Source organism: Erythrobacter neustonensis, assembly GCF_001663175.1.
GTDB lineage: Bacteria > Pseudomonadota > Alphaproteobacteria > Sphingomonadales > Sphingomonadaceae > Erythrobacter > Erythrobacter neustonensis.
This window is the reverse complement of record NZ_CP016033.1, coordinates 112,820-566,917: the sequence shown is the minus strand read 5'-3', so window position 1 is coordinate 566,917 and position 454,098 is coordinate 112,820. Positions and strand designations below refer to the sequence as shown.

General features: G+C 65.5%; 431 protein-coding genes, 11 tRNA genes, 6 rRNA genes and 2 other RNA genes (2 of these 450 only partly in view). 228 read left to right on the top strand and 222 right to left on the bottom strand.

Annotated elements, in window-relative coordinates; genetic code table 11:
• The 3 genes in view from A9D12_RS02725 to A9D12_RS02715 are tightly spaced (at most 33 nt apart) and all read right to left on the bottom strand, a layout consistent with a single transcriptional unit that may run on beyond the window.
• Positions 1-232, bottom strand: the 5' portion of a protein-coding gene (locus A9D12_RS02725; RefSeq protein ID WP_068349559.1) for an efflux RND transporter periplasmic adaptor subunit. Its footprint begins 755 nt before the window's first position; 232 of the gene's 987 nt are visible here — the first part of the coding sequence; it begins with the start codon at positions 230-232; its stop codon lies off the left edge, out of view.
• A 33-nt stretch (positions 233-265) separates the two neighbouring features.
• Positions 266-997, bottom strand: coding sequence for an ABC transporter ATP-binding protein (locus tag A9D12_RS02720; protein WP_068353519.1), 732 nt, complete (start codon positions 995-997; stop codon positions 266-268).
• A gap of 14 nt (positions 998-1,011) precedes the next feature.
• Complete coding sequence (locus A9D12_RS02715; RefSeq protein ID WP_068349557.1) at positions 1,012-2,148, bottom strand: ABC transporter permease; 1,137 nt, start codon at positions 2,146-2,148, stop codon at positions 1,012-1,014.
• A gap of 95 nt (positions 2,149-2,243) precedes the next feature.
• On the opposite strand from A9D12_RS02715, the gene A9D12_RS02710 reads away from it, so the two are divergent.
• Positions 2,244-2,924, top strand: coding sequence for a TetR/AcrR family transcriptional regulator (locus A9D12_RS02710; protein ID WP_068349554.1), 681 nt, complete (start codon positions 2,244-2,246; stop codon positions 2,922-2,924).
• 105 nt (positions 2,925-3,029) lie between these two features.
• The gene (gene ftsH / locus A9D12_RS02705) at positions 3,030-4,988 is read left to right on the top strand and encodes an ATP-dependent zinc metalloprotease FtsH (RefSeq protein ID WP_068349551.1); all 1,959 of its coding nucleotides are present in this window, start codon (positions 3,030-3,032) and stop codon (positions 4,986-4,988) included.
• 115 nt (positions 4,989-5,103) lie between these two features.
• Here ftsH and A9D12_RS02700 read toward each other — a convergent pair whose 3' ends face one another.
• The 4 genes from A9D12_RS02700 to A9D12_RS02685 all read right to left on the bottom strand — a co-directional run bounded on the left by A9D12_RS02700 (position 5,104) and on the right by A9D12_RS02685 (position 9,010).
• Positions 5,104-6,162, bottom strand: a complete 1,059-nt coding sequence (locus A9D12_RS02700) for a DUF3667 domain-containing protein (protein ID WP_068349549.1) — start codon at positions 6,160-6,162, stop codon at positions 5,104-5,106.
• Between the two features lie 87 nt (positions 6,163-6,249).
• A complete protein-coding gene (locus A9D12_RS02695; protein ID WP_068349547.1) occupies positions 6,250-6,978 on the bottom strand; it encodes a ParA family protein in 729 nt (242 codons plus the stop codon).
• Between the two features lie 178 nt (positions 6,979-7,156).
• The gene (gene rpoZ / locus A9D12_RS02690; protein ID WP_068349544.1) at positions 7,157-7,501 is read right to left on the bottom strand and encodes a DNA-directed RNA polymerase subunit omega; all 345 of its coding nucleotides are present in this window, start codon (positions 7,499-7,501) and stop codon (positions 7,157-7,159) included.
• A gap of 96 nt (positions 7,502-7,597) precedes the next feature.
• Positions 7,598-9,010, bottom strand: coding sequence for a 50S ribosomal protein L11 methyltransferase (locus tag A9D12_RS02685; RefSeq protein ID WP_068349542.1), 1,413 nt, complete (start codon positions 9,008-9,010; stop codon positions 7,598-7,600).
• A gap of 276 nt (positions 9,011-9,286) precedes the next feature.
• Here A9D12_RS02685 and chrA point away from each other — a divergent pair, with 276 nt between their 5' ends.
• Positions 9,287-10,612, top strand: a complete 1,326-nt coding sequence (gene chrA, locus A9D12_RS02680; RefSeq protein ID WP_068353516.1) for a chromate efflux transporter — start codon at positions 9,287-9,289, stop codon at positions 10,610-10,612.
• On the opposite strand, the gene A9D12_RS02675 is transcribed toward chrA, so the two are convergent.
• From A9D12_RS02675 to A9D12_RS02660, 5 genes are all read right to left on the bottom strand, one after another.
• Complete coding sequence (locus A9D12_RS02675) at positions 10,609-11,412, bottom strand: lipid II flippase family protein (RefSeq protein ID WP_068349538.1); 804 nt, start codon at positions 11,410-11,412, stop codon at positions 10,609-10,611. The two genes, chrA and A9D12_RS02675, sit on opposite strands and share 4 nt — an antisense overlap.
• 30 nt (positions 11,413-11,442) lie before the next feature.
• Positions 11,443-12,225 (bottom strand): sulfite exporter TauE/SafE family protein, encoded by a 783-nt coding sequence (locus A9D12_RS02670; protein ID WP_068349536.1) that lies wholly within the window; start codon positions 12,223-12,225, stop codon positions 11,443-11,445.
• A gap of 40 nt (positions 12,226-12,265) precedes the next feature.
• Entirely contained in the window at positions 12,266-14,710 is a 2,445-nt protein-coding gene (locus A9D12_RS02665; RefSeq protein ID WP_068353513.1) for a TonB-dependent receptor, read from the bottom strand.
• A 95-nt stretch (positions 14,711-14,805) separates the two neighbouring features.
• The gene (locus tag A9D12_RS14395; protein WP_082925352.1) at positions 14,806-14,979 is read right to left on the bottom strand and encodes a YezD family protein; all 174 of its coding nucleotides are present in this window, start codon (positions 14,977-14,979) and stop codon (positions 14,806-14,808) included.
• Positions 14,980-15,116: 137 nt separating this feature from the next.
• The gene (locus tag A9D12_RS02660) at positions 15,117-15,557 is read right to left on the bottom strand and encodes an RrF2 family transcriptional regulator (protein ID WP_068349534.1); all 441 of its coding nucleotides are present in this window, start codon (positions 15,555-15,557) and stop codon (positions 15,117-15,119) included.
• Positions 15,558-15,645: 88 nt separating this feature from the next.
• Between A9D12_RS02660 and A9D12_RS02655 the strand changes: the two genes are divergently transcribed.
• The gene (locus A9D12_RS02655) at positions 15,646-16,836 is read left to right on the top strand and encodes a phospholipase D-like domain-containing protein (RefSeq protein ID WP_068353511.1); all 1,191 of its coding nucleotides are present in this window, start codon (positions 15,646-15,648) and stop codon (positions 16,834-16,836) included.
• Positions 16,837-16,916: 80 nt separating this feature from the next.
• Positions 16,917-18,074 carry a GGDEF domain-containing protein gene (locus A9D12_RS02650; RefSeq protein WP_231889677.1) on the top strand — a complete coding sequence of 386 codons (1,158 nt, stop codon included), beginning with the start codon at positions 16,917-16,919 and terminating at the stop codon, positions 18,072-18,074.
• Positions 18,075-18,099: 25 nt separating this feature from the next.
• On the opposite strand, the gene A9D12_RS02645 is transcribed toward A9D12_RS02650, so the two are convergent.
• Entirely contained in the window at positions 18,100-19,623 is a 1,524-nt protein-coding gene (locus tag A9D12_RS02645) for a replicative DNA helicase (RefSeq protein WP_068349530.1), read from the bottom strand.
• A gap of 136 nt (positions 19,624-19,759) precedes the next feature.
• Between A9D12_RS02645 and A9D12_RS02640 the strand changes: the two genes are divergently transcribed.
• The 3 genes from A9D12_RS02640 to A9D12_RS02630 are packed head-to-tail and all read left to right on the top strand — an operon-like array spanning position 19,760 to position 21,458.
• A complete protein-coding gene (locus tag A9D12_RS02640) occupies positions 19,760-20,293 on the top strand; it encodes a UPF0262 family protein (RefSeq protein ID WP_231889676.1) in 534 nt (177 codons plus the stop codon).
• A gap of 11 nt (positions 20,294-20,304) precedes the next feature.
• Positions 20,305-21,036 carry a glycoside hydrolase family 25 protein gene (locus A9D12_RS02635; RefSeq protein WP_068349527.1) on the top strand — a complete coding sequence of 244 codons (732 nt, stop codon included), beginning with the start codon at positions 20,305-20,307 and terminating at the stop codon, positions 21,034-21,036.
• On the top strand, positions 21,015-21,458 hold the full coding sequence (locus tag A9D12_RS02630; RefSeq protein WP_231889675.1) for a cytidine deaminase: 444 nt from the start codon (positions 21,015-21,017) through the stop codon (positions 21,456-21,458). The genes A9D12_RS02635 and A9D12_RS02630 overlap by 22 nt, the downstream gene beginning before the upstream one ends.
• Before the next feature lie 10 nt (positions 21,459-21,468).
• Here A9D12_RS02630 and A9D12_RS02625 read toward each other — a convergent pair whose 3' ends face one another.
• Positions 21,469-22,605, bottom strand: coding sequence for a M14 family metallopeptidase (locus A9D12_RS02625; RefSeq protein WP_068349523.1), 1,137 nt, complete (start codon positions 22,603-22,605; stop codon positions 21,469-21,471).
• A complete protein-coding gene (locus A9D12_RS02620) occupies positions 22,605-23,249 on the bottom strand; it encodes a hypothetical protein (protein ID WP_068349520.1) in 645 nt (214 codons plus the stop codon). The genes A9D12_RS02625 and A9D12_RS02620 overlap by 1 nt, the downstream gene beginning before the upstream one ends.
• A 119-nt stretch (positions 23,250-23,368) precedes the next feature.
• Here A9D12_RS02620 and galE point away from each other — a divergent pair, with 119 nt between their 5' ends.
• From galE to A9D12_RS02605, 3 genes are all read left to right on the top strand, one after another.
• Positions 23,369-24,373, top strand: a complete 1,005-nt coding sequence (galE, locus tag A9D12_RS02615) for a UDP-glucose 4-epimerase GalE (RefSeq protein WP_068349518.1) — start codon at positions 23,369-23,371, stop codon at positions 24,371-24,373.
• A gap of 106 nt (positions 24,374-24,479) precedes the next feature.
• Positions 24,480-24,605, top strand: coding sequence for a type B 50S ribosomal protein L36 (gene ykgO, locus A9D12_RS02610; RefSeq protein ID WP_017666014.1), 126 nt, complete (start codon positions 24,480-24,482; stop codon positions 24,603-24,605).
• Positions 24,606-24,697: 92 nt separating this feature from the next.
• Positions 24,698-25,300 carry an HAD family hydrolase gene (locus tag A9D12_RS02605; protein ID WP_418251577.1) on the top strand — a complete coding sequence of 201 codons (603 nt, stop codon included), beginning with the start codon at positions 24,698-24,700 and terminating at the stop codon, positions 25,298-25,300.
• Positions 25,301-25,417: 117 nt separating this feature from the next.
• On the opposite strand, the gene A9D12_RS02600 is transcribed toward A9D12_RS02605, so the two are convergent.
• Entirely contained in the window at positions 25,418-25,744 is a 327-nt protein-coding gene (locus A9D12_RS02600) for a DUF8200 family protein (protein ID WP_068349512.1), read from the bottom strand.
• A gap of 206 nt (positions 25,745-25,950) precedes the next feature.
• Here A9D12_RS02600 and A9D12_RS02595 point away from each other — a divergent pair, with 206 nt between their 5' ends.
• Entirely contained in the window at positions 25,951-26,502 is a 552-nt protein-coding gene (locus A9D12_RS02595) for a winged helix-turn-helix transcriptional regulator (protein WP_068349510.1), read from the top strand.
• Positions 26,503-26,562: 60 nt separating this feature from the next.
• Complete coding sequence (recQ, locus tag A9D12_RS02590) at positions 26,563-28,374, top strand: DNA helicase RecQ (protein WP_068349508.1); 1,812 nt, start codon at positions 26,563-26,565, stop codon at positions 28,372-28,374.
• On the opposite strand, the gene A9D12_RS02585 is transcribed toward recQ, so the two are convergent.
• Both A9D12_RS02585 and A9D12_RS02580 read right to left on the bottom strand, forming a co-directional pair.
• Positions 28,375-29,118 (bottom strand): hypothetical protein, encoded by a 744-nt coding sequence (locus A9D12_RS02585; protein ID WP_231889674.1) that lies wholly within the window; start codon positions 29,116-29,118, stop codon positions 28,375-28,377.
• Positions 29,119-29,271: 153 nt separating this feature from the next.
• Entirely contained in the window at positions 29,272-30,762 is a 1,491-nt protein-coding gene (locus A9D12_RS02580; protein ID WP_068349506.1) for a YifB family Mg chelatase-like AAA ATPase, read from the bottom strand.
• Between the two features lie 175 nt (positions 30,763-30,937).
• Here A9D12_RS02580 and A9D12_RS15135 point away from each other — a divergent pair, with 175 nt between their 5' ends.
• The 6 genes from A9D12_RS15135 (at position 30,938) to yihA (ending at position 35,513) form a co-directional block, all read left to right on the top strand.
• Positions 30,938-32,020 carry a hypothetical protein gene (locus tag A9D12_RS15135; protein ID WP_197489859.1) on the top strand — a complete coding sequence of 361 codons (1,083 nt, stop codon included), beginning with the start codon at positions 30,938-30,940 and terminating at the stop codon, positions 32,018-32,020.
• A 90-nt stretch (positions 32,021-32,110) separates the two neighbouring features.
• Entirely contained in the window at positions 32,111-32,245 is a 135-nt protein-coding gene (rpmH, locus tag A9D12_RS02570; protein WP_026092078.1) for a 50S ribosomal protein L34, read from the top strand.
• Positions 32,246-32,393: 148 nt separating this feature from the next.
• On the top strand, positions 32,394-32,786 hold the full coding sequence (rnpA, locus tag A9D12_RS02565) for a ribonuclease P protein component (RefSeq protein ID WP_082925602.1): 393 nt from the start codon (positions 32,394-32,396) through the stop codon (positions 32,784-32,786).
• Positions 32,783-32,992, top strand: coding sequence for a membrane protein insertion efficiency factor YidD (gene yidD / locus A9D12_RS02560; RefSeq protein ID WP_068349499.1), 210 nt, complete (start codon positions 32,783-32,785; stop codon positions 32,990-32,992). The genes rnpA and yidD overlap by 4 nt, the downstream gene beginning before the upstream one ends.
• Before the next feature lie 82 nt (positions 32,993-33,074).
• Complete coding sequence (yidC, locus tag A9D12_RS02555; protein WP_068349497.1) at positions 33,075-34,826, top strand: membrane protein insertase YidC; 1,752 nt, start codon at positions 33,075-33,077, stop codon at positions 34,824-34,826.
• Positions 34,827-34,832: 6 nt separating this feature from the next.
• Positions 34,833-35,513 (top strand): ribosome biogenesis GTP-binding protein YihA/YsxC, encoded by a 681-nt coding sequence (yihA, locus tag A9D12_RS02550; RefSeq protein WP_068349495.1) that lies wholly within the window; start codon positions 34,833-34,835, stop codon positions 35,511-35,513.
• A gap of 33 nt (positions 35,514-35,546) precedes the next feature.
• On the opposite strand, the gene A9D12_RS02545 is transcribed toward yihA, so the two are convergent.
• Positions 35,547-36,269 carry a thermonuclease family protein gene (locus tag A9D12_RS02545; protein WP_068349492.1) on the bottom strand — a complete coding sequence of 241 codons (723 nt, stop codon included), beginning with the start codon at positions 36,267-36,269 and terminating at the stop codon, positions 35,547-35,549.
• 294 nt (positions 36,270-36,563) lie between these two features.
• On the opposite strand from A9D12_RS02545, the gene A9D12_RS02540 reads away from it, so the two are divergent.
• The 3 genes from A9D12_RS02540 to A9D12_RS02530 are packed head-to-tail and all read left to right on the top strand — an operon-like array spanning position 36,564 to position 39,581.
• On the top strand, positions 36,564-38,270 hold the full coding sequence (locus A9D12_RS02540) for a copper resistance system multicopper oxidase (protein WP_082925350.1): 1,707 nt from the start codon (positions 36,564-36,566) through the stop codon (positions 38,268-38,270).
• Positions 38,267-39,169 (top strand): copper resistance protein B, encoded by a 903-nt coding sequence (locus tag A9D12_RS02535; protein ID WP_082925349.1) that lies wholly within the window; start codon positions 38,267-38,269, stop codon positions 39,167-39,169. The genes A9D12_RS02540 and A9D12_RS02535 overlap by 4 nt, the downstream gene beginning before the upstream one ends.
• Before the next feature lie 25 nt (positions 39,170-39,194).
• Positions 39,195-39,581 carry a copper resistance protein CopC gene (locus A9D12_RS02530; protein WP_068349489.1) on the top strand — a complete coding sequence of 129 codons (387 nt, stop codon included), beginning with the start codon at positions 39,195-39,197 and terminating at the stop codon, positions 39,579-39,581.
• An 18-nt stretch (positions 39,582-39,599) separates the two neighbouring features.
• Here the strand turns inward: A9D12_RS02530 and A9D12_RS14935 are convergent, their stop codons facing one another.
• The 6 genes from A9D12_RS14935 to A9D12_RS02500 all read right to left on the bottom strand — a co-directional run bounded on the left by A9D12_RS14935 (position 39,600) and on the right by A9D12_RS02500 (position 49,893).
• Positions 39,600-41,495, bottom strand: coding sequence for a CshA/CshB family fibrillar adhesin-related protein (locus A9D12_RS14935; protein ID WP_082925348.1), 1,896 nt, complete (start codon positions 41,493-41,495; stop codon positions 39,600-39,602).
• Between the two features lie 47 nt (positions 41,496-41,542).
• The gene (locus A9D12_RS02520) at positions 41,543-46,702 is read right to left on the bottom strand and encodes a hypothetical protein (protein ID WP_231889673.1); all 5,160 of its coding nucleotides are present in this window, start codon (positions 46,700-46,702) and stop codon (positions 41,543-41,545) included.
• A gap of 21 nt (positions 46,703-46,723) precedes the next feature.
• Positions 46,724-47,770 carry a DUF11 domain-containing protein gene (locus A9D12_RS02515; protein ID WP_068349488.1) on the bottom strand — a complete coding sequence of 349 codons (1,047 nt, stop codon included), beginning with the start codon at positions 47,768-47,770 and terminating at the stop codon, positions 46,724-46,726.
• Positions 47,771-47,842: 72 nt separating this feature from the next.
• A complete protein-coding gene (locus A9D12_RS02510; protein WP_231889672.1) occupies positions 47,843-48,373 on the bottom strand; it encodes a hypothetical protein in 531 nt (176 codons plus the stop codon).
• Positions 48,374-48,393: 20 nt separating this feature from the next.
• Complete coding sequence (locus A9D12_RS02505) at positions 48,394-49,383, bottom strand: DUF11 domain-containing protein (protein WP_068349486.1); 990 nt, start codon at positions 49,381-49,383, stop codon at positions 48,394-48,396.
• Positions 49,384-49,473: 90 nt separating this feature from the next.
• On the bottom strand, positions 49,474-49,893 hold the full coding sequence (locus tag A9D12_RS02500; protein WP_068349484.1) for a VOC family protein: 420 nt from the start codon (positions 49,891-49,893) through the stop codon (positions 49,474-49,476).
• Between the two features lie 279 nt (positions 49,894-50,172).
• Here A9D12_RS02500 and A9D12_RS02495 point away from each other — a divergent pair, with 279 nt between their 5' ends.
• From A9D12_RS02495 to A9D12_RS02480, 4 genes are all read left to right on the top strand, one after another.
• Complete coding sequence (locus A9D12_RS02495) at positions 50,173-50,835, top strand: glutathione S-transferase family protein (RefSeq protein WP_068349482.1); 663 nt, start codon at positions 50,173-50,175, stop codon at positions 50,833-50,835.
• Entirely contained in the window at positions 50,832-51,749 is a 918-nt protein-coding gene (locus tag A9D12_RS02490; protein ID WP_068349479.1) for a S1/P1 nuclease, read from the top strand. The genes A9D12_RS02495 and A9D12_RS02490 overlap by 4 nt, the downstream gene beginning before the upstream one ends.
• Before the next feature lie 76 nt (positions 51,750-51,825).
• A complete protein-coding gene (gene dapE, locus A9D12_RS02485) occupies positions 51,826-52,989 on the top strand; it encodes a succinyl-diaminopimelate desuccinylase (protein WP_068349477.1) in 1,164 nt (387 codons plus the stop codon).
• A gap of 28 nt (positions 52,990-53,017) precedes the next feature.
• Entirely contained in the window at positions 53,018-54,349 is a 1,332-nt protein-coding gene (locus tag A9D12_RS02480) for a dicarboxylate/amino acid:cation symporter (RefSeq protein ID WP_068349475.1), read from the top strand.
• Between the two features lie 27 nt (positions 54,350-54,376).
• Here the strand turns inward: A9D12_RS02480 and A9D12_RS02475 are convergent, their stop codons facing one another.
• The 3 genes from A9D12_RS02475 to dapB all read right to left on the bottom strand — a co-directional run bounded on the left by A9D12_RS02475 (position 54,377) and on the right by dapB (position 56,336).
• Positions 54,377-54,787 (bottom strand): hypothetical protein, encoded by a 411-nt coding sequence (locus tag A9D12_RS02475; protein WP_068349473.1) that lies wholly within the window; start codon positions 54,785-54,787, stop codon positions 54,377-54,379.
• A 156-nt stretch (positions 54,788-54,943) separates the two neighbouring features.
• Positions 54,944-55,591 carry an endonuclease III gene (gene nth / locus A9D12_RS02470; protein ID WP_068349471.1) on the bottom strand — a complete coding sequence of 216 codons (648 nt, stop codon included), beginning with the start codon at positions 55,589-55,591 and terminating at the stop codon, positions 54,944-54,946.
• 10 nt (positions 55,592-55,601) lie between these two features.
• Positions 55,602-56,336, bottom strand: coding sequence for a 4-hydroxy-tetrahydrodipicolinate reductase (dapB, locus tag A9D12_RS02465; protein ID WP_068349466.1), 735 nt, complete (start codon positions 56,334-56,336; stop codon positions 55,602-55,604).
• A gap of 33 nt (positions 56,337-56,369) precedes the next feature.
• On the opposite strand from dapB, the gene A9D12_RS02460 reads away from it, so the two are divergent.
• A complete protein-coding gene (locus A9D12_RS02460; RefSeq protein ID WP_068353485.1) occupies positions 56,370-57,071 on the top strand; it encodes an NAD-dependent deacylase in 702 nt (233 codons plus the stop codon).
• On the opposite strand, the gene A9D12_RS02455 is transcribed toward A9D12_RS02460, so the two are convergent.
• The 5 genes from A9D12_RS02455 to mutM all read right to left on the bottom strand — a co-directional run bounded on the left by A9D12_RS02455 (position 57,060) and on the right by mutM (position 61,480).
• Positions 57,060-57,833, bottom strand: a complete 774-nt coding sequence (locus A9D12_RS02455; protein WP_068349462.1) for a HesA/MoeB/ThiF family protein — start codon at positions 57,831-57,833, stop codon at positions 57,060-57,062. The two genes, A9D12_RS02460 and A9D12_RS02455, sit on opposite strands and share 12 nt — an antisense overlap.
• Positions 57,830-58,147, bottom strand: a complete 318-nt coding sequence (locus tag A9D12_RS02450; RefSeq protein ID WP_335645782.1) for a DUF983 domain-containing protein — start codon at positions 58,145-58,147, stop codon at positions 57,830-57,832. Before A9D12_RS02450 ends, A9D12_RS02455 begins: the two co-directional genes overlap by 4 nt.
• Before the next feature lie 178 nt (positions 58,148-58,325).
• Entirely contained in the window at positions 58,326-59,729 is a 1,404-nt protein-coding gene (dnaA, locus tag A9D12_RS02445; protein WP_068353482.1) for a chromosomal replication initiator protein DnaA, read from the bottom strand.
• A gap of 521 nt (positions 59,730-60,250) precedes the next feature.
• Positions 60,251-60,511, bottom strand: coding sequence for a 30S ribosomal protein S20 (gene rpsT / locus A9D12_RS02440; protein WP_068349458.1), 261 nt, complete (start codon positions 60,509-60,511; stop codon positions 60,251-60,253).
• A 153-nt stretch (positions 60,512-60,664) separates the two neighbouring features.
• Positions 60,665-61,480 (bottom strand): bifunctional DNA-formamidopyrimidine glycosylase/DNA-(apurinic or apyrimidinic site) lyase, encoded by an 816-nt coding sequence (gene mutM, locus A9D12_RS02435; RefSeq protein WP_068349456.1) that lies wholly within the window; start codon positions 61,478-61,480, stop codon positions 60,665-60,667.
• A gap of 158 nt (positions 61,481-61,638) precedes the next feature.
• Between mutM and A9D12_RS02430 the strand changes: the two genes are divergently transcribed.
• The 6 genes from A9D12_RS02430 to A9D12_RS02405 all read left to right on the top strand — a co-directional run bounded on the left by A9D12_RS02430 (position 61,639) and on the right by A9D12_RS02405 (position 68,158).
• Complete coding sequence (locus A9D12_RS02430; protein ID WP_197489858.1) at positions 61,639-62,394, top strand: class I SAM-dependent methyltransferase; 756 nt, start codon at positions 61,639-61,641, stop codon at positions 62,392-62,394.
• Positions 62,395-62,398: 4 nt separating this feature from the next.
• Positions 62,399-63,955: a 2-polyprenylphenol 6-hydroxylase gene (gene ubiB, locus A9D12_RS02425; RefSeq protein ID WP_068349453.1), complete on the top strand. Its 1,557-nt coding sequence runs from the start codon at positions 62,399-62,401 to the stop codon at positions 63,953-63,955.
• Between the two features lie 227 nt (positions 63,956-64,182).
• Positions 64,183-65,082 (top strand): hypothetical protein, encoded by a 900-nt coding sequence (locus A9D12_RS02420; protein ID WP_156522777.1) that lies wholly within the window; start codon positions 64,183-64,185, stop codon positions 65,080-65,082.
• 76 nt (positions 65,083-65,158) lie between these two features.
• Positions 65,159-66,832, top strand: coding sequence for a bifunctional phosphopantothenoylcysteine decarboxylase/phosphopantothenate synthase (locus tag A9D12_RS02415; RefSeq protein WP_068349448.1), 1,674 nt, complete (start codon positions 65,159-65,161; stop codon positions 66,830-66,832).
• A complete protein-coding gene (gene dut / locus A9D12_RS02410; protein ID WP_068349445.1) occupies positions 66,829-67,281 on the top strand; it encodes a dUTP diphosphatase in 453 nt (150 codons plus the stop codon). The genes A9D12_RS02415 and dut overlap by 4 nt, the downstream gene beginning before the upstream one ends.
• Before the next feature lie 157 nt (positions 67,282-67,438).
• Positions 67,439-68,158 carry an RBBP9/YdeN family alpha/beta hydrolase gene (locus A9D12_RS02405; RefSeq protein WP_082925347.1) on the top strand — a complete coding sequence of 240 codons (720 nt, stop codon included), beginning with the start codon at positions 67,439-67,441 and terminating at the stop codon, positions 68,156-68,158.
• 99 nt (positions 68,159-68,257) lie between these two features.
• On the opposite strand, the gene A9D12_RS02400 is transcribed toward A9D12_RS02405, so the two are convergent.
• From A9D12_RS02400 to secB, 4 genes are all read right to left on the bottom strand, one after another.
• The gene (locus A9D12_RS02400; protein ID WP_068349443.1) at positions 68,258-68,929 is read right to left on the bottom strand and encodes a DUF4136 domain-containing protein; all 672 of its coding nucleotides are present in this window, start codon (positions 68,927-68,929) and stop codon (positions 68,258-68,260) included.
• A 150-nt stretch (positions 68,930-69,079) separates the two neighbouring features.
• Entirely contained in the window at positions 69,080-70,096 is a 1,017-nt protein-coding gene (gene trpS / locus A9D12_RS02395; protein WP_068349440.1) for a tryptophan--tRNA ligase, read from the bottom strand.
• 1 nt (position 70,097) lies between these two features.
• Positions 70,098-71,717 carry a murein biosynthesis integral membrane protein MurJ gene (gene murJ / locus A9D12_RS02390; protein ID WP_068349437.1) on the bottom strand — a complete coding sequence of 540 codons (1,620 nt, stop codon included), beginning with the start codon at positions 71,715-71,717 and terminating at the stop codon, positions 70,098-70,100.
• 28 nt (positions 71,718-71,745) lie between these two features.
• The gene (gene secB / locus A9D12_RS02385; protein WP_068349435.1) at positions 71,746-72,291 is read right to left on the bottom strand and encodes a protein-export chaperone SecB; all 546 of its coding nucleotides are present in this window, start codon (positions 72,289-72,291) and stop codon (positions 71,746-71,748) included.
• Between the two features lie 300 nt (positions 72,292-72,591).
• Here secB and A9D12_RS02380 point away from each other — a divergent pair, with 300 nt between their 5' ends.
• From A9D12_RS02380 to A9D12_RS02370, 3 genes are read left to right on the top strand one after another with little or no spacing between them, the layout of a single operon-like run.
• Positions 72,592-73,245, top strand: coding sequence for a Tim44/TimA family putative adaptor protein (locus tag A9D12_RS02380; protein WP_068349433.1), 654 nt, complete (start codon positions 72,592-72,594; stop codon positions 73,243-73,245).
• A 38-nt stretch (positions 73,246-73,283) separates the two neighbouring features.
• Complete coding sequence (mltA, locus tag A9D12_RS02375) at positions 73,284-74,507, top strand: murein transglycosylase A (protein ID WP_068349432.1); 1,224 nt, start codon at positions 73,284-73,286, stop codon at positions 74,505-74,507.
• A complete protein-coding gene (locus A9D12_RS02370; RefSeq protein ID WP_068349429.1) occupies positions 74,504-75,112 on the top strand; it encodes a Smr/MutS family protein in 609 nt (202 codons plus the stop codon). The genes mltA and A9D12_RS02370 overlap by 4 nt, the downstream gene beginning before the upstream one ends.
• Before the next feature lie 16 nt (positions 75,113-75,128).
• Here A9D12_RS02370 and A9D12_RS02365 read toward each other — a convergent pair whose 3' ends face one another.
• Positions 75,129-75,968, bottom strand: coding sequence for a fumarylacetoacetate hydrolase family protein (locus A9D12_RS02365; RefSeq protein WP_068349427.1), 840 nt, complete (start codon positions 75,966-75,968; stop codon positions 75,129-75,131).
• A gap of 549 nt (positions 75,969-76,517) precedes the next feature.
• Between A9D12_RS02365 and A9D12_RS02360 the strand changes: the two genes are divergently transcribed.
• Positions 76,518-77,270: a Crp/Fnr family transcriptional regulator gene (locus A9D12_RS02360; protein ID WP_082925346.1), complete on the top strand. Its 753-nt coding sequence runs from the start codon at positions 76,518-76,520 to the stop codon at positions 77,268-77,270.
• 9 nt (positions 77,271-77,279) lie between these two features.
• On the opposite strand, the gene A9D12_RS14820 is transcribed toward A9D12_RS02360, so the two are convergent.
• Both A9D12_RS14820 and A9D12_RS02350 read right to left on the bottom strand, forming a co-directional pair.
• Positions 77,280-77,675, bottom strand: coding sequence for a response regulator (locus A9D12_RS14820; RefSeq protein ID WP_068349424.1), 396 nt, complete (start codon positions 77,673-77,675; stop codon positions 77,280-77,282).
• A 14-nt stretch (positions 77,676-77,689) separates the two neighbouring features.
• Entirely contained in the window at positions 77,690-79,828 is a 2,139-nt protein-coding gene (locus A9D12_RS02350) for a PAS domain-containing protein (protein ID WP_082925344.1), read from the bottom strand.
• A 169-nt stretch (positions 79,829-79,997) separates the two neighbouring features.
• On the opposite strand from A9D12_RS02350, the gene A9D12_RS02345 reads away from it, so the two are divergent.
• From A9D12_RS02345 to A9D12_RS02335, 3 genes are all read left to right on the top strand, one after another.
• Complete coding sequence (locus A9D12_RS02345) at positions 79,998-80,237, top strand: hypothetical protein (protein WP_082925343.1); 240 nt, start codon at positions 79,998-80,000, stop codon at positions 80,235-80,237.
• 57 nt (positions 80,238-80,294) lie between these two features.
• Positions 80,295-81,029, top strand: coding sequence for a Crp/Fnr family transcriptional regulator (locus tag A9D12_RS02340; protein ID WP_068349417.1), 735 nt, complete (start codon positions 80,295-80,297; stop codon positions 81,027-81,029).
• A 268-nt stretch (positions 81,030-81,297) separates the two neighbouring features.
• Positions 81,298-81,918, top strand: coding sequence for an outer membrane protein (locus tag A9D12_RS02335; protein ID WP_082925342.1), 621 nt, complete (start codon positions 81,298-81,300; stop codon positions 81,916-81,918).
• Positions 81,919-82,130: 212 nt separating this feature from the next.
• On the opposite strand, the gene A9D12_RS02330 is transcribed toward A9D12_RS02335, so the two are convergent.
• Positions 82,131-82,221, bottom strand: a tRNA-Ser gene (locus A9D12_RS02330).
• A gap of 272 nt (positions 82,222-82,493) precedes the next feature.
• On the opposite strand from A9D12_RS02330, the gene A9D12_RS02325 reads away from it, so the two are divergent.
• From A9D12_RS02325 to A9D12_RS02315, 3 genes are all read left to right on the top strand, one after another.
• Positions 82,494-83,315: a DUF1134 domain-containing protein gene (locus tag A9D12_RS02325; protein ID WP_082925341.1), complete on the top strand. Its 822-nt coding sequence runs from the start codon at positions 82,494-82,496 to the stop codon at positions 83,313-83,315.
• Positions 83,316-83,385: 70 nt separating this feature from the next.
• Complete coding sequence (locus A9D12_RS02320) at positions 83,386-84,561, top strand: amino acid aminotransferase (RefSeq protein WP_068353467.1); 1,176 nt, start codon at positions 83,386-83,388, stop codon at positions 84,559-84,561.
• A gap of 137 nt (positions 84,562-84,698) precedes the next feature.
• Positions 84,699-85,904 carry an acyl-CoA dehydrogenase family protein gene (locus A9D12_RS02315; protein ID WP_068349414.1) on the top strand — a complete coding sequence of 402 codons (1,206 nt, stop codon included), beginning with the start codon at positions 84,699-84,701 and terminating at the stop codon, positions 85,902-85,904.
• Here the strand turns inward: A9D12_RS02315 and A9D12_RS02310 are convergent.
• The 7 genes from A9D12_RS02310 to A9D12_RS02280 all read right to left on the bottom strand — a co-directional run bounded on the left by A9D12_RS02310 (position 85,889) and on the right by A9D12_RS02280 (position 91,088).
• The gene (locus tag A9D12_RS02310; RefSeq protein ID WP_197489857.1) at positions 85,889-87,070 is read right to left on the bottom strand and encodes a hypothetical protein; all 1,182 of its coding nucleotides are present in this window, start codon (positions 87,068-87,070) and stop codon (positions 85,889-85,891) included. The genes A9D12_RS02315 and A9D12_RS02310 overlap by 16 nt on opposite strands.
• A gap of 113 nt (positions 87,071-87,183) precedes the next feature.
• Positions 87,184-87,807, bottom strand: coding sequence for a riboflavin synthase (locus A9D12_RS02305; RefSeq protein WP_068349412.1), 624 nt, complete (start codon positions 87,805-87,807; stop codon positions 87,184-87,186).
• A gap of 23 nt (positions 87,808-87,830) precedes the next feature.
• Complete coding sequence (gene ribD / locus A9D12_RS02300; protein WP_068349410.1) at positions 87,831-88,778, bottom strand: bifunctional diaminohydroxyphosphoribosylaminopyrimidine deaminase/5-amino-6-(5-phosphoribosylamino)uracil reductase RibD; 948 nt, start codon at positions 88,776-88,778, stop codon at positions 87,831-87,833.
• Between the two features lie 32 nt (positions 88,779-88,810).
• Entirely contained in the window at positions 88,811-89,251 is a 441-nt protein-coding gene (locus A9D12_RS02295; RefSeq protein ID WP_068349407.1) for a hypothetical protein, read from the bottom strand.
• 45 nt (positions 89,252-89,296) lie between these two features.
• Positions 89,297-90,031 (bottom strand): M48 family metallopeptidase, encoded by a 735-nt coding sequence (locus A9D12_RS02290; protein WP_068349405.1) that lies wholly within the window; start codon positions 90,029-90,031, stop codon positions 89,297-89,299.
• Positions 90,028-90,495, bottom strand: a complete 468-nt coding sequence (locus A9D12_RS02285) for a YcgN family cysteine cluster protein (RefSeq protein ID WP_068349403.1) — start codon at positions 90,493-90,495, stop codon at positions 90,028-90,030. The genes A9D12_RS02290 and A9D12_RS02285 overlap by 4 nt, the downstream gene beginning before the upstream one ends.
• The gene (locus A9D12_RS02280) at positions 90,483-91,088 is read right to left on the bottom strand and encodes an SCO family protein (protein ID WP_068349400.1); all 606 of its coding nucleotides are present in this window, start codon (positions 91,086-91,088) and stop codon (positions 90,483-90,485) included. The genes A9D12_RS02285 and A9D12_RS02280 overlap by 13 nt, the downstream gene beginning before the upstream one ends.
• Positions 91,089-91,223: 135 nt before the next feature.
• Here A9D12_RS02280 and A9D12_RS02275 point away from each other — a divergent pair, with 135 nt between their 5' ends.
• The 3 genes from A9D12_RS02275 (at position 91,224) to ssb (ending at position 93,213) form a co-directional block, all read left to right on the top strand.
• A complete protein-coding gene (locus A9D12_RS02275) occupies positions 91,224-91,808 on the top strand; it encodes an ankyrin repeat domain-containing protein (protein WP_068353461.1) in 585 nt (194 codons plus the stop codon).
• Position 91,809: 1 nt separating this feature from the next.
• Positions 91,810-92,484: a COQ9 family protein gene (locus A9D12_RS02270; RefSeq protein ID WP_068349399.1), complete on the top strand. Its 675-nt coding sequence runs from the start codon at positions 91,810-91,812 to the stop codon at positions 92,482-92,484.
• A 153-nt stretch (positions 92,485-92,637) separates the two neighbouring features.
• Entirely contained in the window at positions 92,638-93,213 is a 576-nt protein-coding gene (gene ssb / locus A9D12_RS02265) for a single-stranded DNA-binding protein (protein ID WP_068353457.1), read from the top strand.
• Positions 93,214-93,363: 150 nt separating this feature from the next.
• Here ssb and A9D12_RS02260 read toward each other — a convergent pair whose 3' ends face one another.
• Both A9D12_RS02260 and A9D12_RS02255 read right to left on the bottom strand, forming a co-directional pair.
• Positions 93,364-93,897, bottom strand: coding sequence for a YceD family protein (locus tag A9D12_RS02260; protein ID WP_082925339.1), 534 nt, complete (start codon positions 93,895-93,897; stop codon positions 93,364-93,366).
• On the bottom strand, positions 93,894-94,421 hold the full coding sequence (locus A9D12_RS02255; protein WP_068349397.1) for a ubiquinol-cytochrome C chaperone family protein: 528 nt from the start codon (positions 94,419-94,421) through the stop codon (positions 93,894-93,896). Before A9D12_RS02255 ends, A9D12_RS02260 begins: the two co-directional genes overlap by 4 nt.
• A 293-nt stretch (positions 94,422-94,714) precedes the next feature.
• Here A9D12_RS02255 and A9D12_RS02250 point away from each other — a divergent pair, with 293 nt between their 5' ends.
• Genes A9D12_RS02250 through hslU form a run of 3 tightly spaced genes read left to right on the top strand, consistent with a single transcriptional unit; the run spans position 94,715 to position 97,113 of the window.
• Positions 94,715-95,167, top strand: coding sequence for an outer membrane protein assembly factor BamE (locus tag A9D12_RS02250; RefSeq protein WP_068353451.1), 453 nt, complete (start codon positions 94,715-94,717; stop codon positions 95,165-95,167).
• Positions 95,168-95,227: 60 nt separating this feature from the next.
• Complete coding sequence (gene hslV / locus A9D12_RS02245; protein ID WP_068349394.1) at positions 95,228-95,785, top strand: ATP-dependent protease subunit HslV; 558 nt, start codon at positions 95,228-95,230, stop codon at positions 95,783-95,785.
• 26 nt (positions 95,786-95,811) lie between these two features.
• Positions 95,812-97,113 (top strand): ATP-dependent protease ATPase subunit HslU, encoded by a 1,302-nt coding sequence (gene hslU / locus A9D12_RS02240; RefSeq protein WP_068353448.1) that lies wholly within the window; start codon positions 95,812-95,814, stop codon positions 97,111-97,113.
• 64 nt (positions 97,114-97,177) lie between these two features.
• Here hslU and A9D12_RS02235 read toward each other — a convergent pair whose 3' ends face one another.
• Both A9D12_RS02235 and A9D12_RS02230 read right to left on the bottom strand, forming a co-directional pair.
• On the bottom strand, positions 97,178-99,034 hold the full coding sequence (locus tag A9D12_RS02235) for an ABCB family ABC transporter ATP-binding protein/permease (RefSeq protein ID WP_068349392.1): 1,857 nt from the start codon (positions 99,032-99,034) through the stop codon (positions 97,178-97,180).
• 174 nt (positions 99,035-99,208) lie between these two features.
• On the bottom strand, positions 99,209-99,448 hold the full coding sequence (locus A9D12_RS02230; protein ID WP_156522774.1) for a hypothetical protein: 240 nt from the start codon (positions 99,446-99,448) through the stop codon (positions 99,209-99,211).
• 326 nt (positions 99,449-99,774) lie between these two features.
• Between A9D12_RS02230 and A9D12_RS02225 the strand changes: the two genes are divergently transcribed.
• From A9D12_RS02225 to A9D12_RS02200, 6 genes are all read left to right on the top strand, one after another.
• Positions 99,775-101,259: ribosomal RNA gene (locus A9D12_RS02225) — 16S ribosomal RNA — on the top strand.
• Between the two features lie 210 nt (positions 101,260-101,469).
• Positions 101,470-101,546: transfer RNA gene (locus A9D12_RS02220), tRNA-Ile, on the top strand.
• 10 nt (positions 101,547-101,556) lie between these two features.
• Positions 101,557-101,632, top strand: a tRNA-Ala gene (locus tag A9D12_RS02215).
• Between the two features lie 283 nt (positions 101,633-101,915).
• Positions 101,916-104,703, top strand: a 23S ribosomal RNA gene (locus A9D12_RS02210).
• Between the two features lie 132 nt (positions 104,704-104,835).
• Positions 104,836-104,950: ribosomal RNA gene (gene rrf, locus A9D12_RS02205) — 5S ribosomal RNA — on the top strand.
• Together the 16S, 23S and 5S rRNA genes with 3 tRNA genes alongside form the textbook arrangement of a ribosomal RNA operon.
• A 214-nt stretch (positions 104,951-105,164) precedes the next feature.
• A tRNA-Met gene (locus A9D12_RS02200) sits at positions 105,165-105,241 on the top strand.
• Between the two features lie 1,089 nt (positions 105,242-106,330).
• Here A9D12_RS02200 and A9D12_RS02190 read toward each other — a convergent pair.
• Positions 106,331-106,756 (bottom strand): hypothetical protein, encoded by a 426-nt coding sequence (locus A9D12_RS02190; protein WP_156522773.1) that lies wholly within the window; start codon positions 106,754-106,756, stop codon positions 106,331-106,333.
• A gap of 344 nt (positions 106,757-107,100) precedes the next feature.
• Here A9D12_RS02190 and A9D12_RS02185 point away from each other — a divergent pair, with 344 nt between their 5' ends.
• The gene (locus A9D12_RS02185; protein WP_068349384.1) at positions 107,101-107,373 is read left to right on the top strand and encodes a UvrB/UvrC motif-containing protein; all 273 of its coding nucleotides are present in this window, start codon (positions 107,101-107,103) and stop codon (positions 107,371-107,373) included.
• A 25-nt stretch (positions 107,374-107,398) separates the two neighbouring features.
• Here the strand turns inward: A9D12_RS02185 and A9D12_RS02180 are convergent, their stop codons facing one another.
• The 9 genes from A9D12_RS02180 to A9D12_RS02140 form a co-directional block, all read right to left on the bottom strand.
• Positions 107,399-109,258, bottom strand: a complete 1,860-nt coding sequence (locus A9D12_RS02180) for a methyl-accepting chemotaxis protein (protein ID WP_231889671.1) — start codon at positions 109,256-109,258, stop codon at positions 107,399-107,401.
• Between the two features lie 84 nt (positions 109,259-109,342).
• Complete coding sequence (locus tag A9D12_RS02175) at positions 109,343-111,166, bottom strand: methyl-accepting chemotaxis protein (protein ID WP_068349381.1); 1,824 nt, start codon at positions 111,164-111,166, stop codon at positions 109,343-109,345.
• Complete coding sequence (locus A9D12_RS02170) at positions 111,163-112,704, bottom strand: putative bifunctional diguanylate cyclase/phosphodiesterase (RefSeq protein ID WP_231889670.1); 1,542 nt, start codon at positions 112,702-112,704, stop codon at positions 111,163-111,165. Before A9D12_RS02170 ends, A9D12_RS02175 begins: the two co-directional genes overlap by 4 nt.
• Positions 112,705-112,838: 134 nt before the next feature.
• On the bottom strand, positions 112,839-113,705 hold the full coding sequence (locus tag A9D12_RS02165) for a CheR family methyltransferase (protein ID WP_068349377.1): 867 nt from the start codon (positions 113,703-113,705) through the stop codon (positions 112,839-112,841).
• Positions 113,702-114,769: a chemotaxis-specific protein-glutamate methyltransferase CheB gene (gene cheB / locus A9D12_RS02160; protein ID WP_068349375.1), complete on the bottom strand. Its 1,068-nt coding sequence runs from the start codon at positions 114,767-114,769 to the stop codon at positions 113,702-113,704. Before cheB ends, A9D12_RS02165 begins: the two co-directional genes overlap by 4 nt.
• A gap of 89 nt (positions 114,770-114,858) precedes the next feature.
• Positions 114,859-115,224 (bottom strand): response regulator, encoded by a 366-nt coding sequence (locus tag A9D12_RS02155; protein WP_068353440.1) that lies wholly within the window; start codon positions 115,222-115,224, stop codon positions 114,859-114,861.
• A 54-nt stretch (positions 115,225-115,278) separates the two neighbouring features.
• On the bottom strand, positions 115,279-115,734 hold the full coding sequence (locus A9D12_RS02150; RefSeq protein WP_068349372.1) for a chemotaxis protein CheW: 456 nt from the start codon (positions 115,732-115,734) through the stop codon (positions 115,279-115,281).
• Complete coding sequence (locus A9D12_RS02145) at positions 115,731-118,193, bottom strand: chemotaxis protein CheA (protein WP_068349370.1); 2,463 nt, start codon at positions 118,191-118,193, stop codon at positions 115,731-115,733. Before A9D12_RS02145 ends, A9D12_RS02150 begins: the two co-directional genes overlap by 4 nt.
• A gap of 62 nt (positions 118,194-118,255) precedes the next feature.
• Positions 118,256-119,626, bottom strand: a complete 1,371-nt coding sequence (locus A9D12_RS02140; protein WP_068349367.1) for an MATE family efflux transporter — start codon at positions 119,624-119,626, stop codon at positions 118,256-118,258.
• Between the two features lie 97 nt (positions 119,627-119,723).
• Between A9D12_RS02140 and A9D12_RS02135 the strand changes: the two genes are divergently transcribed.
• The 3 genes from A9D12_RS02135 to A9D12_RS02125 all read left to right on the top strand — a co-directional run bounded on the left by A9D12_RS02135 (position 119,724) and on the right by A9D12_RS02125 (position 121,606).
• Complete coding sequence (locus A9D12_RS02135) at positions 119,724-120,503, top strand: class II aldolase/adducin family protein (RefSeq protein ID WP_068349365.1); 780 nt, start codon at positions 119,724-119,726, stop codon at positions 120,501-120,503.
• 195 nt (positions 120,504-120,698) lie between these two features.
• Positions 120,699-121,250 (top strand): (2Fe-2S)-binding protein, encoded by a 552-nt coding sequence (locus tag A9D12_RS02130; RefSeq protein WP_068349363.1) that lies wholly within the window; start codon positions 120,699-120,701, stop codon positions 121,248-121,250.
• 11 nt (positions 121,251-121,261) lie between these two features.
• Positions 121,262-121,606, top strand: coding sequence for an arsenate reductase family protein (locus A9D12_RS02125; RefSeq protein ID WP_068349360.1), 345 nt, complete (start codon positions 121,262-121,264; stop codon positions 121,604-121,606).
• A gap of 12 nt (positions 121,607-121,618) precedes the next feature.
• Here the strand turns inward: A9D12_RS02125 and A9D12_RS02120 are convergent, their stop codons facing one another.
• Together A9D12_RS02120 and A9D12_RS02115 are read right to left on the bottom strand one after the other, a co-directional pair.
• A complete protein-coding gene (locus A9D12_RS02120; protein WP_068349358.1) occupies positions 121,619-122,995 on the bottom strand; it encodes an MFS transporter in 1,377 nt (458 codons plus the stop codon).
• A gap of 17 nt (positions 122,996-123,012) precedes the next feature.
• Complete coding sequence (locus A9D12_RS02115; protein ID WP_068349356.1) at positions 123,013-123,858, bottom strand: DUF7847 domain-containing protein; 846 nt, start codon at positions 123,856-123,858, stop codon at positions 123,013-123,015.
• 90 nt (positions 123,859-123,948) lie between these two features.
• Here A9D12_RS02115 and lipB point away from each other — a divergent pair, with 90 nt between their 5' ends.
• Both lipB and A9D12_RS02105 read left to right on the top strand, forming a co-directional pair.
• Positions 123,949-124,641: a lipoyl(octanoyl) transferase LipB gene (lipB, locus tag A9D12_RS02110; RefSeq protein WP_068349354.1), complete on the top strand. Its 693-nt coding sequence runs from the start codon at positions 123,949-123,951 to the stop codon at positions 124,639-124,641.
• Complete coding sequence (locus tag A9D12_RS02105; protein WP_156522771.1) at positions 124,638-124,949, top strand: hypothetical protein; 312 nt, start codon at positions 124,638-124,640, stop codon at positions 124,947-124,949. The genes lipB and A9D12_RS02105 overlap by 4 nt, the downstream gene beginning before the upstream one ends.
• 9 nt (positions 124,950-124,958) lie before the next feature.
• Here A9D12_RS02105 and A9D12_RS02100 read toward each other — a convergent pair whose 3' ends face one another.
• Entirely contained in the window at positions 124,959-126,050 is a 1,092-nt protein-coding gene (locus A9D12_RS02100; protein ID WP_197489855.1) for a DUF5694 domain-containing protein, read from the bottom strand.
• A 108-nt stretch (positions 126,051-126,158) separates the two neighbouring features.
• The gene (locus tag A9D12_RS02095; protein ID WP_068349348.1) at positions 126,159-127,271 is read right to left on the bottom strand and encodes an alkene reductase; all 1,113 of its coding nucleotides are present in this window, start codon (positions 127,269-127,271) and stop codon (positions 126,159-126,161) included.
• Positions 127,272-127,341: 70 nt separating this feature from the next.
• Here A9D12_RS02095 and A9D12_RS02090 point away from each other — a divergent pair, with 70 nt between their 5' ends.
• Positions 127,342-128,241 (top strand): DMT family transporter, encoded by a 900-nt coding sequence (locus A9D12_RS02090; RefSeq protein WP_068349346.1) that lies wholly within the window; start codon positions 127,342-127,344, stop codon positions 128,239-128,241.
• A 9-nt stretch (positions 128,242-128,250) separates the two neighbouring features.
• Here A9D12_RS02090 and A9D12_RS02085 read toward each other — a convergent pair whose 3' ends face one another.
• The 4 genes from A9D12_RS02085 to A9D12_RS02070 form a co-directional block, all read right to left on the bottom strand.
• Positions 128,251-129,588 (bottom strand): DUF2254 domain-containing protein, encoded by a 1,338-nt coding sequence (locus tag A9D12_RS02085; RefSeq protein ID WP_068349344.1) that lies wholly within the window; start codon positions 129,586-129,588, stop codon positions 128,251-128,253.
• A 45-nt stretch (positions 129,589-129,633) separates the two neighbouring features.
• A complete protein-coding gene (gene nadA, locus A9D12_RS02080) occupies positions 129,634-130,635 on the bottom strand; it encodes a quinolinate synthase NadA (protein ID WP_068349342.1) in 1,002 nt (333 codons plus the stop codon).
• A 76-nt stretch (positions 130,636-130,711) separates the two neighbouring features.
• Positions 130,712-131,482, bottom strand: coding sequence for a hypothetical protein (locus A9D12_RS02075; RefSeq protein ID WP_156522770.1), 771 nt, complete (start codon positions 131,480-131,482; stop codon positions 130,712-130,714).
• A 92-nt stretch (positions 131,483-131,574) separates the two neighbouring features.
• Positions 131,575-132,453 carry an MBL fold metallo-hydrolase gene (locus tag A9D12_RS02070; RefSeq protein WP_068353434.1) on the bottom strand — a complete coding sequence of 293 codons (879 nt, stop codon included), beginning with the start codon at positions 132,451-132,453 and terminating at the stop codon, positions 131,575-131,577.
• Positions 132,454-132,604: 151 nt separating this feature from the next.
• Between A9D12_RS02070 and glpK the strand changes: the two genes are divergently transcribed.
• Positions 132,605-134,077 (top strand): glycerol kinase GlpK, encoded by a 1,473-nt coding sequence (gene glpK, locus A9D12_RS02065; RefSeq protein WP_068349340.1) that lies wholly within the window; start codon positions 132,605-132,607, stop codon positions 134,075-134,077.
• 160 nt (positions 134,078-134,237) lie between these two features.
• Here glpK and A9D12_RS02060 read toward each other — a convergent pair whose 3' ends face one another.
• Both A9D12_RS02060 and A9D12_RS02055 read right to left on the bottom strand, forming a co-directional pair.
• The gene (locus tag A9D12_RS02060; RefSeq protein WP_068349338.1) at positions 134,238-134,699 is read right to left on the bottom strand and encodes a DUF1465 family protein; all 462 of its coding nucleotides are present in this window, start codon (positions 134,697-134,699) and stop codon (positions 134,238-134,240) included.
• A 131-nt stretch (positions 134,700-134,830) separates the two neighbouring features.
• Positions 134,831-135,040, bottom strand: a complete 210-nt coding sequence (locus tag A9D12_RS02055; RefSeq protein WP_068349336.1) for a DUF465 domain-containing protein — start codon at positions 135,038-135,040, stop codon at positions 134,831-134,833.
• Between the two features lie 291 nt (positions 135,041-135,331).
• On the opposite strand from A9D12_RS02055, the gene A9D12_RS14385 reads away from it, so the two are divergent.
• The 5 genes from A9D12_RS14385 (at position 135,332) to tilS (ending at position 141,031) form a co-directional block, all read left to right on the top strand.
• A complete protein-coding gene (locus A9D12_RS14385) occupies positions 135,332-135,499 on the top strand; it encodes a DUF465 domain-containing protein (RefSeq protein ID WP_082925338.1) in 168 nt (55 codons plus the stop codon).
• Positions 135,500-135,607: 108 nt separating this feature from the next.
• Positions 135,608-137,878, top strand: a complete 2,271-nt coding sequence (gene ptsP / locus A9D12_RS02050) for a phosphoenolpyruvate--protein phosphotransferase (protein ID WP_068349334.1) — start codon at positions 135,608-135,610, stop codon at positions 137,876-137,878.
• A 149-nt stretch (positions 137,879-138,027) separates the two neighbouring features.
• The gene (locus A9D12_RS02045; RefSeq protein WP_068349333.1) at positions 138,028-138,906 is read left to right on the top strand and encodes a helix-turn-helix domain-containing protein; all 879 of its coding nucleotides are present in this window, start codon (positions 138,028-138,030) and stop codon (positions 138,904-138,906) included.
• A gap of 128 nt (positions 138,907-139,034) precedes the next feature.
• Positions 139,035-140,036: a tetratricopeptide repeat protein gene (locus tag A9D12_RS02040; RefSeq protein WP_082925337.1), complete on the top strand. Its 1,002-nt coding sequence runs from the start codon at positions 139,035-139,037 to the stop codon at positions 140,034-140,036.
• Positions 140,027-141,031 (top strand): tRNA lysidine(34) synthetase TilS, encoded by a 1,005-nt coding sequence (gene tilS, locus A9D12_RS02035; RefSeq protein ID WP_068349329.1) that lies wholly within the window; start codon positions 140,027-140,029, stop codon positions 141,029-141,031. Before A9D12_RS02040 ends, tilS begins: the two co-directional genes overlap by 10 nt.
• Positions 141,032-141,057: 26 nt before the next feature.
• Here tilS and A9D12_RS02030 read toward each other — a convergent pair whose 3' ends face one another.
• A complete protein-coding gene (locus A9D12_RS02030; protein ID WP_082925336.1) occupies positions 141,058-141,909 on the bottom strand; it encodes a L,D-transpeptidase family protein in 852 nt (283 codons plus the stop codon).
• A gap of 121 nt (positions 141,910-142,030) precedes the next feature.
• The gene (gene rimO / locus A9D12_RS02025; RefSeq protein WP_068349325.1) at positions 142,031-143,431 is read right to left on the bottom strand and encodes a 30S ribosomal protein S12 methylthiotransferase RimO; all 1,401 of its coding nucleotides are present in this window, start codon (positions 143,429-143,431) and stop codon (positions 142,031-142,033) included.
• Between the two features lie 79 nt (positions 143,432-143,510).
• Between rimO and A9D12_RS02020 the strand changes: the two genes are divergently transcribed.
• Genes A9D12_RS02020 through A9D12_RS02010 form a run of 3 tightly spaced genes read left to right on the top strand, consistent with a single transcriptional unit; the run spans position 143,511 to position 144,728 of the window.
• Positions 143,511-143,750, top strand: a complete 240-nt coding sequence (locus A9D12_RS02020; protein ID WP_068349323.1) for a DUF6356 family protein — start codon at positions 143,511-143,513, stop codon at positions 143,748-143,750.
• A 58-nt stretch (positions 143,751-143,808) separates the two neighbouring features.
• Complete coding sequence (locus A9D12_RS02015) at positions 143,809-144,330, top strand: hypothetical protein (protein ID WP_068349321.1); 522 nt, start codon at positions 143,809-143,811, stop codon at positions 144,328-144,330.
• Positions 144,327-144,728: a DUF1761 domain-containing protein gene (locus A9D12_RS02010; RefSeq protein WP_068349319.1), complete on the top strand. Its 402-nt coding sequence runs from the start codon at positions 144,327-144,329 to the stop codon at positions 144,726-144,728. The genes A9D12_RS02015 and A9D12_RS02010 overlap by 4 nt, the downstream gene beginning before the upstream one ends.
• Positions 144,729-144,744: 16 nt before the next feature.
• On the opposite strand, the gene A9D12_RS02005 is transcribed toward A9D12_RS02010, so the two are convergent.
• The 4 genes from A9D12_RS02005 to A9D12_RS01990 form a co-directional block, all read right to left on the bottom strand.
• A complete protein-coding gene (locus tag A9D12_RS02005; RefSeq protein WP_068349317.1) occupies positions 144,745-145,824 on the bottom strand; it encodes a potassium channel family protein in 1,080 nt (359 codons plus the stop codon).
• Positions 145,824-146,588 carry a 5'/3'-nucleotidase SurE gene (gene surE / locus A9D12_RS02000; RefSeq protein WP_068349315.1) on the bottom strand — a complete coding sequence of 255 codons (765 nt, stop codon included), beginning with the start codon at positions 146,586-146,588 and terminating at the stop codon, positions 145,824-145,826. The genes A9D12_RS02005 and surE overlap by 1 nt, the downstream gene beginning before the upstream one ends.
• The gene (gene serS / locus A9D12_RS01995; protein ID WP_068349313.1) at positions 146,588-148,042 is read right to left on the bottom strand and encodes a serine--tRNA ligase; all 1,455 of its coding nucleotides are present in this window, start codon (positions 148,040-148,042) and stop codon (positions 146,588-146,590) included. Before serS ends, surE begins: the two co-directional genes overlap by 1 nt.
• A 98-nt stretch (positions 148,043-148,140) precedes the next feature.
• Complete coding sequence (locus A9D12_RS01990; protein ID WP_068349311.1) at positions 148,141-150,492, bottom strand: TonB-dependent receptor; 2,352 nt, start codon at positions 150,490-150,492, stop codon at positions 148,141-148,143.
• A gap of 122 nt (positions 150,493-150,614) precedes the next feature.
• On the opposite strand from A9D12_RS01990, the gene A9D12_RS01985 reads away from it, so the two are divergent.
• Both A9D12_RS01985 and A9D12_RS01980 read left to right on the top strand, forming a co-directional pair.
• Positions 150,615-151,259 (top strand): TetR/AcrR family transcriptional regulator, encoded by a 645-nt coding sequence (locus A9D12_RS01985; RefSeq protein WP_068349309.1) that lies wholly within the window; start codon positions 150,615-150,617, stop codon positions 151,257-151,259.
• Between the two features lie 10 nt (positions 151,260-151,269).
• Complete coding sequence (locus A9D12_RS01980) at positions 151,270-151,947, top strand: Fe2+-dependent dioxygenase (protein WP_068349302.1); 678 nt, start codon at positions 151,270-151,272, stop codon at positions 151,945-151,947.
• Here the strand turns inward: A9D12_RS01980 and A9D12_RS01975 are convergent.
• The 4 genes from A9D12_RS01975 to sppA all read right to left on the bottom strand — a co-directional run bounded on the left by A9D12_RS01975 (position 151,921) and on the right by sppA (position 157,612).
• The gene (locus A9D12_RS01975; RefSeq protein WP_231889669.1) at positions 151,921-152,715 is read right to left on the bottom strand and encodes a hypothetical protein; all 795 of its coding nucleotides are present in this window, start codon (positions 152,713-152,715) and stop codon (positions 151,921-151,923) included. The genes A9D12_RS01980 and A9D12_RS01975 overlap by 27 nt on opposite strands.
• A 37-nt stretch (positions 152,716-152,752) precedes the next feature.
• The gene (locus A9D12_RS01970; RefSeq protein WP_068353422.1) at positions 152,753-155,380 is read right to left on the bottom strand and encodes a M14 family metallopeptidase; all 2,628 of its coding nucleotides are present in this window, start codon (positions 155,378-155,380) and stop codon (positions 152,753-152,755) included.
• Positions 155,381-155,543: 163 nt separating this feature from the next.
• A tRNA-Val gene (locus A9D12_RS01965) sits at positions 155,544-155,618 on the bottom strand.
• An 89-nt stretch (positions 155,619-155,707) separates the two neighbouring features.
• Positions 155,708-157,612: a signal peptide peptidase SppA gene (gene sppA, locus A9D12_RS01960; protein ID WP_068349300.1), complete on the bottom strand. Its 1,905-nt coding sequence runs from the start codon at positions 157,610-157,612 to the stop codon at positions 155,708-155,710.
• Positions 157,613-157,728: 116 nt separating this feature from the next.
• On the opposite strand from sppA, the gene A9D12_RS01955 reads away from it, so the two are divergent.
• Together A9D12_RS01955 and A9D12_RS01950 are read left to right on the top strand one after the other, a co-directional pair.
• Entirely contained in the window at positions 157,729-158,745 is a 1,017-nt protein-coding gene (locus tag A9D12_RS01955; RefSeq protein WP_068349298.1) for an aspartate carbamoyltransferase catalytic subunit, read from the top strand.
• Positions 158,742-159,977, top strand: coding sequence for a dihydroorotase (locus A9D12_RS01950; RefSeq protein ID WP_068349297.1), 1,236 nt, complete (start codon positions 158,742-158,744; stop codon positions 159,975-159,977). The genes A9D12_RS01955 and A9D12_RS01950 overlap by 4 nt, the downstream gene beginning before the upstream one ends.
• 343 nt (positions 159,978-160,320) lie before the next feature.
• Here A9D12_RS01950 and A9D12_RS01945 read toward each other — a convergent pair whose 3' ends face one another.
• From A9D12_RS01945 to A9D12_RS01935, 3 genes are read right to left on the bottom strand one after another with little or no spacing between them, the layout of a single operon-like run.
• Positions 160,321-161,703: a tetratricopeptide repeat protein gene (locus A9D12_RS01945; protein ID WP_068349295.1), complete on the bottom strand. Its 1,383-nt coding sequence runs from the start codon at positions 161,701-161,703 to the stop codon at positions 160,321-160,323.
• 50 nt (positions 161,704-161,753) lie between these two features.
• The gene (locus A9D12_RS14815; RefSeq protein ID WP_068349293.1) at positions 161,754-162,515 is read right to left on the bottom strand and encodes a type II toxin-antitoxin system HicB family antitoxin; all 762 of its coding nucleotides are present in this window, start codon (positions 162,513-162,515) and stop codon (positions 161,754-161,756) included.
• Positions 162,516-162,538: 23 nt separating this feature from the next.
• Positions 162,539-163,261 (bottom strand): ParA family protein, encoded by a 723-nt coding sequence (locus A9D12_RS01935; protein WP_068349290.1) that lies wholly within the window; start codon positions 163,259-163,261, stop codon positions 162,539-162,541.
• Between the two features lie 289 nt (positions 163,262-163,550).
• On the opposite strand from A9D12_RS01935, the gene A9D12_RS01930 reads away from it, so the two are divergent.
• The 4 genes from A9D12_RS01930 (at position 163,551) to bfr (ending at position 167,114) form a co-directional block, all read left to right on the top strand.
• On the top strand, positions 163,551-164,555 hold the full coding sequence (locus tag A9D12_RS01930) for an SPOR domain-containing protein (RefSeq protein ID WP_156522768.1): 1,005 nt from the start codon (positions 163,551-163,553) through the stop codon (positions 164,553-164,555).
• A gap of 85 nt (positions 164,556-164,640) precedes the next feature.
• The gene (locus A9D12_RS01925; RefSeq protein ID WP_068349288.1) at positions 164,641-165,924 is read left to right on the top strand and encodes a DUF418 domain-containing protein; all 1,284 of its coding nucleotides are present in this window, start codon (positions 164,641-164,643) and stop codon (positions 165,922-165,924) included.
• Positions 165,925-166,289: 365 nt separating this feature from the next.
• A complete protein-coding gene (locus A9D12_RS01920) occupies positions 166,290-166,490 on the top strand; it encodes a (2Fe-2S)-binding protein (protein ID WP_068349286.1) in 201 nt (66 codons plus the stop codon).
• Positions 166,491-166,631: 141 nt separating this feature from the next.
• Complete coding sequence (gene bfr / locus A9D12_RS01915; protein ID WP_068353415.1) at positions 166,632-167,114, top strand: bacterioferritin; 483 nt, start codon at positions 166,632-166,634, stop codon at positions 167,112-167,114.
• Between the two features lie 103 nt (positions 167,115-167,217).
• Here the strand turns inward: bfr and A9D12_RS01910 are convergent, their stop codons facing one another.
• From A9D12_RS01910 to A9D12_RS01895, 4 genes are all read right to left on the bottom strand, one after another.
• Positions 167,218-167,715, bottom strand: a complete 498-nt coding sequence (locus A9D12_RS01910) for a DUF2721 domain-containing protein (protein WP_068349283.1) — start codon at positions 167,713-167,715, stop codon at positions 167,218-167,220.
• Positions 167,715-168,293: a hypothetical protein gene (locus tag A9D12_RS01905; protein WP_156522767.1), complete on the bottom strand. Its 579-nt coding sequence runs from the start codon at positions 168,291-168,293 to the stop codon at positions 167,715-167,717. Before A9D12_RS01905 ends, A9D12_RS01910 begins: the two co-directional genes overlap by 1 nt.
• Before the next feature lie 8 nt (positions 168,294-168,301).
• Positions 168,302-169,714 carry a ribosome biogenesis GTPase Der gene (gene der / locus A9D12_RS01900; protein WP_068349279.1) on the bottom strand — a complete coding sequence of 471 codons (1,413 nt, stop codon included), beginning with the start codon at positions 169,712-169,714 and terminating at the stop codon, positions 168,302-168,304.
• 79 nt (positions 169,715-169,793) lie between these two features.
• Positions 169,794-170,135, bottom strand: coding sequence for a DUF3297 family protein (locus tag A9D12_RS01895; RefSeq protein ID WP_068349277.1), 342 nt, complete (start codon positions 170,133-170,135; stop codon positions 169,794-169,796).
• A gap of 136 nt (positions 170,136-170,271) precedes the next feature.
• On the opposite strand from A9D12_RS01895, the gene A9D12_RS01890 reads away from it, so the two are divergent.
• A tRNA-Leu gene (locus tag A9D12_RS01890) sits at positions 170,272-170,356 on the top strand.
• A 63-nt stretch (positions 170,357-170,419) separates the two neighbouring features.
• Complete coding sequence (gene tig, locus A9D12_RS01885) at positions 170,420-172,015, top strand: trigger factor (RefSeq protein ID WP_068349274.1); 1,596 nt, start codon at positions 170,420-170,422, stop codon at positions 172,013-172,015.
• 20 nt (positions 172,016-172,035) lie between these two features.
• On the opposite strand, the gene A9D12_RS01880 is transcribed toward tig, so the two are convergent.
• Positions 172,036-173,619, bottom strand: a complete 1,584-nt coding sequence (locus A9D12_RS01880) for an amidase (RefSeq protein WP_082925333.1) — start codon at positions 173,617-173,619, stop codon at positions 172,036-172,038.
• Between the two features lie 151 nt (positions 173,620-173,770).
• Here A9D12_RS01880 and A9D12_RS01875 point away from each other — a divergent pair, with 151 nt between their 5' ends.
• The gene (locus tag A9D12_RS01875; RefSeq protein ID WP_068349271.1) at positions 173,771-174,475 is read left to right on the top strand and encodes an ATP-dependent Clp protease proteolytic subunit; all 705 of its coding nucleotides are present in this window, start codon (positions 173,771-173,773) and stop codon (positions 174,473-174,475) included.
• Between the two features lie 197 nt (positions 174,476-174,672).
• Complete coding sequence (gene clpX, locus A9D12_RS01870; protein ID WP_068349268.1) at positions 174,673-175,938, top strand: ATP-dependent Clp protease ATP-binding subunit ClpX; 1,266 nt, start codon at positions 174,673-174,675, stop codon at positions 175,936-175,938.
• 144 nt (positions 175,939-176,082) lie between these two features.
• Here the strand turns inward: clpX and A9D12_RS01865 are convergent, their stop codons facing one another.
• The 6 genes from A9D12_RS01865 to mtgA all read right to left on the bottom strand — a co-directional run bounded on the left by A9D12_RS01865 (position 176,083) and on the right by mtgA (position 180,613).
• Complete coding sequence (locus tag A9D12_RS01865) at positions 176,083-176,640, bottom strand: fasciclin domain-containing protein (protein WP_068349265.1); 558 nt, start codon at positions 176,638-176,640, stop codon at positions 176,083-176,085.
• Between the two features lie 236 nt (positions 176,641-176,876).
• Positions 176,877-177,395, bottom strand: a complete 519-nt coding sequence (locus A9D12_RS01860) for a fasciclin domain-containing protein (protein ID WP_068353409.1) — start codon at positions 177,393-177,395, stop codon at positions 176,877-176,879.
• A gap of 207 nt (positions 177,396-177,602) precedes the next feature.
• Entirely contained in the window at positions 177,603-178,388 is a 786-nt protein-coding gene (locus A9D12_RS01855) for an anti-sigma factor (protein ID WP_068349262.1), read from the bottom strand.
• A complete protein-coding gene (locus A9D12_RS01850; protein WP_068349259.1) occupies positions 178,385-178,972 on the bottom strand; it encodes a sigma-70 family RNA polymerase sigma factor in 588 nt (195 codons plus the stop codon). Before A9D12_RS01850 ends, A9D12_RS01855 begins: the two co-directional genes overlap by 4 nt.
• Positions 178,972-179,934: a cation diffusion facilitator family transporter gene (locus A9D12_RS01845; protein ID WP_082925331.1), complete on the bottom strand. Its 963-nt coding sequence runs from the start codon at positions 179,932-179,934 to the stop codon at positions 178,972-178,974. The genes A9D12_RS01850 and A9D12_RS01845 overlap by 1 nt, the downstream gene beginning before the upstream one ends.
• 7 nt (positions 179,935-179,941) lie before the next feature.
• Complete coding sequence (gene mtgA, locus A9D12_RS01840; RefSeq protein WP_068349253.1) at positions 179,942-180,613, bottom strand: monofunctional biosynthetic peptidoglycan transglycosylase; 672 nt, start codon at positions 180,611-180,613, stop codon at positions 179,942-179,944.
• 107 nt (positions 180,614-180,720) lie between these two features.
• On the opposite strand from mtgA, the gene A9D12_RS01835 reads away from it, so the two are divergent.
• Both A9D12_RS01835 and A9D12_RS01830 read left to right on the top strand, forming a co-directional pair.
• Positions 180,721-182,052: a M20 metallopeptidase family protein gene (locus tag A9D12_RS01835; protein ID WP_068349249.1), complete on the top strand. Its 1,332-nt coding sequence runs from the start codon at positions 180,721-180,723 to the stop codon at positions 182,050-182,052.
• Between the two features lie 17 nt (positions 182,053-182,069).
• Positions 182,070-182,948: a hypothetical protein gene (locus tag A9D12_RS01830; protein ID WP_197489853.1), complete on the top strand. Its 879-nt coding sequence runs from the start codon at positions 182,070-182,072 to the stop codon at positions 182,946-182,948.
• 4 nt (positions 182,949-182,952) lie between these two features.
• Here the strand turns inward: A9D12_RS01830 and rpoH are convergent, their stop codons facing one another.
• Positions 182,953-183,834: an RNA polymerase sigma factor RpoH gene (rpoH, locus tag A9D12_RS01825; protein WP_068349244.1), complete on the bottom strand. Its 882-nt coding sequence runs from the start codon at positions 183,832-183,834 to the stop codon at positions 182,953-182,955.
• 140 nt (positions 183,835-183,974) lie between these two features.
• Positions 183,975-184,928: an RluA family pseudouridine synthase gene (locus A9D12_RS01820; protein WP_068349241.1), complete on the bottom strand. Its 954-nt coding sequence runs from the start codon at positions 184,926-184,928 to the stop codon at positions 183,975-183,977.
• Between the two features lie 16 nt (positions 184,929-184,944).
• On the opposite strand from A9D12_RS01820, the gene A9D12_RS01815 reads away from it, so the two are divergent.
• From A9D12_RS01815 to A9D12_RS01795, 5 genes are all read left to right on the top strand, one after another.
• Positions 184,945-185,343 (top strand): M67 family metallopeptidase, encoded by a 399-nt coding sequence (locus tag A9D12_RS01815; protein WP_068349238.1) that lies wholly within the window; start codon positions 184,945-184,947, stop codon positions 185,341-185,343.
• Between the two features lie 139 nt (positions 185,344-185,482).
• Positions 185,483-186,136, top strand: a complete 654-nt coding sequence (locus A9D12_RS01810; RefSeq protein ID WP_068349236.1) for a histidine phosphotransferase family protein — start codon at positions 185,483-185,485, stop codon at positions 186,134-186,136.
• Between the two features lie 10 nt (positions 186,137-186,146).
• Positions 186,147-186,872, top strand: coding sequence for an N-acetylmuramoyl-L-alanine amidase (locus A9D12_RS01805; RefSeq protein ID WP_068349232.1), 726 nt, complete (start codon positions 186,147-186,149; stop codon positions 186,870-186,872).
• A 36-nt stretch (positions 186,873-186,908) separates the two neighbouring features.
• An RNA gene (rnpB, locus tag A9D12_RS01800) (RNase P RNA component class A) lies at positions 186,909-187,328 on the top strand.
• 63 nt (positions 187,329-187,391) lie between these two features.
• Positions 187,392-188,216: a hypothetical protein gene (locus tag A9D12_RS01795; RefSeq protein WP_068349230.1), complete on the top strand. Its 825-nt coding sequence runs from the start codon at positions 187,392-187,394 to the stop codon at positions 188,214-188,216.
• Here the strand turns inward: A9D12_RS01795 and A9D12_RS01790 are convergent.
• On the bottom strand, positions 188,192-189,502 hold the full coding sequence (locus A9D12_RS01790; protein ID WP_068349227.1) for a UDP-glucose dehydrogenase family protein: 1,311 nt from the start codon (positions 189,500-189,502) through the stop codon (positions 188,192-188,194). The genes A9D12_RS01795 and A9D12_RS01790 overlap by 25 nt on opposite strands.
• Before the next feature lie 58 nt (positions 189,503-189,560).
• Complete coding sequence (locus A9D12_RS01785; RefSeq protein WP_068353406.1) at positions 189,561-190,364, bottom strand: metallophosphoesterase family protein; 804 nt, start codon at positions 190,362-190,364, stop codon at positions 189,561-189,563.
• Between the two features lie 422 nt (positions 190,365-190,786).
• On the opposite strand from A9D12_RS01785, the gene A9D12_RS01780 reads away from it, so the two are divergent.
• From A9D12_RS01780 to A9D12_RS01760, 5 genes are all read left to right on the top strand, one after another.
• Positions 190,787-192,223 carry a glycosyl transferase family protein gene (locus A9D12_RS01780; protein WP_068349225.1) on the top strand — a complete coding sequence of 479 codons (1,437 nt, stop codon included), beginning with the start codon at positions 190,787-190,789 and terminating at the stop codon, positions 192,221-192,223.
• A gap of 83 nt (positions 192,224-192,306) precedes the next feature.
• Positions 192,307-193,488 (top strand): hypothetical protein, encoded by a 1,182-nt coding sequence (locus A9D12_RS01775; RefSeq protein WP_156522765.1) that lies wholly within the window; start codon positions 192,307-192,309, stop codon positions 193,486-193,488.
• 115 nt (positions 193,489-193,603) lie between these two features.
• Positions 193,604-194,518 carry a sulfite exporter TauE/SafE family protein gene (locus tag A9D12_RS01770; protein ID WP_068349219.1) on the top strand — a complete coding sequence of 305 codons (915 nt, stop codon included), beginning with the start codon at positions 193,604-193,606 and terminating at the stop codon, positions 194,516-194,518.
• Between the two features lie 31 nt (positions 194,519-194,549).
• Positions 194,550-195,323 (top strand): TIGR02186 family protein, encoded by a 774-nt coding sequence (locus A9D12_RS01765; RefSeq protein ID WP_082925596.1) that lies wholly within the window; start codon positions 194,550-194,552, stop codon positions 195,321-195,323.
• A 118-nt stretch (positions 195,324-195,441) separates the two neighbouring features.
• A complete protein-coding gene (locus tag A9D12_RS01760) occupies positions 195,442-197,139 on the top strand; it encodes an ATP-binding protein (RefSeq protein ID WP_068349216.1) in 1,698 nt (565 codons plus the stop codon).
• A 52-nt stretch (positions 197,140-197,191) separates the two neighbouring features.
• On the opposite strand, the gene A9D12_RS01755 is transcribed toward A9D12_RS01760, so the two are convergent.
• Positions 197,192-197,926 carry a 7-carboxy-7-deazaguanine synthase QueE gene (locus A9D12_RS01755; RefSeq protein WP_068349212.1) on the bottom strand — a complete coding sequence of 245 codons (735 nt, stop codon included), beginning with the start codon at positions 197,924-197,926 and terminating at the stop codon, positions 197,192-197,194.
• Positions 197,927-198,685: 759 nt separating this feature from the next.
• On the opposite strand from A9D12_RS01755, the gene A9D12_RS01750 reads away from it, so the two are divergent.
• A complete protein-coding gene (locus A9D12_RS01750) occupies positions 198,686-199,093 on the top strand; it encodes a tetratricopeptide repeat protein (RefSeq protein WP_197489852.1) in 408 nt (135 codons plus the stop codon).
• A gap of 219 nt (positions 199,094-199,312) precedes the next feature.
• Here A9D12_RS01750 and A9D12_RS01745 read toward each other — a convergent pair whose 3' ends face one another.
• The 12 genes from A9D12_RS01745 to A9D12_RS01690 all read right to left on the bottom strand — a co-directional run bounded on the left by A9D12_RS01745 (position 199,313) and on the right by A9D12_RS01690 (position 209,480).
• Complete coding sequence (locus tag A9D12_RS01745) at positions 199,313-200,275, bottom strand: hypothetical protein (RefSeq protein ID WP_068349205.1); 963 nt, start codon at positions 200,273-200,275, stop codon at positions 199,313-199,315.
• Between the two features lie 56 nt (positions 200,276-200,331).
• A complete protein-coding gene (locus tag A9D12_RS01740; RefSeq protein WP_068349202.1) occupies positions 200,332-201,972 on the bottom strand; it encodes a tetratricopeptide repeat protein in 1,641 nt (546 codons plus the stop codon).
• Between the two features lie 2 nt (positions 201,973-201,974).
• Entirely contained in the window at positions 201,975-203,090 is a 1,116-nt protein-coding gene (locus A9D12_RS01735) for a hypothetical protein (RefSeq protein ID WP_156522763.1), read from the bottom strand.
• Between the two features lie 14 nt (positions 203,091-203,104).
• Positions 203,105-203,401 (bottom strand): hypothetical protein, encoded by a 297-nt coding sequence (locus A9D12_RS01730; protein ID WP_068349197.1) that lies wholly within the window; start codon positions 203,399-203,401, stop codon positions 203,105-203,107.
• 9 nt (positions 203,402-203,410) lie between these two features.
• A complete protein-coding gene (locus A9D12_RS01725; RefSeq protein WP_197489851.1) occupies positions 203,411-204,163 on the bottom strand; it encodes a tetratricopeptide repeat protein in 753 nt (250 codons plus the stop codon).
• A gap of 641 nt (positions 204,164-204,804) precedes the next feature.
• Entirely contained in the window at positions 204,805-205,830 is a 1,026-nt protein-coding gene (locus A9D12_RS01720) for a DUF4424 family protein (RefSeq protein ID WP_082925329.1), read from the bottom strand.
• A 12-nt stretch (positions 205,831-205,842) separates the two neighbouring features.
• Positions 205,843-206,229 carry a lysozyme inhibitor LprI family protein gene (locus A9D12_RS01715; protein WP_068349191.1) on the bottom strand — a complete coding sequence of 129 codons (387 nt, stop codon included), beginning with the start codon at positions 206,227-206,229 and terminating at the stop codon, positions 205,843-205,845.
• Positions 206,226-206,651, bottom strand: a complete 426-nt coding sequence (locus tag A9D12_RS01710; protein ID WP_068349188.1) for a copper resistance CopC family protein — start codon at positions 206,649-206,651, stop codon at positions 206,226-206,228. The genes A9D12_RS01715 and A9D12_RS01710 overlap by 4 nt, the downstream gene beginning before the upstream one ends.
• A complete protein-coding gene (locus tag A9D12_RS01705; RefSeq protein ID WP_068349184.1) occupies positions 206,651-207,049 on the bottom strand; it encodes a copper resistance protein CopC in 399 nt (132 codons plus the stop codon). Before A9D12_RS01705 ends, A9D12_RS01710 begins: the two co-directional genes overlap by 1 nt.
• 111 nt (positions 207,050-207,160) lie before the next feature.
• Complete coding sequence (locus A9D12_RS01700; protein WP_156522762.1) at positions 207,161-207,925, bottom strand: hypothetical protein; 765 nt, start codon at positions 207,923-207,925, stop codon at positions 207,161-207,163.
• Positions 207,926-208,223: 298 nt separating this feature from the next.
• Positions 208,224-209,144, bottom strand: coding sequence for a hypothetical protein (locus A9D12_RS01695; RefSeq protein ID WP_068349178.1), 921 nt, complete (start codon positions 209,142-209,144; stop codon positions 208,224-208,226).
• 39 nt (positions 209,145-209,183) lie between these two features.
• Positions 209,184-209,480: a hypothetical protein gene (locus tag A9D12_RS01690; RefSeq protein WP_068349175.1), complete on the bottom strand. Its 297-nt coding sequence runs from the start codon at positions 209,478-209,480 to the stop codon at positions 209,184-209,186.
• Positions 209,481-209,711: 231 nt separating this feature from the next.
• Between A9D12_RS01690 and A9D12_RS01685 the strand changes: the two genes are divergently transcribed.
• The 12 genes from A9D12_RS01685 to A9D12_RS14585 all read left to right on the top strand — a co-directional run bounded on the left by A9D12_RS01685 (position 209,712) and on the right by A9D12_RS14585 (position 220,174).
• Entirely contained in the window at positions 209,712-211,589 is a 1,878-nt protein-coding gene (locus A9D12_RS01685) for a sensor histidine kinase (RefSeq protein ID WP_197489850.1), read from the top strand.
• Positions 211,590-211,658: 69 nt separating this feature from the next.
• Positions 211,659-212,327 carry a response regulator gene (locus tag A9D12_RS01680; protein WP_068349167.1) on the top strand — a complete coding sequence of 223 codons (669 nt, stop codon included), beginning with the start codon at positions 211,659-211,661 and terminating at the stop codon, positions 212,325-212,327.
• Between the two features lie 302 nt (positions 212,328-212,629).
• A complete protein-coding gene (locus A9D12_RS01675; protein WP_068349164.1) occupies positions 212,630-212,980 on the top strand; it encodes an ArsR/SmtB family transcription factor in 351 nt (116 codons plus the stop codon).
• Between the two features lie 9 nt (positions 212,981-212,989).
• The gene (locus A9D12_RS01670) at positions 212,990-213,496 is read left to right on the top strand and encodes an arsenate reductase ArsC (RefSeq protein ID WP_068349160.1); all 507 of its coding nucleotides are present in this window, start codon (positions 212,990-212,992) and stop codon (positions 213,494-213,496) included.
• Positions 213,496-214,554: an ACR3 family arsenite efflux transporter gene (gene arsB, locus A9D12_RS01665; protein WP_068349156.1), complete on the top strand. Its 1,059-nt coding sequence runs from the start codon at positions 213,496-213,498 to the stop codon at positions 214,552-214,554. Before A9D12_RS01670 ends, arsB begins: the two co-directional genes overlap by 1 nt.
• Positions 214,551-215,303: an arsenical resistance protein ArsH gene (gene arsH, locus A9D12_RS01660; protein WP_068349152.1), complete on the top strand. Its 753-nt coding sequence runs from the start codon at positions 214,551-214,553 to the stop codon at positions 215,301-215,303. Before arsB ends, arsH begins: the two co-directional genes overlap by 4 nt.
• A 145-nt stretch (positions 215,304-215,448) precedes the next feature.
• Positions 215,449-216,489 (top strand): sensor histidine kinase, encoded by a 1,041-nt coding sequence (locus A9D12_RS01655; RefSeq protein WP_082925327.1) that lies wholly within the window; start codon positions 215,449-215,451, stop codon positions 216,487-216,489.
• Positions 216,486-217,193: a LytR/AlgR family response regulator transcription factor gene (locus A9D12_RS01650; RefSeq protein ID WP_068349145.1), complete on the top strand. Its 708-nt coding sequence runs from the start codon at positions 216,486-216,488 to the stop codon at positions 217,191-217,193. The genes A9D12_RS01655 and A9D12_RS01650 overlap by 4 nt, the downstream gene beginning before the upstream one ends.
• Positions 217,194-217,289: 96 nt before the next feature.
• Entirely contained in the window at positions 217,290-218,600 is a 1,311-nt protein-coding gene (locus A9D12_RS01645) for an amidohydrolase family protein (RefSeq protein ID WP_068349143.1), read from the top strand.
• Between the two features lie 2 nt (positions 218,601-218,602).
• Complete coding sequence (locus A9D12_RS01640) at positions 218,603-218,998, top strand: M16 family metallopeptidase (protein WP_197489849.1); 396 nt, start codon at positions 218,603-218,605, stop codon at positions 218,996-218,998.
• A gap of 42 nt (positions 218,999-219,040) precedes the next feature.
• Positions 219,041-219,376: an insulinase family protein gene (locus A9D12_RS01635; protein ID WP_068349136.1), complete on the top strand. Its 336-nt coding sequence runs from the start codon at positions 219,041-219,043 to the stop codon at positions 219,374-219,376.
• Positions 219,377-219,454: 78 nt separating this feature from the next.
• On the top strand, positions 219,455-220,174 hold the full coding sequence (locus A9D12_RS14585) for a hypothetical protein (RefSeq protein WP_156522761.1): 720 nt from the start codon (positions 219,455-219,457) through the stop codon (positions 220,172-220,174).
• A 125-nt stretch (positions 220,175-220,299) separates the two neighbouring features.
• On the opposite strand, the gene A9D12_RS01630 is transcribed toward A9D12_RS14585, so the two are convergent.
• Entirely contained in the window at positions 220,300-223,044 is a 2,745-nt protein-coding gene (locus A9D12_RS01630; RefSeq protein ID WP_068349133.1) for a valine--tRNA ligase, read from the bottom strand.
• A 108-nt stretch (positions 223,045-223,152) separates the two neighbouring features.
• Between A9D12_RS01630 and A9D12_RS01625 the strand changes: the two genes are divergently transcribed.
• From A9D12_RS01625 to A9D12_RS01610, 4 genes are read left to right on the top strand one after another with little or no spacing between them, the layout of a single operon-like run.
• Positions 223,153-224,265 carry an ABC transporter permease gene (locus tag A9D12_RS01625; protein ID WP_068349130.1) on the top strand — a complete coding sequence of 371 codons (1,113 nt, stop codon included), beginning with the start codon at positions 223,153-223,155 and terminating at the stop codon, positions 224,263-224,265.
• A gap of 10 nt (positions 224,266-224,275) precedes the next feature.
• A complete protein-coding gene (locus A9D12_RS01620) occupies positions 224,276-225,082 on the top strand; it encodes an ABC transporter ATP-binding protein (RefSeq protein ID WP_068353395.1) in 807 nt (268 codons plus the stop codon).
• A gap of 48 nt (positions 225,083-225,130) precedes the next feature.
• The gene (locus tag A9D12_RS01615; RefSeq protein ID WP_068349127.1) at positions 225,131-226,081 is read left to right on the top strand and encodes an MlaD family protein; all 951 of its coding nucleotides are present in this window, start codon (positions 225,131-225,133) and stop codon (positions 226,079-226,081) included.
• A 13-nt stretch (positions 226,082-226,094) separates the two neighbouring features.
• Positions 226,095-226,700 (top strand): ABC-type transport auxiliary lipoprotein family protein, encoded by a 606-nt coding sequence (locus A9D12_RS01610; RefSeq protein ID WP_068349124.1) that lies wholly within the window; start codon positions 226,095-226,097, stop codon positions 226,698-226,700.
• 21 nt (positions 226,701-226,721) lie between these two features.
• Here A9D12_RS01610 and A9D12_RS01605 read toward each other — a convergent pair whose 3' ends face one another.
• The 6 genes from A9D12_RS01605 to crcB are packed head-to-tail and all read right to left on the bottom strand — an operon-like array spanning position 226,722 to position 230,619.
• Complete coding sequence (locus tag A9D12_RS01605) at positions 226,722-227,429, bottom strand: ATP12 family chaperone protein (RefSeq protein ID WP_197489848.1); 708 nt, start codon at positions 227,427-227,429, stop codon at positions 226,722-226,724.
• Positions 227,426-227,665, bottom strand: a complete 240-nt coding sequence (locus A9D12_RS01600; protein WP_068349121.1) for a hypothetical protein — start codon at positions 227,663-227,665, stop codon at positions 227,426-227,428. Before A9D12_RS01600 ends, A9D12_RS01605 begins: the two co-directional genes overlap by 4 nt.
• Positions 227,662-228,324, bottom strand: a complete 663-nt coding sequence (locus tag A9D12_RS01595) for an HAD-IA family hydrolase (protein WP_068349119.1) — start codon at positions 228,322-228,324, stop codon at positions 227,662-227,664. The genes A9D12_RS01600 and A9D12_RS01595 overlap by 4 nt, the downstream gene beginning before the upstream one ends.
• On the bottom strand, positions 228,321-228,920 hold the full coding sequence (locus tag A9D12_RS01590; RefSeq protein ID WP_068349116.1) for an FMN-binding negative transcriptional regulator: 600 nt from the start codon (positions 228,918-228,920) through the stop codon (positions 228,321-228,323). The genes A9D12_RS01595 and A9D12_RS01590 overlap by 4 nt, the downstream gene beginning before the upstream one ends.
• Complete coding sequence (locus A9D12_RS01585) at positions 228,920-230,206, bottom strand: RluA family pseudouridine synthase (RefSeq protein ID WP_068349113.1); 1,287 nt, start codon at positions 230,204-230,206, stop codon at positions 228,920-228,922. The genes A9D12_RS01590 and A9D12_RS01585 overlap by 1 nt, the downstream gene beginning before the upstream one ends.
• On the bottom strand, positions 230,203-230,619 hold the full coding sequence (gene crcB / locus A9D12_RS01580) for a fluoride efflux transporter CrcB (protein WP_068349110.1): 417 nt from the start codon (positions 230,617-230,619) through the stop codon (positions 230,203-230,205). The genes A9D12_RS01585 and crcB overlap by 4 nt, the downstream gene beginning before the upstream one ends.
• A gap of 228 nt (positions 230,620-230,847) precedes the next feature.
• Between crcB and rpsU the strand changes: the two genes are divergently transcribed.
• The 8 genes from rpsU (at position 230,848) to A9D12_RS01540 (ending at position 236,227) form a co-directional block, all read left to right on the top strand.
• Entirely contained in the window at positions 230,848-231,054 is a 207-nt protein-coding gene (gene rpsU, locus A9D12_RS01575; protein WP_067402220.1) for a 30S ribosomal protein S21, read from the top strand.
• 135 nt (positions 231,055-231,189) lie between these two features.
• Positions 231,190-231,789 carry an FKBP-type peptidyl-prolyl cis-trans isomerase gene (locus A9D12_RS01570; protein WP_068349107.1) on the top strand — a complete coding sequence of 200 codons (600 nt, stop codon included), beginning with the start codon at positions 231,190-231,192 and terminating at the stop codon, positions 231,787-231,789.
• Positions 231,790-231,803: 14 nt separating this feature from the next.
• Complete coding sequence (gene gatC, locus A9D12_RS01565) at positions 231,804-232,106, top strand: Asp-tRNA(Asn)/Glu-tRNA(Gln) amidotransferase subunit GatC (RefSeq protein WP_068349104.1); 303 nt, start codon at positions 231,804-231,806, stop codon at positions 232,104-232,106.
• A 126-nt stretch (positions 232,107-232,232) separates the two neighbouring features.
• Positions 232,233-233,714: an Asp-tRNA(Asn)/Glu-tRNA(Gln) amidotransferase subunit GatA gene (gene gatA / locus A9D12_RS01560; RefSeq protein WP_068349102.1), complete on the top strand. Its 1,482-nt coding sequence runs from the start codon at positions 232,233-232,235 to the stop codon at positions 233,712-233,714.
• On the top strand, positions 233,711-233,869 hold the full coding sequence (locus A9D12_RS01555; protein WP_231889668.1) for a glutamyl-tRNA amidotransferase: 159 nt from the start codon (positions 233,711-233,713) through the stop codon (positions 233,867-233,869). Before gatA ends, A9D12_RS01555 begins: the two co-directional genes overlap by 4 nt.
• Entirely contained in the window at positions 233,866-235,362 is a 1,497-nt protein-coding gene (gatB, locus tag A9D12_RS01550) for an Asp-tRNA(Asn)/Glu-tRNA(Gln) amidotransferase subunit GatB (RefSeq protein ID WP_068349096.1), read from the top strand. The genes A9D12_RS01555 and gatB overlap by 4 nt, the downstream gene beginning before the upstream one ends.
• Positions 235,362-235,775: a GFA family protein gene (locus A9D12_RS01545; protein WP_068349092.1), complete on the top strand. Its 414-nt coding sequence runs from the start codon at positions 235,362-235,364 to the stop codon at positions 235,773-235,775. The genes gatB and A9D12_RS01545 overlap by 1 nt, the downstream gene beginning before the upstream one ends.
• On the top strand, positions 235,772-236,227 hold the full coding sequence (locus A9D12_RS01540) for a tRNA (cytidine(34)-2'-O)-methyltransferase (RefSeq protein ID WP_068349088.1): 456 nt from the start codon (positions 235,772-235,774) through the stop codon (positions 236,225-236,227). Before A9D12_RS01545 ends, A9D12_RS01540 begins: the two co-directional genes overlap by 4 nt.
• 3 nt (positions 236,228-236,230) lie before the next feature.
• Here the strand turns inward: A9D12_RS01540 and A9D12_RS01535 are convergent, their stop codons facing one another.
• Genes A9D12_RS01535 through A9D12_RS01525 form a run of 3 tightly spaced genes read right to left on the bottom strand, consistent with a single transcriptional unit; the run spans position 236,231 to position 240,506 of the window.
• Positions 236,231-237,742, bottom strand: coding sequence for a TolC family protein (locus A9D12_RS01535; protein WP_082925326.1), 1,512 nt, complete (start codon positions 237,740-237,742; stop codon positions 236,231-236,233).
• 2 nt (positions 237,743-237,744) lie between these two features.
• Positions 237,745-238,791: an HlyD family secretion protein gene (locus tag A9D12_RS01530; RefSeq protein ID WP_068349085.1), complete on the bottom strand. Its 1,047-nt coding sequence runs from the start codon at positions 238,789-238,791 to the stop codon at positions 237,745-237,747.
• 2 nt (positions 238,792-238,793) lie between these two features.
• The gene (locus tag A9D12_RS01525; RefSeq protein WP_068349082.1) at positions 238,794-240,506 is read right to left on the bottom strand and encodes an ABC transporter transmembrane domain-containing protein; all 1,713 of its coding nucleotides are present in this window, start codon (positions 240,504-240,506) and stop codon (positions 238,794-238,796) included.
• A gap of 261 nt (positions 240,507-240,767) precedes the next feature.
• Between A9D12_RS01525 and A9D12_RS01520 the strand changes: the two genes are divergently transcribed.
• Genes A9D12_RS01520 through A9D12_RS01505 form a run of 4 tightly spaced genes read left to right on the top strand, consistent with a single transcriptional unit; the run spans position 240,768 to position 245,976 of the window.
• Positions 240,768-241,925, top strand: a complete 1,158-nt coding sequence (locus A9D12_RS01520; RefSeq protein WP_068349079.1) for an FAD-dependent oxidoreductase — start codon at positions 240,768-240,770, stop codon at positions 241,923-241,925.
• Positions 241,926-241,951: 26 nt separating this feature from the next.
• A complete protein-coding gene (locus tag A9D12_RS01515) occupies positions 241,952-244,093 on the top strand; it encodes an FAD-dependent oxidoreductase (protein ID WP_068353386.1) in 2,142 nt (713 codons plus the stop codon).
• Positions 244,094-244,100: 7 nt separating this feature from the next.
• The gene (locus A9D12_RS01510; RefSeq protein WP_082925325.1) at positions 244,101-245,378 is read left to right on the top strand and encodes a NupC/NupG family nucleoside CNT transporter; all 1,278 of its coding nucleotides are present in this window, start codon (positions 244,101-244,103) and stop codon (positions 245,376-245,378) included.
• The gene (locus tag A9D12_RS01505; RefSeq protein WP_068349076.1) at positions 245,371-245,976 is read left to right on the top strand and encodes a CDP-alcohol phosphatidyltransferase family protein; all 606 of its coding nucleotides are present in this window, start codon (positions 245,371-245,373) and stop codon (positions 245,974-245,976) included. The genes A9D12_RS01510 and A9D12_RS01505 overlap by 8 nt, the downstream gene beginning before the upstream one ends.
• Here the strand turns inward: A9D12_RS01505 and A9D12_RS01500 are convergent.
• Positions 245,948-246,787: a DUF1499 domain-containing protein gene (locus A9D12_RS01500; protein WP_068349073.1), complete on the bottom strand. Its 840-nt coding sequence runs from the start codon at positions 246,785-246,787 to the stop codon at positions 245,948-245,950. The two genes, A9D12_RS01505 and A9D12_RS01500, sit on opposite strands and share 29 nt — an antisense overlap.
• Positions 246,788-246,992: 205 nt before the next feature.
• Here A9D12_RS01500 and A9D12_RS01495 point away from each other — a divergent pair, with 205 nt between their 5' ends.
• Positions 246,993-247,496: a c-type cytochrome gene (locus A9D12_RS01495; protein ID WP_068349069.1), complete on the top strand. Its 504-nt coding sequence runs from the start codon at positions 246,993-246,995 to the stop codon at positions 247,494-247,496.
• 88 nt (positions 247,497-247,584) lie between these two features.
• Here A9D12_RS01495 and A9D12_RS01490 read toward each other — a convergent pair whose 3' ends face one another.
• A complete protein-coding gene (locus A9D12_RS01490) occupies positions 247,585-249,105 on the bottom strand; it encodes a tryptophan halogenase family protein (RefSeq protein ID WP_068353380.1) in 1,521 nt (506 codons plus the stop codon).
• A gap of 14 nt (positions 249,106-249,119) precedes the next feature.
• Positions 249,120-249,719 carry a DUF6445 family protein gene (locus A9D12_RS01485; RefSeq protein WP_231889732.1) on the bottom strand — a complete coding sequence of 200 codons (600 nt, stop codon included), beginning with the start codon at positions 249,717-249,719 and terminating at the stop codon, positions 249,120-249,122.
• Positions 249,720-250,240: 521 nt separating this feature from the next.
• On the opposite strand from A9D12_RS01485, the gene A9D12_RS01480 reads away from it, so the two are divergent.
• A complete protein-coding gene (locus tag A9D12_RS01480; protein WP_068353377.1) occupies positions 250,241-253,054 on the top strand; it encodes a TonB-dependent receptor in 2,814 nt (937 codons plus the stop codon).
• A gap of 230 nt (positions 253,055-253,284) precedes the next feature.
• Here the strand turns inward: A9D12_RS01480 and A9D12_RS01475 are convergent, their stop codons facing one another.
• Genes A9D12_RS01475 through A9D12_RS01460 form a run of 4 tightly spaced genes read right to left on the bottom strand, consistent with a single transcriptional unit; the run spans position 253,285 to position 259,356 of the window.
• A complete protein-coding gene (locus A9D12_RS01475; RefSeq protein ID WP_068349066.1) occupies positions 253,285-254,805 on the bottom strand; it encodes a tryptophan halogenase family protein in 1,521 nt (506 codons plus the stop codon).
• A complete protein-coding gene (locus A9D12_RS01470) occupies positions 254,802-255,839 on the bottom strand; it encodes a LacI family DNA-binding transcriptional regulator (protein WP_068349063.1) in 1,038 nt (345 codons plus the stop codon). Before A9D12_RS01470 ends, A9D12_RS01475 begins: the two co-directional genes overlap by 4 nt.
• Complete coding sequence (locus A9D12_RS01465) at positions 255,839-257,491, bottom strand: alpha-glucosidase (protein ID WP_068349060.1); 1,653 nt, start codon at positions 257,489-257,491, stop codon at positions 255,839-255,841. Before A9D12_RS01465 ends, A9D12_RS01470 begins: the two co-directional genes overlap by 1 nt.
• Positions 257,491-259,356, bottom strand: coding sequence for an alpha-amylase family glycosyl hydrolase (locus tag A9D12_RS01460; RefSeq protein ID WP_082925323.1), 1,866 nt, complete (start codon positions 259,354-259,356; stop codon positions 257,491-257,493). Before A9D12_RS01460 ends, A9D12_RS01465 begins: the two co-directional genes overlap by 1 nt.
• Before the next feature lie 318 nt (positions 259,357-259,674).
• Here A9D12_RS01460 and A9D12_RS01455 point away from each other — a divergent pair, with 318 nt between their 5' ends.
• From A9D12_RS01455 to A9D12_RS01425, 7 genes are all read left to right on the top strand, one after another.
• The gene (locus A9D12_RS01455; RefSeq protein ID WP_068349056.1) at positions 259,675-261,243 is read left to right on the top strand and encodes an MFS transporter; all 1,569 of its coding nucleotides are present in this window, start codon (positions 259,675-259,677) and stop codon (positions 261,241-261,243) included.
• Entirely contained in the window at positions 261,240-262,607 is a 1,368-nt protein-coding gene (locus A9D12_RS01450) for an alpha-amylase family glycosyl hydrolase (protein WP_156522760.1), read from the top strand. The genes A9D12_RS01455 and A9D12_RS01450 overlap by 4 nt, the downstream gene beginning before the upstream one ends.
• A gap of 29 nt (positions 262,608-262,636) precedes the next feature.
• On the top strand, positions 262,637-264,724 hold the full coding sequence (locus A9D12_RS01445; protein WP_156522759.1) for a glycoside hydrolase family 97 protein: 2,088 nt from the start codon (positions 262,637-262,639) through the stop codon (positions 264,722-264,724).
• A gap of 728 nt (positions 264,725-265,452) precedes the next feature.
• Positions 265,453-266,022: a sigma-70 family RNA polymerase sigma factor gene (locus A9D12_RS01440; RefSeq protein ID WP_082925595.1), complete on the top strand. Its 570-nt coding sequence runs from the start codon at positions 265,453-265,455 to the stop codon at positions 266,020-266,022.
• Positions 266,015-266,713, top strand: coding sequence for an anti-sigma factor (locus A9D12_RS01435; RefSeq protein ID WP_068349051.1), 699 nt, complete (start codon positions 266,015-266,017; stop codon positions 266,711-266,713). Before A9D12_RS01440 ends, A9D12_RS01435 begins: the two co-directional genes overlap by 8 nt.
• A gap of 259 nt (positions 266,714-266,972) precedes the next feature.
• Positions 266,973-267,782 (top strand): outer membrane protein, encoded by an 810-nt coding sequence (locus tag A9D12_RS01430; protein ID WP_068349048.1) that lies wholly within the window; start codon positions 266,973-266,975, stop codon positions 267,780-267,782.
• Between the two features lie 626 nt (positions 267,783-268,408).
• Complete coding sequence (locus tag A9D12_RS01425; protein ID WP_068353360.1) at positions 268,409-269,551, top strand: serine hydrolase domain-containing protein; 1,143 nt, start codon at positions 268,409-268,411, stop codon at positions 269,549-269,551.
• Between the two features lie 213 nt (positions 269,552-269,764).
• Here A9D12_RS01425 and hemA read toward each other — a convergent pair whose 3' ends face one another.
• The 14 genes from hemA to bchF all read right to left on the bottom strand — a co-directional run bounded on the left by hemA (position 269,765) and on the right by bchF (position 285,416).
• Complete coding sequence (hemA, locus tag A9D12_RS01420; RefSeq protein WP_068349044.1) at positions 269,765-270,985, bottom strand: 5-aminolevulinate synthase; 1,221 nt, start codon at positions 270,983-270,985, stop codon at positions 269,765-269,767.
• 29 nt (positions 270,986-271,014) lie between these two features.
• Positions 271,015-271,788, bottom strand: a complete 774-nt coding sequence (gene puhE / locus A9D12_RS01415) for a putative photosynthetic complex assembly protein PuhE (RefSeq protein WP_231889666.1) — start codon at positions 271,786-271,788, stop codon at positions 271,015-271,017.
• Positions 271,789-271,805: 17 nt separating this feature from the next.
• Positions 271,806-272,867: a magnesium-protoporphyrin IX monomethyl ester (oxidative) cyclase gene (acsF, locus tag A9D12_RS01410; RefSeq protein ID WP_068349038.1), complete on the bottom strand. Its 1,062-nt coding sequence runs from the start codon at positions 272,865-272,867 to the stop codon at positions 271,806-271,808.
• Positions 272,864-273,166 (bottom strand): hypothetical protein, encoded by a 303-nt coding sequence (locus A9D12_RS01405; protein WP_068349036.1) that lies wholly within the window; start codon positions 273,164-273,166, stop codon positions 272,864-272,866. The genes acsF and A9D12_RS01405 overlap by 4 nt, the downstream gene beginning before the upstream one ends.
• Entirely contained in the window at positions 273,166-273,654 is a 489-nt protein-coding gene (gene puhC / locus A9D12_RS01400) for a photosynthetic complex assembly protein PuhC (RefSeq protein WP_068349034.1), read from the bottom strand. The genes A9D12_RS01405 and puhC overlap by 1 nt, the downstream gene beginning before the upstream one ends.
• The gene (gene puhB, locus A9D12_RS01395; RefSeq protein ID WP_068349031.1) at positions 273,651-274,427 is read right to left on the bottom strand and encodes a photosynthetic complex putative assembly protein PuhB; all 777 of its coding nucleotides are present in this window, start codon (positions 274,425-274,427) and stop codon (positions 273,651-273,653) included. The genes puhC and puhB overlap by 4 nt, the downstream gene beginning before the upstream one ends.
• On the bottom strand, positions 274,418-275,224 hold the full coding sequence (gene puhA / locus A9D12_RS01390) for a photosynthetic reaction center subunit H (protein WP_068349027.1): 807 nt from the start codon (positions 275,222-275,224) through the stop codon (positions 274,418-274,420). The genes puhB and puhA overlap by 10 nt, the downstream gene beginning before the upstream one ends.
• Before the next feature lie 69 nt (positions 275,225-275,293).
• Complete coding sequence (locus tag A9D12_RS01385; RefSeq protein WP_068349024.1) at positions 275,294-276,739, bottom strand: BCD family MFS transporter; 1,446 nt, start codon at positions 276,737-276,739, stop codon at positions 275,294-275,296.
• Positions 276,736-277,440, bottom strand: coding sequence for a magnesium protoporphyrin IX methyltransferase (gene bchM, locus A9D12_RS01380; protein WP_068349021.1), 705 nt, complete (start codon positions 277,438-277,440; stop codon positions 276,736-276,738). The genes A9D12_RS01385 and bchM overlap by 4 nt, the downstream gene beginning before the upstream one ends.
• Positions 277,440-278,336 carry a ferredoxin:protochlorophyllide reductase (ATP-dependent) iron-sulfur ATP-binding protein gene (bchL, locus tag A9D12_RS01375; RefSeq protein WP_068349018.1) on the bottom strand — a complete coding sequence of 299 codons (897 nt, stop codon included), beginning with the start codon at positions 278,334-278,336 and terminating at the stop codon, positions 277,440-277,442. The genes bchM and bchL overlap by 1 nt, the downstream gene beginning before the upstream one ends.
• An 18-nt stretch (positions 278,337-278,354) precedes the next feature.
• Positions 278,355-281,996: a magnesium chelatase subunit H gene (locus A9D12_RS01370; RefSeq protein ID WP_068349014.1), complete on the bottom strand. Its 3,642-nt coding sequence runs from the start codon at positions 281,994-281,996 to the stop codon at positions 278,355-278,357.
• Positions 281,986-283,563, bottom strand: a complete 1,578-nt coding sequence (gene bchB / locus A9D12_RS01365) for a ferredoxin:protochlorophyllide reductase (ATP-dependent) subunit B (protein ID WP_068349011.1) — start codon at positions 283,561-283,563, stop codon at positions 281,986-281,988. The genes A9D12_RS01370 and bchB overlap by 11 nt, the downstream gene beginning before the upstream one ends.
• Positions 283,564-283,566: 3 nt before the next feature.
• Complete coding sequence (locus A9D12_RS01360) at positions 283,567-284,871, bottom strand: ferredoxin:protochlorophyllide reductase (ATP-dependent) subunit N (RefSeq protein WP_068349008.1); 1,305 nt, start codon at positions 284,869-284,871, stop codon at positions 283,567-283,569.
• Positions 284,868-285,416, bottom strand: coding sequence for a 2-vinyl bacteriochlorophyllide hydratase (gene bchF / locus A9D12_RS01355; protein ID WP_082925321.1), 549 nt, complete (start codon positions 285,414-285,416; stop codon positions 284,868-284,870). Before bchF ends, A9D12_RS01360 begins: the two co-directional genes overlap by 4 nt.
• Positions 285,417-285,659: 243 nt before the next feature.
• Here bchF and A9D12_RS01350 point away from each other — a divergent pair, with 243 nt between their 5' ends.
• From A9D12_RS01350 to A9D12_RS01320, 7 genes are all read left to right on the top strand, one after another.
• On the top strand, positions 285,660-286,562 hold the full coding sequence (locus A9D12_RS01350; protein WP_068349002.1) for a cobalamin B12-binding domain-containing protein: 903 nt from the start codon (positions 285,660-285,662) through the stop codon (positions 286,560-286,562).
• A 10-nt stretch (positions 286,563-286,572) separates the two neighbouring features.
• The gene (ppsR, locus tag A9D12_RS01345) at positions 286,573-287,994 is read left to right on the top strand and encodes a transcriptional regulator PpsR (RefSeq protein WP_068349000.1); all 1,422 of its coding nucleotides are present in this window, start codon (positions 286,573-286,575) and stop codon (positions 287,992-287,994) included.
• A gap of 334 nt (positions 287,995-288,328) precedes the next feature.
• The gene (gene chlG / locus A9D12_RS01340; RefSeq protein ID WP_156522758.1) at positions 288,329-289,231 is read left to right on the top strand and encodes a chlorophyll synthase ChlG; all 903 of its coding nucleotides are present in this window, start codon (positions 288,329-288,331) and stop codon (positions 289,229-289,231) included.
• Entirely contained in the window at positions 289,231-290,589 is a 1,359-nt protein-coding gene (locus A9D12_RS01335) for a BCD family MFS transporter (RefSeq protein ID WP_068348993.1), read from the top strand. Before chlG ends, A9D12_RS01335 begins: the two co-directional genes overlap by 1 nt.
• Complete coding sequence (locus A9D12_RS01330) at positions 290,586-291,779, top strand: geranylgeranyl diphosphate reductase (protein ID WP_068348990.1); 1,194 nt, start codon at positions 290,586-290,588, stop codon at positions 291,777-291,779. The genes A9D12_RS01335 and A9D12_RS01330 overlap by 4 nt, the downstream gene beginning before the upstream one ends.
• Before the next feature lie 55 nt (positions 291,780-291,834).
• Positions 291,835-292,317: a TspO/MBR family protein gene (locus A9D12_RS01325; protein WP_197489847.1), complete on the top strand. Its 483-nt coding sequence runs from the start codon at positions 291,835-291,837 to the stop codon at positions 292,315-292,317.
• A gap of 46 nt (positions 292,318-292,363) precedes the next feature.
• Positions 292,364-292,621, top strand: a complete 258-nt coding sequence (locus A9D12_RS01320) for a hypothetical protein (protein ID WP_082925320.1) — start codon at positions 292,364-292,366, stop codon at positions 292,619-292,621.
• Between the two features lie 135 nt (positions 292,622-292,756).
• Here A9D12_RS01320 and pufM read toward each other — a convergent pair whose 3' ends face one another.
• The 9 genes from pufM to A9D12_RS01280 all read right to left on the bottom strand — a co-directional run bounded on the left by pufM (position 292,757) and on the right by A9D12_RS01280 (position 301,427).
• A complete protein-coding gene (pufM, locus tag A9D12_RS01315) occupies positions 292,757-293,728 on the bottom strand; it encodes a photosynthetic reaction center subunit M (protein ID WP_068348986.1) in 972 nt (323 codons plus the stop codon).
• Between the two features lie 14 nt (positions 293,729-293,742).
• Positions 293,743-294,567: a photosynthetic reaction center subunit L gene (gene pufL / locus A9D12_RS01310; RefSeq protein WP_068348983.1), complete on the bottom strand. Its 825-nt coding sequence runs from the start codon at positions 294,565-294,567 to the stop codon at positions 293,743-293,745.
• Between the two features lie 100 nt (positions 294,568-294,667).
• The gene (pufA, locus tag A9D12_RS01305; RefSeq protein ID WP_068348981.1) at positions 294,668-294,856 is read right to left on the bottom strand and encodes a light-harvesting antenna LH1, alpha subunit; all 189 of its coding nucleotides are present in this window, start codon (positions 294,854-294,856) and stop codon (positions 294,668-294,670) included.
• A 93-nt stretch (positions 294,857-294,949) separates the two neighbouring features.
• Positions 294,950-295,096 carry a light-harvesting antenna LH1, beta subunit gene (pufB, locus tag A9D12_RS14380; protein WP_082925319.1) on the bottom strand — a complete coding sequence of 49 codons (147 nt, stop codon included), beginning with the start codon at positions 295,094-295,096 and terminating at the stop codon, positions 294,950-294,952.
• 171 nt (positions 295,097-295,267) lie between these two features.
• On the bottom strand, positions 295,268-296,713 hold the full coding sequence (gene bchZ, locus A9D12_RS01300) for a chlorophyllide a reductase subunit Z (protein ID WP_068348978.1): 1,446 nt from the start codon (positions 296,711-296,713) through the stop codon (positions 295,268-295,270).
• Positions 296,710-298,242, bottom strand: coding sequence for a chlorophyllide a reductase subunit Y (bchY, locus tag A9D12_RS01295; protein ID WP_068348975.1), 1,533 nt, complete (start codon positions 298,240-298,242; stop codon positions 296,710-296,712). The genes bchZ and bchY overlap by 4 nt, the downstream gene beginning before the upstream one ends.
• The gene (locus tag A9D12_RS01290) at positions 298,239-299,234 is read right to left on the bottom strand and encodes a chlorophyllide a reductase iron protein subunit X (protein ID WP_418251569.1); all 996 of its coding nucleotides are present in this window, start codon (positions 299,232-299,234) and stop codon (positions 298,239-298,241) included. The genes bchY and A9D12_RS01290 overlap by 4 nt, the downstream gene beginning before the upstream one ends.
• Positions 299,228-300,175, bottom strand: a complete 948-nt coding sequence (bchC, locus tag A9D12_RS01285; protein ID WP_068348972.1) for a chlorophyll synthesis pathway protein BchC — start codon at positions 300,173-300,175, stop codon at positions 299,228-299,230. Before bchC ends, A9D12_RS01290 begins: the two co-directional genes overlap by 7 nt.
• A gap of 127 nt (positions 300,176-300,302) precedes the next feature.
• Positions 300,303-301,427, bottom strand: coding sequence for a methyltransferase (locus tag A9D12_RS01280; protein ID WP_068348969.1), 1,125 nt, complete (start codon positions 301,425-301,427; stop codon positions 300,303-300,305).
• 102 nt (positions 301,428-301,529) lie between these two features.
• Between A9D12_RS01280 and crtD the strand changes: the two genes are divergently transcribed.
• Together crtD and A9D12_RS01270 are read left to right on the top strand one after the other, a co-directional pair.
• On the top strand, positions 301,530-303,095 hold the full coding sequence (crtD, locus tag A9D12_RS01275) for a 1-hydroxycarotenoid 3,4-desaturase CrtD (protein ID WP_068348966.1): 1,566 nt from the start codon (positions 301,530-301,532) through the stop codon (positions 303,093-303,095).
• 86 nt (positions 303,096-303,181) lie between these two features.
• Positions 303,182-303,934, top strand: coding sequence for a hydroxyneurosporene dehydrogenase (locus tag A9D12_RS01270; protein ID WP_068348963.1), 753 nt, complete (start codon positions 303,182-303,184; stop codon positions 303,932-303,934).
• 287 nt (positions 303,935-304,221) lie between these two features.
• On the opposite strand, the gene A9D12_RS01265 is transcribed toward A9D12_RS01270, so the two are convergent.
• The 7 genes from A9D12_RS01265 to A9D12_RS01240 all read right to left on the bottom strand — a co-directional run bounded on the left by A9D12_RS01265 (position 304,222) and on the right by A9D12_RS01240 (position 311,900).
• Positions 304,222-305,292: an Rv3169 family protein gene (locus A9D12_RS01265; RefSeq protein ID WP_156522757.1), complete on the bottom strand. Its 1,071-nt coding sequence runs from the start codon at positions 305,290-305,292 to the stop codon at positions 304,222-304,224.
• Positions 305,293-305,299: 7 nt separating this feature from the next.
• Entirely contained in the window at positions 305,300-306,349 is a 1,050-nt protein-coding gene (locus A9D12_RS01260) for an aminoglycoside phosphotransferase family protein (RefSeq protein ID WP_068348960.1), read from the bottom strand.
• A 46-nt stretch (positions 306,350-306,395) separates the two neighbouring features.
• Positions 306,396-306,560: a hypothetical protein gene (locus A9D12_RS14580; protein WP_156522756.1), complete on the bottom strand. Its 165-nt coding sequence runs from the start codon at positions 306,558-306,560 to the stop codon at positions 306,396-306,398.
• Complete coding sequence (gene bchO, locus A9D12_RS01255) at positions 306,557-307,447, bottom strand: alpha/beta fold hydrolase BchO (RefSeq protein WP_068348957.1); 891 nt, start codon at positions 307,445-307,447, stop codon at positions 306,557-306,559. Before bchO ends, A9D12_RS14580 begins: the two co-directional genes overlap by 4 nt.
• A complete protein-coding gene (locus tag A9D12_RS01250) occupies positions 307,444-309,129 on the bottom strand; it encodes a magnesium chelatase subunit D (protein ID WP_068348954.1) in 1,686 nt (561 codons plus the stop codon). Before A9D12_RS01250 ends, bchO begins: the two co-directional genes overlap by 4 nt.
• The gene (gene bchI, locus A9D12_RS01245) at positions 309,126-310,127 is read right to left on the bottom strand and encodes a magnesium chelatase ATPase subunit I (protein ID WP_068348951.1); all 1,002 of its coding nucleotides are present in this window, start codon (positions 310,125-310,127) and stop codon (positions 309,126-309,128) included. Before bchI ends, A9D12_RS01250 begins: the two co-directional genes overlap by 4 nt.
• Before the next feature lie 69 nt (positions 310,128-310,196).
• On the bottom strand, positions 310,197-311,900 hold the full coding sequence (locus A9D12_RS01240; protein WP_231889665.1) for an ABC transporter permease: 1,704 nt from the start codon (positions 311,898-311,900) through the stop codon (positions 310,197-310,199).
• 14 nt (positions 311,901-311,914) lie between these two features.
• On the opposite strand from A9D12_RS01240, the gene A9D12_RS01235 reads away from it, so the two are divergent.
• The 7 genes from A9D12_RS01235 (at position 311,915) to A9D12_RS01205 (ending at position 318,630) form a co-directional block, all read left to right on the top strand.
• Positions 311,915-312,937, top strand: coding sequence for an ABC transporter ATP-binding protein (locus tag A9D12_RS01235; protein ID WP_231889664.1), 1,023 nt, complete (start codon positions 311,915-311,917; stop codon positions 312,935-312,937).
• 66 nt (positions 312,938-313,003) lie between these two features.
• A complete protein-coding gene (locus A9D12_RS01230) occupies positions 313,004-314,041 on the top strand; it encodes a Fe(3+) ABC transporter substrate-binding protein (RefSeq protein ID WP_068348945.1) in 1,038 nt (345 codons plus the stop codon).
• Between the two features lie 153 nt (positions 314,042-314,194).
• The gene (locus tag A9D12_RS01225; protein ID WP_068348942.1) at positions 314,195-315,010 is read left to right on the top strand and encodes a ferredoxin--NADP reductase; all 816 of its coding nucleotides are present in this window, start codon (positions 314,195-314,197) and stop codon (positions 315,008-315,010) included.
• A 100-nt stretch (positions 315,011-315,110) separates the two neighbouring features.
• Positions 315,111-316,253 (top strand): acyl-CoA dehydrogenase family protein, encoded by a 1,143-nt coding sequence (locus A9D12_RS01220; RefSeq protein ID WP_068348939.1) that lies wholly within the window; start codon positions 315,111-315,113, stop codon positions 316,251-316,253.
• A gap of 1 nt (position 316,254) precedes the next feature.
• Complete coding sequence (locus A9D12_RS01215; RefSeq protein WP_068348937.1) at positions 316,255-316,995, top strand: SDR family NAD(P)-dependent oxidoreductase; 741 nt, start codon at positions 316,255-316,257, stop codon at positions 316,993-316,995.
• A 104-nt stretch (positions 316,996-317,099) separates the two neighbouring features.
• Positions 317,100-317,774 carry a response regulator transcription factor gene (locus A9D12_RS01210; RefSeq protein WP_068348934.1) on the top strand — a complete coding sequence of 225 codons (675 nt, stop codon included), beginning with the start codon at positions 317,100-317,102 and terminating at the stop codon, positions 317,772-317,774.
• Between the two features lie 112 nt (positions 317,775-317,886).
• Entirely contained in the window at positions 317,887-318,630 is a 744-nt protein-coding gene (locus tag A9D12_RS01205; RefSeq protein ID WP_231889663.1) for a class I SAM-dependent methyltransferase, read from the top strand.
• A gap of 76 nt (positions 318,631-318,706) precedes the next feature.
• Here A9D12_RS01205 and A9D12_RS01200 read toward each other — a convergent pair whose 3' ends face one another.
• Both A9D12_RS01200 and A9D12_RS01195 read right to left on the bottom strand, forming a co-directional pair.
• Entirely contained in the window at positions 318,707-321,424 is a 2,718-nt protein-coding gene (locus A9D12_RS01200) for a TonB-dependent receptor domain-containing protein (RefSeq protein WP_068348928.1), read from the bottom strand.
• Positions 321,425-321,533: 109 nt separating this feature from the next.
• Positions 321,534-323,099 carry a hypothetical protein gene (locus A9D12_RS01195; RefSeq protein ID WP_068348926.1) on the bottom strand — a complete coding sequence of 522 codons (1,566 nt, stop codon included), beginning with the start codon at positions 323,097-323,099 and terminating at the stop codon, positions 321,534-321,536.
• 314 nt (positions 323,100-323,413) lie between these two features.
• Between A9D12_RS01195 and A9D12_RS01190 the strand changes: the two genes are divergently transcribed.
• The 11 genes from A9D12_RS01190 to A9D12_RS01140 all read left to right on the top strand — a co-directional run bounded on the left by A9D12_RS01190 (position 323,414) and on the right by A9D12_RS01140 (position 335,693).
• Positions 323,414-323,785, top strand: coding sequence for a hypothetical protein (locus A9D12_RS01190; RefSeq protein WP_068348923.1), 372 nt, complete (start codon positions 323,414-323,416; stop codon positions 323,783-323,785).
• 154 nt (positions 323,786-323,939) lie between these two features.
• Positions 323,940-324,584, top strand: coding sequence for a lytic transglycosylase domain-containing protein (locus A9D12_RS01185; protein ID WP_068348920.1), 645 nt, complete (start codon positions 323,940-323,942; stop codon positions 324,582-324,584).
• A 38-nt stretch (positions 324,585-324,622) separates the two neighbouring features.
• The gene (locus A9D12_RS01180; RefSeq protein ID WP_082925318.1) at positions 324,623-324,934 is read left to right on the top strand and encodes a TrbC/VirB2 family type IV secretion system protein; all 312 of its coding nucleotides are present in this window, start codon (positions 324,623-324,625) and stop codon (positions 324,932-324,934) included.
• An 11-nt stretch (positions 324,935-324,945) separates the two neighbouring features.
• Positions 324,946-325,230, top strand: a complete 285-nt coding sequence (locus tag A9D12_RS01175) for a VirB3 family type IV secretion system protein (RefSeq protein ID WP_082925317.1) — start codon at positions 324,946-324,948, stop codon at positions 325,228-325,230.
• Positions 325,220-327,646 carry a VirB4 family type IV secretion/conjugal transfer ATPase gene (locus A9D12_RS01170; RefSeq protein WP_068348917.1) on the top strand — a complete coding sequence of 809 codons (2,427 nt, stop codon included), beginning with the start codon at positions 325,220-325,222 and terminating at the stop codon, positions 327,644-327,646. The genes A9D12_RS01175 and A9D12_RS01170 overlap by 11 nt, the downstream gene beginning before the upstream one ends.
• Positions 327,643-328,866 (top strand): TrbL/VirB6 family protein, encoded by a 1,224-nt coding sequence (locus A9D12_RS01165; protein WP_068348914.1) that lies wholly within the window; start codon positions 327,643-327,645, stop codon positions 328,864-328,866. The genes A9D12_RS01170 and A9D12_RS01165 overlap by 4 nt, the downstream gene beginning before the upstream one ends.
• A complete protein-coding gene (locus A9D12_RS01160; RefSeq protein WP_068348911.1) occupies positions 328,863-329,690 on the top strand; it encodes a TrbG/VirB9 family P-type conjugative transfer protein in 828 nt (275 codons plus the stop codon). The genes A9D12_RS01165 and A9D12_RS01160 overlap by 4 nt, the downstream gene beginning before the upstream one ends.
• Positions 329,690-330,835 (top strand): TrbI/VirB10 family protein, encoded by a 1,146-nt coding sequence (locus A9D12_RS01155; RefSeq protein WP_231889662.1) that lies wholly within the window; start codon positions 329,690-329,692, stop codon positions 330,833-330,835. Before A9D12_RS01160 ends, A9D12_RS01155 begins: the two co-directional genes overlap by 1 nt.
• 10 nt (positions 330,836-330,845) lie before the next feature.
• On the top strand, positions 330,846-331,868 hold the full coding sequence (gene virB11 / locus A9D12_RS01150) for a P-type DNA transfer ATPase VirB11 (protein ID WP_156522755.1): 1,023 nt from the start codon (positions 330,846-330,848) through the stop codon (positions 331,866-331,868).
• A gap of 73 nt (positions 331,869-331,941) precedes the next feature.
• Complete coding sequence (locus A9D12_RS01145) at positions 331,942-334,152, top strand: RNA degradosome polyphosphate kinase (protein WP_068348908.1); 2,211 nt, start codon at positions 331,942-331,944, stop codon at positions 334,150-334,152.
• Positions 334,149-335,693, top strand: a complete 1,545-nt coding sequence (locus A9D12_RS01140; RefSeq protein ID WP_068348905.1) for a Ppx/GppA family phosphatase — start codon at positions 334,149-334,151, stop codon at positions 335,691-335,693. Before A9D12_RS01145 ends, A9D12_RS01140 begins: the two co-directional genes overlap by 4 nt.
• Here the strand turns inward: A9D12_RS01140 and A9D12_RS01135 are convergent.
• Positions 335,690-336,607, bottom strand: coding sequence for a queuosine precursor transporter (locus A9D12_RS01135; RefSeq protein WP_082925316.1), 918 nt, complete (start codon positions 336,605-336,607; stop codon positions 335,690-335,692). The two genes, A9D12_RS01140 and A9D12_RS01135, sit on opposite strands and share 4 nt — an antisense overlap.
• Positions 336,608-336,670: 63 nt before the next feature.
• Between A9D12_RS01135 and A9D12_RS01130 the strand changes: the two genes are divergently transcribed.
• A tRNA-Arg gene (locus tag A9D12_RS01130) sits at positions 336,671-336,747 on the top strand.
• Positions 336,748-336,760: 13 nt separating this feature from the next.
• Here the strand turns inward: A9D12_RS01130 and A9D12_RS01125 are convergent.
• The 8 genes from A9D12_RS01125 to leuC all read right to left on the bottom strand — a co-directional run bounded on the left by A9D12_RS01125 (position 336,761) and on the right by leuC (position 342,177).
• Positions 336,761-337,543, bottom strand: a complete 783-nt coding sequence (locus A9D12_RS01125) for an NUDIX hydrolase (RefSeq protein WP_068348902.1) — start codon at positions 337,541-337,543, stop codon at positions 336,761-336,763.
• 334 nt (positions 337,544-337,877) lie between these two features.
• On the bottom strand, positions 337,878-338,207 hold the full coding sequence (gene grxD / locus A9D12_RS01120) for a Grx4 family monothiol glutaredoxin (protein ID WP_068348899.1): 330 nt from the start codon (positions 338,205-338,207) through the stop codon (positions 337,878-337,880).
• Positions 338,208-338,249: 42 nt separating this feature from the next.
• Complete coding sequence (locus A9D12_RS01115; RefSeq protein WP_068348896.1) at positions 338,250-338,483, bottom strand: BolA/IbaG family iron-sulfur metabolism protein; 234 nt, start codon at positions 338,481-338,483, stop codon at positions 338,250-338,252.
• A 4-nt stretch (positions 338,484-338,487) separates the two neighbouring features.
• Entirely contained in the window at positions 338,488-338,811 is a 324-nt protein-coding gene (locus A9D12_RS01110; RefSeq protein WP_068348894.1) for a DUF1476 domain-containing protein, read from the bottom strand.
• Positions 338,812-338,892: 81 nt separating this feature from the next.
• A complete protein-coding gene (locus tag A9D12_RS01105; protein ID WP_068348891.1) occupies positions 338,893-339,891 on the bottom strand; it encodes an NADPH:quinone oxidoreductase family protein in 999 nt (332 codons plus the stop codon).
• Positions 339,892-339,916: 25 nt separating this feature from the next.
• A complete protein-coding gene (gene leuD, locus A9D12_RS01100) occupies positions 339,917-340,516 on the bottom strand; it encodes a 3-isopropylmalate dehydratase small subunit (protein WP_068348886.1) in 600 nt (199 codons plus the stop codon).
• An 8-nt stretch (positions 340,517-340,524) separates the two neighbouring features.
• Complete coding sequence (locus tag A9D12_RS01095) at positions 340,525-340,701, bottom strand: isopropylmalate isomerase (protein ID WP_068348884.1); 177 nt, start codon at positions 340,699-340,701, stop codon at positions 340,525-340,527.
• A 39-nt stretch (positions 340,702-340,740) separates the two neighbouring features.
• Positions 340,741-342,177, bottom strand: coding sequence for a 3-isopropylmalate dehydratase large subunit (gene leuC, locus A9D12_RS01090; RefSeq protein ID WP_068353327.1), 1,437 nt, complete (start codon positions 342,175-342,177; stop codon positions 340,741-340,743).
• A gap of 148 nt (positions 342,178-342,325) precedes the next feature.
• On the opposite strand from leuC, the gene A9D12_RS01085 reads away from it, so the two are divergent.
• The 4 genes from A9D12_RS01085 (at position 342,326) to A9D12_RS01070 (ending at position 345,520) form a co-directional block, all read left to right on the top strand.
• The gene (locus A9D12_RS01085; RefSeq protein WP_068348881.1) at positions 342,326-342,745 is read left to right on the top strand and encodes an acyl-CoA thioesterase; all 420 of its coding nucleotides are present in this window, start codon (positions 342,326-342,328) and stop codon (positions 342,743-342,745) included.
• A gap of 150 nt (positions 342,746-342,895) precedes the next feature.
• Entirely contained in the window at positions 342,896-344,005 is a 1,110-nt protein-coding gene (locus A9D12_RS01080; RefSeq protein ID WP_082925315.1) for a S8 family serine peptidase, read from the top strand.
• Positions 344,006-344,102: 97 nt separating this feature from the next.
• Positions 344,103-344,984 (top strand): fatty acid desaturase, encoded by an 882-nt coding sequence (locus A9D12_RS01075; protein WP_231889661.1) that lies wholly within the window; start codon positions 344,103-344,105, stop codon positions 344,982-344,984.
• Positions 344,981-345,520 (top strand): sterol desaturase family protein, encoded by a 540-nt coding sequence (locus tag A9D12_RS01070; RefSeq protein WP_068348878.1) that lies wholly within the window; start codon positions 344,981-344,983, stop codon positions 345,518-345,520. Before A9D12_RS01075 ends, A9D12_RS01070 begins: the two co-directional genes overlap by 4 nt.
• 127 nt (positions 345,521-345,647) lie before the next feature.
• On the opposite strand, the gene A9D12_RS01065 is transcribed toward A9D12_RS01070, so the two are convergent.
• The 10 genes from A9D12_RS01065 to A9D12_RS14805 all read right to left on the bottom strand — a co-directional run bounded on the left by A9D12_RS01065 (position 345,648) and on the right by A9D12_RS14805 (position 349,374).
• Positions 345,648-346,055 carry a SufE family protein gene (locus A9D12_RS01065; protein WP_068348874.1) on the bottom strand — a complete coding sequence of 136 codons (408 nt, stop codon included), beginning with the start codon at positions 346,053-346,055 and terminating at the stop codon, positions 345,648-345,650.
• A gap of 44 nt (positions 346,056-346,099) precedes the next feature.
• Positions 346,100-346,276: a hypothetical protein gene (locus A9D12_RS14810; protein ID WP_197489846.1), complete on the bottom strand. Its 177-nt coding sequence runs from the start codon at positions 346,274-346,276 to the stop codon at positions 346,100-346,102.
• On the bottom strand, positions 346,273-346,524 hold the full coding sequence (locus tag A9D12_RS01060) for a hypothetical protein (RefSeq protein ID WP_068348871.1): 252 nt from the start codon (positions 346,522-346,524) through the stop codon (positions 346,273-346,275). The genes A9D12_RS14810 and A9D12_RS01060 overlap by 4 nt, the downstream gene beginning before the upstream one ends.
• Complete coding sequence (locus A9D12_RS01055; protein WP_068348868.1) at positions 346,521-346,835, bottom strand: hypothetical protein; 315 nt, start codon at positions 346,833-346,835, stop codon at positions 346,521-346,523. Before A9D12_RS01055 ends, A9D12_RS01060 begins: the two co-directional genes overlap by 4 nt.
• Complete coding sequence (locus tag A9D12_RS01050; protein WP_068348866.1) at positions 346,835-347,203, bottom strand: hypothetical protein; 369 nt, start codon at positions 347,201-347,203, stop codon at positions 346,835-346,837. The genes A9D12_RS01055 and A9D12_RS01050 overlap by 1 nt, the downstream gene beginning before the upstream one ends.
• A complete protein-coding gene (locus tag A9D12_RS01045) occupies positions 347,203-347,514 on the bottom strand; it encodes a hypothetical protein (protein WP_082925314.1) in 312 nt (103 codons plus the stop codon). The genes A9D12_RS01050 and A9D12_RS01045 overlap by 1 nt, the downstream gene beginning before the upstream one ends.
• 27 nt (positions 347,515-347,541) lie before the next feature.
• On the bottom strand, positions 347,542-347,919 hold the full coding sequence (pspC, locus tag A9D12_RS01040; RefSeq protein ID WP_068348863.1) for an envelope stress response membrane protein PspC: 378 nt from the start codon (positions 347,917-347,919) through the stop codon (positions 347,542-347,544).
• Positions 347,916-348,227: an envelope stress response membrane protein PspB gene (pspB, locus tag A9D12_RS01035; RefSeq protein ID WP_068348860.1), complete on the bottom strand. Its 312-nt coding sequence runs from the start codon at positions 348,225-348,227 to the stop codon at positions 347,916-347,918. Before pspB ends, pspC begins: the two co-directional genes overlap by 4 nt.
• 3 nt (positions 348,228-348,230) lie before the next feature.
• Positions 348,231-349,046 carry a phage shock protein PspA gene (pspA, locus tag A9D12_RS01030; protein ID WP_418251568.1) on the bottom strand — a complete coding sequence of 272 codons (816 nt, stop codon included), beginning with the start codon at positions 349,044-349,046 and terminating at the stop codon, positions 348,231-348,233.
• Positions 349,047-349,203: 157 nt separating this feature from the next.
• A complete protein-coding gene (locus tag A9D12_RS14805) occupies positions 349,204-349,374 on the bottom strand; it encodes a hypothetical protein (protein WP_197489845.1) in 171 nt (56 codons plus the stop codon).
• 159 nt (positions 349,375-349,533) lie between these two features.
• On the opposite strand from A9D12_RS14805, the gene pspF reads away from it, so the two are divergent.
• The 9 genes from pspF (at position 349,534) to rbfA (ending at position 358,236) form a co-directional block, all read left to right on the top strand.
• Complete coding sequence (gene pspF, locus A9D12_RS01025; protein ID WP_068353311.1) at positions 349,534-350,574, top strand: phage shock protein operon transcriptional activator; 1,041 nt, start codon at positions 349,534-349,536, stop codon at positions 350,572-350,574.
• Between the two features lie 87 nt (positions 350,575-350,661).
• On the top strand, positions 350,662-351,066 hold the full coding sequence (locus A9D12_RS01020; RefSeq protein WP_156522754.1) for a PilZ domain-containing protein: 405 nt from the start codon (positions 350,662-350,664) through the stop codon (positions 351,064-351,066).
• Positions 351,067-351,235: 169 nt separating this feature from the next.
• The gene (gene rimP / locus A9D12_RS01015; RefSeq protein WP_068348854.1) at positions 351,236-351,799 is read left to right on the top strand and encodes a ribosome maturation protein RimP; all 564 of its coding nucleotides are present in this window, start codon (positions 351,236-351,238) and stop codon (positions 351,797-351,799) included.
• Positions 351,796-353,436: a transcription termination factor NusA gene (nusA, locus tag A9D12_RS01010; protein WP_068348851.1), complete on the top strand. Its 1,641-nt coding sequence runs from the start codon at positions 351,796-351,798 to the stop codon at positions 353,434-353,436. The genes rimP and nusA overlap by 4 nt, the downstream gene beginning before the upstream one ends.
• Positions 353,417-354,196, top strand: coding sequence for a DUF448 domain-containing protein (locus A9D12_RS01005; protein WP_082925313.1), 780 nt, complete (start codon positions 353,417-353,419; stop codon positions 354,194-354,196). The genes nusA and A9D12_RS01005 overlap by 20 nt, the downstream gene beginning before the upstream one ends.
• 9 nt (positions 354,197-354,205) lie before the next feature.
• Positions 354,206-356,809, top strand: a complete 2,604-nt coding sequence (gene infB / locus A9D12_RS01000; protein WP_068348849.1) for a translation initiation factor IF-2 — start codon at positions 354,206-354,208, stop codon at positions 356,807-356,809.
• Positions 356,806-357,252 carry a PaaI family thioesterase gene (locus tag A9D12_RS00995; protein WP_068348846.1) on the top strand — a complete coding sequence of 149 codons (447 nt, stop codon included), beginning with the start codon at positions 356,806-356,808 and terminating at the stop codon, positions 357,250-357,252. Before infB ends, A9D12_RS00995 begins: the two co-directional genes overlap by 4 nt.
• Positions 357,252-357,809 (top strand): DUF1697 domain-containing protein, encoded by a 558-nt coding sequence (locus A9D12_RS00990; RefSeq protein ID WP_068348843.1) that lies wholly within the window; start codon positions 357,252-357,254, stop codon positions 357,807-357,809. The genes A9D12_RS00995 and A9D12_RS00990 overlap by 1 nt, the downstream gene beginning before the upstream one ends.
• A gap of 4 nt (positions 357,810-357,813) precedes the next feature.
• Complete coding sequence (rbfA, locus tag A9D12_RS00985; protein WP_068348840.1) at positions 357,814-358,236, top strand: 30S ribosome-binding factor RbfA; 423 nt, start codon at positions 357,814-357,816, stop codon at positions 358,234-358,236.
• Here rbfA and A9D12_RS00980 read toward each other — a convergent pair.
• A complete protein-coding gene (locus A9D12_RS00980) occupies positions 358,233-358,820 on the bottom strand; it encodes a YceI family protein (protein WP_068348837.1) in 588 nt (195 codons plus the stop codon). The genes rbfA and A9D12_RS00980 overlap by 4 nt on opposite strands.
• An 80-nt stretch (positions 358,821-358,900) precedes the next feature.
• Here A9D12_RS00980 and A9D12_RS00975 point away from each other — a divergent pair, with 80 nt between their 5' ends.
• The 5 genes from A9D12_RS00975 (at position 358,901) to A9D12_RS00955 (ending at position 363,918) form a co-directional block, all read left to right on the top strand.
• Positions 358,901-359,476 carry a thymidine kinase gene (locus tag A9D12_RS00975; protein WP_068348834.1) on the top strand — a complete coding sequence of 192 codons (576 nt, stop codon included), beginning with the start codon at positions 358,901-358,903 and terminating at the stop codon, positions 359,474-359,476.
• Positions 359,473-360,405, top strand: coding sequence for a tRNA pseudouridine(55) synthase TruB (gene truB / locus A9D12_RS00970; RefSeq protein ID WP_068348831.1), 933 nt, complete (start codon positions 359,473-359,475; stop codon positions 360,403-360,405). Before A9D12_RS00975 ends, truB begins: the two co-directional genes overlap by 4 nt.
• A gap of 14 nt (positions 360,406-360,419) precedes the next feature.
• Complete coding sequence (rpsO, locus tag A9D12_RS00965; protein ID WP_068348827.1) at positions 360,420-360,689, top strand: 30S ribosomal protein S15; 270 nt, start codon at positions 360,420-360,422, stop codon at positions 360,687-360,689.
• Positions 360,690-360,867: 178 nt separating this feature from the next.
• Positions 360,868-363,165, top strand: coding sequence for a polyribonucleotide nucleotidyltransferase (gene pnp, locus A9D12_RS00960; RefSeq protein WP_068348824.1), 2,298 nt, complete (start codon positions 360,868-360,870; stop codon positions 363,163-363,165).
• Between the two features lie 72 nt (positions 363,166-363,237).
• Complete coding sequence (locus A9D12_RS00955) at positions 363,238-363,918, top strand: spermine/spermidine synthase domain-containing protein (RefSeq protein WP_068348821.1); 681 nt, start codon at positions 363,238-363,240, stop codon at positions 363,916-363,918.
• On the opposite strand, the gene A9D12_RS00950 is transcribed toward A9D12_RS00955, so the two are convergent.
• Both A9D12_RS00950 and A9D12_RS00945 read right to left on the bottom strand, forming a co-directional pair.
• Positions 363,919-364,875, bottom strand: coding sequence for a DUF481 domain-containing protein (locus tag A9D12_RS00950; RefSeq protein ID WP_068353303.1), 957 nt, complete (start codon positions 364,873-364,875; stop codon positions 363,919-363,921). It abuts the gene before it with no gap.
• Between the two features lie 284 nt (positions 364,876-365,159).
• Positions 365,160-365,867, bottom strand: a complete 708-nt coding sequence (locus A9D12_RS00945; protein WP_068348818.1) for a GcrA family cell cycle regulator — start codon at positions 365,865-365,867, stop codon at positions 365,160-365,162.
• A gap of 87 nt (positions 365,868-365,954) precedes the next feature.
• Between A9D12_RS00945 and A9D12_RS00940 the strand changes: the two genes are divergently transcribed.
• Positions 365,955-366,857 carry an ABC transporter permease gene (locus A9D12_RS00940; protein WP_082925312.1) on the top strand — a complete coding sequence of 301 codons (903 nt, stop codon included), beginning with the start codon at positions 365,955-365,957 and terminating at the stop codon, positions 366,855-366,857.
• Here A9D12_RS00940 and A9D12_RS00935 read toward each other — a convergent pair.
• Positions 366,847-367,455 (bottom strand): hypothetical protein, encoded by a 609-nt coding sequence (locus tag A9D12_RS00935; protein ID WP_068348815.1) that lies wholly within the window; start codon positions 367,453-367,455, stop codon positions 366,847-366,849. The genes A9D12_RS00940 and A9D12_RS00935 overlap by 11 nt on opposite strands.
• 26 nt (positions 367,456-367,481) lie before the next feature.
• A complete protein-coding gene (gene hspQ, locus A9D12_RS00930; RefSeq protein WP_068348811.1) occupies positions 367,482-367,862 on the bottom strand; it encodes a heat shock protein HspQ in 381 nt (126 codons plus the stop codon).
• Between the two features lie 176 nt (positions 367,863-368,038).
• Between hspQ and A9D12_RS00925 the strand changes: the two genes are divergently transcribed.
• The 13 genes from A9D12_RS00925 to A9D12_RS00870 all read left to right on the top strand — a co-directional run bounded on the left by A9D12_RS00925 (position 368,039) and on the right by A9D12_RS00870 (position 381,402).
• A tRNA-Ser gene (locus A9D12_RS00925) sits at positions 368,039-368,128 on the top strand.
• Between the two features lie 897 nt (positions 368,129-369,025).
• Positions 369,026-370,510: ribosomal RNA gene (locus A9D12_RS00920) — 16S ribosomal RNA — on the top strand.
• Between the two features lie 210 nt (positions 370,511-370,720).
• Positions 370,721-370,797: transfer RNA gene (locus A9D12_RS00915), tRNA-Ile, on the top strand.
• A gap of 10 nt (positions 370,798-370,807) precedes the next feature.
• Positions 370,808-370,883: transfer RNA gene (locus tag A9D12_RS00910), tRNA-Ala, on the top strand.
• A gap of 282 nt (positions 370,884-371,165) precedes the next feature.
• A 23S ribosomal RNA gene (locus A9D12_RS00905) occupies positions 371,166-373,953 on the top strand.
• Positions 373,954-374,085: 132 nt separating this feature from the next.
• Positions 374,086-374,200, top strand: a 5S ribosomal RNA gene (gene rrf / locus A9D12_RS00900).
• A 214-nt stretch (positions 374,201-374,414) separates the two neighbouring features.
• Positions 374,415-374,491, top strand: a tRNA-Met gene (locus A9D12_RS00895).
• Between the two features lie 384 nt (positions 374,492-374,875).
• Positions 374,876-377,104 carry a TonB-dependent receptor family protein gene (locus A9D12_RS00890; protein WP_068348807.1) on the top strand — a complete coding sequence of 743 codons (2,229 nt, stop codon included), beginning with the start codon at positions 374,876-374,878 and terminating at the stop codon, positions 377,102-377,104.
• Between the two features lie 139 nt (positions 377,105-377,243).
• The gene (locus A9D12_RS00885) at positions 377,244-378,698 is read left to right on the top strand and encodes a cytochrome ubiquinol oxidase subunit I (protein ID WP_068348804.1); all 1,455 of its coding nucleotides are present in this window, start codon (positions 377,244-377,246) and stop codon (positions 378,696-378,698) included.
• Positions 378,698-379,693, top strand: coding sequence for a cytochrome d ubiquinol oxidase subunit II (cydB, locus tag A9D12_RS00880; RefSeq protein ID WP_068348801.1), 996 nt, complete (start codon positions 378,698-378,700; stop codon positions 379,691-379,693). The genes A9D12_RS00885 and cydB overlap by 1 nt, the downstream gene beginning before the upstream one ends.
• Complete coding sequence (locus A9D12_RS14375; protein WP_082925311.1) at positions 379,693-379,827, top strand: DUF2474 family protein; 135 nt, start codon at positions 379,693-379,695, stop codon at positions 379,825-379,827. The genes cydB and A9D12_RS14375 overlap by 1 nt, the downstream gene beginning before the upstream one ends.
• A gap of 56 nt (positions 379,828-379,883) precedes the next feature.
• On the top strand, positions 379,884-380,174 hold the full coding sequence (locus A9D12_RS00875) for a DCC1-like thiol-disulfide oxidoreductase family protein (protein ID WP_231889729.1): 291 nt from the start codon (positions 379,884-379,886) through the stop codon (positions 380,172-380,174).
• A 61-nt stretch (positions 380,175-380,235) separates the two neighbouring features.
• Positions 380,236-381,402: an alpha-hydroxy-acid oxidizing protein gene (locus A9D12_RS00870; RefSeq protein WP_068348796.1), complete on the top strand. Its 1,167-nt coding sequence runs from the start codon at positions 380,236-380,238 to the stop codon at positions 381,400-381,402.
• Here A9D12_RS00870 and A9D12_RS00865 read toward each other — a convergent pair whose 3' ends face one another.
• The 8 genes from A9D12_RS00865 to tsaD all read right to left on the bottom strand — a co-directional run bounded on the left by A9D12_RS00865 (position 381,403) and on the right by tsaD (position 389,523).
• A complete protein-coding gene (locus A9D12_RS00865; RefSeq protein WP_068348793.1) occupies positions 381,403-382,854 on the bottom strand; it encodes an NAD-dependent succinate-semialdehyde dehydrogenase in 1,452 nt (483 codons plus the stop codon). It lies immediately after the preceding gene.
• 148 nt (positions 382,855-383,002) lie between these two features.
• Entirely contained in the window at positions 383,003-384,013 is a 1,011-nt protein-coding gene (locus A9D12_RS00860) for a fumarylacetoacetate hydrolase family protein (protein ID WP_068348790.1), read from the bottom strand.
• Positions 384,014-384,038: 25 nt separating this feature from the next.
• On the bottom strand, positions 384,039-384,674 hold the full coding sequence (gene maiA / locus A9D12_RS00855) for a maleylacetoacetate isomerase (RefSeq protein WP_068353301.1): 636 nt from the start codon (positions 384,672-384,674) through the stop codon (positions 384,039-384,041).
• Positions 384,675-384,805: 131 nt separating this feature from the next.
• Positions 384,806-385,162, bottom strand: a complete 357-nt coding sequence (locus A9D12_RS00850) for a response regulator (protein WP_068348788.1) — start codon at positions 385,160-385,162, stop codon at positions 384,806-384,808.
• A gap of 73 nt (positions 385,163-385,235) precedes the next feature.
• Positions 385,236-385,829 carry a hypothetical protein gene (locus tag A9D12_RS00845; protein WP_068348785.1) on the bottom strand — a complete coding sequence of 198 codons (594 nt, stop codon included), beginning with the start codon at positions 385,827-385,829 and terminating at the stop codon, positions 385,236-385,238.
• A gap of 42 nt (positions 385,830-385,871) precedes the next feature.
• On the bottom strand, positions 385,872-387,428 hold the full coding sequence (locus tag A9D12_RS00840) for a lipopolysaccharide biosynthesis protein (protein WP_068348781.1): 1,557 nt from the start codon (positions 387,426-387,428) through the stop codon (positions 385,872-385,874).
• A complete protein-coding gene (locus A9D12_RS00835; protein WP_068348778.1) occupies positions 387,425-388,441 on the bottom strand; it encodes an NAD(P)H-dependent glycerol-3-phosphate dehydrogenase in 1,017 nt (338 codons plus the stop codon). Before A9D12_RS00835 ends, A9D12_RS00840 begins: the two co-directional genes overlap by 4 nt.
• Complete coding sequence (gene tsaD, locus A9D12_RS00830; protein ID WP_068348774.1) at positions 388,438-389,523, bottom strand: tRNA (adenosine(37)-N6)-threonylcarbamoyltransferase complex transferase subunit TsaD; 1,086 nt, start codon at positions 389,521-389,523, stop codon at positions 388,438-388,440. The genes A9D12_RS00835 and tsaD overlap by 4 nt, the downstream gene beginning before the upstream one ends.
• Before the next feature lie 108 nt (positions 389,524-389,631).
• On the opposite strand from tsaD, the gene hemC reads away from it, so the two are divergent.
• Genes hemC through A9D12_RS00815 form a run of 3 tightly spaced genes read left to right on the top strand, consistent with a single transcriptional unit; the run spans position 389,632 to position 392,183 of the window.
• Entirely contained in the window at positions 389,632-390,510 is an 879-nt protein-coding gene (hemC, locus tag A9D12_RS00825) for a hydroxymethylbilane synthase (RefSeq protein ID WP_068353298.1), read from the top strand.
• A 2-nt stretch (positions 390,511-390,512) separates the two neighbouring features.
• Entirely contained in the window at positions 390,513-391,223 is a 711-nt protein-coding gene (locus tag A9D12_RS00820) for a uroporphyrinogen-III synthase (RefSeq protein WP_068348771.1), read from the top strand.
• Positions 391,224-391,283: 60 nt separating this feature from the next.
• Positions 391,284-392,183 carry an MICOS complex subunit MIC60 gene (locus A9D12_RS00815; protein ID WP_068348768.1) on the top strand — a complete coding sequence of 300 codons (900 nt, stop codon included), beginning with the start codon at positions 391,284-391,286 and terminating at the stop codon, positions 392,181-392,183.
• 203 nt (positions 392,184-392,386) lie between these two features.
• Here A9D12_RS00815 and A9D12_RS00810 read toward each other — a convergent pair whose 3' ends face one another.
• A complete protein-coding gene (locus A9D12_RS00810) occupies positions 392,387-393,613 on the bottom strand; it encodes a UbiH/UbiF/VisC/COQ6 family ubiquinone biosynthesis hydroxylase (RefSeq protein ID WP_082925307.1) in 1,227 nt (408 codons plus the stop codon).
• A gap of 122 nt (positions 393,614-393,735) precedes the next feature.
• On the opposite strand from A9D12_RS00810, the gene A9D12_RS00805 reads away from it, so the two are divergent.
• The gene (locus A9D12_RS00805; RefSeq protein ID WP_082925588.1) at positions 393,736-395,748 is read left to right on the top strand and encodes a protein-disulfide reductase DsbD family protein; all 2,013 of its coding nucleotides are present in this window, start codon (positions 393,736-393,738) and stop codon (positions 395,746-395,748) included.
• Here the strand turns inward: A9D12_RS00805 and A9D12_RS00800 are convergent.
• Genes A9D12_RS00800 through uvrB form a run of 3 tightly spaced genes read right to left on the bottom strand, consistent with a single transcriptional unit; the run spans position 395,734 to position 400,056 of the window.
• On the bottom strand, positions 395,734-396,312 hold the full coding sequence (locus A9D12_RS00800; protein WP_068348760.1) for a hypothetical protein: 579 nt from the start codon (positions 396,310-396,312) through the stop codon (positions 395,734-395,736). The genes A9D12_RS00805 and A9D12_RS00800 overlap by 15 nt on opposite strands.
• On the bottom strand, positions 396,309-397,814 hold the full coding sequence (locus A9D12_RS00795) for a S10 family peptidase (RefSeq protein WP_068348757.1): 1,506 nt from the start codon (positions 397,812-397,814) through the stop codon (positions 396,309-396,311). Before A9D12_RS00795 ends, A9D12_RS00800 begins: the two co-directional genes overlap by 4 nt.
• 46 nt (positions 397,815-397,860) lie before the next feature.
• On the bottom strand, positions 397,861-400,056 hold the full coding sequence (uvrB, locus tag A9D12_RS00790) for an excinuclease ABC subunit UvrB (RefSeq protein WP_068348752.1): 2,196 nt from the start codon (positions 400,054-400,056) through the stop codon (positions 397,861-397,863).
• Positions 400,057-400,180: 124 nt separating this feature from the next.
• Here uvrB and A9D12_RS00785 point away from each other — a divergent pair, with 124 nt between their 5' ends.
• From A9D12_RS00785 to A9D12_RS00755, 7 genes are all read left to right on the top strand, one after another.
• The gene (locus A9D12_RS00785) at positions 400,181-400,714 is read left to right on the top strand and encodes a DUF3617 domain-containing protein (RefSeq protein ID WP_068348749.1); all 534 of its coding nucleotides are present in this window, start codon (positions 400,181-400,183) and stop codon (positions 400,712-400,714) included.
• A gap of 116 nt (positions 400,715-400,830) precedes the next feature.
• Positions 400,831-401,667 (top strand): esterase/lipase family protein, encoded by an 837-nt coding sequence (locus tag A9D12_RS00780; RefSeq protein ID WP_231889660.1) that lies wholly within the window; start codon positions 400,831-400,833, stop codon positions 401,665-401,667.
• A gap of 144 nt (positions 401,668-401,811) precedes the next feature.
• A complete protein-coding gene (locus tag A9D12_RS00775) occupies positions 401,812-403,242 on the top strand; it encodes a circularly permuted type 2 ATP-grasp protein (protein WP_068348747.1) in 1,431 nt (476 codons plus the stop codon).
• A gap of 7 nt (positions 403,243-403,249) precedes the next feature.
• Entirely contained in the window at positions 403,250-404,194 is a 945-nt protein-coding gene (locus A9D12_RS00770; RefSeq protein ID WP_068348744.1) for an alpha-E domain-containing protein, read from the top strand.
• A gap of 5 nt (positions 404,195-404,199) precedes the next feature.
• Positions 404,200-405,084 (top strand): transglutaminase family protein, encoded by an 885-nt coding sequence (locus tag A9D12_RS00765; RefSeq protein WP_068353294.1) that lies wholly within the window; start codon positions 404,200-404,202, stop codon positions 405,082-405,084.
• A 94-nt stretch (positions 405,085-405,178) separates the two neighbouring features.
• Positions 405,179-405,925, top strand: a complete 747-nt coding sequence (locus A9D12_RS00760; protein ID WP_068348741.1) for a proteasome-type protease — start codon at positions 405,179-405,181, stop codon at positions 405,923-405,925.
• Positions 405,926-406,067: 142 nt separating this feature from the next.
• The gene (locus A9D12_RS00755; RefSeq protein WP_068348737.1) at positions 406,068-406,688 is read left to right on the top strand and encodes a response regulator transcription factor; all 621 of its coding nucleotides are present in this window, start codon (positions 406,068-406,070) and stop codon (positions 406,686-406,688) included.
• Between the two features lie 358 nt (positions 406,689-407,046).
• Here the strand turns inward: A9D12_RS00755 and A9D12_RS00750 are convergent, their stop codons facing one another.
• Both A9D12_RS00750 and putP read right to left on the bottom strand, forming a co-directional pair.
• Entirely contained in the window at positions 407,047-407,769 is a 723-nt protein-coding gene (locus tag A9D12_RS00750; protein WP_068353291.1) for an extensin family protein, read from the bottom strand.
• 152 nt (positions 407,770-407,921) lie between these two features.
• Positions 407,922-409,391 (bottom strand): sodium/proline symporter PutP, encoded by a 1,470-nt coding sequence (gene putP / locus A9D12_RS00745; RefSeq protein WP_068348734.1) that lies wholly within the window; start codon positions 409,389-409,391, stop codon positions 407,922-407,924.
• A gap of 197 nt (positions 409,392-409,588) precedes the next feature.
• Here putP and A9D12_RS00740 point away from each other — a divergent pair, with 197 nt between their 5' ends.
• On the top strand, positions 409,589-410,434 hold the full coding sequence (locus tag A9D12_RS00740; RefSeq protein WP_068348731.1) for an outer membrane protein: 846 nt from the start codon (positions 409,589-409,591) through the stop codon (positions 410,432-410,434).
• Positions 410,435-410,548: 114 nt separating this feature from the next.
• Here A9D12_RS00740 and typA read toward each other — a convergent pair whose 3' ends face one another.
• Entirely contained in the window at positions 410,549-412,378 is a 1,830-nt protein-coding gene (gene typA / locus A9D12_RS00735) for a translational GTPase TypA (protein WP_068348729.1), read from the bottom strand.
• A 417-nt stretch (positions 412,379-412,795) separates the two neighbouring features.
• On the opposite strand from typA, the gene A9D12_RS00730 reads away from it, so the two are divergent.
• The 3 genes from A9D12_RS00730 to A9D12_RS00720 all read left to right on the top strand — a co-directional run bounded on the left by A9D12_RS00730 (position 412,796) and on the right by A9D12_RS00720 (position 416,990).
• Entirely contained in the window at positions 412,796-415,474 is a 2,679-nt protein-coding gene (locus A9D12_RS00730; protein ID WP_068348726.1) for a TonB-dependent receptor, read from the top strand.
• Between the two features lie 137 nt (positions 415,475-415,611).
• Positions 415,612-416,022 (top strand): DUF805 domain-containing protein, encoded by a 411-nt coding sequence (locus A9D12_RS00725; protein ID WP_068348723.1) that lies wholly within the window; start codon positions 415,612-415,614, stop codon positions 416,020-416,022.
• Between the two features lie 110 nt (positions 416,023-416,132).
• On the top strand, positions 416,133-416,990 hold the full coding sequence (locus A9D12_RS00720; RefSeq protein WP_068348720.1) for a glycerophosphoryl diester phosphodiesterase membrane domain-containing protein: 858 nt from the start codon (positions 416,133-416,135) through the stop codon (positions 416,988-416,990).
• Here A9D12_RS00720 and A9D12_RS00715 read toward each other — a convergent pair.
• Positions 416,987-419,512: an ABC transporter permease gene (locus tag A9D12_RS00715; protein ID WP_068348716.1), complete on the bottom strand. Its 2,526-nt coding sequence runs from the start codon at positions 419,510-419,512 to the stop codon at positions 416,987-416,989. The genes A9D12_RS00720 and A9D12_RS00715 overlap by 4 nt on opposite strands.
• On the bottom strand, positions 419,509-420,207 hold the full coding sequence (locus tag A9D12_RS00710) for an ABC transporter ATP-binding protein (protein ID WP_068348713.1): 699 nt from the start codon (positions 420,205-420,207) through the stop codon (positions 419,509-419,511). The genes A9D12_RS00715 and A9D12_RS00710 overlap by 4 nt, the downstream gene beginning before the upstream one ends.
• A 59-nt stretch (positions 420,208-420,266) precedes the next feature.
• Between A9D12_RS00710 and A9D12_RS00705 the strand changes: the two genes are divergently transcribed.
• Positions 420,267-421,001, top strand: a complete 735-nt coding sequence (locus A9D12_RS00705; protein ID WP_231889659.1) for an arylesterase — start codon at positions 420,267-420,269, stop codon at positions 420,999-421,001.
• 101 nt (positions 421,002-421,102) lie between these two features.
• Here A9D12_RS00705 and recF read toward each other — a convergent pair whose 3' ends face one another.
• Positions 421,103-422,191: a DNA replication/repair protein RecF gene (gene recF / locus A9D12_RS00700; RefSeq protein ID WP_068348706.1), complete on the bottom strand. Its 1,089-nt coding sequence runs from the start codon at positions 422,189-422,191 to the stop codon at positions 421,103-421,105.
• A 242-nt stretch (positions 422,192-422,433) separates the two neighbouring features.
• Here recF and A9D12_RS14800 point away from each other — a divergent pair, with 242 nt between their 5' ends.
• Genes A9D12_RS14800 through A9D12_RS00695 form a run of 3 tightly spaced genes read left to right on the top strand, consistent with a single transcriptional unit; the run spans position 422,434 to position 422,932 of the window.
• Positions 422,434-422,547, top strand: coding sequence for an enoyl-CoA hydratase (locus A9D12_RS14800; RefSeq protein ID WP_197489844.1), 114 nt, complete (start codon positions 422,434-422,436; stop codon positions 422,545-422,547).
• A 28-nt stretch (positions 422,548-422,575) separates the two neighbouring features.
• Complete coding sequence (locus tag A9D12_RS14795) at positions 422,576-422,689, top strand: enoyl-CoA hydratase (protein WP_197489843.1); 114 nt, start codon at positions 422,576-422,578, stop codon at positions 422,687-422,689.
• 27 nt (positions 422,690-422,716) lie between these two features.
• Complete coding sequence (locus tag A9D12_RS00695) at positions 422,717-422,932, top strand: PspC domain-containing protein (protein WP_068348703.1); 216 nt, start codon at positions 422,717-422,719, stop codon at positions 422,930-422,932.
• Between the two features lie 109 nt (positions 422,933-423,041).
• Here the strand turns inward: A9D12_RS00695 and A9D12_RS00690 are convergent, their stop codons facing one another.
• The 5 genes from A9D12_RS00690 to A9D12_RS00670 form a co-directional block, all read right to left on the bottom strand.
• Positions 423,042-423,824 (bottom strand): SDR family oxidoreductase, encoded by a 783-nt coding sequence (locus A9D12_RS00690; protein WP_068348700.1) that lies wholly within the window; start codon positions 423,822-423,824, stop codon positions 423,042-423,044.
• 3 nt (positions 423,825-423,827) lie between these two features.
• Positions 423,828-424,388, bottom strand: a complete 561-nt coding sequence (locus tag A9D12_RS00685; protein ID WP_418251567.1) for an NUDIX hydrolase — start codon at positions 424,386-424,388, stop codon at positions 423,828-423,830.
• 74 nt (positions 424,389-424,462) lie between these two features.
• Positions 424,463-425,137: a TPM domain-containing protein gene (locus A9D12_RS00680; protein ID WP_068348698.1), complete on the bottom strand. Its 675-nt coding sequence runs from the start codon at positions 425,135-425,137 to the stop codon at positions 424,463-424,465.
• On the bottom strand, positions 425,125-426,033 hold the full coding sequence (locus A9D12_RS00675) for a TPM domain-containing protein (protein ID WP_068353285.1): 909 nt from the start codon (positions 426,031-426,033) through the stop codon (positions 425,125-425,127). Before A9D12_RS00675 ends, A9D12_RS00680 begins: the two co-directional genes overlap by 13 nt.
• Positions 426,034-426,040: 7 nt before the next feature.
• Complete coding sequence (locus tag A9D12_RS00670; RefSeq protein ID WP_068348696.1) at positions 426,041-426,670, bottom strand: LemA family protein; 630 nt, start codon at positions 426,668-426,670, stop codon at positions 426,041-426,043.
• Between the two features lie 171 nt (positions 426,671-426,841).
• Here A9D12_RS00670 and mscL point away from each other — a divergent pair, with 171 nt between their 5' ends.
• Together mscL and ssrA are read left to right on the top strand one after the other, a co-directional pair.
• A complete protein-coding gene (mscL, locus tag A9D12_RS00665; protein WP_068348693.1) occupies positions 426,842-427,264 on the top strand; it encodes a large conductance mechanosensitive channel protein MscL in 423 nt (140 codons plus the stop codon).
• A gap of 150 nt (positions 427,265-427,414) precedes the next feature.
• Positions 427,415-427,760: a transfer-messenger RNA gene (ssrA, locus tag A9D12_RS00660) on the top strand.
• A gap of 79 nt (positions 427,761-427,839) precedes the next feature.
• Here ssrA and A9D12_RS00655 read toward each other — a convergent pair.
• Together A9D12_RS00655 and A9D12_RS00650 are read right to left on the bottom strand one after the other, a co-directional pair.
• The gene (locus tag A9D12_RS00655; RefSeq protein WP_068348690.1) at positions 427,840-428,097 is read right to left on the bottom strand and encodes a hypothetical protein; all 258 of its coding nucleotides are present in this window, start codon (positions 428,095-428,097) and stop codon (positions 427,840-427,842) included.
• A gap of 92 nt (positions 428,098-428,189) precedes the next feature.
• Positions 428,190-429,455, bottom strand: a complete 1,266-nt coding sequence (locus tag A9D12_RS00650) for an N-succinylarginine dihydrolase (protein ID WP_068348685.1) — start codon at positions 429,453-429,455, stop codon at positions 428,190-428,192.
• Between the two features lie 52 nt (positions 429,456-429,507).
• Between A9D12_RS00650 and A9D12_RS00645 the strand changes: the two genes are divergently transcribed.
• Positions 429,508-430,386 carry a class I SAM-dependent methyltransferase gene (locus tag A9D12_RS00645; RefSeq protein WP_068348682.1) on the top strand — a complete coding sequence of 293 codons (879 nt, stop codon included), beginning with the start codon at positions 429,508-429,510 and terminating at the stop codon, positions 430,384-430,386.
• A gap of 4 nt (positions 430,387-430,390) precedes the next feature.
• Here A9D12_RS00645 and A9D12_RS00640 read toward each other — a convergent pair whose 3' ends face one another.
• Together A9D12_RS00640 and A9D12_RS00635 are read right to left on the bottom strand one after the other, a co-directional pair.
• Complete coding sequence (locus tag A9D12_RS00640) at positions 430,391-431,407, bottom strand: arginine N-succinyltransferase (protein ID WP_068348678.1); 1,017 nt, start codon at positions 431,405-431,407, stop codon at positions 430,391-430,393.
• A complete protein-coding gene (locus tag A9D12_RS00635) occupies positions 431,404-432,594 on the bottom strand; it encodes a hydrolase (RefSeq protein ID WP_068348675.1) in 1,191 nt (396 codons plus the stop codon). The genes A9D12_RS00640 and A9D12_RS00635 overlap by 4 nt, the downstream gene beginning before the upstream one ends.
• A gap of 127 nt (positions 432,595-432,721) precedes the next feature.
• Between A9D12_RS00635 and A9D12_RS00630 the strand changes: the two genes are divergently transcribed.
• Positions 432,722-434,821, top strand: coding sequence for a malate synthase G (locus A9D12_RS00630; RefSeq protein ID WP_068348673.1), 2,100 nt, complete (start codon positions 432,722-432,724; stop codon positions 434,819-434,821).
• Between the two features lie 68 nt (positions 434,822-434,889).
• Positions 434,890-435,414 carry a hypothetical protein gene (locus A9D12_RS00625; protein WP_156522752.1) on the top strand — a complete coding sequence of 175 codons (525 nt, stop codon included), beginning with the start codon at positions 434,890-434,892 and terminating at the stop codon, positions 435,412-435,414.
• Here A9D12_RS00625 and rsmA read toward each other — a convergent pair.
• From rsmA to A9D12_RS00605, 4 genes are all read right to left on the bottom strand, one after another.
• Positions 435,411-436,256, bottom strand: coding sequence for a 16S rRNA (adenine(1518)-N(6)/adenine(1519)-N(6))-dimethyltransferase RsmA (gene rsmA, locus A9D12_RS00620; RefSeq protein WP_068348667.1), 846 nt, complete (start codon positions 436,254-436,256; stop codon positions 435,411-435,413). The genes A9D12_RS00625 and rsmA overlap by 4 nt on opposite strands.
• Positions 436,257-436,325: 69 nt before the next feature.
• Entirely contained in the window at positions 436,326-437,333 is a 1,008-nt protein-coding gene (gene pdxA, locus A9D12_RS00615) for a 4-hydroxythreonine-4-phosphate dehydrogenase PdxA (RefSeq protein WP_418251585.1), read from the bottom strand.
• 2 nt (positions 437,334-437,335) lie between these two features.
• Entirely contained in the window at positions 437,336-438,739 is a 1,404-nt protein-coding gene (locus A9D12_RS00610) for a peptidylprolyl isomerase (RefSeq protein ID WP_068348661.1), read from the bottom strand.
• 160 nt (positions 438,740-438,899) lie between these two features.
• The gene (locus A9D12_RS00605) at positions 438,900-441,188 is read right to left on the bottom strand and encodes an LPS-assembly protein LptD (protein ID WP_068348658.1); all 2,289 of its coding nucleotides are present in this window, start codon (positions 441,186-441,188) and stop codon (positions 438,900-438,902) included.
• A gap of 138 nt (positions 441,189-441,326) precedes the next feature.
• On the opposite strand from A9D12_RS00605, the gene A9D12_RS00600 reads away from it, so the two are divergent.
• The 6 genes from A9D12_RS00600 (at position 441,327) to ndk (ending at position 444,951) form a co-directional block, all read left to right on the top strand.
• The gene (locus tag A9D12_RS00600) at positions 441,327-442,787 is read left to right on the top strand and encodes a leucyl aminopeptidase (protein WP_068348655.1); all 1,461 of its coding nucleotides are present in this window, start codon (positions 441,327-441,329) and stop codon (positions 442,785-442,787) included.
• A gap of 42 nt (positions 442,788-442,829) precedes the next feature.
• Positions 442,830-443,000: a DUF2256 domain-containing protein gene (locus tag A9D12_RS14370; protein ID WP_082925304.1), complete on the top strand. Its 171-nt coding sequence runs from the start codon at positions 442,830-442,832 to the stop codon at positions 442,998-443,000.
• Positions 443,000-443,413 carry a hypothetical protein gene (locus A9D12_RS00595; RefSeq protein ID WP_068348652.1) on the top strand — a complete coding sequence of 138 codons (414 nt, stop codon included), beginning with the start codon at positions 443,000-443,002 and terminating at the stop codon, positions 443,411-443,413. The genes A9D12_RS14370 and A9D12_RS00595 overlap by 1 nt, the downstream gene beginning before the upstream one ends.
• On the top strand, positions 443,410-443,847 hold the full coding sequence (locus A9D12_RS00590) for a DNA polymerase III subunit chi (protein ID WP_068348650.1): 438 nt from the start codon (positions 443,410-443,412) through the stop codon (positions 443,845-443,847). Before A9D12_RS00595 ends, A9D12_RS00590 begins: the two co-directional genes overlap by 4 nt.
• A gap of 36 nt (positions 443,848-443,883) precedes the next feature.
• Positions 443,884-444,429 (top strand): hypothetical protein, encoded by a 546-nt coding sequence (locus A9D12_RS00585; RefSeq protein WP_068348646.1) that lies wholly within the window; start codon positions 443,884-443,886, stop codon positions 444,427-444,429.
• A gap of 99 nt (positions 444,430-444,528) precedes the next feature.
• Positions 444,529-444,951, top strand: a complete 423-nt coding sequence (ndk, locus tag A9D12_RS00580; RefSeq protein WP_068348643.1) for a nucleoside-diphosphate kinase — start codon at positions 444,529-444,531, stop codon at positions 444,949-444,951.
• 73 nt (positions 444,952-445,024) lie between these two features.
• Here ndk and A9D12_RS00575 read toward each other — a convergent pair whose 3' ends face one another.
• The 3 genes from A9D12_RS00575 to purM are packed head-to-tail and all read right to left on the bottom strand — an operon-like array spanning position 445,025 to position 448,312.
• Positions 445,025-446,233 (bottom strand): sulfotransferase, encoded by a 1,209-nt coding sequence (locus A9D12_RS00575; RefSeq protein WP_068353282.1) that lies wholly within the window; start codon positions 446,231-446,233, stop codon positions 445,025-445,027.
• Positions 446,233-447,198, bottom strand: coding sequence for a phosphoribosylglycinamide formyltransferase (gene purN / locus A9D12_RS00570; RefSeq protein ID WP_082925303.1), 966 nt, complete (start codon positions 447,196-447,198; stop codon positions 446,233-446,235). Before purN ends, A9D12_RS00575 begins: the two co-directional genes overlap by 1 nt.
• Positions 447,191-448,312 carry a phosphoribosylformylglycinamidine cyclo-ligase gene (gene purM, locus A9D12_RS00565; RefSeq protein WP_068353278.1) on the bottom strand — a complete coding sequence of 374 codons (1,122 nt, stop codon included), beginning with the start codon at positions 448,310-448,312 and terminating at the stop codon, positions 447,191-447,193. Before purM ends, purN begins: the two co-directional genes overlap by 8 nt.
• A 69-nt stretch (positions 448,313-448,381) precedes the next feature.
• Between purM and A9D12_RS00560 the strand changes: the two genes are divergently transcribed.
• The 5 genes from A9D12_RS00560 to A9D12_RS00540 all read left to right on the top strand — a co-directional run bounded on the left by A9D12_RS00560 (position 448,382) and on the right by A9D12_RS00540 (position 452,593).
• The gene (locus A9D12_RS00560) at positions 448,382-449,683 is read left to right on the top strand and encodes a hypothetical protein (protein WP_068348640.1); all 1,302 of its coding nucleotides are present in this window, start codon (positions 448,382-448,384) and stop codon (positions 449,681-449,683) included.
• A gap of 17 nt (positions 449,684-449,700) precedes the next feature.
• Positions 449,701-450,342 carry an HdaA/DnaA family protein gene (locus tag A9D12_RS00555; RefSeq protein ID WP_068348637.1) on the top strand — a complete coding sequence of 214 codons (642 nt, stop codon included), beginning with the start codon at positions 449,701-449,703 and terminating at the stop codon, positions 450,340-450,342.
• Positions 450,343-450,400: 58 nt separating this feature from the next.
• Entirely contained in the window at positions 450,401-451,135 is a 735-nt protein-coding gene (epsC, locus tag A9D12_RS00550) for a serine O-acetyltransferase EpsC (RefSeq protein ID WP_068348633.1), read from the top strand.
• Between the two features lie 92 nt (positions 451,136-451,227).
• Complete coding sequence (locus A9D12_RS00545; protein ID WP_231889764.1) at positions 451,228-451,500, top strand: DUF2794 domain-containing protein; 273 nt, start codon at positions 451,228-451,230, stop codon at positions 451,498-451,500.
• 121 nt (positions 451,501-451,621) lie between these two features.
• On the top strand, positions 451,622-452,593 hold the full coding sequence (locus tag A9D12_RS00540) for a sensor histidine kinase (RefSeq protein WP_068348630.1): 972 nt from the start codon (positions 451,622-451,624) through the stop codon (positions 452,591-452,593).
• A 163-nt stretch (positions 452,594-452,756) separates the two neighbouring features.
• Here A9D12_RS00540 and A9D12_RS00535 read toward each other — a convergent pair whose 3' ends face one another.
• Positions 452,757-453,686, bottom strand: coding sequence for an SDR family NAD(P)-dependent oxidoreductase (locus A9D12_RS00535; protein WP_068348627.1), 930 nt, complete (start codon positions 453,684-453,686; stop codon positions 452,757-452,759).
• Positions 453,687-453,812: 126 nt separating this feature from the next.
• Positions 453,813-454,098, bottom strand: partial view of an HAD hydrolase-like protein gene (locus A9D12_RS00530; RefSeq protein ID WP_068348624.1) — the end only. Its footprint extends 410 nt past the window's final position; the window shows 286 of its 696 coding nt (coding positions 411-696); its start codon lies off the right edge, out of view; it ends in the stop codon at positions 453,813-453,815.

Below are 454,098 nucleotides of genomic sequence, written 5' to 3'. Positions count from 1 at the left end.
GACCCGACAGGGCCGAACCGATATCGATGATCTCGCTCGATGGCTCGACGATGCCCGCACCCGCAACGCGCGGGGCATTGGCGAGCTTGCCGACCGCCTTTGGTGGCTGCTCGGCGGGCGCGGCGGTCGAGCGGTCGGGCAGGCCGGCGATGATCAGCCAGACGGCGATCACGACCCCGATCAACGCAAGGGCCGGCAGGATCTGGCGGGCAAAGCTTAGATTGCGGAGCATGGTGTCCTCGGCGGATTGGAGAGGGTGGGGGTATCAGTGGTCATCGGGCATCTCGGTCCCGTCATGGGTGATGCGGCCGTCTTCCAAGACGATGATGCGGTCAGCGAGATCGAAGATGCGGTTGTCGTGGGTGACGATGATGCAGGCCCGGTCAGGCGCGACCGCGACTTCGCGCAAAAGGTCCATCACCCGGCGGCCCGACGAGGCATCGAGCGCCGCGGTCGGTTCGTCGCAGACCACGAGCCGCGGTTCGTGCACCAGCGCGCGGGCGATCGCGACGCGCTGCTGCTGCCCGCCCGAAAGCTGGCGCGGCAGCTTGTCGGCCTGATTGCCGATATTGAGCTTGTCGAGCAGCACCTTGGCCCGCTCGCGCGCTTCGGCCAGCGGCACGCCCTGCGCGATCAGCGGCACCGCGGCATTGGCCGCGACATCGATCGAAGGGATGAGGTTATACTGCTGGAAGATGAAGCCGATGTTCCTGAGACGGAAATTCACCAGCTGGGTATCGGTGAGCTTGTAGATGTCGGTGCCGAACACCTTCACCTCGCCTTGGGTGGGATAAAGGATGCCGCACATGATCGAGATCAGCGTCGTTTTTCCCGACCCGCTCTCCCCCACCACGTAGGTCAGCTCGCCCGGGCGAATATCGGTATCGATCCCGTGCAGCACGCGGATCGTGGTCTGCCCCGCCTCGAATTCGCGGATGATCCCGCGCGCGCAGATCGCCGCTTCGGGCGCGCAGCCGCCGATTGCCGTGGTATCCATGATTGCCGCCTCGCTCACCGGAACACCGCCGCCGGTTCGGTTTTCAGCACGGATCGGATCGCGATGAAGCCGGTGATCGCAAGGATCACGACCACCGCGACCAGACTGATCAGCGGGATCTGCCAAGGGATGTAGAACCCCTTGAAGAAGGGATTGGCGCCGAAGCCCTTGATGAAGGCGACCGTGCCGACCACGCCGAGGCCGTAGCCGATCATGCCGACCATCCCGGCCTGCACCGCGACCATCTGCACGATCTTGCTGTTGGTCACGCCGATCGCCTTCAATGCGCCGAACTGCTTGATGTTGTCGCGCAGGAACAGGCTGAAGGTGAGTCCCACGATCGCCACGCCGACGACGAAGCCCAGAAACACGGTGATCCCGAAATTGACCGGGATGCCGGTGTTCTCGATGATGAAATCGACCCCGGCGCCGGCGAATTCCTTGCGGGTTTCAGCCTTCAGCCCCGTCTCCGCCTCGATCCGCGCGGCGACGCCTTCGGGGGTTTCGCCCTCGCTTACCCCCACCAGCACGAAGGACAGGCGGTTGCGGGTGCCCGGCACGAAGTTGAGCGCGCTCGAATAGCGGGTGTACAGCACCACGGTGCTGGTAAAGCTGGGGATCGCATCGGAAATCCCGCGGATCACCGCGCGCTGGTCGTTGAGTTCGAGCCGCTCGCCGATCGGGCTGTCGCCGTTCGAGAACAGCCGCGTCACCCCGACATCGTCGATCACCACCGTATCGGGCGCGAACATCACGTTCTTGTCGCCCAGCGCCATGCGTTCGGGAAGGCCGATCAGTGTCGCATCGTCGACCCCGATCACCGCCACGCCTTCGAGATCACCCGCCTTGGTGCGGACATTGGCCTGCGCACGCAGATGCGGCACCGCCCATTCGACCCCGCGCACCGCGCGCACCTTGTCGAGCGCGGTCGAGGGCATGGCATAGCTGACATCGGTAGTGCGGCTGACCGGGTCCATCACCCACACCTCGGCCTCAGGCGCGTTGTAAACGCCGCTTGCGCCACGTTCGACGAGGTTGACGAAAATCGTCATCTGCTGGGTGATGAGCAGCGTCGAAAAGGCGATGCCGAACAACAGCCCATAGAACTTCTGGGCATCCCCGGTGAGCATCCTGATGGCGATCCAGAGCACGTGATGCGATACCTTTGCGGCGGCGAGGGGTTGCGCGAGCGGAGGACTCGGCCCATTATTGAACGGTAGCGTTTAACTGAACGGAGCCGTTCACTTTGTCAATCCGGGGTTCATCCGATCCTGAAAAAAAACCTGTCCGGCTTGCCGCCAAAGGCAAGCGGGCCGGCCGACCGCTCGACGCTGCCAAGCGCGCGGCGATCGTCGATACGGCGGCGCATCATTTCTTCCATCATGGCTATGCCGCCACCGCGATTGAGCAGGTTGCGGGCGATGCCGGCGTCTCCAAGGTCACGATCTACAACCAGTTCGGCGACAAGCGCGCGCTGTTCGCCGCAGCGGTTGAGCGCGAATGCGAGAAGATGCGCGGGCATTTTTCGCTCGACGCGATGCCGCAAGGTTCCATCGCCGAGCGGCTCACCGCGATCGGCGAGGCGATGAACGCCTTCCTCTCGCGCCCCGAAATGATCCGCTTCGACCGCCGGATCGCCGCCGAGACCGAGGCCGAGCCTGCCCTTGGCCTCGCCTTTCTCGAAGCCGGCCCGTGGCGGATGAAGGAAGCCTTTGCCGCATGGCTTGCGCACGCGGCGCAGGCGGGCGAGCTCGTGGTGGCCGACCCGCTGCTCGCCGCCGAACAATTCGTCGCGATGTGCAAGGGCATGGGCGATCTCGAATGCCGGTTCGGCGCCGAAGTCAGCGCACAGGACCAGCATCGCCGCATCGCCGGCGCGGTCGAGGTGTTCCTCGCCGCCTATGGTGCGCGCGGTGACGATCGATAATTCGCATCACCCTGTTCGAAAATTGGCACGCTTCACGCAGCGGCGCATGATCTTGCCATTCACCGCAGCGATCCTACATTGCCACGGAGGAAAGGAATCCCCCGAATGAGCCAGCAGAACGATCCCCAGCCGCAAGGCGAAGGCCCCAACCCCTGGGTGAAGCAGCTGATGATCTGGGGCGGGATCTTTCTTGCCCTGTTGTTGGCGGTGAGCATCTTCGGCGGTGCCGGCCAATCGAATGGCGCGACCATGCGCTATTCCGACTTCCGCGCCGCGATCGCCGAAGGCGAGGTGCAGGACGTGCAGATGTCCAACGAGCTGATCACCGGCACGCTCAAGAACGGCGACAGTTTCAGCACGGTTCCGGTTCCCAACGATGTCGGCATCACCAAGCTGATGGAAGACAACGACGTGCGCTTCACCGGCAAGCAGCGCGAAAGCCAGAGCGTGCTGTTGTTCATCCTCCTCAATTCGTTGCCCTTCATCCTCATCCTCGGGATCGCCTTCTTCGCGCTGCGCCAGATGCAGAAGGGCGGCAATGGCGGTGCGATGGGCTTCGGCAAGTCCAAGGCCAAGATGCTGACCGAAAAGTCGGGCCGCGTGACCTTCGATGATGTCGCCGGGATCGACGAGGCGCGCGAGGAACTGCAGGAGATCGTCGAATTCCTGCGCGATCCGCAGCGCTTCTCCAAGCTGGGCGGCCAGATTCCCAAGGGTGCGCTGCTGGTCGGCTCGCCGGGCACCGGCAAGACGCTGCTCGCCCGCGCGATCGCGGGTGAGGCGGGCGTGCCGTTCTTCACCATCTCGGGTTCGGACTTCGTCGAAATGTTCGTCGGCGTCGGCGCCAGCCGCGTGCGCGACATGTTCGAACAGGCCAAGAAGAACGCGCCCTGCATCGTCTTTATCGACGAAATCGACGCGGTGGGTCGCAGCCGTGGTCATGGCCTCGGCAATTCGAACGACGAGCGCGAGCAGACGCTGAACCAGCTGCTGGTCGAAATGGACGGGTTCGAAGCCAACGAAGGCATCATCATCATCGCGGCGACCAACCGCCCCGATGTGCTCGACCCCGCCTTGCTGCGTCCGGGCCGGTTCGACCGTCAGGTCGTGGTGCCGGTGCCCGATATCGACGGGCGCGAGAAGATCCTTGCCGTCCACATGAAGAAGGTGCCGCTGGCCCCCGATGTGAACCCGCGCGTGATCGCGCGCGGCACCCCGGGCTTCTCCGGCGCGGATCTTGCCAACCTCGTCAACGAAGCCGCGCTGCTCGCCGCGCGCCGCAACAAGCGGCTGGTCGCGATGCAGGAATTCGAGGACGCCAAGGACAAGGTCATGATGGGCGCCGAGCGTCGCAGCATGGTGATGACCGACGACGAGAAGAAGATGACCGCTTATCACGAGGCGGGCCATGCGATCGTCTCGGTCCACGAGGAAGCATCCGACCCGATCCACAAGGCGACGATCATTCCGCGTGGCCGTGCGCTGGGCATGGTGATGCGCCTGCCCGAGCGGGACAGCTATTCCTACCACCGTGACAAGATGCACGCGAACCTGTCGGTTGCGATGGGTGGCCGGGTGGCCGAGGAAATCATCTTCGGGCATTCCAAGGTCAGCTCGGGCGCATCCTCGGATATCCAGTATGCGACCAGTCTGGCGCGCAACATGGTGACCCAGTGGGGCATGTCGGAAAAGCTCGGGCCGCTCCAGTACGAGGAACAGTCCGAAGGCTATCTCGGCATGGGCGCGGCGCAGCGCACCTTCCGTTCGGGCTCGACCAACGAGCTGATCGACAACGAGATCAAGGACCTGGTCGAAGGCGCGCATGCGCGGGCGACCGATATCCTCAAGACGCATGAAGACCAGCTCCACCTGCTCGCGCAGGCGCTGCTCGAATACGAAACGCTGACGGGCGAAGAGATCAACACGCTGCTCGAAAGCGGCAAGATCGACCGTCCCGATGCGCCGCGCGGGCCGAGCGTTGTGGTTCCGGTGCGTGGCTCCGCGATCCCGCGTGCGGGCAAGCGGTTCGGCGGCAAGGCCGACGAGGCCCCGCAGGGCGCCTGATCGCGCGCAGCCGCTAAGCTGATACGATCCCCCGTCCCCCTATCGCGCAAGGCGATCTGCGGGACGGGGGATTTTTCTCAGGCAGAATGCGCCTGTCCGGCGCACGCCCGGAGGCTCAGAACGCGCCCAGCAGGGCGAGGATCAGCAGGAACAGCATCATCACCACCTGCGTGCTGAACAACAGCACGGCAAACCGCCACAGCGCGGAAAAACGGCTGAGCGAGTAGGCGTAGCGCAGCTGCTTGTAGAGATGCAGCGGCGCGGCAATGCTGAACAGCGCGATCACCCAGCCCATGCTCCCCGGCACCGTGCTGAGGATCGACATCACGATGAACAGCAGCGACATGAAACTGAGCGAATAGGTCACGAACACCGCGTGATCATAGGCCTTGAACTGCGGGCGCCAGGCGAACATCAGCCACAGGAACGGGATCGACAGCGGGATCAGCAGCCAGCTGAACTTGTAACCGTTCGACTGCAGCTTGTAGATCATCAGGCCGGGGTTCTTTTTCCACTTCTCGAACACGTGGCTTTCGATCCAGCTTTCGGTCGGATCGGCATTTGCGGTGTTCTTTTCGGAAGTTGCCTCAGGCTTCGCCTCCGCGAGGATTGTGTTCAGCGTCTTGACCTCGCTGTCGATCTCGGTGCGGCGCGGGCTGCCTGCGGGCAGCGCGCCGCGTTCCTGTTCGAGCGTGGTGATCTGGCGCTGGATGTTGCGCTGGAACGGGCTGTCGTCGGTGAAGCCCTCGATCATCCCATCGGCAAAATCGGTGGGCGCGGTGACCCCGACCATCTGGAACACCGCAAACATCGCGAAGACCGTGAACAGGAACATCGACATCGGGCTGACGAACTTCGCGCGCTCGCCCGCGATGAACCGGCGGGTGAGATCGCCGGGCTTGGCGATCAGCAGCGGCAATGTGTGCGACAGCTTGCCGTCGAGGTGGAGCACCGCGTGGAGCAGATCGTGGCCGATCGCGGCAAGGCTGCGGTGAAGGTGCGCCTTCTGCCCGCACTCGGGGCAGAAATTGCCCGTGAACACCGTGCTGCAATTGGGGCAGGCGACCGGCCCGGCCGCGGCATGGGCGCCGGGCAGGGCGGTGTCATGCGATGTGGTGCGGGCCAGCATCGTGCCCTCGATCATCGTGCCGATGCCATCGGATATGTCAGCCATGTGCCCGCCCTTGTTATTGCCGTTGCTATAAGCGCAAGTCACCGGACCGCGGAAGCGCGAAATTGGCGTGTCGGCCAGGCGATGCCGCTATCCCGCCAGCTTGCGTTCGATCGCGGTCCACAGCTGCGCCATTGCACGGCTTGCCGGTGAGCGCGGCGCGATCGCTCCGACCGGACGGCATTCCACCGCGCACTGCTCGACCACGCTGGCGAGCGGGATCACGGGCCATGCCGGATTGGCATCGCGCACCGCCTTGTGCAGCGCGCGGCGCAGGTCGACCATGGCGAGGACGGGCAGGATCGGCGGGTGATGCTTGCCATTGGCGCGCACCTCGGCGGCGACCACCTCGAAGGCGCGGGCGGACAGCGGGGAAGGGGGCAGCGGCACGATTACCAGATCGGCGGCGCGGATGATCTGCGCGCTCAACTCATTGAGCACCGGGGGGCAATCGAGAATGATCCGGTCGTAGCTCTGCCCCAGGCCTTGCGTCAGCCGGGCGAGGCGTTTCTTCTTGCCCAGCAATCCCAACTGCCGCTCGAGCGCGCGGATGCTTTCATCGGCGGGGAGCAAGTCGAGACCGGGATAGCCGGTCGGCCGGATCAGTTTGGCCGGGTCGCTGCCGCTTGCAAAGATGCTTTCGGCGCTGCGTTTCTTGCGGGCATCGACCCCGAGCAGAAACCCCGATCCGTTCGAGGCATCGAGATCCCACAGCAGCGTCTTGCGGTTCGACAGCGTGGCCGAGGCCCATGCCAAATTGACCGCCAGCGTGGTTTTGCCGACCCCGCCCTTGACGCTGTAGATTGCGATCGTTGCCATTGCTGCTCCCTGCCCGCTGACACAGGGATAGCGGGGCCCCATCGCTTGGCAAGCGGGGGCAAAGCGGGGTCAAACGCCGGTCAAACAGGGGTCAAGAACGCGAAAGGGGCGGTCTGGACAGGGCCTAAACCCCGCCAAACCGCCCCTGAAAATCGAGCATCTATTTGATACGAAACGATTATCCGTCGTAATCGCCGCCCAGCGACGAGGTGCGCGCAGGCGCCGATGCGGTGATCCGCAGCGCTTCGGCCGACTGGCTGAGCGAGCCGATTTCGTCCGCTTCGTCCTCGTCGTCGGGGAGGATCTTCTGCAGACCCGTCACCAGCGATTCATGCAGGCCGGCGGGCGTGATCGTTTCTTCGGCGATTTCGCGCAGCGCCACGACCGGGTTCTTGTCGCGGTCGCGGTCGATGGTCAGTTCGCTCCCGCCCGAAATTTCGCGCGCACGCTGGGCTGCGAGCAACACCAGGTCGAACCGGTTGGAAACCTTGTCGACGCAATCTTCAACGGTAACGCGTGCCATGGGCGGGCCTTTACAAGAATCGCGGATAGTAGGGAAGCGCGTCGGCTAGGCCGCGGGCCCCGCAAAGTCAAGGAAAACGGCGGCAGGCCCGCGCGCTCACGCCGCCTGCAACAGCGCCCCGCCCGCGGCAAGATCGAGCGGGCGCACGATCAGCGTCACCCGGTCATGCCCCACCGCCAGCCGCAGCACATCGCCCGCACGCACGGCGATCGGCGCGGGAAAGGGGTGGAGCACCTGCAGCCAGCCGCCATCGCAATAGCCATCGGGGTGATTGTCGAAGCTGATCCCCTCGGCCAGATCGACATGCATCCACTGGACGATCCCCGCCGCGGTGCCATCGGCGGTTACGCGGATGTCGAGCGTTTGCAGATCGCTGTCGTGGCGGCGCTGCGTCAGATCGATGCGCACCAGTTCGACATCGTCGCTCAACCGCGTCCAGTCCGTCATCGTCCCGTGGATCGGCAGTTTCTGCGGCCCCAGCGCGCCGAAGCGCGACACGTCGAAGCCCGATACCCGATCGACGAACACGTAATCTGCGAGCACCGGGCTTTCGACCAGACAGCCGATCGCCGCCGCGGCGCGCGGGATGACGATCGCATCGTCTTTGAGCAGGCGCGCATGCGCATCCTCGAAGGTGTCGATCACCTTTTCGGTGAGGAGGTCGCTCGACAGGATTTCGGAGACGAGGATATCGGCGCGCGCGTCGAGTTCCCGGCCCACTTCGAGCGCGCTGGACAGCGCGGTGTGGACCGCGATCCGATCGGCATAGCCATTGTCGGCGATGATCGCGCGCGCGGTGTCGGCGATCACCGGCACCACCTCGCAGGCGGTGATTGCGCTGGCCCCGGCGCGCGCGGCCATCATCGACAGCAACCCGCTGCCCGTGCCGATATCGAGCACCCGCGCATCCGGCCCGGCAGCGGCGACCGCAGCGATGATCGCGGCCTCGAAGGCGCCGTTGCGCCGCGCATCGTTGAGCATCGGGATATGCCAGAAGGGCACCAGTTCGGCCGAGAGGCGGCGGATCTGGTGTTCGATGTGCAGATTGCCCGGCTGGAGCGCGAGCGCGCGGGCGAACATCTCGAGCGCCTCGCTGCGCTCGCCCGCATCGGCGAGCATCACGGCCAGATTGTTCGCGGTAACGGCATTTTCGGGATCGGCGGCGAAGCTGGCGCGCAGCATCGCGATGGCATCGGCGCTGCGGCCCAGCCGGCCATTGATCAGCCCCTGTTCGTGCAGCGCCACCGGATTGCCCGGATCATCTGCGAGCACCGCATCCCACAATGCGAGCGCCGCAGGCAAATGTCCGCGCACGGCCATGATGCCTGCGAGGATCGGGCGCACTTCGGCCACGCGGTAACCCGCTTCGATCACGCGGCGATAGCGCGGCTCGGCGGCGGCAAGATTGCCCGCCTGCTGAAGCGCCAGCGCCTCTTCGAGCGTGGCGCGGATCGCGGCAAGATCTGCCGGGTGGGGGGATGGGGCACACAAGGGGGCGGTGTCGGTCATGCAATCTCCCGTCGGCAGTGGTGGGCAGGATGGTGCATGGGTTACCGCAGGCGATGGTTAAATCGCCTTCGCCTGCCCCTACGTGGAATCGCGAGGGGGCTTAAACACCGGGTGCTTGCGCATGGTGAAACCGCGCGATAGATCACGGTGTTGCGGGGTCCAGCAACCTCCCGTCTTGGCCTTGAGAGGCCCAAGCGTTGCCTCGTCACTCCCATGCCGTGCGTTTTGCGCGGCGGGACCAATTTCGAGGGTCGCATGGACGGACCGGATGCATCGATGACGGTTTCTGGTGCGGATCGGGGGCGTTCGCAGCCATCCTTTGCGGCGCTGCTGCGGGTGTTCACCCGGATCGGGTTTCTCAGTTTCGGCGGGCCGGCGGGCCAGATCGCGTTGATGCACCGCGAACTGGTGGAGCAGCGCAGCTGGGTGGCGGAGGAGGATTTCCTCCACGCGCTCAATTTCTGTCACCTTTTGCCCGGACCCGAAGCGCAGCAGCTGGCCACATGGATTGGCTGGCGGCTGCACGGGATGCGCGGCGGGCTGGCGGCGGGGATGCTGTTCGTGGTGCCGGGCGCTGCGGTGATGCTCGCGCTGTCGATGCTCTATGCGGTGGCGGCGAACCTTGGCTGGGTCGCGGCGCTGTTTCTGGGGGTGAAGGCGGCGGTGCTCGCCATCGTGGTGCAGGCCTTGCTGCGGATTGCGGGCCGCGCGCTCGATACGGGGGCAAAGCGGGCGCTGGCGGCGGCGGCGTTTGTCGGCCTGTTCGCCTTTGCGCTGCCGTTTCCGCTGATCGTGCTGGGGGCTGGCGTGATCGGGATGCTGATCGCGCGCGCGCAGCCCGATTGGCTTGCGCTCAAGCCTTCGGGCACGCCCGGCGCGCTGCCCGCAAGGCCGTGGCGCACGACGGTTCTGTCGGTGCTGGTGTGGGGCGCGATCTGGGCCGCGCCGATGGCGCTGATCGCGGTGACGCTGGGGCAGGGGCATGTGCTGTGGCAGGTCGGTGCGTTTTTCTCGCAGCTCGCGATCGTCACTTTCGGGGGCGCCTACGCGGTGCTGGCCTACATGGCGCAGGAAGCGGTGCAGGGGTTCGGGTGGCTTCAGGCCGGCGAGATGGCCGATGGGCTGGGCCTTGCCGAAACCACGCCGGGGCCGCTGATCCTGGTGACGCAGTTCGTCGGCTATCTTGCCGCCTATCGCGCGCCCGAGCCGTTCACCCCGCTGGTCGCGGGCTTGCTGGGGGCGGGGCTGACGACATGGGTGACCTTCGCGCCGTGCTTCCTGTGGATCTTCGCGCTCGCGCCGTGGATCGACCGGTTGGGGCAGGCGGTGTGGCTCAAGGGCGGGCTGGCTGCGGTGACCGCGGCGGTGGTGGGCGTGATCGCCAATCTCACCGCGTGGTTTGCGCTGCACGTCCTGTTCGCCCGTGTCGGCGTGGTGGAGGCGGGGATGCTGCGTCTGTCATGGCCCGAACTTGCCAGTTTCGACTGGCGTGCCGGCGTCCTGACCGCGCTTGCCTTTGCGCTGGCGTTCGGGGCGAGGTGGGGGGTGCTGCGGCTACTCGCGGCGTGCGCGGCGGGGGGCCTCGTGCTCAGCGCGCTCTAGAGCCAGCCTGCTGCCCAGGCGATCGCTACTGCTGCGGGCACCAGCATCATTTGCGCGATCAGCGTGCCTGCCAGCCGGCTCAACGACACCCAGATCATCGCCCGGCGGAAGGTCGCCTCGCTCACCGAGCCATCGACCACATCGTCGGTCAGCGCGGAGATCTGCGGGTCGATCAGCGCGAACAGCAGGATCGTGGCAAAGCCGTTGACGATCGCGGTCATCTGCGAGGCGGTGACGCGAAATTCGGGGACGAGGTAGCCGGCATAGAGCGAGGCGATCACCCCCACTGCCAGCAGCGCCTGCGCCAGCGCATTGGCGATGAGCACGCGCCAGCTCACCCCGCGCTCGCCCTTCAGCGATTTGAACGTCTCGCCCGTAGGGATCGCGACCGAATCGCGCAACGTGGCGAGGCCCGAAGGGGTCATGCTGCGCAGGATCAGCCGGGTGGTCGAACGGTTGGCCTGGAAAAAGGTGATCGCAGCGGCGAACACCCGCTGCCCTGTCGGCACCAGCACGATGCCGAGCGCGACCGAGATCGCCGCCGCCAGCAGCACTAGCCTGAGATCCCAGATCAGCATGGAGCCGTCGCCCGTCGCAAGCGCGGTCTCGATCCGCTTGGCCAGGAAGGGGCCGAGAAACCCGTTCGATGTGCGGCTGACCAGCAGCAGCACGTTGAACAGGGCGAACGACAGCGCGATCCGCCCCGTCCGCACCCCCGCGATCCGCGCGGCATAGGCGAGCGCGCCGATCAGGTTGATCACGCCGGTCAGGGCGCAGATCAGCAGCAATTCGGTATCCATCGGGCGGGGTTCCTGGTGCGGCAGCCCGGATCAGATGATCGGCCAGGCCTTGTAGACGTTGTAGGCGCTGGTGACGATCAGCACCAGCGACACTGCGAACAGCAGCGTGCGCGGCTGCACCTTGGCCGTGATCCGCGCGCCGAACGGGGCGGCGATCACCCCACCGACGATCAGCCCGGCGGCGATGTTGAGATATTGCGAGAAGACCTCGGCACCCAGCGACAGGGCGAAGGCGATCGTGATCGATGAAGTCACCAGAAATTCGGTGGTGTTGACCGTGCCGATAACCTTGCGCGTATCTCCGCCCTGGACCAGCAGGTTGGAGGTGACCACCGGCCCCCATCCGCCCCCGCCCGCGGCATCGAGAAACCCCCCGGCCACCGCCAGCGGCGCGGTGAATTTCGGATCGGCGACATGCGGTGTGAGCTGCCGGACCGCCTTGATCAGCAGGTAAATACCGATTCCGGTGAGGTAGAGCATCACGAACGGACGTGCGACCGAGGCGTCGATGTTCGACAGCACCGTTGCCCCGGCAACCCCGCCGATGATCCCGAAGGGCGCAAGCCGCCTGAGCAGGCCCCAGTCGATGTTCCGGTGGACGATATGGCTGGTGCCCGATGCGGCAGTCGTGAACATCTCGACGCCGTGCACGCTGGCCGAAGCGACCGCCGGGGGCAGCCCCATCACGCTCACCAGCATCGTCTGGGTGATGACCCCGAAAGCCATGCCCAGCGCGCCGTCGATCATCTGCGCGGCAAAGCCGATCGCGATGAAGGGGGCGAGCGCGATCAGGAACTGGGTGATGTCAGGCATGAGGCATGTCCTCTCTGCGGGAATGGAGGGGTCTGGTCATTCAGAAAGTCAGTGCGGCGGTCACGCCCCAAGTGCGCGGATCGCCGGGCAGCCCCGCGATCAGCCCGGTATTGCCCGGCCCCACGAAGAGCTGCTCGAAATAATTCTCATCGAAAGCATTGCGCACCCAGCCGAACAGATTGAGGCCGCCGTCTGTACGAAAACCAAGGCGGAAATTGGACAGGGCATAGCCATCGACGAAGGTGTAGGCGGACGGCGAAGGGTTTGACGAGAAGTTCGACCGATAGGTGCCGTCATAGCCCAGATAGACTTCGCCGCTCTGGCCGAGGAATGTGGCCGGCACATTGCCTTCCGCGCCGAAGGACACCGCCCATTTCGACACACCGGGCAGGCGCTGTCCGGAAATGTCGCAGTTCGCCGGGCTGATCCCGCCGGGGGTGCCGGGTGCGGACGGGGTCTGGCCCGCACTCGCGGTGGTGCCGCCCGACAGTTCGGGCGGGCAGGGCGCATCGGTGAAGCGGACATATCGGGCATCGGTGTAGGCCGCGTTGGCATAGGCGGTGAAGCGCGCGCTGGGGCGGATCGCGAAGTCCGCCTCGATCCCTTGCGAGCGGACCTTGCCCGCATTGGCGAGATAACCGCGCAGCACCCCGAATTGTCCGTTATTCACGGTCGCCTGATAATCGCGGATCTCGGTGCGATAGGCGGCAAGGTTGAGCGTGACCCTGCGGTCCCAGAACTGGCTCTTGAGGCCCAGCTCGAAATGGTCGACCTTTTCGGGGCGGATCGTGCCCGCTGCCGCGATCGGCACGCCTGCCGCGTCGGTCGGCAAGCCGTTCTGGTTGATCCCGATCGTCTTGAAGCTTTTGGCGTAGGTGCCATAGGCCAGCACATCGGGCGCCAGTTCGTAGCTGGCGGTCAGATCATAGGTCAGGTTCCAGTCGGTATCCGACGGCGCGCTCAATTGCGGCTGATAGATCGCCAGACGCGCGCGGCTGACCGCGTCGGTTTCGGTGCCCAGCAATTCGGTGCCCGCCTTGGTGAACACGCGGCGCTGATAGAAGCCCGATTTCTTGTCGTAATTGAGCCGCGCGCCCGGCTGGATCGTGAAGGCATCGGTCACCTTCCACGAAAGCTGCCCGAACAAGGCCGCGCTGGTGCTTTTGAGAACCTGCGTGTTGCGCGCGGTCAACCCGTCGAGCACGGAGGGATCGGCCGATAGCGGATTGCTGGGGGTGATGTTCCAGCGGCTGGCGTTGACGCCTTGCGATTCGAGACCCTGCGTGTCGATCCGCTGGTTGAAGCCGAACGCGCCCAGCACGAAATCGATTCGATCGCCGCTGTAGGTGTAGCGCAATTCCTGCGTATACTGGTCTTGCTGCGAGGGGTTCTGTGAGCGCGCGACGATCGACAGCCCGGTGAAATCGCGATCGTTTTCGGGCTTCCAGTCCCAGTAACGCCACGCACTGACCGACGTCAGCGTGCCCGGCCCGACATCCCAGGTGATCTTGAGCGCCGCGCCCGCGATCACATTGCCCGCATTGAGATTGCTGTCGAGGTCGGTCAGCCGGTCGAAGGGATTGGTCGAAGGCGGGGCATAGTTCTGCGCCGCGGCCAGCGCGGCAAACTGGCGGTTCAACGGGCGCTGCGTCGCACCGGTGCCCACGAACACCGATCCGCAGCACACCGCGTCCTGCTTGTTGTAATCGCCCACCAGCTTGATCTTGAGCCGATCGGTCGGCTCCCACAGGATCTGCGTGCGCAGGCCAATATTGTCGAGGCTCTGGATATTCTCGCCCGTCACCACGTTGCGGATCGTGCCGTTGCGGCTGGTGCCCGAGAACGCGACGCGCGCGGCGACCGTGTCCGACAGCGGGCCGGAGACGGCAAGGCGCGCCTGCTGGAAGTTGTAATTGCCGATGCTGAGTTCGGCGCGGCCTTCGAAATCGAAGGTCGGCTGGTTGGTCTGGATGTTGATCGCGCCCGCGGTGGTGTTCTTGCCATAGAGCGTGCCCTGCGGCCCGCGCAGTACTTCGATCTGCGCGACATCGAGAAAATCGAACGTGGCCGAGGCGACGCGCGAATAATAGACATCGTCGACATAGATGCCCACGCCCTGTTCGAACCCGTCGCTGGTCAAGCCGAAGGGCACGCCAAGACCGCGGATATTGACTGCGGTGTTGCGCGGGTTCGACGAATAGAACTGCAGCGTCGGGGCCAGCTGTTGCAGCCGGTTGACGTTGAAGGCGCCGGTCTCGTCAAGCTGCTGCGCGCCGAGCACCGAGACCGCAAGCGGAATGTCCTGCGCGCTTTCCTGCCGGCGGCGCGCGGTGACGATGATGTCGCCGGTGCTGTCGCTTTCGGCGTCGACGCTTTGTGGTTCGGGCGGGGCCGTGGCGGTTTCCTGCGCTGCGGCAGGGTTGGAAACCAGCGCGGCAATGCCGGCACCGAGCAGCAAGGTGCTGCGGAAGGAAATCGGATGCATCATGTCTCGCCTTTGCAAACGGGCGTGCATCCGGCTGTCCGGTCTGCGGTCCCCTGATGATTGTGGTGTGAGCGGATCACGCAAGAACCGGCCGGTCAGTCGGTCAGCCGTGTCCTTTCGGTAATGTCGATCTGCATGACCTTGCCATCATGCACGGTCAGCTGGATTGCCCCGTAACGCAGGCGGTCTAACGCCTCGCTCACCACCCGGATGGCTTCGGGCGATTGCTTGGGCGTGCCCTTGTCATAGCGTGTCGCAGAATGGTCCATCCACAGGCCTTTCGTTTCGCGGCGGGTGCCGTCTGCGAAAGGCTGCTAAACTCAAGTGATGTGATTGACAATAGGGTTCGGCGAGCAGTTTTTCTGTGGTGCGGCAAAAGGTGGGCTTTGTGCGCCGGAATGCCGCGTCAGGCGGTGTCGGCGGCGAAGGGGGGCACCGGGGTGATCGGATCGGACAGACGGATCGCATCGAGGATCTGCGCGGTGCGGTCACGCACGTCGAGCAGCAACGCGCGCGTGCGGCATTCGCCTTCCTCAAGGCAATTCTTGCACTTTTCGTGCGCGTAGCGGCTGGCGCAGGGCACCAGCGCAAGGCTGCCGCGCATGTGCCGGATCAGGTCGCCATAGGTGATGTCGATCGGCGGGATCGCCAGCCAGTACCCCCCGTCGCGCCCGCGTTGCGATTCGACCAGCCCTGCGCGGGTAAGCTCGGACAGGATCACGGTCAGGAACTTTGCCGGGATCTTCTGATTATCCGCAATGGCCGCAAGCTGCACCGGGCCCTGACCATAATTGTCGGCAAGGTGCTGCATCGCGCGAATGGCATAGCGGGTTTTCTGCGAGAGCATACAAGGGCATCTATCCGCCCGCAGCTTTGCGCGGTCAAGACCGGCAAGCGCAACCAGGGCGGGACAGGAAAAGGGGGTGGCAGCGTCGATGACCGGGACCGCTGGCGAAACACCCACCAACGCGCACGGCTATGCCGATCCTGATTGTTTCAGCATCGCGGCAGGTGGCCACAATCTCACCTTCTATCCCGGCGGCCCCGAACGGCTGGAATCGCTGATCGCGCTGATCGACGGCGCGCAGACCTCGCTCGGGGTATTCTACTACATCTTCGACAAGGACAATTCGGGCAGGCTGGTGCGAGATGCGCTGGTCGAGGCTGCGCGCCGCGGGGTCAGGGTGGATGTGATCGTCGATGCCTTTGGCAATGATGCGGGCGCGGACTTCTTTGCGCCGCTGATTGCAGCCGGCGGCAGCTTTGCGGTGTTCTCGCCCAAGTGGGGAACGCGCTATCTGGTGCGCAACCACCAGAAGTTCGTGATTGCCGACAATGCCCGCGTGATGACCGGCGGGGCCAATGTCCAGGATGCCTATTTTGCGTCTGTGCGCGATGATGGCTGGTGCGATCTGGCGGTGCTGATCGAAGGCGCGGTCGCGGCGCGTTTTGCCGAATGGTTCGCGCTGGTGCAGGCATGGGTCGCCAATGCCGCAGGCGGACACACCCGCAGCTTGCGCCGGCTGCGCGATCTGGTGCGCGACTGGGACGGCGGCGAGGGGCCGGTGCGGTTGCTGGTCGGCGGGCCGCTGGTGCGCCGCGGGCATTGGGCGTGGGTGTTCCGGCAGGATCTGCAGAAGGCCACCCGGCTCGATACCGTATCGCCCTATTTCAGTCCGCCGCGCAGCTTTCGCCGCCTGTTCCGCCGCATCGGCCGGCGTGGGACAGCACGGATGATCATGGCGGGCAAATCCGATATCGGCGCCGCGATCGACATGGCGCGGCTGCTCTATGGCAAGCTGCTGCGCGCCCGCGTCAGGATCTTCGAATTCGCGCCCGCCAAGCTGCATCTCAAATTGCTGGTGGTCGACGATGTCAGCTATGTCGGTAGCGCCAATCTCGACAAACGCTCGTTCCGGATCAATGTCGAACTGATGGTCCGGATCGAGGACGCAGGCCTTGCCGCAAGGCTGCGCGAAATGATCGACCATTTGGAACAGGCCAGCGTGCCGATCACGCCCGCCTGGTATGCGCGGCAAAGCACGTTCTTCAACAAGCTGCGCTGGCGTCTGGCCTATTGGGCAAGTCTTGCCGATTACCGCATCAGCAAGGCAGGCACCGTCTGATCGCCTGCGAATTCCCGGTTAGCTGACAGGGGCTTATCGTTAACGCAGATTTTACGTGCAGGCGCGTAAGGGTTGACCCCATGAGGGGGATCATCGAACAATTTCGCCAGCGGGTCATGCCGCCGATTCCCGCGGCAATCGCGGACCAGTTCGCGATCCTGCGCGCGCGCCGGGTCGAAACGCAAAGCCCGGTGATGTATCTGATGCTGCTGGCGACCACGCCGACTGCGGCGATGGCGGGTGCGGCCGATCTGCACTGGGCGGTCAAATACGGCATGCCCGCGCTGCTCGCAGTGCTGTGCGTGCTCGGCCTGATCGAAAACCGGATGACCCGCGCGCGCCCGATGAGCCCGCGCCGCGCGCAGTTGATCGTCAAGAAGACCGCGAGCGTTTCGGGCTGGGTCGGGGTGATGTGCAGCAGCTGGGCGGTGATCAACTGGTTTGCCGCAGCGCCCGGAAACCACGCCAGTTTTGCGATGATCATCGCGATGGGATCGCTGGGGACGGCCTATTGCCTGTCCGCGATCCGCTTTGCCGCGATCCTCAACCTCATCATCGGGGTGGTGCCAATTTCGGCGCTGATGCTGACCTCGGGTCGCCCGGCCGAAATCGCCGCGGCAACATCGCTGGTGCTGGCGACGCTGATCCTGATCCGCTTCATCCTGCAAGGCCATGCGATGCTGATCGACCTGCTGCAATTGCAGGACCAGACCCGTGATCTGGCGCACACAGATCCCCTGACCGGGCTGGCCAATCGCCGCGCGCTCGACACGCGGATCGAAGCCTTGCTGGCCAAGGGGCCGAGCGCACCGCCGTTCCGGCTGGCGCTGCTCGATCTCGACGGGTTCAAGCCGGTCAACGACCGCTATGGCCACGCGACCGGCGACCGCCTGCTGTGCGCCGTTGCGCAAAGACTACGCGAAGCGATCGGCGATGGCGGGTTGGTGGTGCGGCAGGGGGGCGATGAATTTGCCGTGCTGATCCCGCCGCAATCGCCGCTCGCCGATGTGCCGCTGGCCGATCGGCTGCTGATCGCGCTGGTGCGCCCGCATGTGATCGAGGGCGCAACGATCCGCGTCGGCGCCAGCGTCGGCATCGCGCACTATCCCGATGACGGCAGCAGCGCCGAGGCCTTGTTCGGCCATGCCGACCGCGCGTTGTACCGGGCGAAGAACGAAAACCGCGGCCAGCGCAGCTTGCGTGATCCGCTCGAGCCGGATGAAATCCTTCGCGCGTGACTTCTGCGCCGCTGCGGCTGGGTCGCTATTCCTCGAAGCCGTAGTCCGAATAATCCTTGAAATTGGGCGAGGTGAACTTGGTAATGTCGCTCTGGAAGTGGAGCGGCACGTTGCCGGTCGAGCCGTGGCGCTGTTTCGCCACGATCAGCGTCGCGCGGCCCACCAACCCTTCGAACTTCTCTTCCCACAGACGGTATTTTTCCTGCACGTCGGGCGGGCTGCTCGCATCGGGCGTGTCGGGTTTGACCAGCAGGTGATAGTAATCGCCGCGGAAGATGAACCACACCATGTCGGCGTCCTGCTCGATCGAGCCGGATTCGCGCAAATCGGAGAGCATCGGCCGCTTGTCCTCGCGGCTTTCGACCGCGCGGGAAAGCTGTGACAGCGCGATCACCGGAACCTGCAATTCCTTGGCGAGCGTCTTCAGGCCCCGGCTGATTTCGGAAATCTCGTTGACGCGGTTGTCGTTTCCGCGGCCCGAACCCTGCAAGAGCTGAAGATAGTCGACGATGATCAGGCCGATATCGTGCCGCCGTTTCATCCGCCGCGCGCGGGTGCGCAAGGACCCGATCGTCAGCGCGGGCGTATCGTCGATATAGAGCGGCAGTTCAGCGAGACGCTGGCTGGCATAGGACAGCTTCTGGAAATCCTCGCGGGAGAGCTTACCGCTGCGCAGCGCTTCGGACGAGATTTCCGCCTGTTCGGCAAGGATACGCGTGGCCAGCTGGTCGCTGCTCATTTCGAGGCTGAAGAAGGCGACCGGCGCACCGTAGTTGAATTCGCCGCCTTCGCGCTGCCAGTTGAGATGCTGTTCGGCGCAGTTGAACGCGATATTGGTGGCAAGCGAGGTCTTGCCCATGCCCGGACGGCCGGCAAGGATGATGAGATCGGATTCGTGCAGGCCCGCGGTCTTCTGGTCGACGGTGGCAAGGCCCGTGGTGCGGCCCGACAGGCCGCCGCCCGATGCCATCGCCTTTTCGGCCATCTTGATCGCGGTCATCGCCGCTTCGCGGAAGGTCGCCGCCTCGCGCCCGGTCGAGGCACCCTCGGCGACCTTGAACAGATCGGCTTCGGCCTGCGCGATGCGATCGATCGGCGAGGTGTCTTCGGAGGTGTCGAGCGCGCCTTCGACCAGCCCGCGGCCCACGTTCACCAGCTCGCGCAGCAGCGCCAGATCGTAGATTTGCTGGGCCAGCTGGCGCGGCACCAGCAGGCCTGCGCCGCTTGCGGTGAGCTGTGCCAGATAGGACGTGCCGCCAAGCTCGCGCAGCGCCTCGTCCGCTTCGAAGAAGGGCCGCAGCGTCACGGGCGAAGCGGTGGCGTTGCGTTCGATCAGCGTCAGCACGCGGTCATAGATCCGCCCGTGCAGGGCTTCGAAGAAGTGCTCGGGCCGAATCGGCACGGGCAATTCCTCGATCACGCGGTTGTCGATCAGCACCGCGCCAAGGAATGCGGCCTCCGCATCGAGATTGGCGGGCAGCTTCCTCACCGGCAGTTCGCCGGCGGGGTCGTGGGGCTTGATCGGGGTCACTTTTTCGGGCTCGGCCATGGCGCCCTGATGCGCAGCCGTGCGCCCGCCATGCAAGGGGCGGAAGCGCCAATATTTATTTTGCATCCTGTGGATAGTGGGGAGAGCGCATCGAAGTGCTTGAAGTGCGCGCCCCTGATCTGCGAAGGCATGGCGCATGGCCGATCTGCCGCCCGATTCCCTGCCTGTCTCGCCCGCGCCCGGTGCCGCCGGGGCGCAGCGCATTGCGCAGGTCACGCTCGACGAGGCGACGATCCTGTGGCGCAATGCGGATGTCGAACAGGAACGCCGCGTGGCGATCTATGACCTGATCGAGGAAAACACCTTCAAGCCGGTGCGCAGCAGCGAACGCGGCGCGCCCGGCCCCTATCACCTGCACCTGTCGGTCACCGACGGGCGGCTGGCAATGGATATCAAGGACACGGGCGAGCAATTGCTCGAAACCCTGATGATCGGAATGGCGCGGTTCCGCCGCCCGATCCGCGAATATTTCGCGATCTGCGATTCCTATTACCAGGCGATCCGCAAGGCGACCCCGGCCGAAATCGAGACGATCGACATGGCGCGGCGCGGCATCCACAACAACGCCGCCGAGCTGCTGCTCGAACGGCTGGAGGGCAAGGTCGACACCGATTTTGCCACCGCGCGGCGCTTGTTCACGCTGATCTGCGTGCTGCATATCAAGGGTTGAAACGGCACGGCATGGTCAGACAGGCAAAAGCGGGCAGGGCGCGCGCGCGGCGGGCGTCGCGGCGGTTGCTGTGGCGGCTGGCGGCGCTGGCGGGGTTGTTCGCGCTCGCCTTTGCCGCGTGGCTGTGGTGGGACATGCGCGAATGGCGGCCCGACCCGCAGCTTTATCCCGAACAGGGCGCGCTGGTGCCGGACGGGATCGCGCCGGTGAAGTTCGAGACGCTCAAGGCAGTGGGCGCAGGCTTTGTCTATCTGCCGCTGGCAGCAGGCGCGGGCACCGATGCGCCCGGCGGCTTTGCCGATCGCTTCGCGCAGGCCAAGGCCGCCGGGATGAAGGTGGGCGTGCTGCTGCGCTTCGACCCCTGCGCGCCCGCCGATGCGCAAAGCGGGATGTTCGCGCAGATGGTCCCGCGCGAGGGTGACCTGCTGCCGCCGGCGATTGCGCTGGGCGCGCTGGCGGATGGTTGCCAGCCCGCGGTCAGCGATGCAGCGGTCGAAAGCGAACTGATGACGCTGATCAACCAGATCGAACTGCACGCTGGCAAGCGCGCGATCCTGCAATTGTCGCCCGATTTCCAGACCCGGCACCACACCGCCACCGCACTGGCGCGCGATCTGTGGCTGCGGCGCGACCGCGCGCGGCCGGACTATGCGGGGCGCCCGTGGCTGCTATGGAGCGCCAACAGCGCGCGGGTAACCGAGGCGAGCGAGGAGCCGGTCGAATGGGTGGTGGTGCAGAAATGATCCCGGGCGGCGAGGCCGAGCAGGCGCTGATCGACGCGGCCTTCGCTGCCGCGCGCAACGCCTATGCACCCTATTCGGATTACCCGGTGGGCGCGGCGCTGTTGTTCGATGACGGCGCGGTGATCACCGGCTGCAATGTCGAGAACGCGAGCTATGGCCTCGCGCTCTGCGCCGAAACCGTCGCGATCGCCAAGGCGCTTGGCGAAGGCCGGCGCGGCGGGTTGGCCGCGGTGGCGGTGGTCGGATTGAAGGCCGATGCCGAACCGATCACCCCGTGCGGGCGCTGCCGTCAGGTGCTGAACGAAGTCGCCGCGCTCGGCGCGACCGATCCTATGGTCCTGTGCGTGAGCAAGGATGACGTGCGGCGCGTGACGCTGTCCGCGCTGCTGCCGCACGCCTTCGGGCCCGGCCATCTGGCCTAGGCCCAAATCCTCAAGCTTCGCGCCCTTCAAGCCATTCGACCAGTGCGGCAAGGCATTCGCGGCCCAGCAATTTGCACCGTTCGGGGGACCAGCCCTGCTCGGGCTCGGGGAAGTCGGCGAGGTCTTTGTACGGCATTTCCAGCGTCATCGCGACCGCACCGAAGCGTTCGGCGAGCTGGTTGGTGCTCATCGACAGATTGGCGCGGCCGGCGGGCGCCTTGGGGTAGCCCAGCTTGGTCTGGAAATCGGGCGTGCGCCGGTCGAGGATCGCCTGATACCGGTCGTAACCATCGCCCTGTCCTTGCGTCCACGAAGGGATCCCGTCGAACCCGGCGATGAAGACCGCGGGGATCGCCTCGTCGGCATGGACATCCATCGCGAAATCGACGCCGGTTTCGTCCATCCGGTTGCGGATCGCGAGCACTTCGGGCGAGCGTTCGGCGCTGGGCTGGGCCCATTCGCGGTTGAGGTTCGTGCCCGCCGCATTGGTGCGCAGATGCCCGCGGCGCGATCCGTCGGGGTTGCAGTTGGGGACGATGTGCAACCGGCAATGCTTGCGCAGCGCGCGCGCGACCGGATCGGCGGGATCGATCAGGCATTCGATCGCGCCTTCCATCCACCATTCGGCCTGCGTCTCGCCCGGGTGCTGGCGCGCATAGAGCCAGACCTGCGTGCTGCCTTCGCCCATTTCGAGGCAGTCGATCGGTTGCCCATCGAGGGTGGTGCCGAGCCGCACGTAATCGACGCCTTCGCACGATGCGGTCTCGGCGATCAGATCGTGGTGCCGCTCCATCGAATAGGGCGCGAAATAGGCGCACCAGAACACGCCGCCCGCCGGAACGTAGCGGATCGTGAGCGTCCCGCCGTCCTCGGCCTTGTCGTATGTGCTCGCCGCCCGCACCCAGTAATCGCGGTCTTCGCTGATGCAGGCATCGTAATCGGGCCAGCCGCCGGGATAGGCGCTGGCTTCGAGGCCGGTGATCTTCAGCACCACTTCCTCGCCTGCGGGCGCGGTGACGCGGAAGTGGAACCACTGGAAGAATTCCGAGGCATTGTCGCGCCGGATCGCAAGGCGCGCGGTGTTGCCCTGAATGTCCAGCACGTCGATGTTCCCGGCGTCGAAACCGGCGTCGATGAAGAGTGTCATTATTGTCCTTGCAGCTTTTTGGCGTCGAGCGTCACGGTTTCGCCATTGCCACCGGGGAAGTCCTTGAACAACCCGGCAGCGAGCGTGCGCGCGCTGGTTTCGGTCTGCGAATAAGGCGACTTCACCCCCGTCGCGATCTGCGAGCGGCCTTCCCACAATGTCTCGCCGCCGCTGCGCGCGATGCGCACTTCGAGCGTGGTGAGCGCCTCGGGGCTTTCGCGCCCGCCGCCCAGATTGATCCCCACGCCCATGCCGAGGCCCGAACCATAGCCGCCGGTCGAACCGCCGACCCCGACGTTTACCGGCCCGCGGCGATCGACGGGCGCGGCGGCAATCGGGCCGCGCGTGGTGCGGATCGTGGCGGTCTGGCTGGCCGGCGTGCCTTCGGGAACGACGGTGTAGCCCAGACGCGCCAGTTCGGCGCTGACTGCCTGCGCAAAGGCGGCGCGGGCGGCAAGATTGCTGACCGTGTCGGGGAACGCCACCGCGATCGTCCCTTGCCCAAGACCAGCGGGCGAGGCGGCGACGAAGCGGGTCACTTCGACCGGGCCGGTATAGGGCGTGGTCGCGCAGGCGGACAGCGCAAGCGCGGAGGCCAGCGCAAGCGCAGCAGGCAGGCGGAAAGCGGGGCGGGGCAGCGTCATGGCGTGGTGTCCTCTCGTGGTGCGACTTATATAGAGCGCGGGGATAAACCTGCGAGGCCTGCGATAAGTTCGCACGCGATTGAGATTTTCTCAGCGGTTTGTGTGGTAAGGGTGCCGATATGACTGAAAGCAAACCTTCCGTCCTCGTCACCGGCGGGGCCGGCTATATCGGCAGCCACGCGGTGCTTGCCTTGCGCGATGCCGGCTGGCCGGTGGCGGTGATCGACAATCTGGTCACCGGTTTCCGCTTTGCCGTGCCCGAAGGCGTGCCGTTCTACGAAGGCGATATTGCCGATGGCGCACTGCTCGCGCGGATCTTTGCCGAGCAGGGGACGGGCGCGATCATGCATTTCGCCGGATCGGTGGTGGTGCCTGAAAGCGTCGAAAATCCGCTCAAATATTACGAGAACAACACCGCCAAAAGCCGCGCGCTGATTGCCGCGGCGGTGACGGGCGGGGTGCGGCACTTCATCTTCTCTTCGACCGCGGCGACCTATGGTATTCCCGAGGTTGCTGCCGTTTGCGAGGACACACCGCAGCGTCCGATCAACCCCTATGGCTGGTCCAAGCTGATGACCGAGCAAATGCTTGCCGATGTCGCGGCGGCGCACCCGCTCAATGTCGGGGTGCTGCGCTATTTCAATGTCGCGGGCGCCGATCCGCAGGCACGCAGCGGGCAATCGACCGCAGGCGCGACCCATCTGATCAAGGTCGCGATCGAGGCCGCGCTGGGCAAGCGCGAATCGGTGGCCGTCTTCGGCACCGATTTTGCCACGCCCGATGGGACGGGCGTGCGCGATTACATCCATGTCAGCGATCTGGCGGCGGCGCATGTGCTGACGCTCGAGGCACTGATCGCGGAGCCCGCACGCTCGCTGACGATGAACTGCGGCTATGGCCGCGGCTTTTCGGTGAACGCGGTGCTCGACGCGGTCGACCGGGTGACGAATCGCAAGCTCGACCGGCGAATCGAAGGGCGGCGCGCGGGCGATCCCGATTCGCTGATCTCTGATCCCTCGCGGCTCAGGCAGACGCTGGGGTGGGAGCCTGCGCATGCCGATCTCGACACGATTATCGCGCATGCGCTGGCGTGGGAGCGCAAATTGACCACGCTGCGGGGCTGATGGGGGCGAACCGGCATTGACGTTCGGGTGCGTCACCGCTAACGGCAGCCCTCGAATTTCCGCGCGTCGGGCCATTCCGGCGCGCTTTGTATTTGGAAAAAGAGCCATGAAGATCGTCAACAGCCTGAAGTCGCTGAAGGGTCGCCACCGCGACAACCGCGTGATCCGTCGTCGCGGCCGGACCTACGTCATCAACAAGACCGATCGCCGTTTCAAGGCCCGCCAGGGCTAAAGCAGGCGCGGCTGCCCGGCATGGGCGGCTGATGGAAATTGGCGGCCCGCCTCCTTGCAGGAGCGCGGGCCGCAGGCGTTTGGGGAATGACGATGCGCAAGGCCGCGGTGTTCGATGTGGGGCGGGTGCTGTTCGACTGGCAACTGCGCGTCTTGTTCGAAAAGCTGATCGCCGATCCGCAAGAGCTCGACTGGTTCCTTGCCAACGTTGTCACCGAGGAATGGCATTTCGAGCATGACCAGGGCCGGACGATGGCCGAGATGCTGCCTGAGCGAATCGCGCTCTACCCCGCGCAGGAAAGCCTGATCCGCGCCTATGCCGCGCGGTTCAACGAAACCATTCCCGGGCCCGTCCCCGGCACGCATGCGCTGGTCGAACGGCTGGCAGCGCGCGGCGTACCCTTGTTCTGCCTGACCAATTTCGGCGACGAGTTCTGGCAGGCGTTCCGCCCGACACAGCCGATCTTCGACCATTTTGCGGATATCATCGTCTCCGGCGTCGAGAAGGTCGCCAAGCCCGAGGCGCGAATTTACGAGATCGTCGAACGGCGCAGCGGTCGCAGCGGCGACGCCTTGTTCTTCACCGACGACAATCCCGCCAACATCGCCGCGGCGCGTGCGCGCGGCTGGGACGCGCACCTGTTCACCGATGCCGCCGCGCTCGAAGCGCAGTTGACGGGTGCCGGACTGCTGTAAGCGCCCGGCGGGAGCAAATGAAAAACCCCCGGTGCCGGGACACCGGGGGTTTCAGGCTCCATCCGGGTGGAGAGGGGAGAGGGTCCGGAGGGAGAGGGACGTCGTGTCAGGCGGCGATCAGCCGTTGCACTTGGCCAGTTCGGCCTCTTCGATCGCGGCGCCTTCGACCTTGAAGGCGGCGATTTCGCCCGACTTGCGGTTCAGGCCGCGGCAGATGCGCAAGGGGCGCGCGCTGGCCTTGCCGGCAACGCAGGTGGTGCCTTCGCAGGTCCAGGCAACACCGCCCGCAACGAAGCGCGCTTCGCTGGCCGGCGCGGTCAGGGTTGCGGTGTAATAGGCAGGGCCGGCGGCCTGCACGGTGCTGGCAGCAGCGCCGCCCATCACCAGCGCCGAGGCGAGAATGGCAAGCTTGCCGGTACGGGGAAAGGAGGGGGTGTTGATCATCGGAATATCCTTGCCGTCTGTTCTTTCGGGGCGAGGCCCCTTTGGTCGCTGTCACAATCTTTTGCAACGCAACATTTCGATTCGAAACTAGTTGCTATTCGCTACTTATGTGAATAGGTTTTGAGTTGCAACTGGAAATTGAAAATTTTTTGTGTGGCCTGCAAAATCGGTTACACATCCCTGGCAAGGGGAGGAAAAGGCGATCCATGGGTGACTTGAGAGAACCGCTGCGCGAACTGATCGAATGCGGCTTGCCGCAGGCGCTCGAAGTGATGGGCGAACGCTGGTCGTTCATGATCCTGCGCGCCAGCTTCAATGGTCTCAAGCACTTCGAGGAATTCCTTTCCGAGCTTGGCATCGCGCGCAACATCCTGTCGAACCGCCTCGCGAAGCTGGTCGAGCACGGCATCCTCAAGCGCGAGCCGTGCGCCGATGATCGCCGCAAGATCGAATACCGGCTGACCGAAAAGGGCCTCGACCTGCTGCCCGCGATGCTCGCGCTGCGCCAGTGGGGCCAGAAATACGGCAGCGAGCGGGTGGTCGAAGACCCCGTGCTGGTCGACGAACGCGACCGGCTGGCGATCGGACCGGTGTCGATCCTCGCGCATGACGGGCGCATCCTTGGCCCGCAGGATCTGTGGCTGGTCCGCCCCGCAGACCTCGGCAAGCGCGCCGACGGCACCATCGCGGCGCGTGGGGGCGATCTTGCCACCGGCGACGTCGTCGATCTTGCCGCGCGCAAGGCGGCATCGCGATAATCGGTCGATAGCGCCCCGATCCGGGTGCATTTTGCGCCCGAGCTGCGCTAGGGACTGGCCATGAACGAGGCCGTGCCCCCCGCTACCCTCCCTCCTGCATGCCATGACATCCTGCGCCGCACCTTCGGCTACCCCGCGTTTCGCGGGCAGCAGGAGGCGGTGATCGGGCGGGTGATGGCCGGCCAGCACACGTTGGCGCTGATGCCGACAGGCGCGGGCAAGAGCCTGTGTTACCAGATCCCGGCGCTGGCGCGCCCCGGCACCGCGATCGTCATTTCGCCGCTGATCGCGCTGATGCACGACCAGATCCGCTCGGCGACCGCAGCAGGTATCCGCGCCGCCTCGATGACCTCGGCCGACAGCGACAACGCCGCCACCGCCGCAGCCTTTCGCGCAGGCGAGCTCGACCTCCTCTATGTCGCCCCCGAGCGCGCTTCGACCCCGGGGTTCCAGAGCCTGCTCGAACGCGCGCAGGTTTCGCTGTTCGCGATCGACGAGGCGCACTGCGTGTCCGAGTGGGGCCACGATTTCCGCCCCGATTACCGCATGCTGCGCCCGGTGCTCGACCGCTTTCCCGCGGTGCCCCGCCTCGCGCTGACCGCGACCGCCGACCGCACCACGCGCGCGGATATCCTGCGCCAGCTCGGCATCCCCGACGAAGGCCTGATCGTTGCCGGGTTCGACCGGCCCAACATCCGCTATGCGATCAACCCGCGCGACAACGGCACGCGCCAGATCACCGAACTGGTCCAGCGGATGGACGGGGCGGGGATCGTCTATGCCCCCAGCCGCAAGCAGGCCGAGGATCTGGCCGCCGCGATCACGCGCTCGGGGCGCGAGGCGGGGTTCTATCACGCGGGTCTGGAACCTGAACGCCGCGCGCGCGTGCAGGCCGAATTCGTCGCTTCCGAAAGCATGGTGATGGTCGCGACAATCGCCTTTGGCATGGGAATCGACAAGCCCGACGTGCGGTTCGTCGTCCATGCCGGGCTGCCCAAGTCGATCGAGGCCTATTATCAGGAAACCGGGCGCGCGGGCCGCGATGGCGATCCGTCCGAGGCCCACATGTTCTGGGGCGCGTCCGATTTTGCCCGCGCGCGGCAATGGCTGGGCGAGGTCGAGCCCGAACGGCTTCCCGCTGAGAACGCGCGGCTCAATGCTCTGGCCGCGCTGGTCGAGGCGCCGACCTGCCGCCGCGCGATCCTGCTCAGGCATTTCGGCGAGCATCCTGCCCCCCGCTGCGGCAATTGCGACAACTGCCTCGAACCGCCCGACGTGCTCGATGCGAGCGAACTGGCGCGCAAGCTGCTGTCGGCGGTCTATCGCACCGGACAAAGCTTCGGCATCGGCCATGTCGAAAAGGTGCTGACCGGCCAGAGCGACGAGCGGATCGAAAGCCGCGGACACGACAAGCTGTCGGTGTTCGGGATCGTCGGTTCGGGCGAGGCGGCCTTGCTGCGGCCGCTCACCCGCACGCTGGTCGCGCGCGGGATGCTGAGCGCGACCGAGCATGGCGGGCTGATGCTCGGGCCTGAGGCGCGTGCGGTGCTGAAGGGCGAGGCTGCGGTCGCGATCGCCGAACCGCCGGTGCGCCAGCGCCGCCAGCGCCGCACCCGCGGCGGCGGCGACACCGCGCCCAACCCGGTCGGCAATCCGCTGTTCGAAGCGCTGCGCGCCAAGCGCAAGGCGCTTGCCAGCGAGCATGGCCTGCCGGCTTACGTGATCTTCCATGATTCGGTGCTGCGCGACATGGCGCTGCAATGCCCCGAGACGCTGGGCGAACTGGGCCGTATCCCGGGTGTCGGGGCGAAGAAGCTTGAGACCTGGGGTGCGGATTTCGTCGCGGTGGTGCGCGAACACGCTGGCAGCTGATCACCGCGGCGCGCGGCGCACCGAATAGTCGATCCGGATGCGGACCCAACTGCCGAACTGTTCGCGCCCGCCGATCCGCGCGGGGCGTACGCGGAATTGCCATGCTGCGGCCATTACCGCGCGGCCGATCTGCGAGCCTTGCGGGCCTTCGGACAGAAGCTGACAATTCTCGACATAGTAATCGCTGACCGTGCGGCACGCGATCAGCGCGTAGCCCGGGCCATTGGCGGTGGAGAGGTAGCCCGCCAATTCCGAATCGGTCGGCTCGCGGTACCAGCGCGCGGCATATAGCGGCTCGCCATTGGGTGCGGTGCCCACCTGTTCGCTGTCGCCGGCGGTGCGCGGATTGCCGGTGTCGGCGGGGCCGGCGGCCGCGCCCGGCCTGATCCGTGCGCTGATCTTTGGCCGCGCGGGCGCTTGCGGCGCGGGGCTGGGCTGCGGTTCGGGTTGCGGCGGCACGGGCTCTGCGCGCGGGGGCTCGGGCGCGGGCTCTGGCCGCAGCACCAGCGGCGAGGGCCGGATCGGCGAGGGCTGCACCGGCGTATCCGGCTGGGCGGTGTCAGCGGCGCTGGCAGCTTCGGTTTCTTCCGGCGCGGCGTCGGGCTGGGCCTGCGGGGCTGCGGCAAATTCGACCGCCTTGAAGGTGGTGAGCTCTTCATCGCTGTCGGGATCGCCCGCCAGATTGGCACCGAGCGTAAGCAGCATCAGCACGAGCAGCCCTTCGAGCGCGAGCGCGATGGCCATGCTCGCCAGCTTGCGCCGCCGCGACATGTCGCGCAGCACGGCGGCCCACCGCGAGATGCCGCGCGGCTGCTCTTGCGCCAATGCTGAAGGGTCGTGAGAAATCGCCGCTGCGCCTTTGATCGGGCCGGGGGGGGGAGGCCGCGTGCGTGCTCCTTAACCCGTCATCAGCCGATAGGATAGCGCCTCGGCGATATGGCTGCGGCCCACGCTCTCGGCCCCGGCAAGATCGGCGACGGTGCGCGACACCCGCAGCATCCGGGTATAGCCGCGCGCCGACAGCCGCAGTTTTTCGGCGGCCTGAAGCAGCAGCTTGCGGCCAGCCTCATCGGGCGCAGCATAATGATCGAGCGACTCGCCCTCCAGCTCCGCGTTCGAGCGGACGCCGCGTTCGGTCTGCCGTGCGCGTGCGGCAGCGACCCGCGCGGCAACCTCGGCGCTGCCTTCGGCGGGCGGGGGCAGCGTCATGTCGAGCGCGCTGACCGCGCCGACATGGACGTGCAGATCGATCCGGTCGAGCAATGGCCCTGACAACCGCGCCTGATAATCGCCGATGCAGCGCGGATACTTGTTGCAGTTGCGCACGGGGTCTCCGGCATAGCCGCAGCGGCACGGGTTCATCGCCGCGACCAGCTGGACGCGCGCGGGGAAGGTCACATGCGCGTTCGCGCGGGCGATATCGACCGTGCCAGTCTCCAGCGGCTGGCGCAGCGAATCGAGCACCGGGCGCTGGAATTCGGGCAATTCGTCGAGGAACAGCACGCCCAGATGCGCGAGGCTGACCTCGCCCGGACGCACCTTCAGCCCGCCACCGGTGAGCGCTGCCATGCTGGCCGAATGGTGCGGCGCGCGGAACGGACGCGCGCGGCTGATCCGCCCGGCCTCAAGCGTGCCGGCGACCGATTGCACCATCGACACTTCCAGCGCCTCGGGCGGGGTGAGCGGGGGCAGGATGCCCGGAAGGCACGAGGCAAGCAGGCTCTTGCCCGATCCCGGCGGGCCGACCATCATCAGGTTGTGTCCGCCGGCCGCCGCAATTTCGAGCGCGCGCTTGGCGGTTTCCTGTCCCTTGACCTGCCTCAGATCATTGCCTTGTGCCGCATCGGCGACATCGCCGCGCGGGGGTTCGGGCAGCACCAGACTGCCTTTGAGATGGCCAAGCAAGCTAGGCAGATCGCGCGGGGCCAGCACCGGCACACCGCTTGCCCAGCGCGCTTCGGGCCCTTGTTCGGCGGGACAGATCAGACCTGCGCCAACCGTGCTGGCATGAAGCGCGGCGATCAGCACGCCGGGGCTTGCAACCACCCGGCCATCGAGCGCCAGTTCGCCGACCGCGATCCAGTCATTAAGCTGTTCGGCATCGGTCACGCCCATCGCCGCCAGCAGCGCCAGCGCAATCGGCAGATCGTAATGCGAGCCGTCCTTGGGCAGATCGGCGGGCGACAGGTTGACCGTGATCCGCTTGGGCGGGAGCGCCAGGCCCATCGCGGCAAGCGCGGCCTGCACCCGTTCGCGGCTTTCGCTCACCGCCTTGTCGGGCAGGCCGACCAAATTGAAGCGCGGCAGGCCGGGGCCGATATGGCACTGCACCTCGACGCTGCGCGCTTCGAGCCCGAGGTAGGCGACCGTTCGTGCCAGCGCGACCATCAGCTTGCCATCCCCCCGTCTCCCCTGCGGCGATTGTGCAGCTTTGTGAGGGGCTTGTCGAGCGCCGAGCTGCCCTTGCGCAATGCCTGCTACGCAGCTCGGTACGAACGCGAAGGCATTTCGTAAGCATAAATCTTGGCAAATTCGGAAGGGGCGGCGGGCGACTATGCCGGTCATGAACCGCGTGATCGCCCTTGCTGCCGCTGCCTTGGCCATGCTGCTGCCCGCTGCGGCGTCGGTGGCGCAGACCCATGCGGGGCCGGGCGCGCGGGTGGTCTCGACGATTCGCTGGGTCGAGGAGTGGGATGCGGCAAGCGGCCAGTGGGTGCGCGTTGCCGATGGCGGACAAGTGTTTTCGGCTGCGGCCGCCGCGCCCGCGGGAACGGCAGAGCCGCTGGTCACCGTCAGCCGCGCAGGCGCTGTGATCGTGACCGAAACGATCCGCGAAACCCATCCGGTGCGCTTCATTGCGCAACCCGTGCAGCGCGGTTCCGCAGGCGTAGGCATAGCCACCTTCGGGCCGTTTCGCGTCCTCGACGAACGCCGCGCCGCGCTGGTGGGGGCCACCGATGCTGCCTCGCCCCAGGCCTTTGCGGCGATGATGGCGCGTTATCCGGGACTTTCCGTGATCGAATTCGTCGATGCGCCGGGAACGACGCATGATCTGGCCAATCTGCGGCTGGGCCGCGCAATCAGGGCGGCGGGGCTTGCCACGCATGTCCCGGCTGGCGGATCGGCGCGGTCGGGCGCGGTCGAACTGTTCCTGGCAGGGACGCAGCGCACGGTGGACGAAGGCGCGTTGTTCGCGGTGCATTCGTGGCGCGACGAGCGCGGGCGCGAGCCGGGCGATTTTGCTGCCGAAGCGCCCGAGAACAAGCTCTACCTCGATTACTATGCCGAAATGGGCATGAGCGGCGATCAGGCCCGCGCCTTTTACGCGATGACCAATTCGGTGCCGCATTCGGGCGCGCTGTGGCTTGAAGGCGCGGAGATGGCGCGCTGGATCGCGCCGGCTTCGCGCACGATCGATGGCCGGGTCGAACGCGCGTTGCGGATGGCGTTGCGGCGCTCTGGCCAGAGCCTTGCCGCCGCGCTCGGTGCGCGGCTGACGCTGCCCGCGCTTGCGCTGGCACCGCGTCCCGCGCGCGAAGCTGAGGATTCGCAGCTTGCGCCCCGCCTCGCCCCGCAGCTTGCTTTTGCCAGCTTTGGCGCGCAGGGCGGTGCGGCTTTGCTTGACTCATGGGCGGTTTCCCCATAACGGCCCCGTCTGTTTTGCGGCTTGCCTGATGGCGGCCCCGGCTCGGTTCCCTTAGAGGGGCGTGCGCCGGCCAGTTTTTTCGAGGATGATATGAAGCGTACCTTCCAGCCCAGCAATCTCGTGCGTGCCCGTCGTCACGGTTTCTTCGCACGCAAGGCCACCCCGGGCGGCCAGAAGGTGCTTCGCGCCCGCCGTGCGCGCGGCCGCAAGAAGCTCTGCGCTTAATTGCTCGCGCACCCGCCTGTGCGGGTGCGATTTCCTCGCTCATGCGGCTGCAAGGCCGTGTCGCTGCGGACGGCCAGCCGGCCTTGCGGGCTCCCTTCGGGAGCCCGTTGACGTATCCCGCCCCGGCAGCGATTCGATGGGCACGGACATGATCTCGGTTCTCACCCGCCGCGCGGATTTTCTCGCCGCCAATGCCGGTCTGCGCAATGCGCGGACGGGGTTCGTGTTGCTGACACGCCCGAACGGCGGGCAGGGCATTCGATTCGGGATCACGGTCACCAAGAAGATCGGTAACGCCGTGGTGCGCAACCGCATGAAGCGGCGGTTTCGCGAATTGCTGCGCGCCGCATTGCCCCAGCACGGGCTCGCCGATCACGACCACGTGCTGATCGGGCGCGCCGGCGGGGTGGAGCGCGATTTCCATCAGATGGCCGATGAACTTGGTAAGGCATTGGCACGCGCCCGCACCGGACAGGGCGATCCCGCCGGTGGCCGCCGTCCGCGCAAGGGCAATCGCCCGGGCAAGAGCGCGGTGCGGTGAAGCAGGTGCTGATCCTGATCGCGCGCGGCTGGCAGCTTGGCCCGTCGCGCATCCTGCCGCCTTCGTGCCGCTATTCCCCCTCGTGCAGCCAGTATGCGATCGAAGCGATCGGCAAATATGGTGCGGCAAAGGGTGGATGGATGGCGTTTAAGCGTATAATGCGCTGCCAGCCTTGGGGCGGACACGGCCACGACCCTGTCCCTTGAGGGCCGAAACTGCCGGGGTCTGGTAACGGGACCGCCTTACCCCCATAATACACCCACTGACGCATTCTCGCGGGGCTTACTCTTGGACAATCGCAATCTTCTGCTCGCTGTCGTGCTTTCGGCTTTGCTGATCCTCGGCTGGGAAACGGGTCTTCGGTATTTCTATCCCGAAGCCGCAATGACTTCGCAGCAGTCCGAGCAGGCGCGGCGCGCCGAAACGGTGGCTGCACCGGCGGCAACGACGGTCGCAGGCAATCTCGGCGGCGACGGCGCTGCCCGCAAGGTTGATCTCAGGACGTCGCTTGGCGGCGGCAACCGCGTGGTGATCGACACCCCGCGCATTGCCGGCTCGATCAACCTCGTCGGCGCGCGGATCGATGACATCACACTCAAGAATTACCGCGAGACGGTGAAGAAGAATTCCGGCCCCGTCCGGCTGTTCGCGCCCGAAGGCACCCCCGGGCAATATTTCGCCGAGTTCGGCTTCGTCGCAGGCGGCCAGCGTCAGCCGTCGAACCTGCTGTGGCAGGCCGATGGTACGCGCCTGACCCCGACCACCCCGGTCACGCTGACGCGCACCGATGCGGCCGGGATCACCTATGCGATCCGTTTCGCGATCGATGCCAATTACATGATCACCGCCAGCCAGAGCGTGAGCAACGCCGGCGCGGGCGCTGCGGTGATTCAGCCCTTCGCGCTGATCAAGCGCACCAGCACCACCGCCACGGTCGACCAGTACATCTCGCACTCGGGCCCGGTGGGCGTGTTCGGCGATACGCTGTGGGATCCGCATTCCTATGACGAGCTGGCCGAGATCGGCAACGAAACCCCGGCGGGCGCGCCCGACTGGCTTGGCTTTACCGACCAGTACTGGCTGTCCGCGCTGGTCCCCGGCGATGGCAGGGGCAACGTCAAGGTCGAGAACGCGGGCTTCCGTGCGCTGGGCGGATCGCTGTTCCGCACCGATCTGCTCTACAGCCCCGTGACCGTGCCTGCGGGCGCGACGATGACGCAGAACACGCGTCTTTATGCCGGCGCCAAGGACAGCCGGATCCTCGACAGCTACGAAGACGGCGGGATCAGCAATTTCGGCCTGGCGATCAGCTGGGGCTGGTTCTGGTTTTTCGAAAAGCCGATCCTGTGGCTCCTGCGCACGCTCAATGGCCTTGTCGGCAATTTCGGTGTGGCGATCATCCTGCTCACCGTGGTGATCCGCGGCCTGATGTTCCCGATCGCGCAGAAGGGCTTTGCCTCGATGGCGGCGATGAAGGCCGTGCAGCCGCGGATGAAGGAGATCCAGGAACGCTTCAAGGACGACAAGCAGCGCCAGCAGCAGGAAATCATGCAGCTCTACAAGGACGAGAAGGTCAATCCCCTCTCCGGCTGCCTGCCGATGCTGATCCAGATCCCGGTGTTCTTCGCACTTTACAAGGTGCTGGTGCTGGCGATCGAGATGCGCCACGAACCCTTCGCCTTGTGGATCAAGGATCTGTCCGCACCCGATCCGGCGCATATCCTCAACCTGTTCGGCCTGCTCGATTTCACCGTGCCGGCAGGCTTCCTCGCGATCGGCCCGCTCGCGGTGCTGCTCGGCATCACGATGTGGCTGACTTTCCGCCTGAACCCCAGCGCGATGGACCCGGTGCAAAAGCAGATGTTCGCGATCATGCCGTGGATCCTGATGTTCGTGATGGCCCCGTTCGCCGCGGGTCTGCTGATCTACTGGATCACCTCGAACCTTCTGACCGTGGCGCAGCAAAGCTATCTCTACTCGAAGCACCCGCAACTGCGCGCCGCGAACGAGGCCGAGAAGCTCAAAGCGGCGAAGGGATAATCCGCGATGACCGACCCCGACGACTGGCAGGCGCGCGAGGATGCGGCATCGCGGCTCTTTTCGGGGCCGGTCGATTTCCTGCGCTCCTCCCCGCAGCTGCAGTTCCTGCCTGATCCCGATGTGCCCGAAATCGCCTTTTGCGGGCGTTCGAACGTGGGCAAATCGTCGCTGCTCAACGCGCTGACCGGGCGCCGGGCGATCGCGCGCGCTTCGGTCACGCCGGGGCGCACGCAGGAATTGAACTTCTTCGATGTCGGCCGCCCGGAAAAAGAGGGCGCGCTGCCCTTGTTTCGGCTGGTCGACATGCCGGGCTACGGCTTTGCCAAGGCACCGGTGAAAGTGGTCGAGAAGTGGAAGGCGCTGGTCAATTCCTATCTGCGCGGGCGCGCGGTGCTGGTCCGCACGCTGGTGCTGGTCGACAGCCGCCACGGGGTGAAAGAGGTCGACCGGGCGATGATGAAGATGCTCGACGAGGCGGCGGTGGGCTACCGCGTCGTGCTGACCAAGACCGACAAGATCAAGGCCAGCGAACTCGACAAGGTGGCCGAGGCGACCGCGGCGGAAATCCGCAAGCATGTCGCCGCCTACCCCGAACTGCACCTTACCAGCAGCGAGAAGGGCATGGGCATCGATACGCTGCGCGCCGCGGTCGTTTCGGATGCGCTGGGCGAAGGGTGGATGGGCTGAAGACGGCTCCGGCGCGCAAGCCGCCGGGGTGTCCTATTCCTTCGAACGTCTGAAACCGGCGGCAGCAGCCTCGCGTTCGGTGCAGAACAGCGCCTCGGGCCGGGTCTGCGCATAATAGCGCTGGCCGGGCAGGTGATAGATCAGATCGCCGTGGCGGCTGTTGTTTCCCTTGATCGCGCAGCCAAGCGCATTGGTGTAGCGCCGCTCGCGGGCGGGCGCCGCTGCGGCAACGCGCTGCGATCGCGCAGCCGGGACAGCGCGCCGCGCGACCGGCGGCGCATCGCCGCGATTTGCGGCGCGCCAGGCCGACGGCAGGTCGAATTCCCCCGCCCATAGGCCATACCGCATTTGCTGCGCGATTGCCCGCGCCTCGGTGTAATCGGACGGTGCATCGGGCGCCGGAACCGCCATCCCGCGCCGCAGCATCTCGCGAGCCACGTCGAAAACCGGGGTCGTGCAGGTGGCCAGCGTGCGCCCATAGACATCCGTGCCGACGGCCGTGCATTCGAGCGGCTGCCCGCCGATGATGTCGCCAAGGACTTGCGCGGCGTCCGTGCCGCAGTTCCACGGCTGGCCGCCGCGCTTGCAGATCTGGGCGGCTTCCGGCGCATCGATACCCACGAGCCGGATACGGGTGCCGGTCATGGTGATCGTATCGCCGTCGACCACGGCCGCAGCCCCGGTGACGATGTTGGCCCCGACAGGGACGGCGAAAAGCGCCGCGGCAGCGACAAGCGGGATCAGGGTTCTTTGCATCGGGCTGCATCTAGGTTCGCCACCTTAACGCAGTCCTACCGCCGGCCTGCGGTGCGCCCGGAACCGGCGCGGGTGGCGGACGTTGCGCAGGGGCGCTAAGGAAGCAGTCCTTGAAAAAAGGCAGGGCCTTGCGCGCCCGGTACGAGAGGCCCGGCCGGTCGCCGGTCAGCACCAGATGATGGGATCAATGTCGAAGCCAAGCCTGATGATCGGTGCATTCGGACTGTCCCGGACGCACGGCATGATAAGCGCGCCGCGTGCCAAGCGTGCGCGGCCTTCGATGGTGCGCGCGGCATGACGCTTCGGGCGCTTTCGCGCCGCGGCTTTGTGCGCGCCGCCGGGGCCGCTGCCGGGCTGGCCGCCTTGCCGGCATGGGCGCAGGGGCGTGGGCACCACCGGACTGCAGGCGGCGCGCCGCTGCGGGCCGGGTTCGACCAGCTTTCCGGCCCGGTGATCGATCTTGCCGTGGGTCACGGGCCGCGTGTGGTGCAGGGCCGCAAAGGGCATGGCATCGCGGTCAACGGCAGCGTTCCGGGCCCGCTCATCCGCCTGCGCGAAGGGCAGGATGTCCGCCTCAATGTCACCAATCATCTGGACGAGGACACCTCGATCCACTGGCACGGCCTGCTGCTGCCGTTCCACATGGACGGGGTGCCGGGGATCAGTTTTCCCGGCATCAGGCCGCACCAGACCTTCACCTATGAATTCCCGATCCGGCAGTCGGGCACTTACTGGTACCACTCGCATTCGGGCCTGCAGGAACAGCAGGGGCATTACGGCCCGCTGATCATCGACCCGGCCGGCGCGGAACCGGCAGACTACGACCGCGAATTCATCCTGCTGCTGAGCGAGTTCACCCCGCTGCACCCGCACGCCATCATGGAGCGGCTGCGCAAGGGCGAGGGCTATTTCAATTACCAGCAAACCAGCTGGACCGACGAATACCCGCTGACCGCTGCCGACCGCCGGATGTGGGCCGAAATGCGGATGCCCGCGACCGACATCGCCGATGTGACAGGTTCGACCTACACCTATCTCGCCAACGGGCGCGGGCCAAAGGAGGGGCTGGAGTTCGTCTTTACTCCGGGCGAGCGCGTAAGGCTGCGGATCATCAACGGCGCGGCGCAGACCTTCTTCAACCTGCGCATTCCCGGGCTTGCGATGACGGTGATCGCGGCCGACGGGCAGAACGTGAAACCGGTCGCGGTCGACGAGTTTCAGATCGGCACGGCCGAAACCTACGATGTGATCGTCACGCCCAAGGCCGAGGCCTATACCATCATCGCCGAAAGCATGGACCGGTCGGGCATGGCGCTGGCAACGCTGACCAGCCGCCCGGGCGAACGCGCGCCGATCCCGCCGCCGCGCAAAGCTCCCTTGCTCGACATGGGCGACATGGGGATGAACCACGGCGACGGCGCGGCTGGACACAGCATGGACGGCATGAGCATGCGCGACACGCTGCTGCTGCCGCCGGATGTCGCAGTGGGGCCGGGGATCGACATGGTGGCGATGGCGCCGGTCGACAAAATGGGCGATCCGGGCATCGGCTTGCGCGATGTCGGGCACCGGGTGCTCAACTACCGGATGCTCTCGGCGCTGGAACCCAACCGCGACACCCGCGCGCCCTCGCGCCTGCTCGAACTGCATCTGACCGGCAACATGGCGCGTTACATGTGGTCGTTCGACGGCAAGATGTATTCGGCGGTCAGCGACGTGCCGATCCGCTTTGCCTGGAACGAGCGGGTGCGCGTGAAGCTGGTCAACAACACGATGATGGCGCACCCCATCCACCTGCACGGAATGTTCTTCGAGCTGGTCAATGGCGAGGATCCCGCACATCAGCCGCGCAAGAACATCGTGATCGTGCAGCCCGGCGCAAGCGCGCAGTTCGATCTCACCGCGAACGAGCCGGGTGACTGGGCGTTCCACTGCCACCTCCTGTATCACATGCACGGCGGGATGATGCAGACCGTCACGGTGGAAGGGCCGCAGCGATGAGGCGGACCGTGCTCCTCGCATGGGCCGCGTTCGCCTGCGCCGCGCCTGCGGCCGCGCAGGATCACCAGCACGGTGGCCACGCCATGCCTGCGCAGGATCCCCATGCCGGACACAGTGGGGACGCCGAGGCCGCCGATCCTTCGCCCGGACCGCTGATGGAAATCCCGCCCCCGGCCGAAGCGGGCAGCGGCCCGCCGCGCGCAGCCGATGCGATCTGGGGCGCGGACGCGATGGCCGCATCGCGCAAGGCGCTGGCCGACACCCACGGAGATTTTGCCGTTTTGTGGGTGCAGGGCGACCGGTTCGAAATGCAGACGGGCGAGGGCGGCGACAGCTATCTGTGGGATCTGCAAGGCTATTACGGCGGCCCCACCAGCCGTTTCTGGTTTAAGAGCGAGGGCGAAGGAGAGACCGGCGCGGCCCTTGAAGAGGCCGAGGTACAGGCGCTCTATGCCCGGGCCATCGCGCCGTTCTGGGATTTGCAGATCGGGGTGCGCCACGATTTTGCCGGGCCTGACACGACGCATGGCGTGATCGGGGTTCAGGGCCTTGCGCCTTACATGTTCGAAATCGACGCTGCCTTGTTCGTGTCGACCCGCGGCGATCTGACCGCGCGGATCGAAGGTGAATTGGACCAGCGCATCACCCAGCGCCTGATCCTCCAGCCGCGCGCCGAGGCCGAGCTTTCGGCGCAGGATATTCCGGCGCTCGGCATTGGTGCCGGGCTTGACCGGTTCGCGGTCGGTGCGCGGCTGCGGTATGAATTCGCGCGCGAATTTGCGCCCTATCTCGGGCTTGAACAATCATGGCGCACGGGCGCGGGTGCAGAATACGCACGCGGGCGGGGGGAAGCGTCATCCGCGCTTAAGCTTGTCGCGGGTATCCGCTGGTGGTTCTGATCTTCAACAAGGGTTTTTCGTGTCGATGCGCCATTCTGTCTTCCTCGCCGCTGCGGCGCTTTTCGCCGGTGTCGCAGCGCCCGCGCCGCTGCTCGCGCATGTCGGGCTCGTATCCGCCACGCCCGTTCAGGGCAGCACCGCGAAATCGCCCAGCCGGATCACGCTGACCTTCAACGAAAAGGTCGCGCCCGCCACGGCTTCGGCGGCGATCATCATGACCGCGATGCCGGGGATGGCCGATCACGGCGAAATGGCGATCCGCAATTTCGTCGCGAGCTGGTCCGCCGATGGCACGACGATGACGCTGACGCTCAAGAAGCCGCTGCCCAAGGGCACCTATGACGTGCGCTGGCAGGCCGCCGGGACCGATGGGCATGTCGCGCGCGGCACGGTGACCTTCGACGTCGGCTGACGCGTAGGCGCTCGGGCTTTATTGCACCTGCGCGCGGAAGCGGATGGTGAAATTGGGGCGCGCGGTTGCGCTGGTGGCGGCCGCCATCGTGCCGGTCGGCGCGATCCTGATCCCGCGCACTTGCACATCGTAGGCGCCTGAAGGGGTGTAAGTATAGGGCGCCGCGCCGCCGCTTGCCTGCGAATAGGTGACCATCGTTGCGGCGTTGAAGGTGTTGAGGCCGCTGGTCGGTGTGCCGTTGGTGAAGGTGATCGGGGTGCCGGTCGCAAACGCCATCTGCGCGGGCATCACGTCGAGGATCACGATCGAACTGGCATCGACCGGGCCGGTGCCGGCGTTGGTGACGGTGATCGCATATTCGACCACCGCGCCCGGGATAAGCTTGGGATTGGTCGTCCCGTTGACCGGATCGGAAATCACCGTGCTGGTCTTGGCGATCGTCAGCACCGCGGCCGCGCGGCGGGAATTGGTGATGATGCAGGTGACCGAATCTGCGGGACGCAGCGTGATCGTGCCGCCCACCGCAGTCGGCATAATCGTGGGCGATCCGGTGAGCGCATTGGTGCACGACATGGTGGCGGTATAGTTGCCCAGCACGGTCGTGCCCGCTGCAACTTCGTCGAGGACATAGGTCGCGCCGTTCTCCACCGCGCGCAGCGTCGTGTCGCCGGTGCCGGCCGTGATGGTGGTCGTCGTGCCGGTGGTGGTCGACGAGGCGAAGGGCGTGCCATCGTCCATGATCCGCACGGTGAACTGGTCGGTGTCGAACCGCCGTCCGTTGGTGCCCAGTGCCTTGCGCAGCCGCAGGCGCGGCTGCGCACCGGCAAGGAAGGTGCACACCAGCGACTCGCCGAATTCGAGCTGGCCTATGTCGGTATCGGTCGTGGGCAGGTTGCTGGGCAGCGTGCCGCGCGTCGCCCCTGCACTGTTCACGCAGGTAAGATTGGCGGCATAGGCCGAGATCGCGCTGGCGCTGCCCGCTGCCATCGCCAGCCGCAAGGTGATCGGCACGCCTGCTGCCATGTTGAGCGGCGCGGTGGTGAAGGGGCCTGCCCCGGTGCCCGTGGTGGTGCCGCTGCTGATCGTCGCGTCGGTGGCGGTCGATGCGATCTGGAAGTTCAACTGGTCCGCGGCGCTGATCCGCGTGCCGAGCAGCTGGGTCTGCAACCGGATCGTGGCAAAGCGGATCGCGAACATCACCCCCTGAAGCCCGCCCGACTGGGTTTCCACCGTCACGCTGGTCGGGCTGTTGCTGCCCAGGATGTAGCCGCCGACCGTTCCCGGCGCGCCGCTGACCGTGACATTGGCGCTGCCCACACCGGTGATCGGCGGCATCGTCGATCCCGAAATCGGCGGCACCGAATCAAGCAGCTGCCAGCTGCCGCCATTGGTGCTCATCCGCAGCGCTTCGTTGTCGTTGCTCGATTCGGCATCGGCGACGACGAAGGAGTAGACCGTAACACCGCCGCCGGCGGGCGGGGTGACATTGATCCCCGTGATCGCGATCCGGCTGATGCCGGCTTGCGTGGAATAGAGCACGGGCCGACCGGGAATGTTGATGAACGCGCTGCTGCCCACCGCTGCGCCGGTCCACGAAGGCGCGGCGACCGCGTTGTACCCGGGATTGGTGCCGGTGACGCGCGCATTGAAGCTCAGCGTCGATCCGTCGGGGAGGGTGAAGCTCATGTTCTGGCCTGCGGCGCTGCGCGCGGTGGTGTCGTTGTAATTGGCAAGGCTCAGCCAGCAATAGGTCTGCCAACTGGCAGGCGCGGTGCCTTGCGCGCCCGCAGGCGCACAGCTTTGCGCCTGCGCCGCGCCGCCCCATGCCAGCGCGCACATCACCAGTGCCAGCGCCATCAAGCGGCGCAACTCGACCATGACCCCTGCAATCATCCCGTCGGGATAGCGCATCATGGTAAGCAGCCGGTTAACCAACCCGGTCTTTCGCGCAGCGGAGGGTCTCATCGGCCCAACCCGAGAAAGCCGAAGCTGCCGGCATCGAACTTCATCCGCACCGCGGCATAGACGCCCTTGTCGGTGTTGCGCGCGGGGCCGAAATCGCCGTCGCGGAAGCCCTCGACATTGTAGCCCAGGGTGACGAGCACGCCATCGGTCGGCACCACGCCGATGCTGGGGCCAAAGGCGAAGGTCGTCGACCGGTCGGTGAGGCTGGCGCGCACCGTGGCGGTTGCACCCAGTTCGAAACGCTCGCCGATCCCGAAGCGGGCATCGCCGCCCGCCAGCACCGCGGTGCCCTGGTATTCGGTGCCTTCGAACTGGTCGAGATTGTGCCGCGCGCCCAGAAACAGCGCAAATTCGTGGCGGCGAACGCCCGCGCCGTCGATCTGTCCGCGCGGCGAGAAATTCGCTGAAAGGCTGGCGACAAGCCGGCGCGCGGTGGCGTTGCCATCGACCGTCAGCCCGGTGCGGCCGGGACCGCCGATACCGCCGATTTCGCCCGCCACGCCGCCGGTGATCGTGTCGCTGCGATATTCGAGCCGGCCCAGCATCGCCAGCGGCGAATTGTCGGGACGGTGCGCAAAGGCGATGCTCGCATCGAGGATTTCGGCCTTCGCGCCGCCGGCCGCTTCGGACAGCGTCCAGGTCACGCCCGAGCCGACGAGGCTGCCTTCGCCCAGCTGGCGGATCGCGCCGAACAATGCGCCCTTGCGGTCGATCGTCTCCCCGTCGCGCCATTCGCCGCGCGCGGTAATGCTCCAGCGGTCCTTGCGCCATGCGGCACCAAAGGTGGCGGCGGTGAAGTCTTCGAACAACAGCCCGCCGGTGATCTGGCCGCCGCTCGATGCTGGCTGATCGGGATTGACGAGGCTGCCAGCCGACGGACGGCCGCCCAGCGTGCGGTTGCCGTCGATCGTGGCGTCGATGGTGAGCGCGGGGCTCACCTGAAGCGTCTGCGACAGGCCGAAGGCGGCAAAGCTGCGATTGCCGTTCTCGCCGATGGTTTCCTTGCCGATGGTGGTGGTCACCTGACCGCCCTGCCACGGCGCAACTTCGATCCCGCCGCGCAGCTGGCGCGCGTCGAACTTGGCGCCATTGGCGATTTCGTAGGTGCCCACCAGCCGCACGTCCTGCGTGATGGCATAGCGTGCGCCCAGCCGGTGACGCGCGGGCAGATCGGCGCTTTCGGCCTTTTGCAGCGCGATGGCGGTGCCGGCCGACAGTTCGAGCTTGTTGTCGAACAAGCGCTGCGAAGCGCCCGCTTCGACCACGGTCGAGGCCGCGGTGCTGCCATCGGGCAGGCGATCGTTGAAATGGACGATGCCGAGCCGCAGATTGGTCGCCTGCCGGGTCAGCGCCAGTTGCGCCTGCGCGGCGCGGCGGCGGGCGGCGTCGGTCAGGCTGTCGTCCTGCCACAGGCTGCCGACAAGGCTCAGTTCCTCGGTCAGCAGCACGCGCCCGTCGACCCCGACCTTGCGGCGGCCGCGCTCGACCGCGTTCTGCTGGCCGATGCCGTAGTCGGCATCGATCTGGCGGGCATAGGCGACGAGATCGACCTTGCCGGTCTGGTGCTGTACTTCGGCAAGGAAAGCGGTCGCCTCGCGTCCGTCGCGGCGGCTCATCGCGATTTCGCCGCGCACTTCGGTGTTGGCGCCGATGCGGGCGAGCAGATCGACTGCGCCGATATCGGTGCGCTGCGCCTTGCCGTCCGCGCCGGCGATCCCGGCATCGGTGATCGCGGTTGCGCCGATCCGCAGCGTGCCAGCCTTGCTGGTCCAGTCGGCGCGCGCGCCGGCGTTCCATTCGGCCGCGCCCGTGCCATCGGTTTCGAACTCGATCACGATGAATTGCGGGTTCAGGTTTTCGTCGCGGCTCAGCACGGGGGCGGCAAAGCGGATCGTGCCCGACAGCATGTCGATGTCGTAATCGGTAAAGCGGGTGAGCGTGCGCGAATTGACGATCTGTTCGGGGCGGAACCGGTCGCGCACTTCGATCGTGACGCGTTCGGAATTGGCAAGGATGCGGCGGCTGGACAGCGCATAGGGGCCCGAGATCCCCTGACCCTGGATTTCCTGCCGCTGGAAGCGGCTGGCGATCTGTGCGGCAAAACCCTGCGCTTTGATCGCACCGACGCGCGCTTCGCCCATCACCCCGGTCGCGGTGCGGTTGTAGCTGGCAAGGCGGGTCTGGTTGAATGCGGTCTGGAAGTCCCCGTACAGCGCATAGAAGGTGGCGGTTTCGATCCGGACATAGAGCTTTTCGCGGCTCGCGGCATCGAACTGGCGCGCCGAGGCATCGCCGAACACGGTGTAATAGGCCTGCGGGTCGATCGCGCCCAATGCGCGGGTGTCCTCGCGCTGCTTGGCGCTGTCATAGGCGAGCGTGACCAGGTATTTGCCCAGCACGCGGCCCTTGGCATAGAGCGCGACGCGCGCATCATCGCCCAGATCGCTGTCGAAGCGGCGGTTGCGTTCCATGTTCCTGGCAACCGAACGCGCGCCGATGGTGCCTTCGCCAAGCCCGATCAGCGTCCATTCGACATCGCCCGGCTCAACCCATGCCTCAAGCTCCTGACGGCGGGTGATCGCGCCGTCGTCGAAGGCAAAGGCGAGGCGCAGCGAACCGCTGACCATGGTGGGCGCGAGTTCGATCCTGGCGATGCCTTCGCTGCCTTCAACCACCCAGCGCGCGGCCATCGGGGTCATGCCGGTGAGCTGGTTCAATTGCTGGCGGTCGATCTGCTCGGCGCTTTGATAGGGCGCGTTGAGCGTGAAGCTGCCCGACATGCCTTCGCGCAGCGGGCGGTTGTTGCGGTCGAGCACGCGGATCGCCACCACCGGGCGGGTGCGGCCATCGGCGACCAGCTGCGAAAGCGCGGGCAGCAGCTCGACCTTGGCCGGGGTGCGGGTGAAGAACACTTCGCGGGTGAAGGTCTTGGACACCTCCCCGAACGAATTGATGATCTGGGCTTCGAGCACGGTGCGGTCGGTCAGCAGCGGCACGCCGCGCCACTGGCTGATCGACCAGGTGCCGGTTTCGGGGTTCTGCGTGCCTTCGAAGGCGAGCGGATCGACCGGCTTGCCATCGACCAGCAGCTTGACGCTCTGCCCCAAACGGTGCCGCACCGCGACCTTGATTGCGGGCGCGCGCGGGTTGGCGTCGATCGCGGGGGCGATGAAACCATCCTCGCCATCGCCCAGCGCGAGGTAATCGGTGACGGCGGGCGCGGTCTTGTCGGCAGTTACGGCTTCTGCCGCGTCGACGGGCGCTTCGGTCTCAGTTGCAGGGGCAGGCGCGGCAGCAGGCTTTGCGCCTTCGGGCAGGATGGCATGGAAATCGGCGACCACCAGGCTGCCGCCCTGACCCACGGCAAAGCGCGAGATCGCGCTGCCCGCGCTGCGGCTGGAACGGGTGCAATCGGTGAAGCGTCCGCCTTGAGGCAGGGTCATCGCGGCGACCTGCACCACGTGGGTGCCGGGCACCACGCCTTCGAAATGGTAGCGGCCATCGGCATCGGTCAGCGCAAAGCTGCCGTCTTCGAGCATCACGCGCACGCCGGGGATACCGGGGCGACCGGCTTCGGGGAGGGTGCAGCCGCCGGCGGTCACGCGGCCGATGATCGTCATGCGGTCGGCGATGCCTTCGCGGTCGATATCGACCACGGCCTGTGCGCGCGTTTCGCGGCCGAGCGCGTCGGCGGCGATCACGGTGTTGCCCGCGCGGCCCGGAGGCGCATCGGCGCGCACGCTCATGGCATAGGTGACACGCATGGTCGCGGCGGCGGGGATGTCGCCCAGCGCTATCGTGATGATGCGGCCGTCGGGCGACACGGTAACGGCCTGCGGGGCGGCGGCGCCATTGATGCGGACCGAACCGGGGCGCAGCCGCAGCCAGGGCGAAGGCGTGTCGACCAGCGTCACCCCGCGGCGGATACGCGCGGCATCGCTGTTGCCCACGGTCAGCGTGTAGAACACGAGATCGCCGGGCGCAGCACGCGGCCGCGACGCGGTTTTGACGAGCGCCAGGTCGCCCGCCGGACGATCGACCGGAATATCGACTTCGAAGGGAACGGGCGTGTCGAGCACGAAGATATCGCCGAACGAGCCTTCGCGCACCACATAGGGGCGGCCATCGGGGCGCAGCGCGCGGGCGATCACATCGCGCGGCGCGGTGGACGGCGCGGTGTAGGGCGCCGGCGGTTCGGCAACGAGGCGGAAGCGCCCCTGCGTCGTCAGCGGGAACCAGAATTCGCCGGGCCCCATCGGCACCGCGCGGCCCGATCCGTCGATCACCGGCTGTCCGGTGATCACGCTCGACGGCCACGAAGTTTCGCCGTTTTCGGCAAACACGGTGGCGGGCAATCCGGTGTCGGCATCGACCAGCGTGACGCGCACACCATCGACCGGCTCGCCCGTTTCGCTGTCGAAGACCACGCCGAACGGATCGACCAGCACGCGGACATCGGCCGAGACGAGGATCGTGTCGCTGTCCGGACGCATCGCCGCGATCACCACGCGGGTGTCCTGCCCCACGCTCAACCGGCAATCTTCCTTGGTCACCGGCGGGGGAATGCGCAGCGTATCGATCACGCCCGCGAAGATGCCGCTGTCCGCCTCGGTCTCGAAGACGGTCATCGTCTCGCTGTCGCCTTCGGCGGTGGTCAGCACCACGGTCAGGCTTTCGACTGCGGCAGGATCGCGGTTGGCCGCGCGTGCGGAAATCTCGAAGAACAGCGGTTCGCCGCCGTGCAGCGTATCGGTCTGCTGGACGGTCGCCGTGCGGATCGTTGCCGTCGCCGCACCGGAGGGCGATGTGCTGGCGGTGGCGCCCGATTGCAGCGACTGAACCGGGCCGGTGCCAGCCCCGCATTGCGGCACGCGGTAGGCCAGTTCGGCCCCTGTCCCCTCGCTGGTGCGGCGATAGACCCGGATCGCGGGCGGGGCGAGCGGGCTTTCATTGACGTCGAAGCGCACGGCATTGCTGGTGGTGCGCTGGCGCGAACCCTGCGCGTCCCACGTCGCTTCGGCGATATTGGTGACCGTGCGTAGCGTTGCAGTCTCGCCGGTCTGCGCGTGAACCCCGCCCTGCGGCACGGCCAGCAACGCCAGCAGCGTTACCAGCAGGGCCGCTGCCGCGTGCCGCAAGGAGGGGAAAACACGCAAGACCTGAGGTCCCGATCGGGATTACTTGATCACGACCTGGAAGTAGAGCGAACGGGTCTGACCCGCCGCCACGTCGTTCAGCGCGCTGCTGATACGGTCGCGGCCGCTCACCCCGGCGCCAGCTGCAAACGTGCCGCCGGCGGTGCCGCTGGTGCAGGTTGCGTTGCCGTTGATGAAGATCCCGTAGGCCGCGCTGTAGGTTACATCGGCGGGAAGATCGTCGACCACGTTGACGTTGGTGGCGGTCGCAGCGCCCGCAGCATTGGCCACGGTGATGCAATATTCCACCGTCGCGCCCGGGATCGCCTTGGGATTGTTGGTGAGGTTGACCGGATCGCTGATCACGCGGCTGGTCTTGGCCAGCGTCAGAACCGCGCCGGCGACGGTGTAACGACCGGTTGCCGAGAAGGCGCCGTCGTTCGCCGCATCGGCCGTGCCCGCGCCGTCGAACAGCACCGTGTCGATCCCGGCGGTGTTCGCGCCCGAGGTGCCGACCAGCTGCGCGCCGAGCGTGTTGGCGGTGCCGGCGGCATGCGCATCGGCGATCAGCGCGACATCGAAGGTGTTGCCGTTGGCCGCATTGATGCTGATGTCCGAAACCACCAGCACCTTGACGGTCGCATCGGCGGCGACTTCATCGAGATAGGTGATCGGGCCCGCGGTCAGTTCGGCACTGTCGAGCAGGCCGTTGCCGTTGGTGTCGCGGAACACGCGGAAGTTGCTGATATTGGCCGCCGTGCCGCCGAGCAGCGAGGTGGTCAGCGCAAGGTCGACCGTGCTGTTCGACAGGTTGGTAACGTCGAACGACAGCACGCGGTTGGTCTGGTTCGGCGAAACCGAGGTGGCCGGCCCGTTGTTGACGACGTTGACGTTGACGCGCTGGTCGACCGTGAACGAGTTCGACGCGGTCTGCGCGTTCTGTGCCACGCCGCCGACATTGAAGCTGACGGAGACGTTGTTGGTGATGGTGGTGCCTGCGCTGGTCCCTGCGGCCAGAGCGGGGGCGCTGGACATCGCGACGAGCGCAACCGCGCTCACCGCACCCAGCAACTGCTTGGTGGTCTTCATGTTTTATGGTCCCGAGTGTTAGCCCCGCGTAATTGGTCCCGCCCGCGGGGCGTAGCGGTTATCTTCCGCCGGTCAGCGGATGATGGCTGGATAGGTGAGCCTGCCCTTGGCGCCCGGCGCGATGCTTTCGAGCACCCAGCGGACATGCGTGACATCGGCGTGCGTGGCGGCGCGCGTCGTGCCATCGGCATTGGCAAGGGTGAGCGCGGCGAGCGTGCCCCAGGTCTTGCCGCCGTCGACCGAGACCGACAGGCCGGCTTCGGCATCGGGGGCGAGGCGCACGGCTTCGGGCAGCGGATTGGTGACGGTGAAATTGGTCACGGCTTCGTTGCCCGTGTTCGAATAGTCGGTGCCGAACACCAGCCGGTCGCCGGGCACGATGGTTTGCGGTTCGACCAGTTCGGTGCGCTGCTTGCCGTCGGCTTCGGTGATCGTCTTCACCGCCTTCACATCGCCCGCCAGAACGACCGGGCTGGGCCGTTCCTGCGCGGCGAGCGGCAGCACTGGGGCGCTGAGCGATGCAGCGGCGGCGCAGGTGAGGAAGAATTTGGCGATCGGCTTCATGGCGTGGTCCTTGAGGAAGCGGTTGGTCTTGAATGGCATCGAGGGGCGATTGCGCGGCATCACTTGTCGATGGTCACGGCGAAGGTGACCGCACGGCGTGTGCCGGCTGGCGTAGTGCCCAGATCGACCCGGATGCCGGCGCTGTCCGACGCGTTGCCGGCATCCGCATCGGCCCCGTCGCTGAGCGGAGCGGCATCGAGCGCGAGGCTGCCGGGAACATAGGTCGTGCCTGCGGGGATCGCGTCGCTCACCACCAGATCGGCAACGCTGCCCGAACCTGTCACGCTGGCTTCGATGGTGAAGGTTGCAGTAGCGCCCGGCACCGCGGCGCTGCCCCCGAACGGATCGCGCAAGGTCACCGATTTGTTGAGCTGGACGCCGGCAATGCTGCTTGCCAGCGCGCCGCGGGCGGCGGCAAAGGCGCCCGTGGTGCCGACGATCGCATCGCCGCCATCGACGCCGGCGCCGTCGAAGCTGGCGCCCGGGCTGCCGGTGCCGGTCAAAGCCTCGGCGGTCAGCGCGACATTGCTGGTATCGCCGTTGCCCGCGCCTTGCGGTACCGTGACGAGCACGAAGACGGTCAGCCGCGCATCGGCTGCGAGCACCGGCGTGACGAGCGGCGCGGTCAGCAGCTGGTCGACGCCGTCATCATAGATGCCGTTGCCATTGCTATCGATTGCAATGCCGCGAACGGAAACGTCGTAATCATTGCCGGCAACCGCGGTGTCGGGGATCAGGCGGAAGGCTTCGGGCCCATTGCCCTGGTTGGTCAATTCGAAGGACAGCACCGCATCGCCAGGGATGCCTGCCACAGGGCCGGGATCGAGCGAGGTCACCGTCACATCGAGCAATTCGTCGACGCGCACCGTTACGGTGTTCGAATCGACGCTGCGCTGCGTGCCGCCTTCATCGTAGGCCGCAGTCGCGGTGTTGCGGATCAGGGTCCCTGCCGTCACGCCGCCGGCATGGGCGGGCGCGGCTGCGCCAAGCACCATGGCCGAGGCGAGGATTGTGGCTAACGAGCTGTGAATGCGAGTATCTGTGTTCATGCTCAGGGCAATTACGGGTGAATGGTTAGCAAGTGGTTAGCAATACCACGTTTCCAACATGGATTATCTTTGCCTGTGGTGTTTTTTGCATCAGGTCGCAAACAGGTTTGCCGGGTCAGCAAACGCCTTGAATTCAAGCGCATTGCCGCTCGGATCGCGCAGGAACATGGTGGCCTGCTCGCCCGGCTGCCCCTTGAAGCGGATCGTCGGCGCGATCACGAACTCGCAGCCCGCCGCCGCCAGTCGCGCGGCCAGCGCTTCCCATGCCGGCATGCTTAGAACCAGCCCGAAATGCGGCACCGGAACGCCGTGTCCATCGACATGGTTCGCCGCACGGTCGCCCGCCTGTCCCGGGGCGAGATGGGCGACGATCTGATGGCCGTGGAAATCGAAATCGATCCATTCGTCCGATGATCGCCCTTCGCCGCAGCCCATCACCCCGCCGTAAAACGCGCGCGCAGCAGCAAGATCGTCGACAGGGAAGGCGAGGTGAAAGGGGGGCAGGGTCATGGCCCGCAGGCTTAGCGCCCGCGCGCGCCTTACGAAACGGTTTTCCTACACCCGGTTCCGTCTGCCAGCGTCCGCAATGCCATGCACCGCCCGCCCCGAACCCCTGCCGCCCCGCTCACCCACGCGCAATTCGCCGCGCGGCTCGAAGCCTTTCGCGCCAAGGGCTTTTCGCATTCAGGACAGTGTCTCACCTGTCACCTGGTTCAGCGTCGACAGCGCCCCGATGAACGCCTAGGGGGAGGGCCGGATTTGGCCCGGCAAGGTGGAGCGCGCGGCGGCATGAAACTGATCATCGGCAACAAGAACTATTCGAGCTGGTCCTTGCGGGGCTGGCTCGCGGTCAAGCAATCGGGCCTGCATTTCGACGAACTCACCGTGCCGATCATGGGCGAGGAATGGGACCGGCTGAAGCACGACATGGGCGAGGTGCAGCCATCGAGCGGCAAGGTGCCGATCCTTTGGGACGGCGACACCGTGGTGTGGGACAGTCTCGCGATCCTCGAATTCTGCGCCGACAAGGTGGGCCGCGAACGGTTCTGGCCCAAGGACGAGACCGCGCGCGGGATGGCGCGGGCGATGGTTGCCGAAATGCACTCGGGCTACCAGTCGCTGCGCCGCGAACTGCCGATGAACATCCGCCGCCGGGTCGAACTGCCCGGCCTTTCCGAAGCCACCCGCGACGATATCGTGCGGATCCTGACGCTGTGGGCCGAAGCCCGCGCGCGCCATGGCAGCGCAGGCCCCTATCTGTTCGGCACTTTTGGCGCAGCCGACATCTTCTATGCCCCGGTCGTGACCCGCTTCCAGACCTACGGGATCGGCGTGCCGGGCTTCGCGCAGGCCTATATCGAAGCGATCTGCGAACATGACTGGATGCGCGAATGGATCGGCGCTGCCGAGGAAGAAGACTGGGTGATCGAACAATACGAGGTGATGGCATGAGATTGTTCGCAGCCATTGTGGCGTTGCTGGCGCTGCTCCCCGCGCCCGCGCTGGCCTGGGGCGACTATGCGCACCGCCAGACCGCGCGCGTCGCCGAGGCGAACGTCTCGCCCGCCTCGCTGGCGAAGATCCGCGCGCTGCTTGCCAAGGAGAAGGAACTCGGCACGCCCAAATGCCCGCTCACCACGCTCGCCGATGCGGCGGTGTGGGCCGATTGCATCAAGGGCGAAGGCTGGCGCTGGGGCTATACCTCGGCATGGCACTATCGCACTGCGCCGGTGTGCGAGGCGTTCAATCCGCGCGGCAATTGCGCCGGCGGCAACTGCGTGACCGCGCAGATTATCCGCGCGCAGCGGATGCTCGCCGATGAAAGCCTGCCCGCGCCGATCCGGCTGGAGGCGCTGGCCTTCATGGTCCATTTTGCCGGCGACGTGCACATGCCGCTGCATTCGGGCGACAACGAGGACCGCGGCGGCAACGACCGCAAGGCCGATTACGGCATCGTTCCCGACCTGAACCTCCACTGGATCTGGGACGGCCCCCTGGCCGAGCGCGCGATCAGCGATCCCGCCGATCCGGTGGTGCGCGCCTATTCGCCTGCCGAACGGGCAGAGCTTGCCGGCGGCACGCCTGACGACTGGGGCCGCGAAAGCTGGGAGATCGCGCGGAGCTTCGTCTACCCGACCGCGTTCGATACCGAAAACCTGTGCGATGGCACATTGCCAAAGAAGACGGCGCTGACCCAGGACGACATCGTGCGCGGGGTGCCGATCGCCAAACGGCGGGTGCAGCAGGCGGGGCTGAGGATTGCGGAGCTGCTCGAAACCGCCTTTGCGCCGGGGCCGCTGGCGGTGCCAGACAGGCGCGGCGATTCGCCGCGCCCGGCGCCCACTGTGCCGGGCGGTGAAGGCTAGGCAATGGCAGCGCGCCGGGGATGCGTGGCAAGATCGCACTTGGGCATCGGCGGCAACTCCTGCTAGGCCCGCCGGAATGCTCGACACTCTCGACCTCGCCAAGCGCCTGATTGCCGCGCCCTCGGTCACGCCCGCAACCGGCAGCGTGTTTGCCGAACTCGAAGCGATGCTGGTGCCGCTGGGCTTTGCCGTCCACCGCTTCACCCGCGGCGACGGGCCGGAAGGCTCGGACGAGGCACCGGTCGAAAACCTCTTCGCGATCCGGCAGGGGCCAGAAGGCAGCCGCCATTTCGCCTTTGCCGGCCACCTCGATGTGGTCCCGCCGGGCCCGATCGGCGGGGAGAATGGCTGGGCCTCGGACCCGTTCGCCCCCGAGGTGCGCGGCGAATTGCTTTACGGGCGCGGCGCGGTCGACATGAAGGGCGCGATCGCCGCGATGGTCGCCGCGGTCGCCGAAGTGCCGCAGGATGCGGGCACGATCAGCTTCATCATCACCGGCGACGAGGAAGGCCCCGCGCTCCACGGCACCCGCGCGCTGATCGATTTCATGGCGGCCCAAGGCCACCAGCCCGACCTCTGCCTCGTGGGAGAGCCGACCAGCGTCAACCGGTTGGGCGACATGGCCAAGATCGGACGGCGCGGATCGGTCAACATCTTCATCGATGCCGAGGGCACGCAGGGCCATGTTGCTTACCCGCACCTTGCCGACAATCCGCTGCCAAAGCTGGTCGCGATCCTCGCCGAACTCGATGCGCTCACGCTCGATACCGGCACCCGCTGGTTCCAGCCGAGCAATCTCGAAATCACCGACATCAATGTCGGCAACAAGGCGCACAACGTGATTCCCGCAGCGGGTCAGGCGCGCATCTCGATCCGGTTCAACGATCTGCACACCGGCAAAAGCCTGTCAGAACGCGTCATGGCGATTGCGGAAAAGCACGGCGGCAGCGCGCGTCCGGTCATCTCGGGCGAGCCGTTCCTGACCGAACCGGGCGCCTTCTCGGCGCTGGTGAGCGCGGCGGTGGCCGCCGAAACCGGCATCGTGCCCGAACTCAGCACCACCGGCGGCACGTCGGATGCGCGGTTCCTGCGCAGTGTGTGCCCGGTGATCGAATTCGGCCTGTGCAACGCAACCATGCACAAGCGCGACGAGGCGGTGGCGATCCCCGATCTTGCCGTGCTCGCGCGCATCTATGCCCGCATCGCGCGCGCGGGCCTCGCACTCGAAGCGACGGAATAGAGCCGCGTCACAGCGGACGGGAGAGACAATGGACCGCAAGCTTACCCTCTACATCCTGCTCGGCATGCTGCTGGGTGTCGTCGTCGGTCAGGTGCTTAACCAGACCGTCGCGGCCGATGTGATCAAGGCCGACATCGCGCCGTGGTTCAAGCTTTTGTCGGACATCTTCCTCAACCTCATCAAGATGCTGGTTGCGCCATTGGTGCTCTCGACCATCGTGGTCGGCATCGCCCACATGGGCGACAGCGCGGCGCTGGGCCGGATCGGCGTGCGCGCGCTGACCTGGTTCATCACCGCCAGCCTCGTCTCGATTGGCCTTGGCCTGCTGCTGGTCAACATCTTCCAGCCGGGCATCGGCGCGCCGATCCCGGACGTTGCCGAAGCGACCGCCGCCGTGGGCGAGGTCAAGGAGCTCAAAGCGACCGACTTCATCCTGTCGATCTTCCCCAAGAACGCGGTCGAGGCGCTGGCGACCAACAACATCCTGCAGATCCTCGTCTTCTCGATCTTCGCAGGGGTTGCGCTGTCGGCGATCGGCGAGCGCGGCAAGGCGCTGGTGACGGGCGCCGACGCGCTCGCTGAAATGATGCTGCAGGTGACCGGTTACGTGATGCGCTATGCGCCCATCGCGGTGTTCGGCGCGCTTGCCAACGTGGTCGCGGCCAGCGGCTTGTCGATCCTCGGCACCTACCTCACGCTGTTGCTCGAGTTCTACTTCTCGCTGGTGCTCCTGTGGGTGATCCTGCTGGGCGCGGGCGCGGTGTTCCTAGGGCGGCGCATCTTCGCGCTGATCCGCTATATCCGCCAGCCGCTGATGATCGCCTTCTCGACCGCGTCGTCCGAGGCCGCGCTGCCCAAGCTGTTCGAACAGCTCGACCGCTTCGGCGTGCCGCGCCGGATTTCAGGCTTCATGCTGCCGCTGGGTTACAGCTTCAATCTCGACGGCTCGATGATGTACATGAGCTTTGCGACGATCTTCATCGCGCAGGCCTATGGCATCGATCTGAGCATCGGGACGCAGATCATGATCCTCCTGACGCTGATGATCAGTTCCAAGGGCATTGCTGCGGTTCCGCGCGCAAGCCTCGTGGTCATCACCGGCACGCTCGCGATGTTCGGCCTGCCGGTCGAAGGGGTCGCGATCATCCTTGCGATCGACCAGTTCCTCGACATGGGCCGCACCGCGACCAACGTGGTTGGCAATGCGGTGGCGACGGCGGTCATCACCAGGTGGGAAGGGATGCTGGAGGTGGAGGAGCCCGAAGTGGTCGAGCTTCCCCACGCGCCTTCGCATACCGCAGCGGATGGGCGCGCAGGGCTCGACCTCGATCCCGGCAACTTCGGCGACGGGCGGGGCTAGGAGCGCCGGGCTTGCTCGCCCGCCGGCTCAGTCCTTCTCGTATTCGACCGGCACAAAGGCGCCGAGCGAACAGCCCGCTCCGCGCTGCGGCACACCGCCGATGTTGGTGAGGGTATAGACGATCTGCGGCGTGCAGAGCTGATCGACCGAGGTTTCGTAAGTGATCGCACGGTCCCAGCCCAGCCCCGGGCAGCGTGCCTTCAGGGTGTTGCGGAAGGTCTTGCCGCCATACATCTCGAAATCGATCACGCTGTCGCTGCGCACCACCGTCGCGCGCACCTGCGAGCGCGAGATGCAGCTTTGCGGCTCGCCGATGGCGGTGGCGGCGGGAACCCGCGCTGCCTCGGCATCGGCGCGCGCGGCGGGATCGGTGGGCGTGCAGCCGCCGAGCAGCAGCAGCGCAGCGGTGGCAGCAGGGACAAGCGGTCGCGGCATCATGAAACGTCTCCACCCTGAAAACACACGATCAACGCCCGTGCATTTGAACCGCAGCTTAATGCACAGAAGCGAAGCATTGCGGCGCAAGGCTTGAAGCAAGGTGCACGCTGCAGCGCCTTAACCGACGGCACCGGGTGGATGATGGAACACCACTGTTCACCCGCGCGGGTTTTCCAGCACCTTCTTGCGGAACGAACACAGGTCGACAACCGTGCAACGCCAGCATTCGGGCTGCCGGGCCTTGCAGACATAGCGGCCGTGCAGGATCATCCAGTGGTGCGAATCGCGCCGGAACGGGGTGGGCACGCGCTTTTCGAGCTTGGCTTCGACCGCCTCGGGCGTCTTGCCCTTGGCCATCCCCGTGCGGTTGCCGACCCGGAAGATGTGTGTGTCGACCGCGAAGGTTTCCTGCCCGAACCAGCAGTTGAGCACGACATTGGCGGTCTTGCGCCCGACGCCGGGGAGCTTCACGAGTTCATCGCGGCTGTCCGGCACCTCTCCGCCGTGCTGATCCACGAGGATCTGGCTCATCGCGATCACGTTCTTGGCCTTGGAGTTGAACAGGCCGATGGTCTTGATGTGCGCCTTCAATCCTTCCTCGCCCAGATCGAGCATCGCTTGCGGCGTTTCGACCTTGGCGAACAGCGCGCGGGTGGCCTTGTTGACCCCCACATCGGTCGCCTGCGCGGACAGAGCCACCGCGACGAGCAGCTGGTAGGCGTTGCCATATTCGAGCTCGGTCTCGGGCGCGGGATTGTCTTCGGCCAGCCGGCGGAAGAACTCGAAAATCTGGTCGCGGGTCATCGCGCGTGCCTCACAACCCCAGAACGTCCTGCATGGTATAGCGGCCCGCGCCTTGCCCGGTCAGCCATTCGGCCGCACGCACCGCGCCGCGGGCAAAGATCATGCGGTTCTCCGCCGAGTGCGACAGCACGATGCGCTCCTCGTTTCCGGCCATGATCACCGAATGCTCGCCCGCCACGGTGCCGCCGCGCAAGGTGGCAAAACCGATCGCGCCCACGGCCCGCGCGCCGGTCATGCCGTGACGGCCGCTTTCCATGTGATCGGCAAGCGCAATTCCGCGCCCCGCCGCCGCCGCCTCGCCCAGCAGCTTGGCCGTGCCCGAAGGCGCGTCGACCTTCATCCGGTGGTGCATCTCGAGCACCTCGATGTCCCAATCGTTGCCGAGCCGTGCCGCGGCCTCTTGCACCAGATGCGCAAGCAAGGTGACGCCGAGCGAGAAATTGCCCGATTGCAGCACCGCAACGCTGCGCGCGGCATCGGCGAGCATCGCGAAGTGCGCCGCTTCAAGGCCGGTGGTGCCGACCACGATCGGCCTGCCTGCCGCGACCGCTGCGGCAAGATTGTCCGCCAGTGCCTGCGGCGCGGAGAAATCGACCAGCACATCGCACTGTCCCGCATGCGCGGCGATATCGCCGCCCGCGTCCACCCCGACGCACAGGCAGTGTCCAGCGTCCGCAATCGCGGCCTCCAGCGCCTGACCCATCCGGCCCTTGTGTCCGATCACCCCGAATTTGAGCTGTGCCATTGCGTGCCTTTTTGCCCCATGCTTGAAGGCCTCATGGCAGAGATTGAACGCATCGTCATCCTCACCGGCGCAGGCATTTCTGCCGAAAGCGGGATCGACACTTTCCGCAGCGCAGGGGGACTGTGGGAACAGCACCGCATCGAGGATGTCGCCACCCCCGAAGGCTTCGCGCGCAATCCCGATCTGGTGCTTAATTTCTACGACATGCGCCGCGCGGCGCTGGCCGATGCCGAGCCCAACGCGGCGCACATGGCGCTGGGCCGGCTGGAGCGCGAATTTGCGGGCGAACTGCTGCTGGTGACGCAGAACGTCGACGATCTTCACGAACGCGGCGGATCGGGCCGCGTGCTGCATATGCACGGCGAATTGAAAAGCGCGCTGTGTTCAGCGTGCGAGACGCGCGCGCCGTGGCTTGGCACGCTGATCGACCGGCCTGCCTGTCCGGTTTGCCAGGCGCCCAGCTTGCGGCCCGATGTCGTGTGGTTCGGCGAGATGCCGTATCAGATGGGGCGGATCTATCAGGCGCTTGAGGCCTGCGATCTGTTCGTCAGCATCGGCACGAGCGGCGCGGTCTATCCGGCGGCCGGTTTCGTGCAGGAAGCGCGCAGCCATGGCGCGCGCACGCTCGAGCTCAATCTCGAACACTCCGAAGGTTCGCGGATGTTCCACGAAACCCGGTTGGGCCTAGCCAGCAGGCTGGTGCCCGAATGGGTGGACGAGGTGCTAGCCGGCTGAGTTGCAGGCACGGCAGCCCGGGTCCTTGGCAATCCGGATCGTGCGCATTCCGGGTTCGAGTCCGTCGAGAATATGGAGCCGTCCCCATCCGGGTGCGCCGAAGCCGCTCACGTCCGCCAGCAGGACCCTGATCGCCTGCATCGCGGCAAAGCTGCCGACCCAGCCCGCCATTGCCCCCAGCATGCCGTCATCGGCGCAGGTGTCGCAATCCTCGGCATCGAAGGCATCGCCGACAAAGCAGCGGTAGCACGCCTCGCCGTCGAGGTGTCCGGCCCATGCGCCGACCTGTCCCTGAAAGCGGCCCACCGCGGCCGAAAGCAGCGGAATGCCCGCCGCAACGCAGGCGTCCGACACGGCAAGGCGCGTGGCGAAATTGTCGGTGCCGTCGAGCACCAGATCGCAGCCCGCGATCAGCGCGGGCGCGTTGTCCGGCGTGATTCGCGCGTCGGAGACATCGACCTGCAAGCCGTCATCGAAATTGGCCAGCCAGCGCCGCGCCGATACCGCCTTGCCGTAGCCCACGTCGCGGGTTGTGAAGATCGTCTGCCGCTGAAGGTTCGACACGTCGACCACATCGTCATCGACCAGCGCCAGCCGGCCGATCCCGCTGGCAGCAAGATATTGCAGCGCGGGCGATCCGATCCCGCCAAGCCCGATGATCGCGACGCGGACCTCGGCCAGGCGCACCTGCCCCGCGCCGCCCACTTCGGGCAGTACGATATGGCGGGCAAATCGGTCGAGCCGGGCAGGGGCAAGCGTCATTCAGGATCCTTGGGCGAGGGCGCGCCGCGCTCCTGCTTGAACGCGCCGATCCCGTGCCACCAGAGGAAGGCGATCACCGCACCTTTGGTCGGCTGGAGCGTGACCAGCAGCAGCACGATCGACACCGGGAGCAGGATCGCCAGCGTCGCCCATGCCGACATCCCGCCCGAGATCATTGCGATGACCACGGGGGCAAGCAGGTGGCCGACCACGAAGATGCCTATATAGGCGGGAAAATCATCCGCCTGCTGCAACGACCAGTCCTGCCCGCAATGCGCGCAGTGGGCTACGGGTTTGAGCCATTTGCGGAACAATGGCGCCTCTGCGCAGCGCGGACATTTACCGCGGGCGCCGCGCAGGAGCGCAGGCAGCCACCCACTGGGCAGGTCGACAGGGTCCGATGGGGGATCTTGCGATGGCATGGGGGCTGTTTACAGCCTGTGGACGCGCTGTCGACAGGCCTGTGGATTGCCTGTCGACAGCAGTTTCGGATCAGCTTTCGAGCTGGCGCAATAGGCTGCGCACATCGCCGTCCATGTCGGCGTCGCGCTGGCGCAGGTCTTCGATCAGGCGCACCGCATGGATCACGGTCGAATGGTCGCGCCCGCCGAACTTGCGCCCGATTTCGGGATAGCTGCGCGGAGTGAGCACCTTGGAGAGATACATAGCTACCTGCCGCGGGCGCACCACCGCGCGGGCGCGGCGCTTGCTGCTCATTTCCGCGCGGTCGATGCGGTAGAACTGGCACACCGTGCGCTGAATCTCGTCGATCGTGATGCGCCGGCGATTGGCGCTGAGGATGTCGGTCAGCTGTTCTTCGGCGAGTTGCAGCGACACGTCCTGCCCGGTCAGCTGCGCATAGGCGATCAGCTTGTTGAGGCCGCCGACCAGCTCGCGCACGTTGCGCGTGATCGTGCGGGCGAGGAAATCGACCACGTCCTCGGGCACCGAAAGCGGGGCGAAGCGCGCCAGCTTGCTGACGAGGATTTTCTTGCGCAGTTCAATGTCGGCAGGCTGGATGTCGGCGACGAGGCCCATCGACAGGCGGCTGAGCAGGCGCGGTTCCACCCCGTCGAGCGCTTGCGGCGCGCGGTCGGCAGCAAACACCAGTCGCTTGCCTTCGGCTAGCAGCGCGTCGATCGTGTAGAGCAGTTCTTCCTGCGCGCTTGCCTTGCCGATGATGAACTGGATGTCGTCCACCAGCAGCAGGTCGAAGCTGCGCAGCCGCGCCTTGAACTCGATCGTCTGGCTCGACTTCAGCGCCTGCACGAATTCGACCATGAACCGCTCGGCCGAGCAGTAGAAGATCCGCGCGCGGGGGTGGGCGTTGAGATAGCCGTGCCCGATCGCGTGCAGCAGGTGCGTCTTGCCCTGGCCCGTTGCCGCTTTCAGATACAGCGGCGAGAATTGCGGCTGTTCCAGCGCCGCCATCCGCTGCGCGGCGTTGCAGGCAAGGATATTGGCCTCGCCGGTGACGAAGGCGGCGAAGGTCAGCGAAGCATCGAGGCCCACCGACGAGGTGAACGAGGCATCGCCCATGCTTCCGGCCGCCATCGCGATCGCGCTGACCCCGTCATTGGCGGGGCGGCGACCGTCGTCGAGGCGCAGTTCGGGCAGCTGGCGCCGGCCCGGATGGACGATGATGTTGACCTTGCGCACTTCGGAGCGCGCAATCGACCAGGCCAGCTGCAAGCGGTCGTGGAACCGGTCGCGCACCCAGTTGGCCGAAAATTCGGTCGGCAGATAAAGGTCGAGCGTCCCGCATTCGCGGTTCAGCGCACCCAGCTGGATCGGCTTGATCCATTGGCTGTGCAACTGGTGTCCCAGATCCTTGCGCAGGCCCTGGCTGATATCGGACCAGTCGGCGGCAAGATTTACGGCTTCGGCATCTTCCATCAGGTGTTCGTCGGCTTGGCGGCCGTGTGTCCGCGCCTTGTCAATCCTGTGCACAAGCTCTTCCCCAATTCACGCACGGTCTGCCGGACCTGTCGGCCCGCAGACGCATTTCCATCTTATTGCGACAGGCAATAGTTATGCCCCCTCCGGAATCGCAATTCCGAAGCTCCCCCCTGTCGGTCAAATCGTTAAGACACCCGGACTGTCCCGTGCCGGGTGGAGGCCTTTGTTACGAACGCAGCGGGCCTTTGCGCAAGCGAGGACTTTTCAAAAATGTGAAATAATCCTGTTGACTCGACTTACCCCGCAGGCTTGCGTTGAAGTGACTGAAATACAGTCAAAATTCGGATTTCAGGAAGGCGAATCACAGCGAATCTCGCAGTTTACCGGGACTGCGAACGACGTGCCCGGCACATGCGAAACGGGCCGCGCTCGGTGAGCACGGCCCGCAGGTTTCGATGGTTTCGCCGATCCTCCGCAAAACCCCCTAGGATCGGGGGGAGGGATCGCAGCGAATCGAATCAGAGCGTGGCGACACGCTTGGTCAGGCGCGACATCTTGCGCGCGACCGTGTTCTTGTGGAGCACGCCGCGGGCAACACCGCGGGCCATTTCGGGCTGGGCTGCCTTCAGCGCAGCGGCAGCGGCGTCCTTGTCACCGGCTTCGCAAGCCGATTCGACCTTCTTGATGAAGCTGCGGATGCGGCCGATACGCGCGCCATTGATGGCGGCACGGTTGGCGTTGCGGATGATGCGCTTCTTGGCTTGCGGCGTGTTGGCCATAATTCGTGTCTGTCTCGCGTTTGCTTCAGGCCGCTTGCGACGACCGGGAAATTGGTGGCGGTTTGCTCGAAAACGGGCGAGCGGACGAAAGGCCCAACCGCCGGAAAGCAGCGCGCATAGTCGCATGCTGCCCGAAGGTCAACGATTCTCGCCCTACTTCTGGCACACCGGGCAGAACCACGTGCTGCGACCGCCCTGCGCGATCCGCCGAATCGTGCCGCCATCCTCGCGGTGGCAGGCCTCGCCCGTGCGGCCATAGACATCAAAGGCGCTGGCGAAATAGCCCAGCTCGCCCGTGGGCGCGGCATAATCGCGCAAGGTCGATCCGCCGTCGCGGATCGAGGCTTCGAGCACATCGACGATGGCGGGGACCAGCCGCGCGAGCTGCGGCCCTGTCACCTTGCCCGCCTGTCTGGTCGGTTTGATGCCCGCGCGCCACAACGCCTCGCACACGTAGATATTGCCCAGCCCGGCGACGATCCGCTGATCGAGCAGGCACAGCTTGATCGACTGGGTCTTGCCCTTGAAGGCCGTCTTGAGATGTGCAGCGGTCAGTCCCGGCCCGAGGGGTTCGGGCCCGAGCGCGGCAAATTGCGGCCACGCCTCCAACACATCGGTGCCCACCAGATCGACCGATCCGAACCGCCGCGGATCGCACAGCGCAAAGCGGTGGGATGTGGTTTCCAGCACGAGGTGATCGTGCGGGTCCGCGGTTTCGGGATCGATCCGCCAGCGCCCGCTCATCCCCAGATGGAACACCATCGTCGCGCCGCGATCGAGCCCGATCAGCCCGTATTTGGCGCGCCGTCCCAAACCGGTGATCGTCGCGCCGGTCAGCACCTGCACCAGATCATCGGGGAAAGGGCGCCGCAGGTTGGCGCGGTTCAATTGCACGCGCGTGATCTGCTCGCCGTCCAGAAACCGGGCAAGACCGCGGACCGTGGTTTCGACTTCGGGAAGTTCGGGCATAGCTGTGGGGCTCGTCTGTGATTGTGCTGCGCGGCGCCGCCATGCGCCCGATCGGTGGCCGGCCTGAAAGCTTGCGCTGACGGGCATGGCAGCCAGCGCAACAGATGGTGCCTCTATCACCCTTTGCCTAGCGGGCAATTCGCTCTAGGGAACGGCGCATGAGCGACAACATCGATGACACCGTCTCCTTCGGCTACACCCAGGTCACGCCCGAGGAAAAAACCCGCAAGGTCGGCGAGGTCTTCTCCAGCGTCGCGCGCAAATACGACATCATGAACGATGCGATGTCGGGCGGGCTTCACCGCTTGTGGAAGGACCGCTTCGTCAAGCGTGTCAAACCGCAGGCCGGCGAACAGATTCTCGACATGGCGGGCGGCACCGGCGATATCGCCTTCCGCATGGCGGAGCGCGGCGCGCACATCACCGTCGCCGATATCAATCAGGACATGCTCGACGTGGGCGCCGAACGCGCGCTTGAACGCGGGTTCGACGAGGAGGATGGCAGCCTCGTCTTCACCTGCCAGAACGCCGAAAGCGTCAGCTTCGCTTCCGGCACCTTCGATGCCTATACGATCGCCTTCGGGATCCGGAACGTCACCCATATCGACCGCGCGCTGAAAGAGGCGCTGCGGGTGCTGCGTCCGGGCGGGCGGTTCTTCTGCCTCGAATTCTCGACCGTCGAATGGGCGGGTCTGCGCCAAGCTTACGACATCTATTCCGAACACCTTCTGCCGCGAATGGGGCAGGCGATTGCGGGCGATGCCGATTCGTATCGCTATCTTGCCGAATCGATCCGCAAGTTTCCGCCGATGCCGGCCTTCGAGCAGATGATCCGGCAGGCAGGCTTTGCGAACACCCGGGTCGAACCGATCATGGGCGGGCTGGTGGCGATCCATTCGGGGTGGAAGATCTGACCCTGTGACCGCACCGATCGTCCATTTCAGCCGCCTTGCCCGCTGGGGCATCACGCTGGCGCGCCGGCGTGCGCTGGTCGGGATCGAAAACGATCCCAACGCACCTGCCGCGGTGCGCCAGCTGGTTCGGCTTGCGCGGCTTGCGACGCTGACGGGCAAAAACGGCCCGCGCGACTATGCCGGTGCGTTCCGCGCGATCGGCCCGGCCGCGATCAAGCTGGGGCAAAGCCTCGCCACCCGGCCCGATCTGGTGGGCGACGAGGCGGCGAACAATCTCCTCAGTCTGCAGGACAGTCTGCCGCCTGTCCCCTTCGCGCAGATCAAGGCCGCGATCGAATCGAGCTTCAATCAGCCGATCGAGCGCCTGTTCAGCGAGATCGATCCCGTTCCGGTCGGCGCGGCGAGCATCGCGCAGGTTCACAAGGGCACGACCACCGATGGCCGCAAAGTCGCGATCAAGGTGCTGCGCCCCGGCATCCGCGAGAAATTCGCGCGCGATATCGTCACCTATGAATGGGCCGCCGCCCATGTCGAGGCGATGGGCGGTGAAGCCAGCCGTCTGCGCCCGCGACTGACCATCGCCAATTTCAAGCGCTGGACCAATTCCGAGCTCGATCTGCGCCGCGAGGCGGCTTCGGCCTCCGAACTCGCCGAACAGATGGCAGGCGTCCCGGGCTACCGCATCCCCAAGGTCGACTGGGATCGCACCAATGGCCGGGTGATGACGGTCGAGTGGATCGACGGAATCAAGATCAGCCGCGTCGACGAATTGCGCGCGCGCGGGCACGATCTTGCCGAAATTTCCGAACGCCTCGTGATCAGCTTTCTCACCCAAGCGATCAGCACGGGCTTCTTCCATGCCGACATGCACCAGGGCAACCTGTTCGTTGAAGACGACGGCACCATCGTCGCGATCGATTTCGGCATCATGGGCCGGATCGACCGCCGTGCGCGGCAATGGCTGGCGGAAATCCTCTACGGGCTGACGACGGGCAATTACCAGCGCGTCGCCGAAATCCATTTCGAGGCGCAATATGTGCCCTCCTACCACTCGGTCGGCGAATTCGCGACGGCGCTGCGTGCCGTGGGCGAGCCGATGCGTGGCAAGCCGGTCAAGGAACTCAGCGTCGGGCAGATGCTCGATGGATTGTTCGCGATCACCCGCGATTTCGACATGCAGACCCAACCGCACCTGCTGCTGCTGCAAAAGACGATGGTGATGGTCGAAGGCATCGCCACGCAGCTCAATCCCGACATCAACATGTGGGACACCGCCGCGCCCTATGTGCGCGAATGGATCCGCGACGAATTGGGCCCCGAGGCGGCGCTTGCCCAGCGGATCAAGGACGATACCGAAACGCTGCTGCGGCTGCCCGGTCTGATCCGGCGGCTTGAGGAGAAATATCCCCCCAAGGGCGGTGCGCCCGAACCGCAGCCGCTGCCCGATATCGTGCTCGTCACCGACAAGCGCGAGGGCCGCGGCTGGCTCGGCTATGCGATGACCGCGCTCGCAGGCGCGGGTGCGGCATGGGGGGCGATCGCGCTCGGCTTTATCGGATGATTGCGCGTCCGGGCGCCTCGCTCCTTGAGCGGTGGGACGCGCTGGGCCGCCCATTGCGCCATCTGCCCCAATGGGGTGCGGCGCTCGTGCTGGCGCTGTTGGCGGCGGCGCTGGCGTGGAGCGCAACGAGCATTCCGCCGCCTGCGCACAGCGCGCCGGCCGCAAAGTCCGCACCGGTGCAAAACGCTTCAAATGCAAGCACAGGCCCTGCGCGCAACAAAGGTGACATGGCGCTCTATGCCCGCATCGCCGCGCGGATGGCGGGAGGCGAGGGCTACTACGCCGCAGCCTTGGGCGAGCACCGCGCCAGCGGCTATCCGACCCGGCCCTTCGTCACTGTGCGCCTGCCGACGCTGGCGCTGGTCCAGCAGACTGTCGGTCTCAAGGGCGTGCAGGCCTTGGCGATGCTCATAACGTCCACTGCGATAATCGCGCTCAACTGGCGGGCAGCGCCGGTGGGGGATGTTCCGGTTCGGATCCTCGCCAGCGCCATGCTTGCCGCAGGCGGCGGGGCGGCGTTGTCACCCGTCGCGGGGTATGACCACGATTTCATTGCCGGATTGCTGCTGACGCTGGCGCTCTTGGCCTATCGTCCGGGCTGCTGGTGGCCAGCGCTGCTCGCTGCGGGTGCGGCGCTGGCCGTGCGCGAGTTGGCGGCGCCTTTCGTGGTGCTGTGGCTCGGTTTTGCGCTGGCGGCGAAGCGCTGGCGCGAAGTGGCTGGCGTGGCGGGGATTCTCGTAGTCTTCGCCGGCGGCGTGGCAGCGCACGCAGGCGCCGTGGACGCTGCGCGCCTGCCCGGCGATCTGGTTTCGCAAGGCTGGGCGGGGCTTGCAGGATACCGGTTGCCGATCGCTGCGCTGGGCGAGCTGACCGGGCTGCGGTTCCTGCCAGCGTGGCTTGCCGCACCGCTGGCGGTTCTGCCGCTAATCGGCTGGCTTGGCCGCGGCGGGCGACTGGGGCTGTTCGCGACGCTCTGGTTTGGCGGGATCGCGACGATGATGGCCCTGTTTGCGCGGCCTGCGAATTACTACTGGGCCGAACTTGCACAGCCTGCCTACATGCTCGGCCTAGCCTTTGCGCCGCAAGCCTTGCGCGATTTGTGGCGCGCGGTTGCAAGGCAAACTTAACCAAGCTTTGCGATGGGTGATCCTTGGACTATGTCCGTGTTACCGGGGCAAAGGCGCAAGAGGCAGACGAAGCGAGATGAACGACGTGGCAGTGGCACATGCGGCGCCGGCAGGGCATGCCCCGCGCATCCTGCTGGTCGTGGGCGGCGGGATCGCGGCCTACAAGGCCTGCGAACTGGTGCGCCTGATCCGCAAGGGCGGCGGCAGCGTCACCTGCGTGCTGACCAAGGGCGCGCAGCAGTTCGTCACCCCGATGTCGCTCGCCGCGCTGAGCGAGAACCAGGTCTACACCAACCTCTTCGATCTCAGGAACGAGGCCGAGATGGGGCATATCCAGCTAAGCCGCGAGGCCGATCTGGTGGTGGTCTGTCCGGCCACCGCCGACCTGCTCGCAAAGATGGCGACCGGGATCGCCGATGATCTGGCCACCACCTTGATCCTCGCCACCGACAAGCCGGTGATGGCGGTGCCCGCGATGAACGTGCGGATGTGGGAACACGCCGCAACGCAGCGCAACATCGAACTGCTCAAGGCCGCGGGCGTCACCGTGCTCCACCCCGACAAGGGGATGATGGCTTGCGGGGAGTTCGGTTATGGCCGCCTGCCCGAGCCCGAGGCGATCTGGCGCGAGATCGCCGCGCATTTCGGGATCGTCGTCGATGCGCCCGCCGCGCCCGCAGCGGCGCCGCAGATTGCGGTCGAAGCGATCGAGCCCGAGGACGAGGACAGCAGCGCCGCTGCGTTCCCCGAAGGCATTCTTGGCGGGATGCTGTCGCGGTTGATCCCGCGTTCGACCGCCAAACGCACGCACGACGAAATCGACGCCGAGTTCGAAGAACTGCCCGAGCCTTCGTTCGAGGATCTGCCGCCCGAGGAACCCGTCACCGAATTCAAGCCCGATTTCGGCGGGCCGCTGCTTGCGAAGAAGGGCAAGGCGGGCGCTGCGCCGCCGATGGATACGGGCGCGCTCAACCATCTGATCGACCCGCGCAAGGCCGCGCCGCTCCCGCCGGTGCCCGAGGTCCCCGACGCAATCGAAGCGGAACTGGGCGCGGTTGCCGAAGGTAGCGACCTCGGCATCGCGCCGGGTCATCGACCGCTGCATGGCCGGCATGTGCTGGTGACCGCCGGCCCGACATGGGAAGCGATCGATCCGGTGCGCTATATCGCCAACCGGTCGAGCGGGAAGCAGGGCTTTGCCATCGCTGCCGCCGCGGCTGCGCTGGGTGCGCGGGTGACGCTGGTCGCGGGGCCGGTGGCGCTGAAGACGCCCGCGGGCGTATCGCGGATCGATGTCGAAAGCGCGTTGCAGATGGCCGATGCGGTCAAGCGCGCGCTGCCCGCCGATGTCGCGGTGATGGTTGCCGCGGTGGCCGACTGGCGGCCCAAGGAATACCGCCCCGACAAGATCAAGAAGCGCGGCGATGCGCCGCCGGCGCTGATGCTCACCGAAAACCCCGATATCCTCACCAATGTCTCGGCCGCACCGCGCCGTCCCGAACTGGTGATCGGCTTTGCTGCCGAAACCGGCAATGTGCTCGAATTCGCCAAGGCCAAGCGCAAGCGCAAGGGCGCGGACTGGATCGTCGCCAATGACGTGAGCGGCGACGTGATGGGCGGTGATCTGAACCGCGTGACGATCATCACCGGCGCGGGGGTCGAAACGCTCGACGAAATGCCCAAATCGGCGGTCGCGATGGCCTTGGTCGAGCGGATGGCGGCCGCGCTGCGCGCGGAGGCGGCGGAATGACTGCCCGCGTCGCAATCATGCGTCTGCCCCACGGCAACGGTCTGCCGCTGCCCGCCTATGCCACCGACGGCGCGGCAGGGATGGATGTGGTCAGCGCCGAGGATGTCACGCTTCCCCCCGGCGCGCGCCATGCGGTGGCAACGGGGCTTGCGATGGCGATCCCGCATGGCTTCGAGATCCAGGTGCGCCCGCGATCGGGGCTGGCGCTCAAACACGGCATCACCGTTCCCAATACCCCCGGCACGATCGACAGCGACTATCGCGGCGAGCTAAAGGTCATTCTGATCAATCTCGGCGCCGAGCCCTTTGCCATCGCCCGCGGCGACCGGATTGCCCAGCTGGTGCTCGCGCCGGTCGTGCAGGCAGCATGGGACGAGGTTGCACAGCTTGACGATACCGCGCGCGGCACAGGCGGGTTCGGATCGACCGGCGGGCATGCAAGGCTCTGACCGCGCGTGCGCCGGTTGGCGCTCGTCTGTTTCAATTCATCGCAAAACGCCGAGCCGCTGGCTGCTGCCCTATTGTCAACCATTAGGGTTGAGTTATTATTGGCGTTATCGGACCATACCAATGGACGGTCATTCCCTCGCTTCAAGGAGCGCCGCAATGGCCCAGACCCACACACACAGCCTCGAACTCGATACCCGGCAGCTGACCGCCGATCCGCTGATCCTGCTCGTCCCCGGTCTCGACAACAGCGGCCCGCGCCACTGGCAAACCCATTGGGAGGCGAAACTTCCCGATTGCGAACGGGTCGATCTGGGAATGTGGGACGATCCGCACCGCAATACGTGGGTCAACAAGATCAATCTGGCGGTCCACCGTGCCGGCCGGCCCGTCATTCTCGTTGCGCATTCACTGGGGTGCCTTGCGGTGGCCTGGTGGGCACAGTTCGAGCAACCGGCCCAAGGCAATCCTGTCGTCGGCGCGCTGCTGGTCGCGCCGCCCGATGCCGAGCGGGAGCGCGTCGATGAACGAATCGCGCGGTTTGCACCGATCCCCCGGCAGCCGCTGCCGTTCCCCGCGTTTCTCGCCGCCAGCGAAAACGATCCCTATGCCAGCCTGCGCGCCGCGCGGGGCATGGCGCAGGATTGGGGCGCGACCTTCGCCTATGCCGGGTCAATCGGGCACATCAATGCCGACAGCCGGATCGGTGACTGGGATTTCGGCCTGCTGCTACTGGGCCAGCTGATCCGCGAGCACCACAGCCGCACCCGCCCGGACGAGGATGGCGGATCGCTGCGGCGCAACCTTTCGCGGCGCGACTTTGTCCCGATGCCGTGGAATTTCGAAAGTCTCGATCCGGAGCGTGCACGCGGCTGGTAAGATCAAACCAGCGGGCCGCGGGCAACAAAAAAGGCGGCACGATCCCCTGTGCCGCCTTTTCGTCCCGTCCAAGGGTTTGTTGCGTTCTGGCCTACACCATCAATTGGCCGGGCGCACGGTCTTTTCGTCTTCGCGGATGGTGATCCGCACGGTCTCGCCCGAATTGCCGGGGAAATCGGTGAACAAGGCGTCGACGAGATTGGGCACGAGGTTGGGCAGACGGTTCGAACGCGACACCGCCTCGGCCTTGCCTTCGAACAGACGCTGGCCATCGGCGCGGCGATCGATCTTCACGTCGACACCGCTTGTGAACACAGTGTAGCTGCGCACGTCGGGTCCGCCGAAGAACGGGTCGTTGAAGCCATAGCCCCAGCCGCCGAAGCCGTTGCCCCAACCGCCCCAAGGACCCCACGGGCCCCAGCGACCGGCACCGATCCCGATCGCGCCCGGCGTGGTGCGCACGCGCTCACGGCCATTGTCGACCCGGTAATCGAAGCGCACCAGCATGTCGGCGACTTCGGGCGACGCAGCGCGCGCGTAGCCGAGCTGATTCAATTCGGCCGCGACCGCATTTGCATAGGTGGCAAATTCAAGCCCGCCGGCAAGCTTCGGATCTTCGGCAACGACCGCGAAGGTCTGACCCTGCGGTGCGGGGAGCGGCACAGCAAAGCGCGAAACATCCGCGCGGAACGGCGTGGTGGCACAGGCCGACAGGCCGAGCGCAAGGGCAACGGGCAGGGCGGCGCGGGCAATGGTCTTGAGCGAAGGCATCGTTGACAACATGGCACAACCTTTTGTGTTGGGGCCATCGCACTCACAGCAACGGCGATTACGCTTGCCTGTATATAAGTGCCCGAATGAACCCTGATTGAATATCCACCTTTTTTGGGGGGCGCTTCGTCGCAAGGGGTATGGACAGGTCTAGTGACGCACCAGCCCCAGCGCAGTGTAGGCCGCATCGAGCGTCGGCGCGCCGCGCAGCCGCGCTTTCGCCGCGCCGCGCGCCAGAATCGCGTCGAGCGCCTCGCGGTCGCTTTGCAGCGCGACGAAGCGATCACGGATCGGCCCCAGCTTGGTGACAAGCAGATCGGCCAGCGCAGGCTTGAACACGCCGAAGCCCTGCCCGCCATATTGGGTCAGCACGGTATCCACGCTTGTTCCCGACAAGGCGGCAAAGATGCCCACGAGGTTGCGCGCCTCGGGCCGTTCGGCAAGGCCGGCGGCTTCCGAAGGCAAGGGCTCGGGGTCGGTCTTGGCCTTCTTGATCTTCTGCGCCATCGTGTCGGCATCGTCGGACAGGTTGATCCGGCTCATGTCGCTGGGATCGGACTTCGACATCTTGGCGCTGCCATCGCGCAAGCTCATGATCCTTGCCGCCTCTGCCGGGATGATCGGTTCGGGCAGGGTGAAAACCGGCGCGTCTTCGGAGGCGAAATCGTTGTTGAACTTCTGCGCGATGTCGCGCGCCAGTTCGAGGTGCTGCTTCTGATCCTCGCCCACGGGCACGTGTGTCGCCTGATACAGTAGCACGTCGGCTGCCTGAAGCACGGGGTAGGTGAACAGCGCGACCGACTGGCCTTCGCGGTTCTTGCCAGCCTTGTCCTTCCACTGGGTCATGCGGTTCAGCCAACCCATACGGGCCGTGCCGTTGAGCAGCCATTGAAGCTCGGCATGCTGCGGAACCTGCGCCTGGTTGAACAGCACCGAGCGATCGGGATCGATCCCGCAAGCGACCAGCGCGGCCACCATTTCGAGCGTGCCCCGATACAGCGTGGCGGGATCGTGCGGCTGCGAGATCGCGTGGAGATCGGCGAGGAAGAACAGCGCCTCGGAACCTTCCTCCAGCGAATCCTGCATCGCGACCCAGTTGCGGATCGCGCCCAGATAATTGCCCAGATGCAGATTGCCCGTCGGCTGGATGCCGGAAACCACGCGCATGTTATTCAACCTCCAGAATTTCGTCATCAGCCTTGGTGCGGACCGGTTTGCGGCGCCGCAGCTGGCCGAGCAGATCCTTGTCGAGCGCGCCCACGGCAAAGGCGACGCCGAAGAACACCGCCCCGCCGACGCCGACCAGCACCGCAAGCGACCAGACCTTCTCGAACAGGTTGCCGGCATAGCGATCGGCCATCAACGGCATCAGATACCACAAGACTGCAGTCATCGCCCCGGTCGCGATCAGCTGGCGCGCTACGCGGCTGAACAGCTTGGCCGTGAACCGGAACCAGCCGCGCCGGTGCAGCATGATGTAAAGCAGCACGCAATTGAGACTGGCCGAAGCCGCCGTCGCGCCGGCCAGACCGACGATCCCGTAACGACCGACCACGTAGAGATTGAGCGCGATATTGAAGATCAGCGAAGCCAGAGCGGTCCACACCGGCGTGCGCGTATCCTCGCGCGCGAAGAAGCCCGGGTTCAGCACCTTGACGATCACATAGGCGGGCAGCCCCGCGACCAGCGCCACCACGATGCTCGCCATCAGCGCGCCATCGGCAGGGGTGAACTTGCCGCCGACGAAGAACGCGGTGCAGAAGGCGGGCGCGCATACCGCGAGCGCGGCAGCGGCGGGCAGGGTCAGCAGCGTGGCGATCTCGAAGGCATTGCCCTGCAACCGCTGCGCCTCGGCATTGTCGCCGGTGTGGATGTGGCGGCTCAGCATCGGTAGGATCGCCGTGCCCAGCGCAATCCCGACGATCCCCAGAGGCATCTGGTTGAGCCGGTCGGCAAGCTTGAGCAGCGTGAGCGAGCCCTGCGGCAGCGAGGTCGCAAAGAAGGTGTCGACCAGCTGGCTGATCTGGTAGATGCCTGCGCCGAAGGTGGCGGGAAGGATCAGCATGCCCAGCCGTTTCACTTCGGGCGTGAACCTGGGCAAGGTGACTTTAAGCCGCACGCCCGCGCGCCGTGTGGCCCAGGCAAGGTAGGCAAGCTGCGCCGCGCCCGACAGCGCCACCGCGATCGCCAGCGCATTGACCACGACGACATCGTTGCTGCTGTCACCGCGCAAACGGTCGCCGATGATGATGCCGGAAATGAGGAAGATGTTGAGCAGGATCGGCGCGGCCGCCCCCGGGCCGAACCGGCTGCGCGCGTTGAGCAGGCCGGAAAGCATCGCCACCAGACTGATCAGGCCCAGATAGGGGAATGTTACGCGGGCGAGGAACACCGACAGCTCGAACTTGCCCGGAACGCTGGCATATTCACGTGCCAGCAGCCACACGATGCCGGGCATGAACAGCATGCACACGCCGGTAAAGGCGAGCAGCACCCAGACGAACACGCTGAGCACGTCATTGGCAAAGGCGGTGGCGGCTTCCTCGCTGCCCGGCTCGCCATCGCGGCCATGCAGCGCGCGGCTGTACAGCGGCACGAAAGCGACGCTGAATGCGCCTTCGGCAAATAGCCGGCGGAAGGTGTTGGGCAGGGTGAAGGCAAGCTGGAATGCGTCCGCTGCCAGACCTGCCCCCAAGGCGCGCGCAAGCAGGATGTCGCGGGCGAACCCGAACACCCGGCTTACCGCCGTCAAACCGCCGATCGTGCCGACGTTCCTGATGAGGCTCATTGTGCTCCCGCCTGCCGCAAGCCTGCGATCAGGCGTTGCCGGTGACCGGCGCGATCGGTGTGCCGCCTGCGGCTTCCTCGGCGCGGCGCGCGGCGAGTTGCTGCGCGTAGATGCCGCCGAAATCGACCGGATCGACCATCAGCGGCGGGAAGCCGGCATCGCGCACCGCGCTCGCCACGACCGCGCGGGCAAACGGGAAGAGCAGTCGCGGCGCTTCGGCATAGAGGAAGGCGTGGCCCTGATCCTCGGGAATGTTGCGCATCCCGATCAGACCCGAATAGGCCAGATCGACGATATACATCGTACCCTGCGAGGCGTTGGCGGTCAGCGTCAGCTTGAGCGTGACTTCGTGCACGCCGTCGGCAACCGGTTCGGCCGCGATGTTGAACTGCACGTCGATCTGCGGCGCTTCGTTCCACTGGAAAACATCGGGGGCCGACGGGTTTTCGACCGAGAGATCCTTCACATATTGCGTGATAATCCCGACCATCGGGCTGGTATCCTCGCCATTGGGCAGCGGGCCGCCGGCATCATGGGTGTCGAGGTTGGTGAGAACGCCTTCGTCTTCGGCCATGATGTCGCCAGTCTTTCCTTGTGAGCCGCAGTGGCAAAGAGTGTAACAGATGATGCGCGCCGCGCACCGTATCGCAACAGCGCCGGCGGCCTCGGCGAGCGCCTAGCAGGGGCAGGGGGCCGCCGCAACTGCGCCAGTGATGGCCGCAGCGTGCGAGCCACACGGCAAGAGTTCGTCCCGCGCTGCAACCTATCGGGCGTTGGCGAATTGTAATGATACCCTATTTAATGCAGGGTAAGGGTTCCTTGAGCGGCGCGCAGGCTTGCCTCGCGCGTGCGCCAGATGTGACGATCGGAAAGAATAGTGCTCGAAATCGTTCTCCTCGCGATGGTGGCGGCCTTCCTCGGCCTGCGCCTCTATTCGGTGCTGGGCCGCCGCGCCGAGCAGGAAGAAGAGCCCGTGGTGCAGCGCTTCGACGCCGATGATGGCCCGGTGGTTCGCCCCGCAGCCATGCCGTCGCCCGCTGCGCCCCCGCGTGCGCCCGAACTCGAAGGCGTGATGCCCGCGGTCGAGCGTGCGCTGCGCGAGATCGCCGCCGCCGATAACAGCTTCAACCTTGGCCAGTTCCTCGAAGGAGCCAAGGGCGCCTATCGCATGATCCTCGAAGCCTTCTGGAAGGGCGACCGCGAGACGTTGCGCGAATTGTGCGACGATGATGTCTATGCCGGGTTTGCCGGTGCGCTCGACGCGCGCGAAGCGGCTGGCGAAACGCTCGACAACACGTTGATCCGGATCGAGGAAGTGCGCGTGCATTCGGCTGCGCTCGATGGCCGAATGGCGCGCATCGCGCTGCTGTTCGTGGCCGATATTGCTGCCGTCACCCGCGACCGCGACGGGAGCGTGATTGCAGGCTCGCTCGACGATGCGATCGAGAGCCGCGATGTGTGGACTTTCACGCGCAATATCGGTGCGCGCGATCCCAACTGGCTACTCGACGAAACCGACGAAGGATAATGCCGCGGCCACGCGCCGCGCGGCATGGGGAGTTGACGATGCGTTCTGCGCTGGCCTTGGCCATGATGCTCGCGCTGGCCGCTTGCGGAGGGATCGTCCCGGCACCTGCCCCCGCGCCCGCCGCGCGTCCGCCGGTGGTTGTCGCCCCGCCTGTCGTGGCCGCGCCGGTCGCCGCGGTTGCCGCCAACGCTGCGCTGGCAGGGGTAGCGATCGGTCCCGCGCTGGCATCGCTTTCGGTCAACGACGATGATGCGCGCGGCGCGCTCGCCAGCTTCATCGAATCCTGCCCGCGTCTCCTGGCACGCGAGGATCTGAGCGGCCTTACCCGCCGCGAGGAATGGCAGGGGCCTTGCGCGCGCGCGCGCACCGCCTCGCCGCTCGCCGCCCGCGCCTTCTTCGCGCAGGAATTCACGCCGGTGAAGATCGGCGACGGCAATGCCTTTGCCACCGGCTATTTCGAGCCCGAGATCGCCGGCAGCCGCACGCGGCGTCCCGGTTTCGAGGTTCCGGTCTATGCCATGCCCGCCGATCTGGTGCGCGGCTGGCCCGACGATGTGAAACCTTCCGAGCGCACAGGCCGCCCGCCGCTTGGCCGCTATGACGATCAGGGTCGCTTCGTCCAGTATCACGACCGCGCCGCGATCGAGGACGGAGCGCTTGCCGGCAAGGCTCCGATCATCGCCTATGCCGCCGACCCGGTGGAATTCTTTTTCCTGCAGATCCAGGGCTCGGGCCGCCTCATCACGCCCGAAGGCGAGGTGATCCGTATCGGCTATGCCGGGCAGAACGGGCGCGAATATGTCGGTGTGGGCAGCGTGATGCGCGAGCGCGGCCTCTTGGGCAGCGGCCCGGGCAAATATTCGGGCTCGATGCAGGGGATCATGGCCTATATCCGCGACAATCCGCGCGATGGCCGCGAGCTGATGCGCCTCAACAAAAGCTGGATCTTCTTCACCGAACTGAAGGGCGACGGGCCGCTCGGCGCGCTGGGGGTTCCGGTGCGGCGCGAAAGTTCGGTCGCGGCCGATCCTGCCTTTGTCCCGCTGGGCGCACCCGTGTGGCTCGATCTTGACCGGCGCGAGGCCAATGGCCTTTGGATCGCGCAGGACACCGGCGGCGCGATCAAGGGGGCCAACCGTTTCGACACCTTCTGGGGCGCAGGCGCCGATGCCCGGACCATCGCCGGCGGGATGAGCGGGCGGGGCCGGGCCTATATCCTGTTGCCGAAAGACGCCGCTGCGCGCCTTGCCGCGCAAAGATGAGGGCGCCGCGGGGGCTTTCGGCGGGCGAACAGGCGGCGTGGGCGCACCTTGCCGCCAGCGTCAAGCCGCTGCCGGGCAAGAAGCGCCCGGTCGCACCCGCAAAATCCGAAGCTGGAGCACCACTGCCAAGCGCTGCCACCGGCAAGCCAGCCCCTGCGCCGCCGGGCAAATTCGTGAAGCCCGTCAAACCCGTCAGGCCGATGGGCAGTCACCCGGTCAAACGCGCCCCGTCATCACCTTCGCCCGCGAAGGCATCGGCCGATGCGGGCCTCGATTCGCACTGGGACCGGCGGGTAAAGGGGGGGCGGCTGGAACCCGATCTTACGCTCGACCTGCACGGCGACACGCTCGACACCGCCTATGACAGGATCATGTCCGCGCTCGATCAGGCGCGCAGCATGAGGGCGCGGGTGGTGCTGGTGGTGGCAGGACGCGAACGGCCGGTCGATCCGGCTGACCGCAGCCACAAGCGCGGCGCGATCCGCGCCAAGCTGCTCGACTGGCTTGCCGCCAGCCGCCACGGTGATGCGATCACCGCCGTGCGCCGCGCGCATGTCCGCCATGGCGGCGAAGGCGCATTGTATCTGATCCTCAAGCGCGGCTGAGCGGCGCCGGGCCTGGTCAGTTCTCCTCGGCCATCGTCGCTTCGATGTGGCCAATCCCGCCGATTTCGGTCCGCAGCACATCGCCCGCTTTCAGATAGAGCGGCGGATTGCGCGCCGCACCCACGCCGGCCGGGGTCCCGGTGAACAAGCAGTCGCCCGGCTCCAGCGTCATCGCCGCGGAAAGATGCGCGATCTGCTGCCACACATCATGGACGAGGTTGCGCGTGCGCGAATTCTGCCGCGCCTCGCCGTTGACGAAACAGCGGATCGGCAAATCGTGCGGATCGCCCAGTTCGTCGGCGGTCACGATCCATGGCCCCATCGGCGCGTGCGTATCGAAGCTCTTGCCCAGCGCCCATTGCGGCACAGCGCGTTGCCAGGTCCGTTCGGTCACGTCGTTGCCGATGGAGTAGCCGAACACCGCAGCGGGCGCGTCATCGGCGGCGATGTGCTTGCCGCCGCTACCTATCACCGCGACCAGTTCGGCTTCGTAATCGGTGGTGTCGGTGCCGCGCGCGATCAGGATCGGGTCGAAGGGCGCGTTGACGCTGGTCTGCGCCTTGGTGAACCACACCTGTCGCTGCGGCGTGGGCAGCCCGGTTTCGGCGATATGATCGGCATAGTTCAGCCCGATCGCGAAAATCTTGCCGGGACGCTGCACCGGGGCCTCGAGGCGTACCTCGGCAAGCGGGATGCCCGAAGCTGTCGCCGCCTTGGCTTCGAGACCGGGCCGCAGATCGTCGAACCGGCGGATGAGGTCGATCATCGTGCCGGGAACACCGGTGTCCACCACTGCCGCGCCAGCGACGATCCCGGTGCGCGTTCTGCCCGCATGCGTGAAGGTGCAAAGTTTCATGGCTTTCAGTTCTGCCTGCCTGCGCCGCGCCCGGCAATCGCAATGATCGCGCGCCTTTGCCGATTGTCGCCATCGCGCCGCGATCCGCCACAAAAAACCCCGCCCATCGCTGGGCGGGGAGTATTTGGGGCAATGACCGGAGAATAGCGGAAACCAACCAGGATTTCCGGTCATCGAGTCGGCAAAGGGATCGGGATACCCTAGGACTCGCTTGCATGTTGCCGAGCTTGTTTCGCGCACGCTCTAACTTGGATTGTATCCGGCGAACTTGTCAGCCGAAAATATGCGGAAATGTTGGGCGTCCGCGTGGGGAAGCGACCGCAGCGAAGGCCGCCAGGCCGGTCACAGAGCCGCACCATGTCGTCGGACCGGCTGTGTCGGCCCATGGCCGAAATTGGCGCGCCGGGAACAAAGCGTTTCGTATAGTGCTTATCCCTGCGCCAGTCGGAAGAATTCTGTCGCGAAGACACAAAGCCTCGCCGCCATGATTGGGTCGACCCGTCGTCAAGGCTCGACCCGTATGGACGATGCTCAAAGGAGCCAGACACCGTGACCAATGCCTTCCTGCTGCGACTCAAGCATTCCGCTGAGCTTGGCGATGGCGAGATGGCTGCGCTGTCTAACCTTTGCCGGCAGCCGAAGGATGTTGGTGCCAAGAAATATCTTTCGCGCGACGGCGACGATGTGCACGCCTTTCCCGTGGTGCTGAGCGGGTGGGCCTCGCGTTATCAGATTCTGCGCAACGGTGCGCGCCAGATCACCCGCCTGCTGCTGCCCGGCGATGCGGTTTACTTCGCCAATGCACCGCAAGGCAGCGCGCTTGACGATGTCATCACGCTTGGGCCGTGCACGATCGCCCATGTCGCGCACGCCGACATGCGCCGGGCGATCGAAAGGTTCCCGGCCATCGGCGAGGCAATGCGCAGCTATGGGTGCATGGAAAATGCGCTGCTTTCGTCATGGCTCGTCAACGTCGGACGCCGCGATGCGCTCGAACGGATGGCGCATCTGGTGTGCGAAATCCATTATCGCCTGTCGTTGGTGGATCCCAAGCTGACCAACCAGATCTATTTCCCGCTCACGCAGGACGATCTTGCCGATGTGCTGGGGCTGACCCCGGTTCACATCAATCGCAAGCTTCAGCAATTGCGGCAGGAAGGGCTGATTTCGCTGCGTTCGCGCCAGTTGACGATCCACGACCTGCGCATGCTGCAGCAGATCGCCGGGTTCGACAGCGCCTATCTCGCGCCGCGGGCCACCCCCGGGATCGCTGCGGATCAGGCACGCAAGGCTGCGGCCTGATCGCATCGCTCATTCGTCGGCATCCTCAATGCCGGTCCCGCCGCGCGTGACCTGTGCCAAGGTGGCGACGATCCGCGCGCCATCGGCAGGCTTGCTCAGATAAGCGCTCCCTGCCAGATCTTCGGGCAGCATCTCCGCGTCATACCCGGTCAGAAACACGAACCGGATGCCCTTTGCCTGCAGGGTGCGGGCAAAATCGAACGACAGGCCCTGGCCCAGATTGATGTCGATCAGCACCACGTCGAGCGCGCCCCATTGCCCGAGCAGTGCCGGCCCCGGCACCTGCGATGTCACCGCAACCACCTCGGCCCCCGCCTGTTCCAGCGTGTGGCGGCAGTCGGATGCTTGGTAGTAATCATCTTCGATGATCGCGATCCGCAGTCCGGTGAGGGGGGTGGTAGTCATGGCGTGCTCGCTTGTCAGGTTCGGGTATCGAGGATGCTGCCGGCGTCCGACAGCGGAAATTGGAGTTCTGCCAGAACCCCAGTGTCGTGCAGCGCAAAGCGCCCCATGCCGTGCAATTCGTAGGGCACCCGCTCTTCGATCAGCGTGCGGCCGAAACCCTTGCGGGTGGAGCGTGTCGTGCGCATCGGGGTGGTTTCCTGCCAGCGAAGGTTGACCCATGTCGCACCGTCGCGGTGGTCGCAGGTCCACACGATCCGGATATGGCCGGTATCGCCCAGCGCACCGTATTTGATCGAATTGGTCGCCAGCTCGTGGATCGCCAACGTCACGATTTCCGCCGCGTGCGGCGACAAGGCCACTTCGGGCCCATCGACATGGCACTGGTCGGGTTGGACGGCGTGGACCAGCAATTCCTCGCGCACCAGTTCGGCCAGATCAACATTGCGGCCGGGTGACCGGGTCAGCGTGCTTTGCGTCCGCCCCATCGCCTGCAGGCGGCCGATCAGGTGATCGACATATTGGTCGACATGGCGGTGGCTCGGGGCGGAAAGCCGCGCGACCGAGCGCACCATGCCGATCAGATTGCGCACGCGGTGCTGCAATTCGGCTACCAGCAGCATCTGCCATTCGGCCTCGCGGCGGCGCTGCGTGGTGTCGACCATCGCGCCCAGCATGCGGATCGGCTGGCCCGTATCGTCATACAGGAACCGCCCGCGTGCCGACACCCAGACGATCTCGCCCGAGGGGTGGCATACGCGGTATTCGTGGACGTAATCCTCGCCGCTCTCGCGCGCCTTGGCGATCCGGCTTTCCGCGGTTTCGCGATCTTCGGGATGGACCCGGCTGATCCAGATTTCGAACGAGGGCGTGACCTCGCCCGGCGCATAGCCCTCCATGCGGTAATGTTCGTCCGACCAGTAGATTTGGCCGGTCTCGACGTTCCAGTCCCACAGTCCGACCTTGCCGATCTCGCTTGCCACACGCAGCATCTGCGCGCCCGTGGCAAGCTGGGCTTCGGCGATCCGGTGATGCGAGAAATCGGTCGACATGCCGAACCATTCGGTGACGGTACGGTTTTCGTCGAACACCGGGACGGCGCGGGAGTGGAGCCAGCCGATCGTGCCGTCAGGCCGAATGTAACGATGTTCGATGTCGAGTGGGGCGCGTGTTTCGACCGCGGTGTCGACCGCCTTGCGCACCATTGAGACATCGGCAGGGGCAACAAAATTGGTGATCCAGTCACCGGACATCGGCATGGGGCCAAGCAGTTCACGCCCGCCCAACTGCTCCATCAGCGTGCCTTCGGGGTTCATCCGGAAGATGAGGTCGGAGGTTGCGCCGATCAGCGATTGCAGCCGGTTTTCCGAATGCCGCAATGCAAGCTCCATGCCCTTGCGCTTGCCGATATCCTCGAACAGGATACCTACCTGATAGGGGGCAACATCGCCTATCGGGAAGGCAAACACATCGAACCACCGCTGCATCACGCCTGATTCGCTTTCGAAGCGTTCGGCCACGCCCGTGGTCGCGATCCGCCCATAGATGGCGACCCACTTGTCCTCGATTCCTGGTTCAAGCGTGCGCATCGCCTTGCCGACAGGATCGGTCAGCCCGGTGTGGCTGACAAAGGCATCATTGGCTTCGAGGAAGACATAGTCGCGCGGCGTGCCATCGGGTTCGAACTGCACCTCGACGATGCAGAAGCCTTCATCAATGACATCGAACAACAGCTTGTAGCGGGCATCGGCCTCGCGGCGTTTCTCGCGCGCCAAGTGTTCGCTGCTGATATCGCGGATGCGTGCCATGACTGCGCTGCGCGATGGAAGGCGCAAGGGACTGATCACCACCTCGTAGACCCGGTTATCGCCCGCGCCCTTGCGAACCAGAACCTCGCTCGTATTGCGGCTGAGCACGCGTTCGAAATCCTGCGCCCATGCACGCCCAGCTTCGGGATAACGATAGCCGATCATCTGCCCGACCGGATCGTCCATCTGCAACAGGCGCAGGATCGCCGGATTGCAGGCAAGATAGCGCCACTCGCGCGGATGACCCCCGGGCTCGCCGACCGGCTCCAGAATGCAGGCAGCATCGGGCAAGGCATCGAAAGCTGCGCCAAACAAGGTCATGTCCGCGTCGATAGGAAAGTCCGCCATCAGCCTGCCATTGTGCCATCGCCGGCCCCCCGCAGCGTGCGGCAGGCCTGACCGCAGCAGCGATAGCGGCTTCGGCCTCGTGTGTCTTGCGTTAACGCAGGATAAAGACGCGCAAGCAGGGTGCAGGCAGGGACGTGAGAGCAACTCTTACAAAGGTCCGCATATGCGAATGCTTTTGATTTTGGCGGGGTTGGGCGCGGGCGCCTATGCCTTGATCCGCCGCCGCCAGCCGACCCCGGAACGGCCTGCGCCTGCCGCCTTCGCCTCCGATCAGAGCGCGGGCGGCACCAATCCGGTTCGCGACGCCGGCCCCGAAGCCATGCGTGACGCCCCGCAGAACCGCTGGTCGCGGGTCGATCAAGCCAGCGACGAAAGTTTTCCGGCCAGCGATCCGCCAGCCACGTATTGATATTCGCCTGATCCACACGCCTGCGCAGCCCCTGAAATTTTTCCGGAACCACGGCCGATGTCGACATTCACCGCAGGGGACGAAGCGCCTCTGCTCCGCGTGCTCGCACGATACACCGAACTCGACGAGGATGACCGCGCCGCGCTGATGCAGCTCGACACCGGGCCGCTGTGCACCGCTAACGGCCGCGCCGATCTGGCGCGCGAAGGCGATCACCCAACGCATATCCGACTGCTGGTGTCGGGATGGGCCTGCCGTTACAAGGATCTGGCCGATGGACGACGTCAGATTGTGGGCTTTTTCCTGCCCGGCGATTTCTGTGACCTGAACATCTATTTCACGACGCGGATGGATCATTCGATCGGCGCGCTGACCGCCGCACGTTATTACGAAATAGCCCCGCAGCAATTCCACGCTGTGATCGAACAGCGCCCGCATCTCTTGCGCGCATTGCTGGGGCGCGAGATCAGCGCGGCCGCGATCCAGCGCGAATGGCTGCTGTCGTTGGGCCGGCGCTCGCCGCGCGAACGGATCGCGCACCTGTTCGTCGAATTGTTCTACCGGCTCGATGCGGTGGGGCTTACCCACCAGAACGCCTATGATCTGCCCGTCACGCAAACCCACCTTGCCGAAGCAAACGGCCTCAGCCTGGTCCACGTCAACCGCACGATCCAGGATCTGCGGCGCGAGGAACTGGTCACGCTGACCGATCGCCGGCTGACAATCCTCGATCTCGACCGGCTGAAACAGGTCGCGATGTTCAGCGGAACCTATCTCGACGCCGCCCACTGAGCCTTGCGTGCCGGCATCAGGCTCGGGCGGGAGATAGGGGTAGGGCCGCGAAGGGCGAGAAATGCACGCTCCGACCACTTCCCGCGCTATTCGTTTGCAAGGGCACCGTCTTCCAGCTGCAAACTGCGTCACGGATCCTCCGTCTTGCGCAGCGCGAATGGAATGCCTGAAACAAAGCTACGGAAAAGCGCAATTGCGATAGTGATCTGTAAAGGTTGAAAGAATAACCCGCGACCAGCTCAATTCTGAGCCATCCAAAGGGTTTTACATGAAGTTTGCAATTATCGCTGGTGCTGTCGCGGCCGTCGCTTTTGCCTCGCCTGCAATGGCGCAGGAAGCCGACACGGTGGGCGGCAAGTTTGTTGCTGGCGCCATCGTCGGCATCGACAGCGTCAATGCCGAGTTTGACGGGCTCTCCGATGCGGAAGAGGACATTCTCCTCGGGGTAACTGTCGGTTACGACTATGAAACGCAAAGCGGCTTAATTTTCGGTATCGAAGGCGAATACACTGATTCCAGCCTGGGCGTTACGGAGCGGGACGTTTTTGACGCGGGCGACCGGGTGTCCATCAATGCCGGGCGCGACTTTTATGTCGGTGCAAGAGCCGGTGTTCGTACGGGCCCGAACGGCCTGCTTTATGTGAAGGCCGGGTACACCGACGCCTCGATCGAAGCCGAATACGATGACGGCACCGGCGAGATTGCCGACGAAGTCTCGTTTGGCGGTTTCAGGATCGGCGCCGGCGGCGAAATCGACCTCTCGTCGAATTACGCGATCCGCATCGAATATCGCTATTCGGATTACGGCAATCTCGAAGCCCTCGGCTTCGACAGCGGCATTGCGCTCAGCCGCAATCAGGGCATTGTTACGCTGCTCGGGAAATTCTGAACGTTTCGGCACGAAGCTTCATGGCCTCGCTCCCTCATATGGGGGCGGGGCCTTTTCATTTGCCTTATCCTTTACTGCGGCTGGCCCGTATTCGACAGCGGCGACGATGTGCGTGTGACACGGCTGCAACCAAGCATGGACGCTATGTCTTTTCCGGGAACAGCACCGCGCACAAAGTTCCCCAGGGGGAACCGATCGATTTTTGAGGCCGGTGGCGGAGACGGAGGGATTCGAACCCTCGGTACCCTGATAGAGTACGGTTCCTTAGCAGGGAACTGGTTTCAGCCACTCACCCACGTCTCCGGGTATCAGCTTGGGCTGTAGGGGGGGCGCTATAGGCGGCGGTTTGGCGGGCGGCAAGGGCTTTGCGAAAAAAGCGAAAGATCGGTCTGTCGCATCGCGCTTGCCCCCGGTTCGGCGGATGTTCAGGATCATCGCCCTAGCGCCTGTGCTATCGCTTCGCCGCTAAACGGATTCGCTTTGGCGACACGCGGTTGCTGCGGGGGCGTGAAGCGATTCTCGTATCCGCTGCCGATAGGCATGGGGCTGACACGATGGCTGCGAAAGGCTGCACGATGAGGATGAAAACCGCCCGCAATTCCGATCTGGCCGGCAAGCAAGGGCTGGGCCGCCGTCTGGCGGGCATGGCGCTGGGCGCGCTGGCGGTGCTTTCGCTCGGCACGCCGGGCATGGCGCAGTCGCGCGATCTCGAAACGCTCGACCCGGATGCCTATGCGCAGTCGTCGGGCGGGATCGATGCCGATCTGGCCACCCCGCAAGCGCCGCCCGCGCAGCCGCAATACACGCCGGCCCCCGACAATGAACCATCGGTCGATGCGACTTTCGGCGATTATGCCGCGCCGCCGGCCGATGCTACGCCAGCCGCGCCCATCGCCACCCCCGCCGCCACTTCCGAGACCTACGGCGAGGACGATCTGATCGGCGCGGCCGAAGGCGTGTTCGGCAAGGGCGCGGAAGGTCTCGCCAAGCTGATCGAGGATCTGCTCAAGAATCAGGGCGAGCCCAACGGCTACATCGTCGGGCGCGAGGCGAGCGGCGCGTTCATCGTCGGCGCGCGCTATGGTTCGGGCACGCTGCACCACAAGGTCGAAGGCGAACAGCGGGTCTACTGGACCGGCCCCTCGATCGGGTTCGATGCCGGCGCGAACGCGGGCAACACCTTCGTGCTGGTCTACAACCTTTACGACACGCAGGACTTGTTCAAGCGGTTTCCTGCGGGCGAGGGGCAGGCCTATTTCGTCGGCGGGCTGACCGCGAGCTATCTGCGCCGCGGTGATGTGGTGCTGATCCCGATCCGGGTCGGTGCGGGCCTCAGGCTCGGGGTCAATGCGGGATACATGAAGTTCACCCGCGAACAGACCTGGATGCCGTTCTGATTTACGCAATTTTGCGGCTGCATACGAAACCCGGTTGCGATGCGCGCGCGCACACGCCATGCGCGCGGGCATGCTCGACCGACTCAGCCCCCAGGCACCCGATGCCCTGCTCGCCCTGATCCGCCTCCACGCCGCCGACCCGCGCGAGGACAAGATCGACCTTGGCGTGGGGGTCTACCGGACCGAGGACGGCGCGACCCCGGTGTTCGCCGCGATCAAGGCGGCCGAACAGGCGCTGGTCGATAGCCAGGAAAGCAAATCCTATCTCGGCCCCGAAGGCGACATGGGCTTCGTCAACGCGCTGATGCCTTACATCTTCGGCAAGGACGCCACGATGGGCGGACGGATCCAGGGGATGCAGACCCCGGGCGGCACGGGCGCGGTGCGTCTTGCGCTCGCGCTGGCGCAGAAGGCCGGGGTCACCCGCGTGCACATGGGCGTGCCGAGCTGGCCCAACCACGCGCAGATCCTTGCCGATCTGGGGATGGAGCTGGCGCCCTTCGATCACGCCAAGGCGGACGGCACCGCCGATCTCGACGCGGTGCTCGCCGCGATCAATGGCGCGGGCGCGGGCGAGGCGGTGTTGCTCCACGCCTGCTGCCACAACCCCACCGGGATCGATTACACCGCCGACCAATGGGCTGCGATTGCCGATGCCTTCGCCGCCAGCGGCACCTTCCCGATCATCGATGCCGCCTATCAGGGGCTGGGTGCGGGGATGGAAGAGGACGCAGCGGGGATGCGCGGGGTGCTGGCCAAGGTGCCAGAAGCTTTCGTCGCCTATTCGTGCGACAAGAATTTCGGCCAGTACCGCGACCGCGTGGGCGCGTTCTATGTGCTGGCGGGTGAGAAAGGCGCGCTCGACACCGCCTTTTCGAACGCCAATGCGCTGGCGCGCGCGGCATGGTCGATGCCGCCCGATCACGGCGGCGCAGCGGTGCGGATCATCCTGCGCGATGCGGACATGACCAAGCAATGGCTGGCCGAGCTTGACGACATGCGCGCCCGGATGCGCGGCGTGCGCGATGCGCTGGCCAAGGCGGGCCGTGCGGGCCGGATCGACCTTGCCCCGCTGGGTCACCAGAACGGGTTGTTTTCGATGCTGCCGGTCACCAAGGACGAGGTCGCCGCCTTGCGTGAGGATCACGGGATCTACATGGCTGCATCGGGCCGGATCAACATTGCCGGGCTCACCCACGCCAACCTGCCCAAGTTCATCGCTGCACTCGCCGCCGTCGCGGTCTGACCGGGGGCGCCCCCCAAATTCGGGGGTCGCCCTGCGCGGCCGAACGCGCGACAAGGCTGGCAACGTAACGCCAGCAGGAAAGCGCCGCGCATGACCGATATCCGCCAGAGCTCCATCATCGCCGCAGCGGTGTTCCCATGAGCGGCATCGGCATTGCGGCCGCGCACGAACTTGCCGCGCGGGTCGAAGCCTTCGTGCGCGAGACGATCGTGCCTTACGAAACCGATCCGCGGCGCGACCATCACGATTGCCCGACCGACGAATTGATTGCGGAGATGAAGGACAAGGCGCGCGCCGCAGGCCTCCTCACCCCGCATATCCTGCCCGATGGCCGCCACCTGACGCAGGCCGAAACCGCGATCGTGCTGCGCGCCACGGGCCTATCGCCGCTGGGGCCGCCCGCGCTCAACACCGCCGCGCCCGACGAGGGCAACATGTATCTGCTCGGCAAGGTCGGCAGCCCCGAAATCAAGGCGCGCTTCCTTGCGCCGCTGGTCGAGGGCCGCGCGCGCTCGGCGTTCTTCATGACCGAACCCGCTGCCGATGGCGGGGCGGGCTCGGACCCGTCGATGATGCAGACCACCTGCCATCCTGATGGCAACCACTGGGTGATCAACGGGCGCAAGGCCTTCATCACCGGGGCGGACGGCGCGGGCGTCGGGATCGTGATGGCCAAGGCGGACGAGGGCGCGTGCCTGTTCCTCGTCGATCTGCCTGATCCTGCAATCCGGATCGAACGCGTTCCCAATACCATCGACAGCTCGATGCCCGGCGGCCATGCGGTGGTCAGGATCGACAATCTGCGCGTGCCTGCCGACCAGATGCTCGGCCAGGCGGGCGAAGGCTTCCGCTATGCGCAGGTCCGGCTTGCGCCCGCACGGCTGTCGCACTGCATGCGCTGGCTGGGCGCGTGCATCCGATCGCACGAGATCGCCGCCGATTACGCCTGCCGCCGCCACGCTTTCGGCAAGCCGCTGGTCGACCACGAAGGCGTGGGCTTCATGCTGGCGGAAAACCTGATCGATCTGAAACAGGCCGAATTGATGATCGACTGGTGCGCGGGCGTGCTCGACAGCGGATCATTGGGCACGGCGGAAAGCTCGATGGCGAAGGTCGCGGTGTCCGAGGCGCTGATGCGCGTGGCGGATCGCTGCGTGCAGGTGATGGGCGGCACCGGGGTGACCGACGATACGATCGTCGCGCAGGTGTTCCGCGAAGTGCGCGCCTTCCGGATCTATGACGGCCCCACCGAAGTCCACAAGTGGAGCCTTGCCAAGAAGATCAAGCGCGACTGGAAGGCGGCACAGGAGGCCGAACCGGGCGCGCCTCAGCCGAACAGGTAGGCGCGCGTATCGGGGTTCTCGCGCCGCCACATCACGCTGTCGAGCAGGTAGTGGTGGACGTTGAGAAACACCCAGAACACGAACAGGAACAGCGCGCCCGCAATCGCCTGCCGATCGTAAGGCACCCATTGGTCGGCAAGCATCGGGATGCCCCAGAACCCGAGGAAGCCCAGCGCCGCGCCGGTCAGCACGAACACTGCCATGTGTCCGCGCGGATTGTCGCCGAACAGTGCGCGGGCGAGCGATCCCTTGCGGAAATCCTCCGATCCGAGCTGCGCCTTCTCGTAATTGAGCTGATAGCGCCACACCACCGCCAGATATTGCAGCGAATGGAGTGCCGGCACCACGAACCCCCAGACCGGGTTGATGTTCACGAACAACAGCCACAGGTAGATGCTTACCAGATAGGCGACCATCCCGTTCACCGGCAGCGTGCCTTTCGCTTTCCAGTGCAGCGCGACCGCAAGGATAGAGGCCGCGGTCGTGATCGCGGCGGCGGCATTGGCGAGGATGTGCAAGGGCTGGGGCACGGCAAAGCTGTAATAGGCCAGCCCCCACAGATCCTCGGCGGCGATGCTGACGTTGAGATTGGTCCACGCGGCCAGCCACACGGCATAGCAGTTGGCGAGCAGGATCTGCTTGGTCCGGTCATCGAAGAACCGGCGTTTGAGCGCGGCATCGACCATCAGCATGCCATAGCCCTGCTTTGTGTAATGCCAGCCCACCGCCAGCGCCATCAGGTTGGCGCCGTATCCCAGCAGCCGCATATCCGCGGCCAGCGCGCCATAGGCAAGGAAGCCTGCCAGCAGCACCGGCGCGATCAGCCCGGCAAACAGGTAGCGCGCGCGCATTTCGCGGCCCAGTGCGGGGCCGAATGCCTTGGCGCGGTAACCGCGATAGAAGATCTGGTAGCTATGCGCGAAATGCGGGTGGTTCAGCACGTTCGAGAGCAGCAGCATCGCGGCTGCGACCTGCACTTTGATCTCGGCCGCGGGAAACAGGAACAGGAGCGGCAGCAGCAGCAGCGAACTGCCGCCCAGAAGCAGAAAATCGGCAACCGGCCCGTGCAGGTAACGCGCTGCGGATGCGGGGGCGGCGGCAGGGACGGACGCGGCGCGCGCAGGCTGCGCCAGCATGTCGATCATCGCCGAAGAATGCATGTTCATGGATTCTGCCCCGCTTGCCGCAGCACGCGCGCAGCCAGCGCGCATTTCCGCTGCGGCAGGCTTAGGCAAACATCCTTAAGAATTTGCTGCGCGCAGGCGAGCGCGCCGCGGGGTCAGCGCATCGGGGCGAGGCTTTGCATGCGCTTCAGATAGCGGGCGAGCACGTCGATCTCGAGATTGACCGCGTCGCCTTCGGCAAGCTGGCCCAGCGTCGTGACCGAAGCGGTGTGCGGGATGATGTTGAGCAGGAAGTCGCAGGTGCCATCGGGCCGGTCGCGCACGTCGTTGACCGTCAGCGACACGCCGTTGACCGTGATCGATCCCTTTTCGGCAATGAACGGCGCCATGTCGGCGCGCGCGCGGATCGCGATCTGCCAGCTGTCGCCGGCGCGGGAGACTTTGACCACTTCGCCCACTGAATCGACATGGCCGGTGACGATATGCCCGCCAAGTTCGTCGCCCAGCCGCAAGGACGGCTCGATATTGAGCTGCTGTCCTGCGTTCCACATGCCGGGCACGGTGCGGCTGACCGATTCGCCCGACAGGTCGACATCGAACCACGCATCGCCCGCCGCGCCGCCGCGCTCCACCACGGTCAGGCACACGCCCGAACACGCGATCGATGCGCCGATGTCGATCCGCGCCGGATCGAGCGGGGCGGTGATCCGCAGGCGAAGGTCGCCGCGCTGTTCGGCGGCGGCGATGGTGCCGATGGCGGTGACGATGCCGGTGAACATGGGCGTGCGGTTCCTTTGCGGGTTTAGCGGGTGCGCCAATAGGCGGCGAAGCTGTCGCTGCCAAGCTGGCGGCGCTCGCGCAAGTCCCAGCGGTCATGCGCCTCGGCCAGCCCCGCGAGCCCCAGCGCGCCGACCGCACGCTTGCCGTCACCGATCACGATCGGCGCGGTGTAGAGATGAAGCTCGTCGACCAGATCGGCAGCAAGAAACGCCGCGGCGGTTTCGGCGCCGCCTTCGACATAGAGGTAGGACACGCCTTCCAGCGCGGCGATGGCTTCGGGCGCAGGGATCCCCGTGGTGCCCTCGGGCGCGGCTGCGCGGGTCAGCACCACGCGGGTGGGCGAACGCGCTTCCAGCCCCGGCAACCGCACGTCGAGCCGCGGGGCATCGGCGCGCCATGTGCCGCCGCCCACCAGAATCGCATCGGCCCGCGCGCGCTGCGCATGGACATGCGCGCGTGCTGCGTCGCCGGTGATCCACCGGCTGGTGCCATCGGCAAGCGCAATGCAGCCATCGAGCGAAGTCGCGAGCTTGAGCGTCACCCACGGACGGCCTTCGCGCTGGCGGGTCAGGAACCCGCGCAGGCTGTCGGCGGAGGCCGCATCATTCAGCAGCGACACGGCAATACCGGCGGCCTGCAATCGCTTCATCCCCTGACCGGCGGTGCGCGGATCGGGGTCGATCTGGCCGATCACCACGCGCTGCGGCGTGTCGGCGAGGATCAGGTCGGTGCAGGCGGGCCCGCGGTCGCTGTGATGCGCGCAAGGCTCCAACGTGACGTAAAGCGTGGCGACCGCCAATGCCTCGGGCGAGAGCCCCGCCAGCGCGACAGCTTCGGCATGGGGGCGTCCGCCGGCTTGCGTCCACCCGCGCGCGATCACGCGATCGTCGACCACCACCAGCGCCCCGACACCCGGGTTGGGGCGCGCAAGCGGCCGCGCGCGGCCGGCCAGCCGGGCGGCGGCGGCCATCCACGCGTGGTCGGATGGCGGCGGGATTATCGCTATTGTCCGGCGCCCGCTGCGGCTTGGGCGCGGCGCTTTTGCGCGGCGGCTTCCTCGGCCGCGCGCTCGGCAGCGGCCTTGCGCTCGATCGCCTCGACATCCATCCCCGATGCCTTGCCCAGCGCCTTGTACATGTTGCGCTTTTCCTCCGCGATCCGCGCTTCCTCGGCCGCGCGCAAGTCCTTGATTTCCTGGTTCGCGCGGTTCTCGGCCATGATCTCGGCATCGGAACGGGCCGGGTCGAGGTCGGTGATATATTCGATCGTCGGACGCTCGGGCTCGCCATAGACCGTGCTGTTCATCCCCCACCACACCATGAAGGCCGCAGGCAACGCCGAGACGAACAGGATCGGCCAGCGATAGGGCTGCGGGCGGCGGATCTCGTTCCAGAAATCGGCAAAGCCGCTGGCGGGATTGAAGCGGGAGGGGATGATGCGCATGGCCCCAATATAGAGCGCGCAAGCCCGAGGGGGAAGGGGCAGGCTTCAGCCGAACGCGGCGTAAAGGCTGCGCCCATGCTCCTTCAGCCAGCGGTCGGCCGCAGCGATCTCGCCTTCGAAGATCTGCGCCAGCAGCGCGTGGAACGCGGGCGAATGGTCGAAATGGACCAGATGTGCGACCTCGTGCGCGACCACCGAGCGCCGCACGAAATCGGGCGCCTGCACCAGCCGCCAGTTGATCCGGATGCGGTTCTTTTCCGAACACGATCCCCAGCGTTTCTGCGCGCGGGTCAGCCCCATCGCGACCGGATCGAGCCCCGCGATACCGCAATAATCGCGCATGTCCGCCTCGGCGAGCGCGAGCGCCTCGCCCTCCAGCCAGCGTTTCAGCCGCGTCTCCAGCCCCGCCTGCGGCCCGCCGACCTTGAGCGTGTCGCCCTCCACCACCGGGCGGCGCGGCGCCCGCGTGTCCCACACGATCCGCAAGGATCGCCCGCGGTAGCGCACCTCGCCGCCCGGTTGCGGCGCGGCGCGGCGCGGCAGCTTGGCGTGCTGTTCGGCGAGCCACCCTGCGCGCGAATGGACAAAGGCCAGCGCCTCGCGCCCTTCAGCCCAAGATGGCAGCGTGATCCTGACTTCGCTGCCATCGGGCGCGAGCCTGAGCGTCAGCCGCCGCGCATGGCGCATCCGTTTCAGCACGATCGGCACGCGCGTTCCGCCAAGCTCGATCTCGGGGTCGAGCGGCTTTTTCACCGAGGCACCGCGCAGCCAGTCGATCACGGCTCGCGCTCCCAATCCTTGCGCGGTTGCGGCCACTGGGTGATGTGATGCTCCATCGGCCCGGCGTCGATTTCGTTCACCACCCGGCCGACCACCGAAACGCCCGCGCGGCGCACCGCATCGCGGTCACCCGAGAGCAGGTAATGCCAGCCCTGCAAGGGCTGCCCCTCGGCGCGCAGGCGATACGCGCAGGTCTGCGGCAGCCAGGTCACCTGCTCGACGATCCTGAGCGTCAGCCGCAGGCAATCGGGGACGAAAGCCTTGCGGTTGCGATAGTCCGAACATTGCGCGGTGCCGGTATCGAGCAGGCGGCAGGCGATGTTGGTGTCGACCACCTCGCCGGTATCCTCGTCCTCCAGCTTGTGCAGGCAGCACCGCCCGCAGCCGTCGCACAATGCCTCCCACTCGGCGCGGGTCAGGTCGCGCAGCGGCAGCTCCCAGAATTGCGCTCTCAGTTCACCCATCGCGCCAGCTCCGCTGCGACCGCGTCTGCGCCCTTGTCGGTCGGCAGCGTCGCGATCGGCGCGCCGTCGGGGCCGAACAGGTAGGTGACGTTCGAATGATCGACCAGATAGCCGCCGCCCGGCTGATCCTCGCCGCGCGCGTAATAGACCTTGAAAGCCTTGGCGACCGCGTCGATCTGTTCGGGGGTGCCGGTCAGCCCGACGATATCGGGTGAGAAAGCGGCGGCAAATTCGCCCACCACCGCCTGCGTATCGCGCGCAGGGTCAAGCGTGATGAAGATCGGCACGATTTTGCCGGCGGCATCCGGGTCCTTGGCCTTGAGCACCTTCAACCCTTGCGCCACGCGCTGCATGTCGGTCGGGCAGACGTCGGGGCAGAAGGTGTAGCCGAAATAGACCACGCGGTATTTGCCCGCAAAATCGCTCCAGCGCACGGGCTGGCCCTTGCTGCCCGTCAGCGTGAAATCGCCGCCGATCGCAGCGCCCGCCAGCGGCGGTTCTTCGGGCGGGGCGGCCGGATTGCACGCCGAGACTGCCAGCGCGGCGAGGATTGCGACAAGACGGATCGCGGAAGGCTTGTTGATGCGGTTCATGCTCTGCTAACTGGTCGCTTGCGAGGGGCGTGTCGGCGCCTTTCTTGCGCCGTGTCACATCCGGTGGTGTGGCAGGTAATGCGAAAGGATCAAACCGTGGGCTTCGATGTTGTGCGCAAGTTAGGGCGGATTGGCATGATTGCCAGCGCAATTGCACTCACCGTGCCTGCGGCGGCGCAATTCCGCTCGGAAGGGTCGAACTTCCTCGAAGCGGTCAAGGATCGCGATGGCGACACGGCGACCGACATGCTGTCGAAACCCGGCAACCAGATCGTCAATTCGCGCGATATCAGCAGTGGCGATACCGGGCTGCATATCGTGGTCGCGCGGTCGGACGTGTTGTGGGTGCGCTTCCTGCTGCAACGCGGCGCGGACGCGAACATCCGCAACCGGCGCGGGGTGACCCCGTTGCAGCTGGCCACCTCGCTCGGCTTCACCGATGGCGTCGAGGCGCTGATCAAGGGCGGGGCGAGCGTCGATATCGCCGACCAGACGGGCGAGACCCCGCTGATTGCCGCGGTGCACCTGCGCAATGTCACGCTGGTGCGGCTGCTGCTCGAAAAGGGCGCGGACCCCGACCGCAACGACAATTCGGGCCGATCGGCGCGCGATTACATGGAGCTGCAATCGGGCAATTCGATGCTGCGGCAGGAATTCGTCAACGCCGATGCCAAGCGCAAGGACGCGGGAACCAAGAAAGATTACGGGCCTTCTTTCTGACATGACCGAAACCCCCACCGATTTTGCCGACATGACGCTCGATGAACTGCGCGTCGCGCTTGCACCCGACATCGCCGCTTCGGCGATTTTCGACGGCTGGAACGAAACCGCGCTGCTGGCGGCGGCGGACATGGCCGGGGTCGATCCCGATATCGCCCGGCTCGCCTTCCCCCGCGCACGCCCGATGGACATGATCGCGGCGTGGATCGCGTCGGTCGATCAGGCGATGGCGGCAGAATGGCCCGCCGAACGGCTGGCGACGCTGAAGATCCGCGAACGCATCCGCACGCTGGTCGCCTTCCGGCTCGAAGCGGTGGCGCATATCGACGAAGCGGTGCGCCGCGCATTGGCGGTAATGGCGCAGCCGCAGAACGCCGCGCGCGCCTTGCAGCTTGGCTGGCAATCGGCCGATGCGATGTGGCGGCTGGCAGGCGACACTGCGACCGATTACAACCACTATACCAAGCGCGCGATGCTGGGCGCGATCTACAGCGCGACGCTCGCGGTGTTCGTGAACGACGATAGCGAGGGCAAGGCCGACACCTATGCCTTCCTCGACCGCCGGATCGACGGGATCATGAAGTTCGAGAGGGCTAAGGCGCAACTCCTGAATTCGGATCGCGAACTGCCAAGCCTGACACGGTTTCTGGGGCGGCTGCGCTACCCTGCGCGCTAGGCTGCGGCGGGACGTTCGGGCAGGCCGTCTGAACGGGTGAAAAGCGTAAGCGGCGATGGTGCGCGACGCGTCCGTCTGCCCTATTGCCTCCCACGGATTCGCGCGCCATCCTTGGCCGCGCGGGATCATGATATTGACGAAAAGGGTATTTCGATGGCGGGTTCGCTCAACAAGGTCATGCTGATCGGCAATCTGGGCGCCGACCCGGAAATCCGCACCTTCGGCAACGGCGGCAAGGTCGCCAATCTGCGCATTGCCACTTCCGAACAATGGAAGGATCGCCAGACGGGCGAGCGCAAGGAAAAGACCGAGTGGCACACTGTCGCGATCTTCTCCGAAGGGCTGGTCGGCGTGGTCGAACGCTATCTGAAGAAGGGCAGCAAGGTCTTTGTCGAAGGCAAGCTGCAGACCCGCAAGTGGCAGGACCAGAACGGCGCTGACCGCTACTCGACCGAAATCGTGATCCAGGGCCTCGGCGGCACGCTGACCATGCTCGACGGCCCGGGCGGCGGTGCTGGTGGCGGCGGTGGCGGCGGTTCGGGCAGCTACGGCGGCGGCGGTGGCCGTTCGGGCGGCGGCGCGGGCGGCTATGGCGGCGGTGCTGGCGGCGGTGCTGGCGGCGGCGGCGGCTGGGATCAGGGCGGCGGTTCGGGCGGCGGCGGCTTCGGCGGCGGCGCGCCGGCGGGCGGCGGCGGTTACGACGATCTCGACGACGACATTCCGTTCTGATCGCAAGGACAGCTATCGGCGGGGTTTTTCGGCATGTGCCTGACCCCCGTCAGACCCCTTCCAGACCCCTCTCAGGCCCCTTTACGAGGCCTTTTGCATGGCATCAGGGCGCATGTTTCACGTGAAACACCGGCCCCGCGCCCCGTGCGATCAATCTTTTTTCAGCCCGGCGAGCAGATCGGCCAGCGGGCCAAGCTGCTCGCCTTCCTGCACGATCCCCGCCGCAGCCCTTGCCGTATCGGCTTCCGGTCCTTCGGCATAGGGATCGATCGCGAGCCCCAGCGTCTGCGCGATCGCTTCGCCCAGATCGAACATCTCGCCCGCATAGCCGATCTCGTCGCAGTCATCCGCTTCGAGCTCGATTTCCTCGTCGGGCGTTGGGGCGCGCTGGTTTTCCTCGACGAACCGCAGATCGACCGGCTCGTCGATGGTGACGGGGAAGTCCTCCCCGCTGATCGCGCAGGGCTGCATGATTTTTGCGTGCAGCCGGCCCGTGGCGCGGATCGCACGCGGCCGCTGGTCGAGCGCGACCGTCGCGGTCAGGCTCTCGACCGCGCCGAGCCCGAAGCGCGCGGCCAGCGCGCTAAGCTCCTCGGGCGAGGCTTCGATCAACACAGGCTCTGCGGGCAGCGGGCGCGCCTTGATCATCCGCGGCAGCTCCGAAGGGGGCAGGGGCCCGCTCACCAGATTGCACTCGCTTTGAGCATTTCGGCATCGGAAAACCGGCCCAGACGCTGGAACAGCTTCATCAATCGGTCCGCGACGGCAGCCGCCGCGACAGGTTCATCAACACCGGGGGCAAAGGTGACATTGCGCGCCACCGCGCCGGTCAGCTTCTCCATGTCGCCGGCATTGAGCGCGCTGCGATAGGCGCCGAGCCGTCCGCCGAGCACGCTCATCAGCTTGCCGATCCGCTTGCCCACGACGACATCGTTGACACCGAATTCGCGCAATTGCCCATCCATGTCCTCGACGAACAATTCGGCCAGCAGCGCGCTTTCGGCGCGCATCTCGGAGGCTTCGATCCGCACCATCACCGCGCTCAGGACAGCGGTGATCATGTCGAACCGGCCCGCGATCGAATCCGCCACTCCGCATTCGGTGTAATAGGCGGTGTCGCGCGCCAGCTCGATCACGCGGTGCCACAAGGGGCGCACGCCTTCGCGCGGGTCCGGAGCGGTGCCGAGCAGGCGGGACAGGAAGGACATGGGGCAGAAGGCCTTTCGTGGAGCCAGCGGAAGTTCAAACAGGGCGGGGCGGCGCGCGCCGTCCCATGCTTACGACAACGCACGAGATGAAGATGCGTTCAACCGCGGTTCAACCCCGCGCGCCCACGGCAATTCCATATGGTGCGTTGCAAGCCAGCGCCTAGCCCCTTAAAGCACCTCGCCCAAGGGACAAGAGCGCGAATGTGCGCGGCACGGTACAGGACGGATACGGTTTGGCGCAGATGACACAGGCAGCCGCGAAGATCACGGGCAAGCACGGCTTGCGCGCAGGCATGGTGCTGCTGGCGGCAGCGGCACTGCTGCCGGGCTGCGCCTCGATCCGCGAATCGCGCGGCTATATCGTCGACCCCACGCTGACCGCAGCGATCCAGCCGCGGATCGACAACCAGCAGTCGGTCGAAGGTACGCTGGGCCGCCCGACCTTCACCAGCCAGTTCGGCACGCCGACCTGGTATTACGTGGCCAGCATCACCGGCCAGCGCCCCTTCAACCGCCCGCGCATCCGTGAACATTCGGTGCTGGCGGTGACTTTCGATGCCAATGGCCGCGTCGCCGAAGTGAAGCGCAGCGGTGTCGAGGAGGTCGTGTTCCTCGATCCCAACGGCAACAAGACCCCGACGCTGGGCCGCGAGCGCGGTTTCCTCGAAGACCTGTTCGGCAATATCGGCCAGGTCGGCGGGGCCGGTCTCGGCGGCGCGCCGGGCGCTGGGCCGAACGGGCAGTAAGCCAGACCGGCTGCATCCGGGCCGCTTGAACCCGTCTGTGTGCGCTCCATATTGGCGGGCATGAGCAGCGAGAACAACGCACACGGCCTCGTGCAATGGCACGGCACCACCATCATCGGCGTCCGCCGCGGCGGCACCACGGTCATCGCGGGCGATGGCCAGGTGTCGATGGGCAACACCGTCATGAAACCCAACGCGCGCAAGGTGCGCCGCATCGGCGATGGCTCGGTCATTGCCGGATTTGCGGGCGCGACCGCGGATGCCTTCACCCTGTTCGAACGGCTCGAAAAGAAGCTCGAACAATATTCGGGCCAGCTGATGCGCGCCTGTGTCGAGCTCGCCAAGGACTGGCGCACCGACAAGTATCTGCGCAATCTCGAAGCCTTGATGATCGTTGCCGATCATGAAACGCTGCTGGTGCTGACCGGCAATGGCGACGTGCTCGAACCCATCGGCGATATCGCCGCGATCGGATCGGGCGGCCACTTCGCGCTCGCCGCCGCGCGCGCGCTGTCCGATTACGAGGCCGACGCCGAAACCATCGCGAGGAAGGCGATGGCGGTTGCCGCCGACATCTGCGTCTTCACCAATGGCAACCTGACGGTCGAGACCGTCTGACCCCCTCTCCCTTCTTGCCCGGACACATCATGGACAATCTCACCCCCAAGGCGATCGTCGCCGCACTGGACGAACACATCATCGGTCAGGCCGAGGCCAAGCGCGCGGTCGCAGTTGCCTTGCGCAACCGCTGGCGGCGGCAGCGCCTCGGCGCGGATCTACGCGACGAGGTGACGCCCAAGAACATCCTGATGATCGGCCCCACGGGCTGCGGCAAGACCGAGATCAGCCGGCGGCTGGCGAAGCTCGCCGAAGCCCCCTTCATCAAGGTCGAGGCGACCAAGTTCACCGAGGTCGGCTATGTCGGCCGCGATGTCGAACAGATCGCGCGCGACCTTGTGGAAGAAGCGATCCGGCTGGAAAAGGAACGCCGCCGCGAGGCTGTGCGCGAGGCCGCTTCGCAAGCTGCGATGGATCGGCTGCTCAATGCGCTGGTGGGCGACAATGCCTCCGAAGCCACCCGAGAAAGCTTCCGCCAGCGGATCGTTCAGAACGCGATGAACGATGTCGAAGTCGAGATCGAAGTCAAGGACACGCCCGCAGCTCCGTTCGACATGGGCCAGATGGGCGGGCAGATCGGGATGATCGATCTCTCCGACATGATGGGCAAGGCCTTGGGCCGCAAGAACACCCGCCGCCAGAAGCTGCGCGTTCCCGATGCCTGGGACAGGCTGGTCGACGAGGAAGCCGACAAGCGGCTCGATCAGGACGATGTGGCGCGCGCCGCGCTCGCCAATGCCGAAACCAACGGGATCGTGTTCCTCGACGAGATCGACAAGATCGCCGTCTCCGACGTGCGCGGCGGGAGCGTGAGCCGCGAGGGCGTGCAGCGCGATCTCCTACCGCTGATCGAAGGCACCACGGTCGCCACCAAATACGGTCCGATGAAGACCGACCACGTGCTGTTCATCGCGAGCGGCGCGTTCCACGTCGCCAAGCCTTCGGACATGCTCCCCGAATTGCAGGGCCGTCTGCCGATCCGCGTCGAGCTGCGCGCGCTGACCGAGGGCGATTTCGTGCGCATCCTGTCGGAGACCCGCGCCAATCTGGTGACGCAATACAAGGCGCTGCTGGGGACCGAGCAGGTGACGCTCGATTTCACCGATGATGCGGTCCACGCGATTGCGCGGATCGCGGCGCAGGTGAACGCCGGGGTCGAAAACATCGGTGCGCGGCGCTTGCAGACGGTGATGGAGCGGCTGCTCGAGGAGATCAGCTTCGAGGCCGAGGATCACACGGGCGAAACGATCACGATCGATGCCGCCTATGTCGAAGCGCGCCTCTCCGGGCTCGCCGGCAACACCGACCTTAGCAAGTATATCCTGTAACCGCGCGAACATGCGGCAGCGGCGGCCGGATCACCTGTCCGGCCGCCGCTTCGCGTGCCTGCGCCTATCCGGCGACCTCGGCAACCGGCAGTTCCTCGCGGTTCTCGTTCGCCTGCCGCGCCCACATCTCGGCATAAAGCCCGCGGCTTGCCAGCAGCGCGCTGTGCGTTCCGCTTTCCACCAGGCGCCCGTGGTCGAGCACGAGGATGTTGTCCGCATCCGCAATCGTCGACAAGCGGTGCGCGATTGCGATCGTGGTGCGCCCCTCGGCGATCCGGCGCAGCGTGGCGAGAATCTCCTGCTCGGTGCGCGAATCGAGCGCGCTGGTCGCTTCGTCGAGCAACAGGATGGGCGGGTTCTTGACCAGCGTGCGCGCAATCGCGACGCGCTGCTTCTCGCCGCCCGACAGCTTCAGTCCGCGTTCGCCCACCATCGTCGCGAAACGATCGGGCAGGCGGTCGATCAGCGGGGTAAGCGCGGCATCGCGCGCGGCGCGCTCGATCATCGCCTGATCCGCGCCTTCCGCGCCGTAGCCGATATTGTAGGCCAGATCCTCGTTGAACAGCACCGAATCCTGCGGGACGATCCCGATCGCGGCGCGCACGCTTTCCTGCGTCACCTGCGTGATGTCCTCGCCGCCCACCAGCACGCGGCCCGACAGCGGATCGTAGAACCGGAAGAGCAGCCGTCCGATCGTGCTCTTGCCCGCACCCGAAGGCCCGACGATCGCGGTGGTGCTGCCCGCCGGCACCTCGAAGGACAGCCCGTTCAGGATCGTGCGCCCCGGATCGTAACCGAACACCACATTGTCGAACACGACACCCGGCTGGCGGACGATCAGCGCAGGCGCGCCGGGCTTGTCCTTCACCTCGATATCGGTGTCGATCAGCCGGAACATCTCGGCCATGTCGATCAGCCCCTGGCGGATCGTGCGATAGACCCAGCCCAGCACATCCAATGGGCGGAACAGCTGGATCAGGTAGGTGTTCACCAGCACCAGATCGCCCACGGTCAGGCTGCCGGTGCTCCAGCCCCATACGGTGTAGGCCATCGCTGCGGCCACCAGCGCATTGGTGATCAGCGCCTGCGCCATATTGAGCAGACCGACCGAATTCTCGGACTTGATCGCCGCTTCCGCATAGGCGCGCGCGGCGTTGCTGTAGCGCGCCTCCTCGCGGTGTTCGGCGCCGAAATATTTCACCGTCTCGTAATTCAGCAGCGAATCGACCGCGCGGTGCAGCGCCTTGCCATCGAGGTCGTTCATCTCGCGCCGCAGCTTGGTGCGCCATTCGGTGATCGCGCGCGTCACCCAGACATAGGCGATCACGGTAACCGCCGTGGCGGCAACAAGCTCGATCCCGAAATTGAGATAGAAGATCACCCCCACCGCGATCAGTTCGATGATCGTTGGCGCGATGTTGAACAGCAGGAAATACAGCATCTGGTCGATGCTCTTGGTTCCGCGCTCGATGATCTTGGTGACCTCGCCGGTGCGGCGGGCAAGGTGGAAGCGCAGGGACAAGCGGTGGAGGCGGTGGAACACGTCTTCGGCCAGATGCGTGGTGGCGACCTGCCCGACCCTCTCGAAGGCGATGTTGCGCAGATTATCGAACGCGACCGAGGCAAAGCGTCCCAGCGCATAGGCTGCCACCAGTGCGAGTGCGACCGTGACGCCTTCGCGCGCGGTGCCGCTCATCGCATCGACCGCGCCCTTGTAGGCGAACGGCAGGGCCAGCGTGATCGCCTTCGCGCCCAGCACCAGCGCCATCGCGATCGCAATGCGGATGCGCAGGCCCGGATTATCCTTGGGCCAGAGATAAGGGAGAAATCGCTTGAGCGTCGGCCAACTCTCCATCTCGCGCGCGCCTCCCTTGTTTCCGGGGGAGGAGGCGGGGGCGGAAGAAGCGGTTTCTGGTGGCATGGGCTGCGATGTGGGCACCGCGGCACTCTCCCGCAAGGTAGCGGAGACCCGTGTTCGAGGGGGCAAGGGGAATGACGAACATGGGAGGCATGCAGCAGCTGCGCCACGATCGGGATGGGGGAACAAAGCGACCGATTCCCGGTTCCAACGGACATCACGACGTGGATTCGGCGTTCAATCGGGCGACGAATCTGCCGGGAACCACGCCTCAGGCACAGATTCGCCGTCCGGAAAGTGCAATTTGCTGGTGGTCGCAGGGCCGCTGGTCAGATTTTTGTTGGACAAAAACCGCGGAATTCTGCGGTTCTTGCGCGCCGTTGAAACAAAATTGCAAAAAGCCGTTGACGGGACGGCCGACCCCGCATAGATGGGCTCCACCGACGCGGCGCTGACGGCTTCCACCATCACCGCCACTGACGGTCGCCAACAGCTTAGGATAGCCGGTCCCTCGGTGATAAATCGGGGAACCAAGCGCTGTCCGCTATTACTGTCTGGTGGTTCTTTGACATTGTTGGTTTTTGATGAAGGGACATGTGGGCGACGGCGCCCGGTCCGGGGACCTCAAGGCTCCGGGTACCGGTTAACTAAGCCGATGCCACGTTTGTTCGGCCACCACGGCTGGGCAGATGTCAAGCATGTTCATTCGTATCCATTACGTTTGACAGTGCAGGTATTGGCTCCTTGCAGCTCATGCCGGACTGGTTGGCGGGATTTATCCCGTGCTGGTTTGGTGTGTGACACAACTTGAGAGTTTGATCCTGGCTCAGAACGAACGCTGGCGGCATGCCTAACACATGCAAGTCGAACGAGACCTTCGGGTCTAGTGGCGCACGGGTGCGTAACGCGTGGGAACCTGCCTTTAGGTTCGGAATAACTCAGAGAAATTTGAGCTAATACCGGATAATGTCTTCGGACCAAAGATTTATCGCCTTTAGATGGGCCCGCGTAAGATTAGCTAGTTGGTGGGGTAAAGGCCTACCAAGGCGACGATCTTTAGCTGGTCTGAGAGGATGATCAGCCACACTGGGACTGAGACACGGCCCAGACTCCTACGGGAGGCAGCAGTGGGGAATATTGGACAATGGGCGAAAGCCTGATCCAGCAATGCCGCGTGAGTGATGAAGGCCTTAGGGTTGTAAAGCTCTTTTACCAGGGATGATAATGACAGTACCTGGAGAATAAGCTCCGGCTAACTCCGTGCCAGCAGCCGCGGTAATACGGAGGGAGCTAGCGTTGTTCGGAATTACTGGGCGTAAAGCGCACGTAGGCGGCTTTTTAAGTCAGGGGTGAAATCCCGGGGCTCAACCCCGGAACTGCCCTTGAAACTGGGAAGCTAGAATCTTGGAGAGGCGAGTGGAATTCCGAGTGTAGAGGTGAAATTCGTAGATATTCGGAAGAACACCAGTGGCGAAGGCGACTCGCTGGACAAGTATTGACGCTGAGGTGCGAAAGCGTGGGGAGCAAACAGGATTAGATACCCTGGTAGTCCACGCCGTAAACGATGATAACTAGCTGTCCGGGCTCATAGAGTTTGGGTGGCGCAGCTAACGCATTAAGTTATCCGCCTGGGGAGTACGGTCGCAAGATTAAAACTCAAAGGAATTGACGGGGGCCTGCACAAGCGGTGGAGCATGTGGTTTAATTCGAAGCAACGCGCAGAACCTTACCAGCCTTTGACATCCTAGGACGACTTCTGGAGACAGATTTCTTCCCTTCGGGGACCTAGTGACAGGTGCTGCATGGCTGTCGTCAGCTCGTGTCGTGAGATGTTGGGTTAAGTCCCGCAACGAGCGCAACCCTCGTCCTTAGTTGCCATCATTTAGTTGGGCACTTTAAGGAAACTGCCGGTGATAAGCCGGAGGAAGGTGGGGATGACGTCAAGTCCTCATGGCCCTTACAGGCTGGGCTACACACGTGCTACAATGGCATCTACAGTGGGCAGCTATTCCGCAAGGATGCGCTAATCTCCAAAAGATGTCTCAGTTCGGATTGTCCTCTGCAACTCGAGGGCATGAAGGCGGAATCGCTAGTAATCGCGGATCAGCATGCCGCGGTGAATACGTTCCCAGGCCTTGTACACACCGCCCGTCACACCATGGGAGTTGGATTCACCCGAAGGCAGTGCGCTAACCGCAAGGAGGCAGCTGACCACGGTGGGTTCAGCGACTGGGGTGAAGTCGTAACAAGGTAGCCGTAGGGGAACCTGCGGCTGGATCACCTCCTTTCTAAGGATGCTTGCGAAAGCGCCGGTGCCAGTCATCGGAAGGGCTTCGCGGTTTTCCAAAGAACATTGCCGTCGTCCTCATGTCCTTTCATCAATCGGAATACAGCGCGCTGCGGGCTTGTCCTGCAAGTTGCTGCTGTGTGCCTGAGCCGGCTCGCGCCCGTTTGCGGCAGCCTGTTCCTTCGGGACTGGCGGCCGGATACGGAGGTGTGGGCCTGTAGCTCAGTTGGTTAGAGCGCACCCCTGATAAGGGTGAGGTCAGTGGTTCGAATCCACTCAGGCCCACCATTTACCTTTAGGGGCCTTAGCTCAGCTGGGAGAGCACCTGCTTTGCAAGCAGGGGGTCATCGGTTCGATCCCGATAGGCTCCACCAGGTACCATATCAGATTCCGATAGATGAAACGAAACCAGATCCCGCTTTCGGGCGGGTCAGGCGATCGTGCTGATTAGTCAGCGTCGCCGATCTTTGACATTGTGAATGGGTTTTTAAATCGATGCCGTGGCGCATGGATTGTAACGGGCAGGGCTACGGCTTTGTTTCGGATCGATCGATGCATCACAAATCAATCAAATTGATTATCTGGCTGAGATAATTCTCCCACCGTCTTCAAGCGTTCAGGCTTTTATGCAGGTCTGACGTTGATGGTGTGGATTCTCAAGCGTGAGGTAAGAGCATTTGGTGGATGCCTTGGCATGTACAGGCGAAGAAGGACGTGGCACGCTGCGATAAGCGTCGGGGAGTTGTGAGCAAACTTTGATCCGGCGATTTCCGAATGGGGAAACCCACCTTCACCATTTCTTCCAGTTGGCTTTCGGGCCTGCTGGGCGAGGTGGATAAGGTATCACCGAGCTGAATATATAGGCTTGGTGAAGCGAACCCGGGGAACTGAAACATCTCAGTACCCGGAGGAAAAGACATCAACAGAGATTCCCGTAGTAGTGGCGAGCGAACCGGGACCAGGCCAGTGCCTTCTTTTCAACTAGCAGAACATTCTGGAAAGTTTGACCATAGCGGGTGACAGTCCCGTATGCGAAAGTGATGAAGAAGGACTTGAGTAGGGCGGGACACGTGAAATCCTGTCTGAACATAGGGGGACCACCCTCTAAGCCTAAATACTCGTACATGACCGATAGCGAACACAGTACCGTGAGGGAAAGGTGAAAAGCACCCCGATTAGGGGAGTGAAACAGTACCTGAAACCGGATGCTTACAAGCAGTTGGAGCTCCATAGGGAGTGACAGCGTACCTCTTGCATAATGGGTCAGTGACTTAATCTAGCATGCAAGCTTAAGCCGTTAGGTGTAGGCGAAGCGAAAGCGAGTCTGAATAGGGCGACTGAGTATGTTGGATTAGACCCGAAACCCGGCGATCTAGGCATGAGCAGGTTGAAGGTGCGGTAACACGCACTGGAGGACCGAACCGTTTAATGTTGAAAAATTATCGGATGACTTGTGTTTAGGGGTGAAAGGCCAATCAAGCCGGGAAATAGCTGGTTCTCCGCGAAATCTATTGAGGTAGAGCGTCAGATGTATGCCGATGGGGGTAGAGCACTGGATGGGCTAGGGCTGCGCGAGCGGTACCAAACCTAACCAAACTCCGAATACCATCGAGTCTTGTCTGGCAGACAGACGGCGGGTGCTAAGGTCCGTCGTCAAAAGGGAAACAGCCCTAACCTACAGCTAAGGTCCCCAAGTCATATCTAAGTGGGAAAGCATGTGGGAATCCCAAAACAACCAGGAGGTTGGCTTAGAAGCAGCCATCCTTTAAAGAAAGCGTAACAGCTCACTGGTCTAAACAAGGGTTCCTGCGGCGAAGATGTAACGGGGCTAAAGATATGCACCGAAGCTTAGGGTTGCAGTTTACTGCAGCGGTAGCGGAGCGTTCCGTAAGCGAGTGAAGGCGAAGGGTAACCGACGCTGGACGTATCGGAAGTGCGAATGCTGACATGAGTAGCGACAAACAGGGTAAGATACCCTGTCGCCGAAAGACCAAGGGTTCCTACGCAATGCTAATCAACGTAGGGTGAGCCGGCCCCTAAGACGAGCCCGAAGGGGGTAGTCGATGGGAACCACGTTAATATTCGTGGGCCTGGTGGTGTGTGACGGATCTCGTAAATTGTCCTTCCTTATTGGATTGGTTGGGCAGTGAAGAGGTTCCAGGAAATAGCCCCACCGTATAGACCGTACCCGAAACCGACACAGGTGGTCAGGTAGAGTATACCAAGGCGCTTGAGAGAAGTATCCTGAAGGAACTCGGCAAATTGCCTCCGTACCTTCGGAAGAAGGAGGCCCCATCTATGCGCAAGCACTGGTGGGGGGCACAGGCCAGGGGGTAGCGACTGTTTATCAAAAACACAGGACTCTGCTAAGTCGGCTTCAAGACGACGTATAGGGTCTGACGCCTGCCCGGTGCTCGAAGGTTAAGAGGAGGAGTGCAAGCTCCGAATTGAAGCCCGAGTAAACGGCGGCCGTAACTATAACGGTCCTAAGGTAGCGAAATTCCTTGTCGGGTAAGTTCCGACCTGCACGAATGGCGTAACGACTTCCCCACTGTCTCCAGGATATGCTCAGCGAAATTGAATTCTCCGTGAAGATGCGGAGTACCCGCGGTTAGACGGAAAGACCCCGTGCACCTTTACTGCAGCTTCAGAGTGGTATTAGGAAAGAGTTGTGTAGCATAGGTGGGAGGCTTTGAAGTGTCGGCGCCAGCTGACATGGAGCCATAGGTGAAATACCACCCTGCTGTTTTCTGATATCTAACCACGCACCGTTAGCCGGTGTTGGGACCCTCTGTGGCGGGTAGTTTGACTGGGGCGGTCGCCTCCTAAAGAGTAACGGAGGCGCGCGATGGTAGGCTCAGGACGGTTGGAAACCGTCTGTTAGAGTGCAATGGCATAAGCCTGCCTGACTGCGAGACTGACGAGTCGAGCAGAGACGAAAGTCGGTCATAGTGATCCGGTGGTCCCTCGTGGAAGGGCCATCGCTCAACGGATAAAAGGTACGCCGGGGATAACAGGCTGATGATTCCCAAGAGCTCATATCGACGGAATCGTTTGGCACCTCGATGTCGGCTCATCACATCCTGGGGCTGGAGCAGGTCCCAAGGGTTTGGCTGTTCGCCAATTAAAGTGGTACGTGAGCTGGGTTCAGAACGTCGCGAGACAGTTTGGTCCCTATCTGCCGTGGGCGTCGATACTTGAAAGGAGTTGCCCCTAGTACGAGAGGACCGGGGTGAACGTACCTCTGGTGTACCTGTCATTCTGCCAAGAGTGCCGCAGGGTAGCTATGTACGGACGGGATAACCGCTGAAAGCATCTAAGCGGGAAGCCTCCCTTAAGATAAGGTATCTTTGAACCGTGATAGACCATCACGTTGATAGGCCGGGTGTGGAAGTGCAGTAATGTATGGAGCTAACCGGTCCTAATAGTTCATATCGCGCTTGAGAGTTCGCACTATCAACGTCAGACCTGCCCTGCAGGAACGCGTTGGTGGAGAATACTCCAGCCAGATACGCCCCAAACCACTCACCCAAATGAGTGTGCATCGATTCGAAACCCGCATCCACTGGTCCCATTGCTTGGTGACCATAGCGTCTGTGACCCACCCGATCCCATCTCGAACTCGGCCGTGAAACCAGACCGCGCCAATGGTACTAACGCTCAAGCGTTGGAAGAGTAGGTCGTCGCCAGGCATTGCGACCAGTGGAAGCAGGCATAACCCATTCACATAGTCAAAGGGCTGACCCCACAAAGGGCAGCCCTTTTGGCGTTTTCAAGGCCCTCGGGCCCCAATGACGCTTCCCTCACCGGCGAAAGCCTCCGAGGGGCGGCCCCGGCTCCGCAGGAGCCGCAAGGCCGAACGGCCGCCCGCAGCGCTTGCGCGAGGAACGCCACCAAGAACGGTATCGCGGGATGGAGCAGCCCGGTAGCTCGTCAGGCTCATAACCTGAAGGTCGTTGGTTCAAATCCAACTCCCGCAACCAAGCTTTTCAAAATCTCATACCAAGCGCCCCGGATAGCGCAGATGCGCGTGTCCGTGTTGTGACCGCGCCCATGAAGCGCGTGCCAGATACCTGGCAGGTTGCGGCGTCTTCCTGTCGCTGCTCACCGCGCTACCAGTCGCCTATTTCGCAGGGGGCGCACATACCCGGACGTTTCCGCGTCCCTTTCATTCAGGAAGTTGGATTGCCGCTACCGGCAACGGTATCGATGACGGCCGACGATGTGCCATGGTCCCTGACTTGCGGATACAAGTCGGCATCGTGGGAAAGACCCGCGATGAGGTAATCGATCTGTTGGGCGAACCGGAGGATCGACGCCGTGAGCCCGGCATGAGCTACTGGCTTCTTTGTCCCAACTTCCTGGATATCTGGGTTTTAAGTGTCCGTTGGAAAAACGGTCGCGCTGTCGACACGTTCGTGCACGACAGCTAGCTCTTCAGCCACTGGCTGTTTTCCAACCACTAACAGTCATGAGGAGGGTCGATGCGCAATCCCGAAAGCCGCATGGCGACTTTGATGCATTTCTGAAAAATTCCTGCCTTCCTGAAACCGACCCCATTGCTGACTTGCGGCTCTGTCTGGGAGAGATACGGAGACTGGGCAACTTGCTGCGTAGTCGCAGTTGAAAGGGGGCAGGGCCGCAAGCTTTGCTCCGGACCCCTCTCCCCACCCTCTCCCGCAAGGGGAGAGGGCTAGGGCAGAAAACCACCCATAATCGGCCAATATCAGCTTCGAAGTGCACGCCTGAAACCGGACGGCATGAGCCATCGCACCGCAATATCGCGAGCCTGCCCGCCCGCTGACTTCCTGACTGCGTCCCGTCCTGTGCCGAGCAAGCCGGCGCATTCCGGAATACAATTGGTAATGCTTCTGGATTGTCGAACAAGCGTCGAAGCCACGCTCGATGCTCCTGCACCATGAGCCCAACAACCCTCTCGCAATCAGCCTCTTGGCGCTCTGTGACCTCGATTTTGCGCGTCCTGAGTCATGAACGCCTTGTTCGCGAAGTCGATCAACTTTTCTGCCGGTCCGCGCGTCGTTCTCCTCGTCGCGTTTTCCTCCGGGTGCCGATCAGTCGCGGCAGTACCCTTCGCCCTCGGCAACCATCAGGCAGTCCGATTTGCCGGCAAGGTATTTGAGGCCCGTCTGATCGCCGGTCGCAGCCTTGAGCAGCAATTGCCGGCCACCGCGCTCGAAGGCGATGCCGCCAGGGGCATCCACGCCGGCATAGGTGCCTTGCGTATCGAGATCCGATTGCATCGCGAGCGAATAGCCACCGCCTTCGGTTGGCGTGATTTCGACAAACATGCCTTCAACACCGACCCATTTGCCAGCCCATGCCGCGTGACTGACGGGGGCATTGGCGGCGGCGGTCGTGGCAGGGGCGACGGCGGCGGCTGTGTCGGCCGCACCCTCATCGTTCCGGGCAGCCGGAGCGCAGGCAGTGGCAAGGGCCGCGATCACCAGCGCATTCGCTATTTTAAGCGGATTGGTCATGGGACTTGTCTCCTTGTGGATGGTGCAGCGGGCGCGCGTGGGCGTGGACTGGCGAAGCGTTGCGCAATCATCGGGAACTGCCGCTGTGTTGAAGCGGTCCTCGATCCCTTGCAAGGTGGCTGCGACGCTCTGCCTTGCGGTGGCGGCGTGATCCTTGCCCGGCAGGTCGATCCACCGCAGCCTGTTGCCTTGCAGCAAGATACCTTTGCGGCGCGACGAACGCGACGGAGATGTGATCGGGTTCCGGCGCGCGTTCAGCGGCGATCGCGATCCCGGCGCAAGGCCGGGTCGATCCTGTTGGCGATATCGCGGGACCCGACCCTGCTTTGCGCGCTTTACCTTGCATGACGGAAACGATCGACAATCTTCAACGGGCGATGGAGGCGGCGGCGCAGGCGCTCGATTTCGAGGAGGCGCGCCGGCTGCGCGACCGGATCAATCTGATGCGCGGCGGGGCCGATGCGCAGCAGGCGGCAGCGGCCGATACGTCGGGGCTGGTGCGTCAGCAACCGGGCGCGATGGGGCTGGGGACGAGCCGGCAGCGGCCGATTGCCCCGCCGGGCTGGAAGCCGCCGCCCAAGCCCGATCTCAAGACGAGCGGCGGCAAGCGCAAATAGTCACGGCGCTACCGGGCCGGTGCGTTCAACCTGCGCGCACGGTCCGCAGGAACCCGCGCACCTGATCGCCCAGATGGGCGGCCTGCGCTTCAAGTTCATTGGCGCTCGACAAGACCTGCGAGGCCGCAGCACCGGTCGAAAGCGACAATTGCCGCACATCCTCGATATGCGCCGAAACCTTCTCGGTCCCACGCGCGGCAAGATCGATGCTCTGCGCCAGATCGCGCCCCGCGACCGATTGCTGGTCGACCGCGGTGGCGATCGAGACGGCGGTGGATTCGAGATCCTGCACCTGCCCGGCGATTGCCCGCAGCGCCTTGACGCTGGCGCCGGTGGTGGTCTGCATCGCGCGGATCTGTTCGGCGACCTTCTCGGTCGCGCGGCTCGTCTGCATCGCGAGCTCCTTGACCTCGCTGGCGACCACCGCAAAGCCGCGGCCCGCTTCGCCGCCGCGCGCCGCCTCGATCGAGGCGTTCAATGCCAGCAGGTTGGTGCGCTGGGCGATGGTCTGGATCAGTTCGACGATCTGGCCGACTTCCTCGGCGGACGCGGCGAGCGCAGAGATCGTCTCGTCCGCTTCGCCCGTGGCGACCGTGGCGAGGCGCGCAAGCTCGCTTGATGAGGCGGCCTGACGGCTGATCTCGCTGATCGAGAGCGCAAATTCGTCGCTCGCCGCGGCGGCAGCGGTGGCGCCGGCATTGGCTTCTTCCATCGACACAGCGACTTCGCCGGTGCGGCGGCTTGCTTCTTCGGCGCTGGTGGCCATCCGGCTCGCGGTGGTGTGGAGCTGGCTGGAGGCCGCGGCAACGCCGCTCACCACGTCGCCCACGGTGCGTTCGAACTGTCGTGCGACATCGTCGAGCAAGGCGGCGCGCCTCGCCTCGGCCTCGCGGCGCTCGTGTTCGCGTTCGTGCTGCAACTGCAATTCCTGTTCGGCCTTTTCGGAGCGTTCGCGCGCCCAGGCCTCGAGCCGCTTGCTCGCGCGCTTGAACAGGTCGAGTGCGCGGACCATCGCGCCGATCTCGTCCTGCCGTTCCGCGCCGTCGATTGCGAAGCTGCGGTCGCCTTCGGCCAGCCGCGTCATCGCGGCGGTGATTTCGGCGATCTTGCGGGCGAAATCGCGCGAGAGATAGGCAAGTCCCAGCAGCAGCACGCCGCCGGCGACCACGGCCAGAACGCCGCACAGCAGGATCATGTTGAAGAAATAGGCGATGCCGCGCGCCTCGTGCGCTTCGGCCTCGGTAGCGATCGCCGCTGAAAGCCTGGCCGCATCCGCCATCACCGCATCGCCGGCCTGTGCGACCGGGCTGGCCGCAGCCGCGGTGCCGGCGCGATCGGCAGCGGCGGCAAAGCCGGTTTCGAACCGCGCGATATCGGCCCGCAAGGCGGCGGCGCGCGGCGCAAGTTCTGGTGCCTGCGCTGCAAGTTGTGCCTCGATCCCGGCAATCCGCGTCAGCAGCGCCGCGGCAGCATTGGCCCGGGCCGCACGCAGCGCCGGATCGCCGCTTTCATACAGCGCCCTGACCGAATCATAGCGCAGCTGGCCCGCGCTCTTTTCGACCTCGCCCGATGCGACCAGCGTTTCCTGCATCGCCGCCGATGCCGAATAGCGGTTCCACAATTCGCCAAGGCCCAGACCCAGCACCAGCACCAGCAATGCGCCCACGCCGAGGAAGGTGCCGAACACCGCGTTGATCTTGCGCGCGAGGGAAAGGTTGCGGAACCACGGCAGCCGTTCGAGCAGCGTGCCTTGCGCTGCGGCGGAGGGCGCAGCCGGAAGCGACGCGAAATCCGCGCCGTCCAGCAGATCCTCGACCTGCAGCTGACGCACGAAATCGGGCACGGCCTGCTCCTCGCGGCGCTCTTGCAGGCTCATCATGTTCATGCGGTATTCCCCCGGTCTTTTGTTCAAGCAATGATGAAGGATAATCCTTTCCAAATGCTTGAATGCGGGGCTTTCCCTAAGCCCTCAGCCGGCACGCACCCGCGCCAGGAATGTCTGCACCTGCGCGCGGAGCGTGGCGGCCTGGGCTTCGAGACTGGTCGCGCTCGACAGCACCTGGCAGGCCGCCGCTCCGGTCGAAACCGACAGTGTGCGCACGGTTTCGACATGGCCCGCGACCCGTTCGGTACCGCGCGCGGCAAGATCGATGCTGCGCGCCAGATCGTGGCCCGCAACCGATTGCTGGTCGACCGCGGTGGCGATCGAGACGGCGGTGGTTTCGAGGCTTTCGATCTGCGCGGCGATGCTGCGCAGTGCGGCAACGCTTGCGCCGGTGGTCGATTGCATCGCGCGAATCTGTTCGGCGACCTGCTCGGTCGCGCGGCTGGTCTGGTTGGCGAGTTCCTTGACCTCGCTGGCGACCACCGCAAAGCCGCGCCCCGCCTCGCCGCCGCGCGCGGCCTCGATGCTGGCGTTCAGTGCAAGCAGGTTGGTGCGCTGCGCAATGGTCTGGATCAGTTCGACGATCTGGCCGACTTCCTGCGCGGAGGCGGAGAGCGCGCCGATCGTGCTGTCGGCGCGGCGCGCGGACAGGCTGGCATCGCGCGCCAGCTGCGCCGAGGACGCAGCCTGTCGGCTGATCTCGCCGATCGACATGGCGAATTCATCGCTCGCCGCCGCCGCCGCCGCTGCGCCAAGATTGGCTTCGTCCATTGCCGAGGCGGCTTCTTCGGTGCGTTCGGCGGCGTCTTCGGCGGTGCTGGCCATCAGCGATGCGGTCGATTGCAACTGGCTTGACGCGGCGACCACCCCGGTGACGACTTCGCCCACGGTGCGTTCGAACTGGTCTGCGATCCCTGCGATCATACGGCTGTGTTCGCGGCGCGATTCTTCGGCGACGAGCTGCTGGCGCGCCTGTTCGTCCAGCTCGGCACGGGCGCGGGTCGCGCGTTCGCGGCTCAGCCGTTCCAGCCTGAGCGCGGCTTGCAGGAATACCTCGGAGGCGCGTGCCATTTCGCCGATCTCGTCGGCGCGGTCCTTGCCGCTGATCGCGACATCGCGGTGCCCCGCGGCAATCGCGGTCATCTGCTGCGCCATCGCGGCCAGCGTCGCCCCGACGCTGCGCTTGAAGTAGCGCTGCGCGAACAGCGTGATTAGCGTCAACAGCGCGGCAAGCGCGATCCACATCATCAGCATGCGCGAGGTCAGCGCCGCGTCCTTGTCGGCAATGGCCGCGGCATCGGCGGCAAAGGTTTGCGCGGCGTTGCGTGCCATACCCAGCACGGCGGCATGGGCCCCCGTCAGCGCGGCGGCCTGCCGGCGGCGCGTATCGGGGGAGATGCCCGGCGCGGCCAGTTCGGCAAGCTGCCGGTCGAGATCGCCGATCCCTTGCGCAAGCGCGGGCAAGCCTGCGGCTGCGCCGGAAGCGGCGACGACCCCGTTCGCGGCCAGATCGGCGCTGCGCGCTGCGGCGCGTTGCAAGGCTGCGCGCGCAGGCGCGACACGCGCAGGCTCTCCGCTTGCGGCGAGCCATTCGGCCTGATGCCCGCTTTCGCCAAGGTCGGCCACCAGGCGTTCGGCGGCGAGCGCAACGTCATGCGCGGCGCGGACACGCTCGGCCCTTTGGCCAAGGTCGACATAGCCGATCACCACGAATATTCCGGCAAGCAGCGCAAGGCACAGGTTGGCGGTAAAGAAGACCGAAATCTTGCCGCCCACGGGCAACTGCGCAAACCATGCGCGCATCCCGCCCTGCGGCCCCGGATGCGCAGTGGCATCGGCAAGCATGGTGGGCGCGAAGCCCGCGGTTTCGGCCTTGAGGTCCTGCGCGATGTCGCGGAGCGCGCTCATGCGCGGTGTCCGCCGGCGGCGGGCGCAGCTGAGATCTGCCGCGCGTGATTGAAGCTGTCGTGCTGCGTGCCGAGCAGGCGGTCGATATCGGCTGCGGGCATCGCGCGGTGGTAGAGCCACCCCTGGATCTGGTCAGCGCCCGCAAGTCGCACCAGTTCGGCCTGTTCCTCGGTCTCGACGCCCTCGGCGGTTACCCCCATGTCGAGCGCGCGGGCGAGCGTGATCGAGGACAGCATCATCGCGCGGCTGCCTTCATCGACGCTGGCCTGTTCGACCAGACTGCGGTCGAGCTTCAGTTTCTCGAACCGGAAGCGACGCAGGAACCCGATCGAGGCATAGCCGGTGCCGAAATCGTCGAGCACGATCCGCACGCCGAAGCTGCGGATCACGTCCAATGTGCGTTCGGCCACCACGGGGTCGAGCACGAGGCAGGTTTCGGTGACTTCGAGTTCGAGGCGGTGCGGGGGAAAGCCGGTTTCCTCCAGCACTTCGCCCAGCTTGATCGGGAATTCGGCGTTGCGCAATTGCGCCGCCGAAATGTTGACCGACAGCGTGATGTCACCCCACCGGCGCGCATCGCACACCGCCTGACGCAGCACCCACGCCCCGAGCGGATTGATCAGCCCCGAATCCTCGGCCACGGGGATGAAGATATTGGGCCCCAGCGGATCGCGCCCGCCGCGGTCCCAGCGCAGCAGCGCCTCGACCGCGACAATCCGCTTGTCGCGCGCGCTGACCAGCGGCTGATAGACGAGGTTGAATTCGCCCGCGGCCATGCCCGCGCGGATCTCTTCCTCGATCTCGCGCACGCGTTCGCGGCGGCGGTCGAAGCTTTCGTTGAACCAGGTGCAGCGCATCTTGCCGCCGCGCTTGGACATGTCCATCGCCACGTCCGCGCGGCGCAGCATTTCGGACGATGGCACGCGCATGTCCGCGGTCGAGCGGGTGAAGCCGATGCTCGCGCCGATCGCGATCTGGCGGTGGCCCAGCGTCAGGGGCGCGCCCAGCCGGTCGAGCAGCGCGCGGCACATGCCTTCGAGGATGGTCCCGGCAACCTTGCCCGCCATCACCGCGGCGAATTCGTCGCCGCCGAGGCGATAGGCGCGCGCTTCCTTGCCGCACACCTCGCGCAGCGCGTCGGCAAACAGCTCGATCAGCTGATCGCCGACCGCGTGGCCATAGTGGTCGTTGATCTGCTTGAACCCGTCGAGATCGATCATCGCCAGCGCGACTTCATCCTCGCCGCGGGTGTGGAACAGGATATCCTCGTGCAGCGCATGGCGGTTGGGCAGGCGGGTGAGCGGGTCGGTGTGCGCCAGTTCCTCGAGCCCGCGGATCTTGGCGATCCCGCTGCGGCCCAGCCCGAACAAGGTCAGCGCATAGACCAGCACCGCGGTGATCATCAGCGCCGAATTGGTGCCTGCCCAGACGTTCCCGGACCAGCCGACCCAGAAGCCCAGCGCCCCGGTCATCACCGTCGCCACCGCGATCGCGGCCACCACCAGCCCGGCCGTCGTCAGATGCAAGGGTTGCTTCAAGGTGAGCACGGATCGCAGATTCCCCTTCGCCGCGCGCAGGGCTGCGGCCATGAGAATCATGGTTTAAAGATCAGCAACTAAGGAAGGGTAAAGCATAACCGACGCAAGCGCCGACGGGCGATGGGACGCGGCGCTCAGGCCGATTTGCGCAAGCTGCGCGACCCGCTTGCGCCGGCCGGTTCGAAAAAGCTCGCGCGGTGCTGGGTGGGGGCAAAGCGTCCGGTCTGTCCCACCACGGTTTCGCCCGCGCCCAGCATCAGGAACCCGTCGGGCATCACCGCGCCCGCCAGCCGGTCGAAGGCCTCGGTGCGCGTGGTGCGGTCGAAATAAAGCAGCACATTCCGGCACAATACCAGGTCGAAGGGCACGCGCGAGGGCAGCGCGCCGCTAAGCAGGTTGCCCTGATTGAAGCGCACCATGCGGCGCACGTTCTCGTTCACCTGCCAGCCTTGCGGGGTTTCCTCGAAATGGCGCAGCATCTGGGTGACGCCCAATCCGCGCTGCACCTCGAACTGGCTGTAGCTGCCGCTGCGCGCTGCAGCGACCGCGCGGTGCGAGACATCGGTGCCGACGATATCGATCGTCCACCCGTCCCAGCGCCCCGCCTGTTCGGCAAACAGCATCGCGAGCGAATAGGCCTCCTGTCCGGTCGAACAGCCCGCCGACCAGATCGACAGGCGGCGCACATTGCGGCGGCGTTCGGCCAGTTCGGGCAGGATTTCGCCCGGCAACTGGTCGAAGGTCGGCTTGTCGCGGAAGAAATAGGTCTCGTTGTTGAGCAGCGCCTCGACCACGTCCTGCGCCAGATCGCCCGCCTGCGGGTGATCGAGCAGGCAGACGAGCTGGTCGACATTGCTGATCCCGTGCGTGCGGAAAATTCCCGCAAGCGCCGAATTGACGCGCCAGCGGCGGCTTTCGGTCAGATGCTGACCGGTGCGCGCTTCGAGCAGATCGGCGATGATCTGGTGCGAGGCTTCGCTGGCGGTGACCGGCTGGCTCATCGCGCAGCCGCCGCAGGGCTCGCCGCCGCCGTGCCCGAAACCAGCGCCATCACCGCATCGCCCAGCCGGTCGGGCGGGGCGACGAGGCTGGCGAGCCCTGCGCGCGCAGCGGCGCCGGGCATCCCCCACACCGCGCAGGTATCGGCATCCTGCGCATAGATCGTGCCGCCGGCCTCGACCAGCGCCGCCGCGCCGATCACCCCGTCGCGGCCCATCCCCGACAGGATCACGCCCAGCGCGCGGCCATCGCAGGCCTCGGCCAGACTGGCGAGCATCGGATCGACCGAGGGCATGCAGCCGCTGGGCTGCGGTTCGGTGCTGATCCTGACCACCAGCCGCGCACCGGTGCGGCGCACCATCACATGCCCGTCGCCCGGCGCGATCAGGATCCGGCCGGGGGTGAGGATCAGGCCATCGGCGGCGATTTCGGCGCGGCGCCCGCAGGCGGCTTCGATCTGGCGCGCGAAAACCGGCATGAAACTGGCGGGCAGATGCTGGGTGATCAGCAGCGGCACGGCAAAATCAGGCGCAAGCCGGCGCAGCATCAGCCCCAGCGCATGGATCCCTCCGGTCGACGCGCCGATCGCGACCACATCGGCGCGCGCCATCCGCCGGCCCAGCCCGGAGCGCACGAAGGAGGCATCGGCGGGCTCGCGCGGCGAAGGCAGCGAAGCCGCAGCGCCAGCGCGCGCACCCAGAGCGCGGATCTTGCCGAGCAGCGCGGCGCGGTATTCCTCGGTAAAGCCGCCCGGACGCGGTTTGAGCAGCGTGTCGGCGGCCCCCATCTGCAAGGCGGACAGCGTGTGTTCGGCGCCGTCGACCGTCAGCGAGGAGACCACCAGCACCTGCGGATTGCCCGGTGTCGCAAGGATTGCGGGCAGCGCGCCCAATCCGCCGATCCCGGGCATTTCGAGATCGAGCAGCACGACATCGGCGGGGGTGCGGGAAAGCTGCGACAGCGCGCTTTCCGCGCTCGATGCGGTGCCGGCGATCACCAGCGCCGGATCGCTGTCGACCATCCGCTTGAAGACCGTGCGGACCGTCAGCGAATCGTCGACGATCATCACCCGGATCGCGGCGGCGGCTCCGGCGTGAGCAAAGGGACGGCCCGGGTTATCGGGCGCACCGCTGCGGGGCGGGGGAGGGGCGGGCCTCACGCAAACCCGACAAGCTGCAGCTTGATCTGCAACGTCTCGTGATCGAACGGCTTCATCACATATTCGTCCGCCCCGGCGCTGATCGCCTGGCGGATATGCGCCACGTCGTTTTCGGTGGTGCAGAACACCACCTTGGGCTTGTCGCCGCCGGGGCGCTTGCGCAGCAGGACGAGGAATTCGATCCCCGTCATCACCGGCATGTTCCAGTCGAGCAGCACCACATCGGGCATCGCCGCATCGCAGGCATCCAGCGCCAGCTTGCCGTTCTCGGCCTCTTCCACGGCAAAGCCCAGCGTTTCGAGGATATGTCTCGAAACCTTGCGGATCACCCGGGAATCATCGACGATCAGGCACGTTTTCATGGGATTGTCCTGCATTGAAGACCGCGAGGCTAGGCCCATTGCGTAAGGATTGGGTTAAGCCGCCGCCTCGATTTCGCGGTGCAGGTGATCTGGGCCGGCAAGCATTGCGGGCAGATCGATCAGCAGGGCAGGGCCGGCCATCGTTTCGATCATGCCGGTGGCGATCCGCGACCATTCGGGGCCGAATCCGCCCGGCACCTGGCCCGGTTCGGTGACCGCGGTGGTGACATCCTCGATCCCGTCGACCCTCAGCGCGTAGGCATGGCCCCCTTCGGCGACCACCACCGCGCGGTGATCGGTCGGCCAGTCGGCATGAGGCACCCCGATCGCGGTGCGGCAATCGATCACGGTCAGCGCCTGGCTGCGGAGCGCGGTGATCCCGGCAATCCATGCCGGCGCGCGCGGGATCGGCGTGACCGCGCCGATCTCGATCACCGATTTGACATCGAGCGCCCACAGCGCGCAGCGCCGTCCGGCCAGCTGGATGACGACAAGCAGCGGATCGGTCATGCGGCTTCTCCGATATGGCCGCGGCCGGTGTGGTCCTTCGCTGCCTTGCCCAGCGCGGCCAGCAGCGCGCTGCGATCATAGCGGTAGATCGTCGGGCTGCCCGCAGGCGCTTCGGGCTGATCGCGCAGGCGGATCACCTGACGCGGCAAGGGGCGGCCCAGTGCCTGCGCGACTTCGTAGGTGTCCTCGAACAGGATCGCGACCGCGCCGGGTTCGGCGTTTGCCGCATCGGCGTCGGACAGGATGTCGTATCCTGCCGCCTGCACCAGCGGGGCAAGGATGGCGCGCGCCCATTCGCCTTCGGGCAGGATGCAGCGCGGGCGCGCCGCGGCCTCGGGCGGGGCGCCGAAGCGGGCGAACAGTTCGTGCGCGTCGATCAGGCTGGCAGGCTTGCCGCCGATCAGCGTGATCGCCTCGGTCAGCGGGTCTTCGGGGACGGGGGCGAGCGCGTGGGTGAGTTCGACCGCATCCTCGACCTCGCGCACCGCATAAAGCACTTCGCATGCGCCGTCGGACAGGCGCAGCAACCGCACCCGCGGCTGGGTCAGCGGGGTATCGGGCAGGCCGATCAGGGGGAGGATCATGCCGTCAATCACCACCCGCGCACGCCCGCCGGACCGGTCGATCGCGCTGGCCGCGGCGGTCTCGATCCGCTGCACCAGCTCCAGCCGCACCGCCGAACGCCGCCCGGCAAAATCGGTGAACAGCATCGCGCGCTCCGCCGCGCCGGCAGCCTCGATCGCCTCGCCGCGCGGGGCAAGCACGCGGGTGCGCGCATCGCTGACCAGATCGGCACTGGCCGCGATATTGGCGATGTCGAGCAGCAGCACCGGCTGGCCATCGTCGAGCAGCGTCGATCCGGCATAAAGTCCGGTCCGCATCACCGCAGGCGCGAGTGGCTTGACGACCAGATCGCCGTGCGAATGGATCGCATTGACCGCCAGCGCGAACAGATCGCCACTCGCCAGCCGCAACATCACCAGTGTCGGCGTCTTGGGATCAGCCTCGCCCCCCGGCAGGCCGAGCACGGCGTCGAGCATCAGGCACGGCACGCGCTGGTTGCGGAAGGTGATCAGCGCGGCTTCCCCCAGCCGGGTGAGATCGAGCGAGCGCGCGGTCCCTTGGACGATTTCCTCGACATAGGATTGCGGGATCGCGAAACGCTGGCCGGCGCATTCGACGGTTAACCCGGCAATGATGCTGAGCGTGAGCGGGATTTGCAGCGTGAAGGTGGTGCCGTGCCCGGGGGCGGAGCCCACCTTGATGCTGCCGCCGACCTTTTCGAGGTTCTGGCGCACCACATCCAGCCCCACGCCGCGGCCCGAGACATTGCTGACGGTTTCGGCGGTCGAAAAGCCGGGTTCGAAAATCAGGTTCAGGGCCTTGTCGCGCGGCAGATGCGCGCGGTTGGCGGCGGCGACGAGGCCCGTGGCGAGGCCCTTGGCGATGATCCGTTCCTCGTCGAGCCCGCGCCCGTCATCGGCGACCACGATGCTGATCGTGTTGCCCGATTGGCGCGCGGCGATGGTGAGCAGGCCGATCTCGTGCTTGCCCGCGGCGCGGCGTGCGGCGGGGGTTTCGATCCCGTGGTCGATCGCGTTCCTGATGATGTGGGTCAGGGGATCGCGGATCGTCTCGATCATCTCGCGGTCGAGCTCGACGTCGCCGCCGTCGAGATCGATCATCACCTGCTTGCCGAGTTCGGCGGAAAGATCGCGCACCAGCCGCGGCAGCGCGCCGAACAGGGTTTCGATCCGCTGCATCCGCATCCGCGTGATCGCGTCGCGCACGTCGGACAGGATCGTGGTCAGCCGTTCGAACGGGCCGTCGATGGTCGGCTGGGTGCCTGCCTGCCGCAGCCGGTGGGCCAGATCGTTGCGCGCGAGCACCATGTCGGACACGCCGCTCATCACGCGGTCGAGCAGTTCGACGGGCAGGCGGATCGTGCGCTGGGCGGCGGCGGCATCGCTGCGGCGCGTGCGTGCGGCCTGATCCTCGGCAGCGGGCGTTTGATCGGGTTCAGACCCGTCCTCGACCCCCTCCAGACCCGTTTCAGCCTCGTCCTGGGGGGCGGTTTGCGGCGATGTTTCACGTGAAACACCAAGCGCCGCGATCAGCGCCTCGTCGCCGTCTTCGGGAAAGGGCTCGCCCGCCTCGATCGCATCGGCCATCACCGCGATCCGGTCGATGATCGCGAGCACCGCGGTCACCAGCCGGCTGTCCGCCTCGCGTCGCCCCGCGCGGCAATCGGCGAGCGCATCCTCGGCGGCGTGCGACAGGCTGGCAAGGCGCGGAAAATCGAAGAAGCCGCAATTGCCCTTCACCGTGTGGACGAAGCGGAAGATCGTATCGAGCCGCGCGCGGTCGGTGGGATCGGCCTCCCACGCGACGAGTTCGCCGCTGGAAGCTTCCAGCATCTCGCGGGTTTCGGCGATGAAATCCGCCAGCAGATCGTCCATCCCTTGCGCGCCCTCTTTCGCTTTGCGCAAAAGCCTATGCGGCAGGGTTGGTTAACAAGCGCCTAGCGCGGCGGCGCGGCTTCGGCCATGCGCCGGGCAAAGATGAAGCGCACCAGCACCAGCGCCGAGGCCGCGCCGAACAGGTTGGCGGCGAGTTCCGCGGTATAGACCGCCGACGAACCCATTGCAGGGGCGAGCAACAGCGCGACCGGCAGCATCACCAGAAACACCCGCGCGATGGATTGGCCCAGCGCAAAGCCCGCCTTGCCGACCGAATTCATGATCCCGTTGCCCACGATCAGCAGGCCGAACCCGGCATAGCCCCAGGCCGCGATCTTGAGGTAGAGATCGAATTCGGCGACCACCGCAGGATCATCGGTGAAGATCCGCGCAAAAGTTGCGCCCGCCGCCATCATCGCGATCGCGACCACGAGGCCCCAGACGATGCAGAACCCGAAGGCATAGCGCACCGCTTCGCGCGCGCGGTCGATCCGGCCTGCGCCCCAGTTCTGCCCGACGATCGCCCCGATCGCGCCCGACAGGCCGAGCAGGGGAACGATCACGAAGCTTTGCAAACGGCCCGCCGCGCCGAAGCCCGCGACCGCGGCCTCGCCCTCCATCGCGATCACCCCGGTCAGCACCGCAAGGCCCAAGGGGTTGATCGCGTTGGAGAAAGCCGCAGGCAATCCGACGCGGATGATCGCCTTGGCCGGGTCGATCAGATTGCCGCCGCGCAGGCTCGACAGATCGAGCGGCAGCGGGGTCGCGCGCAGCAGCCACACCCCCGTGACCACTCCCACGCCCCAGCCGATGACCGTCGCATAGGCCGAGCCTTGGATACCGTATCCCTCGAACCCCAAGGCTCCGGTGATCAGGATCGGGTTGAGCACCCAGTTGGCCGCGGCATAGGCGATGCTGACGATGCTGGTGCGCTTGGCCTCGCCCTGGCCGCGCAGCACGCCGTTCAGCCCCATGATCGCAAGGCTCAACGGAAAGCCCAGCGCAAAGGGCGCCATATAGGCGCGGATCAACGGCATCAGGCGTTCGGGCGCATTCATCGCGGCAAAGATCGGGTCGATCGCCAGCCACAATCCGGCGCCCATCACCAGCCCGCACAGGCAGGCGAACACGATCCCGAAATTGGCCCGCCGCCGCGCGCGTTCGATATCGCCTTCGCCCAATGCGCGCGCGACCACCGAATTGATCCCCACCATCACGCCCACACCCAGCGAGGTGCTGGCAACGGTGATCGGGAAGATAAAGCTGATCGCGGCGAGCGGCGCGCTGCCCAATTGGCCGATGAAATAGGCATCGACGATCCCGATCGACATGATCGCGGCGACCCCGACGATCGAGGGCAGCGTCTGGCTGACGAGGTGTCCGGGGATGCTTCCGGTGATCAACCGGGCGGATGACGGGGCGGGCGCTGACATTCGGGCGATGGCCTAGCGGTGCTGCGGGCGGCTTGCAAAGCATTCCCTCGCCATGCGATAGCTTGAGCCAAAGCAGACGGAAGAGGAACCAAAGCCGATGGCAACGCAGCTCAAGCCCACGATGACCAGCCTCGAAGGCCAGGTCAGCCCCGAGGAATGGCAGGCGCGGCTGGATCTGGCGGCGTGCTACCGGATCTTCGATCACTTGGGCTGGTCGGAATCGATCTACAACCACATTTCGGTGAAGGTGCCGGGCGAGAAGGACACCTTCCTCATCAACCCCTTTGGCCTGCTTTACAGCGAAGTCACCGCCAGCAACCTCGTCAAGATCGATGTCGAGGGCAACAATGTCGGCGGTTCGCCCTATATGGTGAACAAGGCGGGCTTTACCCAGCACGGCTATTTCCACAAGCATCTGGGCGGGCGTGCGGATGCGATCTGCCATGTCCACACCACCGCGACGATGGCGGTGGCGAGCCACAAGGACGGGCTGCTGCCGCTCAATTTCTATGCCTGCAATTTCCAGGGGCAGATCGGCTATCACGATTTCGAAGGCATCACCGTTCGCCCCGAGGAGGGCGAGCGGTTGGTGCGCAACCTCGGCAACCATTCGATCCTGATGCTGCGCAACCACGGCCCGGTGGTGATGGACCGCACGATTCAGGGCATGTTCGTCAAGATGTGGGCCTTGCAACGCGCCTGCGAAATCCAAGTCGCGACGCTTTCGATGGGCGACCCGGTGATGGTCCCGCAAAGCGTGGTCGACGTGCACCAGCGCGATCTGTCGGTGATGAGCGGGCAGGGCGGCGCGGGGATGTTCGATTTCGAGGCGTGGAAGCGCCGGATCGACAAGATCGACGACAGCTGGCGGCAGTAACCGCGCGTCGGCGACAACCGGAACGCTGCCGGTTTCCTACCTGCCGCAAATCTGGCAGGCGGGTTCGATGATCGTAACCGCCCCCTTTGCCATGCCTGCTGCGCCCCTGTTTGCGGGGGCCGGTTTTTCTTGTTCTGGACAGTGTCTCATGTGTCTCCAACAGGCTTTCAGGCAGGGCGGTGAAGGGGTGAGCCGATGAGCCGCATGACCGTCAACGAACGGCCGGTCCAGTTCGACCTCGATCCGCGGATGCCGCTGCTTTACGCGCTGCGCGAAGCGGCCAACCTCACCGGCACAAAGGCGTGCGGCGGGGGCGGGGCGCAGTGCAACGGCGCGTGCATGGTGCTGGTCGACGGGGTGGCGCTGCGTTCCTGCGCGATCACGCTGGCCGAGGCCGAGGGGCGGATCATCACCACGATCGAAGGGCTGAGCCGCGACCGGTCGCATCCGGTGCAGCAGGCGATGGTGGCGCAAGGCGCGATTCAGTGCGGTTACTGCACCCCGGGGATCGTGATTGCGCTGGCGGCGCTGCTCCAGCGCAATCCGGCCCCCACCCGCGCGGATATCGATGCGGCGGTGCCCAATATCTGCCGCTGCGGGGTCTATCCTCGGCTGGTAAAAGTGGCAGAGCAGGCCGCGCGCGTCGCCCAGCGGCAGGAACGCGTCAGCGCCGCGCCCGCACCCGGGATCAGCGCCGAGGATGCGGCGCGCAACGTGCCCGCGCTGCGCGTGCCCGAAGACGAATGAGGATGACGACTATGAAGGCAACGATCTGGCACAACCCGGCGTGCGGCACATCGCGCAAGACGCTGGCGATCCTCGAAAACCTTAGCCGGGTGGAGGTGACGGTGGTCGAATACCTCAAAGACCCGCCGAGCGCGGAAAAACTGGCGCAGCTTTACCGCGATGCCGGGATTACCCCGCAGGCAGGCTTGCGGCTGCGCGGCACCGATGCGGCCGAGCGCGGGTTGCCGCAAGCCGACGATGCGGCGGTGCTTGCCGCGATGGTCGCCGATCCGATCCTGATCGAGCGCCCGCTGGTGGAAACCGACAAGGGCGTGCGCCTGTGCCGCCCGCAGGACACGGTGCTCGAAATCCTCTAGGCTCGAAATCCTCTAGCCGCGCTCGCCCGTTAGCAGCGCGTCGGGTTGCAGCCGCAGCCAGCCATAGGCAAGCACCACTGCGCACAGCGCGACGATCAGGCCGAAGCCCAGCCAGTCGGAATGGCCATAGAGCCAGACGCCAAGCGCGGGGGCATAGATATAGCTCGCCCCGGCAATGCTCGCGACGATCCCGCTCGCCTGCCCTTGCTCGGCGCGGCTGACCGCGAGCGAGGTGCCCGCGGTGGTGCCCGGGCGGAACAGCCCGAAGCCGAGCGAGGCGATCGAATAGCCGATCGCGATCAGATGGAGATCGCCCGCGACGGCAAGGATCACGGTCCCCACCGCCGCTGCGCCGATGCCCCACAAGGTCGCCGCGCGCGGGCCGAGGTTGAAGCGCGGGATCAGGCCCCACTGCGCGAGCAGCGTGGCGATCGCGCCCGCCATCAACACCATGCCCACCGGCCCCGCGCCTTGCGCCGGCGTGTCGCGCAGGCCCAGCCGGTCGAGCACGAGGAAGCCCGAGATTCCCAGCACCATCGCCTGCGCATGCCCGCCGACAAGCCCGGCAAACACCCACGGCCTGAGCCGCGGATCGCGCCACGACAGGCGCGCCGCCTCAGCCCTAGCGGGTTGGTCGATGGGATCGTCGCTCTCGGTCGCCTCCTGCGGATCGGCGGGCGCGCCCGATGCGCTCGAATAGGCGACCGCCGCGCCGCGGGTGGCATAGCGCGGCTCGTCATCGGGCAGCCGCAGGCGCAGCAGCACCAGCGCGACCGCGCCGACCAGAGCGAAGGCGAGGAACGGGCCGGTCAGCCCCAGCCCGAACAGCGGCACCACCAGGAGCGGGGCGAGCGCCGGGCCGATCACCGTGCCAAGCCCGAAGCTCGACGCGATCAGCGAGAGCGCCTGCGTGCGCTGGCTGCGCGGGGTGCGCGAGGCGACATAGGCCTGCACCGCTGGCGGGGCGGCGCTGCCGAACCCGCCGTAGAGGCTGCGCGCGGCGGCAAAGGCGATCAGCGTCCAGAACGCGCCCATCCATCCCGAAAGCCCCGCCCACAGCGCCGCGCCGCACAACACGAAGCTGGTGATGAACCCGGTCAGCCCCAGCGCCATCATCGCCTTGCGCCCGCGCTTGTCCGAACGCCGCGCCCAGAACGGCGCGCATACCACCCACAGCAAGGCCGACCACGAATAGGCGAGGCTGATCCACACGTCCTCGACCTGCAAGGCGGTGCCGATCGAGGGCATCACCGATTGCATCGCGGTGTTGCCCGCCGCGGTGACCAGCATCACCATGAACAACAGCGCCATGCGCCCCGGCGGGATCGCGTTGCCGCTGGCGGCGGGGACCGCGGCGACCGGGGTCAGATCGTGTTCGCTGCGGGTCATGGAACTGCCCGCGCGGCCTACTCGAAGGTCTCGGCCAGCGCGGCGGCGGGCGGGCCGGACAGCTGGCGGTAGATCGCGATGCTGACGACGAGGAAAACGGTGGTCACCAGCGCGGTGACAAGTGCGCTGACGATGTCGATCCCGATGCTCGCCACCGGCTCGCCAAAGGCCGAAAGGATCAGGCCGAGGATCGCCGAAACCAGCGTGGCGAGGATGCCGATGGTGAACATCAGCAGGAACAGGAACAGGAAAATCCGCAGGCTGTTGCCCTTGGTCAGCCGCCACGACCGGCGCAGCGCGGCGATCGGATTGCGTTCGCCCTCGATCGCGATCGCCGCGGTGGTCATCGAGAACCGGATGAACAGCCACGCCATCATCGGCAGCGCGAGCAGCACCGCCACCGCGCCCAGCGCCGGGCTGATGAGCGACAGCAGCGACAAGGGCACGCCGACGGCAAAAGAGATGCCCACGGCGCTGATCAACTGGGCCGCGATATAGGAAGGGAGGCTCTTGATGCCCGTGCCCAGCGCCTCGCCCACGGTCGGATTGCCGCGCCCGCTGAGCAACGCGAAGACCGCCATGATGCCGATGAACTGGACGATCGTGAGACCAAGGAACAGCGGCCAGTGTTCGGCATAGACCGCGCTGATCTGGTCGACCAGCGCCTGGAACGCGACCTGCGGATCGGCGCCCGATGGCGCGGCCGCTGCCGAACTTGCCAGATCGGGCACGAACACTCCGCCCGCAAACGAAGGGACGAAGAAGAACAGGCCCGCAATCGCGCTCAGCGTGTCGCGGTTCGCGCCGATCAGGCCGGTCGCCTGGGTCCAGGCCTTGCCCATGTTGAGCTTGCGGGTTTGCATTGCGGACGATCCCTCTGTTCGCTGTGTCGGCCGCGCGCAGATGCGCATTCGCCGCTTGATCTCGCCGCTCAATGCCCCCACCGATGCGGCATGGCAAGCACTGCTCCCACCATCACCTCCGGCGCATTCCCGATCGAATGGCGGCGCGCGGACGCGCAGATCCCCTATGCCGAGGCGCTTGCCGCGATGGAGGCGCGCAACGCCGCGGTCTTCGCAGGCGAGGCGGCCGAACTCGTCTGGCTGCTCGAACACCCGCCGGTCTATACCGCGGGCACCAGCGCCGACCCCGCCGAACTGGTCGACCCGCGCTTCGATGTGGTCGAGGCGGGACGCGGCGGACGCTACACCTATCACGGTCCGGGCCAGCGCGTGGGCTATCTGGTGCTGAACCTTGCCCACCGGGGGAAGGACGTGCGCTGCTTCGTCCACGCGATCGAGGGCTGGGTGATCGCCACGCTCGCGCGGTTCGGGGTGGAAAGCTGGCGCGCGGAGGGGCGCGTCGGGATCTGGACGCGCGATATCGACGGGGCCGAGGCGAAGGTCGGGGCGATCGGGGTGCGGGTCAAACGCTGGGTGACGATGCACGGCTTTTCGGTGAACCTTGACCCTGACCTCACGCATTTCGGCGGGATCGTGCCTTGCGGGATCGCCGAATACGGGGTCACCAGCCTTGCCCGGCTGGGGGTCAAGGTGTCGGCGGACGAATGGGACGCGGCGCTGCTGGCCACCAGTGACGATTTCCTTGACGTGCTGGATGCCGCCGCCAAAAGAGCGTGCCGATGACCCGCACCGTTCTTCTTGCCCTGTGCCTGATGCTGGCCGCCTGCGACAATCAGTCCGCCGCCCCCGCCGACGAGGATGCCGGCGCAACGGCCGAGGTGCTCAAAGGTTCGGTGTCGGACGCGATGATCCCGCTCGAAGAGCTCGATTCGCAAGCCCCGCTCGCCCCGCGCGCCGCGCAGGACGTGGACGCGGATGTCGACGCCGCACAGCCCGAGGTGACCCCGGTGCCGGGCGTCGACGCCGCGCCCGCGCCTGCCCCCGCCGACACGCCTACCGCCGCCCCGCAGGCCGATCAGCCGCAGCCCTGACGCCGCGCCTCAGCGCGGCGCGTCACCCAGCAGCGGGGTGACATCGGCCAGGTCGACATCGCGCATCTGCGCCAGATAGGCCTCGTAGTAGGGTTTGTGCGAGGCGCCGACGATCGTCAGCATCCGCGTGCCCGGCTTGCGGCCCAGCACTTCGCGCATGTTGGCGACCATCCGCAGGTTGCGCGTTTCCCAATAGGCCAGATAGCGCCGCCCGAAGCCGGCTTCGGAAGGCTCGGTCAGCACCGCGCCGAAATCGGCCTTGTAAATCGCATCGGCCAGCGCGGGGGCGTTGTACCCGCGATACAGCGCGAACAAGCCCTCCGGCGCGGAAAGCCCGGCGATCAACGCATCGCTCGCCGCCGATTGCGCCTTGGCCGCCGGATTATCCCACGCCTGCATGATCGCTGCGCCATAGGCGTTCTGATCGGGTTCGGGGCCCATGTAGGTCGACTGGTCATCGACGCTCCATATCCGTTCAAGCCCGCTGCGCGCGGCGACCTTGGCGGCAATCGCATAGGTTTCGTTCTTTGCCCTCGCGAGCCGTTCAAGCTGCGCGGCGAGCGGCGCTGTCAGCAGGCCATCGGCGATCTGTTCGGAAGCCGGCAGGCGCAGCCATTGCACCACTGCGGAGGCCGGTTCGCCCGCGGCAAGAAACACCGCAGCCAGTTCGCGCCGCTGCGCAGGCGCGGGCTCAGCCGGCCATGCGGCCAGCAATGCTTCGGCCTTGTCGTTCGCCTGCGGGACCGACAGGCCCGTCGCAGCTGCGGCCAGCGCCGGGTCGAAACAATAGCTTTCGATCGCCTCGGCATGACGCGCGGGCATCTGCCGCATCCGGTGGCAGACGATCCCCGGCGTTTCCTCGACCGCGACCGCGGTGGGGGCCCAGCCGGTAAGCCGGACGACCAGCGGCTCGGCCATGTCGGGGGTGAAGGTCTTGGGCAATTGCGACAGGTGCGGGGTTCCCAGCACCATCACCCGGTTGGGCGTGCCGTGCGGCCGGTCGGTCATCGCGCCCGGATCGAAGGCGGGCCGATAGGCATCCTGCGCCATGATCGGCGCGGCGGCAGCAACAAGGCAACAGGCAAGGACAAGGCGTTTCACAGCAGTTTCCCCCGCAGGCTTCGCAAAGGGGCGCCGGGCGCGCCATCATCGCGCGCCGGTAAAGCCCCCGGCAGCGTCCCTTGCGGACGCTGCCGGGGCGCAACAGGATCAATCGGCAGACTGCGCCTGTTCTTCTTCGAGCGTCGGATAATCGATGTAACCTTCGGGGATCGGGAAATACCAGCTCTTGGGCACGTCCTTGTTCGGGTTCCAGTGCGCGCCCACCGCGATCCGCTTGTCGAGATCGGGGTTCGAAATATACGGGCGGCCGAAGCTCACCGCATCGCATTTGCCGCTTTCCACGTCGGCCACGGCTTCCTCGGCGGTGTAATCCGAATTGAGGATCAGCGGGCCGGTGTAGATCTGGCGGATCAGCGGGCTTTGCTTGGGCACGTCGGTGTTGCCGAAGGTGCCGTCGGGGCCGGGTTCGCGCAGCTCGACGAAGGCAAGGCCGAGTTCCTCGCACACCTTGGCCGCTGCACCGAAGGTGGCGGGCGGGTTGCTGTCATCGGTGCCTTGCGAATCGCCATTGGGCGACAGGCGGATGCCGACGCGGTCCGCGCCCCACACGTCGATCAATGCTTCGAGCACCTCGCGCATGAAGCGGGTGCGGTTTTCAGGGCTGCCGCCATATTCGTCGGTGCGCAAGTTGGTCTTGTCGCGCAGGAACTGGTCGACGAGGTAGCCGTTCGCGGCGTGGAGCTGCACCCCGTCGAAGCCCGCCTTCTTGGCGTTTTCGGCGGCGCGGCGGTAATCGGCGATCGTGCGCTTGATATCCTCATGCGTCATTTCGCGCGCCTGCGCATAGGGCTGCTTGCCGACCGGCGTGTGCGCGTCGCCCGGCGCGGTGGTGGCGCTGGCGGAAAACGGCGGTTCGCCATCGAGGAACCAGGGATGCACGATCCGGCCCATGTGCCACAGCTGCATGACGATGAGGCCGCCTTCCTCGTGCACCGCCTTGGTGGTCGCTTTCCAAGCTTCGGTCTGCTCGTCACTCCAGATACCCGGCGCGCTAGGCCAGCCCAGGCCTTCGCGGCTGATCCCGGTCGCTTCGGTCAGGATCATCCCTGCGCCCGCACGCTGGCGGTAATAGGTCGCCATCATATCGTTGGGCGTGAACATCGGTTCGGCCGCGCGCCCGCGGGTGAGCGGGGCCATGTGGATGCGGTTTTTCGCAGTAAGCGCGCCCATTGTGAGCGGCTGGAACAAAGCGTCGTGCATGGCTGATTTATCCTCGTGAACCGGTTGCGATTGGCTATCCACTTGGGACGCGGGACGCTAGGGCGCAAGCATGGAAAATGAGGGTCCGTCCCAAGCAGAACTTGTCCAAGCGGAAAAGCGCCCGGCGGCGTGGCTGCTGCTGTTGGCGCTGCTGGGCGGCAACGTGGCGCTGGCGATCGGGCCGTGGTTCGTGCGGCTGGCCGATACCGGCCCGGTCGCGGCAGGGTTCTGGCGCTTGTTCCTCGCGCTGCCGTTCATGGCACTGCTCGCGCGTGCCAACCGCCAGCCGCTGACGGGGATGCCGGTGATGACGATGGCGCTGGTCGCGCTGGGGGCGGTGACCTTCGCGCTCGATCTGGCCAGCTGGCATATCGGGATCGGGATGACGCGGCTGGGCAATGCGACGCTGTTCGGCAATGCCGGGTCGATCGTGCTGTTGTTCTGGGGCTTCATCGTCCACCGCACGGCGCCCGGGCGGCTCGAATGGCTGGCGATCGTCTTCGCGCTGGCCGGCGCGGCGATCCTGATGGGGCGCAGCCTCGAAATCTCCGACGCGACGCTGATCGGCGATCTGTTCTCGGTCGCGGCAGGGCTGCTTTACGCGGTCTATCTGCTGACGCTTCAGAACGCGCGCGGGGCGTTCGGATCGTGGAGCCTGCTGTTCTGGGTCAGCGTGTTCGGCGCGCCGGTGCTGCTTGTCATTGCCCTTGCGTTGGGGGAGCCGGTGTGGCCGCAGGCGTGGGGGCCGATTGTCGGCCTGTTCGTATTGAGCCAGCTGGTGGGGCAGGGGCTGATGGTCTTCGCGCTCAGGTATTTCCCGCCGCTGGTGGTGGGGCTTGCACTGCTCACCCAGCCCGTGGTCGCCTCGATCTACGGCTGGCTGGCGTTCGGCGAGGTCTTGTCGGGCACCGATATCGTCGGAATGGTGCTGGTCGGCGCGGCGCTCGCGGTGGCGCGGGCGAAGGCTTAGGCCAGCGCTTCAGTTTCCGAGCGCGTGATAGCGACCTTGCACCATTTCGAGGTCGGGGCCGGCCAACCCGGTCTGCGCCTGTGCGAAAAGCAGATCGGCTTCGCGCATCAGATCGGCCTTGCGGGTTTCATCGTCGATCACGCGCGCGGCATTGGCGAGCGTTTCGAGCCCGACCAGTGCGGCCACCGGGCTGCGTGCAACGCCGCTGCGCAGCGAGCCGAAGCCGCGGCTGACATATTCGGGGAAGGTCACGCTGCGGCGGATCACACGCGGATCGCCATCCTGTTTCTCGTTATCGTCCGAGTGGTGGTCGAGATAGCGGTGGCCCAGTTCCGCGGTCGCTGCGCCCAGCCAGTGCATCGCGGTGATCGCGGTGAAGGGATCGTTGATCCCCGGCGACAGCGCGCGCAGACCAATCTCGACCAGTTCATCGATCCCGAACCGCAAATCCTGATCGGACGTGCGCATTCCGCCCAGCACGAAGCATTCGCGCGCCTTGTCGCAATCGAAAGAGGCATCGCTATCGGGAAGGGCCTCGACACCTGCATCGCGCGTCCAGCGCGCCAGCACCATGCCCGGATGGACGAAATCGCCGGTGCGGCAGTCGAGCGTGATGCATACGCCTGATGCCTTGGCGAGGGTGGCGAGCGGGCCGAAGCTGATCGACTGGACATAACCGGGGCTTGCCGCGGCAATGGGCGCGCCATCGGCGGTGCGGACGGGGGCGGGGGCCGAGGGCTTGTCGGGGTAGGTCGCCTTGATGTCGCGGATCAACCGCTCGCCGATCGCCTGCAGCACCGTGTGAATGCGGATCGAGGACGGGATGTGGTGCAGGAAATAGACCAGCGTTCCCACCGATATCACGATCAGCGCGTAGGCAACCAGCAGCGACAGGTTGGGGACGAAGGAGGTAAGCTGCAGCGTTTCACCGTCGAATCCGGTGGTCGTTGCGCCCTCGTGGCGGATCGTGCGCAGCACGTTCACGCAGAACACGAAAGTGGCGATGAACACCGCAAGGCTCACCTTGTTGCCGCGGTCTTCCATGAAGTTGTTGAGCAATCGCGGGCCATAGGTGCCGCTTGCATAGGCGACCGCGGCAATTGTGATCGAGAACACCGTCGAGGCGACGCCCAGCATCGCGCCTGCGACCAGCACCAGAATATCCGATGCGCTGTCCGGCCCGGCCAGTTCGATCACGCCGATCTCGGCCAGCCAGGCGGTGTTGGTGGTGCGATCGAGATACAGCGTCAGCGCCGACAGCGCAAAAGCGCTGATGGAAAGCACCGCGGGATAGAACCAGTAGCTGGTTTTCAGCGACAGCCACAACAGTCTCAAGCGCGTCGTCACCTATGCCACCCCCTCACGCTGCTCGCCCTGTCGGGTCTGGCCGAATCAATCCCCGCTGAAACGCACCTTGCCGAGATCGCCCATGCCCACGGTGCCGCTGGCCATGTCGAGCATGCGGTCGAGGCTGCGCTTGGCCTTGAGGCGGATGCCTTCCTCGATCTCGATCTGCGGCGAAAGATCGCGCAGCGCCGTATAGAGCTTCTCCATCGTGTTCAGCGCCATGTAGGGGCAGATATTGCACGAGCAGTTCCCGTCAGCCCCCGGCGCGCCGATGAAGGTCTTTTCGGGGAGCGCCTTTTCCATCTGGTGGATGATGTGCGGCTCGGTCGCGACGATCAGCGTGTCGCCGGGGAAGGTCTTGGCGAAGGAGAGGATGCCGCTGGTCGAGCCGACATAGTCCGCATGGTCGATGATCGTCGGCGGGCATTCGGGGTGCGCGGCGATCGGCGCATCCGGATATTGCTCCTTCAGCTTGAGCAGCTCGGTTTCGCTGAAGGCTTCGTGGACGATGCACACGCCGGGCCACAGCAGCATTTCGCGGTTGAACTTGCGGCTGAGGTAGCCACCAAGGTGCCGGTCGGGGCCGAAGATGATCTTCTGTTCGGGCGGGATCTGGGCAAGGATCGTCTCGGCGCTGGAACTGGTGACGATCACGTCCGACAGCGCCTTAACCTCGGTCGAGCAGTTGATGTAGGTCAGCGCGATGTGATCGGGGTGGGCTTCGCGGAAGGCGCGGAATTTCTCGGGCGGGCAGGAATCCTCAAGGGAGCACCCGGCGTCCATGTCGGGCAGGATCACGGTCTTCTGGGGGCTGAGGATCTTGGCGGTGTCGGCCATGAATTTGACCCCGCAGAACGCAATTACGTCGGCATCGGTCGCCGCCGCCTTGCGCGACAATTCGAGGCTGTCGCCGACAAAATCGGCGATGTCCTGGATATCGGGCGTCTGGTAATAATGCGCGAGGATAACCGCGTTCTTTTCCTTCCGCAGACGGTCGATCTCGGCCAGCAGATCGGCACCGGTGGGGTTCTTGGTCAGCAGGCTCATCGATCACATCCCGTTGCTTAGGCTGGTGCCGATATAGGGGTGTGCGCACCTTTTTCGAGCGAAAAGCGCAAGGTGCCTACATCGCAAAGCCGGGCGGCAGGAACGCCTGCATCGGCCGCGCGGCGCCGGGGCTGCCTGCGGTGACCCATTCGGTAAAGGCATAGCCGAGCGGCGAATAAGCGATCAGCATCGAGACCACGAAGGCGCCGGCATCGATTCCCACGCCCCACCAATAGGCGGGATGCACCCGGCCGTGCGCGCGCTTGTCGGCGATCATCCCGATCACCGGGAAGATGAAGGTCGCAAGGATCACGATCGTCCAGGCGTTGGGGATCAGCAACGGCATCGGCAGCAGGCGGCCAAGACCCGGCCCGGTCAGAATGCTCATCGCCACCAGCATCAGCCGCCGGTGCCAGCCGCTGCGGCGCGCCGCGCGCAAGGCCGCCAGCGCCAGCGCGCCGAACGCGAGCAGCCCGGCCAGATTGCTCACCAGAAATTCGTTCTTGGCAAAGAAGAACGGCCCCCCGCTGGTGCGCGCCGAGACGATCACCATCATCGTGCCCGCCGCGACCATCGCCGGGATCGCGACATAGGCGAGCCGTCCGAGCTGGCGGTGCAAGGCGGTGCGGCCCGTGGCGATCGTCACCGCCTGCGCCAGATAGAGCGCGAGCCAGCCCATGAAGATCAGCCCATGGACATGGAATGGCAGCGGGGCGGAAAAGCTCGACCGGCCCATCGCCAGATTGAACGAAAAGCCCGCGACGATCACGCCGGCCATGACGAACGCCATGACCGTGAAAAACCGTGTGCCCTGTGCCGCGCGCTGCGGCGGTGCCAGCGTTGCCATACCCGTGATCCCCCAATCCCGCGTCCCTGCGGCAAAGGTTGAACATGGAATGCGGGCTGCGGCAAGCTACCTTTCGGCGAACGGCGCAGCCGTCAGGACAGGCGCCACACCGCGCCATCGCGCGCCGCCAGAGCGCGCCGTTCCAGGTCGAGCAGGTGCGCGGTCACGCTCATTTCGGCAGCGCCGATCAGCCGCGGATCGAGGCCCTTGTACATGTCGGGAATAAACTCGCCGACGGGCCGTGCGCGTTCGCCCAAAAGCCGCAGGATCTGCGCCTCGCGCTGGCGGCGGTGGCCGATCATCCCGCGCACCAGCTGGCGCGGTTTCTCGATCGCGGCGCCGTGGGCCGAATGGTAGCGCACATCCTCGCGCGCCATCAGCTTGTCGAGGCTCGCCATGTAATCGCCCATGTCGCCATCGGGCGGGATGACGACGCTGGTCGACCAGCCCATCACGTGGTCGCCGGTGAACAGCGAACCTGTTTCTGCGAGCGCGAAACACAGATGGTTTGAGGTGTGTCCCGGCGTCGCAACCGCGGTCAGCGTCCAGCCGGTGCCGCGCATGCCTTCGCCATCGGCGAGCACGCGGTCGGGCGCATAGGTCGGGTCGAAGGCCTCGTCCGAACGGGGGCCATCCACCGCCAGAACCAAAGGTGCGCAGCCGACGATCGGCGCGCCCGTCTGCGCCGACAGCGGCGCGGCAGCAGGCGAATGGTCGCGGTGCGTGTGGGTGCACATGATCGCGAGGATCTTTCGTCCCGCCACCGCCGCCATGACCGCATCGATATGTGCAGGATCGTTCGGGCCGGGGTCGATCACCGCGCAATCCGGCCCGTCCGCCATCCCCACGACATAGGTCTGGGTGCCGGTGAAGGTGTAGGGCGAGGGATTGGGCGCAAGCACCCGGCGGACCAGCGGCTCGACGTCTTCGGCCATGCCGGTGGGCCAGGGTTTTTCGGGGATGGTGACCATGCCCACCATTTGGGCCTGCCGCGCTGCATCGGCAAGTGACTTGCTTGACACCCCGCCCAAGCCTTGGCGCGGGGCGCGAACGTGTTTCGGTGCCATCTCGACTTTGCGCCCGCCACGCGGCTAGGAGACGGGAAAAGAGAGAGGGTTACCGATGTCCGACTATATTCTGGTGCTCGACGAAGGCACCACGTCCACCCGCGCGATGCTGTTTGCATCCGATGGCGCGCTGGTGGCTTCGGCGCAGGAACCCCTGACGCAGCACTACCCGCAGGCCGGCTGGGTCGAACACGACCCGCGCGAAATCTGGGACAAGACCCTCGCCTGCGCGCAAAGCCTGCTGGCCAAGGCGGGCGGGGCGGCGATGATCGCCTGCATCGGGATGACCAACCAGCGCGAAACCGTGGTGGCCTGGAACCGCGAAACGGGCGAGCCGCTGACCAACGCGATCGTCTGGCAGGACCGCCGCAGCGAACCCTTCTGCGCCGAGCTGCGCGATGCGGGGCACGAGGCAGGCGTGCAGGAACGCACGGGCCTGCGCCTCGATCCCTATTTCTCGGGCACCAAGATGCGCTGGATGCTCGACAACGTGGAGCAAGTGCGCGCGGCGGCAGATGCCGGCACGCTGGCCTTCGGCACGGTCGAAAGCTGGCTGGTGTTCAAGCTGACCGGCGGGGCGGCGCACATCAGCGATGCCAGCAACGCCAGCCGCACGCTGTTGATGGGGCTCGAGGATGCGCAGTTCGACGAAAGCCTGTGCGATCTGCTGGGTGTGCCGCTGTCGGCGCTGCCCAAGGTGGTCGACACCTGCGGCGCGCTGGCGATGACCGATGCTGCGCTGCTCGGCCGAAGCATCCCGATCACGGGCCTTGCGGGCGATCAGCAGGCCGCGACCATCGGGCAGGCGTGCCTTTCGCCGGGCGAAACCAAGGCGACCTATGGCACCGGGGCCTTCGTGCTGACCTGCCAGGGGGGGCGCATCCCGCGCTCGGCCAACCGGCTGCTCGGCACAGTGCTGACCCAGTGCGACGGCGCGCGCACCTATGCGATCGAAGGCTCGGTGTTTGTTGCGGGCAGTCTGGTGCAGTGGCTGCGCGATTCGCTCGGCATCCTCGAAGTTGCTTCCGAGACCGAGGCGCTGGCGCGCTCGATCCCCGACAGCGGAGGGGTGGTGATCGTGCCCGCGCTCGCCGGGCTGGGCGCACCGCACTGGCGGGCGGATGCGCGCGGGGTGATCGCGGGGCTGTCGTTTGCCAGCGGCAAGGCCGAACTGGCGCGCGCCGCGCTCGAATCGATGGCGCACCAGACGCATGACCTGTGCGCCGCCTTCACCGCCGACGGCGCGCCCTGGGCGACCTTGCGGATCGATGGCGGCATGGCGGCAAACGACTGGATGGCGCAGGATCTGGCCGACATGCTGGAGGTGACGGTCGAACGACCGGGCTTTGTCGAAACCACCGCGCTGGGCGCGGCGATGCTGGCGGCAGCAGGAGCCGGGCTCTATCCCGATCTCGCGAGCGCGGCGCAGGCGATGCGCGGGCGGCTCACCCGCTTCACGCCTTCGATGACGGACGATGTGCGCCGCTCCCGGCTCGATGCATGGCAAAAGGCGCTGGCGGCGGCGTGATCGGCGGCGGAGGTCGTTGGCGTGTGCCTCGTCCAGCGCCCCGCCAGACCCCGGCTTGACCCCGTCCAGACCCACTCCAGCCCGGTTCAGACCCCGCTGAACACGGGTTCGCACCGCTGTTTCACGTGAAACATTGCGGGCGCGGCGCGGCGCGGCGGGATCAGCCCCGACGGCTGAACTCGCGGCCGATCCGGTCCTGAAACGCGCGCGCGGGCGAGGTCATCTCGAAATCCTGCCGCCATGCCTCGTCCAGCCGGGCGATCCGCTGGTGCAGCTTTTCGGTCTCCGCGATCAGCGCGCGGGTTTCGGGTTCGAGCAGCGCGAGCTGGCTTTCATCCGACCCGCGATCGGGCGGCAGCGCGCCGTGCAGCCGCACCTGGTTTTCGGACAATTCGCCCGAAAACAGCGCGCGCTGGTTGAGCAGCCAGGCCAGCACATGCATCATCCGCGTGGTGGTGCGCAGCCCCTCGGTCGACAGCGCGAGCCGCACGAAGGCATCCTCGGCAAGCACCGGCTCGCGCACACCGGCTGCAAACACCGCGCGCACATCGTCCGCCAGAACCAGCGCTTCGGTGTAAAGCGCCTCAATGATCGGGCGCGAGAGATTGGTGGGGCGTGCCATAGGCTGCCAGATTACGCGGGAGCGCAGCCGGCCGCCATATGGTTATGGTTACTTTCCAAGCAATTTTCGCCTCCGTCCCTTCCGGGAACACCCGCCTGCGGATTGTTTACCGCCCGCCGGAGACCGTGAAATCAGGCAATGATATCAGGCAGAAGCGTGTCTTCGAGGATCGCGATCTGATCGCGCAGCCGCAGCTTGCGCTTCTTCAGCCGGGCGATCTGGAGCATGTCGGGCGAGGCGGTCCCGCGCGCGGCATCGGTCAACGCCGCAATCGCCGCGTCGAGGTCGCGATGCTCGGTCTTGAGCAATTCGAGCTTTTTCCTGAGCTCCTGCTCGGTCATGCCAGCCCTTCGATCCTTGTTGTTGCGGCGTAGCCGAAACGGCTGCCCCGATGTGGTGCGTCGCTACGCGTTCGCGCGCGGCTTGGGTAGATGGTGATCGGCCTTTTTGCGCCGCTATCGCGCAATTTGCCGCCTCGGCTCGTCGCACGCGGCCCGGCGCGCACCGCGTTGGACATGATCGGGGCTTTGCAAGCACCGGCTGCTGTGGTTCCTTCCCAATCGCGGCCCGGCCGCCTCTAAGGCCGAGTCGCTCCCCGGGGGCATCCCCCCGCTTTGACAGGAGAACGCCCTATGGCATCGATCGCAGAGTCCTCGCACCTCACCGCCCTCCAGACCAAGCACGCCGGCATCGAAGCCCGCCTGCGCGACGAACAGGCAAGGCCCGTGCCGGACACCGCGATGATCCAGTCGCTCAAGAAGCAGAAGCTGAAATTGAAGGAAGAAATCGCGGGCGCCTGACGCCGCAGGATCGTCGTCAGCGCCTTTTGCAAAAAGAAGGCAGGCGGGCGGCGTCGTGCGATCAGGGGTTTTGCATTTGCTGCGCGGAATGAATACACCCGCCAGGACATGACCGCCGCCGCCGCCGCCCGCCAGATCCTTACCCGCCTGACCGATGTGATGGCCTCGCGCCTCCATGCGCAGGGCAAGCTCGATCAGGTGGTCGAGATCATCGGCGAATGCCTGTCGAGCGAGGTGTGCTCGATCTATCTCCTGCGCGAAGGGATGCTCGAACTCTTCGCCACCCGCGGCCTCAATCAGAGCGCGGTGCATGTCACCCGGATGGCGATCGGCGAAGGGTTGACCGGCGCGATCGCGCAGAAGGTCGAAACGCTCAATCTGGCCGAGGCCAAGGCCCATCCCGATTTCCAGTACCGCCCCGAAACGGGCGAGGAAAAGTTCCACTCCTTTGCCGGCGTCCCGATCGTCTACCGCGAACGTGCGGTGGGCGTTTTGTGCGTGCAGCATGTCGAGCCGCGCCGCTACGAGGAGGTCGAGATCGAGGCGCTCCAGACCACCGCGATGGTGCTGAGCGAGCTCATCGCGAATGCCGAACTGATCGACGAGGAACAGGCACTCGGCCTCACCGCTGAGATGACCGGGCCGCAGACGCTCACCGGCCTCACGCTGGTCAAGGGGCTGGGCGCGGGTCATGCGGTCTATCACCAGCCGCGGGTCGAGATCACGCAGGTCATGGCCGAGGACACCGAGGCCGAGCGCCAGCGCGTGTACCGCGCCTTCGACAAGATGCGCGAGCAGATCGACACCCTCGCCAGTCAGGCCGAATTCGGCGCGGGCGGCGAGCATGAAGAGGTGCTCGAGACCTACAAGATGTTCGCCTACGACGAAGGCTGGTCGCGGCGGATCAACGAAGCGATTGACAGCGGGCTGACCGCCGAAGCGGCGATCGAGCGCGTGCAGCAGCACACCCGTATGCGGATGCGCGAGATCGACGATCCGCTGCTCGCCGACCGGATGCACGATCTGGAAGATCTGGCGAACCGCCTGCTCCGCATCGTCGCCGGACAGGTCGGCACCGCGGCCTCGCAAGGTCTGCGGCGCGACACGATCCTGATCGCGCGCAATCTGGGCCCGGCCGAGCTGCTCGAATACGACAAGCGCCGGCTGAAGGGCGTGATCCTCGAAGAAGGCTCGCTCACCGCGCATGTGGTGATCGTCGCGCGGGCGATGAACGTGCCCGTGATCGGCCGCGCCAAGGGCGTGCGCACCACGGTGCGCGAAGGCGACGAGATCCTGCTCGATGCGACCGCGGGCAGCGCCAATGTCCGCCCGCTGCCGCAATTGGCCGATGCGTTTCAGGCGCGCTTTGCCAAGAGCCGCGAAAAACAGGCGACTTATGCGTCGCTGCGCGATGTCGAGCCCTTTACCCGCTGCGGCACGCGCATCCAGGTGATGATGAATGCCGGCCTGCGCGACGACATGAGCGCGCTTGGCCTGACCGGCGCGGACGGGGTGGGCCTGTTCCGCACCGAGTTCCAGTTCCTCGTCTCGGCCACGCTGCCGCAACGCGAGCGCCAGACGCGGCTCTATCGCGACGTGCTCGATGCTGCGGGCGACAAGCCGGTGATCTTCCGCACCGTCGACATCGGCGGCGACAAGTCGGTGCCCTATCTCGCCAGCGAGATCGCCGCGCAGGACGAGAACCCCGCGATGGGCTGGCGCGCGCTGCGGCTCGCGCTGGAACGCGAAGGCCTGATGAAGATCCAGGCGCGTTCGCTGCTCGAAGCGGCCGCCGGGCGCTCGCTTTACGTGATGTTCCCGATGGTTTCCGAACCGTGGGAATTCGATGCCGCCAAGGCGGTGTTCGACGAGCAGCTCGCTTTCCTGCGCGCACAGAAGAAGCTGCTGCCCGAACGGATCAATTTCGGCGCGATGCTCGAAGTGCCCGCGCTGGCCGAAGTGCTCGACATGCTGCTGCCGCGTTTGAGCTTCCTGTCGATCGGCACCAATGATCTGACGCAGTTCCTGTTCGCCGCGGACCGCGCCAACCCCAAGCTGGCCGAACGCTATGACTGGCTCAGCCCGTCGATCCTGCGCTTCCTCAAGCGCGTGATGCAGTCGAGCATCGGCAGCGGGGTCGATATCGGCGTTTGCGGCGAAATGGGCGGGCGCCGGCTGGAGGCGCTGGCATTGCTGGGCATCGGGTATCGCCGGTTGTCGATCACGCCGGCCGCGGTCGGGCCGATCAAGGAACTGGTGCGCAAGGTCGATCTGGCGGAGCTGACCGCAGCGATGAACGGCTGGCTCGCCACGCCGGGGCCGAGTCTGCGCGCGCAGCTGTCGCAATGGGCCGATGCGCGCGATATCGAATATGATTAAGGTCGGATTGCGAAGAAGCGTGTGACCTGCGCGGCAGGGCGGTTTCGGCACGCTTGACAGAAGGGGCCCCGGCGGGCGAACCGGCGCATAGCGTAATCGACGCAAACACACATACTGGCAGCCGCGAAACGACGGCGCGGGATCGGGTCATGAACAGCGAAAATATCACCGGCGCAGACACTGCGCCTCTGCCGCCCATTTCCGGTGCCGGCGCGCAATTGCGGGCCGCGCGCGAGGCGCAGGGCCTCGACGTATCGCACATCGCGGCCGAAACGCGGATTCCGCGCCGCCATCTCGAAGCGATCGAAGCGGGCGATTACGAAAGCCTGCCGAGCCGTGCCTATGCGATCGGTTTTTCGCGCACCTATGCCAAGATCGTCGGGCTCGATCCGGCGATGATTACCGATGAAGTGCGGCTGGAACTGGCCGACGGGTCGATGCGGCGCACGATCCCCACGCCGGGCATCGAACCGGGCGATCCGGCGCGGCTGCCCTCGGCGGGCCTCGCCTGGGCCGCAGCGGGCGCGGTGCTGATCTTGGCGATCGGGATTTTCGCGTTCTACAACACCTATTTCGGTTCGGGCGCGGATGCGGACGAATTGCTCGCCCCGCAGCCTGTCGAAACCGCTGCGCCCGCCGTGCCTGTGGCTAATGTTGCGCCCGCTCCGGTGCCCACCGGCCCGGTGGTGCTGACCGCGATGGAGGACGGGATCTGGGTGCGGATCTACGAGGAAGGCGGCGCACGGCTGGCCGAACGCACGCTGATGCAGGGCGACCGGCTCGAAGTGCCGGCAAGCGCGCGCGATCCGCGGATCAACACCGGACGGCCCGATGCGCTGGGCGTGACGATCGGCGGGCAAAGCGTCGCCAAACTTGCGGACCGCGCGCAGACGATTTCGGGCGTGCCGGTGTCGGCTGCGGCGCTTGCCGGGCGTCCGGCGGCAGGTGCGGCGACCGCCGCGCCCGCGATCATGGCCCCGGCTCCTTCCGCCAAAGCGACCGGCCCCGCAGGCACGGGCACGCGTTAACCTTTTTTCCGGTTGATGAGCGGGCCACCCGCTCTCGACTTGCGTGCCGCCGCAGGGCAGGGATTCGGCAAGTGTTCATGTCGCCTGCCCCACAAGGCAGGCGATATTGCCAGGGAGCCTGACCAGCCATGACCATCCGCCCCAGAACCCTTTCCTTGCGCCTTGCCGGTGCCGCGATGATGGTCGCCACTGCGGCAAGCGTTGCCAGCGTGCCCGCGCCGCTGATGGCGCAGGACAATGCCGCCGAGGCGCGGCTCAAGAAAGTCGAAGCCGAAGTGCGCGCGCTTCAGCGCAAGGTGTTCCCGGGCGGGGACGGCAAGTTTTTCGAACCTCAGATCACCCCAGGCACGCAGACTCCGGCAACCGCAGGCACCACTAGCCCGGCGCCTTCCACCACCGCGGTCACCGATATCCTCATCCGCATCGATGCGCTGGAAAACCAGTTACAGACGATGACCGCGCGCGCCGAAGAACAGGCCAATGCGATCGCGCAATTGTCGGGCCGGCTTGCTGCGCTCGAAGCCGCGGCGAGCGCGCCGGCTGGCACGCTTGCGCCGGCAGGCGCGCTGCCGCAGCCCGCGCTCGGCGTTCCGGCGGCGAGCGTGCCGGCAAGCCAGATTCCGGCACCGCGCCCCGCAGCCAGCGTGCCTGCGGTAAGCACCGCGCCCGCCCCGGTCGTCAGCGCGCCGAGCGCAGCGCGGCTTGCTGCGGTGCAGGCGATCGCCAAGCCGCAGACCGCCGATGCTGCGGACGATGAATATTCCTATGGCTTCCGCCTGTGGAACGCCGGGTTCTACCCCGAGGCGCGTCAGCAATTGACCCGCTATGTCGAGCAATACCCCAACCACAGCCGCATCAGCTTTGGCCGCAATCTGCTCGGCCGGGCATTCCTCGACGACAACATGCCCGAGGATGCCGCGCGCTGGTTCCTGAAGAATTACCAGGCGAACAAGGCGGGTGACCGCGCGCCCGACAGCCTGCTTTATCTCGGCGCGTCGATGGTGGCGATGAAGGACACCAAGCGCGCCTGCATCGCGCTCGCCGAATTTGCCGAGACCTATCCGCTGATCGCGTCGGGCCGGCTCGCGAGCGATTATCAGGCGACCCGCGCGAAGGTGAAGTGCAACTGAGCGCAACGGCTGCCGCGCGGTTTGCCGCGGATCTGGCAGCCCTGTGGCCCGAGGACGAGCGCGACGGCCCGCTGGGCCTCGCGGTTTCAGGCGGGCCCGACAGTCTGGCGCTGATGCTGCTTGCCGCCGAAGTGCTGCCGGGCCGGATCGCGGTGGCGAGCGTCGATCATGGCCTGCGGGCCGAGGCTGCCGGCGAGGTGGCGCTGGTAGGCCGGATCGCTGCCGAACGCGGCATTCCCTTTACTCCGCTTGGCATCCGCCTTGCCCCCGGCAATCGCATGGCCGAGGCCCGCAACGCACGCTACGCCGCGCTGGCGCACTGGGCGGCCGAGCACCGGCTTGGCGCAATCGCGACCGCACATCACGCCGATGATCAGGCCGAAACGCTGTTGATGCGGCTGAACCGCGGCAGCGGGCTGGCGGGTCTTGCCGGGGTGCGGGGCCATTCGCGGATCGCGCAAGATCAAGTGCTGCTGCTGCGTCCGCTGCTGGGCTGGCGCAAGGCCGAGCTTGCCGCGCTGGTCGAAGCTGCGGGGGTGAGAGCGGCGCAGGACCCCACTAACGCCGATCCCGCCTTCGAGCGCACGCGAATGCGCGCTGCGCTGGCCGCGGCGGACTGGCTCGACCCGGTGGGGCTGACGACCAGCGCAGCCCACCTTGCCGAGGCATGGCAGGCGCTGGATTGGTATGCCGAACTCGACTGGCACGACATGGTGCTGCGCGAGGACAGCGACAGCGGCGTGCCCGGTTTCAGCTATTGCGCGAATGCGCCGCGGATCATCGGGATCGAAACGCTGGCGCGGATCATCGCAGCGCTGGGCGGTCAGGTCACCCGCGCCGAGGCCGGGCGGGCGTGGGACCGCTTGTGGGCGGGCGACAACGCCTCGCTCGGCGGCGTGCTGGCGGTGCCCGGCGTCGAGCGGGTCGAGAAAGTGGGCGTGATGATGCGGGTCTGGCGGTTCCGGCCCGAACCGCCGCGCACCGGATTGAACTAGGCTGCCGGCGCCGCCGTGCGCGCGGTTTACAGCAGCTTGTCGCCCAGACCCACCATCCGGCCGCGGGTGATGATCACCTTGTCCCCGCGCTTGGCGGACGCGAACAGTTTGGCGGCAAATTCGTCGGGCACGCCGATGCAGCCGTGGCTGGCATAGCCGTTCATGACCGGCGATCCGTGGATCGCGATCCCGTCCCACGTCAGGCGCAGCGTCCAGGGCATCGGGGCGTTATTGTATTTCTCGGAAACGTTGTCGCGTTCCTTGGTCAGGATCGGGAAGCTGCCGAGCGGAGTGGGGTGTTCCTGTGTGCCCACCAGAACCACTGCGGTGCCGATTTCGTGGCCGTCGCGAAAGGCGCTGATGACGCGCGCTTCGAGATCGACGGTGATCACCAGCGCGCCGCTTTTCGGCGCGGCGCTTTCATCCCAGAACCAGTCGCCATAGCGGAACGTGCCTTCGACCGGGAGGATCGACTTGATCACGAAAGGGCCACCGGCGGCGGGCGCAGGCGCTGCGGCGGGGAGCACGGCAGGCGGCGGGCCGGCAATCACCCGCGCCGCAGGACCGCGCGGTGCGGCGACATCGGCATCGATCGGAACGCTTTGTGCAGCGATCGGGGCTGCGACCGGCTCCGGCGCGACGCTTTGCCCCGGACCGGCAATGGCGGGAAGCCCGGCATAGACCGCCGCCGCATCATCGGCTGTGCCCGATGCTGCGCCAGCAACCGTCGTATCGGGATCGATCGGCTCGAACGTCGGGGCGCTGCCAGACTGATGGGCACCCGGCGCGCGGGCAGCATCCGTTGCGGGCATATCCTGCGCCAGTGCGGCATATTGCAGGGCGGCAAGCGCGGCGATGAAGGCGATGAGGCGGATCATGCGCACAAGTATGGGGTGTCGCCGCCAGCCTTGCGAGTCATTAACCATCCGCCGTCCCTTGCGGGGACGCGGGCAAGGGCGGGGTTAACGCAAGGCCCCGCCATCGCTCGCTGCCGGAATCTCAGCGCCCCGCAGGCGCCGCAACCGCGCCGAACAGATCGTGCGCGTCGGCATCCTCGATCACCGCGTCGACGATATCGCCCGGCACGAGGCCGTCGGGCACATTGCGCAGATAGACCGCGCCGTCGATTTCGGGCGCGTCGGCCTGACTGCGGCCGGTGGCGCCGATGTCGCCATCCTCGTCAGGCTCACCGATCTCGTCGATGATTACGGGGAGCGTGCGGCCCACCTTGGCAGCAAGCTTGGCCGCGCTGATCCGCTCGGTCACTTCCATGATCCGGGCGTAGCGTTCTTCCTTGATGGCTTCAGGCACCTGATCGGGCAGGGCATTGGCCGCCGCGCCTTCGACGGGTTCGAAGCGGAACGCGCCGACGCGGTCGAGCTGCGCTTCCTCGAGCCAGTCGAGCAGGTAGCGGAAATCGTCCTCGGTCTCACCCGGGAAGCCGACCACGAAGGAGCTGCGGATCGCGATGTCGGGGCAGATTTCGCGCCAGCTTTTCAGCCGTTCGAGCACCTTGGCCTCGTTCGCGGGACGCTTCATCGCCTTCAGAACCTTGGGCGCGGCGTGCTGGAACGGAATGTCGAGATAGGGCGTCAGCAGCCCTTCGGCCATCAAGGGGATGACCTGATCGACATGGGGGTAGGGGTAGACATAGTGCAGCCGCACCCACGGCGCGCGGCCTTCGGGCGTGCGCAGCGCTCCCAGTTCGCGCGCCATATCGGTCATGTGCGCGCGCACCTCGCGGCCATGCCACTGGCGCGGTTCGTGGCGGGTATCGACCCCGTAGGCGCTGGTATCCTGGCTGATGATCAGCAGTTCGCGGGTGCCCGCCGCGACCAGCTTTTCCGCCTCGCGCAGCACCGCATCGATCCGGCGGCTGGCGAGTTTTCCGCGCAGATCGGGGATGATGCAGAAGGCGCAGGAATGGTTGCAGCCTTCGGAAATCTTGAGATAGCTGTAATGGCGCGGGGTCAGCTTGATATCGACCAGATCGCCCATTTGCGGGATCAGGTCGACGAACGGCCCCTGACTTGGCGGCGCATGGGTGTGCACCGCTTCGACCACCTGTTCATACTGGTGTGCGCCCGTCACCGCGAGCACGCTGGGATGCGCGGCACGGATCGCGTCGGCTTCCTCGCCCATGCAGCCCGTCACGATCACGCGCCCGTTTTCGGCGATCGCTTCGCCGATCGCGGCAAGGCTTTCCTCCTTGGCGGAATCGAGGAAGCCGCAGGTGTTGACCAGCACCACGTCGGCGCCCGCATAATCCTCGGCAAAGGCATAGCCATCGGCGCGCAGGCGGGTGAGGATGCGTTCGGAATCGACCAGCGCCTTGGGGCAGCCGAGGCTGACCATGCCGATGCGTTTCTGGTCGGGGAGGATGGTGGGGATCGAAGCCATGTCGCGCGCGCCCCTACACTGTGCGGGGCAAAAGCGCTAGGCTTGACCGAGCGCGCCGCCCGAAGGCATTGTTGCCCGCATGATCGAAAAGCTCTTCACCGAACACCCGCGCGCCATCGGCGAGACCTATGGCCAGCACGCGCGCACCGCTTTCAGCTTCGGCTGGCGCATGGCCGTGGGCGGCGCGGCGTGCATGGTGCACGCGCTGGTGCCGGGCATCTTCGTCAAGACCGCCAGCCGCACCGTGGTGCAGCTCGATGCCGAAATGCGCGGGCGCAAGGCGACCGCGGCGGAAGAAGAATTCGCCTACGTGATCTGAAGGTGGCCCGCGCGCCGCACCTATCGACCGGCGCGGCGAACGGCTAAGGCTCACCGCGATGCACATCACGATCACCAAGGGCACGAACGGGGACAAGGTCGCGGTGATGCGCGGTGACGGGTCGCGCGAAGCCTTCGGCTTCCCCCGCAAGGGCCCTTACCCCCACGATGCCTTCCACTTTTTCGTCGAGCGCGAGTTGCGCATGACGGCGGGTTTCTGGGGACTGATCGCCAGCGGCATGACGCCCGGCGCAGTGCAGGCGCTGGCAGCGGACGGCGGCCATGCGAGCGCCAGCCGCGCGGCGCGGCCCGATCCGGCGATCGTCGAACTTATCCAGGCCGAACGCCTCGTCGAATGTTTCGAAGCGGCAAGCTGGAGCGGGGGCGCGGATGATACGGCGCTGCTGGCGATGGCCGAACCCGCATGGGCGGCAAGCCACGTGCCCGCGCCCGAAAACGCAGCCCGGAAACTCAGCGCCATTCGCGAAAGCCTCGATGCCTTTCTGGACCAATGGCGCGCCTTGCCCGATGGAGGCGCGATTGCCCTCGATTGGCAGGTTGGCACAGGAGACAGCCGATGAACGATTTTTCCCTGCTCCCGGTGCTGGCCGGCACCGCCGCATTCTTTGCCGTCGGTGCGCTGTGGTACGGGCTGATCTTTGCCAAGCCGTGGCAGCGCGCGGCGGGCCTGTCGAACAGCCAGCTGCGAGCCGGCAACATGAAGGTCATCTTCGCGCTGGCCTTCGCCTTCGAAATGCTGACCGCGATGGTTCTGTGGCACCTGCTCGCGCGCACCGATCCGCCGGGCTTCGTCGTGATGATGATGGCGCTGGGCTTTGCCGTGGGCGTGATGATCCCTGCGGTGGGGATCAACTACCTGTTCCAGAGGAAACCGCTGGCGCTGTTCCTGATTGATGCCGGGCATCTGCTGGTCGGCATGGCGATGATGGGCGGCGTGTTCGTCTGGTTTCGAAGCTAGGCTTCGCCCTTTCGCTCTACAGATCGGGCGCCGCTTCGCTCGGCGCGGTGGGGACGATCTCGACCACCACATCGCCGGCTTGCAGGTTCTGGCATTCCTGCTCCCAGAAGCCGATCGGGCGGCCCATGCGATAGACCCTGAGACCGGTTCCGCCGCTCTTGAGCTCGCTGATCGGGCGGCCGACCTCTGCCGCGCTGACTTCGCGTTCGACCAGCTGCACCCGCCCGCCGACGCTCGCAAGATCGGCAAGATAGTCGGCGATATGCGCGCCCTTGACGGTGCCTGCCAGCAACAGGCCGGTGAAGCGCACCGGGTTGATGACGTTGTTGGCGCCCGCCTGCCGGGCAAGCAGTTCGTTGTCGTCGGCGCGCACCACCACGCTGATCGGCACGTTCGGGGCGAGGTGGCGCACGGTCAGCACGATCAGGATCGAGGTGTCGTCGCGCCCCGCGCTCACCAGCACACTCTGCGCGCTGCCGATGCGCACGGATTTCAAGGTTTCGTCGCGCGTCGCGTCGCCCGCCATGACATTGACGCCGAGCCGCTCGGCTTCGGTGAGGCGTTCCTCGGACGGGTCGATCACGACGATGCAACGCGGATTGACCCCGCGCTCGATCAGCTCGCCCACGCTCTGCGAGCCCGAGACGCCGTAGCCGAGCACGACCACGTGATCGGTCAGCTGTTCCTGAATGCGGGCCATGCGCCATTTCTCCCAGCTGCGCTTGATGACGAAATCGTAGGCCGCGCCCACGAAGATGAAGAGCACGGCGATCCGCACCGGGGTGACGATCACCGCCTCGATCAACCGCGCGCGGTCGCTCACCGGGGCGATATCGCCGAAGCCGGTGGTGGTGATGCTGATCATCGTGAAATAGACGACATCGAGAAAACTGATGACGCCGTCGTGCCCGTCTTTCAGCCCTGCGCGGTCGAACCAGTGGATCGTGATGACCAGCCCGATCAGCAGGAAAGCAAGCCCGGCGCGGATGCCAAGATCGCCCCAGACCGGAATCTTGACCTGCCGCCGCAGCGGCTGGAAATGCCCGCTCGCCGCTGCGCGCCGCTTGAACGGGTTGCGGCTGGGCTGGCTTGCCATCAGTCGGCGAACCGGTCGGCAAAGATGCCGATGGTCGAATAATGCGTCAGGTCGAGCTGCAGCGGGGTGACCGCGACATAGCCGTCCTCGATCGCTTCGAGATCGGTGCCGTGGTCCAATGTGTGTTCGATCTGGTCGAGCCCGAACCAGAAATAGCGGTAGCCGCGCGGATCGCGGCCTTCGACGATGGTGCCGCGCTTGTAATCGTGGAAGCCCTGCCGGACCACGCGGATGCCTTTCACCGCATCGGCGGCGATCGCGGGGAAATTGACGTTGATCAGCGTGCGCTCTGCCATCGGGGCGTCGATCAGCTTTTCGAGCACTTTCGGCCCCCATTCCAGCGCCGCGCCAAAGGGCACATCGTCGCCCATGCCTTCGCGGGCATAGACCTGGCTGAAGGCAATCGAACGGACCCCCGCCAGCGCGCCTTCGATCGCGGCCGACACGGTGCCCGAATAGGTGATGTCATCGGCCAGGTTCGCGCCGCGGTTGACGCCCGACAGGATCAGCTCGGGGGCATCGGGCATCACCGTTCGCAGCGCCATCATCACGCTATCGGTGGGCGTGCCGCTGATCGCGAAGCGCCGCTCGCCATGCTGGTGCAGGCGCACCGGGCGGTTGAGCGTGAGCGAATGGCCCGCGCCCGACTGTTCCTCGGACGGCGCGCAGATCCAGATATCGTCGGAGAATTGCCGCGCGATCTCTTCGAGCACCTTGAGCCCGGGCGCGTGGATGCCATCGTCGTTGGTAAGGAGGATGCGCATCAGGCGAGCGGCTCCAGCCGGGTGATGCCGCCCATGTAGGGCAACAAGGCATCGGGCACGGTGACGCTGCCGTCGGCGTTCTGGTAATTCTCGATCACCGCCACCAGCGTGCGGCCGACCGCGAGGCCCGAGCCGTTGAGGGTGTGGACGAACTCGGTCTTCTTCTCGCCCGCCACGCGGTAGCGCGTGTTCATCCGGCGTGCCTGGAAATCGCCGGTGTTCGAGCAGGAGCTGATCTCGCGGTAAGCGCCTTGGCCCGGCAGCCAGACTTCGAGGTCATAGGTCTTGCGCGCGCCGAACCCCATGTCGCCGGTGCACAAGAGCAGCTTGCGATAGGGCAGGGCAAGGCGTTCGAGGATGGTCTCGGCGGCGCGCACCATGCGCTGGTGCTCGGCTTCGGACTCCTCGGGGCGCACGATGCTGACCAGCTCGCATTTCTCGAACTGGTGCTGACGGATGAACCCGCGCGTATCGCGCCCCGCCGCGCCCGCTTCGGAGCGGAAGCACAGGGTGAGCGCGGTGAGGCGCATGGGGAGGGCCGCTTCATCGAGCAATTCGCCCATGACGCTGGCGGTGAGGGAGACTTCGCTGGTGGGGATGAGCCAGCGGCGGGTCGATCCTCTGCTTTTGAACTTGGCCTTGGCTTGCCCTACCATGCTTTCACGGAGCGTTTGGTAAAGCTGCGCATTGAAACCGGCACTATTAAAAGAGAGCTCTTTGGCAGCGTCTTGCTTAAATTGCTCGATACCATCACTAGCGAGCTTATCAATCATCTCCTGCATACTTACATGCGTTTCAAAGCTGTCCTCGGCAAACTTGGGCAGCTTGTCGGTGCCATACATGGCGTCGTCGCCGACCAGCACCGGCGGATTGCATTCGGCATAGCCATGCTCGCCCGTCTGCACGTCGAGCATGAACTGGCCGAGCGCGCGGTGGAGCCGCGCCATGCCGCCGCGCAGGAAAGTGAAGCGCGCGCCCGAGAGCCTTGTGCCGGTTTCGAAATCCATGCCGAGGGCAGGGGCGATGTCGGCGTGTTCACGCGGCTGGAAGTCGAAGTCGCGCAAGGTGCCCCACCGGCTGACCTCGACATTGTCTTCCTCGCCCCCGCCATCGGGCACATCCGCGCCCGGCAGGTTGGGGATGACTTCGAGCAGTTCTTTCAGCTTGCCCGCCAGTTCCTCGGCGCGGGCTTCGAGCGCGGGCATCTGCTCTTTCAAAGCAGCCACTTCGGCCTTGATTGCCTCGGCGCCGTCACGGTCGCCCTTGGCCATCGCCGCGCCGATCAGCTTGCTGGCTTCGTTGCGGCGGCTTTGTGCGACCTGCACCTCGGTGGTCGCGGCGCGGCGCGCCTCGTCCAGCGCGATCAGCGCCTGGGCGAGTGGATCGAGACCCCGGCGGGCGAGGCCGGCGTCGAAGTCTTGCGGGTTTTCGCGGATCGAGCGGATATCGTGCATGGGCCGCGCTATGCCCGCTTGCCATGCCCAAGGAAAGAGGAAGAAACGGGGCGGCGGCGGGTGATGCCCTGCCGCCGCCCCTCAAAGGCGAGAGAAGATCAGAAGTTGACTTGCGCGGTCACAAACACGCGGCGCGGATCGCCGTAGAAGCCGGTCAGCGTGCCTTCGCGGCCCAGCGTGGGCACGAAGGGCGCGCCGTTCACACCGCCCGCAAGGAAGTTGTAGCCCGCGACGATGTAACGCTTGTCGAACACGTTCTTGGCGTGGACCCCGACCGAGAACAGCCCGCTGTCCGCGGTGTAGACGACGCTGGCATCGACCAGCGCGAACCCATCCTGATCGAGGAAGCGATTGGGCACTTCGAACTGGCTCGCATCCGAACGCAGCGACGCGGTGCCGATGAAGTCGAGCATCCCGCTCGCCACCGGAAGGCCGAGATCGAAGCCCATGTGTGCGGTGATGTCGGGAGTGTTCTGGAACACGCGTTCATCCGCCACATCGCGGCCGAAGGCGTCGATGAAGGTGTTGAACTTGGCATCGATCACGCCCAGCGACCAGTTGATCGTGAAGCGGCTGCCGTCGCCCGCAAAGTCGCGCCCCGCGAGCGCGCTGCCTTCGAATTCGATCCCGTTGACGTCGGCATCGGCCGCGTTCGAGGTGATGCCGATGAAGCTTTCGTTCACCCCGTCACCATTGGCATCGACCCCGACCGAGCCCGGGATCTGCACGTCCTTGTACTGCCCCAGGAAGCCTGCAAGGCTGATGTTGAGCCGGTTGTCGAGCAGCGAGGCCTTCCAGCCCAGTTCGAAGCTGTCGACGGTTTCGGGATCGAAGCTGAGGAAATCGAACACTTCCTGCGCGTTGCACGCAGCCCCGCGCGGATTGCGGCAGGCGGTCGTCTGGCCGCGCGGGTCGAAGCCGCCGCCCTTGAAGCCTTGGGAATAGGTGAAATAGAAATTGTGGTCGCGGTTGGGTTGCCAGCTGATCGACGCGCGCGGGTTGAAGTCCTTGAAGGTGCGGCTGCCGTTGAAGTTGCTGGTCACGGCAAAGGCGGTGCCGTCGCCGTCGAACAGGTCGGAGAACCCGCCGAAGAAGCTGGTCCGCAGGACTTGGCTGGTGCGCTTGTCGTTGGTGTAGCGACCGCCCAGCGACACGCTGATCGTGTCGGTCAGATCGTAGCTGAAATCGCCGAACACCGACCAGGTCTTGGTGTTGACATCGCCCAGCGTCTGCGCGGTCAGGCCGGGCAGGCCAAGCAGCGCGCCGGTAGTCCACAGCCCCACATCGAACGCGGTAAAGGCGTTGGCATCGAGGTAGTAGAAGCCCAGCACGCCCGACAGGCGGTCGCCTTCGTAGAGGAGCTGGAATTCCTGGCTCAGCTGATCGTTGTTGTAGATCGCGGGGACATCGACATCGACCGCCGGAAGCGAATCGAAATCGATCGGGGTGGTCGACTTGTCCTCGCGGTAGCCGGTGATCGACTTGAAGGTCAGCGTGTCGGACAGCGACAGCGCGATGTTGAGCGCGCCGCCCCAGGCCTCGACTTCTTGGTCGACCACATTCAGCCCCGCGCGGGTGTCGAACACGTTATCCAGCACCGGCGCGCCGCTGACGAGGCCGCGGGTGAAGCGGTGCCCCTGCCGCGCTTCGGAGGTGTCCTTGACATAATCGCCCGAAAGCCGCGCCTTGACGATGCCGCTTTCGAACTCGAGCGTGCCGCGCGCGGCCCACACATCCTTGTTGTAGTTCTCGGTGCCGAGCGTGAGGTTGCGGCCGAACCCGCCGCGCGACAGGCGCGCGCCGCTGGCGCCGATCTTGAAGCTGTCGCTGAGCGGGGTCGAGGCGGTGACGATCAGGTCGGCCTGATCGTAGGAGCCATAGGTGCCGCGCACCTTGAGGCTGGTTTCATCGGGCAGATCGGCGGTGACATACTTGATCGCGCCGCCGATGGTGTTGCGCCCATAAAGCGTGCCCTGCGGACCGCGCAGCACTTCGACGCGCTCGACATCATAGACATCGAGCACCGCGGCCTGCGGACGGTTGAGATAGACATCGTCGACATAGAGGCCGACGCCAGCTTCGAAACCGGCGACCGGGTCCTGCTGGCCGACCCCGCGGATGAAGGCGGTGAGCGTGGTGTTGGTGCCGCGGCTGACTTCCAATGTGATGTTGGGCACCTGCTGGGCGACCTGCGTGATATCCTGCACGCCCTGCTTGGCCAGCGTTTCACCCGAGATCGCGGTGACCGAGAGCGGCACGTCGATCAGGCGTTCCTCGCGGCGGCGCGCGGTAACGAAGATCGTGCCTTCTTCCTCGGCCGCAACAGGTTCGCCCACAGTCTGCTGAGCAATTTCGGGCGCATAATCCTGCGCCATCGCGGGCGCCGCAAAGGTGACGAATCCGGCGGCGCCGGCGAGCAGCAGCGCACGGGTGCAAAGCGTGGTGTTCATTGGGTGGTTTCCTCTCCTGTCCCTCTTATGTGCCCACCATTATTGAAAGGTGAACCACCTTTCAAGTTTAGACTTGTGTCTGCGGCATGCCGGGCCTACCGAAAGCGTGGAGGGAGTAGCTGATGGGCAACAGTCCAGCCGCCGCGGCGATGGCCGAGGGCGCCACACCGACCGACGCGAAAGCGCCGCGCACCGAGCGGGGGCGGCGAACCTTGCGCAAGCTGCTCGATGCGGCGGCAGAGGAGTTCGGCGAAAAGGGTTTCCACGAAGCTTCGGTCAGCTCGATCACCCGGCGCGCAGGGATGGCGCTGGGCAGCTTCTACACCTATTTCGACAGCAAGGACGCGCTATTCCGCGCGCTCGTCGCGGACATGAGCGAGAAGGTGCGCACCAGCGCGCGTTCGGCCTTGTCGGCGGAAATGTCTGCGCTCGAAATCGAACGCGCGGCGCTCGCGGCGTTTCTGCGCTTTGCCGCCGAACACAAGGAAATCTACCGGATCATCGACGAGGCCGAATTCGTCGATCCGGCGAGTTACCGCGACCACTATGAAACTATCGCCGCGCGAATTGCCGACCGGCTTGGGGCAGGCGCTGCGGCGGGCGAACTGCGCGATGATCTGGGCGAACTTGAAGCCTGGGCGGTGATGGGAATGAACGTGTTCGTCGGGCTGCGCTATGTCGTGTGGGGCGACAAGCAGGGGCTGAGCGCAGACGCGGTTGCCGCCGGGGTCAACCGCTTGCTGGCCGAAGGCGTCTTGCGGCGCTAAGCGGGGCGGCATGATCCTTGCCATCCACGCCATTCCCGAGCCTGATCGTCTTGCCGCCATCGCCGAGCGGATTGCGCTGCTCGACTGGCGCGACGGGCGCGAAACTGCGGGCGCAGTCGCGGCCGAGGTCAAGCGTAACGAACAGGCGATAATGGACAGCGCGCCGGGCCGCGCGCTGCAATCCGAACTGTCCGCGCTGCTGGCCGATCACCCGGTGATCCGCGCCGCGGCGCAGCCCCGCCGCTTTTCGCCGCTGCTGATCAGTCGGACGGGCGAGGGCGGAGGCTATGGGCCGCATGTCGACAACGCGCTGATGGGCCGCGGCGACCGGCGTATCCGCACCGACCTGTCCTTCACGCTGTTCCTGACCCCGCCCGAAGAATACGACGGCGGCGAGTTGGTGATCGATGCGGCGGGCACGACGCAGCAGGTCAAGGGCGCGCCTGGCCATCTGATGCTCTACCCTTCCGGCAGCATCCACGAGGTGCGCCCGGTCACACGCGGCACGCGGATCGTGTGCGTCGGCTGGATCGAAAGCATGATCGAGGATGCTGCGCGCCGCGAACTCCTGTTCGATCTGGAGAACCTGCGCGCAAGCCTGCGGCGTCAGCTTGCCAGCCAGTCGGCCGAATTGCTCACGCTCGACAAGACCATCGCCAACCTATTGCGGATGTGGGCGTGCGCCTGAGAGCGGGGGCATCGCGGCCTTTTTGCCCTTGATCGTGAAATAGAGGATCAGGCCCACCCCGATCACGCTCGGCCCGGCCCAGATCGCGGGGTTGAAGACATGTTCGGGCACCATCCGGATCAGCCCGACCGACAGGAAGGCGGTATAGGCCGAAATGCCCATCCCGATCAGCGCGCGGAAATGCTCGCCGATGTAATCTGGTGCCCTGCCGCTTCGCTGCTTGGGGGCGGGGCTGCCGCGCGGGGGATCGCCTGCCCGCCAGATATAGCGCTGCTGGATCAGCATCGCGGCGATGCCGATGAACGCGACCAGCATCATCAGCGGGTGGCCCACCTGCCAGCCATACCAGCCGCACCACGCGCCGGACAGCACCACCGCCGCGATCACCGCCTGATAGCGCGGCCGGCGCAGCACCGTGCGCTCGCGGCTATGCCGTACAACTGCCAGCCCGTAATCGACAAAGCCGATCGTCAGCGTGCCGAGATAAAGCATCATCCAGCCAAACAGTCCGTCGTAGAGCGCGCGGTCGGTGACTTCCGGGTGGCGATGTTCGGGCCCGAACAGCGACAGCATCGCCATCGCTATCGCCAGCATCCCGGCGCCCAGAAAGCCATAACAGGCAGCCCGGCCCCACTGGCGGTGGCGGGCTGCGCCTTTTCTGGTGACGATCGGTCCCCAGAACGCCGCCAGACCCACCGCGCCGGTGGCGACATGGAGCACGACAAGCGCATGGAACAGCGTCATGCCCGCCAGCATGACACATCGCATGTCAATCGCCTAGAACACTCTGGTGGGCGTGATGCCGTCAGCGCACCCGCGACGGCGCCACCAGAACCGCATTGGCGATGAGCAGATCGAGCCCTTCGAGATAGCCGCGGGTCGAAGGATCATGCGCAAAGCCGATCACCAGCCCGCGGCCGGTCTGCTGCGCCATGAGGTAGGGCTTGTAGCCCAGTTGCCGGCGGTTCTCGTCCCACACGTATCCGCTCGCGATCAGGCCGGCAGGCGCGGCGAACCGCAGGACGTTGACGCCCTTGTCGCGCGCCACCGGGGTAAAAATCTGCGTGCCGCTTGCCAGCACCACCGCGCCATCGTCGTAGCCGGCGGAGAGGAAATGGTCGGGCTCGCCCACCACGTTGAGCAGCGCGCCGGGCAGGGTATCGGGCAGCGCCGCCTGATCCTTGATCGCCTCGCGATAGGCGCTGTCGCTGGTGATTTCGGCGGCCTCGGCCAGATCGCTCTTCGCACTCTCGCCCGATGCGGCAGGGTCGCGGCCCAGCGCCGCCTCGCGCTTGACCGCAAGCAGCGGCGTGTCGCCGCCGGTGAAGGCATCGAGGCTTTCCCCGATCGCGACCAGCACTCCGCCGCGCTGCACGAAGCTGCGCAAGGCGCGCTGTCCGCTGTCGCCCAGTTGCGCCGAAGGATCGCCTTCGGGAACGAGCACCACGTCGTAATCGCTGAGGTCCGCCCGGCCAAGCCGCGCGGTGCGGATCGGGGTGACGGGCAGGCCGATGCGCTGTTCGAGCACATAGCGCAGCGACCCCGCCGAGAGCGGCGAGACGCCGTCGTCCCATGCCACCGCCACGCGGGGCAGGGTCAGCCGGGCGAAATGCTCGCTGCCGAGATTCGGCCCGGTTTCGGTCCAGCCGCTGTCGAGTGCGGCGGTTTCGGCCCCGATCTCACGCGACAGTTCTGCAAGCCGCGCCAGCTTTTCGGGCGTGTTGCGCCCCGCCGGGAACACCACCGTGCCGCGCGGGAAGCTGCGGCCGCCGGTGGAAAAGGCGCGGTCGGTGACGCGCCCCTCAATGCCCTCGCGCAGCGCCAGCGCCACCAGCCGCGCCTGTCCGCTGTCGGTCCACGGCACGGCGACGGCAAAGGCGCCGCTGCCCGATTGGCGCGCGGCAATCGGCATGTCGGCCGCCATCGGCTCACCCCCGGCCGCACCGCTGCACAGCATCACATCGACCCCGGCCATCGGCCCCACGGCCCATGCGGTGACATCATAAAGCTCGTGCGGCAGATCGACCGAACGGCGGCGCTCCTGCTCGGCGAGGAAATCGGCCGGCAGCGGCGTATCGCGGTCGAGCAGGCTGCGGATCAGCCGTGCGGCAGGCTGGGCTTGCGGCACCGCAAGGTAGCCGGCGGGATAGGACTTGCCGCAGACGTTCGCGCTGCCCTCGCGGCGCAGCACGGTGATGCCCTGCGCAGCGAGCCGCCGGCCGAGCCGCTCGGCATTCCAGCGACGCTTGCCGAGATCGATGACATAGCTGCCCCTGCCTGCCGCGCCCTGCGCATTGCCAGCGCGGTAGGCGGCATAATCGGCGAGGAACTTGCCCGGATTGTCCGCCACTGCCGCAGCCGTCGCCAGGCTGGCGGTGAAGTGATTGGCGACCGTCTCGGCATAGGTCAGCGTGGTCCCGTCGCGCCGCTCCCACACCAGTCCGCGTGCCGATCCCTGTTCATAGGTCGAACCGATCGCGCCCTGATGCGCGTTCCAGGTATCGCCGTATCCAGGGTAGAACAGGTCATAGACCTCGCGCGTGAAATAGGGCTCGCCGCGCGCATCGAAGGCCGCGGCGTTGTAGCGCCCGATCTTCTCGTAGGCGCGGATCTGCGCAGGCGTGAGGTTGGGGCTGAAGGGCTGGGCGGCGGGCGAGAAGAAGTAGCTTTCGTCCCCGCTCATTTCGTGGAGGTCCACCACAACCACCGGGTTCCAGTCGCGGATCGCCGCCACCTTGCCGCGGGTTTCGGGTTGCGACAACGTGAACCAGTCGCGGTTCAAATCGAACATGTAATGGTTCACCCGGCCCGACGGCCAGGGTTCGTCGTGTTCGGCTGCCTGCCGGTCGCCATCGGGGACGATCCCGGTCGAGGCAAGGAAGTTGTTCAAAAACCGCGCGCGGCCATCGGGGTTCTGCATCGGGTCGATCACGACGATGGTATTGCCCATGATCTTGTCGGCGCGCGCATCGCCCTTGGCGGCGAGCAGGTGGTAGGCGGTCATCAGCGCGGCATCGGTCGAGGAAATCTCGTTGCCGTGGACGCCGTATGCCAGCCACGTCACCGGCAGCGCGCTGCCATTGCCTGCGCGTCCCGCGGCGATGTTCGCCATGTCGGCTCGGATCGCATCAAGCCGCGCGATGTTGGCGGGGGCGGACAGGACGAGGTAATAGAGCGGGCGGCCCTCCCAGCTTGTCGCATATTGCACCAGCCGCGCCCGGTCCGGCGCGGCCTCGGCCAGCGCCTTCAGATAGGCGTAGGTCTGATCGGGGGAGGTGATCTTCGCCCCCGGCGCATGGCCTGCATTCTCGGTCAGCGTCGGGATGGCGCGGTCGAAGCTCCCTTCGATGAAGGATTGTGCCGCCGACGGCGCAGCCGCATGGCAAGCGGCGGCGATCGCGATGAGGCTCAGGCCCCGGACAAGTTTGCGCATCAGTGACCCCAGCTGTCCGCCCGTCGGCGGGATTGAAGCACAGCTTTGCCGCGCAACCCGCCGCGCGGTCAAGCCGCGAGGCGCGTGACGGAGGGGGAGAAAGAAGAGCCCGCCGGAAACCGGCCAGATCATCATTTCCCAGGGCCGCAAAGGGGGCGGGAAATGGTGGGCGCGACAGGGATTGAACCTGTGACCCCACCCGTGTGAAGGGTGTGCTCTACCGCTGAGCTACGCGCCCGTCCGGTGGGCCGTGTGGCCCGGACAGGGGGGCGCCTTTAAAGCGGGCTGTGCGGCTTGGCAAGCGTTCGCGCGCATGCCTTTGCGCTTTTACAGCTTCGCCAGCCAGGCCAGCAGCGCGATCATCCCTTCTGCACGGTCATCGCCCGGGCGCGGGGCAGGCGCGACGGGGGTGCCGGTGATCGGGCAATCGGTGCACAGCGCCTGCGCGCCACGGGCGCCGAGCAGTCGCAGGGCATCGGCGCTGATCCGCGCGCCGAGATGCTCCGAGCGCCGGCCCAGCAGCGCGAAGATATCGCCGCCGCCTGCCGCGGTGCGCGCTTGCGAGCCGCCCGTTACCATCCGGCGGATCAGCGAATCGTAATTGCCATCGCTTTCGCCGAGGAACACCGGATGCCATTCGCCGTCCTTGACCCCGGCCTTGGCCGCGGCCCAGCCGAGCGCTTCGGTCAGCCCGCCGAATTCGTCGACCAGCCCGATCTGGCGCGCAGTGCCGCCGTCCCAGACCTGCCCTTGCGCAACCTCCTCAACCCGTGCGAGCGGCATGCGGCGCGAGGCCGACACCCGGCCCAGGAACCGCGAATAGGTGCCGTTGATCGAGTTCTGGAGCAGCGCGTCCATCGCCGGAGTAAAGCCGCCGAGGAAATCGGGCTGGCCCGACAATTCGGTGGTTCGATACCCGTCGGAGGTCACGCCCAGCTTTGCCGCGGCATCCTCGAAGGTGGGAATTACCGCAAACACCCCGATCGAGCCGGTGATCGTGTCGGGTTCGGCAAAGATCCGGTCGCTCGAGGTCGCGACCCAGTAACCGCCGCTCGCCGCGACATTGGCGAAGGAGACCGCGACGGGGATCTTGCGGTCGCGGTGGCGCTGGACCGCGCGGCGGATTTCTTCGGATGCCGTCACCGATCCGCCGGGCGAATCGACCCGCACCACCAGCGCCGCCAGATCCTGCGCGAGCGCAGCGTCGAGCAGGTCGGCGATCCGCGTGCCGCCCGCGGTGCCCGGCCCGGCCTCGCCATCGACGATTTCGCCCGCGATGGTGACGACGCCGATCGCCTTGCCCTGCCGGATCGCGCCGAGATCGGCGAGAAAAGGTTCAAGCTCGCTCGACGCGAATTTGCCCGGGGTCTTGTCCCACGGGTCCTCGCCCGCGACCTGCGCGACGCGCGCACCAAATTGCGCATAATCGCCGAGCTTGTCGACCATTCCTGCGCCAACCGCCGCCTTGGCCATGTCGCCGCCCGAGCTTTGAATCCAGGCGAGCGGATCGCCGGTCACGCGTGCCAGTTGCAGCTTGGGCCGCGCCTTGGTGACGTTCGCCTTGTACTCCTCCCACATCGCGCCGTAGAGCCCGGCCGCGTTGGCGCGGGCTTCCTCGGACATGTCGCTGCGCGAATAGGGCTCGACCGCCGATTTGAACGCGCCCACGCGGTAGATTCGCGCCTTGACGCTGAGCTTTTCGAGCAGGCCGGCATAGTAGAGATTGTTGCCCCCCGGCCCGGCGATAACCGCCATGCCCTGCGGGTCCATCCACACCTCGCTGGCGTGGGCGGCGATCAGCATGTGATCATCGGCATAGCCCAGCGCATAGGTGAACACCGGCTTCTTGGCCTGACGCACCCGGTCCATCGCTTCGCCGATGTCCTTCAGATGCACCTGACCGCCACCGAGGAAGGTGGTCATGTCGATCACTACCGCCTTGATCCGGGCATCGCCCGCCGCCGCGTCGAGCGCGCGGACAACATCGCGCGCGCGGGTTTCGGCCATCGGCGCGCTGCGGGCGAGCAGCGCCTGCACAGGATCGAGCGCGGTCTTCTCCTCGACGATCACACCGCCCAGATCGATCAGCAGTGCGCCATCGCGCACTTGCCCGGGATTGGGCCGCGCCGAGAGGATTGCGAACACGGCGAGGAAGAACAACAGCATGAACAGGAGGACCAGACCGTCCTTGACCCCGACGAGGACCTTCCAAACCTTGCCCACAAAACTCATGCTCTGTCCTTTATGCCTTTGCCGCGCCGTGTAGGGTCTTTGCCCGCGCAGTTCTATCGGAAAGCTTACGCCGTGGGTTGAGCGACAGACGCGGCTCGATTAAGGGCATCGCTTTAATGACATCGACCGATCTCACCGCCCCCGAAGGCCGCTTCCCGGCCGGCCGGCTGGCGTTCCCGCACCGCGATCTTACCGGTATCGGCAAGCTTGCCCGCCACGAAATCCTCTATCTGCTGAGCGAAGCCGAACAGTGGGTCGCGCTGAACCGCACCAGCGCCAAGCACACCGATCTCTTGGCAGGCCTGACGATCATCAACGCCTTTTTCGAGAATTCGACCCGCACGCTTTTGTCCTTCGAGATCGCGGGCAAGCGGCTGGGGGCGGACGTGGTGAACATGCATGCCGCGACCAGCAGCGTGAAGAAGGGCGAAACGCTGATCGATACGGCGATCACGCTGAACGCAATGCGGGCGGACGCCATCGTGATCCGGCACGGATCGTCGGGGGCGACGGGGCTGATCGCGGACAAGGTCGATTGCCCGGTATTGAACGCGGGCGACGGGCAGCACGAACACCCGACACAGGCATTGCTCGATGCGCTCACCCTGCGCCATGCTCTCGCCGAGCGGGGCGAGGGGGCGGAGGACTTCACCGGGCTCAATGTCGTGATCTGCGGCGATATCCTGCACAGCCGGGTGGCGCGTTCTAATATCCTGTGCCTCACCGCAATGGGCGCCAAGGTGCGCGTCTGCGCGCCGCCTGCGCTGATGCCCGCCGGTATCGAGGCGATGGGGGTGGAGGTGCATCACCGTTTCGACGATGCGCTCGACGGAGCGGAAGTGGTGATGATGCTGCGCCTGCAATCGGAACGGATGAGCGGGCAGTTCATCCCGTCCCCGCGCGAATATCGCCACCTCTACGGCCTCACCGCCAAGCGCCTCGCGATCGCGCGGCCCGATGCCTTGGTGATGCACCCGGGCCCGATGAACCGCGGCGTGGAGATCGACAGCGAGGTTGCCGATCTTGCAGGCCGCTCGCTCATCACCCGGCAGGTCGAAATGGGGGTGGCGATCCGCATGGCGTGCCTCGATGTGCTGACCCGCGAGACGCGCGGCGTGGAGGGCTGGGCATGAAACAGACCGTGCCGCTGACGATCATCAATGCGCAGCTGGTGACGCCTGAGGGGATCACGCAAGGCGCGCTATGCTGCGGCGACGGCGTGATCCTTGGCGTGGGCGCCGACGTTACCGCTGCCGAGGGCGACACGGTGGTCGATGCGCGCGGGAAACTGCTTGCCCCCGGTCTGGTCGACCTTGGCGTCTTCGCGGTCGACAAGCCTGCCTTCCATTTCGGCGGGATCACCCGCGCCGCATTGATGCCCGACCAGTCCCCGCCGCTCGATCTGCCGAGCCGGGTGGGCTTCATCGCCAAGAGCGGGAAGCCCGATCTGTGGGTTCATCCGCTCGCCGCCGCAACGCGCGGGATGGAGGGGCGGGAGCTTGCCGAACTGGCGCTGATGCAGGATGCCGGCGCCAAGGCGGTCGCCACCGGGCGGCGCTGGATCGCGGACAGCGGCGTGATGCTGCGGCTGCTGCAATATGCCGCTATGCTCGGCCTCGTGGTGGTCACTCACGCCGAGGATGCCGCTCTCGTCGGAGAAACGGCTGCGACCGCTGGCGAGATCGCGACCCGGCTGGGCCTGCCCGCCGCCCCCGCCGAGGCCGAGGCGCTGGCGATCGCGCGCGATATTGCGCTCGCCGAACTGGCAGGCGCGCGGCTGCATATCCGGCAGGTGACGACGCAGCGCGGCCTTGCGCTGGTGCGCGAGGCGAAGGCGCGGGGGCTTGATGTGACCTGCGGGATTACGCCGGCGCATTTCCTGCTGTCCGATCTTGCCACTGTCGATTTCCGCACCTTTACAAGACTTTCCCCGCCCTTGCGCAGCGAGGCCGACCGGCAGGCGGCGCTCGCGGCGATTGCCGACGGGACGATCGACGTCATCGCCAGCGGCCACGATCCGCGCGGTCCGGAGGACAAGCGCCTGCCCTTTGCCGATGCGCTGCCGGGAATGGCGGGGGCCGAAAGCCTGCTGGCGCTGACGCTGGGGCTGGTGCGCGACGATGTGATCGACCTGCCCCGCGCATTCGCTCTGCTCGCCGCCAATCCGGCGCGGGTGCTGGGGGTCAATGCGGGGATCCTTGCCGCAGGGGCCGAGGCCGATCTGGCGCTGGTCGATCCGCAGGCCCCGTGGATCATCGACCGCCGCCGGATGGAGGCGACCGCGGACAATACCCCCTTCGATCGGCATGGCACGCAAGGGCGGGTGCTGGGCCTGTGGAAGGGCGGGGTGCGAATCGCGCGCTGAGCAGCGATCCTACAGCAAGCCCATGCGCTGGCGGGGGGCAAAGCCCGTGAAACACGGGGTCGAGACCGGGCTGAAAGGGGTCTGGAAGGGGTCGAACAGGGGTCAGGCGGGGGTCTGGACCGGCCTGAAACGCCCTGTGCGCGGTTGGATTTGAGCCTGCGAAACCGCAGATTTGCGTGTGTTTTCCTGCACGGCACAATGTTTCACGGATCGCCGGACGCGCAAAGGCGGGGTGAGCCGCCGGATCGACCCTATCGCGCGCGCCCATTTGTAGGAAAGCCCACACGAAAAAACGCCCGGACAGCCATGGCCATCCGGGCGTTTTCGCGTTTCTGAGCGAGAATCAGCGGCTGCGCGAGGCGACCTGCACGTCGCGCTTCACCGCGCCCGCGGGCGGGGTGGCGGCGGCATAGGCAAAGCAGCCGCGCCCGGCCGATTTGACCGTGCCGCACATCGATTTTGCGCCCGTCGCGGTGAAGCCTTCGGCAGCGACGCGCCAGAAGGTGCGGCCATTGACCAGCGCCTGCGTGATCGTGGGCTTGCGGCCCTTCAACTGCGGGAACTTGCCCTGCAGCATCGTCCAGCCCTGCAGCGCTTCGGCACGGCTGTTATAGGCGCCGAGCTGCACCAGATGCGTCGCCGGGCCCTTGTCTGCGGGCGCTGCGACGGCGGGCGCGGCCATGCGGCGCTGCGAGACCGAAGCGGCCATGCGCGGGGCAGGCAGACGCGGCGCGGCGGCGCGCGGCGCAGCGGCGGGGGCAGCGGCAAGCTGCTGCACCACCGGGTTCGAAACGAAGCGCGGCGCGCCCGCATCATCACCGTAAGCGGGGGCCGAAACGGCGGCAGGCGCAGCTTCATTCGCGGCAAAGGCGGCGGTAAAGCCGGGCGAAGGCGCAGGCGAGGCGACCTCGACCGGGTCGGCAAAGGCCATTTCGCTGTCGCTGGCCGAGGTTTGGGCCGTTGCGGCGGCAAGCATCGCGGGATCGGGGAAATTGGCAAGCGCAAGCGCCTGCGGCTGGCCTGCATCGGCGCGCGGGGTGACCTGCAGCAGCGAGGCGATGCGCTGCTGATACATTTCGGGCGCGGCCTGTTCGGCCCACTGCGCCAGCCGGGCCTGCAACTGGTCGGCCGAGACGTCTTCGGCGGCCATCACCTGCGCCGCGCGCCAGTTGCCCGCGAGCGCATAGCTGTAGGCAAGGTTCTGGCGCAGCTTGGGGGTCGATTGTTCGGCGCTGCGAACCGCGTTGATCAGCACGTGAACACCGCGTTCGGGCTGTCCGGCAAGCGCCAGCGCAAGGCCCAGATCGGCAGGATCGATGCTGCCCGCATGCTCGTCGAGCACGCCCAGCGCGCCGCGGCTGTCGCCCAGCGCGATCCGGGCGAGCGCGAAGCTCAGCACGGTGCGCGGCGCATTGTCGCCCAGTTCCATCGCATCGGCAAAGCTGGTCGAGGCTGCGGCAAAGCGCCCGTCTTCGAGATAGGCCGCGCCCAGCAGCGCCCGATAGGAAGGCTCGCGCGGGTTGGCGAGCACCGCGGCTTCGGCGTGCTGGATCGCCTTGGCGATCTTGCCCTTGGCAAGCGCGGCCTGCGCGTTCTCGAACGAGACATCGGCGCGCGGCGCAGCCGAGGTGGTCGCCGGGGCGAGCGTCAGCCCCGCGATCGCAGTGCTGACAGCCAGCGCGAGGCTCGGCGCGGTCAGGCGTCCGGTCTTGAGCTTACGGTCCATGGTCATTTCCCCCGTGTGGTCTTTGCGGTTCACGTTGCGGTTGCGCCGGTTCAGTGGCGCTTGAGGTGGGCGGCGATCACGTCGAGATCGTCATATTCGGCAAGCAGGCGGTCGAGCGCCTCGGTCACCAGCGCCTGCGCGCTGATCCCCTGCATCGTCGCGGCGAGCCGCAGCTTGAGATGGCGGTCGGCATCGAGCCGCAGCGTAAAGGCGGCGCGGCGTCCGGCCTGGATTGCGGGAGTGCGATGTGCCGATGGCGCGCGCACGGCGGCAGGTTCGGAAGGCAGCGCGATCGCGGGGATCTTGGCCGGGCGGGCTCCGCGGGCAGGGGCGAATGCCGGCGCGGCAAAGCTCGCCGCATCGGCATAGCGGCTCTCGTCTTCGGACTCTTCCCCGGCGGCATTCGCGTAATCGGGGGCGTAATCGTCTTCGTAACCGCTTTCCTCGCCGTCATCCTCGCCGGCTTCCCAGGCGTGAGCCTCGCGCTCGTCGTCATCGGGGGTCATCACCGCATCGGCCAGCACGCGTTCTTCGAGCCGGCGTTGCTGGCGGCGCACGATCGGGCTGTCTTCGGCGGCAAATCCGCCCGCGGCGATATCGGCGCTGATCGGCACGATGTCGGCGCCCGATTCGCGCGCGTCCTCGTCGCCGCTGTCGCCCATGTCGTTCCAGCCGAGATCCTCAAGCGCCTCGTCCGCGACGGGCAGTTCGCCCGCTACGAGCGGCGCGACCTGCGGCCGCATCGCGGGCTTGGCACCGCCTTTGCGCGCCAGCAGCGAGGGGCCAAGAGAGGCAAAACCCGATTCCGACATGGCCGCGGCCTTCCTGCGAGGGTTTACTGGGCGACCCGGCGACCGAAGCCGCCGGCGGGACGCTGCACACCGCCGATGTGCTGGGGTGCGCCGGCGCTGGCCGGGGCAAAGATCGTGCGGCGGAAATTCTTTTCGAGCCGGTCGGCGACATAGCGCCACAGCGCGCTGATTTCGGCAGCCGAGCGGCTTTCGGGGTCGACCTCCATCACCGTGCGCCCGTCGATCATCGAAGCGGCAAAATCGGTGCGGTGGTGCAGCGTGATCGGCGCAACCGTGCCGTGCTGCGAGAGCGCGACCGCGGCTTCGGAGGTGATCTTGGCCTTGGGGGTGGCGGCGTTGACCACGAACACCAGCGGCTTGCCAGCGCGTTCGCACAGGTCGACCGTCGCGCCCACGGCGCGCAGATCGTGCGGGGAGGGCCGGGTCGGCACGACGATCAGTTCGGCGACCGAAATCACCGACTGGATCGCCATCGTGATCGCGGGCGGGGTGTCGATCACAGCCAGCTTGAAGCCCTGCTGGCGCAGCACCGCCAGATCATTGGCAAGGCGGGCGACGGTGGTCTGCGCAAAGGCGGGATATTCCGCCTCGCGTTCGTTCCACCAGTCGGCGAGCGAGCCTTGCGGGTCGATGTCGATAAGCACGACCGGGCCGGCGCCTGCGCGCTGGGCCTGGACGGCGAGATGTCCGGACAAGGTGGTTTTGCCCGAACCACCTTTCTGCGATGCCAAAGCGAGTACACGCAACGCTTGGGTCCCCCTGAATTGAACCGCATGAGGCTGCCCTATTGCAGCGCCCGGAAACGGCTGGATGCCAACGGGAATCGCAGGATACCCCTAATTTACGGTTAAAAGCCCACGGCTTGCGCAAGCTTCGGAAAAACGGGGGCATGGCGGCGCGTGCGGCCCACGCGCGCAGGTGCCGGCGGGGCACCGCAGGGGGCGCGGCAACCATTTGCTAACCGTGTTGCCGCTATATCCGGGCGCAGCAATTCATCCCTCCTTCTTCCCCCTTTTGCACGAGGCAAGGCAGACAATGGCCGACACGACGATCTTCCGGGCGACCCGCGTAGCCATGATGCCGCCTGCGGTGATGGGCGCGGTGGTGCTGGCGATGCTGGCGGCCGCGCCGGTGCGCGCCGATGTGAAGGACGGTGTCGATGCCTGGACCGCGGGCGACTACACCCGCGCGGTGACCGAATGGCAGGGCCCCGCCGCGGCAGGCGATGCCGATGCATTGTTCAATCTGGCGCAGGCCTACCGGCTGGGGCGCGGGGTCGAGGCCGATAATGTCCGCGCGCGCACGCTCTATGAACGCGCGGCGAGCCTTGGCCATGTCAAGGCGGCGGACAATTACGGGCTGATGCTGTTTCAGGAAGGCGAACAGGCGCGCGCGATGCCGATGATCCGGGCCGCGGCCGATCGCGGGGATCCGCGCGCGCAATATGTGCTGGGCCTTTCGCACTTCAACGCCGATTACGCCCCGCGCGACTGGGTGCGCGCCTATGCGCTGATGACGCTCGCCAATTCCGAGGGCTTGCCGCAGGCGGCCGAGGCGCTGGCGCAGATGGACAAGTATGTCCCCGCCACCCAGCGCGCGCAGGCCCAATCGCTCGCGCGCGAGATCGAGGCCGGCACCAAGGCGCAGCGCGCCGCGCAGCTTGCCGCAGTCGATCTGGGCACGCAGCCGGCTGCGACGACCACCGCGCCCGCGCCAAAGCCGCCCGCTCCAAAGCCCGCGGCCCCGGTCGTGGCTGCGGCGCGGCCTGCACCGGCGCCCGCGCCCGCGCCCGCGCCGGCGGCGCGCACCGGCAAGTGGCGCGTCCAGCTTGGTGCCTTCGGCGTCCCCGCCAATGCCGAGCGGATGTGGAACGAGCTTGGCCGCCACTCCGCGCTCAAGGGCACGCGCAAGACGCTGCTGCCGGCAGGGGGCCTGACCCGTCTGCTCGCCACCGGTTTTGCCAGCGAGGCCGAGGCCGCGCGCGCCTGTTCCAGTCTCAAGCGCGAGGGCAAGGCCTGCGTGGTCGCAGGGCAGGGCTGACCGCCGCGCGCCTTCGCACGCACCGCGCTTTTCAAACCCGTCTGCGCTGCTACACCGGCCTCATCACAGGGCCGGGGGATCAGCCATGACCGACACCATTTTGCCGCAAGCCGCGGCCGCCGCCGCAGACCGCGTTGCCCCGGTGGCCAGCGCGCAGCGGATCGACACGCTCGATTTCATCCGCGGGATCGCGGTGATGGGCATTCTGGCGGCGAACATCGTCGCCTTCGGCCAGCCGTTCGAAGCCTATATGTATCCCACCGCCTTCCTGACCGATCCGGGCGATCCGGGCGGGTGGCTGTGGATCGCGCAATTCGTCGCGATCGACGGCAAGATGCGCGGGCTATTCACGCTGTTGTTCGGCGCCGGCATGGTCTTGTTCATGGACAAGGCCTGGGCGCGCGGCGCGACGCGTTGGCTGCAGGCCTGGCGGCTGGCGCTGCTGATGGGCTTCGGGATGATCCATTTCCTGTTTGTCTGGCCCGGCGACATCCTGTTCTATTACGGGTTGTTTGGCCTCGTGGTGCTCGTCTGCCTGAAATGGAGCGCGAAGGCGCTGCTGCGGGCGGGGATCCTCGGCTATCTGCTGGGCGCAGTGTTCTACGCCATGTCGATGAGTTTTCCCTGGGCGGTGGTCGATACGGACTTCGGCGATTCGCCCGCGATGGCGGACACCCGCGCCGACATGATTGCGGGAATCGATGCCGCGATTGCGCACGGCGATGTTCCCAACAAGGCGATCGCAGCAGGCGACTACGCCGCACTTGTCGCGCACCGCGTGACCGAACAATGGGCCGAGCCCTTCACCAACGCGCTGTTTTTTGCGCTGGAGACGATCCCGTTGATGCTGATCGGGGCGGCGCTTTACCGGATGGGGTTCTTCTCGGGCGCGTATGGCCGCGCGGGGCTGGTGCGTTGGGGCTGGATCGGGGTGATCGCGGGGGCGGCGATGCACCTCGCGATCGGGCTGGCGGTCAGGGCGGGGGGCTTTACCTTCTACGGCACACTGGCCGCCTTCATGGGCTGGTCCCCGCTGCCGCGCCTCGCGATGGTGCTGGGGATGGCCGCGCTGCTGGTGGCCTACGCCCCTGCCGCCACCGGCTGGCTGGGCGAGCGCGTGCGCGCCGCGGGCCGCGCGGCGTTCACCAACTATCTCGGCACTTCGGTGGTGATGATGGTGGTGTTCCACGGCTGGGGGCTGGGCCTGTTCGGCGAATTGAACCGCCCGCAGCTCTACATCGTGGTGGTGCTGACCTGCATCGCGATGCTGGCATGGAGCAAGCCCTGGCTCGACCGCTACCGCTACGGCCCGCTCGAGTGGCTGTGGCGCTGCCTGACCTATCGCACGCTCTTCCCCCTGAGGAAGTAAGGGGGAAGAGCGTTTTTTCTCTTGGCACGCCATCCGGCGCGCGACATCCACGTGTTTGAGATCCGCATCGCCTTCGCGATGCGAAATCCTCGCGCCTAAGGCGCTGCGGGCGGCCGTTCGGCCTTGCGGCGAGGCTGCGCCCGCCGATCATCGCCAGACACAGTGTTCATCATCGAGCGCTGGCCCGGCCCGCCGCAGGCCGGGCCACAAGCGCAACCGCGCGCCCACACTGGCCCGGAGCGCAGCGAAGGAACAGTCGGGAGGACGAACCCGCGCAAGGCGGGTTCGCAAAAAAGAGTTGTTACTGCGAATAAGTCGCATATATTCGCTCCTGCAAACGCTTCGCAGGAAAGATTCGCGCCCTCATGTACATCTGCATCTGCAATGCCATCCGTGAGAATGAGTTGCGCAAAGCTGCGCGGATCTGCACCGGCGATGCCACCGCGGCCTATGCCTGCCTCGGCAAGCGGCCCAATTGCGGCCAGTGCCTTGATGATGCGCAGGAAATTCTCGATGCCGAACGCGCCGCGATGGCTTGCGATTTCTTCGCAGTAGAAGCCGCCTGACCCGCGATTGCGAACCGCTCGCAAGCGATTGATTCGCAAAGATATTTCCTTCATCGCCCTTGCGGACTGGCCGCACGGGCGGTTACAATGCGCGCCAATGCCGCAACCGGCACCCGTGCATCACATGAAGGATTTGGACCCATGAAGGGCGACCCCAAGGTCATCGACTATCTCAACCAGTGCCTCACCAACGAGCTGACCGCGATCAACCAGTACTGGCTGCATTACCGCGTGCTCGACCACTGGGGCATCACCAAGCTCGCCAAGTACGAGCGCCACGAATCGATTGAGGAAATGGAGCACGCCGACAAGCTGGCCGAACGCATCCTGTTCCTCGATGGCCTGCCCAATTTCCAGGCGATCCACCGGCTGAAGGTGGGCGAGACGGTTGAGGAGATCCTGCGCGCCGATCTCGCGCTCGAGGAAGAGGCGATCCCGCTGCTGCGCGAGGCGATCCAGTATTCGGAAAGCGTGCGCGACTATGTCAGCCGCGACCTGTTCGACTACATCCTCAAGAACGAGGAGGAGCATGTCGACTTCCTCGAAACCCAGTTCGAGATGATCGAGCGGATGGGCCTGCACAATTATTGCCAGCTGCAAAGCGCGCCCGCCGGCGACGGCTAGGGGCCGCCCGCAAGTATTGCACAAAAAAGGGGCAGGGCCATCGCGGCGCCTGCCCCTTTTTCGTATCCGCATCGACGCCCGGACGATCAGGCGAGCAAGGGCGCTACTCGCGCTTGTCCTTCTCTTGCGCGCCGATCGCGGCAAGCCGGGTTTCGAACAGGAAGAAGCCGAGGCCCGTCACCAGCAGCGCCATCGTCAGCACCCACATGAAGGCGATCACCGTGCCGATCTGCGCGGTGATATAGGCCGAGACGAACAACAGCATGATCACCGCGCTGATCATCACCGCCGATGCGGTCGAGAACATGATCGCGCCCTGCATCAGCCGGCGGCGGCGCATCAGCCAGCCGTGTTCGCGCACCTGCCGCACGCTGCGCTGTTCCTCGAGCTTTTCCTCGATCGTCTCGACCCGCTTGGCGATCCAGATCATCCGGCTCATGATCACGTTCATGATCGCGCCGATCCCGGAGAGCAGGAACGCGGGCGCAAGGCTCAGTTGCACCACCTGCTGCACCCGCGGGGTCGAGGCAGTGCGCTCGACGATTTCGAGCGCGAGCGGCAAGCGGCCGTCATTGGCCGAGGCGAGCAGATCGAGCAGCATTATCCCTCCAGTGCGAAAGCGACCCGCGCGGCGAAGGCGGGTGTCTGGGGCCGAGTGACGGATTGCCATTTCATCCGCGTGAAACTGATGCGGAACGCGCGGCCATCCTCGACGAGGGCGTGAACCAGATCATGTTCGGTATCGCCTTCGGGAACGAATATCTTGGCCAGCGTATCAGCGGCCACGCCATCGGGGGCAATACCGGCGGGCACCGGGATCACACCCACGGCAAGCGGCTGCGCGTCAGGCAGGGTCTGATCGGCAGGATAGGTGAGGAAATTGACCAGAAACAGCGCGATGTCGGTGGTGATCGGGCGCGTCCAGCTAACTTGCACCACCGCGCCCGCACCTTTCACTGCAAAGGTCGCCGCGGGCAGATCGTAGAGCTTCGCAAAATCGGCAAGGATGGCTTCGACCTGCGCCGCCGTCAGCCCGCTGACAACGATCCATCCTCTGCCGATTGTGGGCGATGTTACCGCCTTGCGCTGCCGCGCCCCTGGTCCGTAGTGCAGCTTGAGCATGACCATGGCGATGCCGAACACAAGGCAGGCAGCGGCAAATAGGTCGCGGCTTTCCACCACCACCGTCAATCCTTGGCGAAGGGGTTCTTGTTGGCCTTCAGCGTTACCCGCACGGGCACCGCGTCGAAACCCAGCTTGGCGCGGATGGAGTTGACCAGATAGCGTTCGTAGCTCTTGGGCAATTCGTCCAGCCGCGTGCCGAAGATCACGAAGCGCGGCGGACGCGTGCCGGCCTGCGTGATGTAGCGCAGCTTGATCCGCTTGCCGCCGGGTGCCGGCGGGGGGTTGGCTTCCATCGCATCGTCGAACCAGCGATTAAGCGCCGCGGTGCCGACGCGCTTCGACCACGCATCGCGCAGCTCGAACGCGCCGGCCAGCATCTGGTCCAGACCCTTGCCGGTCTTGGCCGACACCGCGAACAGCGGCAGGCCGCGCACCTGCGCCAGCCCATCGTCGAGCGCGGCGCGGATGCCGTTGAACAGCTTGCTCGCGTCCTCGGCCACGTCCCACTTGTTGATCGCGATCATCAGCGCGCGGCCTTCTTCCAGCACGAGGCTGGCGATCTTGAGATCCTGATGTTCGAGGCCCTGCGTCGCATCGAGCAGCAGCACCACGACTTCCGCAAAATCGACCGCGCGGCGCGCATCGGCGACCGAGAGCTTTTCGAGCTTTTCGGTGACGTTCTTCTTCTTGCGCATCCCTGCGGTGTCGATCAGGCGGATCTCGCGGGTCTCGCCCGATTTGGGGTCGGTCCATTCCCAGTCGATCGCGATCGAGTCGCGGGTGATCCCGGCTTCCGGCCCGGTCAGAAGCCGGTCTTCGCCCAAGAGGCGGTTGATCAGCGTCGACTTGCCCGCATTGGGGCGGCCGACGATCGCGAGCTTCAACGGGCCGGACGGGCGATCCTCCTCGTCCATCTCGCGCCATTCGGCGCGCTCGGCATCATGGGCTTCTTCCCATTCCTCGGCCTTGGCGCCGATGATCGGCCACAGGCCGCCGAACAGATCGGCGACGCCGACGCCGTGCTCGGCCGAGACCGCGAGCGGTTCGCCAAGGCCCAGCGCATAGGCTTCCATCACGCCGGCTTCGGCCGCATTGCCTTCGGCCTTGTTGGCGACGACCACCACGGGGACTTCCTGTTCGCGCAGGTAGCGGGCGATTTCCTCGTCGAGCGGGGTAAGCCCCGCGCGCGCATCGACCACGAAGATCGCGGCATCCGCGCCGGCAAGGCTGGCCTCGGTCTGCTTGCGCATCCGGCCGGGGAGCGACAGTTCGTTCTCGTCCTCCCACCCGGCGGTGTCGACGATGGTGAAGTGGAGGCCGGCGATCACCGCATCGCCCATCCGGCGGTCGCGGGTGACCCCGGGCTGATCGTCGACCAGCGCGAGCTTCTTGCCCACCAGCCGGTTGAACAGCGTGGACTTGCCCACGTTGGGGCGGCCGATGATGACGACTTCGGGTTTTTTGGGGAGGGACATAGCCGCGCCAACTGCGCCCAAATGGCCCAAATGGCAAGTTTGACGGGTTTGGCGCGCCGCGCGGGCGGCGCGCGCCGCCTCAGCCCTTGCGCGCGATCGGTGCGTCGTCGCCGAGGTCTTCGTACCAGGCTTCGACGGTGCCGGTCAGCTTCAGCGTCAGCGGCTGGCCCTTGCGATCGACCGCCTTGCCCGCCTGCACGCGCACCCAGCCTTCGGAGATCGAATATTCCTCGACATCGGTGCGCACGCGGTCACGGAAGCGGATGCCGACGCCGCGCTGCAGCTTTTCGCCATCGAAGAACGGGCTCTTCGGATTGACCGAAAGGTGATCGGGCGGCACGTCGGCGGCGTTGCCCGCGGCGGGGGTGGCGCCGGTCTCGGGCGCGGCGTCAGGGGCGATTTCGGGGGTTTCTTCGGTCATGGGACGCGCCCTTATCCGCCAATCCGGAACGCTTCAAGCGTGTTGCGCTTGCCCTTTGGGCGCGACGGGGATAAGGGCACCGGCTGATACGCGCGGGGTGCCTAGTCGGTTATCCCGCGCGGCTTCGTTCGGGCATGCGGGCGTGGCGAAATTGGTAGACGCACCAGATTTAGGTTCTGGCATCGCAAGATGTGGGGGTTCGAGTCCCTTCGCCCGCACCACTTTCGCCCCGGACCAGCCCGGCCCATTCGATTTTTTTGCAAGAAGGCTTCAGACCAGTCACCATGCAGACCAAGCAGACCGTCAACGAAGGGCTCAAGCGCGCCTATACCATCACGATCCTGGCCGCCGAGCTTTCGGCGAAGATCGATGCCGAGATCAAGAAGGTGGCCCCGCAAGTCCGGATGCCCGGCTTCCGCCCCGGCAAGGTGCCCGCCAATCTCGTCAAGAAGATGCACGGCGAATCGCTGCATGGTCAGGTCGTCAACGACACGATCCGCGAATCGGTCGACGCGCTGCTGCGCGATGAAGGCTTGCGCCCCGCGATGCAGCCCGAAATCGGCCTCAACGACGATTACGCCGAAGGCAAGGACGCCGAAATCACCGTCGCGCTCGAAGTGCTGCCGGCGATCGAAGCGCCGAGCACCGATGGCCTCAAGCTTGAGCGTCTGGTGGTTCCGGTGACCGACGAGCAGATCGACGAAGCGCTTGGCAACATCGCTTCGCAGAACAAGAGCTACAAGGACGCCGACGAAGGCAAGGCCGCCGCAGATGGTGACCAGCTGATCATCGATTTCGTCGGCAAGCTCGACGGTGTCGAATTCGACGGCGGCAAGGCCGAAGATGCGGCGCTGGTGCTCGGTTCGGGCACCTTCATCCCCGGCTTCGAAGACCAGCTGGTCGGCGTCAAGGCGGGTGAGGAAAAGACCATCACCGTCACCTTCCCGGCCGAATACCAGGCCGCGCACCTCGCGGGCAAGGACGCGACCTTCGACATTACGGTGAAGGCCGTGAAGACCGAAACCGAAACATCGCTCGACGACGATTTCGCCAAGAGCCTCGGCCTCGACGGGATCGACAAGCTGCGCGAAATCATGAAGGCGCAGCTCGAACAGCAGACCGCCGGCCTGACCCGCACGCAGATGAAGCGCGCGCTGCTCGACCAGCTGGCTGCCGGTCACAGCTTCGAAGTTCCCGGCACCATGGTCGAAGCCGAATTCGGCCAGATCTGGGCGCAGCTCCAGCAGGAAGCCGCGAACGACGAGAACCCCGAAGATGCGCTGAAGCAGATCGAGGACGAGAAGGACGAATACCGTTCGATCGCCGAACGCCGCGTGCGTCTGGGCCTGCTGCTGTCGGAAATCGGCCAGGCCAACGGCGTCGAAGTGACGCAGCAGGAGATGGGCATGCTCGTCCAGCAGGCCGCGATGCAATATCGCGCCGAGGACCGTGAGCGTTTCGTGCAGTACATCCAGTCGGAACCGATGGCCGCCGCCCAGCTGCGCGCCCCGCTTTACGAGGACAAGGTCGTCGACTTCCTGTTCGACAAGGCCGAGGTTACCGAGCGTGAAGTGACCATGGAAGAACTCCAGGCCGCGATCGAAGCCGAAGAAGGCGCCGAAGCCGCGCCTGCGCCGAAGAAGGCCCCGGCCAAGAAGAAGGCCAAGGCCGAAACCAAGGCCGACGATGCGGCTGCGGAAGAAAAGCCCGCCAAGAAGGCCCCGGCTAAGAAGAAGACCGAAGCCGCTGCGGCAGAGGGCGAGGCCGAAGCCAAGCCTGCCAAGAAGGCTGCGGCGAAGAAGGCCGATCCGGCTGCCGACGAAGGTGAGGCCAAGCCCGCCAAGAAGCCGGCCGCCAAGAAGGCTCCGGCCAAGAAGTAATCACTGCTGCTGGCGGGGGATTATTCCGCCGCCGGCCGCCAGGGTGCGAATGTGGGCGCGGGCAGTGTGGCTGTCCGCGCCTTTTCGTATGCGGCGCCCGCTTTCAGCACCGCATGGTCCTGCCACTGGCCGCCCATGATGCTGAAGCCGACCGGCAGGCCTTCGACGCCGCCCATCGGCACGGTGATGTGCGGGTAGCCTGCGATCGCGGCGAGATAGCCTGCGCCGATGCGCCCGTTGAAATTGTCGCCGTTGACCAGATCGGTGCTCCACGCAGGCCCCTGCGTAGGGGCGACGAGGAAGGCGACATTGTTTTCGGTGAGCAGCTTGTCGATCCCCTCGGCGCGGGTCAGGCGGCGCAGGGTCGCAAGGTTCTTGGCATAGGCATCGGCATCGGTGGTGGCCAGGGCTTGTTCGAACAGATCCTGATTGAACCAGCGCATTTCTTCGGCGGCGTGTCCCTTGTTGAAGGCGACGACATCGGCAAGGCTGCGCGGGCCGCCGGCGACGGGGCGGGTGGACAGATATTTGTCCATCTCCACCCGCAGTTCGTAGAGCAGCACCGGCAGCGCCGCCTGCCACAATTCACCCGGCGGTTCGTAAGCGACATCGACCAGCACCGCGCCCGCGCGGGTCAGATCGGCGAGCGCGGCTTCGAACAGGGCCTTCACGTCCGCGCGTTCGCCCACCGCGCCGCGCATCACCCCGATCCGCACGCCCGCCAATGATGCGCTGTCGATCCCGGCGGTGTAATCGGCAACGCGCGTGGCCTCCAGCGTCACCGGATCGCCCGGGTCCGCGCCCGCGATCGCGGTGAGCAGCAGCGCGGCATCGGCCACCGTGCGGGTCATCGGCCCGGCGGTGTCCTGCGTGCTCGATATCGGCACCACGTGGCTGCGGCTGACGATCCCGACGCTGGGCTTGAACCCAACAAGACCGTTGATACTGGCGGGGCAGGTGATCGAGCCGTTGGTCTCGGTTCCGATCCCGCCCCATGCAAAGCCCGCCGCGATCGCTGCCCCGGTGCCCGAGGACGATCCGCAGGCATTGCGATCGGTGGCATAGGGGTTGCGGGTCAGCCCGCCCACCGCGCTCCACCCGCTGGTCGAATTGTTCGAACGGATATTGGCCCATTCGGAAAGGTTGGTCTTGCCCATCACCACGCCGCCCGCGCGCCGCAGATTGGCGATCAGCGGCGCATCGCGGCGCGTGGCATTCTCCGCCAGCGCAAGGCTGCCTGCGGTGGTGGGAAGCTCGCGGGTTTCGACGTTGTCCTTGACCAGAACCGTGCGTCCGCCAAGCGGCAGGCGCTGCGCAGCGCGCACCTGTGCAGTGATGTCGGGAGCGAGCGCGATCACCGCATTGATCCCCTGCGGCCCGTCGTCGAGCCGCTGGACGCGGTAGACCTGCCCGACCATCGTCGCTTCGGCGGTGCCGCTAGCCGGACCCAGCTTTTCCACACCCGGAGGCAGAACCGCCTTCGGCACCTCCAGCCGGACGACAGGCGTATCCGGATCGCCGCGCTGCTGCTCTGCCAGAGCAGGGACGGCGGTGGTGGCAAGCAGCAGGGCGAGCGCCGGTCGGGCGAGGCGATAGGTGGTCATACCGGGGAATGTGCGCTGAGGTCCGTTACCGCTCAAGCAGGAAAACGCATCCCATCCGCAGGCAATTCACACCAAGAGGGTAAACGCCCTTGAAATTGCCCCCATGCCTCCGACATAGCCAACTCGAAACCTACAAAGGACCAGGGCATCCATGATCGATCTGTTCGGCAACGCTGGCGACACTTACGGCACGCAGGGGCAATTCACCCGCGATCCCATCACCGGCGCGCTGGTTCCCGTGGTGGTCGAGCAGACCAGCCGCGGTGAGCGCAGCTTCGACATCTTCAGCCGCCTGCTGCGCGAACGCATCGTGTTCGTGAACGGGCAGGTCGAGGACAACATGGCCTCGCTGATCGTGGCGCAGCTCTTGTTCCTCGAAAGCGAGAACCCCTCCAAGCCGATCAGCATGTACATCAACTCGCCCGGCGGGGTGGTGACTGCGGGTCTCGCGATTTTCGACACTATGCAATATATCAAGCCGCGCGTGTCGACCGTGTGCATCGGGCAGGCCGCCTCGATGGGCAGCTTCCTGCTGGCCGCGGGCGAGCCGGGGATGCGGATCGCGCTGCCCAATGCGCGGATCATGGTGCACCAGCCTTCGGGCGGCGCGCGCGGGATGGCGTCGGACATCGAAATCCAGGCGCGCGAGATCCTGCGCATCCGTGCCCGCATGAACGACCTTTACGTGAAGTTCACCGGCCGCACGCTCGATGAAATCGAAAAGGCGATGGACCGCGATACCTTCCTCGAAGCCGAGGAAGCGCGTGCTTTCGGTCTGGTCGACAAGGTGTTCGAGACCCGTCCCGAAAACGAGGAAGCAAGCAGCGAAGACGGCACCGGCGGCGCACCGGCGTAAGGCTGCGCCGCAGCGGATGCGCCGGGGCGGGCGGCGGGCAGGGTGGCCTGTCCTTTGTGCCACTTCGGCCACCGCGGTGCCATAGTAACATAACGAATCCGCGCGCCATGAGTTGATTCATGGACGGCGCGCTATACACTTGACGTATCCGCCACGCACCGATCGCCAGATGCCGGGCCGGATTCGAGGACACAGGAATGACCAAATTGAGCGGATCCGACAGCAAGAGCACCCTCTACTGCAGCTTCTGCGGGAAGTCGCAGCACGAAGTGCGCAAGCTTATCGCCGGCCCCACCGTGTTCATCTGCGATGAATGCGTCGAGCTGTGCAACGACATCATCCGCGAGGAAACCAAGGCCGGGATCGCGGGCAAGAAGGACGGCGAAATTCCCACGCCGCTCGACATCTTCACCCAGCTCAACGATTATGTGATCGGTCAGGACCGCGCCAAGCGCGTGCTCGCGGTCGCGGTGCACAACCACTACAAGCGGTTGAAGCACTCGGGCAAAGCCGGCGATGTCGAGCTGGCGAAATCGAACATCCTGCTCGTCGGCCCCACCGGCTCGGGCAAGACGCTGCTCGCGCAGACGCTGGCGCGCACCTTCGATGTGCCCTTCACGATGGCCGATGCCACCACGCTGACCGAAGCGGGCTACGTGGGCGAGGATGTCGAGAACATCATCCTGAAGCTGCTCCAGGCGTCGGACTACAATGTCGAGAAGGCGCAGCACGGGATCGTCTATATCGACGAGATCGACAAGATCACGCGCAAGGCCGAAAACCCCTCGATCACGCGCGACGTGTCGGGTGAGGGCGTGCAGCAGGCGCTCCTGAAGCTGATGGAAGGCACCACCGCGAGCGTTCCGCCGCAGGGCGGGCGCAAGCATCCGCAGCAGGAATTCCTGCAGGTCGACACGACCAACATCCTGTTCATCTGCGGCGGCGCTTTTGCCGGCCTCGACAAGATCATCGCCGACCGCCTGCAGAAGCGTTCGATCGGCTTTGGCGCGCATGTCGCCGATCCGGACAAGCGCCGCGTGGGCGAATTGCTCGAAAAGAGCGAGCCTGAGGATCTGCTCAAGTTCGGTCTGATTCCTGAATTCGTCGGCCGTTTGCCGGTGATCGCCACGCTGCACGATCTTGATGTGCCCGCGCTGGTGACGATCCTCAACGAGCCCAAGAACGCGCTGGTGAAGCAGTATCGCAAGCTGTTCGAGCTTGAGGATGTCGAACTCACCTTCACCCCCGATGCGCTGCAGGCGATTGCCGAGCGTGCGATCAAGCGCAAGACCGGTGCGCGCGGGCTTCGCTCGATCGTCGAAGGACTGCTGCTCGACACGATGTTCGACCTGCCCGACATGGAAGGCGTTACCGAAATCGTGATCGACGCCGATGTGGTCGCGGGCAAGAAGGAACCGATCCGCGTGATCGGCACCGAAAAGAAGAAGGAAGAGGCGGCGTAAGCTTCCGCCAGCCGCTTTCCCTTTGCCAACCAATGCTGTTTGCCGCCGGGCCCGCATAGGGTTCCGGCGGCAAATGCGTTCTGGGCGCTGCCCATGCTTTCGGGATAGGAAATCGGACCGGAGCAGCCCCGGCTGAAAAGCCGATCAGGCGGGCAGGAACACGCCGTCGGTCACGTGGATCACGCCGTTGGATGTGTTCACGTCGGCTTTGGTCACCGCGGTCGCGCGGCCCTGTTCGTCGGTGATCACGATCTTGTCGCCCGAAAGCCGCGCGGTGAGTTTTTCTCCGGCGATGGTGGTGATCGTGGCAGCGCCGCGATGCTGGCCGATCAACGCAACCAGATCGGCGCGCGTCACCTTGCCTGCGACCGCGTGGTAGGTGAGGATCTTGGTGAGGGCGGGCTTGTTGGCGGGCTTCACGAGGGTCGCCACGGTGCCATCGGGCAGCTTGGCAAAGGCGGTGTCGGTCGGCGCAAAGACCGTGAAGGGGCCGGGGCCCGACAGCGTGTCGACAAGGCCCGCGGCCTTCACTGCGGCAACCAGTGTCGTGTGGATGCCCGTGCTGGCAGCGACATCGACGATCGTCGGCGCCGATCTTGCGTGATGGCCGTGCTGGTGCGCGGCGGCGGGGAGGGCGGCGAGGCCAGCGGTCAGGGCAAGCGCCCCGGCGGCAGCGGCGGCGAGCGTGGTCTTGAGGGTCATGGCAGAAATCTCCTTTTGCTTTGGGTTGCAGGTCTGCAAGCCCTCCCGCTTGCCCCGAAGCTACGGCAGAAATCCTGTGCCGGATGCCAAATAGATATATGAAACAATGCAATTATTTGCCCGAAAATGCAAAACCCCGCCCGGCCCTGGATGTGGGCCGGACGGGGTCGGAACGGGCGCTGCCCTGGCAGGTGGGGAAGGGAGATCGCGCGGGCAGCGCCAACTCGGAGATTGCGTTATCCGGGGAGCGAAACGGTGTCCGTAACGTGGATCACGCCGTTCGACTGGAACACGTCGGCCTGCGTTACGGTGGCCTTGCCGCCCTTGGCGTCGGTCAGCACGACCTTTCCGCCGACGAGGCTTGCCGTCAGAATGCCGCCGTTCAGCGTCTTGAGCTGCGCCTTGCCTCCACCTGCGTTGATCATCTGGATCACCTGTGCAGCGGATACGCGGCCCGGCACGACGTGGTAGGTAAGAATCGAGGTCAGCGTCGCCTTGTTTTCAGGCTTCACCAGCGTTTCCACGGTGCCCGCAGGCAGCTTGGCAAAGGCGGCATTGGTCGGCGCGAAGACGGTGAAGGGGCCGGGGCCCGACAGCGCATCGACCAGACCTGCAGCCTTGACCGCGGCGACCAGCGTGGTGTGATCGGCCGAATTCACCGCGTTCTCGACGATGTTCTTCGTGGGATACATGGCAGCGCCGCCCACCATCGGCACCGCGGCGGTGACCGCTGCGGTGTCGGCATCGTCGGTCATGGTGGTGGTGCAGGCAGCCAGCAAAGCCGATGATCCGAGAAATGCGGCCATCGCGAAAGTCTTGGGAGTAGGCATGATGTTCTCCTCTGGTCGAACCAATTCCCGACCATGTGAGAGAGCTACGCAGCAGCGGGGCGAATGGATGAATCAGGGCTGACCAATTTGGTCAGACTGCATTAAATTCGCGGCGAGTTGACGCAAATCGTTCTAAACGCGGGAAAATGCACCCTTGGCCACCACCGGGCCGGCATCGACGCCTTCGGGCTTGCCGCCAAGCGGCTCGCGCGTCAGCGCAAGGCCCGCGCCATCGCCCAGCTTGGCGGTGATGTTTGCGGGCAGCACCACGCTGCGCACCGCGCCCGGCTCGATCACGCCGAGCGATTGCACCGGCGAGCCATCGGCCGGCACCAGCCACAATTCGTGATCGTGCACCCCGTCGGCGGCAAGCCCGATGGCCGCCACGACCATGCGCTCGCTCTGCGGAATATAGGTGACGTCGAGCCTGAGCCCGTCCTGCCCGATCGGCACCGTCGCGACCATCGGCGCATCGTTGGTGGCGGCGGCGATCTGCGTTGGCGCGTTACCGGGCGTGCGCGGCGGGCCGAACGCAAACAGCGCCAGCACGACTGCCGCTGCCAACGACGACAGCCCGGCCACCCATTGCCAGCGCCGCACGCGGGCTTCGAGCGCGGCGCTGTCGGCCGGAGCGGCTGCGAGCGGCACTGCCGGCCGAGCGTCGGTCTGCGCCGCCGCCACGCGCGCGGCGATCCCGTCCCATACGTGGTCGCCCGGCTCGGCACCGGGGATCGCATCGGACAGCGGGGCGAACCAGTCATCCCACCATTCCTTGCGCCAGGCAAAATCGGGATCGGTCGCATACTTGCCGCGCGCGGCGAGCAGTTCCTCGCCTTCGAGGAGGCCCAGCGCCCATTCGGCCGCGATCATCGGATCGTCGCGCGTCACTTCGGGGGTGTTTTCGTCGGGCCCGCTCATGCCGCTTCGCTCGCTTCGAGACACGCGCGCAGGCGTTGCAGGCCGCGGCGGATCCAGCTTTTCATCGTGCCCAGCGGCACGTCGGCATTCTCGGCGAGCTGCGCATAGGTATAGCCTTCGAAAAAGGCGGCGCGGATGTGGCCCTGCGTGCGCGCGTCCAATGCGCCAAGGCACTTGTGGATTTGCGCGGTCTGTTCGGCATCGACCAGCAGCATATCGGCCAGCGGGTTTTCATCGGCCAGCGGGGCGGCTTCCTCGACCGGGACGGCGCCCTGACGCACCTTGCCTGTGCGCAGCCGGTCGATCGCGCGATTGCGCGCGAACGCCGCCAGCCACGCGATCGGGCTCGCGCGGGTCGGATCATAGCGGTCGGCCCGCTGCCACAAATTGACATAGACGTCCTGCAAGGCGTCCTCGGCTTCCTTAGGGTCGCCCAAGATACGCAAGGTGATGCCGTAAAGCTTCACCCGCGTCGCACGGTACACCTCTTCGAGCGCGGATTGGTCGCCCGCCGCCAGCCGCGCCATCGCCTCCTGCAACGCCGCGCGTGCATGATCGGAGGCAGGGCTGGGGCGCGCGGCCATCAGCAGGGCGCCCCGAACGGATCGCCGCAGGGGTGCGCGCAAGGATCATCGCCGCTTTCGATCTGGAGCGTGGCATGGTGAACGCCGAAGCGGTTTTCCAGACTGGCGGCAAGATCGCGCAGGAAGCGGTCGGTCGCCGGGCGGCCCGGCATCACTAGGTGTGCGGTCAGCGCGACTTCGGTGGTGGACATCGGCCAGACGTGGAGATCGTGCACTGCGCTTACCCCGTCGAAACCCGCAAGATGGCGCTTCACATCGGCAAGATCGATCCCCTGCGGCGCGGCGTTCAGCCCCATCGCCACCGAATCGCGCGCAAGGCCCCAGGTGCTCCACCCGATCACCGCGAGGATCAGCAGCGTCACCGCGGCGTCGATCCACGCAAGGCCGGTGAGCAGGATCAACAGCCCCGCCGCCACCACACCGAGCGAAACCAGCGCATCGGCGACCATATGGAGATAGGCGCCGCGGATATTGATGTCCTTCTGCCCGCGCACGAACAGCATTGCGGTAAACCCGTTGACCGCGATCCCGACGCCGGCGACCGCGATCATCGCCATCCCCTGCGGTTCGACCGGGTTCATGATCCGGTGCAGCGTCTCGAACAGGATTGCCCCGATCGCGACTGCCAGCAGCAGCGCGTTGGCGAGCGCGGCAAGGATGGTCGAGCTCTTGTAGCCATAGGTGAAGCGGCCCTGCGGCGGGCGCTTGGCCGCGATACTGGCGATCCACGCCAGCGCCAGCGCGAGCACATCCGACAGGTTGTGCCCGGCGTCCGCGATCAATGCCATCGACCCGTAGATCAGCCCCGCGCCCGCTTCGACCGCCACGAAGCCGGTGTTGAGGATAATCCCGATCAGGAAGGCGCGGCCGAAATCGGCAGGGGCGTGGCTGTGGCCGTGATGCCCATGCCCATGCGCATGATCATGCCCGTGATGATGGTTATGAACGTGCGCGTGGGCCATTGCGCGATCAGTTGTAGACGCAAGCATCGAGCCCGTCACGCCTGACGATGCCGATGCGCCGTTCGATCCGGTTGCCGTGGCGCGCCAGCCACCCGCCGGGGTTCTTGACCGAGCGTTTCTTGGGGCTGGGCAGGGCGGCGGCCATCCGGCCCGCCTCGTCGGCGGAAAGCCGCGCGGCGGAATGCCCGAAATAGCGCTGCGCCCCGGCTTCGGCGCCGTAGGTGCCGATCCCGGTCTCTGCGACGTTTAGGTAAACTTCCATGATCCGCCGCTTGCCCCAGACGAGCTCGATCCAGAAGGTGAACCAGGCTTCCAGCCCTTTGCGGAAATAGCCGCCGTTCTGCCACAGGAACACGTTCTTGGCGGTCTGCTGGCTGATCGTCGATCCGCCGCGGATGCGCCCGCCTTCCATGTTGCGGCGCATCGCCTGCTCGATCGCTGCGGCATCGAAGCCGCTGTGCGTGCAGAAGCCTGAATCCTCTGCTGCGATCACCGCGCTCACCAGATTACGGTCGATATTGTCGAGGCTTTCCCAATCCTTGGTGATGCCGTTTTCGTCCATCAGCATCGTTGCGCTGACGGGCACGGGGACGAATTTGTAGACCCCCACCAACACCACCGTCAGCACGACGAAACCGGCAAACGCCTTGAAGGCATAGCGGAAGATAGTGCGCAGCATGCGGGCGGCTCTAGCGCAAGCTCGGGGACGTGGGAAGCATCGGCGCTTGCACGCGTGCAGGGTGGGTGGTTAGCGTAGGCGCAGGGATTTCAGGGGAGAGATATTCGATGCGACTGCTTGCACTTGCCGCCGGCGCTGCCACGTTGGCCTTCGCCGCTGCGCTGCCTGCCCACGCACAGGACACCGCCACCAAGGCCGCGATCGAGGCCGAATATGACAATTACCTGGCGCCGCTGTTCCTCGATTTCCATGCGAACCCCGAGTTGGGCTTTCTCGAAAACCGCACCGCCGCCAAGATGGCGACCGAATTGAAGGCAGCGGGTCTTGATGTGACCACCGGCGTCGGCGGCACGGGCGTGGTCGGCATCCTCAAGAACGGCAAGGGGCCGACGATCCTGATCCGCGCGGACATGGACGGATTGCCGGTCGAGGAGAAATCGGGCCTCCCCTATGCTTCGCGCGCGAAACAGGTGGGCGAGGACGGCAAGGAATATCCCACCATGCACGCCTGCGGGCACGACACGCATATCACCGCGATGGTCGCCACCGCGCGCCGGCTTGCCGCCACGAAATCGCAGTGGAGCGGCACGTTGATGTTCGTCGTCCAGCCCGCCGAGGAAGGCGTGCGCGGTGCCAAGCGGATGATGGCGGACGGGCTTTATCAGCGGTTCGGCACGCCCGACTATGCGCTTGCCTTCCATGTTGCCGCCGAACTGGAAACGGGCAAGGTTTCGGCGGCCGAGGGCATCCAGTATTCGAGCTCGGACACGCTCGATGTGCGCGTGCCGGGGATCGGCACGCACGGGGCCTCGCCGCATCTGGGCAAGGACCCGGTCTATATCGCCTCGCAGATCGTCACCGCGCTGCAATCGATCGATTCGCGCGAAATCTCGCCGCTGAAGCCCGTGGTGGTGACCGTGGGCGCGTTCCATGCAGGCTCGGCTTACAACATCATCTCGGACGAGGCGAACCTGAAGCTGACGGTGCGCGCCAATGACGAGGAGACGCGCGCCAAGGTGATTGCGCTGGTCGAAAGGATCGCGGTCAATATCGGCAAGGCGCATGGCCTGCCCGACGACAAGCCGGTGACGGTCAAGCACTTCTCGGGCACGCCCACGACCAACAACGACCCCGCGCTGGCCCGCCGGCTGAACGCGGTGATGGCGCGTAACCTGGGGGGCGATGCTGTCGTGCCGTTCGAACAGCAGAACATGGGCGCCGAGGATTTCACCTATTTCGTCGCGCCGGGCACGGGCGTGCCGGGCTATTACTTCGCGGTCGGCGGGACAACGCCCGAACGGCTTGCCGCAGCCAAGGCAGGCGGCGAGCCGATCGCCGGACACCATTCGCCCCTGTTCCAGGTCGCCCCGCGCGAAAGCATCACGCTGGGCGCGCGCGCCATGGTGGCGGCGGTGATGGATCTGGCGGGGCGGAAGTAGGGCCAATGTATGCGCGCTTGATGGGCTCGCTGGCTTTCGTTGGCTTCGGCGGTTGCATGCCGGTCTTGGCAAAGGAGTCTGCGCAAACAGAATATTACACGATCACCACCCGCTACAGCACTGTTTTCGAAGGGGGCGAATCTTCCGGATCGTCGAGTGGCGGCAGTGCCTACCGCGAGGAGGTTCGCACCGACGCCGAGGGGTGCCGCATCCGCACTTTCGATATCGACGACGCCGACGGGCCCAAGCGGCCGCTGGCTGAATGGCAGATGCCGATCGTGCTGCGCGAATGCCCCGGAGCAGCGACTGTCCTTTCCAACCGGGACGAGATGCTGGCGCGCCGCGATGCGTTTCTGGCAGCGATGAATGTAACCGCCGAGGTGTGCGGCTCCCACTACTTCACCTGGAATGTGTTTCGGATCGAATGCGATCCCGATGAGGCGGTTGCAAGGCTGACCGATTTCGATCTGGGGAGTGTCCGTCTGGAAGACGGAGCGGAATATGCCTTGCCCGACACCGGCATGCGTGTGCCTTTGCGTCGGCAGGCTGACGGTTTGGCGGGCGAGCTTGTGTTCAGCGGCAGCGCGGAGTTGGATCCAGATTATCTGCGCACAGAGGCTGCCGAAACGATCATGGTAGTCGCCGAAATCAGCGGCGAAAAGGTCACCGAGGACGAGGCAGCCGCACAGATTGCCGGCCGACAATATTCCGGCAAAAGTGCGATCACCTTCGTTGCACAGCCTGAAGCGGGACGCATCACTGCGACCTTGACCGGCGAAGTGCGCGAAATCGGCGAAACCGGCGCAATCGAAACCCGAAAGGCAGAGGTCGTCACCATGCGACAAAGGGTCGAAGCCGCTTCCGGCTCCGACCCTTTGCAATCATCGTCAGACTGAGATTTTACGCGATCCCCGGCAACAGCCGTTCGCCCGCGATCCGCTGCATTGCCTTTTGCAGCTTCTCGAATGCGCGCACCTCGATCTGGCGGATGCGTTCGCGGCTGACGTCGTAGGACTGCGAGAGTTCTTCCAATGTCTGCGGCTTTTCGGTCAGGCGGCGTTCGGTCAGGATGTGCCGCTCGCGCTCGTTCAGGCTTTCCATCGCCTCGCCCAGCATCGCCATGCGCATCTGCGATTCCTGGCTGTCGGCGACGGTTTCGTCCTGCAGCGGGCGATCATCCGCCAGCCAGTCCTGCCATTCGCCCGAACCTTCCTCGCCGCCGCGCATCGGGGTGTTGAGGGAGCCGTCGCCGCCCATCATCATCCGGCGGTTCATGTTGATCACTTCCTGCTCGGGCACGCCGAGATCGGTCGCGATCTTCTTCAGATCGTCGGGGCGCAGATCGGAATCCTCGTAGACGTCGAGGTTCTTCTTCATCCGGCGCAGGTTGAAGAACAGCTTCTTCTGCGCGGCGGTCGTCCCCATCTTCACGAGGCTCCACGAACGCAGGATATATTCCTGGATCGACGCCTTGATCCACCACATTGCGTAAGTGGCGAGGCGGAAGCCGCGATCGGGTTCGAACTTCTTGACGCCCTGCATCAGGCCGACGTTCCCTTCCGAGATCAGGTCGGAAACGGGCAGGCCATAGCCGCGATACCCCATCGCGATCTTCGCGACGAGCCGCAGGTGGCTTGAGACAAGCTGGGCAGCCGCTTCGGGATCCTCGTGCGCCTGATAGCGCTTGGCGAGCATGTATTCCTGCTCGGCGGTGAGGATCGGGAATTTGCGGATTTCGGCAAGGTAGCGATTGAGGCTCTGCTCGCCGCTCAACGCCGGCATTGCCGATGTTTTGGACTTGGACACTGGATTACCTAACCTTTCTAGCGTCGACCGCTTGCACGGGACCCCTGCCGGGCATCTCCGTGATCTGGGCCACGGATATGAGTTATACGCGAAATCCTGTCAGACGTATGCGCGTTTCATCGATCAGAACATCTAAGTTGGTCGATCAGTTCCATCATGTCGGGCGGCAAATCGCTCTGCAATCGGACCATCTCGCCGGTGATCGGGTGCTGGAAACCGAGCTCCGCCGCGTGCAGCGCCTGCCGCGCGAAACCGAGTCGTTCAAGCACCGGACGAAGCTGTTTGGGTGTGCGGCCATAGGCAGGATCTCCCAATAGAGAATGACCGATTGATGCGCAGTGAACACGCACCTGGTGGGTTCGCCCGGTTTCCAGCCGGCATTCGATCATCGCCGCCGCTTCGAGCGGTTCCAACGTCCTGTAATGCGTGATCGCGGTTTTGCCGCGCGAGGAATCGTTTGGCAGCACCGTCATTTTCTTTCGGTCCGCATCCGAACGCCCGACGCGCGCATTGATCGTCCCCGACGCGGGCGAGGGGTGCCCCGCGGTGACCGCGATATAGCGGCGATGCACGGTGTGCGCGGCGAATTGTGCGGCAAGCCCTTCGTGCGCGGCATCGGACTTGGCGACAACCAGCAGACCCGATGTGTCCTTGTCGATCCGGTGGACGATCCCGGGGCGCGCCACCCCGTTGATCCCCGAAAGGTTGCCCTTGCAATGATGCAGCAGCGCATTGACCAGCGTTCCGGTGATATTGCCCACCGCCGGATGCACTACCATGCCCGCGGCCTTGTCGACCACGACGAGGTGCCGGTCTTCGAATGCGATGGCGAGCGGGATGTCTTCGCCTTGGGCTTCGGCGGGCATGGCGGCGGACACGATGATCCGGAATGGCGTTCCGGCGGCCACCTTCATCGAGGCTGACGAAGCGGTCTTGCCCGCGACATCGACGCGGCCTTCCTCGATCAGGCCCTGCACGCGGGCGCGCGAGAGCGCGGTGGCTTCGGCTAGCGCCTTGTCGAGCCGGGCGGGGGCGGCAATCGTGCCGGTGATGATTTCGGGTGCGGACATGCTATGGCCATGCGCGATGCGCCATGACGTGACAAGCCGGGCCGTGGCCGCGATGCAGGCCCATGCCGCCGCAGCCTTCCCGAACGAAGCCTGCGGATTGCTGCTGGGCGATGGACGCCGGATCATTGAGGCGGTGCCGACGGACAATGTCCATCCCGCGCCCGCCACCCATTTCGAGATCGACCCCCAGGCATTGATCGACGCGCACCGCGCCGCGCGGGCGGGCGCTGCGCCGCAGGTCGTGGGCTATTACCATTCGCACCCCCGAGGCATCGCCGTGCCTTCGGCGACCGACCGCGCCTGCGCATGTGGGGACGGGCGGGTGTGGGCGATCGTCGCTGGCGAGGACGTGCGGCTGTGGCGCGATGATGCTGCGGGCTTTACCGCGCTTTCCTACACCGTCGTCGATCCGTAGAATTACCCGATGCACCGCGATTTTGCCCCTTTTTGCATCGAATTGGCCCCGGGGGTGCGCGCGCCGGTTGGCAAGGCGGGTTTTTTGGCCTTAGACAGTGTCTCATGTGTCTCCAACACGCCGGAACCTTTGCAAATCCATGATCTCCCAGACCGATCTTGCCGCGATGCTGTGCTCGCGCCTGTGCCACGATATGCTCTCCCCCGTGGGCGCGCTTGCCAACGGGCTCGAACTGCTCGCCGATGAACGCGATCCGCAGATGCGCAGCCAGGTGGTCGAACTGCTCGAACAATCGGCGCGGATCAGCACCGACAAGCTCAAGTTCTTCCGGCTCGCATTCGGTGCGGCGGGCGGGTTCGGCGAAGCGATCCCGGTCGATGAAGCCAAGGCGGTAGTCAACGCGCTGGCGGGCGATGCCAAGAAGGTCGAGGTCCACTGGGCGATTGCCGAACCCAGCCTGCCCAAGCCTGCGGTGAAGGTGATGCTGAACTTGGCGCAGATCGCGCTCGACAGTCTGGTGCGCGGCGGCACGCTCGATATCGGCGCGGAACGGCGCGACGGCGCGGTCGAGATCGTCGCCCGGGCGCGCGCCGAACGCATCGCCTTCGACGAAACGATCGGCCGCGCGCTGCAGGGCGATCTCGACGAAAGCGAGATCACCAGCCGCACCGCAGCGGCTTACATGATCGCGGTGCTTGCCGACGAGATGGCGGGCGGCCTCCAATACAAGCTGGGCGACGGCGCACTGGTGCTCGGCGCGGTGCTGCCCGAGCCCGAAGGCATGATCGGGTAAAGCCGGTTCGATGCCGGGGGGCGATGACGAACTGGTCCACCGCGAGGTGCTCTCCCCCAATTTCGGGGAGCGCACGCTGCCGATCTCGATGGTGGTGATCCACTATACCGAAATGAAGCCGGTCGAGACCGCGATCGCGCGAATGTGCGATCCTGCCGCCAGCGTCAGCGCGCATTACTGCATCACCGAAGAGGGCGAGGTGATCCGGCTGGTGCCCGAAGCCAGGCGCGCCTGGCATGCGGGCGCAAGCTATTGGCGCGGCATCCCCGATGTGAATTCGGCGAGCATCGGGATCGAGCTCGATCATCCCGGTCATGCGCGCGAGAACGGCGGCTATCGCGGCTTTGCGGACGCGCAGATCGATGCGCTGATGCCGCTGCTGGCGCGGATCGTGAAGCAGTATGACATCCCGCGCGCCAATGTGGTGGGCCATTCGGATGTCGCCCCGGCGCGCAAGGTCGATCCGGGCGAGCTGTTTCCGTGGGACCGGCTGGCGCGCGCCAAGCTGTGCCTGCCGCGTCCGCAATCGCTGGCGGCGGGCAACCCGTTCCACAACAAGGGCAGCTTCTTCCTCGCCCTCGAACGGTTCGGCTACGACATCACCGATCCCGCGAAGGCGGTCGCGGCGTTCGAACGGCGCTGGCGGCCCGAGAATATCACCGGGGTGCCCGATGGCGAGGTCGCCGCGATCTTGTGGCAATTGCTCATCGACCGCGATCAGGGGCGCACGCGCTAGCTATTGCGGCGGTTTGCGGTTAAGCGCGACCGCGTCAGGGGGCCCGAGGCAGCCGCGTGTCTTTCGGGACGCGAGGAAAGTCCGGGCTCCACGAAACAAGGGTGGCGGGTAACGCCCGCCGGTCCTGTCTTCGGGCAGGGCAAGGGAAAGTGCCACAGAGAGCAAACCGCCGATGGCCTCGCAAGAGGGACAGGCAAGGGTGAAAGGGTGCGGTAAGAGCGCACCGGGGGGCCGGCAACGGCAACCGCATGGCAAACCCCACCCGGAGCAAGGCCGAATAGGGGTCTCGCGCCCGCCGCAAGGCAGGGTAGGCGTGTTTCGCGCCGAGAGACCCGGGTTGGCTGCTAGAGCCGTCGAGCAATCGGCGGAGCAGATGAATGGCTGCCACCGCGCGGCCGGTCCCTTCGGGGATACCGCGTGCGGATACAGAACCCGGCTTATGACGGCCCCCTGACGTTCCTGTCGCCGTGCTGGTGCGGCGCACGGAACATTGCGGCGGACATCGCGGTTGCTCCCGCCATGTTCGCCTATTCCGACCCCCGCCGCCCGTCCGCCTCACGTTCGCTTGCCCAGCGCGTCGCGATCATTTTGGCCGTCGTGATCCAGATCGGCGCAGGCTTCCTGCCGCAATTCGGGATCGGACAAGCGATCGGCGAAAGATCGGATGCGGTCCGCACGCTGATCACCCCGGTGGGCTGGGCCTTTGCGATCTGGGGGCCGTTGTTCGTGTTGTCGGTATTGTTCGCGATCTGGCAGGCTTTGCCCAAGCAGAAGAACAACGGGCTGCTCGCACAGGTCGGCTGGCCCGCCGCGATCGCGCTGGCCGCGCAGGGCGTGTGGTCGACCTATACGCAGATCGACAACCTCACCTTCGTTTCGGTCGCGATCATCTTGGTTTCGCTCGCCGCGCTGCTCTATGTCGCGCGCAGCTTCGCCTCGTCGCCGTCACTGACCCCGGCCGAACGGCTGTTCGCCGCGCCCGCTTTCACCGCGCTTGGCGCCTGGCTGACCGCTGCGAGCGTCGTCAATGTGGCCGCGATGCTCAAGCTTTACGGGGTGGGCGGCGACGCGCCGACCCCTGGGATTGCAGTTGCGATTATCGCGATTGCAGCGCTGATCGCTGCGGTGGCGGCTGCCCGGCTGCGCGGTGCGCCGCTTTATGGACTGGTGTTCGCCTACGCACTGTATGCCATCAGCGTGGCCGAAGGGCAGCGCTTTCAGGTAATCGGCTGGGCCTGCTTTGCCGGCATCGCCGCTGTGTTGGCGGTGACGGTGTGGCAGTTGTCGCGCCGCGACAACCGCCATCACTGGTTCGGCGGTCAGCCGCGCCCCACGCTGGTGTAGGCAAAGCCCGCAGCCGCCATGTCCTGCGGGTTGTAGATGTTGCGCAGGTCAACCATCACCGGCGCCTTGGCGAGGGCCTTCACCCGCGCAAGATCGAGCGCGCGGAAGGCGTCCCATTCGGTCACGATCACCACCACATCGGCATCGGTGATCGCTTCGTAGGCGTTGGCGCACATCGTCACGCCAGGCAGCAGCGGGCGTGCCTGCTCGATCCCTTCGGGATCATAGGCGGCGACGTGGACGCCTGCATCCATCAGCGTCTGCGCCACCGCAATCGCAGGGCTGTCGCGCATGTCGTCGGTGTTGGGCTTGAACGTCAGGCCGAGCAGAGCGGCCTTCTTGCCGCGCGCTGCCTCCATCCCGCCGAGCGCGTCGACGACCTTGCGGCCCATCGCGCGCTTGCGGGTATCGTTGACCTTGACCACCGCCTCGATGATCCGCACCGGGCTGTCGTAATCCTCGGCGGTCTTGAGCAACGCAAGCGTGTCCTTGGGAAAACAGCTGCCGCCATAGCCCGGCCCGGCATGCAGGAATTTCGACCCGATGCGGCCGTCCATCCCGATCCCGCGCGACACGTCCTGCACATTCGCGCCGACCTTCTCGCACAGATCCGCCATCTCGTTGATGAAGGTGATCTTGGTCGCAAGGAAAGCGTTGGCCGCATATTTGATCAGCTCGCTGGTGCGGCGCGAGGTAAACAGGATCGGGCTTTCGTTGAGGAACAGCGGGCGATAGACCGCGCGCATCACCTCGCGGCCGAACTCGTCTTCGGCGCCGATCACGATCCGGTCGGGGCGCTTGAAATCGCCGATGGCCGCGCCTTCGCGCAGGAATTCGGGGTTGGAGACGACCGCGAAACGGTGCGCGGTGCCGGTCTCGCCGATGATCCGCTCGACCTCGTCGCCGGTGCCCACAGGCACGGTCGACTTGGTGACGATCACCGCATCATTGCTGAGCTTCTCGCCGACTTCGCGCGCGACTTCGTAGACGAAAGTCAGATCGGCATGGCCATCGCCGCGCCGGCTGGGCGTGCCGACCGCGATGAAGATCGCATCCGCGCCGGCGATGCCTTCGCCAAGATCGGTGGTGAAGCTGAGGCGGCCCGCCTTCACATTCGTATCGACCAGCGCGTCGAGCCCGGGTTCGTAGATCGGCATCACCCCGGCGTGCAGCCGGTCGATCTTGCCCTGATCCTTGTCGATGCAGACCACATTGTGCCCGAAATCGGCGAAACACGCCCCCGACACCAGGCCGACATAGCCCGAACCCACCATCGCAATCTTCATGAACTTAAGGCCCCTTGCGAGATATCCGCGCAACCCGATGCAGCGGAAGGCAATCCGGTTATGTCCGGTCGCCGTCAAAAACCTCAACGTGCGCCGTGTCGCTGGCCCGTGCCTGCATCACGCGCCGTTGATCGCCTTCCAGCACGAGCGCTGTAAGCACACCGGAGCGGAAAGCGCCAGTGTCTATTCCGATGCGGTTGCCGCAATCCATGACGTTCTCGAAGATCGTGTGACCATGCACCACAACGCGTTCGAGCGGGCCTTCGTGGCTCAGGAAACGTTCGCGGATCCACAAGAGGTCGCTGCGCTTCTGCTCGCTCAAGGGGCGCGAGGGGTCGATCCCGGCGTGGACGAAGATGTAATCGCCCGCGCGGATCATCGTCTCGAAACCGGCGATATAGGCGCGGGTATCCTCGGATACATATCGGGGGAGCGCGGCAAAGATGTCCTCCAGCGGAAGGGTCGCCATATCCTTGCTCGAAAAGCCGTAGCTCAGCAGGGTTTCATATCCGCCGTGCTTCAGAAAATGCCGCAGGGTCTCGGGCTTTTCGAAGGCGTTGAGGAACATCTCTTCGTGGTTGCCGGCAAGGATACGCACATTGCGGGTCTGCTGCCAGGCGCGCGCGCGGTCGATCACGCCCGCGCTGGCCGGGCCGCGATCGACCAGATCGCCGAGCAGGATGATGTGATGATCGGTCGCCGGCGCGGCGGCGATTTCGCTCTCGATCGCGGCAATCAATGCCTCGAACAGATCGAGCCGCCCGTGAATGTCGCCGATTGCGTAGAACCGCTGTCCATCGGGAACGCGCGGCAGGCGCGGCGGCGGAGCGGGGGAGAAGAATTCGCGCAGTCGCTGTAGCATGACCATTGAGTGATCCGGTTTCTTGGCGACCCCTTGGAGAGAAAAGGGCAGCGGGCAGCGTTGATCGCGCCTCTTGTCGATCGTGGCGGATAACTCCGACGGAGCGACCGCGCAACCGGCCCCCCGCAACCCACGACCAAAGGTGCGAAATAGGCGGCAAGCGGTAGAATTGTGTCGATTAATCCAGTGTGAAGCCGGCGCTGGCGGAAGTCCCGGGACCTACGCGCTGCTGCTTTCCGGCAAGGCTGGCGACCCGTTGCCCGGCAGGCGTTTCTTCCCCGCGATCTCTGCTACAGGCCAAGCCGCCAGAATTGGTCACCGATTGTAATTTAAGCCGAATTAAACCCTAAAAATAATTCGGGTCGTTGCACGATCGTATTTTTCAGGGTAAATTCTAATTTAGTTGGGGAAAGGGGGTCGCCTTGTCCTTTGCCGAGCCTTCCTTGTGGCAGGGACTTACCTTGCTGCAGCACGAATTATTGCTGTTTGCCGGCGTGTTTTTTCTGGTCGGCGCGCTTGACGATCTCGTCGTCGACGCCGTGTGGCTGTGGCTCAGGCTGTCGGGGCGCAATGTCACCGCCCGTCGAAGCCGCGTCGCGCTGCGCGGCCAACCGCTATCGGGACCGGTCGCGGTGCTGGTGCCTGCCTGGCACGAAGCCGCGGTGATCGGCCAGACGATCCGCCATCTTCTTTCCGCCTGGCCGCAGCAGCAATTGCGGCTCTACATCGGCTGCTATCGCAACGATCCGGCAACGCTTGCCGCGGCGATGGCTGCCGCACACGGCGACCCGCGGGTGCGGCTGGTGATCCATGCCAAGAATGGCCCCACCACCAAGGCCGACTGCCTCAACCGGCTGTTTGCGGCGCTGGCGCTCGACGAGGCGCGTAACGGCGGGCGCTTCGGCATGCTGGTGTTCCACGATGCCGAGGATGTGGTCGATTCGGGCGCGCTGGGATTGCTCGACGAAGCGATCGGGCAGCGCGCCGATTTCGTGCAGCTTCCGGTCGAACCGCTGGTGCCCTACCATCAGGACTTCTGGGGGCGCCATATCGGGGCACATTACTGCGAAGAATTCACCGAATCCCATGGCAAGGCGATGGTGGTGCGCGATGCTCTCGGAGCGGCGCTGCCCGGCGCCGGCGTCGGCTGCGCGGCATCGCGCCGCGCGCTCGACTGGCTGGTTGCGCGACACCTCGCCGAGGGCGGGCACGAGGCGCTTCCGTTCGCCAGCGATTCGCTGACCGAGGATTACGAGCTGGGGCTGGCGATTGCGGCGGCGGGCGGGCGCTGCCGGTTCATCCGTGCGCGCGGCGAGGACGATCGCCTGATCGCCACGCGCGCGTTCTTCCCGCATCGGTTCGACAATGTGGTGCGCCAGAAGGCGCGCTGGGTGCTCGGAATTTCGCTGCAGGGCTGGGATCGGGTCGGCTGGGGTGGGGGCGTGCGGGAACACTGGATGCGCGCGCGCGACCGGCGCGGGCCGTTCACCGCGCTGGTGCTGCTGGCGGGATACCTGCTGGTGGTGCTCACCGCGTTTCTGGGTGCCGTGGCACTCGCCGGGGTTGCGCCGCCGATGCCCTTGTCGCCGCTGCTGCGCGCCGTGTTGACCGCCAATGCGGTTGCCTTTGCCTGGCGACTGGTGATGCGCTTTGCCTTTACCGCGCGCGAATACGGGATGGTCGAAGGCCTGTTCGCCGTGCTGCGCTTGCCGCTGGCCAATGTCATCGCAATCATCTCCGGGCGGCGCGCAATCTTTGCCTACATCAGCACGCTCAAGGGCGCGGCCGCGGTGTGGGACAAGACCGAGCATGAGGCCCATCCCGCCGGAAACGGCCTGCTTAGGCCTGTCAGTTCATGATTGCCGCAGCCGCAGGTATCCCCCAACCCGCTCCCCCGCGGGCGAGCGGTCAACCCGGGCGCACCCGGGGCGGACCGCTGGCAATGCTTTCGCTGGTGGTGCTGGGCTGGTGCGGTGCAAGGGCGATGTGGGGAGAATACCCGCCGCTCGCCGCGATGCCGGTCGGACCTGCCATGACGACGGTTGGGGCCGATGGCGTGCTCGCAGGCGGGTTCGGCCCGTTCGGCGGCACCTCGCCGGCAGGTGCTGCCTTCATTCCCTTTGCCCGATACGTCCCCCAACCCGATCCGCTGTCGGCCTGGGTGCCGCCGCCGCAGGCCTATGCCGCACCCGGCGGCGGGGGCCGCTGGGTGGCCGCCTCGGCGCGCGCGCCGGTTCTGGCTGCTGGGGTCCGCGCACCTGCCGCGATCTGGCGGCCCGGCGATCTGCCCGATTATTCGCTCCCGCCGGGCAATCCGGTGCGCTTTTCCGAGGTTGCTGCAGCCGCCGCAGCAGCACCCGCACCAGCGGCCGCCGCCGCTGCACCTGCGCCCGGGCGCGTGCCGACCGCAGCGCCGTTCCAGCCCCCCGGTGCGCTGGTTGCCGCGCTGCCCGAAGGGCGCTGGTCGCTCGATGGCTGGACATTCTGGCGGCAGGGGTCGGACAGTGCCGCGATCAGTCAGGGCCGCGTGCCGGTCTACGGCGCGAGCCAGGCGGGCGCGGTGGCGCAATATCGGCTCCGCCCGAGGAGCGGCCATGACCCGCGCATCTATCTGCGGGCCTACAGCGCGCAGGTGCAAGGCGGTGAAAGCGAAGTCGCACTCGGCCTTTCGGCGCGCCCCTTGGCCGGCATCCCGCTGCGCCTCGCAGGCGAGGCGCGCTATACCGAGGCCGCGTTCTTCACCGCCGTGCGCCCGGCAGGCTATCTGGTGACAGAGCTTGCCCCGTTCCGCCTCCCCCTGGGGATGCAGGGCGAAGCCTATGGACAGGCCGGATGGGTGGGCGGGCCGGGCGCGACGTGGTTTGCCGATGGACAGGCCAACGCGCTGCGCCCCGTCGGCTTCATCAACCGGTTGAGCAACAATGCCCTGCGACTGTCGCTGGGAGCGGGCGTGTGGGGCGGCGCACAGAAAGATGCACAGCGGCTCGATGTCGGCCCGACGATGCGGCTCGACATGAAGGTGGGCAAAGTCCCCACCCGCGTCGGGGTCGACTGGCGCCACCGCGTCGCGGGCGAGGCAAGCCCGGGTTCGGGCCTTGCGGTGACTGTCTCGACCGGATTCTAGCGTCCCGGCGCGCCGCCATTCGCTCTCCCGACGCTCGCGAGGCTAAGTAAAAACACCGAGGATACGCGCTTGGCGCGGGTTTCCTCTCCCTGCCGCCTCGGCTAGCTTGGCGCGCATGGACGTTTACCTGCCCATCGCGAATCTTTCGGTCAACGGGCTGGTCATCGTCTTGCTGGGCGGGCTTACCGGCATCCTGTCGGGCCTGTTCGGCGTGGGCGGCGGGTTTCTGACCACGCCGCTGCTGATTTTCTACGGCATTCCCCCGACAGTCGCGGCCGCATCGGCGGCAACGCAGGTCACCGGTGCGAGCGTGTCGGGCGTGCTCGCGCATTCGCGGCGCAAGGGCGTCGATTACCGCATGGGCGGCGTGCTGGTGGCGGGCGGGATGATCGGCGCGCTGATCGGCGCAGGATTGTTCAGCGTGCTTCAGGCGTGGGGCCAGATCGATGTGGTGATCTCGATCCTCTACGTCCTGCTGCTCGGCTCGATCGGATCGCTGATGATGCGCGAGGCGATCGAGGCGCTGCGGCCCGGCTTGCTGAAAGGACGGCGGCAGGTGAAGAAACGCCGCCACCACCCGCTGGTCGCCAGCCTGCCCTACCGCTGGCGGTTCTACGCTTCGGGCCTGTATATCTCCCCGCTGGCGCCGCTGATCTTGGGGATGCTGGTCGGCATCCTGACGATGCTGATGGGGGTGGGCGGCGGGTTCCTGCTGGTGCCCGCGATGCTTTATATCCTCGGGATGAGCGGGAATGTCGTGGTCGGCACATCGCTGTTTCAGATCCTGTTCGTGACGATGCTGACCACGATGACGCATGCGCTGACCACCAAGGCGGTCGATCTGGTGCTTGCCGCGCTGCTTTTGCTGGGATCGGTGCTGGGCGCGCAGTTCGGCACCCAGATTGCGCTGAAGGCGCGGCCCGAAATCCTGCGCCTCGCGCTGGCAACGCTGGTGCTGCTGATCGCGCTGCGGATGCTTTACGGGCTCGGCGTGCAGCCGGACGAGATCTATACCGTGGTGCCGTTGTGAGCCTGCGCGCGGGTGCAGCCGGGTGAGAGTGGTGAGGGGTTTCCGGGCTGGGCTGATTGCCGGCGTGACGCTGGCCGCACCGATCCCCGCGCTCGCCCAGAACGAGCCGCTGCTGGTGCCCGCGGTGAGCCAGTCGCGGATCGAGGTGCGGCAGGGCTTCACCGGCGCGCGGCTGCTGCTTTACGGCGCGGTGATGGACCCCGGCGGGGTGCGTTCGACGGGGAATTACGACATTATCGTCGTTCTCAAGGGGCCGACCCAGGCGGTGCGCATCCGCGAGAAGGAGCGCATCGTAGGCATCTGGGCCAATGCCGGATCGAGCGACTTCCGCTCGGCCCCGTCGTTCTTCGCCGTCGCCTCCTCGCGCCCGATCGGCGAGATCGTGGACGAACGCACTGCGGCCATCTACGAGCTTGGGACCGACTTCATCCAGCTTTCACCCTCGGGCACGATCGATCCCGACGAGCAGGCGCGCTACGCCCAAGGGCTGGTCGAATTGCGCCGCCGGCAGGGGCTCTATCAGGAAAACCCGGGCGGGGTGAGGATCGCCGAAAAGGTGCTCTATCAGGCGCGCATCAATCTGCCGTCGAACGTGGTGACGGGGCGATACACTGCCGAAACCTTTGCGGTGTCGCGCGGCCGCGTGCTGGCCAGTGCGACCGCGCGCATCGAAGTGGTCAAGGCGGGGCTGGAGGGGCAGGTGGTGACCGCATCGCAGCGGTGGTCGTTCTTCTACGGGCTCGGCGCGATCGCGCTGTCGCTGGCGATGGGTTGGATCGCCGGGCGCCTGTTCGCGCGCGGCTGAGCACTGCCCCGGCGCTCCGGCTGGGCGAGCATCGCGCCGCTGTTGACCCGATCTTAACGCAAACCGACCTATCCCCCGGGGCCAATCACAACCGCCGCGCAGAGGGGAAAAGGCGCCAATGAGCGACCACGTCACGCAGGATTTCGAGCGTTTTACCGGCCCCAACCCCGCCGGAAATGACGAGGTTGCGGCAGCCTATGCCCGCGGCCAGCACGACAATGCGCGCCTGCCGATCGGGGTCGTGCTGGAAATTTCCGGCTCGGGCTCGCAGATCGCGCTCGATCTGCAACGCATCAACGAATGCATGGCCGACGATGATGCCTCGGTCGCGATGGCCGGGCAGGTCGGCAGCCAGATCAAGATCCGCGTCGGCGATGCCTGGCTGCTCGCCAACGTGCGCGACCAGCGCAAGGACCGCCGCACCGAAGGCGGGATCATCGCGCATATCGACTTTCTGGGCGAGGGCGGCGAGGAAAAGCTGACCGGGCGCATCCACGGGTTCAAGCGCGGGGTCACGCGCTATCCCATCCCCGGCGCACTGATCTATCCCTGCACCACGCGCGATCTGGAACAGATCTATGCGAGCGACGGTCGCGCCAGCATCACGATCGGCAAGGTCTTCCCGACCAAGGATATTCGCGCTGGCCTTTACATCGATGCGATGCTGGGCAAGCACTTCGCGCTCTTGGGCTCTACCGGCACCGGCAAATCGACCAGCGCCGCGCTGATCCTGCACCGCATCTGCGAAGCCGCGCCCAAGGGTCATATCGTGATGATCGACCCGCACGGCGAATATTCGGCCGCATTCCGCACCACGGGCCAGATCCTCGACGTGTCGAACCTGCAGATGCCCTATTGGCTGATGAACTTCGAAGAGCATTGCGAAGTGCTGCTGTCGAGCAGCGGCAACGAGCGGCAGACCGATCAGGACATTCTGGCCAAGGTGCTGCTCGCCGCGCGGACCAAGAGCCGGCTGGCGCAGACGATGGGCAAGATCACGGTGGATTCGCCGATCCCCTATCTGCTCAGCGACTTCGGCAATATCCTGCAGGACGAGATGGGCCGGCTCGACAAGGCGACCTCGAGCGCGCCGTATATGCGGATCAAGCAGAAGCTCGACGAACTGAAGGCCGATCCGCGCTACCAGTTCATGTTTTCCGGCATGCTGGTGGGCGACACGATGGTCGACTTCATCAGCAAGATCTTCCGCATGCCCGGCGGCGGGCGGCCGATCTCGATCATCGACGTGTCGGGCGTGCCTTCGGACATCACCTCGACCGTGGTGGCGGTCCTGTCGCGTCTCGTGTTCGACTTTGCGATCTGGGGCCGCGAGGAAAAGACCCGGCCGGTGCTGCTGGTGTGCGAGGAAGCCCACCGTTACGTCCCCAACGAGAAGAACGCCGATGGCTCCTCGGTTGGCAAGATCCTCAGCCGCATCGCCAAGGAAGGGCGCAAATACGGGATCAGCCTCGGCCTGATCACGCAGCGTCCCTCCGACCTTGCCGAAGGCGTGCTGTCGCAGTGCGGCACGATCATCGCGATGCGCCTGAACAACGACCGCGACCAGGCCTTCGTGAAGGCCGCGATGCCCGAAGGCGCGCGCGGGTTCCTCGATTCGATCCCCGCCTTGCGCAACCGCGAATGCATCATCTGCGGCGAGGGCGTCGCGATCCCGATCCGCGTCAGCTTCGATGCGCTGGAAGAACACAAGCGCCCCGCGTCCGAAGACCCGAGCTTCACCGAATTGTGGAACCAGGACGGCGGCGAGGAAGAACTGGTCGAACGCGTCGTGATGCGCTGGAGATCGCAAGGCTGATTGCGTTCGCGCCTGCGATCGCTCCGCGTGGCCGGTCAATGCCTCCTTTCGTTCACGTGCCTCTGGTGTCCCCGTAAAGATGGATATGCAGCCGGTCGCTCATGCGGAAGCCATGCTTCAGGCACAGGTCTGACAGCCATGCCTGCCGTTCGCGCTGGGTTGCGCTGTCCGTCCCCTCGGCCATCAGGAACACGCGTTCGGGACGGAAGCGGTAGCGGCGCTGGAGCGCCAGCACCTCGTCCACATCTGCCGGCGCGGCGACCACGAACTTGAGGAACGCGCGCGGTTCGGCGGCCCATGCGTCGAGCCGTTCGGGCAGCAAGGCGAGGTCGGCCGGATTGCCGCTGTGCGAAAGCTTGGGGCTGACATTGTATTGATCCACCCGGATATCGAGCCGCGCGGGCGGGGCGACCGTGCCGTTGGTTTCGATCTCGACGGTATGATCGGGCAGGTGCGCCAGCATCTCGGCCAGCGCGCCTGCCTGAAGCAGCGGTTCGCCCCCGGTGATGACGAGGCGGTTCTGGCCCAGAGCTGCAATCCGCGCAGCGGTTTCCCCGGGCGAAAGCGTCACCTGATTGGCCTTGCGGTCAAAGGTCACGCAGTCGCGGTGCGGCCGGTTGTCGCCCTCGAAATGCCAGGTATAGGCCGTGTCGCACCACGTACAGGCGAGGTTGCAGCGCGACAGCCGCACGAAGGCAACCGGCATTCCGGCCGACGGCCCTTCGCCCTGCAGCGAGGCGAAAATTTCCGGCCCGCCGGTGTCGTCGGTGGCAAGGGTGAGGTTCATCGGCGCGCCTGTTGTGAAGGTGACAAAGGCGACACCTTGTCACCTTTCCGGCATCCGGAAAAATCGATCGTCATCAATGGCCTGACAGCCAATACATCACGCGGACGGACACAGGTTTCGCGCGCGAAAACGGGGGTGGGGCGACAAGACATGTCCGGCCTATTGCACGATTTGCAGAAGTAGGAAATTTCCCATGCGCCTCGCCCGGCAATGGCGCTCTCGCAGGTGAGCGGAAATAAAGCGGACCTTCGGCAATCGACCCCCTAACGGACGCTCGACCAGAGAACCAAGGCTTTTCGAAAGCGGGCACCCTGACGCGATCAGGGAGGGCCGGATGTGGCAGAAAGTGCTCTGAGCGAAAGTTCGCGAATTAGCGGGATTGACGCCAGCGAGAGGTGCCAGAGGGCCTGCCATCGAGGGGTTAAAGTCGATTATTCGCGCAGCTAATGCGTCAAGCTTATGACTATTTGCTTGTTGTGAATAGGATTTAAAAGCCCGTCTTCATGTCTCGCGGCACGCGCCGCCAGCATTTGCTGGTGCCTCACCGCAGCCCGTCTTACCGCAGGGCACGAACAAGCATAAGTGGTGACCTGTCAGACTACTCCTCGCGGTCGGAACCGCGAGGACGCACACGACGGTTTTCAAAATCCTGCCAAGTCTTGCGTCTGTATTGACCTCATCATTTAGCAACGTCATCGGATGCAGGCAGAGCTAACCATCGCTCATGCAAACAAACGACTTCAAGGGGGGAAGGGTTCTATGACAAAATCGAGGAAATCGATCAAATCTGGCTTTTCCCTTATGCCCACAGCTTTCATATCTATGGTCGGGATGTATCTGCTTGCGCCGGCCCTGCAAGCACAGGTCGGAGTCCCTGAGTATTCGATCGCTTGTGATCGTGGTGAAGGCGATGCCTGCTACAACCTTGGCCTTCTGTATTACGAAGGCTGGGGCCTGATCCAGGACAAATGGAAAGGGATGGCACTGTTCGCAAAGGGTTGCGATCGGGGCAGTGCTCGGGCCTGCTACAATTTGGGCGCGATTTACGCCAATGGCGACCCGGTCGGACAGGATCGCGTCAAGGCCAAAATGTACATGCGTCGCGCCTTATCGCTGGATCCCGGTTACAGCCAAGCTAAGCAAGCGCTGGCAGCGTTAGAGGGCTAAAAGCGGCCTGTAAGTTTCTGAAGACGGCCAACTGATGATCGTGTCCGATCGAAATGAAATGCCAATCGACCGGTCGATCAAACAGACGGAGTGGTTGCACTATTCTGTTCTGGCCGCGTTGGAAAAGCAATTGCAATCGCTCCCGCGAGGCGCAGCTGCTCTTGTCGGCACTGGATGATGAACTGCGATTCCCGCCGCGACAGAGAAGGTGTGGATTATCTATTGCGCCAATATCATGATCTTGCTGGAGACTTTGTCCCAGATGTAGGTTGTTGTGGCATCACAGGCGCCCGCTTCATCGTTGTCGCAGATCGAACCCTCCTGTGACACCACCATAGCCGGCTGAGCCCCAGTCAAGTCGAACGCCAGGCTGTCCGGACCAGACCATACATTCACGAAATCCGAACCGCGGCTGACGAACACGGCATTGTCGAGCACCGGCATGGCGGCTTGGGCGCCGTCCGGCGTTTCGACCGGGTCATCGGTCTCCGACTGCATACAATACGGCTGGACAATCCAGTCGAGGATCGCATCGCCGTTAACATCGAGAAAGGGGTAAGTGGCGCTTTCGCCATCTGCGTCCGGCAAGGTGAAGCCCGCTTTTTCGCAGATCGCGCGATCCGCATCGCGCTTTGCGAGAATGGTGGGCGGCGCGGCCACGGGGGCATCGGCCAATGCGTCAAAAGGTCGGATAACGGCGGCACCGTCTGGGTAAGCAACAGGCACCAGCCTGCCTGCGGTGGGTTCCCATCGCATCGGGATTACGCAGGCATCGCTGCCCGTTCCGCCACAATGAACCCCGTGCATGTTCGCAAGAACCGCCGGCATGGCGGAATTTGCGCGCTTCACGGTGATTTTGATCGCTTGGGCAGCAAAGCCGAGCCCGTAACTGCCATCACCGCGCGAGACAAAGACCTGTTTCAGGCATCCGCCGGTGCCGCACAACCCGCCGATTACGGTGCTGGCGCGTTCGTAATCGACCAGCCAATCGGAAGTGCCGTCGCGGTTGATGTCGACCTTGCGGAACATAACGGTCGGTGGCTGCGGCACCACGGGCGCTCCGTCAGCGCCTTCATACAAGGCAGCGTGAGCCGTGCCGAAGCGCGCCTTGACCGCGGCGTACACCTCTTTCGGCACGCCGCGCGGAGTGGGTGCAGCCATGGTTGCAGTGGCCATCGCCATGGCCGTACCAGCGAGTGCATGGCGGAGCGCCGCGCGAGAGAATGAAGAAAGCGGCATCATTGCTCCTGATTCAGCTTGGCGAGAAGGTCCTTTGCTTCGGCAAAGGCGGGGTTGATTTGAAGCGCAGTCTGCGCGGCAAGTTTGGCCTGATCAAACCGGCCATCCTGTGCAAGGACCGTGGCGAAGAAATAGCACGCCGCTGCATCGCGCCCGCTACACCCCTTGTCGAGCAGCGCGCTGCCGTTCTTGCGATCGGGCGGGCCGCCGTGCTGGCCTTCGACCAGAGCGACGCCGGAGAAACCGCACATGTCGATCTTGCCGAGCATGCACGCCGCCGCACCGAAACGCGCGGCGCGCGGCATGTCGATCGCCTGCTCGCCGTTGAAGCGCGGGCGCAGCACGATCGCCATTTCGCGGCAGAAATCCGCCTCGCGCTTTTGTCGGCATTTCTCGTCGGCCTTGGCCTGCACCTTGCTGACGAATTCATTGATTGGCGGCATTGTAAAGGATGGCGTGTCGCGCGGAACCTTCATCCCAAGTTCCTTGCACGCCGAAAGATCGCCGATGTCGCACAGCATGATTTCAAAGAAGGTCGCCGCCGGCTTGCCCGATGCATCGCGTGCGGCCCGGCTTTCGACGAGCCGCGCCGCAATATATTGCGGATCAGGCGGCAGGAAATCGGGCGAGCGTTCGTAAACGAGCTTGCCCGAACGATAATTTACCAGTTCATCGCAAAGACCGATGTCGAGCCGGCAGCCGCGATACAAGGCATCGTCAACCTTGCCGAGATCGCCTTCGAAGGCTTCCTGCTTCGCCAAGTCTTCGCAAAAACCGGCATCGCCCGTGAAACATGCGCGGCGCGCCGTCGATATGTCGAGTTCCTTGACCCGCTGTTTGTACCGGGCCACGATGAAGCAGCTGGACCTGTCCTCGTCGCGCCAGCAGGCTTCGTCGAACAATTCGATGTCGGACTTGTACATCCCTCTGGCAAATTCGAAACCTGCATCGCCGCGTGAGCCGAGACGCGTGATTTCATCGCACACGTCCTTGGTGCCAAGCGCGCATTCCTGCCGAAGAAAAGTGCCTGTCCGTGCCCAATCCTTGGCCTTGAACGCGATCTGTGCGGTATAATAGCAGGCGGTTCGGGTCTTCGCCGTGCACGCCCGCTCAAGCGTCGCTACGGCATCGGCCGCCGACAGCGGCGATGCGAATTCCTTGGGCCGCAGCATCGAGATGCGTGCAAGAAGCACACAGCTTTTATAGTGCCCGGCATCGCACAGCGCAGGCAGCGCGTCGAGAAGCTGGGAATGGACGCTGAGGGGTTCGGTAAGCGTCACCGCAAAGGTATCGACGGCCGCGTTGTAACAGAGATCCCTGTCCTGCGCGGCGATCTGGAAAGTGCCGGTCTTTTTCCTGTCGACACACAGGCTCATTGCCATATCGTTCCGGTGGAACGCACTACCGCCGAAACCGACATAGGCTTCGCGGCAAGCGGCCAAGCGCTCATCGCCGCTGAATTTCCTCGTTTCCGATGCGACAAAGCCATATCGGCATAAGTCACCCTTCAGCTTCATCTCATCCGCGCCGTTCAGCGCGACCGGCACCGGCCTGAGCGCAGCGCCGTCTTGCGCCAACGCCGCGACGGGGTTCAGCACGGCGGAAACAAGGGCGAGCAGCAGCCACAACAGTCTTTTCATTCTCAACGCTCCTGTGACGACCCCATGGTCATTGCGGTGACCATGATCGTGCTGAAATCTTCCTGCGCTTGCGCAGCGGCGGTGGCGCAGGCGGCAAAGCCCTGCGCGTCGGTGGCATCCGGCATATCGAAATATTTGCGCCAGCATGGGCCCTCGCCCGCGCAGTTGTAGGCGGCGACTTCGCTCGCCTCCTTGACGAAGACTTGCGCGGCTGCGGCATCGCCGCCCAGCCTTTCCAGCGCGGCGCGCGCATTGATCGCGAAGGCATTGGCCAGATCGTTGCCCAGCGGTTCGCGGCACGCCTCGCCCAGCAGGACATAGCCGCGCACCGCGCCAAGCAGTTTGGCGGCGGCTTCATCTTGCGGGCTTGTCGCGGCCTGTTCCGCCTCATGATCACGCCCGTACAGCCAGCGGAAGGGCGTGCGCATGTAGTCGTCAGGGTAGGGCGCTTGCTGGCGCTCGGCGATGAAGGCGGCATCCAGCACGCGGGGTTCGGGCTCTTCTGCCAGTGCGACGGGCTCATCATCCACGATCGCCCACAGGCTGCCCTTCAGCGCCAGTTGCTCGCCTTCGCCCGGCAGCGCCTCATAGCGGGTCTGGAGGATGAGGCACCCTTCATCCGGACTATCGCGGAAGATGGCATCGGGGCCGAAATCCTCCACCCCATCAAAGCTGGTGATGACCTTGCTCCAGTCTGCCGAATGGATGCTGACCCGCCATTGCTGGATGGCATGCGCGGGCGTTTCCATGACCCGGCGGGCGATGACATGTTCGTGGGCGCCGTCGCGGTCGAAATCGACCTCGTACCAGCGCAGCGCATCGAGCGGCCCCTGCTCCATGTCGTCGCGTTCGGTCGCGACGATCCGGCCGCCCTGTTCGATGACGACAAGATAGGTCGCGCCGACCTTGTCTTCGAAGCCGGGCTGCACCTTACAGCGCCAGATATTGGTGTCGCCCTTGGCAATCAGCGCGCCGGTATCGCACGGCTCGAACCCGGTGGGCAGGGGCACGTTCGATTGCCCTTCAAGCGGGGCATGGGCGGAATCCACACAGGACGTGGTCGCTTGCGCGGCGCTGGCGAGTAGCAAACCGAAAGCGGCGATCGCAGTCTTCATCATCCGATGCTGCACCTTCACTTGGCAGGCTTTGGCGTCTGGGCAAGGCAGCGCTTCAGATCGCGGCGAAAGGCGCGTCGCGGCTGGTCAATCCGGCTGATGCGGGCATCCTCGATCAGGCTGGCATCGGCCGTGCCGGGCACGGCCGGGCGAACCTGATCCAGCCAGATCGACTGCGCGGCAAGCAGCCGAGCCTCCGGCTCGCGTCCAGCTTCGCGGAGCTCTGCAATGGCGCGCGCGGTGGTGCCGAGACAGATGTAGGGATCGGGCGCCGTCGATGATGCCGCCAGCAAAGCAAGGGACAGGATAAACATCGGCAAATCCTATTTCTGGAGCGTTCGGGAAAGCACCAGCGCGGCCTCGCGCTGTGCAGAGTTCAGCGGCTCGAGCACATTGGGCAATGAGTCGATCCCGAGTTCGCTGCCCTCGCGTGCGGCAATGTGCATCCAGGCGGCTGCCAGAACCGGATCGCCATTGCCCCGCACGCCCAGAAAGATTGCAAGAGCCATCTGGTAAGCGGCATCGGGGAGGCGGCCTGCAAGCGCCAGATCAAGCAGCGCGATGGCATCGGCTGACGCAGCTCCCGGCGCATCGTCGGGGTAGAGGTCCTGATAGAGTTGCAACGCGGCATCGGGATGCCCGCGCGCTGCCGCCATACGGAACCAGCGATGCGCTTCCTCTCGGTCAGGTGTCACCCCGGACCCTGCATAGCGATAAGCATGACCCACGCGCCAAAGACCTTCCGCGCTGCCAGCTGCGGCTGCCTTGCGGTTCCATTCGAGTGCGGCCGGATCCGGGGAAGGATTTGCGTATCCCGCGCCATGTGCCAGCCAATCCGACACCTCGCCAAAGGGTTGCCGGAACTGCGTGTCGCACTGGGTCACCATCGTGGCCCAGCCATCGGCCAGCGACGATCCGGACGGATCGCTTTCAGAACCGGCGTGACCAAAGTCGTCCACCTGCCGCGCCAGAATGGCTGCATGCTCGCGAAGCCGGGGATCGAGAGGGTTTTCCTTGCGCGCAATGTCATAGGCGTGAGCGCATGCCAGAAGGCCCAGCGCAGCCTGCGATGACAAAATCAATCCCGACAAATCGCGATACCCCCCCCGCAGCGCCGAACACCATACGGACATACCGGCGAATCGCCGATTTTCACAATGTGCTCATGGTTGATTGTAGAAAAACGACGAAACGCCAGACCCTGGAACGGGGTTGCCGACCGGGGCATTCACCACGGCAGATGGTCGGCATCTTTTTCGGCCCAGAACGTCTTTTCCGGGTCTGGCATGAAAACGCGCGGCGTTATGCAGTCGTCCTGCAACACACCGACAAGTGACCTGCAACGGCGACATTGCTGGTTGGGCCCCGACACCCCTGTCGGCCCACAGCAACCCGACATGCCCGATCCGTCAGCAGCCTCTTGGACCCACGCTGCCACATCGTCCGGATTAAGCCAGTGTTGCGGGACCGACATGAGTATCCGGCACGCTGCTGAAATCCAGGGCGCAGGCTGTGACGAACGGATGGCATGGCCAGTGGGAACGACCGGGGTTCCATGCGCGAAGGCTATCGGTGCCTGATCAAGCGCCGGTCGTGTGGCTATTTCAAGTGACGGGCTCAGCCGCGTTCGGCAGACCGCGCAATAAAGAGTGCCGGCCCTTGTGCATCGGCCGGATTTATGTGGCGCATTTCGCGTCATTCCAAACGTGCCCCCATCTTAGCTGCCGCCATCGGATGAGACTACCTCGAGAAAGAGAATGTCAATGTCGCGAGTGGGCTCGAAATCGGTTTTCACCACTTCGAACCGGGTGGGGGAAACTCTCGTCAGACCATCCATGCACAGGCTGACCAGCACCTGCGGGCCGGGCTTGTCCACCGTCAGTTTGAACCGCTTGATCGGCCCCTTCCAATTGGCGCCGGTGGCCAGCACATAGCTGAGCCAGGTTTCGACCGGCATGACTGTTTCAATGCGCCCGCCATCTGCGGTGTAGCGGCGGCGATCATAGCCGCGCAGGAACGGACCATCGACGCAGTAGCGCGCTTCGTAGCCGTCAGGCCCGGCCATGCTCTCATACCGCGCCTCGCGGTCGAGCGCCGAAGTGACCGTACCCCCGATCATGGGTTCATAGGCGTGCTCGACCGTCACGGCCTTGCCAGGGGGAAAGGTCTGCGTGCGCACGAAGGCGGTCGAGACGGTCCACAGCGGACGCAATTCGTGTCCGGTCAACTGATCCGCGCTGAGCAGGCCCTCGCCCACCAGTTCGGACTTGTCGTCTGCGGAAAGCGCGGCAAGGCGGGCGTGAAAGCCCTCGTCCTGCCAATATCGCACCGGCCAACCGCGTTCCTTGAGCCTTGCCGAGATGTCCTTGCCGCCAAGCTTGGGCACATCGATGCGCAGTAATTCAACCTGCTTGCCATCGACCTTGGTCGTCATGCCGATCGCGTCCCAGTCGGGATAGGCGCTTTCGATCCATTCCAGATCGCGGCCATCCAGCGGCACATCGGGCAGCGGGAAGGCGACGAGGATGGTCACCGGCTTGCTGGTCAGATTGCGGTAGGTATAGCGCACGCGCACCTTGTCGTGAGACAGGTAGAGATCCTCGCTTTCCATTGCGATCTCGTCGCTGCGTTCGAAGATCAGCCCGCCGAGGCCGAGCGCCGCCTGTGTGTCGTTGGCCTTGGCGGGCGCGGGGAGGAATGCCAGCAGGCCGGCTGCCATCACCGCGGATCGCATCATCGCCATCTTAGCGCCTCCCTATTCCTGCCACGAACCGTCGATCCAGTCGGCCAGCCGCTGGATGCGGGATTCATACGCGAAAGCGATGCAGTGGTGCCGCTGCTTCTTGATCCCCATGCACTTGTTGCGGCTGCGGATGAATTCGCGCTGTTCGGCGAGGATATCCGGCCACATCGCGCGCGGGGTTTCGGCCATGGCGCGCATGTAGTCCTCGTCCATGTCGCGATCGAGCTGCGAGAGTTCCGGGCTGGCGCAGATCACCTTGTCGATGCTGCCGGCGCGCGCCTTGGCGCAGTTGAAGCTGGGCGAAACTTTGGCCTGCGGCGCCTCTGAAGCGGCGCTGGCGGTGTAGCAAACGCCAAGCCCCAGCAGCAGCGCTGCTGGAAGGATGCGGGTGTGGCTCATTCTTCGGTCTCCGGTTCGGCAGCATATTCGCTGGCCGCGACCGCTTCCTCGCCCGCGATCTGGAAATCGATGAAGCCGTTCAACGATTTGAACGATTTCGATATGAGGAGGTAGGAGATCGCGTAGCTCCCCGGCTGCTCCAGCGGCGCTAGCAGGCGGTAACGATAGTCCTTCTGCCGCCCACGTCTGGCCGGGGCCTCGGGAACAGGCGCCATTTCACTGTCGTCAGGCAGGCGCAGCGTCACGCTGATGACCTCGGCAGGTTCGGCAAAGGTCAGGGTGATGGTGTCCAGCCCGGCTTCTACCGTGCTGTCCTTGGCGGGTGTGGAGGCGACGAGCATCGCCCGCGCGTCAAGCTTTTCCGCCGCTGCCGGGCTGGCCAGCACCGCCGCAAGGGCCGGCAGGATCAGGCGGCCGCGCATCACTGCTCCAGCATGGTGAAGGAGGAATGGGCCGAAACGCTGTCGCTGGTGCCGTCCTTGCGGTTCACCTCGGCGACGTAATTGATGAAATACTGGCCGGGGGCAACGATCGGCACGGGCAGATCGAAGCTGAACACCATGCTGGTCTGACCTTCGCCGTCATTGGCCATCACATCGAACAGCACCAGCTTGACGCCATCGGGCGTTTCGATGTCGACATGACTGATGGTCACGTTGGTGTTGAAGGTAAGCTGCACGTTCGAGACCGGCTCGCTTTCCATCCCGTCGGTCACCGGCAAGGCGAAGACGAGTTCGGGCGCGGGCTGCGCCATAGCTGGGGCGAGAGGCGCTACGATCGCGAACAAGGCCGCAGCGGTCATCAGGAAACGGGATTTCATCGAGGCATCCTTTCTCGCGAAAAAGGCGGGCGCGCAGTGTCCAAAGCCGTGCACGCCCGCCAGTCTACCCCCCGCAAACGGGTCGCATTTGAACTGCGGGAGGCTTTGTCGTCAGCAGCCGGCCTGCTTTTTCTTCTTCTTGCCAAGGCCGCCCAGCATCGAGCCGATCTTCGCGCCGGCATCCCCGCCGACCGCGCCGCCGATGGCAGCGCCCGTGGCCGATCCGCTGTTGCACTGGGCCGGGGCGGGCTGGCCGGCATTGCTGCCCGTCATGCCCCGCGCTGCGGCCATGCCGCGCGCTTCGTCTTCTGCGGCGCTGGTGTGGTCACCCTTGGACGGGCCGGAGGCGGCGGGGGCTGCGGCAGCCGTGGTCAGCTTGCCCTGCGCCTGATACCAGGCGCGGATCCCGGGCGAGGCCTTGTTTTCCTGCCCGTTGCCCGGCACCGTGCTGTAGGGTCGGCCTTCTGCCGCTGCCAGATCGAGCAGCTTGGCATAGTCACCGAAGGCTGCGGATTCGATTTCCGAATAGGGCAGGTGATCGAAGCGCGAAGTGCACCACAGATCGAACTCGTTCACCTCGTCCGGGCCGCAGGGCCTGCCCTTCGACAGGCGCACGGCGGGCGGGTTGTCGATCGAGGTGTAGCATTCGGTGAAATCGAGGCTGCTGCGGTAGGTCGCCGGGCACCGCGCGGCCTTGGACGGTTTGGGGAATTTGCCCTTCGCCAGCCATTGTTCAGGTGCCATGCCGCGCGCTTCGGGCTTGTTGGTGCACCACAGGCTCCCGCTGCTCTCCGCGCGCAGACCGGCCGGGCACGGGTCCGAAAGGCTGGCCTTCTTCATCACGTAAGGCGGCGTGTCACTGTAAGCGTAACACATTGTCGGACTCGTCGGTCTGTTTCCGATAGATACGCCGCTACCACCCCTGCGATATTCGCTTGGGCACGAAGAGCCCGTCCTCGCGACCTCAATGGTTGCCGGACCAGTCTGCTGCGCGGCGGCAGGGGCTGCTGAGAAGGCAAGGCCCAGCAGGCTGGCGGCGGTGGCGGACAAAAGCAGTTTCATAGAAAATCTCCATGAAGTGATGGGGCGGGTGCGGATCGCGATCGCGTTGCACACCCGCCCGCTGCCCCTCCCCCCCAAGGCGGGGCAGCTTGGATCGTGCGGCGCTGGATGGTCAGCAGCCGGCCTTCTTCTTTTTCTTCTTGCCGAGACCGCCGAGCATTGATCCCAGCGCTGCACCGGCATCTCCACCGATCGCGCTCCCGATCGCGGCGCCTGTCGAAGAACCGCTGGTGCATTGGCTGGCCGGGGTTTCGTCGCCAGTGGTGCTTTCGTTGCCACCACTGCCGGATGCGACGGCTTTACCAGCGCCCTTTACCGGGTTGCCATTGTCATCGACGGGCACATCTTCCCCGTTGATGCGCATGGTGCGGTATTGGCCCCTTTCAGCGTACCAGGCCGAGGCCGCCGGAGAGACGCAGCACTTCATGCCCTGCCAATCACCGCCGCTGCTCTGGAGGTGCATATACACCTTGTTGAAATCGGCCGAGGCATGGCCTTCGGCATTGGCGCGGGTCACGCCCGAAAGATCGCCGGTGCACCAGGTGCCCCATTCCTCGATCTCGCCAGCGGCGCAGGGCTTGCCCTTGCTCAACCGGGTTGCCGGGGGGTTGTCGAGCGTGGTGTAGCAGCTGTCGAGCTGCGTGGTGGATGCCCACCCAGTCGGACAGCGCACGCCCTTGGACGGCTTGGGCAGCTTGGTGTCCTTGGCGAGGTTGTTTTCCGCCGACCATGTGCGCTCTTGGGGCTTGCTCGTGCAAAAATAGCTGGAACTGCTGTCCGGACGTAAGCCCGACGGGCACGGTTCAGACGTGGTCCGCTTCATTGCCACCATCGGCGGCGACTTGCCGTCTGCGTAACACAGGTCAGGATTGGTCTGGCCCTTTTTGGGGCTGATCGATGTGCCGCGGGTGTATTCGTCCGGGCAGCCGCCGTTCGAAGCGGCCGGGATCGTTGCCGGGCCGGTCTGCGCGGCCGCCGGGCTGGCTGCTGCCAATCCGCCAAGCGCCAGCAATACCGCCGCAGCGGCTGACATGAGTGATTTCCGCATTTTAATTCCCCCCCCCTTTGAGGCTTACGGACGACGGGTGGAGCACCACAGGCGGTAGACTTCGTAATAGCCGTCCGCGCAGGTTTCCTTGTCCTTCTTGGCGTAGATCAGCGGCGCCTTGCTCTCGTGCGGTTCGCACATCGAGGTGTTACCGGGGACCGAGCGCCAGCCCGAGGGGCAGGCGACCCCGCCGCTGGGCTTCTTGACCGCCGCCTCGTTCTGGCCCTGCGCCATTGCAGGCGCGCCCATGCTGGCAAAGGCCAGCGCCGAAAGCAGCGAAAGGTGCAGGCCGCCAAGGCCAATGGCGAGACGCAGTTTCATGTCGGGTTCCCCATGTTGCGGCAGCCTGAAACCACTGCCTGATGCGATGGAGAGCCTGCTAAGCCTCAGAACGGCACTGTCCCATGCCATGAATCATGCTGCCATATCATGGCATCCCGCCGGACCGACTTTTGCCAGCAACCCACAGTTAGCCCGCAGTTGCGTGACGGCAAACGCTTGCTAATGAATGCGGATAAGAAGAATTTCAGGGGGCTGAATTTGTCGGGGCAAATGAAGTGGCGCCAGCTGGGCAAGCTGGTGGCAACGATCCTTGTGGTGCAGGCCGTGTTCTGGCTGCTGATCGATGGTCCCCTGTTCCGCGCTCACCGAGGCGAGGCTCCGCCGCAGATCGAGCAGACCGCAACCCGCATCGCCCGGCTTGAAACGCCCACGCTGGCAGCAGCGCGCGAGGCGCGGTTCGAGGACGTGCAGTTGCCTTGGACCCACTGCTGTGACACTGCGATTTTTGCAGTGGAAATTGCCATCAATGTCGATGACGTGCCGCCCACCGGGCTTGGCATCGTGTCGACCTTGCAGGTGGACAACTACCGGCTTTATGTGAACGACGCGCTGCTGGTGGGCGAAGGCAGCGTCACGCCGGGGGCAGGCACGTTTCACGGGCAGAAGACCTTCCTCACCCGCATTCCGGCGGGGCTGCTGAAGCAGGGCGATAACCGGCTGACCTACATCACACTACGCGACGGGTTCCCCTATACCGACATCTACCCGCCACTGGTCGGCGAATACGAAGCGATGCGCGCCTATTCTGCAGCGCGTCTTTGGAACCTCAACGCGTTCCGCGACTACGCCGCGCTGCTTCTGGGGCTGCTCGGTCTGATTGCCACGGTGATGGTGTTCCGGTCGGATGACTGGCGCTTCGCCACCTGGCTTAGCGTCCTGTCCGGCGCGCTGGTGGCCAATTATCTCTATGGCCTGTGGCTCGCGCCGCCATTCGACGGGTGGTGGCGAATGGCGCTGTTCTTTGCGATCAACATGTTCGTGCCGGTGGCGCTGCTCGGCTTCATCGACGCCTGGACAGGCCGCCCCTTGCGCAGGCTCATGCCTGCTGTGCTCACGGTTTTCGGCGCGGCGCTGGCCTACGTCCTGTGGCGACTGCTCGGAACGCCAATGCCTGAGGCCTATGATGCGCCGACGGTGGTGTGGTTTTACGTTCTGGCTGGGTTGAGCGCGGCAACGCTGGCCCGGCTGCTGTGGCACTTTGCGCGTGAGCGCGAAAACCGTCTGCTTGAGAGCGCCCTGATGAGTGTGCTGGTGGTGGCAACGGCGATGGATGCGATAACCAACCTCTATCCCGATTCCCCGCTCGGCGAAGGCAATCTCCAGAACGCCGCGCCGTTCCTGATGCTTGCAATGGTGACGGCGTTCCTCGCCCGCAACTTCCGTCTGTTCCAGTCGCAGAGCGCGCTCAACACCATGCTTCAGGACAAGGTCGATCAGCGCGAGGCCGAACTTGCCGTCGCTTATGCGCGAGAGCAGGAACTGGTGCGCGAACAGGCGCATGATGCCGAACGGCGGCGGATCATGCAGGACATTCACGATGGCCTTGGCAGCCAGCTGATGTCGATGATGCTCGCCGCGCGCATGGGGCAGGCCGAGCCGTCCAAAGTGGCGCAGGGCCTCCAGAGCGTAATCGACGAGATGCGGCTGATGGTGGATTCAATGGATTCGGTTGGCGAATCGGTCGAGGCCGCGCTGGCCACCTTTCGCGCGCGAATCCAGCCTCAGGTCATCGCCGCTGGCCTTGCCTTTGACTGGCAGCAGGCAGAAGATCTCGCCTTCCCCGCCTTTGGCCCGCGTGACACGCTCCAGCTGTTCCGCATCCTGCAAGAGGCGGTCACCAACGCGCTCAAGCATTCGGGCGCGACCTCCATGAAGGTGACTGTGGCTGCCGGTCCGACTGAAAGGGTGGCGATTACGGTGGCCGATAATGGATCAGGCACTGCGGCTGCAGGGGCTGGCCGTGGCCTTGGTAATATGGCGCGCCGTGCTGAGGGTATCGGCGCCGAGTTTGCGCTGGAATCCGAACCGGGCATCGGCACCATCGCAACGCTGACATTGCCCGCAGCGTCACTGCGCGAAGCAGCATGACCAGCCACCATGCCGCGCCTGCCATGTCATGGCATGGCACGCTCGCCGCTTGCGTGATAGCCATCCTGCATGACTGACCCCGAACCGTGCGACCTCAGCGCACCTGCCCGCATCGCGATCATCGAGGATGATCCGACCGTCCGGCAATATTTCGTGAAGGTGCTGATGGAGGCCGGTCGCTACGAGATCGTCGGGGTGGCGCATGATCTGGCATCGGGCCGGACGCTGATCGGACTGGCGCCGGACCTGTTCCTGATGGACATCGGCCTGCCTGACGGATCGGGTTATGATCTGGTGCCCGAAATCAAGGCGCATACCTCGGCCAAGGCATTGATGGTCAGCGCATTCGGGGACCGCGATACCGTGGTGCGCGCGCTGTCGGCGGGGGCGGACGGCTATCTGCTCAAGGACAGTACCCCCGAACAGGTGCGCGACGGCGTGGCGATCACGCTCGATGGCGGCGCACCCGTCAGCCCGGCAGCGGCGGTCTATCTGATCGATCTCCTGCGCCAGACCCCGCCGATCGGCACCCAATCCGGCCCGCCCGACAGCGATGGCCTGACAGCGCGGGAGCATGACCTGCTGCGCGCCTTCGCCGCCGGACGCAGCTACAAGGAAGCCGCCCGCGATCTCGGCATCTCGCCGCACACGGTCGGCAATCATGTGAAGTCGATCTACCGCAAGCTTGAAGTGCGCAGCCGTAGCGAGGCGCTGAGGGCCGCCGGGCTATACCGATAGGCCTTTGGCTTCAGCCTCAGGCTATCCGAGATGGCACAGCTCAGATCCAGATAGTGGCCGGTTTGAGAAGCACCCATACCCGGTCACGCGCTTTGCTCGCGAGCGAACCCGAAACTTGCCTGGCGGCTTCAGCGGATCTCTGTCCGAAAGCGGAAATTTGCAAACCGAAACCGGAGCGGACATCATTAGTTGCACTCTGGTGCACGGATCGCGGTCTCCAGAACCAATTCGATAGTTTTCGAATTATGGATTGACGCAACCGTGTTACCCGATATTTCGATAAAGACCGAAGGGTGTCGGATATGGACGATATCGAAACACAAGTCTGGGCAGTGGATGCGCTTGGTGCGCTGGCTCATGAGACGCGGCTCGCCGTGTTTCGGATGCTTGTGACGGCGGGCCACGATGGCATGATCGCGGGCTCTATTGCCGAGCATTGCGGAGTCCCGCCGTCGACCATGTCGCATCATCTTGCCACGCTCGAGCGGGCAGGGCTGGTGCAATCCGAGCGCGAGAGCCGCCTGATCCACTACCGCGCGGACTATGCCGCGATGCGCCGCCTGCTGACCTTTCTGGTGCAAGACTGCTGCCAAGGGGCGCCCGAGATGTGCGGCGACCTGATGGCTGGGCTTGCCTGCGATCCCCGAAACTGAGGCCTTGCGATGAGTGATACCCCCTTCACCGTTCTGGTGCTGTGCACCGGCAACTCGGCCCGCTCGATCCTTGGCGAGGCGCTCTTCAACCACTTGGGGGAAGGCCGGGTTCGTGCCTTCAGCGCCGGCAGCAAGCCCAAGGGCGTGCCGCATCCCGGTGCGTTGCGACTACTGGCGCGACGCGGGATCGACACAGGCGTTTTCCGGTCGAAGAGCTGGGACGAATTCACCGCTCCCGATGCACCCGCGATCGACCTTGCGATCACCGTCTGCGGCAATGCGGCCGGCGAGGCCTGCCCGGTGTTCCTTGGCAGTCCGCTCAAGGCCCATTGGGGGCTGCCTGATCCGGCTGATGTGACGGGCTCGGAAGCGGAGGTCGACGCTGCCTTCGAGGAAACCTGGCGTCTGCTGGAAATGCGGGTGCGGGCCTTCCTCGCGCTCGACCGGGCGGGGCTGGATAAGCCCACCTTGCAAGCCGCTCTTGCCGACATCGGCGCGATGGAAGGAACCGCCTGATGAGCGCCGCCGCCGCCTCGCCGCTCGGTCTGTTCGAGCGCTTTCTTTCGCTCTGGGTGCTGCTTGCCATTCTCGCCGGGCTCGCGCTGGGGGGCGCCGCGCCGGACGCGGTCGGGATGCTGGCGGGGCTTGAATATGCCTCGGTCAACCTTGTCGTGGCGGTGCTGATCTGGGCGATGATCTTCCCGATGATGGTCGGGGTCGACTTCGGCAGCATCCGCGACATCGGCAGGAAGCCCAAGGGGCTGGTGATCACGCTGGTAATCAACTGGCTGATCAAGCCCTTCACCATGGCGGCGCTGGGGGTGCTGTTCTTTGATTATCTCTATGCCGACCTGCTGCCGCGCGCCGACGCGCAGCAATATATCGCCGGGCTGATCCTGCTCGGCGCAGCACCCTGCACCGCGATGGTGTTCGTGTGGTCGCAGATGACGCGGGGCGATCCTGCCTACACGCTGGTGCAGGTGGCGGCGAACGATCTGGTGATGATCGTCGCCTTCGCGCCGATCGTTGCGCTGTTGCTGGGCGTGACCGCCGTCGTCGTGCCGTGGCAGACGCTGCTGCTGTCGGTTGCGCTCTATGTGGTCATCCCGCTGGCGGCGGGCGCGCTGGCCCGTTCACGGGTGATTGCCAGTCATGGCGGAGATGCCGCGGCGGTCGATGCCTTCACTGCACGGCTCAAGCCGTGGTCGATCATCGGCCTGCTGGCGACCGTGGTGCTGCTGTTCGCCTTTCAGGCGGGCACGATTATCGCGAACCCGCTGCTGATCGCGCTGATCGCGGTGCCGATCATCATCCAGTCCTATGCGATCTTCGCCGCCGCCTATGCCTGGGCCTGGGCTTGGCGTGTGCCGCACGCGATTGCCGCGCCTTGCGCGCTGATCGGCACATCCAACTTCTTCGAGCTCGCCGTAGCTGTTGCCATCGGCCTCTTCGGCCTGTCGAGCGGCGCGGCGCTTGCCACCGTGGTTGGCGTGCTGGTCGAAGTGCCGGTGATGCTCTCGCTGGTCGCCTTCGCCAACCGCACCCGAGCGCGTTTCCCGGAAGACCCCGCATGATCGAACACACCCGCCTGCGCACTCTGCCCGACCCTACGCATCTGCCTGCGCTGAAGCCTGCATATGTCCATGCCCGCCCCGCGCTCGGCCTGGGCCCGATGGACCCGCCGGTGCGCGTGCTGCTGCTCTACGGCTCGCTGCGGACCCGCTCCTTCTCGCGCCTTGCCGTGGAGGAGGCGGCGCGGCTGCTGCAATTCTTCGGTTGCGAGACGCGCATCTTCGATCCCAGCGACCTGCCGCTGCCCGACCAGACGCCAAGCGACGATCACCCGGCGGTGCACGAGCTGCGCGAACATTCGCTGTGGTCCGAAGCCCAGGTGTGGTGCAGCCCGGAGCGACACGGCCAGATCACCGGGATCATGAAGGCGCAGATCGACCACCTGCCGCTCGCCTACAAGGGCTTGCGCCCCACCCAGGGGCGCACGCTTGCGGTAATGCAGGTCAACGCCGGATCGCAGAGCTTCAACACCGTCAATGCCTTGCGCATTCTCGGGCGCTGGATGCGGATGTTCACCATCCCCAACCAGTCATCGGTTGCCAAGGCTTACGAGGAGTTCGACGAGGCCGGGCGGATGAAGCCGTCAGCCTATTACGACCGCATCGTCGACGTGATGGAGGAACTGGTGCGCTTCACCGTGCTGCTGCGTCCGCACGCCGAGCAATTGGTTGACCGCTATTCTGAGCGGGTCGAACGCGATCAGCCAGTCGAGACGTTAGCGGACAAGGCAGCTATTACCGCAGGCCCGTAGCGGTGCCAGATTGTAACCCTCGACAATTACGCGGCAGATGGCAATTGCCTCGCGTAAGCCGCATAGGCAACCATGTCTTGTCTGGACCTAACCTGATGCAGAATTTCAACTTTTTGCTACATCCGGTCCTCGCTCGGGACACCGCATGACGACGCTGAGGTTGTGGGGTTGGATCGCTTGTGGCTGGTTGCTGGTTGCGCTTGCCTGGACGCCCGCATCGACGCTGGTGAATGTGTCCGAACCCGAAGCAATCGATTTTCTTCGGGTGCTGGCATACAACATCCTGCACTTCGGCACCTGGGCGCTGGTCACGCCGCTGCTGTTCAGGATGTGTCACCTCTGGCCGCTGCATGGGCACCGGGCGTTCGGCAATGCCGTCCTGCTGTTGTTGGCGGGGTTGCTGATCATCCCCGCGGTCACCGCGGTGCTGCCAATTCTGCAAGCCGCTGCGAACCTGATCGGTAGCGGTTCGATCGTGTCCGCACCTGATCTGGCACAGCTGGCGCAGCGGGTTGTGATCACCAGCCTTTTTGCCGTGCCGACCTTCATCGCGGTGATTGCGATCGGCCAGACACTGGTATGGTCCCGCCGCGCCGAACGCCACGCGCAGGACGCCGCGGGAGCGGAACTGCGCGCGCTGCGGGCCGAGCTCAACCCGCACTTTCTGTTCAACACGCTGGGTTCGATCGCGCAACTGGCGCACCAGTCTCCGGCAAAGGCCGAGAGTGTGATTGCATCGCTGGCCGATGTGCTGCGGACCAGTCTGGCCGAAACCGACCATATCCAGACGCTGGCCGAAGCCGTCGGCGAGATCGAGGAGCATCTTTCGCTCTACCGCATGCTGCACGGCGACATCCGGTTCGAGCGGGTGATCCCCGATGACCTCTGGCGGCAGGCGGTTCCCACGCGCATGCTATTGCCGCTGGTCGAGAATGCGATGACCCACGGCGCCTGCAACGAGGATGGTGTGCGCTGGTTGCGGCTTGAGGCGGCGCGGACGGATGCAGGCAAGGTTACGCTGGAACTGTCCAACCCCGCTCCGCCTGTCGCCGAACCTTCGCGAGGGCTCGGCTCGGGCATCGAAACCGCGCGGCGGCTGCTGGCGATCCATTGCGGCAAGGCTGCAACGCTTGAGCATGATCGCAGCGGCGGTGTCTTTCGGGTAAGCATCGGCTTGCCCGCATGAACGGGCTGCGGGCACTGGTTGTCGAGGATGTGCTCCTGATGCGCACCGCGCTGGTCGATGCGCTAAGCGCCCGGCCCGCAATCGCGCAGGTCGACGCGGCTGATTGCGCCAAGGCGGCACACGCCTTGCTGGCGCAGCATGCCTACGACATCGTTTTTCTCGACATCCACCTCCCCGATGGATTGGGCGTCGATCTGGGGGTGGCAGCGAAAGCGCAAGGCGTGCCTTCGATTGTGTACTGCACAGCCGATGCCACCTACGCGATCGAGGCATTGCGGCAGCAGGCGGCCGACTATCTCCTGAAACCGGTCACGCAATCGGCAGTCGATCAGGCACTTGAAAGAGCGACGCGGCAGATTTCGGACAGCCCCAGAACGCCGCAACCGCTGGCCGTCCGCGACGGGGCGCGTATTCGCTACATCGCCCCCGACCTGATCGAACGGGTGGAGGCGGCCGGGCATTATCAATGCGTGTATGCGCAGGGCGAGGTCCACCTGCTGCGCCAGTCCTCGGCGCAGATTGCCGAGCAGCTTGGCCCGGGATTTGTCCGCGTCCAACGCGCTACGATCGTTCGCGCCGCCGCGATCCGGTCGCTCGAAACCGAGCGCAGCGGCGATGGGACGCTGCATCTCGATAGCGGCGCCAAAGTGCGGTTCAGCCGAACCTGCCGCGCCGCAATCGAAGCGGCGCTCGGGCCCGGCTGACACGTCTCACGCCGCATCCGCCGCGTCTCGTGCTGTCCGGCCTGTATTCCTATATCGCCAGCAGCAATGGCCTCCGAACCAGATCAGGAGGCTTGAATGAACCCGTCTTTTCGCCGTGCCGCACAGTTTGCCGGCCTGGCCGCAATCCTTTCGCTCATGCCGCCCCAGGTGCAGGCGGACGAGCCGGTGCCCGGCGCGCAAAATCCGACGATTGCTCCGCGCCTGCCCGCAGCGACCATGGCGATGGTCGGTGGCTACTGGTTCGATGGCACCCGGTTTGCCAAGGCCACCTGGTACAGCGTCGAAGGGAAATTCACCCGGAAACGCCCGCGCCGCGTCGACATCACGATCGATCTGGACGGGCGCTATGCCATGCCGCCGCTGGCCGAGGGGCATAACCACAACCTTCAGAACCGCTGGTCGGTGCGGCAGATGGCCGACGATTATCTGCGGCGCGGCATCTTCTACAACGCCCAGATGGCCGCGCACAGCGACGATATCGCCGGTTTCCGCGATCTCCTGAACGCGCCCGGCGCACCCGACACGCTGTTTGCCGAGGCAACCTTCTCCGCATCGAACGGGCACCCCATCGCGCTTGCCGTCGGCAACGCCCGCGCGAGCGGTTATCCGCTGACGCCGGCGGATCTGATCGACAAGGCTTTCTGGGCGGTCGACAGCGTGGCGGACGTGGAGGCCAAGTGGGCGCAGGCGACAGCGGCACAGCCCAAGCTGGTGAAGATCATCCTCGTCGATGCCAATGACGAGGCAAGCCGCATCGACCCTGTGAACGACGGCAAGACAGGCGTGCGGCCGGAACTGGTGCCCGAAATCGTTCGCCGTGCGCATGCGTCCGGCGCGCGCGTGGCGGCGCATGTCCAGACCGCCGATGACGCGCGCATCGCGGTGGAGGCCGGGGTCGACATCCTCGCGCACCTGCCGACCTCGCCGAGCAAATACATCACCCTTGACGATCTGCGGCTCGATGATGCGACAATCGCGCAGATGGCAAAGGAAGGCACGATGGTGATCCCGACCTTCGAGGTCTACCGCCAGATCTGGCAGCGCAAGCCCGATCAGTGGGCGCGCATCGTTCCGGTCGTTCGTGACAACATGCAGCGTCTCGGCAAGGCCGGAGTTCCGATCCTGACGGGCAGCGATCTGTGGGGCGGATCGGTGATCGACGAGATCAAGGCGCTGGTCGCAGCCGGCTTGATGACCCCTGCCGAAGCCCTGCGGGCATCCTCGCACGTCACCGCGCGCGCGTTGTTCCCCGACCGCGCGATCGGCGCAATCGCGGAAGGCGCTGAAACCAGTTTCATCGTGCTGGATCGCGATCCCACCCGTGACCTGTCGGCGCTGGACAGGATCGAATTGGCGGTGAAGCAGGGCGAAGTGATCGCGCGATGAAGGTGCTGCTCGCGCTGGTTGCCTTGTGGGCCTTGTCAGTCCCGCAGAATGCGTTGGCAAAAGAACGATCGTTCGTTCTGCCAAACGGGCTGCGGGTGACATTGGTCGAGGCACCGGACGCCTCGCGCGCCGCGATACTTGTCAACGTGGCGGCCGGCTCGGCCGACGAGCGAAGCGACCAGCGCGGCATCGCGCATCTGGCGGAACATGTGTTCGCGCGCGGCTTCAACTCGGGCGACCGCCATGCGCTGCAAGCTGCCGATCTGGGCGGCGAGGAGATCAACGCAGGCACCGATTTCGACCGCACCAATTTCTATTGGACCGTTCCGGCCCAGAAGCTCGATCAGGCGCTCGCGCTGGAGGCGGACCGGATGCGCGCTGCTGCCGATGTGGTGTAGCTTGGTGGGTTCGCGATCGAGAAGCGTATCGTCCTTGCGGAAATGCGCGAGATATCCTGGCAGCTCGACACAAGGGTGAAATCCGTCGCCTTTCCGCAAATATTCGGGAAGGGGCATCCGCATGCATCGCTGCCGATCGGCACCGAAGCTTCGCTCGCTGGCATTGGCGTGGAGGCCTTGGCGAACTGGTTCGGGCACTGGTACCGGCCAAGCAACATGGAGCTGATCGTGGTCGCCCCTATGGCCTTGCGCCCGATGGAGCAGACCGTCCGCAAAAACTTCGATTTCCCCGGATCGCCTGGCGTGTCGCGCACGCAAGGGGCGTTCCGGGTTGAGGGCAACGACCAACCCGGCATCGTTACACTCCAAGCCGACTAGGCATCCGTCACGCTGTACGGAGCAGCGCCTCACCTCTCGCATCCGCACAGTGCGGCTTCGGAAGGCGCTGCGGCGAATGTGCAGAACGCCTTTTTCGCGGCGGTTCGCGCGCGCTACGGCGACGGTGCATCGGGCACAATCTGGTACCGGGCGTCGGACCGTGCCGGAAATATCGGAGCGCAAATTACTTTCCCGCAATTCTCGCCGCCGGCGGACGCTGGCATCTTCATCGCCAATTGGCTGACACGTGTCTCGATCGCCGATTACGATCCCTCCGCGTTGAGACCAAGCCCGCGGCCTGCGCCGGGAAGTGCCTTGGCGCGGGCATTTGCAACATTGCTGGGCGATCGTGAGCGAGGAGCACGGATCGCCGACACAAGGCCCGACGAAGCCGAGGCAGTCTTCGCAGTCTGGTTCAGGAGGCCTTTGCTCACTATCCTGACAGAACGAAAAAACGTATCCGCAGACGTCGTATCGTTCGAACTCGGATGCTGGCTTGTCAGCACGCGGCCCACGGTGCACCCCGACATGTCACGTGTCGTGATCGCGCAAGCTTCGGAAGAGCGCCTTCCATCCGGCCACTGCGGCAACGACTTCTCGACCGGTTTCGAAAAAACGCTGCAGGAGCTTTTTCGCGAGCAGCTTGGCTGGACCTATTCGGTCACCAGAAACCTAGACCGCCAAGGAGGGGACGGGGCAAATTTCTCGTTTCTCGTAGAAACCGGCAATGTCGATCGATTGGCGGCTGTATTGAAAGATATCCAACCCGGTGGAGTGATTAAACCATCTCAGCAATAGTCAGGGCAGCAGTGCGCGGGGCTATGATATCGCGATGATCCGATCAGTTGCCCTTCCGTTTCCCACTCATCACCCCGGCGAGTCCTGAAAGCGGACGAAGCGCCGGGGGGAGCTGATCATGCAGTCTACCCCAACCGCGCCAGTGCTGCCGTGAGCCGTTCGACCTCGCCGGTGTGATGCGCGAGGTCGGCGCGGGCCTTTTCGACCGCTTCGGGCTTGGCCTTCTCGGCGAAGGCGGGGTTGGAGAGGCGGCCGCCGAGCGACTTGGCTTCCTTCTGCGAAGCCGCCAGCGCCTTTTCCAGCCGCGCTTTCTCCGCCGCGATATCGACGATGCCTTCGAGCGGGATGACGAACACGTCCTCGCCTGCGGTCACCTGCATCGCCGGGCCTTCCGGGGCCTCGCCGATGGTTACCGGCGTGAGACGCGCGAGGCGCTCGATCGCGGCGCTGCTGCGCTCGATGGTGCGCGCGGCAACGTCCGAAGGTGCCGCCAGCCATGCCGCCAGCTTCGCGCCGGGCGCGATGCCGAGTTCGTTCTTCGCGCTGCGGGTGCTGGTGGTGAGGTCGATCACCCAGTCGATCGCGTCGGTGGCTTCCTTGCTGACTTCCGCTTCGGGCGCGGGCCACTGGGCGACGATCAGTTCATAGGGCCGCGCGCCCAGCTTGTGCCACAGTTCTTCGGTGATGAAGGGCATGAAGGGGTGCAGCATGACGAGGATCTGGTCGAGCGCCCAGCCGGCCACGGCGCGGGTTTCAATGGCGGGTGGGGGGTCAGCGTCCCCTGCAAAGACCGGCTTGATGAGTTCGAGATACCAGTCGCAGAACTTGCTCCACGTGAACTGGTAGATCGCATTGGCCGCCGCGTCGAAGCGCAGGTCTGCCATTGCCTTGTCGATTTCGGCAACGCAGGCCTGCACTTCGCCGATGATCCATTGGTTGGCCGCAAGCCGCGCGGGCGGGGCCTTGATCGTGTCCGAGGCACCGATCCCGTTCGACTGGCAGAAACGCGCCGCGTTCCACAGCTTGGTGGCGAAGTTGCGGTATCCCTCGACCCGCTTCTCGTCCATCTTGATGTCGCGGCCCTGGCTCTCCATCGCCGCCATGAAGAACCGCAGCGCGTCCGCGCCATACTGGTCGATGAGGCCGAGCGGGTCGACGACATTGCCCTTGGACTTCGACATCTTTGCGCCGTCGGCTGCGCGCACGAGGCCGTGGAGATAGAGCGTGTCCCAGGGCTTCTGCCCCATGTTGTAGAAGCCCATCATCATCATCCGCGCATCCCAGAAGAACAGGATGTCGAACCCGGAGATGAGCAGGCTGTTAGGGAAGTGTTTTTGCAGGAGCGGCGCGCCGCCCTCGGGCCAGCCCAATGTGGCGAAGGGCCACAGGGCAGATGAGAACCACGTGTCGAGGACGTCCTCGTCCTGACGCAGCGCGATGCCTTCGCCTGCGAGCGCCTGCGCGGCGGCTTCGTCTTCAGCGACGAAACAGCGGCCATCATCGGCGAACCACGCCGGAATGCGGTGACCCCACCACAGCTGGCGCGAGACGCACCACGGCTGGATGTTTTCCATCCAGTTGAAGAAGGTCTTCTCCCACGTCTTGGGGACGATCTGCACCTCGCCCGAACGCACCGCTTCGATCGGCTTCTTGGCGAGTTCGGCAGCGTTGACATACCACTGGTCGGTCAGCCACGGCTCGATCACCACGCCGCCGCGGTCGCCGAAGGGCGTCGCGATCTGGCGCGGTTCGGCGTCGTGTTCGATTTCCTCGCCGTCCTTGTTCTTGGTGACGTGCGGGATCAGCAGGCCCAGCGCCTTCATCTTCGCGACCACCAGCTCGCGCGCGCCGTCGACGCCGTCGCGCTTGAAGCGGTGGAGGCCGAGGAATTCCTCCGGCACCAGTCCGTCGGCGGTCTGGCAGACGTTGGCCTCGGCATCGAGCATGTTGAGCATGTCGGCCGGTGCAAACCCGGCGCGCTTGCCTACCTCGAAATCGTTGAAGTCGTGCCCCGGCGTCACCTTGACCGCGCCCGAGCCCAGTTCGGGATCGGCGTGCTCATCAGCCACGATCGGGATGCGGCGGCCGGTGATCGGCAGGATCACCTGCGCACCGACGACGCTCTTGTAGCGCTCGTCATCGGGATGGACTGCCACGGCCATGTCGGCGAGCATGGTTTCGGGCCGGGTCGTGGCGACCTCGATGTAATCGCGCCCATCGTCGAGCTTCGCGCCGTCCGCCAGCGGATAGCGCAGGTGCCAGAAGCTCCCCGCAATCGTCTGCGTCTCGACCTCGAGATCGGAAATTGCGGTCTTCAATTTGGGGTCCCAGTTCACCAGCCGCTTGTCGCGGTAGATGAGGCCATCATTGTAGAGATCGACGAAGGTCTTGATCACCGCGCGGGTGAAGTGCGGGTCCATCGTGAACTGCTCGCGGCCCCAGTCCATCGAGCAACCGAGCCGGCGCAGCTGGTTGGTGATGGTGCCGCCGCTTTCCGCCTTCCACTCCCACACCTTGTCGACGAAAGCCTCGCGCGAATAGTTGGTGCGCTTGTCTTGGCGCGCCTCCATCTGGCGCTCGACCACCATCTGCGTCGCGATGCCCGCGTGATCGGTGCCGACCACCCACAAAGCGTCCTTGCCGCGCAGGCGTTCATAACGGATCACCACGTCCTGCAGCGTGTTGTCGAGCGCGTGGCCGATATGCAGACTGCCCGTGACGTTGGGCGGCGGGTTGACGATCGTATAGGCTTCGGCCTCGGGACGTTCGGGCCGGAACAGGCCGTTCGCCTCCCAGTGGGAATACCAGCGCGCCTCGATCGCGGCGGGGTCGAAGGTGGTGGGCAGAGCGGTGTCGGTGGGGTTCGCCATAATGCTTCGCGCCATGCCAGCACCCATGGTGCGATGCAATGATAGAGCGCGCCCGTGGTTGCCCCAAGTCTTGCGGGCGAGCCAAAATCGCCCCATAGCCGCTGCAAGATGCAGGATGCCGCGCACTATTTGCTCGAAGATGCAGGCGAGGGCGGCCAGCGGCTGGTGCTGTCGGGCCTGCTCACGCTTCCCGCGATCGGCCCGATCGAGCGCGCGCTCAAGGCGATCGATGGCCCGATTGGAACCGTCGATCTGTCCGGGGTCGAGGAAATCGACACGGTCGGCGCATGGCTGGTATGCCGCGCGGCGCACGCCCACGACAGCGAAATCACCGGTGCCAGCCCCGAAGCAAGGCGCCTGCTTGCCGCGATGCGCGATATCGATGCGGGCGGCGACACGCACCCGCACCGGTTGCCGGTGTGGGAGCGCGTGCCGACAAAGCTTGGCGAACACGTGTTCAATGCGCGCGGCGGGATTTTCGGGGTGGTCGGTTTCTTCGGCCAGATCCTGATCGGCGCGGGCAGCCTGCTGCGCCATCCCTCGCGCTTTCCGTTCAAGGCGCTGGTCCACCAGATGGAACTGGTCGGGGTTTCGGCGCTGCCGATCATCGGCTTGATGAGTTTCCTGATCGGGATCGTGATCGCGCAGCAGGGATCGGTGCAGCTCCAGCAATTCGGTGCCGAGGCGCTGACCGTGAACCTCGTCGGGCGGATCACCTTGCGCGAACTGGGCGTGCTGATGACCGCGATCATGGTGGCGGGCCGTTCGGGCAGCGCCTTTGCCGCGCAGATCGGCACGATGAAGCTGACCGAGGAAATCGACGCGATGCGCACGATCGGCATCTCGCCGATCGAAGTGCTGGTGATCCCGCGCATCCTGGCCGCAACCTTCATGATGGTGCTGCTCGGCTTCTTCGCCGCGATGATGGCGATCATCGGCGGCGCGGTGGTGGGCGATCTGACGTTGGGCATCCCTTTCCTCACCTTCCTCATCCGCATTCAGGAAGTGGTGCCGGTGCACGATCTGTGGGTCGGGCTGATCAAGGCGCCCGTGTTCGGGCTGATCGTTGCGCTTGCAGGATGCTTCCACGGCATGCAGGTGCACGGCAATTCCGAAGAGGTCGGCCGCCGCACGACGATGGCGGTGGTTTCGGCGATCTTCGCGGTGATCGTATTGGACGCCTTCTTCGCGGTGTTCTTCACCGAAATCGGGTGGGGGTAGGACGATGCGGATGAACGCGGACACCCGCGACGAAAGCCCGGCGATCGAAGTCGAAGGGCTGGTCAACCGCTTCGGCGATTTCCTCGTCCATGACGGGCTCGACCTCACTGTCCGGCGCGGGGAGATCATCGGCGTGGTCGGCGGTTCGGGCACCGGCAAATCGGTGCTGATGCGCTCGATCATCGGGCTGCAGACGCCCGAAGCGGGGCGCATCCGCGTGCTGGGCCGCAACCTGTGCGGCGAAGATGCCGAAACCGATCTTGTGGTGCGCGAACGCTGGGGCGTATTGTTCCAGGGCGGCGCGCTGTTCTCGACGCTGACCGTGGGCGAGAATGTCGAGGTGCCGCTCAAGCAGTTCTACCCCGATCTCGACCCCGCATTCCGTGCCGAGATCGCGCGTTACAAGGTGATGCTGACAGGCCTGCCCGAAAGCGCGGTGCAGAAGTATCCCAACGAATTGTCGGGCGGGATGAAGAAACGCGCCGGGCTTGCGCGCGCGCTCGCGCTCGATCCCGAGCTTCTGTTCCTCGATGAACCCACTGCCGGGCTCGACCCGATCGGCGCGGCCAAGTTCGACCGCCTGACCCGCGAGCTTCAGGAGACGCTGGGCCTTACCGTGTTCCTGATCACCCACGATCTCGATACGCTGTATGAAATCTGCGACCGGGTGGCGGTGATTGCGGACCGGCGCATCATTGCGGTGGGCACGATCCCCGAACTGATCGCGACGGGCCATCCGTGGATCGAGGAATATTTCAACGGCCCGCGCGGCCGCAGCGCGCATGCCACGCACCTCGCCGGGGAGAGCGCGGCATGATCAACAGAATATTGGACAAGTCCGCGCAAGCGGCCGCATAGGGACGCCATGGAAACCAGAGCCAATCATCTGTGGGTGGGCGCGGTCACGCTGGTGCTGCTGGCGATGCTGGCTGCCTTCATCGTCTGGGTCGCGCGTCTGAACGAAGGCGCGAAGGACGAATTCGATATCTTCTACAACCAGTCGGTCTCGGGCCTCGCGAACGGCAGCCAGGTGAGTTACGCCGGCGTGCCCGTGGGGCAGGTCACCGAAATCGCGCTCGCCAAGGACAATCCCGAATTCGTGCGAGTGCGGATCAAGGTGAAGGAAGAGGTGCCGATCCTCGTCGGCACGCAGGCGACGATCCAGGCGAGCTTCACCGGCGTCTCGACGATCCTGCTTGACGGCGCGCGCAAGGACAATCCGCCGATCACCTGCCAGACCACCGCCTGCCCCGAAGGCCGCCCGGTCATCCCGCCGGGGCGCGGGGGCTTTGGTGAAATCGTCGCCAATGCGCCGCTGCTGCTCGAACGGCTGGCGACGCTGACCGAACAGCTCAACATCATTCTCGGCCCCGACAACCAGAAGGAGTTGGCGGGCATTCTGGCCAATTCGAACCGGCTGACCGCGGGGATGGCCGATGCCGCGCCTGAATTGACCGCCAACCTCAAGGAATTCCGCGTCACGATGCAGGAATTCAACCAGACGCTCGATGCCTTCGAAAAGGTCGCGGCAAGCTCGGATGCGCTGATCAACAAGGATGGCGCGCCGCTGGCACAGGAACTGCGCGCGACCTTGCGCAGCGCCAACGCAGCATTGGCGTCGCTGTCGGCAACGCTCGAAGACACGCGCCCCGCCGCGCGTCAGCTGCGCACCAGCACGCTGCCCAATGCCGAGGCGACCTTGCAGGATCTGCGCGCGACCAGCCGCTCCTTGCGTTCGATCACCGAAAAGCTCGAAGCCGAAGGCGCAGGCGCGCTGGTGGGCGGCAAGACGCTGCCCGACTACAAGCCGCAATAAGGATGATGATGCGATGCGCTTGACCCACCGACCCTTCCGGATCGCCGGTGCCGCGGCCATTTCGCTGGCGCTGGCAGGATGCATCAGTCTGGGCGGCAAACCGCCAGCCAGCCTGCTGACGCTGAGCCCTGCGGCGACCGCTCCGGCCGGACCCGGCGCGGCCCCCGGCACCGCGCGCCCGGTGATCGCGGTGCTCGCCTTCGATACGCCCGCCAAGCTTGACGTGCTGCGCGTGCCTGTGGCGGTGAGCGAGACCGAGCTTGCCTATCTGCAGGAAGCGGTCTGGGTCGAGAAGCCCGCGCGATTGTTCCGCCGTCTGGTGGGCGAGACGATCCGCGCCCGCGGCAACGCGATGGTGATCGACGGCGATGAAACCGCGACGCTGGCGACGGTGACGGTGCAGGGGACGCTGATCGACATGGGATACGATGCGGCGACATCCTCGGCGGTGGTGCGGTTCGATGCCGTGCGGATCGGCAGGGACGGCGCGATCGCCACGCGCCGTTTCGAAGCGCGCGAAGCGGGCGTTGCCGCCGAAACGCGCGCGGTCGGCGCGGCGCTCAACACCGCGGCCAACGCGGTTGCCGCCGATATTGCAGGCTGGGTGGCGGAGGGCTGACGGCGCCCGCCGCCGGCTGCGTCAGGCCTGCGACAACCGCGCAAAGGCGCCCGCGCGCAGGAAATCGGCCTCGCGCCGGGCGCGGCGTTCTTCGGCCTCCCAATCGCGGCCCCACAGATCGGCCTGCCATTCCTCTTCCAGACACGCCGCCTGCCACAGCATCCGTGCCTCGTCCTTGTGCCGGGCGTCAAGCGCGGCGAGCGCGGTGACGAGCGATGCGGCGAGCTTGGCCATCGCCTCCACCCCCGTCAGCACGAAGGGCGGCAGCGCCAGCAAGCGTGCCTCCAGCGCGGCGAGCGCCTCGGGCGGTTGCGGGCGGTGAACGATCCCGCTGATCCGGGTAAGCGTGATGCCATGCGCGGCCTCGACCCGGGCAAGCAGCGGCTCCCACTCGGTCTGCTGACGCTGATGGAGCGCCTCGTCGGGATCGCCGCGGTAGCACAGCGTATCGGTGTCGGCATAGGCGACCAGCGCGCGCGCGATTGCCGCCGGATCGGCCGAAACGATGTCGATCGCATAATCGGCCATGTCGCGCAGCGGCAGGCTGGCGGGATCGATCTTCTCGCCCTGCGCGCGCCATTCGGCCGCCATCGCCTCGCCCAGCGCCTGCGCGGGCACGATCTGCGGCTTGCCGCCCACGGTCTTCACCCCCCGCGCATCGAGCATCACCTGAAACCCGCCCGCAGGCTGGGCTGCGAGCGTGACGTCCTTGTAAAAGCGGCGGATCATGGCGTGTCCTTGGCTCCGGCATTCCAGCGGCGCGCGGCGACGCGCGGAAGGAAGAAGAATTCGATAAAGCCCAGCACGGCAAGCACCGCGCCGAGCGCATAGGGCAGGTCGATCACCCCGCGCACGATCGCAAAGCCGGCCATGATCATCGCGATCCCGGTAAAGCGCAGCGCGGTGATGACCAGATAGCCATTGCGCGCGCGGGTATCGCCGCGGGTCGGTTCGGGCAGGGTCATGGCAGCAGCCTTTCAAGCGCGGCGGCAAGCTGCGTGGACGTTTCGACCACGCAGGCCGCCCCGCTCGCGGCCAGTTCGTCCGCGCCGTGATAACCCCAGCCGACCCCGATCGCGGCGACCCCGATGCTCTTGGCCATCGCCATGTCGAAACTGGTGTCGCCGATCATCACCGCCTCCGCGCGCTGCGCGCCGGCTTCGAACAGCGCGGCTTCGAGCATCGCGGGGTGCGGTTTGGACGGGTGGCGGTCAGCGGTCTGGAGCGAGACGAACAGGTCGGCGATGCCATGTGTTGCCAGGCAGGCGGCCAGCCCGCGGTCGGATTTGCCCGTGGCGACCGCAAGGCTCCAGCCGTCTGCGTGAAGGCCGCGCAAAAGATCGGCGATCCCGTCATACAGCGGCTCGTCGAGCAGGCCTTCCTCCCGCCGTGCGCGAAAGCTCGAACGGTAGAATTCGGTGACAGCGCGGTTGTCGTCCTCGCCAAGCTGCGGGGCAAGGCGGCGCACTGCGGCTGTCAGGCTGAGGCCGACTGTCCGGCGCACCGCATGATCGTCGGGCACGGGAAGGCCCGCGCGCGCGAACGCCCGCGCCATCGCCCAGCAGACATCGGCCTGCCCGTCGACGAGGGTGCCGTCGCAATCGAACACCGCCAGCCGGGTCACGCCGCGTCCCCTAGCATCGCCTGCGCCAAATTGGCCTTGCCTGCCTGCGCAAGTCCTTCGGCAATCGCCGCACGTTCGCGGGGCGACTTGTTCTGCGAGAGCTTCAGCGTGGGGCGCATCGCCGCGACCGTCATTTCAAAGCCGACGATCCCGCGGAACAGTCCCTCCCACACCTTCGCCGATGATTCGGACGCTTGCCACGGCGCGCCGCCGAGCAGGCTTTCGTGGCGCAGGATCGCAGCGTGCAAAAAGGCTTCCAGCGCGTCGTCGGCGATTTGCGACACCGCGCCTTCGCACTCGAGCGCGATGTAATTCCACGTCGGCACGGTGTCGCGGTCGACATACCAGCGCGGCGAGACATAGCCATCGGGCCCGTTGACCACGATCAGCGCCTGCGCGCCCACAAGATGGCGGGTCAGCGCATTGCTGCGCGCGAGGTGGAATTGCAGCCGATCATCGCCCACGGCCATGATCGGGGTATGCGCGACGCGCGGCCCTTCGGGGGTCTGGGCAAAGACCATTCCGAACCCTGCCGCGTCGATCAGGCGGGCAGGCAGGGCCGGATCTTCGCTGCGGAAAAGCGGATTGGGGTGCATCAGCGGGCCGGCTTGCGGGCAGGGGGGCGAGCGCCCGGCTTGCCTGCTGGCGTGCCGCCCGCCCGGCCAGCGGGTTTGCTCTTGCCGCCCGGAGCAGGCTTGCCCTTGGGCTTGGGCTTGGCTTGCGCATTGGCCGCGCCGCGCGCGCGCCGCGGCGCGCGTTCTTCCTTGCGCGCCTGCTTGAAGTGGCGGCGCGCGGCCTGCTTTTTTTCTTCGGGCGTGCGTTCGGGCGTATCCTCGCGCAGCGGCGATGCATCGGACAGGCCCTGATCGAAGCCCAGCACATCCATGCTCATCGCGAAATGCTCGGGCAGTTCGGCGGTCACATCGAGCTTGCCGGTGCTGGCGGGCGCATCCTTGCCGGTGGCCTTGGGTTCGCTGATGATCAGGCGGCGCGCGTGCAAGTGCATCTTGCGGCTGACCGCGCCGGTCAGGAAGGCGTCCTGCCCGCCATATTTGCCATCGCCCACGATCGGGTGGCCGATTGCGGCCATGTGAACGCGCAGCTGGTGCGTGCGCCCGGTCAAGGGCTCAAGCTCGACCCAGGCAGCGCGCTGTCCGGCGCTGTCGACCACGCGGTAACGGGTCTTGGCGGCCGCGCCGTTCTCCTCGTCGATATGCATCTTTTCGCCGCCGGTGCCCGGCTGCTTGGCGAGCGGGGCATCGATCACGCCTTCGGCGAGATCGGGAACCCCCACCACCAGCGCCCAATAGACCTTGCGGGCCGAACGGCTGGCGAACCGCTTGGAAAAGCTCGCCGCGCTGCCCGGTGTGCGCGCGATCAGCAGCACGCCCGAGGTATCCTTGTCGAGCCGGTGGACCAGCCGCGGGCGCGGGGTCTTCTCGTCCTCGACAAAGGCATCGAGGAGCCCGTCGACATGCTTCGTCGTCTTGCTGCCGCCCTGCGTCGCAAGGCCCGGCGGCTTGTTCAGCACGATCGCGGCGCGGGTTTCGTGGATCACCATCGCCTTGGCCTCGGCGATCTGTTCGGCGCTCAAGCTGCGGGCGCGCGGCGCGGCCTTGCGCGCGGCGGCAGCAGGCGCATCCTCGCCGCCCGGCGGCACGCGCAGGGTCTGGCCGGTGGCAAGCCGGTCTTCTGGCTTGGCGCGCTTGCCATCGACCCGGATCTGTCCGGTGCGCGCCCAGCGCGAGACCGTGGCAAAGCCGACCTGCGGCAGGTTGCGCTTGAACCAGCGGTCGAGCCGGATGCCGTCATCATCCTCGCCCACAGTGAACTGGCGGACAGCTTCGGGCGAAGCGGGGGCGGGGGAGGTGGTTTCGTTCATGCAGCGATACTCTGAGCAGTGACAAGGCCGGCCAGCACCGCCGCCATCCCGGCGACAAGCGAGACGGCGACATAGGCGCCCGCCATGCCGATCTGCCCGCGGTGAAGCATCGTGACCAGCTCGGCTGAAAAGGCGCTGAAGGTGGTGAAGCCGCCAAGCAGGCCGACGCCCAGCAGCAGCCGCGTGGATTCGGTGCCTGTGTCGGTCATCGTGCCGCGCGCCAGCCAGCCGATCAGCAGGCCCATCAAGAGGCTGCCCGCGATATTGACCGCCAGCGTCCCCCACGGAAATGCGCTCCCCGCAGGCGCAAGGCTGTGCGCCGCGCGGCCTGCGTGATACCGCAGCACCGAGCCTGCCGCGCCGCCGACAGCGACGTTGAGGCTTGCCACAAGGGGGGAGATTTCACCGGACATGGCGCTGCCTTTAGCGGCGGCAAGGCGATCTGCCTAGCGCGGCGCGCGCACGAACCTGCCCGATCATGCCGCGACAGGGTTGCCAATTTCCCGCCGTTGGACTATCGGGGCGCCGATTGAAGGGCGGTCCCCCAAGGGAATCGCCCGCATTTCATTGGAAATTCACCGCGTATCCCTGCGCAGAATCAAGCAGGGCTCTGGCGTTTTGACATGAGGTAGTCGTCGTTTATGCAAATCATGGTTCGCGATAATAATGTCGATCAGGCCCTGCGCGCGCTCAAGAAGAAGCTGCAGCGCGAAGGCGTTTATCGCGAGATGAAGCTGCGTCGTCACTTCGAAAAGCCGTCGGAAAAGCGCGCCCGTGAAAAGGCTGCTGCCGTGCGCCGCGCTCGCAAGATGGAGCGCAAGCGGATGGAGCGTGACGGGAGCAAATAATCCCGTCGCCAAGTGCGTGTCGCCCGCCGGAACCGCTTGAAACAGCCTTTACGATAAGCCATCAGGGCGCGGTTTCATTCCGCGCCCTTTTGTCGTCATAATCCCGCGCCGCGCGCGGACCAGCAGGACACCAGCATGACCGAGATTACCCGCGTTCCCATCCAGCCCGTTGCCAAGGGTTCGCTGACCAAGCTGTGGATCGGAGTGATCCTCGCGATTCTGGTCGGCGCCGGCCTTGCCTGGGCGGCGATCCCGCGCGGGCTGTCGGTCGACACGGTGGTTGCCGGCACCGGCCCGACCCCCAAGATCGGCGAAGTCGTCTGGGTGAAGTACAAGGGCAGCCTTGCCGCCGATGGCACGGTGTTCGACGAATCGCGCGATATTCCGCTGCCCGTGCAGGGCCTGTTCCCCGAAGGCAGCCCCTTCCCGCTGGAAGAGGGCGCGACGATCCCCGGCTTCTTCAACGGACTGCAGCAGATGCAGAAGGGCGGCAAGTACACGCTCTTCATCCCGGCAGAGCAGGCCTATGGCGCGAGCCCCCCGCAGGGTTCGCCGATCCCGGCCAACGCCGATCTCAAGTTCGACATCGAAGTCGTCGACATCATGAGCCGCGCAACCTTCGACCGCAATCTGCAGGTGCTCCAGCAAACCATGCAGGCGCAGATGGGTCAGCAGGGCCAGCAGGGTCCGCAGGGCCAGCCGCAGGCGCCGCAAGCCGCGCCGCAGGGCCGGTAAGGGCAGGCCGGGCTATGTCGGTGGACAAGGCAACCGTCGCCAAGATCGCCAGCCTCGCGCGCATCCGCATGGATGATGCCGCGCTTGAACGGATGGTGCCCGAACTGAACGGCATCCTCCAATGGGTCGAACAGCTGGGCGAAGTCGACACTGCGGGGATCGCGCCGATGGCGGCGGTGATCCCCAACACACTTCGCCTGCGCGATGACGTGGTCGATGCCGATCCGCTGACCGGCGGCGGCAGGCAGGCCGATGTTCTCGCCAATGCGCCGGCGGCCGAGCACGGTTTCTTCGGCGTGCCCAAAGTGATTGAATAAAGGGGGAGGCGCGAAGCCTGCTCATCCGTTCGGGCCGAGCGTGTCGACGCCCGCGATTTGTCTTTACTGACTCTGCGCCCAGAAAGGTTGTCCTTTCGATCGGCGCAGGGCGAACGGTTGGAAACCATGACTGACCTCACCTCTCTCGGCGTCAAGGAAATCCGCGATGGCGTCGCCAAGGGCGATTTCACCGCGCGCGAAGTGGCGGAACGCTTCAACACCGCTGTTGCCGATGCGGCGGCATTGAATGCCTTCATCGTCACCACCCCCGATCACGCGCTGGCCGCCGCCGACAAGGTCGATGCCGCGCGCGCGGAGGGCGAGCAGCTTGGCGCAATGGCGGGGGTCCCGATCGGGATGAAAGACCTGTTCGCCACCCGCGGCGTCCAGACCACCGCGGCCAGCCACATCCTCGAAGGCTTCACTCCGCAATACGAATCGACCGTATCTCAGAAGCTGTGGGACGCGGGCGCGGGGATGCTCGGCAAGCTCAATCTCGACCAGTTCGCGATGGGGTCGTCGAACGAGACGAGCTATTTCGGCAACGTCACCTCGCCGTGGAAGAAGGCCGGCAGCAATGCGGCCATGTCGCCCGGCGGTTCCTCGGGCGGTTCGTCTTCCGCTGTCGCGGCGCGCATCGCGCCTGCCGCCACCGGCACCGACACCGGCGGCTCGATCCGCCAGCCGGCAGCCTTCACCGGCATCTGCGGGATCAAGCCGACCTATGGCCGCTGCTCGCGCTGGGGCGTGGTGGCTTTCGCCTCGAGCCTCGATCAGGCAGGTCCCATGGCGCGGAGCGTCGAGGATTGCGCGATCATGCTCGGCGCGATGGCGGGGTTCGATCCCAAGGACGCGACTTCGCTCCAGATGGACGTGCCCGACTGGGAAGCCGCGCTCAGCAGCGACCTGCGCGGCAAGAAGGTCGGCATCCCGCGCGAATACCGGATGGATGGCACCGATCAGGCGATCCTCGATTCGTGGGAGCAGGGCAAAGCGTGGCTTCGCGATGCGGGCGCCGAGATCGTCGACGTTTCGCTACCGCACACCAAATATGCGCTGCCCGCCTATTACATCGTCGCACCTGCCGAGGCGTCGAGCAACCTCGCGCGTTATGACGGCGTGCGTTACGGCCTGCGCGATCTGCCCGATGGCAGCGGCCTGCAGGACATGTATGCCGCCACCCGCGCCGCGGGCTTCGGCGACGAGGTCAAGCGCCGCATCCTGATCGGCACCTATGTGCTCTCGGCCGGCTTCTACGACGCCTATTACACGCAGGCGCAGAAGATCCGCGCGCTGGTCGCCCGCGATTTCGAGCGCGCGTTCGAGGAATGCGACGTGATCCTCGCACCCACCACGCCGACCGCGAGCTTCCCGCTGGGTTCGATGAACGAAGACCCGCTGACGATGTATCTGAACGACGTCTTCGCGGTGCCCGCAAGCCTCGCCGGGCTGCCCGCGATGAGCGTGCCCGCGACGACCAACGCCGACGGCCTGCCGCTCGGTCTGCAACTGGTGGGGCGCCCCTTCGACGAGCAGGGTGTGCTGAACGCAGGTCTCGCGATCCAGCAGCGTGCGGGCTTCACGGCGAAGCCGGAGAAGTGGTGGTGACCCCCGACACGCCGCTTTGGCTTGCCGGAATCGGCATCGCCCTTGCGGTGCCGCTGACCTTCATGGTCGCCAATTGGGTTAGGAAGAACGTCGATCACGGCGAAATGCGCTTCGGGCCGGATGGCAAGGTGATCGAGGACGAGGACAAGCAATGAGCAACTACCGCATTCAGGGCGCCACCGGAGAATGGGAGGTCGTGATCGGCCTTGAAGTCCATGCGCAGGTCACTTCCAACGCCAAGCTGTTCAGCGGCGCGGCGACCGCCTTCGGCGCGGAGCCGAACGCGCAGGTCAGCCTGATCGATGCCGCGATGCCGGGGATGCTGCCCGTGCCCAACCGCGAATGCATCCGCCAGGCGGTGCGCACCGGCATGGCGATCGAGGCGCAGATCAACGCGTGGAGCCAGTTCGACCGCAAGAACTACTTCTATGCCGATCTTCCGCAGGGCTACCAGATCAGCCAGCTTTACCACCCCATCGTGGGCGAAGGCTCGCTGACGATCGAAGCGGACGAGAAGGCGGGGATCGAGGCCGACAAGGTGATCGGGATCGAGCGCATCCACATCGAGCAGGATGCCGGCAAGCTGATGCACGATCAGCACCCGACCATGTCCTATGTCGATTTGAATCGTTCGGGCGTGGCGCTGATGGAGATCGTCAGCCGCCCCGACATGGCCTCGCCCGCCGAGGCCGGCGCTTACCTGCGCAAGCTGCGCAGCATCCTGCGCTATGTCGGCAGCTGCGACGGCAACATGGAAGAAGGTTCGATGCGCGCCGACGTGAATGTGTCGGTGCGCAAGGTCGGCGAGCCGCTGGGCACGCGGACCGAAACCAAGAACGTGAATTCGGTGCGCTTCGTGATGCAGGCGATCGAGCATGAGGCGATGCGCCAGGTCGATGTGCTCGAAAGCGGGGGCACGATCGTGCAGGAAACGCGCCTGTTCGATCCGGTCACCGGCACCACGCGCACGATGCGTTCGAAGGAAGACGCGCACGATTATCGCTACTTCCCCGATCCGGACTTGCTGCCGCTGGTGCTGGAGGAGGATTTCCTCGCCGAATGCCGCGCTTCGCTCCCCGAACTGCCCGACGCCAAGCGCAAGCGTTATATCGAGACGCTCGGCCTCACCCCCTACAACGCGCGCGAATTGACCGCCGAGGTCGAGACCTTTGCGCGCTTCGAAACGTTGCTTGCCGAAACCGCGCGCGCAACGGGCAAAAATGACGCGGCGGTCGCCACGCAGGTCGCCAATTGGGCGCTTTCGGTCGCGCCGGGGGTGATGAAGGCGCTGGGCAACGAAGGCGATGCCGCCAATGCCACCGCCGCTTCGCAGGCAGCCATCCTCGCGATGGCCGACAAGGGCGAAATCAGCGGCGGGCAGGCGAAGGAAATCTTCGAGATCGTGCTGAAGACCGGCCGCGAACCCGCTGAAATCGCCGAGGCCGAAGGGCTCAAGCAGGTCAGCGACACCGGCGCGATCGAAGCCGCCGTCGATGCGATCATCGCCGCCAACGCCGACAAGGTCGAACAATACCGCGCCGGCAAGGAAGCGCTGTTCGGCTTCTTCGTCGGCCAGACGATGAAGGCGATGCAGGGCAAGGCGAACCCGGCAGTGGTGAACCAGTTGCTTAAGGGCAAGCTGGGGTAATGACCGTTACGTGCTTTTGCGGTTCTGTGAGCGTGTCCACGGCCCGCAGGCCGGAATTCATTCACGCCTGCAATTGCGACATGTGCCGCAAGGCAGGCGCGCGGTGGGGCTATTTCGATCCCGCTGAAGTCGAGATCAATGGGCCCACCGCGTGCCACAGCCGTCGTGACAAGGCCGAAGCCGGGGCCGAGGTGCATTTCTGTCCGGCGTGCGGCTCGACCACCCATTTCCGCATGACGGCTGCCGCGGTCGCTCGGCACGGCGACGTCATGGCCGGGGTAAACATGGGCCTTGCTGACGCGGCCGATCTGGCCGGAATCGAACTGCGCTATCCTGACGGGAAGGCGTGGTCGGGCGAGGGCGCGTTCGGCTATTACCGTGCGAGCCGTGTGATCGGCGCCAAAACGCTTTGACCGCCATCGTCCTCGTCCAGCCCGAGATCCCCGGCAACACCGGCGCGGTGGGGCGTACCTGCGTGGCGCTCGATCTGGAGCTGATTCTGATCCATCCGCTCGGCTTCGATATCTCCGACAAGCGGGTGAAGCGCTCGGGCCTCGATTACTGGCCGCATGTCCGCCTCACCGAATATGCCAGCTGGGACGCGTTTCTCGCCGCGCGCGCGCCGCGGCCCGATCAGCTGTTCCTGTTCGAGGAATTCGGCGCGCGCTCTTTCTACGAGCCCAAATATCCTGACGATGCTTTCCTTGTCTTCGGGCAGGAGACCAAAGGCATTCCGCAGGCCGTGATCGACCGGCACGCCGACCGGCTGGTCAAGCTGCCGATGCGATCCGATGTGATCCGGTCGCTGAACCTCGCCAACACGGTAGCCGCTGCCGCCTACCAAGCATTGCGCGGAAAGCTCTAAACCCTATTCCAGCCCCAGCGCGCGCAGGTTCATCGTTGCCGCGTTGTAGCTTGCCTCGGCGAGCCTTCCGGCAAGGCCCGCACGGATCGCGCCGATCTGCGCGTTCGCCGCGGTTTCCTCGCGCGCGTTGACGAGGAAGAACTCGCCTGCGCCAAGCCGGAACCGCGTGCGTTCGGCCTGCACCATCTGGTTGGCCTGCCGCACCTCGGCATTCGCAAGGTCAGCCAGCTTGCGTGCGGCGGCAAGATTGGTGAGGATGTTGCTGACATCGGTGGTGATCTGGTCGGCGATCCGGCGCTGGCGCAGCTCGGTTTCGCGCCGTTCGGCCTCTGCGCGGTCCAGCGCCCCGCGCGCGGTGCGGCGTTGCAGCGGCACCGAAAAGGTGAGGCCCACCACGGTGTCGGTCGAATCGAAGCCCGGCCCGCCCGGCCCGATCTGGCCGAAATCGCGCGACAGCTCGGCGGTCGCGTTGAGCGAGGGCTTGAGATCGTTTTCGCGCAGTGCGATCCGGTTGTTCGCGCGTTCGAGCGCGATGCGGAAGGTCTGCAGCTCCGGCCGGGCAAGGATCACCTCGCTGGTCGGGGTGATCGCCAACGCCTCGGGCGCGGGGATCGCGCCGAAGCGGGCAAGATCGGGGAGCATCTCACGCGTGGGCACGATCATCCGGCCATCGGTGCCGCGCAGGTAGAACCCCAGCGAGTTCGAGGCGGTCTCGAAATCGCGCCGCGCCTGTTCGAGCAGCGTGCGGCGGCGCAGCAGGTTCTGTTCGTTTTCAATCAGCGCGACCCGCGCGAGCGCGCCTTCGTTGAATTCGCGGGTCAGGCCGATCTGGCGCGCTTCGGCAATTTCGAGCAATTCCTCGAACACGCGGATTTCCTCGCCTGCGCCGACCCAGCGCCAATAGGCCCGCAAGGCCTCGTGCTGGACGTTGAGGCGCACCAGCATCACGTCAAGCTCGGCCTGCGCGGCGGCAAGGCGGGTGTCCTCGATCGCGAAACGGCGGCTGTCGATGTCGCGGTTGCGCAGCAGCGAGAACATCGCGCCGACCTTCACTTCGCCCAGCGCGTTGGTGTAATTGTAATTCTCGTAGGTCGGAAAATCGCCGCTCGACACGCGGTAGGAGCCGAACACTTCCGCGCCCAGTGGCCGCAGCGGCTGGCGCGCTTCGACCTTGCCGAAACCGCCCGAATAATAGCCTGTCAGCCGGTCGTAATATTCGCCCTTCAGCATCAGGTCGAACGCGCCGTCGGCACCCAGTTGATCTGCGCGCGCGGCGGCCTCGCGCTCGAAGGCTTCGAGCACCTGCGGGAAGGTGAGCGCGGAGGAGCGCAGCACCTCTTCGGGCAGCAGGGGCCCGGTGGTCAGCGCGGCTTCGATCGGGTCGCCGACGGGCGCGATGGTTTGCGCGATGGCGGGCGTGGTTGCCGCGCAAAACGCAGCCGCTGCCGCGCAGGCGAGCAGCGTGCAGCGAACACCCCGCGCGGGCGAAGACGACAAGACAAACCGTCGCGGCATGGCTATTTCGCCGCCCCTGCGGTGGCTGGGGCTGTCGCCGCGGCGGTGGGCAACTGCGGCGGGAAATTGTTGAGCTGGCGCCAGATCTCGTAACCCACCGGCACGGTTTCGAGCAGCACCCAGGCCTGCACCGCCGCGCCGAAGCGGACATAGCGTTCCTCGGGCCAGCCATAGCCGTCGAGCGTGTCTTCGGCGATCAGCACGCGGAAGCGCCCGTCGATCTGCGCCGACTGGTCGACGCTGACGACCTTGCCCCCGAAGGTGCCGACCGCAACCGAGGGCCAGCCCGAAAATTGCACCGCGGGCCAGCCTTCGAACTGGATGCGCGCCGCATCGCCGGGGCGGACGAGCGCGACATCGCGCCCGTCGATGAAAATCTCGATCACCCGCACCGCGCCTTCGGGGACGAAGGTCGCCAGCACATCGCCCGCCTTGATGAAGGTCGCGGCATCGCCGGCGTTGAGGCTCTGGATGAAACCGTCGCGCGGGGCGCGCACGATCTGTTCGGACTGGCGCGCGATATTGACATCTGCGCGGTTGAGATCGGCCTGCGCGGCGGCAACCTTGCCCTGCATTTCGGCGACCTTGATCTGCGACAATTCATAGTCGCGCCGGGCGGCAAGTCCCGCCTCGAACAATTCGCGGCTCCGGCGTTCGTCGATCTGCGCGGTGGCAAGCGCGGATTGCGCGGCGGCCAGTTGCAGCTCCATCTGCCCGCGTTCGGCCTGCAGGCGGTCGAGCAGATTGGGGTCGATATCGGCGATACGGACGATCGGATCGCCTTTCTTCACCGACGAACCATCGCGCACATACCATTCCTCGATCCGGCCGGGCACCAGCGCGTTGATGTCCTGTTTGCGCTGGTTGGGGCTGAGCGTGGTCACCACCCCGCGGCCCGACGTGGTCTGCACCCACGGGACATAGACGAGGAAGGCGATCGCCACGACAACCGCGGTCAGGATGATGAAGAACACTGCGCGCATGATCCGCGGGGTGCGGATGCTGGCGAGCGTCTTGAAGTGCGCCATGTCTTCTTTGAGCGTCGCCATGCTTAGGCCCCCTTTCCGGCAACGGCGGCACTGAATTCGTCGAAATCGTCGAACCAGCTTTGCCGTTGCGCTTCGAGATAGAGGAACCGGTCGAAGCCCAGATCGATGCGGCGGTTGGAGAAATAGATCACGGTCGAATAGGCCTGCGCGCGCAATTCAGCGACCGCGCGTTCGATCGGTTCAGGGTCAAGCAAATCGAACAACCGGCTCAGCACCAGCACGCGCGGGCGTTCGAGCAGCGCATTGGCAAGCTTCAACTGCTGGAGTTCGACCGCCGAAAGCGGATAGCCCGTAGTCGCAAGCGGGGTGTCGAGCCCCTTTTCGAGCGTGGCGATGGTATCGGCCAGCCCCACGGTCTCGAGCGCGCCGAGCATCCGCTGCGGCGCGGTTTCGGGGCAGGACAGCGCCAGATATTCGCGGATCGTCATTTCGACGATGCTGGGCCGGTCGAGCACGTGGACGTTCTTGCGCAGGTAATGCGGCTCGATCGCTTTCAGATCGATTTCGCCCAGCGTCGCGATCCCGCCCTGCGGCAGATCGTGCAGCTTGAGCAGATTGGTGAACAGGCGTTGCACCCCGTGCTGGCTGGCCGCCGCCATGACCACCGCCCCGCTCGGGATTTCAAGGTCGAAGCACACGTCTTCGTTGCGGGCCTTGCCGGTCACGCGCTGCATCGTGATCGTGTGATCCGGCCCGACGACAGGATCGGCGTCCTTGGGCTGTTCCTGTTCGACATCGTAGAACTGCGAGATTTCCTCGACCGCGGCGAACAGGTCGTAGAAATAGCCAAGGTAGATGCCCAGCTGCGACACCGCGACAAAGGCTGCCGACAGCACCAGTTCGGCGGCGACCAGTTGCCCAAGCGTCAGCTCGTTCTGGATGACCAGCCAACCCCCAAGCCCCAGCAAGGCCGCGCTGGCGGCGGCATAGAGCACGAGGAAGCTGACCGTCTGCGAAAACAGGTGGCGGAAGTGGCGTTTGCGCTGATTCACATAAACGCGCGTGTGGTCATCGGTCTTGTCGAGCGCGTAGTCGATCCGGCGCTGCGACTTGAAAAAGCCGTTCGACCCGCCGATCGTCTCAAGCCAGGCAGCGGTGGTGTGCTTGGCATGGCTGACATCGATCCCGGTGCGCAGCGCGCGCGCGCCCCATATCAGCCAGATCGCCCAGATCAGCGCGATCATCACCAGCGTGAAGCCGAGGAAATAGGGGTGATAGAGGCTGACCAGCACGAACCCGACCGCAATCTGGAGCAGCGCGGTAAATCCGCCGATGAACAGGTTGGGGATCAGCGACTGAACATAGATCACGTCGAAATAGCGGTTGAACAGCGAGCTTTTCTTCACGTCGCCGAAAAAGGGGTCCTGCGCATAGACCGAGATCAGTGAGATTTCGGCCACCATCCGCGCGTAGAACCGGCGCGCGAAGATCTCCATCAGGTGGATCCGCAAGGCATAGAGCAGCACCGACATCAGCAGCAGGCCGAACAGCGTGAGCGACAGCATCACCAGCGGCGCGGTAAGCGCGGTGTTGGCGATGGTGTTGATGAGCATCTGCACCGAAATCGGGGTGGCGAGGCTGAGCAGGCTGATCCCGACACCGTAAACCGCCGCGAGCCAGTAGAAATTGGCTTCGGGCTTCAGGATGTCGAAGAAAATCCTGAAGAACTTGGCCAGGGATATCTGCGAGCCGTAATTTTGGCCTTCACCTGCCATGGCAGCCTTTCCGTCCGATAAGGTCCATCGCGTGTGGCTTGCAACCCACAGGGCACCGCAACAGCGCGCTTGTTGCTGTGCAAGCAACTGCAGCGCCGCTCAAGCGAACAATGGTCGAGGGCCCTTGCGGTTCCGACCTAGCCTCCGGATGCAAAACGCGACTATACGAGCATTTGTTGGTAATGAGAGGTAATAAAGTATCTTGCCCGATAGCGCCGGAAGCTTGCGGGCAGATGAACAACGCGCAATGACGCGGACGTGATGACGGGTCAACATGGCAAGGCTTGCGACCGGCACGATCATGCCGATATTCTGCTGGCGGGCGGGGGCCATGCGCATGTCGCGGTGCTGGCCGACTGGATCGCGCGGGGCGGCCCGCCCGGCGCGGCGCGTGCGGTGTTGCTGACGCCCGAGCCTTACTTGCGCTATTCTGGCATGGTGCCCGGCTGGATTGCGGGGCAGCATGGCAAGGACGACGGGCTGGTCGATCTTGCCGCACTTGCGGCGCGCGCGGGCGCGGAATGGGTCGCCGATCGCTGCGCCGCGCTCGATCCCGAAGCGCGGGTGGTCACCTGCGGGGACGGACGCAGGATCGGTTTCGGCATCGCCAGCTTCGACACCGGCGGCGCACCGCGAGGGCGGGCGCTGCTGGGGAGTGATCCGCGCATTCTCGATATCCGCCCGATCGGCGCTTTTACCGATCGTCTCGCTCAAGTTGCCGCGTCGCAGCCCGAAATGCTTGCGCGGATCGTGGTGGCGGGCGGCGGCGCGGGCGGGGTCGAGCTTGCCTTTGCCTTGCGCAACATCGCGGGTCTGGCCGCGCGTCCTCGCGTCACTCTCGTCGCGGGCGAGCGCGGGGTGCTCCCCGGCTTTTCGCAAGGCGTGCGTCGCCGTGTCGCTGCTGCGCTGGCACGGCAGGGGATCGCGGTGATCGACGCCGAAGCGCGGCTGGAGGGCGGATGCCTGACCGCTGGAGGGCAAAGCCTTGCGCCTTTCTCCTGCGTGATCGCCGCGCTTGGCAGCGGCGCGCCCCGATGGGTCGCAGACAGCGGGATCGCGACCGATGCGGCGGGCTTCATTGCGGTCGACGCGCACCAGCGGTCGATCTCGCATGGCCATATCCTTGCCGCAGGCGATGTCGCCGCGCGGAGCGACCGAAGCCTTGCGCACTCGGGCGTGCATGCAGTCAAGGCCGGGCCGGTGCTTGCCGCCAATCTGCGCCATCTGGCCGCAGGCCAGCCGCCGCGCGCACGATACCGCCCGCGCGCCAACAGCCTCTATCTGCTCAACACCGGCGATGGCCACGCGATCGCGGCTTACGGAACCTTTGCCGCCGAGGGACGCTGGGTGCTTGCGCTCAAGCATGCCATCGACAAAGCGTGGATCGCGCAATACGCCCGTCTCGCGCGCGGGGATTGATCGGCGCCAAGGGGAATGACCGGGACGTGAAGAAGCTTGCCATCCTTGCCGTGTTGGCCGCGATCATCGCCGCCTATTTCATCTTCGACCTCGGCCAATATCTGACGCTTGACGGGATCAAGGCGGGGGTGGCGCAGTGGGAGGCATTCTATGCCGCCAATCCGGCAGGCGTGCTGGCAGGGTTCTTTGCGATCTATGTCGCGGTTACCGCGGCCTCGCTGCCGGGCGCGGCGCTGCTGACGCTGGCAGCAGGCGCCCTGTTCGGGGTGGTGACGGGGACGGTCCTCGTCTCCTTCGCCTCGACGCTGGGGGCGACGCTGGCGTTCCTGTCGTCGCGCTATGTGCTGCGCGACGCGATCGAGGCGCGGTTCGGGCAGCGGTTGAAGGCGATCAACGAGGGCGTCGAGCGCGACGGCGCGTTCTATCTGTTCAGCTTGCGGATGATCCCGGCCTTCCCGTTCTTCGTGGTCAATCTGGTGATGGGTCTGACCCGCATCCGCCTGTGGACCTATGTCTGGGTCAGCCAACTCGGGATGCTGCTGGGCACTGCGGTCTATGTGAATGCGGGAACGCAGCTTGCGCGGATCGACAGCCTTACGGGGATCGCCTCGCCCGCGGTGCTGGGGAGCTTCGTCCTTCTCGGCATCGCGCCGTGGCTCGCGAAGCTGGTGATTGCCGCGGTGCAGCGGCGCAAGGCCTATGCCGGCTTCACCCGTCCCAAGCGGTTCGACCGCAATCTGGTGGTGATCGGCGCAGGCTCGGCCGGGCTGGTATCGGCGCTGATCGGGGCGACGGTGAAGGCCAAGGTCACGCTGGTCGAAGCGCACGAGATGGGCGGCGATTGCCTCAACACCGGCTGCGTGCCGTCCAAGGCGCTGATCAAGAGCGCCAAGGTCGCCGCGACCATGCGCCACGCCGACCGTTACGGGCTGACCCCGCACGAGCCCGAGGTGCCGTTCAAGGCAGTGATCGCGCGGGTGATGGAGGCGATCGCGGCGATTGCGCCCAATGATTCTGTCGAACGTTACACCGGCCTCGGCGTCGATGTGGTCAAGGGATACGCGACGATCGTCGACCCCTGGACGGTCGAGATCGCATTGCATGGCGGCGGCACGCAGCGCCTCACCACCCGCAGCATCATCATCGCCAGCGGGGCCGAGCCGGTTGTCCCGCCGATACCGGGGATCGAGGCCAGCGGCTATCTCACCAGCGAAACGATGTGGGAGGCGTTCGCGCAGATGGACGCCGCGCCTGCGCGCGTCGCGGTGCTTGGCGGCGGGCCGATCGGGTGCGAATTGTCGCAGGCGCTCGCGCGGCTGGGATCGCAGGTCACGCAGGTCGAAATGGCGGACGCGCTGCTGGGCCGCGAGGATGCCGATGTCTCCGCGCTCGCCCGCGCGGTGCTGGACGGTGACGGGGTGCGCGTGCTGACCGGGCACAAGGCGGTGCGGATCGAAGGCGATGTGCTGGTCGCCGAACGGGGCGGGCAGGAACTGCGTGTGCCGTTCGATGCGCTGATCGTCGCGGTGGGCCGCAAGGCGCGACTCACCGGCTTCGGGCTGGAGGCGCTCGGCATCGACACCGACAAGACCGTGGTGACGGATGAATTCCTCGCCACCAAATACCCCAACATCTTTGCCGCAGGCGATGTCGCCGGGCCGTTCCAGTTCACCCACACCGCCAGCCATCAGGCGTGGTATGCGAGCGTCAACGCATTGTTCGGCACCTTCCGCAAATTCAAGGCCGATTACCGCGTGATCCCCGCGGTCACCTTCCTCGACCCCGAAGTCGCGCGCGTGGGATTGAACGAGCGCGAGGCGGAAGAGCAGGGCATCGCGGTCGAGGTGACGCGCTTCGAATTGCACGAACTCGACCGCGCGATCGCCGAGAGCGAGACCAAGGGTTTCGTCAAGATCCTTACCCCTGCGGGCGGGAAGGACACGGTGCTGGGCGCCACCATCGTCGGCGCACATGCGGGCGAGCTGATCGCGGAATATGTGCTGGCAATGAAGCACGGGCTGGGGCTCAACAAGATCCTCGGCACGATCCACGCTTATCCCACGCTGGTCGAAGCGAACAAGTTTGCCGCTGGAAACTGGAAGAAGGCGCACAAGCCCGAAGGGGTGCTTCGCTGGGTCGAACGCTATCACACCTGGCGGCGGGGCTGACGGGGCGGTGGAACTGTTCGATCAGTTGCGCGGGGTGATCGGCATTGCGATGCTGATGGGGCTGGCTTGGGGCCTCTCGGAGAACCGCCGCGGACATCCCGGCTGGCGCTGGATCGCGGGCGCTCTGGCAATGCAGGGCCTCCTCGCAGTGCTGATCGTGCGTGTGCCCTTCGTCTGGGCGGCGGTGGGGATGGTCAACAATGCGGTGAGCGCGGTCGAGGCGGCAACGCTCAAGGGATCGGCCTACATGTTCGGCTATCTCGGCGGGGCAGAACTGCCCTTTGCACTGCGCGAAGGCGCGCAGCCGCCGCTGGTGATTGCGTTCCAGATCCTGCCGCTGGTGATCGTCTTTTCCGCGCTGTCGGCGCTCTTGTGGCATTGGGGCGTGCTGCGCTGGATGGTGGGTGGGCTCAGTTTCCTTTTGCGCCGCAGCCTTGGCGTGTCGGGCGTGGTCGGCCTGTCGGGCGGGGCGAGCGTATTCCTCGGCGTGGTCGAAGCGCCGCTGGTGACCCGCGCCTATTTCGCGCGCGTCAGCCGCAGCGAGCTGTTCCAGATCATGACGCTGACGATGGCGACCATCAGCGGCGCGATCCTGATCCTCTATGCCACGACCTTGCGCGCGGTGCTGCCCGATGCGGTGGGGCACATGATCTCCGCCTCGCTGATTTCGCTCCCCGCCGCGCTGCTGATCGCGCGGCTGATGGTGCCGCCCGGAGACGAGGATGCCGCGACCGAGGTGGATGCCGAGGATACGGGCCTCAAGTACGAAGGCAGCATCGATGCGATAGTGAAGGGCACGATGGACGGGATGCAGCTGTTCCTCGCTGTCATCGCGGTGATCATCACGGTCTTCGCGCTGGTGGCGCTGGCCGACATGGCGCTGGCCGCCACGACGCTGGAGGTTGCGGGCGAGCCGCTGACCCTGAAGCGGATCATGGGCTGGCTGCTCGCGCCGCTGATGTGGCTGATCGGCGTTCCCTGGACCGAGGCGCAGGCCGCGGGCGGGTTGATGGGGACCAAGGCGGTGCTCAACGAATATGTCGCCTATCTCGAACTCGCCGCACTTGCCCCCGGCACGCTGGGGCCGCGAGCGATGCTGATCGTCACCTATGCGCTGTGCGGCGTGGCGAACCTCGCCAGCGTCGGCCTGCTGGTTTCGACCATCGGGACGCTGTGCCCCGAACGCCGCGCCGAGGCGGCGGGACTGGGAATGAAAAGCTGGATTTCGGGCAATCTCGCCAGCGCGATGACGGGCGCATGGATCGGGCTGGTCACCTATGCTTGATGCAAAGCTGCGCCCGCTGATCGACCCGCCGCTGGGGCGCGCGGGCACGGCGCTGGCGCGCGCGGGGGTTACCGCCAATGCACTCACCTTTGCCGGACTTGCGCTGGGGCTGGGCGGGGCGGGAGCGATCGCGACGGGCCACATCGGCTGGGGCCTTGGGCTGATCATCGCCAACCGGCTCGCCGACGGGCTCGACGGCGCGGTGGCGCGCGCGCGGGGCCCAAGCGATCTGGGCGGCTATTTCGACATCGTCGCCGACTTTGCCTTCTATGTCAGCGTGCCGCTGGCCTTCGGCATCCTCGCACCCGCGAACACGCTGCCGGGACTGGTGCTGGTAGCAAGCTTCGTGCTGACAGGGGTAAGCTTCCTCGCCTTTGCCGTGATCGCTGCCAAGCGCGGCGAGACGACCGAGGCGCACGGCCGCAAAAGCTTCTTCTATTCGACCGGGCTGGCCGAAGGGGCCGAAACGATCGCGGTGTTCATCGCGATGTGCCTTGCCCCTTCATGGTTCGGCGCCATTGCCTATGCCTATGCGGCGCTGTGCGTCGCAACCGTGGTGCAGCGCAGTCTTATGGCTGCGGCATCGTTTCGCGGCTAGCCGAACCCAGCAGCCGTTCGGTGCGGGCGCGCAGATCATTGATCCGCGCGGTGTTCGCGCCCAGATCGCTGCGGCCCACGCGGCTCACCGAGCGGAAATCGATCTGCGCATCGCTGACGCGCGCGACAACATCGTCGCGGAACCCGAACCAGCGGGTGTGCGCGGTGCCTTCGACCATGCCGGTCGCGGCGTTCTCGCGGATGTCGTCCAGACCCATTTCCTCCATCGCCGCCGCGACAGCGGCAACGCCATCGGCGCGGCTCGCACGGCCCAGCGGCAGCGGCGCGGGGCGATCGTCGCGGTCGGTGATGATCTGCGCGTGCGATTTGACGGCCAGTTCGCGGTCGAGCGGGGTGGCGCCTTCGTTATACAGCGGCACCTGACCCAGCGGCGCCTGATAATCGCTGAGCGCGTTGGCGCCCGATTCCTCGCGCGCGGCCATCGTTTCGGCAGAGAAGGCTGGCGGATTGGCGGTGTCGGTCGAAATATCGTGGATCGGATTGTCGGCAGCCTTCGACCGGGCCGAAGCGAACACCGCACCGATCATCCCCGGCACGATCAGGCCGACCACTGCCAGCACCACCAGGCCGTTGCGGCGCGGCTGCGTGCGCAGCGCAAAGATCAGCGCGATCAGCGCGGCCAGCGCCACCACCGCGATCAGGATCGTGCCGCCCGCCAGCGTCATCGTCAACAGACCGGTCTGCCAGCTGAGCAACCCGATCCGCGTGCCGAGCGCGGCAATGCCGAAGTAGATCGGGAGAAATGCCAAGAGGGCAAGGACGAGTTTGGCGTGCCAGGGGAGTGTCTTCATGACGCCAGCATAACGCGCCAAATGCAGTCCGCAATCTTTTCGGCAGCGCGCGGGAAACCCTTTGCGCGTTCGCGCATTGAACGATCAGCGGACAGCCGGGAAGGGGGGCGTAAACATGCGTGAAGTCTCGCTTTGCACGCCCGGAAATCTGGTTTATGCCCCGCTGGGATGCGGGAGGAACATAATGTTCAGAGGACAAACGACCATGAAGCGTAATTTCCTGAAAGGTGCCGCTGCGGTTGCAGCAATTGCCGCTTTGTCGGCGTGCGGCGGCAAGAAGGCCGAAGACACCGCCACTCCGGCGGCGACCGATACTGCGGCTGTTGCGGTTGCAACTCCGGCGGCCACCAGCACCGCAGCGGCCACGCCCGCCGGCGGCGCGGTGACCTATGCCAGCTTCACCGGTGATGCCGCAGCGGGCGAAAAGGTGTTTGCCGCCTGCCGCACCTGCCACGTCTTCGACGAAGGCGTGAACCGCGTCGGCCCGTCGCTCCACAAGGTCGTCGGTCGCAAGGCCGGATCGGTTGCCGGGTTCAACTATTCGGACGCCAACAAGAACAGCGGCATCACCTGGACGCCCGACGTTCTGTTCGACTACCTCAAGGACCCCAAGGCCTATGTGCCGGGCACCAAGATGGCCTTCCCCGGCGTGAAGGACGATCAGAAGCGCGCCGATCTCGTCGCCTATCTCGAAGCCCAGTCGAAGTAATCGGCTGGCCCCTCGGGCCACGGAAAAACGGGCGGTGCAGCATGGCTGCGCCGCCCTTTTTCGTGACCGCGTCCTTGCGGTGGGTGCCTCAGGCGGCGAGCAGCGCGGCGTCCACCGGGCAGTGGCGGGCCAGATAGTCCGCATGCGTGGGCAGGGTGGCCACGGCGCGTGCGGTGATCGTCTTCACGTTGGCAAGGAATTCGGTCAGCTGCGCGGGCGCAAGCTGATCGGCCATCGCGTCGTAATCGGCGGGCATCACACCCTGTCCCAGCATCACCTGCACCCAGCTGGCATCGCGGAACAGATCGTTGACATCGCGGCCCACGCGGCCCGATGCGGCAAACAGCGCCAGCTTGTGCGTCAGGCTGTCGGGCACATCCATGTGCTTGCAATAGCGCCAGAACTCGGTGTCCTCACGCGCGGTCTGGTGATAGTGCAGGATCAGGAAATCGCGGATCTGCGCGACCTCCGCTGCGCAGCGCGCGTTGTATTCTGCGCGCAGCGAAGCCGGATCGCCATGGCGCGGAAACAGCTGGACCAGCCGGCTGACATGCGACTGGATCAGGTGGATCGAGGTCGATTCGAGCGGTTCGAGAAACCCGCTCGACAGGCCGATCGCCGCGCAATTGTGCGCCCAGAACGCCTCGCGCCGCCCGGTGGTGAAGCGGATCGGTCGCGGATCGCCCAGCGGCCTGGTGTCGAGCCCCGCCATCAGCGTGTCGGCTGCGGCCTCGTCGCTCTTGAACCCGCTCGAATAGACGTGGCCGTTGCCGGTGCGGTGCTGCAAGGGAATGCGCCACTGCCAGCCGGCGTCCTTTGCGGTCGCGCGGGTATAGGGGACGAGGGTGGGCAAGCGTTCCGACGGCACGGCCAGCGCGCGGTCACAGGGCAGCCATTTCGACCAGTCCTGATAGCCCACACCCAGCGCCTCACCCAGAAGCAGGCTGCGAAACCCGGTGCAATCGATGAAGAAATCGCCCGCGACCGTCTTGCCGCCCTTGAGCGTGATCGCGGTGATGTCGCCGCTTTCCCCGTCACGCGCAACGCTTTCGACGATGCCTTCGGTCCGGGTCACGCCGTTCGCCTCGGCATGGCTGCGCAGGAACAGCGCATAGCGGCTGGCATCGAAGTGGTAGGCATAGGCGAGCCCCGTCATCGCGGTGTTGCCTACGCGGTCCATCTTGCCGAACCGCGCCTGATCCGCCGCCATCTGATGCAGCGAATAATCCCACAGGCTGCCGGCCTGACCGATCATCGCCGCGCGCCGCCAATAGTGGTGGAACGGCACCCGCCCGAGGCTCATCCCCGTCTCGCCGAAGGTGTGCAGATAGCGGCTGCCCTTGGCCCCCCAGTCGACGAATTCGATCCCCAGCTTGAAGGTGCCCGAGGTCGCGCTGAGGAAGGCGTTTTCGTCCAGCCCGAGGATCGCGTTCAGCCGCAGGATCTGCGGGATCGTCGCCTCGCCCACGCCGACCGTGCCGATCGCTTCGCTCTCGACCAGTTCGATCTTGAGCCGCTTGCCCAGAAGCTTGGCAAAGGCGGCGGCGGTGATCCACCCGGCGGTGCCGCCCCCCACGATCACCAGCCGCGTCACATCAGGTCTGTCCATGTCCGGTCCCTTGGTCATTCCGCCGCGGGGCGGAAGAAGGCATTGATGGTAAGCCGCCCGTCAGCAGGCGTGGTGCCGAGCGGTGCCAAGTTATCGATCACACCGCTGTGGAGGATGTTGCCGCGATAGAAAATCGCGCGGTTGAAGCGTCCCTCGGCGACATGGGTGCGCGCAAAATGCGGCGCGCCGTCGGTGGGATAGGCGGCCGGCGGCATTCCGGTGCGCGCGTGATCGGCCTGCACCGCGGCGGCATAGCGCGGATAGGTCTCGCCCGTCAGCGCCTCCAGCCCGGTCGATAGATGGCGGAAGAACGCCGTGCCGCCATGCGGACCACCGGGTGACAGGTAGAGCATCATTGCGATCTGCGCAGGATCGGTCCCGTCGACATGCGGCAGACGCTGCATCGGTATCAAAGCATGGGGCGGCGTCGTCACCAGCGAATACCACGCCTGCATCGCCCACCCGCGCCCGCCCGCAGGCGCGCCGAACCAGTGGTCGAGCAGCGGTGCAAGCATCGTCAGCCAGTCAGCGCAGACGCGCGCAGGCAAGGCGGCTCGCACGCCGGGATATTGTGGCGTGATCCTTGCAAAATTTTGCAAAACGGCATGCGAAATCGCGTGATCGGGCGTTTTCAGGAAACCATCGATGCTGATAAGCTGCTGATCGGAAAATGAAAAATCTTCGCAGCGCCACTTTTCAGGCGCGATGCCCCAATCACGAGGAGAGTCGGCGCAGGTCGGGATGGGCGTGATGGCCATGTCCCAAGCCTATCAAACTCGCATCCCTGCTCCAAGAGACAAGCATAAGGATCGAAGAATAAAAGAAAAAAACCGAGGTTGATCCGTCAAGAGCTGTCGCGAGGGTCCCGCAATTCCGCCACACAAGCGGCTGACCGTGCTGCAAGCTGCGAAACTGTGACAATCGCGCAACATTTGTCGATTGTGATCGTTCACAAATGAAGTTACGGGGGAGTGGTCTTATCCAAACCTCTCGAGATTAGAATGGGTTGGCAAGATTTTGTCGATCCTAGGCGCGCATCGCTGATTGCCGATTTACGCGAAGCTCTCCATCCGCTATGAAAAAACCTGCAAAAGCGTCGGCTAACGATGCTTGCGGGAGGGGACTTCTGATGAAAATGAACGGGTTCAATGCAAGCGCTCGCCTGCTGTGCGGCGCGGCGACATTCATGGCGCTGGCCGTCACCGGTGCGCCGGTCATGGCGCAAGAGGCTGAGCCGCAGCCCACCACTGTCGAAGGCGAGACCGAAGGCGACGCCATCGTCGTCACCGGCATCCGCCAGTCGATCCAGTCCTCGCTCGATGCCAAGCGCAACGCGACCTCGATCGTCGAAGTGATCACCGCCGAAGATCTCGGCCTGCTTCCCGACCAGTCGATCGCCGACTCGCTTGCGCGTCTGCCCGGCGTGACCGCGCAGCGCGTGCGCGGCCGTTCGCAGCAGGTCTCGATCCGCGGCCTCGGCCCCGACTTCTCGCTCGCGCTGCTCAATGGCCGCGAAGTGGTCTCGGCGGGCAATAACCGCGGCATCGAATTCGACCAGTTCCCGAGCGAGCTCGTCGCTTCGGGCGTGGTTTACAAGACCGGCGATGCGCAGCTGGCCGCAATCGGCATCGCCGGCGCGGTCGACCTGCGCACGGTCAAGCCGCTTGATTCCAAGAAGCGTCAGCTGACGGTTTCGGGGACCTACACGCTCAACGATCAGGGCCGCCTCAATCCCGATTTCGCCGATGACGGCTACCGCTTCTTCGGCAGCTACATCGACCAGAACGACGATGGCACCTTCGGCTGGTCGCTGGGTGCAACCGTGCAGTCGATCCCGACCCAGTATATCTCGCGCGAGTTGAAGACGCAGGACAGCCGCGAAAGCGGTGACCCGACCGTGCTCAACGGCCAGGTGCGCCGCGATGCCAACGGCGTGTTCTACCCCGCCGACAACCCGCGTCAGGGCGTCGTCAGCCGCACCTTCGAGCGCACCTCGATTGCCGGCAGCCTCCAGTTCGAGCCGACCGACCGCCTGTCGCTGACGCTCGACGGGTTCTACACCAACACCGACGACAGCGGCATCTTCCGCGGCACCGAAACCCCGATCGCTTCGTGGAGCGGGGCGACCTTCGGCGGCGCGACCGGCACCACCGATCAATTCGCCACCTCGGCAACCTACAGCAATGTCGTGCCGATCCTGCGCACCGACACGCAGGGCGCCAAGTCCGAGATTTTCGCACTCGGCGGCAATCTCGATTTCAAGGCGACCGACAACCTCGGCTTCGTGGTCGATTACGGTTACTCGAACCTCGACCGCAACGACATCAACTACGAAAGCTATGCCGGGACCGGTGCGGGCCGTTCGGGCGCGCAGGACACGCTCACCTTCACCTTCCCGCGCGACGGCGCCTACCAGATCGACACGCTGCTCGATTACACCGATCCTGCCAACTCGCTGCTCACCGATCCGGGTGGCTGGGGCCAGGTCGGCTTCCTCAAGCAGCCGAAGATCGATGACGAGCTGCACCAGCTGCGCACCGAAAGCTACTGGGAGTTCGATGGCGGTCTGATCGACCGGATCACCGTGGGCTGGCTCTACACCGACCGCACCAAGAACTTCGATTCCAACGAAAGCTTCCTGCGTCCCACCGCTGCCTTCGGCAACGGCTTCCGGGTGCCCGACAGCGCGATCGTCGGTTCGACCAACACCAAGAGCCTGGGCATGGACATCCTTGCCTATGATCCCTCGCGCTTCCTGACCGATGGCACCTACCGCGTCGAAAAGGCGACCTTCGACACCCAGTGGACCGTGGGCGAGCAGATCCACAACTTCTACATCCAGGCGGGGATTGACGGCGATCTGGGTTCGGTTCCGGTGCGCGGCAATATCGGCCTGCGTTATGCCGACACCACGCAGAATTCGGTCGGGACGATCGCTGGCGGTCTGAACGAAGTCGAGTATTCCTACGACAACTGGCTGCCGAGCATGAACCTCTCCTTCGAGGTTGCGCCCGATACCTTCGTGCGCCTTGCCGCATCGAAGACCGTGACCCGTGCGCGGCTCGACCAGCTGGCGGCGAACCAGAACCTCAACTTCAACAACACGGTCTGCGCCGATACCAACGCCGACCAGATCCCGGACACGGTGCTTCCCGGCCAGTTCCAGCCGCCCCGGCGCGTCTGCTACACGCTGGGCGGCGGCAACCCGCGGCTTGAGCCCTACCGTTCGACCAACCTCGATCTGTCGGTCGAAAAGTACTTCACCCCGGGCACTGCGATCATCGTCGCGGCCTTCTACAAGGATCTGTCGGACTGGGTGGTCGACCAGACCTCGACGGTCGACGTGACCCGCGAAGTCAACCTGGTCGGCTGGCAGGCACTGCTCAACGCCAACCCGGCGCTTGCACAGGGAACGTTCTCGGGCCCGACCAACTTTGCGAGCGGCAAGATCAAGGGTGTGGAAGGCACGCTGCGCCTCAACTACGGCGATCTGACCGATGCGCTCGACGGGTTCGGCAGCTTTGCCAGCGTCACCTATTCGGATGCCGAAATCAGCAACGGGACGAATTCGACTCCGATTCCGGGCTATTCGAAGACCACCTGGTCGGCAGACATCTTCTACGAGAAGTATGGCTTCCGCGCCAAGCTGGCGGCCCGCTATCGCAGCGGCTTCCTGTCCGAAGTGCAGAACTTTGCAGGCCAGCTTCAGGGTGCGCAGGCGCAGCCCGAAACGATCCTCGACGGTCAGATCGGCTACACCTTCGAAAAGGCCGATGGCTTCATGAAGGGCGTGCAGATCCTTGCCGAAGTGTTCAACCTGACCAACGAGCCCTTCGTGACCGAGAACAACCTGTTCAACGCGGCGGGCACCGATGTCGTCGGGACCTTCCCCAGCCGTCACGAAACCTACGGCCGGACGTTCAACCTGACGCTGCGCAAGTCGTTCTGATCGCGGCATGATGCAATAAGAGCCCGCGGGTCGCACCAAGGGTTTCAAGAAGGGCTCGCCAGCGATGGCGGGCCCTTTTGCTTTGGCGGGTTTGTGGCCGTGCGCTGACCCGGGCCTGCCCCCATCCAGACCCCCGGCAGACCCCCTTCAGGCCCTTTTTGCACGCCTTCAGACCCCCGCAATCGCGGTGTTTCACGTGAAACAGTCGGTCAGGTGGCGCTGAGGGCAGCTCAGGCGGAAAGCGGCGGTGCGGCGCAGTGACGCGCGATGAAATCGCCGTGCGAGGGCATGACGGCCACCGCATCGTCCATCGCCTTGCGGATCTGGCCAAGCCGTTCGGCGACCGGCACCGACCCGCGCATCTGCGCCAGCGCGGGCGCGCGGGCAGGCACGATCCCCTGACCCAGATAGACGGCGATCCAGCTGGGGTTGGCGAACAGTTCCTGCGGTTCGGCCACCAGGGTGCCGTGGGCGCGGAAGTGGTCGATCTTGTATTGCAGGCTGTCGGGGATCGGCATCGCGGCGCAATAGCGCCACAGCTGGGAATCGTCCCGCTCGCTCGCCTTGTAATGGAGGATCAGGAAATCGCGGATCAGCTCGTATTCGCGTGCGGTCTGCGCATTGTATTCGCGCGCCAGTAGCGGCGACATCGCCGTGTCGGGCAGCAGCGCGAGCAGCCGCAGGATGCCGTATTGGATGAGGTGCAGGCTGGTCGATTCCAGCGGCTCCATGAAGCCCGCCGACAGCCCGATCGCGACGCAGTTCTTCTGCCAGAATGCGCGCCGCTTGCCCGTGACGAAGCGCAAGGTGCGCGGGTCGGCGAGCGGCTTGCCTTCGAGGTTGGCGAGCAGCGTCTCGGTGGCCTCGTCCTCGGAGACGAACTGGCTGCAATGGACATAGCCGTTGCCCGTGCGGTGCTGGAGCGGGATGCGCCACTGCCATCCGGCTACGCGCGCGGTCGAGCGGGTGAAGGGGGTGAAGGCACCGCGCTCGGATGGCACCGCGACCGCGCGGTCGCAGGGAAGCCAATGCTGCCAGTTGTCGTAACCTGCGTGCAGCGCCTCCTCGATCAGCAGGCCGCGAAAGCCGCTGCAATCGATGAAGAACTCCCCCGCGATCCGCGCGCCATCATCCAGCGTGACCGCTTCGATGAAGCCGTCCTCGCCGCGCAGAGAAACGTCTACGACCTTGCCCTCGACCCGGCGCACGCCGCGCTGTTCGGCATAGCGGCGCAGGAATGCGGCATAGAGCCCGGCATCGAAATGGTAGGCGTAGTCGAAGGTCGACTGGATCAGCCGTCGGTCGGGCGAGGGATGGGCAAACTTCCCCGCCTTCGCCATCGCCCAGCACATCGAGAAATCGTCGATCGGGCCGTGCATTTCCCCCGCCAGGTGCGCGCGCATCCAGTGGTGGTAGAAGGGGACGCTGTCGAACTCCGCCCCATACTGGCCAAAGGGGTGGAAGTAGCTGTGGCCAAGCCTGCCCCAATCGACGAACTCGATCCCGAGCTTGAAGGAGCCCTGCGTCTCGCGCACGAAGGTCGCCTCGTCGATACCGAGCCGCTGGTTGAAATTGCGGATCGGCGGGATCGTCGCTTCGCCCACACCGACCGTGCCGATCGCCTCGCTCTCGATCAGCGTGATCGCACAAGTCTCGCCTACCGCTTTTGCCAGTGCAGCCGCTGTCATCCACCCCGCCGAACCGCCGCCGACGATGACGATCGATTTGAGGGGGGCGGGCGCTGCGGTCATCCGCCGCAGCTTTCGCGGATCAGCAGGCTGGTTTCAAGCCGCTGCGAAATCGCCGGGCCATCGCCCTTGTCGATCAGCTTGGCGACCAGCATCCGTCCGGCAAGATTGGCGTCCTGGTCGATCGTGGTGAGCTGCGGGGTAACAAGGCGCGCGGCGGGGATGTTGTCATATCCGACCACCGAGACATCCTCGGGCACGCGCAGGCCCGACAGGCGCAGCGCGCGGATCGCGCCGATCGCGATCAGGTCGGAAGCGGCGAACACCGCGTCGAATTTGAGGCCCTTGGCCACCGCGCTGCGCACCGCGATCTCGGCCGAGTGGACCTCGAAATGAGCAGGAACGACGAGGCTTTCGTCGAGCGCGATGCCCGCGTGGTCGAGCGCCTGGCGGTATCCCCGGAACCGCTGCTCGGCCTCGGGGGCTTCGATGTCGCCGAGGAACAGGATCCGCTCGCGCCCCAGCCGCGCCAGATGCGCAGTTGCACGGCGGCCGCCGGCAAGGTTGTCCGAGCCGACGACGCAATATTGCGCATCGGGAAATTCCGCCCCCCACACCACGAACCGGTTGTCGCGCGCGGCGAGCGCGTTGAATTCGTGATGGAGCGAGGATTGCCCGATGAAGATCGCGCCGGTCGCCCGGCTGGTGCTCATCGCATAATCGAGATCGCCGCCCGCGCGCGGGGACAGGTGGCTGATGATCAGATCGGCATTCCGTTCGCGCGCGGCCTCGGCGATGCCGGCAAGCAGTTCGAGGAAGAAGGGGTCGGACACGCGGCTGTCACGCGCCTGCGGGGCAGGGACGACCACCGCAAGCGTCGCATCCGCGCCGATCGGCCCGCTCGGCATGCTCGCGCGGAACTCGTAATCATGCGCGCGCGCGATCTGCCAGATCTGCTGCTTGGTGCGGCGCTTGACCGAGGGGCTGTCGTTCAGCGCACGGCTGACGGTCGAGATCGACACCCCCGCCTCGCGCGCGATATCCTCAAGCGTGGCACTGCGCCGGTTGGCGGCGGAAGGGGACGCAATGTCGGCCATCAATTCTCCTGCACGGCAGCCCAGAACCCGGTGCCGGGCGCAAGGCTATCAGGCAGGCTGGCAGGTGCAATCGCGCTTTCGGTCGCGATCGGGGAAAGCAGCTCCATGCCCGCGGGCAGCACGAATTGCGCTGCGGTTTCACCGAGGTTGAAGACGCACAATACCGCCGCACCCTCGTGCCGCCGGACAAAGGCGACGATCTCGGGGGCGCTGTCGAGCACCTCGCTTGTCCCCAGCATCAGCGCCGGGTTGGCCCGCCGCGCGGCGAGCAGCGCGCGGGTGTACGCAAGCGTCGAGGAGGGATCGGCGATTTGCGCATCGACCGCAAATCCGGTATGCGCCGGATCGAGCCTCAGCCAGGTGCGGTTCGCGCTCGAAAAGCCCGCCTGCGGGGCGTTCGCCGCCCAGGGCATTGGAGTGCGTGCGCCGTCGCGGCCCAGCGTGTGCGGCCAGTTGGCGATCGCTTCGGGGTCCTGCAGATCCTCGAACGGGACATGGCCCTGCGGCAGCCCCAGTTCCTCGCCCTGATAGATGATCGGATTGCCGCGCAGTGACAGCAGCAGCAGCATGTTGAGCCGCGCGGCGCGGCCCATGTCGCCATCGAGCGTCCAGCGGGTCACAGCGCGCGGAGCATCGTGGTTCGAAAACGCCCACGACGGCCAGCCTTCGCCCGGGGTGCCGTCCCATTGCTGAAGCGAGGCGCGCACCAGCGGCGCAGTCAGGCGCGCGGCATAGAGGAAATCGAAATTGTACGCGCTGTCGAGCCGCTTGCCGCCTTCGGTAAAGGCTTTCATCTCCGCCAGCGGTTCTGGCCCGCCGACCTCGGCAACGGTGAAGCGGCCGGGAAACTCGTCGATCGTCGCGCGGATGCGTTCGAGGAAGGCGACGATGTCGGGGTGCGACTGATTGTACTGCTTGTGCTGCATGTCGAAGGGCCGGGTCACCAGCTCCATCGGCATGCCCGAAGGCGGGTTATCCCGCAGATCGGGATCGTGCATCGAGAAATTGAGCGCATCGAGCCGGAACCCGTCAACCCCGCGACCCAGCCAGAACCGCGCGGCATCGAGCAGCGCGTCCTGCACATCGCGGTTGTGGACATTGAGATCAGGCTGCGAGGTCAGGAAATTGTGCAGATAATACTGCTTTCTGGGGCCGTCCCACTGCCACGCCGAACCCCCGAACACCGATTGCCAGTTCGACGGGGGCGATCCGCAAGGCTTGGGGTCGGCCCAGACATACCAGTCGGCCTTGGGATTGGTGCGGTCCTGCCGGCTCTCCTGAAACCACGCGTGTTCGTCCGAAGTGTGCGAATAGACCTGGTCGATGATCACCTTGAGGCCGAGCGCATGCGCCTTTTCGATGATCCGGTCGAAATCGGCAAAGGTGCCGAAACTGGGGTCGATCCCGCAGTAATCGGCCACGTCATAGCCAAAATCCTTCATCGGCGAGGTGAAGAACGGGCTGATCCAGATGCCGTCCACCCCAAGGTCGGCGATGTAGTCGAGCTTGTCCGCAATCCCGGCAAGGTCGCCGATCCCGTCGCCGTTGGTGTCCTGGAACGAGCGCGGGTAAATCTGGTAGATGACCGCGCCGCGCCACCAGGCGAGCGGGTGGGCGGATTGGGCGGCGGTGCTGGCAAAAGCGGTTGCCATTAGTCTTCGGTCTCCAGAATGCAGGCAGCAAAGCCGAAGGCGGGCAGGCTGATCCTGACCGCGCCGGGCGCAGCGAGCGCGGCAGGGCATTGTCCGACCAGCGGCGCAACACCGCGCGCGGCGTAGCTGACCTCGATGCTTTGCGAAAGTGGGGCGGGGCCGGTGTTGAACACCGCAAGAACGCGCTGTCCGCTCGCCGGGTCGTGCCGTTCGACGGCAAGCAGTCCGGGCGCGGCTTCCTCGAACGCGCGCACGGTGCTCAAACCGCGGCGCAGCGCCGGGCTGGCGGTGCGCGCGGCTGCAAGTTCGCCGATCTGGCGGTAGAGCGGGTGCGCGGTGTCGAAATTGCTCTGCGCGGTGGTTGCGACAGTGCCGATCAGGCGGTTGTCGTTATAGGCGGCAACCTTGCTCGGCATCATATCCTCGCGCGCCAGCTGGTCGTTGCCGTCGGAAATGAAGCCCTGTTCGTCCCCGTAATAGACCGTCGGCACCCCGCGCAGCAGGAACATCATCGCATGTCCCAACCGGGCGCGGGCGAGCAGCGTAGCGGGATCGTCCGACCCGCTCATCTCGCGCACGAACATCGCAAAGCGACCGAAATCGTGGTTGCCGAGGAAGGTCGGCAGACCCAGCGCGGTTTTGGCGCCGCCGGGATAGATCGCGTCCTGGCCAAGAAATTCGGCCATCAGTCGCGGGCTCGCCTTGCCGCTGGCGACCATCTGCGCCGCCTTGGCAAAGCCCATGTCGAGCGCATAGGGTAGACGGCTTTGCGCCATCACCTGCGCAGCCAGCGTGGCGGTGGGTTCCTCATAAGCGATCTCGCCGAAGATATGGAAGTGATCGATCCCCTTCGCCTTTGCGCGGGTAAGCATCGCGGGCACGAAGGCCTGCCAGAACTCGGGGTTCACGTGCTTGGCGGTGTCGATCCGGAACCCGTCGATCCCGTAATCGTCGATCCACTGGCCGAAGATGTCGATCATGCCCGACACCACGCGCGGGTTTTCGGTGGCGAGATCGTCCAACCCGACGAAATCGCCATAGACCGCGCTTTCGCCCACCCAGTGCGAATCCCCGCGGTTGTGATAGAGCGTGACGTCATTAAGCCATGCGGGCACCTTCACGCTCTTCTCCGCCTCGCGCACGAAGGGCGTATAGGCGAAGTTGGGATCGTTGAGCCGCGCCCAGTTGGCAGGATCGGGATTGTCGTCGCCCGCAAAGCCTTCGTTGATCGGCGCGCCTTCAGCTCCGCCGCGGCGCGAGAAGGGATATTCGCCCTTGCTGCGATAGGTATATTCGCCCTCGCGGTAATCGATCACGTCGGCGGTGTGGTTAGTGATGATGTCCATATAGACCTTCATCCCGCGCGCGTGGGCGGCGTCGACGAAGGCCTTGAATTCGGCATTGGTGCCGAAATGCGGATCGACGCGGGTGAAATCGGTCACCCAGTAACCGTGATAGCCGGCGCTTTCCTCACCCGGACGGCCCTGCACCGGCTTGTTCTTGAAGATCGGCGCAAACCAGATCGCGGTCACGCCCATGCCCTGGATGTAATCGAGCCGGCTGGTCAAACCCTTCAGGTCCCCGCCGTGGTAGAAGCCCTTGTGCGCGGGATCAAAGCCATGCTGGAGCGGGCCGCCCGTGATGCCGCCGCGATCGTTCCGCGGGTCTCCATTCTCGAAGCGGTCGGGCAGCACGAAATAGATGATTTCGTCTTCCAGCCCGCGCTCGCTGATCGCCGGGACTGGCGCAGTGGCAGCGGCGGCAACGCGGTTTGCGGCGATGGTTTCACCGGCAAAAGCTGCACATCCCGAAATCGCGGTGCCCGCGCACAGCACAGCCGCAATCCGCACGAAGATTCGTGTCATGACCCTTCTCCCTCAGCGTCGGTTGTGACAGCTTGGGAAAAATTTTGCAAATCCTTGTGAGCGGCCCGGGTGACATCAAAACCATCACGCAACACCATGAAATGGAAGGCGAATAATGGCGCGCAGAAACTATATTGCTGATTTTTCCGACACGGTTGCACAATGTTTCTTGCAAATTTTTGCAGAGCATCCGAGACTGCGGGGAAGCAGCCCCGATGACCTGACCGGACACCAGAGCCGGCCGGCACGGGCAATGCTGCGGGCCGCACCACGCGTCCTTGATCGGGCCGCGCGCGGCGGGAGAGGGATATACGCTGAATGACCCAAGCCGGCCACAAGCCCGCGCTCAATGCCGCGCAGATCTGGAACATGAGCTTCGGCTTCCTCGGCATCCAGATCGGTTTCGAACTCCAGAACGGCAATGTCAGCCGCATCTTCCAGACGCTGGGCGCCGATGTCGGCAGCCTTGCGATCCTGTGGATCGCCGCGCCGATGACAGGGCTGATCGTCCAGCCGATCATCGGCCATCTGTCGGACAAGACCTGGAGCCCGCGCTGGGGCCGGCGGCGGCCCTATTTCCTGATCGGCGCGCTGCTGGCGACGCTCGCGCTGTTCATGATGCCCAACGCGCCGGTGCTGTGGGTCGCGGCGGGCCTGCTGTGGGTGATGGACGCCTCGCTCAATATCACGATGGAGCCGTTCCGCGCCTTTGTCGGGGACAACCTGCCCGACCGGCAGCGCACGATGGGCTATGCGATGCAGAGCTTTTTCATCGGCGCAGGCGCGGTGATCGCGGGTGCGCTGCCGTGGGTGATGACCAACTGGCTGGGGCTCAGCAACGTCGCGCCCGAAGGGCAGATTCCCGAAACCGTCCACTGGGCATTCTATATCGGCGGTGCGGCATTGCTCGCTGCAGTGGTGTGGACCGTGGTGACCACCCGCGAATATTCTCCGGAGGAGCTGGCGAATTTTGCTGCTGCCCGCGGCGAGGATCGCCGACGCGCGCAAGGCACGGCAATGCGCAGCGCGGCGCAATTTGCGCGCGGCGGCGTGGCCTGGGTGATCGCCGGTTTGGTCGTGGCGGCGCTCGTCTTCGCCGCGCGTTCGGACAATCGCCCCGCCTTTCTTGGCGAGATAGAGGTCGCGCAGGAGCTTTACGTGCTGGCCGCGCTGGTCGGCGGGTTCGGGTTGATCCAGCTGATCGCAGGCGTGTTGCGCAGCCAGAACCGCGAAAGCAGCGGTTTCATGGAGGTCGTCACCGATCTTTTCGCGATGCCGCGCACCATGCGCCAACTGGCGGTGGTGCAGTTCTTCAGCTGGTTCGCGATGTTCGCGCTGTGGATCTACGGCACGCCCGGCGTCGCGGCCTATCATTTCGGCGCGAGCGATGCGGCCAGTGCCGCCTATCAGGACGGAGCCGACTGGTGGAGCCTGATGGGATCGGTGCGCAACGGCCTTGCCGCTGCCGCCGCGCTGGGTTTCGTGATGATCGCTGCGAAGATCGACCGCACCCGGCTTCACGCGATCAACCTGGCGGTGGGCGCGGCGGGCTTTGCCGCGATGCTGTTGGTGCGCGATCCGGCGCTGCTCTGGATCCCGCAGATCGGGATCGGCATCGCCTGGGCGTCGATCGTGTCGATGCCCTACGCCATTCTTGCCGGCTGTGTTCCGGCCGAAAAAATGGGCATCTACATGGGCGTGTTCAACATCTTCATCGTCGTGCCGCAGTTGCTCGCAGCGACGCTGCTGGGGTTTCTTGTTACCAACCTGTTCGGCGGGGAGGCGATCTATGCCTTCGTCATCGCCGCGGTGAGTTTCGTGCTCGCAGCAATTGCCACGCTGTTCGTCACCGATGGCAGCGCGGCGCTTCGGGTGGAGGCGGCATGATGCGCTTTGCCGCTTTCCTCCTTGCCAGCGCGCTTGCTGCTGGCCCCGCGCTCGCCCATCCCGACTATGCCCCGCGCGATGTCGTCGAGGTCGAGAACGCCGCCTGGACGCGCGACGCGGTGCTCTACCAGATCAACACCCGCCAATTCACGCGAGAGGGCACCTTCAAGGCGGCGCAAAAACAGCTTCCGCGCCTTGCGAAGATGGGGGTCGATATCCTCTGGCTGATGCCGATCCATCCGATCGGCGAGGCGGGGCGCAAGGGGACGCTGGGCAGCCCCTATGCGGTGCGCGATTACCGTGCGGTCAATCCCGAACTCGGCACCGAAGCGGAATTTCGCGCCTTTGTCGATGAGGCGCACCGGCTGAGGATGCGCGTGATCCTCGACTGGGTCGCCAACCATTCGGCCTATGACAATCCGCTGACGGTCAGCCATCCCGAATGGTACACCCGCACCCCCGAAGGCGCGTTGACCAGCCCGGCAGGCACCGACTGGTCGGATGTCGCCGATTTCGATTACTCGCAAGCTGGGCTTCGTCGATACATGACCGAAAGCCTCGCCTTCTGGGTGCGCGAATACGGGATCGACGGATACCGCGCGGACGTGGCGGGCTATGTCCCCACCGATTTCTGGGAAACCGCCCGCGCCGAACTGAACGCGATCCGCCCGGTCTTCATGCTTGCCGAATGGGAGCAGCGCGACCTTCACGCGCGGGCCTTCGATGCGACCTATGGCTGGGGGTGGAAGGAAGCGATGCAGCGCCTCGTCAAGGACGGGAGCGGGGCAGGGGCCATGCGCGGTTATTATGCCGGACAGTCCGAAACTTGGCCGCACGCCGCGATGCGGATGGTCTATACCGAGAACCACGACCAGAATTCGTGGGACGGGGTCGCAGCGCAGATCTACGGCGATGCTTACGAGGCGGCAATTGCGCTGTCTTTCGTGGGCAGCGGAATGCCGCTGATCTACAACGGGCAGGAGGGCGACAATGATCGCCAGCTCGAATTCTTCGAGCGCGACCCGATCGTCTGGAAGGAAGGTCGCCGCAAGCCGCTGATCGAAAAGCTGATCGCCTTGAAAACCGCGCAACCTGCGCTCCACAACGGGCGCTTCGGTGCCGGCATGGTCGAAGTGCCGACGAGTGAGACCGCCGATGTCTATGCCTTCACCCGGGGCGAGCGCGGGGCACGGGTGTTCGCGGTGTTCAACCTCAGCCCGCGCGCCCACCGCGTCAGCTTCAGGCAAGCGCGCCACCATGGCGCATTCGTCGACGCGATGACCAGCGAGCCTGCGGCCTTCACAGGCGGCGAGACGCTCGACCTGCCCGCATGGGGCTACCGGATTTACACAGAGACCAAGTGAGGCGCCCGGAAGGGTGAGGGAGAGAACGCATGACCAAGCATTGGAAACCGCTCGCGGTGATGGCCGCAATCAGCTGGGCGGCGATGAGCGTTGCCGCGCCCGCGCAGGCCGAGACGCTCACCCTCACGTCGCCCGATGGCAGAATCGCGGTTACGGTCAAGGATGACGCGGGCCAGGCGACCTATGCCGTCAGCTTCAACGGCAAAGAGGTCATCGCGCCTTCCAAGCTCGGCATGCTGTTTGCCGAGCATCACGGGTTTGAACGCGGGATGGCGATCACCGGATCGGCCCGCGCCGCAAACGACACCACTTGGGAACAGCCATGGGGCGAGCGGCGGCTGGTGCGCGACCAGCACAACGAGCTTGCCGTCACCTTCGGCACCGAAACCGACGGCCCCGCGCGCAATATCACCGTGCGCTTTCGTGCGTTCGATACCGGGATCGGCTTCCGCTACGAGCTGACCGCGCAGCCCGCATTGCAGGGCGACATCGCGATCGTCGAGGAGCTCACCCAGTTCAGCGTCGGCGACAAGACCACGATGTGGTACACCCCCTCAGACGAATTCAACCGCAACGAATATATCTACCGCGTCGCCCCGGCTGGCGAAGTCGATGACGCGCATACGCCTTCCACCTTCCGCACCACGGACGGCACCTATCTGGCGATCCACGAAGCTGCGCTGGTAAACTATTCGTCGATGTCGCTCGATCAGCTGCGGCCGGGCAATTTTCAGGCAAACCTGCGAAACTGGTCGGGCGGGCCGAAGGTCAAGACCAGCGCGCCGTTCACCTCGCCGTGGCGCACGATCCAGATCGCCGACAAGGCGGTGGGCCTGATCAATTCGGACATCGTGCTGAACCTCAACGAGCCCAATGCTCTGGGTGATGTGTCCTATGCCAAGCCCGGCAAGTATATCGGCATCTGGTGGGCGATGCACATCAACGACCGCACCTGGGCGAGCAACAAGTACCACGGTGCCACCACCGCAGAGACGAAGCGCTATATCGATTTTGCCGCCAAACACGGCTTTTCCGGCGTGCTGGTCGAGGGTTGGAACAAGGGCTGGGATGGCGACTGGTTCAATAACGGCGATGTTTTCAGCTTTACCGAACCCTATCCCGATTACGACATCAAGGGGCTGAGCAAATATGCCGCCTCCAAGGGGGTCGAGCTGATCGTCCACCACGAGACCTCGGCCAACCTCACCAATTACGAGAAGCAGCTCGAAGCCGGGCTCGACCTCGTCAAGGCGATCGGCTCGAACTACGTCAAGACGGGCTATGTCTCGGACGCGGGCGATGCGGTGTGGATCGATGACAAGGGCATCCGCCACTACGAATATTACGACAGCCAGCGGATGATCGATCATCACATGACGGTGATCAAGGCGGCCGCCGAACGGCAGATCGCGATGGACACGCACGAACCGGTCAAGGACACAGGCCTCCGCCGCACCTTCCCCAACTGGATGAGCCGCGAAGGCGCGCGGGGAATGGAGTTCAACGCGTGGGGCACGCCCCCCAATCCGCCCAGTCACGAGGCGATGCTGTCCTTCACCGCGCTGCTGGCCGGGCCCTTCGACTACACCCCCGGCATCTTCGACCTCAGGCCCAACGAGCGCCCGCCGGTCCGCCCCGACATGCCGCGCGGCGATCCCAAGAACCGCCCGCAGACGACGCTCGCCAAGCAGCTTGCGACCTATGTGACGATCTATTCGCCCTTGCAGATGGCCGCCGATCTTCCCGAGAACTACGAAAAGCGCATGGACGCCTTCCAGTTCATCAAGGACGTCGAGGCCGATTGGGAACAGTCGATCGCCTTGGACGGCGAAGTCGGCCAGTGGATCGCGATGGCGCGGCAGGGCAGGAAATCGAAGGAATGGTTCCTCGGCGCGCTGACCGATGAAAGCCCGCGCGATGTCTCGCTGGCGCTGTCGTTCCTGGAACCCGGCAGGAAATACCGCGCGCAGATCTACCGCGACGGGCCGCACGCGCATTGGGACTACAACCCCTATGACATCGTGATCGAGGAAAAGGTGGTGACCGGCGGCGATAGCTTCGCGGTGCATCTGGCGGCCTCGGGCGGGGTCGCGGTGCGGTTCATCCCGGTGAAGTGAGGGCAAAAAGCGGACAAAGGTTACAGCGTGTCAACTTTGCGCCGCCGCTTTTTCTTAATTATTTACAATACTTAAATCCACTTTTTGCAAGCGGACGGACACGGGGGCGCAGGCGTTGATTGCGCCTCCGGTGGCATACGGCCTCTTGAGGCCGGGCACGACGATGGGAAAGAGCCGGCGCGGACCGTAGCGGCGGGCGGGGCTGTAGGAAACTTAGCCAGACACTTCGCTGCCCGCTTGATCCGTGGCCCCGCTATCTTTCCTTACGGACGGGGATCAATACGGCGGGGCCCCGGAGCCTCGGCCTGCGCGGGGCATGCACATCTGGGGAGGTGAGAGAGCAAACGGCGGCTTGAGCCAGCTTGCGGCTAAAAGCAGACAACCTGAAATCGACCCCATTCCGGACATTGCCTCCAAGAAACGTGGTAGGCCTCTTCCGGGCCGACTGCTGAAAAGCGGTTTCGTGTCTCCAACATGCAAATGCCGACATTTGGCTGTAATGATGTCTCCTGAGATTTTAACGCAACGGAGTGCTGATCGAAGTTTTACGGGGGCGTACTTAATCCGTAGCCTCACTGTTTACCGTATCTCCACCCGCCAGGGGTAATGTCCCCGAAGCCGGAGAATTTCATGCAACGGATCATTCCCAAGAATTGCGTTGAATGCTTCACTTTATCTATGCACAATAACGACTTGCACGGTCGCATAGCTCCTAAAGCTTGAAGATGATGCCGACATCGCGCAATGCTGATGCCCGCCGCGCGGAGCTGTCCGGCTTGATCCAACGCGTTGCACGCAGTGACCGGAAAGCACTCAATGCGGTTTACGACCGCACATCGGCCAAACTCTACGGTGTGTGCCTGCGGATTGCCGGTGATCGTGATGCGGCCGACGACGTCCTGCAAGAGGTTTATCTCAAGGTCTGGAATCGTGCCGGGCGCTTTGATCCTGAATTTGGTAGCCCGATAACATGGCTTTGCGCGATAGCCCGGAATGCCGCAATTGACTGGGTCCGCAAACACGGCCGTTCCATCAACAATGTCGCCGATCACGTCGACACCGGTGACGCCGAATTTGGCGAAGCGCTGGAATTGATGGCAGAGGATGCCGAGCGCGCGCAGATATTCGACTGCCTCGGTGCGCTTCCGTCCAACCATCAGCGCGCCATCCGCCTCGCTTTTTTCGACGGACTGAGCCATTCGGAACTTGCAAGCGCGATGCATACTCCGCTTGGCACGACCAAGAGCTGGATACGCCGCGGCCTGGTCCAGTTGCGGGGGTGCCTCGAAAGTGACTAGCAAACTCACACCTGAACAGGCCGCGCTGGCAGCAGAACACGCGCTCGGCGTTCTCGAAGGCAATGAGAGGGCCGAAGCTTTGCGGCTATCGCTGGCGAACGCGGCCTTTGCGGCCAGGGTAAAGAAGTGGCAGGGCCGCCTCGATCCGCTCTGCGAGGCCTTCGATGAGGTCACGCCGCCGGATCTCTGGCAGGCGATCGAAGCACGGTTGGGCGACCAGCCGTCCGATGCGGACGTCCGGGCTCTGCGTTTCTGGAAAAGCGCTGCCGGATTGGCAGGCGCGGTGGCAGCAAGCCTTGCTGCGGCGTTGGTGCTCAATCCATCCCCGGCCTCAGTCCCCGGTCCGGAGCAGCTTGCGGCCCGTCCCGTGATCGCACAGCTTGAAGGGGCCGACGGCACGCTGCTGGCAGCCAATGTGAATGCGCAGACCGGGCAACTCATGATCCGCGCTGTCACATTGCCGACGAGCGATCTCGCGCCCGAGCTATGGGTCATCCCGGGTGACGGCGTGCCGCGTTCGCTGGGTCTGATTTCGCGTGAAAAGGCGACGCTTGTGACCCTGCCCAGAGCCCTGCGTCCGCTGGTGATCGATGGCGCGACCCTTGCCGTTTCGTTGGAGAGCGCGCAAGGCGCGCCGCACAACGCCCCGAGCAGCACACCGATCGCGATGGGAAAAATTTCGGCAATCTGATCGGCTGCGCATCTGATCGCGCCGAAATCTTCGTATCTGCATGGCGAGAGACCCTGACGGCAATTGTGCCATGTCAGGCGCCGTTCGCCTGTTGTGTGATAGGTGCCGGCACGTAACCGGCGCCACGCCTTATGACAGGCTGGCCGCGCCTGCCTAGCTGTCCCATTTGCGCGAGCGGTGCCGGTTGGCACACACTGGCGGCACTCTCTTCGGAAGGGCTTTCGCACCAGCTACAGTTTTTTGAAAACGGGGTTCTTCAATGAAAAAATATGCACTTGCCGCCGTCACTGCGGTCATAGTGGCCGCACCCGCACAGGCACAGGATGCCTTCGACGGTGTCTACGCCGGCATTTCGATCGGCTACGACATTCAGGCGGGTGACGGTGATGAGACCATTACCTTTGACCGCGGTTCGAACGGCAGCTTCAACGAAACGATCACGACTGCAGCCGGCGCCAACGCTTTCTCGCCGGGCTTCTGCGGCGGCGAAGCGACCTCGACCGCGAACACCAATTGCACTGCCGATGATGATGGCGTGACCTTCCAGGGACGCCTCGGGTACGACAGCCAGATGGGCAAGTTGGTGGTCGGCATCGTCGGCGAAGTCGGCACAGCGGACGTGACCGACACCGTTTCGGCCTTCAGCACGACCCCGGCGTTCTATTACATCGAACGCAAGATCGATTACACGGCCGCGCTGCGCCTGCGCGCCGGATACACCATCGCCCCGACGACCTTGCTCTACACTACAGGCGGCCTCGCGTATGCCAAGCTCGACCAGTCGTTCGAAACCAGCAACACGGCAAACGCCTTCGCAGTACTCGCCGACGACAAGGCCTGGGGCTACCAAGTCGGTGCGGGTCTCGAACAGAAGATCGGCAGCACGTTCTCGCTCGGCATCGAGTATCTCTACACCGGCTACGACGACGACGACACGACGATCCGCGTGACGCAGGGCACTGCCGGCGCTACCAACCCCTTTGTTCTTGCGGGCGGCGCGGACTTCAAGCGAGCGAATGATGACTTCAACCTGCAAACCGTCAAGGTGGTTGCGACCCTCCGCTTCTGACGATTGCGATACGGGGGCGGCCAGCGGCCGCTCCCGTATCTTTGCTTGCTCTTGCTTCAACAAATTTGGAAAAACGTTTTGGCAGAACCGTGAATATCCTGGAGTGTCGCGAACCGAGGGCGATAGCTAAGGCATTGAGCCACGCTTGGTTCCGCGTCCCATATCCGCCGATCAACGCCTAAGGCACCACCCGCCGCCGCCTTCGATTTTCGATGAGCCGCCGGTCAGGAGCAGACGGCCACCACTCCGCAGTAGGTCGCGGCGACCGCTTTCATCGTCTGCGACACTGACCATAGCATCTTCGGGGGTTGCGCCGATGCAGCGGCGTCGTCCTGTTGTCAATTCGTCCTTTTCAGCGGTCGCTATTGCGGGCGACAGCTACCCGCGCACGACCGGCCGTGAGCGGGTCTGCCGAGCGATCCCGAAGGCAGTATGGCAGTTAAAGCTGATCGCCCGCCGAATGCGGAAATTCTCTTTCCGACCCCGTTGCTGCCATTCTCGGCCACTTAAAATAGGTCCCCTAGCGGACATAAGCGAGGTCGTGATAGTTTTTGCGGCACGTCCCCGTCCCTACGGGAGCAAACCCGGCTATGGGTGAATGAAGGGATCGACCGGTGGAGGCCATGATGTTGAGACACACGCCTTGGACTGTCGCGGCTTTCTTTCTGGCTGGTAGCGCAATGGCGCAAGAAACGTCGACAACCCTTGATCGCGCCGCCCGCGAGGCAATGGAGCAGACCAGCGCCAGGGGGCTCGCAGTTGCGATGATCGATAAAGGGCAGGTCGTCAGCGTCCGCGCATATGGGGTGCGGAACGCAAAGGGCGATCCGCTGACAACCGGCACAGTGATGTATGGGGCGTCGGTCACGAAGGCCGTGTTCGGGTATCTCGCAGTGCAACTTGCTGCAGAAGGACGCCTGCAACTTGATCAACCAATTGCCGACCTGCTTCCCGATCCGCTGCCAAGCTACGGCAATCTGGATGCATACGGGAATTGGGGAGACCTTGCATCCGACGACCGGTGGAGACTTATCACACCCAGAATGGTGCTGACCCACTCTACGGGATTTGCCAATTTCGCGTTTCTCGAACCAGATGGCCGCCTGCGTATCCATTTCGATCCGGGCACTCGCTATGCCTACTCGGGCGAGGGCATGATGCTGCTCCAATTCGGTTTGGAGCGTGGGCTGGGCATGAACATCGAGGAAGAACTGCAGCAACGGTACTTTCAGCCGCTTGGGATGACACGGACAAGTCTCATGTGGCGGGCCGATTTTGCCACCGATCTTGCAGATGGTTGGGACGCCGAAGGGAATATCCAGCCGCACGATGAGCGCAGCCGCGTCAGGGCTGCAGGATCGATGGACACGACCATCTCGGACATGGCGCAGATGGCGGCGTATATGGTTCGCGCTGACGGATTATCACCGGAGTGGCGTCAGCTATATCCGGGGGGCACGCTTCCGATCACGACGAAGCAGCAGTTCCCCACAATGCTGCCGGACGCGCCCGAAGCCGAGCGCCCGCAAGCGAAAGCTGGATGGGGCGTTATCACCTTTTCGGGCCCACAAGGCCCAGGCTGGTACAAGGGCGGACACAACGACACGACGGCCAACACGCTCGTATGCCTGCAAGAGGGTCAGCGTTGCGTGCTTATCCTCTCGAACGATGTGAGGGCCGAGAGTGCTTTTCCCAAACTGGTGCGCATCGCTTTGGGCGAAACCGGCGTGCCTTATCCTTGGGAATATCCCGAGCTGTCGGAATACTGATTTATCAAAATCGGTTTGCTGCCTCCCGACACCCATCCGTTGCCAATATCGGCCATTCCGCAAACCACCCACTGCCCGCCACAAGCCCCGCATTTGCGATCACTCAAGAGCAGCCGCCTCGAACGTGAAGAGGGCGGCCGCCTTCCCCCAAAGGCGACCGCCCTCACTCCCGTCCAAGGGAGAGCCGGTAATTCTGTCAGTCAGGAAGCGCTCTCAAGCGGCCTGTTCCATCCGGGCGAGTTCGCAATGCGACCAGATTTCGCTCAATGCCTTGATCAGCCGGTCGATATCGCCATCCGAATGCACTGGCGAAGGGGTGACCCGCAGCCGCTCGGTGCCGACGGGGACGGTCGGATAGTTGATCGGCTGCACATAGATGCCGTGGTTGTCCATCAGCCAGTCGCTGATCATCTTGCACTTCTTGGCATCGCCCACCATCACCGGGATGATGTGGCTCGGGTTGTCGAGGTGCGGGATGCCCATGATGTCCAGTGCCCGGCGGACTTGCGCGACGCGCTTCTGTTGCAACTCGCGCTCGGCGCTCGATTGCTTGAGGTGCCGGATGCTCGCCGCAGCCCCAGCCGCGATCGCAGGCGGCAGCGCGGTCGAGAAGATGAAGCCGCTGGCAAAGCTGCGCACGAAATCAACGAGGTTGGCGCTCGCGGCGATGTAGCCGCCCATCACGCCGAATGCCTTGCCCAGCGTGCCTTCGATCACGGTGATGCGGTCCATCAACCCTTCGCGCTCGGCGATCCCGCCGCCGCGCGGGCCATAGAGGCCGACTGCGTGGACCTCGTCGATATAGCTCATCGCGCCGTGCTTCTCGCACACGTCGAGGATGTCGGCGATGGGGGCGATGTCGCCGTCCATCGAATAGACAGATTCGAAGGCGACCAGCTTGGGCACTTCGGGGCCGTACATCGAGAGGAGCTCGTCCAGATGCTCCGCGTCATTGTGGCGCCACACCTTGTAGGGGGCGCGGCTGTGGCGGATGCCCTCGATCATCGAGGCGTGGTTGAGCGCATCGGAAAACACGACGCAGCCCGGGATCTTCGACGCCAGCGTGCCGAGGCCCGCCCAGTTCGAGACGTATCCGCTGGTGAACAGCAGCGCGGCTTCCTTGTTGTGAAGGTCAGCCAGCTCGGCTTCGAGTTCGACATGGTAATGGTTCGTGCCCGAGATGTTGCGTGTGCCGCCTGCACCCGCGCCGCATTCGTCAAGGCAGCCATGCATCGCCTCGAGCACCGCGGGGTGCTGGCCCATGCCGAGATAGTCGTTCGAGCACCACACGGTCACCGCCTGCGTTTGGCCTTCGACGAAGCGGGTGGCGTGGGGGAAGCGGCCGCGGTGGCGCTTGATGTCGGTGAACACGCGGTAACGGCCATCGGCGCGCACGGTATCCAGTTCGCCGGCGAAAAAGGCTTCGAAATCCATGCGCTTTCCCTCTTGTATCGTCGTCATTGTCATTGATCCCGGGTGATCGGGGCAGCAGACCTGCGCTGCGGATAGGCCCAGCCCCACAGCATTCCGTCGCGGAACGGCAGGGCCAGAAACAGGTGTTCAAGCACGCCGAGCAACGCGAGCGTCGTCAACAGGCTTGCGCCCACCATCTCGGCGCTGCCGACCGGCGCGGCGAGTGCAAGGCCGGCAAACCACGCGGTCGCGCCCGCGATGGCAGCGATCGACGCGGCCAGCAGTACCGTCATCCGGTTGGGGCCGAAATAGGACTTAAGATAGGCGAGCTGATCGGGCAGCATCTCGGACGTCGAATTGGGGACGCCTACGAACAGGTTGATCTTGGAAATCAGCCGCATCCCGAACATCAGCACGAACACCGTCGCGCCGATCTGGTTGGGCGCGTTCCATGCAAGCGAGATCAGCAGCAGCGCGGTGACGGCGAGCGCGACCTCGTGATGCATCACGGTTCCCGCTGCCTGCCGGAACCGTGCGATCCCGACAAGCCCCGGTTCGGCCATCCCACGTCGCGGCCCGGCAGAAGCGCCGGTGAGGAAGGAAAGTTCATGCCAGCCCCACACCATCAGCGCGCCGATGAAGGACAGATACACCGCCCAGACTTCGGCCGAAAGCGAGGAGAGTAGGATCACCAGCAACCCTGCAATCCCGGCGATGCTGCCGACCAAGAGGCTGCGCGAAAAGGTGGCGCGTTCGCGGTTGTCCGCCCAGGCAATCAGCCCGGTCGCGACAAACCAGATCGCCACCGTCACGATGAACGGCACAATATGGCCGCTCCAGCTTACCACGCGGGCTGCAACCGGATAGCGTGGGGAAGCGCGTTGGGCTTGGGCCGCTGCAGATACATCCGCGCAAAGGCGAGGCCTGCGCCGAGCGTGCCCGAGACGCGGCTCAGCAGCCCGCCGATCCCCCCGCGCGCCTTGCCGTTCTCGATCCGCGCCGCCGCAAGCCGCAGCCGCTCCATCTGGCGGCGGAAGGCGGGGGCATCGATATCGAGTTCGACCGGGAAGACCTGCCGCGCGATCTGATTGGTGATCGAGAAGACCTTGTAATCATACTCCGTCGGATCGACGCCGAGCGCGGCGTGGAACAGCGGGCGGTTGTGATCGCGCACATACATGGTGGCATAGACCGACAGCAGGAAGAACCGCACCCACAGCGTGTTCGCACCCTCAAGCAGCTTGGGATCGGCGCGCAGCAGCATGGCGAATGCCTCGCCGTGGCGGAACTCGTCGTTGCACCATTCCTCGAACCAGTCGAAGATCGGGTGAAACTTGTTTTGCGGGTTCTGCGCCAGATGGCGGAAGATCGTGATGTAGCGGGCATAGCCGATCTTCTCGGACAGGTAGACCGCGTAGAAGATGAACTTCGGCTTGAAGTAGGTGTATTTCTTGGTCTTGGTCAGATAGCCCAGATCAACCCCGATCCCGGCATCCTTGAGGCTTTCGTTGATGAACCCGGCATGGCGGCTTTCATCGCGCGCGAGCAGGCGGAAGAGCTGCTTCACGTCAGGGTTCTTGGTGCGCCGCGCGATTTCGGCATAAAGCACGCAGCCCGAGAACTCGGACGTCATCGAGCTGACGAGGAAATCGGTGAATTCCTTGCGCAGCGCCGGTTCCAGCCCTTCGATCACGCCCTTGAAGCGGTCCGAATGCTTGAAGTGCAGCTTGTTGGGATCACCCACCATGTCGGCGATCAGCTGGTCCCATTCGCTGCGCACCGGCGACACGTCGATCGCGTCCAGCGCATCGTAATCGGTGGTGTAGAACCGCGGGGTCAGCATCGTGTCCTGCGTGGCGATGGCCATCGCCTCTTCGCTGGTCATCGGCTTGTAGGCGTTCATTTGATCCTCCCGGCGTTGAAGCTGACTTCGTAGAGTTCGCTCAGGTCGAAATAGGCGGCAATCCGCGTGAGGGTGCGCGCCAGCGGGCTGGCACGGGTGACGGTGGCGCGGCGCGCGAACACTTCACGCGTGCCGAAGGGGATCGCGATCGGCGCGCCGTGGACCCGCACCTTGTCGCCCGGCTCCATCGCGATGTCGCCGTCGAGTTCGACATGCGCGTGGAAATGCTCCGAACTCTGCTCGACCGTGATCGTGCAGGGCGTTTCGAAGGATTGACCGGACAGGAAGGCAAAAGCCATCAGTGCGCCCCTCCGCTGACAGGCAGCAGTTCCTGGTAGACCGCGCGGTTGTCGGGCCCGAAGGCGCTGACTTCGAGGCTGCGTCCGGTGGCCGGATCGGACAGCGTGAGCGTGTCGTTTTCCCAGCGGGTCAGCGTGAAGGCGACCTCGGGGCCAAGCCCGCGGATACGCCGCTGGTGCACCAGGCTGCGCACCGTGGCACGGATGAAGCCGCCGGCACCCACACCGTGGCGGGCCAGCACTTCGCCGCTTGCGCCGTCTTCGATCCTGACGCTGCCATCGGCCTCGTCGAAGAAGCGCAGGCTGCGCTTCTGCGCGACATCGATCCCGGCGGCAGCGCGCGCTTCGGCGGGGACGGACTGCTTTGGCAGGAACCCCATCGTGACCGATGCGGTGAGCACCAGCGAGGCCGCAATCAATCCGCCCATCAGCAACAGCGGCGCGCGGTGGACGGTGATTTCGTCCTTTTCATATTCGCGAACGATCATGCTGGCGCTCCTTCCAATCCGGGCGCACCGCGGTGAATGACGCGGGCAGGGCGGCCGGGCAGGGCCACGGGCGATGCCACGCTTTGCCCGCTTGCTGGCGCGGGTTCCTTGATCTCGGTCAAATTGACCGCAATCGTGCCGAATTGCGCGCGCTGTTCGGCGATCATCCGCGCAAGACGGGCGGCGTCGGGCACCGCGCGCAGCATCGGCTGGGGCATGGCATAGCGCCAGGGGCGCACATGCGGCCACAACAGCAGCGTGCCGAGCAGCCGTTCGCCCGCGACCGCGAGCGCGATATCGCCGTGGCCGTCCTTGCCATGCAGTGCGAGCGATGCTGCGTTGATCTGCTTGAGCGGGATATTGACCCGGGTCTCGATCGCGACGCCGATGCGCATGATCAACCGGCTGTCGGTAAGGATATACAGCGTGCTGCGTGCCGAAGCCCAGGCGAGCAGGTACAGCAACGCGCACAGGATCGTGCCCAGCGCCGCCACGACGATCGCCGCCTGCGGCCTGTCCAGCAGCAGCGCGGTCACCATCAGCGCGCCCATGTAAAGACCGGCCTTGCGCGTGTGGAACGCGCTCCGCGCCAGGAGGCGGGTGTCGGGGCGGCCCTTCCACAGCACTATCTCGTCCGGCGCGGGCGTGCCGAGCTTGTCACCGAAGGCCTTGGGGCCATCGTTCTCGAGCGCGGCGTGATCGATCCCGGCGGGCAGCGGCGTTGCCGCCGCTGCCACCGGACCGACCGCCGCCGCTGTGGCGTTCAGATCCATGCTTCCGACCTTTCGGGGGTTGCGTACATGTAGCCGCCGCCGAAATAGGCCTGGATGCGATCTTCCTCGTAGCGGGTGATCGTGCCCGCGGTCTCGAGCATCGGGACGGCATCGAATTGCGCCGCAGTGATCGCGTCGATCTCGACATATTGCGGCTTGTTCTGAATGATCGGCAGCAGCGCATCGATCAGGCTGTTGCCGTGGACGACCGCCACCATCATCGGTGCGAGCACCTTCTTGCCGGTGGTGGTCTCGATTTCGAGATAGCGGATCAGGTGTTCGGCCTGATCGACCCAGACATCGCTGACCTTGCCCGCGGTTACGCCATCGGCCGCGACCACCGGCCAGCCGATCAGCTTGGGATCATTGTCGGCGATCACCAGTTCGTGGCTCTGGCCGATCGGCACGATGCGCGGACGGCCATCGAAGGTGAGGTCGGGGTATTTCGCCCGGTTGGCAAAGGCGGCCGGCCCCATGCCCTGTGCCATCGCGTCGCCGCTCGGAACCCAAGGGGCGCCGGCTGCGCGGAAGGACTGGACGCCGGGGACGTTGATGTCGTCGCGCGCCACGTCTTCGGGAACGTAGGTGCCGCGGCCGTGGGGCAGCTGGAAAACCTTCTTCTCGCCATCGAACAGGCTGCCCGGGAGAACCTTGCCGGTCTCTTCTTCTTCGAGCGGGTAGCCTTCGCGCCGGCTTTCCCTGTTCAGATAGAACACCAGCGCCACGAAGAACACGAAGAACAACAGGAAGGCGAGCTCGGCAGCATCGAAGGAGCCGACGATATAGGCAGCGTTCATTTCACATTCCTCTCATGGAACAGGCCGGCGCGGCGGCGGGCACGATACGGGACAGGCAGGCAGCGATAATCATGTCGGAAACTCCGCAAGACCGAAGGCGCGCGCGGGCAGCGGGTCCGCATCTGCGTCCTCGATGCGACGATGGCTGACCAGCGGGCCGATTGCGGCAAGCCCGATCAGCAGGAGCGCGATTTCGAGGACATAGACCGTGCCGTATCCGGTGGCGCGCATCGCCAGACTGGCGGTCGGCGCGTCGCTTTGCACCAGCATCGCAATGCCATCGCGCAGCAGGCCGCCGACTGCGATGCCGAGGCCGGCGCAGCTTGCCTGCACCGCGCCCCATGCGCCAAGCGCAAGGCCCGATCCTTCGGTGTCGGCAAGGTTCATCGCCTCCATCAGCGTGCCGACCGAAAACAACCCCAGGCCCAGCCCGATCCCGAGCGCGCCGGCATAGAGCATCAGCGGCGCGGCGAACGGCCCGGCAAACAGAACCAGCAGAAACGCGTTGATCCCGATAACCATCCCGGTGCCCGCCAGCCGGAGCGGGTTCCAGCCGCGGGCGAGCGCGCCGCCCGACACCGTAAACCCGATCAGCGAGCCCAACGCCCATGCGCCCGTCAGCCCTGTGGTCGCACCGACCGACAGACCCAGAATTTCGCCGCCATAAGGTTCGAGCAAGGCGTCCTGCATCGCGAAACCCGCAGCGCCGATCCCGATCGCGATCAGCAGCCGCGCATTGCGCCCGCTGCGCACGAAATCGTGCCAGAGCTGCGAGAAAGTGGGCGCGCCGGGTTCTGGACCGCGCGTAATCGCGGGGTTGCGCGCTTCCTGCTTCCAGATCGCGATGGTGTTGAGGATCACGGTGAGCACCGCGCAACCCTGGATCACCTGCACGAGCTTGGTGGAAGAAAAGTCGGCCAGCACGCCGCCGATTACGAAGGCTGCAAACATCATCCCGATCAGCAGCGTGATATAATGCAATGCGACCGCGCGCGGGCGCTTCTCGCGCGGGGCCAGATCGCTGACCAAGGCAAGGCCCGCGGTCTGCGTCATATGGAAACCTGTCCCGGTCAACAGGAACGCCGCCGCGGCGGCGACCAGCCCCAACGTGAAACGTTCGGGCTTGTCGAGCAGCAGCAGCAGCGCAAAGGGCATGATCGCCAGCCCGCCGAACTGCAGCATCGATCCGAACCAGATATAGGGCACCCGCCGCCAGCCCAGCACCGAACGGTGCGTGTCCGACTTGTGGCCCATCAGCGCACGGAAAGGCGCGGCAAGCAGCGGCACCGCGATCAGGAGCGCAACGAGCCATGTCGGCGTGCCAAGCTCGACCACCATCACCCGGTTCAACGTGCCATTGAGCAGCACCATCGCCATGCCCACGCTCACCTGGAACAGCGAGAGGCGCAGCAGCCGGGGCAGGGGCAGATCATCGCTCGCCGCGTCCGCAAAGGGAAGCAGCCGAAACACGATGTCGGCAAACTTCGGCGGGGCGGGGCGAGCGGGGCGGGTCATCCGTGGCGAACCAGTTCGAGCGCCTGCGAGGTGTAGAACCCGCTGGAGATGCGCTGCGTGCGGCCGATGCTCCAGCCCGATAACCGCGCCAACCGCGCGCGCAGATCGGCCTCGGCGACCGGGACGATCGCGGGGCTGCGGTCGGACTTGGGAAAGACCTTGCCGACATTGTGCATCGCGGCAAGCAACGTCGTGCGCGGCGCGAAGGTGAACAGGATCGACCCCGTCGTGCGCTGCGCGAGTTGCCCCAGCGCGTCGACCAGATCGGCCGGATCGTAATGGATCAGCGAATCCATCGCCACCACGTGCGCAAAGGTGCCCAGACTTGAATCGAGCATGTCGCCCGAGCGCCAATGGATGCGCCCGTGACCAATGAAGGAAGGCGTGCGTTCCCGCGCCACGTCGACGAGGCCCGAGGCAACATCGATCCCGGTCACGTCCGCGCCGCGGCAGGCGGCCGCGACCGCCAGCGATCCGGTGCCGCAGCCGGCATCGAGCAGGGTCGTGCGGCGCAGATCGGTGGGCAGCCAGTCAAGCAGCAGCGCGCGCATCGCGTCGCGCCCGGCGCGCACCGTGGCGCGGATGCCCGAAACCTTGGCATCCGATGTGAGATCGATCCACGCCTGACGCGCGGTGCTGTCGAAATAGGTCGCCAGCGCCTCGCGCCGGTCGTCATATTCGGAAGGGTTGCGCGTGGCCATCACTCGAACCCCAGAAAGTCGAAGATGTCGCGGTCCTTCATCGGCTGGGCGCTCGAAGGGTCGACGCCCGCCCACAGCATCGCGGCGAGGCGCAGATATTCGTCCTGCGCCGCGACCACATCGGGATCGTCGCCCATTTCGAACAAGGTGCACTTTTTCAGGCGCGAGCGGCGGATCGCATCGACATCGCGGAAATGCGCCAGCCGCGGCATGCCGACCTTGTCGCAGAACCGGTCGATTTCGTCGGTGTCCTTGCTGCGGTTGGCCACCACCCCGGCAAGGCGCACGTCGTAGTTCCTGGATTTGGCAGCGATTGCCGCGACGATCCGGTTCATCGCGAAGATGCTGTCGAAATCATTGGCGGCGACCACCAGCGCGCGTTCGGCATGTTGCAGCGGTGCGGCAAAGCCGCCGCACACCACATCGCCCAGCACGTCGAAGATCACGACATCGGTTTCTTCGAGCAGGTGATGCTGTTTCAGAAGCTTGACCGTCTGCCCGACAACATATCCGCCGCAGCCCGTGCCGGCCGGCGGGCCGCCAGCCTCGACGCACATCACGCCGTTATAGCCTTCGAACATGTAGTCTTCGGGCCGCAGTTCCTCCGAATGAAACTCGACCGTTTCGAGTACGTCGATCACGGTCGGCATCAGCTTCTTGGTCAGCGTGAAGGTGCTGTCATGCTTGGGATCGCAGCCGATCTGGAGCACGCGGTGACCCAGTTTTGAAAAGGCGGCCGACAGGTTCGACGAGGTCGTCGACTTGCCGATCCCGCCCTTGCCGTAAACCGCAAAAACCTTCGCGCCCTTGATCTTGTCGGCCGGATCGAGCGCGACCTGGACCGAGCCTTCCCCGTCGGGCGGGTTGAAAGCGGAGGATGGGCTGTGCAGGTTCATGATGTTCGATCCCTCAAATCATTCTGCCGGGAACACGCCTTCGAGGCGGTCCTCAAGCTCGTCATTGGCTTCGCGCAAGGCGGCGAGTGTCGCTTCGTCCGGGGCCCACAGATTGCGGTCGCACGCTTCGAGCAGCCGCCCGGCGACGCGCCCGGCGCTCTTGGGGTTCAGGTCGGACAGGCGGCGCCGCATCTCGGCATCGAGCACGAAGGTCTCGGAAATCTTCTGGTAGACCCACGGGGACACCTGCCCGGTGGTGGCTGACCAGCCGAGCGCGCTGGTGACATGGCCTTCGATCTGGCGCACACCCTCGTAACCGTGTTCGAGCATCCCTTCGAACCACTTGGGGTTCAAAGTGCGGGTGCGCGCTTCCAGGTCGATCTGTTCGGCGAGCGTGCGCACCTTGGTGTGTCCGCGTGTCGCATCGAGGATATAGACCGGGCTTTCGACGCCCTTGGCCCGCGCGACCGAACGGGTCACACCGCCGAGGCCGTCGACATACTGGTCGACGTCGTTGATGCCCAGTTCGATGCTTTCAAGGTTCTGGTAGGTGAAATCGACCGTGCCCAGCGCGCTTTGCAGCAGGGCGCGCTGCTGCACCGGTTTGCCGCTGATGCCGTAGGCAAAGCCCTTGTTGCTTTCGAAGGCATTGGCGAGTTCATCGGGGTCGGCCCAGACCCCGCCGTCGATCATCTGGTTGACGTTGGCGCCGTAGGCTCCTTCCGCATTGGAGAAGACCCGCAGCGCCGCCGTCTCGAAATCGCAGCCCTGGCTGGCCTGATGCGACAGCGTGTGCTTGCGCACGAAATTGGCTTCGCAGGCCTCATCGGCGCAGCTTGCGAGCAGCGCCGCTTCGGCAAGCATCCGGGTCTGCATCGGCAGGAGATCGCGGAAAATGCCCGACAGCGTCACCACCACATCGATCCGCGGGCGGCCGAGTTCCTCCAGCGGGATCAGCTCCGCCCCGCACAGCCGGCCATAGGAATCGCGCCGCGGGCGTGCGCCCATCAAGGTCATCGCCTGCGCGATCTGGACCCCTTCGGACTTCATGTTGTCCGTGCCCCAGAGCACCATCGCGATGCTTTCGGGGAAGGGCTGGCCGCCGTTGACGTGGCGTGCGATCAACTGTTCGGCCTGTTCGCTGCCGATCCGGCATGCATAGGCCGAAGGCAGCAGGAACGGATCGAACCCGTAAATATTGCGCCCCGTGGGCAGCACGTCGGGGTTTGCCACCACATCGCCGCCGGGCGCGGGCGGGACATAGCCTGCATCGAGCGCATGGATCAGCGCGGCCATTTCGTCCGAGGAATCGAGCAGCGCGCCGAGCCCTTCGCGGTCGGGCGTCTCGCCGCCGTGGCTGCCCGATTGCACCATCGCATCGAGCATGTCCTCGCGTTCAGCGCCCGCCGGATTGCGGCCGAACACGTGGAGGCCGTGCGGGATGAGATATTGCTCGATCTCGTAAAGATGGGCGGGCAGATCGCCGATCTCGGTGTAGCGGATGTCGAGCGCGTCGCATTGGTCGGCGATCAGTGCGGCAAGATCGGCGCGTTCTTCGGCATGGTCGGCATCGTCGATCGTGGCGCGCCAGCGTTCGACACTGGCCTTCAGCTCCGACAGGCCCTTGTAAAGCCCGGCTTGCGCGAGCGGCGGGGTGAGATAGCTGATCAGCGTCGCGCCCGACCGACGTTTGGCGAGCATGCCTTCGGACGGGTTGTTGGCGGCATAGAGATAGAAATTGGGGACGTTGCCGATCAGCCGGTCGGGCCAGCAGCGGCCGCTCATCCCCACCTGCTTGCCCGGCATGAATTCAAGCGCGCCATGCGTGCCGAAATGCAGCACCGCGTGCGCGCCGAAATCTTCGCGGATGTAGCGGTAGAACGCGCTGAAGGCGTGGGTCGGTGCGAAGGTGCCTTCGAACAACAGGCGCATCGGATCGCCTTCGTAGCCGAAGCCGGGCTGCACGCCGACGAAGACATTGCCGAAATGCGTGCCCTGAATGAGGATGTGCCCACCGTCCGTCAGCTGCTTGCCCGGCGCGGGGCCCCATGCGGCCTCGATTTCGGCGAGATGCGGCTCGCGCGCGACGTGCTCGTCAGCCGGGACGCGGTGGGCAACATTGGCATCGCTGCCGAAGCGTTCGGCATTGCCCTTGAGCAGGCGCTCGCGCATCGCATCGATGGTTTCGGGGACGTCGACATCGTAACCCTCGGCGGCGAGGCGCTGGAGCGTCGCGTAAAGGCTTTCATGCACGCCCATGAAGGCTGCGGTCCCGGTCGCACCCGAATTGGGGGGGAAGTTGAAGACCACGATCGCAAGCTTGCGCAGCGCCCGGTCTGCGCGGCGCAGCTGGATCAACCGCCGGGTCTTGGCAGCGAGCGCTTCGGCGCGTTCGGGGCAGGCCTGCATCGGGCGCGCCTTGTGCGAAACCGGCGGCGCGCAATTGCGCTCGCACCCGCCGCAACCCTTGCCGGATTGACCGCTGCGCCCGCCAAAGACATGCGGCACCGTCGCCCCGTCAAGTTCGGGAAGCGCAACCATCATCGTCGATTCAAGCGGCAAGAGCCCTTGTGGCCGCTGCGCCCATTCCTCGATCGTCTGGAATTCGATCGCATGCGCGGCAAGATAGGACACGTCGAGATCGCCCAGCATCGTGCGCGCGGCAGGGGCATCGGAATAGGCCGGGCCGCCGACCAGGCTGAAGCCAGTGAGATTGACGATCGCGTCCACGGTCGGGCGGCCATCGGGGCCGATGAAGAATTGTTCGATCGCAGGGCGTGCATCGAGCCCGGCGGCGAACACCGGCACGACCTTCAATCCCGCGGCCTCGAAGGCGGCAATCGCGCCGTCGTAATGCGCGCAGTCGCGGCCCAAAAGATAGGAACGCAGCAGGATCAGCCCGACCGTGCCCTCGCGTCCGGGCGCTGTGGGCAGCAGGCGCAGGCTTTCCGAAATGCGCTGCTGCGTTGCGGGATGGTAGACCCCGGTTTCGGGATATTCGAGCGGCGCGTCGGCCTTGGTGATGCCGCGGCGATACATCCGCTCGCCCGCGGCATAGCGGTCGATCAGCGCGCGCACCATCGCGACCACATTCTCGTCCGAACCCGCCAGCCAGTATTGCAGCGTCAGGAAATAGGCGCGGACATCCTGCGCGGTGCCGGGGATGAAGCGCAGGATCTTGGGCAAGCGGCGCAGCATCTTCATCTGGCCCGCGCCCGAACTCGGCTTGCCGCCCTTGCCTGCATTGCCGCGCAGTTTCTTGAGCAGCGCAAGCGGGCCCTTGGCAGGCGCATCCATGCGATAGCCGCCCATCTTGGTCAGCCGCACGACTTCGCCCGCGCTCATCAGGCAGATCATCGCATCGCAGGTCTCGCGCCGCGCTTCGAGATCGGGCAGAACCATGCGGATATGATCGTCGAGGAACAGCATCGTCGCGATGATGATGTCGGCGCTGGCGATGGCTGACCGAACCGCTGCAAGATCCTCGGCGGTGGAGCCCCATTCGGATGCGGCATGCAGCGAAAGCGCGATGCCTTCGCTCGCCAAGGCTTCCTCGGCCCGGTCGACGGCGCCCTTCAGGTGATTGTCGAGCGTGACGATCACCACCTTGACGGGAGCGCGCGGGTCCAGCGAGGAGGCCGAGGCGACGCTACCGGGCATAATGCGCTTTGGCGTCGTAGAGCGTGTCGAGATCGATCTGGCGGCGGCCTTCGGCAGCGGCGAAGTTCTCGGTGTTGCGGCGGGCCTTGCCGCGCACGAAGAAGGGGATCTTCTTCAACTCGCGTTCGGCCTCGGCTGTCCAGAGCGAACCCGGTTCGGCGGCAAATGCCGGGGCCGGGATATCGGTAACAGGTGCTTGCGATACCGGATCGGTAGCAGGAGCGACCTTGCGCGGGCTGTGCGCGGCATGGTGCGATGCGCCCGCTTCGTCCGAGAATTCGAAATCCTCGCGGAACATGGTGAGGAGGTGTTCCTCCAACCCCATCACCAGCGGATGCACCCAGGTATCGAAGATCACGTTGGCGCCTTCGAACCCCATCTGGGGGCTGTGGCGGGCGGGAAAATCCTGCACGTGCACGGGCGCGCTGATGACCGCGCAGGGGATGCCCAGCCGTTTGGCAATGTGGCGCTCCATCTGTGTGCCCAGCACCAGTTCGGGCGCGGCCGCGGTGATCGCATCTTCGACGGCAAGGTGATCGTCGGTGATCAGCGCCTCGATTCCGCAGCGCGCTGCTTCGGCGCGGACTTCGCGGGCGAATTCGCGCGAATAGCAACCAAGCCCGCAGACTTCGAAGCCCAGTTCCTCGCGCGCGATCCGGGCGGCGGCGACCGCGTGGGTCGAATCGCCGAAAATGAAGACGCGCTTGGAGGTGAGGTAGGTCGAATCGACCGACCGCGACCACCACGGCATCCGGGAAGAGGTGTCGCCGAGGGCAGGCGTGGGATCTGCACCTGCCAGCTCGGCGACGTCGGCGATGAAGGAGCGGGTTGCTCCCACGCCGATAGGGATGGTCCGCACAGCGGGCTGATCGAAAGTCCTTTCGAGCCAGCGGGCGGCCTCATCTGCGATTTCGGGATAGAGGACGATGTTGAAGTCGGCATCGCCGATCCTCGCGATGTCCTCGGGGGTTGCGCCCAGCGGGGCGACGAGATTGATCTCGATGTCCAGCTGGCTGAGAATCTTGCGGATCTCGACCAGATCGTCGCGGTGGCGAAAGCCGAGCGCGCAGGGGCCGAGGATGTTGGCGCGGGCCTTGCGGCCCTCACGCGGCGCGCGCGTTAACGACTTGTCGCCGAGATGGCGGACGATCTGGTAGAAGGTTTCTGCGGCGCCCCAGTTTTCCTTGCGCTGATAGCTCGGCAGCTCGAGCGGGATGACCGGCAGCGGCAAGCCCATCGCTTCGGCAAGGCCCGCCGGATCGTCCTGGATCAGCTCGGCCGTGCAGGACGCACCGACGATGATCGCCTGCGGGTTGAAACGGGTGACGGCCTCGCGCGCGGCATCCTGGAAAATCTGCGCGGTATCCTTGCCCAGATCGCGCGCTTCGAAGGTGGTGTAGGTAACCGGCGGGCGCTTGGCGCGCCGCTCGATCATCGTGAACAGGAGGTCCGCATAGGTATCGCCCTGCGGCGCGTGGAGCACGTAGTGGAGCTTCTCCATCGCTGTCGCAACGCGCATCGCGCCGACATGCGGGGGGCCTTCGTATGTCCAGACCGCCAGCTGCATCGCCTAGATCTCCAGCATGTCGCGGCGCCGCAAGGGGCGGGCGAACAGTTCGGCAAGATCGGCGGCCTGGTCGAAGCCGTGGATCGGCGAGAAGACGAGTTCGATCGCCCACTTGGTCGTGAGCCCTTCGCCTTCAAGCGGGTTGGCAAGCCCGAGCCCGCAGACGGTGATATCGGGCCGGTCCGCGCGCACGCGGTCGAGCTGGCGCTCGACATGCTGGCCTTCGGACAGACGCACCTGCGCGCCGAGGCTTTCGAGCTCGCGAGCGAGATGGGCGCGGTGCAGGTACGGTGTGCCGACCTCGACCAGCACCATGCCCATCTCGTCCTGAAGAAACCGCGCAAGCGGGACTTCGAGCTGGGAATCGGGAAGGAAGGTGATGCGCCTGCCGGCAAGCTGCGGGCGCAGTTTGGACAGGCCGATGCGCGCACGTTCGCGGCCCGGGGCGATGACCTGTTCGGTCAGGGCGGGGTCGATCCCGAAAGCGGACGCTGCGGCGCGCAGCCAGTCCGAGGTGCCTTCGACGCCGAAGGGAAACAGCGCTTCGATACGCGTCGCACCGCGTCCTTCCAGAGCCATCGCGGTTTCGCCTAGGAACGGCTGCGCGAGCAGGTAGCGGGTGTTGGGGCCAACGCGCGGCAGATCGCGGGCATTGCGTGCCGGCAGACAGCCCACGCGGGTGATGCCGAGATCGGCGAACAGTCGCAGGAACTGGTCTTCGACGATGTCGGGGAGGCTGCCAACGATCAGCAGCTCGGCCGGGGCATCGGCGGGCAGCGCGGGCATCACCGGCACGAGCGCGGCAAGGCAGGCGTCTTCGCCTTGCGTGAACGTCGTCTCGATCCCGCTGCCCGAATAGTTGAGGATCCGCACGCGCGGCATATGCACCGCGCCCAACCGCTGCGCGGCCTTGGCCAGATCGAGCTTGATCACTTCAGACGGGCACGATCCGACGAGGAACAGCGTCTTGATGTCGGGGCGGCGTTCGAGGAGGCGGTTGACCACCCGGTCGAGCTCATCCTGCGCATCCACCATGCCGGCCAGATCGCGTTCTTCCATGATCGCGGTGGCAAAGCGCGGCTCGGCAAAGATCATCACGCCGGCTGCCGATTGCAACAAGTGTGCGCAGGTGCGGCTGCCCACCACAAGGAAGAAGGCATCCTGCATCTTGCGGTGCAGCCAGATGATGCCGGTCAACCCGCAGAACACTTCGCGCTGTCCACGTTCGCGCAGGACAGGGCGCGGCGCATCCGCTGCCGGGCGGGCCTGTGCGGCAGCGCAGCCATCGAGAAGGGTCGCTGCGGTCATGCCGACACCGCCTGAAGATCGGCGCTGCCCTGAAGCCGCGCCATGCGCAATTTCCACAGGAACTGGCCCGCATTGACGAGGTAGGCGGCATAACCGGCCAGCGCGACCATCAGGCGCTGTTCGGCCGATCCCAGTCCGGCCAACAACATGACGAGATAGAGGCTGTGCAGCGCGAGCACGAGCATCGAGAACACGTCTTCCCAGAAGAATGCGGGCGCAAACAGCCAGCGGCCGAACACGACCTTCTCCCAGATCGCGCCGGTGATCATGATGGTGTAAAGCACGAGCGTTTTAACGACGATCGATGCGTCGGCTGGAAAGGTGCCTTCGCCGGTCGAAAGCGTGCGCAGCACCAGTGCGAGGCTGACGAGAAAGACCACGAATTGCAGAGGGGCAAGCACGCCCTGAACGATTGTCCAGACCGATGCATCGCGGCGTTGGCGCTCTTCAGCGGTATAAAGTGCGGCGGTTTGGCCGTGCTTTTGGCCCGCCCCTTTCACCGTGGTTCCAGGTTCGACCGGGGATTTATGATCCTTCCGAGTCATTTGATGCGCCTGCCTTTTCTCTCTGACTCGGATACTACGCTTTCCAACATATGTGTCAAATGAATTGGACGTTCCATCCTGTTGACGCATTCGGGTGGGGAGGTAAGTTCGTTTGCGATCACCCTGAAAACGGCGTAGAACAGACTCGATGGCTTGATTGGGATCAGGGCCAAGGCTGCTCCGGGGGGTGGCTGCTGCCTAGTGCGGAAGGATCGTCCGCATGACCTGGGGAGGGTCTGTCCAATGGGAGTGTCCAAGGCATCCGGGATATTCGGCGCAGGATCGGCCGCGTTGCGCGGTGTCATTGCGGCGCCGCTCGAAGCGGTCCGGCGGCGCGCATCGGCGCACAATGATCGCGCTGCCCAGTCGGACCAGATCAACACCGTCATCGAAAGCGAGATCATCCCGCGGCTGCTGATGGCGCATGCCGGTTCGGATATGCACACGCCCGGCAACCGCCAGCGTGACATTTCGCCCGACGAGGTCAGGCGCTTTGCCATGCTGCCGCTTCGCTTGGAGGCGGCAAACCTGCTTGCCGAAGTCGATGGCTTCATCACCAGCGGGGCATCGGTCGAAACAATCTGCCTCGATCTGCTGGCCCCCGCAGCGCGCCGACTTGGCGAGATGTGGGAAGCGGACGAATGCGATTTCCTCGATGTCACTATGGGCCTGTGGCGGCTGCAGGAAGTGATGCGCGAGGTGTCCGCGCGCGCCCCAGTGGACCAGTCCCAGGCCGCGCTGCCGCACAGCGCGCTGTTTTCGCCGATGCCCGGCGACCATCACAATTTCGGCACTCTGATGATCGAGGAAGTCTTCGCCCGCGGCGGATGGCGCAGCGAGGCGCTGATCAAGCCCGAGCGCCGCGAACTGCTCGACCGGCTGGCGCGTCAGCCTTTCGACGTGCTCGGATTGACGCTGTCGCGCGATTGCCCTAGCGCGGCGCTCGGAAATCTCATCAAGGCAGTGCGCAATGTTTCTGCCAATCCGCACATCTTCGTGCTCGTGGGCGGACGAATGATCAACCAGAATCCTGATATTGCAAAAGAAGTCGGAGCAGATGGGACTGCCGCGGACGCGCTTGGCGCGCTCGAATTTGCCAATGCGCTGGTCGGCGCCTCGGCCAGTCGCGCGCTGAACCTCGGTTAACCGCATTCTCATGCTCACCCGCAAACACAGCATCGAAGGCAAGCACCCGTTCGGCAAGGCTGCCGAACTGTTCAACACGCTCGATGCCGATGCCGCGATGAAACTCGCCATGGTCGCGGGCGATGTGACCCTGGTGCTCGACGAGACCGGAACGATCCTCGATGCCGCGTTCGATCCGCGCGAATTTCCCGATTTCGTCGACATCGTGGGAAGCAACTGGATCGAAACCGTCACGATCGAATCGCGCCCCAAGATCATGGAGATGCTGGCTGCGGCGCGGCGCGGGGAAGTGCAGCACTGGCGTCAGGTCAACCATCCTTCGCGCGATGGCGACGTGCCGATCCGCTATGCCGTGCTCAGCGTCAACGGAGGCGAGCATCGCATCGCCTTCGGACGCGATCTGCGCGATGCGGGGCGGCTCCAGCAGCGGCTGTTGCAGGTCCAGCAATCGCTCGAACGCGATTACCTGCGGATGCGCCAGCTCGAAGCGCGCTACCGCATGCTGTTCGAACGCTCGACCGAACCGGTGATGATCGTCGAGGTTGGCACGCTGCGCATCCGCGAGGCGAACCCGGCCGCCCATGCGCTGGTGGGCGCGCGTCCGGCCAGCCTTGCGGGCAAGAAGCTGCTGACATTCATCGACAAAAGCTCGCTCGATGCGATCCAGTCGCTGGTCGGCGCGGCGATGGTTTCGGATACTGTCAGCCCCGGCCGCATCCGCGTTGCCCGCGGCCAGCGCGAAGTGATGGCGAGCGTCACCGGTTTCACGCAGGATCGCGGCCAGTTCCTGCTGCTGCGGCTGGTTCCGGCGACCGATCGCCCGGCAGGCGATTTTTCCCCCGTGCTCGCACTCGTCGACCAGATGCCCGATGGGTTCGTGGTGGCCGACAGCAATCTCGAAATCGTCACCGCCAACGCAGCCTTCGTCGAGATGCTGCAAGCGGCCAGCGTCGATCAGTTGCGCGGGCGCCATCTGTCCGAATCGATCGGCCGTCCGGGGATCGATCTCGATCTTATCGAAGGGCAGATCGACCAGCACGGGGCTGCGCGCAATATCGCCACGGTGCTGCGGGTCGGCCATGACATCGAGGGCGAACCGGTTGAATTGTCGGCGGTTCGCACCTCCGGCGAAGATGGCTATTACGCCTTCGTCGTGCGCCCGGTGGGGCGCCGGATGCGCGATCTTCCGCCCGGTGTGCAGGACATGCCGCGCTCGGTCGAACAGCTGACCGATCTGGTGGGCCGGATGAGCCTCAAGGATATCGTGCGCGAAAGCACCGATCTGATCGAGCGTTTGTGTATCGAAGCGGCGCTCAGCTACACCTCGGACAACCGCGCTTCGGCTGCCGAAATCCTCGGCCTTTCCCGCCAGAGCCTCTATTCCAAACTACACCGTTACGGGCTGGGCAATCTTGCCGGTGATGGCGAGTGACCGCACCGCTGTAGGACAATCGTGCCGAGGTTGGCGGCATGCCCCTGAAGCGGTCCGGAACGGGGCAAGACGGGGTCGAAACCGGTCTGGAGGGGGTCTGAACAGCCTTTAAACAGGCATGATCGGTCCCTGCCAACGCACCTTCGGATCGCGCCTTCCAATCCAACTGTCAATCGCATCGGGCCATGACGGTTTGACACCGCGATAACCTCGATTGGCAAGATCTTGCCCGAAATCATGGTTTGCCGAAAATCGAGTGTCAAAACAATTTGACGCTTTCTCCTGTCAGGCATAGCCTTGACTGATGGAGCGCTCGGTATCTTCGAATCATACGGTGCCCGCTTCGGTCGCACCATCCCGCAATGCTTCGGCGCTGCGCGCGCGCGATGTTCTCGAACTGCTCAAACCGATCACCTGGTTCCCGCCGATGTGGGCCTTCATGTGCGGCGCGGTGTCGTCCGGTGCCGGGCTTGAGGGGCGCTGGTGGTTCGTTGCTGGCGGCGTCATGCTCGCCGGCCCGCTGGTGTGCGGCACCAGTCAGGCGGTGAACGACTGGTTCGACCGGCATGTCGATGCCATCAACGAGCCGCACCGGCCAATCCCCTCGGGACGCATTCCGGGCCGCTGGGGGCTTTATATCGCGATCATCGCGAGCATGATTTCGGCCAGCATCGCGTGGCTGCTCGGACCGGTGGTGTTCGTCGCCGGGCTGGTCGGGCTGGCCTTCGCATGGGCCTATTCCGCGCCGCCGCTGCGCTTCAAGGCGCATGGCTGGCTGGGGCCGCTGGTCTGCGGGCTGACCTATGAAGGGTTGTCGTGGTTCACGGGGGCTGCCGTGATGCTTGGCGCGATGCCTTCGCCGCAGGCGATCGCGGTGCTGGTGCTCTATTCGCTCGGCGCGCACGGGATCATGGTGCTCAACGATTTCAAGGCGGTGGAGGGCGACCGGCAGACCGGGCTGACCTCGCTGCCCGTGGTGCTCGGCGTCGGACGGGCCGCGCGGCTGGCCTGCGTGACGATGGCCGCGGCGCAGGTGGTGGTGATCGGTCTGCTCGCAGCATGGGGGCACGTCTTGTCAGCGGCAATCGTCGCAGCCGTGCTCGCCGCGCAGATTGCCGCGATGCCGCGGCTGCTGCGCGATCCGGCGAAATATGCGCCATGGTACAATGGCGTCGGCGTGACGCTGTATGTGCTCGGCATGCTGGCCGCCGCGCTGGGCCTTGGAGGTCATATCTGATGCACGCGCCGCTTTCCTCGCCATTGGCCGCCAAGGCAGGGTTCGGCTGGCTGGGGATCGTCCGCATCGGTCTGGTGCAGGCGGCGATCGGCGCGCTGGTGATGCTGACCACCGCGGTCTTGAACCGCCTGATGGTGGTCGAATTCTCTCTGGCCGCCGCGATCCCCGCGGGGCTGGTGGCGTGGCATTACGGCGTGCAACTGGGCCGGCCCTTGTGGGGCCATGGTTCCGATCAGGGCGCCGCGCGCGTGCCGTGGATCATCGGCGGGGTGACGGTGCTCGCCGCAGGTGCGTTGTTGGCGACGCAGGCGACCTTGATGATGGGGACACAGTTTCCGCTCGCGCTGGCGCTGGCGGTGTTCGCCTATGCGCTGGTCGGAGTCGGCGTGGGGGCAGGTGGCACATCCGCGCTCGCCCTGCTCGCCAGCGGCGTCGCGCCCGAACGGCGCGCGGCGGCGGCTGCGGTCACGTGGATCATGATGGTCGGCGGCATCGTCGCCTCGGCGATCACCGTGGGCAAGCTCATCATCCCCTTCAGCCCTGCACGCCTGCTCGAAGTCGCGGGCGGCCTTGCCGTGGCCGCGATCGGCGTCACCGTGCTTGCGACCTTCCGGCTCGAACGGCAGGCGGGGCGGTTCCGCGAAACGGCCGCCGACGCGCCGCCCCCCGATTTCCGCGCCGCGCTTGCCGAAATCTGGCACGAGGCGGCTGCGCGGCGGTTCACCGTTTTCATATTCGTCTCGATGATCGCCTTTTCGATGCAGGACCTGATCCTCGAACCCTTCGCCGGGCTGATCTTCGGGATGGCGCCGGGCGAATCGACCGCGACCGTCGGCCAGTTCCATCAGGGCGGCATCCTGATCGGGATGATCGTGGCGGGCGTTGGCGGCAGTGCTTTTTCCGCCGCGCGAGCAGGCGGGCTGCGCCCGTGGGTGGTGGGCGGATGTCTCGCCTCGGGGCTGGGCCTTGGGCTTCTCGGGCTGGCGGCGGTCAACGGGCCGCCCTGGCCGCTTGAAGCGAACCTGTTAGTGCTGGGCTTTGGCAATGGCGTTTTCGCAGTCGCCGCGATCGGCTCGATGATGGGCCTTGCGGGCGCGGGCGCGACCACGCGCGAAGGTGTGCGCATGGGAGTGTGGGGCGCAGCGCAGGCGATCGCCTTTGGCCTTGGCGGATTATTGGGCGCGGTCGGGCTCGACGCGGCGCGCGCGGTCCTCGGCGATGACGGCGCGGCGTTCCAATGGGTGTTCGCAGCCGAGGCCGCGGCATTCGTGCTCGCGGCCTTGCTGGCGGTGAAAGCGACCGGGGCTGCGGCGATCCGCGCCAGTGCCGGTCTTGGGGAGAGGGAGCAGTTCGCATGAACCAGACAATCTACGACGCGGTCGTGATCGGCGGCGGCCCCTCGGGCGCGACTGCGGCGACCGATCTTGCTCTGGCGGGCCATTCGGTGCTGCTGATCGAGCGCGGCGGGCGGATCAAGCCGTGCGGCGGCGCGGTGCCGCCGCGGCTGCTCGCCGATTTCGACATTCCGCAATCGCTGCTGGTCGCCAAGGCGCGCTCGGCCCGGATGATCGCGCCTTCGGGCCGCGCGGTCGACATGCCCGTGGGCGAGATCGGTTATGTCGGGATGGTCGATCGCGAAGAATTCGACGAAGCCCTGCGCGAACGCGCGCGCGATTGCGGCGCGGAACGGCTGACCGCCACCTTCGAAAAGATCGAGCGCGACGATGCGCCGCACCCGCTCGTCACCTTCCGGCGCAGCCGCGGCGGGCCGATCGAGCGTGTGCGTGCGCGCGTGGTGATCGGCGCGGACGGCGCGCGCTCAGCCGTCGCCAAGCAATGCCTGCCCGGCGCGGAACGCATCCCTTGCGTTTTTGCCTATCACGAGATCATCAAGAGCCCGCCGCGCAACACCGACCAGTTCGATGCCTCGCGCTGCGATGTCTATTATCAGGGCCGCCTGTCGCCCGATTTCTACGCTTGGGTCTTCCCGCATGGCGAGACCGCGAGCATCGGGGTGGGCAGCGCGAACAAGGGCTTTTCCCTGCGCGGCGCGATCGCCACGATCCGCGACGATCTCGGCCTTGAACGCTGCGAGACGCTGCGCCGCGAAGGCGCGCCGATCCCGCTGAAACCGCTGAAGCGCTGGGACAACGGCGCGGACGTGATCGTCGCGGGCGATGCGGCGGGCGTGGTCGCGCCGGCTTCGGGCGAGGGAATCTATTACGCGATGGTCGGCGGGCGGATGGTCGGCGAGGCGGCGGCGGCTTTCCTCAAGACCGGCGATGCAAAGCAGCTGCGCACGGCGCGCAAGCGTTTCATGAAGGAGCACGGCAAGGTGTTCTGGGTGCTCGGGATGATGCAGTATTTCTGGTATTCCTCGGACAAGCGCCGCGAACGCTTCGTCACGATGTGCGACGACAAGGACGTGCAGGAACTGACCTGGCAGGCCTACATGCACAAGAAGCTGGTGCGCGCCCGGCCGCTGGCGCACGTCAAGATCTTCCTCAAGGACACCGCGCACCTGCTGGGGCTGCGGCCCGCGCACTGACGGGTGCGGGCGATGGGATTGCCAGGGGACCGACATGCGGCCTAGACCAGCCTTGATGAGGCCGACGATAATCATTCCGGTGATCGTGGCGAGCATTGCCGCGCTATGTGTCGCCGCCTTGGGCGCGACGGTGACCGATCTTGGCCCGTGGTATCAGGCGCTTGCCAAGCCCGCTTGGAACCCGCCCGATGTGGTCTTCCCGATGGGCTGGACGGTGATCTATGCGCTGATCACGGTGGCCGGGATCACCGCCTGGCGCGCCGCGCGCACGTCGGCCGAGGCCGAGTGGGTGATCGCGCTGTTCGCGCTCAACGGGTTTCTCAACATCAGCTGGTCGATCCTGTTCCTCCGCTTCCAGCGCCCCGACTGGGCCTTTGCCGAAGTGATCGTGCTGTGGCTCTCGATCCTTGCGATCATCCTTTATGTCGTCCGCTTTTCCCGCCCGGCGGCAGCGCTGCTGCTGCCCTATCTTGGCTGGGTGAGCTTTGCCGCGGCGCTCAACTGGGCGGTGGTGCAATTGAACGCGCCCTTCGCCTGATGGCCGGCGGGCCGGGCGGGGCAGGGGCTGCGTTCGGGGCGGACGCATGATCGCGCAGCTTTTTGCCAGCGGCCATGCGGCCGACATCGTCCTTGGCGTGCTCCTGCTCGAAGCGGCGTGGCTTGCGCTTGCGCGCGGATGGGGCTGGGGGCGGGTGCTTGGCTTGCTGGGGCCTGCCGCGCTGATCGTGCTTGGTCTGCGCGCGGCGCTGGTGGGCGCTGACTGTTGGTGGATCGCACTCCCGCTGGCCGCGTCCCTGCCGCTCCACCTGATCGACCTGCGCAGCCGGCTGCGCGACCATTAAGACCGCAGGCAGCGTTCCTCGTATCCCTTAAAAAGCAGGACCCGGCCGGACCGTTGCTGGTCCGACCGGGTCCACCCTGTTGCTTTTGCGAAGGGGCCGAAGCGCGCTGTCGCAGCGCCCCGGCCCCCTGCCTGATCAGTTGCCCGCAGAAGCCTGCGCAGCGCCGGTGGGATTGTAGTTGACCGTGTCGGGGGCGTAGTGATGTTCCTGCGCCCACAGATACCAGTTGTCGACCACGGTGCCGGTCAAAAGGATGCCGATCCCGCCCGTCAGCGTCGTCAGCACCGCAAACCACCAGGCCCAGCGGTGGATCGATTCGAAGGTTGCGTTGAACCCCATCACCCAGCGCCAGAACAAGGCGCCGCGCTCCGCCGCGGTCCCGCGGTCGGTGATCTGCTCGATCTCGCGCTCCCCGCCGTAGCGGCCGAGTGCCAGGATCGTCGCCCCGTGCATCGCGAACAGAACCGCCGACCCATAAAGGAAGACGATCGAGAGCGCGTGGAACGGGTTGTAGAACAGGTTGCCGTAAACGAGGCTGAAGTTGTTGGTCCAGTTGAGGTGTTCGAAGATGCCGAACGGCACGGCTTCGGACCACTGGCCCAGCAGCATCGGACGGATGAAGCCCAGCACCAGATAGAGCCAGATCGCGCTCGCAAAGGCCCAGGGAATGTGCATCCCCATGCCCAGCGCCACCGCGCGGCGGTAGGTGCGCACCCACCACAGCAGGATCGAGGCGGTCAGGCTGAAGCCTGCGAGGATCCACCAGCCGCCTTCCTTCAGCGGCACGAAGGGACTGAACCCGTATTCCGGCCCCGGCGGCGCCAGATAGAGCCAGAAGAATTCGCGCATGAAGGTCTGCGGGCTCCATCCGGCCTGCGCCCAGAAGTTGAGCCCGATGATCATGATTGCCAGCGTGCCGAAGGCAAGGCTGAGCGTGCCGGTCCAGCCGAGATAGATGGGGCCGAACTGGGCCTGCCCGATCTTGCCCATCCAGTAGGTGTGTCCGGTATAGGGAATGCGGATGTCTTCTTCGGGTGCCAGCGGGATGCCCATTTCGGGCGGTCCGTGAACCTGCACCTGCGTGAAGATGTTCTGATAAGTCGCCATGGTTCAGGTGCTCCTTACGACCAGATCGGGATCTTCTTCCAGAAATCCCAGAATTCGATCCAGCTGCCGACATACAGAGTGCCGGAAATGACGATGCAGATGGCGCTCCAGAACCCGGCATTGAGCGCCAGGAACAAGCCCACCCGGTGAATGCCGAGCGTGCCGACCGAATAGCCGATGAAGTCACGGAAATAGGTGTCTTCGTATTCGGGCGTCTTGACGTCGGTGCCGCGCGTCGGATTGACCGCCGACAGCACGAGGCCGCCGTGCAGGGCGAGCGCGAGGCAGTTCGTGAAGAAGAACGTGATCGCGAGCATGTGCACGGGGTTGTAGTGGAAGTTGCCGAAGGCATACCCGACGTTCGAGACCCACTCGAGGTGCGTCCAGATCCCGTAGGGGAAGCCGTTGCCCCACGCGCCCATCCACAAGGGACGGATGACGTTGAGGCTGACATAGGCGAACACGGCCACCGCAAAGGCGATCGGCACGTGGTAGCTCATGCCGAGCTTGCGGCTGATTTCGGCCTGTCGCAGCACCCACGAACTGAACGCGATGACCGCGCAGCAGGTGATGATCTGCCAGTATCCGCCCTGCGCCAGCGGCGCGAGGCTGAGGCCGTATTCGACCGGGGGTGGGTTGATCGAGATCAGCCACGGGTTGAGGGTCGGACCCTGGGTTGCGGCAGCGAAGATCAGCATGGTGCCCAGAAGGGCGCTGATCGCCGTCGTCACTCCGAAGAATCCGACATAAAACGGGCCGACCCAGAAGTCGAAAAGGTCGCCGCCGATTAATGTGCCACCGCGGACGCGGTATTTCCGCTCGAAACTAAGGAGCGCCATAGGTCCATCCTCCCCGCCGCAAGGACGGGTTCAATAGGGTTGTTCGACGAGTGTTAGGAGGCAGGCAGGCGAACCTGCCCCCTCACAATTCGCGGCAGTGCTATCCGGCCGCCGGGGCTCCCGGCGCGGTCACGGCAGCGGCCGCAACCGGTGCAGCGCCATCTTCCAACCAGTTGTAGTTGGTGGTGCTGAGCAGGATGAAGTGGATGGCGAACGCCAGCACGGCGAGGCCGACATGCAGCGCCACAAGCGTGCGGCGGATGTCAAAGTAGAACCAAAGTCTCCACATGGTGAATTCCTTCGAATGTATTGGAAACGAGACAGGGTATTCGCGCAAGGCTGCTGGATTACCGGCAGGCCGCGGCGATTATCCGGCCTTCGATCAGAGCGGCAGCCAGGGCTTGTTGGCCCAGACCAGCGCGTGCGCCACGAGCGCGATCACCACGTAAAGGGTGAAGGTGCCCATGAAGCCCTTGTGGATTTCCTGCGCCTCTTCAGGCGTCAGATGAGTTCCGATACGTTCGTTCATCGGGTTTTCTCCGTTCAGTTGGGTGTGATTGAGGGCCGATTGGCCCCCTTCGGCGTCCCCGCGTGATCCCCCACGTGGATTGGAGAGCCCCGTGTGACGGGGCATGGGATGGCGCTGCGGCGGAACGGGTCCGCTGCGGCGACAAAGAGGTGGGAAGGGCGGGCGCGGCCATCATGCCCCTGTCCCTTCGAGCAGTGCCTCGGCAAGGCAGTCTGCGGAAACTGTCGTGGTGCCGCGCCCGCGCGCGGTCCGTTCGGCCGCATCGCGCAAGGCTTTGGCGGCGGAAATGCGGATCAGCACCGGCTGGGCTTCGACCAGCTGATCGAGCCTGGCCTTCGCATCGATGTCCCACGCCAGCTGCGCTTCATTGCGTGCCGGTGTCGCCTCGACCTTGTCCATCTCGGTGCCCAGCGGCAGGATATGGAACAGCGCGTCGAACAGCGAATTGCACACTTCCTGCACCAGATAGGTCGCGCCCGAATAGCCCATGAAGGGCGTGCCGGTGTGGCGGCGGATCGCCGCGCCGGGGAAGCTTGCGGGGATATACATCCCCCGCGCGCCGCATTCGGCCATGTACATGCGCTCATTATAGCTGCCGAACACCACCAGCGGCGGGTTGGCGCGGATCGCGGCGCGTACGTCCTCGTTCACGGGCTTGACCCCCGCGCAGCGCGAGAACGCGAAGCTGCAGGGCAGGCCCATGTCGTCTTCGAGGAAGTGGCGGATGCCGCGCGCATAGGTTTCATTGGCAACGATGCCGAAGCTTGCCGTGCCGAAGAAGTCCTGCGTGACCGAACGCCACAGATCCCACAGCGGCTTGATGGTGGTGTGCTTCTCGCGCTCGATGAAGGGCTCGGGGTCGAGGCCGAGCTCGGCCGCGAGCGCGCGCAGGAACTTGGTGGTCTGGCTGAGGCCGATGGGTGCCTGAAAGTAGGGTCGTTCGAGCGTTTCGCACAGGTTGCGGCCGAACTCGCGGTAAAGGCAGACATTGGCGTCCGCGTTGGCGAGCTTGGCGATGTCGGCAAGGTGCGTGCCCAAGGGGAAGACCACGCCGACTTCCGCGCCGATGCCTTCCACCAGACGCCGGATCTCGGCGAGGTCGGAGGGCATGTTGAACATCCCGTAGCTTGGTCCGATGATGTTGACGACCGGCTTCTCGCCCTCGCGCCGTTCGCGTCGCTGCGGCATCTTCTTGGGGCCGAATTCGGTCCACAGCCAGGTCAGCGCGCGGTCGGCCGACTGCCACTGGTCCTCGTCGATGGTGCGCGGGAGGAAGCGCTTGATGTTGGTGCCCTCGGGCGTAACGCCCCCGCCGATCATCTCGGCGATCGAGCCGGTGACGACTACGGCGGGCAGCTCGGGATCGAGGGTCTTCCACGCGCGCTTCATCGCGCCTTCGGTACCGGTCTTGCCCAGCTCTTCCTCGCCCAGGCCGGTGACGACGATGGGGAGTTCGTGCGGGGGCAGGGCGTCGGTGTAGTGCAGCACGCTGGTGACCGGCAGGTTCTCGCAGCCCACCGGGCCGTCGATGATGACCTGCAAGCCTTTCACCGCAGTGAAGACGTAAGTGGCGCCCCAGTAGCCGCCGGCGCGATCATGGTCGAGGACGAGGCTCATGTGCCGATCGCCTCCGATGCCTTGCGCGCAGCCTCGTTGAGGGCGGCGTATTTCTTGCGGAACTTGGGGCGGTCGACGGGGAGATCTTCCCATACGCCCGCGGCGTGCTCGGTGCCGACGCCTTCGAAGAAATCGCGCATCGCATCGAAGCGCGCCTTGTTGCCCATCGCGGCGTTAATGACCGTGGCGAGGCTGCCCGCTCCTGCCGGGCCCATGAGCGGACGCGCCGAGATCAGGTTGGTGAAATAGAGCGCCGGGATCGCCTTGGCCTTGGCGTGCTGCACGACCGGCGTGGTGCCGATCGCGAGATCGGGGCGGTATTCCTCGACCGCGGCGATGTCCTGTTCAAGGCTGGCGCGGAACTGCACCTGCACCCCGCGCGCTTCGAGCCATTCGCGGTCAGCGTCCGACCACTTCGTGCGCGGGCAGGCCGATCCGACATAGCGCACATCGGCACCGCTTTCGATCAGCAGGCGCGCGACCAGCAGTTCCGAGCCTTCATAGCCCGAAACCGTGATGCGTCCCTTGATCGGCATGTTCGCCAGCGCGCCCTTGCAGGCGGCGATCATCGCATCCTTGACGCCGTCGACTTTGGCTTGAGGCAGGCCCATCACATCGCCCAGCGCTTGCAGCCAGGCCGCGGTGCCCTCGACGCCGACAGGGGCCGAACCGATCACCGGGCGGCCCGCGGCTTCGAATTCGCGGATCGAGGCGGTGTAAAAGGGATGGATCGCGGCGACGACCGCGCAATCCAATGCGGCATAAAGCTCGCGCCATTCGCGGGTCGGCACCACCGGCCCGGCGGCAAGGCCGAGGGGCGCGAGCATCTGGCCAATCACCACGGGGTCCGCCGGGAACATCTCGCCCAGCAATGCCACCGATGGCAGGTCCGAGCGTTCGCGCGGGGCTGCGACCGGCCCGCTCATCACTTCCTCGCGCGCATATTGCAGCATCGCGCCCGCCAGCACGTCCTTGGCTTCCGCATGGGTCGGGATGCCGAAGCCGGGCACGTCGATGCCGATGATCCGCACGCCGTTGATCGCCTTGCCCAGCAAGCGCAGCGGCACGCCGCTCGCGGTCGGGACGCACAGGTTGGTCACCACGATCGCGTCGTAATTTTCCGGATCGGCGAGGCCTTCGACCGCTTCCTTGATGTCCTCGAACAGCTTGCCCGTGACCAGCGTCTCGCTGGAGAAGGGCACATAGCCCACCGTTCGCCGCGCACCGTAGAAGTGCGAGGTGAAGGTCAGGCCGTAAACGCAGCAAGCCGAGCCCGAGAGCACGGTTGCCGTCCGCCGCATGCGCAAACCCACCCGGAGCGACCCGAAGGCTGGACACATCGACTGCGGCTGATCATGCGGGCCGACCGGATAATCGGCCGCATATTGATCGAGAATATCGCTCTTGCCCGCGGCGCGCGCGGCATCGTTCATCGTGTCCTTCGACGCGCAGCCGCCGACATCCACGGGATCGAGCTCGATCCGGTCGGCGGTGCGCCGGGGCGCGTCAAAGGCGTCGGACATGCTCATGCCGCGTCGTAGATCACTTCGAGGCTGGGCCGGGTTTCGAACACGCCGCCGCGCATGTCGGCCTGGGTTGCGGGAACCAGTTCGACATTGCCGCCCGTCACATCGGCGCTGAACAGGCCGAGCAGGCCGTCCTGATCGAGCGGATTGGGCCGCAGCGGCGGAGCGGAGGCGACATTTTCGGCCAGAGTTTCGAACAGGCTGCCCCATTCGCCGCCGGGCATCCCGATGATCTGGTAATTGGCGCTCTTGCGGCGGATGTCTTCGTTCGCCGGGATCGCGGTCAGCACCGGGATGCCCACGGCCTCGGCAAAGGCATGCGCCTCGCCCGTGCCGTCGTCCTTGTTGACGATCATGCCCGCCACGCCGACGTTGCCGCCCATCTTGCGGAAATATTCGACCGCCTGGCACACGTTGTTCGCGACATAGAGCGATTGCAGGTCGTTGCTACCGACAACGATTACCTTCTGGCACATGTCGCGCGCGATCGGCAGGCCGAAGCCGCCGCACACCACGTCGCCGAGGAAGTCGAGCAGCACGTAATCGAAGCCCCAGTCGTGGAAGCCCAGCTTTTCGAGCGTTTCGAACCCGTGGATGATCCCGCGCCCGCCGCAGCCGCGGCCGACTTCGGGGCCGCCGAGCTCCATCGCGAACACGCCGTCACGCTGGAAGCACACATCCTCGATGCGCACTTCCTCGCCCGCCAGCTTCTTGCGGCTGGAGGTTTCGATGATCGAGGGCGTCGCCTTGCCGCCGAACAGGAGCGAAGTGGTGTCGCTCTTAGGATCGCAGCCGATCAGCAGCACGCGCTTGCCCTGCTGGGCCATCATGTAGGACAGGTTGGCGAGCGCGAAGCTCTTGCCGCTGCCGCCCTTGCCGTAGATCGCGATGATCTGCGTCTCGCTCTTCACCTCGCCGGTGTGGACCGGATCGGGGTCGTGGCTTGCCTCGTCGCGAAGGTGGGCCGCCTGGGTATCAAGCACGGACATCAGCATTCGCTCCAATCGAGAACCATCTTCAGGCAATCGGGATCGCTGAAGGCTTGGGGGTAGGCGTCGAGCGCCTCGCCGGCAGGGCGCCGGTTGGTGACGAGACCCTTGAGGTCCAGCCTGCCGCATTCGATCAGCGCGCGCGTTTCGGCGAGGTCGCCGGGCTGCCATTCGGCGGCGACGCGGAAATGCGCCTCGCGCATGAAGGCGGCGGGGAAGGCGAAGCTGACACGCTGCGCGTAGAATCCGGCGAGCACGATCTCGCCCCCTTTGGCGAGCCGCATGACCAGATCGTCGATCAGGTTCGCATCGCCGCTGGCATCATAGATCGCGTGATAATCGCGGCGCTCGTCGGCAGCGGGGTCGATGACATTGTATCCGGCCGCGCCGGTGCGGCGGGCGGGGTCGATCTCCCACACGGTCGGCGCCGCGCCGCCCATCGCCAGCGTCAACCGGGCAAGCAGGCGGCCCAGCACGCCGTGGCCGACGATCAGATCGGGCAGCGCCTCGCGGCGGGCGAAGCCGCCTTTGATCGCGTGAAGTGCCGTCGCCGCAAGCGCGCACAGCACCCCGGCCTCGCCGAGATGCTCAGGGATCGGCATGGCCCGCGCCGACGGCACTATCACGCGGCGCGCGGTGCCGCCGAACAACCCGCGCGCATCGGTGTAGCAATCGGCGCCCGGGACAAACACCCAGTCGCCGATCCGGGCACGCGCTTGTGGCCCGGCATCGATGATGCGGCCGACCGATTCGTAACCCGGGACAAGCGGATAGCCGAGGCCCGGGAAAGGCGGCATGCGGCCGGTGAAGAGCAGTTTTTCGGTGCCGGTGCTGATCCCGCTCCACGCGATTTCGACCAGCACGTCGGAGGCCTGCGCCGCCTTCAACTCGAGCGACCGCAGAGCAAGACGCTCCGGTGCTTCGAGTATGACGGCCAGCGTGTGCATTTCCCCGGTCTCCTGTGCTGCGGATCGGCCGGTGCGAACACCGAGTCGAAAATCCTACAGCTGCGTGCTCCCGACTGTGTGCTACGACTTACATAGGATACTGTCAAATAACTTGGACAATTTATGCTCAGGCGGCGGCGATGATGAGACTGGCGTTAACCGCCTGGGCGGTGGGCAAGAATCGCGCCGAGGCAAAGCCTGCCGCGCGGCACATCGCGATGATCTCGCCCGGGCTGCGCGGTCGGCCCGAACCCATTGCCCACAGATACAGCCCGAAGAAGGCTTCCCCCATCGCTTCGGCGCCGGGAATGCGCGCCATCGGCTCGGCGATCAGCAGCCGGGCTCCGGGGGCAAGGCTCTTGCGGATATTCGCCAGCAGCGCCTGTGCGGGGCCATCGTCGTGATCGTGAAGGATGCGGATCAGCGACACCATGTCATAGCCTGATGGAATGAAATCGCTGAAGAAATTGCCCGGATGGGCGGTGATGCGGTGGGCCCCCAGCGCGTCGCCCAGGGCCGCGGCGCCGGCTGCGGCAACTTCGGGCAGGTCGAACAGGCCGAGCCTCAGATGCGGCCAGGCGCTGCCGATATGGCGCAGAAACGCGCCATGCCCGCCGCCGACATCGAGCAGGCTGCGCGTGCCGCGAAAGTCGACCGTGGCGAGCACCTCGTCGGCGACGAAATGCTGCGAGGCGGCCATGAGCGCGGAATATTCCGCCGTGTCCGCGCCGCGCTCGCTCGCCCCGTGGAGCGCGCCGGCATAGGTCCAGAAGCGCGACAGATCGGTCGGCTGCTTGCGATCGGCGCGCAGCAGGGCGACCGGATCGGCCAGATCGGCATAGAGCAGGCGGTGGTGACGCACCATCGCCTGAACACCGGGATTGGTAGCAAAAACAGCGCCTTGTTCGCCAAGCGTCCAGTGATCGGGCGCGGGCTCCTCCGACAGCATCAGCGGGCGCCCGGCGCGCAGCAGCGTCAACGCCGCCTCTTGCGACAGCCCGATCCGGTGCGCGACCGCGGCGGCATTGCAGGGGCCTTGCCGCAAGACATCGAACAATCCGGTTTCGACATAGGCGCGCAGGATCTGCGAATAGGTGAAACCGGCAAGCAGATCGAACGCGCCTTTCGCGCGGCGCGTCGCGATCCAGCGGATCAGCGGCAGGCGTGCGGCCCAATGCTGGAACCGTGCGCTCGAGAACACCGCGTTGCGGCGCTGCACATAAGCCAGCCGCAAGGCCGCCAGCCGGTTCAAAACTGATCCACTTTACACTGCATATGTCTAATTGATTGGACAGATGCCCGCGTAAGGTCAATGATATTCGCGAGGGGTATGCGAAGGGAGCAGGCGGGCGGAATGACTGCGCGAGTCGCCGTGATCGGGGCAGGAATTGGCGGGCTGACCAGCGCCGCGCTGCTTGCCGCGCGCGGGGCGGATGTCACGGTTTTCGAAAAGGAAGCATGGGTCGGCGGCAAGGCGCGCCGGGTCGAAGTGGACGGGGTCGAAATCGACGGCGGCCCGACGGTGTTTACCTATCGCGGGGTGTTCGACGATGTGTTCGCCGCCTGCGGTGCGCGGCTCGACGATCATGTCACCGTGCGCAAGGCCGATGTGCTCGCGCGCCACTGGTGGGATGCGGCGAGCGGCCCGCTCGACCTGTTTGCCGATCACGCGGCGAGCGTTCGGTCCTTTGCCGCTTTCGGCGGGTCTGATGCCGCGCGCGGATACAGCGATTTCGCCGCCGAGGCGCAGCGGATTTTCGATATGCTCGAAAACCCCTTCCTCCACGGTGACAAGGCGCGCACGCCGCTGCCGATGATGCGGCGGATGGGGCTGGCACGCTTGCCCGAGATGCTGGCGATGCGGCCCTTCGACCGCCTGTGGCCCGCGCTGGGCGAACATTTCAAAGACCCGCGCCTGCAACAATTGTTCGGGCGTTATGCCACCTATTGCGGATCATCGCCGTTCAAGGCGCCCGCCACGCTGATGCTGATCGCGCATCTCGAAGCGCGCGGCGTGTGGCTGATCGAAGGGGGCATCCATGCGCTTGCAAAGGCATTGGCCGGACTTGCGATCCGGCAGGGCGCACGCGTGCGCACGGGCGCGGCGGTGGCCGAAATCCTCACCGACAAGGGCCGCACCAGCGGGGTGAGGCTGGCGAGCGGCGAAGTGATCGCGGCCGACACGGTGATCTGCAACGGCGATCCGTCGGCACTTGCAACCGGATGGTTCGGCGCCGCCGCGCAGGCCGCGGTGCCCCCGATCCCGCGCGCCAGGCGCTCGCTGTCGGCGCTGGTCTGGTATGCCCATGCCGAGACCGCCGGCGCGGCGTTGTCGCATCACAACGTCTTCTTCTCGCGCGATTACGCTGCCGAGTTCCGCGACATCGCCCAAGGCCGCACCCCGGCAGAACCCACGGTCTATGTCTGCGCGATCGACCGCGCCGCAACGCGCGATGCGCCTGTGCCAACGGGCCGCGAGCGGCTCCAGATCATCGTCAACGCGCCCGCCGACGGGGACGTTCACGCCTATACCGCCGAGGAGAAAGAGCGATGCACGAACGCCATGATGGCCACGCTGGCCCGCTGCGGTCTGAGGCTGCCAGCGGATTTCGCGCACCAGCTCATGACCCCGCAGGATTGGGAGCGCCTCTTCCCGGCCACGGGCGGCGCCCTTTATGGGCGCGCGTCGCACGGCTGGGCGGCCTCCTTCCAGCGCCAGGGGCCGCGCACCCGGTTGCCCGGCCTCTACTGCACGGGCGGGGCGACCCATCCGGCAGCCGGCGTCCCGATGGCTGCCTTGTCCGGGCAGCTGGCCGCGCGGGCGATCGCAAAGGACCGCGCTTCGACGAAGCGATCCCCGCAGGCGGATATTCGTGGTGGTATGTCGATGCCATCAGCGACGACGGGCAGCACGCGCTGACGATCATCGCCTTTCTGGGCAGCGTCTTTTCCCCCTATTACAAGAAAAGCGGTCGCGGCCAGCCGCTCGACCATGCCTGCCTCAACGTGGCGCTGTATGGCCCGCAGCACCGCTGGGTGATGACCGAGCGGGGGCAGGGCGCAGTCAGCCGCGATGCCGCAACACTTGCGATCGGGCCAAGCAGCGTGCGCTGGGAGGACGGCGCGCTCACCATCGACATCGTCGAAGGCGACACGCGCCTGTTCGTCCCGTGGCAGCGCAAGGTGACGGGGCGGGTGCGGGTTTATCCCGAAATGCTCAACACCGCGGCCTTTGCGCTCGACCCGGCGGAAAACCACATCTGGCATTGCCTTGCGCCCTGCGCGCGGATCGAGGTCGAGATGACTGCGCCGGCCAGCCGCTGGCGCGGCAAGGCCTATCTCGATCACAACCGCGGGGCCGAGCCGCTGGAGACGGGTTTCAACACCTGGCACTGGTCGCGCGCGCATCTCAAGGAAGGCGCGCTGGTCTGTTACGAAGGCGAGCGCGGCGACGGCTCGCTGTTTGCCAGCGCGCTCCGGTTCGACCGCCACGGTGTGCCCGAACCGGTCGATCTGCCGCCGATCGCCGCGCTGCCATCCAGCGGCTGGCGCATCAACCGCCGCACGCGCAGCGATATCGGCGTCGCCGAGGTGCGCCGGACATGGGAGGACACGCCCTTCTATGCGCGCTCCGAACTCGCCTCGCGCTTCATGGGCGAAGAGGTCGTCGCGGTGCAGGAAAGCCTCGACATGCGGCGTTTCTCCTCCCCGCTCGTGCAATTCATGCTGCCCTACCGGATGCCGCGCCGGCCGCGCTAGGTCGGAGCGCGTCGCCCCCGCGCCACTCTGCATAAGTGCCGCACCGACCGCGTGCCAGATGCGGCGTCGTTCAGAAAACTGACCGCATTCCTGTGTGTTGGAGACACATGAGACACTGTCCAGAAACAGAAAACCGGCCACGCCTTGCGCCCTGAAAACGCCCGCCAAGGCATCGCCGCGACAGGCGCAAGGCAGGAACGGGCGGGATGGCAATTCCGGGGTCATCGGGCGATGGTGACGAGCACCCGCGAAGTAGGAAAGCGCTATTCCCGCCCTCGACTGCGGCCCTATTCGCGCCCCGCCAACCCCTTCAGTCCGAGCGGCTCGTAATCGCCGATCGCCAGCTGTTCGAACACCCCGAGCCCCGCCTCGCCCCCCGGCCCCTCGACACGGCAGAGCATCTGCACATGGAGGTTGTCGGGCCGCGCCGGATCGACGCTGGCAAGATCGATGTCCTCGCGTGCCACTTCCAGCTCGCCATGATCGAGCCCGTGGCCCCAGACGGGCGAGGTGTAGCCGAGGCCGCGCATCTGGAAGCGGTTCAGCGGGGTCAGAGTGAAGGCGTCCTCGCCGATAGTCAGCGCGCCCGATGCTGGCCAGCGCGTGCCATCGGCCAGCGCGCTGGCCATGCGGGGTTCGTGGAATTCGGAGAAACTTGCCGGCCCGCCGCCGTCGGGCGCGATCACCGCGCGGGTGTTCCACGGCGTGCCGTCGGCATGCGCGTTGAGGTGGAAGAAGACGCTGCGGCGCGTCATGTTGATCGGGGTCCACTGCCAGAAGAATTGCGGCAGGCTGCGCCCGGCAAATTGCGGATCGGCCGCGCCGATCGGGCGCACCCCCCAGCTGCGGTCGCGCGTGCCCATGCTGCCTTCGGGCAGCGCCGCGCGCGCGCCGTCCACTTCGATCCAGCCGGTGTAATGCCCGTTCTGCGTGAGCCGGGTGTAATCCATCACCGTGCGCGGGCCGATCCGCCAGGTGAAGCGCGGCTCGGCAATCGGAAAAGCGCGGCCCGCGAAGGTGAGATCGGCGGCGATCCCTTCGCCATCGACGATCACGCGCAAGGCTTGCAGCGGTTCGACCACCTCGATCCGGATGGGCCCGCATTCCAGCGCCATCCGCTCCATCCCGAGCCGGCGGCTCGCATGCAGGCAATGCTGCACCCCGCCCCTCACCACGCAGAAATGCGCGTCCGCAACGTCGAGGTGCGGATAGACCCCGAAGGCGACCGCAAAGAAGCTGCTGCCATCGGGGGCATAGCCGTTGAAGAAATAGCGGTCGTAGAAATTGCGGTCGGTCCCGGCAAAGGCGACCGGATCGGGGGTCTGGTGGATCGGATAATCGTCGCCGCGGGTGAGCATGATCGGTCTATCCCTTCTTGAGCAGATCGAGACTGCCATGCGCGAGGGCGAGCGCCGCCGCGCCGCGCGCCATCGACAGGAAATTGGCATCGCCGCGCGGCGTGCGCACCACGAAGGCCGCGCTGAACACTGCGGTCGACAATCCGTGCAGCGCGCCCACTGCATAATCGCGCCAGATATCCGCAACGCCGAGCGGCACGCCGCGCGCGGTCATTTCGGCGCAGTAAAGTTCGAGCAGCTCGGCCTCGTGCGCGCGGCGCAGGCCGTCGCCGATCCCGCAGCCGAGGAAATAGCCGACATCGGTCAGCCCGTTGCCGATGCCGAGCGTCTGCCAGTCGAGCACCGCCACGCTTTCCGCGCCGCCCTTGATATCGAACAACAGGTTGTCGAGCCGGAAGTCGCCGTGAACCAGACTGACGCATTCGGGGGTGCGGTCGGTGGCGGCGGTATGTTCGGCCAGCGCCTCGCACAGCGCCATGTATTCGGGTTCGAGGACACCGGCATAACGTTCGCGGAACACCGCCTGGGCCTGCGGATAGAGCGCCTTGACCCGCGCGGCGGCCTCGGGATCGGGTTGCAGCCATGCGCGGCCCAGGATCGCGGGGTTGTGCCAGCTTGGCGCGTGGAGCGCAGCGGCCTGGCGGATGGCGGCGCGCGCATCCGCGATCCCGCATCCGGCGATCTGGTTGCCGCCGCGTGCAGGGCCGAGATCCTCGAACAACAGGCAGAACGCCGTGCCGTCCTCGGCCATCTGCGCAAAGTGCACCTGCGGCGTGCGCACGGGAAGCTGCGGGGCAAGCTCGCGGTAGAAATTGACCTCGCGCGCGTAGAGCCCGAGCATCGCCGCGGTCGCGCGGCTGGTGGGATCGGCGGCAGCAAACTTGCCCGCCAGTGTCAGCGGCGCCGCATCGCCGGCAAAGTCGAGCGTGAAGCGCACCGAATCGCCGACCTGTCCGGTGCCGATCGCTTCCCAGCGCCAGCGTTCGGGCGTGCGGCCCAGCACCATCTGCCACCAGTCGGCGCTGATCTGGTCCGGGTGGACCGGTGTCGGCAGCATCTCTCCTGCACCCCCTCGCTGACCCTGCCGCGCTGCGCCCGATATTTCAGGTCGGCGGCGGGGCCTCCTCCTCGTCCTCGCGCGCGGCCTGCCTTGCGGCCTTTTCAGCGCGGGTCTTCTTGAGTATTCGGTCCATCGCCAGCCATTGCCAAGCGCCAAATCCGATAGCGATGCCATAGAACAGCGCGATCTCGATCCAGCCGAAATTCATGGCCGCACGCCTTGCGAGGCGGCGGTTTCGATGAATAGGGCGATGCGTTCGGCCGCGATTTCGGGCGCTTCCTCGTGCGCCAGATGGCCGAGCCGCGGCAGCAGTTCGAGCCGCGCATCCGGCAGCCAGCGCGCCGCATCGCGTGCCCAGTCGGGCGGGATCGCGGGATCGTTGGCACCGTGGAGCAGCAGCACCCGGTTGTGCACTGCGCCCATCCGCGCACGCAGCCCCGGCAAGTCCCAGTTCGCCATCATCGCCAGCGCGCCGCCGGCATGGCCCGATGCCTTGAGCAGCCTTGCGTAACAAGCCAGCCCTTGCGCATCGATCCTGGAATGGGTGGAGCGCCACAGGAACCTCTCCGGCCCGCCGACCAGATCGATGCTGCCGGTAAAGATGCGCGGCACCAGCGGGTTGACGAACAGCGCCTTGGCGACCGCGGGAAAGATCTGCGCCAGCGCGCCGGGGAAGGGGCGCAGCGCGGCGCTGAGGCCGACGATGGGGCCGGTGTGGCCGTGATCGAGCGCAAGTTGCAGCGCGATTGCGGCGCCTGCCGAATGGCCGATGATCGCCTGCGGGACGACGCCCAGAGTATCGATCAGCCCCTGCACCTCGCGCGCCATCGCGGGCAGGCTCATCGCATAGGCATTGTGACCGGTGGTGAAGGCATGGCGCGGCAGATCGCAGGCGATGACGTCATGCTGCGCGGCGAGCAGCGGCATCAGCCCGCGCCACGAATGCACCGACGCGCCGGTGCCGTGCAACAGCAGCAGCGGCGGGCCTGCACCCATGCGCTGCACATGCCAGCGTTTGCCCGCGACCTCGACGAAACGGCTGGCATCGCGGTGCGGCCAGATCAGCCCGTCGCGGTTCCAGTCAAGCGGGCTCATGCTGCGCGGGCCGAAGGTTGCACCGCGTCGATCGCCTGCTTGAGCATCCGTGCATCGGCGCGGGGGAGGGCGAGAAACCGCCCGCCAAGCGCGGCGGCAAGCGCGGCGCCTTCGGGGCCGGGGCGCGCGGAGATGTCGATCACTAGACTGTCGATCTCGCGCGCGGCGATGGCCTTGGCGGCGGCCTCGGCGTCCTTTGCGGCTTGCGGGCGGCCGGGCGCGCCGTCGGCGGCGATATTGGCTCTGCCATCGGTGAGGATCACCAGCGCGGCGCTGCGGCCCTTGGCGATCACCGCCTCGGCCACCTCGCGCGCGGCATTGAGCCCGAGCGCCAGCGGCGTGCCGCCCCCGCCGGGCAATTCGGCGAGCGTGCGGCGCGCGCGGGTCAGGCTGCGGGTGGGGGGCAGGATCAGTTCGGCACTGGTGCCCCGGAACGCGACCAGCGCGACTTCGGAGCGGGTGACATAGGCCTGACCGAGCATCAGTTCGACCGCGCCCTTGGCCTCGGCCAGCCGCGCGGCGGCCGCCGATCCGCTGGCGTCGACCGCGAAGATCGTGACCCGCGCGGCGCGTTCCTCGAAGCGGCGGATGCGCAGGTCTTCCTTGCGCATGATGATCGCAGCGTCCGACCGGCTCTCGCGCCGGCGCACCGCCTGCCACGGGACCGCGGCGCGCAGGCTGTCGATCAGCGCCAGTTTTGCGCCCCCGCGCGGCATTCCGGGCCGCGCGCCCAGCGGCTTGCCGCGGGTGGCGTCTTTCCGCCTCTGCCCCGTGCCGCTCGACTGCGCGCGCCGCGGGGCCTTGCCGCTGGCAAGCTGTTCAAGCAGCCCGGCAGGGATCGCGGCCCTTGCGGCGTCCACAAGGATCTCGGACAGGTCGGGCTCGGAGTTCCGGTCGCTGTCGGATGGATCGTCCCGATCGCCGTCGGGGGGCGGCTGGTCCGGTTCGGACGGCGGCGCGTCCTGTTCCTGCGGCGGCAACCGGCTCGCGCGCGGGGCGAGCACCAGTGCCGCTGCGCCCGACAGATCGGCGGCGTCCGCTGCCTTGCGCCCAGCCAGCGCGGCAAGCCCGCGCGCGGCGTGACCGGCAAAGATCAAGGCGCGGATGCTGTCCACGCCCAAGGCTTCGGCCGTGGCAGCGAGCGCGCGGTGCGCCTCGTCATCCAGCGCCGCGACGTTGGCAAGCGTGCCTGCCGCCGGATCCAGCGTCACATCCTGCCAGCGTCGCGAGGCCGAAAGGTCGCAGGCAAAGGCCAGCCGCCCGGTAAGACAAGCGGGTGGGGCCTCGCTGGGATCGGTTGCATCGTCGAGCAGCACCAGCGCGGTCTCGCCCTCATCGAGCGCCTGCGCCAACCGCCCGGCGACGCCGGTATCGATCCTTTCGGCCATGCCCGCGATCAGCGCGCCCCCGCGCGCTTCCTCGATCAGCCCGGTCTGGCGCACGGGCTTTCCTGCCGCGAGGCTGCTGGCAAGATCGATCCCGCCAAGCAGGCGTTCGTCATCGACATGGCCGGGCAGGCGGCGCAGCAGCAGCGCCGTGCCCAGCGCGGCGACCAGCGCCTCGCGCGCCGGGCCGGCACCGCGCAGGGTCAGCCCCTTGAAGGTCCGCGGCGCCAGAACGAACAGCCGCGCCGCCAGCACCGCATTGTCGAGCGGGTCCGCGGGCGGGGGGGCGGCTGTCATCCGAACAGTTCGGCAATCGCGCGGGTGATCCGCACGGTCGAGCCGGTCTCGTCGAGCACATCGCGGCGCAGGCGGTGCCGCAGCGCGAGCGGCGCAATCGCGATGAGGTGCTTGCGATTGACGCTTTTTGCCCCCTCCAGCGCCGCCAGCGCGCGCGCGGCGCGCATCAGCGTGAGTTCGCCGCGCAACCCATCGGCCCCGACCGCAAGGCACAGTTCGGCAGCATCGCGGTAAATATCGTCACCTGGCACCAGCTTGGCGAGGCGCGCCTTGCCCTTGGCGACGCGTTTGAGGATCGCATCGTCGGCTGCGGCCCAGCGCGCGGCGAAGGCTTGGGGGTCGGCCTCATTCTCGGCGACCAGTTTCATGATCGCGATGCGGGTGTCGATGTCCTTGGGGCTGCGCACTTCGACCGACAGGCCGAAACGGTCGAGCAATTGCGGACGCAGCTCGCCTTCTTCGGGGTTGCCGCTGCCGATCAGCACGAATTTGGCCGGGTGGCGGACCGACAGGCCCTCGCGCTCGACCACGTTCTCGCCCGAGGCGGCGACATCGAGCAGCAGGTCGACCAGATGGTCTTCGAGCAGGTTGATCTCGTCGATATACAGGAACCCGCGGTGCGCCTTGGCCAAGAGGCCGGGTTCGAACGCCTTTTCGCCCGATCGCAGCGCGCGTTCGAGATCGAGGCTGCCGATCACGCGGTCTTCGGTCGCGCCCAGCGGCATGTCGACGAAGGGGACCGCGCGTTTGACCAGCTTGCCCTGACCGCACACCTCGGGATAGCGCGCCTGATCCTCTTTCGAGGCGCCATAGGGGCAGCCATCGGCCGCCATGATCGGCGGCAGCAGGCTGGCCAGCGCGCGCGCTGCGGTGCTTTTGCCCGTGCCGCGGTCGCCGAACACCATCACCCCGCCGATGCCGGGATCGACCGCCGCGATCAGCAGCGCCTGTTTCATTTCGTCCTGACCGACGATTGCGGAGAAAGGGAAGCGTGCCATCGCCTCAGCTTGTGAACCTTCGGAAAGGTTTGGACAAGCACAAGTGACAGGCTGGCCTGACAGTTTTTGTCAGCGCTTGCCCAAGCGGTTGAGCACCAGCACCGGCAACAGCCCTGCGGCGAGCAGGATCAGGGCAGGGATCGCCGCCTCGACCAGCCGCTCGTCGCCGGCCAGCCGGTAGGTGCGCGTGGCCAGCGTTTCGAGGTTGAAGGGGCGCAGGATCAGCGTGGCGGGCAGTTCGCGCAAGGTATCGATAAACACCAGCGCCGCCGCGCCGCCAAGGCTGGGGGCGAGCAGCGGGGCGTAGATCCGCGCCAACACGCGCGACGGCTTTGCGCCAAGGCTGCGCGCGGCAGCATCGAGACCGGGGGGGATGCGCGACAATCCGCCGCCGACGGTGTTATACGCCACTGTCATGAACCGCACCGCCAGCGCATAGACCAGCACCGCGCTGGTGCCGGTGAGCAGCAGCCCGCCGCTCCAGCCCAGATTGCCGCGCGCAAAATCGGTCAGCGCGCGGTCGAAGGCGCCCAGCGGGGCGAGCAGGCCGACCGCGAGCAACGCGCCGGGCAGCGCATAGCCCAGCGTTGCCAACCGGATCGCGCCGTTGGTCACCGCCGATTGCGAGCGCGCGCGGGCAAAGGCGAGCACCAGCGCCGCGGCAAGGCACACCGCTGCCGCCGCCGTGCCCAGCCACAGGCTGCCGCGCAAATAGGTCGCCAGATCGCCCGCGCCGCCCTGCGCTTCTCCGGTCATCGCAAGGCTGACGAGATAGCCTGCCGGAGCCACGAAACCGATCAGCACGGGCAGCGCGCAAGCCGCAAGGGCCAGCGCCGTGCCGCCGCGCGACAGGTGCACCAGCGGTTCTTCGTCACGGCGCGCGGCCAGCCCGTCGCGGCTGTCGCTGCGCCCTGCGCGGGTGCGCGCTTCCCAGGCGACCAGCGCGATCACGAAGACCAGCATCACGCCCGCCAGTTTCAGCGCGCTCGCCTTGTCGCCCATCGCCAGCCAGCTGCGGAAGATCCCGGTCGAGAAGGTGGGGACAGCGAAATATTCGGCCACCCCGAAATCGGCGAGCACCTCCATCAGCACCAGCGCAAGCCCGCCGGCGATGGCGGGGCGCGCGGCGGGCAGCGCCACTTTCCAGAATGCGCGCGAAGGCGCAGCGCCAAGGCTGCGCGCGGCGCGGAACTGCGTCACGCTCTGCGTGGCAAAGGCGGTGCGCGCGAGCAGATAGACGTAAGGGTAGAGCACCAGCCCCAGCACTAGCGCCCCGCCGCCCAGCGAGCGGATATCGGGAAACCAGTAATCATCCGCGCCCCAGCCCGCGATCCTGCGCAAACCGGTCTGCACCGGCCCCGAAAAATCGAGCAACGCGGCATAGATATAGGCGGCAAGATAGGCAGGCAGCGCGAGCGGCAGCACCAGCGCCCAGCCGAGCACGCGGCGGCCGGGAAAGCGCGTTGCCGCCACCAGCCAGCCGCAGCCCGTGCCGATCGTCCCCGCAATCGCGCCCGCGCCCAGCATCATCAGCGCGGTGTTGGCGATGTAGGTCGGCAGCACCGAGCCTGCGAGCGCGCTCAGCCTTTCGCCGTCCCCGCTGCCGGTCAGCGCGGCCCAGGCGATCGCGGCAATCGGCAGCCCGGCCAGCACCGCCAGCACCCATGCGGCGATGGTCAGGCCATGCGCGGCGTCGCCCGCCGGGGGCGCTTTACGCGCAAGCTCGCTTGCAGTTGCCCCGGCAAATTGCCTAAGGCGGCGCACTCTCATCATCGCGGAACGCGCCCTTGAGCCTCGAATTTCGTCATATTGCCCATGCTTATGGTCCGGTGCGGGCGCTGGAGGATATCAGCTTTGCCGCGCCGGCGGGGGAAATCACCTGCCTGCTTGGCGCGTCGGGTTGCGGGAAGTCAACACTGCTCGGGCTTGCGGCGGGATTGCTACGCGTCCAGCAGGGCGAAATCGCGCTTGGCGGCGAGGTGCTGGCCGATGCCGCCCACAATCCTGCACCCGAAGCGCGCCCCGTGGGCCTGGTGTTTCAGGACGGCGCGCTGTTCCCGCATATGACCTTGCGTGCCAACGTCGCCTTCGGGATGCCCAAGGCCGAACGCTCGATGGCGGATCACTGGCTGGCACGCGTCGGGCTGGCCGGAATGGGCGCGCGCTATCCGCACGAATTGTCGGGCGGACAGCAGCAACGCGCCGCATTGGCCCGCGCGATGGCGCCGCGCCCGCGGGTGCTGTTGATGGACGAACCCTTCGCCAGCGTCGACATCGTGCTGCGCCGCAGCCTTCGGCGCGAATGCCGCATCCTGCTGCGCGAGGCGGGATCGACCGTGATTCTCGTCACGCACGATCCGGCCGAAGCGCTCGACGTGGCCGACCGGATCGCGGTGATGGAGGCGGGCCGGATCGTCCAGTTCGGCACGCCCGAGGAACTGCATCAGGCGCCTGTCACCGCCGCTGTCGGCGCGATCTTCAGCGGAGCGCAGGTGGTGAAGGGGACGCTTGCCGAAGGCGGGCTCGACACGCCGTTCGGGCTGTGGCCGCTGGCAAGCCTTGCAGGCGAACTGCCCGAGGGCGAAGGGTTGCTCGATCTGCTGGTGCAGGCCGACCGGCTGGTGCCGGTGGCCGATGTACGCGGCGGCAAGGTGCGCGACGTTCATCCGCTGGGCGCGCGGTCGCGGGTGCTGATCGGCGGGGCGGAAGGCGCGGCGATCACGGTCGAAACCGCCGTGCCGGTCGATCCTCTAAAGACCTACAGCGTGCTGCCCGATCCCGAAAGCGTGCGGGCCTTCGCGCGCAGTTAGGCCTTGCGCACGCATGCATAATATTGCAAGTCATTCGCAACAACCGCTGCGAAAGCCTCTCTCCCGATGAAACACCTGTTGCTCGCCGCCATCGCCAGTCTTGGCCTGCTCGCCGCCTGTGCGCCGGGTGAGGAAAGCGGCGCCGATGCCGTTCCGGTGACGGGCGAGATCAACGTCTATTCAGCGCGGCACTACGACACCGATCTGGCGCTTTACGAGGATTTCACCAAGGCGACGGGGATCAGGGTCAACCGTATCGAAGCCGATGCCGACGCGCTGATCGAACGCATCGCGGCCGAAGGCGAATACAGCCCGGCCGATCTGTTCATTACGGTCGATGCGGGCCGGCTGTGGCGCGCCGAGGAAGCAGGCATCCTTGCCCCGGTCGATTCGCCGGTGCTTGCGACGCGCATCCCCGCCAATTTGCGCGATCCGCAGAACCGCTGGTTCGCGCTGACCACGCGGGCGCGGATCGTCATCTACAACAAGGCCAAGGGCAAGCCCGCGGGCCTCGACACCTATCAGGATCTGGCCAAACCCGAATTCCGCGGGCGGATCTGCATGCGCTCCTCCTCCAGCGTCTACAACATCGCGCTGCTCTCCAGCCTGATCGCGCATGACGGTGCGGCGAAAGCGGGCGATTGGGCCAAGGGTGTGGTCGCCAATTTCAAGCGCGCGCCGCAGGGCAACGACATGTCGAACATCGAGGCCGTCGCGGCGGGCGAATGCGACATCTCGCTGGTCAACACCTATTACCTCGCGCGCTTCGACACGCCTGAAAAGCGGAAAGTGCTGGAAAGCGTCGGGATCATCTTCCCCAATCAGGCGACCACCGGCACCCATGTCAACATGAGCGGAGCCGGCGTGGTCAAGACCGCGCCCAACCGCGCCAATGCGGTCAAGTTCCTCGAATATCTCGCCTCCGACAGCGCGCAGAAATATCTCGCCGGCGACAACAACGAATACCCCGCGGCCAAGGGCGTTGCGCCGACCTCGGCGGTCGAAGCATTGGGCCCGTTCCGCGCGGACACGCTGGGCGCGGCCGAGATCGGCCGGAACGAGGCGCGCGCGGTCGAACTGTTCAACGCGGCACGCTGGAACTGATTGCAGCTTGCAGGGATTGACCAGCCGCAAACCAAGGCCCGCTTTCACGCCCTATCGCTAATCTAGCTTGAAGCGCGCGCGCGATACGTCCATTTGCGCCGCCAATCTGTCGCCCCTTTGCGGGCGGCCCCATCTTTGTATCCGAGGCCCGTCTTGACCCAAACCGCTCTGACCCGCGACCAGTTCACCGAAAGCGCGGCGCTCTCTGTCGAGACCATCACCTATGTCCACCACTGGACCGATGGCCTGTTCACGCTGAAGATGACGCGGCCGGCGTCCTTCCGTTTCCGTTCGGGCGAGTTCGTGATGATCGGCCTGCCGGGCGACAACGGCAAGCCGCTGCTGCGCGCCTATTCGGTCGCTTCGCCTTCCTACGAGGAGGAACTGGAATTCCTGTCGATCAAGGTGCAGGACGGCCCGCTCACCTCGCGGCTCCAGCACATCAAGGTCGGCGATCCGATCTATCTCGGCAAGAAGCCCACCGGCACGCTCGTCACCGACGCGCTGCTGCCGGGCAAGCGGCTGTTCATGCTCTCGACCGGCACCGGCCTCGCGCCCTTCATGAGCCTCGTGCGCGACCCTGAGGTCTATGCGATGTATGACGAGCTGATCGTGGTCCATTCGGTCCGCAGCGTGGGCGAGCTGGCCTACCGCGAACTGCTCGAATCGAAGCTCGAAGGCGACCCGCTGCTCGAAGACGATGACCGCGCCAAGATGATCTACGTGCCCACGGTCACGCGCGAGGCCTTCCATACGACCGGCCGCATCCAGACGCTGATCGACGACGGCCGCCTGTTCGCGCAGTCGAAGGGTCCGCAGCACTTCGTGCCGGACGAAGACCGCGTGATGCTGTGCGGCAGCATGGCGATGATCAAGGACCACGCCGCCGATCTCGAGCAGCGCGGGTTCGAGGAAGGCGCGAACAACAAGCCGGGGCAATTCGTGATCGAACGGGCGTTCGTGGGGTAACCTTCGCCTGCGCGGCTTGCATTTTTGACGCTTGACCCGCTTGCGATGGCGGGGTTCACTCATGGCAAATCGAAACCGATCTGCCCGGAGAGAAACCGCCATGCTCGCCACCACCCACCGCACCGCCTATAACGAAGACCACGAGGCCTTCCGCGACACGGTGCGCCGTGTCTTTGCCGAGCATCTGACCCCGCATCTCGACGAACATGAAGCCAATGGCATCGTGCCGCGCGATGTGTGGAAGGCGGTGGGCGATGCGGGCATGCTGTGCATGACGGTGAAGGAAAAGAACGGCGGCCTCGGCCTCGATTTCGGGTTCAACTGCGTGCTGACCGAGGAGATTTCCTACCTCGGTTCCTCGGCTGGCTTCACGCTCCAGAACGACATTACCGCCAGCTATTTCGAGCGGCTGGGCAATGACGAACAGCGCGCGAAGTATCTCCCCGGCATGGTCAGCGGCGACATCATCACCGCGATCGCGATGACCGAGCCGGGTGCGGGGAGCGATCTTCAGGGCATCCGCACCACCGCGAAGAAGGATGGCAACCACCTCGTCATCAACGGGTCGAAAACCTACATCACCAATGGCCAGAACGCCGATTGCGTGATCGTGGTCGCCAAGACCGATCCCGACAAGGGCGCCAAGGGGATCAGCCTCGTGCTGGTCGATGCCGACACCCCCGGCTTTGCGCGCGGGCGCAATCTCGACAAGATCGGGCAGCATTCAGCCGACACCTCGGAGCTGTTCTTCAACGATTGCCGCGTGCCGATGACCAATATCTTGGGCGCGGAAGGGATGGGGTTTGTCCATCTGATGGAGGAACTGCCGCAGGAACGCCTCAGCATCGCGGTCGGCGCGCAGGCGGCGGCGCAGCGGGCGTTCGATGAGGCGGTGGCCTTCACCAAGGATCGCAAAGCCTTCGGCAAGAGCGTGTTCGAATTCCAGAACACCAAGTTCACGCTCGCCGACTTGAAGGCCAAGCTCCAGGTGGGCTGGGCGCATCTCGACTGGGCGATCAGGAAGCATCTCGCAGGCGAGCTTACCACCGACGAGGCGAGCGCAGCGAAGCTGTGGCACACCGACCTCCAGTGGGAATGCTGCGACACGGCGCTGCAACTCCACGGCGGGGCGGGCTACATGAACGAATATGCGATCGCGCGGCTGTGGCGCGATGCGCGCGTGACGCGGATCTTCGGCGGAACGAACGAGATCATGAAGGAAGTGATCTCGCGGAGTATCTGAGGTGGCGGGCGAACTCGACTTCACCGGCCAGCGCGTCCTCGTCATCGGCGGGTCGAGCGGGATCGGCAACGGCATCGCACACGGCTTTCGCACGCGCGGTGGACAGGTCACCGTCACCGGCACGCGGCCCGATTTGGGCGACTATCTAGAGGCCGAGGACAGCGATTTCACCGGGCTCGATTACCGCCAATTGGACCTCACCGACCGCGAAGCGGCGGCGCGGCTGGCGGAGGGCTTCGGCGCGCTCGATGTGCTGGTGCTGTGTCAGGGCACGGTGCGATACGGGCGGCAGGAGTTCGCACGCGAAGGCTGGGACGCTGTCGTCGATATCAATCTCAATTCGGTGATGGATGCCGCAACCGCCTTCCACCCGGCGCTGGCAGAGGCGAAGGGCCGGATCATCATCGTCTCCAGCGTCGCTGCGTTCAAATCGACTATCGGCACGCCCGCCTATGCCGCCTCCAAAGCAGGCGCGGCGAGCCTGACCAAGACGCTGGGCGAGGCCTGGGCGCGCGATGGCATCCGGGTCAACGGCATCGCCCCGGGGCTGGTGCCGACCAAGCTGACATCTGTCACCACCGACAATCCCGAGCGCGTGGCGGCAACGCTCAGAAAAATCCCGCTGCGCCGGATGGGCACGCCCGAGGATATGGCGGGCGCGGCGCTGTTCCTTGCCTCGCCGCTCTCGGCCTATATCACCGGGCAGACGCTGGTGGTCGATGGCGGGCTGACGCTGGGCTGACCCCGCGCCGTCGCGGCAATTGTGACACGCAACTGAAAACCCGTCACAAACGCGTCATACAGCTGCGCCACGCAAAGCCTTGAGCAATGCGGGGCAGCGAGCCGATGGATGTGGTCAATATCTTCCTGACGAGCGATCTGGGGACGGGTCTGGAAGACTTTGTCCACGATCAGCGCCGTTTCACCTTCGACCGGTTGTGGCCGGAAGGGCCGCGGCGGCTGGTCGAAGGGCCGATGTGGGCCTTTGTCGACTGGGTGATGCCTGACCTTGCCGGACTGGAGATGTGTCGCCGGCTGCGCGCCGATCCGCGCACGCTCGATGCGCATGTGACGATGGTGCTCGAAGAGGACGATCCCGAGGATCGCCGCCGTGCGCTGAGGGCCGGGGCCGATGATTACGTGATCGGCCCGCTCACCCGCACCGCGGTGCTCGACCGGGTGCTGGCGCTGCAATCGCGCTGCGGCGAGCATCAGGCGACGCGGCGCTTTGCGCTGGGCGCGCTGACGATCGACATGGCGGCATTGCAGGCGCGCTGGAACGATGTGCCGATTGCCTTGCGCCCCAACGAATTTCGCCTGCTGCGCTTTCTGGCCGAAAATCCGGGCCGCGTGCTCACCCGCGAGGATCTGATCAGCGGGCTGGGCAAGCGCGAACCGCCGATCGACGAGCGTACCGTCGATGTCTGGATCGGCCGGCTGCGGCGCGCGATCAAGACGGCGGGCGGGGGCAATCCGCTGCGCACCGTCCGGTCGCTGGGGTATGTTTTCGATCTGACCTAGCCGCGATCGTTCCGACTGGCGCGTCCCCGGGGCGGCACGGCACAATAGCATTCGTCAGCCGCGCGCCAATGCGCTAGATGCGCGCAGCCTCCCCCTTTTGCGGTGTGAAACATTGACCTCCAAAAATTTGACGGGCCTGCTTGCCAAGGATTTCGGGCAAACACCCAGCGCATCGCGCACCACCGGCGAAAAGCTGTTCACGCTGGCCTTTGCCGCGGTGCAATGGCCGTGGCTGCTGAAAAGCCTGTATGGCGGGACCAAGGCGCACAAGGCGCAGCTTTTGGCGCGTATCGGGCTCGATGACGATGCGCTGCCGCATCTGGGTAGCTGGAAAGCGGACACCTTCCTCCTCCACCGGATCGTCGACGAGATCGAGGCGCGCCGCCCCAGGGTGGTGGTCGAACTGGGTTCGGGCGCGACCTCGCTGGTGATCGCCCGCGCGCTGGCGCTGCATGGTGGAGGCCAGCTGCATTCCTACGATCAGCACGAACCGTTCGTGGGCGAAGTGCGCGAGTGGCTGTCGGAAAACGGACTGGCCGCGCGCTTCCACCACGCGCCGCTCGCCTCGCGCGATCCGGCGTGGCCGGGGCTATGGTACGATCTGGCCGAAGTGCCCGCGCGGATCGACATGCTGGTGATCGATGGCCCGCCATGGGTTGTGCATCCCTATGTCCGCGGCATGGCCGAGCGCCTGTTCGACCGCCTTGTGCCGGGCGGGATCGTGCTGCTCGACGATGCCGCGCGCCCGGGCGAACGGGTGGTCGCGCGGCGCTGGCGTAAGGACTGGCCGGGCATCGACTTCCGTTACGAGGGCGGCGGCACCAAGGGGCTGCTGGTGGGTCGCAAGCCGGTCTGACCGCTGCAACGCCGAAAGCAAAAAGGGCCGCCCCTGTTGCCGGGGCGGCCCTTTTTTCATGGCCGAAGCCGGCGGCTCAGAACTCGGCTTTCAGCCCGACCGAGAAGCTGGTGCCGACATCGTAGGTGTTGATCTCGGCGCGGTTGCCATTGATCTCTTGATACTCGAAATTGTCGCGGCCCAGAATGTTGCGCGCCTCGAAACTCAATTCGAGCGGCAGGCGGCCGAGCTTCACTTCGGTGCGCGCGACCACGTCCACGGTCAGGCCCGGATCCTCGACCACATCGGGCAGAGCCCCGCCGCGCAGCGTCACGCGCTCGCTCGCGTAATTGAACATCACGGTGAACTGCTGGACCTTGTCGTCATCCTCGATGCCGAGCGAGAGGTTGGCCACGTGGTCCGACTGACCCACCAGCGGCGCACCGTCGTCGAACAGCTGGCTGGCAAGCTGGCCGGTCGCGCCGGGGATCGGGGCCAGATCGGCGGCGCCGACGCTGATGCTCGACTGCGTATAGGTGTAGTTGGCGAGGATCAGGAACTGCTTGCTCGCAAAGAACCCGCCCCAGCTTTCCAGCCCGATGCCATAGGCCAGATCAAGCTCCGCGCCGTAAAGCTCGGCTTCGGGCGCGTTGGCGTAGCTGGTCTCGATGATGCCGGGCGCGGTGATCAGGAAGTTTTCGATCGGGTTGTCGATCTTCTTGAAGAACCCGGCAAGGCTCACCCGGCGCGGGCCGCCGAAGTAATATTCGGCGCGCGCTTCCAGATTGAGCAATTCGCTGTCGACGAGGAAGGGGTTGCCGCGGAACCGGCGGTTCGATTCCGGATCGAAATAGGTCTGTTCGACCAACTCGCGGAACTGCGGGCGGGCGATCGTCTGCGAGGCCGAAAGGCGCAGTTGCAGATCGTCCACCGCTTCCCACGTGACCGTGGCCGAGGGCAGGAAATAATCGTTGGCGATCCGCGTGGGGTTGGCAAGGTTGCTGCCGCCGAAGGCCGGATCGGGCGCGGCGACCTGCAGGCCGTCCTCGTAACGCACGCCTGCCTCGATGCTGAGGCGGTCGGTCGGGCGGTAGCGCGCAAGGCCGTAGCCTGCGTGCACCGTCAAGGCGGCGTCGAACACGGGGAAGGGGGTGGGATCGGACACGGTGATGTCGAAGAAGCCCACGCCATTGGCATCGGTGGCCAGCGTCGCCCCGTTGAAGATCAGACCCGGCTGGCGCAGGCCCAGCGCGCGCAGGATCGACGTGCGATCCGCGCTCGAACCGACCAGCGGGCGGATGATGAAGCTCGACGAGCGCCGCGTCGTGTCCGAATAGGCATAACCCGTCGTCAGCGACAGCGTGTCGGTGACATCGAAGGTGACATCCGCGCCGCCGAACCACAGCTCTTCCTGCAAGTCCTCGAAACCGACCTGAATCCGCTCGGTCCCGCCCACCAGCGCGCCGACATCGACCACGAACTTGTCGCCGAAGGGATCATTGGGGATGTTGGTGCGGATATAGGGCACGATCGCGTTATAGGGCGCCTCGCGGTCGGTGCGGGCATAGCCGCCGCGCAAGTCGAGCTCGAAAGCGTCGAAATCGAACTCTGCGACGATCTGGCTGTCGATCAGCTGGCGTTCGAACCAGCCGGTCTGCTGGGTCTGGAAATCGAACGGCCGTGCGACATCGGTGAAGCTGTCGGTGCCGGTAGCGAGGCGCGCGGTCTTGAGCGTGTCGCGGATATAGAGATTGGTCCAGCGGATCGTGTGCTCGCCAATGTCGAGCCCGATCCCGATCAGCGCGTTTACCAGCGCCTTGTTGTCGGTGATGAAGTTCTGCGAATCGAACAGGATCTGCCCCGCTTGCGCATCGCCGAACTGCTGGCTGGTGACGTTGCGGTTGCGCCAAGTGTTGGTGATGCCGGCAGTCGCGATGATGCCAAGGTAATTGCCATCGCCGACCTCGAAGGATGTCCCGCCGGTCAGGCTGGCGGAGAAGTTCATCGGCAGTTCGTCATACTTCTGGAGCGTCACCAGATTGAGCGGCATGATCTGCCCGGCAAGCTGGCGCTGCTGCGCCGCCGACAGGTCGTTGATCCGCGTCCCGTTGGCAATCGCGCCTTGCAGCACGCCGGGAATATCGCGGTTGCCGTTGTCGAACCCGAAGGTGTCGTAATCCGAACCGAAATAGGTGAGGCCGTTCTGGAAGGTCGTCTCGGTATCGCCGCTGCCCGAAAGGCTCAATGTGAGGAAGCTTTCGGTCGGAATCGCCTTGGTGGTGAGGTTGATCACCCCGCCGCCGAATTCGCCCGGGAAGTTGGCCGAATAGGTTTTCTGCACCAGACTGGATGCGATCACGCTGGTCGGGAAGATGTCGAGCGGGACGACGCGGCTCAAGGGCTCGGGGCTGGGCAGCGGCAGGCCGTTCAGCAGCGCGAGCGAATAGCGATCGCCAAGCCCGCGCACGAAGACGCGGCCACTGCCCACCAGCGACAGGCCCGAGACCCGCGTCAATGCGCCCGCGATGTCGCCTTCGCCGCTGCGCGCGATATCGGCTTCGGACAATACGCTCAGCACCTGACCCGAGGTGCGCGCCGGATCGCGGTTGCGCCGGCCCGTCACGATGATCCCGCCGCCGGGCAGCGAAATGTCGGTCTCTTCGACAGCCGTGTCATCCTCAACCGCGGCGTCCGGGTCTTGCGCTGCCGCGGCCGCGTCGTCCTCGGGCGGTGCCTCCTGCGCGTGCAGAACCGACGGCAGCGTCAGCGAAGTGGTGAGCAGCAGCAGCCCGGCAAGGCGCTTGGCGGTGGTCATCTTGATTGGCCCCTTGGAGGAATTGGTCGTTCGTGAATGCAAAATTGGGGGAGGCGCTGCGGCTGGGCGGCGTCTCCCCCGGGTCAGGTCAGGTCTGGGCTGGCTGGCCTCAGGCCGGGTAGACGGGCAGCGAAGTGCAGTTGCCCGTCTGGCTGCCGAAGTTTTGCGTCGCCGAATTGCAGGTCCAGTTGCCGAAGATGCTGGTCAGCGCCGCGGCGTTCTGGATCGCCCCGATGAAGGTGCGGGTCGGGAAGAAGCTCGACCGCGAGGCGGCATTGAAGGCGGTGCGCCCGTTCTCGCCCGCGCCGTTCACCACGCCATTGGTCAGCGTGATCGCAAAGGCGAAGTTGTTGTTGGTGCCCGCATTGATGCGTGCGGCCACATCGGCATTGGTGTTGCCGGCGCCGCCGCGGATCGGATCGGTCGCGGGGCAATCGCCGACCACCGAATCCACCCCGATGATCGCGGCAAGCGTTGCCGGCTCGTCGATCTGGAAGCAGTGGTTGGTGCCGGCATTGATGACGCCGTTGGTCAGCCCCAGCGCCGCGCCGCCGCGGGCCTGGATCACCTGCGGCGCGCCGTCGCGCACCACGAAGGTGAAGTTGTTCACCTGCAGACGGGTCTGGGGGATTGCGTTCGAAGGCGTGCGGTCGGCAACATTGGGCGAATCGAGTTCGATGATCCGGTCGCCGGTGGTCGAACGCTGCACCGCGATCATGGTGTCGACATTGACGATCGCGCCGGTGTCGACATCGAGGCTGTCGTCCGATGCGCCGATCACCGCCAGATTGCGGACATTGAAGCCGCCGCCGAAGAATTCGACGCCGTCGTCGGAGCTGTTGAACGAGACGAGGTTCTCGATCACCGTGCCCGAACCTGCGCCGCCGGTGGTGAGCGACTGCAATTCGTTGTTCGGCGCCAGTTCGAACCCTGAGAACCGGATCTGGTTGAACCGGAACGAACCCGAGCTGTCGGCCGCATTCGCGCCGCCGAACGGGGTGGCGACCGCCGCGCCTTCTAGGCGGCCTTCACAGGTTGCGTTCGCATTGGGGGCAGCGGCGGTGTTGAACACGCCGGTCGAGCAATCGGAAACCGGCGCGCGGCCGAGCAGCACGACGCCGCCCCACTGCTGCTGGCTGTTGTCGTTGGTGAGGCCGAGAATGTTGTCGCGGCTGGTCCAGATGATCGGGCGGTCCGCGGTGCCGTTCGACTGGATCGCGTTGCCGCGGTTGACCACGAGATAGCTGTCCTGCTGGCCGAACAGGATCACGCCCGGCTCGACCGTCAGCGTGACGGTGGTGCCGGTGCTGGCAAAGCCGCGGTCCGCGCCGACTTCGACGCGGCCGGCGATCTGGTAAACGAGGCCGCGGATATAGGGCAGGTTGTCGCTCGAAGTGAAGCGCGCGGGCAGCTGGCACACGCGGTAGGTGCCGGTCGGGCCCGAAATCGTGTTGGCATCGGTCAGCCCGCCGGTGCTCGCAATCGTCGGGCAGCCGGCCGCCGGGGTCACCAGCGACTGGGTCGGGGTGGGGGTCGGCGTCGGGGTCGGGGTGGGCGAGGGATTGTTGATGATGATATCGCCGCCGGTGCCGGGCGAGACGATCTCGTCCGCGCCGCAACCTGCCAGAGCGATCAGGCTGGTGCCGAGAATGAGAGTGCGGTGGATGTTGGTCACGAGCGGTGGTCCCCTGTTGAGCCGAGAATTAGTTCGGGCGCGGCCATCTGGCGGCGCTCGGGGGCTGGCTAGGGACGGGACGTGACAGAATTTGTGCATCGTTACAGATGCATGTCAGTCCGGCGATTATGACCGAAGAAAGACAAATGTGACCATGCAACACCTGTCCGGATGACGGGCGATGTAACAATCTAAAGACGTAAAATCAGAGGCATGGCGTGAAATATTACAGCCAGATTACAATGTTGCAGTTTGATTGCATCGCGGGCCGACGCGGGTCATCATGGCGCATGATCTGATGAGGAGGCGTGCCGATGTCCTTTACCGCTCTTGCCCTTGCACTTGTCGCTGCGACTTCGGTGGCACCTGAACCGGGCGCGCAATCGCTGGCTTCGGGCAGCGCAGATCAGGCGCTGCTCACGCTCGAACGCAGCAGCGCAGGCCAGCCGCGCGATGCCGCGGTGCTGATCAACCTGGGCATCGCCTATGCGCAGAAGGGCGACGATGCCCGCGCGCGCGCCGCGTTCGAAGCCGCGGCGGCCTGCGACGAGGCGGTCGAACTCGCCACGATCGATGGCAATGTCACCGATTCGCAGCGGCTGGCGCGCAAGGCGCTCAAGATGCTCGCACGCGGCGAATTCCGCGGCGCAGACGCGCGCGCGGCGCAGCTTACCCGCCGCGACTGACGCGGACGCATCCGGCCCTTCGCGGGCCAATCAGCCCCTATTCATCGCGCGCGTGGCCAAAAGCTGCGCGCGCTTTGCTTTGTCCGCAACGCTTGGGCTGTCACGCGCCTGTCACTTAGGTTAGACAAGGCGCGATCGTCTGGAGGGCCGAGACATGATTCTCGCCGCGGTACGCCGCGTCATGATTGCCGTGCTGATGACCGGGATTGCCGCCGAGGCGCGCGCCGATGTTCTCGAACTCGGCGCCGATGGTGCGCGCTGGGTTGCCGGGCCGCTGGCGGGACAGCCCGCGATCCCGGACCCTGTGCGCGCTGACGCACCCGTGGCCGCCGCGACGGACGCGCCCGAATTTTCGCTTCCCGATCATGCGATCGCCAATCCGGCGCTGGCCGCAGCGGGCATCCCGCTGCGCTATGCGCCCAAGCTTGCCGAACTCGCCGCGCGTTTCGACCTGTCGCCCGCGCTGATCGAGGCGCTGGTATGGCAGGAAAGCCGCTGGCGCGAGAACGCGCTGTCGCCCGTCGGGGCGCAAGGGCTGGCACAGTTGATGCCGGGTACCGCGCGCTATCTCGGGGTCAATCCGCAGGACCCCTTCGCCAACCTCGAAGGCGGCGCGCGTTACCTGCGCGAACAGCTTGACCGGTTCGATGGCGATCTGGAAAAGGCGCTCGCCGCCTACAACGCCGGGCCGGGCCGCGTGGAGCGCGCGGGCGGGGTACCCAATATCCGAGAGACAAAGCATTATGTTGCCGCCATCATGGGGCGACTGGCCAACCATGCGCGCGCACCCGGGCCATAACCCGCGCGGCATTCTTAAAAAGAGAGACTGACAAGGACATGATGCCCAAATTCCGCCTTCCTGCCCGTGTTGCCGCAATGCTGGCACTGGTTTCGGCCCATACGGCCGCCCATGCGCAGGCCGCCGATCCGGCCGGTTCGGGCCCGATCAACAACGCGCTTCTGTGGTTGCAGGGCACGCTGCTGGGCACCGTGGCGACCACCGTGGCGGTGATGGCGGTCGCGGCGATCGGGTTCATGATGCTGACCGGCCGGATGAACTGGCGCTTTGGCGCGACTGTCATCATCGGCGTCTTCATCCTGTTCGGCGCGACCACGATCGTCGCCGGCATCCAGTCCGCCGCAGGCTGAGGGGCAGGCACGTGAGCGATCTGTTGCGTCATCCCGTCCACCGCGCGCTCACCCGCCCGCAGATGTTTGCCGGGGTGACGATGAATTTCTTCATCATCAACCTGATGGTGACGACGATCGCGTTCCTGATCCTCAAGAGCTTCTGGATCATTCCGGTGCCGGTGGTGATGCACGCAATCGGATACTTCGCGTCACTGCGCGAGCCGCGCGTGTTCGATCTGTGGATCACGAAGGTGTCGAAGTGCCCGCGGGTGCCCAATTTCAAGCGTTGGGGATGCAATTCCTATGCCCCGTAAATGGATCGGTCCCGCCGCGTGGAGCGCGAAGGAAGCCCGTGTCGGCGACCGGCTGCCCTATGCCCGGCTGATCGACGAAAGCACCGTGCTCTTGCGCGATGGCAGCGTGATGAGCGCGTTGCAGATCCCCGGTCTCCTGTTCGAGACCGAGGACAGCGATGCGCTGAACGGCCATGCCGCCACGCGTGAGGTGATGCTGCGCTCGACGCTCGATGCACGCTTCGTGATGTATCACCACGTGATCCGCCGCCGGGTCGAGGTTGAGCTCGACGCCGCGTTTCCCGATCCGCTCAGCGCGCATATCGACGCGCGCTGGAAAGAGCGGCTGGCGGGGGGATCGCTGTTCATCAACGACCAGTTCGTCACGCTGATCCGCCGGCCTGCGCGCGGCAAGACCGGCCTGCCCGAACGCCTGTCGAAGATGTTCAACCGCGCGGGCGCGGACGAGCTTGAAGCCGATCCCAAGGATCTGCGCAGCCTGAAGGCCGCGATCACCGGGCTGGTTGCCAGCCTTCAGGCTTATGGCGCGGCGGTGCTGGGCGATTACGACGGCGCGGGCGGCACCAATTCGGAAATGCTCGAACTGCTTTCCGCGCTCTACAACGGCGAGATGCGCCCGGTGCGCCGCCCTTCGGACGACACCGATATCGGGCACATGCTCCCCTATCGCCGCGCGAGCTTCGGGCTCGACGCGATGGAACTGCGCGGCAGCGCCGCCCCCGATTTTGCCGCAATCCTGGGGTTGAAGGACTATCCGGAAGCGACCTCGCCGGGCCTGCTCGACAATATCCTGCGCCTGCCGTTCGAGATGGTCGTCACCGAAAGCTACGCCCCGAACGAGCGCACGACCGCCAAGGAACGGATCGATCTGGCGCTGCGCCGCTCGCGTTCGGTGGACGAGGAAGCCGCCGCCGAGCGCGGGGAGATGCTCGCCGCGCGCGATGCGCTGGGCAATGGCGCGGTGGGTTTCGGCGACCATCACCTCACTGTGCTAGTGCGCGCGGCAACGCTGCCCGCATTGGACGATGCGACCGCCGCCTGCGCCGCGGCCCTTGCGGATACGGGCGCGATCGCGGTGCGCGAGGACACCAACCTCGAACCCGCCTTCTGGGCGCAATTCCCGGGGAACGAGGAATATATCGTGCGCCGCGCGCTGATCTCCTCGGCCAATATGGCAGGCTTCGGATCGTTCCACGGCTTTGCGCTCGGGCAGGCGAGCGGCAACCACTGGGGCGATGCGGTGACGCTGCTGGAAACCACCAGCGCAACGCCGTTCTTCTTCAATTTCCATCACGGCGATCTGGGCAATTTCAGCGTCATTGGCCCGTCGGGTTCGGGCAAGACCGTGGTGATGAACTTTCTTGCCGCCCAGGCGCAGAAGTTCAAACCGCGCACGATCCTGTTCGACAAGGATCGCGGGGCGGAATTGTTCATCCGCGGGATCGGCGGGCGCTATGACCGGATCAGCCCGGGGATGCCCACCGGCTTCAATCCGCTGAGCCTGACCGACACGCCCGCCAACCGCGCCTTCCTGCGCGATTGGCTCGCGGTGCTGCTCAAGGCCGATGGGCCGGAAGAGTTCTCCACGATCAGCGCCGCGGTCGATGCGACCTATGCCAACGACCCGAGCCTGCGGCGGCTGCGGCATTTCAAGGAGCTGCTCTCGGGCACCCGCCGCCCGCAACCGGGCGATCTGGCGGATCGGCTGGCGGCGTGGATTGCGGACGGCGAACATGCCTGGCTGTTCGACAATGCGCGCGACCAGCTCGATCTCGATGCCCGCGTGCTGGGCTTCGACATGACCGCGCTGCTTGAAAATCCGCGGCTGCGCACGCCCACCATGATGTATCTGTTCCACCGGATCGAAGAGCGGCTCGACGGGCAGCCGACGATGATCCTGATCGACGAGGGCTGGAAGGCGCTCGACGACGAGGTGTTCGCCGCGCGCATCCGCGACTGGCTCAAGACGCTGCGCAAGCGCAACGCGCTGGTCGGCTTTGCCACGCAGTCGGCGCGCGATGCGCTCGACAGCAAGATTGCGACCGCGCTGGTCGAACAGACCGCGACGATGGTGTTCATGCCCAACAGCCGCGCACGGCCCGAGGATTACTGCGACGGCTTCGGCCTTACCCCCCACGAATTCGCGCTGATCCGCAGCCTGCCTGCGCACAGCCGCGCGTTTCTGGTGCGCCAGCCCGATGCGAGCGTGGTCGTCCGGCTCGACCTGTCGGGCGCGCCCGAGGTGCTGACGATCCTGTCGGGCCGCGAAAGCGCGGTGCGGCGGCTCGATCTCCTGCGCGAGGCGGTGGGCGATGCCCCCCAAGGCTGGTATCCGCCGCTCACCGGCAGGCCGTGGCCCGATGCGGCGGCGCCCGCGGGCGGCGACGATGATCCCTTCCAGCAGGCCGCAGAATGAGCGCGGTCTGCGATGCCGCCGCCCAGGCGATGGGCACCGGGGTCGCTTCGGCGCTGACCGCGGTCGATTGCATCGCCAGCGGGATGAGCGAGCAGGCCTTCAACCGCCTGTTCGGCACCGAAGGGCAATTGACCCTGACGCTGACGCTGGTGCTGGTGCTTTATGTCGCGGGCTTCGGCATGTCGCTGATGCTGGGGCGCGCCAACCTAGGCGTGCGCGCGCTGATCCCGAAGATGATCACGCTGGGCCTGGTGGTCGGCTTTGCGACCAGTTACGTCGCGTTCTCGACCGTGTTCTACAATTTCTTTGTCGGCGGGCCCGACCAGATTGCGGGGATCCTCACCGGTGCACAGCGCGAAAGCGCGACCACGGTGTTCGCGCAGAAACTCGACGTTGTGTTCAACGCGATCCAGCAGGCGAGCGGCGATACCAAGGACATCAGCGCCTTTTCCCCGCCGGGGATGATGTGGCTGGGGGCGATGCTGTTGCTGCTGGGCACAGTCGGCCTGCTGGTCACCGCGCGGATCGCGCTCGCGCTGCTGCTGGCGATCGGGCCGATTTTCGTGGTGCTCGCGCTGTTCGAAGGCACGCGCGGGCTGTTCACCGGCTGGCTCAAGGGCCTGACCATGATGGCGCTGGCCCCGCTGTTTGCGGTGCTGGGCGGGTCGATCATGCTCGAACTCGCCGTGCCGGTGCTGGCCGCGCTGGTGAAGGTGCCGGGCCAGATCGACCAGCAGGCGGCGATGGCGTTCTTCCTTGTCGGCGCGGTTCACATGGCCTTGATGCTGATCGCGCTCAAGGTGGCAGGCACGATGGTCGCCGGCTGGCAGGTCTTCGGCCTTGTCCCGTCGAAAGACCGCGCGCGCGGCGGCGATATTCCGCGTCCCGTTCCTGCGCCGCTCGCACCGTCCGCGGCTGCGGCAGGGGCGGCGGTGGGGGCGGCGCGCAACCTCGGCATGGCTGCGCTTGCCCCCGGTCTGACCGCCTCCAGACCCGCTTCAGACCCCCGTCAGACCCTTTCTGCGGCCAATGACGGCGGGGTCGGGGGCGGTGTTTCACGTGAAACACGCGTCATCATGGGCGCCGCGCAATCGGGCGGGATCGCGCCGCTGGCCCCTCCGCCGGGCCGCACCCGCGGGATCGGCAACCGCTTCCGCAGCGCTGCCCCCGCCAAACCCGCCACCACCCCCAAATCCCCCCCACCGGAGACCTACCAATGACCCGCGCCGCGCCTGTCCTTGCGCCCCTGCTGGCCCTTGCCCTCGGGCTCGGCGTGCCTGCAACTGCGCAGGATTACCGCTTGAAAACGCTGGTTTTCAACGAAAACGCCGTGGTCCGGATCGATGGGATGGTGAAGGTCCAGACCACGATCAAGTTCGCGCCCGACGAAGTGATCGAAAACGTCGCGATCGGGGATTCGGCCGCGTGGCAGGTGCAGCCCAACAAGGCGCAGTCGATCCTGTTCGTCAAACCCTTGGATCCGGTCGCGCGGACCAACATGACCGTGGTCACCGACAAGCGCACCTATCTGTTCGATCTGGTGGCAAGTCCCCGCAATTCAGCGCTTTACGTGCTCCAGTTCCGTTATCCCGAACTGGAAAAGAAGGCCGAGGAAGCCCGGCTCGCCGCGCTTGCCGAGGCCGAGGCGCTCGCCGCGCGCGCCGCCAATGCGCCCGAGGAAACCGCGCCTGCGGCAAGTGGCTATGTGGTCAGCGATCCTGCGCAGCTCAATTTTGCCTGGGCCAGCGCAGGCAAGCCCGCGCTGCTGCCCGCGCGCGCCTATGACGATGGTGACACGCTGTTTCTGAGCTGGCCGCAAGGCATTGCAATTCCTGCCATTCTCATCCTCAACCCGGAGGGCGACGAGGGGCCGGTGAACTACACCGTACGCGGCGATACCGTGGTGGTCGAAGGCGTGCCGCGCCAGGTGATCCTGCGCTCGGGCCGCGACAGCGCGACGCTCACCAACACCGGGCCGCTGCGCAGCGCCCCGCGGCAGGCAGGGCTTGACCGGCCCGCCACGATCAAGAGGGAGTCCAACTGATGCGCCTTGCGATGCGCCTGCCGCCCAGGAATGGCGATGCCGCCGAAAGCGGCGATCCGCGCGAACGCGAATCCGCCGAGATCATCGATCTGGCGAGCCGCGCCGCCTTCCCTGCGGTGATCGACCGCAAGGCCAAGAGCGATGGCTTCCAGCTGCTCGCCGGGGTCGCTGTGGTCGGCCTGCTCGGTGCGGTGACGTTCTGGGCGATGAACGCCGCGCGCACCGATGAGCCTGAAGGGATCGGCAACCCTGCCGTCGCGCCGCCGGCTGCCGATGGCGCGACCGTCGCGGTGGCCCCGGTCGACCCGGTTGTCGATCCGGGCGCGATGCCTGCGGTGACCCCGATCATGCCGCAGCCCGATCCGGCGCCCGCGCCCGTCTATGCGATGGACCCGGGCGCGGTGCAGGCGGTGCAGACCAACCCCTATGCCAGCCCGCAGCTATTGTTCGACGCCAGCACCGCGCGCGGTGTGCGCGGGATCGAGACCGAAGGCGCGCCGACCCCGGGGGCTGCGGGTGCGGCCATGCCCGGTTCCTCGGGCGCGGCCGATTTCGCCAGCCGGTTGGGCGGGGTGGGCGGTGCGCCTGCACAGGCGCGCGCGATGGCCAATCCTTCGACCACCGTGACCGAAGGCACGCTGATCCCAGCGATCCTCGAAACCGCGATCAACACCGATGTGCCGGGCTATGTCCGCGCGGTGGTGAGCCAGGACGTGCGCAGCTTCGATGGCAAGCGCATCCTCGTCCCGCGCTCCTCGCGGCTGATCGGTCAGTATCAGGCGGGCGTGCAGCAGGGCCAGCGCCGCGCCTATGTGATCTGGACGCGCCTGATCCGGCCCGATGGCGTATCGGTGAGCCTTGCGTCGCCCGCCGTCGGGTTCGACGGGGCGACGGGTCTTGAAGGCAGGGTCGATAGCCATTTCTTCAAGCGCTTCGGTTCGGGCCTGCTGCTTTCGGTGGTCGGCGGCCTCGGCGCGGTCGCGACCGGCGGGATCGGCGGCGTGATCGTGGCGGGCGGCGCGCAGGGCGCGGCCAATACCGCGGTGCAATCGCAAGGCACGATCAGCCCGACGATCCGCGTGCGGATGGGCGAACCGATCCGCGTCTTCACCGCGCGCGATCTCGACTTCAGCACCGCAGGGTAGGGCGCCGGCGATGAGCGCGGATATCCACCGGCTGCCTGCCGACGAGACTGCGGCCAACCCGCTGTCGGCCCCACTGTCGGCAGAGCGCAGCGTCTATCTCGACGCCTATCTCGCGCCGTTCCGCCGCTGGCTCGACCGCGACAGCGTGACCGAAATCATGGTCAACCGCCCGGGCGAGGTGTGGGTCGAGGATGCCGCGCATCCCGGCATGCAGCGGATCGACACGCCCGAGATCGACGACCGCCTGGTGCAGCGCCTCGCCGAACAGGTCGCGCGGGTCAGCCATCAGGGGATCAACCGCGAGCATCCGCTGCTCGGCGCGACGCTGCCCGATGGGGCGCGCGTGCAGTTCTGCGGGCCGCCGGCAGCCCGCCGCCACTGGGTGATGGCGATCCGCCGCCACCGCCGGCTCGATCTGCCGCTCGATGCCTACGACACCGGCCCGCTGGCAGGCGAGACCGAAGTCGTCTTGCCCGATGCCAATGCCGCGCCGATCGCCTTCCTGCGCGCCGCGATCCGCGCGCGTCGCACGATCCTGATCTCGGGCGGGACGAGCACCGGCAAGACCACCTTCCTCAATGCGATGCTGGGCGAAATTCCGCCGCACGAACGCGTGGTGCTGGTCGAGGATACGCCCGAACTGAAGTTCCCCGGCGCCAATGCGGTGGGGCTGGTCGCGGTAAAGGGCGAGCTTGGCGAGGCCAAGGTCAGCGCCAACGAATTGCTTCAGGCCGCCTTGCGGCTGCGCCCCGACCGGATCGTGCTGGGCGAACTGCGCGGCAGCGAAAGCGTGAGCTTCCTGCGCGCGATCAACACCGGGCACCCGGGCAGCTTCTCGACCATCCACGCCAACTCCCTGCGCGGCGCATTGGAGCAATTGGCGCTGATGGTGATGCAGACCGGGATCGGCCTGACCCGCGCGGACACCATCGCCTATGCGGCGAGCGTGATCGACGTGATCGTGCAACTGGGCCGCGATGCCAACGGAAAACGCGGCATCACGGCAATTGCCGAAAGCCGCGATCTGGTGTGACAAGCCTGCCGTCCTGATTTACACCGCGCATTCAGGCGAACATGGCCGCCCCAAGGCAGTGAACAGGACAGCAATGAGCACCTCCCCGATTGGCATCGATCCGATCCCCGCCGCGGCAAACGCGGTGCAGATGGCCGAGCTTGGCCCGGAGGAATCGCCCTATTTCAACCGCGAACTGTCGTGGCTCCAGTTCAACCAGCGCGTGCTCGCCGAAGCCTGCAACCCCGCCTATCCGCTGCTAGAACGATTGCGGTTCCTGTCGATTTCGGGCAGCAATCTCGACGAATTCATGATGATCCGCGTCGCGGGCCTTGTGGGGCAGGTGCAGCGCGGCTTCGATACGCCCTCGATCGACGGGCGCAGCCCCGGCCAGCAGCTAGCCGCGATCCGTGAAAAGCTCGCCGAACTCAGCGCGGTCCAGCAGACAATCTGGCGCGAATTGCGCGCATCGCTGTCGAAGGCCGAAATCCACATCGCCGACGAGGAACGCGTCAGCGCAGAAGCGCACAGATGGCTGGGCAACTATTTCCGCAACGAGATCCTGCCCATCATCACCCCGCAGGCGCTCGACCCGGCGCACCCGTTCCCCTTCGTACAGAACGAAGGGCTGGGGCTATTGTTCACGCTCACCCGCAATGCGACCGGCGAACAGCTGATCGAGATGGTGCTGATCCCCAGCGCGCTGCCCCGCTTCGTGCGTGTGCCAGGCGAGGTGACCGGCGCCAGCGGCGGCAGCGGCGGCGCGCTCTACATCTCGATCGCGCGGCTGATCCAGCGTTACGCGGGCGAGCTGTTCCCCGGCTTCACGATCCAGGGCGACGGCCTGTTCCGGGTGCTGCGCGACAGCGACATCGAGATCGCCGAGGAGGCCGAGGATCTGGTGCGCACCTTCCGCAGCGCGATCCAGCGCCGCCGCCGGGGGCAGGTGATCCAGCTCGAGATCGACGAGGATTTCGACGCCGCCGCCGAAGCCCTGCTGCTCGATCAGCTCGGCATCAACGAGGCGGCACTCATCAAGACCGACGGGATCATCGGCGTCGACGGGCTTGCCGAGATCGTCCGCGAGGATCGCCCCGATCTCAAATTCGACGCCTATTCCCCGCGCTTTCCCGAACGCATCCGCGAGCATGACGGCGATGCCTTTTCCGCGATCCGCGAGAAGGATCTCATCGTCCATCACCCCTACGAAAGCTTCGAGGTGGTGGTCGATTTCCTGCGGCAGGCGGCGGCCGATCCCGATGTCGTCGCGATCAAGCAGATGCTCTATCGTGCAGGCTCGCAATCGGCGGTCGTCAATGCGCTGATCGAAGCGGCCGAAGCGGGCAAATCGGTGACTGCGGTGGTCGAATTGAAAGCCCGGTTCGACGAGGAGCAGAACCTCCACTGGGCGGGCAAGCTTGAACGTGCGGGCGTTCAGGTGATCTACGGCTTCACCGACTGGAAGACCCACGCGAAGGTCGCAATGGTGGTCCGCCGCGAGGCCGAGGGGTTCCGCACCTATTGCCACCTTGGCACGGGCAATTATCACCCCGTCACCGCGCGGGTTTACACCGATCTCAGTTTCTTCACCGCCGACCCCAAGATGGGCCGCGATGTCGCCAAGATGTTCAACTTCGTGACGGGCTATGTCGAACCCCACGCGCTCGAACGGCTGCACATCGCCCCGATCGACCTGCGCGAGGAAATCTATGCGCGGATCGACACCGAAATCGCCAATGTCCGCAATGGCAAGCCTGCGGCGATCTGGATGAAGTGCAACCAGCTCACCGATGAAGGCGTGATCGACCGGCTTTATGCGGCGAGCAACGCCGGCGTGCAGGTCGAACTGGTGGTGCGCGGGATCTGCTGTCTGCGGCCCGGAATTGCGGGCCTGTCGGAAAATATCCGGGTCAAATCGGTGATCGGGCGCTTTCTCGAACACAGCCGCATCTATGCCTTTGCCAATGGCCATCCGATGCCATCGGCGGAAGCGGCGGTGTTCATCGCCTCGGCCGACATGATGGGCCGCAACCTCGACCGCCGGGTCGAAACGCTGATCCCGATCATCAACCGCACGGTCCACGATCAGGTGCTCCAGCAGGTGCTGCTCGCCAACATGCTCGACAGCGAACAAAGCTGGTGGCTGCACCCCGACGGCAGCTATTCGCGTGTTGCGGTTGAAGACGGCAAGGCGTTCAACTGCCACCGCTATTTCATGACCAACCCGTCGCTGTCGGGCCGCGGCGGTGCGCTCGAGGCGGGCGCGGTGCCCAAGCTCTCGCTGCGCCGGGGGGCGGTGGCATGATCTGGGGACGGCGGCGGCGCGACACGCGCGATGGCACGGCGGGCAGCGCCAGCGGCGAGCGCGCGATCATCGACATCGGTTCGAACACGGTGCGGCTGGTGGTCTATGGCGGCACGATGCGCGCGCCCATAGTGCTGGTGAACGAGAAGGTCACCGCCAAGCTGGGGCGCGAGATCGCGACCACCGGGCGGCTGGCGGACGAGGCGATGGCGCAGGCGCTGCGCGGATTGAAACGCTATGCGCTGCTGCTGGCCGATCTGGGGATCAGGGATATCGACACCGTCGCCACCGCCGCGGTGCGCGATGCGGCCAATGGCGCCGAATTCATCGCGCAGCTCGAAGGGCTGGGATTGAACCCGCGCGTGATTTCGGGCGAGCAGGAAGCGCTGCTCAGCGCGCACGGCGTGCTTGGCGCATTTCCCGATGCGCGCGGGATCGTGGCCGATCTGGGCGGGGGCAGCCTCGAACTGGTGCGGGTGGCCGGCGGCAAGACCGACAGCGCCAGCACGCTGCCGCTGGGCACGCTGCGGCTGCCCGATCACCGCGGCAAGAACCCCAAGACGGCCAACGCCGACATGAAAAAGTCGCTCGACAAGGCGATCCGCAAGAGCGGCTGGGATATGTCCGGCAATCCGCCCGCGGCGAACGGCACGCTTTATCTGGTAGGCGGCACGTGGCGCGCGATGGCGGTGTTCGCGATGGCGGCCAAGGGCTACCCCTTGAGCGATCCGCACGGCTTCTGCATCGACCCTGCCGATGCGCAGGCGCTGGCCGCGACGCTGGCAGATAGTAACAGCGATACGCTGAAGGCGCGCGAGCGGATTTCGTCAATGCGTGCCGAAAAGCTCCCCGATGCCGCGGTGCTGCTCGAAGCATTGCTGGTGCGGCTGGCGCCCGAGAATGTCGTGTTTTCCTCATGGGGCCTGCGCGAAGGGCTGATCTACGACCGGCTGCCCGAACACACCCGTTCGCAGGACCCGCTGCTGGCCGGGGTGGCGGTGTTTGCCAGCCAGCGCGGCACCGAACCGGCGCTGGCGGCGCGGATGGCGGCTTGGACGCTCGATGCTGCGCCCGCGCGCGATCACGGCTCGGAACGGCTGCGGCTGGCGGCGATCATGCTGGGCCTTGCGGGGATGCAGATCGAGCCCAACATCCGCCTGCCGCAAGCGATCAACTGGGCGCTGCACAAGCGCTGGGTCGGGATCGACGGCAAGGGCAGGGCGATGCTCGCCGCAGCGATCGCGGCCAATGGCAATCAGCTCAACCTGCCCGCCGAAGTGCGCGCGCTGGCGAGCACCGAGGCCTTGGAGGAAGCGGTGCGCTGGGGACTTGCGCTGAGGCTGGCGCGCAGGCTCGGCGCAGGCTCGGCCCGCTCGCTCGAAGCCACGCGGCTGACCGTCAAGGACGGGGTGCTGGTGCTCGAACTGGCGCAAAGCCACGCCGCGCTGTTCGGTTCGCCCACCGAGAAGGACATGAAACTGCTCGCCGGCCGGCTCGGCCTGCCGTGGCAGTCCGAGGTGGTGCCCGAAATCGTGCTCTAGCGCTTGAGCGGCACTCCGCCGTCCGGCCGCCGCGTGCTGCCGAAGGGCGAGAAATCGGTGCCGATGTCGTAAAGGTCGACGCCCTCGGCTGCCTTGAGCCGGTTCACCACGACATAGGTGACCGGGGTCAGCACCGCTTCCCACACCACCTTCAATGCCCAGTTGGTGACCATCACCGTCAGCACCGCCTCGGTCGTCCAGATGCCGTAGAAGGCGACCGGGTAGAAGATCAGGCTGTCGACGCCTTGCCCCACGACCGTCGAGCCGATGGTGCGCGTCCACAGGGCGCGTCCCCTGGTCCAGACCTTCATCTTGGCCATCACGAAGGAATTGACGAACTCGCCCGCCCAGAACGCGGTGATGCTGGCGACGACGATGCGCCAGGTGCTGCCGAACACGCTGTCATAGGTGCTCTGGCAGATCGCGCCGCCGGGGATCGCGGCATCGGCGGTGGAGGTGGGCGGGCGCGTGCCGCCGAACCCGCTCGCCGCGCATTCCCACCCCGCAAACGGGGGCAGCGCGGTGACGATGAAGGACATGAAGGCGAGGAACAGGAGCGCCGCGGTGCCGACCCAAATCACCCGGCGCGCGCGGGCAAAGCCGTAAATTTCGGTCAGCACGTCGCCGATCACATAGCCCAGCGGAAAGAACAGGATCCCCGCGCCATAAATGAATACCCCGTCCGCCGCCGGCCACCAGCCCTGCGGCCAGAACGGTACGTTGACGAAAGTGAGTTTCGCCGCGCCGATAATGTTCGACAGCAGCAGGATCGCGACGAAGGCCGCCATCACCAGATCGTAATAGCGGAACGCGGCCGGGGCATGGCTGGTGGCGATCACCCCGTCGCCCGGATCGCGATCGAAAGCTGCGGCCGGATCGTTCGGGGCACCAGAGGCTGACGCGGTATTTTCCATCGCCGGATCGATTAGCCTGTTTCCCTTGGCCCGCAAAGCGCGCTATTGGCGGCGGCGCGATGCGCGCCCGTAGCTCATCTGGATAGAGCGCGAGACTTCTAATCTTGAGGCAGCAGGTTCGAGTCCTGCCGGGCGCGCCATCGTTCTATCCGGTCAGCCGCGCGCCACGGTGTCGAGCGGTTCGCCGATCACCGGATAGCCCGCATCGGCAAGGATCGTCAGCCACTTCGTGCCGTCCTTCTCGGTGACCTGCGGCATGATCGTGCGCACCGGGATCGCTTCGGCCTGCGCGCGGGCTTCGGCATAGCTGGCAAACAGCGCGAGGCGTTCGAGATTGCGGCGGGTCGGGAAGATCAGCTTGATCTCCCCGCGTGCGGCGGCATCGAGCGCGCCCTGCGCAGTGGTCCAGAACAGGTGCGTGTTTTCCGAGGCATCGATCGACACATCGACATCGCCGGTGCCAAGGTCGGCCAGATAGAAGCGCGTATCGTAAATCCGCGAGATGTTCTCGTTCTTGGGAAACCAGCGGGCAAAGGGCGTGATCTGGTCAAGATCGAGCCGCCAGCCGAAGGCATCCAGCACAGGGGCGAGCGCGCCGCGCTGCGCCAGCATCGCACGCGCAGCGGCCGCGCTTTCGGCGGTGATGTCGCCCGCCAGCCCGAGCGCGAGTCCCGTTTCCTCCAGCGTTTCGCGCACCGCGGCGATCTGGTGTGCGGCTTCGTCAGCGCTCAGGCCCGTTTCGCCCGCGATCGTTTCGGCGAGCGCGAAATCCTCGGGGTCGACGCGGCCCCCGGGAAACACCGCCATCCCGCCCGCAAAGGTCATGTTGCGCGAGCGCACGGTCATCAGCACTTCGGGCGCCGCGCCATCGGGGGCGTTGCGGAAGATGATGATGGTGGCGGCGGGAATACCGGGCGCGGCGGAATCACTGGTCATAGCGGCAAAGGATGGCCGCTAGGCAGCCGCTTGCCAAGGGGCTATGCCGCAGCCTTGCTGGTAAGCCGGCAAGATGTCGGGATGCTTTACACAACCCGATTGTCGCGGCGCAGCGATGCTTGGGAAAATGGCGGATTTGCGCCATTTTTCGCGTTTGGCACGCGCCATGCATTGCAGTGGGCAGTCCCAATGGTCTTCGACTTGAGGCGCTGTCCTTCCTGGTCTCCGGACGGCGCCTTACCCGAAAAAGCAAAAACCCCCCGCACTGGTCCTGCGGGGGGTTTTTCTTGTGCCGGTCTGGCGGCCCGCCGAAGATCGGCGGCCGCGCTCGCGATCAGTTCGCCTTGGCGACGCCGTTCTGATCCATCAGCGCCTGCAATTCGCCCGCTTCGTACATCTCTTTCAGAATGTCGCTGCCGCCGACGAATTCGCCCTTCACGTAAAGCTGGGGGATCGTGGGCCAGTCGGAATAGGTCTTGATCCCCTGACGGATTTCCATGTCCTGCAACACGTCGACGCTTTCATAGGCGACGCCGCAATTGTCGAGGATGCGCACCGCAAGGCTGGAAAAACCGCACTGCGGAAACAAGGGCGTGCCCTTCATGAACAGCACCACATCATTGGTGGTGACGAGATCGGAGATACGGGTGTTGACGTCGGACATCGGTGGATGGCCCCTTGGCAATATGAGTTTTCGGCTGAGCGGTTACTTGGGGGCCGCGGTGGTGACTTGCAAGGCGTGGAGCACGCCGCCCATCCGTCCGCCCAATGCGCCGTAGACCAGCTTGTGCTGCGCCACGCGGGAAAGGCCTGCGAACTGCGGCGCGGTGACGGCGACCGCCCAGTGATCGTCGTCACCGGCAAGATCGGTCAGCGCGACCTCGGCACCGGGTAGCGCGGCAAGGATCGCGTCTTCAATCTCGTGTGCGGCCATCGGCATCGGATCAGGCCTCGCCCATCAGCTGACGGCGCGCCTCGACGGTCATTTCTTCAAGCTTGGCGCGGATATCGGCATCGGTGACAGCGGCCTGCGCCGCGGTCAGATCGCCGAGCAGCTTGCGGATCACGTCCTCGTCGCCCGATTCCTCGAAATCGGCCTGCACCACCGCCTTGCGATAGGCGTCGGTTTCTTCGGGCGTCAGGTTCATCAGCCCGGCGGCCCATTCGCCCAGCAGCCGGTTGCGGCGCGCGGCGATGCGGAAGGCGGTGTCGTTGTCGAGCGCGAACTTGGCTTCTTCGGCGCGTTCGCGGTCTTTGAAATCGGTCATGCAGGGTGTCCTTCGGATACGATCTGCCGAAGCGATAGAGGGCGGGGCGCGCAAGCTCAAGGGGCCGCGCGCCCTGCTGCCTCAATCCATGGTCACCACCAGCTTGCCCACCGCCTCGCGCGCTTCGAGCTTGGCGATCGCATCGCCTGCGCGCGCCAGCGGGAAGGTTTCGGAGACCAGCGGGTCGATCTTGCCCGCCTTCATCAGGTCGAACAATTCGTTGACCTGCGCGTGGAAGCCTTCGGGATCGCGCGCGGTGAAGGCGCCCCAGAACACGCCGCAGATGTCGCAGCTTTTCAGCAGCGTGAGGTTCAGCGGCATCTTGGCGATTCCCGCCGGGAAGCCGACCACGAGGAAGCGGCCCTCCCACGCGATCGCGCGCAAGGCTGGTTCGGAATATTGCCCGCCGACGATGTCATAGACGATATTCGCGCCTTCGGGGCCGCAGGCTTTCTTGAACGCTTCGGCCAGGGCCTTGGAGGCATCCTTGTCCATTGCCTCGCGCGGGTAGATCACGACTTCGTCCGCCCCGGCATTGCGGGCAACCTCGCCCTTGGCTTCGGAGGAGACGGCGGCGACCACGCGCGCGCCGAATGCCTTGGCCAGTTCGATTGCGGACAAGCCCACGCCGCCCGCAGCGCCAAGGATCAGCACGGTGTCGCCGGCCTTGATATGGCCGCGATCCTTCAATCCGTGGATCGTGGTGCCGTAAGTCATCAGCAGGCTGGCTGCCTTCTCGAACGAGACGCCGTCGGGCACCTTGAACATCCGGCCCGCGGGCACGACGACCTTTTCAGCCAAGCCGCCATTGCCGATCCCGGCCAGCACGCGGTCGCCCACGGCATAGCCTTCGACGCCGTCACCCAGCGCTTCGATAACGCCCGAAATCTCGCCGCCGGGCGAGAAGGGGCGCTGCGGCTTGAACTGGTACATGTCGCGGATAATCAGGCCATCGGGATAGTTGATCGCGCAGGCCTTGACCGCGACGAGCACTTCGCCCGCGCCGGGAACGGGCGCGTCGATCTCGTCGAGGGTCAGCGTTTCGGGCCCACCGGTGGCGTGGGTGCGGATGGCTTTCATTGTCTCTCTCCCTTGAATTGTCGTGTCAGCCGGCGGTGCCTTGCATCAGCCAGGGCTGGGTATCGGCGCGCTGCGCCTCGAAGCTGCCGATCGCTTCCCCGCGCGCCATGGTCAGGCCGACCTCGTCGAGGCCGTTGAGCAGGCAATGCTTGCGGAACGGATCGATTTCGAAGGTGAAGCGGTCCTGATAGGGGGTGGTGACGGTCTGCGCTTCCAGATCGACAGCGATCTCCAGCCCCTCGCGCGCGACCTCCAGCAGCCGGTCGACCGCGTCCTGCGGCAAGACCACGGGCAGGATTCCGTTCTTGACCGCGTTGCCCGAATGAATGTCCGAGAACGACGGCGCGATCACCACGCGGATGCCGAGGTCGAGCATCGCCCAGGCGGCGTGTTCGCGGCTCGACCCGCAGCCGTAATTGTCGCCCGCAATCAGGATCGGCGCGCCTGCAAACGCCGGATCGTCGAACACGTTGCCGGGCTGCGCGCGCAGTGTCTCGAACGCGCCCTTGCCAAGGCCTTCGCGGCTGATGGTCTTGAGCCATTTGGCCGGAATGATGATGTCAGTGTCGACATTCTTGAGGCCGAGCGGGATCGCGCGGCCTTCGACGCGGGTAAGGGGCTGCATCGGCGTCCTTAATCTGTCTGCGGCGGCTCGCCCGAAGGGATCGGGCCGGGCTGCGTTGGCGCGTTGGACTTCTTCTTGCGCTTGCCCGCATACATGAGCGCGGCCGCGATGGCCGCAGAGCCGATGGCACCCGCCGCGGCAATCGCGGCGGTGCGGGCGGGGCTGTTTTTGGAATTGTCGGTCATGGGTTTTCCATGCGCCTGCCGGCCAAGGGTTTCAAGGCGCTATGATGATACCAGTTCGCGCACATCGGCCAATCGCCCCGCCACCGCGGCGGCCGCGGCCATTGCGGGGCTGACCAGATGCGTGCGCGCGCCCGGGCCCTGCCGGCCGACGAAATTGCGGTTCGAGGTCGACGCGCAGCGTTCGCCCGCGGGCACCTTGTCGGGGTTCATGCCGAGGCACGCCGAACAGCCCGGCTCGCGCCATTCGAAACCGGCGTCGGTGAAGATCCGGTCCAGCCCCTCTTCCTCGGCCTGCGCCTTGACGAGGCCCGAACCCGGCACGACGATCGCCCAGCGGACGTTGTCGGCCTTCCGGCGACCTTTCAGGATCGCGGCCGCCGCGCGCAGGTCTTCGATGCGGCTGTTGGTGCAGCTGCCGATGAAGACATTCTCGATGGCGACCTCGGTCATCGGTGTGCCGGGAGTAAGGCCCATGTAGTCGAGCGATTTCTGCGCGGCGACGCGCTTGCTTTCATCGGCGAAGTCCTGCGGATCGGGCACGCGGCCACCGATTGCGACCACGTCCTCCGGGCTGGTGCCCCAAGTGACGCTGGGCTCGACATCGGCGGCGTTGATGGTCACCGACTTGGCGAAGATCGCGCCCTCATCCGAACGCAGCGTGCGCCAATATGCGGCCGCCGCATCCCACGCGGCTCCCTTGGGTGCCATCGGGCGGCCCTTGAGATAGGCGAAGGTGGTGTCGTCCGGCGCGATCAGCCCGGCGCGCGCACCCGCCTCAATGCTCATGTTGCAGACCGTCAGCCGCTCCTCGACGCTCATCGCCTCGAACACCTTCCCGCGGTATTCGATCACATAACCCGTGCCGCCCGCCGCGCCGATCCGGCCGATGATGTGGAGGATCAGATCCTTGGCGCTGACGCCCGGACCCAGATCGCCCTCGACCCGCACCTCCATCGGCTTCGACTGCTGGAGCAGCAGCGTCTGCGTGGCGAGCACATGCTCGACCTCGCTGGTGCCGATCCCGAAGGCCAGCGCGCCCAGGCCCCCGTGGCAGGCGGTGTGCGAATCCCCGCAGACGATCGTGGTGCCGGGCAGCGAGAAGCCCTGTTCGGGGCCGACCACGTGGACGATCCCCTGCTCCTTCGCGGTCGCGGGAATGTAGCGGATACCGAAGGCGGGCGCGTTGGCTTCGAGCGCGGCGAGCTGCGCGGCGCTTTCGGCATCGATGATGGGCAGGCGGCGGCCTTCCGCATCGACGCGCGCGGTGGTCGGCAGGTTGTGATCGGGCACCGCCAGCGTCAGTTCGGGGCGGCGCACGCTGCGCCCGGCAACCTTCAGCGCCTCGAACGCCTGCGGGCTGGTCACCTCGTGCACCAGATGCCGGTCGATATAAATCAGCGCGGTGCCATCCTCGCGCATTTCGACGACGTGCGCGTCCCAGATTTTCTCGTAAAGCGTGCGCGGGCGGCTGGCCATCATCGGTTCCATCGGTTGAACGGGCAGGGCAGAAATCCGCCGCGCCGCGCCCTTCCCATAATCCTGTTCCGCAAGGCGAGGCAAGATTACGGCATTGCCCTGCGTATCGGTAATGGAATTTGTCACAATCTTGCGCTAGTTGACATTCATGTCAGCAACCGATTCCCCCGCGCGCCCGTTCTTCCACCCGATCAAGGTCGTCATCGACGACATCGATTTCATGGGGCACGTCAACAACGCGCGCTATCTCAACTGGGTGCAGGACGCGGTGCTCGCGCATTGGCGCAAGATCGCGCCGGCAGAAGATGTCGCCGCCAAGGCATGGGTCGCGCTGAAGCACGAGATCACCTATCGCAAGCCCGCCTTCCTTGAGGATGACGTGATCGCGCAGACCGTGCTCGAACGATTCAACGGCGCGCGCGCGTTCTATTCGACGCTGATCAAGCGCGGCGAGGATGTGCTGGCCGAAGTGCAGTCCTCGTGGTGCTGCATCGATGCGACCACGCTGCGCCCGGCACGCATCGGCGACCACCTGCGCGCGTTCTTCTTCCCCGAACCTTCCGCCTGACACGCGCGCGGCCGCGCCCTCTGTTGCTCTGCGGCAACAAGGCAGGCGGGGCGCAAAAATTCAGCTTTGTCGCAAGCCGCAACGATATTAGCTTCCCGCCACACGCAACTTTTCGAGTCTGCGTGAGGACATAATCGGGGAAGTAATATCATGAGCAAAATCGGGTCATACGCGCTTCTGGCCGCACTGCCGCTGATCGCGCTGGCAGCGCCTGCCAGTGCGCAGCGTGCGGGCGACAAGATCGCCGGCAGCTATATCTGCGTGTTCGATTCCAGCGTCACCGCGTCGCGTGTTCCGGCGGTTGCCAGCGCTGCGGCCAAGGCTGCGACCGGGCAGGTCGCACGGGTTTACACCAAGGCGCTGCGCGGCTTCAACGTGCGCGCTTCGGCGCAGGGGATCGCGGCGATGCGCGCCAAGAACCCCGCGATCCGCTATTGCGAACAGGATCAGGTCGTCACCATCATCCAATCGAAAAAACCCGGCGGCGGCACCGCGCAGCCTGCGCAGGAAACCCCCTGGGGCATCGCGCGTGTGCGCGGCGGCGCGGCGGGCACCTTTGCCACCGCATGGGTGATCGACAGCGGGATCCAGCTCAACCACCCCGACCTGCGGGTCGACACCGCACGCTCGCGCAGCTTCCTCACCGACACCTCGCCCGATGACGGCAACGGCCACGGCACCCATGTTGCCGGCACCATCGCCGCGATCAACAACACGATCGGCGTGATCGGCGTGGCACCGGGCGCCAGCGTGGTTGCGGTGCGCGTGCTCGACCGGCGTGGTTCGGGCAGCAATTCGGGCGTGATTGCCGGCGTCGACTATGTCGCAGCCAATGGCCGTCCGGGCGATGTCGCCAATATGAGCCTTGGCGGCGGGGTGAGCGCGGCGCTCGACACTGCGGTGCTGAATGCGGCGGCGACCGGGGTGCGCTTCACGCTCGCTGCGGGCAACAGCGCGACCAGTGCCACCACCTCCTCGCCCGCACGGGTCAATGGGCCGAACATCTATACCGTGTCCTCGTTCGCGCAGGGCGACACCTGGTCGAGCTTCTCGAACTTCGGCAACCCGCCGGTCGATTTCGGCGAGCCGGGTTCGTCGATCAAGTCGACCTGGATCGGCAGCACCTACAACACGATCTCGGGCACCTCGATGGCAGCGCCGCACCTTGCGGGCATCCTGCTGCAAGGCGCGGTTGCCAATGGTGGGATCGTCAACCGCGACCCCGATGGCAACCCGGACATCATCGGCGTGGTGAACTGACCGGCGCGGCGGGCGGGGGCTGCCGGATCGCAAGGTCCGGCGCAACCGCCCGCCCGCAACCTTGCCGCGCGGCGATTGCGCCGCAGGGCAGGGCGCTTTGCGCAAACGCAATTGCCGTTTCGCGCGCGAAGCCTATACGCATCCCGATGGCCATCCTTCGCGTAACCTTGTCCCGATGAGCGCGCCTGCTGCCCCCGCCTACACGCTGCCGCCGCGCCGCACGCAGCGCGCGATCGGGCTGGTGCTGGCCGCCGCGATCGCCGGAAGCTGGCTGGCGATCCATGCCTGGGGCATGTTCATTTTCGAACTGACATGGACCAACTGGCCGCTCGCACTGGCGGCGGCGCTGGTGCAGATGTGGCTTTCGGTGGGCGTGTTCATCGTCTGCCACGACGCGATGCACGGCACGCTGGTGCCGGGCCGCCCGCGGGTGAACGCCGGGATCGGCGCGGTGCTGCTGGCGCTTTATGCCGGGTTTGCGTGGAAACAGCTGCGCGATGCGCATTTCGATCACCACAAGCTGGCCGGCAAGCCGGGCGATCCCGATTTCGACGAGCACAATCCGGGCCATTTCTGGCGCTGGTACGGCACCTTCTTCCGGCGCTATTTCGGCTGGCGATCGCTGTTGTTCGTGCACACCGTCGTAGGCATTTACTGGCTCGTGCTCGATATTCCGATGGTGCAGATCGTGCTGCTCTACGGGCTGCCTGCGCTGGGATCGTCGCTCCAGCTGTTCTATTTCGGCACTTTCCGCCCGCACCGCCATGACGCGGGCGAGGGTGATGCGGCGGCCAGCTTTGCCGACCGGCACAACACGCGTTCGGAAGAATTCGGCACATGGGCGAGCCTCGCCTCGTGCTTCCATTTCGGCTACCATCTCGAACACCACCGGCGCCCCGATGTGCCGTGGTGGTCGCTCCCGGCGGCGCGCCGGGCCGGGGTGGGCCGCATCGAGACGAAGGATAAGGTGCCCGCATGAGCTGGCTCGAAATCGTGTTGACCGTGCTGTCCTCGCTGATCGGGATGGAGCTGTTCGCCTGGGTCGCGCACAAATACATCATGCACGGCTGGGGCTGGGGCTGGCACCGCGACCATCACGAACCGCACGACAATGTGCTTGAAAAGAACGACCTGTTCGCGGTCGTGTTCGGCACGATCAACGCCGCCATGTATATCTACGGCGCGCTCTACTGGGACTGGCTGTGGTGGTTTGCGGTGGGGATCACGCTGTACGGGGTGATCTACACGCTGGTCCACGACGGGCTGGTGCATCAGCGTTACTGGAAATGGGTGCCGCGCAAGGGCTATGCCAAGCGGCTGGTGCAGGCGCACAAGCTGCACCATGCGACGGTCGGCAAGGAAGGCGGGGTCAGCTTCGGCTTCGTCTTCGCGCGCGACCCGGCCAAGCTGAAGGCCGAGTTGAAGCGCCAGAAGGAGGCAGGCGTTGCCGTGGTGCGCGATGCCGCCGGCGCGGGCGGCGAGGATGCCTACGAGGTCGTCGGGCGCAATCTGTAACGAGCGCCAGACCCGTTTTGCGGGCGGTCAGATGCGGGTTTGACCCCCTCCAGACCCCTCTCAGCCCGTTTTAGACCCTTGCCTGCGGCGCTGTTTCACGTGAAACATCGCAGGCGCTGGGCACGGGTCAGGCGGCAAGTCTGGCGGCATGCTCCTTGACCAGCGCGATCATGTTCGGAACGCCTTGGGTGCGGTTGCTCGACAGCTGGTTTTTCAGCTGGAACGGTTCCAGCGCTGCCATCACGTCCATCTGCGCCACCTCGGCCGCGGGCTTGTCCTGCACCGCGGCGATCACCAGCGCGACGATCCCCTTGGTGATCGCGGCATTGCTGTCGGCGAGGAAATGGAGCTTGTCGCTATCCGCGCCCGCGGGATAGACCCACACCGCCGCCGAACACCCGCGCACCAGCGTCGCATCGGTCTTGAGCGCTTGCGGCATGGGTTCAAGTTCGCGGCCAAGCTCGATCAGCAGGCCGTAACGGTCGTCCCCGTCGAGGAACGCGTATTCTTCGAGAATGTCGGAAAGGCTGCGCATTGCCCGCCTTTAGCCAGCACCGCGCGCCAACGCAAAGGGGCTGTTCAGCCGCCGATCCCGCCGGGGCGGGTGAAGGCGTAATAGACCACGTAGATCCAGCCGAGAAACCCATGCACGATCGCCCAGACGATCGATGAGTGCAGGCTCCAGCTGATCGCCACCGCGATCGCGCTGCCAAGCCCGATCCCGGCCTGCGCGGCGGAATTGCGCGCGTTGCTCAAAGTTCGACCCCGCTGGCGATCGCTTCCAGTTTGCGGATCCGCTCCTTGAGATCGGCAAGCTCGATCCGCGCGGTGCCGATGCCCGAACCCTCGTCGACCGCGTGGCTCGCCGGCGCATGGCCCAGCTCGCTGCGCTTCAATTCAAGCCAGCCCTGCCAGGCGCGCAGCATCGCGCCGGTGACCACGATCACCGCGACGATGAAGCCTGCGGTGAGGACGATGGTGGGATCGAGAAAGGTCTGTGTCACTGGCCCGGTTCCTCCTTGCTGGCTGCGGGAATGCCGCGCAGCGCCTCGATTTCCGCGGTGATCCGCGCCTGTTCGCGCGCCTCGCCCGAATGGGCATCGGTGGCGATGCGTTCGAGCACTTTGACGCGGTCCTTCAGTTCGGCCAGCTCGCGCCGCGCCGCTTCGAGCTCGGCGGCGGAACGATCGTCCGTCCGCTCGCCAAGCTTCTGGTTCCCGTATTCATCGGTGATGATCCCGGCGCGCGCGCGGATCGATTCGACGATGCCCCAGATCACGATTCCGAGGACCGCGACGATGGCCCAACTGCTCATCACGCCTTGCCCCTGTCCTTGAGCCCTTCGAGCGCCCTATCCCGGGCCGAATCCCGCAGCGCGTCGATCTCGGCGCCGAGGTGATAGCCGCCGTCGGTGACGATCCGCTCGACATTGACCAGGCGGTCCTTGACCGCGCCGAGTTCGGCACGAAGCTCGGCGTTTTCCTGGGTGAGCAGGGTAACGCGGTGCGCGGTTTCCTTGTCCGAACCCGGCTTCAGCGACTGCCCCCACATCCCTTCGAGCGGGTAGCCGTTCTTGATCTTCATCCGGGTGGTCTGGAACGAGGCGGCAATACCCAGTGCGCCAAGCGCAAAGCCGCCGCCGATGATCCAGCCGAGATAAGGGAGAAAGACTTCCGGTGCCATCACACGCGCTCCTTGTTCGAAAGGCCCAGCGGCACGCCAGCCCCTTCATCGACCCGGCGCGTGTCGCGCAGCGCTTCGATCTGGGTGGCGATGTCGTAGCCGCGGTCGGTGACGATGCGTTCGAGCACCTGCACCCGGTCTTCGAGCCGCTGGATCTGGCCGACATATTGCGCGGCCTTTTCGGCGGTCTGCTCGGCGGTGGCACCGACCTGCATTTCGGCCATCTTCTGCTGGTGCTTGGTCCAGATGGCGACGATCGGGATCATCATTGCGACGATCGGGATCATCACGCCAAGGCTGCCTGCGTCCATGATACGTGTCCCCTGTTGCGTTGGTGCCTAGCGCAGCCGCTCGATTTCGGCGGTCAGGCGCGGATTGCTGCTGACGTAGTGGGCTTCCACTGCGGCCAGCCGGCGATCGACATCGCGGAAGCTGGCACGGATTTCGCGCGCGGTGCGCTTAGGGTTCTGGCGGATGCCCTGCCAGTATTTCTGCTCGCTCGCATCGCGGTAGAGATAGGGCGGCTTCTTGTTGAGCAGGAAGCCTGCCAGCAGGTAGGCGAGGATGGTCGCGCCGCCGGTGGGCCACATCGACAGGAAGACGACGAGGCGCACCCAGAAGACATTGACCCCGGTGTAATCGGCAATCCCGGCGCAAACGCCCATCAGCTTGCCGTTGTGCTTGTCGCGGTAAAGCGTGGTGCGGGGGCTGTTCATGAGCGGATTCCCTTCTTCTCGGCGATCAGCGCTTCCAGTTCGCGCAGTTGCTGGTTGTCCTTTTCCTGATCGGCGATCAGGCGGCGGGCGGGCGTGAAGGCCGGATCGTCGCTGGCTACCAGTCGCTCGACGGTATCCATGCGTTCATCGAGCCGGCGCGCGAGGTTGTAGAGTTCCTCGAGCAGCACTTCGTCATCGGCGGTGATCGTCGGCGCGGTCTTCCACTTGGTGACGTAGTGCAGGATGACCCACGGCAGACCGATGAAAATCATCGGCACCACGATGAGGGCGATAAAGACGTCTTCCATTGGTTATTCCCCCTTGTCGTCGGCTTTGCCGAGCGCCTTTTTCATGGCAGCCAATTCATCGTCGATCGCGTCCGAACCGGCGAGTGCGGCAATTTCATCGGCAAGCGACGGCGGGCCGTCTTCTGCAATCCGCAGCGCATCGGCGCGGCCTTCGGCATAGTCGACGCGGCGTTCGAGCTGGTCGAAGCGGGCGAGCGCCTCGTCGGTGCGCTCAGTGCTCATCAGCGTGCGCAGCTTGACGCGGTTTTCCGCGCTTTCGAGCCTTGCGGCGATCGCGCTCTGGCGGCTGCGGGCTTCGCGCAGGCGGTGCTGCAGCTTGGCGATGTCTTCCTCGTAAGCACGCAGCGCGTCGTCGAGCACCGCGATCTCGCTTTTCAGCTGATCGGCCATGTCGCTGGCTTTCTTCTTTTCAAGCAGCGCCGCACGGGCCAGATCCTCGCGGTCCTTCGACAATGCAAGCTGCGCCTTCTCGGCCCAGTCGGCCTGGAGCCGGTCAAGCTTGACGCAGTGGCGGTGCATTTCCTTCTGATCGGCGATCGTGCGCGCAGCCGAAGCGCGGACCTCGACCAGCGTTTCCTCCATTTCGAGGATGATCATCCGGATCATCTTCTGCGGATCATCCGCCTTGTCGAGCATGTCGTTGAAGTTCGACGCGAAGATGTCGAGGGTGCGGCTGAAAATGCCCATGAAGGCTACTCCATCGAGAAACGAATTGACCCGGTTCGCCGGTGCGACTCGGTCGCCCTGGCTGTCCTCGGGATTGTGCCGTGATCTTGGCGCGCCGGGGTTGCGGCGCAAGGCTTCGATTTCCTCGTCCAACCGCGACAGGCGGCCGGCGGAGAGGAGGCGGGACGGTTGGGCCGGAGCTTCGCTGCGTGACGCGCCGGGATAAGAGCGTGCGTCACGCTGAGCGTCGGCAGGGGGGACATCCTGAGAGGGGCGCTCCGGCCCGAGGGGGTCGAACGGATCGCCCATCTCAGGCGATCTCGATCATGGGATGCGTATCGAGCGCGGCGGCGTTGGCGAGCCCCGGTTGGAGCTGCGACGACAGCGCGATCATCATCACCATCGCGGCGATGCTCGCCATCGCGGCATGGCCGAGCTTGGAGCTCCAGAAGCCGGCGTTGCTGGCATTGCGATCGATCATTGTGGGCCTCCCGTAAGGTGTGCGTCTGCTTGCCCATGATATTGCACGCGGCGTGCCAACTCGCCGCAAACCGCAGATTTTCGCCATTCTTGCGAAATCCCCGGCGCAGCACGTTGGCCCCCATTGCCAAGCATTGGGGATTTTCACTATAGTTTGGATGTGAAGCACGAGAGCCATTTTATCGGCCAATCGGGGGCCTTTCTCGACGCGGTCGAGCGTGCCAGTCGCGCGGCGTCGATGAACCGTCCGGTGCTGGTGATCGGCGAGCGCGGGACAGGCAAGGAACTGATCGCCGAACGGCTTCATCGCCTGTCGAGCCGGTGGGGCGAACCGCTGGTGACGATGAACTGCGCCGCGCTTCCCGAAACGCTGATCGAGGCCGAACTGTTCGGGCACGAGGCGGGGGCCTTTACCGGCGCGACCAAATCGCGCGCCGGCCGGTTCGAGGAGGCCGATCACGGCACGCTGTTCCTCGACGAATTGGGGACGCTCTCCATGGGCGCGCAGGAGCGATTGCTGCGCGCGGTCGAATATGGCGAGGTCACCCGCATCGGTGCCTCGCGCCCGATCCGGGTCGATGTGCGGATCGTCGCTGCGACCAACGACGATCTGCCCGCGCTTGCAGCCAGCGGCGAATTCCGCGCCGACCTGCTCGACCGGCTGAGCTTCGAAGTCATCACCCTGCCGCCGCTGCGTGTGCGCGAAGGCGATATCGGCGTGCTGGCCGAACATTTCGGCCGCCGCATGGCCGCCGAGCTTGATTGGGACCGCTGGCCGGGCTTCGCGCCGCACGTGATGGATGCGCTCGAAGATCACCCATGGCCCGGCAATGTGCGCGAGCTGCGCAACGTGATCGAGCGCGCGGTCTATCGCTGGGCGGCGCCCGATATGCCGATCGCGCATGTCCAGTTCGATCCCTTCGACAGCCCGTGGCGTCCGCGCCCGCCCGAGCATCGCCGGAGCAGCGCTGCGGCCAGCGCGCCCGCGGCCCCCGCGGCGGGCCCCGCGCCAGCCCATGCCGGTTTCGATGGAATCGAGGACCTGCGCGGCGCGGTCGACGCGCATGAACGCGCGATCCTCGCCCATGCGCTGGGCAAGCACCGCTGGAACCAGCGCCAGACCGCGCGCGCGCTCGGCCTGACCTATGATCAGCTGCGCCACTGCATCCGCAAGCACGGCCTGATGGAAGGCGAGGAATAAGGCACCCTTCCGGGGCGGCGGCGCGTAATTGTCCCTATTGCCGGGATTGTGCGGTGTTCACGCAAGATCGCGGATGTTGGGCGCGTCATGGCCGCGCTGCCCGATCTTCCCCCGAGTGATGCTCAGCCCCCTGTCACCGGGCGGCGCGGTTCGGCGCGGCTGCGACTGGCGGTGCCCGCGCGATTCGTTTCGGTCTATTCGACACAGGATTGTCTGCTGCTCGATGTCTCGCGCACCGGGGCGCGGCTGGCGCTGGGTGTGCCGTTGGCGGTTGGCCAGTCGGGCTTTATCGCATTGGGCCGCTTCGAGGTGTTCGGCACGATCATCCGGCTGGAACGCGAGAGCGGGGGCGGGGTCAACGCGATGGTCTTCGATGATCCGCTGCCCAAGGCAGACGTGCTGGAGATCCGCCGTTTTGCCGAACAGTTCGAAACGCGCGAGCAGGCCAGCGTGATCGAGGCGGCGCGCCGCTGGGTGACGGGCCGCTTGTAACCGCTGCGGGCAAGGATCGTGCTTGCGTTTCGGGACAATTGCGACTAGGTGCAGCGGCAATCCCGGCATTGTCGTGACAAGGTTTGGATGCTGGCGCCTCCGGGGGCCGGCCCGACACCGCGTTTGCGCATTACCGATTCTGGCTTTGCCACCCTGACGAAAGACCCCTGTGACCGATATTGCCCGCCTGACCCAGCTGATCGAACCCGAAGCGACCGCGCTCGGATTTGAACTGGTGCGCGTGGCGATGCTGCCGTCCGAAGCGGGCGATGGCGGCATGGCCTTGCAGATCATGGCGGAAGACCCGGCGACCGGGCAGCTGGTGATCGACCAGTGCGCCGCGCTGTCGCGCCGCGTTTCCGATGTGATCGACGCCGCCGAAGAAGCCGGCGAGGAACTGATCGAAGGCGCCTATCACCTCGAAGTCAGCTCGCCCGGGATCGACCGGCCGCTGACGCGCGACAAGGACTTCGCCAACTGGGCGGGGCATGAAGTGCGGATCGTGATGGACAAGGCCTTTGCCGGTCAGCGCGTCAACAAGGGCGTGCTCGGCGGGATCGAGGATGGTATGGTCCTCGTCAAGGAAGTGAAGGCAGGCGATGTGCGCCTGCCCCGCAATGAAATTCACACGGCCAGGCTTGTCCTCACCGATGCGCTGATCGCCGCCACCCGCCCGCTGGATACCAGCGGTGCTGACGAACTCATCGAAGATACAGAGAAGGCAGACGACTGATGAGTGCCATTTCCGCCAACAAGGCCGAACTCCTCGCGATCGCCAACGCGGTCGCCTCGGAAAAGATGATCGACAAGTCGATCGTCATCGAGGCAATGGAAGAAGCGATCCAGAAATCCGCGCGCAACCGTTACGGCGCGGAAAACGACATCCGTGCCAAGCTCGATCCGCTGACCGGCGATCTGACGCTGTGGCGCGTGGTCGAGGTGGTCGAAGAGGTCGAGGACTACTTCAAGCAGGTCGACCTGAAGCAGGCCGAGAAGCTCCAGCCGGGTGCCAAGGTGGGTGACTTCATCGTCGATCCGCTTCCCCCCGTCGATCTCGGCCGTATCGACGCGCAGTCGGCCAAGCAGGTGATCTTCCAGAAGGTCCGCGATGCCGAGCGTGAGCGTCAGTATGAAGAATTCAAGGACCGCCAGGGCGAAGTCATTACCGGCGTGATCAAGTCGGTCGAATTCGGCCACGTGATCGTCAACCTCGGCCGCGCCGAAGGCGTGATCCGCCGCGACCAGCAAATCCCGCGCGAAGCTGCCCGCACCGGTGAGCGCGTCCGCGCGCTCATCACCAAGGTCGAGCGCAACAACCGCGGCCCGCAGATCTTCCTTTCCCGCGCGCACCCCGACTTCATGAAGAAGCTGTTCGCGCAGGAAGTGCCCGAAATCTACGACAACATCATCGAGATCAAGGCCGCCGCGCGCGATCCGGGCAGCCGCGCCAAGATCGGCGTGATCAGCCGCGATTCGAGCATCGATCCGGTCGGCGCCTGCGTCGGCATGAAGGGCAGCCGCGTGCAGGCCGTCGTGCAGGAGCTGCAAGGCGAAAAGATCGACATCATCCCCTGGTCGGAAGACACCGCGACCTTCGTGGTCAACGCTTTGCAGCCCGCCACGGTCAGCCGCGTCGTTCTCGACGAAGACGATGGCCGGATCGAAGTGGTGGTGCCCGACGATCAGCTGTCGCTGGCCATCGGCCGCCGCGGCCAGAACGTCCGGTTGGCAAGCCAGCTCACCGGTCACCAGATCGACATCATGACCGAGGAAGAGGCTTCCGAGAAGCGCTCCAAGGAATTTGCCGAGCGCTCCAAGATGTTCGAGGAAGAGCTCGACGTCGACGAAACCTTGTCGCAGCTGCTGGTTGCCGAAGGCTTCGCCGAGCTGGAAGAAGTCGCCTATGTCGACCTCGCCGAACTCGCGAGCATCGAAGGCTTCGACGAGGAACTCGCCGAAGAACTCCAGAGCCGTGCCCTCGAAGCGCTCGAACGCCAGGAAGCTGCGCATCGCGAGGTGCGCCGTGGTCTGGGCGTCGAGGATGCGCTGGCCGAAATCCCGCACCTCACCGAAGCGATGCTGGTCACGCTCGGCAAGGCCGGGATCAAGACGCTCGACGATCTGGCCGACCTTGCCACCGACGAACTGATCGCCAAGAAGCGCGAGGCGCCGCGCCGCCGGAACAACACCGACGGCCCGCCGCAGCGTCGTCCGCAGCGCGAAACCGACAAGGGCGGCGTGCTGGGCGAATATGGCCTGTCGGACGAGCAGGGCAACGAGATCATCATGGCCGCGCGTGCGCACTGGTTCGAAGACGAGGCCGTTGCCGAACCGACCGAGGAGGCCGCCCATGCGGACTCCACCCAATGAGCGCCTGACGTCCGACATCGTCGAGCCTTCGCTTTCCGCATCCGCGGGGAGCGAACGGCGCTGCATCCTCTCCGGGGACACCTCGGCGCGGGACGGGCTGGTGCGTCTGGCGATATCGCCCGATGGACTGGTGCTCCCCGATGCCGGCGCGAAGGCGCCGGGGCGCGGGGCTTGGATCGGTGTCAGCCGCGACGAGCTTGAAAAGGCGATCGCCGAGGGCCACTTGAAGCGGGCACTGATGCGGGCCTTCAAGGGCGCGCCGCTGACCATTCCCGATGATCTGCCCGAACGGATTTCGGCTGCGCTTGCGCGGCATCTGGGTGACCGGCTCGGGCTCGAACTGCGCAGCGGCAATATCGTGATGGGTTCCGCGCGGATCGAGGAACAGGCGCGCAGCGGCCGGATCGCGGTGCTGCTGCATGCCAGCGACTCGAGCACGGATGGCCGGCGCAAGCTCGATCAGGCGTGGCGCGTGGGCACCGATGCCGAAGGGACCGGGCAGCGCGGCATGGTCTTGCCCCTAGACCGGATGATGCTGTCTGTGGCATTGGGCCGCGACAATGTGGTGCACCTCGGGGTGGCCGGACATCCCGGCGATATGCGGGCGGCAAACCGTGTGCTGCAGGCGGTTTCCCGGGTGGTGCAATACGCCGGGCAAGACGCTGCCGATGCGACGAACGAGACAGGCCGGGACGCTTCCGGCAACGCTGATCCCCTTATGGGCGGAGCAGCGCATAGTGATGAATACGTGAAGGACTGACGAGCGATAATGAGCGACGACAACGACAACCAGCGCACTCGCAAACCCCTGGGCCTCAAGCGCTCGGTGGATGCGGGCGAGGTCAAGCAGACCTTCAGCCACGGCCGCACCAACAAGGTGGTGGTCGAGGTGAAGCGTCGCCGCGTGCTCGGCAAGCCGGGCGAAGCTGCGCCGGTGGCAGCGCCGCCTGCGCCCGAACCTGCGCCCGCGCCCGAACCGGTGGCAGCAGCGCCTGCACCCAAGCCCGCGCCCGCCCCGGCACCGCGCCCGGCGCGCCCGGCACCCGCTGGCGAAACACCGCAGGAACGCGTCAAGCGGCTCCAGCTCGAAGCCGAGGAAGAGCGGCTGCGGCTTGCGGAAGAGGCCCGCAAGCGCGAGGACGAAGAGCGTCAGCGCGCCGAGGAAGAAGAGCGTCGCCGGATCGAGGAAAACCGCCGCGCCGAAGAAGCAGCGCAGCAGCAGGCCGCCGAAGCCGTCGATGCGCCCGCGCCCGAAGCGCCTGTCGCCGACGCTCCGGCACCGGTGGAAGCCGTGGCCCCGGCCGCCAAGCCCGAAACCGCGGATGCCGAGCCCGCCGCCAAGCCCGAGGTCGTCGTTCCGGCTGCCCGCCGCTTCACGCCTGTCGCCCGCCCCGAGCCCAAGCGCCCGCCCGCGGTCGAAGCGGCCAAGCCCAAAAAGAAGGACGACAAGCGCGCCGCGCCTGCCGACGAGGGCAAGGATAACCGCCGTTCGGGCAAGCTGACCGTTACCCGCGCGCTGAACGAGGACGAAGGCCGCCGTGCGCGCAGCCTCGCCGCGCTGAAGCGCGCGCGCGAAAAGGAGCGCCGCGGTCAGGGCGGCCCCAGCAAGCCGCGTGAAAAGCAGGTGCGCGATGTGGTCGTGCCCGAGGCGATCACCGTCAGCGAGCTTGCCAACCGCATGGCCGAAAAGGGCGCGGACCTCGTGAAGGCGCTGTTCAACATGGGCATGATGGTCACGGTCAACCAGACCATCGATCAGGACACGGCGGAATTGCTGGTCGAAGAGTTCGGCCACAACATCACCCGCGTTTCCGCGAGCGATGTCGACATCGACACCTCCGAGGACACCGATCCCGAAGAAACGCTGGTCACGCGTCCGCCGGTGGTCACGATCATGGGCCACGTCGATCACGGCAAGACCAGCCTGCTCGACGCGCTGCGGGGCACTGATGTCGTCAAGGGCGAGGCCGGCGGCATCACCCAGCACATCGGCGCCTACCAGATCACCACCAAGGACAAGTCGAAGATCACCTTCCTCGACACGCCGGGCCACGCGGCCTTCACCGAAATGCGGATGCGCGGTGCCAATGTCACCGACATCGTCATTCTGGTGGTCGCGGGCGACGACGGGCTGATGCCGCAGACGATCGAGGCGATCAATCACACCAAGGCGGCGGGCGTCCCGATGATCGTGGCGATCACCAAGTCGGACAAGCCCGAGTTCAACCCGCAGAAGATCCGCGAACGTCTGCTCGAACACGAAATCGTGGTCGAGGCGATGAGCGGCGACGTGCAGGATGTCGAGGTTTCGGCCAAGTCGGGTGCGGGTCTGGACAAGCTGATCGAGGCGATCGGACTTCAGGCCGAACTGCTCGAACTCAAGGCCCGTCCCGACCGCGACGCCGAGGCAACTGTCATCGAAGCACAGCTCGACAAGGGCCGCGGCCCGGTTGCGACCGTGCTGGTGACCCGCGGCACGCTCAAGCGCGGCGACACCTTCGTGGTCGGCACGCAGAGCGGCAAGGTCCGTGCGATCGTCGACGACAAGGGGCAGCAGCTCAAGGAAGCCGGCCCCTCGATGCCGGTCGAAGTCCTCGGGCTGGGCGGCGTGCCGTCGGCGGGTGACAACCTGTCGGTGGTCGAAAACGAACAGCGCGCCCGCGAGGTCGCCAAGTATCGTCAGGAACGCGCCACCGAAAAGCGCACCGCGCTGGCACCGACCAACTTCGACACGATGTTCAACAATCTTGCCTCCAACGTCATCGAATTCCCGGTGGTGGTGAAGGCGGACGTGCAGGGCTCGGTCGAAGCGATCGTCAACGCGCTCCACAACCTGTCGACCGACGAGATCAAGGTGCGCGTGCTCAATGCAGGCGTGGGTGCAATCACCGAAAGCGACGTCATGCTGGCAGGCGGATCGAAGGCGCCGATCATCGGCTTCAACGTCCGCCCGAACGCCAAGGCGCGCGATCTGGTGAAGCGCGACGGGGTGCGGATGATGTATTACGATGTCATCTATCACCTCACCGATGCGATCGCCAAAGAGATGGCGGGCGAGCTTGGCCCCGAACGGATCGAAACCGTCGTTGGCCGTGCCGAAGTCAAGCAGGTCTTCCCGGCGGGCAAGCGCGACAAGGCGGCCGGTTTGCTGGTGCTCGAAGGCGCGATCCGCAAGGGCCTGTTTGCGCGTCTCACGCGTCAGGACGTCATCGTCTCGGCGACCAAGATCCAGTCGCTGCGCCGTTTCAAGGACGATGTCGACGAGGTCCGCACGGGTCTCGAATGCGGTGTGGTTCTCGAAGACACCAACGACATCAAGGCCGGCGACATGCTCGAAGTCTTCTCGGTCGAGGAGCGTGAGCGGACTCTGTGAGCCTGATCGACCTGAACAGCCAGGATCCTGCCGGGCAGTCGCCGCACACGGCGCTGCTCGGCAGCGAGTTCGTCGGGTTCGACGAAGCCACGCAGACCGCGACGATGCGTTTCACCGTGAAGCGCGAAATGACCACTTGGCGCGGCGGCGTGCAGGGTGGCCTCGTTGCGGGTTATCTCGATGATGTGATGGGCTATGCCTATGTCGCGGCCACCGGCGGCGTCATGGCACCGCTCAATCTCGACATATCGATGAGCCTGATCCGCCTGATCCCCGAAGGCGCGAGCATCATCGCCAAGGGCAGGGTGGTGAAAGCCGGGCAGCGCGTGGTGTTCCTCGAAGGCGAATTGCTCGCCGAGGATGGCACGATCTATGCCCGTTCCACCTCCACCGCGATCCCCACGCCGCACCCGACGCCGGAAGTGACGGGGCTGGAGCGCTGATGCCCGAGGGCGACCGGCGCTATCTAGCGCTGCTGGGCAGCATCAATGTGGGCGGCAACCGGATCGCCATGGCCGACCTGAGGCTTGCGCTGGTGGAGGCGCGGTTTCGCGACGTTGTGACGGTAGCGGCCAGCGGCAATGTCATCCTGAGCGACGAGCGTGATCCGGCCAGCATCGAAGCCGCGCTCGAAAGCGTGATTGCCGCGCGCTACGGTTTTGCGTCCTGCGCCATGGTCCGCACCCGCGAAGAAGTGCGCGCCGCGATTGACGAAAATCCGTTCCACGGCACCGGGCCGCAGCATGGGTCGGACAAGATGGTCCATTCGATCTTTCTCAATCGGCAACCAGACCCCGCAGATTTCGACCAGCTTGTGGCCGATCACCGCGCCAGAGGAGGCGAGCGGTTGGCGATGGGTGACCGCGTGCTGTTTCTCGATTATGTCCACGGGGTTGGCGTGTCGGACCTGTCGAACAAGACGCTGGAGCGCAGGCTCGGCTGCAAGGGAACGGCGCGCAATATGAACTCGCTCAAGAACCTCCTCTCGAAGATGAACTGACGCCATGGCTGCCAAACAAACCTTCACCACCGAACAGCAATCGGTCCGCGTCCTCAAGGTGGGCGAGCGGGTCCGGCATATCCTTTCGGAACTGCTCGCGCGCGGCGAAGTGCATGACGATGTGGTGACAGCCGCCCACATCTCGGTCACCGAAGTGCGGATGACCCCCGATTTGCGCCATGCGACGGCGTACGTGAAACCGCTGCTCGGCGCGAGCGACGAGGAGGTGGTCAAGGCGCTGCGTCAGAACACCGCCTTCCTGCAACGCGAAGTCGCGCAGCGTCTCGGCCTCAAATTCGCGCCCAAGCTGAAATTCCGCAAGGACGAGAGTTTTGCCGAAGCCGACCGGATCGAGGCCCTGCTGCGCGATCCCAAGGTGCTGCGCGATCTCGACGACGAGGACGAGGCGGGCGAAGGCGCAGATTAACGCGGCACCATCCGCGCTTTCAGCGTGATCGTGACCTTGTTGCCGACCACCAGTTGATAGGCTTTCATCCCGAACTGCCGGCGGTCGATCGTGGTGGTTCCGATGAAGCTGACGGGCCTGTCAGGCTGCGCCGCAGGATCCGCGGCAAATGTGACATCGAGCGTCGCCGGACGGGTGACGCCGCGCGCGGTCAACGCTCCCGACACGGTGCCGCGGGTGGGGCTTGCCAGTTTGAGCGAGCGACCGGAAAACCGGATCGTCGGATATTTCTCGACCCAGAAGAACTTCTCCCCGCGCAGCCGCGCCAGCGTGATGCTGTCGGGCGCCTCGATCGCGGCGGCATCGAAGGTGACATCGATCACTGCCTGATCGGGCGCGCCGGGCACGATCGTCACTGCGCCCTGCATCCTGGGAAAGCGCGCGGTCTTGCTGCCCAGTCCGAGGAACGGCACCCGCGCCGCAACATGGCTGGCACCGCTGTCGAGCGTGAAGCGCAGCGGCGCCGCCGCGCCGTTGGCGAGCGTCAGCGCGGCGAGCAGCGGCAGCGCGAACAGGCGCAGGCGGGCGGGATGCGGCACGGTCATCGCAAGACAAAATGCCCGACCCGGGCAAAAGGTTCAAATCCCCGCTCGCCCGCAGCCCTGCCAGCGGTTAGGCAGCGCGCATGGCCAAGCTCTATTTCTACTATGCCAGCATGAATGCGGGCAAATCGTCGCACCTGTTGCAGGCGGATTTCAATTACCGCGAGCGCGGCATGGCAACGATGCTGTGGACCGCCGCGCTCGACAGCCGTTCGGCCGGGATGGTGCGCAGCCGCATCGGGCTGGAAAGCGAGGCGCACAGGTTCACCCCCGAAACCGACCTGTGGCAGACGATCGGCGCGAAACATGCCGAGGCAAAGCTCGATTGCGTGCTGGTCGACGAAGCGCAATTCCTCACCCCCGATCAGGTGTGGCAGCTCGCGCGGCTCGCCGACGAGGGGGGCATTCCGGTGCTGTGCTATGGCCTGCGCACCGATTTCCAGGGCGCGCTCTTTCCCGGATCGGCGGTCTTGCTGGGCATCGCCGACGCGCTCGTCGAACTGAAGGCGGTGTGTCACTGCGGGCGCAAGGCGACGATGAACCTGCGCGTCGACGACAGCGGGGCAGCGGTGCGGCAGGGCCAGCAGACCGAGATCGGCGGGAACGACCGCTATGTCGCGCTGTGCCGCAAGCATTTCGCGCGGGCGATGGCCGCATGAGCGCGGCAGCGACGCATCCCCTCTCAGGCTGGCTGATCCTCGACAAGCCGAAGGGCATGGGGAGCACCCAGGGCGTGAGCGCGGTCAAGCGCGTGCTGCGCCAGAACGGCTATGCGAAAACCAAGGTCGGCCACGGCGGAACGCTCGATCCATTGGCCGAAGGCGTCCTGCCGATTGCGCTGGGCGAAGCGACCAAGCTTGCCGGGCGGATGCTCGATGCGAGCAAGATCTATGCTTTCACGATCGCTTTCGGGGAAGAAACCGACACACTCGATACCGAAGGGCCGGTGATTGCCACCAGTGATATGCGGCCGGCCCTGACCGAGATTAAAGCTGTGCTGCCGCGCTTCACCGGGCCGATCGAGCAGGTGCCACCCGCCTATTCCGCGCTGAAAGTGGATGGCAAGCGCGCCTATGATCTGGCGCGTGCGGGCGAGGCGGTCGAACTGAAGTCGCGCAATGTCACGATCCATGCCCTCGATCTTGCGCAAGGGACAGGCGAAGGCCGCCTCGATGCAGTCACGCTTGTCGCCCACGTGTCGAAGGGAACTTATATCCGCTCCCTTGCACGGGACATCGCTCACGCGCTTGGCACCTGCGGCCATGTCACCTATCTCAGGCGGGTCAGGGCCGGGCCGTTCCGCGAGGAACAGGCGATTTCGCTGGACAAACTCGACGAAGCGGGTAAGGGCGCGAGCCTTGAATACCTGATCCTGCCGCTGGAGGCAGGGCTGGACGACATCCCGGCCCTCAACCTCGATCAGACAAGCGCGCAGGCGGTCCGACAGGGCCGGGTGTTGTCTGACATGCCCCAATCATCCGGGCTGTACCTTGCCAAACTGGGCGCTGTCCCGGTTGCGCTGATGGAAATTTCGGATGGGACGGCCACGGTCGTCAGGGGTTTCAACCTTCCCGATGTCGCTGAGTAAGAAAGAGACATACTATGTCGGTGACCGCCGAAAAGAAGCAGGAAATCATTTCCGACAACGCCCGTGATCCCAAGGACACCGGCAGCCCCGAAGTGCAGGTTGCGATCCTCACGCAGCGCATCCGCAACCTGACCGAGCACTTCAAGGATCACCACAAGGACAACCACTCGCGTCGTGGCCTTCTGATGATGGTGAACAAGCGTCGCACGCTGCTCGCCTATCTCAAGAAGAAGGACGTCGAGCGTTACAACGCCCTGATCCAGAAGCTGGGTCTGCGTAAGTAAGAGTTTAGCACAGCAAGGGCGGCTCGAAAGGCCGCCCTTCTTGCATATGGGCCTGGCAGACATCCGGTCTGCACTGGCTTTGGGGCCGAAGCGCTCCGCACCGGACCGGGACGGTTGTATCCCCGGCACAAGAGGCCCCGCGTGGCAATATGGCTGTGCGGGTTCATAAGGAAAATCAATGTTCGACACGAAAACCGTATCGCTGGAATGGGGCGGCAAGACCCTCACTCTGGAAACCGGGCGCATTGCCCGTCAGGCCGATGGTGCCGTCCTCGCGACCTATGGCGAAACCGTGGTGCTGTGCGCCGTGACCGCTGCCAAGTCGGTCAAGGAAGGGCAGGATTTCTTCCCGCTCACCGTCCACTATCAGGAAAAGTTCTCGGCCGCCGGGCGCATCCCGGGCGGCTTCTTCAAGCGTGAACGCGGCGCGACCGAAAAGGAAACGCTCACCAGCCGTCTGATCGACCGTCCGATCCGCCCGCTGTTCCCCGAAGGCTTCTACAACGAAATCAACGTTATCTGCCAGGTTCTGTCGTTCGACGGCGAAACCGAAGCCGATATCGTGGCGATGATCGCCGCTTCGGCTGCGCTGACGATTTCGGGCGTGCCCTTCATGGGCCCGATCGGCGCCGCGCGCGTCGGCTTCGTTGACGGCGAATACACGCTGAACCCGAAGCAGGACAAGGCGCTCATCGACGGCCGCCTCGACCTCGTCGTCGCCGCCACGCAGGATGCGGTGATGATGGTCGAATCCGAGGCCAAGGAACTCACCGAGGAAGAAATGCTCGGTGCGGTGATGTTCGCCCACAACGAGATCCGCAATGTCATCGGCGCGATCATCGATCTGGCCGAGAAGGCCGCCAAGGACCCGTGGGATGTCGACACCAGCGACAACACCGCGGACATGAAGGCCAAGCTCAAGGACCTGATCGGCGGCGATATTGCCGCTGCCTACAAGCTCACTGACAAGTCGGCCCGCTCGAACGCGCTCAACGAAGCGCGCGCCAAGGCCAAGGCAGCCTTCGCTGAAGAAGGCGGTCAGACCCAGATGGTCGCTGGCAAGCTGATGAAGAAGCTCGAAGCCGAAATCGTGCGCACCGCGATCCTCAAGGATGGCCAGCGCATCGACGGCCGCAAGCTCGATCAGGTTCGCCCGATCGAAGCGATCGTCGGCTTCCTGCCGCGCACGCATGGCTCGTCACTGTTCACCCGCGGCGAAACCCAGGCGATCTGCACCACCACCTTGGGCACCAAGGACAGCGAGCAGATGATCGACGGTCTGGAAGGCCTGAGCTATTCGAGCTTCATGCTGCACTACAACTTCCCGCCCTATTCGGTCGGTGAAGTGGGCCGCTTCGGCGCGCCGGGTCGCCGCGAAGTGGGTCACGGCAAGCTCGCCTGGCGCGCGCTGAACCCCGTGCTGCCGAGCAAGGAAGACTTCCCCTACACGATCCGCGTCTTGTCGGACATCACCGAATCGAACGGCTCGTCCTCGATGGCGACCGTTTGCGGCGGCTGCTTGTCGATGATGGATGCAGGCGTTCCGGTGAAGGCGCCGGTGTCGGGCATCGCGATGGGCCTGATCCTCGAAGGTGACGAATTCGCCGTCCTTTCGGACATTCTGGGCGATGAAGACCACCTCGGCGACATGGACTTCAAGGTCGCCGGGACCGAGGCTGGCATCACCACGATGCAGATGGACATCAAGGTTGCCGGCATCACGCAGGAAATCATGGCCAAGGCGCTCGAGCAGGCGAAGGCCGGCCGTCAGCACATCCTTGGCGAGATGGCCAAGGCGCTGACCGGTGCGCGCACCGAAGTGTCGAAGCACGCCCCGCGCATCGAGACGATCCAGATCGACAAGTCGAAGATCCGCGATGTCATCGGCACCGGTGGCAAGGTGATCCGCGAGATCGTCGCCGAAACCGGCGCCAAGGTCGACATCGACGATGAAGGCGTGATCAAGATCTCGTCCTCGAATCTTGACGAGATCGAAGCGGCGAAGAAGTGGATCCTCGGCATCGTCGAGGAAGCCGAAGTCGGCAAAATCTATAACGGCAAGGTCGTCAACATCGTCGACTTCGGCGCTTTCGTGAACTTCATGGGTGGCAAGGACGGTCTCGTCCACGTCAGCGAAATGAAGAACGAGCGCGTCGAGAAGCCCACCGATGTCGTGTCGGAAGGCATGGAAGTGAAGGTCAAGGTGCTCGAGATCGACCAGCGCGGCAAGGTCCGTCTGTCGATGCGCGTCGTCGATCAGGAAACCGGCGAAGAACTGGAAGACACCCGCCCGGCACGTGAACCGCGTGAACCGCGCGGCGACCGTGGTGATCGCGGTGATCGTCGCGGCCCCCGCGGCGGCGGCGACCGTGGTCGCGGCGGTGACCGCGGCGGACGCGGCGGTGATCGGGGCGGCGACCGTGGCCCGCGCGAAAGCGGCGGTCCGGCCGGTCTTCCCGACTTCCTGAAGGACTGATAGCCTCAACCGAGGTATGAACATCGGCCGCCCGGAGCGATCCGGGCGGCCTTGTTTTTGGAAATTTGACCGATGCTGCAGCGCGAACTGATCGACACCACGCAAATCGAGGACGGGGTAAACCTCGAACTCTACACCCATGCCGGTCATTTCATGATCGTGATGGGCCGCAACGAGCTGATGAGCACGAGGATGCGGTTTTCCGAGGAGCAGCTCGCCGATCTCACCCTGGACCGGTTGGGCAAGGACAATGCCCGTATCCTGATCGGTGGCTATGGCATGGGCTTCACCTACCGCGCCGCCGCCGCCAAGCTGCGCGCCAAGGCGCAGATCGTGGTCGCGGAAATTTCCGAGGCGATCATCGAATGGGCCAAGGGGCCGATGGCGCAGCTTACGGGCGAGGGGCTGTCAGACCCGCGGCTCGATCTCAAGATCTGCGATGTCGCCGCCCTGATTGACGATGCGAATGATGGCACCTGCGCCAAGTTCGATGCGATCCTGCTCGATGTCGACAATGGGCCCGACGGGATCGTGCGCGATGCCAACAACCGCATCTATTCGCGCACCGGGCTTGCCAAGGCGCGCGACGCGCTGAAGCCGGGCGGCATCCTTGCGGTCTGGTCGGCGGGACCCGATGCGGCGTTTCGCAAGCGGCTTTACGATACCGGGCTCGATGTCACCGAATGGAACGTGCGCTCGCGCCCCAACAACAAGGGCGCGCATCACATCATCTGGTTTGCGCAGAAGAGCTGATCAGAAATCGTAGATCAGCGACACGCGGCTCAGCGTGTCGGTCTGCACCGCGCCCGGCGCGGGGTTGCTGTCATATTCGACCGCATAGGAAAACCGCGCCTTGAGCTTTCTGGCAATCGCTGCATCCAGGCCCGTCACCAGATCGATCGAAGTGCTGCGCGAATCGATGATCGCGACCGCTGACCCGCCGGTTTCGGCAACCGCATTGGTGTCCTGCGTCAGCTTGAGGCGGTCGGTGATCTGCCAGTCGAAATCGAGCGCAACCAGCCCGGCGATCCGGCTTTCTTCGCGGCCATCGACGAATTGCGTTACGCGATAGGCGGGGCCGGCTTTCAGCGAAAGCTGCACTTCCTTGCCCTTGAGCGCCTGATAACCCATCCCGCCCGACACGGCATAGCGATCGCTGAACCCCTGAAACCGGTCGCGTTCGTATTGCGCCAGCGCATAGACGTAGAAATCGTCCGATACGTTGACGTTCGGCTCGTAGCGGCCGAGATATTGTTCGCGGGTGGTGACCCCGTTGGCGCGCTGGTAATCGATCCGACCGGTCAGCCTGTGCCGCCAGTCGATCCCCTGCCGGTCGAGCGAAAGCGCTGCGGTGACACCGGTATTGGCGGAATTGCCCGTCGCCCGGAAGCCGCCGAGTTCACCCCGGCCGCCCCAGTTGTCGAACAGACGGGCTTTGCGCAAAGCCGCCTTCTTGGCCTCGGCCTCGGCTGTCCTGCGCGCCGCCATGGCTGCGCCGAAGCGCGCGACGATGGCATCGATTTCGGCAATTTCGGAAGGGTTGGTGGTGCGCGCCAGATCGGTGACGGTGCGAACCTTGGCCTCGTCGCCCGTCGCGATCGCGGCATCGATCATCGCGCGCACCGGTTCGGGCAGTTCGGCCAGCGCGGCCACCGGTGAAGCCAGCAGGCTGGTGGCAAGAGCGAGCTTGCCGATGTGCGCGGCGACCATGTCGAGGTTCCCTTTCAACAGGTTGGGCCTAGCGGGGGCGGGCTGCCGAAGGCAAGCGCGCCGCTCCGCAAAAACGCTTTCCTACTGGTCAGGCCATGGGCGAACCATATCCTATGTGTTGCGCCCCCCGAACCGATGGTGTCGAAATTCCTCGCAAGGGAGCGGTGCGCCGGCCAGGTTTTTCTGGTTCAGGACAGTGTCTCACGTGTCTCACCGTTCAGCCCCAAGGGTGCGGGGCTGAACGTGATGCGATGCGAATCGAACGAGGCCTTGCGGCCTGCCGGTCAGCGGACGCGCGGACCACCGAAGGGCAGCGGCGGGGGAGGGCGGCGCACGCCGCGCGGCAGCTGTGCCTGATAGGCACGCCCGCAATGCTCGACGCAATAGGGGAAGCCGGGGTTCACCGCGTTGCCGCAGAAGTGGAAATCGGGTTCGCCCGGGTGGCCCATCGGCCAGCGACACACCTTGTCCGACAGATCGAGCAGGCTGGTCTTGCCGGCAATGTCGGGGCTGGGCTTGGCCGGGACGAGACGGCGCGGCGGAGCGGGCGGGATCGGGGCCTGCTGATCACCGGGGCCCTGACGCAGAAAACCGCCGGGTCCGACCGAGACGATCTTGGGCAGGTTATCCGATGGCATGGGCTGCGACGATGCGGCGCTCTCGGCGGCGGGCTCGGCGCGCGCGGCGACCGGAGCGGCGGCACTCGGTGCCGGGCGTTCGGCGGGCTGGACCGGCGCTGCGCGCTCGGCGGGTTCGGCTACGCGCGGCGCGGCCGGCGGGGGTGCCGCCGGTTTCTTGGGTGCGGGCGCGGCAGCCTTCTTCTTCTCGTTCGCCTTGACGGGGGAAGGGCGCGCCTTGAGGCCAAGGCGATGCGCCTTGCCAATCACCGCGTTGCGGCTGACACCGCCCAGTTCGGTGGCGATCTCGCTGGCAGTCGCGCCGCCTTCCCACATTTTCCTGAGCGTTGCGATACGCTCGTCCGTCCAGCTCATAATTACTACCTGTTCCTGTATCCGGCGCCTATCCGGGTCTTGAGGGCCGCTTGTCAGAGGCGAGGTCGCGGCCTAGGCACCGTGCCCATGGCCGACAACGCAACCTATGACCCGCTTGGCAACCCCGCTCCCGTGACCGAATCGACGGATGCTGACAAGCCCGGCGGGCGCTTCCAATTCGCCCCGCGCGGACAACCCGTGATTACCGGGATCAATCGCGTGGGACTGCAAGCGCTCTATATGAAGGAGGTGCGGCGGTTTCTCAAGGTGCAGACGCAGACGATCTGGGCCCCGGCCTTCACCACGCTGCTGTTTCTGGTGATTTTCGCGGTCGCCTTGGGCCGGGAGGGGCGCATGGTGCTCGGCGTCCCGTTCGCCACCTTCGTTGCGCCCGGGCTGATCGTGATGGCGATGATGCAGAACGCCTTTGCCAATTCGAGCTTCTCGCTGCTTGGCGGCAAGATCCAGGGTACGATCATCGATTACCTGATGCCTCCGCTTTCGCCCGGCGAGGTCATGGCCGGAATTCTCGGAGCGGCCGTCACGCGCGCGGTGCTGGTGGGGCTGGCGGTATCGCTGGCGATGGCCTTGTGGCCGGGTGTAACGCTTGCCGCTGTGCACCCTTGGGCGATCGTCTGGTTCGGGCTGATGGGCGCCCTGATGCTGGCGATCGTCGGTCTGATGACTTCGATCTGGGCGGAAAAGTTCGATCACAACGCCGCGATCACGAACTTCGTCATCGCCCCGCTCTCGCTCCTGTCGGGGACGTTCTACACGATCGAGAACCTCCACGGCGTGTTTCAGACGATCAGCCGGTTCAATCCGTTCTTCTATGTGATCTCGGGCTTCCGATATGGATTTTTGGGCGCAAGCGATATCGGGGACGGGGGCCATGTCGCCATCGCCGGCTTGGGGCTGGCGGCGGTGAACGGCGTTCTGATGGCCGGCGTCTATATGCTGCTTCGCAGCGGCTGGAAGCTCAAGAGCTGAGCGATTGGGACCGCGCCATTTCCCGTGGGCGAAGAGAGATTTGCGCGGCAGCCGCGGCAGCGCCCGCGATGTCCGCGACCGGTCCGATGGCGAAGAACTCGGTCTGGCGGTCGCCGTCGCTGTCGCGGCCGACATGCACTGCAAGGTTGAGCGTGCCCGTGCCGTCGCGCAGTTCCTGCTTTTCAGCCAGCCCCATGCGGTCGGCCGGCACGGATTTGACAGTGAGTTGGCGCAGCAGCGTGAGCTTGATGGCGCGCCGGTCGGTCATGACGAACAGCACGCGGTCCCGCTCGGTCAGCGGCATGAACGGTTTGAGGAGCATCGCGCCGCCGATCACGATGAACGGCAATCCGAACAGCGGGAACGCAAACCCAAGGGGCCCGATACCGGACGCACACATCGCGCCCGCCGCAAGCACCGTCCACATCACGGAAAACGCGGTCCATGGCACCGCAAAGACATAGATGCCAAATTGCCGCGGTTCGATGCGGGCGAGCTGCCAGCCATGCCAGATGACTTCTTCATCATCCCCAAGCTCGCGATCAAGCGCAAGCCTCAGGCGTTCTGCACGGGTCGGACCATGTTCGCTGGAGGACATGCCGTGCTTTTAGCAGGCATAGGTTGTTAATGCGTAAGTGCCGCACGCATCCGATAACGCCCGTCCTTGAAGCTCTCGAACAGCTGGCGAACGGTCGGATGGTCGACCGGCCCGCCTTCGGCATCGCCAATCAGATTGCCCTGACTGACATATGCGACATAGGACGAATCGTCGTTTTCCGCGAGGAGATGGTAGAAAGGCTGGTCGCGTTCCGGACGAATGTCTTCCGGGATCGACTGGTACCATTCTTCCGAATTGGCGAACACCGGATCGACGTCGAACACGACCCCGCGGAATGCGAAAATCCGGTGGCGCACGACATCGCCTATGCCGAAGCGGGCGAGGGTCTGGCGCGGCGCGACGATTGTGCGCCCGGCCTGGCTTGAGAAGAACTCTGCACGTTCCATGTCGCTAATATGGACCGCAGTGCGCCTAAAACAAGCATTGGTGCAGGCCTCGCGCGCGATACGCGCATTTTATGATCTCTCGGGTCTTGGCAAGCCACGATCCTTGGTCTAACGGCGCGCTTCCCGCTGACGACTGCCTCCGACCCGGCAGTCACTTGCATGTCGGCAGGCCTCGCGGAGAGGTGGCAGAGTGGTCGAATGCGCCGCACTCGAAATGCGGTTTACCGGCAACGGTAACGTGGGTTCGAATCCCACCCTCTCCGCCAACGGCCGCATCTGCGGACGTAATCTTCCATTACACATCTCGGTATCGGGATCGGCGTTGTGCCGAACGCGGTCGCGTGACGTGACGGACTAGACCATCTGTACAATAAGCTGTGCGGCATTAAGACATGTAGTGCTCAGCTCATGGCAGCCATTGCTGTGGCTGATCTTCAACGCTTCGCTGAACGGCTGGTCGGTTCCTCAAAAGATAAGCAGGCGACCTTATTGCCGAGGTTATCGGCGCATCGTTATATCCGTCTACGCGTTGCGCGATACGTCAGCGGGAAGAATCTCTGGGGAGGGACAGGCAATGGCGAGGGTCACGACACCGAAGCTGCGCGGTGGAAAGTCAGCCCAACAGCGGGTGCCGTAGGTCGCACGAAACTGCCGGTTTCACGCGTCACCAAGCCGAGATAATCGGCCTTGCGAGCAAAAAATTATGACAATTCAGAACCTTGCCCAGAAAATGCACGATTTCAGAAAAAAGACACAGAAAGCCGTTGACCGAATCATGAAGGGCTCATAGATGGGCTCCACCGACGCGGCGCTGACGGCTTCCACCATCACCGCCACTGACGGTCGCCAACAGCTTAGGATAGCCGGTCCCTCGGTGATAAATCGGGGAACCAAGCGCTGTCCGCTATTACTGTCTGGTGGTTCATTGACATTGTTGGTTTTTGATGAAGGGACATGTGGGCGACGGCGCCCGGTCCGGGGACCTCAAGGCTCCGGGTACCGGTTAACTAAGCCGATGCCACGTTTGTTCGGCCACCACGGCTGGGCAGATGTCAAGCATGTTCATTCGTATCCATTACGTTTGACAGTGCAGGTATTGGCTCCTTGCAGCTCATGCCGGACTGGTTGGCGGGATTTATCCCGTGCTGGTTTGGTGTGTGACACAACTTGAGAGTTTGATCCTGGCTCAGAACGAACGCTGGCGGCATGCCTAACACATGCAAGTCGAACGAGACCTTCGGGTCTAGTGGCGCACGGGTGCGTAACGCGTGGGAACCTGCCTTTAGGTTCGGAATAACTCAGAGAAATTTGAGCTAATACCGGATAATGTCTTCGGACCAAAGATTTATCGCCTTTAGATGGGCCCGCGTAAGATTAGCTAGTTGGTGGGGTAAAGGCCTACCAAGGCGACGATCTTTAGCTGGTCTGAGAGGATGATCAGCCACACTGGGACTGAGACACGGCCCAGACTCCTACGGGAGGCAGCAGTGGGGAATATTGGACAATGGGCGAAAGCCTGATCCAGCAATGCCGCGTGAGTGATGAAGGCCTTAGGGTTGTAAAGCTCTTTTACCAGGGATGATAATGACAGTACCTGGAGAATAAGCTCCGGCTAACTCCGTGCCAGCAGCCGCGGTAATACGGAGGGAGCTAGCGTTGTTCGGAATTACTGGGCGTAAAGCGCACGTAGGCGGCTTTTTAAGTCAGGGGTGAAATCCCGGGGCTCAACCCCGGAACTGCCCTTGAAACTGGGAAGCTAGAATCTTGGAGAGGCGAGTGGAATTCCGAGTGTAGAGGTGAAATTCGTAGATATTCGGAAGAACACCAGTGGCGAAGGCGACTCGCTGGACAAGTATTGACGCTGAGGTGCGAAAGCGTGGGGAGCAAACAGGATTAGATACCCTGGTAGTCCACGCCGTAAACGATGATAACTAGCTGTCCGGGCTCATAGAGTTTGGGTGGCGCAGCTAACGCATTAAGTTATCCGCCTGGGGAGTACGGTCGCAAGATTAAAACTCAAAGGAATTGACGGGGGCCTGCACAAGCGGTGGAGCATGTGGTTTAATTCGAAGCAACGCGCAGAACCTTACCAGCCTTTGACATCCTAGGACGACTTCTGGAGACAGATTTCTTCCCTTCGGGGACCTAGTGACAGGTGCTGCATGGCTGTCGTCAGCTCGTGTCGTGAGATGTTGGGTTAAGTCCCGCAACGAGCGCAACCCTCGTCCTTAGTTGCCATCATTTAGTTGGGCACTTTAAGGAAACTGCCGGTGATAAGCCGGAGGAAGGTGGGGATGACGTCAAGTCCTCATGGCCCTTACAGGCTGGGCTACACACGTGCTACAATGGCATCTACAGTGGGCAGCTATTCCGCAAGGATGCGCTAATCTCCAAAAGATGTCTCAGTTCGGATTGTCCTCTGCAACTCGAGGGCATGAAGGCGGAATCGCTAGTAATCGCGGATCAGCATGCCGCGGTGAATACGTTCCCAGGCCTTGTACACACCGCCCGTCACACCATGGGAGTTGGATTCACCCGAAGGCAGTGCGCTAACCGCAAGGAGGCAGCTGACCACGGTGGGTTCAGCGACTGGGGTGAAGTCGTAACAAGGTAGCCGTAGGGGAACCTGCGGCTGGATCACCTCCTTTCTAAGGATGCTTGCGAAAGCGCCGGTGCCAGTCATCGGAAGGGCTTCGCGGTTTTCCAAAGAACATTGCCGTCGTCCTCATGTCCTTTCATCAATCGGAATACAGCGCGCTGCGGGCTTGTCCTGCAAGTTGCTGCTGTGTGCCTGAGCCGGCTCGCGCCCGTTTGCGGCAGCCTGTTCCTTCGGGACTGGCGGCCGGATACGGAGGTGTGGGCCTGTAGCTCAGTTGGTTAGAGCGCACCCCTGATAAGGGTGAGGTCAGTGGTTCGAATCCACTCAGGCCCACCATTTACCTTTAGGGGCCTTAGCTCAGCTGGGAGAGCACCTGCTTTGCAAGCAGGGGGTCATCGGTTCGATCCCGATAGGCTCCACCAGGTACCATATCAGATTCCGATAGATGAAACGAAACCAGATCCCGCTTTCGGGCGGGTCAGGCGATCGTGCTGATTAGTCAGCGTCGCCGATCTTTGACATTGTGAATGGGTTTTAAATCGATGCCGTGGCGCATGGATTGTAACGGGCAGGGCTACGGCTTTGTTTCGGATCGATCGATGCATCACAAATCAATCAAATTGATTATCTGGCTGAGATAATTCTCCCACCGTCTTCAAGCGTTCAGGCTTTTATGCAGGTCTGACGTTGATGGTGTGGATTCTCAAGCGTGAGGTAAGAGCATTTGGTGGATGCCTTGGCATGTACAGGCGAAGAAGGACGTGGCACGCTGCGATAAGCGTCGGGGAGTTGTGAGCAAACTTTGATCCGGCGATTTCCGAATGGGGAAACCCACCTTCACCATTTCTTCCAGTTGGCTTTCGGGCCTGCTGGGCGAGGTGGATAAGGTATCACCGAGCTGAATATATAGGCTTGGTGAAGCGAACCCGGGGAACTGAAACATCTCAGTACCCGGAGGAAAAGACATCAACAGAGATTCCCGTAGTAGTGGCGAGCGAACCGGGACCAGGCCAGTGCCTTCTTTTCAACTAGCAGAACATTCTGGAAAGTTTGACCATAGCGGGTGACAGTCCCGTATGCGAAAGTGATGAAGAAGGACTTGAGTAGGGCGGGACACGTGAAATCCTGTCTGAACATAGGGGGACCACCCTCTAAGCCTAAATACTCGTACATGACCGATAGCGAACACAGTACCGTGAGGGAAAGGTGAAAAGCACCCCGATTAGGGGAGTGAAACAGTACCTGAAACCGGATGCTTACAAGCAGTTGGAGCTCCATAGGGAGTGACAGCGTACCTCTTGCATAATGGGTCAGTGACTTAATCTAGCATGCAAGCTTAAGCCGTTAGGTGTAGGCGAAGCGAAAGCGAGTCTGAATAGGGCGACTGAGTATGTTGGATTAGACCCGAAACCCGGCGATCTAGGCATGAGCAGGTTGAAGGTGCGGTAACACGCACTGGAGGACCGAACCGTTTAATGTTGAAAAATTATCGGATGACTTGTGTTTAGGGGTGAAAGGCCAATCAAGCCGGGAAATAGCTGGTTCTCCGCGAAATCTATTGAGGTAGAGCGTCAGATGTATGCCGATGGGGGTAGAGCACTGGATGGGCTAGGGCTGCGCGAGCGGTACCAAACCTAACCAAACTCCGAATACCATCGAGTCTTGTCTGGCAGACAGACGGCGGGTGCTAAGGTCCGTCGTCAAAAGGGAAACAGCCCTAACCTACAGCTAAGGTCCCCAAGTCATATCTAAGTGGGAAAGCATGTGGGAATCCCAAAACAACCAGGAGGTTGGCTTAGAAGCAGCCATCCTTTAAAGAAAGCGTAACAGCTCACTGGTCTAAACAAGGGTTCCTGCGGCGAAGATGTAACGGGGCTAAAGATATGCACCGAAGCTTAGGGTTGCAGTTTACTGCAGCGGTAGCGGAGCGTTCCGTAAGCGAGTGAAGGCGAAGGGTAACCGACGCTGGACGTATCGGAAGTGCGAATGCTGACATGAGTAGCGACAAACAGGGTAAGATACCCTGTCGCCGAAAGACCAAGGGTTCCTACGCAATGCTAATCAACGTAGGGTGAGCCGGCCCCTAAGACGAGCCCGAAGGGGGTAGTCGATGGGAACCACGTTAATATTCGTGGGCCTGGTGGTGTGTGACGGATCTCGTAAATTGTCCTTCCTTATTGGATTGGTTGGGCAGTGAAGAGGTTCCAGGAAATAGCCCCACCGTATAGACCGTACCCGAAACCGACACAGGTGGTCAGGTAGAGTATACCAAGGCGCTTGAGAGAAGTATCCTGAAGGAACTCGGCAAATTGCCTCCGTACCTTCGGAAGAAGGAGGCCCCATCTATGCGCAAGCACTGGTGGGGGGCACAGGCCAGGGGGTAGCGACTGTTTATCAAAAACACAGGACTCTGCTAAGTCGGCTTCAAGACGACGTATAGGGTCTGACGCCTGCCCGGTGCTCGAAGGTTAAGAGGAGGAGTGCAAGCTCCGAATTGAAGCCCGAGTAAACGGCGGCCGTAACTATAACGGTCCTAAGGTAGCGAAATTCCTTGTCGGGTAAGTTCCGACCTGCACGAATGGCGTAACGACTTCCCCACTGTCTCCAGGATATGCTCAGCGAAATTGAATTCTCCGTGAAGATGCGGAGTACCCGCGGTTAGACGGAAAGACCCCGTGCACCTTTACTGCAGCTTCAGAGTGGTATTAGGAAAGAGTTGTGTAGCATAGGTGGGAGGCTTTGAAGTGTCGGCGCCAGCTGACATGGAGCCATAGGTGAAATACCACCCTGCTGTTTTCTGATATCTAACCACGCACCGTTAGCCGGTGTTGGGACCCTCTGTGGCGGGTAGTTTGACTGGGGCGGTCGCCTCCTAAAGAGTAACGGAGGCGCGCGATGGTAGGCTCAGGACGGTTGGAAACCGTCTGTTAGAGTGCAATGGCATAAGCCTGCCTGACTGCGAGACTGACGAGTCGAGCAGAGACGAAAGTCGGTCATAGTGATCCGGTGGTCCCTCGTGGAAGGGCCATCGCTCAACGGATAAAAGGTACGCCGGGGATAACAGGCTGATGATTCCCAAGAGCTCATATCGACGGAATCGTTTGGCACCTCGATGTCGGCTCATCACATCCTGGGGCTGGAGCAGGTCCCAAGGGTTTGGCTGTTCGCCAATTAAAGTGGTACGTGAGCTGGGTTCAGAACGTCGCGAGACAGTTTGGTCCCTATCTGCCGTGGGCGTCGATACTTGAAAGGAGTTGCCCCTAGTACGAGAGGACCGGGGTGAACGTACCTCTGGTGTACCTGTCATTCTGCCAAGAGTGCCGCAGGGTAGCTATGTACGGACGGGATAACCGCTGAAAGCATCTAAGCGGGAAGCCTCCCTTAAGATAAGGTATCTTTGAACCGTGATAGACCATCACGTTGATAGGCCGGGTGTGGAAGTGCAGTAATGTATGGAGCTAACCGGTCCTAATAGTTCATATCGCGCTTGAGAGTTCGCACTATCAACGTCAGACCTGCCCTGCAGGAACGCGTTGGTGGAGAATACTCCAGCCAGATACGCCCCAAACCACTCACCCAAATGAGTGTGCATCGATTTGAAACCCGCATCCACTGGTCCCATTGCTTGGTGACCATAGCGTCTGTGACCCACCCGATCCCATCTCGAACTCGGCCGTGAAACCAGACCGCGCCAATGGTACTAACGCTCAAGCGTTGGAAGAGTAGGTCGTCGCCAGGCATTGCGACCAGTGGAAGCAGGCATAACCCATTCACATAGTCAAAGGGCTGACCCCACAAAGGGCAGCCCTTTTGGCGTCTTCAAGGCCCTCGGGCCCCAATGACGCTTCCCTCACCGGCGAAAGCCTCCGAGGGGCGGCCCCGGCTCCGCAGGAGCCGCAAGGCCGAACGGCCGCCCGCAGCGCTTGCGCGAGGAACGCCACCAAGAACGGTATCGCGGGATGGAGCAGCCCGGTAGCTCGTCAGGCTCATAACCTGAAGGTCGTTGGTTCAAATCCAACTCCCGCAACCAACCACAAAACCCAGCAAATCGCAGAGATCCAACGCCCGCAGACTCGTTGCTGGGCGCTCATGTTGTTCGTGCGGACATCCTTGTCTGCACAGAATGAAATGGCAGTGACGAGGTCGTTCGGGCGCACTGCACGCGACACGCATAGCGGGCTGAAATCGGTCGCTCAGTTCGCTGGCTGTCGACGCGCGATATTCAGGTTCGCCCCAGTCCTTCGTCTTGAGGTTTCCCGTTTCGTTTCGTGAGAAGGAGCGCGACTCTGCGATCTGGCCGCATGCAGATCCACAATGTCCGATATGCCGCGTGACGGCAGCATTTTAGATTGACAGTCATTCGCAATAGCAAGAGAGGCGACCGAAACTTTCCTCCTTGTGTTGCGGAGTCACAATGTCGCTTACCGTGAAGTCTGCCCGTTTCATGTTTGTCGCCACGCTTATGAGCTCCGCAGGCTCACAAGCTCTGGCGACCACAGCGTCGCCTGGTAGTCCCGATACGCAAGCTGCCGAAGTTCAGGCCGCGGGTCAGATTGCCGCGGGACAGGCAACGTCGATCCTTGTCACCGCACAGCGCAGCGATGATCGGCTTCCCGATCAATCGGGTACTCTGATCTTTGCGGGCAAGCTTGGCGATATCGCGGTTCTTGGTGACATTCCGAACGTCCCCACCCGCAATTTGCGCGTGGCATTCGCAGACATTCCCGGTTTGCTGGTGTCCGAAGTTTCAAATGGTTCGTGGGCATCGGTGTCCTATCGCGGACTTGGCGAGCCGCATGAGAGCTGGAACGTGCTGACTTTGCAGGATGCCGTGCCGGCGGTGCCCGACATGTACTCCTACCCTGCGGGATATTTCACGCCGCCGCTCGAAACGGTTGAGCGGATCGAATTCATCCGCGGCGCTTCGGGCCTGCTGTACGGGCCGCAACCGGGCGGCGCGATCAACTATGTCCTGAAGGGGCCGCGCCGGGCAGCCGGGATCGAGGCCGAAGCACGGCTGACCGCGGGAAGCTGGGATGCGCGCCAAGGCTTTGCCGGGTTCGCCGTATCGGACGGAACGCTGGCCGCAGATAGTTTCATCCATTACGCCGAGGGTGACGGACCGCGCCGCGTGAACAGCGATCACACCCAGACAACGGCGCGCGTGCGCGGGCATTATCTGCGCGACAATCTCACCGCCACGCTCGCGCTGGATTACTACACGGCGCGATTTGGCGAGCCCGGCGGCCTGTCTGCCGATCGTCTTGCAGCGGATCGCCGCGCCAACTCGCTGTCGCGTGATCGGGTGCGGATCGAGCGGCTCGCGCCGACGATGACCGTCGATTGGCAGGCAGATGACCTGACCCAAGTCACCGCTCGCGCATTCTACAGCCGTTTCGAGCGCGAAAGCCTGCGTCAGGCCGGCGGCGGATTCGGCCAGATAACCCCCGACGCCAATGTCCTGATCCGGCAGTTGCAGGTGTTCGACACTGCCGGGCTCGACCTGCGTGCAGCGCGCAGTTTCGGCAGCAACGGCCAGCACACGGTCACGCTTGGCGTGCTTGGTCATACGTCCGACGCTCCGGTCTTTGTCGACAAGGGGATCAGTAACAGCGATGAGAAGGGATTGGCGGGCGCGCTGACCCGCGCGACGCGCAGCGGTGATGCCGCGGCCGTATTCGGCGAACTGAAACTGGGTTTCGGCGATGTCCAGATCGTCCCCGGCTTCCGGGTCGAGCGGCTGCGCCAGCGCGTGGTGGAGACGCTCGATCTTGCCGCGGGCAGCGCAACCGGCGGCGGGCCGGGCGCGCCGAACGGTGCCCTCGGCAATCGCGAGGACAGGCAGACCGTGCCGCTTTATGGCCTCGGTGTCACGTGGGATGCGGCGCCCGCCTTGCGCTTTGTCGCCAATGCCAGCCGCGGCTTCAAACCGCTCCAGTATAATGACGGGGTGACGTTCCAGGCCGGGATTGACGCTGCGGGCACTTTCGAGCCGTCTTACGCCTTTACGGTCGAGGCCGGATTGCAAGCAGAGCCTGCGCCGATGGTGCGGATCGATGCCAGCCTGTTCCGGGTGGAGTTCGAAAATCAGGTCGGTTTCCTTGCCGGCCCGCTGGCCGCGACACCCACGCGCGGTGCGGTCGGTGTTGGCGGTGCGCGGCGGCAGAACGTGGGCTCGATGCGCAACCAGGGGATCGATCTTGCCCTGCGCCTCGATCTGGTCGGGCCCGAAGGGTTCGCAAAGAGCGACGACACGCTGCGGCTGTCGACCAATCTCCAATTGCTCGATGCCGATTTCACCTCGGGCGCGGCAGCCGGGTTTACGCCGCAATACGCGCCGAAGCACCTGCTACGCTCGGTGCTGGCATGGATCAGCAAGGATGGTGGGCGAGCTGCGCTGACATTCACTTCCGTTGGCGATCAGCAGGGCGCGGACAACAATGTCGCTGATTTCTTCCTGCCCGGTTACGAGGTTTTCGATGCCTCGGTCGAATGGCCACTGACGGCGGGTTTCGCGATCGGGGCCGGGATCAACAACCTCTTTGACGAGGAATACGCGAGCCGGGTGCGACCGGGCGGCGGGGGCGGTTTCGATCCCGGCGCACCGCGCAACGTGTTTGTCTCGATCAGCTGGAAGGGCTGAGCTAAGTAGCCTTTGGCATCGAACTGCGCTCTGCCATGATCCGTCGGGCGCCGTTCGATGCAACCCTTTCGCCGGCAAACCGTATATCCCTTGCAGCCATTGCAATTGATCGATGGAGCCAAGGGACTAGCTGCCGACCATGCTTGAGAACCTCGACGCGCTGCTGCTGGCAAGGATCCAGTTCGCCTTCACGGTGAGCTTCCATTTCTTCTTCCCGGCCTTCTCGATCGGACTGGCGAGCTTTCTGGCAGTGCTCGAGGGCCTCTGGCTGAAGACGGGCAAGAGCGTTTATCTCGACCTGTTCAGATACTGGCTCAAGATCTTCGCGATCGCCTTTGCGATGGGCGTCGTCTCCGGGATCGTCATGTCCTACCAGTTCGGCACCAACTGGTCGGTGTTCTCTGACAAGGCCGGGCCGGTGATCGGGCCGCTGATGGCCTATGAGGTGCTCACCGCCTTCTTCCTCGAAGCGGGCTTTCTTGGCGTCATGCTGTTCGGCATGGAGAAGGTCGGCAAGAAGCTGCATTTCGCCGCAACGCTGATGGTGGCGCTGGGCACGTTCGTATCCGCGTTCTGGATCCTCAGCGTCAACAGCTGGATGCAGACGCCCACCGGCTATCTCGTCGGTGCGAACGGCCAGTTCCTGCCGGGCGACAGCTGGTGGGACATCGTCTTCAACCCCAGCTTCCCCTACCGTCTCGTCCACACCGTGATGGCCGCCTATCTCACCACCGCCTTCGTGGTGGGCGCAGTCGGAGCCTGGCACCTGCTCAAGGACAAGAGCAACCAGCACGCGCGCAAGATGTTCTCGATGGCGATGTGGATGGCTGCGATCGTCACGCCGGCGCAGATCTTCGCGGGCGACATGCATGGCCTCAACACGCTCGAATACCAGCCCGCCAAGGTGATGGCGATGGAAGGGCACTATCAAAGCCATCCCGATGGTGCCCCGCTGATCCTGTTCGGTATTCCCGACAGCGAGGCCAAGACCGTGCGCTACGCGATCGAGATCCCGAAGCTGTCTTCGCTCATCCTCAAGCACGATCTCGACGCGCCGATGGCGGGGCTCGACACCATTCCCGATGACCGCGAGCCGCCCGTGCCGGTGGTCTTCTGGAGCTTCCGGATCATGGTCGGCATCGGCTTTGCGATGCTGGGCGTGGGCCTGTGGAGCCTGTGGGGCCGGGTGCGCGGGCGGCTTTACGACATGCCCTGGCTTCACCGCGCGGCAGTATTGATGGGGCCGAGCGGGTTCGCCGCGGTGCTCGCCGGATGGATCACGACCGAAGTCGGCCGCCAGCCTTTCGTGATCTACGGCGTGCTGCGCACGGCTGATGCGGCAAGCCCACTCGATGCGCCGGCTGTCGCCGTTTCGCTGCTGGCCTTCATCCTCGTCTATTTCGCCGTCTTCGGCGTGGGCGTCTGGTATATCACCAAGCTCATGAGCAAGCCGCCACATCGGGGAGAGGAGGGTGTCGAGCGCGGCGATGACGGCCCGATCCGCACGGCCGGTATCACCCCGGGGCCGACGCAGAACCCCGGCAAAGCCCAGCCCCTGCCGACCGAGCGGCAGGGCCAAGAGGAGGACGCGTGATGGATCTCACCGTCGTCTGGGCCTTCATCATCGCCTTTGCGGTCTTTGCCTATGTGGTGATGGACGGGTTCGACCTTGGCATCGGTATCCTGTTCCCGACCTTCCGCGTCGGGCAGGGCCGCAACCGTGCGATGAACTCGATCGCGCCGGTGTGGGACGGGAACGAGACCTGGCTGGTGCTGGGGGGAGGGGGCCTGTTTGCCGCCTTCCCACTTGCCTATGCGGTGATCCTGCCCGCAACCTATCCGCTCATCATCGCGATGCTGCTCGGCTTGGTCTTCCGCGGGGTCGCGTTCGAATACCGCTGGCGGGATGCGGCGCATCAGAAGTTCTGGGACAATGCCTTCTTCGGCGGCTCGCTGGTCGCGGCGATGTCGCAGGGCATGATCCTCGGCGCGCTGTTGCAGGGGATCGAGGTCGAAGGCCGTGCCTATGCCGGCAGCTGGTGGGACTGGCTCACGCCCTATACCCTCCTCACCGGGCTCGGCACGGTCGCCGGCTATGCGCTCCTGGGCAGCACCTGGCTGATCTGGAAGCTCGACGAAGGCGTGCAGCGCCATGCGCGCTATGTCGCACGGCGCGCGGCGATCGCGACGATCGTGCTGATGGGCGCAGTGAGCGTCTACAATGTCGCGCTCAATGCCGAATATGCCGAACGCTGGCTGACCGCGCCCGAAATCTACTATGTGTTGCCGGTTCCGGTGATCACCGCGATCATCGCGATCTCGATGCTGCGCGCGATCGGATCGGAGCGCAATTCCAAGCCGTTCTGGCTGGCGATCGCGCTGTTCTTCCTCGGGATGGCCGGCCTCGGCGTAACGATCTTCCCCTATGTCGTGCCGCCGGGAATCACAATCTGGGATGCCGCCGCGCCCGAGCGCAGCCAGATCTTCATGCTGGTCGGTGTCGTGATCACGATGCCGCTGATCATCGCCTACACCGTCTGGGCCTATTGGGTGTTCCGCGGCAAGGTGGGCGAGGACGGATATCACTGATGCTCGCACCGCCGGAGAAACCGCCCGAAGCCCCCCTGTGGCAGCGGCTCTTGTGGATGGCCGGTATCTGGGCCGCGAGCGTCGCCGTGCTGGGCGCGGTGGCCTACATCATCCGCCTGTGGATCGCGCCGTGAGCCTCACCGTCTGGTATGACGGCGGCTGCCCGTTGTGCCTGCGCGAGATTGCGCTGATGCGAAAGCTTGATCGGCGCGGGGCAATCGATTTCGTCGATGTTGCCGCCGGCGCTGACCCCGCCTGTCCGATCGATCGCAAGGTGTTGCTGAGCCGTTTTCATGCGCGCGAGGCAGGCGTCATCTATTCGGGCGCGGCGGCGTTTGCTGCGATGTGGCGCGCGATCCCGCTGCTGCGACCGCTTGGGCTGGCCGCCCGCTGGTCGCCGGTGCTGCATGTGCTCGAAGCGGCCTATCTGCAATTCCTGAAGGTTCGGCCCCGCTTGCAACGTCTGGCCGCAGGACGATAATTCTTGCCCTCAACCGCCGCATCGGCTGATCTGCCCCCAACACACGGGAGAGACGGGCGCGATGACCTATTTTGGCGCGATGCAGAACGAGATTTACAATGCGGGCCTGCGCGGGGTGCTGCCCGCCTATCCGGTCGACTTCGCCACGCTGGAAAAGCGCGCGCATGAGGCCTTGGGGCCCAGCCTGACGAATTATGTCGCGGGCGGTTGCGGGGACGAGCATACGCAGGACCAGAACGCCGCCGCCTTCCGCCGCTGGGGCATGGTGCCGCGGATGATGGTCGACTGCTCGGCGCGCGACCTGTCGATCGAACTCTTCGGCCACCGCTATCCCACCCCGCTGTTCATGGCGCCGATCGGATTGAACGGCGAAGCCACACAGGACCGCCACGGCGACATTGCCGCAGCGCGGGCTTCGGCGCTGACGGGGGTGCCGTTCTGCGCATCGACGCTGGCGAACGATCCGATGGAGGATGTGAAGGCCGCCTGCGGGGAGACCCCTGCATGGTTCCAGCTCTACACGCCCAAGAACCGCGAACTGGCCATCAGCCTGATCCGGCGTGCGGAGAACGCGGGTTACAAGGCGCTGGTGGTGACGCTCGACACCTGGGTGACAGGCTGGCGCCCACGCGACCTCAACGCGTCGAATTTCCCACAACTGCGCGGAAAGGTCTTGCAGAACTACTTCACCGATCCCGTGTTCCGCTCGCTGCTGGCAAAGCCGCCAGAGGAGGATCCGGCGGCGGCAATCTTCACTTGGGCAGCTACCTTCGGGCAGGTGCTGACTTGGGACGATATCGCCTGGTTCAAGTCGGTGACCAAATTGCCGATCGTGCTCAAGGGGATCTGCCACCCCGACGATGCCCGGCTCGCGGTCGAACACGGGGCCGATGCGATCTATTGCTCGAACCACGGCGGGCGGCAGGCCAATGGCGGGATCGCGGCGATCGATTGCCTTGCCGATGTGGTCGAGGCCGCGGGCGATACGCCGGTGCTGTTCGACAGCGGCATTCGCTCGGGCAGCGATGCGGTCAAGGCGCTGGCGATGGGTGCGCGCGCGGTGGGCGTGGGGCGGCCCTATACCTATGGCCTCGCGCTCGGCGGGGCGGAGGGCGCAGCTTTCGTGCTGCGCGCCATCCTTGCCGAGGCCGACCTGCTGATGGCGGTCAACGGCTACCCCACGCTTGCCGCGGTGCGCGCCGCAGGCGTGCGGCGCACAGCGGGATAATCAGCCGCCCGCTTTGGCGAGCATCACCAGCTTGGTGTCGGTGAAGGCAAGGTAGCCTTCCTCGCCGCCTTCCGATCCGAACCCGCTGTCGCCCACCCCGCCGAACGGGGTTTCGGGCGAGGACACGATCAGCTGGTTGATCCCCACCATCCCGGCGCGCAGCGCGCGACCAAGATAGTGTGCTTCGTCGAGATCGGCCGAAAAGGCATAGGCGGCAAGCCCATAGCGCAGACCATTGGCGATGCCGACGGCGTTCTCGATCGTGTCGAAGGGGACGATCCCGGCGATCGGGCCGAAGGGTTCTTCGGTCATGAACCGGCTGTCGGGCGCGGGGTTGGCGATCACGGTGGGCGGGAAGAAGAAGCCCCTGCCGCCCATTGCCTTGCCGCCGGTCACGACCTCGCCGCGGTTGCCGCCGGTGTCGGCAACCACCTGTTCCATCGCGGAAATCCGACGGGCGTGGGCGAGCGGGCCCATCTCGACGCTGTCATCGATGCCGGCGTCACCCACCTTGATCCGGCTGGCGCGCTCGGCGAAATCGGCGACGAACTGATCGTAGACTTCGCGCGCGACGAGGAAGCGGGTGGGCGAGACGCAGACCTGCCCTGCGTTGCGGAACTTGGTTGCCGCACACATCGCGGCAGCGCGCGCGATATCGGCGTTTTTGCTCACGATAACAGGGGCATGACCACCAAGCTCAGGCGCGAAACGCTTCATGTGGGTAGCGGCCAATGCGCCCAGCTGCTTGCCGATCGCGGTCGATCCGGTGAAGCTGACCTTGCGGGTCACGGGCGAGGCGATGAGGTGTTCGGCAATCGGGCCGGGATCGCCATGGACGAGGTTGAGCACGCCTTCGGGCACCCCGGCATCGACAAAGCATTCGACCAGCAATTGCGCGGAAGCCGGCGTGTTTTCAGCGGGCTTGAAGATCGCGGTGCAGCCTGCCGCCAGTGCGCCGGCGATCTTCTTGGCGGGCAGGTTGACCGGGAAGTTCCACGGGGTGAGCAGGACAGCCGGGCCGATCGGTTCGTGCGTCACCATCTGCGCGATCAGCTGCCCCCCGCGGACCGGGATCATCCGCCCGCCGCGGCGCTTGGCCTCTTCGCCAAGGAAATCAATCACATCGGCAGAGCCTGCGATCTCGCCCACCGCCTGTGCATGGGGCTTGCCCATTTCGGCGGTGACGACCTTGGCGATCACGGGCGCGCGTTCGCGCAGCAGATCGGCGGCGCGGCGTAGGATCGCGTAGCGTTCGGCCCCCGGGGTCGCGCTCCAGCGGGGGAAGGCATCACCTGCCGCCTTGAGCGCGGCATCGAGCTGGCCGGTCGACGCCTTGGGGCACTGCCCGATTACATCCCCGGTGGCCGGATTGATCACATCCATCGAGCCTGCCTCGCCGGTTGCGGTCCACTGGCCGGCGATGAACAGTTTGAGCGTTGGGTAGGCAGTCATCGGAAGATCCTCGAAAAGTCAGGGGGCAATGTTTCACGTGAAACGTTGCAAAAAGCGGGGGTCAAAAACGATCAGGGCGGGGTCTGGAAGGGGTCAAAGCGGGGGCAAGCGGGGATCAGAACGGGTCTGAACCCCCGCAAAATGCGCATCAGACGGCGACGACCTTCTGTTCGATCGCGCCGAACATCGAATGGTTGTGCGCATCGCGCATCTCGATCCGCACCGTGTCGCCCGGCTGCATGAAGGGCGTGGTCGCAGCGCCGCCTTCGATCGTTTCGATCATGCGGATTTCGGCGATGCACGAATAGCCCGCGCCGCCTGCCGCTACGGGCTTGCCCGCGCCGCCATCGGCGCCCTTGTTCGATACCGTGCCCGTGCCGATCACCGTGCCCGCGCCAAGATTGCGCGTCCTGGCGGCATGCGCGACCAGTTGAGCGAGATTGAAGGTCGCATCCTGCCCGGCATTCGCGCGGCCGAAGGGCTGGCCGTTGTAATCGACCATCAGCGGCAGGTGGATCAGGCTGTCCTGCCACGCATCGCCCAGTTCATCGGGCGTGACTGCAACGGGCGAGAACGCGCTGGCAGGCTTCGACTGGAAGAAGCCGAAACCCTTTTCCAGTTCGGCAGGGATCAGCCCGCGCAAGGACACGTCGTTGACCAGCATCAGCAGCTTGATGTGGCCCGCCGCGTCCTCTGCCGAGCAGCCCATCGGCACATCGTCGGTTATGCACGCGATCTCGCCTTCCATGTCGCAGCCCCACGCGACATCGCCCAGCGGGATGTCCTGCCGCGGGCGCAGGAAGGTGTCCGATCCGCCCTGATACATCAGCGGGTCCGCATAGAAGCTTTCGGGCACCTTGGCCCCGCGCGCCTGCCGGACGAGTTCGACATGGTTGATATAGGCGCTGCCATCGGCCCACTGGTAGGCGCGCGGCAGGGGCGAGAGCGCCTGGCGTTCGTGGAAGCGTTCGCATGGCACGGTTTCATGTTCGACATCGCGCGCAAGCACTTCGAGTTCGGGCGCAACGCGCTCCCAGTTGTCGAGCGCATATTGCAGCGTCGGGGCGATGTATCCCGCCGCACAGCAGCGCGTCAGGTCTTTCGACACCACCACCAGCATTCCGTCGCGGGTGCCGTTGTCGAGGGTTGCGAGCTTCATAGATGGTTCCTCCCGGTGGTTGTGCTTATGCGGCGTCGATCTGGCGGTCGGGATGCGCTGCGGCAAAGGCCGGAAGCGCGAGACAGGCCGCCTCGATGCGGGTGAGATGCGGGCTGTCGCCCAGATCGTAATCGAACCGCCGCGCGTTCGCGAGTTGCGGGATCGCGACGATTTCGAACAGGCCGGGCGCATCGCCGTGGAGGAAATCGCCCGTCTTGAGCTGCGCCAGCCGCGTCTCGACGGGGTCGAGCGTGCGCTTGAGCCAGGTGCGATACCAGGTGTCGATCTCGTCCTGCGAATGGCCGAGCGGATCCTTGAGGTATTTGAGCACCGGCAGATTGTTCACCGCGTGAATTTCGGTCGCGATGGCATAGGCCAGTTCGCGCACTGTGTAGCGCGCTTCGATATCGGCGGGCAGGAAGGCGGGCGAGGGGTAGGCTTCATCAAGCCATTCAAGCAGCGCCATGGACTGCGCGCGGTCGCGGCCATCGGCTTCGAGCATGGGGAGCGAGCCGAACGGGTTGCGCTGCGTGAAGGCGGCGTCCTTGTTCGCGCCGGTGCGCAGGTCGACCGGCACATTGTCATAGGCGAGGCCCTTCAGATTGAGGGCGATGCGCAGGCGGTAGGATGTCGAGGAGCGGAAGTAGCCGTAAAGTGTCATCGTGCTCATCCCCCTGCCATCGCAGGGTTGGGCCAAGCGGGCAAGGGGATGCGCGGCCAGCCAACGCACAAGAGGTGCGCTTGCGCTGAAGGGCGGGGTGTGCGGCGCAAGACAGCGCCGCAGGATGCACGTCAGACCCGGGTGAGAACGCCGCTGACCGTGTCGAGCAGCATCGCCGGCGGGCAGGGTTTGGCCAGCGTCGTCGCGCGGGGAAAGCGGACCGACAGCGCGTGGGTATCTTCGGGCGCGGAGTGCAGGATCACCGGCACATCATCGTCCATCAGTTTCTGCGCCAGTTCGAGGCTGAGCCCGTCGGCCAGTTCGATATCGAGTACCGCCAGATCGGGGCGTTCCTTCTGACAGGCGAGCATTGCCGAAGACACCCCGGCATGCGGGCCTTCGACCTCGTAGCCGGCTTCTTCGAAGGTATCGCAAAGATCGAAGCCGGTGATGAATTCGTCTTCGGCCAACAAGATCCGTAAAGGCATCGACTGTCTCCTGCGATTGCGAATCCCAAGCGACAGGTTGTATCACGGTTTGGACGTCAAGCTGCGTGCAAATTCATCCATTCCTGCCGAACTGGCTGGCGAAACCCGGCTCGTCGCCCGCAGCGAGCAACTGGGCTTGCGCGACCCATTGATCGCGGGTGATCCGACCGGCGAACCGCCCCATTTTTGCGTCGATCCGCTCGACTTCCTCGGGGGTGAGCGCGGCGATCTGGGCGAAGGTGCTGATCCCGAATTCGCCGAGCAACGCCGCGATTTTGGGGCCCAATCCCTTGATCCGGGTCAGATCGTCGCCGCTGCCGGGGGCCGCGATGGGCGCATCGGCAGCGGGGGCGGGCGCAGGTGGGATTTCGGGGCCGGCTTCGGCATCGGTGCCCAGCGGGGCGGCGGCGGTGGGTTGCGCATTGGCGGCGGCGGTCAGCTCGCCGAAGGACACATCCATCGCGCGCGGCGCATCGATCAGCGCCTGGTTGCGCGGCGCAGGCGCAGCGCCTTCGGCCAGCACGTCGCGCGCGAGCGGGGTGTCGGTCTCGTCGGTGATCACGCGCGCCTTGCGGTTGAGGCGGGTGAGCACCACCAGCGCGATCACCAGCAGCAGCGCGGCACAGGCGATCAGGATCAGCGGGAGATTGGCGGTGATGTCGGCCATGATGGCGAAGGTCTCCGGTCGGGTTGCGGGTATCGTGCAGGTTTAAACGGTCGAGACGGGATCGGGTTCACTGGCGGGGGCGTCTTGTTTGCGGAACAGCACCTTGTCGTCCTCCGAAAAGCCGCGTCGCCAGATCACCAGCGCATAGACGCCGAGCACCGCAGGGATGCCGAGCAGCAGCTCGATCCATTCGGGCATGAAGGTGAAGGCATAGCCCACCACCACCGCGGGCGCGGCGGCATGCACCAGCGCCCAGCGCCAGTTGCCGATGCTTGCGCCGAGCAGGCGGGACAGGAGCAGCGATTTGACGAGGCTCGACACCGCGAGCGCGACCAGCAGCGCGCCCGCCGCGCCGGCGGCCTGGAACCCCTGGCCAAGCCCGTAATGCTGCGCGATCAGGATAAAGGCGATGGTCAGCACCGCCTGCAATGCGATGATCGCGACCGACAGCGCCAGATTGCGCTTGCGCGCGATATAGACCAGCACGCTTTCGGACACGACCGCCATCGAGGCGGCAACTTCGGCAGCAAGCAGCAGCGCCAGCGCGGCGGTGCCCGCGACGTAATCCGGGCCCCACAAGCCCATCACCGCCTCGCCCGGCACGCCCAGCACCAGCGCGATGCCAAGCTGGACCGCGATGATCCAGAACCCCACCTGTCGCACCTGCGCCGCGATCGCGCCCATATTGCCGATCCGCAGGTTCTTGGTGATGACCGGCGACAGGATCGGCTCGAAACTGGTTTTGAGCTTCTGCGGGAGCGAGGCGATCTGCTGCGCGGCGTAATAGATCCCGACCGCCTGCGGGGGCGCGAACAGGCCGAGGATGAAGATGTCGAGCAGCCGCGTGCCGCGCTCGATCGCGTCGGCACCGATGATCGGGAAGGCGCGGCTGGATATCTTCGCCAGCGCACGCGCCTGCGGGTGCCAGCCCTTGGGCAGGCCATAGCTGCGCAGGAACGGCCACAGCGCGGTGAGAAGCCCGGCATAGATCGAGGCGATGAAGGCGAGTGCCAGACCCGCCTCGCGGGTGGCGGGGATGAAGAAGAACACGCCTGCGGCAATCGAGATCGTCCACGGCTCGACCACCGCGCGCGCGCGGACCGTGGTGGCGATATCGAAGCGGTAGGCCTGGGCCGCGAGCAGGATTTCAGTGACGGCAAAGGCCGGGATCGTCGCCACCAGCCAGATGTCGAGGGGGGAGTTCATCCCGTTGGGGAACATCGGGTCGGGGAAAGCGAGCAGCACCGCGGCGGCGACCGCGGAATAGCCGAGCGCGAGCAGCAGCCCGTCATAGACGAGGTTCGTTTCGCGCGCGCGGTCCTCGCCCGCGCCGACCGACAATCGCTGCGCCAGCCCGCGCTTTTCGCCCAGCGAACAGATCAGCGCGACGATCTCGATCAGCACCAGCGCCGAGGCGAAGCGCCCCAGCGCCTCGGCCCCGTAGAGGCGCGTCGCGATGACGAGGAAGGGGATCCGCGCGATCAGCCGGACGACGAAGCCCAGCGTGTTGGTGCGCCCGCCCTTGGCCAGCGCGGCCAGATCGCCGCTGTCGTCCGCAGCCGGTGCGGACGCGGGCGGGGCGGCGCCGGCGGGTGTCACGCGGTCAGATCCCCGGCATCGCTTTCGAGTTCGGCGCGCAAGGGGCGGGCGAGCAGATCGGCGACCACGGCGCGCGCATCGGCGCCCCTGAGGATCGCGTCGACCGCCGCGACGATCGGCATCGCCACCCCGCGGCGCTGCGCCAGATCGGCGAGCACGGGCGCAGTGTGCGCGCCTTCGGCCACGGTGCGGCGGTCGGCCATCAGATCGGCGGCGAGGGCGCCTTCGCCCAACGCCTTGCCAAGGCTGAAATTGCGGCTCGACGTGCTCGAACAGGTCAGCACCAGATCACCGAGGCCGCACAGGCCCGACAATGTCTCGGTCTCGGCGCCCAGCGCCTCGCCGAAGCGCAGCATTTCGGAAAAGCCGCGCGCGATCAACGCGGCGCGCGCGTTCTGCCCGAGGTTGAGCCCGTCGACCACGCCGCACGCAATCGCCAGCACGTTCTTGACCGCGCCGCCGATCTCCGCGCCGGTCACATCGTCCGAATAATAGGGGCGGAAGGCAGGCCGCGCGATCGCCGGGGCCAAGCGTTCCCACTGCGCCCGTCCGCCCTCGCAGGCGAGCGTGACCGCGGTCGGCAGGCCGGCGGCGACTTCATGCGCGAAGGTCGGGCCCGAAAGCACCGCGATGGTGCTGCCCGGTGCAGCTTCGCGCGCGGCATCGTTCATCAACCGCCCGCTGCCCGCCTCGATCCCCTTGGAACATAGCACCAGATCGCGCGGGCTGCGCGCAAGGCCCGCGAGCACTTTGCCCAAAACCTGGGCAGGCGTAACGACGAGCACGGTATCGAGTGCCGCAAAATCGGGCAGGTCGCAGGTTGCACGGATGGTGGGCGACAGCGAGGCCGATGGAAGATACAGCGGATTGCGGTGTTCGGCATTGATCGCGGCGACCACTTCGGGCTCATACGCCCACAGCAGCACATCGCGCCCGTCGCTGCTCAACATTTGGGCAAGCGCGGTGCCCCATGAGCCCGCGCCGATCACGCCGATGGCGGGAGCCGCGCTCATGCCTTGGCTCCTGCACCGCGCACGGCCTCTGCCGCAGGGTCGAGCGGCCAGCGCGGGCGCGCGACGAAATCGAGCGGGTCGCCCGCAAAATCATCGCCATCGCGCGCGATCCGTTCAAGCCCCGCCCAGGCGATCATCGCGGCATTATCGGTGCACAGCGCCAGCGGCGGCGCGGAAAAGCGCATTGCGTGCTCGCCTGCGAGCGTTTCGAGCGCGGCGCGCACGGTCTTGTTCGCGGCGACCCCGCCGGCGACCACCAATGCCGGCATGGGGCCGGTTTCGCGCAGTGCGCGCGTCAGCCGGTCGATCAGGCAGTCGACCGCGGCCTGCTGGAAACTGGCGGCGATATCGGCAGGGCTGTACGCGCCGCTTTGCACCGCGCGCAGCACTGCGCTTTTGAGACCGGCAAAGCTGAAATGCGGCTCGGCCGAACCCTTCAAGGGGCGGGGCAGCGGAACGGCGCGCGGGTCGCCTTCGAGCGCCAGCCGCTCGACCGCAGGGCCGCCGGGATAGCCGAGGCCCAGGATCTTGGCGGTCTTGTCGAAGGCTTCGCCCAGCGCATCGTCGATCGTGGTGGCAAGGCGGCGGTATTGCCCGACGCCTTCGACGGCGAGGATCTGGCAATGCCCGCCCGATACCAGCAACAGGAGATAGGGAAAGGCGAGATCGCGATCGGCCAGCCGGGGGGAAAGCGCGTGGCCTTCAAGGTGGTTGACCGCGAGCAGCGGCTTGTCCGAAGCCATCGCCAATGCCTTGGCGCTGACCAGCCCGACCATCACCCCGCCGATCAGCCCGGGGCCCGCGGTTGCGGCAATCGCGTCGACATCGTCGAGGCTCACGTCCGCTTCGCCCATGACCTTGGCGATCATCGGCGCCAAGCGTTCCGCATGCGCGCGCGCGGCGATTTCGGGAACGACCCCACCATAGGGCGCGTGTTCGGCTTCCTGGCTGGCGATCGCCTGCGCCACGATCGTCCCGTCGCCGCGAACCAGCGCGACCGCGGTTTCATCGCAGCTTGATTCAATTCCCAGAACCAGCGGTCCGATCGCAGGTTCGTGCAAGGTGTGTGTGACCGATCCCATCGGCCTTCCATCTAATGCGTGTGAAGGCTAGAGCAAGCGCGCATGACGACAAGCATCCCAGCACCGGCGCCGCTGTTGCGCCTTGGCACCCGCAATTCGCCGCTGGCGATGGCGCAGGCCCGTGAAACCCGCGCGCGGCTGTGCGCGGCGCACGGCTGGGACGAGGATGCGGTCGAGCTTGTCCCGGTGCTTGCCAGCGGCGACAAGGTGCTCGACCGGCCGCTGTCGGAAATCGGCGGCAAGGCGCTGTGGACCAAGGAACTCGACCAATGGCTGGGCGAGGGGCGGATCGACCTGTCGGTGCATTCGGCCAAGGATGTCGAGACGATCCGGCCCGATGTTTTCCATTTCCCCGCCTTCCTGCCGCGCGCCGACCGGCGCGATTGTCTGGTCGGGGCCGCCAGCCTTGCCGATATTCCCCACGGCGCGGTCGTCGGCACCAGCGCGCCGCGCCGCGCGGCGCAATTGCTGAACCTCAGGCCCGATTGCAAGGTCGTGACCTTCCGCGGCAATGTGGCGACCCGGCTGAAGAAGCTGGCCGAGGGGGAGGCGGATGTCACCTTCCTTGCCGCCGCCGGTCTCGAACGGCTCGACCAGACCGAGGCCGGCACCGCGCTGGGGGCGGAGGAGTGGATCCCTGCCGCAGCCCAAGGCGTGATCGCGATCGAATGCCGCGCCGATGATGCGCGCACCACCGAATGGCTCGCCGCGATCGACCACGCGCCGACCCGCGCCGAGCTTGAAGCCGAACGCGCGCTGCTGGCCGCATTGGGGGGCACCTGCCATTCGCCGGTCGCGGTGATCTGCGTGCTGGCGGGCGACACGCTGACGATGCGCGCGGCACTGTTCAGCCCTTGCGGGGCCGAGCGGATCGAAGGCACGGTGCATTTCACGATCGGCGAACTTGATGCGGTGCGCGGACTTGCCGCGGATCTGCTGGCGCGCGCGCCCGCCGCGATTGCGGACCATTTCCGCGCAGGCGATTGACCATGCAGGTGCTTGCGCTGCGGCCCGAACCGGGACTTGCGGCAACAATCGCCAGAGCGCGCGCGGGCGGGCTGGAAATCGCCGGCTGCGCGCTGTCGGCCATCGAAAGCGTCACGTGGGACTGCCCCGATCCGGCAGGGTTCGACGGGCTGCTGATCGGCAGCGCGAACGCGATCCTGCACGGCGGGCCAAACCTTGCGCGGCTTATGGACAAGCCTGTCTTTGCCGTGGGCGAAGCGACCGCGGCCGCCGCGCGCGCGGCTGGGTTTAAGATCGCGATGACGGGGAGCGGCGGCCTGCAAGGCGTGCTCGACGCGATTACCGGACCGCGACACCTTTTGCGCATCGCGGGCGAGGAGCGGATCGTGCTTTATCCGCCGGGCGGCGTGACATTTGCCGAAGTCGTCGCCTATCGCAGTATCGCGCGCCCGCTCGACCCGGCAGCCGCGCTGCTGGCGGGGGGCGATGCGCTGGTGCTGCTCCATTCGGCGGCGACCGCGGCGCATTTTGCCGAGGAATGCGAGCGGCTTGGCCTGCCGCGCGGGGCGATAGCGCTCGCCGCGCTCGGCCCGCGGATTGCGGCGGCGGCAGGGGCGGGGTGGGCCGCGGTCCACACCGCCGCGCAGCCCGACGAAGCCAGTCTCATGCAATTGGTGTTTGACTTGTGCGGCAAGCCGCGCTCCATTCCCGCCAAGCCGCCCGGGGCCGCCTGACCGACAGGCGTGCAAGGCAGGCAAAACCAGAACTCGAATGGGTCGCAAGAACGGATCGCAATGGCATCGCAGCCCGAACCATCTTCCTATGATATTCCCGCAAAGCCGCGTTCGGCCCGTCCGCTGATTTTCGCTGCATTGCTTGCCTTTGCGGCTGGCGGCGGGCTGGTGGGCTGGGTGATGTGGCACAATCTGGGGCCTCAGAGCGCCGCGCCTGCGCGCACGGCGGGGGTGCAGTCCGGCAGCGGGCCCGCGCTCACCGCCAGCGCGACGCCGATCGTCGCCGCCGCGATGAAGGCCGAACAGGCCGCCGAACGCGTGGCCGAACAGCAGGGCGGGATCGACCAGCGGCTGGCGGCGGCCGAACAGCGCCTCACCCGGCTCGATCTTCAGGCGCAGGCCGCCGCGGGCAATGCCGCGCGCGCCGAAAGCCTGCTGATCGCGTTCGCCACGCGCCGGTCGCTCGAACGCGGGGCCGAGCTTGGCTATCTCGCCGACCAGCTGCGGCTGCGCTTCGGCGACCAGTGGCCCAATGCTGTGCGTACGATTATCGATTTTTCGCGCAATCCCGTCCGGCTCGACAGCCTGACCGCGCGGCTTGAGGGGTTGAGCCCGCAACTGAACGAAAGCGCCGAGGGGCCATCGTGGGGCGCGTTCAAGCGCGAATTCAAGCAATTGTTCGTCTTCCGCCGCCAGACCACGCCCTCGCCGCAGCCGCAAAAGCGGATGGAGCGCGCGCGCTGGGCGCTCGAACAGGGGCGCCTGTCGGCCGCAATCGAGGAAGTGCGCGGGATGCCGGGGGCGGCCAAGGCGCAAAGCTGGATCGCGGATGCCGAACGCTATCGCAAGGCGATGGAGGCTTTGGAAGTGATCGAAACCGCCGCAGTGCTCGACCAGCGCGGCCTGCGCGACGGGGCGGGCAACCCGGTGCAGCAATCGAGCCCGCTTGTGCGGCCGTAAACCCATCCGCCGCCATCGGCAGCGCAAGTCTCGTATTCCGCCCCGTGTTGGAGACACATGAGACAGTGTCCAGAAGGCAAATAACCTGATCCTGAGCGCGGCGTTCGGGCAGGAATGCTGAATGGCGGTCGCGGCGGGTCATGCGCCGCGATCCTGTCAGCGCAGGGGCGAGTAGGAAAGCGCGCCCTGCCGCGCCTGCGCCTCTACCCCCGCAGCAGTTCCGGCAGATCGCCCGACACGCCGCGCGCCTCGTCCATGAAGAAGCTTTTGAGCATCGGCGTGCGCTGCACCGCGGCCATGCCGATGCGGCGCACCGCGCTTGCGGTCTTACCCGGCACGCCGAACAGGCGGGTGAGGCCATCGGTGGCGAGCGCCACCATGAAGCTGTCGAGCCCGCGCCAGTTCTCATAGCGCTTGAGCAATTCGGGATCGCCCGGATCGAGGCCCAGCCGCGCGCCGTCCGCCAGCACTTCGACCAGCGCGCCGACATCGCGCAGGCCCAGATTCAGGCCCTGTCCCGCGATCGGGTGAATGCCGTGCGCGCTGTCACCGATCAGCGCGAGGCGCTCGCCCGTGATCTTGGCGGTGTGGTGGAAACCCAACGGATAGCTCGACCGCTGGCCCACCGTCAGCACCTTGCCTAGGACGCCGCCCATGCGCTTTTCGACCTCGGCAAGGAAAGCGCGGTCGCCCAGTTTGGTGACGCCGGCCGCATCGCTTTCCGATACCGTCCACACCAGCGAGCAGCGGTGCGTGCCATCGGCATCGTCGTTGAGGGGGAGCAGCGCGAAAGGCCCTGCCGGATAGAAGATTTCCCATGCGACATTGCCGTGGGGCTTTTCATGGGTGAGGCCGCAGATGATCGCGCGGTGCTTGTAATCCCACTTGGCAATCGCAATCCCGGCCTGATCGCGGGTGGGCGACTGGCGCCCCTCGGCGGCGATCATCAGGCTGCCCTTGAGCTTCTGCCCGTCTGCCAGCACTGCGGCGACGCCGTATTCGCTGCGCTGGCGCTCGGTCACGCAGGCCTTGGCGACCCAGTTGATAAGTGGCTCCTTGGCCGCCGCCTCGAACAATGCCAGCCGCAGGCGGCGGTTGGGGAACATCCGCCCGAGCGTGCCGCCCTCGTCACCGGGATCGAAATCGAGCCGTCCGGGCTTCTGCTGGTCGGTCACCGCAATCGCCGCGATATCGCAGGCGAATTGTTCAAGCCCCTCGGCGATGCCGATATTCTCGAACAGGTGCCAGCTTGCGGTCGAGATCGCGGTGGCGCGGTCATCGAAGCCTTCGGCGGTGAGTTCGGCCGGGTCTGCGCGGTCGATCACGTGGCTCGACAGGCCCTTTTTCGCCGCGGCGAGCGCGAGCGCCATGCCCACCAGTCCCCCGCCGAGGATTACAAGATCGCGGGGTTCGTTTGCACTCTGTGTCACCGTATCGGCTCCGATTGCGAAGTTGCAGCGGCGAGCCTAGATGCCTTGCCGTGGCCTGCGCAAGAACCTTCACCGCCCCGATCCGTCAATTGCTTGCATGCTGGCTTGCGCTGATCGCAAGCATGGCGCTGTCGGGGGCGGCGTTTGCGCAGGCGCCTGCCGCAATTCCGGAGCAGGCGCGCTATGGCGATGCCAAGATCGCCGCCGTACTTTATGCCGATGGCGCGCCGCAGGCGGGCGGGGAATGGATGCTTGCGCTGCGGTTCACCCCCAGCGCGCCCGAATGGCACGGTTACTGGTCGAACCCGGGGGATGCGGGGCAGGGGATGAAGCTGGCGCTCGACCTGCCGCCCGGCTGGCGGATGGGCGAGCCCCTTTATCCCGTGCCGCAGCGGCTGGTGATCAGCGGGCTGATGAACCACATCTATGAAGGCGCATATACCGTGCTGGTTCCGGTGCGCGTGCCGGCGGGTGCGGAGCAGGGCGCGCTTCAACGGCTGCGCGGCCATGTCGAATACCTCGCCTGCACCGACAAGATCTGCGTGCCGCAGGATGCGGTGCTTGAGGCACGGCCCGGCGGGGGCGATTTTGCGCGCTGGCGGGCCGAGGCTGCGCCTCCGCTCGATGCGCGCGCGCGCTTTGCGGTTGCGGGAAAGCTGCTGCGGGTCGCGATCCCGCTGCCGGCGGCGATGGCGCTGTCCGATCCGCACGTGTTCGTCGGCAACGCGCGGCTGGTCGCCTATGCCGCGCCGCAGACCTTCCGGCGCAGCGGCGATGTGCTGGTCGCCGAAATCCCGCTCGACGAATATGGCGTGGGCAAGGCCGAGGCGCTGACCGGCATTCTCGGCTTCGGCGATGATGCGGGCGTGCGGTTCACCGCCGCGCCTGGCGACGTGCCCACCGGCGGCACGCTGGTTTCCGGGCCGAAGCCTGCCGCCATGCCGCCGCTGTGGACGCTGATCCTCGGCGCGCTGGCGGGGGGATTGCTGCTCAACATCATGCCTTGCGTGTTCCCGATCCTCAGCCTGAAGGCATTGAGCCTTGCGCGCGCGGGCGAGAGCGAGGCTGCCGCGCGGGCAGAAGGGCTCGCCTACACCGCAGGCGTGGTGCTGGCCTGCACGATGCTGGGCGCATTGCTGCTGATTCTGCGGGCGGGCGGCGAGCAGGTGGGCTGGGCGTTCCAGTTGCAGGAGCCCGGTGTGGTCGTTGCGCTGCTGGTGCTGGCCGCGGCCATCGCGGCCAATTTTGCCGGATTGTTCGAACTGCCCGCCGTCTCGGTCAACATGGGCGGCGAGAAAGCGGGCGCCTTTGCCACCGGCTTGCTGGCAGCTTTCGTGGCGACGCCGTGCACCGGGCCGTTCATGGCCGCAGCCTTGGGCGCGGCGCTGCTGCTGCCGGTGGGGCAGGCGCTGCTGCTGTTTGCCTGTCTCGGCCTCGGGCTGGCGCTGCCGTTCCTTGCGCTCGGCTTCGTTCCGCCGCTGCGGCGGATGCTGCCGCGCCCCGGCGCATGGATGGAGCGGTTCCGGCGGATCATGGCGGTGCCGATGTTGCTCACCGCGCTCGCGCTTTTGTGGCTGACGGTGCAGCTCGGCGGGCGCGCCTTCGGATTGGTCGCGCTGCTGCTGGTGGCGGGCGTGCTGGGCGCGCTGTTCATCGTCGGCAGGTTGCAACGGGCAGGCAAAATGGCGTGGCCCGCGTTCGGGCTGGTCGCCGCGCCCTTCGTCGCCTTTGCCGCGATCGCGCTGCCCAATCTTTACGAGGCGAAGGGCGCAGGCCAGCGCGAAAGTCTGCTGGCAAGCGCGCCCTTCAGCGCCGAGGCACTCGCCGAAGCGCGCGCGGGCGGAAAGCCCGTTTTCCTTTACTTCACCGCCGACTGGTGCGTCACCTGCAAGGTCAACGAAGCCGCCGCGATCGAGCGCGAGAGCACGCGTGCCGCCTTCGCCAAGGCGGGCGTGGTAACGCTGGTGGGCGACTGGACGGTGCGCGACGAAGCGATCACGCAGTTCCTGAACGAGCAGGGCGCAGCGGGCGTGCCACTGTACCTGTGGTATGCGCCCGGCGCCGCCGCGCCAGAGCAATTGCCGCAGTTTTTGACCCCCGATCTGCTCGCGGAAAAGGCGTCAGCCGGAAGGTAGCGCAGCGGCCGGATCGCTGCCTTCGGGAAGCAGCGCGGTTTCGGGCTGCTTGCGGCATTCCTCGATCAGCGCCATCGGCAGCGGGCTGGGGTTGAGTTTGAGCAGGCCTGCGCCCGGCACGGTGACTGTCGCCTCGCGCTCGGGCTTCAATGCGCCCCATTCGCGCATCATCGGCGACACATCGCCCTGCCAGACGCGGCGCGTGCCAACCTCGACCGCATCGACCGGCCAGCGCCCGATCCAGCCATTGCCGATCAGCGCGAGGAGGGCGGATGCGCCCTCGTCGGCAGGCGCATGACGGGTGATCCGCAGCCGCGCTTCGGGCGTTTGCGGCTTCAGGCATTGCAGCGCCAGCAGCACCGGCTGACCCGGGATGCCGTAAACCAGCCGCAGCGGGGTATCGGTGCCGGCCCAGGCCGCGCCGGTGACATCGGGCGAGGCGATCGGCACCGACGGCCCGCTCGCAGGCGCGAGCAGCGACACGCGCGCCACCGCGCTGTCAGTGGGCGGCGGCTTGCACGCGGCGACGAGGGCCAGCGCAGCGAGTGGGAAAAACCGCTTCATCGCGCCCGTATGAATTCGCGGATATCGGCCGAAAGCTTGGCCCGGTCTTCGCCGCGCACATACATCATGTGGCCCGCGCCATAATATTTCCACGTGATCCGGTCCTGCGGGATACCATAGCGTTTGAGCGAATATTCCGCGCCGAAGAAGGGCGTGGCGAAATCGTAATAGCCTTGCGCGTTGAACAGGCGGAGCCCGCTGTTCTGGCGCATCGCCTGCCCGATCAGCGGCGCGACGTTGAGATAGGCGGCGCGGTCGGGCTGCTGGAGGCTCCAGTCCCAATACCGCCCCGGCTCGCGCCCGATCGCCTGATATTCGCGGTCGGTGCGGTAACCCAGCGTCTCGCGCGACCAGCTGTTGACCGCCGCGGTGTAGCCGGCGTCGATGCCGTAGAAGCTGGGGTCGTTGTCGGGGGTTTCCCCGGCATTGTCGTAATCCGTGCCGGTGTAGCGCGCGTCGAGCCGCCCGATCGTCTGCCCGCGGTCGCGCAGCAGTTCCTTGTAGAACCGCTGATCGGTGACACGCAGGTTCGCCGCATCGAGATAGGTTTCGGACAGGCCCGTCAGCCGCGCAAGTTCGCGCCGCACGCTGGCGCGCTCGTCGGCGGGCAGATCCTGCCCCTTGAGCAGCGCGGTCGCAAACGGCCCGATCGCAAAGCGGCGCGCCTCCTCGGCGACCGCTTCGACCGAAGCGCCCTGAACCTTGCCGTGGTAGAACGCCGCCGCCGCCATGTTGGGGAGCGTGACGACATAGGCCATTTCATTGCCCGGCGTCGTATCCTCGACCCCGAAATCGAGGATCGTCGAAATCAGGATCAACCCGTTCAACCCCACGTCGTTGAAGGTCGAGCCTTCGAGTTCGTCGGCGACCATCGCGGTGCGGGTGGTGCCGTAGCTTTCCCCGCCGAGAAATTTCGGGCTGTTCCAGCGTCCGTTGTCGTTGATCCAGCGGCGGATCACCTGCGCGACCGCGCGCGCATCCTGCCTCAGGCCGTAATATTTCTTGGGATCGGTGCCGGGGGTCAGGTGGCTGAACCCCGTGCCCGGCGGGTCGATGAAGACGAGGTCGGCGACATCGAGCAGGCTGTCGGGGTTGTCGAGCAGCGGATAGGGCGGGGCGCCGTCATCCTTCGCATCGCCGGGGATCGCCACGCGCTTCGGCCCGAAAGCCCCCATCTGAAGCCAGACCGAACCCGAACCCGGCCCGCCATTATAGATGAAGAAGACCGGGCGCGAGGCATCGGCGGGGCTCTTCACGTAAGAGGTAGTGACGATCACCGCTTCGGCCTTGCCCGCATCATCCGACAGGATCGTGTCGCCGATGGTCGCCTTGTAGGCCACGCGCTGCCCGCCGAAAGTGCCCGCCAGATCGCGGCTGCGCACCTGTGGTTCGGGCGCGGGCTTGGCAGCGGCCTCCGATTTTTGCGCATCCTGCGCGGCAATGGGGGCGGCAAGGGCGAGGGTGCTGGCCGCAGCCAGCGCTCCAAGGAATCGGGCGTTCATGGATGGGGGGAGTGGCAGGCTTGCGCCAGCCGTTCAAGGGGCGGCTTTACGGCTTCCCACCCATCTTCTTGTAACGCGTCTTGCCGAAGCGGGTCTTGCGCGTCCCGGGCTTGCCTTCATTCGAGCGGCCGACGATCGGCGCGCGTTTCTCCGCATCCGGGATGCCGAGCTCGTCGGCTTCCAAGCGGCGGATCTCGTCGCGCAGGCGTCCGGCTTCCTCGAATTCGAGATTGGCGGCGGCATTGCGCATCCGCTTTTCGAGGTCCTCGATATAGCCGCGCAGATTGTGCCCGACGAGGTTGTTGCGCGTGTCATCGCCCAGATCGACCGTGACGCCGTCCTGCGCCGCGGTGTGTGCGACGATATCGTGGATGTCGCGTTTGATCGTCTGCGGGGTGATCCCGTGTTCTTCGTTATAGGCCTGCTGCTTGGCCCGCCGGCGGTCGGTTTCGGCGAGCGCGCGCTCCATGCTGCCGGTGATCCGGTCGGCATAGAGAATCACCCGGCCATCGACATTGCGCGCGGCGCGGCCGATGGTCTGGATGAGGCTGGTCTCGGAGCGCAGGAACCCTTCCTTGTCCGCGTCGAGGATCGTCACCAGCCCGCATTCGGGAATGTCGAGCCCTTCGCGCAGCAGGTTGATCCCCACCAGCACGTCATAGACGCCAAGGCGCAGATCGCGGATCAGCTCGATACGCTCAAGCGTCTCGACATCGGAGTGCATGTAGCGCACGCGCACGCCTGCCTCGTGCATGAACTCGGTGAGGTCTTCGGCCATGCGCTTGGTAAGCGTGGTGACCAGCGTGCGGTAACCCTTGGCCGCGGTCGCCTTGCACTCGGCGATGCAGTCCTGCACCTGATCTTCGACTGGACGGATTTCGACCGGGGGATCGATCAGGCCGGTGGGGCGGATCACCTGTTCGGCAAAGACGCCGCCGGCCTGGTCCATTTCCCAGCTGCCCGGGGTTGCCGAGACCGCAAAGGTCTGCGGCCGCATCGCGTCCCATTCGTTGAAGCGCAGCGGGCGGTTGTCGATGCAGCTGGGCAGGCGGAAGCCGTATTCGGCGAGCGTCAGCTTGCGGCGGTGGTCGCCCTTCGCCATCGCGCCGATCTGGGGCACGGTCTGGTGGCTTTCATCGACGAAGAGCAGCGCGTTTTCGGGCAGGTATTCGAACAGGGTCGGCGGCGGCTCACCGGGCAGGCGGCCGGTCAGGAAGCGGGAATAGTTCTCGATCCCCGCGCAGCTTCCCGTTGCAGCGATCATTTCCAGATCGAAATGGGTGCGCTGTTCCAGCCGCTGGCGTTCGAGGAGCTTGCCTTCGATTTCCAGTTCCTTGAGCCGTTCCTCCAGCTCGAACTTGATCGCGGCGGCGGCCTGTTTCATCGTCGGGCCGGGCGTCACGTAGTGCGAGTTGGCATAGACGCGCACCTTCTCGAGCTTTGCGCCCTTGGTGCCGGTGAGCGGATCGAATTCGGCGATCTCCTCGATCTCGTCGCCGAAGAAACTGATCCGCCAAGCCATGTCCTCGTAGTGCGAGGGGAAGATTTCGAGGCTGTCACCGCGCACGCGGAAACAGCCGCGGGTGAAGGCGGCATCGTTGCGCTTGTATTGCAGCGCGACAAGCTTGCGGATCAGCTCGCGCTGGTCGACGACTTCGCCCACCTTGATGTCGAAGATCATCGCCGAATAGGTTTCGACCGAGCCGATCCCGTAAAGGCACGACACCGAGGCGACGATAATCACGTCATCCCGCTCCAAAAGCGCGCGGGTGGCCGAATGGCGCATCCGGTCGATCGCCTCGTTTACGGAGCTTTCCTTCTCGATATAGGTGTCCGACCGCGGCACGTAGGCTTCGGGCTGATAGTAGTCGTAATAGCTGACGAAATATTCGACCGCGTTGTCGGGGAAGAAGCTCTTGAACTCCCCGTAAAGCTGGGCTGCAAGGATCTTGTTCGGCGCAAGGATCAGCGCCGGGCGCTGCAAGGTTTCGATCACCTTGGCCATGGTGAAGGTCTTGCCCGACCCCGTGACGCCGAGCAGCACCTGCGTCTGTTCGCCCGCCAGCGCGCTTTCGGTCAATTCCCTGATCGCGGTCGGCTGATCGCCGGCCGGTTCGTAGTCCGAGACGAGCTTGAACGGGATGCCGCCCATCGACTTTTCGGGGCGGTTGGGACGGTGCGGGACGAAGTCGGCGCCCGTTTGGGGTTCCTCCAGTCCGCGGCGGATCACGAGTTCGGCCATGCCAACAAGTATGGGGAACAAAGCGGAACGTGCAAGGTGTCGCGGCGCGCAAGGGCCGCATTTGGCAGGCACGTTTCGGCGCGGGGGGCGTTATGGGGCAAACGCCATCAGGAGATACCCGCCCATGAAACCCGTTTGGATTCCCGCGCTGACCGCAGCCGTGCTGCTTGCCGCCTGTTCAGCCGAAAAGGACGAGGCCGCGGCGGGCGATCCGGTCGCGGTCAAGGATGCGGCAGACAAAGTTGCCGCCGCCGGGCTGAAGCCGCAGGCGGGGCTTTACAAGACCACCATCACGATGACCGGGCTCGACATTCCGGGCCTTCCGCCCGAAATGAAGGGCCACGGCGCGGGGCTCGCGCGCACGGTCGAAAGCTGTCTGACCCAGGCCGAAGTCGACAAGGGGTTCGAGGATCTGCTCAAGACCGGACAGGACGGCGAATGCCGGTTCGACCGCTTTGCGCTGGCGGGGGGCAATCTCGATGCGGTGCTGGTGTGCGATGCACAAGGGCGCACCACCAGCATGGCGATGACAGGCGCGCTCACCTCCACCACGGCCGATATCGAGGCGAGCACCGCGATCGCGTTCGACGGGGTGGGCGAGGGGACGATGAACTTCACCGCGAAGCACGAACGCATCGGGGAATGCCCGGCGGGATGACCTGCGTGATGTGACCGCGCAATGACCGCAATGTGACATAGCGGCATTTGCGTCAGAAATGTTGCGCGTGTGACATTTCATGGAACATTCATGCGGGTTGTGGCTTGAAGCGGGGTATGGTTATGCCGCGCCTCAATCCCGGTCTTGCCCGCTTGCCCCCGCCGCTGATGGCGGCGGCGAGCAATGCCGGACAGCGCGCGCAGCAAGCCTATGCCGCGACCCAGATCGCGCGGCGCGTGGCGCTGGCGCGCGAGGCGTGCCCGCAGGAATACGAAAGCGGAAAACCGCGCTTCATCCGCTTTCTGGGCGAAGCGCAGGTGCTGCTCGAACCCGTCCGCCGCCCGCGCCGCAAGCTGGCGATCGCGCCCACCGCCAACCCGCAAGTCGTGATGTTGCTGCCCGGTTTCGGCGCGCACCCGATGCGGATGCGCTATCTGGCGCGCCAGATGGAAGCCGCCGGGCACACCGCCAAACGCTGGGGTCTTGGCTTCAACTGGGGGCCGACGCAGCAGAATTTCGATGCGGTCGAGGAACGGCTCTTGCAACTGCACGCGCGCCACGGGCGCAAGGTCGTGCTGGTCGGCTGGAGCCTCGGCGGGCTGTATGCGCGCGAGATCGCCAAGCGTCAGCCCCACGCGGTCGCCAAGGTCGTCAGCATGGGTTCGCCCTTCAGCGGTTCCCCGCGCGCCAACAATGTGTGGCGGGCCTACCAGTTCATCACCGGCCATTCGGTCGATGCGCCCCCGGTTGCTGCCGAACTGCGCGTGAAGCCCCCGGTCGAGACAGTCGCGCTGTGGAGCGCGAACGACGGCGTGATCGCGCCGCGCTGTGCTGCGGGCCGGCCGGGCGAGCGCGACCGCGCGGTGGCGCTGCGCTGCACGCACATGGGGTTCACCTACGATCCGCAGGTCGTCACCACGCTGCTCGCCGAACTCGAAACGACGCGCGGCTGATCTTTTCGCCGCGCCGTCCACCCGCGCGGAACAAATGCCCCGGCGCGGTGATTGCCCGTCCTCTATCACGCCGCCGGGCCGGGTCGCTTTCCTTTTGCGAAACCCCGGCTAAGGTGGCGGAGGCGATCCATAAAGCGGGGGCGAATGCAGGCGCAGGGCGGGAAGTTTGACGAGATGTTCGATGGTGAGGGCAACACGCGCCCCGCCTATATCGAATATTGCCGTTGGCATGACGAACAGCCGCCCGAATTCCTGCGCCGCAAGAACCGCGAGGCGGACGATACCTTCCGCCGCACCGGGATTACCTTCAACGTCTATGGCGAGGATGCCGCCGAAGAACGCTTGATCCCGTTCGACATGGTGCCGCGGATCATCACCGCGGGCGAGTGGCGCAAGCTGTCGAAGGGGATCGAACAGCGCGTGCGCGCGCTCAATTCCTTCCTCTACGACCTCTATCACCGGCAGGAAATCGTGCGCGCAGGACGGCTGCCCGAACGGTTGCTGCGCGGGAACGAGGCGTGGCTGGACAACATGGTGGGCTTTACCCCGCCGGGCGGGATATACACCCATATCGTCGGCATCGACCTGGTGCGCACGGGGCCGGACGAATTCTTCGTCTTGGAAGACAACGCGCGCACGCCGTCTGGCGTGTCCTACATGCTGGAAAACCGCGAGACGATGATGGGGATGTTCCCCGAATTGTTCAGCCGGATCGGGGTCGAAAGTGTTTCCAACTACCCGCGACGCCTCGCGCGCAGCCTCGCGGCCTGTGTGCCGCCGGCCTATGCGGGCGGCAAGCCCACGGTCGCCGTGCTGACCCCGGGAATCTACAATTCGGCCTATTTCGAACATGCCTTCCTTGCCGATCAGATGGGCGCCGAACTGGTCGAAGGCAGCGATCTGCGCGTGGTCGATGGCCGGGTGCAGATGCGCACGACGCGCGGCTACAAGCCGATCGACGTGCTGTATCGCCGCGTCGATGACGATTTCCTCGATCCGCTCAGCTTCAATCCGGCTTCGGTGCTGGGGGTGCCCGGGCTGATGGATGTCTACCGCTCGGGTGGGATCACGATCGCCAATGCGCCGGGCACCGGCGTTGCCGATGACAAGGCGATCTACAGCTTCATGCCCGAGATCGTCGAATTCTACACCGGCGAAAAGGCACTGCTGCCCAACGTCCAGACGTGGCGCTGCGCCGACAAGGACAGCCTTGCCTATGTGCTCGACAACCTCGCCGAACTGGTGGTCAAGGAGGTTCACGGGTCGGGCGGATACGGGATGCTGATCGGGCCCACCTCGTCTGCAAAGGAAATTGCCGATTTCCGCGTCAAGCTGAAGGCGCGGCCCGACAATTACATCGCGCAGCCCACGCTCGCGCTGTCGACCTGCCCGATCTACACTTCCAAGGGGCTGGCCCCGCGCCATGTCGATCTGCGCCCCTTCGTGCTGGTCAGCCCCGAAGGGATCGACATCACGCCGGGCGGGCTGACGCGGGTGGCGCTCAAACAGGGATCGCTGGTGGTCAATTCCTCGCAGGGCGGGGGCACCAAGGATACCTGGGTGCTGAAGGACTGATGCCGTCATGCTAGGCCGCACCGCCAACGGGTTGTTCTGGATGTTCCGCTATCTCGAGCGGGCCGAGAACACCGCGCGCCTGCTCGAAGCGGCGCTGCGCATGGCGTTGACCCGCGATGTCGTCACCGCCGAGGCCGAATGGCGTTCGGTGATCGCGACGCTGGGATTGCAGACCTCCTACGAGGCGCTGCACAACGGGTATGACGGCGTCTCGGTCTGGAACTTCGTGCTGCGCGGGCCCGCCAATCCGCACAATGTCCGGCACATGTTCGCCGCGGTGCGCAGCAATGCGCGCGAGGCGCGGATCAACATCTCGTCGGATGTATGGGAAGCGGTCAACGAGAACTGGATGAAGCTCGACCGGTTGCTGACGCGGCCGATCACGCAAGTGATGGTGGGCGATGTGCTCGCCGCGATCCGCCGCGCGGGCACGCAGGTTCACGGCGCGTTCGATGGATCGATTTTGCGCGATGAAGGCTTCCACTTTGCCCGCGTCGGCACCTTCATCGAGCGGGCGGACAGCACCGCGCGCATCGTCGACATGAAATATTTCATCCTGCTGCCCTCGCTCTCCTATGTCGGGTCGAGCCTCGACACCGGGCAATGGGAGCAGGTGCTGCGATCGGTGGCGGGCGCGCGGGTCTATAGCTGGCTCAACGCCGGGCAGATCGAGGCGCGCGGGATCGTCGAGTTCGTGGTGCTCGACGACCGCTTCCCGCGCAGCCTGGCCTTTTGCCGCAATGCGCTGCGCGGTTGCCTCAGCGCGCTCGCCCGCACGCACGGGTGCGAAGGGCAGGCGATGGCATTGATGCGCGATGCCGATGCGCAGATGGCGGGCCTGACCGTCGATCAGATCTTCGAGCATGGCCTGCATGAATTCCTGGTCGATTTCCTCGACCGCAACAACGCCATCGCGCGCGCGATTGCCGAGGATTACCGGTTCCACGCATGAGCAAGCTGCAACTCTCGATCCGCCACACCACGCATTATGCCTTTGCGACCCCGGTGGTGCACGCATTGCAGCGGCTGCGCCTGACGCCCAAGGAAACGCAAGGGCAACGGATCGTCGAATGGCGGATGCACCTATCCAATGCCGAGGCGCAGCTCGAATATGACGATCAGCATTTTAACCATGTCACGCTGGTCGCGCTGACCCCGGGCGCGCGCGAAGTGACGGTGACCTGCGAAGGCGTGGTCGAGACAGAGGACAATGCCGGGGTGATCGGCCGCCATTCGGGCCATCTGCCCTTGTGGAGCTTTCTGCGCCAGACGCCGCTGACCCGCCCGGGGCCGCGCCTGCGCGGTTTGCTGCGCGAAGTGCCCGGCAGCGCGGCGGCCGAACCGCTGGCCTTTCTCCACGCGCTGTCGGCAACCGTGCGGGGCAGGATCGCCTACCAGACGGGACGCACCAACGCCTCCACCACCGCCGAGGAAGCTGCGCTGCACGGCTTCGGCGTGTGTCAGGACCATGCCCATGTCTTCATCGGCGCGGCGCGGGCGAGCGGGATTCCGGCGCGCTATGTCTCGGGCTATCTGATGATGAACGACCGGATCGAGCAGGAGGCCACTCATGCCTGGGCCGAAGCCCATGTCGACGGGCTGGGCTGGGTCGGGTTCGATGTGTCGAACGGCATCTCGCCCGATCCGCGCTATGTCCGCGTCGCGACGGGAAGCGATTACCGCGATGCAGCCCCGGTGACGGGGATCAGCATCGGGGCCACCGATCAGGTGCTGAGCGTGGGGGTCGCGGTCGAAAGCCAACCGCTGACGGGGCAAAGCCAATCGCAGACGCAGGGGCAAGGTCAGGGCCAGAGACAGGGGCCGGGCCAGACCAGCCAGTAACCCGCGCGCGGGATGTGGGCGGGCTTTGCGCTGCGCCGCACAACGCGCTAGGGCCAACGCGAAAAGGCGCGCGGGGCGACAGGGGAATTACGGCATGACCTATTGCGTTGGCATGGTGCTCGACAAGGGCCTCGTCCTGATGAGCGACACCCGCACCAATTCGGGCGTCGACAATATTTCCACCTTTCGCAAGCTGTCGCACTGGAGCGTGCCGGGCGAACGCATCATCGCGGTGATGACGGCGGGCAACCTCGCGACCACGCAGGCGGTGATCAGCCAACTGGAAGAACGCACCAAGGCCCCGGGAGAGCGTGACAACACGTTGCTCAAGGGGGCGACGATGTTTCAGGTCGCGACCGAAATCGGCCGGCTGCTGCGCGCCACGATCGAAAACGTGCAGCGCGCCAACGGCGAAGGCGGCAAGGGGCGTTTTACCGCGACGATGATCGTCGCCGGCCAGATCAGGGGGATGCAGCCGCGTCTGTTCATGATCTATCCCGAAGGCAATTTCATCGAAGCGAGCCACGACACCCCCTTCTTTCAGATTGGCGAAACCAAGTATGGCCGCCCGATCCTGCTGCGCGGATATGACCGCGACATGAGTTTCGAGGACGCGGTCAAACTGACGATGGTCAGTTTCGACTCGACGCTGAAAGCTAACCTGTCAGTCGGGCTGCCGCTCGATCTGCTGGTGATCGCCAAGGATGCCTTTGCCCCCACACACGCCCACCGTGTCAGCGCGGGGGACGCCTATTTCGAAGCGATTTCAAGAGGCTGGGGCAATGCCTTGCGATCCGCTTTCCACTCGCTTCCGGCCTACCGGTTCAGCGATGACGCGTAAGGGACGATCCTGATCTGCCTCCGTTACGGAGGTAATTTATTTAGATATTTCAATTATTTGAACCCAAGCGGAGATGGTAAATCCTCCGGATTGGCGGCGCTACTGCGTGAAACCCATAGTAGGTTAGCGCAGACACAGTCGCATGACACGCAAATCCTCCCTCCACTTCATCGACTCGTGCAGCCGCCAGCGTGCCGAATTGGCCCGGGTAGGCTTCGCGCTTGGCCACCACTGCGAGGTTTATGGTGACCTCTCCGAACTTGCGGTTCACCCGCCGAGGGAAGGGATCATCATCGCCCGCGACACGCCCGAAGAAGGCGGGGTCGGGATGATCCTCGACCGCCTTGGCAGGCTCGGGATCTGGCTCCCGCTGATCGCGGTCGACGTGCAGCCGCGCCCCGGCCGCATCGTCGAAGCGATCAAGGCCGGCTCGCTCGATTACCTCGCGCTGCCGCTCGATCCCGAACGGTTCACCCGCTGCCTCTTGCGCATCGAGAAGGAAGCCGAACAATTCGGCGCGGCCCGCCGCCGCATGATCGAAGCGCGCGACCGTATTTCGACGCTGTCAACGCGCGAACGCGAAGTGCTCGACTGGCTTGCCGAAGGCAGCAGCAACAAGGCGATCGCGCGCGAACTCGATATCAGCCCGCGCACGGTGGAAATCCACCGCGCCAACATGATGACCAAGCTCGGCGCGCGCCATGCCGCCGAAGCGGTGCGATTGAAACTGGAGGCAAAGCTTGAACCCAGGCTGCGGGCCTGAACGCCTGTCCCCGGCATGCCGGCATCGCCCGATCGGCGATGGTTTGACCGGAACACGCTGTTCGAACCCGCCGCAAGGCGTGCGCGGCCCGGACCATCCACACCCCTTGGGTGCGACGGGTCGCTAGCCGGGTGGGCGCTGTTCGGCTTTGCTGCCGGGGCGGTCTCGGGAGGGTGGGCCCACATCATCATTCCGAGACCGCTACGATACTTGGCGACGCCGCACCGTCACGCGCCGCCGATAGGCAGGGCTGCGGCATCGTGCCTACCGGGCATCCGGCCGTTGCGTAACCATATCGACGGCCGAACGGGATTGCGCCTGGCTGGTCCGGCAGTTTACCCGATCAAAGGCCATCGCCTCAGCGGCAGAACTTGGCGCCGGTGCCTTCCAGATGGAAATGATCTTCGTGTGCCGCATTATATTGCGGGCCGAGCACCGTGCCGAACCGCTTGCACGCGCTCTTGTGCACCACCCGCAGGAATTCGCGCGTGGCCGCATCGCCACCCTGCCAGTCACGTTTGAGCACGATCCGCCGGCCATCGGCGAGCACGAAGCCCGAAACGTCGATCGCCTCGGCGCGGGCATGGGCCGAACGCTGATCGCTGCCGGCGATGTTGCGGCAACTATAGGACCCCATCGTTTCGATCCTTGCCACCGGGCTGCCCAGCAATTCGCGCGCCGCACGGTCGACACCGAAGCGCGCCCAGTCGCCGAAGGCCTTGGCGACATTGCATTGCACCGGGCCGAGATTGGCGATGCTCAGCGGCGCGCGGTCGCCTGCCAGCGCCATCAGTTGCACCGTGCCAAGCTTGTTGCAGCCGGGCGCGGCATAGGTATCGGGCAACAGGTCGAACCGCGCCCCCGTTGCGCCCAGATCGGCGAGGCAATTGGCGTCACTCGCGCGCGGCATGTAGCTTTGCGGCGCTGCCCGCACCGGCAAGGCATTGCGCGGCGCGGTGCTGGCGGGGGACGAGGAGGGCGACGAGGCCGAAGCGCCGCGATCGCCAGCGGGAACGAGCGATCCGCATCCCCCCAAGGCCAGCGCGCTGGCAATTGCCGCGATCTTGACAGAACTGGCCATCCATTTCGTCATCCCTGCATGTTGCAACATTATCCTTAAAATTTGGGTAACGAAAGTGCGCCGTGTGCCGGAAGCGGCGCGAACGGGGAAGGGCGCACATCAGGAGCGCCTGCGATCCTCCAGCGCCAAACTTGCACAGCGAGCGTGGCGACTCAGGCGGCGGACGCGCTTTCAGGGCGTGCGGTCAGGCGGCTCACCACCACGATCGCCAGCAGCGCGGCAAAGAAACCTGGCACGATCTCATACAAGCCCGGCCCCCCAAGGAACGCCTTGTTGAGGCCGAGCGCGATCCATCCCGCCACCACGCCTGCGCCCGTGACCAGCCCTGCAACCGCGCCTGCGCCCGTCATCCGGTTCCAGGTCAGCGCCAGCAGGATCAGCGGGCCGAAAGCCGCGCCGAACCCGGCCCACGCATTCGCGACCAGCCCCAGGACCTCGCTCTCAGGATCGGCCGCGATCACCAGTGCGGCGGCCGCCACCAGTCCTACGCACAGCCGGCTGATGTTCACCGCCTCGCGCTCGCTCGCGCGGCGGCGCAGGAACAGGCGGTAGAAATCCTCGGTCAGCGAGGAGGACGAGACGAGCAGCTGGGCTGAAATCGTGCTCATGATCGCGGCCAGCAGCGCGGCATACAGGAAACCGGTCACCGCGGGGTGGAACAGCAGTTCGGACAGGATGATGAAGATCGTCTCGGGATCCTCGACCACCAGCCCGCGCGCCTGCGCATAGGCACGCCCCGCCAGCCCGACCGCGATCGCGCCGGCAAGCGAGATCACCATCCAGCTCATCCCGATCAGCCGCGCGCGCGGGATGTTCTCGACCCGGTCGATCGCCATGAAGCGCACGATGATATGCGGTTGCCCGAAATAGCCGAGGCCCCAGGTTACCGCGCTGATCACGCCCACCAGCGTCGCGCCTTGCGTCAGGCTGAGATAGCCCGCCTGCGGCACCATCGCGAGGGCACTGGCGGCATCGGTGTTCATCCAGATCACCAGCGGCATCACGACGAGCGCGGTCATCATGATCATGCCTTGCACGAAATCGGTGAGGCTGACCGCGAGGAACCCGCCGATCATCGTGTAAAGCAGCACGATCCCGGCGGTGACAAATATGCCCAGCATATAATCCGACAATCCGGCCGCGGGCAGGCTTCCGGCAAAGGCGGTGGCAAACAGCTTGCCGCCGCCGACCATCCCGCTGGCGGTATAGACCGTGAAAAAGCCCACGATCACCACCGCCGATGTCACGCGCAGCAGTGTGCCGGTTTCGGGAAAGCGGTTGGCGAGGAATTGCGGGATCGTCAGCGCATCGCCCAGCCGCTCGGTCTGTTCGCGCAGCCGGGGGGCGACGACGATCCAGTTCGCCAGCGCGCCGATCGTCAGCCCGATCGCGATCCACGCCTCGACCAGTCCCGATGCGAACAGAGCGCCGGGAAGACCCAGCAGCAGCCACCCCGACATGTCCGAAGCGCCCGCTGACAATGCCGTTACTGCCGGCCCCAATCCGCGCCCGGCGAGGAGATAGCCCGCACTGTCCGCGCGGGTCTTGGCCCAAGCATATATGCCGATGCCGACCATCAGCGCAAAATAGGCGGCGAGCGATAGGAGCGTATAGGCGTTCATGGCATGCGGGGTAACAAGCCGCCCTGCCGATTGCCAGCCGCGACAGCAACTTACCCCCTTCGGCGCGCGCCGCATCGTTCCAGACAAAAATGCGACGAACCGTGCGGGGTGGCAGCGGAACAATCGTCCACTCCCGCCGCTTATGCCCGGTACCCACGCAATCACTTGCGAAAAATCTTCGAAAACTGGAGTTTTGAATGAAACTGATCACCAAGGCTGCCCCCTTCATCGGGGCGACGGCTGTTCTCATGTCGTCGGCTGCGTTTGCGCAGGATCAGGGCCCGTATTTCAACGGCCCTTACATCTCGGGCGTGATTTCGCTGGAATCGGCCGATGACAGCCGCAACGATTCGCTGGTTTTCGACACCGACCGTGACGGCGCCTTCGACGACAACGTCAACACGCTGGCTGGTGCCAATGCCTTCGCGCCCGGCTTCTGCGCCGGCACGCCCGCCAACGGCGCGAACGTCGGCTGCCGCGGCAACCGTCAGGACGAAGGCTACGCGCTGCGCGTTGGTTACGACCAGCAGATGGGCGATGGTCCGTTCGTCGCCGGTATCCTGATCGAAGGCGCGCGGCCGGGCGTCGAGGAATTCACCTCGGGCTTCAGCTCGACCCCCGCTTCCTACACCTTCGGTCGTGAGATCGATTGGGCGGTGAATGCGCGCGCCCGTCTGGGTATCGCACCGGGTGCCGGCAAGGCGCTGTTCTACGGCACCGGCGGCGTGGGCTATGCCCGCATCGACCACAGCTTTGCAACCAGCAACGGCGCGAATTCGTTCACGCCCGACAATGACCGCGACTGGCAGTTCGGCTGGCAGGCCGGCGGCGGCGCCGAGGTGATGCTGACCCGCAACCTCGGTCTGGGCCTCGAATATCTCTATTCGAGCTACAACGACGATGAATACACCGTCGCTGTCGGCCAGGGCACCGCGGCAGCCACCAACCCGTTCCTGTTGGAATCGGGCGGCACCGACATCCGTCTTGGCAACGATCGCTTCAATTACCATGCGCTGCGCGCATCGGTGAACCTGCGGTTCTAATTCGCCTATAAGGGCAAACAAAAACCCCGCGCGAGGAATGCCTCGCGCGGGGTTTTTCGTGTCTGCGATCGCAGCGGGCCGTTGCACACGGCCCGCCCGGTCACCGAGGCGCGATCAATCCTTCTTGCGGCGCAGCTTCTTGCGCTCGTTCGGGTCGAGCTCTGCCTTGCGCAGACGGATCGACAGCGGAGTCACTTCGACCATTTCATCATCGTCGATGTAAGCGATCGACTGCTCCAGCGTCATGCGGCGCGGCGGGGTCAGGCGGATCGCTTCGTCCTTGCCGCTCGAACGCACGTTCGAAAGCTGCTTGGCCTTCATCGGGTTGACTTCAAGATCGTCGGGCTTGGCGTTCTCGCCGATGATCATGCCCTGATAGACCTTGGCCGAGGCCGGGATGAACAATTCGCCGCGCTCTTCGAGCATGTTGAGCGCATAGGCATTGGCATCGCCATCGCCGTTGGAGATCAGCACGCCGTTGATGCGGCCTTCGATCGGGCCCTTGTAGACGTCATACTTCTCGAACAAGCGGTTCATGATCCCGGTGCCGCGCGTGTCGGACAGGAATTCGCCGTGGTAGCCGATCAGCCCGCGCGACGGCGCGGAGAAGGTGATGCGGGTCTTGCCGAGGCCCGAGGGGCGCATTTCGGTCAGGTCGGCCTTGCGGCGCTGCATCTTCTCGACAACCGTGCCCGAGTGCTCGTCGTCCACATCGATCACGACGGTTTCGTACGGCTCCATGCGCTTGCCGCCTTCTTCGCGGAACAGCACGCGCGGGCGGCTGATACCCAGCTCGAACCCTTCGCGGCGCATCGTTTCGATCAGCACGCCAAGCTGCAATTCGCCGCGCCCGGCGACTTCGAAGGCATCCTTGTCTTCGGCCTCGGTCACGCGGATCGCGACATTGGTTTCAGCTTCGCGCAGCAGGCGATCACGGATGACGCGGCTGGTCACCTTGCTGCCTTCGCGCCCGGCCATCGGGCTGTCGTTGACCGAGAAACGCATTGCCAGCGTCGGCGGATCGATCGGCTGTGCGGCGATCGGCTCGCTCACCGAAGGATCGCAGATGGTGTTCGCGACGGTGGCCTTTTCCAGACCGGCGAGCGCGATGATGTCGCCCGCACGCGCGATTTCCACCGGCACGCGCTCGAGCCCGTCGAAGCTCATCAGCTTGGTCGCGCGGCCTGTTTCGATCACCTTGCCGTCCATGTCGATCGCGTGGATCGGATCGTTGACGCGGATCGTGCCCGACTGGACGCGGCCGGTGATCACGCGGCCCATGAAGTTGTCGCGGTCGAGCAGCGTTGCAAGGAAGCTGAACTTGGCATCGGGGTCGAGACCGGGGGCGGGGACGTGTTCGATGATCTTGGCGAACAGCGGGGCAAGGGTGCCCTCGCGCGCGCTTTCGTCTTCGCTGGCATAGCCATCGCGGCCCGAGGCATAGAGGACCGGGAATTCGAGCTGTTCGTCATTGGCATCGAGGCTGACGAAGAGGTCGAACACTTCGTCGAGCACTTCCTGCGGGCGGCCATCGGGGCGGTCGATCTTGTTGACGACGACGATCGGCTTCAAACCCAGCGCCAACGCCTTGCCGGTGACGAACTTGGTCTGCGGCATCGCGCCTTCGGCGCTGTCGACCAGCAGGATCACGCCGTCGACCATCGACAGGATGCGTTCCACTTCGGCGCCGAAGTCGGCGTGGCCCGGGGTGTCGACAATGTTGATGCGGGTGGTCTCGCCGCCCTGTTCCCACTCGACGCTGGTGCACTTGGCGAGAATCGTGATCCCGCGTTCCTTTTCGAGATCGCCCGAATCCATCGCGCGTTCCTCGACCCGCTGGTTTTCGCGGAAGGTGCCCGACTGGCGGAACAGCTGGTCGACCAGAGTGGTCTTGCCGTGGTCAACGTGGGCGATAATCGCGATATTTCTAAGGGCGGACGACATTTTCAGCAAACTTCCGGTGAAAAGCCGGACATTCGCGTCCGGGGCAGGGAACAGGGGCAAACCGCGTGAGGCGGATCGCGTTAGGCAGCATTCGTGGCGGGTTAGCGACAGCGCCGGACGCTACGGCAAGCGCCGCGGGTGCGTCTGGGTGCTGCGTTGCAACATCGCCGGCGCGCCTAGCAGGGGTGGGCGCGCGGGGCAAGCGTCGGGGCAGCAGGCAACGTTTGCAAGCCGCCGGGAGGTGTGACTCTTGCGCAACAATCAGGCGCTTGCGCCTTGAAAAGCGGTGGTGAGCCGCTTGTGGCATCCGGCTCGCTGGCCTATCACCTTGCGCACAAGACCCCGGGAGAGAGCGCGCTGGGACGGCGCGTGCCCGATCGGGCGCCGGGGTCATTGGGATTTTGGAGAGGAGCACCCATGCGTTCGACTTTCACCGGCACGGCCGGCGCGTATCGATTCACCCTGCTGGCAGGCGCAGCCTGTGCGCTGGCGCTGCCGAGCATGGCAGCCGCGCAGGACGCCGTTGTCGAGGAGCAGGCCGAACTTGAAGCGCCTGAAACCGGCAACGAAATTATCGTCACTGCGACCAAGCGTGCGCAGACCCTGCAGGACACGCCCGTTGCCGTTTCGGTGACCACCGCCGCCACCATCGAGCAGGCGCAGATCCGCGACATCGGCGATCTTTCCTCGGTTGTTCCCTCGCTGCGGGTGTCGACGCTGCAGAGCGCCTTTGCCACGTCGTTCTCGGTTCGCGGGTTCGGCACGGATGGCAACAACCTCGGTCTCGAGCCGTCGGTCGCGGTGTTCGTCGACGGCGTTTACCGCAGCCGTGCGATTTCGCAGATTTCCGACCTTCCGAACCTCGAGCGCGTCGAAGTCCTGCGTGGTCCGCAGTCGACCCTGTTCGGCAAGAACGCCAGCGCGGGCGTGATTTCGCTCGTCACCAAGCGCCCCTCGTTCGAGCTCGAAGGAAACGTCGAAGTTTCCTATGGCAACTACGATGCGATCGTCGCGCGCGGTTACATCAGCGGCCCGATTTCCGAAACCATCGCCGCAAGCATTGCCGGCGGGATCAACAAGCGTGACGGTTTCATCACCAACGGCTTCAACGGCGATGATCTGAACGATCGCGACCGCTGGTTCACCCGCGGCGAGCTGATGTTCGACAACTCCGACAACTTCAGCTTCCGCCTGATCGGCGATTACGACGAAATCGACGAAAAATGCTGCGGTGTGGTCAACATCCTTCCGTCGGATCGCACGGCGCTGATCCAGCTGCTGGGCGGACAGCTCAACGCGCCCGGCACCGAGCTCGACGATGTGGTGTTCACCGACGTCGTGCCCTTCAACAAGGTGCGCAACTGGGGCGTGTCGGGCCAGGCCGATTACGAATTCGGCAATCTTGCGCTGACTTCGATCACTGCCTATCGTGACACGCGCATTCGCGCCAACCAGGATGTCGACTTCACCAGCGCCTCGCTGGCGACCGGCGCGAACATCGGTCAGGCCGATATTAAGACCTTCACCCAGGAACTGCGGCTGGCCTCCGACTTCGACGGCCCGCTCAACTTCCTCGTTGGCGGCTACTACTTCAAGGAAGATCTGGAAACCAACGACCAGATCCTGTTCGGCGACGATTTCCGTCCCTACGCCAATGGTTTGATCCAGGGCGCATCGGGCGGGGCGCTCAACGTCAACACGCTCGAAGCGTTGCTCGGCGCTGCGCCGGGAACCTTCTTTGCTTCGGGTCAGGGCTTCTTCAACAGCTTCCAGCAGGACAACGAAGCCTATTCGGTCTTCGGCCAGGTCGATTTCGACGTGACCGATCGCCTGACCGTCACGGTCGGCGCGAACTATACCAAGGACAAGAAGGACGTCACGTCGACCGGGCGGACCACCGACGCGTTCTCGCAGGTCAACCTCGATGCGCCGCAGTTCGCAGCTTCGCGTAACCTGCTGCTGTTTCAGGGCGCACTGGCCCGCACCGTCGGCCAGGCACTCGGCCTTCCGGGTTCCGCAACGGCCGCCCAGATCCAGCAGTTCGCGATCGGCAACCCGGCCGCCTTCGGCCAGATCAGCGCCGGGGCGCAGGCCTTTGCGACCGCAAACCAGAACAACCCGGCAGCCAACCCGCTGGGCGGCCTGCGGGCATTCCAGTTCCTGCCGCCGATCCTCAACATCCCCAACGCGGTCGAGGATGGCCGGACGCGCGATGACGATGTCACCTATCTCGCCCGCGCCAACTACGAAGTCACCGATACGCTCAATGTCTATGTGAGCTATGCGACTGGCTTCAAGGCCAGCTCGTTCAACCTGTCGCGCGACAGCCGCCCGCTGGCGTCCGATTTCACGCAGATCATCAATCAGGGTCTTGGCACCCCCAACCTGCGTCCGGGCACCCGCTTCGCGCTGCCCGAACGCTCGACGGTCTACGAACTCGGCATCAAGGGGAACTGGGATGTCGCCAGTGCGAACCTGACCTTCTTCAAGCAGACGCTCGAAGATTTCCAGTCGAACACCTTCGTCGGCAACTCCTTCGTGCTGGCCAATGCCGGCGAACTCGAAACCAAGGGTATCGAATTCGAAGGCAACGTCCGCCCGACCGATTCGCTGACCCTGTCGCTTGCGGTCACCTACCTCGATTCCGAGTATAAGAGCTTCGTGGGTTCGCCCGTCGGCGATCTTTCGGGCGAGACGGTTTCGGGCGTCCACCCGCTCAGCGCCTCGTTCGGGGCAACCTGGAACAAGCGTCTGGATAACGGAGATCGCTTCATCCTGCGCGGCGATTTCCAGTACGAGGCCCCCGTTCAGGTGGTCGATGGTCTGACCAACTTCGTCGGCGTGAACCCCGACGGTTCGGCGGACTTCGAGGCGGCCCGCCGGGCGGCACAGCCCTTCGTCCGCGAGGTCAACAACCTCAACGCGTCGGTGTCCTATGCGTTCGCCATGGGGCTGGAAGTCTCGCTGTGGGCGCGCAACCTGCTCGACGATCGTTACATCACGACGATCTTCCCTTCGGTGACGCAGGGCACCGCGGTCTCGGGTTATCCCAACCAGCCGCGCACCTATGGCGCGCTGCTGCGTTACAAGTTCTGATCGGTCACACCGGTTCGAACGGAAAAAGGGCCTCGCACCATCGGTGCGGGGCCTTTTTGCATTGTCAGCCCTTGCGTTGTGAGGAAGCCGCACGATGCGGCTTGCACGCGGGCGCATGATCGCGGACATCCGATGCCATGTGGCCTGCATCGCTGACCGACCCCTTTCGCCGGATGCTCGATTTTCGCGGCCGTGCGCGGCGGCGCGAATACTGGCTGTTTGTCGCATGGCAGGTTCCGGTGCTGCTCGGTGCGTTTCTGATCGCAAGCATGGTGACCGGCACCGCCGGCAAGTTGATCCTGCTGCCCGAAGTGATGCTGTGGGGCCTTGCCGGTTATGTCGCGGTGTTCGGCCTGCCGGTGCTCGCGCTGCAGGTGCGACGACTGCACGACAGCGACAAGAGCGGCTGGTGGGCGCTGGTTGGCTTCCTGCCCTATCTGGGGCCGGGCTGGCTGATTTTCCTGATGGCCGAGGCCGGGACGTGGGGGCCCAACCGGTTCGGCCCCGATCCCCGCCACGCTGACTGGGACGGCGATCTGTTCGAATAGGGGGGCGCGCCGGCGGGGCAGCGTGCTTTTTTGCGTTTGCGCACCGGGGCTTGGCCGTTCATCGTGATTGGGCGGCATTCGCGGGATCATGCCGAACGGGGGATAGACGGATGGAAATCGGAGGCGTGTTTGCGACCAGCTGGACAATGCTGCGCCAGCGGTTCTGGCGTCTGGTCGGGATGTGGGCAGTGTTCGCGCTGATCCAGATCGTCGGGGTAATCGTGCTCAGCGTCGTAGTCATCATTCTGGGCTTTGCCGGATTGGCGGGCATGGGCGCGCTGCTCGACAGCCCGGGAGCGGGGCTTGGCGCAGGGCTGGGTGCGGGGATGATCGCGGTCATGGCGATGACCTATGCCGCCTATATCATGCTGGTGCTGGCCCAGCAGGCCGCGCTGGTGACGCTGGCCTCGCCGCAAGCGGATGGCGCGTTCGGGCCAGCCCTGCGCCGCGGGTTTGCGAGCGCGCCCGCCTTTTTCGCAATCACGCTGCTGCTGCTCATCGCCTATGTCGCGGTCAATGCCGCAGCCGAAGGTGTTGCCGCGCTGGCGGGGGAACCGCTGGTCAGTGACATGATCGCGGCCTTGGTGATGCTGCCGCTGACGGTCTATCTCGGCTGCCGCCTTGCCGTGCTGGTGCCGGTGGTCGCGGTCGATGGCAGGCGCAATCCGCTGGCCGCCGTGCGGCGTTGCTGGACGCTGACGAGGGGCAGGGCGGGCGCGGTGTTCGCGGCGCTGGTCGGCTTTGCCGGGGTCACGCTGGCCATCTTCATCGTGCCGTTCGCGGCGATCATCATGCTCCTCGCCAGCGACACCGCCGCCGCCGCGCAGCCCGCGTGGGTCGCGTTGGCGCCGCTGTCGTTCTTTCCCGTGCTGGTCGTTTACATGATCTATGCCGCGGCCTTCGCCGCTGCCCTGCACCACCACCTCACCGATGGCGGCGCCGAGGCGATGGAGGCGGTCTTCGCCTAAAGCTCGCGCAGCGCGCGCGCCGGTTTGGCGCGCAGCAGCGGCAGCGATCCGGCCAGCGCAAAGCCCAGCACCAGCGCCACGCCAAGCCCGAGCACGCCCAGCACCTCGCCCCAGTCGGGCAGCCAGTCGAATTCGAACAACTGCGTTATCACTACCCAGGCGAGCCCCCCGCCAAGCCCCAGCGCCACCAGCGCCAACACGCCTGCCAGCAGCCCGTATTCGGCCAGTTGCAGCAGCAGCACCTGCCGCCGGCTCGCCCCCAGCACGCGCAGCATCACCGTGTCATAGGTGCGCGCCGAACGCGCCGCGGCAATCGCGCCCATCAGCACGGCAAGCCCCGCCAGCACGGTTACCGCCGCGGCCGCCAGTGTCGCCAGGCTGACCTGTTCGAGCAGCTTTCTTGCCTCGACCAGTATCCCGCCGACCTCGATCACCGAGGAGGAGGGCATCTCCTTCACCAGCGCGCGCAGCAAGCGCCCGCGCGCGGCGGTATCCGCGCCGTCCGGCAGATCGATCGTCGCGGACAGGTTATGCGGCGCATCGGCAATCGCATTGCGGCTGAACACCAGCGCGAAGTTGAAGCCCATGCTTTCCCAGTCGATTTCGCGCAGGTTCGCGACCCGCGCGGTGCGTTCGACCCCGAGAATGCCGATCGTGAGATAATCGCCGACCTTCAGCCCAACCGCCTCGGCAAAGCGCGCATCGACCGACACCAGCGGCTCGCCGCTGTGCAGCGGACTCCACCATTGGCCTGCAACCACGCGGTTGCCCTGCGGGAGCGTGTCGGCATAGGTCAGCCCGCGCTCACCGCGCAGCGCCCAAGCGCCCTCGGGAATTTCCTCCAGATCGGCAACGCGGACCATCGCGTCCTTGCGGCCATAGGCGATCACCGCGCCGCGCATCGTCGGCACGGTGCGGATGCCCGCTTTGGGGAACTCTGCCTGGATCACTTCAAAGAACCGCGGTTCCTTGGCCTGCGGCACGTCGAGCACGAAGTAATCGGGCGCCTCGTTTGGCACGCGGCTGGCGATATTGCCGTCGATCGCGCTCTGCACTGCGGCCAGCAGCACGAAGGCGGCAAGGCCGAAGCCCAGCGCAGTCACCAGCGACCCGGTGGGCGCGCCCGGACGGTGGATATTGGCGATGGCACTGCGGAGCAGCGGATTGCGCGGCCGCGGCAGCCACCGGGCAAGCCGCTGGATCGCCCAGCCAAGCCCCGCGAGCAGCGCCAGCGCTCCGCCCGCGCCGAGCAGGAACCCACCCGACAGCAAGGGCTGATCGGTGGTCAGCAACGCAAGCGCGCAGATCGCCGCAATCCCCGCTGCGGTCGCCGACAGCGCGCGCCGGTCACGCGCCAAGGGCACGATGCCCGAACGCATCAAGGCCATCGCCGGGAACGTCCGCGCGCGCAGCAGGGGGGCGGCAGCAAAGGCGAAGGCGACCAGCAGGCCATAACTCGCCGCCAGCAGCAAGGCTCCCGGTGCGATGATGAATCCGCTCGTCACCGGCAGCAGGCCCTGCAAGGCGCGCGCCAGCAGCGGCGTGACCAGCACACCTGCGGCCAGCCCCGCCAGGCTGCCGACCAGCGCCGCAGCGCCGATCTGCATTGCATAGATCCGCACGATATCGGCGGAGGTCGCGCCCAGCACCTTCAATGTCGCGATGCCCGCACGCCGCTGGTCGAGATAGGACGACACGCCGCCCGCAATCCCGATCCCGGCAATCACCAGCGCGGCCAGGCCCACCAGCGTCAGGAAATCGCTCATCTGCCGCACGAAACGATCCGCGCCGGGCGAGGCACGGTCGCGGGTGCGGATGTCGAATCCGGCGGTGGGGAACTGCTTGGTCAGCGCTTCTTCGACCGTTTCGGGATCGCGCGCGGTATCGGCAAAGGCGATGCGGTGCTTGGTCTGATACAATGCCCCCGGCGCGGTAAGGCCAGCCGCGGCGGGCACGCCGTCGGCAACGATGATCGTGGGCCCGAGCTGGAAACCTTCGGAAAGACGGTCAGGCTCGTTCGCGATCACACCCGCGGCGCGCAGGCTGACCGTGCCCACGGTAAAGCTGTCGCCCACCGCAATGCCCAGCCGTTCGAGCGCGGATTGCGCGATCCACGCGTCCCGGCCCGTGGGCGCGCCGACGCTGCGCCCGTCGGCCAGCGTCAAGCGCCCGAACATCGGCCAGCGCGCGTCGACCGCCTTCAATTCGACCGGCGCGGCGGCTTCGGGGGTGCTCGCCATCGCTTGCATCCGGTAGCCGCTGGAGACGGTGCCAAAGGCGGACAGCGCCTGCGTTTCCGCTGGGGTCAACCCGCGCTGCCACACCTCGACCTCAAGATCGCCGCCGAGCAGTTCCTGCCCGCTCGATGCCAGTTCGCGCGAAATCGCGGTGGTCAGCGTGCCGATCGCCGCGAGCGCAGCGGTGCCGAGGAAGATGCACACCAGCAGCAGCCGCAAGCCCCGGAACCGGGCGTTGAGATCACGCCGCGCAATTGCCCACGCGGTTCCCAAGGGCAGGCTCATGCGGTCTTGCCCGCCATGTCGGACACGATCACCCCGTCGGCCATCGTCAACACCCGCTCGCAGCGCGCGGCGAGCGCGGCATCGTGGGTGATGATCAGCAGCGTCGCACCGGTTTCTGCGCGGCGCGCGAACAGCAGCCGGATGATTTCCTCGCCCGTTGCCGCATCGAGGTTGCCCGTGGGCTCATCGGCAAAGATCAGGCCGGGGCGGGGCGCCGTGGCGCGTGCGATCGCGACGCGCTGCTGTTCGCCGCCCGAAAGCTGGGTGGGGTAATGCCCGGTGCGGTGGCCAAGGCCGACCGCTTCCAGCTCTGCGAGCGCGCGCGGGGTGGCATCGGGCATGCCTGCCAGTTCCATCGGCGTCGCGACATTTTCGGCAGCGGTCATCGTGGGCAGCAGGTGGAAGGCCTGCAGCACGATCCCGATCCGCCCGCGCCGCGCGGCGGCAAGCCCGTCTTCGCTCAAGGCGGAAAAATCCGCGCCCGCCACCGTCAGGCTCCCCCCGCTCGCGCGTTCAAGCCCCGACAGGACCGCCATCAGCGAGCTTTTGCCCGAACCCGAAGGGCCGAGCAGCGCTACCACCTGACCTTGCGGAATATCGAGATCGATCCCGCGCAGGATCGTTACCGGCGCGGCCGGATCTCCAAGGGTAAGGGTAAGGTTGCGGGCGCTGATTGCGAGAGAGGGGCTTGTCACGGGGTTCCGATGGCATAGGTGATAAGGGGCAATCAGCTACAAGTATGGAAGGCTCGCGGATGCACAAGCGGAACTGGTCGAAAATCGCATTGGCGGGCGCTCTATCGCTGGCGCTGGCGGCGTGCTCGGACGGGGCCGATGACGCCGCCGCGCCGCCGGCGGGTCTTGCCGAGGATGGCGCGCCCGCGCTGCCTGCGGTTCCGGTGATGGGGCCGGAACGCAAGATCATCGCCTTTGGCGACAGCCTGTTCGCAGGCTACGGGCTCGACCCGCGCGATGCCTATCCCGAAAAGCTCGAATCCGCATTGCGCGCCAAGGGGATCAATGCCGATGTCATCAACGCGGGCGTGTCGGGCGATACGACCGCGGCGGGGCTCAACCGGATTGGCTTTACGCTGGCCTCGCAGAAGGATGCGCCTCCCGCATTGTTCATCCTCGAACTGGGGGGAAATGATTTGCTGCGCGGACTCTCGCCCGAGGAGACCAAAGCCAACCTTGGCAAGATGCTGGCTGTCCTACGCGATGCAAAGGTGCCAGTGCTGTTGATGGGGATGCGCAGTCCCCCCAATTACGGGCCGGAGTTCCAGGCGAAATTCGATGCGATCTACAGCGATCTGGCGCAAGAATACGGCGCGGCGCTGATCCCTTTCTGGCTCGAGGATATCTACCGCGAACCGGCATTGTTCCAGGCGGACAAGGTGCATCCCACTGCGCAGGGGATCGAACGGCTGGTGGCGGCAACGATTGGCGATGTGGAAAGCGCTCTGCCGCCGGTGGGGGAGCAGGCCGAATAGAGCGGATTTTTGATGAAATCCTCTGGCAATCAATCGCTCAAGGATTTTTGAAGGTGGCGTCAGGCGGTGTTTGACCCTGTCTTGCTCTATCTTGCCCCCCTTCAGACCCGCTCTACACCCCCGCCAGACACGCGCCAGATCGCCGATTGCGCGGCAATCGCCTCGAACGGGGCGAGTTCGGTGCCGGTCATCCATACCTGCGCCTTGCCCGCGCCGAGCCGGTTGAACAGCTCCACCCGGCGCACCGGATCGAGATGCGCGGCAACCTCGTCGAGCAACAATACCGAAGGCCGTCCGGCAGCAGCGATGGTGCCATGGGCGAGCGTGATCGCGATCAGCATGGCCTTCTGCTCGCCGGTCGAACAGGCTGCCGCCGGGTGTCCGGTCGATGCCATTTTTACTTGCAATTCATCGCGTTGCGGCCCGGTGAGCGCACGTCCCGCCGCCCGGTCACGCGGCCGCGCACGGGCAAGCTCGGCGCGCAGGGCCGTCTCGTCGGTCGGCCCGCCGGGGAGATAGGAAAGGGCTGGCCGCGCAAAGGGTTCGGGCGGGAGCGCGGACAGCTCGTCAGCCAGCCGTGCGACCAGCATCGCACGGGTCCGCGCGACAGCAGCGCCGTGATCGGCCGCCTGCGCCTCGACCGCATCGAGCCAGCGCGGATCGCTGCGGTTTTCGAGCAATTTGCCGCGTTCGCGCAAGGCGGCTTCCAGCGCATTGACCCGCCGCGCATGATCGGGCGCAATCGCCAGCGCCATGCGGTCCATGAACCGCCGCCGCGCGCCCGCGCTGTCGGTGAACAACCCATCCATCGCCGGAGTCAGCCACGACATCGCCATCCATTCGGCAAGGCTCCCCGCAGTCGCAGGCGCGCCGTTGACGCGCACCAGCCGGCGGTTGGGCGTGCCCGCTTCGGTATAGGTGCCAAGCCGCGCCGACACCGTGCCCGCCTCGGTCAGGCTGGCCCCGATCGCGAAGGGCAGGGGCGGGGCATCGCTGCTCGCGCGGCGCGGCAGATCGGCGAGGCTCGCCCGCCGCAGCCCCCGGCCCGGGCCGAGCAGCGACAGGGCTTCGAGAATATTGGTCTTTCCCGCCCCGTTTTCGCCCACCAGCAGATTGAAATGCGCCGTCTCGCCAAGCTGCGTTGCGGCGTGGTTGCGGAAATTTTCAAGCGTGATGCGGCTGAGGGCCATGGCACCGCTGCGGGTAGCGGCGGGCAGCGGGTTTGGCCAGCACCGCAACCGCAGAATCTCCGATCCCAACCCTTGGCGTAAAATCCCAAGCTTTCGCTTTGATGAACGGCGCGTTTGCCCAGCGAAAGCCGCAAACCCACGCAATTCCGCCATTTTTCGAGTTTGGCACGCCCCCTGCAATGTATCCGGCATCCCCGGGATGGTCCCGGACAACACCAGAAACACTGCAAAGGAGACCATCAATGTTCGCCACCGAAACCAGCAACCGCCTGTTCGCCGCCACCTTCTCGGTCGTGCTGTCGGCAGCGTTCTTCGCCTACGCCATCATTCCCGCCACCCCCACGCTTGTCGCCTGATCGCACTCGGAAAGAAGGAATTGAAACGATGTTCGCTCCCGAAACCACCGCCCGCCTCGCATCGGCTGCCTTTGCTGTCGTCCTGACGCTCGCCAGCTTCGCCTATGCGATCGTTCCCGCCAGCCCCAGCCTGATCGTCTGATCCAACCGAACGAGAGAAAGAATAGCAATGAACAACCTCAACCACCGTCCCGACAACGCGCCGGCCGGCCGCAGCTTCCGGCTCGACAAGGCGAACGGCAAGGTGTTCGGCGTGTGCGCCGGGATCGCCAACCACTTCGGCGTCGACACCATGATCGTCCGCATCGGCTTTGTTGCTGCAACCCTGTTGGGCTTCGGCAGTGCGGCGCTGCTCTATCTGGCCATCGCACTGATCGCGGATTGAGGGCAGCGACATTGAAGCGGTTCCCGGTTTTCGGGCCGCTGCACCTGATCTGACGAAACCGGGAAGGGGCCACGCGGGCCCCTTCTTTTTTGCGCGACGGGAAGTCGCCTCACATCGCGCTGATGCCGCCGTCGAGCTTCAATTCGGCGCCGGTCATGAAGCGGCTCTCGTCGCTGGCGAGATAGAGCACCGCGTTGGCGATGTCGTTGGGCTCGCCCACGAATTTGAGCGGGATTTGCCGCGCCAGCTTTTCCATCAGCACGCCCTTGTCGAGTTGGGCCGAACGCGCGGTTCCGTCGAGGATCGGCGTGTCGACAAAGGTCGGGTGTACCGAATTGCAGCGAATGTTCATCTGCTTCTTGGCGCAGTGCAGCGCGATCGATTTCGACAGCATCCACACCGCCGCCTTGCTGGCGTTGTAGGCGGGCATGGTGTCGCTCGCGATCAGGCCAGCGATCGACGAGATATTGATGATCGATCCGGGCGCATGCTCGCGCATCAGCGGCAGCGCCTTCTGGCAGCCGTGGAAGATCGAATTGACGTTGATGTCGAAACAGCGCTGCCAGTCGCCGAAATCGCAGGCTTCGATATTGCCCGGAACGCCGATCCCGGCATTGTTGACCAGCACGTTGAGGCCGCCGAGCTTTTCACGTGCGGCATCCACAGCCGCTTCCCATGCAGGAGGGTCGGTCACGTCATGGCCGATGCCGTACGCCGTGCCTTCGCCCAATTCGGCATTGATGATCGCTGCGGTTTCTTCTGCGCCGCCCGCGTTGATATCGGTCGCCAGCACCCGCGCACCTTCCTGCGCCAGCCGGATGCAATGCGCGCGGCCAAGCCCCTGCGCAGCCCCGGTCACGAGGGCCAGTTTGCCCGCTACACGTCCTGCCATAATCTATTCCTCTCCCAAGAAACCCGGTGTCATGAGCATCGCGATCCGCACGTCGACCGCATGGCCCGCCCGCCGCCATTCGGCCACGAAGCGCGCCAGATCGCGCAAGGCGACGCGGTGGACGACGATGTTTTCATCCGAAACGCCGCCGCCTTCGCCGATGCGGGTAAGGCTGGTCGCCTTGAACAGCGTGAAACTTTCCGAGACCATGCCGGGCGAGGAGAAGAATTCTCCCAGCACCTCCATGTGCGCAGCGTGGTAGCCGGTTTCCTCTTCCAGCTCGCGTGCGGCGGCGGTGATCGCCTCTTCATCCTCGCCGCCTGCATCGTCGCCGACGAGGCCAGCGGGTATTTCAAGGCTGAAACGCGACAGCGGCACGCGGTACTGGCTGACAAGGATGACGTGGCGCGTGCCATCGGGATCATTGTCGAGCGCGATGATCGCGGCGGCCCTGATGCCACGCGCGCGGCCGACATATTCCCACCGTCCCCGCTTTTTCGCGGTCACAAACTGGCCCTCCCACATCACCTGTTCGGGCAGATCGGCGTCGCGGTCTTTGATCACGGGCAAGGCTCCGGCAGGAGGGCAGGGGTGGCCCTTCCACAGGCTCCGGGGCGCAGGGTCAAGCGGTTAAATTGTCAGACTTCGATCAGGCGGTCGGGAAGCTCGTTCACATCCTCGCTGCCGCGCGGGAAGTGCTGGGCGAGCACGAAGCCGACATCGCGGATGCCGACCGCCAGCCCCTCGGCGATCTGGCCCTTGCGGATATGCGCGAGCATGTCGCTCATCGCCTCGCCCCAGACCTCGGCCGAAACCTTGGCGGCGATGCTTTCGTCCGCGACGATTTCCGCGCGGTGTTCGCGCATCGACAGGTAGATCAAGACGCCGGTGCGCCCGGTGGTGCGGGCCTGCGCGCCGACCTTGAACTGGCGCACGGCCTGGTTGTGGACGCGGATCGTTTTAGCCGGGCCGGGGATCAGTGCATATTTGAGCGGCTGCCATTGCTGGATCAGCAGGACGCCGAGAAACTTGATGAGGCCCAGCGCAATCACCATGCTGGCAAGCTCACCGCTAGTCCACTGGTGGCCCCAACCGGCGAACAAGGCGTCCCAGGTGTCGAGGAAAGGCTCGGGGAAGGCGGCGAACACGCTCATCGCGGTGAAGGCCGCGCCTGCCGCCCACAGCAGTGCGACATCGGTGTAGCCGTCGGACGCCTCGGCCAGCACGGTGACGATCTCGCCCGAGGTCGCGCTTTCCGCTTCGGTCACCGCGGCGCTGACGAGGCGGTGTTCGGCTTCAGTCATATAGGCCATCGCTTACCACCCCCCGAAGCGCCGCCGCCCCCTGAGGAGCCGCCGCCAAATCCGCCAAATCCGCCGCCGCCGAACCCGCCGCCGCCGCCGAAGCCGCCACCGCCGCCCCAGCCGTCATCATCGCCGCCCGACATCGCGCCGCGCACGATCGCGCTGCCGACTTCCCACAGGATCACATCGCGCGCAGTATCGCCGAGCCCGCGGCTGCCCCACGGGCCCTTGCCGCTGGAGCGATACTTGCGCCGCCGCCCGCGGCCCGTCAGCAGCGGGATCACGAAGAAGAAGAATATCACCGCCACCCAGATCAGGATCCCGAACGGGAACCCGCCATCGCTGCGGCTTTGCTGCGCCTGTGCGGCCTTGGCGGCTTCCTCGATCGCGATCGCATCAGCAGGGCTCTTGGCCAGATGGGCAAGGATTGCGGCCACGCCGTCAGTTACGCCGGCATCGAAATTGCCTTCCCTGAAGCGCGGGGCGATCACATCGTTGATCACGCGGCCGGCCATGATCCCGCCGAAATAGCCGTGGAGGCCATAGCCGACCTCGATCCGCATCTTGCGTTCGTTCGGGGCGATCAGCAGCAGCAGGCCCGCATCGCGCTGGGCGCCGCCGATGCCCCACTTGTCGGTATAGAGCGTCGTCGCATAGCTTTCGATGGAGCTGCCGCCGAGGCCGGGGACCGTGGCGACGATGATCGCGCGGCCTGTCTGCGCATTGTAGGCGCGCAGTTCGGAATCGAGCTGCGCCTCGGTTGCGGGCGAGAGGATGTTCGCCCCGTCATAGACCGGCCCATCGGGCCGCGCGGGATAGTCCTGCGCGTGGGCGGCGGTGCCGAGCGCGAGCCAGAACAGGCTCGCGAGCAGCACCAGCGCCCGCCGCAACGGGGCGAATGGCATCGTCACCTCAATTGGTGGCCGAAGGGGCGGCCGTGCCGGTGATCCGGCTCATGTCGACGGTGGGATTGGCCGCAGCGCCTTCGGCGGCTTCGAAATACTGGAGCGCTTCTGCACCGTGGATGATGTTCGCACCGATCGAGGACGGGAAGGTGCGGATCTCGGTGTTGTAATCGCGCGCGAGATCGTTGTAGCGGCCGCGCTCGGTGTTGATCTGGTTGTTGGCTTCGTCGATCGCAACCATCAGGTCGGCGAAGCGCGGCTGGCTGGCGAGCTGCGGGTAGTTTTCGACCACGGTGCGCAGCTGGCCCATCGCCTGCGTCAACTGGTTCTGCGCATCGCTGAACTTCTTGAACTCTTCGGGATTCGAGAGATCGTCGGTGGTGATGTTGATCGAGGTCGCGCGCGCGCGGGCATCGATCACGCCTTGCAGAATGTCCTTTTCGGAGATCGCGGCGCCCTGCACCACGGCGACAAGGTTGGGGATCTTGTCCGAACGGTTCTGCAGCGCGCTCTCGACATTGCCCCATTGTGCCTTGGCGGCTTCTTCCTTGGTCGGGACCGAATTGATCCCGCAAGCAGCAAGGCTGAGCGCGGCGGCGGCGGCAAATGTGCCGCGCATCATGGTGGTGAACTTCATTGGCGATACCCTCCTGATAGCACGGGGCTTTGCCCGGCTGTCCAATCTGTATTGCGGATATAGCACACCATCGGGGCGGTTCAAGCGGTGGACGATCGTGTCTGTGCGGCTTGGCAGCCTGTGTGGCGGGTGGCACGATGTGGTTAACAGCCGGACACAAAGGGGATCATCATGCTGTCGGAATTCAAGGCCTTTATCGCCAAGGGCAATGTCATGGATTTGGCCGTCGGGGTCATCATCGGCGCGGCGTTCGGGGCGATTGTCAAATCGTTGACTGATGACATCATCATGCCGCTGATCGGCTGGATTGTGGGCAATATCGACTTTTCCGACCGCTATTGGGTGCTGTCGGGCGATGTCGCCCCCGGCACGTCGCTCGCCGCCGCGCGCGAGGCGGGGGCCAACGTGCTGGCGCTGGGCGCGTTCGTTTCGGTCGTGATCAACTTCCTGATCCTGGCCTTCATCATCTTCATGATGGTGCGATACGTGAACAAGATCACGAAGCAGTTCGCGCGCCACGAAGAGGCCGCCGCGCCCGCCGGCCCGAGCGAAACCGAATTGTTGATCGAAATCCGTGATGCGCTGAAAAAGTGACGCCGCAGGCGTGTTTCGCTGCAATGTTTCACGTGAAACAGGCAGGCGAAACCGGTCTGGATGGGTTCTGGTGGGGGTCTGAAGGGGGTCTGAAGGGGGTCTAGAGGGAGTGTGGCCCGGATCGGGCAACGCGTTGCCACGGCACCCCAGGCACTTCACATTCAGGAAACTGCCGCTATATCGGTCCTTGCCGGTTTCGACCGGCTATGGCGATAAACTGCTGCGTGAAATAGATGCAACGGACCCGGGGGCAGTACCCGGCGGCTCCACCAGAAGCGGCGTTTCGGCGCAACTCCTGATGGGGCCGAACCAGGATCGACGTGTGTTGAAAGACGTAGTTTTTGCCCGGGCTGAGTAACCCGCATAAGGCTCAAAAACCATAAGTGCCAACGATAACGAAGCACTCGCAATCGCCGCATAATTGATGGGCTAACGCCCTTCTTTTACTAGGCTAAAAAGCGCGGTTGGACCGAACCGGGCAACAGAATCGGATACCGGGCGTCCGGGGGTACGTAGCAACAGAAACCCCCACCTCACCGCTACATCGAAAACAACGCCCGCCCGCGGGGCCGGCCTCAATCCGTGTCGGCAGGCGCGCGCGCTTCGCGCAGCGCGGCGATCTCGGCTTCGAGTTTGAGGCAGTCCAGGATCTTGGCACCCCCCAGAAACACCGCGCCCGTCGTGGCGAGGAACAACAACTTGCCGCCAAAGCCCGGATAATCGTGCAGATAGATCATTCCGCGTGCGCAGGAGCCGAGCGCAAGGGCATAGATGATCAGGAACGCCTCGAACCGCGTCTTGATCACGAACAGCCGCTTCAGCTTACCCAGCATAACGTCTCCGACCCTTCGTACGGCCAGCGGAGTGCTGAGTCGCTCGGGGAATTCGCTAACTTTACGCCTGCCCCGGCTGACCACCAAACGCGTTAACCAAGTTCCGAAAGGCCCAAGACGTCCAAAAGGGCAAGCCGTGCCGCGATTACGGTGTCCGCCAGATGCGGTGCCCCGATATCGGACGGATCGATTTGTTCGGGCCAATGGGCGGCGATGGTCTGCGCGATCAGATCGGCCTTGGCCTCGGTCAGCAGGAACCGGGGATCGACGGTCGCCGGATCGCACGCGACCCGCAGGCGCAGGCAGGCAGGGCCGCCGCCGTTGGCCATCGACTGGCGCACATCGACCGGGATCACCTGCCGGATGGGGCCATTGCCCGCCAGCATGCCTTCGACCCACGCCCATACGCTTGGGGATTCGCGGCATTCTTCGGGCACGATCAGCGCCATCGTGCCATCGGGCAGGGTGAGGAGCTGCGCGTTGAACAGATAGGTGCGGATCGCTTCGGCGAGGCTGACCGCGGAGGAGGGCACCTCGACCACTTCGAGCGCGGGGAAGGCCGCGCGGATCGCATCGTAAGCGCCCTGCTGGTCGGCAAAGGCTTCGGCATGGGTGAACAGCACGCGGCCATTGGCGACCGCGACGACATCATTGTGGAACGCGCCGGCGGCGATGGCTTCGGGGTTCTGTTCGATGAAGACCGTGCGCGCGGGATCGAGCCCATGCGCGCGCGCGACGAGGCGGCTGGCCTGTTCGTGCTGGCGCGCGGGGAAGCGGCCACCGGGACGGCCATAGACGAACACCTCGACGCCTTGCTGATCGTGGCTTTCGCACAGCCGCATGTGATTGGCCGCGCCCTCGTCGCCGAAGGTCGCTGGCACCGCATCGTGGATCGCGAAGTGGCGTTCGTCGCCGAAGGCAATCCTGAGCTGCGCCTGCGTGTCGGGCCATTCCTGCGCGCGGTGGAGCATGGTGACGAGGTTTGCCGGGGTCAGATGGCAGCGCCCGTCGGCGGTGTCGGGGGCGGGGCTGACAGTGGCGGCATTGGCGGTCCACATCGAGGAGGCCGACCACGCCGCGGCGCGCAGCTGCGCAGGCTCGCTTCCGTCGAGCGCGAGCGCCTGCGACAGCGCGCGATTGGGCCGGGGGAGCGGCAACAGGAAGCCCTGCACGCCCAGCCGCGCCAGATTGCCGCGCATCTTTTCCACCCCCTGCAAGGCGGCCGCGCGCGGATAGGACGGATCGCCCGCGTGGCTCGCGCTGGCGATGTTGCCGAGACTGAGGCCCGCATAGTTGTGGCTGGGGCCGACGATCCCGTCGAAGTTGATTTCGGTGAAAGATGTGCCGCTTTGTTTCATGGCGCGATTCCTTAGACGACAAGCGGCGGCTGTCCAATGTAGCACGCGTGCCATGAGCATCCGCACCAAGGCCTGCACCGCGATTTCGCGCTGGATGATGACCCCGCCCGAGGCGAAGATGGCCGATATCGGCGATTACGGCGCGTGGCGCGATGCCTCGCTGCGGTCGAGCTGGCGGCATTTTTCGGACGAGGAACTGCGCGGGCGCGATGTCCTCGATTTCGGCTGCGGGGCAGGGCAGCTGGCGATGCTGTTTGCATCCAAGGGCCTGGCGCGCAGCATCACCGGGGTCGATATCGACACCGCCGCACTGGGTCGCGCCGAGGCTGAACTTGCCGCCCATCCCGAATGGTCGGACACCTTGCGCTTTATCGAGGGCGATGTCGCCGGCCTGCCGCTGGCGGATGAGAGCGTGGATCTCATCACTGCCTTCGATTGCATGGAACACGTGATGGAGCCGGGTGCGATCCTCGCCGATTGGGCCCGCGTGCTGCGCCCTGGCGGGCGCGTGCTGCTCGAATGGTTTCCGTTCAAGGGGCCGTGGGGCCCGCACATGGAAGCGCTGATCCCGGTGCCGTGGAGCCACGTGCTGTTCGGCGAGAAGGCGATGTTCCGCACCGCGGCGGCGATCTACGACGATCCCGCCTTCGTGCCGCGCCACTGGGATCTGGCCGAGGACGGAACCAAGAAGCCCAACAAGTGGACCCAGTGGGAAAGCTTTGCCGAGCAGGCCTATGTCAACCAGCTCGACACTGCCACATTCCGCCAGCTGGCGCGCGCGGCGGGCTTTGCCATCGCGCGGTTCGACCGGTCGGGTTTCGGCCGGTCGGCGCCGATGAAGCGTTTCGGCAACACGCTGATGGCGGTGCCGGGCCTTGCCGATTACGTCACCAGCTACACTGTGATTGCGCTCGAAAAACCGATCCGCTGATCGCTCAGCGCGCGACGCTCCACACCGTATCGCCTTCGCACACGTCGAGCAGATCGGCGCTGGCGCTGTCGATCGCGATCCCGCCTTCGCCGTCGAGCACCCGCGCGCCGAAACAGGCGCGGAACGTGGCAAGGTGGCCGGTGGCAAGGATCGCGCGTTCGCCTTCGGCGGCATCAAGCGCGGTGACCTTGGCATTGCAGGCGTTCTTGACGCTGGTGACGCTGTCGGTCCAGGCGACCATCGTGGGGCCGCCATCGAAGATGTCGACATAGCCTTCGGCGCGGAAGCCCTCGTCCTCGAGCATCCGCATTGCCGCGCGCCCCGTGGGGTGCGGCACGCCGATCACCGAGCGCGCGTCCTCGTTGAGCATCGCGATATAGACCGGGTGCTTGGGCATCAGGTCGGCGATGAACTGGTTGCCGTTGATCGCGTTGAAATAGTCCGCGTCCTGAAAGCTCATCCCGAAGAACCGGCCCGCGACCCCGTCCCAGAACGGCGATCCGCCGCGCTCGTCGATGATGCCGCGCAATTCTGCCAGAATGCGGTCGGCAAAGCGCGGGCGGTGCATCGCCACGAACAGGTAACGCGAGCGCGCGAGCAGCAGCCCGAGCCCGCCGGCGCGTTCGCCCGGGTGCAGGAACAATCCGCCGACCTCGCTCGACCCTTCGAGATCGGTGACGAGGCTCAAAAGCTCGGCGCGCACCGTGCGGTCGAGTTCCTGCGAATACTGGGTCAGCGTGTTGAGGCGATAGGAATAGAACGGCCAGCGCTGGCCGACCTGGCTCATCAGCTGGCAGGTGCCGCGCACCGCGCCGGTGCGCGCATTTTCGAGCACGAGCACGAATTGCTCGTCGACGATCGTGTCCTCGGCGCGGGCAAAGGCGGTTTCCGCGCGTTCCAGCTTGCCCTGCAGGGCCGCGCGATCGGGCGGCAGGTTGGTGAACCCGCCGCCGGTCAGCTTGGCCATTTCGTACAATGCCTCAAGATCGGCGGGGCGCGCAGCGCGCAGGCGGAAGGTCACGATAGAGCTCCTTGAGCAAGTCGGGTGATGACGCGCGCGCTCAACGCGGCGCGTTCGGCAAGGCTGGGGACGATCAGATATTCGTCCGGCGAATGGATCGCGCCGCCGCGCACGCCCATCGTGTCGACCACGGGGACACCGCAGGCGGCGATGTTGTTGCCGTCGCACACGCCGCCGGACGATTGCCAGCGGATCGTCTGACCAAGTTCGGCGCCGCATTCGCGCACCAGATCGAACAGGGCCTGCGCGGCGGCATCGACCTTCTTGGGCGGGCGGGTGACACCGCCGTGACGATGCGTGGCGACACCGTGCGCGTTCTGGATATCGATCAGCAGGTGGCTCAGCGCATGGTCGAAGGCGGCGCCTGCCTCAATGGTGCGCGGGCGCACGTTGAAGCGCAGCACGGCGTGATCGGGCACGACGTTGTTGGCCGCCCCGCCTTCGAGCTTGGCGGGGTTGATCGTGATCTCGGCAGTTTCGAGCGCCTTCAGCCGCAGGATCAGATCGGCCGCGGCGACGATGGCGTTGCGCCCCTCGTGCGGGTTGCGGCCCGCGTGCGCGCTTTTGCCGGTGAATGTGATCGAATAATTTCCCGTGCCGCCGCGTTCATGCGCGAGCGTGCCATCGGGCAGCGCGGCGGGCTCGTAGGTGAGCGCGGCGATCTTGCCCGCGGCGAGCTGCGCGATCAGCGCATTGCTGGCAAGCGACCCGGTTTCCTCGTCCGAGTTGATCAGCACATCATAGCCGAGTGATGACGCGTCGGCAGTCTGTTCGAAGGCGATCAGCGCGTGCAGCATCACCGCGATCCCGCCCTTCATGTCGGCAACGCCGGGCCCGTTCAGCGTCTCGCCGTCGAGCCAGCGCTGCTGCTGGAAGGGGTGATCGATCGGAAACACCGTATCCATGTGCCCGGTCAACAAAATGCGCCGGTTGGCCTGCGGGCGCACGCGCACCACCAGATGCTGGCCGTGGGGTTTTTCGAATTCGCTGCCGTCGGCGGCGATCGCGCTGACGGGGGCAGGATCGACCAGCACGACCTCGCCCGGCAGCACGGCAAAGGCGGCCGCCAGCGCATCGGCCTGCTCGGCCAGACCCACAAGGTTCGCGGTGCCGGTGTTGATTGCGCTCCACGCGCGCACCTGCGCAAGCATCGCGCCCGCGTCGATCTGTCCCGTTATCCCGTCCATGCCTCCCCCATTAGCGCCGCGCAGGGCCATGTCCAACCCGTTGCAATCGTGCGTCCCCTGCGGCATAGGCGGCCATGTCCTCTCCTCCCCGGGTTCGGCTTTGCAAGCTTACCATACGAGGACCTGAATGACTGACATGACGACCCGCGCCGGCGTGAGCATCGCTTTGCCGCTGGCGACCTTCCTCGAAAAGGAAGTGCTGGCGCCGCTGGGGCGCGATGCCGATGCCTTTTGGCAGGGCTTTGCCGCGCTGCTGGCCGAGTTCGCGCCGAAGAACCGCGCGCTGCTGGCGAAGCGCGAGGAATTGCAGGCGCAGATCGACGCATGGCATATGGAGCGCGCGGGAAAGCCGCATGATGCCGCCGCCTACAAGGCGTTCCTGACCGAAATCGGCTACCTCGTTCCCGAGCCCGGCGACTTCCAGATCGGCACGCGGAACGTTGATCCCGAGATCGCGACGATGGCCGGGCCGCAGTTGGTGGTGCCGATCCTCAACGCCCGCTTCCTGCTCAACGCGGCGAATGCGCGTTGGGGGAGCCTGTATGATGCCTTCTACGGCACCGACGCGCTCGATGCGCCCCCGGCGCGGCCAGGCGGCTATGACGAGGCGCGGGGCGCGGCGGTGATCGCGCGCGGGCGGCAGTTCCTCGACAAAACCTTTCCGCTCGCGGGCGGGGCAAGCTGGGCTGGCCTTGCGGGCCGCGAGGCAATCGCGCTCGCCGATCCGGCGCAGCAGGTCGGAACGACCGAGAAGGGCGTGCTGCTCAAGAACAACGGATTGCACGTTGAAATCGTCTTCGATCCCGCCACCCCCGTCGGCGCGACCGACAAGGCGGGCATTGCCGATATCATCGTCGAAGCCGCGCTCACCACGATTGCCGATTGTGAGGATTCGGTCGCAGCGGTTGATGCGGCAGACAAGCTGCTCGCTTACACCAACTGGCTCGGCATCATCCGCGGCGACCTGTCGGAGAGCTTCGCGAAGGGCGGCAAGACCCTCACCCGTACGCTGGCAGGCGACAAGACCTACACCGATGCAGGCGGCAGCGTGCAGACCCTCAAGGGCCGCAGCCTGATGTTCGTGCGCAATGTCGGCCACCTGATGACCAACCCCGCGATCCGCCTTCCCGACGGCAGCGAGGTGCCCGAGGGCATCATGGACGCTGTTTTCACCAGCGCGATCAGCACGCTGGATGTGGAAGGCAAGGGCAAGTTCGGCAACTCGGCGTGCGGCTCGATCTACATCGTGAAGCCCAAGATGCACGGGCCGGAAGAATGTGCTTTCACCAACCACCTGTTCGATTGCGTGGAAGACCTGCTCGGCCTGCCGCGTCACACGATCAAGGTCGGTGTGATGGACGAAGAGCGCCGCACGTCGGCGAACCTTGCCGCCTGCATCCACGCGGTCAAAGACCGGATCGTGTTCATCAACACCGGCTTCCTCGACCGCACGGGGGACGAAATCCACACCTCGATGCGGGCCGGGCCGATGCTGCGCAAGGGCGCGATGAAGAGCTCAGCTTGGCTGAAATCCTACGAAGCGCGCAATGTCGCCATCGGCCTTGCCCACGGCCTGTCGGGCAAGGCGCAGATCGGCAAGGGCATGTGGGCCGCGCCCGATCTGATGGGGCAGATGATGGTCGAAAAGATCGGCCACCTCAACGCAGGCGCGAACACCGCATGGGTGCCGTCCCCCACCGCCGCGACGCTCCACGCGCTGCATTATCACCAGATCGACGTTTTCGATGTGCAGAAGAGCCTGCCCGAACCGATGGGCCTCGACGCGCTGCTGTCGATCCCGCTGGCCGAAGGCGCGAACTGGTCGGAAGCCGAAATCGCCGAGGAACTCGATAACAATTGCCAGGGCCTCTTGGGCTATGTCGTGCGCTGGATCGATCAGGGCGTGGGCTGTTCCAAGGTGCCCGACATCAATGATGTGGGCCTGATGGAAGACCGCGCGACCTTGCGCATTTCCTCGCAGCACATCGCCAACTGGCTGCTGCACGGGGTGGTGTCAGAAGCGCAGGTGCTCGATTCGCTGCGGCGGATGGCCGCCAAGGTCGACGCGCAGAACGCGGGCGATCCGCTTTACGTGCCGCTGACCGGCAACGAGGACGACGCGGCCTATCGCGCAGCCAAGGATCTGATCTTCAAGGGGGTGGAGCAGCCCAGCGGCTACACCGAACCGCTGCTGCACGCCTGGCGCCTCAAGCAGAAGGCCGGGTGAACGCTTTGGCTACCCTTTTAGACTAGTCTTGCAGCGCCTGAATGTTCGGGCTTTCGGGGCGCTTTGCAATGGGTGAGATTGTCGAACAGGTCTACATGACACTGGTCAGCGCGATCAGTCTGGTGTTCTTCGGCGGCGTCGCATTCTACATCATGCACGCCAGCAACGGGCGCTGGCGCGACTATGAAAGGCTTTACGCGGCAACCGACCTGCCGAAGCCGATCGGCAAGAAAATGACCGGCATGGTGCGCATTTCGCAGCCCGGATACAGGTTCGGCCACCTGTCGGGGGATGTCAAATCCCACCGTCACCCGCCTGTGATGGTTGGGGTTTATCCCCACGGGCTGAGCCTGTCGATCGTGCCGCCGTTCAAATATGGCTGCCGCGACCTGTTCCTGCCGTTCGACAAGATGACGATCGAGCCCGCGGCATGGGACCTTCTGAAGAACGAATACGGGGTGCGCATGGAAGGCGTGGACGGCATCGAAATCCTGATGTTTTCCAATATCCTGCAATGGGCGGCGGAGCGATCCGAAATCCTTGCCCTGATGCTGCAACGCGCCAAAGTGCTGCGCGGGCTTCAGCGCACCTAAGGCTCTGCCCGGGCAGCACCCAGCGCCCGCGCCAGTGCCACGAACTCCGCCACGCTGACCGTTTCGGCGCGCCGCGTCTCGTCGATGCCGATGCGGCTGAGCGCCTCCAATGCGCCCGGCACGCCTTTCAGGCTCTGGCGCAGCATCTTGCGGCGCTGGCCGAAGGCGGCTTCGGTAAGGCGTTCGAGCATCCGCGCCGAAACCCCTTCGGGCATCGCGGCAGGGGTGACGTGGACGATCGCGCTCATCACCTTGGGGGGCGGGGTAAAGGCGCTGCGGTGAACCTTCATCGCCAACCGGGCTTCGCTGCGCCACTGCGCAAGCACTGCGAGGCGGCCATAGGCGTCCTCGCCGGCGCCCGCCGCGATCCGGTCGGCAACCTCGCGCTGAAACATCAGTGTCAGCGATTGCCACAGCGGCGGCCACGCCTCGCCCGAAAGCCAGCGCACGAACAAGGCGGTGCCGACGTTGTAGGGAAGGTTCGACAATACATGGAACGGCTCTGCGTTCATAAGCGCATTGTGATCGAGCTTGAGCGCATCGCCTTCGATCACGGTCAACTGGCCGGGGAAACTCTCCCCCAGTTCGGCGAGCGCGGGCAGGCAGCGGCGGTCCATCTCGATCGCGGTAACCCGCGCGCCCGCTCGCAACAGCGCGCGCGTCAGGCCGCCGGGGCCGGGCCCGACTTCAAGCACCTGCGCGCCGGCCAGATCGCCCGGCAGCGCGGCGATGCGCGCAAGCAATTGCTCGTCGAGCAGGAAGTTCTGCCCCAGCGCCTTGGACGCAGCGAGGCCGTGGCGCTGGATGACATCGCGGATCGGGGGCAGGGGCGGGGTGCTCACGCGGCCCTCCTAGCCGCTCGGGTCGCGCGAAGTCGAGCCACCATTCGCCTGCGCTGGCCGCGAACGATTTCAGCCGCGGTGCCGCGCCATCGCCATGTCTGCCGCCATCAGGATCGCCGCGGCCATTGCGCCGGGATCGGCGAGGCCCTTGCCCGCAATGTCGAAGGCAGTGCCGTGATCGGGCGAGGTGCGGATGATCGGCAGCCCGAGCGTGACATTGACGCCCTCATCGAATTCGAGCGCCTTCAGCGGGATCAGCGCCTGATCGTGATACATGCACAAGGCCGCATCATAGCCTTGGCGCGCGCGCGGCGTGAACAGCGCGTCGCCGGGCACGGGTCCGGTGGCATCGATGCCCTCGGCGCGAAGCTCTGCAATCGCAGGGGCGATGATCCGCGCTTCCTCATCGCCGAACTGGCCTTGCTCTCCCGCATGCGGGTTCAGTGCGGCGATCGCGAGACGCGGGCGCGGGATGCCGAAATCTCGCGTCAGCCCGGCAGCGACGATTCGCGCCTTGTGGACGATCAGCCCGGGCGAGAGCAGCGTGGGCACTTCGGCCAATGCGACATGCACTGTCAGCGGGACGGTGCGAAGCGATGGCCCCGCCAGCATCATCACCGCATCGCGGTAGGGCGCGCCGCAGGCATCGGCGAGATATTCGGTCTGTCCCGGATAATCCCATCCGATCGCCGCCAGCGCCGCCTTGGCGATGGGTGCGGTGACCACGCCCGCCGCCGTCCCGGCGCGCGCGAGCCGCGTGCCCCATTGCAACGATGCCAGCGCTGCCTGCGCGCCGTCGGCTGTCGGCTGGCCAGGTGCATAGGGAACGTCGAGCCCCGCCATCACCGGCAGTCCCGCAGCGCAGGCGAAAGCCGCCTCGTCGGCGGTCGCAATCGGCACCACCGGACAGTCGATCCGCAGCGCCTCGCCCGCCGCGCGAAGCAGGCCCGCGCCGCCGACCACGAAGGCCGGCGGGGCGCGGCGTTCAGCGCGCAGCCTTGCCCACGCGCCAAGGATTACTTCCGGCCCGATTCCCGCCGGATCGCCCAGCGTGATCGCAAGGGGCGCGTGTGACAGGTTCAATTGTATTCGATATAGGCGTCGTTGCGCAGATCGCGCAGCAACCGCTGTGCGCGCTTGTTGACGCGCTCTTCCTCGATCTGGCTCATCACCGTGGCAAAGGTCGGCGCGCCGGCATCCTTGGGATCATCGCGTCCGCACAGCATCAGCACGCGCACGCCTTCCTGAATGCCGCCGAACGGCGGGGTCGACTGACCGACCTGGAGGTTCAGCAGGATGTTGCGCAGTTGCTCGGGCAGGGTCGCTGCCTTGATTTGGTCGTTCGATACGACTTGGGCGCCGATCTTCGCCGCGCCGGCATCGACATCGCCGCAGCCACGCACGGTCTTCATGAAGTTGCCGAATTCTGCCACACGCGCTTCGGCCTGTGCCTGCGTAACGCCCGCAGGGAAGGTGATCGACACCTGCTTCAGGCTGAGCAGTGCTTCGGTCGGATCAGCCATCAGCACCTGACGCTTGTTGATCAGGTAGATGATCGAAAAGCCGCCGGGAACCTCGATCGGGCCCTTCAACTGGCCCGTCTGCATCGTGCGGGTTACCGCGCCGATTTCGGGCGGCAGCTGGCCGAGCCGCACCCAGCCTAGATCGCCGCCGACGACCGCGCTGCTCGCTTCGGAATATTGCCGCGCATAGGCGACAAAGCTGCCACCCTGCTGCAATTGCTGCATGATCGCCTGCGCATTGGCGAGCACGGTGGCGCGGTTTTCGGTCGTGGCGGTCAGATAGATCTCGCCGACGCGATATTCGTCGGTGCCGCGCGCTTCGTTCATCCGCTTGAGGAACTCGTTGACCTCTTCGGCCGACACGTTGACGAACGGCGTGATGTTGCGGCGCAGGATGTTCTCCCACGCGACTTCGCCTTCGATCTGCCGCTTGAGCGATGCCGACGACGAGCCGATCGACGCCAGATAGGCGTCCATCTTGGCGGTATCGCCGCCGAAATTCTGCGCGACGAGCTGCTGGAAGGTGCGCTCGATCTCGTCGCGCGGGGCGGCGATCTCGTCGGCGGCGGCCTTCTGGATCTTGAGCGTTTCGTCGATCAGGTTGCGCAGCACCTGCACCCGCAGGCGCAGCAGTTCATCTTCGGGGATGGGCGCTTCGGATGCGGCGGTGACGAGCGCGACGCGCTGATCGATGTCGGTTCCGGTGATGACATAGCCATTGACGATCGCGGTCGCGGTCCGGCGGTCGGGATCGGTCTTGCCGAACAGGGTGATGTCGGCAGGCAGGCCGAAGGGGTTTTCCGCAGTCGGCACCGCAACGGTCTGCGCCGACAGGGCAACCGGCGCGAGCACGAGGCCGAGCATTCCGGTGGTGGTCAGGGCAATTCCGGTCTTGGCGAACAGCGCCTTGGTAAACAGCTTTACACTCACTCGTTTGGTCCCGCCTTCTGGCCTAGTCATCCGGCGATCAGAATGTCCGCCGCAGTCAGTTCGCCGATGGCTCGCACCGGCTGAACGAAAGCTGAGTGGGCTAGCCGATCCCGCGGCCACCTTCGCCTTCGGCGCTGCCCTTAACGCGATTTGCGCGTGCTGCCAATCGAGCCTGCTATACCGGCGTCGATTAGCGGAAGCCAAGGTTGCGAAGCGCGAAGAACACCTGGAACGCATTGCCCCGCCGCGCGTCACCCGCATCGATGAAGTCGCGCCGCCAGGTCGCCCCGAATTCGATGCAGTCATCGGCATAGGCTACGCCAAGCCGCGTGCGGATCGGCTGGAACCCGTCGGGCTGGAAGATCGGGTCTTCCTCCTCGTCGGTGAGGTTGAACACGCCCGAGCCGAACACCGACCACGCGCGTCCGATCGCGACGCGTGCAGCCGCGCGCACTTCCTCGCGGTCGCGCAAGTCCTCGACCGAGGAAATGTCGCGGTTGAGCCGCAGGTAGCCGACTTCCAGATAGGTCCGGCGCGATCCGACCGTCGCGTCGATCTCGTTGCGGCGGATTGCAAGATTGTCCTTGTCGAGCCGGAAGCGGTGCGTGAACTGGACGAGGTTCTGGAACCGCACTTCGGTGCGGCCGACGAAATCGGTGACCTTCTCGGTGAGGCCGGTGCCTTCGGGGAACAACCCCTCGCGCGGCGCCTGCAGGCGGAACGACTGGCCGATGGTCGATTTGACCCGCCAGCCGGGGCGCTGCAATTCCCAGTCGAGCCCCCAGGTCACGCGGCTGCCGTCTTCCACCCGGTCATATCCGGGGAAACGGTTCAGTGCGAAGAGGTTCGAATCCTCCAGATCGATTGCGCGCGCATCTTCGTTGGGGACCGCGAGGTTGCGGATGCGTGGGCTTGCGACGAGCTGCAAGCGCGGCTTGAACACCTGCGTGCCGCCCAGCGCTTCGCCCACGAAAGGCCATTCGATATCGAGCGCGGCAGTCGCAATCCCGCGCGTGGTCCAGCCTTCGGTGCCGCGATAGGCGGCGGTGGCCGTCGCCAGCGTGTTGCTGGTATTGTAGATGTCGCCGCGCACCAGCCCGGTCAGCGTCACGACCTGCCCCATGCGGGTCAGGCGGCGCATATCCCATTGCGCACCGGCAAAGGCGCGCTGCGTGTCCTGCCCGTCGTTGCGCAGCAGGGCGAGGCTGTTGGCCTGCACCATCAGCTTGCCGCCGAGCACATTGTCGCCGATCCGCTGGCGGTAATCGATCGCGGGGAGGGCAAGCGGCACCTGTCCCTGATCGGCGTTCAGCCGCAGCGTCTGCGTCGCCCATCCGGCGAGCGAGAAATACGACCGGTCGGTGATCCGTTCGAGATTGATCGTCGAGCGCAGCCGGTCATCGCGGCTGATATCGTAGCGGCGCAGGAAGGTGCGGTCCGAGGCGAGCCGGATCGATCCGGTCAGGCTCCAGTCAGGGGAGAACTGGAACCGGCCATTGGCATCGAGATAGCCGCGCGGATCGCTGCGCAGGCTTTCCCCGCCGGTAAAGTCGGTCGCGCGGTCCGAGAAGGTGGCATAGCCCGTGACCTGATAGGCACCCTTTTCGGTTAGGTGCTGCCACTTCGCGCTCGCCATCGGGGCGGCGTTGGAGAACACGTAGGCACCCAGCGTCAGATCGGCGTTCGGTGCGACGCGCCAGTAATATTCGCCCGACAGTTCGAGCCCGTTGACCTGTGTCACCCGGATATCGGGAACCAGAAATCCGCTTTCCGCGCCGCCATCGGTGCGGATCGCGAGGCCCGGCAGCGGCAGGATGCGCGCGCCGAACAGTTCGAGCATCGCGCCTTCGAAGCGGACGCGCCCGGCCTTCTGGTCGTAGATCACCCGGCGCGCGGTCACCCGCCAGGTCGGCTCTTTCGGGCAGCCTTCGGCATCGACCACGGGGCAGGCCGAATAGGCCGCATCGATCAGTTCGGCATTGCCATCGGCGGTGCGCGTTGCCGACCGCGCCGCCAGTCTGCCGCCGGCACGCAGCGCGATCAAAAGATCGCTCATTGCCCCGGTGTCGAATTCCTCGGTCAGTTCGACGCGGTCGGTGAAGAGCTGGTTGCCGGCATCGTCGACCAGCCGGATGTTGCCGGTGGCGATGATCGTGCCCGCATTGCGATCCCACGTCACCTGATCGGCGCGGACCGAGCGGTCTTCCGAGCGCAGGATCACGTTGCCGCGCGCGGTGACGGTATCGGCTTCGGAATTGTAACCGATCTCGGACGCTTCGAAATCGATCTGGCGCGGTGCAGTCGCGGGGGCTTGCGCGTCTGCGGCGCTGGCGTCCGGCACCTGATCCTGCGCGGCGAGCGCGGCGGGCGCACCCATCATCAGCAGCGCGAGCACCAGACGCGATGAGGCACCCCGCGCCGGGAAGCGCTGGGCAGGTCGCGTGTCGTCACGCGGTGCGTCTTGCAAGCCTCCCGACATGGCCTTGCCTATTGCACCGCTCGCGCCTAATCGCAATCGCCATTGCGCAAGCCCTGTTCGCAGTTCGTCGCGGCAGCGCAGCGCTCTGCCAACGCCGCCCTTTTTGCGTGCGGCGCAACGAGTTTTTCCGGAGTTCCCATGCAGATCCATTTCGCCGCCGCTCCTCCCGCCGATGTCCGCCTTCAAGCGCGGATCGTGAATCAGGGGCAGGCGCTGGCCGACCTCGATCAAGCGCTGGTCGAAGGCGCGGCCGCGTCGCGGTTCACGGGCCGGGCGGGGCAGGTGTTCGAAGGCTTCGCGGCTGATGGCGCGGGCGTGCGGCGCGTCGCGCTGGCGGGGGCCGGCGAAACCGGGGCTGCCGACCGCCGCGCCAATTGCGAGCGCGCAGGCGCTGCGCTGACGGCCAAGTATCTGGTTTCGGGCGAGAGCGCGATGGTGCTCGATCTGGGCGGCGCGGGCCTTTGCGCGGACGAAGCTGCCGCTGTGCTGCTCGCCGTGCGGCTGCGCGCTTTCCGCCACGATGCCTATCGCACGCGGCTTGCCGCCGACAAGCGCCCCTCGCTGACCAAGATCCACGTGGTCGGCGCGCCCGAGGGCACCGATGCGGCGTGGGAGCGTGAAAGCGCGCTGGCCAAGGGCATCGAATTCACCCGCACGCTGGTGACCGAGCCTGCCAATTTCCTTTATCCTGCAACCTTCGTCGAGGCCTGCGAAAAGGCATTTGCGGGCACCGGTGTCGAAGTCACCGTGCTGGGTGAAGACGAGATGACCGCGCTCGGCATGGGCGCGCTTGTCGGCGTCGGCCAGGGTTCGGAGCGCGAATCGAAGCTGATCGCGATCCGCTGGAACGGCGGGCAAGAAGGTGACAAGCCCACGGTCTTCGTCGGCAAGGGCGTGACTTTCGATACCGGCGGCATCTCGCTGAAGCCCGGGCCGGGCATGGAAGACATGAAGTGGGACATGGGCGGCGCGGGCGCAGTCGCGGGCGCGATGCTCGCGCTGGCGGGCCGCAAGGCGAAGGCCAACGTGATCGGCGTGATGGGCCTCGTCGAGAACATGCCCGACGGCAAGGCACAGCGCCCCGGCGATGTCGTCACCACGATGAGCGGGCAGACGGTCGAAGTGCTCAACACCGATGCCGAAGGGCGGCTGGTGCTGTGCGATGCGCTGCACTGGGCGCAGACGCATTATGATGCTGCACGCATCGTCGACCTTGCCACGCTGACCGGCGCCATGATCATCAGCCTCGGCAACGAATATGGCGGGATGTTCGCCAATGACGACACGCTCGCCCAGCAGCTGACCGCAGCGGGCCAGACCAGCGGCGACAAGCTGTGGCGGATGCCGCTCGGGCCGAATTACGACAAGCTGATCGATTCGCCGATCGCCGACATGAAGAACATCGGCCCGCGCGAGGCCGGCTCGATCACCGCCGCACAGTTCCTGCAGCGCTTCATCAAGGATGGCACCCCGTGGGCGCACCTCGATATTGCGGGCATGGTGTGGTCGAACAAGCCGGGCCAGACCTGGGACAAGGGCGCGACGGGTTACGGCGTGCGCTTGCTCGACCAGTTCGTGCGCGACGTGGTCGAGGCGTAAGCCGCATTTCCGTGCCTTATATAGCGCAGCGGTAGGCCGCAAATGCCGAAGATGCGCAAGAAGTCCGATCTGCCGACCAAGACCTGTCTGGCCTGCGGGTTGCCCTTCACGTGGCGCAAGAAGTGGGAGCGCGATTGGGACAATGTGAAGTATTGTTCCGATCGCTGCCGCGGCAATGCCAGATCGGGCGGCGAGGGGAAGGGGAAGCGCTGATGCGATACGGGCGGCAGATCTCGGTTGCGGCGGCGACGCTCGCGTGCGCCAGCCCCGCGCTTGCCAGCGACTTTTCCGGAATCGGGCGGGTATTCTGGTGGGGCGTTGCCGCGCTCGGTCTGCTGATCCTAATCCCCCTTGCCATCATTCAGCGAAAAGGTCGCAGAGGCAGCCCCGAGGGCAACGCCATGATCGCGATCGCCGGCGCCGTGATGTATGCGCCCGCGATTGCCTATCAGGATTACAGCCGGTGGATCTTCGTTCCGCTGCCGGGCAGCGCGATTGCGCTGCTCGACGGGCGTTGGGCAGTGCTGTGGCCGGTGCCTCTGGTATCGATCGCGGTGTGCGCCGCCGCGGCCTTCTGGCTTCTCCAGCGAAGCGGCACCCCGATATCGGGCGAGGACGCACCGTGAAGCTCGATTTCTGGCAGGTCACCGACGATCCGGTCGAAAAGGTCGTCGCCCTGATTGCCAAGCGCGCGGTCGCGCAGGGCGAGCGGGTGATGGTCGTTGCGGCCGATCCCGACCAGCGCGCCGCGATTGCGCGCGCCTTGTGGCAGGCCGCCCCCAGCGACAGCTTCCTTGCCAATGGCGAGGCCGATGCGCCGGGTGCGGATCGCCAGCCGATCCTGCTGGGGAGCGAGCCAGCCCATGCGAACCGGGCAAGCCACATCATCCTTGCCGACGGCACCTTCCGCGAGACCGAGGGGTTCGCGCGCACCTTCCTGCTGTTCCCACCCGATCTTGCCGCTGCCGCGCGTGCGGCATGGCGCGCGGTAGACGGGCGCGAGGGGCTCGAACGCGCCTATTACGCGCAGGAAGACGGCCGCTGGGTCAAGAAGGGCTGAGCCTGCGCAGCCTTGCCCGACTCCGCCCGATAAAGGATGCTTGCGGAGGAAAGGAGCCGACCGATCGGGACGCCGGACTATCGCCATGCTGGATCGCTTCTGACCGCAGCCTTGCTGCTGGCGTCCTGCGGAGCGCTGCCGCCGGACGCGCCGCGCGATCCTGCGGGCATGGACAGCTTCGACCCCGAAACCGGCGCGCGGCGCACGGTGATTTATCGTGATAATGGCCCCGTCACTCTGGTTTCGGGCACGCAGGTTCCCGTCACTCTGCCACCCGGTTTCACACTGCCCGAAGGCGCGCGGGTAACAGGCAACACCATCGCTTCGCGGCCGGGTGGGCAGGGCATCCTGCTGTCGTTCGAGACCGATGCCGATAGGCTTGCAGTTATGCAGCATTACCGCGCCGAAGCCGAAGCTGACGGGTTTGTCGTCATCGCCGCGCTTGATACGAAGTCAGGGCAAACGCTGGCGGCTGTCCGCGCGGAGGATGGGGCAAGCCTTTCGCTCGATATCGGCGAGGGCAAGCCCACCCGCGTCCAGCTGTCGATCGTCACCGGCTCTGGCACCGGCACAGCGCGATAGCGATCGGCATCGCGCAGAAGCTTGCCATTCCGCATCGCAGCATCTAGGGGCCGCGGCCAATAACCCTCCCCATAAAAAGACGTTCACAGGAGCATACTCATGGCGGCCACCCGCACCTTTTCGATCATCAAGCCCGATGCCACCCGCCGCAACCTGACCGGTGCGGTCACCAAGATGCTGGAAGACGCCGGCCTGCGCGTCGTCGCATCGAAGCGCATCCACATGACCCGCGAACAGGCCGAAGGCTTCTACGCGGTCCACAAGGAGCGCCCCTTCTTCGGTGAACTCGTCGAATTCATGATGAGCGAGCCGGTGGTCGTGCAGGTCCTCGAAGGCGAAGACGCCGTCGCCAAGAACCGCGAAGTGATGGGCGCTACCAACCCGGCCGACGCCGCTCCCGGCACGATCCGCAAGGAGCTCGCACTGTCGATCGGCGAGAACACCGTCCACGGTTCGGACAGCGAAGAAAACGCAGCGATCGAAATCGCCTACTTCTTCAAGGACGAAGAAATCGTCGGCTAAAGCCTTTTCGGCCACGACATTTTGCAAAGGGCCGTCCCGGCAAGGGGCGGCCCTTTTGCTTTGCACCGCGCGCCTAGCTTGCCGTGGCAAACCGCGCGAGTTGGGCCGCATGATCGCGGTGGTGGCCATCCTCGCTCGCGGCCATGACCTTGTGCATCGCCGCGCGCGCTTCGGGCGTGAGACTGAGGCCGAGGCCATCATAAACGCTTGCGATCGCGCCATCCCAATCCGCGTTGAGTGCGGCGAAATCGGCGCGAGCGACCGGGCCTTGCCAGTCCTGCAATGCGCTTTCCATCCGGGCCTCGCGCAATTCGATCTTGTGCCGCCAGCGTGCCTCGATTGCATCAAGGCAGCAGCTATCGGATTGCATCGCCATCTGGTTGGCCGCGAGGCTGATCGCGCTTTTCAGTACCGCGTCATGCTCGCGTTCGGCCAGCACCAGCCGCGCATCGGGGAATTGCGCGAGCAGCGTTGCAAGGTCTTCGGCAAAGGCAGGAACCTTGAGCACGCGCGGGCGGGCGGCGATCCCGCGGTGTGCCGCATCGGTCATAAGGATGCGCCGGAATTCGCGGTAGATCGCCGCCGGGTCGCGCGCTTCGCTCCAGGCGGAATAGGCAGGGATGTGCCACTGCGATTCGTAAATCGAATGGTGCAATGCGGCGCTGATCCATGCCAGCTCCTCTTCTACCGCAGCGGGAGCCATCGGGTGGATCGACTGCATCCAGGGATTGAGCAGACCCAGCATCGCCAGCTCCAACGCCGCCTTCATTCGGTTCAGTCCGCGCGGGCCGGGAACGGGGTGGTAGGCATCGCAATAGCGGGTGTGCGAAAACGCCGGATCGGCGGCCAGCAGCGTGTGGATTCGCGTGGTGCCCGAACGCATGTGACCGATCACGATGATCGGCGCGGCGAGGGTGGTTTCGAGCAGTTCGGGCCGTTTGTGCCACAAGTCCCCGAAGGCGAGACGGTTTTTCACCACCCGCGACAATTGCCCCCATGCCATCGCGCGGCCCAGCGGATTGAGATCGGCCTCGGTATCGATGCTGGCAATCAGGCGGGTCAGCCGTTCGCGAAAATCGGCAACGTCCTGCGCGCTGCGCCCACCATGCTCGGCCACCTCGGCGCGCGCACCATAGGGTTTGGCCGCAAGCGCCCAAAGCGCTTGCGGGTCAAGCGCGGGCGGCGGCAGCCAGCCGCGCTCCCACGCCTTGCCGAGAAAGTCGTTGGCGCGTTCGGCAAGCGGGCCGCGGGCGAGCAGATGAGCGCGGGTCGGCGGGGGCATCAGAACCCCTCCGCCGCGTCCATCAACCGGGTCAGCCGCTTGGGCGCCGCGCCGCGCCAGCTGCGCATCAGCCATTGCGCTACCGCGTCCCAATCCACGCCGGGCCGGTTGAGGATTATCCCCACCCACCCGCTCGCGCCGTAATAGGCGGGCTTGAAATAGGCCTCAGGCTGGGTTTCGACGAGGTTCAGCAGTTCGTCCACCGATCCGGTGCGCACCAGCAATGCGATATGCGGGGTCCCGTGGTGCTGATCGGCGAAATGGGCGAAGTATTTGCCGGACTTCTCGCCACCGACCCGGAAACCGGGGCTGCCGTGGCTTTCGCGCTCGTCGGTTTCGGGAAGTGCGAGGGCAAGACTGCGCACGCGGTCCAGCAGCACGTCAGGGTCACGCCAGCGGCTGACGTATTGGGTCACGGCGCGCGGATAAAGCTGGTGTTCGGCAAGCTTTACGCGCTCGGCGAGAGTATCGGGCGTATCGGTGGGCACAATCGGCACAGCGATCTGCGCCAGCACCTCGCCCGCGTCGAGTTCGGGCGTAACGAGATGGACGCTCGTGCCGCCGTGGCTGTCCCCCGCCGCAATGGCACGTGCGTGGGTATCGAGGCCCTTGTATTTTGGCAGCAGCGAGGGATGGATGTTGAGCATCCGCCCGGCCCAGCGCTGGACGAAAGCATCGGACAGGATACGCATGTAGCCCGCAAGGATGATATATTCCGCGCCCGCGTCTAGCACCGCGGTCTCCATCGCTGCGTCGTGCGCTTCGCGGGCAAGCCCTTTGTGGGGCAGGGCGAAGGTCGCGATACCCTCCGCCGCAGCAAGGGTCAGACCTTCGGCCTCGGGATCGTTCGACGCGACCAGCACCACTTCGTAGGCGCTGTCCGGCATCCGGCTGGCATAGACAAGCGCGGCCATGTTGGTGCCTGCGCCCGAAATCAGGACGGCGATGCGGGCTTTTTCAGCCAAGATGCGTCGCGCTCCAGTCGCCCTTGGCCGACCAGGTTTCGGTACTGCCGCGCACGGTGCAACCCTTCTCGCCCTGCTCGATGCGCCCCACGGTAACGACAGTTTCGCCCGCGGCTTCGAGCTTCGCGGTGACATCGGCCACGTTCGCCTCGCTGACGGCGAGCACCATGCCGACGCCGCAGTTGAAGGTGCGCGCCATTTCCTCGGGCTCGATATGCCCCTGCGCCTGCAGAAACGCCATCAGGCGCGGCTGGGGCCACAAATCGGCATCGACATGGGCGTGCGCGCCGTGGGGAAGGATACGCGGAATGTTTTCGAGCAGGCCACCGCCGGTGATGTGCGCCAGCGCATTGATGAGCCCGGCGCGGATCAGCGGCAACAGGCTTGCGACATAGATGCGCGTCGGCGCGATCAGCGCGTCGATCAGCAATCGGTCCTGATCGAACAGCGCGGGCCGATCGAGCTTCCAGACCTTGTCGGATGCAAGCCGGCGAACCAGCGAATAGCCGTTCGAGTGCACACCGCTCGAAGCAAGGCCCAGCAGCACGTCGCCGGGGGCAACCTTGTCGCCGGTCAACTGCTCGCCGCGCTCGACCGCGCCGACGCAGAATCCTGCCAGATCGTAGTCACCGGCGGCATACATCCCCGGCATTTCGGCGGTCTCGCCGCCGATCAGCGCGCAGCCTGCCTGTTTGCAGCCATCGGCGATCCCCGCGATCACGCGCTCGGCAACGCCGTTTTCGAGCTTCCCGGTGGCGAAATAATCGAGGAAGAACAGCGGCTCTGCGCCCTGAACGATCAGGTCGTTGACGCACATCGCGACCAGATCGATCCCCACGGTGTCGTGCCGGTCATGATCGATCGCGAGCTTCAGCTTGGTGCCCACGCCGTCATTCGCGGCGACCAGCAGCGGATCGGTGTATCCGGCGGCCTTGGGGTCGAAGAACCCGCCGAACCCGCCAAGCTCGCTAGTTGCGCCGGGGCGGGCGGTGGCTTTCGCCAGCGGAGCGATCGCCTTGACCAGCGCATTGCCCGCCGCGATCGATACGCCGGCATCGGCATAGGTGTAGCCAGCACCTTGCGGCGCGTTCTCGTCGTTTGTCCCCGAAGTCATGCCCAGCGCCATAGCGGTTCGCGCTTGGAATTCCACTCGCCTTTGGGCAAAGGGGAGGCGATTTTTTCCATGCGCGCATCGCTTTCCCCTTCCGGCCCGGCTGCGGCCCCGCATCACGCTCCGCGGCGGCCCCTCTATCGGTGGCTCGGCGGCGCGGCGATGGCGCTTGGCCTGCTGGGCGGCGGCTATGCCCTGGTGGCGCAGATTGCGGGCGAACGCGGGATCGCGCCGACGGCTGCAAGCGCGGACATCGAGGTCAAGGGCATCACGGTCGATGCCCAAGGCAAGAACGCCGAGGACGCGCGCGCCAATGGCTGGCGCGAGGCGCAGCGCAAGGCGTGGGCGCAGATCAAGGGCCCGCAATTGTCCGACAGCCAGCTCGACGCGCTGGTTTCCGCGATCGTGATCGAGCGCGAACGGCTTGGCCCCCGGCGCTACATCGCGACGCTGGGCGTGGTCTTCGACCGGTCGCGCGCGCGCGGCTATCTTGGCGGCGCGCAGCAGGCGAGCCGTTCGGCGCCGCTGCTGTTGATCCCGGTGCAAGAATCGGGCGGCGCCTATATCGCCTTCGAACAGCGCAACCCGTGGCAGCGCGCATGGGCCGAATTCAATCCGGGGGCGAGCCGGATCGATTATGTCCGCCTGTCGGGCGCAGGGGGCGATTCGCTGCTGGTCAATTTCGGCCAGACCCAGCGCAAGAGCCGCGTCTGGTGGCGCTCGACGCTCGACCAGTACGGCGCGACCGACGTGCTGATGGCCTTCGCCCGGCTCGATCACGAATTTCCGGGCGGCCCGATCAAGGGCACCTTCACCGCACGCTACGGCCCCGATAGCCGCCCGCTCGACCGATTCACGCTGCGCGCCGAAAACCCCGACGCGCTTTCCGCAATGCTCGCGCAAGCCGTCGAACGGATGGACCAGGTGTTCACCGGCGCGCTTGCCTCGGGCAAGCTGCAACCCGATCCGAGCCTGCGATTGGGGGGCGGGGGCGAGATCGACCCTGCAATCCAGCGACTGATCGATATCGGCCGCGCTGCGCAGGCGCGTCGTTCCGCCGAGGCCGCGATCGCCGCGGGCGAAGTCCCGCTGATCGAAGCGCAGCCGGTCGCCGGGATCGAACCGGGCGAGGCGCAGGTGCGCAGCATCACCGTCCAGTTCGCTACCCCCGATGCCGCCAGCTTCGATGCCGCGCTCGGCGCGGTGCGCGGCGCGGGCGGGGTGCGCGGCGTGGGGGTCACCAGCACCGCGATCGGCGGCACCTCGGTGATGAGCGTGAGCTTTGCCGGATCGCTCGAAGAACTCGCTGCCGCGCTCGAAGCGCGCGGGCTGACAGTGCGGCGCGGGGCAAACGCGCTCGCCATCAGCCGCTGACCGCGATCATCGCGCGGATGAGCGAGCCATCGCAGATCGCCCTGCCGCTGTGCGCGCAAGGGGCGCCGCGCCGGATCGTGGTCGGCAATGCCAATGCCGCCGTCGTCGACGCATTGCAGCATCCGGATCGCTGGCCGTTTCACGTCGCGGTCCTCACCGGGCCGGCGCGTTCGGGCAAGTCGCTGCTCGCGCGCTGGGCGAAGGGACTGCGCGGCGACATGCTCGACGTGATCGACGATGCCGGCGATCTTGACGAGACCGCGCTGTTCCACCACTGGAATGGGGTGCAGCGCGGCGGAACGCGTGAAGGCAGCGCCGTCCTGATGATCGTCACGACGCCAGATGAGGGGGGCTGGGGCATCCGCTTGCCCGATCTCGCCTCGCGGATCGGCGGATCGCTGCAACTTGCGATCGGTCCACCCGATGATGCGATGGCCGCCGAACTGATCCACGCCCATGCCGAAGCGCGCGGGCTGAGCCTGCCTGAAGGCGCAGCTGAATATCTGGTGCCGCGGACCACGCGCAGTTTTGCTGCGATCGAGGCGCTGGTGGCAGCAATCGACCGGATCTCCCTTGAACGCCAGACGCCTGCCACCATGTCTGTCTGGCGTGCGGCGCTCGAAGCGCTGCATGGTCCGCAACAGCAGCGCCTGCTGTAGCGCGTAAACGCCCGAGGCGATTGCATCGGCGCGGCATTGGTGGGAAAAGTGAGGGGCGATGTTTGAGCGGCTGATCAGCTATCTGGACTCGGTCCATGCGCGCGACCCCGCGCCGCGCTCGCGTTGGGAAATCCTGCTTTATCCCGGGGTCTGGGCGCTGGGTTTCCACCGCGTCGCACACTGGCTGTTCGAGGCGCGGATGTATTTCCTCGCGCGCGCGGTGAACCACATCTCGCGGCTTCTGACCGCGATCGACATTCATCCCGGCGCCACGATCGGCAAGAATTTCTTCATCGACCATGGCTTCACCGTCATCGGTGAGACCGCGGAGATCGGTGACAACGTCACGATCTATCAATGCGTCACGCTGGGCGGCAGCAACCCGACCAATGGCAAGGGCGGCAAGCGTCACCCGACGCTGGCCGATAATGTCATCATCGGTTCGGGCGCGCAGATCATCGGCCCGATCGTCGTCGGCGAACGCGCACGCGTGGGCGCCAATGCGGTCGTCACCGACGATGTGCCTGCCGGCGCGACGATGATCGGGCTCAAGGCCCGTTCGACACTCGTGCCCGCCGATCAGTGGCTGCGCGAATTCATCCCCTATGGGACGCCCTGCGACGATGTGCCGTGCGATGACCAGGGCCGGGCGAACCGCGACTGCGTCGAAAAGCTCGAGACCGAAATGGCCGCAATGCGCGAGGAATTGGCGTTGATGAAGGCGCTGCTGGCTGAACGCGCGCCGGGCGAGCCTGCGCCGCTGCCCGTCCGCAAGAGCGCCGCGCAGGATTGACCGGAACCGTGGCTGGCCCCCAGACCCCGGGACAGATCGTCCCTTTTCCGGGCCGCGGCGCGGATCAGGTGGGCTTCGACCGGCCCGAACTGATGCGGATTCTCGATCTGTATGGCCGGATGGTGGCGGCGGGCGAGTGGCGCGACTATGCGATGGATTTCGACCGCCATGCGGCAACCTTCGCCGCCTTCCGCCGCACCGCCGAACGCCCGCAGGCACGGGTGGAAAAGCGCCCCGCGCTGCGCGGCAAGCAGGGCATGTGGACGCTGTTCGGCGAACACGGCCAGGTGCTGAAGCGCGGGCACGATCTGGCGGGCGTTCTCGCCCCGATGGAGCGGCGGCTGCTGAAGGCGGTCGAGGATTAGGCCTTGCCCCATGCCCGCGCTGGCGGTGTGGAGATTGAGTAGCGGCCTGTCGTTTTAGCTTACCGCAGGCAAAAGACTGTTCTCCCTTTGTAATGCTTCAGGATGGGTCTATTCGGACGGAATGTCCGATTTGAGCCCTTTCGAACTCCGCAGCGCCGAGCACTTGCGGCTTGTTCTGGAAACCAGCCACATCGGCATCTGGGAATTGGACCTCAAAAGCGGCCTCGCAGTCAGAAACAGGACCCACGACAAGATATTTGGCTATGATGGCTCGCTGGAAGAATGGAGCTACGATCAATTCCTCTCTCACGTCGCCGAGAAGGACCGCCTCAGGGTCGATAGCCTTCAGAAAGCCGCGATAAGAGAAAAGCGTGAATGGTCGTTCGACTGTCAGATAACGACGAATGATGACCAGAAACGCTGGATCAGGGCCTCCGGTCGCCCTCTTTTGGACGACGCAGGCCATGTCACCACGCTGATCGGCCATGTGCTCGACATCACCGAGACGAAAAACAACGAAGCCATGCTTCAGCTGATCACCGAAGAATTGAAGCACCGGGTCCGCAATACGCTCGGCATCATCAATTCGATGATCATGCTTACGGCCACCACCACAAACAGCACCAGCGAATTCGCTGAAATGCTGAAGGGAAGGGTCGGCGCTTTGGCCCGCACGCAGGATCTGATCATGGGGACTGCGTCCTCCGCAATGATACCGAGCGCGATCCTGGAGGCGGAATTCGCCGCATTCCAGACATGCGAAGGCCAGATACGGATTTCGGTGGACAGCGAGGCACCGCTTCCCGCCATGGCCAGCAAGGGCCTTGCACTGGTCACGCATGAATTGCTGACGAACGCGATCAAATATGGGGCGCTGTCCGTGCCGGACGGCCGCATCGGTGTGGCGATCGACCTGCAAGATGGCGCGACAGTCATAACCTGGACCGAGCGCGGGGGGCCGGCACCGCAAGGCGAAAGGCGGCAGGGTTTCGGTTCGATGTTGATCGCCGATGCGCTCGCGGGAGAGGGAACGGTGGAACAGGTATTCGCACCCGAAGGGCTTATGTGCCGGATCACGATTACGGCCGGATAGCATAGCGGCCCGAGGCTGCCGCTGTTCAAAAAAGGCGGTTGTTCGGGTGGCGCCGATGCCATCCGCCCGCATCGTCACGCTTTGGAACATGCACCCATCATGCGAAAGGCCCGCCCCCTTATCGGGAGCGGGCCTCGTAAGCTTTTTCCGAAGAAAAGCCGGATCAGCCGCGCGCGCTGGCGGGGCCGGTGCCCGTCACCTTCTGCATCGCCTTCAGGATGTTGCCCGACTGCTCGCTGCCCGATTGCGGGGCGATGAGGTTGCTGAACGAATTGATCTCGTCCCAGTGCGCGGCAAAGCCTTCGACCGTGCGGTCTTCGTCCTTGAGCCACACGGCATCGTTCATCACCGTCCACGAGGAGTGGAAGCCGCCTGCGCCTGCGCCCACGATCGCGTTGGTCGGTGCGTCTTCCGAAACCAGGAACAGCGCGGCAGGGACCACGTTCTCGGGCGCGAACAGCTTGAAGGCTTCTTCAGGGAAGAGGTCTTCGGTCATGCGGGTGCCCGCGACCGGCGACAGCGTGTTCACGCGCACGTTGTACTTCGCGCCTTCGAGAGCGAGCGTCTTGGTCAGGCCGGCAAGGCCGAGCTTGGCCGCGCCGTAATTCGCCTGGCCGAAATTGCCGAACAGGCCGGTCGAGGACGCGGTCATCAGGATACGGCCATAGCCCTGCTCGCGCATCAGTTCCCAGCACGCCTTCGTGGCGAAGGCCGAGCCGGTGAGGTGAACCTTGACCACGAATTCAAAGTCAGCCGGGTCCATCTTCACGAAGGTCTTGTCGCGCAGCACGCCCGCGTTGTTGATGAGGACATGGACGCCGCCCCACTTCTGCTTGGCATCGGCGACCATCTTTTCCATCTGGTCGAATTCGGTCACCGAACCGCCATTGGCCATGGCCTCGCCGCCCATCGCCTCGATTTCGGCGACCACCTGTGCTGCGGCATCCGAAGTGCCGGTGCCATCGCGCGAACCGCCCAGATCGTTGACCACGACCTTGGCGCCGCGGCGCGCCAGTTCGAGCGCATAGGCCTTGCCCAGACCGCCGCCGGCACCGGTAACGATCGCAACCTTGTCTTTGAAGCTGATGCTCATGTGTCTCTCTCCTGTGGAAATGAGAGGGCGTGCTTTACGCCCGCGTAAACCGATTTGCGGCGCGCTGCGTGGCACTTTCACGGGCGCGATGCAACAGCGCAAGCGCCATGACGCGATGCCGTAGGGTCAGGATGCAGGGACAAGCTTTTGCAGCGCCGGGATCAGCGCGCCGAACGAATCGATCACCCCATCCGCGCCCAGTTCATGCGGCGGCACATCGCAATAGCCATAGGCCGCCGCGATCACCGGCACGCCCGCTGCCTTGGCGGCACGCACATCGAACGAGGAATCGCCCAGAAAGGCAAATGTGCCGCCACCCAACGCCGCGCGCGCGGCCAGCACGGGGGCAGGGTGGGGTTTGGCAAGGAACTGGCCATCGGGCCCTTTGCCCATGCTGTCGCCGCCGATCACC

Coding starts and splice junctions, on each gene's coding strand:
- A9D12_RS02720 (WP_068353519.1), bottom strand. CDS start 997: ATGGATACCACGGCAATCGGCGGCTGCGCGCCCGAAGCGGCGATCTGC.
- ftsH (WP_068349551.1), top strand. CDS start 3,030: ATGAGCCAGCAGAACGATCCCCAGCCGCAAGGCGAAGGCCCCAACCCC.
- A9D12_RS02700 (WP_068349549.1), bottom strand. CDS start 6,162: ATGGCTGACATATCCGATGGCATCGGCACGATGATCGAGGGCACGATG.
- A9D12_RS02695 (WP_068349547.1), bottom strand. CDS start 6,978: ATGGCAACGATCGCAATCTACAGCGTCAAGGGCGGGGTCGGCAAAACC.
- rpoZ (WP_068349544.1), bottom strand. CDS start 7,501: ATGGCACGCGTTACCGTTGAAGATTGCGTCGACAAGGTTTCCAACCGG.
- A9D12_RS02685 (WP_068349542.1), bottom strand. CDS start 9,010: ATGACCGACACCGCCCCCTTGTGTGCCCCATCCCCCCACCCGGCAGAT.
- chrA (WP_068353516.1), top strand. CDS start 9,287: ATGACGGTTTCTGGTGCGGATCGGGGGCGTTCGCAGCCATCCTTTGCG.
- A9D12_RS02675 (WP_068349538.1), bottom strand. CDS start 11,412: ATGGATACCGAATTGCTGCTGATCTGCGCCCTGACCGGCGTGATCAAC.
- A9D12_RS02670 (WP_068349536.1), bottom strand. CDS start 12,225: ATGCCTGACATCACCCAGTTCCTGATCGCGCTCGCCCCCTTCATCGCG.
- A9D12_RS02665 (WP_068353513.1), bottom strand. CDS start 14,710: ATGCATCCGATTTCCTTCCGCAGCACCTTGCTGCTCGGTGCCGGCATT.
- A9D12_RS14395 (WP_082925352.1), bottom strand. CDS start 14,979: ATGGACCATTCTGCGACACGCTATGACAAGGGCACGCCCAAGCAATCG.
- A9D12_RS02660 (WP_068349534.1), bottom strand. CDS start 15,557: ATGCTCTCGCAGAAAACCCGCTATGCCATTCGCGCGATGCAGCACCTT.
- A9D12_RS02655 (WP_068353511.1), top strand. CDS start 15,646: ATGACCGGGACCGCTGGCGAAACACCCACCAACGCGCACGGCTATGCC.
- A9D12_RS02650 (WP_231889677.1), top strand. CDS start 16,917: ATGAGGGGGATCATCGAACAATTTCGCCAGCGGGTCATGCCGCCGATT.
- A9D12_RS02645 (WP_068349530.1), bottom strand. CDS start 19,623: ATGGCCGAGCCCGAAAAAGTGACCCCGATCAAGCCCCACGACCCCGCC.
- A9D12_RS02640 (WP_231889676.1), top strand. CDS start 19,760: ATGGCCGATCTGCCGCCCGATTCCCTGCCTGTCTCGCCCGCGCCCGGT.
- A9D12_RS02635 (WP_068349527.1), top strand. CDS start 20,305: ATGGTCAGACAGGCAAAAGCGGGCAGGGCGCGCGCGCGGCGGGCGTCG.
- A9D12_RS02630 (WP_231889675.1), top strand. CDS start 21,015: ATGGGTGGTGGTGCAGAAATGATCCCGGGCGGCGAGGCCGAGCAGGCG.
- A9D12_RS02625 (WP_068349523.1), bottom strand. CDS start 22,605: ATGACACTCTTCATCGACGCCGGTTTCGACGCCGGGAACATCGACGTG.
- A9D12_RS02620 (WP_068349520.1), bottom strand. CDS start 23,249: ATGACGCTGCCCCGCCCCGCTTTCCGCCTGCCTGCTGCGCTTGCGCTG.
- galE (WP_068349518.1), top strand. CDS start 23,369: ATGACTGAAAGCAAACCTTCCGTCCTCGTCACCGGCGGGGCCGGCTAT.
- ykgO (WP_017666014.1), top strand. CDS start 24,480: ATGAAGATCGTCAACAGCCTGAAGTCGCTGAAGGGTCGCCACCGCGAC.
- A9D12_RS02605 (WP_418251577.1), top strand. CDS start 24,698: ATGCGCAAGGCCGCGGTGTTCGATGTGGGGCGGGTGCTGTTCGACTGG.
- A9D12_RS02600 (WP_068349512.1), bottom strand. CDS start 25,744: ATGATCAACACCCCCTCCTTTCCCCGTACCGGCAAGCTTGCCATTCTC.
- A9D12_RS02595 (WP_068349510.1), top strand. CDS start 25,951: ATGGGTGACTTGAGAGAACCGCTGCGCGAACTGATCGAATGCGGCTTG.
- recQ (WP_068349508.1), top strand. CDS start 26,563: ATGAACGAGGCCGTGCCCCCCGCTACCCTCCCTCCTGCATGCCATGAC.
- A9D12_RS02585 (WP_231889674.1), bottom strand. CDS start 29,118: ATGGCCATCGCGCTCGCGCTCGAAGGGCTGCTCGTGCTGATGCTGCTT.
- A9D12_RS02580 (WP_068349506.1), bottom strand. CDS start 30,762: ATGGTCGCGCTGGCACGAACGGTCGCCTACCTCGGGCTCGAAGCGCGC.
- A9D12_RS15135 (WP_197489859.1), top strand. CDS start 30,938: ATGAACCGCGTGATCGCCCTTGCTGCCGCTGCCTTGGCCATGCTGCTG.
- rpmH (WP_026092078.1), top strand. CDS start 32,111: ATGAAGCGTACCTTCCAGCCCAGCAATCTCGTGCGTGCCCGTCGTCAC.
- rnpA (WP_082925602.1), top strand. CDS start 32,394: ATGATCTCGGTTCTCACCCGCCGCGCGGATTTTCTCGCCGCCAATGCC.
- yihA (WP_068349495.1), top strand. CDS start 34,833: ATGACCGACCCCGACGACTGGCAGGCGCGCGAGGATGCGGCATCGCGG.
- A9D12_RS02545 (WP_068349492.1), bottom strand. CDS start 36,269: ATGCAAAGAACCCTGATCCCGCTTGTCGCTGCCGCGGCGCTTTTCGCC.
- A9D12_RS02540 (WP_082925350.1), top strand. CDS start 36,564: ATGACGCTTCGGGCGCTTTCGCGCCGCGGCTTTGTGCGCGCCGCCGGG.
- A9D12_RS02535 (WP_082925349.1), top strand. CDS start 38,267: ATGAGGCGGACCGTGCTCCTCGCATGGGCCGCGTTCGCCTGCGCCGCG.
- A9D12_RS02530 (WP_068349489.1), top strand. CDS start 39,195: ATGCGCCATTCTGTCTTCCTCGCCGCTGCGGCGCTTTTCGCCGGTGTC.
- A9D12_RS14935 (WP_082925348.1), bottom strand. CDS start 41,495: ATGATGCGCTATCCCGACGGGATGATTGCAGGGGTCATGGTCGAGTTG.
- A9D12_RS02515 (WP_068349488.1), bottom strand. CDS start 47,770: ATGAAGACCACCAAGCAGTTGCTGGGTGCGGTGAGCGCGGTTGCGCTC.
- A9D12_RS02510 (WP_231889672.1), bottom strand. CDS start 48,373: ATGCCATTCAAGACCAACCGCTTCCTCAAGGACCACGCCATGAAGCCG.
- A9D12_RS02505 (WP_068349486.1), bottom strand. CDS start 49,383: ATGAACACAGATACTCGCATTCACAGCTCGTTAGCCACAATCCTCGCC.
- A9D12_RS02500 (WP_068349484.1), bottom strand. CDS start 49,893: ATGACCCTGCCCCCCTTTCACCTCGCCTTCCCTGTCGACGATCTTGCT.
- A9D12_RS02495 (WP_068349482.1), top strand. CDS start 50,173: ATGAAACTGATCATCGGCAACAAGAACTATTCGAGCTGGTCCTTGCGG.
- A9D12_RS02490 (WP_068349479.1), top strand. CDS start 50,832: ATGAGATTGTTCGCAGCCATTGTGGCGTTGCTGGCGCTGCTCCCCGCG.
- dapE (WP_068349477.1), top strand. CDS start 51,826: ATGCTCGACACTCTCGACCTCGCCAAGCGCCTGATTGCCGCGCCCTCG.
- A9D12_RS02480 (WP_068349475.1), top strand. CDS start 53,018: ATGGACCGCAAGCTTACCCTCTACATCCTGCTCGGCATGCTGCTGGGT.
- A9D12_RS02475 (WP_068349473.1), bottom strand. CDS start 54,787: ATGATGCCGCGACCGCTTGTCCCTGCTGCCACCGCTGCGCTGCTGCTG.
- nth (WP_068349471.1), bottom strand. CDS start 55,591: ATGACCCGCGACCAGATTTTCGAGTTCTTCCGCCGGCTGGCCGAAGAC.
- dapB (WP_068349466.1), bottom strand. CDS start 56,336: ATGGCACAGCTCAAATTCGGGGTGATCGGACACAAGGGCCGGATGGGT.
- A9D12_RS02460 (WP_068353485.1), top strand. CDS start 56,370: ATGGCAGAGATTGAACGCATCGTCATCCTCACCGGCGCAGGCATTTCT.
- A9D12_RS02455 (WP_068349462.1), bottom strand. CDS start 57,833: ATGACGCTTGCCCCTGCCCGGCTCGACCGATTTGCCCGCCATATCGTA.
- dnaA (WP_068353482.1), bottom strand. CDS start 59,729: ATGGAAGATGCCGAAGCCGTAAATCTTGCCGCCGACTGGTCCGATATC.
- rpsT (WP_068349458.1), bottom strand. CDS start 60,511: ATGGCCAACACGCCGCAAGCCAAGAAGCGCATCATCCGCAACGCCAAC.
- mutM (WP_068349456.1), bottom strand. CDS start 61,480: ATGCCCGAACTTCCCGAAGTCGAAACCACGGTCCGCGGTCTTGCCCGG.
- A9D12_RS02430 (WP_197489858.1), top strand. CDS start 61,639: ATGAGCGACAACATCGATGACACCGTCTCCTTCGGCTACACCCAGGTC.
- A9D12_RS02420 (WP_156522777.1), top strand. CDS start 64,183: ATGGCGCTCTATGCCCGCATCGCCGCGCGGATGGCGGGAGGCGAGGGC.
- A9D12_RS02415 (WP_068349448.1), top strand. CDS start 65,159: ATGAACGACGTGGCAGTGGCACATGCGGCGCCGGCAGGGCATGCCCCG.
- dut (WP_068349445.1), top strand. CDS start 66,829: ATGACTGCCCGCGTCGCAATCATGCGTCTGCCCCACGGCAACGGTCTG.
- A9D12_RS02405 (WP_082925347.1), top strand. CDS start 67,439: ATGGCCCAGACCCACACACACAGCCTCGAACTCGATACCCGGCAGCTG.
- A9D12_RS02400 (WP_068349443.1), bottom strand. CDS start 68,929: ATGCCTTCGCTCAAGACCATTGCCCGCGCCGCCCTGCCCGTTGCCCTT.
- trpS (WP_068349440.1), bottom strand. CDS start 70,096: ATGCGCGTGGTTTCCGGCATCCAGCCGACGGGCAATCTGCATCTGGGC.
- murJ (WP_068349437.1), bottom strand. CDS start 71,717: ATGAGCCTCATCAGGAACGTCGGCACGATCGGCGGTTTGACGGCGGTA.
- secB (WP_068349435.1), bottom strand. CDS start 72,291: ATGGCCGAAGACGAAGGCGTTCTCACCAACCTCGACACCCATGATGCC.
- mltA (WP_068349432.1), top strand. CDS start 73,284: ATGCGTTCTGCGCTGGCCTTGGCCATGATGCTCGCGCTGGCCGCTTGC.
- A9D12_RS02370 (WP_068349429.1), top strand. CDS start 74,504: ATGAGGGCGCCGCGGGGGCTTTCGGCGGGCGAACAGGCGGCGTGGGCG.
- A9D12_RS02365 (WP_068349427.1), bottom strand. CDS start 75,968: ATGAAACTTTGCACCTTCACGCATGCGGGCAGAACGCGCACCGGGATC.
- A9D12_RS14820 (WP_068349424.1), bottom strand. CDS start 77,675: ATGACTACCACCCCCCTCACCGGACTGCGGATCGCGATCATCGAAGAT.
- A9D12_RS02350 (WP_082925344.1), bottom strand. CDS start 79,828: ATGGCGGACTTTCCTATCGACGCGGACATGACCTTGTTTGGCGCAGCT.
- A9D12_RS02345 (WP_082925343.1), top strand. CDS start 79,998: ATGCTTTTGATTTTGGCGGGGTTGGGCGCGGGCGCCTATGCCTTGATC.
- A9D12_RS02340 (WP_068349417.1), top strand. CDS start 80,295: ATGTCGACATTCACCGCAGGGGACGAAGCGCCTCTGCTCCGCGTGCTC.
- A9D12_RS02335 (WP_082925342.1), top strand. CDS start 81,298: ATGAAGTTTGCAATTATCGCTGGTGCTGTCGCGGCCGTCGCTTTTGCC.
- A9D12_RS02325 (WP_082925341.1), top strand. CDS start 82,494: ATGAGGATGAAAACCGCCCGCAATTCCGATCTGGCCGGCAAGCAAGGG.
- A9D12_RS02320 (WP_068353467.1), top strand. CDS start 83,386: ATGCTCGACCGACTCAGCCCCCAGGCACCCGATGCCCTGCTCGCCCTG.
- A9D12_RS02315 (WP_068349414.1), top strand. CDS start 84,699: ATGAGCGGCATCGGCATTGCGGCCGCGCACGAACTTGCCGCGCGGGTC.
- A9D12_RS02310 (WP_197489857.1), bottom strand. CDS start 87,070: ATGAACATGCATTCTTCGGCGATGATCGACATGCTGGCGCAGCCTGCG.
- A9D12_RS02305 (WP_068349412.1), bottom strand. CDS start 87,807: ATGTTCACCGGCATCGTCACCGCCATCGGCACCATCGCCGCCGCCGAA.
- ribD (WP_068349410.1), bottom strand. CDS start 88,778: ATGGCCGCCGCCGCCCGGCTGGCCGGCCGCGCGCGGCCGCTTGCGCGC.
- A9D12_RS02295 (WP_068349407.1), bottom strand. CDS start 89,251: ATGCGCATCATCCCCTCCCGCTTCAATCCCGCCAGCGGCTTTGCCGAT.
- A9D12_RS02285 (WP_068349403.1), bottom strand. CDS start 90,495: ATGGGTGAACTGAGAGCGCAATTCTGGGAGCTGCCGCTGCGCGACCTG.
- A9D12_RS02280 (WP_068349400.1), bottom strand. CDS start 91,088: ATGAACCGCATCAACAAGCCTTCCGCGATCCGTCTTGTCGCAATCCTC.
- A9D12_RS02275 (WP_068353461.1), top strand. CDS start 91,224: ATGATTGCCAGCGCAATTGCACTCACCGTGCCTGCGGCGGCGCAATTC.
- A9D12_RS02270 (WP_068349399.1), top strand. CDS start 91,810: ATGACCGAAACCCCCACCGATTTTGCCGACATGACGCTCGATGAACTG.
- ssb (WP_068353457.1), top strand. CDS start 92,638: ATGGCGGGTTCGCTCAACAAGGTCATGCTGATCGGCAATCTGGGCGCC.
- A9D12_RS02255 (WP_068349397.1), bottom strand. CDS start 94,421: ATGTCCTTCCTGTCCCGCCTGCTCGGCACCGCTCCGGACCCGCGCGAA.
- A9D12_RS02250 (WP_068353451.1), top strand. CDS start 94,715: ATGGTGCTGCTGGCGGCAGCGGCACTGCTGCCGGGCTGCGCCTCGATC.
- hslV (WP_068349394.1), top strand. CDS start 95,228: ATGAGCAGCGAGAACAACGCACACGGCCTCGTGCAATGGCACGGCACC.
- A9D12_RS02235 (WP_068349392.1), bottom strand. CDS start 99,034: ATGCCACCAGAAACCGCTTCTTCCGCCCCCGCCTCCTCCCCCGGAAAC.
- A9D12_RS02190 (WP_156522773.1), bottom strand. CDS start 106,756: ATGACCAATCCGCTTAAAATAGCGAATGCGCTGGTGATCGCGGCCCTT.
- A9D12_RS02185 (WP_068349384.1), top strand. CDS start 107,101: ATGACGGAAACGATCGACAATCTTCAACGGGCGATGGAGGCGGCGGCG.
- A9D12_RS02180 (WP_231889671.1), bottom strand. CDS start 109,258: ATGAACATGATGAGCCTGCAAGAGCGCCGCGAGGAGCAGGCCGTGCCC.
- A9D12_RS02175 (WP_068349381.1), bottom strand. CDS start 111,166: ATGAGCGCGCTCCGCGACATCGCGCAGGACCTCAAGGCCGAAACCGCG.
- A9D12_RS02165 (WP_068349377.1), bottom strand. CDS start 113,705: ATGAGCCAGCCGGTCACCGCCAGCGAAGCCTCGCACCAGATCATCGCC.
- cheB (WP_068349375.1), bottom strand. CDS start 114,769: ATGATCGTCGACGATTCGCTGACGGTCCGCACGGTCTTCAAGCGGATG.
- A9D12_RS02155 (WP_068353440.1), bottom strand. CDS start 115,224: ATGAAAACGTGCCTGATCGTCGATGATTCCCGGGTGATCCGCAAGGTT.
- A9D12_RS02150 (WP_068349372.1), bottom strand. CDS start 115,734: ATGACCGATCCGCTGCTTGTCGTCATCCAGCTGGCCGGACGGCGCTGC.
- A9D12_RS02145 (WP_068349370.1), bottom strand. CDS start 118,193: ATGGACGATCTGCTGGCGGATTTCATCGCCGAAACCCGCGAGATGCTG.
- A9D12_RS02140 (WP_068349367.1), bottom strand. CDS start 119,626: ATGTCAGCGCCCGCCCCGTCATCCGCCCGGTTGATCACCGGAAGCATC.
- A9D12_RS02135 (WP_068349365.1), top strand. CDS start 119,724: ATGGCAACGCAGCTCAAGCCCACGATGACCAGCCTCGAAGGCCAGGTC.
- A9D12_RS02130 (WP_068349363.1), top strand. CDS start 120,699: ATGAGCCGCATGACCGTCAACGAACGGCCGGTCCAGTTCGACCTCGAT.
- A9D12_RS02125 (WP_068349360.1), top strand. CDS start 121,262: ATGAAGGCAACGATCTGGCACAACCCGGCGTGCGGCACATCGCGCAAG.
- A9D12_RS02120 (WP_068349358.1), bottom strand. CDS start 122,995: ATGACCCGCAGCGAACACGATCTGACCCCGGTCGCCGCGGTCCCCGCC.
- A9D12_RS02115 (WP_068349356.1), bottom strand. CDS start 123,858: ATGCAAACCCGCAAGCTCAACATGGGCAAGGCCTGGACCCAGGCGACC.
- lipB (WP_068349354.1), top strand. CDS start 123,949: ATGGCAAGCACTGCTCCCACCATCACCTCCGGCGCATTCCCGATCGAA.
- A9D12_RS02105 (WP_156522771.1), top strand. CDS start 124,638: ATGACCCGCACCGTTCTTCTTGCCCTGTGCCTGATGCTGGCCGCCTGC.
- A9D12_RS02095 (WP_068349348.1), bottom strand. CDS start 127,271: ATGCACGACGCTTTGTTCCAGCCGCTCACAATGGGCGCGCTTACTGCG.
- A9D12_RS02090 (WP_068349346.1), top strand. CDS start 127,342: ATGGAAAATGAGGGTCCGTCCCAAGCAGAACTTGTCCAAGCGGAAAAG.
- nadA (WP_068349342.1), bottom strand. CDS start 130,635: ATGAGCCTGCTGACCAAGAACCCCACCGGTGCCGATCTGCTGGCCGAG.
- A9D12_RS02075 (WP_156522770.1), bottom strand. CDS start 131,482: ATGGCAACGCTGGCACCGCCGCAGCGCGCGGCACAGGGCACACGGTTT.
- A9D12_RS02070 (WP_068353434.1), bottom strand. CDS start 132,453: ATGGTCACCATCCCCGAAAAACCCTGGCCCACCGGCATGGCCGAAGAC.
- glpK (WP_068349340.1), top strand. CDS start 132,605: ATGTCCGACTATATTCTGGTGCTCGACGAAGGCACCACGTCCACCCGC.
- A9D12_RS02060 (WP_068349338.1), bottom strand. CDS start 134,699: ATGGCACGCCCCACCAATCTCTCGCGCCCGATCATTGAGGCGCTTTAC.
- A9D12_RS02055 (WP_068349336.1), bottom strand. CDS start 135,040: ATGACCGAGCAGGAGCTCAGGAAAAAGCTCGAATTGCTCAAGACCGAG.
- A9D12_RS14385 (WP_082925338.1), top strand. CDS start 135,332: ATGGCATCGATCGCAGAGTCCTCGCACCTCACCGCCCTCCAGACCAAG.
- ptsP (WP_068349334.1), top strand. CDS start 135,608: ATGACCGCCGCCGCCGCCGCCCGCCAGATCCTTACCCGCCTGACCGAT.
- A9D12_RS02045 (WP_068349333.1), top strand. CDS start 138,028: ATGAACAGCGAAAATATCACCGGCGCAGACACTGCGCCTCTGCCGCCC.
- A9D12_RS02040 (WP_082925337.1), top strand. CDS start 139,035: ATGACCATCCGCCCCAGAACCCTTTCCTTGCGCCTTGCCGGTGCCGCG.
- A9D12_RS02030 (WP_082925336.1), bottom strand. CDS start 141,909: ATGATCCGCCTCATCGCCTTCATCGCCGCGCTTGCCGCCCTGCAATAT.
- rimO (WP_068349325.1), bottom strand. CDS start 143,431: ATGGCTTCGATCCCCACCATCCTCCCCGACCAGAAACGCATCGGCATG.
- A9D12_RS02020 (WP_068349323.1), top strand. CDS start 143,511: ATGATCGAAAAGCTCTTCACCGAACACCCGCGCGCCATCGGCGAGACC.
- A9D12_RS02015 (WP_068349321.1), top strand. CDS start 143,809: ATGCACATCACGATCACCAAGGGCACGAACGGGGACAAGGTCGCGGTG.
- A9D12_RS02010 (WP_068349319.1), top strand. CDS start 144,327: ATGAACGATTTTTCCCTGCTCCCGGTGCTGGCCGGCACCGCCGCATTC.
- A9D12_RS02005 (WP_068349317.1), bottom strand. CDS start 145,824: ATGGCAAGCCAGCCCAGCCGCAACCCGTTCAAGCGGCGCGCAGCGGCG.
- surE (WP_068349315.1), bottom strand. CDS start 146,588: ATGCGCATCCTCCTTACCAACGACGATGGCATCCACGCGCCCGGGCTC.
- serS (WP_068349313.1), bottom strand. CDS start 148,042: ATGCACGATATCCGCTCGATCCGCGAAAACCCGCAAGACTTCGACGCC.
- A9D12_RS01990 (WP_068349311.1), bottom strand. CDS start 150,492: ATGAACACCACGCTTTGCACCCGTGCGCTGCTGCTCGCCGGCGCCGCC.
- A9D12_RS01985 (WP_068349309.1), top strand. CDS start 150,615: ATGGGCAACAGTCCAGCCGCCGCGGCGATGGCCGAGGGCGCCACACCG.
- A9D12_RS01980 (WP_068349302.1), top strand. CDS start 151,270: ATGATCCTTGCCATCCACGCCATTCCCGAGCCTGATCGTCTTGCCGCC.
- A9D12_RS01975 (WP_231889669.1), bottom strand. CDS start 152,715: ATGCGATGTGTCATGCTGGCGGGCATGACGCTGTTCCATGCGCTTGTC.
- A9D12_RS01970 (WP_068353422.1), bottom strand. CDS start 155,380: ATGCGCAAACTTGTCCGGGGCCTGAGCCTCATCGCGATCGCCGCCGCT.
- sppA (WP_068349300.1), bottom strand. CDS start 157,612: ATGAGTTTTGTGGGCAAGGTTTGGAAGGTCCTCGTCGGGGTCAAGGAC.
- A9D12_RS01955 (WP_068349298.1), top strand. CDS start 157,729: ATGACATCGACCGATCTCACCGCCCCCGAAGGCCGCTTCCCGGCCGGC.
- A9D12_RS01950 (WP_068349297.1), top strand. CDS start 158,742: ATGAAACAGACCGTGCCGCTGACGATCATCAATGCGCAGCTGGTGACG.
- A9D12_RS01945 (WP_068349295.1), bottom strand. CDS start 161,703: ATGGACCGTAAGCTCAAGACCGGACGCCTGACCGCGCCGAGCCTCGCG.
- A9D12_RS14815 (WP_068349293.1), bottom strand. CDS start 162,515: ATGTCGGAATCGGGTTTTGCCTCTCTTGGCCCCTCGCTGCTGGCGCGC.
- A9D12_RS01930 (WP_156522768.1), top strand. CDS start 163,551: ATGGCCGACACGACGATCTTCCGGGCGACCCGCGTAGCCATGATGCCG.
- A9D12_RS01925 (WP_068349288.1), top strand. CDS start 164,641: ATGACCGACACCATTTTGCCGCAAGCCGCGGCCGCCGCCGCAGACCGC.
- A9D12_RS01920 (WP_068349286.1), top strand. CDS start 166,290: ATGTACATCTGCATCTGCAATGCCATCCGTGAGAATGAGTTGCGCAAA.
- bfr (WP_068353415.1), top strand. CDS start 166,632: ATGAAGGGCGACCCCAAGGTCATCGACTATCTCAACCAGTGCCTCACC.
- A9D12_RS01910 (WP_068349283.1), bottom strand. CDS start 167,715: ATGCTGCTCGATCTGCTCGCCTCGGCCAATGACGGCCGCTTGCCGCTC.
- der (WP_068349279.1), bottom strand. CDS start 169,714: ATGTCCCTCCCCAAAAAACCCGAAGTCGTCATCATCGGCCGCCCCAAC.
- A9D12_RS01895 (WP_068349277.1), bottom strand. CDS start 170,135: ATGACCGAAGAAACCCCCGAAATCGCCCCTGACGCCGCGCCCGAGACC.
- tig (WP_068349274.1), top strand. CDS start 170,420: ATGCAGACCAAGCAGACCGTCAACGAAGGGCTCAAGCGCGCCTATACC.
- A9D12_RS01880 (WP_082925333.1), bottom strand. CDS start 173,619: ATGACCACCTATCGCCTCGCCCGACCGGCGCTCGCCCTGCTGCTTGCC.
- A9D12_RS01875 (WP_068349271.1), top strand. CDS start 173,771: ATGATCGATCTGTTCGGCAACGCTGGCGACACTTACGGCACGCAGGGG.
- clpX (WP_068349268.1), top strand. CDS start 174,673: ATGACCAAATTGAGCGGATCCGACAGCAAGAGCACCCTCTACTGCAGC.
- A9D12_RS01865 (WP_068349265.1), bottom strand. CDS start 176,640: ATGACCCTCAAGACCACGCTCGCCGCCGCTGCCGCCGGGGCGCTTGCC.
- A9D12_RS01860 (WP_068353409.1), bottom strand. CDS start 177,395: ATGACCGACGATGCCGACACCGCAGCGGTCACCGCCGCGGTGCCGATG.
- A9D12_RS01855 (WP_068349262.1), bottom strand. CDS start 178,388: ATGAGCGGGCCCGACGAAAACACCCCCGAAGTGACGCGCGACGATCCG.
- A9D12_RS01850 (WP_068349259.1), bottom strand. CDS start 178,972: ATGGCCGCGCGCCCCAGCCCTGCCTCCGATCATGCACGCGCGGCGTTG.
- A9D12_RS01845 (WP_082925331.1), bottom strand. CDS start 179,934: ATGGCCCACGCGCACGTTCATAACCATCATCACGGGCATGATCATGCG.
- mtgA (WP_068349253.1), bottom strand. CDS start 180,613: ATGCTGCGCACTATCTTCCGCTATGCCTTCAAGGCGTTTGCCGGTTTC.
- A9D12_RS01835 (WP_068349249.1), top strand. CDS start 180,721: ATGCGACTGCTTGCACTTGCCGCCGGCGCTGCCACGTTGGCCTTCGCC.
- rpoH (WP_068349244.1), bottom strand. CDS start 183,834: ATGCCGGCGTTGAGCGGCGAGCAGAGCCTCAATCGCTACCTTGCCGAA.
- A9D12_RS01820 (WP_068349241.1), bottom strand. CDS start 184,928: ATGTCCGCACCCGAAATCATCACCGGCACGATTGCCGCCCCCGCCCGG.
- A9D12_RS01815 (WP_068349238.1), top strand. CDS start 184,945: ATGCGCCATGACGTGACAAGCCGGGCCGTGGCCGCGATGCAGGCCCAT.
- A9D12_RS01810 (WP_068349236.1), top strand. CDS start 185,483: ATGATCTCCCAGACCGATCTTGCCGCGATGCTGTGCTCGCGCCTGTGC.
- A9D12_RS01805 (WP_068349232.1), top strand. CDS start 186,147: ATGCCGGGGGGCGATGACGAACTGGTCCACCGCGAGGTGCTCTCCCCC.
- A9D12_RS01795 (WP_068349230.1), top strand. CDS start 187,392: ATGTTCGCCTATTCCGACCCCCGCCGCCCGTCCGCCTCACGTTCGCTT.
- A9D12_RS01790 (WP_068349227.1), bottom strand. CDS start 189,502: ATGAAGATTGCGATGGTGGGTTCGGGCTATGTCGGCCTGGTGTCGGGG.
- A9D12_RS01785 (WP_068353406.1), bottom strand. CDS start 190,364: ATGCTACAGCGACTGCGCGAATTCTTCTCCCCCGCTCCGCCGCCGCGC.
- A9D12_RS01775 (WP_156522765.1), top strand. CDS start 192,307: ATGCTTTCGCTGGTGGTGCTGGGCTGGTGCGGTGCAAGGGCGATGTGG.
- A9D12_RS01770 (WP_068349219.1), top strand. CDS start 193,604: ATGGACGTTTACCTGCCCATCGCGAATCTTTCGGTCAACGGGCTGGTC.
- A9D12_RS01760 (WP_068349216.1), top strand. CDS start 195,442: ATGAGCGACCACGTCACGCAGGATTTCGAGCGTTTTACCGGCCCCAAC.
- A9D12_RS01755 (WP_068349212.1), bottom strand. CDS start 197,926: ATGAACCTCACCCTTGCCACCGACGACACCGGCGGGCCGGAAATTTTC.
- A9D12_RS01750 (WP_197489852.1), top strand. CDS start 198,686: ATGACAAAATCGAGGAAATCGATCAAATCTGGCTTTTCCCTTATGCCC.
- A9D12_RS01745 (WP_068349205.1), bottom strand. CDS start 200,275: ATGGCGATGGCCACTGCAACCATGGCTGCACCCACTCCGCGCGGCGTG.
- A9D12_RS01740 (WP_068349202.1), bottom strand. CDS start 201,972: ATGAAAAGACTGTTGTGGCTGCTGCTCGCCCTTGTTTCCGCCGTGCTG.
- A9D12_RS01735 (WP_156522763.1), bottom strand. CDS start 203,090: ATGATGAAGACTGCGATCGCCGCTTTCGGTTTGCTACTCGCCAGCGCC.
- A9D12_RS01730 (WP_068349197.1), bottom strand. CDS start 203,401: ATGTTTATCCTGTCCCTTGCTTTGCTGGCGGCATCATCGACGGCGCCC.
- A9D12_RS01720 (WP_082925329.1), bottom strand. CDS start 205,830: ATGGCGATGATGCGATCCGCGGTGATGGCAGCCGGCCTGCTGGCATTC.
- A9D12_RS01715 (WP_068349191.1), bottom strand. CDS start 206,229: ATGAGCCACACCCGCATCCTTCCAGCAGCGCTGCTGCTGGGGCTTGGC.
- A9D12_RS01710 (WP_068349188.1), bottom strand. CDS start 206,651: ATGCGCGGCCGCCTGATCCTGCCGGCCCTTGCGGCGGTGCTGGCCAGC.
- A9D12_RS01705 (WP_068349184.1), bottom strand. CDS start 207,049: ATGAAATCCCGTTTCCTGATGACCGCTGCGGCCTTGTTCGCGATCGTA.
- A9D12_RS01700 (WP_156522762.1), bottom strand. CDS start 207,925: ATGTGTTACGCTTACAGTGACACGCCGCCTTACGTGATGAAGAAGGCC.
- A9D12_RS01695 (WP_068349178.1), bottom strand. CDS start 209,144: ATGTCAGCCGCTGCGGCGGTATTGCTGGCGCTTGGCGGATTGGCAGCA.
- A9D12_RS01690 (WP_068349175.1), bottom strand. CDS start 209,480: ATGAAACTGCGTCTCGCCATTGGCCTTGGCGGCCTGCACCTTTCGCTG.
- A9D12_RS01685 (WP_197489850.1), top strand. CDS start 209,712: ATGAAGTGGCGCCAGCTGGGCAAGCTGGTGGCAACGATCCTTGTGGTG.
- A9D12_RS01680 (WP_068349167.1), top strand. CDS start 211,659: ATGACTGACCCCGAACCGTGCGACCTCAGCGCACCTGCCCGCATCGCG.
- A9D12_RS01675 (WP_068349164.1), top strand. CDS start 212,630: ATGGACGATATCGAAACACAAGTCTGGGCAGTGGATGCGCTTGGTGCG.
- A9D12_RS01670 (WP_068349160.1), top strand. CDS start 212,990: ATGAGTGATACCCCCTTCACCGTTCTGGTGCTGTGCACCGGCAACTCG.
- arsB (WP_068349156.1), top strand. CDS start 213,496: ATGAGCGCCGCCGCCGCCTCGCCGCTCGGTCTGTTCGAGCGCTTTCTT.
- arsH (WP_068349152.1), top strand. CDS start 214,551: ATGATCGAACACACCCGCCTGCGCACTCTGCCCGACCCTACGCATCTG.
- A9D12_RS01655 (WP_082925327.1), top strand. CDS start 215,449: ATGACGACGCTGAGGTTGTGGGGTTGGATCGCTTGTGGCTGGTTGCTG.
- A9D12_RS01650 (WP_068349145.1), top strand. CDS start 216,486: ATGAACGGGCTGCGGGCACTGGTTGTCGAGGATGTGCTCCTGATGCGC.
- A9D12_RS01645 (WP_068349143.1), top strand. CDS start 217,290: ATGAACCCGTCTTTTCGCCGTGCCGCACAGTTTGCCGGCCTGGCCGCA.
- A9D12_RS01635 (WP_068349136.1), top strand. CDS start 219,041: ATGCGCGAGATATCCTGGCAGCTCGACACAAGGGTGAAATCCGTCGCC.
- A9D12_RS01630 (WP_068349133.1), bottom strand. CDS start 223,044: ATGGCGAACCCCACCGACACCGCTCTGCCCACCACCTTCGACCCCGCC.
- A9D12_RS01625 (WP_068349130.1), top strand. CDS start 223,153: ATGCAGGATGCCGCGCACTATTTGCTCGAAGATGCAGGCGAGGGCGGC.
- A9D12_RS01620 (WP_068353395.1), top strand. CDS start 224,276: ATGAACGCGGACACCCGCGACGAAAGCCCGGCGATCGAAGTCGAAGGG.
- A9D12_RS01615 (WP_068349127.1), top strand. CDS start 225,131: ATGGAAACCAGAGCCAATCATCTGTGGGTGGGCGCGGTCACGCTGGTG.
- A9D12_RS01610 (WP_068349124.1), top strand. CDS start 226,095: ATGCGCTTGACCCACCGACCCTTCCGGATCGCCGGTGCCGCGGCCATT.
- A9D12_RS01605 (WP_197489848.1), bottom strand. CDS start 227,429: ATGATCCGCCGCTTTTACAAGGACGTCACGCTCGCAGCCCAGCCTGCG.
- A9D12_RS01600 (WP_068349121.1), bottom strand. CDS start 227,665: ATGACCCTGCCCGAACCGACCCGCGGCGATACCCGCGCGCGCAATGGC.
- A9D12_RS01590 (WP_068349116.1), bottom strand. CDS start 228,920: ATGCACCCCAATCCGCTTTTCCGCAGCGAAGATCCGGCCCTGCCTGCC.
- A9D12_RS01585 (WP_068349113.1), bottom strand. CDS start 230,206: ATGAACGAAACCACCTCCCCCGCCCCCGCTTCGCCCGAAGCTGTCCGC.
- crcB (WP_068349110.1), bottom strand. CDS start 230,619: ATGTCCGGTGAAATCTCCCCCCTTGTGGCAAGCCTCAACGTCGCTGTC.
- rpsU (WP_067402220.1), top strand. CDS start 230,848: ATGCAAATCATGGTTCGCGATAATAATGTCGATCAGGCCCTGCGCGCG.
- A9D12_RS01570 (WP_068349107.1), top strand. CDS start 231,190: ATGACCGAGATTACCCGCGTTCCCATCCAGCCCGTTGCCAAGGGTTCG.
- gatC (WP_068349104.1), top strand. CDS start 231,804: ATGTCGGTGGACAAGGCAACCGTCGCCAAGATCGCCAGCCTCGCGCGC.
- gatA (WP_068349102.1), top strand. CDS start 232,233: ATGACTGACCTCACCTCTCTCGGCGTCAAGGAAATCCGCGATGGCGTC.
- gatB (WP_068349096.1), top strand. CDS start 233,866: ATGAGCAACTACCGCATTCAGGGCGCCACCGGAGAATGGGAGGTCGTG.
- A9D12_RS01545 (WP_068349092.1), top strand. CDS start 235,362: ATGACCGTTACGTGCTTTTGCGGTTCTGTGAGCGTGTCCACGGCCCGC.
- A9D12_RS01535 (WP_082925326.1), bottom strand. CDS start 237,742: ATGCCGCGACGGTTTGTCTTGTCGTCTTCGCCCGCGCGGGGTGTTCGC.
- A9D12_RS01530 (WP_068349085.1), bottom strand. CDS start 238,791: ATGGCGACGCTCAAAGAAGACATGGCGCACTTCAAGACGCTCGCCAGC.
- A9D12_RS01525 (WP_068349082.1), bottom strand. CDS start 240,506: ATGGCAGGTGAAGGCCAAAATTACGGCTCGCAGATATCCCTGGCCAAG.
- A9D12_RS01520 (WP_068349079.1), top strand. CDS start 240,768: ATGACGGGTCAACATGGCAAGGCTTGCGACCGGCACGATCATGCCGAT.
- A9D12_RS01505 (WP_068349076.1), top strand. CDS start 245,371: ATGCTTGATGCAAAGCTGCGCCCGCTGATCGACCCGCCGCTGGGGCGC.
- A9D12_RS01500 (WP_068349073.1), bottom strand. CDS start 246,787: ATGAAGACACTCCCCTGGCACGCCAAACTCGTCCTTGCCCTCTTGGCA.
- A9D12_RS01495 (WP_068349069.1), top strand. CDS start 246,993: ATGAAGCGTAATTTCCTGAAAGGTGCCGCTGCGGTTGCAGCAATTGCC.
- A9D12_RS01490 (WP_068353380.1), bottom strand. CDS start 249,105: ATGGACAGACCTGATGTGACGCGGCTGGTGATCGTGGGGGGCGGCACC.
- A9D12_RS01480 (WP_068353377.1), top strand. CDS start 250,241: ATGAACGGGTTCAATGCAAGCGCTCGCCTGCTGTGCGGCGCGGCGACA.
- A9D12_RS01475 (WP_068349066.1), bottom strand. CDS start 254,805: ATGACCGCAGCGCCCGCCCCCCTCAAATCGATCGTCATCGTCGGCGGC.
- A9D12_RS01470 (WP_068349063.1), bottom strand. CDS start 255,839: ATGGCCGACATTGCGTCCCCTTCCGCCGCCAACCGGCGCAGTGCCACG.
- A9D12_RS01465 (WP_068349060.1), bottom strand. CDS start 257,491: ATGGCAACCGCTTTTGCCAGCACCGCCGCCCAATCCGCCCACCCGCTC.
- A9D12_RS01460 (WP_082925323.1), bottom strand. CDS start 259,356: ATGACACGAATCTTCGTGCGGATTGCGGCTGTGCTGTGCGCGGGCACC.
- A9D12_RS01455 (WP_068349056.1), top strand. CDS start 259,675: ATGACCCAAGCCGGCCACAAGCCCGCGCTCAATGCCGCGCAGATCTGG.
- A9D12_RS01450 (WP_156522760.1), top strand. CDS start 261,240: ATGATGCGCTTTGCCGCTTTCCTCCTTGCCAGCGCGCTTGCTGCTGGC.
- A9D12_RS01445 (WP_156522759.1), top strand. CDS start 262,637: ATGACCAAGCATTGGAAACCGCTCGCGGTGATGGCCGCAATCAGCTGG.
- A9D12_RS01440 (WP_082925595.1), top strand. CDS start 265,453: ATGCCGACATCGCGCAATGCTGATGCCCGCCGCGCGGAGCTGTCCGGC.
- A9D12_RS01430 (WP_068349048.1), top strand. CDS start 266,973: ATGAAAAAATATGCACTTGCCGCCGTCACTGCGGTCATAGTGGCCGCA.
- A9D12_RS01425 (WP_068353360.1), top strand. CDS start 268,409: ATGTTGAGACACACGCCTTGGACTGTCGCGGCTTTCTTTCTGGCTGGT.
- hemA (WP_068349044.1), bottom strand. CDS start 270,985: ATGGATTTCGAAGCCTTTTTCGCCGGCGAACTGGATACCGTGCGCGCC.
- acsF (WP_068349038.1), bottom strand. CDS start 272,867: ATGAACGCCTACAAGCCGATGACCAGCGAAGAGGCGATGGCCATCGCC.
- A9D12_RS01405 (WP_068349036.1), bottom strand. CDS start 273,166: ATGGCTTTTGCCTTCCTGTCCGGTCAATCCTTCGAAACGCCCTGCACG.
- puhC (WP_068349034.1), bottom strand. CDS start 273,654: ATGATCGTTCGCGAATATGAAAAGGACGAAATCACCGTCCACCGCGCG.
- puhB (WP_068349031.1), bottom strand. CDS start 274,427: ATGGATCTGAACGCCACAGCGGCGGCGGTCGGTCCGGTGGCAGCGGCG.
- puhA (WP_068349027.1), bottom strand. CDS start 275,224: ATGAACGCTGCCTATATCGTCGGCTCCTTCGATGCTGCCGAGCTCGCC.
- A9D12_RS01385 (WP_068349024.1), bottom strand. CDS start 276,739: ATGACCCGCCCCGCTCGCCCCGCCCCGCCGAAGTTTGCCGACATCGTG.
- bchM (WP_068349021.1), bottom strand. CDS start 277,440: ATGGCCACGCGCAACCCTTCCGAATATGACGACCGGCGCGAGGCGCTG.
- bchL (WP_068349018.1), bottom strand. CDS start 278,336: ATGAACCTGCACAGCCCATCCTCCGCTTTCAACCCGCCCGACGGGGAA.
- A9D12_RS01370 (WP_068349014.1), bottom strand. CDS start 281,996: ATGCCCGGTAGCGTCGCCTCGGCCTCCTCGCTGGACCCGCGCGCTCCC.
- bchB (WP_068349011.1), bottom strand. CDS start 283,563: ATGCAGCTGGCGGTCTGGACATACGAAGGCCCCCCGCATGTCGGCGCG.
- A9D12_RS01360 (WP_068349008.1), bottom strand. CDS start 284,871: ATGACCGCAGCGACCCTTCTCGATGGCTGCGCTGCCGCACAGGCCCGC.
- bchF (WP_082925321.1), bottom strand. CDS start 285,416: ATGACTCGGAAGGATCATAAATCCCCGGTCGAACCTGGAACCACGGTG.
- A9D12_RS01350 (WP_068349002.1), top strand. CDS start 285,660: ATGGGAGTGTCCAAGGCATCCGGGATATTCGGCGCAGGATCGGCCGCG.
- ppsR (WP_068349000.1), top strand. CDS start 286,573: ATGCTCACCCGCAAACACAGCATCGAAGGCAAGCACCCGTTCGGCAAG.
- A9D12_RS01335 (WP_068348993.1), top strand. CDS start 289,231: ATGCACGCGCCGCTTTCCTCGCCATTGGCCGCCAAGGCAGGGTTCGGC.
- A9D12_RS01330 (WP_068348990.1), top strand. CDS start 290,586: ATGAACCAGACAATCTACGACGCGGTCGTGATCGGCGGCGGCCCCTCG.
- A9D12_RS01325 (WP_197489847.1), top strand. CDS start 291,835: ATGAGGCCGACGATAATCATTCCGGTGATCGTGGCGAGCATTGCCGCG.
- A9D12_RS01320 (WP_082925320.1), top strand. CDS start 292,364: ATGATCGCGCAGCTTTTTGCCAGCGGCCATGCGGCCGACATCGTCCTT.
- pufM (WP_068348986.1), bottom strand. CDS start 293,728: ATGGCGACTTATCAGAACATCTTCACGCAGGTGCAGGTTCACGGACCG.
- pufL (WP_068348983.1), bottom strand. CDS start 294,567: ATGGCGCTCCTTAGTTTCGAGCGGAAATACCGCGTCCGCGGTGGCACA.
- pufA (WP_068348981.1), bottom strand. CDS start 294,856: ATGTGGAGACTTTGGTTCTACTTTGACATCCGCCGCACGCTTGTGGCG.
- pufB (WP_082925319.1), bottom strand. CDS start 295,096: ATGAACGAACGTATCGGAACTCATCTGACGCCTGAAGAGGCGCAGGAA.
- bchZ (WP_068348978.1), bottom strand. CDS start 296,713: ATGAGCCTCGTCCTCGACCATGATCGCGCCGGCGGCTACTGGGGCGCC.
- bchY (WP_068348975.1), bottom strand. CDS start 298,242: ATGAGCATGTCCGACGCCTTTGACGCGCCCCGGCGCACCGCCGACCGG.
- A9D12_RS01290 (WP_418251569.1), bottom strand. CDS start 299,234: ATGCTGATGTCCGTGCTTGATACCCAGGCGGCCCACCTTCGCGACGAG.
- bchC (WP_068348972.1), bottom strand. CDS start 300,175: ATGCACACGCTGGCCGTCATACTCGAAGCACCGGAGCGTCTTGCTCTG.
- crtD (WP_068348966.1), top strand. CDS start 301,530: ATGACTGCGCGAGTCGCCGTGATCGGGGCAGGAATTGGCGGGCTGACC.
- A9D12_RS01265 (WP_156522757.1), bottom strand. CDS start 305,292: ATGCTCACCCGCGGCGACGATTATCCGATCCACCAGACCCCCGATCCG.
- A9D12_RS01260 (WP_068348960.1), bottom strand. CDS start 306,349: ATGCTGCCGACACCGGTCCACCCGGACCAGATCAGCGCCGACTGGTGG.
- A9D12_RS14580 (WP_156522756.1), bottom strand. CDS start 306,560: ATGAATTTCGGCTGGATCGAGATCGCGCTGTTCTATGGCATCGCTATC.
- bchO (WP_068348957.1), bottom strand. CDS start 307,447: ATGAGCCCGCTTGACTGGAACCGCGACGGGCTGATCTGGCCGCACCGC.
- A9D12_RS01250 (WP_068348954.1), bottom strand. CDS start 309,129: ATGACAGCCGCCCCCCCGCCCGCGGACCCGCTCGACAATGCGGTGCTG.
- bchI (WP_068348951.1), bottom strand. CDS start 310,127: ATGGCACGCTTCCCTTTCTCCGCAATCGTCGGTCAGGACGAAATGAAA.
- A9D12_RS01240 (WP_231889665.1), bottom strand. CDS start 311,900: ATGATGAGAGTGCGCCGCCTTAGGCAATTTGCCGGGGCAACTGCAAGC.
- A9D12_RS01230 (WP_068348945.1), top strand. CDS start 313,004: ATGAAACACCTGTTGCTCGCCGCCATCGCCAGTCTTGGCCTGCTCGCC.
- A9D12_RS01220 (WP_068348939.1), top strand. CDS start 315,111: ATGCTCGCCACCACCCACCGCACCGCCTATAACGAAGACCACGAGGCC.
- A9D12_RS01210 (WP_068348934.1), top strand. CDS start 317,100: ATGGATGTGGTCAATATCTTCCTGACGAGCGATCTGGGGACGGGTCTG.
- A9D12_RS01200 (WP_068348928.1), bottom strand. CDS start 321,424: ATGACCACCGCCAAGCGCCTTGCCGGGCTGCTGCTGCTCACCACTTCG.
- A9D12_RS01190 (WP_068348923.1), top strand. CDS start 323,414: ATGTCCTTTACCGCTCTTGCCCTTGCACTTGTCGCTGCGACTTCGGTG.
- A9D12_RS01185 (WP_068348920.1), top strand. CDS start 323,940: ATGATTCTCGCCGCGGTACGCCGCGTCATGATTGCCGTGCTGATGACC.
- A9D12_RS01180 (WP_082925318.1), top strand. CDS start 324,623: ATGATGCCCAAATTCCGCCTTCCTGCCCGTGTTGCCGCAATGCTGGCA.
- A9D12_RS01170 (WP_068348917.1), top strand. CDS start 325,220: ATGCCCCGTAAATGGATCGGTCCCGCCGCGTGGAGCGCGAAGGAAGCC.
- A9D12_RS01165 (WP_068348914.1), top strand. CDS start 327,643: ATGAGCGCGGTCTGCGATGCCGCCGCCCAGGCGATGGGCACCGGGGTC.
- A9D12_RS01160 (WP_068348911.1), top strand. CDS start 328,863: ATGACCCGCGCCGCGCCTGTCCTTGCGCCCCTGCTGGCCCTTGCCCTC.
- A9D12_RS01155 (WP_231889662.1), top strand. CDS start 329,690: ATGCGCCTTGCGATGCGCCTGCCGCCCAGGAATGGCGATGCCGCCGAA.
- virB11 (WP_156522755.1), top strand. CDS start 330,846: ATGAGCGCGGATATCCACCGGCTGCCTGCCGACGAGACTGCGGCCAAC.
- A9D12_RS01145 (WP_068348908.1), top strand. CDS start 331,942: ATGAGCACCTCCCCGATTGGCATCGATCCGATCCCCGCCGCGGCAAAC.
- A9D12_RS01140 (WP_068348905.1), top strand. CDS start 334,149: ATGATCTGGGGACGGCGGCGGCGCGACACGCGCGATGGCACGGCGGGC.
- A9D12_RS01135 (WP_082925316.1), bottom strand. CDS start 336,607: ATGGAAAATACCGCGTCAGCCTCTGGTGCCCCGAACGATCCGGCCGCA.
- A9D12_RS01125 (WP_068348902.1), bottom strand. CDS start 337,543: ATGACCAGTGATTCCGCCGCGCCCGGTATTCCCGCCGCCACCATCATC.
- grxD (WP_068348899.1), bottom strand. CDS start 338,207: ATGTCCGACGTCAACACCCGTATCTCCGATCTCGTCACCACCAATGAT.
- A9D12_RS01115 (WP_068348896.1), bottom strand. CDS start 338,483: ATGCCGATGGCCGCACACGAGATTGAAGACGCGATCCTTGCCGCGCTA.
- A9D12_RS01110 (WP_068348894.1), bottom strand. CDS start 338,811: ATGACCGATTTCAAAGACCGCGAACGCGCCGAAGAAGCCAAGTTCGCG.
- A9D12_RS01105 (WP_068348891.1), bottom strand. CDS start 339,891: ATGAAAGCCATCCGCACCCACGCCACCGGTGGGCCCGAAACGCTGACC.
- leuD (WP_068348886.1), bottom strand. CDS start 340,516: ATGCAGCCCCTTACCCGCGTCGAAGGCCGCGCGATCCCGCTCGGCCTC.
- A9D12_RS01095 (WP_068348884.1), bottom strand. CDS start 340,701: ATGACCGACAATTCCAAAAACAGCCCCGCCCGCACCGCCGCGATTGCC.
- leuC (WP_068353327.1), bottom strand. CDS start 342,177: ATGGCCAGCCGCCCGCGCACGCTTTACGAGAAAATCTGGGACGCGCAC.
- A9D12_RS01085 (WP_068348881.1), top strand. CDS start 342,326: ATGTCAGCAACCGATTCCCCCGCGCGCCCGTTCTTCCACCCGATCAAG.
- A9D12_RS01080 (WP_082925315.1), top strand. CDS start 342,896: ATGAGCAAAATCGGGTCATACGCGCTTCTGGCCGCACTGCCGCTGATC.
- A9D12_RS01070 (WP_068348878.1), top strand. CDS start 344,981: ATGAGCTGGCTCGAAATCGTGTTGACCGTGCTGTCCTCGCTGATCGGG.
- A9D12_RS01065 (WP_068348874.1), bottom strand. CDS start 346,055: ATGCGCAGCCTTTCCGACATTCTCGAAGAATACGCGTTCCTCGACGGG.
- A9D12_RS01055 (WP_068348868.1), bottom strand. CDS start 346,835: ATGAGCAGTTGGGCCATCGTCGCGGTCCTCGGAATCGTGATCTGGGGC.
- A9D12_RS01050 (WP_068348866.1), bottom strand. CDS start 347,203: ATGGCACCGGAAGTCTTTCTCCCTTATCTCGGCTGGATCATCGGCGGC.
- A9D12_RS01045 (WP_082925314.1), bottom strand. CDS start 347,514: ATGGACGCAGGCAGCCTTGGCGTGATGATCCCGATCGTCGCAATGATG.
- pspC (WP_068348863.1), bottom strand. CDS start 347,919: ATGAACAGCCCCCGCACCACGCTTTACCGCGACAAGCACAACGGCAAG.
- pspB (WP_068348860.1), bottom strand. CDS start 348,227: ATGGAAGACGTCTTTATCGCCCTCATCGTGGTGCCGATGATTTTCATC.
- A9D12_RS14805 (WP_197489845.1), bottom strand. CDS start 349,374: ATGATCGATCGCAATGCCAGCAACGCCGGCTTCTGGAGCTCCAAGCTC.
- A9D12_RS01020 (WP_156522754.1), top strand. CDS start 350,662: ATGGCCGCGCTGCCCGATCTTCCCCCGAGTGATGCTCAGCCCCCTGTC.
- A9D12_RS01005 (WP_082925313.1), top strand. CDS start 353,417: ATGCGGACTCCACCCAATGAGCGCCTGACGTCCGACATCGTCGAGCCT.
- infB (WP_068348849.1), top strand. CDS start 354,206: ATGAGCGACGACAACGACAACCAGCGCACTCGCAAACCCCTGGGCCTC.
- A9D12_RS00990 (WP_068348843.1), top strand. CDS start 357,252: ATGCCCGAGGGCGACCGGCGCTATCTAGCGCTGCTGGGCAGCATCAAT.
- rbfA (WP_068348840.1), top strand. CDS start 357,814: ATGGCTGCCAAACAAACCTTCACCACCGAACAGCAATCGGTCCGCGTC.
- A9D12_RS00980 (WP_068348837.1), bottom strand. CDS start 358,820: ATGACCGTGCCGCATCCCGCCCGCCTGCGCCTGTTCGCGCTGCCGCTG.
- A9D12_RS00975 (WP_068348834.1), top strand. CDS start 358,901: ATGGCCAAGCTCTATTTCTACTATGCCAGCATGAATGCGGGCAAATCG.
- truB (WP_068348831.1), top strand. CDS start 359,473: ATGAGCGCGGCAGCGACGCATCCCCTCTCAGGCTGGCTGATCCTCGAC.
- rpsO (WP_068348827.1), top strand. CDS start 360,420: ATGTCGGTGACCGCCGAAAAGAAGCAGGAAATCATTTCCGACAACGCC.
- pnp (WP_068348824.1), top strand. CDS start 360,868: ATGTTCGACACGAAAACCGTATCGCTGGAATGGGGCGGCAAGACCCTC.
- A9D12_RS00955 (WP_068348821.1), top strand. CDS start 363,238: ATGCTGCAGCGCGAACTGATCGACACCACGCAAATCGAGGACGGGGTA.
- A9D12_RS00950 (WP_068353303.1), bottom strand. CDS start 364,875: ATGGTCGCCGCGCACATCGGCAAGCTCGCTCTTGCCACCAGCCTGCTG.
- A9D12_RS00945 (WP_068348818.1), bottom strand. CDS start 365,867: ATGAGCTGGACGGACGAGCGTATCGCAACGCTCAGGAAAATGTGGGAA.
- A9D12_RS00940 (WP_082925312.1), top strand. CDS start 365,955: ATGGCCGACAACGCAACCTATGACCCGCTTGGCAACCCCGCTCCCGTG.
- A9D12_RS00935 (WP_068348815.1), bottom strand. CDS start 367,455: ATGTCCTCCAGCGAACATGGTCCGACCCGTGCAGAACGCCTGAGGCTT.
- hspQ (WP_068348811.1), bottom strand. CDS start 367,862: ATGGAACGTGCAGAGTTCTTCTCAAGCCAGGCCGGGCGCACAATCGTC.
- A9D12_RS00890 (WP_068348807.1), top strand. CDS start 374,876: ATGTCGCTTACCGTGAAGTCTGCCCGTTTCATGTTTGTCGCCACGCTT.
- A9D12_RS00885 (WP_068348804.1), top strand. CDS start 377,244: ATGCTTGAGAACCTCGACGCGCTGCTGCTGGCAAGGATCCAGTTCGCC.
- cydB (WP_068348801.1), top strand. CDS start 378,698: ATGGATCTCACCGTCGTCTGGGCCTTCATCATCGCCTTTGCGGTCTTT.
- A9D12_RS14375 (WP_082925311.1), top strand. CDS start 379,693: ATGCTCGCACCGCCGGAGAAACCGCCCGAAGCCCCCCTGTGGCAGCGG.
- A9D12_RS00875 (WP_231889729.1), top strand. CDS start 379,884: ATGCGAAAGCTTGATCGGCGCGGGGCAATCGATTTCGTCGATGTTGCC.
- A9D12_RS00870 (WP_068348796.1), top strand. CDS start 380,236: ATGACCTATTTTGGCGCGATGCAGAACGAGATTTACAATGCGGGCCTG.
- A9D12_RS00865 (WP_068348793.1), bottom strand. CDS start 382,854: ATGACTGCCTACCCAACGCTCAAACTGTTCATCGCCGGCCAGTGGACC.
- A9D12_RS00860 (WP_068348790.1), bottom strand. CDS start 384,013: ATGAAGCTCGCAACCCTCGACAACGGCACCCGCGACGGAATGCTGGTG.
- maiA (WP_068353301.1), bottom strand. CDS start 384,674: ATGACACTTTACGGCTACTTCCGCTCCTCGACATCCTACCGCCTGCGC.
- A9D12_RS00850 (WP_068348788.1), bottom strand. CDS start 385,162: ATGCCTTTACGGATCTTGTTGGCCGAAGACGAATTCATCACCGGCTTC.
- A9D12_RS00845 (WP_068348785.1), bottom strand. CDS start 385,829: ATGGCCGACATCACCGCCAATCTCCCGCTGATCCTGATCGCCTGTGCC.
- A9D12_RS00835 (WP_068348778.1), bottom strand. CDS start 388,441: ATGAGCGCGGCTCCCGCCATCGGCGTGATCGGCGCGGGCTCATGGGGC.
- tsaD (WP_068348774.1), bottom strand. CDS start 389,523: ATGGGATCGGTCACACACACCTTGCACGAACCTGCGATCGGACCGCTG.
- hemC (WP_068353298.1), top strand. CDS start 389,632: ATGGCGCAGGCCCGTGAAACCCGCGCGCGGCTGTGCGCGGCGCACGGC.
- A9D12_RS00820 (WP_068348771.1), top strand. CDS start 390,513: ATGCAGGTGCTTGCGCTGCGGCCCGAACCGGGACTTGCGGCAACAATC.
- A9D12_RS00815 (WP_068348768.1), top strand. CDS start 391,284: ATGGCATCGCAGCCCGAACCATCTTCCTATGATATTCCCGCAAAGCCG.
- A9D12_RS00805 (WP_082925588.1), top strand. CDS start 393,736: ATGGCGCTGTCGGGGGCGGCGTTTGCGCAGGCGCCTGCCGCAATTCCG.
- A9D12_RS00800 (WP_068348760.1), bottom strand. CDS start 396,312: ATGAAGCGGTTTTTCCCACTCGCTGCGCTGGCCCTCGTCGCCGCGTGC.
- A9D12_RS00795 (WP_068348757.1), bottom strand. CDS start 397,814: ATGAACGCCCGATTCCTTGGAGCGCTGGCTGCGGCCAGCACCCTCGCC.
- uvrB (WP_068348752.1), bottom strand. CDS start 400,056: ATGGCCGAACTCGTGATCCGCCGCGGACTGGAGGAACCCCAAACGGGC.
- A9D12_RS00785 (WP_068348749.1), top strand. CDS start 400,181: ATGAAACCCGTTTGGATTCCCGCGCTGACCGCAGCCGTGCTGCTTGCC.
- A9D12_RS00780 (WP_231889660.1), top strand. CDS start 400,831: ATGGTTATGCCGCGCCTCAATCCCGGTCTTGCCCGCTTGCCCCCGCCG.
- A9D12_RS00775 (WP_068348747.1), top strand. CDS start 401,812: ATGCAGGCGCAGGGCGGGAAGTTTGACGAGATGTTCGATGGTGAGGGC.
- A9D12_RS00770 (WP_068348744.1), top strand. CDS start 403,250: ATGCTAGGCCGCACCGCCAACGGGTTGTTCTGGATGTTCCGCTATCTC.
- A9D12_RS00760 (WP_068348741.1), top strand. CDS start 405,179: ATGACCTATTGCGTTGGCATGGTGCTCGACAAGGGCCTCGTCCTGATG.
- A9D12_RS00755 (WP_068348737.1), top strand. CDS start 406,068: ATGACACGCAAATCCTCCCTCCACTTCATCGACTCGTGCAGCCGCCAG.
- A9D12_RS00750 (WP_068353291.1), bottom strand. CDS start 407,769: ATGGCCAGTTCTGTCAAGATCGCGGCAATTGCCAGCGCGCTGGCCTTG.
- putP (WP_068348734.1), bottom strand. CDS start 409,391: ATGAACGCCTATACGCTCCTATCGCTCGCCGCCTATTTTGCGCTGATG.
- A9D12_RS00740 (WP_068348731.1), top strand. CDS start 409,589: ATGAAACTGATCACCAAGGCTGCCCCCTTCATCGGGGCGACGGCTGTT.
- typA (WP_068348729.1), bottom strand. CDS start 412,378: ATGTCGTCCGCCCTTAGAAATATCGCGATTATCGCCCACGTTGACCAC.
- A9D12_RS00730 (WP_068348726.1), top strand. CDS start 412,796: ATGCGTTCGACTTTCACCGGCACGGCCGGCGCGTATCGATTCACCCTG.
- A9D12_RS00725 (WP_068348723.1), top strand. CDS start 415,612: ATGTGGCCTGCATCGCTGACCGACCCCTTTCGCCGGATGCTCGATTTT.
- A9D12_RS00720 (WP_068348720.1), top strand. CDS start 416,133: ATGGAAATCGGAGGCGTGTTTGCGACCAGCTGGACAATGCTGCGCCAG.
- A9D12_RS00715 (WP_068348716.1), bottom strand. CDS start 419,512: ATGAGCCTGCCCTTGGGAACCGCGTGGGCAATTGCGCGGCGTGATCTC.
- A9D12_RS00705 (WP_231889659.1), top strand. CDS start 420,267: ATGCACAAGCGGAACTGGTCGAAAATCGCATTGGCGGGCGCTCTATCG.
- recF (WP_068348706.1), bottom strand. CDS start 422,191: ATGGCCCTCAGCCGCATCACGCTTGAAAATTTCCGCAACCACGCCGCA.
- A9D12_RS14800 (WP_197489844.1), top strand. CDS start 422,434: ATGTTCGCCACCGAAACCAGCAACCGCCTGTTCGCCGCCACCTTCTCG.
- A9D12_RS14795 (WP_197489843.1), top strand. CDS start 422,576: ATGTTCGCTCCCGAAACCACCGCCCGCCTCGCATCGGCTGCCTTTGCT.
- A9D12_RS00695 (WP_068348703.1), top strand. CDS start 422,717: ATGAACAACCTCAACCACCGTCCCGACAACGCGCCGGCCGGCCGCAGC.
- A9D12_RS00690 (WP_068348700.1), bottom strand. CDS start 423,824: ATGGCAGGACGTGTAGCGGGCAAACTGGCCCTCGTGACCGGGGCTGCG.
- A9D12_RS00680 (WP_068348698.1), bottom strand. CDS start 425,137: ATGGCCTATATGACTGAAGCCGAACACCGCCTCGTCAGCGCCGCGGTG.
- A9D12_RS00675 (WP_068353285.1), bottom strand. CDS start 426,033: ATGCCATTCGCCCCGTTGCGGCGGGCGCTGGTGCTGCTCGCGAGCCTG.
- A9D12_RS00670 (WP_068348696.1), bottom strand. CDS start 426,670: ATGAAGTTCACCACCATGATGCGCGGCACATTTGCCGCCGCCGCCGCG.
- mscL (WP_068348693.1), top strand. CDS start 426,842: ATGCTGTCGGAATTCAAGGCCTTTATCGCCAAGGGCAATGTCATGGAT.
- A9D12_RS00655 (WP_068348690.1), bottom strand. CDS start 428,097: ATGCTGGGTAAGCTGAAGCGGCTGTTCGTGATCAAGACGCGGTTCGAG.
- A9D12_RS00650 (WP_068348685.1), bottom strand. CDS start 429,455: ATGAAACAAAGCGGCACATCTTTCACCGAAATCAACTTCGACGGGATC.
- A9D12_RS00645 (WP_068348682.1), top strand. CDS start 429,508: ATGAGCATCCGCACCAAGGCCTGCACCGCGATTTCGCGCTGGATGATG.
- A9D12_RS00635 (WP_068348675.1), bottom strand. CDS start 432,594: ATGGACGGGATAACGGGACAGATCGACGCGGGCGCGATGCTTGCGCAG.
- A9D12_RS00630 (WP_068348673.1), top strand. CDS start 432,722: ATGACTGACATGACGACCCGCGCCGGCGTGAGCATCGCTTTGCCGCTG.
- A9D12_RS00625 (WP_156522752.1), top strand. CDS start 434,890: ATGGGTGAGATTGTCGAACAGGTCTACATGACACTGGTCAGCGCGATC.
- A9D12_RS00610 (WP_068348661.1), bottom strand. CDS start 438,739: ATGACTAGGCCAGAAGGCGGGACCAAACGAGTGAGTGTAAAGCTGTTT.
- A9D12_RS00605 (WP_068348658.1), bottom strand. CDS start 441,188: ATGTCGGGAGGCTTGCAAGACGCACCGCGTGACGACACGCGACCTGCC.
- A9D12_RS00600 (WP_068348655.1), top strand. CDS start 441,327: ATGCAGATCCATTTCGCCGCCGCTCCTCCCGCCGATGTCCGCCTTCAA.
- A9D12_RS14370 (WP_082925304.1), top strand. CDS start 442,830: ATGCCGAAGATGCGCAAGAAGTCCGATCTGCCGACCAAGACCTGTCTG.
- A9D12_RS00595 (WP_068348652.1), top strand. CDS start 443,000: ATGCGATACGGGCGGCAGATCTCGGTTGCGGCGGCGACGCTCGCGTGC.
- A9D12_RS00585 (WP_068348646.1), top strand. CDS start 443,884: ATGCTTGCGGAGGAAAGGAGCCGACCGATCGGGACGCCGGACTATCGC.
- ndk (WP_068348643.1), top strand. CDS start 444,529: ATGGCGGCCACCCGCACCTTTTCGATCATCAAGCCCGATGCCACCCGC.
- A9D12_RS00575 (WP_068353282.1), bottom strand. CDS start 446,233: ATGCCCCCGCCGACCCGCGCTCATCTGCTCGCCCGCGGCCCGCTTGCC.
- purM (WP_068353278.1), bottom strand. CDS start 448,312: ATGACTTCGGGGACAAACGACGAGAACGCGCCGCAAGGTGCTGGCTAC.
- A9D12_RS00560 (WP_068348640.1), top strand. CDS start 448,382: ATGCGCGCATCGCTTTCCCCTTCCGGCCCGGCTGCGGCCCCGCATCAC.
- A9D12_RS00555 (WP_068348637.1), top strand. CDS start 449,701: ATGAGCGAGCCATCGCAGATCGCCCTGCCGCTGTGCGCGCAAGGGGCG.
- epsC (WP_068348633.1), top strand. CDS start 450,401: ATGTTTGAGCGGCTGATCAGCTATCTGGACTCGGTCCATGCGCGCGAC.
- A9D12_RS00545 (WP_231889764.1), top strand. CDS start 451,228: ATGCGGATTCTCGATCTGTATGGCCGGATGGTGGCGGCGGGCGAGTGG.
- A9D12_RS00540 (WP_068348630.1), top strand. CDS start 451,622: ATGTCCGATTTGAGCCCTTTCGAACTCCGCAGCGCCGAGCACTTGCGG.
- A9D12_RS00535 (WP_068348627.1), bottom strand. CDS start 453,686: ATGAGCATCAGCTTCAAAGACAAGGTTGCGATCGTTACCGGTGCCGGC.